This is a genomic window from Chloroflexota bacterium (genome assembly GCA_016887485.1).
Classification (GTDB): Bacteria; Chloroflexota; Anaerolineae; order Anaerolineales; family Anaerolineaceae; genus Brevifilum.
In genome coordinates this window covers 1,845,488-2,306,860 of sequence record CP069394.1, presented here as the reverse complement: position 1 = coordinate 2,306,860, position 461,373 = coordinate 1,845,488, and the positions used below count along the sequence as shown (strand labels likewise).

The following is a 461,373-nucleotide window of genomic DNA, read 5'->3' as shown; positions in this document are numbered from 1 at the left end:
TATTCAGCCAATCAGCCAGGCTGACCAAGCCCATACCTGCCAAGAGTGCCAGGGGGATTACTGCTTTTTGGTTCGCCGCCCGGCCCTGAAGGATAAAGACAGCAGGGAGCCACACAACCATCAACAAAGCTTTTTCCTTGATGGCCAGGCCCAGGCCAATCAACGCCAAGACGGTCAAAACCGGGAAAAGAAGCTCACCAGACCAGCTGAGCATAAGGAATTTCAAGATTTCTCCAGCTCTTGAAAAGCCGCTATCCTGCAAGGGATGCAAAACCTTAGGGGAATAAATTTTCAAAACCCAGGGGAGAATCACAAGTGCCGTCCCGAACAAAATAAGAGCTGAACGGAGCAGCACCTTTTTCTGCTTGCTGAGAAGAGAGACGAGCAGGTAGATTCCGATGGAATAAAACAAGAACCAGGCCCATTCAGGATGGGATAAAACCGTCAGCCCGCATGATAAGGCACAAAGCACACCTGCTTGCCAACGACCCTCTCGAAAAAACCTGATCAAGAAAATCAACGCCAGAACCGCGAACAAAGCCCCAAAGGACCGCGTGATCCCGCCGCCCATTATCAGCCATTTATAGCTGTATGGCAGCAAAGAGAAAATCAGCGCAGAAGCAAATGCCTTCTCCCGCCTCTTTAAAATCTCAAACGCCAGAAAATAGAAAGCCGGGACGGTCAGCGAAGTGACCAAAAGAGGCACAACCTGCATCAACTGCAGGCGATCCACACCAAACAGGAACTCAATCCCGCCCACAAAGTAGAACCCAAAAGGCGGGTAGAGGAAGGGGATATTGGCGTTGTTATAGGAAGAAAAAGCGGGCAGGCTGAAATTGTTCGATATCAGCTCCTGGATCAGGACATAGAAGAAACCGCCATCATGCAAAGGGAAATGGTTGCCCACAAAGAAGTACAGCCGCACAAACAGCCCAAAAATGAATAACAGGCCCACAAGGATGAAATTGTGATTCTTATCTTTCATCATACTCCTATCCTAGCCCCCATTCTTTCCAGGCTGATGACGACAATCATAAGGGGTCACAAACAGTATAACAAAAACGGGTCAACTCCTGGCCTAACCCATCCCCACCCAACCTACCTCCACCTCGCCATGCGCGCCGAAACGCTCGCAAAGCTCACCGGTGTGCTGCTGCACATGTCGGATATTATAGAACTGCAGCTCCAACTTGTTGAAAGGCAGCCAGTGAAAGCCCGATTCAGCAGCGTGGTCCAACGCGCCCACCTGAACCTCCACCTGAGCCAGAAGGATAGCCAATGCCCACATTATGGCGAGGGGGTATCGCCGAAGAAGAGATTCTCCCAACTAGCCTGAGACTCCTGGGTTGAGAAACTAACATCAGAAGTGGAAGAATTGCTGGTGGAAAAAGAGATGGAATTGAAAATCCGCCCAGTGATGACGTAGGGGGCAAGATCCACTGCGAGCTGCGCCAGAAGGAAAAGAAGAATGAAGAATAACAAGATATTGGTGATGCGCCGTTGCTTTTCAGGCATTTAAGTATCCTCCCTTGATTTAAGATCCTGCCGCGGAAACCACGGCAGGATCAACCTAGACATATCAAACGTAGTGAACGGCCTTATTCTCCAGACACCTTACTTTGAGCCACTTCCTGTAAAATTTCAGGTATCGCATTCTTCACAATACCCATCTGCCATCCATCCGCAATTTCAGATTTGGTTTTCCAGGGTATTTCAATATCCAACAAGGTTTTACCTGTGTTATAAAGTTGAGCGCCTAATTCACCCAGGTTGTCTACCGATGGGTGTTGAGTAAGGGCAATCTCCACGAGTTTATCGCGACGAGAAGGAGATAAATTCTGGGTGGCGATGGCGCCTCGCAGACACATGGTTGCCAAGGCAGTCTCCGGGTAGTGAACCGTGTACTGAGTCTTCCCCGCTTGCCAGATAAGGCTGCTATCAACTAACTTTTCCTTCAGCCACTTGACGAAACCTGTATTGAAAGAATTGGGATCTGCGGCAAAAACTGTTGTGCAACGCTCAAAGATTGCATTCCGGAGGAAATTCACTTTAAGGATGTTATTATCTGGCTCAATCGAACGCCACATCAAAGCTAATTGTTGCTCAACTTCCTGAGGATGATCCTCCGCCCATAAGATCAAGCTTTCCAATGTAATTGGATCAAGTTCCCTGTAGTTATATTCACCATGTCCATTGAACCGTAAGAATTCTTTAAACTGCTGGTCTACGGGTGTAATGGGACGATAACTGACATATAGCGGGTTACGTTTGAGATATTCTTCAATGATCTCATCTAACGTTGCTCCTGAGCTGAATAAAGAATCCCAGAATCCTTTTTTCTCTTCTACCTGGGCCTCAGAAACCCACATACCACCTGGTAAGGACTGGGAACCTTCCTGCGTAATTTCACGTAAAAATGCGACCCGTTCCTTCTTGTCCGTCTTCATAAGCGTTTGAGCAACAAAATCATCTTTAACATCTTCAGGATCAATACCCTTTGCAGCTGCTTCGGGGTAGTTTGATAACCATGCCCGGCAAATCCGAGGAACCAGCTGTTGTTTCCTGGGAGAATCCTTGGCCAAAACGTAGGCTTGACCACCATAACCACGTTGGGTTGCGATGACCAAAAACCATGCCTCAGCTTGTTCTGCTTTCGACACAACCTTCATAGCCTCAGCCATATTGGATTGCAAATCTTCACCGTCCGAGATCAGCGCATAGCATGTGACATAACCAAAATCAACCATATACTTGGGGAGATTTTGGACAAAACTGCTGACATTATCATTGGTAATAACGCCCAGTTTAACGCCCAGAATGACCAGATTGAGGACAGCTCGGAATTTCTCAGGCCATTGATTGTTCAAAGCCGTCGAATTAGCGAACGTGCTTGCGGCTCCTCCAAGAGCATCAAATATCTGCGATACTGTATCCTCGGTAAAGGCCATAACTAAGAATTTATTTATTTGATCGAGGGTGCTGCCAAGTTTTGATGTATCTAAGATATTTAATGACAAACTTGAAACAACGGGAACGATATATTCATCAGGAACTGTTAATTTGACTTTTGGGTCATCAAGGATGGCGGCAATGATCCGAATTGCCTCTTTTTGAGAATTCTCTTCAGCCAACCGTTGCCACTCCTCCACGCTCAGAGGAGACTCTTGATTCATCTGCCGCACTTGCAGCTGCCGCTTTGGCCGAGACAGCTTTGAGGTCAATCCCAGCGCTTGTGAACGATCAATGGTTTTCCAAACCTGGACAAGATATACCCAGACAGCCTGCTTCCCCCCTGGCCAGAACCTCTTCTCAACAGTTTTCGCCATTGCATCGAGGAATTCTCTTAATGCCGCTTCCGTTAACCCAGGCTCAGCCAGCTTTGCCTTGATTTCAGCGATCTTTTCTCCGGCAAATCCTTTGGTAGGGTCCTCTTCCTCCTCTACGGACGATCTAAGCTCCTGCAGCAAAGCCTGGTCTTCATTTCCCAGGTGCTTCTGCAAAGGCTGCAACTGCTGCCAGTAAACATCAGCATGTTCTGAAGCCAGCAAAGTGTGCACCTGACACAGCTTTAGCAATAGAAAAGCCTTGGCCTTCGGCCTAAGTTGGTCGGACTGGAGCAGGGCGTTTGCTCGGTTTACCAAAGTTTGATCAGACATATAAATCTCCTATATTAGCTGAGTTGAAAACGGTGTTGTCAACCATTGACGGTCGTTAACAGACTTAAGAGTAATTGGCCGGATTGGTCATATAGAAGATAACAATAAATGCGATTCAGTAAGATAAACAGAACCTAAGAAATCTATATCCCTCCGCTAACAATAAAATAATGCCCGATGAAAAAATTATATCATCAATAATAAATATCCCGGTATTCTCCGATGGGAAAGATACACAGGATACTATTTGTAAGAATCAAAAAAATTTTATAAAGACAGATGGAAAAATCTTCCGGGTGCAATCTAGAGTTAGATTTTTTGATATTGATTAAATAACAAATCCTACAGGGTGCGCATACCGGACTTACCAATTAAGCTATTCAGCAACAAGATAAACATGGGCCCGGTAGGATTCGAACCTTTGATCGAGTGAATAAGAATTTATATCCATTACTGTATGGAAATGATACTATACGGAACCCTATTAGTTTATGGCCTCTCTAAAAGTAAAACATCAATTGTTCCCCCAATAATCTTCTTCTTGGTCATTTTATTATATATATAAGACAATATTTCGAATTTCAATTTTGCAAAATCTTTATAATCTTGGGGGGTCTTAATTTTGTTAAAATCCGTAAAATTAGAAAGATTATTATAAATTTTACCAACCTCCGAAAATATTATTCCATGAGCCCGAATATCTCCGTTTCGATATATAACATGTGCATTCACTGAAGATTGACTATTCCCTTCCCAATCAATATTATGCAGATCTCCGGTTCTAAGGTCGTTGACAGGTGTTTTATATGTGGCCTCAATATCTTGATGTATAAAATTTTCGTATTTATGATAATTTTTTATAGACCAAAAATCCGGATATCTTAAATTATCATATCCACATATATGAAAACCAGATGCATAGCGTTGAATTAGAGAAGAGGGTACTAATCGGTTTATTTCATCAAACAGGTTGAAACTAAAAGACCTTATGCTTTCTACGCCTGCATTATCTCTAATGAAATTTGGAAGCCATGAAGAAAAGGGAATATTATTTCTATTTCCTTTTTTGGGAATTTCAGCTATTCCATAATAGGAAACTGCTCCATGTAGATATGGAATATTAAATAGTTTCCTCCAATTTCTATGACTTCCATCAGGTAAAGTTATTCTTCTGTCTGCAGCAGCAATCATAAAAGAATTCGCTAATCCATTTTGAATGATGATCTCATTGAATATTAGTGTCATGACCCCGCCCCTTTCATCTAAAATCTATGAATAGAATAATTCTTTTTCATCCCATTTATGTTTTCCATTACCCAAGTTAACCAGGAAAGTATAGTAGGGATAAAGTAGGAAATAAACTTCCAAAAAAACATAGCTAGTAAATCAAGTAGTGAAGTACTAAATTACTCGTAACTAATCACTCCTTTTCGTTCTCTTTTTCGGCAACGCAGCAACTATCACAAATATTAAAGCCATCGGCCCAAGAATGAGCCAATATGCTTCAAGCATTTGCTTGACCACTTCTGGATACATAAAATAAACAACTAAAAATAGCACGAAAATGAGAAGTAAATTCTTTAAGAATCCCTTTAAGAAATCCATCTTACCCTCCATCAAGAGAAATAACACGCTTTTTCTATTATAGACATGCGCAAAGACTTTGGACCATCTTTTTCTTTACTTAAATACTATTTCCCTCTCTTCCACTTACTCGGAAGTGAATAGACGACAATAAAGATTATTGCAAAGGGTCCAAAAATCATAAAGTAGCCTTGAATAACCGCCTTCATTATTTCCGGATAAATAATTAATGGAATAAGAAACATCAGGGCAACACACCCAAGATTGATTAAAAACTTTTTTAGAAAATCTTTCAACATTACCCTCCTAATGATAAAAGACCACCTTAGACAATAAATTAATTAAAATATTTTCTTTTAGGATATTACTTAGAAAAATTCCCGCACTGAATTTGTTAGAAATTGACTTTCACATGGGCCCGGTAGGATTCGAACCTACGACCGAGCGGTTATGAGCCGCCTGCTCTGCCGCTGAGCTACGGGCCCGGCTGAGTTTGGAAATTATACCATGAGGGAAATTTCTTTGGACTCACTTGTTCCGCCTGATTGGCAGACTCTCAACCCGGAAAGTTTTCCCTACTCCCAATCCTTATCTCCAGGAATGGCCATAACGACAAGCATCAGGATGAGAGCCGCCGGTCCATAGATGGAGCCCAACCACCCATACACCCAATCAAAAGCATCCCGAACAAAGAGATAAAGTGCCCCCACACATGCGGTCATTATTGCCAGGTTTCTAAGAAAGTCCAGAAACAACTTCTTCATTTATCCCGCCTATTAGTCAATTCCTTTGGGTAAAAAACAGGGGCGGGCACAGTGGCCCGCCCCTATAAACGTTTACTTTGTCTTTTCCTTTTCCATCTTCGCCCAGGTATCCACCAGGGAGATCGTGCGGTTGAAGACCAGCTTCTCCGGCGTGGAGTCCTCATCAGCGCAGAAGTAACCCTGGCGCATGAACTGGAAGGGCTCGTGCTCTTTGGTATCCTGCAGCGCGGGTTCCAGCTTGGCGGTCACCACCTGCAGCGAGTCGGGGTTGATATTATCGGTGAACTGGCCGCCCTCTTCCACCTCATAAGGGTCCGCCTTGGTGAAAAGGTAATCATATAGCCGCAGCTCCGCGTCCAGCGCGTGCCGGGCGGAGACCCAATGCAGCGTGCCTTTCACCTTACGGCCGTCGGGTGACATGCCGCCCCGTGACTCGGGGTCATAGGTGCAGTGCAGCTCAACGATCTCGCCATCGTCATTTTTCACCACGCCCACACAGGTGATGTAATAGGCGTTCATCAGCCGCACTTCGGCGTTCAGTGCCAGGCGGTAGAACTTCTTGGGCGGGTCTTCCATGAAGTCCGAGCGCTCAACATAGATCTCACGGCCAAAAGGTACCATCCGGGTGGGGCTGTTCTCGCGGTCCCAGGGGAAATAGGCCACTTCAAATTCTTCTTCCTGGTCCTCGGGATAGTTATCAATGACCACCTTCACCGGGTCCACCACGGCCATCACCCGTCGGGCGCGGTTATTGAGGTCATCGCGCAGCACATGCTCCAGCAGTTCCACATCCACCAGGCTGTTGGCTTTGGAGACGCCGATCGTGTCGGCAAAGGCCCGGATCGCTTCGGGTGTGTAGCCCCGGCGGCGCATCCCCGAAAGGGTGGGCATACGGGGGTCGTCCCAACCGCTGACAAAGCCTTCCTTTACCAATTGCAGCAATTTACGCTTGCTCATCACGGTGTAGGTCAGGTTCAGGCGGGCAAACTCGATCTGCTGCGAATGGAAGATGCCCAACTCATCCAGGAACCAGTCATAGAGCGGGCGGTGATCTTCAAACTCGAGGGTGCAAATCGAGTGGGTGATCTTCTCAAGCGAGTCGGAAACGCAGTGAGCGTAGTCATACATCGGGTAAATGCACCAGGCCTCACCCGTGCGGGGGTGTTCGGCGTGCAGAATGCGGTACATCACAGGGTCACGCATGTTCAGGTTCGGGGAACTCATGTCGATCTTGGCACGCAGCGTGCGGGAGCCATCCGGGAACTCACCGTTCTTCATCCGTTCAAAGAGGTCCAGGTTCTCCTCAATCGAGCGATCCCGGTAGGGGCTGTTTTTGCCCGATTCGGTCAGGGTGCCGCGATATTCGCGCAGTTCTTCCGCATTGAGGTCACAAACAAAGGCCTTGCCCTTCTTTATCAATTCCACCGCATATTCATAGAGCGCGCCGAAGTAATCAGAGGCATAGAACAGCCGGTCATCCCAGCTGAACCCCAGCCAGCGCACGTCCGCCTCAATCGACTCCATATATTCCACCTCTTCCTTGGTGGGGTTGGTGTCGTCAAAGCGCAAATTGGTCAGCCCGGCATAATCCTGGGCAACGCCAAAATTCAGGCAGATCGACTTGGCGTGGCCGATGTGCAGATAGCCGTTCGGCTCCGGCGGAAAGCGGGTGTGCACGGTGTCAAACCGGCCGCTTTCGAGGTGCTCATCAATAATATTGGTAATGAAATTGGATCGGGGGGCGTTTGTTTCTTCACTCATAAGTTTCTCCGTTCAAATAATGCCAAAAACTAAAATTACTTCTTTACTCATCCCTTCCGCTTCGCTTCAGGGACTGCGTCGCTTCGCTCCTTGGGGGAAGGGTGCCTGCAACGCAGGCGGGATGGGGTATTTTCTGCAAATAGATATCAAACATTTAACCTAATCCCCTCTTCAGGGGATGTGCACCCAATTATAGCCCATTCTCAAGGGGCAGTGCCATCAATAACCCCGGGCAGTGGGCTAACTCCCGTCGGGCTGATAGAGTTTTACGATCTGATGTGCGTAATCCTGCACGCTCAACCGCAGCGCCAGAGGGGCAATCACCCTGACCCCGCTGCCAAGCCCCAGGACCTTCTCCCTGGCCGACTCAAAGGACTCAAAAGCCACGTCAATCCGCTGCCAGCCATCGGCTTCTGCTTGGTTGGCCACCAAAAGTTGCTCCTCAACCTGGCTGCCGAAAGTTTTATGCAACAAAGGGAAAACGGCCGGGGCCACATCGAGAGTCGCTGTAAATACCGTCAGGAAGCCCTCATACCGCTGGCACCATTTTGACCAGAACGCGGCCAGATCAAAATCGTCCACCCGCGTAAAAGTCTCATCCGACAGCTGCACATCCAGCAATTCAGACAGCCGGTAAACAAAGACCGATCCATTACGCTCACAAACCAGATACCAGCGGCCTGCCTTCACCACCAGCCCATACGGTGAAACCAGATGCCGGACTTCGAGGGGCTGCGGCAGCCGGTAGAGGATCTCAAGTTTTCGATCCTGCCAGAGCGCTTCCTGCACCTTTTGCAAATGGGGCATCCAGGCACTGCTTTGCTGCCACCAGGTCTGGTCGAAGTGGAAAAAGCGCTGAATGCGCTCATCGTCATAGCGGCTGGATTCCGGTAAGGAGGCCGAGATCTTTAGTAAAGCTGCCCGCAGTTCATCCCGCAATCCAAGATCGGAAAGGGGCGCAAAGCTCCCCAATGTCATCAAAGCGCGAAGTTCATCCTTGCTCAGCCCGGTGAGGTGCAATCGATAATCCTCCGTCAGGCCATAACCCCCGCCGTGCCCGGATTCACTGTATACCGGGACACCCGCCGTGCATAAGGCATCAATATCCCGATAGACGGTACGCTCCGAGACTTCCAGCTCTTCTGCCAAGTCCTGCGCCGTCATTTTACCGCGCCCCTGCAGCAAGAGCATGATGGATAACAATCGGTCAGCTCGCAATCAACCCTCCTTCATAAGGTTACTTTTACTATAACACACTTGACTGACACTAGATGTCAGCGATTCTATGCTATTCTATATTTGCCGGCGAATGAAGATGTTTCGTGAAGAAAAATTAAATGAAAGGAGTACACAAATGAACGAGTTAGATGTCCGTATTGTGACCTTGGAATCAATCCATGTGGCGAGCTTCCTGGGCTTTGGTGAAAACCCTGAAGAACTCGCCTGGGGAAAGCTTACACCCTGGGCGAAAGAAAAAGGCCTTCTGGAAGATAGTGAAAAACACCGGCTGTTTGGTTTTAATAATCCGAACCCCTCACCAGGCAGCCCGAATTATGGCTATGAAGTGTGGATCGTGGTTGATCCGGATGAGGTCGAGCCTGAAGAAGGTGTTGAACTCAAAGACTTTCCCGGAGGGCTCTATGCAGTCACGGAATGCGTGGTACCTAAGGGTAAATATGAAGTGATCGGTCAAACCTGGGAGAAACTGGTCGCCTGGTGTGAAGAGAGCAAATATCACTTCGGTGACCATCAGTGGCTTGAGGGAAGCCTGCCCATCAACCTAACAGATACCGAGTTCGTCCTGGACCTGTACCTGCCGATCGCGGAATAGCCAGCCCAGGAAAAATCTACGCATGTTCCCCCGGTGAGGCGCAGATGCGTTCCCATTAACCAACAACAGCCCCAGGTTTTCTGGGGCTGTTGCATATTTACAATAAGTTGGATTAATCTTTCACGGCACGGGCCAGCTGCACGCCCAACTCACGAGCACGGTCGAGGCCGAGAGTCTGGGGACCACCGATGAAATCAAGAGCGTTCACGGTTTCCCATTCCATCTTGGCCGCCATCTCGTCAAAGCTTTTCTTTGCGCCGCCGCTCCAGGCATAACTGCCAAGATAGGCCGCCTGTTTATGCTTCACGCGCTTGCGGTCGGCCATCATCAGCACATCCATCATGGCAGGGAACATGTGCCCTTCATAAGTCGGGGCAGCCACCAGCACACCACGTTTGGTCCAGAGATCAGGCAGAATATAGCTGACATCAACCTTGCGCACATCATGCACCGTCACCGGGACGCCTTCCGAAGCGATCCCTTCCAGGGCCGCACTCAGGGCATGTTCGGTGTTGCGATACATCGTGCCAAACAGGGCTGTGATCCCAACTTCAGCGGGGGAGCCGTAATACTCCGACCAGCGTTGATAAAGCTCAACGATCCGGCCGGGGTTCTTGCGCCAGATCAGACCATGTGAAGGCGCCACCACCTCAATCGGGGTGTCGGCAAACTTGCCAATTGCGGACAGCACGGACTTACTGAATGCCGCCACAATATTGGTGAAATAGCGCAGGGATTCCGCCTCATACCAACCGAGATCGGCGCAGGTATCATCAAAAATCGCGCCGTCCAGCGTGCCATAACCGCCAAACCCATCACAGGGAAAGAGCACTTTCTGCTCCACCAGATAGGTCATCATGGTCTCGGGCCAGTGGACGAACGGGGTATAGACGAATCGCAGCGTATTTGCGCCCAGGTTTAATTCCTGGCCGTTCTTCAGGCGTTCGGTGTTTTCCGTCAGGCCATAGAAATCAGCCAGCATGTCAATCGCCTTGGGCATTCCCAGGAGCTTGGCATTCGGTGCCAATTCCAGCAGCCGCGTCAGCGCACCGCTGTGGTCCGGCTCCATATGGTTGATGATCACATAATCCAGGGTGCTGATATCGAAGACTTCTGCCAACTGGGCCAGATAGTCGTCGCTCAACATTTCTTTGGAAAGATCAATCAGCGCGGTCTTTTCATCCTTGATCAGATAGGAATTATAGGAAATTCCTTCTTCTCGGATCGGCCAAAGGCCCTCAAAGAGATCGGTCACTCGGTCGTTAATCCCGACCCACCAGATCCCTGGTCGGATCTCAATCGGCTTCATAAATCCTCCTACTTGGAGAGGTATTCGCGAACACTTTCCAGTTCGCCGGCGCTGCCAAGGTAGTCGTTCTTCTGAGCAATGAAATCGGCATAGGCTTGCATGAAGATCTTGCCGGGGTTGCGCAGGTCAAATACCTCAGGATGGTCACGGAAAACCTCACGGTGCACGCGGGTCCAAACCAGGCGGCCGTCGGTGTCGATGTTGATCTTGGTCACGCCCAATGTGGCAGCTTCGCGGAATTGGCTGGCATCCACGCCCTTCGCGCCTTTGATGTCCCCACCAGCAGCGTTAATCCGAGCCACTTCTTCCTGTGGGACGGAGCTGGAACCGTGCATGACCAGCGGGAAGCCGGGGAGCTGTTTCTGGATTTCGGCAAGGACGTCGAAATGCAGGGACTGGCTGCCGGAGAATTTGAAAGCGCCGTGGCTGGTGCCGATTGCAACGGCCAGCGAGTCACAACCGGAGCGTTCCATAAATTCCTTCGCCTGAGCGGGGTTAGTGAGCTTGGCATCGGCTTCGTCCACCTTGACATGCTCTTCCACGCCACCTAACTGACCGAGTTCCGCTTCCACCACAATACCCTTGGCATGCGCAGCATCCACCACACGCTTGGTAATTGCAATATTTTCATCAAAAGATTCATGGCTTGCGTCAATCATCACAGAGCTGTAGAAGCCAGAGTCGATGCAGTCATAGCAGGTTTCTTCGTCGCCGTGGTCCAAATGCACAGCGAAGATCGCCTCGGGGAAAACTTCGTCAGCGCTGCGGATCAGGCCTTCGAGGAATAGTTTATCGGTATAGGAACGAGCGCCTTTGCTGATCTGGATAATGAAGGGGGCTTTTGATTGCAGGTTGCCGCGGAATAAACCGACGGTCTGTTCCAGGTTGTTGATGTTATAAGCGCCGATGGCATATTTACCATACGCATGCTCAAACAGTTTTTTAGTCGTAACGATCATCTTAAACTCCTTGAAATATTAATAATATATGACTAAATAACGTGGCGATGCAATTTCCGCCACGGAAAGCACCTAACATTTTATTATACCCACAAATATAACAACAATCTGCCAACACAACAGTTTGTTACCTCCTTAATTGCCCCATGGATAATACTGATTTTCCTGGTCCGATTAATAGCAAATCCCTTATAATAATAATGTTTTTTCATAATACTATTAGCGAGTTGGGGCCATGGAAATAATCAGGATTAATAGTAGCTCCCCTTACCTAAAATCAGTTATTGATTTAGGGGATAAGAACAGTGACACCTTGGGGTTTTTGCCTAAGGTGGCCTTCCAAAATGCTGCCATCGAGAACAAAATTCTTGTTGCAATTGATGAAAAAAAGAATTTCGTTGGATATCTCTTATTTAACCACAACTTGAAACTAAGACTTACTTCAATAACTCATTTATGCATAAAAGAGGAGTATAGAGGTAAGAACTATGCCAAGGAGTTAGTTAAACATTTAAAAGTTATTTCAAAGCAAAACAGTTATGCGATTCGAGTACATTGCAGGCGAGACTGGAAAGCTCATAGCTTTTGGCCGAAAATGGGCTTCATCGCAAAGGGAGAAAAAAAGGGTAGAAGTAAATCTGGAAGCACATTAACGATTTTCCTGTATGATCATGGTTATTCAGATTTGTTTTCAGCTGATTTTTTTTCATCAATTGATGACAAGATCCATGTGGTTATTGATGCAAATATCTTCTACGACTTAATTTATAAAGACTCTAGAAATAAAGAGGATAGCAATGCTCTTCTAAGCGAATGGCTATCAAGTGAAATTGAGTTATGCGTAACAGAGGAAATTTTTAACGAAATAGCTCGTAGTGATAATCCCATAACTCGAGAAAGAACTCGTGCATCAGTCAATTTATTTACAATAATCCCATTCCGTGAAGACATATCTGACGAAAATCAATCTGCGATCGATAAGGTTTTTGGCGATATTCTTACAGAACAAGATCATTCAGACAAAAGACAAATTGAGAGAACTGTCGCAAGCAATGTTAAATATTTTATAACCCATGACCAGAATTTAATAAATAAATCTTCGCCACTCGAATCCAACGTTGGCCTCTTTGTGTGGACTCCAGCTGAGCTAATCATCCATATTGATAGAATTCGAAGAAGCAAAGAGTATCACCCCACTAGACTAGCTGGATTAAATATCCTAATTAATAAAGTCGGTCCGCATGAGATAGACTTATTAGCAAACACATTTCTTTGGACCAATGAAGAAACTAAGAGCCATTTTTTAAAATCTCTTAGGAAGTATTCTTCTAATCCGGTTAAATTTGAAACTCTAGTGGTAAAGGCCAAAGAAAAATATCTTAGTGTTATTGTGTTAAATAAAGAAGATAAATACATTCTCGAAGTTCCAATTTTCCGAATAAAGAAATGCGAGTTAATAAATCCATTAAGTGAATATCTAATCCTATACATTATTCAAAAAGCGATTGAAGAAGAAATTTCTCTTATAAAACTCAATGAAAAGTACTTACTAGAAAATATTAAACAGATTCTTCGTAGCTATGGCTTTGTTCCTAACGGTAATAGTTATTGGCGACTATCAATGTATGGTCAATATTCATCAGATGAATTAATTCAAAAAATAGAAGTTCTGAAACATGTGGATCTCCCAGATATAACCTATTTAAATCAATTAATCGATTCTATTAACCAAGTAGCTCAAATAAATGACGATTACTTTGATATTGAATTAGAAAAAACAATATGGCCTATAAAATTCTCTAATATACGGTTTAACAACTTCTTAGTCCCAATTCAACCAAGTTTTGCATTAAATTTATTTGATAGCAATTTAGGAAACCAGGAACTGTTTGGAGGAAAGCCAACACAAGTTCTAATTACAGAAAATGTTTATTTTCGATCCAGCAAGCCAAACGTCCTCAAATCACCTGGACGGATATTATGGTATATAAGTAACAGCAAATCCCCCTACACAGATATACAATCAATTCGAGCCTGTTCATATTTAAACGAAGTAATAATCGATAAACCCAAAACGCTTTATCAAGAATTTAAAAAAACGGGGACTTATAGCTGGAAACAAGTATACGATACTGCAAAAAATGATATAAATAAAGATATTATGGCATTTAAATTTAGCCATACTGAGCTTTTTACCTTTCCGATCAATCTAAATAAAATCAGAAAAATCTGGGAAGAAACTGAAAATAAAAATTTTCACCCCCAAGGACCAATGAAAATTTCAAATGAGTTATTTCATCTGATTTATTCAATAGGGATGAAGGGCGAATGAGAAAATCCATGATTAATCATCAAATAATAATCTTCTCAATAAAACCACCTTATGCAGAAAAAATATTCCGAAATGAAAAGACTGTTGAGTTACGGAAATTTCGGCCAAAGCACTTAACGAATGGCAGTCTAGTGTTACTCTACGTTTCTTCACCAGTTCAATCAATTCAAGGTGGATTTATCGTCGAAAAGGTTATCGAAACATCCAAAGATGATCTATGGAATCATGTGCGATTCATTGCTGGTATATCTAAAACAGAGTTTGATAATTACTACAAAGATAAGGAATTTGGAATAGGGATTTATATTCAATCTCTGTTCAAGTTCTCTATTCCAATATCCCTACAAACTCTTAAACAAACCTGGAATAGTTTTACTCCTCCACAAGGGTTTTGTTATATTTCGAATGATGACATCAAAGATCTTGAGATTTCATTACCATTTAATTACAGCTCAGTATTATCATTAGGTAATCCGCAGTTTATTGATAATCTTCAATTTTCAATTATGGATGATATATAAACAACAGTGCGAAGACTTCAATTATGTTTTGCCTACATCAACACACGTAATGAAATAAGATTAAAAACCCATAGGAGAATCTATGCTCCCCATTTCCCTCATCCAGCGCGAAAATCCGGTCCGTCTGATCCATCACGCCGCCAACTGTAAACAATCTTACCCACCCGGCTCACCTGCCGCCCTCGAAGGCTGCCTTAGGGCGGGTTCCGCCATTATTGAAATTGATGTCATTCCCCTGGCCGATGGCAGCTTCGCCCTGATCCACGACCGTGACCTGAGCGTTGAGACCAGCGGCTCGGGTGACGCCATTCAGGCCACTCGCAAGCAGGTGAGAAAATTGAACTATAAAGTCAATGGTGAAGTCACTAAACACAAGGTCGGCTTTCTGGAAGACGCCATTGAGATCTTCGCTGCCTATCCGGACGCCCTCCGTTTACAGCTGGATCTCAAACCCTACACGCCGCTCACCCAGGCTATTCTGCGGGAATTTGTGCGCATCCTGTCTCCCGTATTGGACCGCATCCAGGTAACTTCCGTTTCCGATTGGGCTGTGCGCTCATTGCGCCGGTTCTCACCAGAGCTCTCTCTGGGATTTGACCCCTTGCTCTATTTGGACCTGGTAGATGACGAACCCCGTCCGGATGGCATCCCGCCTTTCCGGGTGGGTGCTTATGGGCTGCGGGACGATCATCCCCTTTCTGCCTTCGAATGGGGCCCGATGGGTGAATATTTCGCCGCTCGAGCCGCCGCCCTGCTTGTTCAGGCACCGGAAGGGGCCCAATGGTTCATCCGTGCAGAGCTATTGGATAAAGCGCTCAAGGCTGGCTTCGACTGGATCCAGTTCCTGCACCAGCATGGTTGCCAGGTGGATGGCTGGACCATTGACGCAAATAATCCCAAGGATATTAAACTGGCAGAAACCCTGGTGGATCTCGGCATTGACGATCTGACCACCGACACGCCCGCCCTGCTGGCTGAAAAGCTGGGCATTGAAGCAATTTACTAATCCTTCCCAAATTTAATCATCCTGTGCTATGATGACTGGCAGAACGTATTGAGGGCGTAAATTATGAATTTTTTGATCACAGGCGGAGCGGGGTTTCTTGGCTCCGCTTTAAGCAACCGGTTACTCAGGCAGGGGCATCATGTCCGCGTGTTGGATGATCTATCCACAGGCAACCCCGATGCCCTCGACCCCGAAATCCACTTCACCCGCGGCGACATCAACGACCGCCCCAAGCTCTGGACCCTCCTCCAGGATATCCATTGCGTCTACCACCTAGCCGCCCGGGTCTCCGTTCCGGAATCAGTGCTTTTCCCGCGTGATTATAATGAAGTGAATACCGGCGGTACTGCCACGCTAATGGAAGCCATTCGCGATGCCGGGACTCCTCGGGTGGTGCTGACCTCTTCCGGCGCCGTTTATGGCAACCAGGAATCTACCATGATGGTTGAAACCATGTCACCCCATCCGCAATCACCCTATGCAGCATCCAAACTGGCAGCAGAATGGTACGTCCGCACAATCGGTGATCTCTCCGGCGTTGAAACCCTGATCCTGCGGATTTTCAACGCCTATGGTCCCGGCCAGCGGATTCCCCCCGCCCACCCGCCAGTCATCCCCAACTTCATCCGCCAGGCTAAACAAAACGGCACATTGATCTTCCACGGCGATGGCAACCAGACCCGTGACTATGTCTATGTGGACGACGTGGTCAATGCCCTGGTTGCTGCCGCCACTGCGCAGGGTTTGAACGGCGAAGTGATCAATGTCGGCAGCGGGCAGGAAACCAGCGTGCGCGAATTGGCACGCCAGGTGATTGATATCACCGGCGGCAAACCCGAAGAGGTCTACAACCCTCGAGTGGGGAGCGGCGTTTCCCGGATGTGCGCGGATATCAGTAAAGCCAAGAACGCTCTGAATTACGTTCCGCTGATCTCACTCGAAAACGGCCTGCGGCTGACCCTCGAAAAAGACCCCCAATTCCAAAACGGGAAATAACAGCGGTTTGATTTTGGTTCCAACCGGCATCCTGGATCAGCGGGATAACACCCGTCCTTTCCGCATTCCCACCTGTTAATCAAGTAAAATAACAGCATGTCCATTCTGGAACGTGACTTTTACAATCGCTCTGCGCTGGATGTGGCGCGGGACCTGCTGGGCTGCCGTTTGGTTCGGATGATGAACGGGCAGCGCCTGGCAGGGCTGATCCTCGAAAGCGAAGCCTATCAGGGTGAAGAGGACCTTGGCTGCCATGCCTCCGCGGGTAAAACACCCCGCACAGCAGTGATGTATGGCGAGCCGGGCCATGCCTATGTCTACTTCACCTATGGCATGCACTGGATGCTCAATGCGGTCACGGACCAACCCGAAACGCCTTCAGCCGTGCTGATCCGTGCGATCCAGCCGATAGAGGGACAGGACCTGATGACGCAAAATCGACCCTATAACGCCGGTAAGCGCGGTTGGACCGATGGCCCCGCCAAGCTGACGCAGGCTTTGGCGATTGACAAGACTTTTAATACAATAGATCTCTGCACACCAGGGGACGGCTTGTGGATCGAATCCGGCGAATCTGTTCCCGATGACCGGGTGCAGCGTTCCGCCCGGATTGGGCTTAACAGCGTGCCGGAACCCTGGCGCTCAAAACCCTGGCGATTCAACGTGAACGGAGGAGAGCTGCTTGACTGACTACGCCCAGCTCTACGAAAAACTATACACCATCCGCAGCTTCGAAACCCTGCTGCTGGATAAATTTTCCAGCGGCATCTTCCCCGGCACAACCCATACCAGCCTGGGGCATGAAGCCAATGCGGTGGGTGTGCTTTCCCATGTGCAGGAAAATGACGTGGTGGTCAGCAACCACCGCTGTCATGGACACTTCCTCGCCTATGGCGGCGACCCAACCGCCCTCTATGCTGAATTGATGGGCAAACCCGGCGGGATTTGCGGCGGGGTGGGCGGCTCACAGCACCTGCAGTGGCGCAACTTCTACTCCAACGGCATCCAGGGCGGCACCTTGGCGATGGCGGCAGGGATGGCTTTCGCCGAGAAGCGCGCCGGCCGCAATGCCATCGTGTTTGACTTCATGGGCGACGGCACCCTCGGTGAGGGGATCGTTTATGAATGCCTGAACATGATCTCACTCTGGTCGCTGCCAATCCTGATCGTGCTCGAAAACAACCATATCGCCCAAACCACCCCCACTGAAAAAGCCGTGGCAGGCAGCATGACAAAACGCTTTGAAGCCTTTGGCATCCCCACCACCCACCTTGACACCCACGACGTGACCGAAATCCTCCCGGTGGCCGGCGAACTGACTCGGCTGATCCGCCGTGAAAGTCGCCCTCAGGCCCTGGCGATCGAAACCTCCCGGCTGGGCACGCATTCCAAAGGGGATGACACCCGTGACCCAACAGAGGTTGAACTGCTCTGGACCTTCCGGGACCCGGTGGAATTTGTCGGCTTATTTTTGACGGATCAGGAACGGGCAGCTATCCAATTCAGAATCTTGGACCAAATCCAGTCGGCCTTTGACACGGCCTTGGCGATGGAAGGGAGGTCCGCATGACCGACGCCCTCCCCCGCACCGTACTGCAATCCCTTAACCAGGCCCTGCATCAGGTCCTGGCGGATAATCCCCAGGTCGTCCTGTTGGGTGAAGATATCCTCGACCCCTATGGCGGCTCCTTCAAAGTAACCCGTGGACTTTCCACGGCGTTCCCCGACCGGGTATTGACCACCCCGATCTCCGAGGCTGGAATCACCGGCATGGCTGGCGGGATGGCCCTGCGCGGCATGCGCCCGGTGGTCGAGATCATGTTTGGAGACTTTGCCACCCTGATCGCCGATCAGATTATCAATCACATCGCCAAATTCCACGGCATGTACAACAGCCAGGTGAATGCACCGGTTGTGATCCGCACGCCAATGGGCGCCCGCCGCGGTTACGGGCCCACTCACAGCCAAACACTCGAGAAGCTCTTCCTCGGCACGCCGGGGCTGACCGTCCTTGCACCTTCCCACCTGCAGGGCAGCTCAGAAATCGGCGCAGCGGGGCAACTGCTCCATGACGCCATCCTCCACCAGGATGGGCCGACCTTCTTCGTGGAAAACAAACTGCAATATCTCTTGAAACTCCTCACTTCGGAGGACCTTCAGGATTATGAGGTATCGGAAAGCCTCCCTAAAGACGGCTTCCCGGCGACCTGCACGACACTCTCCCTGCGCGGCGCACCGAAGCCGCAGATCACCCTGACCGCTTATAGTTATATGGCCCACCTAGCGCTGCAAGCACTGCACAGCCTGGCCTATGAGCATGAAATTTTCGCGGAACTGGTGATCCCAACCCGCCTCTCCCCCGCCCATCTTGATCCGCTTATCGAATCCCTTCAGCGATCCGGCAGATTGTTGGCCGTGGAAGAAGGGACCGGATCCTGGGGCTGGGGTGCGGAAGTGCTGGCCCGCGCGGCCGAAACCTTGGGGCCAAAACTAAAACGGGCAGGGCGGATCGCCGCTCAGGAAACCGTTATCCCGGTGGCTGCAGACCTGGAAGAGGCCTGCCTGCCGCAAGTTAGTGATATCATCTCGCAAGCCAGAGAAATGGTGCAAGCATGAGTGAGAAACTGATCCCGATCCAAGTGCCCCTGCTCAACCCAAACGAGAAGGAAGCCCTGCTCGTCGCTCTGGAAGCGGCGGAAGGGGAAGCTGTCCAGCAGGATGATGTGATCGCTGTGGTAGAAACCACCAAATCCACCGGTGAAGTGAACGCCCCTGCCGCGGGTTATCTGGTTGGTGTACGTTATCAGCCCGGCCAGTCGATGATTGCCGGCGAAGTGCTGGCTTATATTGGAGAATCACCCGATTCCAGCGACCCAAACTTATCTCCCTGGGCAAAAGCTGTTGAAGCTGCTGAAGAAGCTGCCCCGCAAGGCTTACGGATCACCACCCCTGCACGGGAACTGGCTGAAGGTAACGGCCTGGACCTGGCAGCGCTGCCCCTTGGCCCGTTGGTCACCCGCCAGATGGTCGCAGAACTGCTCGCTCAAAAAGCCGCTGCCAATTTACCCCCCGTCTCGGAAGGCGAGAAAAGGTTGGTGATCTTTGGCGCAGGTGGGCACGGCCGTTCACTGGCCGCGTTGATCCAAAAGATGGGCGGATTTGACCTGCTGGGCTTCGTCGATGACGGCGTCCCTGCCGGTGAGACCGTGCTGGGGCTGCCTGTCCTTGGGGGGCGGGATACTCTGGCAAAGTTGGCCGCCGACGGCATTCGGCTGGCGATCAATGGCGTGGGCGGAATCGGCAATCTGAATGCCCGCTTATCCGTCTTTGACCTGCTGCGGCAGGCTGGTTTCCAATTCCCGAAAGTGATCCACCCCACCGCTTTTATTGAAGACAGCGCCGATCTGATCGATGGGGTGCAGGTTTTTCCCCTGGCCTATGTCGGCACGGAAGTGACTGCCGGCTTCGGCACAATCATCAACACCGGCGCGATCGTCTCGCATGACTGCCAGCTGGGTAAAACCGTGAACCTCTCCCCTGGCGCAACCCTGGCCGGCGGCGTGACGGTAGGTGAAGGCACGCTGATCGGCATGCGCGCCACGGTCAACCTCAATGTCAAAATTGGGGCCTATGCCCTGGTTGGTAACGGGGCAACGGTCAAAGCGAATGTACCGGATCGCGGTGTGGTCCCGGCTGGAACGATCTGGCCGCCTCATAACTGACGGCTGCCTAAAGCGCTTGATCGGATGAGTAATTAAATAGAAAGGCATTATCCATGTTATTCGGCAATAAGAACAAACCCACAAACACACAAACTTCGGTCGGCCCGGTCGCACGGGTCACCACCGTTCTCGGCCCCGGCATTAACTGGAAAGGCGACCTGCGCGGTAAGGGTGGCGTTCGGATCGAAGGCACCCTCGAAGGCGAAATCGCCGTACGCGGTCTGGTGATCGTGGGCGAGACCGGCCGGGTGACCTGCAACGCGCTCAAAGCCGGGACGGTCATCGTAGCGGGTACGGTCAATGCGCCGATCATCGCCGAAAAGCTTGAGATCCGCGCCACCGGTCGGGTCTATGGCGACGTGACCACCCAGTCCTTCGCCACCGAAGAAGGCGCCTTCCTGCGCGGCAAGGTCACGATGGAAGAAAAAGTGGACCTCTCCGACCTGCCAGAGCCGCCTGCTGAGACGGCGATTGAAAACGAACCCACCCCCAACGACGAAACCTCACCGGAAAGCGATAATTAAGTCATGCGCCTCTCAAAAGCCTTTAGCACCACCCTGCGGGAGGTGCCATCTGATGCTGAAACCATCAGCCACCAACTCCTGCTGCGGGCGGGTTTCATCCGCCAACTGGGTGCCGGCATCTTTACCTATTTACCTCTTGCACGGCGATCCCTGAACCGGATCGAGACCATCATGCGCGAAGAGATCAATGCCATCGGTGGTCAGGAATTGACCATGCCGGTGGTGCATCCCGCCGATGTTTGGCAGGAGACCGGCCGCTGGTCGCAAATCGGTGATGAGATGGCCCGCTTCAAGGACCGCACCGGGCACGACATGGTGCTGGCGATGACCCATGAGGAGGTCGTCACTGACCTGGCCCGGCGTGAGATCCAGTCCTACCGTCAGCTCCCTCAGTTGATCTACCATATCCAGACCAAATTCCGTGATGACCCCCGCCCGCGCGCAGGGCTGATCCGTGTACGCGAATTCACCATGCTCGACAGCTACAGCCTGGACCGCGATTGGGATGGGTTGGACGGACAGTATCAGGCGCACTATGACGCCTATTTCCGGATTTTCAACCGCTGCGGGCTGCCTGTTCGGGCAGTCGGCTCGGATACCGGGATGATGGGCGGCAAGGAAGCCCATGAATATATGTACCTGACCCCTGTGGGCGAGGACACATTGATGTTCTGTGATTCCTGCGACTATTCAGCCAACCGTCAGGTGGCCGCCTTTGCCAAACCCCACCCAGCGGCGGAAGAATTGCTGCCGGTGGAAAAAGTCGCCACCCCGGATGTCACCTCCATTGCAGATCTGACCGCTTTCCTGGATATTTCCCCCACCAGGACTGCCAAAGCCGTCTTTATGACCGCGGAAGTATCCGACCGGGAACAACCCTTGCTGGTCTTCGCCGTCCTGCGCGGCGACATGGCGCTCAATGAGACCAAGCTTGCCAATGCCGTGAGTGCGGCTGACAAAGGCGCTGTCCGCAGCCTGCGACCTGCGCTCAATGAGGAGATCGAGCGGGTTGGAGCCGTGCCGGGCTATGCCTCCCCGATTGGCATCGAGCGGAAGAACGTGCTGGTGATAGCAGATGACCTGCTGGAACACTCCCCCAACATGGTGGCAGGAGCCAATGAAGTTGGATACCACCTGCGCAACACCAATCTGGGCCGGGATTATCAGGCGGATGTCATCGCCGACATCGCGCAGGCGGAAGATGAGGCGCCCTGTCCACAGTGCGGCGGCAAACTGGAAGCCAAACGCGGCGTGGAAGTGGGTAATATCTTCAAGCTGGGCACCCGCTATACCGAATCCCTGGGCGCGACTTTCCTGGACGATGAAGGGGAAGCGCACCCGATCATCATGGGCTCCTACGGCATCGGTGTGGGCCGGTTGTTGGCCTGTGTGGCCGAAGAATACAATGACGAGATGGGCCTGATTTGGCCCGTCAGCATCGCACCTTATCCCATCCATCTGGTCGTGCTCAACAGCAAGGATGGCTCCGCTGAGATCGCCGCTGAAAAGCTCTATGCTGAGCTGGTGGAAGCCGGGCTGGAGCCGCTCTATGATGACCGCGACGAGCGCGCCGGGGTTAAATTCAACGATGCCGACCTGATCGGTCTGCCCCTGCGGGTCACCGTATCGCACCGGGCCATGTCTCAGGGCGGCTACGAGTTCAAACGCCGCGATCAGGAAGATCGCTGGGTGGTCCCCGCGGATGAAGCCCTCCCCACGATCCAGAAGATCCTGGCCGAGATGGCGCAAAGCCAAAAAGACCATTTCAAGCTCTAATTTTTGATTATCCTCTGAGGTAACCGCCATGCCTGAACTTACGGCCAAATTAGTCGAAATTTTCAGCCTTGGCGGTTCCCGCGCGGGGATTCTGGACCTGCCGCACAAAACCTGGCCCATACCCGGTCAGTACCTGCCCGCGCAGGCGCTTGCGGACACTTCCGAAATCCTCCCCACACCCCTTTTCCGTGTTGGCACCGAAACAGAACGCCTGCCGCTGGCCCCGCTTCCTCCGGGCTGGCAGCCCGGTGACCAGCTGGCCATGCTCCCTCCACAGGGACAGGGATTTCAACTGCCAGCCTCTGTGCGGCGGGTGGCCTTGTGCGCCATCGGCGTGGACCCCAGCCGGTTGATGCCATTGATCCCGCTGGCAGTGGACCAAAACGCCACCGTGACACTGTTTTGCGATCCCCAACCCTCCCCGGATATCCTGCACCTGATCCCATCTGTGGTGGAAATTGCGCCACTCTCAACTTTGACGGATAATCTGGATTGGCCGGAGTATCTGGCTCTTGACCTGCCGCGGGAATCCCTGCCGCAATTGGATGAGATAATCGCACTCGACAGCCTGCCTTTTGATGGACAGATTCTGGTGCGAACAAATATGCCTTGCCACGGACTGGGGGAATGTGGCGTTTGCGCGGTGGAAACCCGCCACGGGATGAAGCTGGCCTGCAGTGAGGGACCTGTTTTTGACTTGAATGAGGTGCTGCATGTGGCTGAGTGAGGATGCCCCAATTCGCAAACAGGACCTCTACCTGGAAAAGCCCTTCGTCAACGCGGCGGGCATGCTGGGCTTTGCTCCCGATCCTCGGTCAATGCCTTTCTTGGGTCAACTGGGCGCTTTCATCACCAACCCGATCAGCCGCCGCCCGCGCCAGCCCGCCGGAAGCCGCTGCTGCCTGCCCTATCCAGGCGGATTCCTGCTGCATACCGGCTTACCCAACCCCGGGATCAGTGCAGTCATCCGCCAATACCGCCGCCGATGGGCCTCAGCCGACCTGCCGATCATCGTGCACCTGCTGGCCGAAGATCCCGGCTCGCTGGCGGAGATGGTTCGCAAGCTGGAAGGGTTGGAAAACCTGCTGGCGGTTGAATTAGGCCTGGCGCCGAACTGCCCACCCGAACAGCTGGCGGATTACCTGACTGTGGCCGAGGGAGAGCTGCCCGCAGTGGTCTGCCTGAGCCCGGAGCAGCTGCCTGTGTTGCTGCCCACCCTGCAGGAGCTGAACCCGATTGCCCTCCACCTGACCCAGCCGCGCGGTACCCTGCCCGGACCGGATGAACCCTTGGTATCGGGAAGGCTCTACGGCCCAGCGGTGTTTCCTTTAATGTTGAATGCCGCCCGGGAGGCGGTGAAGAGTAGAATTCCGGTGATCGTGGATGGGGGAATAGGTGATGAAACCCAGGCAGAGGCGTTGCTTGGGTTAGGTGTGCTGGCAGTAGGTCTTGGTGCGGCTCTATGGGGAATAAATCCATTGTAGCTATTGTAGATCACGTGCCGCGCAGCGCACGTGACAACATATATCCCAATTATCCCAGATTGCTTCGCTACGCTCGCAATGACAATTTTCTATAGGCTGTCCACGCTGCATGTTACCTTCAGGATCCTTATATACGGTGGGTTGGCAACCCACCCCACGCTTACGTTTATTTTCCTATTACCTAATACCTGATACCAAATTTATCCATTCACCATCCCCCCAATTTCCCCCTTTTCTATTGTCAGACAATTGACAGAATCATACTATTTCGTTAAACTAAAGTTGCAAGTGTCAGACAATTATTGTCTAGCCAACTCACCAAAACCTAGGTGGAGGGATATGTCTACCTTACTCCTCAAAAACATTGAGATGCTGGTTACCATGGACGACCAGCGTCGTGAACTTCAACGCACCAATATCTACATCAACAACGGCTTCATCCAGGCCATTGGCGACGCGCAAGACATGCCCGCCACAGTTGATGAGGTCATTGACCTTTCGGGCCATATCGTTTTCCCCGGCCTGATCAACACCCATCACCATTTCTATCAAACACTGACCCGAGCGGTCCCCAAGGCCCAGGACGCCAACCTTTTTAACTGGCTGACCACACTCTACCCGATTTGGGCTCGAATGACCGCTGAGGACATCTACATTTCCACGCAGACCGCGCTTTCGGAACTGGCGCTCTCGGGCTGCACCACAGCTTCAGACCACCTCTACCTCTTCCCCAACGACTCCAAACTCGATGATGAGATTGCAGCCGCAGGGGAAGTTGGTTTACGGCTGCATGCCTCCCGCGGCTCAATGAGCCTGGGCGAATCCCAGGGCGGTCTGCCCCCGGACAGCGTGGTTGACACCGAAGCACACATCCTGGCCGACAGCCAACGCCTGATCGAAACCTATCACGACCCGAACCCCGGCTCAATGGTACAGATCGTTCTGGCGCCCTGTTCTCCCTTCAGCGTGACCACTGAACTGATGCGCCAATCGGCTGTTCTGGCCCGGGAATACGGCGTGCATCTGCACACGCATCTGGCTGAAACCGCTGACGAAGAGGACTTCTGCCTCGACATGTTCGGTCACCGGCCGGTTGCCTATATGCAGGAAGTCGGCTGGATCGGCAACGATGTCTGGTTTGCCCACAGCGTGCATGTCAACCATGACGAAATCGAGCTCTATGCCCACACCGGCTGCGGCGTGGCCCACTGCCCCAGCTCCAATATGCGGCTGGCCTCCGGCATCGCTCCGATCCTGGAAATGCTCACCAGTGGCGTGAAGGTTGGGCTGGGTGTGGATGGCTCTGCCAGCAATGACAGTTCTCACCTGCTGGCCGAAGCCCGTCAGGCAATGCTGCTCTCCCGGGTTGGCGCCGGTATGATGGGTGCCTCCCGCTCCAGCGACGACGCTCCCCCACTGATGACCGCCCGCCAGGCGCTCGAAATTGCCACCCGCGGCGGCGCTGCCGTTTTGGGGCGAGACGACATCGGTTCACTCGAAGTCGGCAAATGCGCCGACCTCTTTGCCATCAATCTCCATCGGATTGATTATGCCGGTGCCCTCCACGACCCGGTGGCTGCAGCGCTGTTCTGCACCCCGCAAAAAGTGGACCTGAATATCGTTGGCGGCAAGGTAATCGTCAAAGATGCCCGAATGGTAACGGTTGATGAACCCACTCTTATAAAAAAGCACAATCAGGCGACTACCCGTTTATTGACTCACGATCTGTAGCCAGAATTATCCACTGGTACACAATCAGAGATTCCATCTTTATCACATCACCAATAATCTACATTAGAGAAACAAAGGAAAAATAGGAAAAATGATCACCGCTTCACTACTGAATGAAATTCACAAAAGAGTTGAACAAAACCGCTCAGACATCATACAATTCTTGCGAGAGATCGTCGCTATTCCAAGTATGGACTCACAGATTGGTCCGGTCTGCGAGAGAATTCGCTCTGAAATGATTAAACTAAACTATGACGAAGTCCGCCTAGATAAAATGGGGAACATATTAGGCAGAATCGGAAACGGTAAACAGACCATTGTCTTTGACTCCCATATTGATACTGTCGGAATTGGTGATCCTACCACCTGGGAATGGGATCCCTTTATTGGCAAAATTGAAGGCGACATGTTTTATGCCCGGGGGACTTGTGATGATAAAGGCTCCACGCCAGGAATGGTGTATGGCCTGGCAATTGCACGCGACTTGGGTTTATTGGACGATTGGACTGTTTATTATTTTGGGAATATGGAAGAATGGTGCGACGGCATCGCTCCCAACAGCTTTGTTGAAGAAGATCCGGGGATTAAACCGGATTTCGTCATCATTGGCGAACCAACCAAGATGAATATCTACCGGGGGCACAAAGGCCGGATTGAGTTCAAAGTCACGGCAAAAGGAAAATCCGCCCATGCCGCGTCCAACCAATTGGGCAAAAATGCCATCTACCTTTTGTTACCTGTGATTGAGGGAATCCGCAACCTGGAACCCCAATTGGGAAATGATGATTTCCTGGGACCTGGAAAGATAACAGTGTCGGATATGAAAGTGCAAACCCCCTCAATCAATGCCGTTCCTGATGAGGCAGTGATTTACATTGACCGCCGGATGACCTACGGTGAGACCAAAGAGGAAGCTTTACAACAAATCCGGGCGTTAATCCCAACAGAATTTGAAGATTCAATAACGATTGAACCCCTTTTCTACAATGAACCTTCCTATACAGGTTTCGTTTTCCCTGTGGAAAAATATTTTCCAGTCTGTGAAACCAACGAAAATCACCCGCTGGTAGAGGCGGGCGTTCACGCGCGGGAATTAATCGGGTTGCCAGAATCAAAAGTCGGTAAATGGGATTTCTCTACCAATGGTATTTATTGGAATGGTAAGGCTGGAATTCCATCGATTGGCTTTGGCCCTGGCGACGAGGAAACAGCTCACACAGATCTAGACAGTGTAAATCTAAATGATGTCGTCAAAGCCACAGAATTCTATGCAGTAATCAGTCATCTGATCGGCAAACAATTGGAACTTGAAACCTTCAGCTATCCAATGAATTGATTCCACATCATTTTTCAAGTGATCGTTTATAACTTACAATCAGGAAAAGGCATGACCACAGAACCTTCAACTTATCAGCGTTTACAGAATGAGCTTAGGGACCTTATAGAAAGATCGCCGAAGGGAACCAAGCTGCCATCTGAACCCAAATTGGCGGATCAATTGGGCGTATCCCGAGCGACTTTACGGGAAGCCATGCGCACCTTTGAGAGCCAGGGCATGCTTCGGCGGCGTCAAGGTTTAGGTACCTTTGTGGTCGGCCCCACCCGCGTGATTGATTCGGGGCTTGAAGTATTAGAAAGCCTTGAAAAACTGGCTGAAAAAATCGACCTCCATTTGGAGATGGGTGAATTGAAAATCACCCACATCGATACTGACGCCCACCTTGCAAACCAACTCGAGATCCAAATTGGTGATTCTCTACTTGAAGTACGCAGAGTTATCCTCTCAGATAGCTCTCCTGTGGCTTATTTGGTAGATATCCTCCCAGAGGATATGATCTCTCCCGAAGCCCTGTCAACCCGATTCACAGGCTCAGTACTTGATCTATTGATTCACCTCGGTGAACCCCCGCTGTCCATTTCAAAGACCGAGATAAGCGCGATCAGCGCCCCCGCAGAAGTCGCCAAAGCAATGAATATCCAACGCGGTGATACCCTGCTCCTGCTTAATGGTCTTCTTTTTGACGACGACGGTAACCCTATCGACTATTCCTACAGCTACTTCTTGCCTGGGTATTTCCGTCTACACATTATTCGGAAAATTGGTGGTGTGACTCCCTAATAGCGCACCACCTTTAAACAACTTACCTTATCATGTAAAGGAGTAGTAGAATCATGCGTAGTTTTTCTGGTCGTGACATACTATCATTAAAGGATTTCGAACGCAATGAATTTTTCCGCGTCTTCGAAATCGCCGAAGAAGTTGAACCCATCGCTCGTAACCGGCTAAATTCCGATCTTCTTAAGGAAAAAACCTTGGTCACCGCTTTCTACCAGCCCAGCACCCGAACCCGGCTGGCCCATGAAGCAGCGATGATCCGCCTGGGCGGCCAGGTGACCGGCTTCTCCGATGCCAAGATGACCCGTGCCGGAGATTTCTATCAGGAATCGATCAAAGACACCGTCAAAATGCTAGAGTTCTATGGTGATGTAATCGTGATGCGCCATTTCCAGCAGGGTGCGCCTGCTGAAGCCGCAAAATGGGCATCCGTCCCTGTGATCAATGGTGGCGACGGATGGGGTGAACACCCCACCCAGATCCTTACCGACTTCTACACTGTTCTGCGTGAGAAAGGCCATCTGGATGGTTTGAAATGGCTGGCTGTCGGCGATATGCGGATGCGCACCATGCACTCCCTGGCCTTCGGTCTGACCCAGTTCGACTGCCCGATCACCTTCGTTTCCCCACCAGAAATGTCCCTGACGGACGAAATGAAAGCCGAACTCAACAAGTACAGCCTGGATTACAAAGAAGTTGAACATGTTGAGCAAGCAATTGCTGATGCCGATGTAATCCTGGTGGAACCTGTAGTCCAGCCTGACTACACAAAATCCCGCGACGAGCGCGATGGCGATGTGGGCATGACGCCCTCCAACTACAAAATCACTCGCGACTTGCTGGCTAATAAAGCAAAATCCGATGCGATTCTGCTGCACTCCCTGCCTCGAATGGATGAAATTCCACCCGATGTGGATATCACTAAATGGTCCCGCTATTGGCAGGAAGCCTTCAATGGCGTTGTGATGCGAATGGCCCTCCTGGCCCTTGTTCTCGGCGCAACCGAGTAATTTTACCCAAATTTCAGGGTGCCATCAATTTCATGGCACCCCGATGAGACTAAAGGAGAAACCCTATGATCACCGATTTACGCGGACGTGACTTGATCAGCGACCTCGATTTCAGCAAGGAAGAGGTCGAAACCGTATTGGATGTGGCTTTTGATCTCAAGCGCAAACGCGCTCTGCATGAGCCGCATGCCTACCTGCGCGACAAAGTCCTGGGGATGCTGTTCTTCTTCTCCAGCACCCGCACCCGATGCTCCTTCGAAGCCGGCATGGCCCAATTGGGCGGCCATGCAGCCTTCATCGAATCCAAATCCACTCAGATCTCCCATGGCGACACCGAAACCGAGATCGGCGAGATCCTCGGCCGGTATTTCGATGGCATCGCCATCCGCCATTGTGACTGGGGCATCGGCAACCGCTATTTGAACCTGGTTGCCAAAGCCTCCAGAGTGCCTGTATTGAACATGCAGGATGACTTCTATCATCCGCATCAATGCCTGGCCGACCTGATGACTATCTGGGAAAAGAAAGGCCGTGACCTGCGCGGCAAGAAGATCGTCGTTTCCTGGGCCTATGCAGCCTCCTATTCCAAACCGATCTCCGTGCCTCAATCTCTAATCCTCCAGATGCCCCGCTTCGGTCTGGATGTCACCCTGGCGCACCCACCAGAGTTCAAACTGATGCCCGAGATCATGGACCAGGCCAAAGAACAAGCCCGTAAGTACAACACCGGCTTTGAGGTCGTGGACAGCATGGAAGAAGGCTTTAAAGATGCCGATATCGTCTATGCCAAATCCTGGGGCCCCCTGATCACCACCGAAGATCCTGCCGAAATCACCAAGATCACTCAGAAGTACGAAAGCTGGATCACCGACGAGAAGAAGATCGCCCTGGCGAAGGATGATTCGATCTATATGCACCCCCTGCCAGCCGACCGCAACATCGAAGTGACCGATGGCGTGATCGATGGCCCGCATTCTGTGGTGTTCGATGAAGCTGAGAACCGCTTGCATGCCCAGAAAGCCGTCATGGCTTTGACCATGGCCTAAATTCAACCACTATTAGGAGAGAATAACCCAATGGAAAAAAAGGGAATTGCAGTTGTCGCCGTTGGCGGTAACGCATTAATTAAAGATAAAGCTCATAAAACTGTTGAAGACCAATTTGATGCAGCCAAGGAGACCATGGGCCACATTGTGGACATGATCGAAAAAGGCTGGGATGTGGTCGTCACGCATGGGAACGGTCCCCAGGTTGGATTCATCCTGCGTCGTTCCGAACTTTCCAAACACGAGCTGCATGAAGTGCCGCTGGATTACTGCGGTGCGGATACTCAGGGTGCTATTGGCTACATGTTCCAGAAAGCCCTGCACAATGAATTCGAACGCCGCGGCATCAAGAAAGACGCAGCAACTGTTGTGACCCAGACCATTGTCAGCAAAGAAGATCCTGCCTTCCAAAACCCGACCAAACCGATCGGCTCCTTCATGGACGAAGCGGACGCGAAAGAACGCGAATCCAAAGAAGGCTGGACTGTGGTGGAAGATGCCGGACGTGGTTGGCGCCGGGTTGTTCCCTCCCCACTCCCCAAGGAAATCGTTGAAGCGCCCGTGATTGATGCCCTGATCAAAGCCGGCATCATTGTGGTTGGCGTTGGCGGCGGCGGGATCCCTGTCGTCAAATCCGAAGATGGCATCATCAAGGGTGTGGATGCCGTGATCGACAAAGATTTCGGCTCCTCTCTGCTGGCAGTCAACATCAATGCGGACCTTTTTGTCATCAGCACCGCTGTTGAGAAAGTGGCTCTGAACTTCAACACCCCCGATGTCAAATGGCTCGACCAGATGACTGTGGCGGAAGCCAAGCAATACATCGAAGAAGGGCACTTCAAACCGGGCAGCATGCTCCCCAAGGTCCAGGCGATCATCAAATACCTGGAAGCTGGCGGCAAGAAAGCGCTGATCACCGACCCCGAACACATCGGTGAAGCCCTGGATGGAAAAACAGGCACCTGGATTCTTCCCTAATTTCCAAAAAACGAGGGCTGTTATAATCAACATAGCAGCCCTTTTCTGCATAATATTCAAGTCCTGGTTCAAGGGAAATTCACTATGACACCCAAATTTTCACATTACCAATGTTCACTTTGCGGCGCGGAATATGGCCCCGATGAAGTGACCTATACCTGTCCCAAAGACGGCGGCAACTTGAACGTCATCCTCGATTACGAAGCCCTTAAAGCCAAATACTCCCCAGATAAATTCATGAACCTGCCCGAAGCCTCGCTCTGGCGTTACCTGAACCTGCTGCCTGTGGGAGATCCCGGCGGCCTGGGAACACCTCTCCGGCGTGCCGGCTGGACGCCCGTCTACCAACCCACCCGCCTGGCCGAGAAACTTGGCCTTCAAAAGCTTTGGATCAAGGATGAAAGCCCCAATCCCACCGCCTCATTCAAGGACCGGGCCAGTGCGATCGTCGTCGCCCGTGCCAATCAGATCGGTGCGGAAGTGACCGTGGCCGCCTCCACCGGCAATGCCGGTGCAGCGCTGGCCGGAATGGCAGCAGCTGTTGGCTCGCGGGCTGTGATCTTTGCCCCCCGCACAGCCCCACCCGCCAAAATTGCTCAGTTGATCGTCTTCGGCGCCCAGGTGCTGCTGGTGGATGGCACCTATGACCAGGCTTTTGACCTCAGTATTGAAGCGACCGAGAATTTCGGCTGGTATAACCGCAACACCGGCTTCAACCCCTTCACTGCTGAAGGCAAGAAAACCGCTGGGTTCGAAATCTGGGAACAGGTCATCCGCCAACTCCCCAATGGCAGCAAACCTCTGACCGTCTTCGTCCCGGTGGGCGATGGCAACATCATCTCCGGTGTGCATAAAGGCTTCAAAGACCTCCATGCCCTTGGCTGGCTGCCGCAGATCCCGCGCATCATAGGCGTCCAATCCGAAGGATCCGCCGCCATTGCCAACACCTTTAACCAGGGCGATGAAGACATCAAACCCGTCAGCGCCAGCACCCTGGCCGACAGCATCTCCGTGGACCTGCCGCGGGATGGCGTGCGCGCTGTCCGGGCAGCCCGAGAGACCGGCGGCACCTATCTGATCGTCCCCGATCAGGCGATCCTGAATGCGATTGCCGAACTCGGTAAGGTCGGGATCTTTGCTGAGCCCGCCGCCGCCACCGCCTATGCCGGCCTGGTGAAAGCCGTGGATGAGCATGTCGTGGCCCCGGATGATCCGGTGTTGGTGCTCAGCACAGGCAGCGGCCTCAAGGACGTCAAAGCTGCGATGCAGGCCGTCCAGGAAGCGCCAATCATTGAACCGACGCTTTCAGCAGTGAAAAAGGTGCTTCAATGAAAAAACCTACCTTTTCTATTATTGCGCCGATCTATAATGAACTGGAAAACATCCCTGAGCTTTATCCGCGGGTGCGCGATGTGATGGATCAGACCGGCGAACCCTGGGAACTGATCCTCATAGATGACGGCTCCAAGGATGGCTCAACAGAGATCATCCGCAAGCTGGCTGAAAACGATGAACGGGTGCGTCCGATCATCTTTGCCCGCAATTTTGGTCACCAGATCGCCGTGACCGCAGGACTGGATTTCAGCCGCGGTGACGCCGTGATCATCATTGACGCCGACCTGCAAGACCCGCCCGAAGTGATCCTTCAACTCATTGAAAAATGGCGCGAGGGTTACGAGGTGGTCTATGCCGTGCGATCTGAGCGCGAGGGCGAAACCTGGTTCAAGAAAACCACTGCCGCACTTTTCTACCGGCTGATCTATAAGATCACCGATGTTGACATTCCGCTGGATACCGGCGACTTCCGCCTGATGGACCGCAAGGTTGTAGCTGTGATGGATAAGATGCGCGAGAAGCATCGCTTCCTGCGCGGGATGTCTACCTGGGTAGGCTTCAAACAGATCGGTGTGGAATATAAGCGCCATGCCCGATTTGCCGGTGAGACCAAGTATCCCCTCAAGAAAATGATCCAATTGGCTTTGAACGCCATCACCAGTTTTTCCTATTTCCCCCTTCAGCTGGCCACCTACCTTGGCTTCATTTGCGCCGGTTTGGCTGTGATTGCGATCCCCGTGGTTGCGATCCTGCGCCTCACAACAGGGACAGTCCTGCTGGGGCAAGCCACCACTTTGACCATTGTGCTCTTCCTCGGTGGCGTGCAACTGATCAGCCTGGGGATCATCGGTGAATACATCGGCCGGATCTATGATGAGGCCAAGGGACGCCCGCTCTATATCGTCGCCGAAGCCCCCGAAGACATGGAAAACCCGGAAGCCTAAACGAGCCTTCTATAAAACGGATTAGTCCAAAATCTCAAAATACAATCCTCTAAAAAGAGGATATAATAGACATGTAATTGTCTGACAAATACCAAGGAGTCCCTTAATGGCAAAAATCGACCTCACCGTTTTTCCTGATCGACTTGAACGAACGATTCAACGCGTTCGCGAGCGCAACATCATCATCCCCACCTTCGCCCAAATGCGCAATCCAAGTCTGGTGCCCGACAAGATCAAAGAACAACTGAAAACCGTTGGTCTTTGGGACCTGGATCCCCGCAACTTATTCCGGATCACCTGGCACAACGAACCTAAAGCCTCCGGTGGCCTTTTTGGCGGCCTGAACTATATCGAATTCCCCGAAAGCCTGACCGGCACCCCCGCCCGGATCGTGGCCCTGGTTGGCAAGTGGTTCCCCACCGGCGCGCACAAAGTCGGCGCAGCCTTCGGCTGTCTGGTACCCCGCCTGGTCACCGGTCAGTTTGACCCCACCCAGCAAAAAGCTGTATGGCCCTCCACCGGCAACTACTGCCGTGGCGGCGCATATGACTCCGCATTGCTGGCCTGCGAATCCATCGCGATCCTCCCGGAAGAGATGAGCAAGGAACGTTTCGAGTGGCTCGCCAGCATCGCCGGCGAAACCATCAAGACCCCCGGTTCCGAATCCAACGTCAAAGAAATCTTTGACAAGTGCTGGGAACTGCGCAATTCCGGTGAAGACCTGATGATCTTCAACCAGTTTGATGAATTCGGCAACTACCTTTGGCACTATGACATCACCGGCCATGCTATTGAAGAACTGGTCCAGCAACTCGCTGGTCCCAAAGACACTTACCGCGGTATGGTCTCCGCCACCGGTTCCGCCGGGACAATCGCCAGCGGCGATTACATGAAGCAGAAATTCCCCAGCAGTTTCGTGGCTGCTTCCGAAGCCGTCCAATGCCCGACCCTCTATGAGAACGGTTTCGGCGCTCACCGGATCGAAGGCATCGGCGACAAGCACGTGCCCTGGATTCATCATGCCAGCAACACCGATTTTGTGGTCGCCATTGACGACAACGCTGTTGTCAATCTGGCCCGCCTGTTCAACGAACCCGAAGGCCAGACGCACCTGGTGAATTCCGGTGTACCCACTGAACTCGTTGAAAACCTGGACCTGCTGGGCTTCTCCGGCATCTCCAACGTGCTCTCCGCCATCAAAGTCGCGAAATATCGTGAACTGACCGAGAACGACATCGTTGTGACCGTTCTGACCGACTCAATGGAACTTTACAACAGCCGTCTGCACGAAATGCGCGAGGAAATGGGCGAATATTCCGAGAAAGCCGCAGCCGTTGATGACAGCCGCTGGCTGAAGGGCCTCGCTACCGATTACCTCGAAGACCTGACTTACATTGGCCAGAAACGCATCCATAACCTGAAGTACTTCACATGGGTTGAACAACAGGGCAAGACCTATCAGGAGATCAAGGACCAATGGTACCAGCGTGATTACTGGACCGAACTCCAGGCCGAGATCCCCGCTATTGATGAAAAGATCGAGGAGTTCAACGCCAAGGTTGGACTGCTCTAATCTCCCTTTCACAGTTGAATCAAAAGCTCCCGGATGCAAGATGCCGGGAGTTTTTGATTAAATTACCCTGTCATTGCGAGCGTAGCGAAGCAATCTCGCCAGGAAAGCAGCCTCTGGGATTGCCACGCCCCTGACGGGGCTCGCAATGACAAGAAGTAAGGAAAATAAGTAGGTCACATGCCGCGTAGCGCATGTGACAGCCTTTCTCCCACGATGAATTCCATGATAGAATCCCAAAGACCTCACAAACAAAGGGGAAATCATGAGCAGCATCCTTCCTGAAACAGCCCTGATCCTGGTCGCCATCCTGCCCTCCCAGCGCGATTTCGACATCGCTCGCCTGTTTGGCTGGTATCGCATTCCACTGAAAAACGCACCCAAGGTGATCTCTGTCGATTACCTGGCTTTCTACCAAACCAAGGTTTTTGGCAAGGCGGAGCGCTGGCAGATCGCTTATGTCGCCAGCATCCTCGGTCATGAGCTCACCCGGCGGCGCGACTTGATTAGGGATGAGCCTAATCACCCCCGGGCGCAGGAGGAATACTTCAAATTACAGATCGGTCCCCTGCAACGCCTGGAACACCCGATCCCGGCCAGTGACTGGAAACGGATCACTTTCTTCTATACCACAGGGGAACAATTCCAAACCGCCCAGACGATCAACGACTTGGTAGTCAAAGCTCAGGAGGAACGGGAAGTGCTGTGGCATTCCCTGCGCGAGCGAGCCTTACAGTCCAATGAATATCAGGCTGATACGCTCCCCGATACAGCCCTGGACCCAGCCATCCTGGCCCTATTGGGAGGCCTCAACTCCTTTGGTTCAAAATAAGCAAGTAGGAAAAATTGGTTGAGTATTCACCATTCACAATCCCCCAATATTAAAATAATAACCGGCCAGTTTGCGGAAACCTGGCCGGTATTGTTTTCTAAATTATTTAAGTCTCTCGACTTACAGGGGTAGGACATCCTTGGCCTGAAGACCCTTGGGGCCTTGTTCCACGGAAAATTCGACTTTCTGGTCCTCTTTCAGGGATTTGAAGCCTGAACCAGTGATCGCGGAGAAATGTACGAATACGTCATCTCCCTGCTCACGAGCGATAAAACCAAAGCCTTTTGCATCATTGAACCATTTCACGGTTCCAATTTCTTTTTCTGCCATTCTAACTGTTTCCTTTTGTAAAAGTGTTGACTATTGTGAAGTCCTCATTAGTGGAAAAAAAAGCACCACCCAGTCTCCGCAAGTCTGGATGGTCGCTACCTTTCCAAAAACTGACTTCACTTCAACAACCACTATACCATATAAAATAAATTTGTCAATCATACAATTTTAGAGAATGACTCATGGTCACGCCACAAATTCCGGCGGCTTATCCTTTTACCCAATATCTGCTAAAATCATTAACGAGGAAAATTTATCCACATCAGCATATTTTGGAGCATCAAAATGGCTACTTTGATAAAAAACGGCACCTTAATCACGGCCAGTGAAACTTATAAAGCCGACATTCTCATTGAAAATGAAAAGATCGCCCTGATTGGCAAAAACCTTTCCCATCCCAACGCGGATGTCGTTGATGCCACAGGACTCTATGTTCTCCCGGGCGGGGTTGATGCCCATGTCCACCTGGACTTGCCAATGTTCGGCACGGTATCCTCCGATGACCATTACACCGGGATGAAAGCCGCGGCTTTTGGCGGCACCACCACGGTAATCGACTTTGTTCCTCAGGATGAAGGCACCCTGGCGGAAAATATTGATCGCTGGCGTGCCAAAGCGGACCCGAAAGCTGCACTAGATTACGGCTTCCATATGAACATCACCCGCTTCGATAAAGACGTGGCCAAGGAGATCTTCAGTCTGCCCGATCTTGGGATCACCAGCCTCAAGGTCTTTACTGCCTACAACGGCCGCCTGCGCTTGCAGGATGGCGAGATCTTTCGGGTGATGCGGGTGGCCAAATCGGCCGGAATCCTGACCCTGGTGCACGCAGAGAACGGGGATGTGATTGACATCCTGGTCGAAGAAGCCCTGCAGGCCGGCAACACCGATCCAATCTATCATGCCAAGACCCGCCCCGCCTGGGGTGAGGTGGAAGCGTCCTTGCGGGCAGCCGCCCTGGCCGCTCAGGCTGGCGATGCCCCGCTCTATCTCGTGCATATGAACACCGCCGGTGAAGTGGACCAGCTGCAATATGCCCGCGAACACGGCCTCAATATGATGGGCGAAACCTGTCCACAGTACCTGTTCTTTGACGAAAACGATCTGCGCCGTCCCGATGGCGCTAAATGGATCTGTTCACCACCCATGCGCACCCGCGCGGATAACGAGCGCGTTTGGGAAGGTCTGGAGAAAGGTATCATCCAGGTCGTCTCCACCGATCACTGCCCCTTCTTCTATGACGGCACCCAGCCGATCGACTACGAAGGCAAGCCCGTCGCCATCCCCGGTAAAGAACTCGGTGGAGGCGATTTCACCAAGATTCCCAACGGCCTGCCCGGCGTGGGTGACCGGATGCCGGTACTCTGGACTGAAGCTGTTGACAGCGACCGGCTGACACCCAACCAGTTCGTCGCCCTGCATGCCACCAACCCGGCCCGTATCTTCGGGCTTTACCCCCAGAAAGGCTCCCTGATCCCCGGTGCGGATGCCGACATTGCCATTTGGGACCCCAACAAGGAACTGACCTATGGCGTTGAGGTCGCCAAGCACCGCACAGACTACAACCTTTATGAAGGCTGGCAGCTCAAGGGCTTCCCTGTAATGGTCTTCTTGCGCGGGCAGAAGATCGTGGATCATGGCAACTGGTATGGTAAACCCGGTATGGGAAAATTCCTGCACCGGCGTGAAGGCGAAATCCTGGCCTGAGCCCTAACTGATTCCCGATGTTAATCCTGCTTCCCATTGGATTTCTGCTGGTGGCCGCCCTGGTCATCACCATTTTGGACCGCGTCCGCCCCAAATTCGGTACGGCCTGGTTGATCGCGACCGGCGCCAGTGTTTTCGCCTGGCTGACGGTCTTTATCTTCCGCCTAAGGCTGCCCACCACGCTGCCCATCCTTTCCTGGGAAGGCACCGACCTGGATCTGTTGGGTCGTTTTTCGCTGATTCTGGATTACCAATCCTGGCCCTATGTCCTGGCGCTGATCACCATCACCCTGGCCATTGTGCTGACCGGCGCAGCCCGCGCCCGTTATGACAGCACACCCCGCGCCTGGGCGGCCAGCATGACCATAACCGCCCTGGGATTGGTGGCCCTGCAAGCCGGGACCAGCCTGACGATGATGGCGGTCTGGGCGATTGCCGATCTTTTTGAATTGTTCTATCTTCTGCGTCTGGCAGAGACTCCTGAATTCAACTTCCGGATCATCGTCGCCTATGGCGTTCGGATGGCCTCCATTTTGATGCTCTTCCTGGCCACAATGATCGGCTGGCAATCCGTAGGATCATTCGATCTGACGGCAATCCCACAAAATGCAGCCATATTCTTCCTGATCGCGGCCGGCCTGAGGCTGGGCGTGCTTCCATTGAATATGCCCTTCCTGCACGAGCCGGTCCTGCGGCGCGGTGGTGGGAATATCCTGCGGCTGGCTCCAGTAGCATCCAGTCTGGTGCTCTTAGCCCGGCTGCCCGCGAATATCCTGCCTGAAAGTTTGAGCGGCTATTCCTGGATTTTCTTTGCGCTGCTGGCAATCTCCGCCCTTTACGCGGCTTTTCGGTGGCTTTCGGCCAAGGATGAAATCGAAGGACGACCATTCTGGATTGTGGCCCTGGCGTCACTGGCCACGGTATCGGTCCTGAACGGACAGCCCCAGGCCAGCCTGCCTTGGGGACTGGCACTGCTTCTGCCGGGCAGCCTGCTCTTCCTGTATTATCCCCGCGTCCAGCGGATGAACTTCTTGCTCTACTTTGGTCTGATCGGATTGATCGGCCTGCCCTACACGCCGCTTGCCAGCGGCTGGCTGGGGCTGGTGGGCAATGGCTTCAACCTCTGGACGGTCTTCTTCATCCTGGTGCACACGTTGATGGTTTTGGGGTATATCAACCGCATCCTGCAGCCAGGCGGTGAGGCTGGCGCGTTGGAATCCTGGTCACGGGTTGTCTACCCCTTAGGGCTGATTATCATCATCCAGGCAATCCTGACCCTGGACCTGATCGGATGGCCCGGCTCCCTCACAGTGGGCAGGTTGTGGCTCCCGCTCATCAGCTCCGTTCTGGCGCTCATCGCATTTATCCTGATCCGCCGGCTGGGCATTTCAGCGCCCTATCTGCAGCTTCCGGCCAGTAGCAAGCTGGCAGGTATCCTCGATTGGGTCTCCCCCCGAATTGAACCACTCTTCCGCCTGGAATGGCTCTATCGGCTCCTCTGGTCCATCTACAGCTTCATCGGGCGAATTCTCCAGATATTCTCCAAAATTCTGGAAGGCGAAGGCGGCATCCTCTGGACGCTCTTACTGCTCTTGCTGTTGATCTCAGCGTTTGCTGGCGGAGGCTACTTCTAAAATGCAAATCCTCTCCGTACTCGCTTTCGTGCTGATCGTCATCACCGCAATGAGCATCCTGGTCTTTCGGGATTGGCGAATTGTCTCCGTTGCGTTGGTTCTGCAATATCTGGGTGCTTTTACCCTGGTCACCCAATCCTGGCCGGTTGGGATGGCAGTGGTCAAACTGATCGTCGGCTGGATGGCAACCGCGGCCATTTCGCTGACCTATTTCCGGCGGGAGAATATACCTCTTTTCTCGGAAACGCCTTCCAGCTTCATCTTCCGCGGCCTGATTGGGCTGCTGGTCATCCTGACGATATTCATCGCCGCCCCCAAACTGCAAGCCAATATGTTCCCCGGATTGGATTTATTGGTTCTGCAAGGTGGGCTGATGCTGGTTGGCCTTGCACTGATGCAACTAGGAACAACCCAGGGCACTTTTCTGACGATCGTCAGCCTGTTGAGCCTGCTCTCCGGTTTTGAGATCATCTACGCCGGTCTTGAGCTTTCCACCCTGCTGACAGGGCTGTTGGCTATTGTCAATCTCGGCCTGTCGCTGGTGGGGGTCTACTTCATCGTCAAAATCAACGAGGAAGTTGCCATCGTTCAAAGCGAGGAGGATCAACAATGACGCTCAGCACCCCGATCCTCTGGGTCCTCCTGCCTTTCGGCATCGCGTTAGTGGCTCTTGCCGCTTATAACCGCAAGAAATTCAGCATCCTGCTGACCAGCATCACCGCCTTTGCGCTTTCTGTCATGGCCTATACATTCCCAGCATCAATGGAATTCGCCATTGGGCCGCTCAACCTGACCTTCACGGAAAGCCTGGGCATTCTGGGCCGTGAGATAACGCTCAGATATGAAATCCTGCCCTTCATCAGCATGATCTATTTCTTCACCGGCCTCTGGGCGCTGGGCAGCGGCATCAAGGGCGTCTCGAAGATCTTCCGTCCGACCAGCCTGGCCGTCACAGCCCTGCTAACAGCCGCTCTGGGCGTGCAGCCCTTCCTCTATGCCGCTCTGTTGATCGAAACGGCGGTCTTGTTCTCAATCCCAATGCTCTCCCCACTGGGAAAAGCCCCCCATCCAGGCATCCTGCGTTATCTGACGCTTCAGACTCTGGCTATGCCCTTTATACTGCTCGCGGGCTGGCTGCTTTCCGGCGTGGAAGCCCTCCCGCCTGAAAGCCCCCTGATCCTCCAATCCGCTCTGATCCTCTGGCTGGGCATCTCATTGTGGCTGGCGGTCTTCCCCTTCCACTCCTGGGTGCCAATGGTGTTTGAATCCAGCAACCCGCTGGTCACCAGCTTCCTGCAGTTCATGATCCCCTCCGTGGTGATGATTTTCAGCCTGAATTTCCTAAACCGCTATACTTTCTTACGGGAGGCCGAAGGGCTTTATCAAATACTGCAGGCCATCGGCATCATCATGATCGCCCTGGGTGGCGCTTGGACAGCCGTGCAAAAGAACCTGAAGCGCGCCTTTGGCTTTTCAACTCTGGTGGAGACAGGCTTCTCCCTCCTGGCAATCGGCCTGGCTAACGACGGTGGACTGACCTGGCTGATGGCATTAATGCCTGCCCGGGCCTTGAGCTATTGGCTTTGGGGATATATCCTGACCCTGATTGAAGATCACCTTGGTACCACCGACCTGGCAAAAATTGATGGGTTCGCCCGTCAATTCCCCATCCTCTCGATTGGCTTGTTATTGGCCCAATTAAGTGTGGCAGGGATGCCCCTCTTGGCGGAATTTCCGACCAAGCTCTCTTTGCTGTCGGCGGCCTTCAATAGCAGCCCGGTTTTAGGTATTTGGGGGTTCATCGGCGCCTTAGGGCTGTTCCTCTTCACCCTCCGCCTGTTAATTCACCTGGTGAAGCCTCTTCCCGAGGACGAACCCAGGCAGTGGCGGATATCAGAGCATCGGGATGAAATAATCCCGGTTGTAGGAATGGTCATTATCCTCATTATCATCGGGCTTTTCCCTCAGGCGCTTCTATCCAACATCCTCCAAACTTTGACAGCTTTTAGCCAATTGAAATAGAAAGTTAGGCTTTATTTCCAGGCGTCGTTGAAATAGGCGGACAATCCTGGAATAATATTTGCCCCTAATAATGCATAAATTACCATTTTTAGCACTTTCCCAACACTGACAACAGGAAGAAAAACGGAGAGTTTCATTTTTGAAGCACCAGCCAATACACCAGCAAGATCAAAAATTGGAATGGGCAGGAAGGCTAACACAAAGACTGTCAGTACAGCGTGTTTGGAAAACCATTTCTGCACTTTAAGCCCGATAGCTGTCGATTCAACCAACCTATGCCCCGAAAGACCCCCAAAATAGCCGACTAACTCACCACAAGCCGCCCCTAAACCGCCCACTAAGGCAACCCAAAGCGGAGAGTAAATACTGGCAAAGGCAAAAACGATAGCTGAGCTGGGAGCTGGTAGAAAAACCGTGGCATTTGCTGCTAAACAAGCAATAAAAATTCCTGAATAACCAAAAGTGGCAAGGCCTTTTATCTCATCACGATAAAGGGTTACCAACAGGGTAGCCCCCACCATAATTCCAATAGGCAATATAAGGTCTCGAAAAATTAATAACCGCTTTCGCTCCGCCATTTTACCGATAACCCCTATCCACCGCCCAGAATGGCCCCAATTGCTGCAAAGACAAGAATTAGTAAAAATAAACCGATGATTATTTGCACAACGAGATAGATCAGTCCTGCAAGCAAAGCCACAGCGAGTACAACACCAAGTGGGGCCAAAATACTAAATACATAATCCCATGTTCGGCCTTTTTTTCCACCCACCGACGTATTGAAAACAAGTCCAACAACCGGCCCAAGCAAAGCACCAACCACTCCTATGCCCAATGTATAATCTGGGTACCAGAAGATATTCGTGGCAAATCCACCGATTGCAGCATAAAGAAAAAAATTGATCAAAGAAACCTTTATCAGGAATTTCTTCTTTTCTTCTGTAATTGAAGCTTTAAGTTTCTCAGCAATTGGGTTGACTTCACTGGTGTTACTAATTTCTTCTAATTTTTCAAAGGCTAACTGCCATTTCCCTTCACTCCGGAGCGTTTCAACTTCAGTGAGCCCAGGATAACGGGGCGTTGAAATGGTAAATGTATAATCGCCCTTCTTCAGATTCTCACTGTTAGAAGTTATCGTCGCTTTTGCGGAGTGCCGGCTTTCCCAGATCAAGGCAGAAGACTTAACATCAAGCAAAATTTCAATTGTGTTTCCAGCAGGCACAGAAAAATCATGGTTTCTGGGCGTCAACCATTTTTCTTTGCTATTTACATCAACAGTGCCAAAACAACACCCCCGACCGCCATTCTTAATGATTATTTTCGGTTGAGCTTGCTTTGATGAAGAGAAATCATACTTTGGAATGTCTCGCAGCTTTGTCTCTATTGAAATTCTTGGACCGACCAGCTTGGGGTTCAAACCCTTTAGGAAGTTCTCTAATCCAATGTCCTGATTACTTGCTTCTCGTGATTCTTCCACCAGGGCGACAAGATCATTTCGCCGGATATCAATGAACCATTGAATAAACTGTTTATTGTCATATAAATATGATTTAGCTTCATCCCAATGGCGGTCACAGAGAGGTACTAGCTCAATCGGATTTTGAGCTATGTCCCCGGAACGAAAACGAAAGGTTCTCGGTACCGTAGGTTCTTTAGGATTGTCCTGCACTTTTAATACTACAGATACCTTCGCAACCTGGTTACCGATTCCAAATAACAATATTTCTGCGTAATTACGCCCAGCAGTTAATCCGTCAGCATTAGCTACAAGTTCAATTTGGATCGGCAATTTCTCGGGGGGATTAAGTTTTGTAATTTTTCCAAATTTTAGCCACGAACATGAAGGAGGATCAAATTTCAGTTTCTCAGACTCGCCTACATAATCCAAAATAATTATGCTGCTCTTACCCTCCCCAGAAACCATAGTACCAAAATCAACAATTCTGGGCGAGACTTCAAAAACTTCAGATCGTTTACGCGATTGAGCCATAAATTGGGAATCATAAATCTTACGTTCAGCTGGATTTGATAGAATGCCATAAGCTTTATTGATGTTTTTTAACTTTTCCTCAAAATATTCCTTTTGGCGTGTATTGCTTGCATAGTCAGGATGAAAAACCATCGTCAGCTTACGATATTTTGCCTGAATTTCTTCTTGAGTCGCTTCAGGAGATACTTCTAAAATCTGATAAAAGTCCTTCTCAGTTTTACTCAATTTATTATTCCTCTGGAGAATTTAGTTGTAAATATTGGGACACATTCCCGTCGCTCAATTTATAGACATTTGAGACTGTATCAGAAACTTTAGCGGCCAAATCATTGAACATATCCAAAAGATCTGTAAAATCGGTATTCGCTGAGATTTGATACCACTTGCCACCATTTTTCTTGGCCATCGTTTTGTAATAATTAAGCGATGGCGAAACAACAAAAACCAAGAATTCATCCTCTGTGAGTAAGGAAGTCATTTCAGCCGCTGTGAATTTATCCTGGTGGGCCGGCTCATCTGTGATTAAAATCAATACTTTTACAGCATCCAACCGATAAGACATTTCTCTGGCTGCCTGAATGGCTTCCAAGGGAGATTCACCTTGATTTCCCCCACCATTAAATCGTGGAATACTGCGTAGGCTTTTCCGAGTAATATCAATATCTGACGTAAAGCCAGTCCGCTCAATTCTGTCATGTGGAACCCGTAAATCGCCAAAAGCGACCACAGCAATCCGATGATCCAAGTCCATTGACGCAAACTCATCTACGAAACGTTCACAGGTTGCCAGCAGACTTTCAATCTTTCTGGACATTGAACCCGTTGTATCAATCACAAAAACAAGGTCAATGGCAGGTTTAACCATCCGTTCAAGATCATCAAAATCAACAGCATTACTAAATTGATGAACAATACCTTTTTGTTCCCCGCCGCTAATTGAGATTTCAAACTCGTTGTTATTTTCCATCACTCAATTGCTCCTTTTGTCGTCGTAGTACAATTTTAGTCGATATTAAACTTTTTTTTATGACGCTACATTTATAAAACCTTAAAGTTTAAATCTATATTCATTAATTATCAAATATCCTATTGAACTTCAGAAAAGCATTTATCTACCGAACCATCAAATGCTTAAATTATGCGCTAAAACCAAAACAATGATTTATTGAGTATAATTTGGGTCACTAATTGACGAACAAACCCCATATTTTTCGGGTTTTTTATCACCCCAACGAGATAGGTGAACAGTATGGATGATACATTGGATTATGGAAAACTAAAAAAACAGATTGAATATCTGGACAGCGAACGCAACAATGACAAAACCATTATTGCCGCTCTCCAGAATAAACTTGAGAATCTGGATACTGAAAACACCGCTCTCCGCACCCGCCTGGCGGATATGGAAAGTGAAATTACCCGCCTGAACACCCTTATGGCCAAGCTGGAACAGTTTGAAATGGAAGTCTCCGGCCTGCGAACGGAGGCCACGAAACAGGCTGAGTCGCTCAAAGATTCACTTCACGACCAGTCCATGATCTCAGAGAGACACGGTCAGGAAATTGAAGGGATCAACCAGACCTTCATCAGTGTGCAGCGCCGTTTCCAGGAATTGGAACCCATTCAAAGCTCCCTGCAAAAGTCCCAGGAAGAAAACCAGCGGATCAATCGCACCCTTGAGGAACATAATACCCGCCTCAGTGAGGTTGAAGGGGTGGACGAGAATTACCGTCGCTCCATGCGGTTGATCGAAGAATCCCGCCGTCAGGATTCAAAGCGCCTGATGGACCTTCAGGGCGAAATGGCAGCCATCCGTCAGCGTCAGGATGAGACTCGCGGAAAGCAGGACCTTTCAGCGGATAACATGCGCAAGCTCGAAACCAGGATCAAGGACCTCTTGGAAGCTGAATCCGAGCGCCGGGAAGCTCAAAATGCCTTCATGGAAAAACTCAACTTGGGTCAGATTGAACGCGAACGGACTTTCAAGGAATGGGGCAGTCGTTTTGAGGCCATGGAAACAATCACCACGGCAATTGAAACGGAACTGACCAGTCTGGAAGACACCCACCGCTCTATCAAGCAATCCAAGAACGCCATGGACGAAATTACCCAGCGCTTTGAACGCCGGATCAACGAGATCACAGAAATCCAACGCCTCAATGAGGATCGCTTCCGCCAAGAATGGACCACTTTCAAATCTGATGACCAAAAACGATGGTCCAACTATATCCTCTCGCAGGAAGAGCAACACCGTGAAATGAACCGCAACCTGGAGAACCTTGGCACAAGGATCGACAATTTCGAAGACCGTCTGGAAACCCTGCAGGACAACCTGCAGCAGGTCGGTAAGGTGGATATCAAACGGATGATGGCTTCATTAAACTCCCTCCGGGATTCAATCGAAACGTATAACGCGATTTTCAAGGACTGAACCAGCAGACAGGATAAACCCCGTGCAAGTCATTGGCACCGCCGGACATGTTGACCACGGAAAATCTACTCTCATCAACCGGCTGACCGGGATCAACCCGGACCGTCTCAAGGTAGAACAGGACCGGGAGATGAGCATTGAGCTGGGCTTTGCCTGGTTCGAACTTCCCAACGGTGAAGACATCGGTATTGTTGATGTGCCCGGCCACCGGGATTTCATCGAGAACATGCTGGCCGGCATCGGCGGGATTGATGCTGCCCTGTTTGTGGTCGCGGCTGATGAGGGCGTGATGCCCCAAACCCGCGAACACCTTGCCATCCTTGACCTCCTCCAAATTCCCGCAGCCGTCGTCGCCCTCACCAAAATTGACCTGGTGCCGGATGCTGAATGGCTGGACCTGGTTGAAGCGGACCTGCAGGACACATTGAAGGGTACCGCCCTGGAAAATGCACCAATTGTGCGGGTCAGCGCTCGCAGTGGTGAAGGCCTGGATGCTCTGGTTCAAACATTGCAAGATGTGCTGGCAGCGCACCCCCACCGCCCTGACCTTGGACGACCCCGCCTGCCGATTGATCGGGTCTTCACCCTCCCCGGATTTGGCACAGTTGTTACCGGCACCCTGACCGACGGGCATCTCTCCGTTGGGGATTCCTTGGAGATCCTCCCGGAAGGAATAGAAGGGCGCATTCGGGGGCTCCAAACCCATAAACAAGCTGAAGAAAAGGCCCAACCCGGTAGCCGCACCGCTGTCAACATCTCCGGTGTGAGCGTGGATCAAATTCGCCGCGGAGATGTCATCATTCACCCCGGCACGTACCAGCCCACAACCATGATTGACGTTTGGGTTCGCCTTTTGAAGGATGCCAGCGCACCCCTCAAACACAACAGCGAAATGAAATTATTCCTCGGCGCGGCTGAGGTGATCGCCCGTGTCAGGTTATTGGGCACGCAGGAACTCAAGCCAGGCGAGGAAGGCTTCCTGCAATTGATGCTGGAACATCCGGTGGTGGCCTTGCGACAGGACCGGTTCATCCTGCGGCGGCCTTCACCAGCCGAAACCATCGGCGGCGGTCAGGTGGTGAACCCTCACCCCAAACGCCGTTATAGGCGCTTCAACGAGACCAAACTCGAAGAGTTGGCGCAGATGATGATGGGCACACCTGAAGAGATCCTGATGCAGTCCGCTCGCCAATCCGGTGCGATCAGTCAGGCAAAGTTGATTGAAATTGCCGGTCTTGAACCCGGACAGGCTCAGGCTGCCATTGATGGCCTATTGGAGAGCGGCGAGTTGATTGTCCTCACCGGGAAAAAACTGCTGGTCCCCACCGCTCAATTAGTCCAACTGCAAACCGATCTGCTGCGAACCCTGGCTAATTTTCACGAACAAAACCCACTGCAATTCGGGATGCCCCGAGAGCAGCTGCGCACCGAGAATAAGCTCTCTGCAGACCTATTTGACGCGATGGTGACCCGACTGGCTGCCAGCGGTGAAATCGTTGCCGAAAACGCCTTCGTCCGACTGGCAGAGCATACCGTAAAACTGACCGATGCCCAGCAAGCCAAAGTGAATTCCCTGATGAAGGCATTCGACGCCCAGCCTTACACCCCACCCTCGGTCAAAGAAAGCCAAGATATCACCGGGCAAGAACTGGTGACCGTGCTAGTCCAAACCGGACAGCTTGCCCAACTGGGAGAAGATGTCCTGCTTCAGCCGGCTGTACTGCAGGAAATGCAGGATGCCGTAATTGAGATCATCCAACAGAACGGCAGCGTCACCCTGGCCGAATTGCGCGACCGTTTCCAGACCAGCCGGAAGTATGCAGTTGCGGTGCTGGAAGATTTGGACGCCAGGGGAATCACAGTGCGCAAAGGTGATGGACGGGAATTGAAAAAGAAATCCTAATCCAGGACAACCATTAACCCTCGTATTTCAATAATCTTCTCCAAACTTTAATTTTCCAAATTTCCCCTTTAATATTTTCAAGATTAATCCGTATGATTCAAACCGCTCCAGATAACTAAAGTTCAATCTGCGGTAAAATTGAAAAACACTCACCAAATATCTCACTTGTGGAGGAGTCTTAAACTCATGCAATGGAAGATTTTACTCACGGATGGACTAGCTAAGATTTCAGATGATGCCCTGCTCGCCAAAGCTGAAATGGTGGATAAGAAAGGCATCTCAGCTGAAGAACTGCTGGAAGTTATCGGCGATTATGACGCTCTGATCGTCCGCGGCAGGACCAAGGTCACCGAAGAAGTACTCGCCGCTGGCAAGAAACTGAAAGTTGTCGGCCGGATGGGCGTTGGCGTGGATAATATTGACCTGCAGGCCGCCAAGAACCACGGCGTGGTCGTTGTCAATGCCCCAATAGCCACCACCGTCTCAGTCGCAGAACTGACCATGGGATTGATGCTGAGCCTGATCCGGGGCATTCCCAAAGCGGATGCCGGTATGAAAGCCGGACAATGGCTGAAGAAAGAACTGGTCGGTACCGAACTTTTCCAAAAGACCCTGGGCGTGATCGGCTATGGTCATATCGGCGAATCTGTCGGCAAACGTGCGATGGCTTTCGATATGAAAGTGCTCGCTTATGATCCCATCCGCCCTGCGGAGGACATCAAGGCTGCCGGGGCCACCCCCGTTGACCTGGATACCCTGTTTGCCGAAGCGGACTTGATCACTCTGCACATTCCCCATATTCCACCCACCCATTACATCCTCAACGCGGAAGCCTTCGCAAAGATGAAACCCGGTGTACGGATCATCTGTGCCGCCCGCGGCGGTGTGATCGAAGAAGCCGCCCTGTTGGATGCCCTCGAAAGTGGCAAGGTCGCCGGTGCCGCGCTCGATGTTTACGAGACTGAACCCCCTGGAGATTCCCCGCTTGCAAAGCACCCCCTGGTGGTCGGTACGCCCCATGTTGGCGCTCAGACCAAAGAAGCCCAACTTCGGGCAGGTCACGATATCCTCTCAGAGGTGATCGCCGGGCTGGATGAAGAACCCCTGCGCTGGCGGGTAGCCTGATTAACACGACAACCGCGCTCAATTAAACTAATTTACAAGGATAGCCAATGACTGAAAAATCAAAATACTCTGAAAAAATGCAGCAACTGGTTGACCTGGCCGCTGAAATGGAAGACCTCGGCCATATCACGGCCCTGATGGGATGGGACCAACAGGTCTACATGCCCCGCGGCGGCTCTGAAGAACGCGGCCAGCAATCCTCGCTGATCGGCCGGCTCATGCACGAGAAATTCACCTCCGATGAGGTGGGTAAGCTGCTCGCCGATCTGGAAGCCGAAGTAGGTGACCTGACTGCTGATACCGACGAAGCCCGTTCGGTCAAAGTGTTCAAGAAAGCCTACGAAAAGCAAACCAAGGTTCCGCTGCCCCTGCTGATGGAATTTATCAAAGTGACCACCGGCGCGCACGAAGCCTGGGTGGAAGCCCGAACCAAATCCGACTTCACCCTCTTCCAGCCCTATCTACAAAAGATCGTTGATCTGCGCATCGAATATGCCAAGCTCTTCCAGCCCTATGACAACATCTACGATGCCCTGCTGGACGATTTTGAGCCAGGCATGAAGACCGCAGATGTCAAGGAAATCTTCAACAAATTGCGCCCCCAACAGGTGGAACTTCTCAAGGCAATCGCCGAAAAGGAACCCCCCGATAATTCCTTCATCAAGCAGGATTATAAGGCAGAATATCAGGCACTCCTCGGCCGCCATGTGATCACCCGCTTTGGTTATGACTGGAATCGGGGCCGTCTGGACACCACAGCCCACCCCTTCACCACCGGATTCGGTCAGGGCGATGTGCGCATCACCACCCGCTATCTGGATGACGACGGTGGATCGGCCCTCTTCAGCACAATGCACGAAGCCGGGCATGCCATGTATGAGCAAGGCGTCTCCGGCAAATACAACCGGCACCCCCTCAGCGGGCCAGCCTCACTTGCTATCCATGAATCCCAATCCCGTCTGTGGGAAAACCTGGTCGGCCGCAGCAAAGAATTCTGGACCTACTTCTACCCGAGTGCCCAGATGCTCTTCCCTGAGATTCTCGGTAATGTCTCAATGAACGACTTCTATCGCGGCATCAACAAGGTGGAACCTTCAATGGTCCGGGTCGAAGCTGACGAAGCAACCTACAACATGCATGTTATGCTGCGTCTCGAAATTGAAATGGGCCTGATGGAAGGCACCATCCAGGTCGCCGACCTGCCTGATATTTGGAACGCCAAGATGCAGGACTATCTCGGTATCACTCCGAAGAATGATGGTGAAGGCGTCCTGCAGGACGTGCACTGGTCCGGTGGGATGATCGGCTACTTCCCAACCTATGCCCTTGGTAACCTGGCTTCCGTTCAGCTTTGGGATAAGATGCTGGAAGAAAACCCCAACATCCCGGATGAGATCGCTCAGGGTAAATTCGATACCATCCTAGGTTGGATGCGGGAACACATCCATCAATACGGCTCGAAGTATGAACCGCAGGAATTGATGGTCATGGCGACCGGCAGCAAGATCACCCCGGAACCCTATATTAACTACCTCAAGACCAAGTACGGCGAGATCTACGATCTCTAACCGGCCTCGATTGTTTAACCACAGAGGCGACCTCATGGGTCGCCTCTGTTCTTGATTTTAGCCCCTATCCTTTACTGTGATTAAACCATCGCTCTGTATAATAACCTCATGCTCTTGAAACATCGTAGCACATTTGCCCTCCTAATCATCCTCAGTTTGTCCCTGCTTCTACCGCGGGCGTCATTCGCCGCGCCCTCTCCCTCCATGACCATCCTCTCCCCGGGTGAAGGTTCCACCGTTGCATCACCGATCCTGGTCTCTGCTGTCGTTCGGCCTGGGGCAGATAACCTGCTCAGGATCACACTGACCGATAATTTTGATCGCGTCCTCTCGAGGCAACTGATCCGGGTGGATGCCGTCAATGGTGAAGAAATCAATCTGGACTCCCAAATCCTGTTCGAAATCCCCTATCCAGGGCTGGAAGGGTTGCTGACCCTCGCCACCCAGGATGAATATCACCGCCCATTAGCCGAACGCTCCGTGCTGGTTGTTCTGGATGACAGCGGCGAGGTTCAGGTGCAGCCCAACCCAGTATCGGGTCAGTGGCTGGAAATCAGCTCGCCGGAACCCAACGCCTCCATCAGCGGCGGCCAGTTCGTCGTTCAGGGCACCCTCACACCAGTCACCGATCGACCGGTCACCTTTGAATTGATCTCTGACAGTGGCGGCCAGATCGGCTCCGCCCAACTCGCCGTTGATCAACCCGGCGAAACCATCGCCTTTGAGATCACCATCAACTATGGCTTCATCAGCACGGTCCGTGATGTGCGCCTTATCATCCGGCAGACGATGGATAGCCATACAGCCAATATCGTTCTGGACAGCCTCCCGCTCACCCTGGCGCCCTGATCTTTCACCCAAAAACCCATCTTCCAATCAAAAATAGATCATTTGCTCTCCCGGACTACCCTTATAATAGGGGATAAATCAACACACATCTAGCCTCGAACCTTATAAGGGAACCAGCATGAATAAATACGTAGCCTCCATTGACCAGGGGACAACCAGTACGCGGTGTATCTTATTCAACCACAGCGGCGAAATTGTCAGCACCCACCAATTGGAACATGAACAGATCTTTCCCAAACCGGGCTGGGTGGAACATAACCCGATTGAGATCTGGGATCGCTGTCATGACGTCATCCAGGGTGCGATGACCAAAGCCAACGCCAAAGCCTGCGATATTGCAGCGGTGGGCGTCACCAACCAAAGAGAAACCACCATTGTCTGGGATCGGGAAACCGGCCAACCCTACTACAACGCGATTGTCTGGCAGGATACCCGAACCAGTAAAATCTGTGCGGAATTTGCCGGAGCGATCGGTAATAACCGCTTTCAGGAGCGGGTGGGGCTGCCGCTGGCAACCTATTTCTCCGGGCCAAAAATCCGCTGGATCCTGGATAATGTTGAGGGCGTTCGTGAAGCAGCGGAGCAGGGCAGAGCAATCTTCGGCAATATCGACACCTGGGTCATCTGGAACCTGACCGGTGGTGTGGATGGCGGCCTGCACATCACCGATGTGACCAACGCCAGCCGAACGATGCTCATGGATCTCAAAACTTTGCGCTGGGATGAGGAAATTTGTCAGATCATGGGCATCCCGATGCAAATGCTCCCGGAAATTCGGCCATCATCTCAAATTTATGGCATGACCAAAGAGAACGGCCCCTTTGGCGGTGCGATCCCGGTGTCCGGCGATTTGGGCGATCAGCAGGCCGCAACAGTTGGACAGACCTGCTTTAATCCTGGTGAGGCTAAAAACACTTACGGTACCGGCTGTTTCACGATCCTCAACACCGGTGATGAGTTGGTTTTCTCCAAGAACGGCTTATTAACAACCCTTTGCTACCATTTTGAGGGCGAGAAACCCGTCTATGCCCTGGAAGGTTCCATTGCGATCACCGGGGCGCTTGTTCAGTGGCTGCGTGACAACCTTGGCCTGATCCAAAAATCCTCCGATGTGGAAACACTGGCGAAAACCGTTGAGGACAACGGTGGAATCTACTTTGTGCCCGCCTTTTCCGGCCTTTTCGCCCCCTATTGGCGCTCCGATGCCCGCGGCGCCATCGTTGGCATGACCCGCTTCGTCAATCGGGGGCATATTGCCCGGGCCACGCTGGAAGCAACTGCTTTCCAGACCCGGGAAGTGCTCGATGTGATGAAAATTGACTCTGGAGTGGATCTGACCATCCTCAAAGTGGATGGCGGAATGGTGGCCAACGACCTGCTGATGCAGATCCAGGCGGATGTGCTTAAGGTACCGGTCATCCGGCCCAAAGTCGCCGAAACCACGGCCCTTGGCGCGGCCTACGCCGCAGGGTTGGCCGTGAAATTCTGGAAGAACAAAGACGAGATGCGCGCCAACTGGATCAAGGACAAAACCTGGGAACCTGACCCCAAAAGCCCCCTGTTTGATGCCAAATATCGGGAATGGAAGAAGGCCGTCAGCCGGACTTTCAATTGGGTGGAAGGTGAATAACTTCAACCTGCACCGGGACATTAAGACTTATGACATTCAGGATGAGGACAAAAGCCCATTTATTTCTACTGCCCTGACCGGATAATCAATAGAGAAAAACTGTGAGCCATTCGACCCAGGCAATCACAGGTATAATATTTTGTTGCCTATATGGTAATAATTTTCACGACGGAGGCTTGGATGGCTCAATCTTACGACGTCATCATCATTGGTGCGGGAATTGTCGGCAGCATGGTGGCACGTTTTCTATCCAAATATAAACTTGATATCTTGTTGATCGACAAAGACAGCGATGTGGGCATGGGCACCAGCTCTGCCAACTCCGCGGCCGTTCATGCCGGTTATGACGCCTTGCCTGGTTCTAATAAAGCGCTCACAAACGTCATGGGAGTTGAGATGTGGCCCCAGGTCTCCGAGGAGCTCGGAATCCCCTACGAACGCTGTGGCGATTATGTGGTCGCCGTCAGTGATGAAGACATGACGATGCTGAATATCCTGCTGGAACGCGGTAAGGAAAACGGCGTCCCAGGTTTGGAAATCATCTCCGGTGAAGAAATGCGCCGTCGTGAACCCCTCATCCGGCCGGATGCCATTGGCGCCCTCTGGGCACCCACCGGCGGGATCAGCGACCCCCTCACAGCCACCGTAGCTGTGGCCGAGAACGCGGTGATGAACGGCGTTACAGTGATGCTCAACACAGCCTTTGAAGATTTCCTGATGGACGGGAACACCATCACCGGCATCCGCACCAACCAGGGCGACTTTGAAAGCCGCTGGGTGGTCAATGCCGCCGGGCTGTATGCCGATGAGGTGATGCACAAAGCCGGCGTCAGGCCCGATTTCGTGATCCATCCTCGCCGGGGTGAATATCTGATCCTCGATAAAGTTGAATTCCAGTTAACACAAAACACGATCCTCTTCCCCGCCCCTTCCAACAAAGGCAAGGGCATTTTGGTGGCCTCCACCCTGCACGGCAATGTGATCATTGGCCCCAATGCCAACTTCGTTGAAGATAAGACCGATAAGGACATGACCCGCGAAGGTGTCGAGGAGATCTGGTCCGGTGGGAAGAAACTGGTTCCCAGCGTGAACCGCAAGCACATCATCGCTGAATTCGCCGGGCTGCGGGCCACGGGCAATGCCCCCTCGCCCAACCCGGAAATTGATTACAACCAGGACTTCATCATCGAGATCCCGGAGGAAGTCAAAGGCCTGGTGAACCTGGGTGGGATCGAATCCCCCGGTTTCACCGCCTCCCCCGCGATCGCCATCAAGGTGATCGAGCTGCTCAAGGCGGCTGGCGAAGACCTAATCGAGAAACCGGATTGGAACCCCATTCGTGAGGCCCCGCCGGTCTTCCGGCACATGGATAAACACCAGCAGGCGGATTTGATTGCCAAAGAACCCGCCTATGGGCGGATCGTCTGCCGCTGTGAGATGGTCACCGAAGGCGAAATCCTGGCCGCCATCCATTCCCCGATTCCCGCCACAACCTATGACGCCATCAAACGGCGCACCTGGCTGGGAACCGGACGCTGTCAGGGTGGTTTCGACATGCCCCGTGTTGTCCATATCCTCTCTGAAGAGCTGGGGATCGCCCCGGAAGAGGTCACCAAGAAAGGCGATGGCTCACCGCTGCTCTACCGGCGCACCAAAGACGTCCAACAGGATCACATCGTCGTGGAGGACCTGATATGAAAACCAACTATGATGTCATCGTCATCGGTAGTGGTCCCGGCGGTCTGGCGGCCGCCATCGCAGCCAAAGAAAACGGCGCGGATGATGTCCTGATCATCGAACGGGACGTCGAATTGGGCGGCATTCTACTGCAATGCATCCACAACGGCTTCGGGCTGCAGCTCTTCAATGAAGATATGCCCGGCCCAACCTACGCCCAATATTACATTGATAAAGTTAAAGCCCACGGGGTGGAAACCCTGATGGATACAATGGTGCTGGATATCTCCCCCCAACGGGAAATCTTCGCCATCAACAAAGACCTGGGCTATCTGGACCTTCAGGCCAAAGCGATCGTCCTGGCAATGGGCTGCCGGGAACGCACCCGGGCCCAGATCATGCTGCCGGGGGCCCGCCCCGCCGGGGTCTACACCGCCGGTACCGCCCAGCGCTTCGTTAACGTGGAAGGGCACATGCCGGGCAATAAGTTCGTGATCCTCGGCTCCGGCGATATCGGCATGATTATGGCCCGCCGCCTGACGATTGAAGGCGCACAGGTGGAACGCGTGTTGGAAATCATGCCCTACCTTACCGGCCTGACCCGCAACTACGTCCAGTGTCTGCTGGATTACGGCATCACTCTCCAAAAACACCGCACAGTCAACCGAATCATCGGCCGTGACCGAGTGGAAGCGATTGAGGCCGTCACGGTGGATGAAAAGTGGCAGCCCGTCCCAGGCACCAAGGAGATCATCCCCTGCGACACCCTTCTGCTCTCGGTCGGCCTGATCCCCGAGAACGAGCTATCCAAGAAGGCCGGTGTGCTGCTGGACCCGATCACCAATGGTCCCTATGTGGATGACCGATTTATGACCAATGTGCCCGGCATCTTTGCAGCGGGGAATGTTGTGCAGGTCTATGATCTGGTGGACTGGGTGACCGAAGCCGGTTCAACTGCCGGCAAAGGCGCGGCGCAGTTTGCCCTGGCCGAAAAGCTGGAAACCGGTGAGGAAATTCCACTCAAAGCGGGTGAAAACATCCGCTATGTGGTACCCCACAAGCTTGATAAGAACCACCTGGCAGAAGAACAGGTCCGCCTGCAGATGCGTGCCATCACCCCGATGGAAGAACGCGTCCTGGTGACCGTGGAAGACCAGAACGGTGAAGTGGTCACCAAGAAAGGCGAGCCCTATGCCCGCCCCGGTGAGATCATCACCCTGGCGATCCAACCAAAGGCTTATGAAGCCGTTCAAAGAGCAACCTCGCTAACCGTCAACGTTCGCAAACGTTGAGCCGGGTTTTATTTGTAGATCAAAGGAACTGAAACATGGCTGAGATCAGTGAAATCATTTGCGTGACCTGCCCCAAAGGCTGCACCTTGCGGGTTAAGCACGAAGGCAAGCAGGTGCTGGAAGTTCTGGATGGCTGCAAACGCGGCGAGGAATATGCGATCTGTGAACTGCAGGACCCCCGCCGGATGGTAGCCTCCACCGTACGGGTGGATGGTGGATTGCACCCCCTGGTGCCCGTCTACACCAAAAAGGCCTTCCCCAAGCACCTGATCCCCGATCTGGCCCGGGCGCTGCGCAATGTGGAAATTCCCGCGCCGGTGAAGATCAACCAGGTCGTACTGCCCAATGCTCTCGGTACCGGAATTGACGTCGTCGCCAGCCGGGATATGCCGAAGGTGGCGGCGTAGGGGATAGAGCAAGACCATTTACGCCAAAGACATAGAGCCGTGGTGTGCCACGGCTCATTATATTTAATCCCCTTCCCTTCGCCCAATCCAAAATATTGTAGGGGCGGCCCTCTGTGGCCGCCCAAAGAATAAGGGAGCCCACAGAGAGGCTCCCCTACTTCTAACCCCATCCCGCCTTCGGCACCCTTCCCCTCTCGAGGGGAAGGATTGGGAAAGGGGTTTTTTACCAACTACTTTTTTCCAAACAAAAAGCCCCTGAACTATCAGGGGTTTGATTTTATCCAATCATTCTACGGCGCACCGGGGCCGTAATAATTAGGGTCTTCGGGGGTGTTCCCGCTTGGGTCATGCACCCAAACGTAGTCACCGACCTCCGCCCATTGGAACAGCCAGTTGGCATCTCCAGGCGCCAGGTTCACGCAGCCGTGAGACTGCGTATAACCCAGGTTGGTGTGCCAATAGGTGGCGTGTAAAGCACGGGATTCGTCATAATACATCGTCCAGGGAACATCTTCTAGATAGTAATAATCCGATCGATTGGCTTCAAACGCGCCGCTCATCGTTTCCAAAGGCTTCTTTTCATAAATCTGGAAAACACCCGGACGCGTAAAGAAAGGGTCCAAACCACTGGCGACCAGCGTGGCGAATACAAGGTCACCATCTTCATACACGCTCATGGTCTGCTGGAACAAATTGATCTCAATCCAGCGATCCCCCTGAACGCCTTCCGGGCGGGTGGGGTCAAAATGCACCACCCGGGCTTTCAGGCTGTTCACCCACTCATCCGGCGCGATCTCATACCAGGTCAGCCCTTGGGCTTCTGTGCTGTTAAAAACCTGGATCAGGTCCATCTGCACGTATTCATTCCCGCTGACCGGCGCATTGATCGAGGGTTCCGTGTAGGACGGAGTCCGATCCACCACCCAACCAAAGTCATTGCTGGGATTATCATAAAACAACAGTCCCTGAAAGTTCGTATAAGCCGCTGGTGCAGCCCGCAGCCAGGTGCCGGTGGTCGTCTGCAGATAGGGATTCCCGTTAATATCCACCCGGTTGATATAGCTGATGTAACGAAGCGAGCCGGTCTCGATTTGTCCGATTGGGTTCCTTCCCGCCGCGGCGTCTTCCGCTGAGGCGTAGGTATAAGCCGGTTCATCGGCAGCCAGGTTGATCTTGGCGACATAGACCGGCAAAATGCCCAGATCAGATGAAGGCGAGGCGGCCGGCAATTCAGTCATCGGGTAAGGAAAGCCCTCCGCTTCCATCTCCGCCACCGTCTGAGCAGGGCCATAGAACAAACAAGTGCCGTCATTAGGCATGCCCGGCAGACAAAGTGGCATCCAGGAGTCATCCTCCACTTCGCTTTGGGCCTGAACCGCCGCCTGAGGCAAGCCAAAGATCAGCAGTAAAAGTATTGACCAAACCAATAATTTAAATTTTTTCATTGTTCCTCTAATTCAATGCTTATGCGCTGATTATACCTAATCTCACCGGAGTCAAAACACCCTAGAAAATCTAGGGTGACGATAAGCCATTCCAGATAAGATAAGAATAGAAAGTGAAAGAAACAAATAATAAAAATAAAAAATACAGCCAGCACCACCCATCAACGGTTCAGAGGGAACCGTTGATACGCGTTAGGGGGAAACCACTAAATCCACAGGCTGGTTGTACTTCAATATTGAAATTGTCTGCCCGTAACGTTCTGCTAAGGGTCTCAAGTGCTCCATCGTCCAGCCCACTCTGCCAAGAGAATGCAGACCAGCCCTTATAGGCCGAAAGAAGTTATCCCAATGGGAAATCAGCACCTGCCGCGCGCCACTGGCAACCACCGTCTCCTGGTAGAGTTTTTCGAGGTAACTTCGCGGCCGAAACCCCAAGCCACCAATACCCAAAACGACCGTCTCCACCTCCAAACCCTGATAGGCCCCGCTCAGAAAGGCCGCACTACCAAAGACCAACGTTCGGTCCACCAGGATGGCGCTGACCTCACCGCAGCGGTACTGCCAAAACCAGGCCGGCGGCCTCAGGGGTTGGGGAATGGGGGCTGCAATGCTGGCTAAGCGGCTTAGAGGTCTGGGGAATTGAATATGCTGGCTGGGCAGGAAGCGAACGGTAAAATCCCCTGCCTGCAAGGATTCGCCCTGCTGAATTTGATGGAACAAATCCGGCGCCAATCCAGCCCCTGCAGCCAACTGAGCTGAGGAGGGTGAGCCAAACAGAGGAGCGCCGGTCTGGCAGGCCGTTTCCACCGCATCAAGGGCATGGTCGTAATGGGTATGCGTCAGCAGGACCCCGGCCAGGCTTTGGATGCCCAAACGCGCCAGGCCTGCCTTGATTTTCTCCGGTGAGGGTTTGATCTTATCTAATAAGCTCAGGAAGGGAGGGCGGGTGAAATGGGGATCAATCAGCAGATTAGATTCTCCCTTGCGAAAGAGCATGCAGTTGGTTCCGCCATAAGTTAGCTGAGCTGATATTTCCATCACAGCCATTCTTTTCCGTATTTCAAATGAAGTCTAAATCCTCTATAATAGAAGTAATAGAGACTAATGAAAACAAAGCTCAACTTCTGTTGAGCAAATCTTTCAGCGAGGTACTCTAAATACCTGAAATGCCGTCCGGGTGAAAAATCCGGACGGCATCCTTTAATACCTTAACCACCTCAGACCAAAAGCTCCGCCTTGAAGATAATTGTCGCTTCTCCAGCAATCCGAACCCGGCCGCCATCAAGCCGCACCTTCAACACGCCACCCCTGGCCGAAGCCTGATAAGCCTTTAATTCAGTCTTCTCGAGTTTTTCCGCCCAATATGGGGTAAGCAGGCAATGAGCAGATCCTGTGACCGGGTCCTCATTGACCCCTAATTGCGGAGCAAAGAAACGCGAAATGAAGTCAAAGTCCTCTAGGTCGCTCTGGGCGGTAATAATCACCTCGGGCATTTGGCTTTCCATCAGCGCGAAGAAATCCGGTTTGGCATTGCGGACAGTTGCGGCATCAGGCGCCTCAAAAAGGAAATAATTCCCATCATAAGCCGCGGCCACCGGTTGGAATCCCAAGATATCACTCACGTCCGATTCAATCTCCAACGGTTCGGGAGTCATCGCCGGGAAATCCAACTCAACAGCCCCATCCACCCAATGCGCCCGTAACTCACCAGAGCGCGTCTGAAAAGTCAGAGCACCATTGCGCAATTCCGGCTGCCGTTCAAAAAGCACTCGAGCGCTGGCCAGGGTGGCATGACCGCAGAGGTCCACCTCAGTGGCCGGGGTGAACCAGCACAACTGCCAGTTCGCCTGACCGCCCTCCGGCCTTAGAAATGCCGTCTCCGAGAGGTTCATCTCCGAAGCAACCGCCTGCATCCACTCCGCAGACTTGGGCTCAGTCAATAAGCACACACCTGCCGGATTTCCATGGAAAGGTTCCTTTGTAAAAGCATCTACCTGAAAAAGAGTCGTCATCATCTAACACCACCTTTTTGATTAACTAGATTCACCTGTATCCTATTTTAATGGATTTTATGCGCTTTCCAGTCCTCTCTTTGCCATTCTTATTAATCCGAGCTGGAATCAATCTAAATTTATTGAATAATCAATTCAAGTTGGATATAATGATGTTACTCAATTAATACAAAATTAAAACTTTTATTGGTTGAAGTACCATTTGGAGGAAATTAACATCATGGTGAATGTGATTTACCCCCATGAAGAGATCAGCCGGATCATGACCGCTGCAGTGGTCAGTTTGAAGTTCCGCAAGGATCTGCTTCAGAATCCTATGAATGCGATTGCTCAGGGATATGGGGATGAAACCTTCATATTGGCAAAAGACCAGGCCGAACAGCTATCCAAAATCCACGCCAAGACTTTGGAAGAGTTCGCCACGAAGATCATCTATACTTAAATCATCGGTTAACCCATAAATTCCGACGCTGCACTACTGTGCAGCGTTTTTTATTTTTTAGCCTCTTATTTCCCTAAAAACCATGGTAGTATTGACAATCTACTATTCTAGCGCTAGAATAGAGTCATGAACAATAAAGAACTGGCCCTGCTGGGGCTCCTGACCGAGGGACCTAAATACGGCTACCAACTGGAAAATGACATTGAAACCCGCGGTATGCGAGAATGGACCGAGATCGGATTCTCCTCCATCTATTACCTGCTGAACAAATCGGAAGACCGGGGCTGGATCCTTTCCACCCTGGGCGAAACCTCAAAAGGACCTGTCCGCAAGCTCTATGCGCTGACCCAAACCGGCTGGTCACTCTTACGCACCGAACTGCTCCAGAGACTGGCCCATCCTACGCCCAACAGCGGCGAACTCGACCTCGCCCTGGCGTTTATGTCCATCCTGCCCCCAGAGCAAGTGACGGAAGCGCTGAACGAATATCAACAGAGCCTGGAAGACGGCCTTAAGCGGGTAAACCAGCAGTGGGAGCGAAGCGGCAGAGGACATCTGCCGGAAAATGTTGAAATTCTGTTCGCTCATAGTCTGCATCGGATCCAAAGTGAACTGGACTGGGTTAAAACCCTTTTGCAGACCAGAAAGGAAAATAAAAATGGCCAAAATTGATTTTAAAAAGGAATTCAAATCCCTCTATAAGGCTCCGGACAATCCCACCCTGGTGGATGTGCCGTCCCTGAGTTACCTGATGATCGACGGGCTGGGCGACCCCAACACCGCACCCATCTATTCCGAATCCGTGGGCACCCTCTATAAGCTGGCTTATGCCATCCGGTTCCTGATGCGGGACGAATACGACCTGGATTTCGGCGTAATGCCGCTGGAGGGACTCTGGTGGGTGGAGGATTTAAATGAATTCTCTTATGGCGACAAGAGCAATTGGTATTGGACGATGCTGATCATGCAGCCCACCGCCGTGACTGCCGAGGTTGTGGCAACCGCCCGCGAAAAAGTCGTTAAGAAGCACAATCCCCTTCTGCTGCCGCAGGTCCGACTCGGTGAACTGGTGGAAGGCCAGAGCGCTCAGGTGATGCACCACGGACCTTATGCAGACGAAAAGCCCACCGTTGACCGCCTCCACGCCTTCATTGAAAGCCAGGGCCTGACACCTCACCTGAAGCACCACGAAATCTACCTCAAAGACCCCACCCGCTGCGCACCGGAAAAGCTGCTGACCATCCTGCGCCATCCGGTGACCTCTGGATAAGTTATCGGTCCCAAGAGGCAAAACATCTGACATAAAAAAGATTGTTAATACAAAAAGAGACGCTGAAATACCAGCGTCTCTTCTCCTAGACAACATATGTGCTAACCGCCTAAATAGGCAGCCTGCACTTCCGGATTTTCCATCAGGTCATCCGCATCACCGGAGAGGGCCACAGTGCCGGTTTCCAGCACATAGCCCCGGTCGGCAATGGAGAGCGCCATCTGGGCATTTTGTTCCACGAGCAAGATGGTTACACCCTCTTCATTAATCTTTTGGATGATCTCAAAAATCTGCTCCACCAAAATCGGGGCGAGGCCCATTGATGGTTCATCCAGCAGTAATAACCTGGGGTTTGCCATCAGCGCCCGCCCGATTGCCAGCATCTGCTGTTCACCACCGGAAAGAGTCCCGCCCATCTGGCGTTGGCGTTCCTCCAGACGGGGGAAGATATTAAAAACCTCATCCATATGAGCACTGATGACGTCCTTATCCTTGATGGTATAAGCTCCCAACTCCAGATTTTCCAAAACACTCATCCGGGCAAAGATCTTGCGCCCTTCAGGCACCTGTACAATCCCTTTTTCCACAATATGCGCCGGTGAAATCTGGGAAATTTCTTCCTCTTCAAAGATCACCGTGCCGGAATCGGGTTTCATGATCCCGGAAATGGTATTCAGCGTGGTGCTCTTTCCGGCGCCATTCGCGCCAATCAGGGCGACGATCTCACCTTCATTCAGGTCAAACGAGATGCCTTTCAAAGCATGGATCGCGCCATACGACACATTGAGTTCATTGACTTTAAGCATGCTGGGCCTTCTTCTGTTTGAATTTTTCTGAAAGTGCTGCCGCGCCGGGCCCCAGGTAGGCTTCAATCACCCGTTGGTTGGATTGGATCTCTTCGGGCTGGCCCTCAGCGATCTTGAGACCGTAATCAAGAACGGTGATCTGGTCGGAGATATCCATAATCACCCGCATATCGTGCTCAATCAACAGGATCGTGATCTTGCGGCTATCGCGGAGGTCTCGAATGAAGGCCACCATCTCGTCGGTTTCCTGCGGGTTCATACCTGCGGTTGGCTCATCCAATAAGAGCAACGCCGGCTGGCTGGCCAGGGCCCGGGCAATCTCCAGGCGACGCTGCGCGCCATATGGCAGGTTGCGGGCAGGCGTATTTTCCAGGCCGGAAAGGCCCACATACTCCAAAAGCTCATATGCCCGGGCCACTGATTCTTTTTCTTCGTGCTTATATCGGGGATCATGGACAATCGCCTCCAACCAATTCGTTTTCAGACGGACGTGTTCACCCACCAAAATATTCTCAAGTGCGGTCATCTCACCGAACAGGCGGATATTCTGGTATGTCCTGGAAATCCCAAGTTGGCAGACCTTGTGCGTGGGCAGGCCCTTAATCGGTTCACCAAAAAACAACATCTCGCCTTCCTCAGGTACATAAAAACCGGAGACGCAATTGAACAGCGTGGTCTTCCCGGCACCGTTCGGACCAATGATGCTGGATATAGAATGTTCCTGGACGACTAAATCGACATTATCTACAGCAGTCAGACCGCCAAACCGTTTGGTAACATGTTTTGCTTCAATCACGGCGCGGGTCATGGTTCCACCTCCGTTGCAGCTTCTTGAATTTTCGCTGCGGATGGCTTCTTAAATTTCACCCGGCCTGCAGGCCAAAGCCCTTCTGGGCGGACGATCATCATTACGACTAATAAAGCGCCAAAGACCAACAGACGATAGTCTTCAAGTTCGCGCAACAGTTCCGGCAAGCCCTTGAGCACAAATGCACCCAGGACAATCCCGGGAAGGCTGCCCATGCCGCCAACGATCACAATACACAATACATTGATCGACACCATCATCGTGAAATCTTCAGGACCGGTGAATTGGTTACGGGAGGCAAACATGGCACCTGCCAGGCCAGCGAAAGCCGCACCCAGCAACAACGCCAGGATTTTGGAGCGATAGGTATTGACCCCAGTGGCCTGAGCCACTGTCTCATCCTCACGGATCGCCACCCAGGCACGCCCGGTGCGGGAATCCTTCAAGCGCTTGGCAATGAACAGCGCGACCAGAACCAACAGCATCAATAGGTGCATATAGTTCACATCGGAAAAAACCTCACCACGCCAGACCGGCTGCCCAACATTGGTTACACCCTTGGGGCCGTTAGTTATTCTTGTGAGTAAATCGCTCCTGATCAAAATACGAATGATCTCACCAAAGCCAAGGGTCACTATGGCTAGGTAATCTCCCCGCAGATTCAAGATCGGCAAACCCAACAAGAGACCCGTCAACGTGGAGGTAACTATCGAAGCACCTGCAGCCAGCCACAAGCTTAGTCCAATGCCATGCGGCTCAGGAGCGGTCAGCAGGGCAAAGGTGTAGGCACCAACGGCAAAGAAGGCCACGTAACCCAGCACCAGCTGGCCGGAATACCCAACAATGATATTCAGCCCCAGGCCCAGAAGGACATAGATCGCCACGGTGCCCATGATGTAATTCCAATAGGAACCCCAGGCCAACGGCAAATAATAAAGCACGACAGCCGTGACAAGGAATAGAACCAGCATCACCCAAGGGTTATCGAAGAGACCTTTGATATCACTGGATTTCTTCCAGGAGGAAACTCCTCGTTTACAGCCCGCCACACACTTGGCGAACCAGGCCTTGATTGATAACAACCAATTTACAGCCGAACCAGCCAGGCTGAAAACTGTGAAGTAAATCATATAAGTGTTCGCAGCAGCAAATGGTGTACTATAGAACCGCAGGTAATTTAAATCGTCCGGGTCCATATTCGGAAGGTAGGTCTGAAGATCCACCCCTTGAACAGACAGGGTTCCCGTCAGCCAGATCCCCAACCAGGCTAAACTGCCGCTGACCAGACCGGCTGTCAGGCCACCCAGGAAGGACACCCACCATTTGGATTCATCCTGCCCGCGACGAGCGATGAATCCGGTGAAAAAGCCTAAAATGGCCAAAACTGCCAGTAAATTGTTCACCGATAAAGTGTCTTGATTGCTAAGGCCCTTTGTATTTCCAAGGAGGTCGCCAATCATTCCTGAACCAACATTGATGAAGCCAATCAACAATAAGAAAACAAACACAATCCCAAAAATAACACCGGAGCTCAGTCCTTTTTTCAAAGCAGTTTTCATTAGACTTTCTCCTCCGATAATGCCTCACCCAGTAACCCGGATGGTTTGAAGATCAATACCAGAATGAGGATGGTGAATGCAATCACATCCTTCAACTGGAAATCCAGGCCCAGCAAGGCGGGTCCCAGGGACTCAAACAGCCCAAGCAGCATTCCACCCATCATTGCGCCGGGGATGTTTCCAATCCCGCCCAGAACAGCGGCGGTAAAGGCCTTGATGCCAGGAAGGAACCCTACGTAGTGGTTGAAGAGGCCATTATGGATCCCCCACATCACGCCGGCTGACCCAGCTAAAATACCACTAATAATGAAGGTTTTGCTGATGACTGAATCGACATCTATTCCCATTAAGGCGGCAGCCTGTTTGTTTTCTGCCACGGCGCGCATGGATTTGCCCAACTTGGTTTTCTTTACCATAATGAACAAACCCACCATCAAAAGGATTGAAAGCACAAAAGAGAACACGCCAGTATAGGTGAGCATGACCTCTTTTCCTCCAACAGGGATCATCCAACCCGTCCCGCGCCAGAGAATATCGGGGTTAGCATATTGGCGGCGCTGAGGTCCAAATAATAGCTGGGCAGCGTTTTGAAGAAAGATGGAGGCACCGATGGCGCTGATCAACGGAACCAGGCGAGGAGCACCGCGCAATGGCCGATAGGCAATCTTTTCAAGCAGGAAACCTACCAGTGCGGAAGTCCCCGCACCGGCGATAAATGTCAACACAAGCGCAATGACAGGATAGGCGTTCAGAAAACTCAGACTTGGGTCTGCAGCCGAAGGGGCTGGAATGGCCGAGAAGGCCTCCAGTACAAAATACCCAGCGAAGGTCCCCAACATCATCACCTCGCCGTGGGCAAAGTTGATCATAAAAAGGATCCCATAGACCAAAGTGTAGCCAATCGCGATCAATGCATACATGCCCCCCACAACCAGTCCGGTAATCAAAAACCGCATCCACGTGTCTGGTCCGTAGACCCCTTCGCCGAATGCGGTTTGGTAAATTCGCCATCCCAGGTAAATCAACACCACTAATCCTACCAAAAGGCGTAGGATCAGTGCTGGTGTAAGTTTTAAGTTTCTTAATTTCTTGATCATAATGCGACAATTCCATTAGCAGTGAGAAAAAGGATGGGGAAGTCATTAACTTCCCCATCCATCATAGGAGAAAGCGATTATTCGCTGGCAAGATCCAAGGGAACCCAGTCACCATCTACAACCTGGTAGAAAGCTGGGCCAGAAGCGTTACATTCACCTACTTCGTCACATTTGACTAAACCTGTCAGGCCAACATACTCAAGACCGCGGACGGCTTGAATTAATGCCCCTCGTGGGACGTAAAGCGTACCATTATCCACAAATGCAACCGATTCGATTGCTTGCACCAAGACTCCACCCGTATCCCATGCTGCCCATGTAAAGGCGCTTAATTCACCAGCCATGGTCGGGTAAGTCTCGCTATACAATACATCAAAGGCAATTTTTTCATCGGAATCGGGTGGCACCAGCGAGACTGCAATCGCGCCTTCACCATTGGGGCCAGTCTTCTCGGTGAATTCAACACCATAAGTGCCATCACAACCAAAGAACTGAACACCATCCAGACCAGCCTGCGCCCACTGATTCATCATGACAATGGCCTCAGCAGCATAACCACCAAAGTATACAGCCTGCGGCTCAGCTGCGGCTACTGCCGATAGCGGGGCAACATAGTCAGCCTCACCTGGTGTGACCGCTTCATAAGCCACAACCTCACCGCCAAAACTTTCAAAACCAGCCTTGACTTCATCGGCCAAGCCCTGTCCATAACCACTGCCGTCATGTATGACTGCGATCTTTGTAAAACCAAGAGAATTGAATAAAAGATCTGCTGCAAAAGCACCTTGAGCCGCATCTGTAAAGGCCAAGCGGTTGAAGACTTGAGAACCTTTTTGGGTCAGTAAAGGATTGGTCGCCGAAGGTGACATCATCGGAAGACCGGCTTTTTCATAAATCGGCATTGCAGCGGCGCTTGAGTCAGTAAAGATATGTCCTGCAATAGCTACAACGGTGGGATCCGTAACCATCTTATTGGCAACCGCCGCCCCACCTTCACCTGAGCCAGAATTGGTGTCCTCAGCGATAAGTTCGTAGGACCAGCCTTCAAAACCATCATCCTCAGCGAGGTTAAGCGCGACGCCCTGGCTGATATCAATTCCAAACATGGAATAGTCTCCCAACAAAGGAGCGCCCATACCTATCTTGATTGTTTCACCAGCAGGGATCACTGCACAACCAAAGGCATCTTCTTGACAAGCAGCTGGCAATGCAGCGTCGTCAACTGGCGCTTCGGTTGCTTCGACTTCGGGAGCAGCAGTCTCCTCAACTGGTGCAGGTGCACATGCGCCCAAAGCCAAAACAAAGATAACCATCAATAAAAATAAACTCTTAAACTTCATTATTCTTCTCCTCTGTTTGAATAACTAGATTTCTAAGATATCAACTTCTAAGACACAATAATGTTCACAAACAAGTTCCAGATCAGGGCACCTCCTGTTCAACACTCAGCTTTTCCTTATCATCGGTTTAAGGAAAAAAGCCACCCCATTTGGCTGGGGTGGCTTTGTCTTTACTAAGTCCTCGTCTACCTTGAAATTAGGTTGACCTTACCTTCCCAACCACGAATTGGCGCTTATACATAAACATGTAAAGCACCCAAAGGATGACGATAATAATCAAGTAGCTGAACTCTGCGATCAACTCATACCTCTCCGTGGTTAAGATTTTCACGATTATATATGAGCAATGTTAAGAACAGTTACATTAATTCTGGTCTTAAAGTTAATAATTGATTAACAGATTAAATCTTTTACCAATAAAAAATCATATATTGGCATAATTTGTGATATATCGGATTCGACCTAACCGACATTAACCCAAAAGGAGGCCCATAAGTGGGGCCTCCCTGGTTCAAATTCTCATCAAATTGTGGAGATTCAGTACCTCAAAATCGCTGCAATTTGCCCAACTTCTGTCAGCGCCTTGTTTTCTATAAGCACTTTAACTTCCGCATTTTTGATGAGCGACTCCTGAACGGCCATTTCAACAGCTCTACGAATCATCTCAAACGTGCCACCGCAGAAAGGACATTGATCCAAGTCCTGTACCGTCAAATAACCACAACCCAAACAACGGTAACCCGCCTGCTCATAACCCTCTATCACCAAAAGGGTCTTGATCCGCCCCTCATGGTTGGCATTCAGAGTGTCAATCAGGCCAACAGCACCTGGGCCACCCATGGCCGCCAGGGCGATGGCCTGGTCAACCAAACGAGCCGCAAGCCCTTCCTGAACAGCTTCTGCTTCCTTCAACACCGTTTCTACAATGTCAAACTCACTGGATGACATCTGCATCGGGAGATCCACCACAACCAGAGACTGCCAGGCTTTTGGCAGGGCCTGTTTGAATCGGGCGATATTCTCTTCTGTGCCGCAAATCATGACTCGGCGGATGTGCCTGCGGGAGAAGAAACCAGCGGCAACTTCAGCCGCTTCCTTGACATTCCGGTCAATCACATTATCCACGCTTGACCCGGCCCCTGTGCCGCCCATCCGTCCGGCCACAGCCGTCCCCCCACCGTGTTTGACCTGTTTGATATCTTCCCCAAGAACGACCCTTTCCTCCTCCACTTCACCCATATCGAATGAGAACAACCGAACTTTTTGGCTATCCACCAAAGCGATTCCCCAACCTGAGAAAGTGTCCATCAACCTGACCAAGGGACGTAATAAAGGCCTTGTCCCCATCGCAACCTGATCATGGATGGGTAAATTTAACTTAAAGACCTCAAACAAGGTTTGTTCACCCTGCTGCGAGAAAATCACCAGTCCCTTTGAAGCCCAATCATAGGTAAGGTTCACATATTGTTCGATCGCCTGGACATCGTCCGGCAGGCCACTCGATTCAAGCAAGTGCCGCAGGGCCAACTGAGTAGCCTCAGCACTCCTTTCCCCGGGGTCGGTGTTTAAATACAAACTTAGAACCTGTCCGCCTTCGGTGGAATAATCCAGTAGCGATTGCAGGTCTTTCTCGGAAAACATGACCGCCTCCATTTTTAATTGTGAGTTTTACCAGTGAAAACTATCCCCATCGATTGGAGATACCTTAATTTTATACGATTACAGGTTCTAATTCAAAGGCCAAACGTATTTAATTCACTTTAAAACAACACTGCCACAGATTTATCGTCTGCGGCAGTGAATACTCCTAATCCGGATATTTCTTATTGGCGCTCGCCGAGGGTAACGGTCAGATCAAGGGTTTGATCGCCGCGTAAAACCGTCAGCACCATCTGATCACCAGGATGCTTATTGAGCATCATATAGTTAAGCAGCTCACTGAACTGGACAATCTCTTGACCATCCACGGCGACGATCAAATCGCCCCCGCCATAAAGGCCCTGAACCTGGGTAAGCTGGTTACCGGCCTGCAATCCAGCCTGATCGGCAGGTCCGCCAGGTACCACTTCCAGAATATACGCCCCCGTCGCTTCGGACAAGCCCAGATAATCAGCTTCTGATAAAGTCAATGAAGGATAAGCTGAAACGCCCAAATACGGGTAAATGTAGGTTTCGCCATTAATCAATGATGGCAGAACCAGGCTGAGGATATTGGAAGAAATCGCAAATCCGATCCCTGTGTTGGCGTTATCACCACTAAATGTTGTTCCCGCCACCTGAATGGCTCGATTGATCCCAATCACCTCACCATTGAGATTCAGCAAGGGGCCACCGGAGTTGCCGGGGTTAATCGTGGCATCGGTTTGGATCAGGTCGGCCGCGGAGAAATAGCTGCCTTCAGTCGTCTGACGGATCGAATCCAGGGTACGTCCTAGCGCCGAGACAATCCCAACTGTCATGGTGCCACTGAGTCCATAAGGATTCCCAATCGCAACGACAGTTTGCCCAACTTTGACCTGGCTGGAATCACCAATCGTTAAAGGGAAAAGTTCATCCTCAGCGACATCCACCTGGAGAACTGCCAGGTCAGAATCCAGATCTACTCCAATCACGTTAGCATAGACCTTGAGGCCACTCACAAAATCCACTTCCACGCTGGTGGCGTCTTCAACCACGTGATAATTCGTCACAATATGACCGGCCCTGTCTACCACGAAGCCTGAACCTAAGGCAGCTCCATCAGCAGTCACCACCTGGATCGAAACAATCCCAGGGTTGACGTTATCATAAAGGCTGATCAGGGCATCCTGCTGCAGGATTTCATCCGGGATCAAATATGTGGCTGTGGAGACATCGGCAGCGGTATCGGCGGTTTCGGTGACCGACGGCGTGATATCCGTCACCTCAATGGCAGGCTCAGCAGTCGCTGTCGGAGATGAATTGATTAACTGTGAAATGGTGGTAGGCAAAACGCATGACATCAATGTCAGGCTGACCACCATCATGATAATCCAAAGTTTGGAGGTCTTGACGTTCCTCATAATTTGATAGTCCTTTCCTGCCTTATCATATCCCGGATTGATAAAATAGTTATTAACGTCCGAAGAATATTATTAGTCCATTTTATGTCAAATCCTATCCCCGATCTATTCATTTTTGATAAAGATCACCCAAACTTCGCCTTCATATTTTTTCGTTATTTATGAATTTACCCTAACTTGACGCTTAAAGGGGATTATGCTACTATCTTAATAACATCCTATTCAGATAATTATTATCAAATCAAAGTAGAAAAATGAAGGAGATGACTCAATGACAAAAAGATTTAATCTGGTCATTGTTTGTGTTGTCTTACTCACCTTAGTGCTATCAGGCTGCCAATTACCTGCCTCCCAAGCACCAGAGACCGAAGCTAGCCAGGCTATGACGACGCCGATCAGTCTGCAAACCGATTCTCCTGAGAGTATGACCCAGACAAGTGTGGCAAAATTACCCGCAACGAGCACATTGATCTCACCAAGCGCCACAGCCACCAGCACGCCTGAACCGACCTCAAATATTGTAATCCCGACCGTTACCCGACCGGCAACCTATGTTCTGCAAGAGGGTGAATTCCCCTACTGCATCGCCCGGCGCTTCAATCTGGACCCCGCTGATCTGATCAGCCTCAACGGACTCACAGCGGATGAACTGGTCAGCCCCGGCACCACACTCCAGATCCCGCAATCCGGTACCTGGATTGGTGAGGGCCGCGTGCGCAATGCCCATCCGGACACCTACACCGTCAGCTCCGGCGAAACGATCTATTCCATCGCCTGCTACTACGGTGACGTCTCACCGGAAGCGATCATTGCCGCCAATGAACTCGAGGCACCCTACACCCTGCATGCCGGTCAGGTGTTGGATATCCCCTAAATCTCGGGTAAATATAATTTGCTAAGTATTGATACTGCGCCAGCATAGAATCAACGGCGCAGTATCTTCTTTTAATTCAACTTTATCAAGTAAGGCGCTCTTTATGACATTCACCATTCTCAATAAAGAAAAACAATATCAAGGGCACGCATTCGACGTGGCCAAAGTCCACGCCAAGCTCCCAAACGGCAAAGAACGCGATTATGACCTGGTCCAACATTCGGACTCCATCGCCATTGTCCCCGTGGACGCGCAAGGCAGGATTTATTTTGTCTCACAATACCGAATTGGTTCAGAAAGCGATCTATTGGAGCTGCCCGCCGGGGTGATGGAGACAGGGGAAACGGCACTTGAATGCGCCGAACGGGAAGTTCGGGAAGAGATCGGCCTGGCGGCAGAGAAGATGCAAGCCCTGGGCGGCTTTTATTTGGCTGCCGGCTATGCCAATGAATACATGACCATTTTCCTGGCTCAGGGGCTTTATGAAGCTCCCCTGGCGCCTGATGCGGATGAGTTCCTAAATGTGGTCTCCTTTTCCATCCAGGAGGCCTATCAGATGGCCCGGGAAGGTAAATTTTCCGACAGTAAGTCACTCGCCGCGCTGTTGCTCGCCGAGAAATATCTTTTACCGGTAAAGTGAGTGTTATTTCCTTAATTAAAACCCCAAAAATGAATCGTGACAGGTTACATGGGCAAATATGAAAGAAATAACGTCATGGTGCCTGGGAATCAGGTTATACTTAACATTTGGATAAAACCAGAAAGATGCTAAGTCCTATCCCCTGGCAAAATCCCGTTCCAAGAACGTTTAATAGATTATCCTAACAGAAGGAGTATTATTCATGACGCGTCAAATGGTAATGACTGATGCAAACGAGGCAACAGCCTGGGTCGCTTACCGGTTGAATGAGATCATCGCAATTTACCCGATCACCCCATCCTCTCCGATGGGCGAATATGCCGATGCCTGGTCTGCGCAAGGCATCCCCAACATCTGGGGAACCGTGCCTGACGTCACAGAAATGCAAGCAGAGGGTGGCGCAGCTGGTGCAGTGCATGGCGCATTGCAGGCTGGCGGCCTCACAACCACCTTTACGGCTTCTCAGGGGTTGCTCCTGATGATCCCCAACATGTACAAAATTGCCGGCGAACTGACCTCCACAGTCTTCAATGTGAGCGCTCGTTCACTTGCCGCTCAGGCCCTTTCAATTTTTGGTGATCACTCTGATGTGACCGCCGCCCGAGCCACAGGCTTCGCCTTCCTCGCCAGCAACTCTGTGCAGGAGGCCCAGGATATGGCCCTGATCGCCCAGGCTTCGACACTTCGCAGCCGGGTGCCTTTCCTGCACTTCTTTGATGGCTTCCGCAGCTCCCATGAGATCAGCAAGATCGAACGTCTGGACGAAGCTGACCTGCGTGCTCTGATTGACGACGACACCGTCGCTGCCCATCGTTCCCGCGCCCTCTCCCCTGATCATCCAGTGATCCGCGGCACCGCTCAGAACCCCGATGTCTTCTTCCAGGGTCGTGAGACGGTCAACCCATTCTATGAGAAAACCCCCGAGATCGTCCAGGATGCGATGGACCGATTTGCTAAGCAGGTTGGCCGCAGCTACCACCTCTTTGACTATGTCGGTGCCCCCGATGCCGATCGTGTGATCATCCTGATGGGCTCCGGCGCTGAAACCACGGAAGAAACTGCCAAAGCCCTCGTGAAGAAGGGTGAGAAAGTCGGCGTTATTTCTGTTCGACTCTACCGCCCCTTCTCCGTCAAACACCTGATGGAAGCCCTGCCCGCCACTGTCAAGGTCATCGCTGCCCTCGACCGCACCAAAGAACCCGGTGCCGGCGGCGAACCGCTCTATCTCGATATCGTCAATGCGGTCAAAGAAGCTATGGAAACCGACATTGCCCCCTTCGAAAATACCCCCAAGATCATCGGCGGCCGCTATGGTCTTTCCTCCAAGGAATTCACCCCCGCTATGGTCAAGGGTGTCTACGATGAAATGGCCAAAGCCAAACCCAAGACCCATTTCACCATCGGTATCCATGACGATGTGAGCAATACCAGCATCGAGTGGGACCCCTCCTTTGAAATCCTCGGCGACGACGTTGTTCAGGCTATGTTCTTCGGCCTCGGCGCAGACGGCACCGTGGGCGCAAACAAAAACTCCATCAAGATCATCGGTGGCGACACTGACAACTTCGCTCAGGGCTACTTCCAGTATGACTCGAAGAAATCCGGCGCAGTGACCGTTTCCCACCTTCGCTTCGGCCCCAACCCGGTCCGTGCCCCTTATCAGATCGCTGAAAACGAAGCCAACTTCCTGGCCTGCCATCAATTCAGCTTCCTCGAAAAATACAACATGCTGAAATTCTCCCGACCCGGTGGCATCTTCCTGCTGAACAGCATTTACGGTCCGGATGAGATCTGGGATCACCTGCCCAAGAAGGTTCAGGAAACCCTGATCAAGAAGAACCTCAAATTCTATGCGATTGATGCTTACGAAGTTGCCCGCAAGACCAACATGGGTCAGCGCATCAACACCATCATGCAGACCTGTTTCTTCGCCATCAGCGGCATCCTGCCCAAAGATGAGGCGATTTCCGAAATCAAGAAATCCATCAAGAAGACCTACAGCAAGCGTGGTGAAGCCGTTGTGAAGCAAAACTACGATGCTGTTGACAACGCCCTTTCGCACCTGAATCTGATCACCGTGCCCGACAAAGTCACCAGCGACATCCCAATGCGCCCAGCAGTTCCTGCCGAGGCCCCTGAGTATGTCCGTGATGTCCTTGGCAAGATCATCGACCGCGATGGCGACAATGTCCTCGTGAGCGAAATGCCTGTGGACGGCACCTTCCCCAGCGGCACAACCCAATGGGAAAAGCGCAACGTTGCTCTCGAGATCCCCGTTTGGGACCCCGACCTCTGTATCCAGTGCGGTAAATGTGCCTTCGTCTGCCCCCATGCCACTATTCGCACCAAGGCTTACGAAGACTCCTATCTGGAAAATGCACCGGAAACCTTCAAACACACCAATGCCAAATTCCGTGAGTTCCGTGATGGCTGGTCATTCACTGTCCAGATCGCTCCTGAAGACTGCACCGGCTGTGGAGTGTGCGTTGAGAACTGCCCCGCCAAGGACCGTGAGAACCCAGAACATAAGGCCATCAATATGATGCCCCAGCCCCCAATTCGGGAGCAGGAAGCTGAAAACTGGGCCTTCTTCAACGATATTCCTTACCCGGATCGCAAGTCCTTCGAGCCCCACACCGTCAAGAACTCTCAGCAGCTTGAACCGCTCTTCGAGTTCTCCGGCGCTTGCGCTGGCTGTGGTGAAACCCCCTACATCCGCCTGGCCACTCAGCTCTTCGGTGACCGCATGGTGATCGCCAATGCAACCGGTTGTTCCTCCATCTATGGCGGCAACCTGCCCACCACGCCTTACACCTTCAACGCTGACGGACGCGGCCCCGCCTGGTCCAACTCCCTCTTCGAGGATAACGCTGAATTCGGCCTCGGTATGCGCCTGACCATCGACAAATTCGTCGAAATGGCCCAGGAACTGGTCGTCAAACTCTCCGACAAGATCGGCAAAGAACTTGCCGATAACCTGGTGAACGCCAGCCAAAAGACCGAAGCCGACCTGGCAGAACAACGTGCCCGGGTGGTGGAACTCAAGAAGAAACTTGAGAAGATCGACACCCCCGAAGCCCGCAACCTGCTTTCCGTTGCTGACTATCTGGTGCGCAAGAGTGTCTGGATCCTCGGTGGTGACGGCTGGGCGTATGACATCGGTTACGGCGGTCTGGATCACGTTCTGGCTTCCGGCCGGGACATCAATATCCTCGTCCTCGACACCGAAGTTTACTCCAACACCGGTGGTCAGTCCTCCAAGGCGACCCCCCGGGCAGCCGTGGCGAAATTCGCCGCCAATGGTAAGGACCTCCCCAAGAAGGACCTCGGTATGATCGCCATGTCCTACGGTTATGTCTACGTGGCTCGGGTGGCGATGGGCGCCAGCGACCGGCAGACCCTCCAGGCCTTCCGCGAAGCCGAAGCCTATCATGGACCTTCCCTGATCATCGCTTACTCCCACTGTATCGCTCATGGTATCACCATGAAATACGGTCTGAAACAGCAGGACCTCGCCGTCAAATCCGGCGTGTGGCCGCTCTATCGCTACAATCCTGAAATGGCCGCTCAGGGCGCCAACCCGCTCTCGATCGACTCCAAAGACCCGACAATCCCGGTGGAAGAATATGCCTACAACGAGACCCGTTACCGGATGTTGCTGCAAAGCAACGAGGAACGCGCTGAGATGCTGATGAAGAAAGCCAAGCACGACGCTTCCAGCCGGTGGGACCTCTACTCACAGATGGCAAAGATGCATTACGGCGACGACGAGGAAACCGAAGCCTAATTTGGTTTCTGCAGTCCCGACAAGTATAATAAGTGGTGATGGGCAATTGTCCATCACCACTTTTTTATTCGTAGCTTTCCTACAATATACATTTTCATTGGAGGACCAATGATCAATCTCAAAACCAAGTATCTTGGCCTGGAATTGAAGAACCCCCTGTTGGCATCCGCTTCCTCACTATCCAAAAGAATCTCACGTGTCAAACAGATGGAAGAAGCCGGGATCAGTGCCGTTGTGATGTATTCCCTGTTTGAAGAACAACTCGTGCACGACAGCCTGGCCTTTGACTACTTCATGGAACGCGGCACAGAACAATTCGCTGAAGCCCTGGATTATTTCCCTGAACTGGACCGCTATAATGTCAGTCCCGATAACTACCTCGAACAGATCCGCAAAAATAAAGAAGCTGTCTCGATTCCGGTGATCGGCAGTCTGAACGGCGTCTCCAACAGCGGCTGGGTGGAATACGCCGCCGATATTGAGCAGGCCGGTGCGGATGCGCTTGAGCTGAATACCTATTACATCCCAACCAATCCCAAGATGACAGCGGCCGATCTGGAACAGAACTATGTCGATTTGGTGAAAGAGGTCAAAGCCAAGGTCAAGATCCCGGTTGCCGTCAAACTGAGCCCCTTCTTCACGGCGCTGCCGAACCTCGTCGCCCGCCTGGTTGAAGCCGGCGCGGACGGGATTGTGCTCTTCAACCGCTTCATCCAACCCGACCTGGATATTGAGAAACTGGAAGTGGACCCCAGCCTGCACCTTTCCACCTCAGCGGAATTATTGCTCCCCTTGCGCTGGATGGCCCTGCTTTCCGGGCAAACCAAAGTAGACCTGGCCCTGACCACGGGCGTGCACACCGGTTTGGATATGGTCAAAGCGGTCATGGCCGGGGCAACGGTCGTCGAAGTGGCTTCTGAATTTGTGGCCAACGGCGTAGGCCGCGGCGCTGAGATGTTGAATGAATTCCAGAATTGGATGACCGCCTACGAATATGATTCCACGGAGAAGTTGCGCGGCGTGCTGAACGCCAAGAACCTCAAGAGCCCCGGTGCATTTGAACGAGCCAATTACATGAAGGCCCTGCAGAGCTATGATAATAAACTGCCGTAGTTAGACCGTGTATGACGATCAAGGCCGGTATCTACCGGCCTTTTTGTTTTTAACCTTTAGATTGAGTAATCGATCCACTAAGAAAGGTAGCCTATTATGGCTCCATTGGTTGGGTGATGGTACATGAGCCATCCTCGGTAAAGGCCTCAAGGATTTCATCCGGCCAATAATAAGTCGTCATATAAAATCCATATTCATTCATGAAACTCGCGCCATAATTGACCAACACCAGCCAATTCTCTCTATAAGGCAAGATCTCTGAGACTATTCTGCTGCTGCCAAAAGCATTTGATGAACTAAATAACAAATCGCCCGTTCTCAGGTCATAAACCTCAGGCCACACCCTGGCTCTGTAACCTTCATAATATTGCCAGGGCGATATCATATGGTCGTGATAAAACCAGTTTATGGAACGACCGACAAAGTGTGGCAATTTAACCGCAGCCGGTATTTCAACCTGTGGGGTGGCTATCTCTCCCCATAATTTGCCAGCGACTGTGTTGCCCAAATCATCCTTGCTCACAATGGTATATTCGAGAAAAATCAGCTCACCATCATCCGTCATGCCCAAAACATTCAGATAATCATCGCCCAGTTCATAGACATTTGGCGTCTCAAAAGCACCGTATTCATTCATGTGCATCTTCCGTCTGAAATCAAACGGCATGATTAGCTGTTGATCCGAGACCGTCAGCGTGGTCAGGTCCAAATCCCTGTAATGGACCGCGAACCGCGAGCCAACGGAGTTGGTTGTCGTCTGGAGAATGCGCATCGTGTTCTCACCAACCCGGTAAGGAGCATAGAACTCGATGGTGTCATTCGCGATCGTATAGTCCGGAAGCGACATCTCCGTCACATTCAGTTCCTGATCCACCAGGAGTCCCTCAGTCAACAAATCATTGACGCAAACCAGCTGCCCCTGCCAGCTCCAATTACAGAAAATAGGGTCCTCTTCGTTAAAGGGGACTACAATGGAAGCCACGCCGCCTCCGGGTGAAAGCTTGTAGAGCATATTCCCAATCTGCATAAATAGCTGCTTTTCTGCTGTCATGATCGGCCTGGACCAGGTGTTGATCGGGCCCGGCATGAGCGCAGAGACATCATAAAAATCATCTGTCGTCAGGTTGAACATCTGGAGGGGAGCAGTATCTTCCGGGTCCTGGCTGCCAAAGATGGCTACGACCGTATCGTCGCCGAAATAGGACACTTTCTCCACTTCAACATGATAAGGCTCATCCGTCATCTGGGGCTGGGGGGTCCAGGTTGCCCTGGCTGCCATATCCGGGGTATTCTCCCCCAGGAAAGAACAGGCCTGCAGGGTAATTGCCAACAGCAACAAAGCACCTATGACATTGCGTTTTATGCACTGATTTTTCATCATCTCACTACCAATCGCCTGTTAGGTATATCTATTCTTCAACCAGACTGCCGGATTTCATGTGATAGACCACATCCATTTTTGGCAGGATCGCCAGGTCATGGGTGGCAATCACCACACAATAGCCATCCCGATGCGCAATGCTGACCAGGATATCCACGATATTCTGACTGTTTTCTTCATCCAGGTTACCGGTCGGCTCGTCCGCTAAAAGCAGGTTGGTATCCATCGACAGAGATCGCGCAATAGCCACCCGCTGCTGTTCACCGCCCGAGAGCATGCCTGGAAAGCGGTCCAACACGGAATCAGGCAATGCAACCCGGGAGACCAGCTCTTTGGCTTTATCCCGCGCCGGTTTCCCCCTGAATCCTCGCAGCTCCATCGGCAGGGTGATATTCTCAGAGACCGTCAACAGCGGTAATAACCTAAAGCTTTGATAGATCATCGCTGCGCTTTCCAGGCGGTAACGGGAAAGGTCCATCTTCGAAGTGGGTTTCTGCTTGAACAGCACCTCACCCTCATCAGGCAGATCCAACCCACCCAGCAGCGACAGCATGGTGCTTTTCCCGCTGCCGGATTTACCGACAACAGCATAGACTTTACCAGCCTCAAATTCACAGCTGACATTATTTAACACCCTGTTGGTCTGATATCGGCTCTGATAGCTGAAAGAGACATCCTTAACTTCCAAAAGTGACATCGGTTCCTCCTCAATCCTTATCCGTCAGGATTGCCAGCAGATTCCTGCTGTTCATAATTCCAATGGAAAGTGCACTCCCCACAAAATAACAAATGATGAATCCCAAAATGAGCCAGAGATGCAGCGCGATAAACGGACCGCGAAGAACTCGCCAGGCCGCCATACCCAAGCCCACACCGGCCACACAAAGCAAACTCTGTTCCAGGAAGAAGCTCATGAAGGTAATGATCGGTGAAGCGCCCATTCCCCGCAATGTTGCCAGCTCCATTCGGCGGCTGATGACCAATAGATAGGAGACCACAAATGCGATCACGCCCACCAACAAATATAGGAAGGGATAGAGTGTATTGACATAGCGAATTTGCTGCTTGAGGCTGGCTACGGCATTATTAAAGATCGCGTCATCCAGGACAATAAATGTGCGCAATTTACTGATGTTATTGACCTGAGAATAGCCATACTCACTCAAATAATCTTTGAGATGTTCCAATGTTTTCGTTTCCGTCAATTTGAAGGTCGCACTGTCAAAATCAACCGAGTAGAGTTGGTCCATTTGCTCTTCAGTGGGAGTATAACCCTCTTCAAATGTGAGCGATGCCGGTTCATCCGTCCGCTGGCCTTCATCCCAGATCAAGCTGTTGTCGAACATCATGTACAGCGGCATGTAGATGGTCTCCATAATCCCTTGCTGCTCATAGCTGCCCACAATCCGTAAATCAAAATAATCAAGCTCGTCTCCTCCCCGAGGCGTGTGTCCGCCCCGTACAGAGTTAAGGGCAATCCGAATGACATCTCCCAGGTCAACTTCAAGCCTGTCCTGCAATTGCGTGGATATGAGTGCATTCACGATATCCGATTCACCTGGCGCTTCCGCCAGGAAAGAGGCATCGTACCCTTCCAGGAAAGTGATGGGGACTTCATCCAGGTAATAAAACGCTGGCGCATTTTGGAAATCATTGGTGGCGATTAACCTGATACCCACGCCTTCCCGACCAAATTTCGCCATAAAATTGTCAATGGTAAAAGAATTTGTGGGCACTCTCATGGGCGGGACATCTTCCACTGTGCCATCAACATGGATGATCGTGCCTGTATATAACGAAGTCTGGTCAAGAGAAACAGAGAGTGAATCAATCGCACCGGAACGGTACAGGTCCATCACCAATTGAGAATCGATCACCTGTCCCCCAACCTGTTTACCCTTGATATCGGTAAATCGGCCGGTGAGCGTAGTATTTTCATAAACATCTTGCAACTGCTGCTGATAGCGGTTGGTGGTCGTGGAAAGCTGTCCCAGGAAGAAAATCACCGTGAAGGCCAGCAGCGGCACGACAGTCGTCCTGGTGCCACCCCGCAAGATGGACAGGAGCGCATATTTCCCACTGCCGCCCCGCAGGTGGGAAGTCTTCCGTTCCCGGCGAGGTCCGGTGGTTCGCTGTTTTTTTGAGCGGGTGACCTGGAATGCAACGGTTAGAAAAATCAAACAGGAGAGCAACGCAACCCCAAAAACGATCAATCCAAATTTTAGGAAGAACGCCAAATCCAGTTGAGGCGCAAATTCCAGCACCCGGGAAATGCTCAGGTTACCATTGCTATACCGGCCATCAATTAAGGTCTGGCTGAGGGCTGCATCGGCCACCATTTGAAGCACACGGTCATGGAATTGATAGCCTATCCAGGATCCAATCAGCGTCGCTATCAGAGAAATCACCCCCGCGCTCAACAGAAAATAGCCACTGACCCAGGGTTTACCGGCCCCCAACAGGAGCAAAGTCTCGCCCGTTTCACGCTGGCGATAGACAAAGATATAGCCAAAGAAGATCAGCACGGCTAGTTCCACAACTGCAACGATTCCCGTTAGAATTTTGGCGATGTTCAGGATTGTGATAAAAGGAATCGCCACATCCGCATAGCCCTGATCATAAATCGTCAAATTAAATCGGCCTTGCATCAATTGATCAATACGGGCCGCAAATTCACCGGCTTCGCTGTTTCGAACAACCGCCTGACCAACAGTATAACCAATTGGTATTGTTGACGCTGGTACCCCCACGGATTTTGGTACATAGACGTACCATTCTCTGCCTTTTACGGTGTTAGTAATGCCAATAATTTTGAAATCCGCTTCATTTCTGAAGCCATTTCCCGCCCAATACTTTGGGTTTTCCCCTGTCGAGTCAGGCTCAACAAAGCCTATTGTGATCGTATCTCCTACGGTCTTTTCCAACCTGGCGGCCATGAATTCAGGAATGATGACCACCCGGTCGCCATTCTGATATTCTTCCTCCGAAAACTCACGACCTTCCAACAGATATTCCTCTTCCTGATGGAAAGAGTAAAGGCTCATCAAATCATCCGTACTATTGACCAATACATAGTTCTGACTAACCCGAAGAGATTCCCCTGCTTTTTCATAAACCTCAGGCAGGTCATAAGTGATGCCCGAATCAGTCTCAACCGTGATGTCCAGAATGTAGGGAATATCAATTCCATTGGCTTCAGCCGCCTCATTGGAAAAATCGGAAGGACTGAGAATGCCATAAGGAGACCAATCGATATACCCCATCCCCGAGACCGCATAGAAGCGATCACTCTCAAGATAGCCATAACTAGTTAGCAAAAGGACCATATCATCATTTTCAATGAAGCTTGAATACAAGCTATTGGCAACAACAGCTGTATAGGTGTTATAACTCGAGTTATATGTCGCCCGGCTAACAACTAGCAATGCGGGCTGAAACGCCTGAGCAACTCGGTCATCCCGCTTGAAACCCTCTACATATCCGAAATAACGAGAGGATTGATCCCAAAGCAAAGTGGCAGGATCATCCGCAATCCCCGATAGATCCAATTCCGCCAGATCCGCTACCATTTCAGCGTCAACAATATCATCCTGAGGATAAGCCTGACCTATGTACTCAATCAATCCGATGGTCTTATAAAATTCATCGGCATCATTCAAAAATTGAGTGATGGACGCCCAAACACTGACCCCAAGCGAAAGCGTCAACGTGAGCGCAAAAATCAGCAGCGCGAATAGAAGTGTTTTCCCTTTGGTTCGAACCAGACTGAGTAAACTGTTACGAATGAGCACTGTACCTCCCTTTGGACTACCAAGAGGATTGGATTTATGATGTGTAATGCAGCCCGGTCCCGCAATCCCTAAATATTTTCAATGGCAAGCCCATTGCGTGCCATATCAACATCTAGGTAAACGGGTAAACACCGCTTCAAGTTAAGTATGGTCAGCGATCTAGAACAAATTATTTAGATTTATCAGGTGTAAATGCTTAAAACAAGGTTTGCTTTTTGATTCAACCCAACAGAATCAGAAAACACGATTTATTGCTAGTGGCTTTTTTAGTTTCTTCTCCGTTTGGGGCTGAAGTGCGATAGTCCCCATCCTGATTGGAACTAAGAATATCATCTTCTAAATTCCAAACTGCCGCGATTATACCAAACCCCAGGTTCCTGTCAATTTTGATACTAACAAATCGCCCATTATTCATCCCTGCCCCTTCCGTGATTAAATTGGAAGCAAGGTAAGTTTCCCCTACTGCAGAACCATTTTCACCCAAACCGGCCAATTCCATCCTCTCTGGCGACTAATATCCCGTATAATTCATGATACCGAGAAATTTATGACTGCAGTTGATGAGATCAAATCCAGGCTGGATATCGTGGATATCGTCTCGGAAACGGTGAAATTACGCCATTCCGGGAAGAACTATACAGGATTCTGCCCCTTCCACACCAACACGAAAACCCCGGCTTTCGTGGTCTTTCCCGATTCCCAGACCTGGCGCTGCTTTGGACAGTGCAATGAGGGCGGTGACTTGTTCAGCTTCGTGATGAAGCGCGAAGGTTGGGATTTTCAGGAAACCCTCCGCAACCTGGCCGACCGCGCCGGTGTCACCCTCCACGAATATACCCCTGAGCAGCAGGAAAAGGTCGAAGAGAATGAACACCTGCGGGAAGTACTGAGCATGGCTGTCACTTTCTTCCAGCACCAGCTGCGTAACACCCCAGCCGGTAAAGAAGCCCTCGAATACCTCTATGGCCGCAAGCTGAACGATGAGACGATTGACGCCTTTGCCCTTGGTTATGCTCCCGATTCCTGGGACACCCTCACGCAGTATATGGCCTCCCGCAACATCAGCGAGCAGGACTTGTTGGATGCGGGGCTGGTCTCCCAGCGGGATTCGGGTGGCGTCTATGATAAATTCCGCCACCGCCTGGTCATCCCAATCAAGGATGCGCGCGGCAAGATGGCCGGTTTCGGCGGACGCGTGCTGCGGAAGGATGACGTACCAAAATACCTAAACTCACCCAAGACTGCTCTCTTTGATAAGGGACGCTTGCTCTATGGACTGGACATGGCGCGGCGAGAGATCCGAGCCAAGGACCAGGTCGTGATCGTGGAAGGCTACCTTGACGTGATCGGCCCCTATCAGGCCGGTTTTAAAAACTGTGTATCACCGATGGGCACAGCACTCACCGAGGACCAATTCCGGTTGATCAAACGCTATTCCCGCCGGATAGTCCTGGCATTGGACCCGGATGCTGCCGGTGAAAAAGCTACGCTGCGCGGTCTGCAAACGGCCCGTGAAGTGATGGAACGCGAAGGCGATATGGTCTTTGATGCCCGCGGCCTGATGCAAGTGGAAGGACGGTTGAAAGCGGATATCCGAGTCACCACTCTGCCGGATGGACTGGACCCGGATGAAATCGCCCTGGATGATCCGGACCTCTGGGATCAGCTTGTGCGTGAGGCCAAACCCGTGGTTGTCCATGTGATGGAAACCCTCGCCGCCCATGCAGACATCGATGACCCCAAGACCAAGGAGCAGATTGCCAACCAGGTGTTGCCGTTGATCGAAGACGTCAAGGGCAGTGTTGAGCGGGAAGCCTACCGGCAGCAGTTGGCGCGGCTCCTGAGAGTGGATGAGCGTGCCCTGGTGCGTCAGGCATCCGGCGGCCCATCCCGTCCCCGGCGCCGATCCTACCGCCAGATGCCACAGGTGTCAGCCATCACATCCCCTCTGACCAACACCCACCGGAAACTGGAAGAGAACTGCATCAAGGCCCTCGTCAGCGATCCCACCCTGGTACACTTCATAGACCGCACCCTGCGGGAGCTGGAACTGGTCTGCCTGAATGTTGAAGATTTCACCCAGACAGATTTCAGGGAACTCTTCAAAATCGTCAGTGAAGCCCTGGATCAGGACGATGAGGACCCAGCTGAATATGTCCGCACTCGGATCCCGGATGAGATGCAGGAGAGTTTCCTGATCGAAGCTGACCAAAACCCCTATCCGGATTGGCGCTTGCAACCCAACGCCTCTATCCTGGAAAGCACCTCGAACGACTTCATCCGCTTACGCCGCATTCGGGTGGATGAGAGCTTGGACCAAATAACTTACCTGCAATCCCAACAAGCCTCTGAAGATGAGGAAAATCCCCCTCAGGACTTCGGGAAGCTTGCCCTGGAGTTTATCCAGGCCCGCGCCAAACTGGACCGCGCCTTGCAACTAAATCGTTCACAAGGGAAGCTCTGAACGCGTGTCCCGTGTTAAAATAAACGCACGAATGTTTCAATCGATAACATTAAAGCTCTATCAAAAACGATTAAATCGAAAGAAAAGATGACCACCAAGCCAGAAGACCCAGAAGAGGATAACAAAGAACAGCAGTTTTCCGAAGATGCTGCTCAAGCAGAGGAAGCTGCCGCCCTTGCATCCATCCTGACCTCAACAGATGACCCGGTCCGGCTCTATCTCCGCGAGATTGGCCGGATTGACCTGCTTGAGGCGGATCATGAATTCTGGCTTTCCAGTCGGATGAAGGCCCAGGAGCACCTGCAAGAGGTTCACCAAGCCCTCAATAAAGACGAGCTCGAAGATCAATCCTCCTCAAATACCGCGTTAACGCTGGCAATCTGCGAAGATATTATCAAACTCTGCAGGACCGTTAAACGGGAGACAAAAAAGCATGATGTGACCCATCCGGATTTAATCCTGACCCTGACCGAAGCGCAAATGCTGCGTAGTACCTGGAAAATCAAAAACCCTTCCTATATGCGGGCTTTTTTGGATCAAGAATTTTGGCTGCGGAACAAAAAACCCGGCGATCTCATCCGGGCGATTTTTGAATTTTACGTTGACTTCTACCTGCTACCCCCCAAGCTGGGAAAACAGCTGCTAGCAACGCTGCAAGAAAAATCAAAAATGCCCAGCCTCGATTTCTTCCAGGAAAACATGCCGGAAGAGGATGAACTGGCAAACAATTTTGCTGCCATCTCGTTCCTAGATGAGGAATCCAACCAGGCCATCATCCGAGCCAACTTGCGCCTGGTCGTAAGCATCGCAAAACGCTATATGAACCGGGGTATCTCCTTGCTGGATTTAATCCAGGAAGGCAACATGGGGCTGCTGCGAGCAGTGAAGAAGTTTGATCCGACCCTCGGCTTCAAGTTCAGCACCTATGCCACCTGGTGGATTCGCCAATCCATCAGCCGTCATATCGCTGAAAATGCCCGCACAATCCGCATCCCAGTCCATATGTATGAATCCATCTCACGCATCATCCGTATTCAACGCAACCTGATGCAGCAGCTGGGACGAGAACCTACCCTGGAAGAGATCTCACTCAACTCTGACTTCATTGATGAAAATGTGGCCGAATCCATCCGCCAGACACAAGCTGCGGACGACCCTCTGAATGCAGACCAAATGCTGGCCTGGGAAGACGCCACTAACAAAGTGAAGAACATCCTGAAGACCGCTGAAGAACCGGTTTCACTTGAAAGACCGGTGGGCGATGAAGATAACAGCACCCTGGCCGATTTCATTGAGGACCAGGACGCCGCTGCTCCATTGGATGCGGCAGCTAAAGAAATACTGCGCGAACAAATCCAGGATTCGCTCTCCTCACTTTCCGATCGGGAACGTCAGGTCTTGCAGCTGCGCTTCGGGCTGAACGATGGCAAAGATCACACCCTGGAGGAAGTCAGCCAATTCTTCGGTGTCACCCGGGAGCGCATTCGCCAAATTGAGGCTAAGGCCCTCCGCAAATTACGCCACCCCAGCCGGAGCAGTGACCTGCGCGAATTCCTCTCCTAAATCTTTAGGAATCCCCATGCACGAACAAGAACCTTTCTCATATCAACAAGCCCGGGACGGCAACCGCTTGCTCTGGGATGAACTCACACCCGTCCATCTCCGCTCTTATGGTGTGGAACGGTTCCTGGCAGGCGAGCCTTGGCTGCCCAAAAGAATCCTCGAAGAGGTCGGCAATGTTCAGGGCAAAACCCTGCTCCATTTGCAATGCCATTTCGGACTGGATACTCTGGCCTGGGCCAGAGAGGGTGCAATTATCACAGGGGTGGACTTTTCCCCTGCAGCTATTCAGGCCGCCGAGAAACTTTCCACACATGCGAATCTGCCAGCTCGTTTCATCTGTTCGGATGTCTACGATCTGCCGGATGCTTTGGATGAGCAGTTCGATATCGTCTTCACTTCCATCGGGGTGCTCTGCTGGCTGAAGGATCTGGATGCCTGGGCAAAGATCATCGCTGACTATCTTAAACCGGGCGGATTCTTCTATATCATGGAAGGCCATCCGCTGATCACCACCTTTGATGAGCGCGGAAAATACCAATTTACGCTGTCCTACTTCCACAACCATGCCCCCTATATCTGGGACGATGAAGGCCCCGATTATAGTGACGGCAAATACATCATCAGCAACCCCAGCTTTGAATGGCAATGGGCTGTCAGTGATATCATCAATGCCATTCTGAATGCCGGGCTAAAGCTGGATTTCTTCCACGAGTTCGATGCGCTGGAAGATCCAGTCTTCCCGGAAATGATTAAGCAGGAAAGCGGCCTCTACACCTACCCCGACATGCCAGTGCCCCTGCCTATCGTCTTCTCCCTGAAGGCACATAAAGACCAATGAGGTCAATTTGAACGCTCAGGAACCTCTCTACCAACAAATTTATGCCATGGTCCGCCGGATACCGCCCGGCCGGGTAACTACCTATGGCCGGATCGCCGCCCTGGTCGGGGGCTGCACAGCTCGAATGGTGGGCTATGCGATGGCCGCGCTCAAACGCGGTACCGCACCGGACGTCCCCTGGCAGCGAGTGATCAATGCCAAGGGTAAGATCAGCGTCCACGGTGACGGGATTGGCAATGCCATGCAACGCGATATTCTGGAGCAGGAGGGGGTCATCTTTGAAGCTGATGGCCGAGTGGACTTTGAGCGGTTTGGTTGGCTGGGCCCGGAAGAAATGGATTAATCTTATTTTCTGGTGCGCTCAAAATCGGAGCACACCCTACAGGTGTAGGTCACGTGCTGCGCAGCGCACGTGACAAAATAACATACGCCGCCATCACTCTCCTTGTACGTAGTAGGTCATGCATGGTGAGGCCACAGGTCGAACCTACGTGACCCGCAAACCACCAACTAATACTTCAATTAAACGCCTAAATGATAAAATAATTTCACTTCGACAGAAGAAATCACCGGGGTTACCTCAAAATACCCGGCGCTGATCAATATTAGTATTGGATTTATGAACAAAAAGGCCTAAGGAGAAAGATCTTGCCTGACCTGAAACTGATCTATCAAAGTGAAGCTGAACGTTACCAGGCCTTAGTCGGCCGGGAGGACTACCAGCGCAATCTGCTGCCTGCCATCCTCTCCGCGGACAGCCTGGAAGGCAAGGACGTGATCGAACTGGGCGCAGGCACCGGTCGGGTCAGCTGTCTGATCCTTCCCCATGTCAAAAACCTGGTCATCTCCGATATCTCCTATCACATGCTGGTCTATGGCCGTGACCGGCTGGCCAAACTCGAACAAAAGAACTGGTCCGCCACTCTGGAATCTCACTTGGCTCTCCCCTTTGCCAATAACAGCGCCGATGTCATCATCGCCGGCTGGAGTTTCTGCTATGCTGCCCTCGATTCAGGTGAAGATTGGCAGCCTGCCCTGGAAGACGCCCTGGCCGAGGTTGAACGGGTATTGCGCCCCGGAGGCAAATTGATCCTGATCGAATCCCTGGGAACCGGACATAAATACCCGCAGGCCCCCGATGTCCTGGTGGACTATCTGAAGTATCTGGACCTCCACGGGTTCATCCCCGACTGGATTCGTACCGATTACCGCTTCAAAGATCAGGAAGAAGCCACCGCTCTGACCACCTTCTTCTTTGGCGAAGATCCCATGCCGATGTGGGAGACCGATGAGGGCGTGATCGTGCCGGAATGTACCGGGATCTGGTGGAAAATCTTTTAGCCCAAGAGATTCCAAGAGTAGATATCAAAGCGGTACCAGCAAACTGGTACCGCTTTTTGTTATCGGTTCAGGTTGAAAAAGTTGTCACATGCGCTGCGCGGCATGTGACCTTCAGTTGGTCGTGTAACAAGCTGATGCGGTGGAACCACACTCCCCTCATCCGGCACTGCGTGCCACCTTCCCCCAAAGGGGGAAGGCTCAACTACGCCCGGATTTCATTGGCTCTTCTATTCAATCATCCTATAGCGCCTGAGGGCTGTCTCAAGGATCATATTGACCAATTCCGTGTGACCCACGCCCTCCGCCGCCGCTTCCATAACAATATCCGAAATGCCGGGGGAAAGCCCAGGCAGCGGGTTGATCTCCAGAATATACGGCTTCCAATCCTCTTTGGCATTCAACCTGAAATCCACCCGGGCCACATCCAACGCACCGGTCACCCGGAAGACAGCCGCTGCCAGCCAATTGAGTTCATCCACCATGTCGTCATCCAGCGGCGCCGGACAGAGGTAATTCAACTGATCGGCCAGAGCCACTTTTAACCGGTTGGCATAGACCGCGTCCGTCTCCAAATAGTCGGTTAGATCCACTTCCATCGGCGGGAAGAACCGCAAACCCGCCTGAATTCGGGGTGCTTCCTCGTTATGGGGCAGCCGCCGCGCCACAGGGCCAACCAGGTTGCCAACCATACCCACAGTCACCTCGCGGCCTTCAATGAATGTCTCGACCAAGGCGGCCTGATGATAGCGGTCGATCATTTGCCCCACCTGCTCGCGCAACTCCTCTTCCGTATTCACAATCGACTTGGCCGATACGCCCATGCCGGTGCCTTCTCGGCTGGGTTTGACGAACAGCGGAAAGGACATCTTCGGGTCCAGCGGCTCATCCACCCGCTCAAAGGTTTGAAAATCCGGTGTGGGCAGGTCATGGTAGGCCAAAACGCGCTTCGTCATCGGTTTATCCAGTCCTAATGCCAGACAAAGCACCTTTGAGCCGGTATATGGAATTTGCAGTTTCTCCAGGATCGCAGGCACCTGCGCTTCCCGGGCATCCCCAAAATGGCTTTCACAAATATTGAAACAGATATCAGGATCATATTTCCGCACGGTATCCACGATAGTGATATCTCCCTCAAGGAATTCACATTCGTGGCCGCCGGCGCGGATCGCTTCAACCAGGGCCTGAACAGTTTTTTCACTATCCAGATCATCCCATTGGTCAGCAGGCATGCCCTCCCAATGAGGGCCGTTAACCTTTAAGTTCGCCAGAAGCGCAACTTTAAACTTATTCATCTGTCTTAGGGGTCTCCTATAAAAAAGGGGGGTGATTAACCAAATTATAACTGTTTTCTCCCCCGCTAAAACATCCCAAATCACGTTAACGATTTTACAAAGTCTTTATCAAAACTAAATCTTGACCATCTATTATAAAAACACTTCAGGAAAGGACCACACTATGATCCTCAATAACCAAAATTACGAATTAGAAACCAAAACCCGGCTCTCCACCGAGCAAATGGCTTTCGAACAGAAGTGGCAGAAGATTCTCAGCCAAATGGACCCTATTACCCTTGAAGAATCCACCGGTGCCAAGCTGATGAAGCGGACCGACATGAAATTTGTCTTCCCCAGCATCCTGCTCCCGGTGATTTTGGATAATCTCAGCCCTACCTACCGGATTCTTGAAGTGGATAACAATGTCCGTTTGCAGCATTATCAAACGCTCTATTTTGATACCCAGGACTTTCAACTCTACCAGCAGCACCACAATGAGCAGCGTGATCGTTATAAATTACGGGTGAGGTCCTACCTCAATTCCGAGATCAACTATCTGGAAGTTAAGAAGAAAGATAACCAAAATATCACCCGAAAATCACGGGTGGAGACACCCTATCCACTCAATGGACAGTCATCGGATATCCAATCCTTCCTCAAGACAACCTTTCCCATGTCCGACCTACCCATGGTGCCAAAGATCACCAACCAGTTCTTCCGCATCTCCCTGGTGAACCGCTTGGGGATCGAACGTCTCACGCTGGATTTGAACCTGCGGTTCTTCAGTCCCTCAGGCACCTTCTCCATTCCTGGGATCGTGATTGCTGAGATCAAACAGCCCCACTTCTCACTCCAATCACCCTTTGTTGCGGAAATGCGCCAAGCTGGTTACCACCCCACCCAATTTAGCAAATACTGCATCGGGGTTGCGCTGGCCTATCCTCACCTCAAGAGGAATGCCTTCAAACCCCTGCTTTTGAACTTAGAAAGACTTGTATTAGGAGGAAGTTATTAATGGATAATATCGGAAGCTTATCTTTGGCGCTTTTTATCGACCTGATCGTCTCCTGCATCATCGTGCTGGGGATCTATTTCCCCACGGAGAAAGATAAAGGCTATGTCCTAACCTTTTTCGCATTCAATATCAGTATATTCCTGATCGCGACCCTCTTCAGTCAGGTTGAGATCAGTCTCGGTTTGGGGTTTGGCCTGTTCGCCATCTTCTCCATCCTTCGTTACCGGTCCGATCCGCTCCCCGTACGGGAGATGACCTATCTCTTTATCCTGATGACCCTGCCGGTGATTGATGTCATCATGCTGGATGAGGATATGATCATCGAAACCATCGTCGCGAACCTGGCTATTCTGGCCATGTTCTTCGTCATCGAAAAGACAATGGGCCTGCGCTATGAAGTGCGAAAATCCATCACCTATGAAAAGATTGAGCTGATCAAACCCGAGCATTATGAAAGCCTGCTTGCTGACCTGCGTGAACGCACTGGGCTGCCGATCAAACGGGCCGAAATCGGCAAGATAGATTTCCTACATGATGTCGCAGACATCAAGATCTACTATCTGTCCGAAAGCTCAAAACCAATCCTCGCATCACGGAAGGAATAAAGTTATGTTAAGAAAAATGGTTTATTTAATTGTGATCTTCACAACCATTATTGCTTTATCTGGTTGTGGAACTGTCACCAAATCTGATGAACAAGCGAATAACGTTTTATCAAACGAAACTTCGATGAGCACAGCAAATATTGACGAAGATTCCGATAATTCGGCTTCAATGACCGATGCCGCCCACAGTAATGACGCTGATCCGGATTACGACACAGTCTTTCCCCAGGACGAAGTCAACCGAATTGACATCACCATTTCAGAGGAAAACTGGGATGCTATGCTGGCGGATATGACCGAACTCTATGGTGAATTCGGTCAGAGCGATGGGATGATGGCCTTTGCTGACACCCCCCAAGACCGTACCCAAGCCAACCCACCAGGTAATCGCCAGGCCCCCGGAGATGGTCAGAATGTACCTCAAGATCTTCCCGAAGCTGGGCAGATGCCGGATAGGGACGCTAATGCGGGCGGTGGGTTATCCGCGAATAACCTCTCGGCCGACTCCACCAACCCCATCTGGGTCACAGCCACCATCTCCTTCGAGGGCGAAACTTGGGATTATGTCGGAATCCGCTTTAAAGGTAATTCCTCCCTTAAGCAAACCTGGTCTTCCGGCAGCTATAAACTCCCTATTAAATTAGATTTTGATCAATTTGAAGACGATTACCCGGAAACAGAAGATCAGCGGTTCTATGGCTTCAAACAGCTCTCTCTGTCCAGTAATTACAGTGACGATTCCTATCTCCATGAGAAGGTAGCGGCAGATATCTTCCGGGATTTCGGTGTCCCCTCAGCCCACACCGCCTTCTACGAAGTCTATGTCGATTATGGCGAAGGACCGGTCTATTTTGGGCTTTACACCATGGTGGAAATGGTTGAGGATACGGTCATCTCACAGCAATTCGAAAGTGACGAAGGTAACCTCTATAAGCCTGAAGGCAGCGGCGCCACCTTTGCCGAAGGGACACTCAACGAGACCTCCTTCGATAAAGAAACTAACCAGGACGAAGATGATTATTCCGATATTGAAGCCCTGTTTGCCGTGCTCCATGACGAATCCCGCTTGACCGATCCAGCTTCCTGGCGCAGTGAGTTGGAATCCGTTCTAAACGTTGAAACCTTCCTGCGCTGGCTGGCCGTGAACACTGTCGTCCAGAACTGGGATACCTATGGCAATATGAGCCATAACTATTTTCTCTACACCGACCCCGAGGATGGTCTGATCACCTGGATCCCCTGGGATAACAACGAAGCCCTCAATGGAAATAGAAGAAGCAGAGCCCTATCCATAAGCTTGGACGAGGTCACGGATAATTGGCCGCTGATCAGCTATCTGATGGAGGACCCCCTTTACCAAGCTCAATACGATTCCTATGTTGAAGCCGTGGTCAACACCGTCTTCGTGCCGGAGGAAATGGCAGAAACCTATCAGTATTATCATGACCTAATTACCTCCTCGGTCCTTGCTGAGATAGATAATGGTATTCGTCAATCCTCAGAAGGTACTTTCGCTAATAGCGTATCGGAGCTGGTCACGCATGTCTACAGCCGTTACGAAGCTGTCCAAACTTATTTGAGCAATTAGATTACTTTCCCCAACCAAGGTAATTTATAAAACAAAGAGGCTGCTCTGGTAACGGAACAACCCTTTTGCTATTTTTATCCTCATCCATAATAGTGTAGAAAAAAGCATATCCTATCTTAATTCTCTGATACAATCAATATTATTATTTTCAAGGGCATCAACTCAAAATGCGTCGGTCACATTTGGGGACGAATAATCGCTTTTCACTATTCTATTAAAAGATTATCAAGTACGTTATTATTGATTAACTAACTTGGAAGTAAATACTCCTTTATACGAGGATAAGATTAAACAAATGAAAGCTGAATACTCCTATATTGACATATTTTCGGGTTGTGGGGGCCTTAGTCTAGGATTATTCAATTCGGGTTGGAAAGGTGTTTTTGCGGTTGAGAAATCACCAGACGCCTTTGCTACATTAAGACATAATCTAATTGATGAAAACCCTCATTTTAATTGGCCAAATTGGTTAACCATTCAAAGTTGGGATATCAAGGATTTATTACAACAAAAACGAGAGGAAATTGAATCATTAGAAGGTAAAGTTGATCTACTTGTGGGTGGACCACCATGTCAAGGATTTTCGACTGCTGGCAAGCGAAATATTCTAGACCCAAGGAATAAACTTATCCACTCGTATTTGAATTTCGTTAAAGCCATAAAACCGCGAGTTTTAGTATTTGAGAATGTTTCTGGCTTCACGTATTCTATGAAAGATAGAATATCAAAAGAGGAAATAAACTTTTCTGAGTTAGTAATAGATGAATTAATAAAAATAGGTTATTCTGATGCAACAGGAAAGACTATCGACTTTTCAGATTATGGAATACCTCAAAAAAGGAAAAGGTTTATTGTCATTGCTAGTCGCGAAGACTTTTCAAAAGCCATTTTTGAGAATTTAGATCAAGGTCGGGAACAATTTCTACAAAGTAAACATTTACCAATAACCAATAGCGTTTCTGACGCTATCTCAGACTTAGAAAAAAGACACGGAACCACAAACTGCGCCGACTCAAGAAAATTTAAGGCGGGAATCACATCATCAGCCGAAAGTGATCTACAAAAATTTCTCCAAATACCGAGTAAAGGCAATTACACGCCTGATAGCCATCGTTATGTAAACCATCGAGAAGACACGGTAGAGTTGTTCAATAAACTCTTAGCGGAGGCTCCTCGTGGAACAACAATTTTAGGAAAAGTACGCGAAAAGTTTGGGATCAAGAAAAGAAGTGTTACGATTCTTGACCGCGGTCAGCCATCGCCAACCATCACAACTATTCCAGATGATTTTGTTCATTATTCCGAGCCTAGAGTGATGACACCAAGAGAGTGTGCTCGTTTACAGACATTCCCAGATTGGTTTGAATTTAAAGGACCGTATACATCTGGCGGAGAGAAAAGAACTCAAATCGTTCCAAGATATTCTCAGATTGGCAATGCTGTTCCTCCCTTATTCGCTGAACAGTTGGGAATGGCCATAATGAAAGTGCTTGATAATGAAAAATGATACCTATCATTTCAGAACAAATACACTTCTTAAGAATCTTGTGGGAAAAGATTTAATCAACGACGACAAGATTGCGGTAATTGAACTGGTTAAAAATAGTATTGATGCTGATTCAAGTGAGATAATAATAAAATTTACAAATTTTCCCGACGAAGGATCCACTACCAAAAGCCAATTAATCATTTCTGATAATGGAATTGGGATGGACTTAAATGATATTCGTGATAAGTGGTTGAATATTGCCTATTCCGATAAAAAAAATACAAGACCGGAGAATCAACGTTTCTATGCTGGAAATAAAGGTATAGGACGCTTCTCTTGTGATAGGCTTGGGAAGGATCTTGATCTTATAACCCGAAAGGAAAATGGGGAATTACTGCATCTTCATATAAATTGGGAAGATTTTGAAATAGATGATAATAAAGACCTCACCATTCAGGAAATCCCAATTGATGTTGAAGTGATTAAGGATGAACTTGATTTTGATTTTTTGAAAATTAATACCTTCCCTAAAAGCGGAACAATATTAATCATATCAAGATTACGAAATAGCTGGGATAGCGAGACCTTAAGTAAATTAAAAACCGCTCTCGAGAAATTCATTAATCCAAATCAATTATTTCAAAAAGAAAAAATAAATATTTATTTATCAATTCCTGAAATAGAAAATACCGAGAAGGGGAAGGAATATAACGAGAGAATCACCGGGAAAATTAGAAATCAAATTTTTGAGAAATTAAAATTTAACACAACCTATATTGAATCTATGATATCTACAACCGGAGATAGAGTCACAACAAAATTGTGGCACGAAGGTGAGAAAGTTTTTGAATTAACTGAGAAAAACGACTCATATCCATTAATTCCTGATACTTATGTAATTATTTATTTCCTAAACCCATATAAAAAGGCATATTTCAAAAGACAAACCGGTGTCCGAACAATAAATTTTGGATCAGTTTTTCTATTTTTAAATGGATTCCGAATTTCTCCATATGGTGATCGTGGTGATGATTGGTTAGAAATTGATGTTAGAAAATCCCAAGGTACTCGCCGTTTTTTGGGTAGCCGAGATATTATCGGTCGAATTGAAATTTTCGGAAATGAGGACCAATATAAACCAGTCTCCAGTAGGGAAGGGTTAAAACAAACTCCTGAGTTTCGACAATTGCGTGAGAAATTTTTCATTGATATTTTACGAAAACTCGAAAAATTCGTTGTTGAAGATTTACAATGGGATAGCGTTCCATCTCACATTAGGCAAGAACTTATAAGCGAAGATGGCATTGATTGGAAGGGAAATAAAGAAGAATATAAAGAATCTTGGGATATTAAAAAGCAAAGAACAATATCTTCTTTGATGACGTTAATTGGATCATCTCCAGATAAAATAATTGAATTCTGGTTTAATCCTGCGTTATTAGAAGGAGTATATGAAACCAAACAAGAAGAAGTAAAGAAACTGCTAGCAGAAATCAATAATATAAACCCCGTAAATATTGATCAAAGGCTTTTACGAAATCTATCCAGAATAAATAAAATTATTGAACAAAAAGAGAGCGACGCTCAAAAAGCCCGCTCAGAAGCAGCAGATTTACGAGTTGAGGTGTCTGAACAACAAAATAAAATCATTGAACTTGAAGAAAAACAGGAAATTTACAAAGCCCAGACAATATTCCTCCGACATGTTACTTCTATTGATGTAGAGCAATTATTAGAATTTCATCACCAAATAGATCTTGATACAAATATTGTCAATAATTACTTATCTAGATCAATCAAAGCGCTTCGTGAAAAATCTGATAAGAAAAATGTAATTGATTTACTCCAAAAAGCAATATTCATAACTAATAGAATATCTACAATTTCTCAGTTTGCAACAAAAGCAAATTTTAGTTCCGGTCTCGCAAAAGAACCAACAGACATACCTGCATACATTGAACAATATATCTACAATGTTTCGAAAAACCATATAGCCCATGATATTAACATAACTATAAATAACGAAATTAATGAACTCTTTGAAATGGAGATAAGCAGGGTTGAACTATCAATGCTAATTGATAATTTCATTAGTAACTCTAAGAAGTCATCTGCAAAGAATTTAATTATTCAAATGTTTATGGTCTCATCAAACACTATTAGAATTTCTTTTATTGATGATGGCAAAGGACTTTCCCAAAAACTACCGAACATTGAATCGATCTTTGAGCCAGGGATAACAACGACCACCGGTTCGGGATTAGGTTTATATCATGCTAAGAATATAGTAAATAAATTAGATGGAAGTATAACCGCTATACCAAACCAACCAAAAGGGCTGGAAATTAGAGTGGAATTAACTAGATGAGACTAACTTACTCAATTATTTGGTTTGATGACAATGAAGATTATATTGATTCTCTCGATAAAGATGAGATTGATAAAATAATTAAAGAATGGGGATTTCAGCCAAATATTTTATATTTATCCGATCCGAAAAAATTCGGATCACTTTCCCCCTTTCGCGAATTTGACCTGCTTGTAATTGATAAGCATATAGAACACTCTCAGGAGGGAGAAAAATTCATTTCAGAGCTTAGAAATAGCAATGTGTATACCGAAGTAATTTTCTATTCAGCATCTGAAATTGATTCTTTGTGGAAATCAATATATGAAGAGCGACTACAAGGTGTTTATGTCTCCGACAGACAAAGTATATTGTCTAAATTAAAAGAAGTTGGTTACCAATCATTAAATAAAATTCTTGATATTGAAAATATGCGTGGAATTGTTATGGCCGAAGTAGGTGAAATTGATCAGACCTTCGATGAAATTACTGAATTAGCAATCAATATATCATCTTCAGATGAATTGGAAGAATTTTATAATGATTTTTTTGACGATAAAAGGGATCATTTAATCGACCAAATAAAATCATTAGCAAATTTCAAAGAAAATAAATCCCTCGGAAATTTAGTTCCACTATGCGATAGCAATAAACGATGGAAGAATTTCCGACGTCTAATTAAAAAGCACAACGAAATAATGAGTTACAATCTTAATGGTGATTACCCTAAAGATGTTCTTAAACCTAGAAATTTCCTTGCTCATGGAATACCTAAAAAATCAGCTACAAGCAATGATGTAATTTTTGAATTTCAAAAAAAACAATTTGTTTACAATGATTCTATCGGAAAAAAAATCCGACGAGATTTACTCCAATATAAACTTGAATTTCAAAAGGTAAGAAACAATATAAAGGAATCTCTGGACAAATAGCACGTAGTTTTTCAAGAAAAGAAATCCCTTTATTCATCCAGCGCCGATGCACTAACCAAGCGGGCCTCTTCAGCCTTCGCCACTTCCATACCTTTCTGCTCGTTCACCCGGGAAAGCAAGAAGCCGCCGGTGATGAAGAAGATGATCAGAGAAACGATGGAAAGTCGGCTGCCACCCATCAGGGTGCTGACCACACCGAACAACAGGGGGCCAACTGTCCCGGCAACCTTTTCACTTACGCTGAAGAAGGAATAGAATTCGGCCGATTTGCTCTTGGGCACCATCCGGCTGAAGAGGGAGCGGGAAAGCGCCTGGCTGCCACCCTGAACGGTCGCCACACCAAAGCCCAGAATCCAGAAGTGGATTTCTTTGGTCATGAAGTAGCCACCAATGGCAATGATGGTATAGATCAGCAGGCTCAGGAGGATTGAGCGTTTCGTTCCAAATTTCTTCCCCAGCCAGCCAAACAGCAACGAGAAGGGGATGGCCACAAACTGCACCATCAGGAGGGTGCCGATGGTGGTCGTAGCGCCGAAATTCAATTCCGTCCCGTAAATCGTCGCCATCACGATGATCGTGCCAATGCCGTTGTTATACAGCCAGAAGGCAATAATGAACTTGAACAATTCCTTAAACTTGCGAATCTCACCGAAGGTGTGAGCAAGGCGGCTAAAGCTGGCCTGCACCGGGTTAAAATGTTCTTCGCCTTTTAAGATTCGCCGGGCTGGTTCCTTCACCCAGCGCCAGAGCGGAATGGTGAAGATGAGCCACCAGCCGGCTACCATCAGGAAACTGATCCGGCTCATCAGCGCTGATGCAGCACCGTCTTTGGCCGTCATAATCATGGCCAGGTTGATCGCCAGCAGGATTCCGCCGCCAAAGTAACCAAAAGCATAACCCCGGGAAGAAACCTCGTCACGTTCTTCCTCATCGGCCACATGGGGCAACAAAGAGTCATAAAAGACATTCGCCCCCGCAAAACCAACATTACCGATGATATAGAACACCGAAGCCAGCAGCCAGTCGCCTTCTTTGATGAAGAAAAGAAGCGCCGCACCGGCAATCCCAAGTAGCGCAAAGATCGTCAAGAATTTCTTCTTTGAACCGCTGAAATCCGCCATAGCACCCATCACAGGCCCCATCAGCGCCACAATCAGCAATGCAATGGTGGTCGTGTAGCTCCAATAAGCTGTGCGGATGTTCGGCGCTAAATCCGCTGCCGCAACGCTTGCATAGTACACCGGCAACACTGCGGCCGTAATTGTGGTGACAAAGGCGGAATTCGCCCAGTCATACATCACCCAGCCAAATATTGCGCGTTTCTTCTCTTTTTGCTCCATAGGGAAATCCTCCTGATTCAGAGTGTCAGCTAATAATATAACCGATTAAAGTCGGATTTGGTACAGAATTTGATTTATCAGGGGAATCTAGGGGCAAGGCCGGATTGAACTGTATCCATCCACAACCCGATCCGGTCATTGGGGAGTGGCCGGCTGAGGAGAAAGCCCTGAACATAGTCACAACCATGCTCTGTCAACCAATCCAACTGCTCCTGTGTTTCCACCCCTTCGGCAACGGATTGGATCTCAAGTGCTTCGGCTAATTGAATGATAGCTTTGATAATGGCTTGGCTTTTTGAGGCTTCAATGTCCTCTTTAACAAATGAGCGGTCAATTTTTAGGTATTGAACCGGCAGCATATAGACATATTCAAATGAGGAATACCCCGTGCCGAAGTCATCAATTGCGATCTTCGTTCCCAGGTCACGCAAGGCCATGACAGTCTTAATAGATTCCACCTGATCTTCAATCAATGATGATTCCGTCACTTCAAAGACCAGGCGCGAGGCATCAACCTTATAAGCTTCCAGTAGTTTCACCAATGTATCAATCCACTGCCCGTCGATCAGCAGCCGTGTGGAAAGATTGATGGATACAAAGCCTTCATAATCCGGCCAATTGCTGATCTTCTTGATCGCCGTTTTCATCACCCAGTCGTGAATCAAGAAAATCAATGAAGTATTTTCACAATAGGGCAGGAAATCCATCGGCTGCAGATAGCCCAAATCAGGGTGATTCCAGCGGATAAGCGCCTCCACCCCAACCACTTCCGAAGACTGGAGTTTGATGATCGGTTGGTAAAAGAGTTCAAAATGATCCTTGTTTGCAGCAGCTTTGATCTCACCTAGCAACCGCTGAGTTTTCCGGGAAGATTGATCCGTTTCCGGTTCATACAACGCACAATTCAGTTTTTGATCCGCTGCCAAATTGGCGGCCCAATTTGCCTTGCGGAAAAGTGAAGAGGGCGCCAGGTTTTCAACCGAGTCAACCGCGATGCCAACACTGATCTTAAAGAACAGGGGAATCCGGTTGATCTGGATAGGTTTCTCAATCTTGTAGAAATTCTGCTCGATATAATCTCTTATCTCATCCAGAGAAAATTCGTTCAAATTGAGATAAAAGAAAAAGGTGTGGGAAAAATAATGATAAATATTAGTTTCAACAGGCATCAAACAACGAATCATCTGGGAAAACTTCACGGAAAGGGCACGCGTCTCTTCCACATTAAAAATCGCCGTGACCTCTGAATAATTATTGATCCGGATCGCCACCAGAGCAATCTGCGTCCCAGGTTCAGCGTCCTGTTTTTCGCAATTTAGAGCATCGATGAAGTGATTGTAATTTGGCAGTCCCGTTTCGGGTGAATGGGTCGCCATCCACGAAACCTCATCCGTCCTTTTATTGACCACTGTAAAAAGAAAGCCGGAGATTCCGCCCACACCGGTAAACATCACCAACCGGTACAGCCAGTTCATCAAGTCCTGCATTTCACCTGTGCTGACCGAGATGGGCATTATCGGTCCTAAGACCAGGCCTCCAATCATCCCCGCCAATATTCCACCAAAGGGCCCAAAGAAATATGCCGCCAATAAGATTGGGAGATACATCGTATGGGAAAAGACATACTTGATTCCCCCAGTAATCCGGACCAAAAAATAAACAGCCGCGATTAAACCAGCAAGCAGAAAAAGCTTGCCGAGAGTGACTAACTTTGAGTTACTTCGGAGACAGGTCATAGTTCTCAAGGGACTACCAATAACGGTAGCTTACTAAGTAGAAATACAATAATGGTTATTAAGCTCACAATTGAGTATAACAAACAGCAAGCCTCAGGCTAGTATCTAAATTTAGGGGTAAAAAATCATCTTCTTCTCATAAATGGGACTCGCCGGACTCAATCTCCGGCAGGTATAATTAAAGTTTGCGTAATGGCCTCCGAAGCGCATCTGAACTTCAATTCTTAGACCATTTGTACTATACTTAGCAGAATGAGCGAAAATATTAACATGATGGCAAGAGACAACCTGCGCGTAATTGGCGCGCGTGAGCACAACCTAAAAAACATCACCGTTGAAATCCCTCGGGATAAATTCGTGGTGATCACCGGTCTCTCAGGTTCCGGTAAAAGTTCCCTGGCATTCGATACGATCTTCGCTGAAGGGCAGCGCCGCTATGTGGAATCACTTTCGGCCTATGCCCGTCAGTTCCTCGGTCAGATGAACAAACCGGATGTGGACAGCATTGAAGGGCTTTCCCCCGCGGTTTCTATTGATCAAAAGGCCACTTCCCATAATCCGCGTTCCACTGTTGGCACGGTCACAGAAGTGTATGACTATCTGCGGCTGCTCTATGCCCGCGTCGGCATCCCCCACTGCCCAATTTGCGGGCGAGTGGTCCAGAAACAATCCGCCCAGGAGATCGTGGAAGATATCGAAGCACTGCCCAAAGACAGTCGCCTGCAGATCCTTTCCCCTCTGGTTCGGGAGCGTAAAGGCACTTACCAGGCTGTCTTCGAAGAAATCCGTAAGGCAGGGTTCGTCCGCGCCCGGGTAGATGGCGAAACCTACCCCCTGGATGAGGAATTTGACCTCGATCGCTACAAAAAGCACACCATCGAAGCAGTGGTTGACCGGTTGATCCTGCGCGAGACCGAAAATGACGAGGACGCCCAGGCTGCCCGGTCCCGACTGACCGATTCGGTAGAGACTGCGCTCAAATTTGGCGATGGTTATATCACTGTCCAGATCCTCTCACAGGACGATCCCCGCGATATTCAGTTCTCGGAACATCTGGCCTGCCCGGAACACGGCAGCGTGATCACTGAGATTGAACCCCGCACTTTTTCCTTCAACACACCCCACGGCGCTTGCCCCACCTGTCAGGGTCTCGGCAGCTATCGTGAGATTGACCCGGACCTGCTGATCCCGAACCGCTCCCTTTCGCTGAAAGATGGCGCAATCATCGATTCAGCCTGGAGCGGGCCCAAGGAAGATGGCGGATACTACTGGCAGATGCTCGAAGCCGCCGCCAATAAGTATGATGTTGACCTGGAAGCGCCCGTTTCCTCCCTTCCGGAAGAAAAACTTCATGTCATCCTATATGGCACCGGAGATGAGGAGATGACCGTTGAATATACCGGCCGAAATGGACGGAAAAGCTCCTTCAAAGCTAAATTTGAGGGTGTGATCCCCAACCTTGAACGCCGCTACCGAGAGACCAATTCAGAACATCAGCGCGGCAGGATCGCAGAATTCATGAGCGACCGGCCCTGCCCGACTTGCGGCGGCGATCGGCTGCGAAAAGAAGCCCTGGCCGTCACCGTGGATGGCAAGAACATCGTCGAGGTCACCAAATGGCCAGTGCATAAAAGCCTGGACTGGGTGGAGAAATTAACCAGCGACGATACCCCCTTCAACCATCGAGACACCCTGATCGCTGAGCGAATCCTCAAGGAGATCAAGGCCCGATTGGGTTTCCTGGTCAATGTGGGGCTCGATTACCTCACCCTGCAGCGTTCTGCCGGGTCACTTTCCGGTGGCGAAGCCCAACGCATCCGCCTGGCAACCCAGATCGGCTCCCGGCTGATGGGCGTGCTTTATGTGCTGGATGAGCCCTCAATTGGCCTGCACCCCCGCGATAACGAACGCCTGCTGGTCACGCTGGAAGGCATGCGCGACCTCGGTAACACCGTGCTGGTCGTTGAACACGACGAAGAAACCATCCGCCGCGCTGACTGGATCGTGGATCTTGGGCCGGGCGCCGGTGATCTGGGCGGCGAAGTGATCGCAGAAGGCCCGCCGGAAGATATCATCAACAATCCCAACTCCCTGACCGGCGCCTACCTCTCCGGACGGAAATATGTGCCCGTCCCGGAAAAACGACGGGATGGCAACGGCAAGCACCTTGTGCTGACAGGTGCGACCCAAAACAACCTCAAGGATGTCACCCTGGATATCCCTCTAGGCAAGTTCGTCTGCATCACTGGTGTCTCGGGGTCAGGCAAGTCCTCCCTGCTGATCGATACACTCTATAAAACCCTGGCCAAACAGCTTCACGGCGCACATACCAGCCCAGGCGATTTTCAATCGCTGGAAGGTGTGGAGCATCTAGACAAGATCATCAATATTGACCAATCCCCCATCGGCCGGACGCCGCGCTCCAACCCCGGCACCTACACCGGTGTGTTTGATTCGATCCGGGACCTCTTCGCAGAGCTGCCGGAAAGCAAGATGCGCGGCTATCAAAAAGGACGCTTCTCCTTCAATGTTAAAGGGGGACGGTGCGAGGCATGCGCCGGGCAGGGACAACTCGTGATCGAGATGCAATTCCTGCCGGATGTCTATGTCCCCTGTGATGTCTGCCACGGCAGCCGCTATAACCGCGAGACCCTGCAAATCCGCTTCAAGGATAAAAACATCGCAGAGATCCTGGATATGACCATTGACACTGCCGCTGAATTCTTCAAAGCGCATCCCAAGATCACCCGCCGGCTGGAGACCCTGCAGGATGTCGGCCTGGGCTATATTCGATTGGGACAGGCCGCCACAACCCTATCCGGCGGCGAAGCACAACGGGTCAAACTCTCAAAGGAACTATCCCGTCGCTCCACCGGCAGCACACTGTATGTCCTGGATGAGCCCTCGGTGGGTTTGCATGCCGCAGACGTGCACCGCCTGATTGAAGTGCTCCAGCGATTGGTGGATGAAGGCAACACAGTCGTGATCATTGAGCATAACCTGGATATCATCAAAGTGTCAGACTGGATCATAGACCTCGGTCCCGAGGGCGGGGACGCCGGCGGGGAGATCATCGCCACTGGTACCCCCGAACACCTCTGCGAGGTCAAACAATCTTATACCGGTCAATTCATGAAGAAGATTCTGGACTGCACAAAAACTGCGCGATCTTAACCTTTTTTATGCAATTAAGGGTATTTTTAACAGACTCGACCTCATTTTGATTATCGGTTAAAATATAGCCACCAAAACTCAATGTTGGGACAGCCCTGCGCGGGATTATGGGCCGATCCTCATTTGAAAAAGGAAACCTTATGCGCAATAAAAACGCGAAGAACGTCATTTCATCGTACCGAAGAAAACAACAAATGGGTCCTTATATCCTTGGCGGCCTGGCAATCCTCTTGGCTGTTGCCGGGATCGTCTTGCTGGTCGTCTATCTGACCGGCGGTGGTGGCGGCATCACCCTCTTCAAGACCAAGACACCGATCCCTACCGAAACCCCAACACCGACGCCGGTGACACCGACATCCACACCTACGATGACAGCAACCATCACCATGACGCCCACCATCACAGCTACAGTAACACCATCCGGTCCATTTGAATATGTTGTTCAGGAAGGCGATAACTGTACATCGATCGCTGGACAATTTGATGTTGATGTGGACGTATTGCTTGCACTCAACAGTTTGAACAGTTCCTGCTATATCACACCGGGCCAGACGATCATGATCCCCGCTCCCGGCCAGATATTGCCTACTGTAACCCCATTGCCAACCGATATCGCTCCCGGCACTTTGATTGAATATACCGTTCGAGCCGGCGACAATCTTTATGACCTGGCTGAACGCTTCAATAGCACCGTGGATCGCATCTTTTCGGAGACCAACAAATACCGTCAGGCAAATGATTTGGATGTGATGGAAGATGAAGGCGACCTCTATGTCGGCGATGTCGTTGTCATTCCAGTGAACATCGTCACTCCTGTACCCACAACCACCAGCACACCCACTGCCACAGCCACACCGACGCCTTAATCAAAGCACATACACGCAATTCAAATCAGCGGCCTTCATAAATCAAAGGCCGCTGATTTTTTATTTCCCAGCAAAAAGCTTCGTTCTGGGTATAATACCAATACAACATCTTCTACCTTACCGGATCGTATCATTGAGAGGGGCAAGTCGATCCGTCTTCCGAAATTATGAAACCATATCTCCGAATCTTACTCATTCTGGTTGTTGTCCTCCTCGCTGCAACGTTGATCTATTTGCAATTCAACAATAGGCAAGGCGACATTCAAGTTGATGCGGTCACCCTGACCGAAAACGGACAGGTTGGTGTTTATGGCCCGGTTGGACTGCAATTCGACCGCCCCATGGACCAATCTTCAGTTGAAGATCGGATTTCGTTCACACCAAAAACCCCGGGGCGTTTTGTGTGGGAGCAAAACACCCTCTGGTTCTACCCGGATGAGCCCATCGATCCGATGCAGGGGCTATCCCTTTCCCTCCGATCCGGTGCGAAATCCTCGGATGGCGAAACTCTAAATTTGAAAATGGAGTGGAACCTCTCCATCCGTTCCACGGAACTTCTATATCTCGTCCTGGCCCAGAATGGCGGTGACCTTTGGCGCTGGAGCTTTACTGATCAAGCAGGTGTAGTCCTGACGGATACCGGCGGAAAGATCATTGACTATGCCCCTAACCGGGTCGGTGAGGTCATTGTTTACGCAGCCGAGAACGATGAGGGCGGCAGCGACCTTTGGACCATAGACCGCGACGGCGCAGTCCAGACCTTAATCGTCGATTGCGGGTCGGATTACTGCAGCCAGCCAGCCTGGTCAACGGAAAGTGCCTTGATCGCTTATGCCCGGCAAGATCGCAACGAGGTGACCGGCCTGTTACAATCCCCCCAAATCTGGCTTTACGACACACAGACCCTTGAGACGACTCCCCTTTACCCTGAGGCAGCCGTCACAGGAGAGCTGCCCTCCTTCTCGCCGGACGGTCAACATCTAGCGTTCTACAATTTCGATCAGCGCGCCATTCAAATCCTGAATCTGGAAACAGCCCAGGAAACGCTGATTCCCACCGAAGTGGAAGAAATGGGGGACTGGTCATCTGACGGAAACAAGCTGCTGTTCACCGATCTAATCCCTTCCGCTCTGGAACCTGAAGCTGCGTTATTCATCGCAGACCTGACCGATCAAAGCGTTGAACGAGTCCTGCAAGAGGATTCGGAAGGCACCATTTTCAGCCAACCCCGATATACCCCCGATGGCGAATGGATCGCCGTCAGTCTGCGGGCGGTCAATTCCACCAACAGCAAAGCCTTATGGGTGCTCAAACTGGATGGCCGCGAGATCCAACTAATTGCCAACATACCCGCCGTGACCTTCAGCTCCTATCATTGGAGTCCTTCCGGTCAGCGCCTGATCTATCAAAGCCTGGATACCGGCAGTACAGGCTTCCCTACCGCTGTCTGGCTTTGGCAATGGGGAAGGGCTGAAAGCGAGCGGATTATCGAGGATGCCGCCCGTCCGGTTTGGCTGCCCTGAATCACATCCAACCCGCGAGGTTTTGAGAGGATTCTCCCCCTAAAATAAATTCATCTTGCAAACCATACTGACAGGAAGTGGCGAGATGAAAAACTTACAATGCCCAAAATGCCGCTCAAATGAGATCATCCGCATTCCCGGCGAATTCCAGCCTCCGGCTATGTTCAGCGGCGCGAAACCACCCTCCAGCTTTAAATCCATCCACACCACAAAGTATTGCTGCACAATTTGCGGCTATATGGAAGAATGGGCGGATGACCCCAAGGATCTGCAGGATCTGCTCAAAAAGTATGGATTCTGACCGAAGGATTCTAGGCGGGTTTAATTTGCACCCAGTGTTCACCAGCGGGGCCTTCAGGCCAATAAAATAACCGCTCGATCTCCGGCTGGTAATCATAGGTCCCATCGGACACCGTAATCTTGATCCCGGCGTCATAGTGATATTCCGGCACGAAAATTTCTGTCGGTGCAGTCAGTTGCTCGTCCCCCAGAAAGCTGAATTTGAAGTGCTTACTGCGCATATCGAAGGAAAAGGCCAGCGGCTCACCGGCGGTTGCCAGTGGATAGGGCCGGATAAAGGCAGCTGGCGCCCGGGCACCGGAATTGATATCCATTGGGTTGGTTTGCTGGTCCCGGCTGAAGATAGAAAGGTCTTCCTCATTCCAAAGATCGCCATGTGCATTGGAGTTATCCGGCGTGTAATTCCAAAGCGTGGCATGCAGGAGGTTTGCTTCCAGAGCCTGGAAAGATCTATCCAGAGCCTGCTCTTGTTTGCTAAAATCACCGGTTTCATAGGCCTTCTTGGCATACATGTCAAAAGGAATGCCAAACTCACCAATCAAGGTGGGGATATCACCTAATTTTTCCACTGTTCGGTTTTTAATGCCGCCAAGCACCTGGCGGAACATCTTCTTGACCCGCCCGGGGCCCAGAACAACGTTCTCTGTGATCAGGTCAAAGCCTGCGAAAGAGCGGTATTGTTTAGTGATCAGGGTCAGGTCATCATACCAATGCGAGGAATCAACAATCCCGCTGATATCCTCCTCGGTCCAGGTGGGCATCGTCTTGTGCGGCACGCTTTCAATGAAGATCAGCTTACCGGGATCTGCCTGGCGAATCTCTTCGCCAAAACGGTTGATAAAGGGCTTCAGGAAGTCATTATTGAATTCCACAGGCCGCCCCATAAATTGAGCAAAATAATCCGGGCGCAGCAATTTAGGCTGCCCCTGCTTATCATAGTCCCAAACGCCATTGGCGCGCCACACACCGACCTGGTTGCCCTGCCAGGCCCGTAAACCATTCGGATTGAGCAGGCGAGTGCCGGTCTTTTTGATACCCAGGCCTTTCAGCTCAAGGAAATCCACTTCAGTAGGAATCCCATCCGCCAACATCATGCTCTGGAAGGGTGTCGGAGTATCGCCCAGCATATTTTCGGTCTCGTGGGCGGCCAGGTTCGCCATCCCAATCCAACCTTCCGAAGGCTCATTGAGCGAATCATAGCCGATCACCCAGGGCAAGCCCTTCAATCGGCTGGCGATTTGTTTGATGGCAGCAATATAGTGTGTTTGTAAAAATTCCTGGGCTGGCTTGCCATCAATCATCGTCTTGGAAGCAAACTCATTCCCTGCGAAGAACAACATGAACATCGTGGCGGAGGCCAATTTATAACCATTGGTGAACCAGATCATCCGGGGATAGTCATCGCCCACCATCGCGTGCACAAAGGCTGCTCCGGTATCGTGCAAATTTTCAAGGTTGAAGCCAACCGATTCCAAGGTCCAGCCCGGCGCGCCATCACCACCGGAGAAGCGCGACCAGACATCCTGGTGCGGATCAATGAACACCCGCAGGCCATGTTCCCCGGCCTTATTTACCACTGCTGTCAGATAATCGAGATATGCCTTGTCATAAATCCCCGGGCCAGCATGTTCGATCGCTTCCCAGGTCGTCAGGAGCCGCAAAGTTGTCAGCCCCCAGTGACGCAGCCGCCGAAAGTGTTCATCCGCCTCCGCCAGTGGGAATGGTCGCCCAACGAAACTCACCTCACGGTGACTAAAAAAGCCCTCACGCAAATGTGTTGCACCGTTTGGTTCCACCGGCACCTTTGAAGCACCGCTGAGATTCACCCCCCGTAAAAGCAATCGTCGGCCAACTGCATCAAGGAACCAATGACTTGAGGTCTGCATTTTATTCTCCTATGGTTATAAAAAACCGCTGATTCATTCATCCCGCCAAATGATCAACGATTATCCTCCTCCTACCCTATGGCAAACCGGATTAGTCCGTGCCGTTATTCAGCTCCCTCAGATATAGGATCAAGGTCGAGAGCGCCTGGTCCACCTCGGAAAGGGTTTCCAGGTTAAATCCACGCTGCAGCTCCGGTAAAGATTCCTGCCAGGTCTCCAATAGATTCAGCAGAGGCTGGCTGTCTGTGACGATTTGTTCCGGCACGGGCACCTTGATGGAGGGTTTGGGGGACGGCATTGGCTGAATTCCCATCAGGTCATGCGCTGAAAGGGCTTCCTGCGCAAATTCAGCCGTATCCAGGTCACTGGCCAAATGGAGCAAAACCTGGCGAGATTCCGGTGTAAGGAAATCCATCTTGGCCATGCACTGAGCCACAGCCCGACGGACATGCAAATTTAGGTCATCCGCCAGATCTACCAGATCAGGCATCGCATCTTGCCCAAGGAGCCGGGTCAGGGTGATAACTGCCTGGGGACGGACAAAGGGGTTGGGGTCGTTATAAGCAATATTGCGAACTTCGTCAATTGAGACCATATCGCCCCATTTGGAAACGGCAGCCAGGGCTGTTTCCCGGACGGTGATGGCACTATCTCGCAGCAAGGGGCGGACCAATGGCAATGCGGCCTCATAATTAGCCTGCATCATCATCTCAATCAGATTCCGCCGCAGCCGGTTGCTTGGGTCACTGAGCAGCGGAGAGAGGATGGAGGCGGCTTCTTCCGCGTTCATCTCCACCAGGGCTTCCACAGCCACCCCGCGCAACCCTACTTCCTTCTCGGCAATATCCACCAGAAGAGGAATGGCGTCTTTCTTATCCAAACGCGCCAGCACCTCAATATAGAGCTTTGGCAGCTTGAGGTCCTGCTCTTCGTTGGTCTCCATGAAGTTCTTCAACGCTTGCAACACATCCGCGCTGCACTCCCCATAACACAACCACCCACAAGCGCGGGTGGAGGCCAAATGGATCAGGTATTCATCTGAATGCAGGAATTCAATCAAGCGGGGTTGGATTCGCTCAGGCTCAATCCGAGCCATCGCCAGGATTGCCGCCTGCACCACAATTGGCTGCTGGTCATCCAGGCAGGCTTCGATCTGTTCCAGCGCCTGGCTGGCCTGGAGCAAGCCCAGTGAGTTCACCGCCGCAGCGCAGACATAATTATTAGGGTCATCAATGGCAGCGAGCAGACAAGAGACAACCTCAGGAGCGGGCAGCTCCACAGAACGCCCCAAAGCCTCGGCTGAGGCAGAGCGCACAAATCCATTCGGATCGTCCATCAGGGACATCAGAATATCAGGCCTTGCTTTTAACTCCCCCAAGCGTTTTGCTGCATAAGATCGGTCTCGTGGATTTCTGGACTGAATCAGTTTAAGGCAGCGATCGACTTCTTCTTGTTTATTTTTATTTCTTTTAAATTGATCTACCATTGTCATATAAGTTTACTACATTTAAGAGAGAAATTTTAAGGTTCATTGGATGGGGTTTTTCGCTGGAACGCCTGTCCTTCTGGGGTATTCCTCCGGCGTCCGGGCAATTTTATCCACCACAACAATGAACCGCTCCTCAACAACGGCAGGCAGTTCAACTCGAATCAATTTGTGTAACTTGCCACCCAAAAGGTGGATGGCTTTCTCAGCGGATTGGGTTTCCGCAGGTGCGCTCTCCCCTTTCATCGCCATGGCAATCCCATTGCGATGGATCAGGGGTAATAGATATTCCATCAAAATCGGCATCCTCGCCACCGCCCGCGCCACAGCCAGGTCATAAGCCTGGCGATGCTCCGGGTCTTGTCCAACGGTTTCCGCCCGTTCCGAAAGGACCGTCACCTGCTGCAGATTTAATTTTTCCACCATATGCCGGCAGAAGTCTGCTTTTTTATGAACCGATTCCACCAGGGTGACCTGCGAGGATGGCCAGATCAATTTCAGGACCAACCCAGGGAAACCTGCGCCTGTCCCAATATCAATAATTCGGCCAGGTGGGCTCTGGCGTTCCCAGGCCAGCAGGACGGTGAGCGAATCAAGGAAGTGTTTAGTGCGAATGCCTTCCACATCTCTGATTGCCGTCAGGTTTATCCTTTCATTCCACTCTACAAGCTCATTTTCATAAACCTGAAACCTGGCAAGTTGATCCTGGGAGAGTTTTAGTCCGACCAGGGACATTGCGGCATTTTCCAAAAAGTTCATACCGATCTTTCTATCCATTCAATAGAGGTTGGGTTAATTATAGCCAACTTTATTGTGAATAGATTCAGCAGACTTGCAACGAATAACCGAAATAAGTAAAATAAACCTCATGCCCTGGCCAGCCACACATGTCCTGGTTGCTGAAACAGCCTATCCGCTCTATTTCAAACACCTTGACCACCAAGCCTTTATCATCGGAACCTGTTACCCGGATATCCGTTACCCCGCTCAAATTGAACGGGATTTGACTCATATCCACAATGTGACGATTGAAGAAATGCAAACCCAGACAGGGTTCCGGGCCGGACTACTCTTCCACACCTATGTTGACGATTACTGGAATGACTACATTGGGCAATATAAAGCGCGCCTCTACAATTTGGTTCCCAAACGCCGGCCAACTTTCCATACTTTGAAGATCCTGCAGGACCTCTATCTTTATAACCAGCTGGACCATTGGGACTCCATTACATCTGAAATGAAAGTTATCCTTCCCGAAGAGTTGACTTTTGGCGCCAGCGAACAAGCCGTGAAGGACTGGCATGCCATGCTCCAGCACTACCTGTCCAAACCGCCCCAAAAATCTGACCTCGAGATGCTCTCACTAACCCTTCCGCCAGACATGGTTGAGGATATCCATGTGTTCTACACCAGCTTTCAGGGCGTGACTTTTTTGGATAACATCCTGATCCAGTTCTACCCGGAAATCAAAGCCTATCTGGAAAGCATTTCAGTCTCTACAGTTAACTTATCCTAAGCCTTTAAACTTAGTCCTTTTCCCCCGCTGCGCGAATATACCAGCGCGGTTTTTTCTTTCAGCCAGCCTCTTCTGACACAATTTGATCTGTACGCGGCTTGACGGCAAACTGTGAGATCAACGTTCCGGCCAGCATCAACCCGCAGCCCAGTAACCCCCGCAAGCTCAACACCTCCTGCAAAACCAGCCATCCACCCAGAGCGGCAAAAGCCCCCTCCAAGCTGAGGATGATGGCGGCGTGGGTAGGGTCTGCCGTGCGCTGAGCAACAATCTGCAGGGTGTAGGCAAGGCCAACCGACAAGAATGCGCCAAACAGGATCGGCCCAATCCCGGAGACAATATCCGCCCAGGTCACCGTCTCAAAAAACAGCGCCACAATACCACTGAGCAGCCCCGTGATGGCAAACTGAACAATCGCCAGCCGGACCGGCCCTACCTGGCCGGCATAACGGCCAATCAAGTGGACATGTCCGGCCCAGATGAACGCTCCAACCAGCACAATCAGGTCATAGGGTGAGATGGAAAAACCACTGGTGACCGACAGCAGATAGAGGCCGACCACCGCCAGCAATGCACCAACCCAATGCGCCAGGTGCGTGCGGCGACCCCAGGTGAGCGCTAACAGCGGCACCAGCACCACATACAGCCCGGTGATGAACCCGGCCTTGCCCGCCGTCGTCCCCAGCAGACCCACCTGCTGAAGCGACGCCCCGGCAAACAGCACCAGCCCGGTCGCCAGCATCGGCAAGGCCAGCTTGCGCAGGGGCACTGCCGGCCGGTCAACACCTTTGCGACGCTGCCAAAGGAGCAGCGGCACCAAAGCCAAGGCCCCCAGACTGAACCGGATGGCATTGAAGGTGAACGGCCCCATATAGAGGTTGCCCAGCCGCTGAGCGACAAAGGCAAAACCCCAGATGGCAGCCGTCAAGAGCAAGAGGAGGTCTGCTGTCAAAGTCGGAAACTTCCCTTCATAATTTCAATCAATAAATCTGAACTGGAATACACACCTATGGCGTGACACCGAGGCTTTCCAATTCACTCCGGGCCACCCACCAACCGGGATGCCATTCGAGCGCGGTCTCAAAATCCTCGATCGCGCCATCAATATCACCCAGCATGGCCTTTGCCCGGCCCCGCCAGACCCAGCTTTCTTCAATCGCGGGTTCAGAAGAGTCATCAAAGGTCTTGTTGGCCAGGCTGATCACATCCTGGTAGCGCCCCGTCCAATAATAGGAGAAATAGGGCCCGGTCTGATACCAGAGCATCCGCCAGGGACGCGGGCTGAGGTTGGCATAGATGGCAAAGGCCTGGTCATAGGCCTGGGCTGAACCGTAGTAATCGCCCAAATACATCAGGCTGGTGCCATAGTTGTACCAGGCAAAGAAAAGTTCGCGGCCATCCAGGGCATAAATTTCATTCAAGGCTTTCTGAGCGGCGTATTGCAGGTTCGCGGTCTCATCCGCATTCGAACCTAGGATTGCCATCACATCGCTTTCCTGTTCCGCTGGATAAACCACAAAGTAGAGGTAATTGAAGGACCGCCAGTGACGCGCCACCCGATCATAAAGCACGGCGTAATCTGCCGCCACATAGGAATCCTGGATCAAGAACCAGCCCTTCTCATCGTTATAACCTGTGAGCAGGCCATAATGACCCATCCAGCCCCTATCGGGTACTTCTTCCTCAAAGCCCTTCTCAATCACCACGGGGTACCCCGCGGCAATCAACTGCTTGAGCAGGTCAACATCGCCCCCATAGCGCAGAACAGCTTTAAAGTCAGTGAAATCCTCCACATAGTCAACCAGCTCATAGGGCATCACATTGCGGTCCCGCCAGTTGGGTTTGAGCACCGACCCGATCACAGACTGGTCGCCCTCCCAACCCCAATAGGATAGGGCCATGGAAAGGGTCGCAGGGCCGCAGTTATTAAAGGTCTCAAATTCATGGATCGTCCCCTCCAGCCGCACCTCGTCCGGAATGGGCGTGGGTGTTGCCGTGGGGGTGGCAGTGATCGTCGGCGTCGGTGGGACATAGTTCGTTGGCGTCAGACTGGGCTGCAGGGTCGCTGTTGGCACAGGGGGCAACGCCGTCATGGTCTGCAGGACGATGTCATCCATCTCAGCCTGCTGAGCGGGGGTGAACGCCTCCTGATCTGGCGGGTTAAAGAAATAGTAAATTTTCGCCCGTAGATTGGAGACACGCCAGGCCAAACGGGAGTGAACAGGTGGGAGGTGATAGACCCCCACCAGCAACGCCACACCGACGATAAGGATCAAAAGGATCCAAAGTATTTTATATTTCGAATTCTTGAACTTTTTCCATAGCTTGGACATAACCGGATTATATCGCTTCCCTTTTTTATTGCAAATCGGTTGTTAACATTTAATCCATCCAAAATTATCGTTGACATGAATTCGCTTTATGCTTTAGACGGTTTATCACGCCCATTCGTTCACCCAACTGTGATCAACTTCACGATATACTCATTAAGTAAGTTAACCTTTTCAGAAGGAGAACAGATATGTCAACTCCCCTTCAGATCAATCCCAGAAAAGAGCCGCCCTGGGAAATCATCGGCGGTGCGCTGTCCGAGTTCAACACCCAACAGGCCGGGGACGATCGCGGTCAGAACCTCTGTTTCGTGCTGGAGACACCCGAGGGTGAGATCGTGGGAGGGGTGATCGGCGCCACCTATTGGGACTGGCTCTATGTCAACTTGATGTGGGTGCGGGAAGACCTGCGCGGCCAGGGTTACGGCTGCCAGCTGCTGGAAGCGGCCGAAGCGGAAGCCCGTCAGCGCGGCGCCAGCCATGCCTATCTGGACACCTTCAGTTTTCAAGCGCCCGCCTTCTATCAAAAATTGGGCTATCAGGAATTTGGCCGCCTGGAGAATTTTCCCACCAGCCATACCCGCCATTTCCTGACGAAAGCGCTCTAGACAGCACCTGCCCTCAGGTCACCAATCCAGCGCACCATCCAAAACACTACCAACGCCAGGATGACCACCCAAATGGCGACAATAATCGCACCGGCAACCCAGTTCTTCGGCTTGCCATCCGGGAATGCGGTATCCACCCCTGCGCGGGCATCCACCAGCACTTCCTCCGGGATCATCTTCATAGCCAGAGCAACCCCCAGCGGTACCAGCAGCAGATCATCCAGATAGCCGAGAACGGGGATGAAGTCCGGGACCAAGTCAATGGGGCTGAAGGCATAAGCCACAACCACAGCGGCAAAAACCTTCGCCGTCCAGGGCGTTCGAGGGTCCTTATAGGCCAGGAAAAGGACATACGCCTGCTGTTTCATCCAGCGGGCTTTTTCTTTCAGTTTTTCAAGTAGTTTTTTCATCGTATCACTTATGGCATAGGGTTAGAATAGGCCCAATCATCCCCAAGGATCAAAATTAAATCCGGCTGCGTTCGGTCATTGGTGAAATCATAATCCCGCTGTCCGGCTGCAATCCCAAAGGTCTCCGCTATCCAGCTCAGCCCGTAAGGTGCGTAGCCTTGAAGAGTCACTTCGGTGATCGCAGTCGTCGGGCCCACCCCGGTTTCAAGCACGACAAAACCCTGCTGCCGGAGCCACTCTGCGGTGGTCTCTTCCAGGCCGGTCTGGTAACTGCCGTTGAGTACGGTGATGGTCGGTGCTTCCGCAGCCACCCGGCTTGCCAGGTCGCCTTCCGTCACAGGGGCAATCAATCCGCCAATGCCAAAGACCTCATCGCGCAACAAACGGATCTTGTCGGGAATCGGTCTGAGGATATTGAGGCCGTCTGGTGAGGTTTCGATGGTGATATAGGAAGGCCCAATCACAACCATCTGGATATTCTCATAAGGGATATCCATAGCTTTCCAGGCCAGCTGAATGATCTGGTTCAGGGACATATTGGTGCGGATGCCGGTGGAAAGGTCTTCATAGATCGCCGGAGCGTTCATCACCAAACTGGGAAGCTGATTAAATTCCAGGATACGGTCACGGATCTTCATGATGACATCCAGCTGACGGGCCGACCGATCAAAGTCATCACCCTCTGAGTGTCGGTCACGGGCATAGGCGAGGGTATATTCGCCATCGAGGACATAGGTCCCCGGCTCCAGTACTTCCGTGTTCCACTTGCCGCGCCGGTCAATAGTGTAGGGCTCATCAAAGGTGATCTTGATGCCGTTGATGTGATCTATAAAATCCACAAAAGCCTGGAAATCCACCTGGGCATAGAAGTCAATCGGTACCCCCAGGAACTCCTCCACCGTCTGAACCGCGAGGGCAGGGCCGCCACCGGGCAGGTCATTCAGCTCACCTAAACGGTAGGCCGTGTTAATCTTGTAATAGCCATAGCCGGGAATTCCCACCCACATATCACGAGGGATCGCAATTGCTGCGGCTGTGTTATTGAGTGGGTCCATCGTCAGCAGGATCATCGTGTCCGATCGGGGGGCGGCGTCTTCCCCCTCCGCATCCCGCAGGTCCAATCCCATGATCAGGATATTGATCCGGCTGGTGCCATCCCAGGGGTCTGGGTCAGGTAGGTTGATTACGGGTTCGCTGGTAGGCACAGCCTCCTCTCCAGGTTCCTCGGTGGTGGAAACCACCGGATCTCCCGGCAGGGTAAAAGCTGTGGTTCCGGCCAGCAGGCGGCTGACCAGGTTATGGGCAAAGTATGCGCCCACCAAAGATGCAACCAAAACCAGCGCCAATATGATCCGGGTGGCCCAATCCTTGGGGAAATTCTGCTTTATCGATTCAAAAAATCGCATTTTTCACTCCAAATTCAGGAAAACTTGCTTTTTTCGATTCTAACATCCAACTCCATGAAAATAAATAGAGGCATATTTCGCGCTATTAGCGTTGCTACAATGAATTTTGTGTCTTTTCGATAAAACCGGTTAAATCCAGTTGATAGATAAATGGTATCCACTCACGAAACACTTCTCTCCTGACCCCTGTGTGCTTATTTCTATTGTACAACGCAATCCGGATAACTATTTGATTTGATTGACAGACATTGGGTGGTGTGGTGCGCTCAAAAACCGGAGCGCACCCTACATCTTCATTGTAGGGTGTGCAGTGTTCTTCTGCGCGCCAATAAGTATTGTGGAATAATCTATATCTAGACAAACACGAGACCCATCAAACGATATAAAAGGCTAGCTTGACTCTGTACCTCAATTAGATTATTATCTAATATCAATCCTCTTGTTTACTCAAAATCCGAGGATAAGCTAAAACAAAGACGAAAGCCTGTCAAAGCTATGAGCCAAAAACCACACATCATCTGGGATCAGGGCAGCGCCTATGATCTCTTCATCAGCCTCCGGATCCTGCACAAGCCGAACGAGTTTGGCCTGCGTCCCTCCTGGGCCGCCGGGGTTCGCTCTCGACTTCCCCTCTCCCTTCGCGAAACGCTGGAGCAGGCCGCCCAGATCATCCGGGTGCCGATGCGCTGGATCCACACCCTGCCCGAACCCAAAGACGCCCAAGTCGTGCTAAATGCCCTTGCTGACATCCCGGCAGCAGAACGGCTTGCAGCGCTGATGTTCACCGGCGCGGACGATGAAGAAAGCCGCGAAGCCTTGGCCTACCTGCATTCATTGGTGGGAGCAGAAAGCCTGACCGAGGCAAACGAAGAACATATTAAAACTCTTTACCCTAAGCCAGGAAACCCCGGCAAACCCTTCGTTCGGGCCATCTTCACAGCCTGGTCTGACCCCGCCGCCTTCGGCGAAGCCCTTTATCAGGCCCTGACGGCCTATGTGGAGAATTTCTTTCACGAGGAAGAAACCCGAATCCTGCCTGCCCAGAAAATAGCGCTTGCCGACGTAACAGTGCGTGTTGAACAGGAAGACCTGGTTTCAGTGTTGGAAGACATCTCAAATGGGGTGCGGATGGACTGGGTCCGTGAAGTTGAAGAATTGGTGCTGGTCCCCGCCTTCTGGGGATCACCCTTCGTGTTTTTCGATTCCCGCAGCGCTGCAACCAGCTATGTCGCCTTTGGCGCTCGCCCAAAAGGGACGCCCCTCGTCCCCGGCGAACTGGTGCCGGAGGAACTGCTGAATGCTCTCAAGGCCCTGGCAGACCCCACCCGCTTGCGCATCCTGCGCACTCTGCTGGAAGGGCCCTCGACCCCCAGCGACCTGGCCAAGAGCCTGCGGTTGCGCCCCCCCACCGTTGTCCACCACCTGCACATCCTGCGTCTGGCAGGGCTGGTGCTGGTGACTGTTGCCCCCAAAACGGAACGCCGTTACACCATCCGCCAGGAAGGCCTCGATGCCACCCTGATTAATTTTCAGGATTTCCTGTCAGGAGATTAAACCGCCTTGTCCTTACACGAGAAACACACGGAAGCCGCCAATGGCGTGCTGAAAACCTATATCGCCCGGGTGCGGGCCTTCAAGCCCAATGCCTGGAAATACCTGATCAGCATCCTGATCTTTGGGATGGGCTACGGCGTCTACAACATCCTCCTGAATTTCTATCTCCGCAGCCTGGGCTATGATGAGACCTTCATGGGCCTCGTGGCGACCACGAGCAGCATGACGGTGCTGATTGCCGCCCTGCCGATGGGCTATTTGGCGGATATCCTCGGGCGCAAACGCTCGCTGGTCATCTCCAGCTTCCTGATCGGCCCCTCAATTGTGTTGATGGTCGCGTTCCCCAGCTCAGCAATGATGATCGCAATGAATATCACCCTGGGCATCGGTTCCAGCCTGGGCGGCGTCACCACCGGACCGTTCCTGATGGAAAACAGCGAAGAACTGGAACGCACCTATCTCTTCAGCATTGCCTCCGGGCTAAGGATGGCTGCGCTTTCTGTCGGCAACTGGATCGGTGGATATCTTCCCACCTGGTTTGGCAATCTCCTCGACACGCCCGCAACCAGCCCCAACGCCTATACCTGGGCCATCGGCGCCTCTGGTGTTCTGGTCGCTTTTGCGGTCATCCCCCGGCTGATGCTCAAGCGGAATAAATTTCCCTCGGAAGAAAAGACCGCTTTCGCCCCAATCACCTTTGTCCGAAAGAACCCGGGCAAGTTGAGTAAACTCCTCCTGCCCATGTTCATGACCTCAATTGGCGCCGGCCTGATTATGCCCTTCATGAACATCTTCTTCAGCACCGTTCACCACCAGCCGGATCATGTGATCGGCACGATCTTCGCCTGGGGATCATTGGCAATGGGCATAGGCTTCATCATGGCCCCGGCCTTTGCCGACAAGTATGGCAAGATCAAGGTCGTGGTGGTCACCCAGGCGCTCTCGATCCCCTTCCTGATCCTGCTGGGCTTCTCCCCATGGTTCAGCCTGAGCCTGGTCGCCTATTTCTTCCGGGTGATCCTGATGAACATGAGTTCCCCGGTCTATCAGACCTTTGTGATGGAACAGGTAAACAGCGAATCCCGAGCCATGGTCGCCAGCCTGAACAGCATGGTTCAATCCTTTGGGCGCGCCTTCAGCCCAACCATCAGCGGCTGGATGCAGGTATCCTATGGCTTCGGCCCCCCTTTCATCGGGACGATCACCATGTATACCATTGCCATCGCGATGTATTATTCCTACTTTCTTAAGAAGAAAAAGGGTGTAAAGCCAACACTCACTAAGGAATAGCCCTTTAGGATTCCGGCACCTTGATGGTTTTCTGCCTGCGGATATTCGCCAGGAAGATCCCAACGGCCGCAATCAACAGAGCCACAATCTCCATCCAATTGAGGCGTTCGTGCAGGAAGATCCAGGACAGGACGGCGATCTGGATCATCATTGTGTTATTGATGATGCTGGATTCCATCGCTGTGAGGTGCTGCAGGCTGATATTCCAAAGGTAAAAGGCAAAGGCCGTGTTGACCGCCCCCAGCCAGAGGATCACCAGAATATTCGCCAGGCTGAGCTTCGGCCAAGGTTCAACAGCCACGCCCACTCCCAACATCAGGACCGCCCCAATCCCCATGCTGACCCCCGTGACGATCATCGGTGGGATTCGCTTCTCACGGTTCACACTTCGGCCCATCAAAGACCCCACTGCATTGGAAACAATACTCATCCCTGCCAGGAGAAAACCCAAAGTTGAACCTGCAAGACTGCCCTGGGGCAGAAAATAGAGCAATACGCCACCAATAAAAAGGGCGATCCCGCCCCATTGCAAAAGCGAAGGAGACTCCCGCAGCCCAACGATCCCCAGCAAAGCCACTACAACTGTCGAGAAATTGAGCAGCAGGCTGAATGTGATCGTGTCCAGATATTTCATCGTTACGAACTGGCCGCCCTGCGTCAGCGCATAGAACACAATCCCAAGCAGCACGAGATTCCGCCAATCCTTGCGAGTGAGCGAGGCAAAAGCCCCCCGCTGCTTAAGCATGGCAGGCAGAAGTAACAAAGCCGCCAGGCTGTAGCGCAAGCCTGCGAATATTAAAGGGGGAATGTCATTGAGGGAAATTTTAATCAGCACCCAGGAAGTGGACCAGAGGAAGGTCACAAATAAGGCCTGGAAAATCGCTCGGGTTTGTGGGGATTTTTTCATCGCAGCTCCTTGAAATGAGAATAGGCACAGTTAAACATCAGCCATCCTCATCCCTCCCGGCTTTTATCCGACCAGGTGCTACGCCATCCGGCTTTTGTGACGCTCGGTCCAGACTCGCAAAGCGACGGAACCCTAGTCACTCAGGGTGGTGCCCCCATTATAGACGATTATTGCGTTCTTACCAGCGTAATAAGGCCAGAGCCATCACAGTTTGCCAGGGCAGCACTTTGAATGCGCCTCGGGCAACAGCCGCTTCCACTTCCGCCCGGGATAAGCGTAGTAATTCCTGCTCTTCCAGGTCATCGGCGTCAATTTGAGCCACCGGGTGAGCCTCTCGTGCCAGAAAGAAATGCGCGATCCCATTACCCCGGTTGCCATCCACCGCAAATTCGCCCAGGTTTTCCCAATGTTCCGCCACAAAACCGGTTTCTTCCAATAGTTCACGCTTGGCTGCGGCCAGGGGCTCTTCGCCCGGTTCAATATAGCCGCCAACGGGTGCCAGCGTAGTTCCCGTGATGCTGTATTTGGTTTGGCGGAATACGAGATACTCCCCCTCGATTGTGATCACGGCGATATTGACAAAATCCGGCGTGATAATCCAGGGCCACTTTTCAATCACCTGCCCATTCGGCAGGACAACAGTATGCTGTTCAACTTTGAGAAAGGGTGAGAGATCTAAAACCTGTTCGCGTTTGATCGTTTTCCAGGATTCCATGGGTATCCTCCAGTGAATATTAGGTGATAGCTTTTTTGACAGCCAATCCAATTATAGCGGTTAATAACAGTAGGGACGCAGCGCACACCGCGTCCCTACTGAATGTCCGAATCCACCCATTCAAACCACGAGGGAATATTTATCCCCTGAAATACTCCGACGGTGAATTATCAAAGATCATATCTTTCCCACCGGGGATATACCTCGGATTTACTATTAAATTATAGATATACCAGGCTTCAAAGCCGGATGTACGGTCTATCCATCACTTCAGACGGTTTATATCAAAAGCCAGATAACGATTCTAATATTCCTAAACCGGTTGATATGCTAGAATTAATCATGATGAAAAACATAGATTCTGTCCGTCCTTCACCCATTGCGGGTTCATGGTACAGCAGCGATCCTCAGGAACTGGCTATGACAATTGATGCCTACCTGAGGGCTGCGGAGCCGCAAACTCTGCCTGGTGAGGTGGTGGGGCTGGTCGCGCCCCATGCCGGCCATATCTATTCCGGGCCGGTTGCGGCCTATGCCTTCAAGACAGTCATGGGCCGCCATTATGACCATGTGGCCGTCCTCTCCCCGCTGCACCCCTTTGATTCCCATCCCGTGCTGACCAGCGCCCACAGTGCCTACGAAACACCCCTCGGCATCCTGCCGATCAATAAGGACCTCGTGGCAGCCGTAGATTCAGCCTTCATTGCCAAAACGGGCCTCAACATCTCAACGGTCGTCAAAGACCGGGAACATTCCCTTGAAATTGAGCTGCCCTTCCTTCAAAGGACCCTTGCCGGGGAATATGACCTCATTCCGATCATGATCCGCGACCAATCCCGCCAGGTCGCCCATGACCTGGGCTTGGCCCTGGCTGAGGCGCTGGACCCCGACACAACTCTGCTGGTTGCCAGCAGCGACCTCTCCCACTTCTACCCGGAAGCCCAGGCCAACCAACTGGATGGCCGCTTCATGAAAACCCTGGCGAAATTCTCACCTGACGCCCTGTTTGACCTAAACAATCGGGGGTTAGGTCAGGCCTGCGGGCTTTCACCCATCGCTGCCGTACTTTGGGCCACTGAACAATGGGGTGCAAACCAGGTGACCCTGCTGGATTACAACACCTCCGGCGCCATCACCGGTGACCGCTCCTCCGTAGTCGGATACGGTGCGGCCGCCATCACCCGTCCCATCTGAGGCCAATTATCCGCCCATGACCTTCAAAACACCCACTCAACGGTTGCTCCTGCTGCTCTTTGCCCTCATTCTGGCAGGTCTGACCGGTTGCAATGGGTCTGCCAGGGCGTCCCTTGAGGCTTCCAGCACGCCCACCGCCACCATCACCAACACGCCAACCCCCACCCAGACCTCCACGCCGGCCTTCACGATCACCCCGCAGCCTTCACTTACACCAACCATCACCGCCACCCCCTTTAACACCCTCACCCCCACGCCGGAACCCAGTCCGGTGCCTGATCGGCCTGCGGTGCTTTTCCCCTATCGGGATATCAACGGGAAAACCGTGGATTGGTCTTATATCCACGTCACTCAGATCGACTATAACCAGTTTGACGAGGTCAACGATCTCTGGGCTTTCATGAGCTTCCAGTTGCTGGACAGGGCGATCTATCACAGGAACCTGGAATTCCTTGGCGAGGACATCACGGTCTATTATCTCAATGTTGCCCATGAATTCAACGGTGATATGATCCAAATGCAGCTTGTTTTGGGCGGCACCCCTGGCAAGGATGTCGCTATCGAAGATATCCCCGCCGGTGGGTCAGCTTATATTCAGGTACAGGTGCGCGAATCGTGGCAAAGTTTCGCCCCTTATGTCACCCATCGGGATGCGAACCGGGCTTATGAATATAGCGACGAAAGCTACCCCTTGTACTTCCTCAAGGAGCTGCAGGCCCTTTTGCCCTCCCTGCCGGATGAAATTATCCTGCTGGCCGACCATCCAATCCTCTTCCCGCAGGATGACTGGCCGCAGGTCAAACTCGATATGAGCCGGGTCAGCTATTTGGCTGCCCGTTACCAACCCTTCTTTGAAATTGACGATTACGACCGCCTGATTGATCAAAGCGCGTTTGCCGAAGCCCTGACCGATCACATCCTCGATGGCGTGGATATTCCGGCCGGGTTATATGCCTACAGCAGCCAGACCCTGATCATCATCGAAGGCAACTAAACTCAATTCTGTGCGCCTCACGGGAGCCTGTGCCGGATGGCTTTCAAGGTAAAATCATGCTATGGCTTCCTTTGTTGAAGTAGCAATCAACCTCCCGCAAATTTCCGATACCTACCATTACAACCTGCCTGAAGACCTGCAAGGATCTGTCCGGCCCGGTTCGCTGGTGATTGTGCCTTTTGGTAAACAGCGTGCTCAGGGTGTAGTATTACGGCGTGTGGAACAGCCCGATGTTGCAAAGCTCAAGGATATTGAGGATCTGGTGGATGAAAAGCCGGCCCTCACCCCTGCCCAGATCGCCCTGGCGGAATGGATGGCGGAGGAAACGCTCTCCCCGCTGGGCGCCTGCATCAACCTGATGCTGCCCACCGGGCTGAGCCAGCGCACCGACACTTTGGTGCGGCTGAACCCAGATCTGGCGATAGATGAAGCAGACCTTTCAACTTTGGAAAAACGAATCGTCAACCTGCTGCAGGAACGCGGTGAACTGCGCGGCCGCCAATTAAACGCCTCTCTGCGGCATGTCGAATGGCGTGGTGTGGTGCGCAAACTGGCCAGGAAAGGCATCGTCCACACCCACGCGGTGCTGCCACCTACCCGGGTGCGGCCTAAGACAGTCCGCAAGGTAGCGCTAAACATTCCCCCTGAGAACATCGAAACCCTACCGGCCCCGCTCAGCAAGGTTGCTAAAGTTCATGAACGCCGACTGCATGTCCTGCGCTTCCTCTCCGGGGAAGCTGGACTGGTGGAACCCAGCTGGATATTCGCCCAGACCGGTGCAAACAATGGCGACCTAAAAATGCTCTCGGAAGCGGGGCTCATCACCCTGCGCCAGGCCGAGGTCATGCGGGACCCCCTGGAGGACACCGTTTACGTCCCCGAAAAAGCCCCCGAACTGACCCATGACCAGACTCTGGCCTGGGATCAGATCCTTAAGGGACTGCAGAAATCCCAACAAGAACAAACCCCAGCCCCCTTCCTGCTGCACGGCGTGACCGGTTCCGGCAAGACGGAACTTTACCTGCGTGCCGTACGAGAAACGCTCGAAGCCGGGAAAACTGCCCTGATCCTCGTACCGGAGATTTCCCTCACCCCTCAGACCATCAAGCGCTTCCTCTCGCGCTTCCCCGACCAGGTCGGTGTGATCCATTCACAGCTTTCCGAAGGGGAACGCTACGACACCTGGCGGCGTGTGCGTGATGGCGATCTTTCAGTGATCGTCGGCCCGCGCAGCGCACTGTTCATGCCGCTGGAAAACCTGGGTTTGATCGTGGTGGATGAATGCCATCACGAATCCTATGACCAGTCGGATTTTCTGCCCTATTACCACGCCGTGCCGACCGCCGTGGCCGCTGCCAGGCTAACCCAGACTGCGATCCTGTTGGGTTCCGCCACCCCCCGTGTGACCCAATATTTCCAGGCAGCCAGCGGTAACTGGTCGCTGATCGAACTGCCCCACCGGATCCTCGCCCACCGGGAAGCCATTGCTCATCACGCCCAACGGCTGGGGATTGAGCTGCCTAAACTCACGGGCGAGGGCGAGACGGCCGACCTGGGACTGCCAAAGGTCTCCATTGTGGATATGCGCCAGGAGCTGGTTGCAGGAAATCGCAGCATCTTCAGCCGTGAGCTGAAAAGCGGGATCGAACACGTCCTGGCAACCCACCAGCAGGCGATCCTGTTCCTCAACCGCCGGGGAACCGCCACTTATGTCTTCTGCCGCAACTGCGGTTATGTGGTCAAATGCCCACGGGATGACAAACCACTCACCTATCACAGCCATGGCGACCAGTTGATCTGCCATACCTGTGGGTATCAACGCAAGATGCCCAAGACCTGTCCGGAGTGCGGCAGCAACCAAATCCGCCAGTTGGGCACGGGGACTGAAAAAGTGGAACAGATGGTGCGGGAACAATTTCCCCAAGCCCGTACACTGCGCTGGGATGCAGAGACCACCCGTAAAAAAGGCGCTCATGAAGTGATCCTCAACCTCTTCACCAACCACAAGGCCGACATTCTGATCGGCACACAGATGCTGGCGAAGGGATTGGACCTGCCATTGGTGACGCTGGTCGGCGTGATCCTGGCCGAGGTAGGCCTGAACCTGCCGGACTACCGGTCGGGTGAGCGCACCTTCCAGTTGCTGACCCAGGTGGCGGGACGAGCCGGTCGCAGCCCCCTGGGCGGGCAGGTTGTGCTGCAAACCTATGAGCCGAATAACTACGCCATCCAGGCAGCAGCCCAGCATGACTTTGCCGGCTTCTATCAAAAAGAGCTGGCCTTCCGAAGGGAAACCCAATACCCACCCTTCAGCCGTTTGGTCAAGCTGGAATATCAAAACACGGACCCTCGCAGGGCGGAAAGCACCGCGGAAGCCCTGGCCGCCAAGCTGCGAGAGTGGATCCGTCAGGAGAACAGCCGGATCGAGATGATCGGACCTGTACCTTGCTTCTTCACCCGGCTCTACGGACGCTACCGCTGGCAGATCATTCTGAAGGGGCAGGACCCCACCAGCCTGCTCCGTAACCGCCCCCTGACGGACTGGATGATCGAAGTGGACCCATCCAGCCTGCTCTGACATCCATCCAAATTTCAACCCTGGCGGGACACATAACAAGCCGCCTCACGTTATAATAGAACCAACCTATTAAACAGAACTCAACAGGAAAAATCCCGTGCAAGCAATCAAGAACGGTTTCCGGTTCATCGGCGCCAGTTTATCGCTGGCCCTCAAGAAGGTCAAATTACAGGAGCCCTGGTTTATACTCGGTTTGGGCGGCTTGGTGATCCTGTTCTTCTGGTTCCTGCCGATCGGTGCTGTGGTTGGCCTGATCGGGCTGAGACCGCTTGGGCTGATCCTGATCGGGACATTAGCAGCTTTAGCCCTGGTGGACCTGATGCTTTGGGGCGAAATCACCTCCCTGCTCACCTCCCGCACCTTTGCCACCCTCGATTCAGACGAACCCGCAGAAGAACCTTCCACTCTCAAATACCTCAGTTCACAAACCGGTACAGTTATCCTGTTGGCACTCACCCTGCCATTGCTTTCGCTGGGGAATAGCCTCAAGAACCTGTTCTGCAAGCCGGATGCAGTTCCGGATGAGAAAAACCGCTGGCTGGCAGCCCGAACCCTGGCCCTGCCCATCACCGCTGTGGAAGGGACCTCCTTCCAGGGCACGCTGGAGCGGCTCCGCCAGATCGTCAGCGAGAATTTAATGCGTTTCCGCGAGGATCTGGTTGCGGTACGGTTTGCTGCCGGCCTGGTCGAGGTGTTACTGATTGCCGGGGGGATTGTCCTCGGCTTTGTGGTCGGATTAAAGATCTCTGATCCGGCTTCCGCCGATCCCTGGCAGCGAATACTTGCCGCCGGAATCGCCATGCTGATCGCCTGGGCCTTGACCATCATCGGCATCATGTTCAGCAGCTTCTCCCGAGCCTGCTATGCCACCGCCCTTTATCAATGGGCCAGCAATGTCGCCGAAGCCCGTGCAGGAGATGATAAAAACAAATCCCAACCGCCTGCGATCCTGGCTCAGGTACTCGGAACGGTACGTAAATAAGGAATAAACGAAATGGTTCAACGACAAGAAGTGCTCACCTGGAATGATGTTGATCAAATCATCGATCATCTCCTTCCCCAATTTGAATTAACCTTCGATGGCATGATTATGATCTCCCGCGGCGGGATCGTCCCCGGCGGGCTTTTGGCCGAAGCGATGAACATTCAAAAGATCCTGATCGCAGCCGTGGATTTCCCCTCGGAATTGACCGAGATGGAACGCCCCCGCCTGCTGGCCTGGCCCAATTTCCTGATGTTCCCGGAAGATGATCTGGTGGATGGTGAAAGAATCCTGATTGTGGATGATGTCTGGGGCTCGGGTCGGACAATCACCTCGGTGAAAAACCGGGTGGCAGCGGCGGGCGGCTTCCCCTATACCTGTGTGCTGCACTTCAACCCCTATCGCAACCTCTTTGGGACCAACCGGCCGGATTACTTTGCCGCCATCACCGATGCCTACATTGTTTATCCCTGGGAGATGGACCGCGACCCCAAAGGTTCCCTGCTGCATGACCTGTAGGCCCATTCTGATGGACACAACTTATTGATGAAAACAATGCGAATTCCCCTGCCACGGTTTCTGACCGGGCAGGGATTTTGCTGCCAGAGCGCATGAGGATGAAATCTTTGAGTTGGAAGGTGAGAACCTAACACTCAATCTGGATATCTACAGTATCCTGTTGCTGGACTGAATTGTGTCCTTTCAACCCCTTTTGGGTTAACTTTTATAGCTATAATGATATTCAACTGATCGCAAATGATCGCCTGGAGGAAAGCCCATGGAACGTAAGATCCGCTGGTACGACTATATAACCGTCAACATCTTCTACTTCGCACTGACCGCCCGGTCACAAACCCTCACGCCCCTGATTCTGCCATTGCTGGTGCAGGCTTTTATGGGTGATGAGGTTAAGGGCGCGGCTTATGGTAATTTGCGCTTATGGGCCTTGATGATTGCTGTACTTATGCAGGGCCTGATCGGCATCCTTTCGGACCGCAGCACCTCCCGGATGGGCCGAAGGCGGCCTTTCATTCTGATTGGCGGCGTGACCGAAGTGCTGGTCTTCCTTGGAATCGGCGTGATCGCCGCCACCCTGGAAGGGCCAACAGGCTATTGGGTCCTGTTTGGGACCTATATCCTCTCGATGCTCTCCTCCAACACGGGTCACGCGGCGGCCCAAGGCCTGATCCCCGACCTGATCCCCGAAAGCAAACACGGGATCTTCTCCGGAATTAAAGCCTTCTTTGAACTCCCTGCACCTTTGATCTTTGTCTCCTTTGTCATCACCAAGATGGTTGAAGCCGGCAATATTTGGGGAGCCTTGCTGGTATTGAGCGGTGTCGTACTCGCCTGCACCCTGATCACGATGCTGGTGCCCGAAAAGCCAATTAAACAGCCGCCTGAGAAGATGGATTGGAAACCCATCCTGCGTCTGGTGGCAATGACCGCGGTGTTCACCATCATCATCCTCGGATCGGGTGAACTGGTGCAGTTCGTCAACGGCCTGGCGGTTGATCTGCCGGACACAACGGCTCTGATCGTCACCGCTGCGATGGGCGTGGTGGGTATGGCGATTGCCGTCATCCTGGGCGTCTGGACCAGCGTTCGCATCAGCCTGGGTGGTGGTGAAAAGAGCACTACGGATAAGAAATCCTTCACCTGGTGGGTGATCAACCGCCTGGCCTTCCTGGTCGGCTCCACCAACCTGGCTTCATTTGTGCTTTACTTCCTACAGGAACGCTTCCCCGAACTGCAAGGAGCTTCCGCTGCCGGCCCAACAGCCAAATTGGTCATGTTTGTGGGAATCGCGATTCTGATCTCCAGCATCCCCGCCGGCTGGTTGACGGATAAATTTGGACGAAAACTGCTTTGCGCACTCAGCGGCGTCATCGCCACTGTTGGGACAGTCGTGGTAATTGCCTCGGTCAGCATGACCATGCTCTACATCGGTGGCTTGATGGTCGGTGTCGCCATCGGCATCTTTTATTCCGCCAGCTGGGCACTGGGCACTTCGATGGTACCCAAGAATGAAGCCGGACGTTACCTCGGTATTCAAAACCTGGCCGGAGCGGGTGCGGGCGCTATAGGCGCTTATATCGGCGGCCCGATTGGCGACGGCGTGGGATTTACCGTACTGATGGGGATCTTCGGCCTGCTCTTCCTGATTTCCACCCTGGCGCTGTTCGGTGTCAAGGACCAGCCCAAGGGAACTGGGGAGCCTCCTGTTGGCGCTGCCAGCGTGGAACCGGAATAAATGCCGATAATCATCCAATAGCAAAGAGACGCCCAATTGGGCGTCTCTTTTTTGATTAAGTAGGTTACGAGCCGCGAAGCGCACGTGACAATATGAACCACATTTCACACAATGCGCCATTAAGTAGGGTGCGCTCCACCATTGAGCGCACCATTTCCACCCCATCCCCGGCCCTTCCCCTCAATGAAGGGGAAGGGCATTTGTACAGATAGTACCAATTAAAGAACAGTGGATTCAGGGGGACTTTAGCGCAATTTTATAGTAAATTTAATATAGTAGATGGGGATAAATTTAATGTAATAATAAAATGAGGAGAATGAAATGAATGATGATGACAGAATTCTGTTTCATGGAAAAATAAATTCATCATATTTCCAAGTGGCACTATTGGACAATGAAAATAAAGAGGCTTACCCACAATGGAAAACCGGTGATGAGACCATTGTGTTCGGATCGCATGGTGTTGTTGTTGTGACAGCAAACGATCAATTAATTGACGTGACTGTTAAAACAAATTAAAATGATCTTGAATATGCTTTATGTGTGTCTGGGGAAATTATGGTTGGCAACAAAGGTATTCTTGTTGGAAATATCACCTCAGCAGATACCGCCATTATTAAGGTTCAGTCTGGTAAGTATTCAGTCACGGTTTACACAAATAAATATGGTCCAGAGACAAAACAAGTCGTTTTTTGTGTTAATCGCCTTGGAAATTGACAAGATAATGGAGATATCAGGTCATTTTACCGGTTAAAATAACCTTTTCACCCTCCCTAAAATGAATAAGTGTAATGATGGGTCAAATGGAGCGTATTTCTTCCCAAGTTACTGAATATGCCACTTATGTGGTTGTGGCCACCATACGTGACCTTCATAAGAACGTAGGGTGCGCTCCGCCATTGAGCGCACCATTTCCACCCCATCCCCGGCCCTTCCCATCAATGAAGGAGAAGGGAGCCAAGAACAGTTTTGGTCCAACTCCTGTAGGTCATGTGCGCTGGACGGCAAGTGACAAAAATGAAGGGCGGCCAGAGAGAGCCGCCCCGATGTATATAATTCTTGAAATTTGTAGGTCACGCTTCCAGCGTGACGCCTTTTTATCCCTTCTTCTCCAACACCACCACCATCAACGAGGCGGGCGGTAAATCTATGTCCAGCCAGGCAAACCGCAGCTTGGGTGCTCGGGTCGGTCGGGCAGACACCTGCTCCGGTGCATCAACTGTATTAGCCGCCAGGACATCCAGCCCTCGCATCAACCGGGCCTCCGCCACCCGGAATTTTCGATTCCCTTCCCCTTTGAGGTTAACCATCACCTTCGCCTTCCGCAATGGGCTCCGGTTCGTGATTCCTAAAACCACCCGCTGGCCCTCCGGTGAACGCGTGGCGGTAATGTCAATAAAGGGCACCTGATTACGCTCGCTGATATTCCCCCCCAGGGCTTGCGCCTGGAACACAGGCGACCAATAGGCCAATGTGAGCAGTTGAGATTCCATCTTACGGTAGAGCTGATAGGGGAAATACAGCGGGGTTGCAAAAGCAGCTTTTCCTTCGGGCTTCACGATCAACGGCAGTTGACCCGCTCCCTGCGCAAGGCAGGCCACCTTCAGCACTTCACACTGCCGCTGAAACACGTTCAACATCCCGGCGATATAGAGGCCATCCTGCAAGGTGGCGGCTGGATGAAGGTCACCAGTGGGCGGCATGACGTTGAACCCGTCCAACACCAATCCAATTTCCCGTTCCGGGGCCAATTCCTGAACAAGCGCCCCCAACCGCTGGATCACCTCTTCCGCACTATGCGGCGCGGAAAGCATACTGTGATGCCGCTGCTCAGCGTTGAGAACCTCTTCTCTCCCGACTTCATCCGGCTGATAAAGGCTGAAAGCGAGATAATCCACCTGGTCGCCAAGAGCTGTCAGCACAGTCCGGTTCCAAGCTTCCGCGTCCTCAGGGTCACCAGGCAAGATTGCCAGCCCGGCCACTGCAAGCTGGATCTCAGGATCAGCAGCCCGCATTGCCGCAATAAAAGGTTTAATCGCCTCAACATACGCTGCAGCACTGGAAGTGTCTTGCTGTCCCGCAGCCAACCCCCAAAGCAGGTCCTTACGAGGCTCAAGGGCATTCACCCATTTGGCAGCCTCGTCCTCGGTCATGGCGGCAGGGTCCAGGCTCAGGTATGGCGCGGCGCCAACCCGCTCACAATAAAACAAAAAGGCTTTTAGTTCCGCCTGAGCTGAATCGCTGTCAAACGCACCAACCTTGAATCGAATGATAGCTGGCTGAAGCGCCTGAAATAATTCAGCAACATCCCCACCTTGTTCACGCCCAGCCCGGCCACAAGTATCCATATCCTCAATAAATTGGCTGAAGATCCGGGGATCAATCTCACCGACCACATCATCCAGGTTGACCACGGCTTCAGCCCGCAGTTCAATCTGGAATAAGCGTTTGAACAAATTGCCTTTGGGATAGCGATTCACCCTTTGGACTTTCTCGCTGCCCTCTGGGTTTATTGCACGTTCTGGCGTCATTCCGCTTGCTCCGCTTGTTTACCATTTTGAACTGGTTTACGTTTGGTGAGTAAGAGCGGGATCAGTGCCAGCAGGGTGATTCCCGCTGCCACCTGGAAGATCAGGGATGTGGGGACAAAGCCCGATTGCCCATTCAGCATGATCGGCAAACCAAAACTTGATCCCAGCCACCCACCGATTAATGGTCCAGGGATCATTGCCAGCGCCACCATGAATAGCACATAATACCCGGCATAAAGTCCCCGACTTTCGGCGGGGAAAAGGTCCTTGCTCCAGGTCAGCGCGGCAATCGTCCAGGCGGCCATCGGCGCCAGCCACATAATGCCCGTGACCATCAGCAGGATGAAGTTATTGGTCAGCGAAAAGGCTACCAAACCAACCGCCTCCAAAATCACAGCCAGCACGGCAACCGGGTAGCGCCCCCATTTATCCACCAAAATGCCCAGGGGATAGGCCGCACCAATCCCACCTATCAGAATCGCACCACCCACCAGGATTGAATATTGGAGAGCTTCCAAATGGACATAATGCTCTAAATAAACCAGCAAGTAGGGGAAGAAGACATTCTGTCCCAGCCCAAACAAGGCCACCGCAGCCATCACCAGGAAGAAGTCCCGGTTCTCGCGCAGGTTCTTGACCTTGAAAGTGCTGACGATGTGTTGCCAATAGGAACCTTGCGGTTTTTCCTCGGGCAGTTCCTCTTTGATCAACGGCGCGCAGACCAGCCCAACCAACAGCACCATCCCACCGATGAAATAGAAGAACACCGGGTATCCCACCAGGTCAATCACGATCCCTGCACCGCCGTAAACAATCAGGATGGCGACCCATTTCATTATTTCCAACGCACCGGTCACCTTGCCGCGGTTTTCCACCGTGGTCACATCGGCAACATAGGCATTGAAGGCCGCATCATTGGCGCTGGACCCGAAGAAGGTCATCAGGGAATCGAGCAAAATAGCCATGAACACCCCAGCGGAAACCGTGCTGAAATTAGCCGAGGAGGGGAACAGAGCCGTAATGATCCCCCAGGCGATATAACCAATCACGAGGAAGGGTTTGCGCCGTCCCCAGCGGGTCCGCATCCGGTCACTGAGCGCGCCCATCAGGATCGCCGTCACCGTGGCAACCAATGCTGTGATTGCCACCATCCAGCTGATTGGGCGTGGGTCGGGTGTAATCTCGTTATAGAGAAAGGTGTTGAAAAACTGATTTTCCACGGCCCAGGCCAATTGGCCGGCAAAGCCCAGCATGAGCAGGGCGATCCAAAGAGGACGTGAGAGGCGTTTCTTTGGCGCAGCAGGGGTGGCGCGATTTTCCATGATGGTCATTCCTTTCAAGGGAGGTGAGTGATAAACCCAAACTGGTTAAAGTCTAAAGGAATCCGGGGGCACTGTCAACGGGGTTAACCCGCCTAACTATACAAACATGTAGGGGCGACCCTCTGTGGTCGCCCATTTTTAATTGGCGGGCTCGGAGACCCGCCCTATGAAAAGGTGCCCATATATAACTGACCGGCTATACAAACCAGTGAATCGTGATACAGTTATCGAGACCAACCACTATCAACCCTTGATACCTATGACCTCTCATCGAATTGTGATCCTTTCTGATATCCACGGGATCCTGGCCTCCCTTAATACTGCCCTGGGCGAAATTTTACGTGACCCACCGGACGAGATCATCGTCTCCGGCGATTTCGTCGGTGGCCCTCAAAGCCACGAAACCCTTACCCGCCTGAGAGAACTCAACTGCCATTTCATTCTGGGTAATGGCGAGATCCGTATGCTGCAAATGCACAATCGGACAGCCCCGGAAGCCTGGTGGACCTATCGCCAGTTTGACCTGGGCCGTTTTATTTTCAACCAGCTGACCGAAGATGACCTGACCTTCATCTCCACCCTTCCCGAGCAGCTTCATCTCAAATTCAATGGCGCAGACCCGATCCGAGTGGTGCATGCCACCCCCTGGAGCACCAGCCAGCTGATGTACCCGGACCGCGACCCCGATCTGCTTCAGCGAGCGTTGGATGCCATCGAAGAACAGGTGCTGATCCTCGGGCATATCCACCAGCCGGGAATCTACCGGGTGAACGGGAAACTGGCGGTGAATGCCGGCGCGCTCAGCAATAACCTGATGGGGAGATCCCAGATCAGTTATGCCAGTCTGGAATGGGAAGGCGATGCCTGGCAGCCCACCATTCACACCCTCCAGCCGGACTATGAGGCAATTAAATCGTCCTTTGTGGAGACCGGCTTTTATGAAGCCGCCTATCCCTTCAGCCGGGCCTTTTGGGAAAGTATCCAAACTGGTGAAGATACGCCATACTTCCTGATCGAATCCGCGTTCAATCGTGCCAAAGCGGCAAGCTTGGCGGAAATTGATTTCGTCCCGGATGAGCATTGGCTGGCCGCGGGAGAAGAATTTCCCTGGAAGTTGGATTTTTAAATCAATTCACAAACAATTTCGTAGGTCATGTGCCGCGGCTTTGCCGCGCACGTGACTTTTAATCTGCGTTTTGGTGGGTCGGCGACCCACCCTACTGGAAGCTGGAATTATTGAGCCATTTGGTGCGCTCAACCGCGGAGCGCACCCTACATATCCTTGAGGGGAAGCTGTCTGCGGAGCAGACTGATGAGGTGGAGATACCTCTCCAAAAAAGGGCGGGCACAACTCCCACAGGAGGCAGGCAGACCCGCCCCAACGGGAAGCTGGAATATTGAGCCATTTGGTGCGCTCAACCGCGGAGCGCACCCTACAAAATAAAAAGTCACGTGCGCTGTGCGGCACGTTATATACAATCCCCAATTCACCTACTCACCGATTTTATTAACATTCTATTATAAAGCCCTCCAGGTAGTACCCTTTCGGATAAAATTTGGTAGAATCAGTTCAGACCCTGGAAAAGAAAATGAAAAGGCCTGTAAAGGCCTCCGTATCGTTTGAAGTTGTCTGGGTCTCCAACTTCCCCCTGGATTCACTTCAAGAAAACACGCTTGACTCAATCCAGATTACTATTTAAGGCAATACCAAATAAATTAAGGAGGTAAGCCGTGGCTGGAATTGATAATTTCACCCCCAAAGCTCGTCAAGTCCTCAGCCTGGCTCAAAAGGAGGCTGAGCGCTTACGCAAGCCCCAGATCAGCACCGAACATTTACTGATTGCGTTGATTGATATGGATGGCAGCGTTGCCAGTCGTGTCTTACGAGAATTAGGACTGGAATCAGAAAACGTCAAAGAGGTTATCGAAAAAGAGATCGGCTTTGGCGATTATACAGGTCAGATCACCCTCTCCCCCGGGATGAAACAGGTGATCCCATATGCCTATGATGAAGCTCGCCAAAAAGGCAAACAGGAAGTCGGCACAGAGCATTTGCTGCTGGGTCTGATCCGCCTGAGCAACTGCGAAGCCATGAACATCCTTGGCAAGCTTGGCGTCACCCCGGAACAGATCCGCAAACAGATCGATCGGGTCCTGCGGGAGACACAGCAGCCCGAATCCAAGGCATCCCTTGCCGGTCGGACCGGTTCACGCCGTCGGAAATCGGAAAAGAAAGACGAAGAAAAAACCCCGCTGGTGGATCAACTCGCCACAGACCTGACCGCCCTGGCAGAAGAGGGCAAACTGGACCCAGTGATCGGCCGCCAGAAGGAAATCGAGCGCGTGATCCAGATCCTGGCCCGCCGCACGAAGAATAACCCCGCCCTGATCGGTGAACCCGGCGTGGGTAAGACCGCTATTGTGGAAGGTCTGGCCCAACGGATCGTCGAAGGCGATGTCCCCGCTCCATTATTAAATAAACGCCTGCTCCAATTGGATGTGGGCTCACTGGTCGCCGGCACGATGTACCGCGGCCAATTTGAGGAACGCCTCAAACGGGTGATTGACGAGCTCAAATCCTCCGATGCGATCCTGTTCATAGACGAATTGCACATGCTGGTGGGTGCCGGTTCCGCCGGTTCCTCCGTGGACGCCGCCAACATCCTCAAGCCCGCCCTCTCACGGGGTGAGCTGCAGGTGGTCGGTGCAACCACCCTGGACGAGTATCGCAAGAACATCGAAAGTGATGCCGCCCTCGAGCGCCGGTTCCAGCCTATCGTGGTGGAAGAACCCTCCGTGGAAGAGACCATTCAAATCCTGCATGGGATCCGCTCCGCCTATGAAGACCACCACCGGCTGACCATTGAAGATGAAGCCCTCGAATCCGCGGCCAAGCTCTCTGCTCGCTATGTGAGCGACCGGTTCCTGCCCGACAAGGCCATCGACCTGGTCGATGAATCAGCCTCCCGCGTGCGGATGTATAAGAGCCCAACCTCATTTGATGCCAAAGAAATCATCACCACCCTGCGGGATAGCCGCAAAGCGCTTGAAGAAGCCAAAGATGAAGAACAATTTGACCGGGTTGAAGAACTGCAAAATCAGATTGACGACCTTGAAAGTCAGATTGAAAAAATGCGGACCGTTTGGGATCGCAGCAACAGCCCTCACGTTACCTCCGAAGATATTGCCGAGCTGATCTCAATGTGGACTGGTGTGCCTCTGATGCAGCTCAAGACGGAAGAATCTGCTCGCCTGCTAAATATGGAAGGCAGCCTGAGAGACCACATCATCGGTCAGGATGAAGCCATCGAGACCATTTCAAAGGCCATTCGTCGGGCGCGAGCTGGGTTGAAAGACCCCAACCGCCCAGTTGGTTCCTTCATATTCCTTGGTCCCACCGGGGTCGGCAAGACCGAACTGACCAAAGCCCTGGCAAAGTTCATGTTTGGCAGCGAAGAAGCGCTGATCCAACTGGATATGTCCGAGTTCATGGAACGTCACAGCGTCAGCCGCCTGGTTGGCGCTCCTCCCGGCTATGTTGGCTATGAAGAAGCAGGCCAGCTCACCGAAGCGATCCGCCGCCGCCCCTACTCGATCGTCGTCTTTGATGAGATCGAAAAAGCCCATCCTGAAGCACATAACATGTTGCTGCAGATCATGGAAGAAGGCCATCTCACCGATGCCCGGGGCCACAAGGTGGATTTCCGTAACGCGATCATCATCATGACCACCAACGTGGGCGCCGATATGATCCAGCGTCAATCCAACTTCGGCTTCTCGCTGACCGTGGATGAAGCCCAGGAAGAAGCGCAATCCTACAAGGAAATGCGCAAGAAGCTGACCGATGCGCTCAAACGCACCTTCCGGCCCGAGTTTATCAACCGGCTGGATTCGGTGATCATCTTCCGCTCATTGAATAAGGAAGACATCCATAAGATCGTCAAGCTCGAACTTGATAAAGTCAATTCCCGTCTGGAAGAGAATAATATCCAACTGCGGGCCAGTGAAGCCGCTTTGGACCTACTGGCGGATGAGGGCTATAACCCAGAGATGGGTGCCCGCCCGCTTCGCCGGGTGATCCAGCAAAATGTGGAAGATACACTCTCCGATGCCTTGCTTGCCAACACCTTCAAAGAGGGTGAGAACATCCTGGTGGATGTGGAAACCGTTATGGAGGACGGCACAGAAGTGAAGAAGATCGTCCTGAAGAACGATAAAAATGGCGATCACCAGGAGCAACCCGATCTAGCTACCGTGGAGCTCTAATCCATGGCAAAGGCCAAGACCCGTTACGTCTGTCAGGAATGCGGCCGAACCGCACCTAAAGCGCTGGGTCGCTGTCCGCAATGCGGTGCATGGGACAGCATGGTCGAAGAGATCGTTGTAGATGAATCCAAATCCGCCCTGAGTCAGGTTCTGCCTGGCCTGGGCGGATTTTCAACGCCCAAACGCCTTAACGAAATTGATGGGGACAGTGAAGAACGCATCTCGGTGCCGATCGAGGAATTTTCCCGTGTGCTGGGCGGCGGTGTCGTACCTGGCTCCATTGTGCTGATTGGCGGTGACCCCGGGATCGGAAAGTCCACCCTGATGCTGCAAATGACCATGCAGATGGCGGGTGGCAACACGGTACTCTATGTTTCCGGTGAGGAATCCGAGCGCCAGATCAAAATGCGCGCCCTGCGGTTATTACGGGGTGAGCAAGGCCAATCCGGAGAACTCCCCGATGCCCTATACCTGGTCACCGAAACCAACCTCGATATGATCCTCCAGCATGTGCAGGCTATCCGGCCCCGCCTGCTGGTGGTCGATTCCATCCAAACCATCTACCGACCGGACCTGGAATCCAGCGCCGGGTCGGTTTCGCAGGTGCGGGAAAGCGCCTCCAAGCTGCGTGAGCTGGCCAAGACCTCCGGCATTGCCGTTTTCGTGATCGGCCATGTCACCAAACAGGGCGTGATCGCCGGACCGCGGGTACTGGAACATATTGTGGATACTGTGCTCTATTTGGAAGGTGACCACTTCCAGGCCTACCGCCTGCTGCGATCGGTCAAGAACCGCTTTGGTGCAACTTCCGAAGTGGGCGTATTTGAGATGCACGAGCGCGGCATGATCGAAGTCTCCAACCCTTCGGAGGCTTTCCTGGCAGAGCGGATGACCAACGCTCCCGGCTCAGCCATCGCGGTCACCATGGAAGGCACCCGTCCCCTGCTGGTGGAAATCCAGGGACTGACCAGCCACACCAATTTCGGCAATCCCCGCCGGACAGCCAACGGAATCGACTTCAACCGCTTGCTGCTTATCTCGGCTGTGCTCTCCCGGCGGCTCAATCTGCGTCTTTCGGAGCAGGATATCTTTGCCAATGTGGTCGGCGGCCTGCGGATTGACGAACCCGCCGCAGACCTGGCTGTAGCCGCATCCATCGCCTCTTCCCTGTGGGATAAGCCCGTCCAAGCGGACCTGGTGCTGATTGGCGAGTTGGGTCTTTCCGGTGAACTGCGCATGGTCGGCCAGATCAATGCCCGATTGCGAGAAGCTGCCAGCCTGGGGTTCAAAACCGCCATCGTCCCCCACCGCTTACATAATAAAGAGCGTTGGCCGGATGGCATTGAAGTGCAGGAAGCCCGCTCACTGAAAGAAGCACTGAAACTGGCCCTAGTGCAATAACCTGTCAAACGCCCCGATTCACAATCAATCCCGTTTATAATAAAACTCAGCCCAAGCGCATCATTTTGACCGCTGGGCCATGACCTTATTGAAAGAAAAGGACAAATTATGAGTGATTCCATTCTGGACCTGAAACCCATTTCCCGTGTCCGGCGCAACCACGGCCTCGAACATGCTACGATGCATATCCTGGGCGAAAAATTCCCCAGTGTCGCCCTGGCCGGATATTCCGACCCAGCCGGATTCACGATTGTCGGCAATGTGACCACAGAAGACGTCGCGGAAGCCGCCATTGAAGCCCTCAAGAAATTGCGCAACGGAGAGGCCCAGCTGGCCACCCATAAGAATTGCGGCACCAATTTCGTCGTTGCCGGGACCTTCGCCGGGCTGGCCGCCTGGTTAGGCTCCCTGGGCGCGGGGAAAGAATTCAAAAAGAAGCTCTCCCGCCTGCCCCTGATGATGCTTCTGGCGAGCATTGCCCTGGTGGTGACCCAACCGCTGGGCCCCATCGTCCAAAAACAGATCACAACCTCCGGTGATCCCGAGGGCCTGGAATTGGTCCGGGTGGAAACCGCTTTCCGGGCCGGTCAGCGGCTGCACCGGGTGATCACGGAAGGTTAAGGCATTTCAAATGGCCAGCGATAAGCCCACTGTTTACATCCTGCGCGGTGATGACCGGGAACAGATCGAGTCCCGGTTGAATGATTTCAGCGCGCGCCTGGGCGAACCGGACATGGCCGAGATGAACACCTCCCACTTGGAGGGCAAATCAACCTCACTGAACGACCTGCGGTCAGCTTCCCTGGCAATACCCTTCCTGACAGAGCGCCGCCTGGTCATTGTGGAAGAGGCGATTCAGCCCTTTGCGGGTCGCGGTAAGGAAAAGGACCGAGAAGCTTTCCTTGCCTTACTCGAATCCCTGCCGACCACCACCGCCCTGGTGCTGGTTATCCCCGATTCGAAAAAATATAGTAAAGGCTCATTTAAGTGGGAAACGCTCAAAGAGAACCACTGGCTGATCAAGTGGACCGGCCAACACACCGACCAGGCGATGATCCTGGATTGCGCCCTGCCCACTGATGCGGAAATGAACCTGTGGGTGCGGGCCAAAGCCGCAGAACTTGGCGGCAGCCTGACCCCCGCAGCCGTGAGCATGCTGGTGGAATATGTCGGCAATAACACCCAACGCGCCGTCCAGGAGATCACCAAGCTCCTGACCTATGTTAATTACGCCCGTCCAGTTGATGACGATGATGTCATTAGATTGACCGCCCAGGAGCATCAGGCCAGCATCTTCGATATGGTAGATGCCATCGGCGACCGGGATGGTCAGGAAGCTGTGAAGACCCTGCATATCCTGCTGGAGGACAGCGACCCTCTGCCCCTTTTCGGGATGATCGTCCGTCAGTTTCGTTTATTGCTCCAGGCCAGGGAAATCCTCGATTCCGGTGGCAGCCAGACGGAGATTGCCCAGCAGCTCAAACAGCACCCCTACGTTGCCAAAAAGATTGCCGGCCAGGCCCGTCACTTCAGCCTGCCTGACCTCGAATCGATCTATCACCAGCTGTTGAAAATTGACTTGGATGGCAAATCCGGCGGAATGGATGTCGGGCTGGCACTGGATATTCTGATTGCCCGGCTGGCCGGATAAGGAGAAAAAATGCACGGTCTGGTCACCCTATTGCCTGAACCCTTTTATGCCCAGGTGGAAACCCTCTGGGAAGGTCTGGAGGAAAACTTCGGGCTGAAGGGTATCCGCGTCACCCCTTATCCCCATTTCTCCTGGAACATTGCTGAAGAATACGAACGCCCCGCGATGGATTGGGCTCTGGCTGAGACCGCTCTGGAAACGCCGATTTTCAAAGTGCAGACCGATGGCATTGGCCTCTTCCCGGCACCGGTGCCTGTCCTTTTCATCAAGGTATTGCGAAACCCCATTCTGGATGCCCTGCATAAACAGCTTTGGGAACGCCTACTGCCTATCAGCACGGACTTGAGCCCCTATTACAATGCGGAAAACTGGCAGCCCCACATCAGCCTGGCCTACGGCGACTTGACATCGGAACAACTCCCCGACGTGCGTGCCTGGCTGGAGGCGCAGGAGTCCTATCAGTGGGAAATGGACGTCAATAACATCTGCTACATCCATGAACCGGGGGGTCAGGTGGGCGAGTTGCAGTTGAATGTGCTGCTGCAAGGACTGGAAGAGTTGTAGTTTTCTGTTTATCCCCTTTTTTATAAAACGTTTTTCACGGATATAGCTTTATCACGTACATTGTACGATAAGTGACCTATTTGAATCCGTAGGGTGGGTTCTGTTCTTGAACCCACCACTCATTTCCTAATCACTCAAATCCTCTCGGCCGGCTGGTAAATTGGTGCGCTCAACTTCGGAGCGCACCCTACAAATCTTTGTCACGTGCGCTTCGCGGCACATGACCTACATTCAATTAAGGCTTCCCCTCGCCCTCAAAGAGGACTTCGTCGCTGCACTCCTTGATGGGAAGCTGTCTGCGGAGCAGACTGATGAGGTGAAATTTTCTCTCATCCAGCGATCACGTGAGGGGGCGGGCACAGAGACCCGCCCCTACGGCAAATCTATCTAATTACATTCTGATATGGTGGCACTTTCCCCCTCATCCACCGTTCCACGACACCACCCCCCTTCATTGGTATAATATGGGGGCTATGAAACCACAAATGGATATAAATGACCAAATTGGGACCGGCTGGGGGGCATTATTATGAGTCTGGATTTCCGAATCGCCACGCTTAATATCAGCGGCGGTGAAAAGACCTATGAGCCTATCCCCAATGACACCATTCAAGCCCGTCAGGATGCCCTGATGCTGCTGATCAAACAAATGAATGCCGATGTGCTCTGCCTGCAGGAAGTTGCCCAATATGTGGACGCTGACGGTGCAACCCACAGCCCATTGGAAGCCATTAATGAAGCCGGTGACTACACCGCCTCCCATTATGGCAAGACTGTCTCGATGGAAGCTCATCTGCAGGTGAAGAAAGACATCATGGTCAGGGGAATCTTCAATGACTGGTGGAACTGGTCCAAGGGCAACACCATCCATGCACGCACCCCCTTCTCCCGCCTGGGAGATCTCGAAAAGGGTGGCGTGCCCCGGAACATTCCGCTCTATATGCCACCCTCCTATGAAGGCACCCGCGACACCGAACCACGCTTCGCCCTCCTCGGAAGGTTGAAAGTGCCGCCCTTCCCCTTCATCACCTCGCTGCACCTGACCACACTGGTCGGTGAGCGCAATCCGAAATCCTCCCGCAAGAAGATCGAACAATCCCACCTGATGCGCTACGAGCAAGTTCAGCGGATTCTTGACCTGGTGCGGGTACATATTCTCGAAAGGGAACAACCTCTGATCCTGGCAGGTGATTTCAACGCCTTCAAGGATGAATTCGGAATCAAGCAACTACTGAAATCTGAGCAAGGGTTCATCCGCCTGGTACCTGATATTGAAGGACCGACCCACCCTGGGCTGAAAGAGGCCATTGACCATATCTTTTTCTACCCCCGTGAGCGGCTGATCGACTATTCCTGCCGGATCGAAACGAGTGAGCTGGCGAAACGGGCCTCCGATCACCTGCCAGTGGTGGCGGATTTGCAGATAAAATAAGACAATTCAAGAAGCTGACCTGAAAGTGACCTTTCAGGACAGTTTTCTTTTTGAAAGACCATTGAACGAGAAAGATAGGAGTGTGCCAGAATATGGCAAACAATCAAAAACGGAAATACTTTGGAACCGACGGGGTGCGCGGCCACGTGGGGCAATCCCCGATGGTGCCCGAGTTTGCGACCCGGCTGGGCTATGCAGCCGGGGTCGTCCTTTCACAGACCACCTCCCACCCCACCTTCGTGATCGGTCGTGACACCCGCGGTTCAGGCCAGATGCTGCAAAGTGCACTCACTGCCGGGCTGCTGGCCGGCGGCGCTACGGTGATTGACCTGGGTGTGATCACCACACCTGGCGTGGCCTTCATGATCGGCAAGATCAACGCCACCGCCGGGGTCGTGATCTCTGCATCCCATAACCCCGTGAATGAAAACGGGATCAAGTTCTTCAACGCCGAAGGACACAAACTCAACCCTGAGATCGAATTGGCAATTGAAGCCCTGCTGGATGCCCCCCTGGACCTTAGCGAGGCGGAAGCCCGGCATTTCGGACGCCAAATTGATGGCAATGACCTGCGGGAGCTTTATGTTGAGGACCTGGTAGGCGAACACCCTGACCTGGACCTTTCCGGCATCAAACTGGCTTTGGATTGCGCTAATGGTGCAGCCTCCTGGTATGCCCCGGAGGTGTTTTCCCGCCTGGGTGCGGACGTCGTTGTGATCAACGCCTCGCCCACCGGCGCAAACATCAACGAACTGGCTGGTTCCGAACACGTCCGCCGCGAGCCGCAGAACCTGACCGACCTGATCCATGCCCACCAGGCTAATTTTGGGATCGTCTTCGATGGCGATGCCGACCGGGTGATCTTCGTAGATGAAGCGGGTAACTTAGTGGATGGCGATCATATGCTGGCGATCCTGGCCGATGACCTGAAATCTCAGGGACGCCTGTTGGGCGATACCGTTGTCAGCACGACCATGCGCAACGGCGCCCTGGTCAATTACTTCGCCGATCGGGAGATTAAGTTCATAGAGACCCCCGTGGGCGATAAATATGTGATGGCTGAACTGCAGCAGTTGATGGACGAAGAACCCGAACCCGGCAAAGTTGGGCTGGGCGGCGAGCAATCGGGGCATGTCATTCTGATGGATGAAACCCATGCCACTGGTGACGGCATCCGGTCTGCTATCTATTTGATCCGGGCCTTCCTTGCCAGCAGCGCGGAGACCCTCGCCAGCCTGGCCGAGAGCATCCATAAATATCCCCAGGTGATCGCTTCCGCCCGCGTGGCCGAGAAGCTCGATCTGGAAACCCTGTCTGAAGTTCAGGCGATAAAACAACAAATCCAGACCGAACTTGTCGGGCTGACTCGCCTGAACCTGCGCTTTTCCGGCACAGAGCCTAAAGTCCGCCTGATGCTGGAAGCCGACACCCGCCACACCGAGACGGAGCTGGCCCAGCAAGCCTTTGCGCTTTGCGAAGCCGTCCAATCCGCCACCGGCACCCCCGAAGGCAGCTTCCTGGAAGTGCTCAATGTGACCCGCGGCGGCCTGGTCAAACGGGACAACTAAACCCGCACCTGTCAGGTAAAATGACACTCACACGAACCTTTGGAAACCCAAGGAGAACTTTATGACCTCTCTCTCACCGAAATTAGACACACTGGAGATCCCGGAATTCGGCGCAAAATTTAACGCACTTAACCGGGCTTTGATTATCGCTGAAGACAAAACAAGCTGGGAACCCGCCATCGCGAACATGCAGGCCTTCTTAGATGTGCTGGATGAGAAACTGCTCTCATATCCTGAGCTGCTGGCCCAGGATCATGCCAATTCCTCACGGGCCTTCAGCATGCTGCTGACCCTGATCGCAATCGGCACCCAATATAGGCTGGAACAGTTCAAGCCCAAAGATGAGGTCGGCACCCATAAACGCGCCATCATCGACCAGGAATATATCCCCGCCACCGGAAAGCTCCGGCAATGTGCCATCGCCCTGGCGAAGAAATATCTGGCCGCCCCGGTTTTTGACAGTCTGCGGGAAGCCATCAACTACGAAATTCTCCCCCTGCTGGACAGCATGGACTTCGAACTGGACCCTGACCGCTGGATGCCTTTCCGCGTGGTCCAGATCGCCAATATCTATGAGCGGCTTTACAGTTTCCGCCTCCGGACCCTCGATCCCCGCCTGGTGGGTGACCATCACACGCTGGGCCTGTTGCGGATGATCTATGACCGCAAGTACCTGCGCTTTGGCACCTCCGGTGTGCGCGGCCGCTGGGACGCCGACTTCACCGAACGCCGGGCGCGCCAGGTGGTGCAAGCCGTTTGTGACTTCCTGAATGACACCGATGTGCCCGATTTTGTGGGCCACGAAAACCTGGCCGGTAAACGGATCGTGATCGGTTACGACACCCGCCGGAATGCCGACCGGGTGGCGGAATGGACTGCGGAGGTCTGCCTGGCAAATGGCTTCCCAGTGGACTTCGCCAGCCGTGACACCCCCACACCCGCCGTGGTCTACTACCTGACGGATTACCTCCCCGCGGAAGAAGTCGCCGGGCTGCTGATCTGCACGGCCAGCCACAACCCGCCCGAGTGGCAGGGGATCAAGTTTAACCCCCGCCTGGGCTACCCCGCCCCCTCCAATGTGACCGACTACTTAGCTTTCCACATCAACGAACTTCAGCTTGTGGATGCCTGTGCCCGAACCGCCGACCTGGTGGATGCCCGGGAACGCGGTCTGCTGCGCGGCTTTGACCCGCTGGATAATTACGTCAGCTGGCTCAAAAAGAACGGCAAGGGTAATGCCCGCATTCCGATTGATTTCGACCGCATCCGCAAGTTCTTTGCCGATAAGCAGATCGTGATCGATGAATTTCACGGCTCTGGACGGGGATATATGACCCGTTTGGCCGGGGAAGCCGGGGTGCGCTATACCGTGATTCATGCCGAACGCGACCCCAACCTGACTGGCCTGGACTATGCCAACCCGGAAGAACCCTTCATCAACCCCCTCAAGGCCAAAGTCAAGGAACTGGACGCTGACCTGGGGATGGGGATGGATACCGACGCTGACCGATTCGGCATTGTGGATAAGGGCGGCGTTTATTTCCGTCCTAACCAGATCCTCCCAATGCTGATCCGGTATCTCGGTATCGAGCGCGGGCTGACCGGCCGGGTGATCGCCACCCAGACCGGCTCCCCATTGATCGAGATCCTGGCCGGAAAGATCAAGAATAACGAAGAGAACAAACCGGCGGAAGGCGCGCTGCCAGGCTATGTCAGCCATCCCTTCTACCATATCAAAATCGGCACAAGGGAAGACCGAGTGCTCAAGAATGCCTTCCTGGTGCCGGTGGGGATCAAATACATCGAAGAAATCCGCCGCACCGACCGGGCCTACCAGTCCGAGAAGGTGCTCCCACCTAACTGGCGGGACCGCGTCCTGATCGGCGGGGAGGAATCCTCCGGGCTGACCACCCGCGGCCACCTGACCGACAAGGACGGCCCCTGGGCCAATCTGCTCATCATGGATATGCTGGCCTATTTTGGCACCCGCGAGGAAAACCCGCTGACCACCATCTCCGCCATCTGGGAAGACACAGTCAAGATGGACGGCCTGTGGAAATCCTACGGCAGTTCACCCGATGACCCCACCTCCAATACCGGCCGCACCGACGTGGACGCCCCTCTGGAGGCCAAAGAAGCCTTCATCAGCTATTACCTTGACCTGCCCAAAGAGGAAACGCACCCTGAAGTCGCCGGCATGGACCTGGCTTACCTGGGCGGCATCCGCTATGACGTCGCCGAGATGCAGCTGCAGGATAAGAACGGCGATGACCGCTACCAGCTGCGGGTGCGCGCTTCCGGCACGGAGCCGATCAACCGCATCTATGTGGAAAGCGTTGATCCCCGCCAGGGACGCGTCATCATGGACGCTGCGCTGGCCCGGCTGGAAAACCTGACCATCGTTGAGATCCGCCAAGCTCACTCATCCTGGCGGCTGGTCGATATCCTGACCCAGACCCGCCTGACCGAGAAGACCCGCCAGGCCGTGATTGAGACCATTCAATCCAAAGACTGGGCCCTGGCTGATGTTTGTGATAAACTGGTGCAGTACATGCAGATTTTGGAAAACCGCAACCGCAAGATCGCCCAAAAGTGGCTGGATGCGCTGAAATAATTACTACGGGACCTTCGTCCCCACTAAAAAACCCCGGACTGTCTCTCCGGGGTTTTATGTTTTAATTGTAGAAGAGGGGATTAGCTTGCCTGCAAAGAGATGGATCAGTGAGGAACCGTTGATCTCACAGACTCGGAAAATAATCCTAAGTACTATACAACAATATAATTAATAAGCGGGTATAATCCTGTTTAGTTCATCGATCTCATATCGGTTGATGAATTAGCAGACGATCAGAGTTGCAACTCTGGTCGTTTGCGCTTATACACCACCCCAATGAAAACTCATTAACCCCTTATAGTAAATATCAACACCCTATTTGTTCCAAAGTGTTAAACAAATAGGATGTTCTTCAAGGGTATTTCGATTTTAAAATAAGTTATCATTCAGCCTTTCAAAACATCGTTATTACTTTACATAATACGACTTAAGTCATATTATTTATCTAATTAGTGGGTTATAGTAGGATTGAAAATTAATGTTCTGAAAAAGGAGTGTTCATGTCATCAGAGATGTTCTGCTATCAATGTCAAGAAACCTTTAATAACAAAGGCTGCGTCACCCGGGGAATGTGTGGAAAGACCGCTGAAGTTGCCAATCTTCAGGATTTGTTGGTCTATCTCTTGAAAGGTATTTCTTTTTGGGGAACACGCGGTCGGTCTATGGACGTGATCCATGAAGAGACCAACCTATTTGTTGCAGAAGGTTTATTCGCCACGATAACCAATGCCAATTTTGATGAGCAGCGGATGGCGTCTTTGATCCGCGAAGCCGTAGAGCGGCGCGAGTCCCTTCGAAAAAATGCCCAACAACGGTGCCATGAACTGCATAACAAGCCATGCACTGGCACTGGCCCCGATTGGGCTTCCTGGACACCTACCGATTTTACTGTAGAGGTTTTATCGGAAAAAGCATCGCAGGTGGGTGTTATGGGTGATGCGGGCGTCAATGAGGATGTTCGGTCATTGCGCGAATTGATCACCTATGGACTGAAAGGGATTGCGGCGTACGTAGATCATGCTTATGTATTGGGAGCCAAAGATCCTGAGGTACTCCATTTCATCCAGGAAATGCTTGAAGCGACAACAAATAATGGTCTGACTGTTGCTGAACTAACCGGACTGGTCCTTAAAACAGGCGAAATGGGCCTGCGGACAATGGAGCTGTTGGATAGAGCCAATACCGGCGCTTATGGTCATCCGGAGCCCACCCAAGTCTACCTAGGTGTGAAACCCGGCCCCGGTATTCTGGTGAGCGGCCATGATCTGTTGGATCTGGAAGAATTACTTCAACAGAGCGAGGGAACGGGCGTAAATGTTTATACGCATGGCGAAATGCTTCCGGCACATGCATACCCCCATTTTAAAAAATATGAGCATTTTGTTGGCAATTATGGCGGTTCCTGGTGGCAGCAACGTGAGGAATTTGATAAATTTGGCGGTCCAATATTGATGACCACAAATTGCATTGTGCGTCCTAAAACTGAATATACTGAGCGCTTCTTTACCACAGGCATGGCAGGCTATCCCGGTTGTACCCATATTCCAGATCGAAAGCCTGGTGATCAAAAGGATTTTTCTGAAATTATTGCCCTGGCAAAAACCTGCCCTGAACCAGAGCCTTTGGAAGATCAAACCATCACCACTGGCTTTGCTCATCAGACGGTATTGGCAAATGCAGAAACCATTATTGACGCTATCCAAAAAGGCGCTATCAAACGTTTTGTGGTGATGGGTGGTTGTGATGGACGCCAAAAATCACGCCAATATTTCACCGACGTTGCAGAAGCGCTGCCAGAAAATACAGTGATCCTCACAGCTGGTTGTGCCAAATATCGCTACAACAAACTGAACTTGGGGAATATTGGTGGCATTCCAAGAGTACTGGATGCTGGTCAATGCAATGATTCCTATTCGTTAATCAAGACCGCCCAAGCCCTGGCTGGCGCTCTTAACGTGGATGATGTGAATGACCTCCCGATTTCCTATGATATTGCCTGGTATGAGCAGAAAGCTGTGATTGTGCTCCTTGCTCTGCTGCACTTAGGGATTCGCAAGATCAGGCTTGGCCCTACACTGCCGGCATTCCTCTCACCCAATGTTGGATCAGTTCTTGTCAAGCAGTTTGATCTTAAACCAATCGACAGCGTAGAAAACGATGTTCCCGCAATGATGGCTGGGAATTAATTGATTAATAAAAAATAAGGTGGTCACATGGCGAAAATTGAAGAAGTATTCGATCTAAATCTAAACAGCGATAAAAAGGTCGACAAGGTTATTCAAGACGATAATCTGGATTATATTCATATGCGTTTTGCTAAGGACGAAGGTTTGCCAATCCATATTTCAAACTCGAATGTCTATATGACCGTTCTCAAAGGGACCCTTTCAATCGGATTGGATGACCAGGAGGTCCTTACCTATGCCTCCGGAAGTCTGCTAAAAATCCCCTTCAAAACCCGGATGGACGTCAGGAATCTCAATGAAGAGCTGTTGGAGTTAATCGTAGTGAAAGCCCCTGCTCCCAGCACCTTCAAACAAAAATGAATTTGTTTCTAAAATTGCAAACCTGGCCAATGTTTGTGATAAACGGGTGCAGACTATGCAGATTTTGGAAAACCGCAACCGCAAGATCGCCCAAAAGTGGCTGGATGCGCTGAAGTAACATTTTAGGGAAGTCGTTCCCATCAAAAAACCCCGGACTGTCTCTCCGGGGTTTTTATATTTAATTGCACAAGTGTTAACATGTTTACCTGTATAGTGACGAATTGGTGAAAAATCGGTGACTTCACGGAAATAATACCAAGTCAATACGAGATACAACATAGCGAGTCACGGATGATTAATTTAAATAATTAGGATAAATTTTCATTTATGTGGTTTAGAAAATCCATTATTTTTGAAGATTTTATATACTCGATTGGGGTTTTAAGAACATTAGGAATTAAATTAATGAAAGGAGATACATAATTTCGACCTTTTCTTGGATTATAATCATACCTATTGGAAAGAAGATATAATAATTTTCTCGTCCTTGTCATTGCAACAATAAATTTTGAATATTCAATATCAGAGACACCCTCTACTTCATTAACTTTTGGAACAATACCCTTATTTAGACCGACAATAAAAACATGGGAAGCCGACAGGCCCTTACATCCCTCAAAGGAAGTAAACATTATCAATGGTTCCGAATTATCAGGGGCCGATTCATCCTCTAATTCGTCTTCTGCTTCTGGTGGATAAAAGTAGTTAATAATGGGATTAAAATCTTCATTAATACCTTCAATCTTATCGTTTAATATGTCCAGATCTAGTGATTCACTTTTTAGTAATTCAAGAATTGATACATTTAAATTTACGATGTCAGCTGGAAGAAGGTTAATCATCGGTGTAAAATCTCTACTTCTCTCTATAACACTTTCCAACTCATCTTGATCAAGCATTATTGATGCAATAATTCTCCAACCAATATTTGATTCGGGTTTCCTGATTATTACCTTGTAAGCATCTAAGAGCGTGTAATTAATTTCTTCCGAAGGAGAATAAATTAAATTTGAAAAGTTTTTCGATAGTTTTTTGTAAATTGGATTTAGATATTGTCGCTTGCCGACGATTAATACACAAGGATTGCCTTCTTCATTAGCTTCTTGTATCTCATCATCTGGGATTTTTTCAATTGCAGCTTTAATAAAATTTCCCATAACAGAAATAGTAGATATTTCAGCAGTAACAATTTTTGGATATCGCGAATTTACAGACTCATTACCTTCAAGATAAGGATAAAATTTCCGATTAATTCGTGATTGAAGACCGCCGCAATCAATGACTGATTTAATGAAACTTGATGTAGCATCAACTACAACTTTTGGGCATCGACTACAGAAAGGTAACTCAAATTTGTCATAATCACCCGAATAATATTTATCTCTTATATGTTCAGAAGAAGAATTCCTTAGCGCATATACGGCTTGATCATCATCGCCAGTTATCAACACCTTATTGTTCTTTTCCAGTAAATTAATAAAAGAAACCTCTAAGGGATTAAAATCCTGAAACTCATCAATAACTATCTGATCATATTTTGGAATAAAATCCGGATCTGTTTCTGAGATCTTTAACACTCGATAGACGGAATCATTGAAACTAACCGCATTATAATAGTTTCCACGAGTAATATAAAAGGATATTTGTTGAGAATCTTCGTTGAGCAATTGAAAATGATTTGAAAAATTAGAGTAGGAAAATCCCAATAAATCCGAGTCTTCTTCAATTAGTTGCTCAAGAAATGGAAAAAGCTCAAATCCACCTTCCTTTTCATGAAGCAATTTTTTACAAAAAGCGTGGAATGTTTTTACTTCTGCGAGATCTCCAAAATCATCATCCATATCATTTACTAATTTTCGGATGAAAGTCAATGCAAGATTATTCGTCGAGCCTGTATTCAAAAAGACTTGTTTAAAAGTATAAGTCTTCCCTGTTCCCGGACCAGCGACAATAATCTTCTTTCGCGAATCAGAGTCAAGGATTAACTGTAGATATTCAGCTCTTTTTTCTGCTTGATCTATAAAGAAATTATCCATCATATCCCACTTTAAAGAATTGATTCTTAATATAGAAGTATAGCACTTAAGTTTTGTGCCAGGATTTGGGAGCGAATAGAATCTAACCATTACCTTCACGGAGGTAGCTCATTACCAAAAAAATCGAGTATCAGACACAGGTCAGATGCTGCGCAGCGCATGTGACGGTCTACATAATGCTAGAAGTGAAAACAATAAAAAAGAGGTTGCCCCAAAAGTAAGGGACAGCCTCCTGTTATTTATTCCAACTTCTCAAACGATCAATACTCGTAAATGCTCCCGCCGATGAACTCGCGGATCACAGAGTTTTCCGGCACGACCGTATCATCCTCGATGGCGTCCAGGGACTGCATCAGCTGATAGACCCGGCTGGCTCGTTCAAAGGCATCCTTGCGCAGCGGGTCATCCGCGTATTCTTCGGTCCAGCGCTTGAACTCCGGGAACAGCTTCGCCTTATACATCGGCATTTCATAGGGCATGCCGCTGTTGACGATGTAATCCGTGGTGTTCACGTAGGGGATGATGTTGCGCAGCTCACTGGAGCGAACATAGTGCCAGTGCAGCAGGGTCTTGGTTGGGTCATAAGCCCGGTGGGCCTGATCCCTCAGCATCCGACGGATCAGACGGATATCCGTCCAGCGGACATAATGCCCATCCGGGTCCTTGAGCTGTAATAAGGGTTCAATATAGAGCCGGAAGATCCGCTCCGGGGCAATATCCTTGGTCATATCGGGATAGAGCCCGTGGAGGCTGTCGATCAGGATCACGTCATTCGGCTCCAGCTTCATGGGGGTCTGGTCCAGATGACGGGTGCCGGTCTTGAAGTCATAGAAGGGGATCAACACCTCTTCGCCGTCGAACATGCGGTTCAGGTGCTGATTGATCAGTTCCAAATCCAACGCCTGGGGCGTCTCAAAGTCATAATCCCCAAACTCATCCTTGGGGTGCATCTCCAGGTCGAAAAAGTAATTATCCACATTCAGCGTGACCAGCCGCATGTTATAGCGTGCCAGCCGCTCACCCATCTTGATGGTCGTGGTGGTCTTGCCCGAAGAAGACGGCCCAGCGATGATCACCATCCGCAGGTCTTCCTTCCGCTGGGCGGCCAGGTTGGCGGCGTTTTCCACATCTTCGTTATAGAAGGCTTCCGACTCCGCCACGATCTGGGAGACTTCACCCTTTCTGATGCGCTCATTGAGGTGCTCCACCGATTGGACGTTATGATCCACTGCCCAATCCAACACCCGCCAGAGCTTGGACCAGGGGATGTTGCTGGACGGCTTGGAACGCCGGTCCGCCCGCTGTTCACGCAGCTGGGCCCGCTCCGCCCGGTAGAGGATATAGGCCTTGGCCACCCGGGCATGGCCTTGTTCGATCAGGACCTTTTCAACCGTATCCTGAATTTGTTCTACTGTGGGAATCTCACCGGGAGGGGTATTCTCTTCCAAGACCCGCACAACCTCATCGGAGAGCTGTTGTGCTGTGGCTTTATCTCGCCCGCCAACAGCTACCGCGGCACGGTAAATGGCATTGGTGATCCTTTGGGGGGTGAAATCTACAACCGACCCATCCCGCTTGACGACCGATTTAATTTCGGACATTTTCGCTCCTTTCGAAAAATACCAGGAAAAAGTCAGGTTTCCGTTCAATTAATTATAACGAATGTTAAAGAAAGTACCAACTCGGTTCAAAACCAGCCACTGTAAGCGTTTCATTAAGATAGTAAATTTGGATTGACTTTGCATTCTTCCGTGTGCTATGCTGAATACAGGTAAGAGTATTTAATCAACTCATTTTTCCCCTTACGTTTAGGAACCTTTCACCCTCGTACGCCGTCTGGATGTAGATTTCCGGGCGTAATGGCCTATCGAATGGAGGACAATATGAAAAATAAAATTGCAATTGGATTGAGTATTCTGGCTCTGGCCCTGGCCGCACTGGCTTGCCAGGCCCCCTGGAGCACCCCAACCCCGACCGAAACAACCGTACCCACCGAAGTGACGACCGCCCCGCCAAGCGAGACGGAAACCGAGGCTCCCACTGAGACAGCCACTGAAGGACCAACCTCCAGCCTGCCCGTTTTTCCCAGCCCGGTGATCTACGACTTCTCGTTCTTCACTCCCCTGCAAGGCTGGGCTTTGACCCAGGATGGCAACAATATCCTGGTCACACTCGATAGTGGCCAGACCTGGCTGGATGCGACCCCGGTTTCTCTGGGTACACTCCCCCCCGGCACCACTTCCTGGGGCCTCTCGCCTTTCTTCCTGGATGCCAACACCGCCTGGGTGACCCCCGGACATTTTGGCACCGGCACCTCAACGCTCTATCATACAATAGATGGCGGACAGACCTGGGTTACCAACTCAGTGCCCTTCGATAACGCCCGCTATTTCTTCCTGGATCAGAATGGCGGTTATGCCCTGGTGGATCTAGGCGCAGGCGCCGGCTCGCAATATGTCGCCATCTATCAAACCACGGATGGCGGCGTCAACTGGACGCAGAAGTTCAGCCACGAACCCGGCACGGTGGCCTCCCTGCCCGGCAGCGGGCATAAGGGCGGGCTGACCTTCCTGGATATGAGCCACGGCTGGATCGGCGGCGATATCCCGATGAATGACTACTTCTATTTCTATGCCACGACGGATGGCGGAGCGAACTGGTCACTGGAAACGGATATTGTCCTGCCGGCCGGCTTCACCAACAGCTTCGAAGAAGTCGGCCAGCCCATTTTCGTGGGCGGCACGGTGGGCTACCTGCCTGTGCGAGTGCTGACCGACACCAGCGATTTTTACCTGCTGATCTATCGCACAGATGACGGCGGCCAGACCTGGATTTATCAGGGATCGGTGCAAGATGGAAGAGCAGTAGACTTTGATGCCCCAACCTCCGGCTGGATTGCGGGTGGTATGAGCCTCTATCGCAGCACCGACAGCGGCGTGACCTGGTCGGCTATGGCACTAAGCGGCATCCCGGCCACGGAATACTTCCTGAAGGTGGATTTTGTGGATGGGCAATATGGCTGGGTTCTGACCACCCCGGATGAAAGCACATGGACGCCGTTGAATCTATATCGCACGGAGGACGGCGGCGTGACCTGGACACAGTTGCTGCCGTAATCAAATCACTTGATGTCATAAGGGCGGGTCTCAGTACCCGCCTTTTTGAATCCTGTAGCAAGACAAAAGATAAGCGTATACAAATAGATGAACAATTTCTCTCTCCCCTTCCCACCTTCGGTACCCTTCCCCTCAGAGAGGGGAAGGGACAGGGATGGGGTTTTATTTCATCTTCCGCCTTATCCAACCATCCGATAGAATATAAGCACGGATCCAAACCTATGAAACGACTGCTTATTGGTACCGCCTCCCTTCTGCTGATCCTCCTGGCAAGCTGCGCGCCTGCTGCCCCAACGAGCTCACCCACGCCTTCACCCACCACAACAGCCACTGCCAATCCAACGCTCACCCCCACCGAAACTTCCACGCAAACACTGACGCCCACCCCCATCCCCTCGTTCAGCTTCTCAGTCACCACCGATATGTCGGAGGTCTCGGGGCGGGAATACATCGACTATCCTAATTTTTTCGCCGGCTTGCTGGGGCACCTTAAGGATGTCGGGCCGGGAGATTTCATGGTCAGCACCGGGGATGTGATCCCCGCAGCTGATACCCGCTGGACGATTGATCAGGTCCTCGGCGAGGATTTCCTCTGGTACCCGATCCCAGGCAATCACGATTTCGGTGCCAGCGACTACGCCTTCCTGCGGGATTATAATTACGACCCGAACGGCCCTGCTGAACCGAATATTGTGAACCATGGACCGGACTCCTGCCCCCACACGACTTATTCCTTCGACTATCAAAATGCCCACTTTGTGATGCTGAACGTCTATTGCACCGCCGATTCCCCCTGGGGTATTGATGGCAGCATCACCGACACCCTCTATGACTGGCTGAAGGCTGATCTGGAAGCCACCAATCAGGAACTGATCTTTGTCTTTGGGCATGAACCCGCCTTCCCCCAACCCGATGAGCAGACCGGGCTGACCAGCCATGTCTATGAAAGCCTGGACGAATACCGCCAGGCCAGAGACCGGTTTTGGCAGTTACTACAGGATGAGGGTGTGGCGGCCTATTTTTGCGGGCACACCCATAATTACAGCGCGATTCAGATGAACGGAGTCTGGCAAATTGAGGCCGGTCAGGCTATGGGCACGCGCGCTGCACCCTCCCCTGGCACTTTTCTGATCGTCAACGTGCAGGGAGAAACGGTCACCATCAATACCTATCGTGGTGAAGAAGCGCCCGGGTTTGGTTATTTATTGACGGATTCCTTCCAAATCGCCCCCTGAATTATCCCCTTACAGATCACTCTTTGTGTCTTAGCTCCGTGCCGCAATTACGGCAATAGGCATCGCCCGGCTGGGAGCGACTACCGCATTCATGGCAAAAGATCGCTTTTTGCTCCGAACGCCGCATTAACTGACGGTCGCTGCCGATCCAATCCTCATTAATATAATGGCGCTGATACCACCAGTAGTAAAAACCAACCAAGAGAAGCAATAAGAGAGCCACTGCCAACAACCAAACCACAACGGTTGAGGGCATAAATGTACGGCCCTCGGTATTCTCATCCACTGGCGTCACCGGGGAAACACCCAAGGCCTCAAACTCCGTATTTTGCAGGTCCTTGACATAATGGAACGTGACATTATAGTCAATCCCAGCCCTTACCACACCGGCATTAAGGGTGTATGTGCAACAACCTTCCGCCACATCCGCCTCAGGGTGCGTGACAAGATCACCGGCGCCATAGGGTCGGCGGACGGAGAAGACCAGGTTATTAACCTGGTAGCTGGAAAGCCACATATAGTTGTAGGTCCTGAGCTGATCGAAAATCACCAGCGTGGGATCAGTGTATTCAATCAGAATGTTGGATAAAGGCGCTGTAAACTTAACATCCTTCCAAATTTCGCCCAAAGTTTCTTCCCAATAAATTTGCTGCACTGAGCCGCGGTCATCCACACTCCGTAGTGTGTCAATCACAGCTGTCGCCGGGATCTGGATTGTGAGATCCTGTGGCAATGAGACATTTGAGGAAAGCTTCAAATCCAAACTGACAAAAACAGACTGTCCCGTTCGTTCAGGCCACAGGCCCACCTGAGCGGAATCAAAAACAATCTGCTGGGATGCAACAGCCTGCCCCGATAGGCCAGTCTCGGCAATCAGGGCAAGTATTACAATCAGGAATAGGAGGCGTTTATATATTTTCACAATGGGTTTGATAACTTTAATAAACTAAATCTATCATACCATGTTCACCAAAGTGCGGTTATATGCAGGACGTGCTTCGATTTTGAGCACACCAATATAGAATGTGATGGCGCGCAGGAGAACGCTGCGCACCTTAAAATAAAAGGCCACCAAACAACTTGCTATGCTCATGTAGGGTGCGCTCCGATCTTGAGCGCACCAATACGGAAGGCTGTGATGCGCAGGAGAACGCTGCATACCCTACAATTAAATTACCGTCAAACAATTTATCACGCATATGTAGGGTGCGCGCCGATTTTGAGCGCACCGATAAAAAAACAACCCAATTTTCTCTTATGGACTTCTTAGAATTTACAGGTACCATTGACTAATCAAAATACTAACAATTTTTGACCAAGACTGAAATGGTATAATGCAATCTTTGGTAATCATTGATCAGAAAGTGAAACAACCTTATGACAAAAACAACCATCCAATGCCCCCAATGCCGGCAGCCTGTCCCATCGGAGATCACCCGGCTTTTTGATCTTGGCGAAAACCCCCAAGCCAAGCAAATCCTCCTTTCCGGCGCCTATAACCACATTCAATGCCCCAACTGCGGTTATCACGGCGAAGTCCCACAACCGATCGTTTACCACGATCCCTCAAAAGAGCTCCTGTTGACCTTTTTCCCGCCATCCCTGAACATGCCTGTCAATGAGCAGGAAAAGATGATCGGCCCCCTCATCAAAAAGGTGATGGACTCCCTGCCGATGGAACTACGCAAAGCCTACCTATTGAAACCCGAAACCATGCTGACCAAACAACGCCTGGTTGAACGCATTCTGGAAGGTGATGGCATCACCCCCGAGATGCTGGAAGAACAGCAAGAACGCCTCAACCTCCTTCAGCGGCTGGCCGGTACCTCCCCCGAATCACGACCCGAAGTCATCAAACAGGAAGAAGCCTTGGTCGATGAACAAATGCTGATGATGCTCCAACGGTTGATCCAAAGCGCTGCTGCCTCCGGCGATCAAGAAAGCGCCAATGTGCTGGCCGGGCTGCAACAACAGCTGCTGGAAAACACCGATTACGGTCAACAGATCCTCAAACAGGCGCAAGATCAGCAAGCCGCCATCCAGGCGCTTGAAGAAGCCAGCAAAGCCGGATTGACCCGTGAGAAACTGCTGGACATGATCGTGGAAGCCGCCGATAACGAGGTCAAACTGGCCACCCTGGTGGGTATGGCCCGTGGCGGGCTGGATTATGCCTTCTTTGAGCTGCTCACCGACCGCATCCAAAATGCGAAAAAGGAAGAGCAAGCTCATTTGAACGAATTACGGGCCAATCTGTTGGACATGACCCATGAAATCGATGAGGCCATCAAAGAGCAGGAAAAAATCTCTTCTGACCTGATGGATGAAATCCTCAAGCAGGAGAATATCGAAGAAGCCACGTTGCAAGCCCTGCCCGGCATCAATGAGATCTTCCTGGAAGTCCTGCGCAAACGCATTCAAGCCGCTCGCAGTGCGAATGACGAAGCCCAGCTCAAGAAACTCCAGGCCATCACCAGCGCCATCCAAAAGGTCAGCGCTCCTGGTGCCAATGTTGAATTCATCGAAGCTCTGATCCAGGCCGAAGATGAAGCCGCGATCAATAAGCTGCTGGAAGAAAACGCCGACGAGATCACAGATGACTTCATGTCCTTCATGCTGAACCTGATGAATCAGACCAGCCAGCAACAGGGACGCGAAGCTGCCGCCGAAAAACTTCAGCAGATTTATCGTCAGGCATTACGCTTTACTATGAAACGAAATTTGGAAAGTGAGCCAGCCGCCGAATAAGGCGATAGCCCTTAGAGCGATGGATTATCCAACCGGAGGCCGTGACCGCGGACGGTGACCACGTATTCCCAATCGGGATCAATCTCCGCCAGCCGGTCCCGCAGCCTGCGGACCAGGGCATCCAGTGCCTGCTCGGAAACACCCTCCGCAGCCTGGCTCCAGACGGCATCAATCACCTTTGGCCGGGAGACCACTTCCCCTGGCTGCTCATAAAGGACCTGCAGCAGGTTGAACTGCGAAGCGGATAAGGGCGGGTCCACCTCTTCATCCAGAACCCAAACACGGCGTGCTCCAATATCGACTCGGAGCCGCCGTTTTATCATCTCAAGGGGCAGTCCCTCCAACGGCATGGTGGCGTCCGAACTCAGGTAGATAAAATGCTGGGCCAGCGAGATCTGCAGCTCATCCCCATCAACCAGCAGCTCCCGCTCTTTGATCAAAGCACCATTGAGATACGTGCCGTTCTTGCTGCCCAAATCTTTCACCCACACTCCTTCGTTGGTCGGACTGATCCGGGCATGATGGCGGGAGACCTGGCGCAAAGGGATCACAATATTACATTCTGAATCGCGCCCCAACAACAGATCCGATTTGACCTGCCAGCGCTGGCCTTCCAAGGGACCGGTTTGCGCAAAGAGCAGCGGGTATTCTTTTTCGTTATTGTCCATATCTGGTCTCACCCAAACCATCCGCCCCGGTGTCGAGTGAATGGTAATTTGATTGAATTCACACCTTCAATAATTATAGTATATCCGGGTAAAGCAGTGATTGATCAGCGAAATAAAGGCTATTCCCCCGCAGGGTTCCCTTCAAGCTATTTTTCCGTTATAATCAAATCAACGTCCACAATCAAGGAGAGTGAATGATTCGCTTCAACCGCTAAATTCTTAAGTTTTAGGAAAGTCACCATCCGGTGAAGTTGTTTTTAACCGAGGGCTTTCCCTGGGTTTTTTCTTTTAAGAAAGCAGGTTGTTGTGTTTACCATTCATCATCTCTCAAAGAGCTTCGGACTTAATCCCGTCCTCCGAAATATCAATTTCAGTCTAAATAAAGGCGAACGTGCCGCATTGGTTGGGCCCAATGGCTGCGGTAAGTCCACCCTGTTGAACATCATCGCCGGAAAAGAGCAGGCCGATTCCGGTCAGGTCACCTATCATCCCACCGACCTGCGAATTGGCTACCTGCACCAGGGCATCGAATTTGCGCCGGGTGAGACAGTGGGCGGCTACCTGAACCGGTTTGCCTCCAATCTGCAAATGACCCTGGCCGCGTTGGAAGAGGTCAGCCAGGCACTCACTAAACAGCCCAATAACCCCGCCCTGGCGACCCGCTATGACCAGGTACTCAAAGATCTGGCCCAGGCTCAGGAAATGGAAGGCGCCCGAAAATCCATTCTGGAAGGCTTTGATCTGCTGGAAGTGCCGCAGGAGACTCCGGTTGAAACCCTCAGCGGGGGGCAAAAAGTGCGGCTGGCCCTGGCAGGTGTTCTGCTGGAAGGGCCGCAGCTGCTCCTGCTGGACGAGCCGACCAACCACCTGGACCTCGAAATGCGCACCTGGCTGCAGGATTGGGTACTCTCCTATCAAGGCGCCATTCTGCTGGTCTCCCATGACCGGGCGTTTTTAGATGCGGTGATCCATAAGGTGATCGCGTTCCCGCCTACCGGCGACGGCATTCGGGAATATCCCGGCAATTACACCGATTACCAGGAAGCCCACTCAAAGGAATTCGAAGAAGCCATGACGGCCTACACCGACCAGCAAGACGAGATCAGGCGGCTGAAAAAAGCTGCTCGCAGCGTGCGGGACCAGGCTAAATTTAGGAAAGGCGGCAAAGCTGACCCGACTAAAACCGATGGGTTCAGCGCAGGGTTCTTCGCCGACCGATCCCAAGGCACAGTCCAGCGCGCTAAAAATCTGGAAAAACGCGTGACCTACCTGGAAGGGGAAGGCAAGCTTGAGAAGCCCTCCCAGGCCTGGGAGATGCGGATGCACTTTACTGAAATCCCGCAGAGCGGTCAAATAGCCCTGACCCTGAGCCGTCTCAGTATTGGGTATGATGACACTCCCCTCCTGCCGCCCATCACCCAAACGGTCACCCTCGGCCAAAGGATCGCCCTGGTGGGTCCCAACGGCATAGGCAAAACCACCCTCTTTAAAACCCTGCTGGGTAAGACGCAACCGCTGGATGGCAGCTTCCATTTCGGCGCGGGCGTCCATCCGGGTTACCTCTCACAGGAACAGGAAATGCTGGACCCGACCAAAACCGTGCTGGAGACCATCCAGGCCTTACCGGATATGGGGAACCATAGTGAGGCACGCACCTTTTTGCATCGCTTTCTGTTTGCCGGGGATGAGGTCTTTCAGCCAGTGGCGACTTTATCCTATGGGCAACGATCCCGCCTGATGCTGGCCATACTGGTGGCTCAGCACTGCAACTTCCTCCTGCTGGATGAACCCCTTAACCACCTAGACCTGCCTTCGCGGGAGTCTTTTGAAGCCTCACTGAGCGAATTCGACGGCACCATCCTGGCCATCGCCCACGACCAATATTTCATTGACCGCTTTGCTCAGGTCATCTGGCACTTTGCCCCGGAGGGATTAGACATCGAGCTGACCAGCGACCTGGTCTCTCAGATCATGGATTCTTGATAAACTGTGGATAACTGCCTAAAAACTGTGGAAAAGTGTTGAAAAACAGGGCATTTACCCCCGAAAAACCTGTGAATAAGCTGTGGATGACTTTTAACGATGAAAACCGGGTACGCCGTCCCGGTTTTCGTCGTGTTGGTTTGATTCCTTATTTTACGAAGCATTCTATGCTCTTAGTATAGCGAAGTCCATTCCCCGATACTTGACGGTTGACCTGTTATTACCCGACGATCACCCCACAGAATCATTAGAAACCATCAAAATGACCGCTGTAATTCATTAATTTTCAATAGAACGTCAGGTTTTGCACTCAAAACGGCTTTGTGTTATGATGTTTGAAACCGACTTCACCCAGGAGCGCTCCCATGACGGAACAAGACAACACCGTTGAAGAAAAAATCATCGGCCTGATCGCCCAACTGAACGCTTACATCGAACAATATCATGGTGGTTCGGTTGAGCTGGACCGAATTAATGGCAATTCGGTGTATGTGCGGCTGGGCGGGGCCTGTGAAGATTGCCCCCTTTCTCCCGCCACTCTCCAAGGCTGGGTCGCAGGCACTTTACGGCAGTTCTTCCCGGATATTGAAGTGTTTGAAGCGGAATAAACAAAAAACAGTGAAAATTAAACTCCCCTGGTAAATTCAGGGGAGTTTTTATTTACTGTAGGTCACGTGCCGTCAGCGTACGTGACGATAGACATCAATCCCAGAAGTAAATTCTCTTCCCGTTTTCTAGATTGCTTTGTCGCATCATTTAGATGCTCCTCGCAATGACAAAATTGTAGGTCACGCTTCCAGCGTGACAAATAAGTCACGTAGGTTCGACCTTCGGCCTCACCATACGTGACCCATAAATTCAGAGTTATTTCTCCGCTTCCCCATTCTTCGTTGCGCCGCTGCCAGGGCCGTAATAGATCTCATTTTGCACTGCCCGATATAGGGTTTCGCTCCGCAGTTCTTCCAGGGTGTAGCAAGGCGCATCCAGGTGATTCGCCAGCGTTTCCGCCAGGCCCTGGTCAAAAGCGGCATGCTCCATGTTGATCACCACCGAACGGATCGATTCTTCGGCAACCTGTTCTGCGATTTTTTGGCTTTCTTCGAGGGGGGACCCGCTGCCAAGGGCCACATTCCCGGCACCATCGGTCAGGACGATCAACAGAGGCACCACATCCGGATGGAGCATTTTTTCGCGTTTGATCACTTCCAGCGCCATTGACAGCCCAGCGCTCAGGGGTGTCTTCCCGCCCACCGGGATATCCGCCAGGGCGCGCTGCGCCAGGAGGACAGAGTTGGTTGGGGGTAAAACGAGGGTTGCCCGATCCTTCTGGAAAACGATCAGGCCGACCCGATCTCGTCGCTGATAGGCATCGGTGAGCAGAGAAAGAATGGCACCCTTGGTTGCTGCCATCCGTTCCGCCACGGCCATTGACCAGGAGGCATCCACCAGGAACAGGATCAGGTTGGAAGCCCGGCGAACCCGGACCTTCTTCTGATAATCTTCCCGACGCACGGCAAAAGCCACGTTCTCCCGCATCTCTTCTCTTGCCCTTTGGAAAGGTGCGGCTGCGCGTAGGGTGGCATCAAACGCCAAATCATCCGCCTTGCCATTGGCCGGACGTGACTGAATATAGCGGCCGCGTTTACGGTCGGTCTGCGTCTGCGACCGGCGGCCGCCATGACGGCGCATCATGTTATCGAGGGGGGTATCCAGACGGCGAGGCTCAAAGGTCTCACCCGATTTGACTTTTTGTCCACCGTCCCACCAATGGGCGGTGGCGTCATGGAAAAGGTCCTGCTTGGCAGGCTCTACGGACTCGGGTCCAACGGGTTCGGAGCTAAGCTCGATGCTGGGGGAGACTGACTTTTTTTTTGATCGGATTTCGCGTCAGACTTTTCTTCCTGCTGCTCATCTTCAACCGATGAGCCTTCAGAAGCGGCGCCTTTCAGCTGTTCGATCTGCTCCTCCAACTGAGTGATGCCCATATCCGAATGGCGGAAGGGGCCAGCATTGACCCGGTGCGGCAGGGCCAGTTCAGCGGCCAGGGCAATATCCCGCGGGGTGATCGCATTTCGGCCTTCAAAAGCGGCATGCGCCCGGGCGGCTTTAAGGATCACCAGGTCCGCCCGGTGTCCATCCACCTGCATTCGGGAGGTCAGGTCGGCAATCACCAGCAGGTCACGGGTGGTATAAGTCACCTTATCAACCAGTTTCCGTGCGGCAGCAATCTGAGCGGAGAGTTCCTGCTCCTTTGGCAGCCATTCCTCACGGAAGGCCTCAGGATCGGATTCAAATGCGATATTACGTTCCATGATCTGAACCCGCTGGCGGGGATCTAGGATGCCCAGGATATCCACGGAGAGGGCGAAGCGGTCTAAAAGCTGCGGCCGCAGGTCGCCTTCCTCAGGGTTCATCGTACCCACCAGGATGAAACGGGCGGGGTGCGCAAAGGAAATCCCTTCACGTTCCACAATGTTCATCCCCATCGCAGCGGAATCCAGCAGGACATCCACCACGTGGTCATCCAGCAGGTTAACTTCATCAATATAGAGTAAGCCCCGGTTGGCTGAAGCTAAAACGCCCGGCTCAAAATGCCGTTCACCTTTCTGGATCGCTTTTTCAATATCCAGTGTGCCGACTACACGGTCTTCGGTGGCGGAAACGGGCAGGTTCACAAAAGGTGTCCGCAGTGTTTCCACCGGGATCTCTTCACCATTCGCAAAACGTTCCCGGCATTCAGTACACCAGGTGATCGGGCTATGGGGATCACAACCAAAGCGGCAATTTTTCACAACTTCAACGGGGGGCAATAAGGCGGCCAAAGCCCGCGCGGCAGTTGACTTCGCTGTACCGCGTTCACCGCGAATCAACACACCGCCAATCCGGGTGTCAATCGCGTTCAGAATCAATGCACGCCGCATGCGCTGCTGGCCGACAATAGCTGTAAAGGGGTAAATGACTCGCATTAATTTATTCATTCGGTAATCTCTCCAATGCCCATAAAGTTTACCACGTCCGTCAACGATATTCCATTCCACAAATAAACTTATCAGATCCAATCTCTTATGCCCCAGCCCTTTTCCCACCCCGCTCCCATCTATGCTTATTTAAATCACATTTAAGACCCCCTGAATCAGGCGGATTCAGGGATGATTGACACCCCCCAGGCGGCTTCCTTAATATCCCTTCTCTGGTAAAATCATTAATGTATTCTGGCAACGGGAACTGCCTCTTTCAAAGCTGCTAGCTACATCGTCCGAGGCATTCCCGGTGCTAGAATCGTGGTCTTTACGCCGAAATATAGACCGCAAACTTGCAGTGACCCCGTTCGCATGGGTCGGAAAGTTGTTTTTTGAGGTTAGACACTATGCCAGTCCCGATGAAGGCTGGTACGCTACTTCATGAACGGTACCAGGTAAAAAAGAGCATTGGTCAGGGTGGAATGGGCTGTATCTACCTTGCGGAAGACATGCGCCTGGAAGGCCGCCTCTGTGCCATTAAAGAGGTGGAATATGACCGCGCCCTCCCCGAAGAAATGCTGCAGGAAGCCCGTAACCAGTTCCAACGTGAAGCAACCGTTCTGGCCCGGCTGGATCACCCCAATCTCCCCAAAGTTTCAGATTTCTTCTCCATTGGCGATCATGACTACCTGGTGATGGATTACGTCCCCGGCAAGGACCTGCGTCAAATGATGATGGAGGCCCGTCAAAATGACACCTTCCTGCCGGAAGAGGAGGTCCTCGATTGGGCCAGCCAGCTGGCAGATGCCCTGAAATATCTCCACACGCAAGATCCCCCCATTGTCCATCGGGACATCAAACCCAGCAACCTCAAAGTAACACCTACCGGCTTGGTAAAGCTGGTGGATTTTGGCCTGGTCAAAACACTCGCCCCCGGCGAAGTGACGATCACCATCCTGCAGGGACAGGGCACGGCGCTCTACACACCCCTCGAACAATACGGCGGCGACTCCGGTCACACGGATGCCCGCAGCGATATCTATGCTTTTGGCGGAACACTCTATCATCTGCTGACCAACGAAGCGCCGGTCAATGTCCGGGACCGCTTCCTCACACCCGGCACGTTGACCCCCATCCGGCAGATCAACCCGGACGTGAGCGTGCGAACTGAGCGCGCCGTCCATTGGGCGATGCAGCTACATCCTGAAGATCGGCCCGAAGATATTGACACTTTCCTAAAAGCTCTTTTCATCGAAGACGCCCCCATCACACAGCCCTTCCGCAACAGTATGCGCTTCCCGCCCCGCCTGATCCAGTCACCTGAACGGGCCCTGATCTACATTGCCAGCGGATTAATGGTTGTCAGCTTGCTGCTGACCATCCTGCGCAATTTCTAACCCCAACTCAATTTTATTTTTCTAAGGGAATATCGCCACACCGCGAAACGGTGTTATTTTTGGTACCGGCCGGGATAGCGTCCATCCGTCCGCATCCACCAGATCAATGCGCCAATCCAGCCCAGCATCATCCCAACAACCACCACTTCCACCACAAAAGCCGTCCCGGAGTGCAGGATCCAATGCTGCGTGCCGGTAACCCCCAGGTTTAGATAGGAGTAAGATAATAAACCGCCGATCAAGGTCGCCAACATGGACCGCAGTGCCCAGCGCGGCGTTTTCCACCAAACCCTTCCCCCAAAGAAGGCCAAAGCGCTGCCCAAACCGATCACGATGATGCCCAAAGCCCATTCACCCAGCGTCGGGTAGCCGGAATAACGGATATTTTCGGCAGATTCCTCGGCGGCAGTCTCGGTTGGGGTGGCAAGAGGGGCTTCAGTTGATGTAGGTGTGCTCTGCGGGGTGGGAGAAATTGAAAAAACGGACGAGCTGCCATCCGAGGCAATATTGATCGTCAGGGTATCGGATTGGGTGGCGGGCTCACTAGTGGCGCTGACCTGCAAACTGCCAGCCGCCTCAATTCGGTAAGTGAAATATCCAATACCGTTAATGGTCGTTGTCTCATATTGCTGAGTGATCTCCGACTCATTGGAGATGATGAAGTTAAAGCGCACCACCGTCCCGTCCGGAACGGTATGCCCGTTATGATCCCGAATTACACTTGTCTGAATGGTGATCGTGTCCCCAACCGTGAAATTCGGCGTAGGGGTCTGCTCCACTGTAATTTCCGGGGCGGGGGCTGCTTCGGGGGTTGCCGCCATGGGGGGCCCTTCCGGGGTCACCAGGGTCAGCCGGATGAGTTGATCTGGGTCCGGTGCGGTCATGGAGATCAAATCATAGCCAACGGCGTTCAAGGAGATCGGTAAAGCGCCCTGAGGGGTGATCTCCTGCATCAATACCCGGGCTGCCACATCCACAAAGGAAGGCAGTTTGCTATAGAGCGCATAATAGGCGGTCACTTTGGAAATATTGGTCGCATCCAGATAGATTGGCGAATCCAGGGCAAAGACGATGACTTTCTTATTACTAAGCAGGTCAGGCCTGTTTTCTAATATTTGCAGCAACACGCCGGATGCGGGATAGTCCTCATTATTATCCAGGACATTGAAGACCACCCATTCCGCATTCCTGATTGCGGACAAGACATACTGATTGACGCTTGAATCCACGTTTTCGATCATATCGTTCAGCTGCGAAAACGTGTAAGAGGTTATGTTATTTTGTAGCAGCTGTCCACCAGCCTGAGACCCATATAAGCTCACCAGTGAATTGGCCAGCGAGCCGGTATCCAACAAGTTCACAGGCGCACAACCATCACATTGATAATCCGTGCGCACATCGGTGAAGATGACAATGTCCTCATAACGTGAAGGCGGTGAGGGCAGCACAGCATCCATCTCAGAAAGGTTGGGGCTGATCAGGGTCACCGCTTCCTGCGCCACGTCAAAATTTACGCTCTGAATATCTGCCAGCTCAGGGCCATCTAAAGCCTGGAAGACATTATCCTGCGTAAACTGACCATAAAGTCCCAGCTTCATTTCAAGGATCCGCAAGACAGAGGCGTCCACCCGCTGGGCAAAGGCTGAATCTTCCTGATATTTCGTGGTAAATGAGTCCAAAATGGAAACCAAGGTGGTATAAGCATCCAGTTCACCGGAGCCCACCAGGTCATTGATATAGAGCATGTCATTGCCGGCCAGGAAAGCGTTGCGAGCAACCTGAACGGCATCAAAACTCTCGCCGGTGGGGTCATAAAACCGCCGGACCGCACCACTGCCGAGGTTATCACTGATGATCACCCCACCTTCCGAGCGCCAGTTCTCAAGCGCCGGTTGGGCCATGATCGCCTGCAAGGCATTTGAGTCAAAACTGATTGGCTTAGTGGTTGCCCGGATATTCCCCTGGAAACCCTGGTAACGGATATGAGAAACCATCACACCATCAATCCGCCCGGGATCACCCGCAGCGAGACTGGTCACTGAAAAGAAAGGCGCCAGTTCAATCTGCGTCAGTTGTTCCAATGACTTGCGCACCGTTGCCACTTCATCTTCCGGCGATCGGTCTGAATTACCGGTGCCGGGGAAGTTCTGCGCGATAACCAGCAAACGTCCATCACTGCCGGTGTGCAATCCACTGATATAGGCCTGTCCCAATTCACCAACCCAATAGGGATCGCCGCCAAAGGTGTTGACGCCGATATAGCCGGCAGCCTCACCGCTGGTCGTCTCGAGCACATCCAGACTCGGGCCGATGAAAAGGTTGAACCCCAGGGCGCTCAACTCACTCCCTAGATTTTCACCAACCTCAGTCGCCAAATCCACATTCCAGGTCGCGCCAATCGCCATCTGGGAGGGAGAATAGACCAATTGATTCAAAAGCTGATCGTCCGGAGCGCCATTCCCGGATTGGGCAATGCCGACCAGTAAAGGGACATAAGCCGCACTTGTATCATCCGCTGGGATTTCAGGTTCCGTTTCAGGGTTAGCGCCGGCCCATTCAAGGGCCTGCAGATCATTGATCAGTGCCTCTGCCTGAACCAGGGTGTCCTCAGAGGTGAAGTTGTTGTTCTCGGCCAAAAGGACGACCCCACCGATATGATAGTTGGCAATCAAATCATAGATTGGTGAATCGGCCTCCAGCGTAGCGCCTTCAAACCCAACCAACATTAACTGACCAACTTTTTCCTCTGGGGTCATTTCCCCCAGGATCGATTCGGGCGTATTGGCTGTGTTGGCTCGAACTGGCGCGCTACCCAAGCTGGCAAGTAAGAACGCCAGCAAGAAGAAAATGCGCCAGATCGACTTTCGGATCTTCACATCAACGACTCCAGGACGGTGATCGCTCGTTTGGGGTTATTGGTGATAATTGAATCAACGCCCAGCTTGGTCATGTGCCGGATATCTGCGGCTTCATCCACCGTCCAGACATTGACCTGTTTCCCCTTGGCGTGATAGCTCTTAATCAAAGACTCGTCCACATCCTGAAAATACGGATGAAGAGCATCGTAGCGGAAGAAGCGATAGGCAAAGAACCGCGCCTTGCCAGGGAAGGTCAGCATACCGAACGGTATATTCGGCAGCAGCCGGCGGAACCGGGAGAAGTTAAATGGATTAAAGGATGAAATCAATATCGAGTCCGCCACCTGGTGCTTGATGACCAGATTGGCGACATTAACAGGGAGCGAATCAAATATGGTGCTGTAGTTTTTCAGTTCAATATTGATCTGAAATTTACCCCCAAATTGGGTAAGGACTTCATCCAGGGTCGGGACCTGTTCACCATCGCCGGCATCCAGGGTTTTCAGCTCAGCCAGGGTGAGGTCCTGTACCTGGCCGGTCCCGTTTGTGGTGCGGTCAACGGTATCATCGTGAATCACGACAATCTCATGATCTTTGGACAGCATTACATCCAACTCTATGCCATCTGCCCCTTGTTCCAGGGCGAGTTGGAAGGCAGCCATCGTATTTTCAGGCGCATCGGCATTTGCGCCGCGGTGGGCAAAAATTTTCGGTATCATAACTCTTCTTCTCTAATTATTGATGTAATTATAGCACGCAGAGGTTAAGCGCGGCACCCCCCTCTCCAAATGCCAATACACCTAAGATAAATATATAAATCAGAGAAGGAACTAAAAAATTCTGCTGTAATATCCTTCTCCTTCTATTCTTATGACCCTATCCTCATTCCTTCCCTCACCCCTCTTCTCTACGCTGCGGGGGTTCCGCTTCGCTCCAGGGGAAGGAAGCCTGCAAACGGAGTGAAGCAGGCAGGAAGGGGTTCTCGTTCACCCTTTGAGATCTTGCAATCCCTCTATTGCCTTTTGCTGGACTATAATTATCACCAACCTACCCAAGCCGCCGAGGAGCCCTATGTTTACTACCCTTTCCTATCCTGTTGAAGCGCTAAAAGATTATGTCATCCGGTTTTTCAGGGCGATGGACGTCCCTGAGATTGATGCCAGGATTGCGGCGGATGTTCTGGTCTCGGCGGATCTGCGGGGGGTCAATTCACACGGCGTGATCCGGCTGCATTCCTATTACGGTGATCGGCTGATGCAAAAACAAATCGACCCGCTCTCCCCGATCAAAGTTATCAAGGAAGCCCCCGCCACCCTCGCACTGGATGGCGCCAACGGGCTGGGCCAGGTGGTAGCCTATCGGGCGATGTCCCGCTGTATTGAGAAAGCTGATGAGGCCGGCCTGGCAATCACCACCGTTCGCAACAGCAACCACTTCGGCATTGCGGGTTATTTCGCCATGATGGCGCTACCGGAGGATATGATCGGCATCAGCCTGACCAACAGCCAGCCCCTGGTCGCCCCGACCTACGGGGTCCAATCCGCTTTAGGCACCAACCCAATCGCGGTGGCGGTACCTGCCGGCAAGGAACGCCCCTATGTTCTGGATATGGCAACCAGCATCGTACCCCTGGGCAGGGTCAGCGTTTATGAGAAAGCCGGGGAATCCATCCCGCTAGGTTGGGGAATCAATGCCGATGGCGAGCTAACAAAAGATCCCGCTGCTGTGACCCACGGCGGTTCCCTTCTGCCATTAGGTGGGCCAGCCGAACTGCGCGGCTATAAGGGGTATGGTCTTTCTCTGCTGGTGGATTTGCTATCGGGAGTGCTCTCTGGCGCAGCCTATGGGCGTGGCGTGGGCCGCCCCTCCAATGAACGGCATGCCGATGTGGGCCATTTCTTCGCAGCGATCAAGATTGACAATTTCCGTTCGGTGGACGAATTCAAACAGGATATGGATGACTATATCCAGGCGCTCAAAGCCACACCCAAGATGGCCGGACAGGATCGGATATTCATTCACGGGGAAAAGGAATTTGAGCTGGTTGAAAAATATCAACGGGAAGGCGTCCCCCTGATGGTTGAGGTAGTCGAATCCCTCCGCCAAGCAGGCAAATCCGCCGGGGTGCCTTTTGATCTGACACCCGTCAGCTAGCCTTTATTTCTTATTTTTCTTAAAGCGGGGGATCATCCAGGGGACGTCCTGACGATATTGGCGATAAGCCTCACCGAAAGTCTCCAATAGTTTGCGCTCTTCGGGAATCGTACCGATAAGGAAATAGAGCGTCCCAGCCAGAAAAAACGCCAATGTCAGATCGGACATATAGGGGAATAGCCAGAAGATGATGATGCTGAAGAAATAAAGGGGATGCCGCACATAGCGATAGAATCCCTTGACTACCAATGTGTCCTCATAGGTCTGTTCCGGATGCAGCACCTGCCTGATCCCAGCGAAAACCATCACATCCGTTTCCAGGGCCGTTGCCACCAGAAGGACAATTGCCAGAAATTGAGCAATCAGTGTCAGGAATAGCCAGGGCGTGGGGATCACCCAAAGCACTTTGGAAGGCAGAAAGACCACTAATGCAAAGATCGGCGCTAAAGTTAGGCCCGCGGCCAGCACAAAGAACAGCCGGTAATAGCGGTCCGCTTTTGGACCAAATTTCTCTCGTGCAAGGTTTTTGACCTCGAAAGAGGCCAGCCAGGAATGGAGCGCACCCCAGGCTGCCGTGGCGAGGAAGACCAGAATGGGATAGATCAAAGAATCCATTGCTTTATTTTATTCAGTGGGGGAACAAACATCAAGAGACTGCCGCAGACGGATCAGCATTTCCTTTAAGGCTGCCTGATCCTCCCGAAAATATTCCAATGTCACAATCTCCGGTTTGGTGCGCCGCAGGACCCATTCCAAAATCTCATAATCTGCCGCCTGCAGGGGCTCGTGGGCATCCCGCAGGATGCCACCCACTTCCCTAACGCCCGAGATATGGATTTCCCGAACCCGCTCCAGGGGCAATTCCAGCAAATAGGCCTCAATGGGCACCCCCTGAAATTCAGCAGCCACGCGGGCATGCGCCAGATCCAGAAGCATCCCTGTATCCAAGGCGGAGATAATGCGTCGGATCGCGGTTGGGGCCGATTCAAAACTGTTATTGAGTAGGGCCGTGGCGGGCATGTTTTCAAGGATCAGTGGCAGATCAACTTTACCCTCCAACCGCCTGACCTGCTGGATGAAACGGCTCTCCAAGCGATCAGGAGCTGCCAGCGGCAGCTTGATGCCCAGCCGAAAGGCAGCGAAGAGCACCAGGGAGGGTATCAGCGAGAGATGAATGGATATCCAGGCCGATTCCCGGCAAGCACGGTTATAACGCTCCAATTTCATAAGGGAAAACGGCACCCGTCCGACATTGCTGGCGTGAAAAACGAAAGGAAGACACGGGTAAGCTGTCCTAAGCGCCTCAATTTTCACCGGCGAGGTGAAAGGGTTGAATTCCACACCGTCCAGAGAAACCTGCTGAGTCCCAAAAAGGTGCACCAGGCCGGGAGAGTGATCGCAGAATAATTTTGTGCTCATTTGATTTCTATCTTAACCGAAAAGATGCATTGAATTCAATTTCATTTCATTAAATCGTTGAATCTGGGCAGCGGAATCACTTGTATTTTAGAACGATTGTGCTATACTAACCTTACGGTATAGAACATATTTTCTAATTTGGCAGGCAGGTGGTTGATGAAACGCATTATTGTGATCCCGGCAGTATTCATAGGTTGCATGATCGTCATTTGGCTTGGCACGGTAGCGGCATCTCGAATGCCATCGGAGGTGCTGCTGGCCCCCACCCAGACAGCCCTGGCAGAAGCCTCTTCCCAACAAAGCATCCAAAAGGCAGCAGAAGAGCAGACTGGATGCACCCTATCCTCCGGTTTCCCGGCAGATGTCCGCCAATGGTGTCCGCAGATCGAAGCGGCAGCCCAGGAAGTCGGTCTGCCAGCCGCCCTGATCGCGTCCGTGATCGTGCAGGAGAGTGGCGGCGACCCCGCGGCCTATTCCAGCAGCGGTGCAGTTGGCTTGATGCAGGTGATGCCCCGGGATGGCCTGGCAGCGGAGTTCATGTGTGTGAATGGCCCCTGCTTTGCCTACCGTCCCACCACTACAGAGTTGAAAGACCCCGCCTATAACATCCAATTCGGCAGTCAATACTTAGCCAGCCTGGTTGAAAAATATGGCTCCTACCGGGAAGCGCTCTATAAATATGGACCAATGGACATCGGCTATTACTATGCGGATCTGGTACTCGATATTTGGGGTACCTATTGATCGATTTCTCCGCCCCTAGATAAAAACCACCCTCGTTTTAAGGCGAGGGTGGTTTTATTTATTATTAGATCGGTTTAGTGCCCTGATTATTTATCCTGGATTCGGAAATCGTAGATCCCATCCTTGAAAGGCCAGGTGCGACCGCATTGTTCACAAGTCAAATCAGCTCCCAACGAGGGCAAAGGGGCCCCGCAGGCCGGGCAGGCGAACAAACCGTCGCCGGTATTGGCCTCACCGGACTTGAGGGTCCGGTTACGGGTGAACACACTGGGACTCACCTGGATAAAGGACCCGGTCCACTGGAGCAGCGAATCCAAACCAGCGAGCAACTTGGTCGGAACGTTTCGTTTAAGTGCACCCATCCGGAAATGCGACACGGTCAATTGCTTCTGAATCTCAAAGCCGACCTCCGCCAGATAGCCCCGAACAGCTTTGGGGTGAAAGTCAAAATTCAATTCGGCAAATTCCACCGGGTCAAGAGTATAGGGACTCCAGCTCTGCTTGCCTAAAAGGTAACGCAGCATGGACTTGAGGTTCCGTTTATTGGCAAATTCGAGGATGAAAACACCCTCAGGCGCCATCACCTTGTGCACCTGGGCCAGCGCTTGTTCCGGTTCAGCCATGTGATGCAGCGTCCGGATCATTGTGGCTCCATCAAAGACATTTTCAATAAAGGGCAGACGGTAAACATCAGCGGCAATATAAATATACCGATCGGTATAACCCAATCGATCCCTGGCTTGCTCCATTTGGGTGCGGGAATAATCCAGCAGTACCACCCGATCATAGTTCCGATAGCGAGGGGTGTTGCGCCCAGCACCTGCGCCCAGCTCCAACATCAACCGGCCTGAAGCCGGCAGCATCTTTTTAAGTGCAATGGCCTCGGCTGCGTCCTCATAGGCGCGGCCGCCTTCGTCCCAAAAACTCTGCTGGTAATCGGAACCTTCATAACTGCATACGGGAGGTGTATTTTCGTTCATGGTCTGGTTTATATCACGAAATGAGGTGGAGGGCAAACGTGTTTTAGGCAAAAAAAATGTCCGAGCAGGATTCCCGGCGGCACCCGGAGATACCTCCTTACCGCTGCTTCCTTTCGGACCTGACGGGGTTCGCAGGGCTCCGCCGCGCCGGTCCCACCCGGACGTGGTTAAGCATACTGCACTCAGGGTGGACTGTCAACGGAAGGCCCCATCACCCCTTTAATTTGGTGCGTAGAAGAACACTGCACACCCTACAAATACTATATTGTTTTGCAACCTATCATCGTAGGGTGCGCTCCGATTTTGAGCGCACCAAAGAGTAACAATACTCCTCTTCTACCCCGCCAAGAGGCCCTAAACTGGTAAAAATTTGACCTTCGTTGTATACTTTAGATTGATTAAGAAGATCACTAACGGACGACAGGAGAGGTGCCCACCCGATGAAAGTTTTCGTCAATCAACAACAACTTGCCCACTGTGTCAGTATCGTTTCACGGGCTGTCTCCCCCCGCAGCACCCTGCCCGTGCTATCAAATATCCTGATCAAAACCGATGATGGCCGCCTGCGTCTTTCCGCGACCAACCTCGAACTGGGGATCACCTGTTGGATGGGCGCAAAAGTCGAAGGTGAAGGGGCAATCACCGTTCCATCGCGGACGTTCACGGATCTTGTTAGCAATTTACCGAACGAACAGGTCTCTCTCATCCTGGATAACAGCACCCATACCCTCAATGTGAAATGCGGCACATCCGAGACCAACATCAAAGGGATTGATGCCGAAGAATTCCCGCCAATTCCCGAGCCCAATATCGATGAAGGCGTCCCGCTGAACGTTGCAAACTTCAAGGAAATGGTCCAGCAGGTTGCTTTTGCAGCCTCCATGGATGAAGCCCGCCCCGTTCTGACCGGCGTACTGCTCAAATTGGACGGTGATCATATCACCATGGCCGCAACCGACGGGTTCCGGATCTCCATCCGCGAAGACGACATCCCCAATGCCGTTTCCCGGCCGATTGAAGCTATCATCCCCGCCCGGGCACTGATCGAACTGGCCCGAATCATCGGCGGCGGCACAGATGGCACCCTGGTAATGACCTTCCCGCCAGACCGCGGTCAGGTGATCTTCCATATGGACAATCTAGAGCTGGCTTCCCAGTTGATCGAAGGTAATTTCCCGGATTATCGGGCGATCATCCCTCAAAACTTCAAAACCCACACCCTGCTCTCCACTGCTGGCCTGCTCAAAGCCTGCAAGCAGTCTGAGATCATCGCCCGTGAGGGCACTAACGTGGCCCGGCTGAACATCATCCCTGAAACCGACGACGCCAGTGTCGGCACCCTGGAAATCTCAGCTCAATCCGAGCAGACCGGCTCCTCAGAAGTACTGGTGGATGCCTCTGTGGAAGGTGTCCCACTGCTGGTTGCTTTCAATGTCCGCTTCCTGCGGGAGGTGCTGGAAGTGGTGAAAGCAGATAATGTCTGGCTGGAGACGAATGCCGCCAACACCCCCGGCCTGATCAGGCCCCAGGGCGACGATCACTTCAAGCACATCATCATGCCCATGCACATCGGCTGAGCTATTTTATCAAGAGATTATAAGCACCTGGCACTGGTCAGGTGCTTTTTGTTTTGAAAAATTCGCTGCGCAGAAACCTACCCCTTTTTTTCTTCAGATAATGGAACACAGGGCATAGTATCTGAGATAATAACTATCGGCTTAGTCTAATATAATTAAATTGATTCGCCCTTTAAGATTCGCCACTTTTGAAAGAATCCATTAGAATTATCCTGTTAAGAAGTCCTTAGAAGAGGCAGACCTGCAATGACATTACCTCCCAGCGCAACCGACCGGTTGCTAAGCGTTTATCTGGCGCTCGCCCAATATCCAATCCTCTCCTCCCGCGTCCGAGATCTGATGCGGCGGGAGCTTTTCAACCGCAAATTCCTGGATTCCAATGATTTTGAACAGGAAGTCATTCGCAAGGCCATCCAATCACAGGAACGTGAGGGCCTGCAGCGTCCTCAAATCGAAGAGCCCGCTGAGGTCTGGGAACGCCGCAAGGCCAGAGTGCGTGACCAACTGACGGACTTTTATTTCAGCCACCATCTCAGCTTTGAGTTGATCGAGGAATTGATTGAAGAAGTGTTGAACGAGCGGGGCGTCACCACCCACGAAGCATTGTATGAATTCAATCCGGAAGTCGCTCCCCAGGAAATGCTCTTCAACCAGGGGATGACGATTGAGAACCTGCCCCCCGCCAAGCGCAGGCACATGGAACCGCGCCTGCGGGAGATCAAAGTGGTGCTGATCCGCAACATGATCAGCGACCAGCTGCGCTACATCAACATTGCCCGTAATTGGTTCACCATGTCCGACCTGGCTGAAATCCGCCGCCACAAGATTGGCCATGGGCGAATCGGCGGCAAAGCAGCCGGCATGCTGTTGGCCTATAAGATCCTGGAACAAAGCCCCAATGAGGAGCTTCGCCAAAACCTTCGAACGCCCGAATCCTATTTCCTCGGGTCAGATTTGCTGTATACCTTTATTTCAATCAACAACTTCCATCATTGGAATGACCAAAAATACAAGCCCGAAGACGAGATGCGAAGGGACTACCCCAAGATCGTCGAAGACTTCACCAACGGCGACTTCCCGCCAAGTATCATCCAGCGCCTTGAAACCTTGGTCACCTCAGTGGGCAAACGGCCGCTGATCGTACGCTCCTCCAGTTTGCTGGAAGACAATTTTGGAACGGCCTTTGCGGGGAAATATGATAGCATCTTCCTGCCCAATCAGGGTGATATTCAGGAAAACATGAAGGCGCTCACCAAAGCCATTGCCCGGATCTATGCCTCCACGCTCAACCCTACCGCCCAACTCTACCGGCGAAGTCGCGGGCTTCAGGATTATGATGAGCGGATGGCCGTGCTAATCCAGACCGTGGAAGGCAACCAATTTGGAGATTACTATCTGCCGGACCTCTCCGGTGTGGCCTTCAGCCACAACCAGTATCGCTGGTCCCCGCAGATCCGTCCCGAAGATGGTTTCATCCGGTTGGTCTGGGGCCTGGGCACCCGAGCTGTGGACCGTGTGGGCAATGACTACCCCCGGTTGGTTGCTCTCAGCCACCCCACCCTGCGCCCATCGAACACCGCTCAATCCATTCGACGCTATTCTCAGCAGTATGTTGACCTGATCGATCTCAAAGAGAACAAGCTCAAAACCCTGCCGATTCACGAAGTACTCAAAGGCGACTACCCACCCCTGCGTTACCTGGCTCAGGTGGATCAGGAAGGTTATTTCCGTTCTATCCGCTCCCGGTTGGTCGACGCTGAACCCTCACAATTGATCATGACCTTTGAAGAGTTGCTCCGACGGACACCCTTTGCTGAAAGGATGCGGTATTTGCTGAATGCGATCGAAAAGGAATATGATTCACCGGTGGATGTGGAATTTATCGCTGATGTCGTTGAGGACAACGGGAAACCGGATATCAAAATCTCGATCATTCAGTGCCGCCCGCTCAGTTACATGAAAGAAGGCAACCGGGTCAGCATTCCCCAGAATATCACCCCCGAAAACACCATCTTTTCATCGAGCATCATGGTGGCCGGTGGCTGGTTGGAAGAGATCACCTATGTCCTCTTCGTGCCCCCGGAGAGCTACTTCTCTCTGTCATCACAATCCGCCCGCAACAAACTCGAGCGCGCCATCGGACGACTTAATGCCGCCCTGAGCAACGAGAGCTTCATCTGTGTAGGTCCCGGTCGTTGGGGCACTTCCAACCCGGATCTCGGTGTCCACGTGGATTACGCGGACATCTTCAACAGTAAAGCCCTGGTGGAGCTTTCCGGCGAAGGCATTGGTCCCGCCCCGGAACCCTCTCTGGGTACGCATTTCTTCCAGGACCTGCTGGAAGGACAAATCTTCCCCCTGGCGACATACATTGGCGAAGACAACTTCAATCGGAATTTCTTCTATGACACGCCCAACCGCCTGGCCGAATGGATCGAAGTGGAACCTGCCCTATTTGACCGCCTGCGCCTGATTAAGGTCAGCGACTATAAACCCAATCATCATTTGGAACTAATAATGAACGGCGAGGAAGAAAGAGCTCTAGCTTTTTTAGAAGAATCCCTCAGGGGGCGCAACGGTCGCCTGCAATAAGCCATTCGAGATAAGCTAACTCGGATCACCCACAGGCAGAAATGCCTTATGGGCGTTTAACCGATACCAACGCCCATCCAGTCCCAGCAGAATGCCTTTACCCTGAAAGGCTGCCCACCGCGCCACCTCATAAGCCAGCAGCAACCCCAGATCCTGCAGTTGATCCTCCTCCAGCTCAATACTGACCAACTGCACGGCATCAAAAAACACACTCCGCAGACCTGCCGGTGGTACAAAGGCCACGGCCTCAAAATTTCTCGCGTCCCACTCGTCAATGTTAACCACAATCGGCGGCTCACCGTTTTCCCGGTAAACCACAGTGAAGAAAGGTGCGGCCAAATCCGGCGCTGTCAGGACACTCAATTGCGAAAGGCCAGGCTCGATCAGCACCGGATCCAACCCATACTGTCGACAGAGTGTCTGGTAATTGGATGCGGTAATCGCAGCCAGAACTTCCTGAGGATCAACGGGGCCGATAGGAATTGAATTAAAAACACGGATCAAAAAAGGCATAAGTCACTCCACCCCAACGTTAATCCAACCCCCTGCTGGTGTCAAGCCGGTTAAAATGTTTCACGTGAAACATCGGAGCGTCTTAGGCCAAAATTCCAGCTTCCTAATCCCAATGTTTCACGTGAAACAATACGTTTTCTCAGGAATTTCTTGAGTTTGATGCCTGAAATTACTGGTTTTTGAATGTTTTTCGTAAGAACGTCCCTGATTTCGAAACGGCTGAAATCTTCATCAAAATTGAAAGTTAAATTTAACAGGGACGATTACAGCGCAAGGGTTAAACCGTCCCTGAATAGTACTTGCAGATGACAATTATTTTATTCCGCGGATCCTAGTCGAACGCTTCAATAACTCGATCCACGACCCAAATCACACCTTGTCCAAAGCGACTTAACCCGGTCCAGGCAGCCCTTCCAACCCAAATCGTTGCAGCCCGAACCTTGTCACCGCTCTGATTGGTCATCGCACTTAGATTGCCCGTGAAGCACCCAGCAATGTGATCCGCTTCGAAGCATTTTTCAAGAGTTGCCCCCATTGGGTAATATGCTGATCCGTGCCTATTGGCTGCATTGTAAAAATCTTCAGCCACTTTCTTACAGATCCCATAATCAACCAAACCCTCCTTCTGGGCACAAATCGCCAGTAAGTTTGAATGGTATAAATTGTCACAACCAACTTTCGGCTGTCCAATAGCGCCATCAGCATAACAAAGGTCCAGCCCTTCACATGCCGCCTTGAAGAATAGGTCCGGCATGAAGCCTCCCGGCAGAGCGCTCATTACAACAGCATCTGCCTGACCCGCACAGCCATCACCAATCCGTTTCTCCGGGGCACAGTTCTCGGCTGCAACTGATCCGGCATAGGACCAATCGGAAACCGATTCCGGTCCAACGGCCCGCACATACCAACTGCGTTGAACGCCACAGTTGATTTCCTGACTGGTCCGGATCGCGCCGCGTATTTTGCTGAACGGAATGGCAGTCACCCGCTCACCCAGTGCCGTCCCATCTGCATCCATCAGAACCAATTTCAACTCAAAACCCAAAACATCGGACCTGGTATATAGAACACCGTCCTGCCACCTAATTGGCCAATCCCAGACAAGAAAAGTGTGCTGCCCATCGTTGACTGCGGATAGACAAGCGGCATAATACTCATCCCGTGCCGCACCCAGCTGACTGGCAGCCTGTTGACAATCCGAGGCCCGCACCACCAGACCAACACGGATTGGGGCTGGCAAATCCTTGAGCGACTCTTCTGGAGCGGCCACATCCACGCCTACAACCAGATCTGCAAAACCAAGTTCGCCTTCATAACCCTCGCTGTTGAGATACGAGAGGTAAACTTCCCACCGCCCTTCACGTTCCACTGGAAAGTCATATTGGGTTGCTTCACCATCAATATCTGCCAGATACACCAGCCCTGAGGAGCCTGGTGGACGGGCATAGATCCTGACACTATCGATATCCGACTCTTTTGTTTCCCAGCTAACGCCAATCCGTTTTCCATCAAGCAGGTTGTTCAACCGAATGTCAGTCGGAACTCCGCTTCCCTTAGGATCTGCGGGCAGTGAAAAGGCTCCACCGCCGCCAGCTGTCACATGAACTGTTATCACCTGTGAATAAGCCGTCTTGCCTTCGGCGTTCACAGATCGGATGAATAATGTGTGGTCGCCTGCCGATAAAGATCCCAGCCCAGGGGTGTAATCGGCCTGATTATTCGCGCCATAATTCTGAGCGCCAACCAACTGCCCATCGACATACAGCGACAACCGGTTGACACCTGCCGGATCAATTGCTCGGGCGGAAAATTCATTCAAGCTTGAACCTTCCGCTAGGCCCAAATCTGAGGTCCCCCGCAATACCAATAAGGTCTCCGGTTCTGCGACCTCAGCTGGTTCAAATGTTGCTTCTCCCTGGATTAATCCTAACAAGAAAAAAGCGATAAAGATAAGGATCAATAAAAATAAGCCCGATGAACAGCCGCCACCCGATCTCGGGGTTCGGACTTTCCTGGCGCGTCTTTGTTTCTTGGCAAACTTCTTTCGGGCAGATTTACGTAAACCGCTGGGGCTCATTGCCTCCCCACAGGACTCACAAAAATCAGCACCGGTTTCATTGATGTAGCCACAGCTGGGACAGGTGTTAAACAGTTTGTTTTCTCCGCGCAGCGATTCTCCGCAGCGCTCACAAATCTCAACCTGTTCGTGATTTTCGTAAAGACAATTAGGGCATCTCATCTGACCTCCAACTCTAATCTGTCTATATTAAAAAGGGAAACTAATTCTAGATTAATGAAATAAAGTCCATCTGTCAAGTCCCCCGTCTAAATGGTCATAGAATCAATAAAGCGCATCGCCAATAACTTTAGCAAATGCGCTTTGGACTTCGAAACCGGTTGGCATTTTAATTATTCTCGCCACTTTCATTCTTAGTATAAGAACTTTAGATAAAGGGCAGCTTCAGAAGATGTCAAAACTAAATTAAATGTGGGCTATCAATCCGTTGACCGCTTAGTCGGGATATCGGGCAATCAATTCCTTGGTAGCAGTCAGTGATTTTCCATCCAGTATCTCAAATTTATAGCCCAATTCTTTTAATAGCTCAATCGTAGGAAGGTGAGCTTCCCGCTGGTGAGTATCCAGGAAAAGGAGCGGATGGTATTTCTCCAACAGAGTCCTGGCCCCTTTCAGGGCCTCGTATTCGGCCCCTTCGACATCCACTTTCATATAGTCCGGTGGTTGCAATTCACCAGATGCCAGCATTTCATCCAGCGCAACCATCTTAACTTGGATGCCGCCCGACTCAGCAATATGCCCCATCGCCGTGCTTGCGCCCAGGTTAAAATGCACTTCACCGCTGTGATCAGAGACTGCAGCCTCCACTATTTCGATATTATCGCATTTATTGATTTTTATATGTTTTTCGAGGAATTTCACATTTCTGGGCAGTGGCTCAAAGGCATAGACCTGACCTTCCGGGCCAGCCAGTTCCGCAGCCAGCAGACTGAAATAACCTACGTTCGCCCCGATGTCATACATTACCGTTCCGGGAGTAATTTCCCGTTCAAAGGCGAGACGCTTGTTCATCTCATAGCTGCCCAGCCAGTATCCATGTTCTCCCGCCCCAACAATCCATTTCGTACCGCGCAGGCGGCCCTGCATAATCGGCATCGCCATCCGCTTTGGGATCAGGCGCAGTGGCAAGCGGAGTAATCGTCCCCAAAAACTACGATAATTGATCTTTGAAAAATTCATCAAGCCTCATAAACGTTTCTACTATCCAACGGACAGGCTAATTATACTTGCCAACCGTTAATCTGCTTGAAATTCACACTTGCACACTGCATTATAATTATCTGGGCTGTTGATCTTTGTCATCAGCCCCTTTAAATCACAACTAGAGAAAATTGCCGCTGAGAATGAGTCCAACCGCTACGACGAGGATTAAATACCCCCGCAATGTTCTGGTCAGAAAGACCATGAGCGCCCTGTCCCGTGCTTTATTATCCCTCCTCTCCCGGGTGGAGATCACCGGTCAGGAGCGTCTACCAAAAATAGGCCCCATTATCCTGGCCGGTAACCATGTAGCCGAACTGGAAGCAGCGTTAATGATCGCTTTCACGCCAGGTCAGGTGGAATTCATCGGGAATGGCGATATCCCCTTTGATCCCAACTACGCTTTTTTCGCCAAAACCTACGGCCTCGTCCCAATCAACCGGGGAAACCTGGACCGTGAAGGGTTAAACGCATCTCTCGCCATCCTAAAACAGGGTGGCATCTTGGGCATCTTCCCGGAAGGAGGCACCTGGGACCCGGCCCAAATGCAAGCCCAGCCCGGTGTGGCCTGGTTGAGTTATAAGGCCCAGGCCCCAATTCTCCCCATCGGGTTTGGCGGGCTTAAAGGCAGCCTGAGAAAAGCCCTGCATCTCAAACACCCCAAGCTGGTGATGAATGTCGGTGAACTGCTCCCCCCGGTAACCATTCCCAACAACGACCTATCCCTAAAAGCCAATTTAGAACAATCCGCCAATCTCGTTTTGCAAAAGATCAACGAACTTGTCCCTGAAGAGGACCTGCATCAATTTTCCCGCCGGCTGGATGAAGCTTATCACCTCCAGATCAAAGTACTTGGTAAAAATGGGTCCATTGCAATACCAGAAGATCTGAAAGTCAAACATGGACCGGCTTATGCCCGGCTGTTGTTTTACCCGACCCTGATGGACGTGCTCTATCGCAACTTGCATCTTCCTATCAGGACTATTAAATCGGTCAATAAATATCTGCCGCCCGAAGACCTGCTGACTGCCTGGCGATCCATTCTGGATTATTTAGAAATCAACCCCGGCTATTTCACCTACCGTTTCGGCATCCAGCGCGGTTTGGCCGTGAAGAAATCGCTTGAAGAACTTTGCCGGCTTGGCAAATGGGCCCATAAGAAGGGCTATACCCTCAAACTCAATCCCATGCGGCGCTTTAAGAATGCCAAGACGGGAGCGCTTGTGACTGAACGCGGTGGGTGTTTCCCTCCTCAGATGTAATTTTGTAGTTACCAATAAAAAAAGCTCTCCCTCTCGGGAGAGCCTGTTATTTAAGCACCTATCCTTGGTGCAATATCCGGCCCCAGGTGGGTGGGACGGATAAATTGAGCTGATCCTGCTCGATCTGGAAAGTCTCGCCCGGATTGAGCAGGTCATGCACTTTTCCGCCCTGCCAGGGCAACCGCTCCAGGTGAACTTCTGCCGCCTGAGAAGCGCTATTTAGTACGATAACGACGTTATCCCCATCATACTGACGTGAAAAAGCCAGTTGGTTTGCATTGACCAGCATTTCCTGATACTTCCCCAGCAAAATTGCCGGGGACTGCCTGCGCAAGGCGGATAATCGCTGGATAACACCTGAGAGGTCCTTTTGAAGCACATTGTTTTCCAGCGCCATGAGGTCAAGGGCCGGACGCAGGTTGACATCACTATTCGGTTCCTTTTTCGCATCCAAGCCAAATTCGCTGCCATAATAGATCGATGGAATGCCAGGCATGGTGAAAAGCAGGATATAGAGAGGATATAAGAGCGCCTTGTTACTGAATTTACTGGCAACCCGGTCCACATCATGGTTATCCACGAAATTATAGAAGAGTAAATCTTTATAAATCCCCTGCAGGCCGGATTGCCGGTTCAGGCCATAAGCAATTTCAAAGTAATTCTTATCCACCAGGCTGGACCAAAGCCCCTTATAACATTCATAGTTTGTGATCGAATCCAGGCTATCAGGATTGACCCACTGGCGATAATCCCCGTGGATCACCTCGCCCATCAGCCAGAAATCGGACCGGCGTGACTTGGAGAATTGATGCAGGGCACGTAAAAAGTCAAAATCGATACAGTCCGCCGCGTCCAGGCGCAGCCCATCAATACCAAATCTGTCCATCCACATCCCAACAGCGTCAAAAATGTGCGCACGAACATGCGGATGAGACAGATTGAGCTTAACCAGGCCATAATGTCCCTGCCAACCTTCATATTCAAAGGGATCACCAAAGGGACTCTGCCCGCCAAACCGGTGAATATGGAACCAGTCTTTATAGGCGGACGCCTCACCGTGAGCCTGAAGGTCCTTAAAGGCCCAAAAATCACGGCCAACGTGGTTGAAAACAGCATCCAGCACCAACCGCAGCCCCCGCCGGTGCATTTCTTCGGCAAACCGAGCAAATGAATCGTTATCACCCAATCGGCTGTCAATCAGGTAATAGTCGATCGTGTCATAACCATGACTGGAGGACTGGAAAACTGGCCCCAGGTAAAGAGAATCCATACCTAACTTCTGCATATGATCCAGCCAGGGATAGAGCGCCTCAATCCGATTCGTCGTTTGAAAGTCATTCCGCAGGGGTGCGCCGCAAAGACCGAGGGGGTAAATATGATAGAAGGTAGCGTTTTGCCACCAGAATGTGTTTTGGGTCAAATTAATCTCCTTTTGTTCGCATGAACTACCGGTAGGTATAGTAATCGATACAGATGATTTTTATGTATTACCATTTTAAGTTTCAATAATTTAGCTGAATATTCCGTACATGAATTGGTGGATGGTGAGATAGGTCACTTCATTGGTCAGCTCAAGGCTGTCATTGAGGAAAAGCTCAATCATTACATTGATCTGCCCTAACAAAGCTGCCGCGTAGCGTTTATGACGACCGCGTAAATTGCCATGGTCCTCAGCCGCCTTGATAAAGACTCCTTCGAGGATCTCATATTGTCTTTTTGAGAAAGCTCGGATGGCCTGATTAGCTTCACTTTCCGGCGGCGCATAAACCATTGCCATCTGCAGCCGATAAAAGACTCTATTGTCCTGCGCAAATTGGAAATACGCCCTGGCAATGGTTTCCAGGGTCAGGACCAGATCTCGCTGATAATCAGCGGCACGTTGGATCTGCTCCAGCATCGGGGTGCCTTCCCGCTGCAACAAGGAATCCAGCAGCCCGCGCTTGCATTCGAAATAATGATAGAGGGTGGGCTTTGTCACGCCAGCAGCTTCGACTACCTCACGCACACCAACTGCGTCATAGCCGCGCTGGCTAAAAAGTTCCAATGCCCGATCCAGCAATACCTGTTTATTGTCCATACCAGGAGTCTATACCGATCGGTATATTTTGTCAAGATTGAACTTAATTCTTCTAAAGCACATCCTGATTAAATTAAAAGAATGCAGGTATACCTGCACTCCACTCTCCAAACTAATCAGGCCTATTCCACATAAACCGTCACTTCGTCCACCGGCTTACGCAGCCTCATCCGAGGTGTATGATCGGCATACCCCAGGGAAACCGCAGCAATCAACTCACCTTTCTCACCTACCCACTCAGAAAGTTCTTCATAACCGAAGTATACGTCGCAAATCCAGAGCGATCCAATGCCCAAATCAGTGGCTTCCAGCAGCATATTCTGGATTGAAGCGCCAATGGACTGCATATCCACCATGTCGCCATAAATTTCCTGAGTATTTCTGGGCAAAAGCGGGTGGCGGCTGAAGGGATTGAAAACCAGGATAGTCACGGGGGCCTGCGCCATCACCCGGATGGTGTAACGAGCGCTGCCGGTGTTGATTCCTTGCGTCCCGAGTCGATCCATTCCCTTTTGCATCTCCTGCACCATCTCTGCCCGTTTCTCTCCCCGCACCACATAGAATTTCCAGGGCTGTTTGTTCTTCCCGGAAGGCGACAGGATGGCAGCCGTCAGGATCTTATCTAAAATTTCCTGCGGGATATCCTTATCCTGATATTTTCGGATGCTCTTACGCGTATTGATGGCATCAAATGTTTCCATTCTCGATCACCCTTTCGGTAAATTAAACACAGAAGTGCATTTTAAGTGACTTCATCAAATTCCTGCCGGTAATAAATCACCCCTGATAATCCTTCCAATACCTGCGGATGAAAGATCTTGATCATAAACGCTTCAGCCGGCACATCCTCATAAGCGCAGCGCAGTGCATACTTGCTCGCCCGCTCAAACCCGAACCGAGGATAATAAGCTGGATGGCCCAGAACAACCACAAAGGGAGCGCCTCTGTCTTTCATTTCCTCCACCCCAGCCTCACACAAGATACTGCCAATCCCCTGGTTTTGATATTCCGGATGGACGGCCAGAGGAGCTAATCCCATCCCATTGATAGTCTCGCCTGTATCCGCAACCAGCCTGACCGGCGTGAAGAGGATGTGACCCACCACCTGGCCGTCGATCTCCGCCACGATGGAGACAAAAGTCTCCCCGCTTTCTCGAAGCAGGTCCACAACCTGAGCTTCTCCCGGCCCTTTAAAAGCGCTGAGATTGACCTCCCTGATAGCAGGAATATCAGCCGTCTTTTCTCTGCGGACAATAATTGGCGAACAGTGTTTTTGCTTCATCCCTCTGATTATAGCGTGTTATAAAATTAACCGGTGACCCCGCTTATGAGAGCTAAGCGGGGTCGGTAACAACTTATTTTAGGGAGAGAAGAATTAATCAGTCACAGCTGTTGTAATTTCAAATTGTGGTGGATTCTCGAGGTGTTTCTTGACAGCACAGAGCTGAGCGGAGCGGATCAGTGACTCGCGATATTTCTCCGGGAAGCTGGCTGGAACCTGAATTTCCATATCAACTTTGCTGATCAGACCTGTGGCCGGAGAACGGTACATTGACTGAACGATTCGGATGCCTTCAGTTGGCAGCCCACGCTGTTGGCAAAAACCTAAAACATAAATCCCGGCACAGGTTCCCATGGAAGCCAGGAATAAGGCAAAAGGTGTGGGAGCTTCACCCTTGCCGCCACCCGCTGGGGGTTGGTCAGTCATAATGTTATAAGGGCCATAATGGGCATCCACCCGAGCGCCACCAGGAAAATCAATTACCATGTCCATACTATCAAATCCTCATTTCTGTTATTTTCTTTTTGGATGCAGTTCAGGGGGAAAAGTTACACTTTGAGTTTTGAGAATTTAAAACAATATATATTCACATATGTTTAATTAAGAATCATTAATTAGTTGTAGTAATAGGGGCTGTGGAAAAGTGGATAAGTCCTGTGGTGCGATGATTCTCAGTCATTAACACGATTTATCTGTGGGGCACGGCAGGAGTCACCCTAAGATATGGGGCTTTGATCGGTGAGATTCTATCCCCGTGTCATTGTGGAGAATTTGGGGATCAAATCAGCCGCAGGAAGAATAAGTGGGTTCGCTTCGAAAAGTGGCTTTTTTATCCCGATTCTATCCAGAGTCTTATTCGCGGATTCTTGGAATATTTGAGCGAGTTATCCACATTTCGTATAAGTTATCCACAGTTTTCCGGCATTTATCCACAGGTAAACATGGACGCGATACATCTAAATGAATATTAATGGGGTTGGTTTGGGAAACAGGGATCGGTGAAAACGATGCCTACGCTCAGACGTAGGCGTTGGCCCAGGTCTCCAGAACCAATTCCACATTATCCAGGAATGCATCAAGCGCTTCAGCCTTTGGGTCGAGGTGCTCCATATTTAATTGCAGGGCGTTCAGCAACTCAGTCCAGGAGGCTGAGGGTTTAGCAGTAACCAAACAGTTCAGATCCGTCCAGACCTTCAGGAGCGGCCAAACAGCTTCCTCCGGGGCGTCGCCCTGAGTCAGCGCACGGATGGCATTCAGATAATAGGAATGGCGGCAAGGCGCCAGGTCCAGAGGGATGGGTTGATCTGCGGCCTCGGAGAGTTCCGCCTCGAAGGCTTTTGTCCAATCAAATAACTGGTCCTGAGTTGCATCCAGGTTACCCAACAGGCCGATAAAATCTGCCAAAATGGCGGGAGCGCCCAGGGTGAGGGCTTGCTCACGGAACTTGACCAGGAAGCGGCGGGTGGTGAGTGGCGATCCGATCAAGCCTGCCACGGCGTTGGCTGCCAGGTACAGGATGTCCAGATATTGTTGGAGCCAGAGGGCATGGGAGGCTGGGGTGGATTTCAACAGGTTGAGCCAGTTTTCGCGAGCGGCTTCCAATAACAAATTGGATCGGGCCAGGACGTTCTCCGCGGACTGGAAATCCGCGCTGACACCGGCCTGGATAAATTCAAACCAATGATTGGTGTCATGCAGCAGGATATTCGGCTGCGTCACCGGGTAACCCAGCCAGGGGTCCTGGCGTAGCTTTCGGTGTGGCTCATAGGCGTCCTTGAGAACATGGTGGATATCCAGAGAGACCTCTGGCGTGATATCTTCCACTTCGCGCTTAACATCAATTTTGTAGCGGTGGACCAGGACAATGTCAATATCGGCAGCGCCACCTAAAAGAGCGTCATCCAGCGGGACAGAGCCTATCAGATAGGCCGCGTGAAGGTCGGGCTCAGTCCGGCTGCGAGTTTTAATAGCATCAAGGGCAAATTTATGAAGCAGATCATCTGTGATACGCATAGATCCTCCCCCGGAACTAGAGATTGATCGGCAAATTTTCCTGGAATGGAGCCATCTTGAGTGCCTGGCGGATACGTTGTTCAACCCAATCCAGATCTTCCTTGTTTCGGACAAAATCCAGTTGGTTGGTGTTGATTGTGAGCACGTTGCCGTTTGAATAATTGGCGAAATGGGTATCGTAGGTTTGATTCAGGGTCGCAATATAATTAACGTCCATTTGGCGTTCATAGGGACGGTCTCTTTGCGCAATTCGCTGCATAAGGATGTCGTTATCCGCTCTGAGATAGACGACAAGGTCAGGTCGTTTGATCTTTTCTGCGAGCGCTTCATGGACCCGGTAGTACATTTCCAGTTCATCCCCGTCCAGGTTGACTGTCGCAAAAAGCGAGTCCTTGTCAAAGGTGTAATCGGAGAGCAGCCAGGGATTAGATGTCAGGGCTTCCCGGACGCCTTTGCGCTGTTGGTGATAGCGGCTCAGCAGGAAGAAAATCTGGGTTTGGAAGGCATAGCGAGCCCGGTCGCCATAGAAATCGCTGAGAAAGGGATTTTCCTCAAAAATCTCCAGCAGGAGTTCCGCTTCAAAATTGGCTTGTAACATCCGGGCCAGGGTGGTTTTCCCCACGCCAATGACGCCTTCAATGGCAATATACATATGCGCTCCCAAACAATGATCTAGTGGATATACTTATACCATAGGACGGCGTGCCCAAAGATTAAATTTAATTTTTCTATCGCTTTTGAACATTCGAGAAGGTAAAATAAAATCAATTCAGACTCATCAAGGATTTGAATGACACAACCCGTGCCACAACCCACAAATAAGAACAACCATATTAAATTCATCGTTGGCGGCGTTCTGCTGGTCGCCGTGGTGGTCATCATGGTGATCAGTGCCACCCGGGCGACGGCGCAGTTTTTCCTGACGGTTAGCGAGCTGAAGAGTGCTGAGCAGGATTATTCAGGGGAAAACTTAAGGGTTTCCGGTGCGGTGATCGGTGACAGCATTCACTACGATACTGACGCTCACTTGTTGTATTTCACCATAGCGGATATTCCCACGGATGATGATGAGATCGCTGCCCTGGGTGGGTTGGAAGCTGTTTTGCACGAAGCTGCAACTGATCCGGATGCACCCCGGTTAATGGTGGTCTACAGTGGGGCAAAACCAGATATGCTTAAGGATGAAGCCCAGGCGATCCTCACAGGCTCGCTCCAGGCGGATGGTTCGTTCCAAGCGGAAGAGATCTTGCTCAAATGCCCCTCTAAGTATGAAGAAGCTCTGCCGGAGCAGGTCGTAACGGCTGAGCCATAATTCCCAATTGACCATTATTCAATATGTAAACTAAAAAATCCCTGATATCACCTGGGATTTTTATTTTGCATATCTTTCTATTGGAGGCTAATTCATTCAGTGGTAGGTGCAAGCAGGTCCGGTACTGCTTCCATTGGACCTGCGATCTGGGCCAGGGCAGCCAGGCTGGCTTGAAAGATTGAAAAGCCGGTGTCCTGATTGATATAGGTCAGTATATCCGTCGTGCGGTGATATTGGTAGTTGCGGTCGGTCAGGCCGCAGACGCCATCCGGCTGGTAGGAGTAATTTTCGATTACCATCACAGCCGGGATACCATTCATCCAAAAGGCGTTGTGGTCAGAATATTTGTAGGCGCCGGAGTCATCAATCAGATCGAACCTTAGGTCAAGGTCATAAGCCTGAATCGAATCCGCCAGGCATTCCCCAATATCCTGTGAGCCAGGTAACACGCCGGCATGGACTTCAAAACAGCGGTCGTTGTCCCAATCGAAGCCGAACATGTCGAGGTTGATCACGGCCTGGATATCCGGCAGCCAGTCCGCATAGTCGTCCACAAAATATTCGCTCCCTCGTCGGGATTGCTCTTCCCCGCTGAACCAGACCAGGTCGATCGTGCGGGCAAAGTGGGCGTTGCGCAGCAAATAAGCTGCTTCCAACAGCCCGGCCACGCCGGTGGCGTTATCGTCCGCACCGGGGGCCAGCTTTGTCTCCTGCTCGGACATGCTGTCCAGGTGGGCGACCATTAACACCCGCTCGTTCATTAGTTCGGGGTCTTCACCGGGGAAGGTCAGGATCAGGTTTTTCCAATTCCGTTCCTGATGTTTCTCGCTGTAAGGAAAATCATAAGTGTGGATCACAAAATCCGTGTTTTCAATAAAGCCCATTTTTTCAAGTTCGTTGATGAGGTAGTCGAAAGCACTGGGCTTATAACCTGGCTCGAAAAGGATGTGGCTGCTGCGAGAGGTGATCACAGCCTCGCCAGATTCAGTCTGGATGGATTCCGCACCGGAAAGTTCTGCAATCCATTGGCCCCAGCGGGTTTGACTGGCCTGATCCAGCAGGTCAGCAACCAGCAGGTCATACCCGCAGTCGCAGTCCAGATTTGGCGGAACCACCACGGTGGCGAGGATGATGGCGATGATTGAGAAGGATTGGATGATTTTGAACATGCCCTATCGTACCGGTTCGGCGATGGTGGCGATGGTCAGGAGCGCTGCCTGGGCGATATCGAAGGCGGTATCCACATTGATCTCAGAGACCAGATCCCCGGAGGTGTGATAGTTGGGATTCTTGTCGAGTTCGCCGCAGCCCAGCTTTTCATCTTGGGTGAGAAAATTCTCGAGTACAAGGATCGCCCCAACATCCGCACGCCAAAACGAGGAATGATCCGAAGCGCTCAGAGCACTCTGAACCAGGTAGTCATAGCTCAGGTTAAGGTCATAGGCGTCAATGAGATCCGTCACGCAGTTCCCCAACAGCTTGGATTCTTTCAGTCCACCGACATGCAGCTCGAAGCAGCGGTCATTGTCGGCATCATAGCCGAACATATCCAGGTTGAGGACGCCGACAATATCCGCCATTTCATCCGCGTGCATGGCGGTATAGGCCAGGCTGCCGTGCAGGCCGCGCTCTTCACCGCTGAAGAAGATGATCTTGATCGTGCGCTTGAAGGGTTGGTCTTTGAAGATCCGAGCGGCCTCCATTAACGTGGCGATGCCGGTTGCGTTGTCATCGGCGCCGGGGGCTGTTCCATCTGGCACAACGCTGTTGATACTGTCCAGATGGGCGGTCAGCAGGATTTCCTGCCCCGCCAGGTCCGGATCAGTACCCGGGATGACAGCGACCAGGTTCTGCCAGGGTGTTTCCGTTTCATAATCAATCGGCATGTACGTTTCCGCAAACAAGGTCACCTGATCTTCATATCCCCAGAGCACTAATTGGTCATGTACAAATTCAAAGGCCCGGGCATCCGGGTCACCGTTGAAGAGGCTTTCCGTATAGCGGGTCTTGATGGTGTAAGTTTCACCGTTCATTTCCACCGGTTTGGCTCCGGAAAGGAGTTTAATCCAGTTGAGCCAGCTCTCGGAATCAAATTCAGCCTGAAGGGCCTCCACATCTGGATTGAAGGCGCAGGCATAATCGATCTGAGGTGGATCGATTACTATGGCCGTGGTGGGTGTGCATTCCGTGACCGGTGGTGTTGTAGTATCAACCAGAACTGTGCCGGAAGAATCCTCCTGGCTGGTTCCGGCAGTCGTTTGACCCAGGAGATTGGAGAGGAAGTCAGTCTGGCTCAGGACAAGCACCAGAAGCAAGACCAAAAGGGCCAGCCCTGCGATAATGAATAGGATTTTCTTTCGACTCTTCATTGTTTGAGCCTTTTTGAATTGGGAGGTGATACTGAGAGGTGCTTTAGGAGGGCTTGAGAGCCCCTTTACCGCATAAAATTATGCTGTCATTATACTTGTCTGTCTCTACAAGGAGATAATACCCTGGAAGGGTTTAGATATTGAGGTAAATTCCGATGAGGTTGGGGCAGAAGTGGGGAGCGACTTATGGAATCAGCGGCCAAAGCCAGGGGACCATCACGATGGCGATGGCAAAGACCAGCAGGGTCAACAAGGACCCTACTTTGAAGAAGTCAAAGAAGCGATAATTCCCAGGGCCATAGACCATTAGACAGGCAGGCTCCAGCGGGGTGATGAAGGAGCAGCTGGCGCCAACGGCGATCATCACGGCAAAAGACCGCGGATTCAATCCCAACTGGGAGGCGGTTTGAATAGCGATTGGGATCACCACTACCGCAGCCGCCTGGTTAGACATGGGTTGGGTCAGCAGCAGGGAGAGGAAGAAGAAAGCGGCCAGCAGCAGGACCGGATGCGTTGCCCCCACGAGGGAGACAATCTGCTCAGCAATCAGGTGGGCCAATCCTGAGATTTCCATTGCCTGTCCCAAGGCCAGCATGGAGGCGATCAGCAGCCAGATATTCCAGTTGACCCGCCGGTAGGCTTCTGTGGGGGTGATACAACGGGTGATGAAGGCGACCAAAGCCCCCAGCATGACTGCAACGGGCAGTGAAAGTACATTGAAGGAAACCAGCAGCACCACGCCTGCAAAAATGAACAGGGCTGCAGGGGCCTTTTCCGTCTCCGGCATCAAATCCAGCTTGGCGGAGACCACCCGGAAGTTGTTGTTTTTGCTCAAGCCGTTCAGCGTCTCCTGATCCCCTTGCAGCAGGAGTTGGTCGCCCACCTGCAGGCGGGTACGGCTGATGCGGCGGTGGATGGTAGCCCCTTTGCGGTTGATCCCCACGACCTGCATGCCATAGCGGTCTCTAAAATTGACGCCCCAGAGAGTTCGACCCACAAGAGGGGAGCCAGGCAGGAGGATCACTTCCGCCATAGGAAGGACATTGCTCAAATCCTGATCCGGGAATTCGCCGGTAAAAGTCACCACGTTCTGATCTTTTAGCGCAAGGAGATTGTCCCGTTGGCCTTCAACCAACAATTTATCCCCAGAAGACAGAACACTGGAGGCACGAGGCTCAACAGTCTGTCCGCTGGAAGTAACGATCCGCAGGACGGTCAGGTCGTATTCCTTGCCCAAAGCGACTTCGTCCAGGGTTTTACCCAACCAGGGCGAGTCTTCGGTCACTTCAAATTCTGAACAGTATGGGAGAATTTCTTTTTTGATGTCTGTTTCTTCTGCGTCGCGCACTGGGATCAGGTGACGTCCAATGAAGAACATATAGGCCAGGCCAACGACCAGGATTGGCAAGCCGACGGGGGTCAATTCGAACATGCCCAGGGGTTCCATGCCATATTGGGTCAGTAGACCGCTGACCACCACGTTGGTGGAGGTGCCGACCAGGGTGACGGAGCTGGCCAGAATGGTTGCGAAGGCCAGGGGCATCAACAGTTTTGAGGGATGGATTCTGAGGCGGCGGGAAAGGCCAATGGTCATCGGCACGAAAAATGCAGCCGTAGCCGTGTTGGAAATAAAGGCGCTCATCACGCCGGCAGTGGACATCATCAGCCAATAGAGCCGGTTCTTGCTTTCACCCACTGAGCGCAGGATCCTGCGGGCCATCAGCTGCACCACCCCTGTGCGCACCAGTGCAGCCGTCAGGATCAGGAGGCCCAGGATCATGATGGCGGTATCACTGCCGAAGCCCTGGAAGGCCTGCTCAGGTGTGAGAATTCCGAGGAGGACCAGGGCTAACATAGCGGCCAGGGCGACAACATCGGCCGGGATCGTCTCAATTGAGAAAAGTATTAGCGTTGCGATGATGATGAAGATTAGCAGGGCGATCTGAAGGGTCATGCCTATGCCATTCTGTGTGATGAGTACGTATTTTCAATTATATATGGAAATTGTATGTGTCAATGCGCTTCGTTGGAACATTTACATTTAGTGGTTCGTCTAATGGTGGAGGCGATTCAGACGGAATCCGTCCACTTTCGCCTTTATTGGGCCCTGGAGTATAATCTGGTTCAAGGATGAACAATAAAATGACTGAAAAAGCCGATTTACCGGTAATCGTAAAACTGGCCCTGGCCATTCTCGCCAGCCTGGTCCTCTTTGGGGGATTGGCTTTGATCGCGTTGGTGGGCTATCAGGTGGTTTATGCGGACCGAATCTTCCCAGGTGTGACAGTAGCGGGGATTGATCTTTCCGGCCTCAAGGAAGCTGAGGCTTATCAAGCCCTGGTTGACGATTTACCCTATACCTATGAAGGACAAATTCAATTAACTTATCAGGATCAGGTCTGGACCCTGCGGCCCATTGACCTGGGTTTCCTGGTAGATCCATCAGCCACCGCCCAGGCTGCTTTGGGTGTGGGCCGAGACCATTGGCTGGTCCGTGACCTGATTGATCAGGGCAAGGCCTGGTTCAAGGGCGTGCAGCTGGCCCCTGTGGTCTATTATGATGAACGGATTGCCCAGCTTTATCTAAAAGAGCTGGCAGCAGATATTGATGCCCCGATGATCGAAGCAGGTCTGGCATTGGAAAATACCGATGTCAAAATCCAGGACGGTCAGATTGGGCGGCAGGTCGAGATCGACCAATCCCTCCAACTGCTTGAAACGGTGCTGTCCACTTTGCAGGATTCGGTTGTGCCTTTGGTTGTGACTGAGGAGGAGCCGTTGATCCTTGACGCCAGCGCGCAGGGTGAAATAGCCCGTGAGATGCTGAGTGCCCCCCTGGTGTTAACCGCATCGGGTGGCGAAGAATCCTGGACCCTGCCCCCGGAAGACCTGGCCGGTATGCTGATGATCAAGCAGGTGGAAGATGGCGATGCCGGTACACGCGAATTTGAGATCAGCATCAATCCGGATGTTTTTGACATTTACCTTTCCAGCTTCGCCCCTGATCTGCATCGGGACCCGGAGAATACCCGCTTTATGTTCAACGATGATACTTTTGAACTGGAAGTGGTTGAATCGGCGGTGATTGGCCGAGACTTGAACGTGGACGCTTCCATTGAAGCGATCAATGCCGGCCTAAAGGCAGGCGACCATACCATTGCGCTGCAATTTAATACCCTCGAGCCGGCTGTTACGGATGAGATGACCGGTGAAGAGCTGGGGATCACTGAACTGGTCCAAAAAGAGACATCATTCTTCTATGGCTCCGATGCGGCCCGGGTTCAAAACATTGAAACCGCCGCCGCCCAGTTCTATGGCCTGCTGATTGCGCCCGGTGAGACCTTCTCTATGGTGGACGCTCTGGGAGATATCAGCCTGGAGAATGGCTATGCTGAGGCCCTGATTATCTATGGCGATGAGACCATTCAGGGCGTGGGCGGCGGTGTCTGCCAGGTGAGTTCGACGCTTTTCCGGGCCGCATTCTTCGCCGGCTTACCGATCAATGAGCGCCATGCCCATGCTTACCGGGTGGGTTACTATGAGTATGATGAGAACGGGATCAAGAACCCCAATTACATTGGCCTGGACGCCACGGTCTATGTCCCGATTGTAGATATGAAATTCACCAATGACACGCCCTATTGGCTGTTGATGGAGACTTATGTCTATCGGGGGAGTCAATCGTTGGTCTGGAAATTCTATTCCACCAAGGATGGGCGCACCGTGGACTGGGATACCACCGGCCTGGTCAATGTCGTTCCGGCACCGGACCCGATCTTCCGCGAAAACGATGAGCTGGCAAAAGACGAGGTCAGGAAAGTGGACTATGGCGTGGATGGCGGCGATGTGACGATTGCCCGCACGGTGTTCATGGATGGCGAAGTCTATTTCACTGATACTTTCCGTACCCATTTCCAGGCCTGGCAGGAGATTTGGGAGTATGGCCCCGGCACCAAGAATCCCGAGGACCTTATCCATTAGATCTGCTATGGTACAATAAACGCGCTTGACCCCCTGTGGATTCAGGGGTATGAAATATCAGTTGATGAATGAAATTTACCCCCGATCAGATGACGGGTAAGCTCTGGAGGTTTGATGGTCAGCAAAGATTTACTTGATATGCTTCGATGCCCGAACTGTGTTCAGGAAAAGGAAGGCTTGCTCGAGTATTATCGGGAGAGCTGGTTGATCTGCCAGGATTGCGGCCGGAAATATCCCATTGTGGATGATATTCCGGTGATGCTGATCGACGAAGGCGACAAATGGATGAAAACCGCCAAGGAAGACTTGCCGGTTCCGCCCCCGCCGATGGATTAATATTCCCACGAAAAGGATAATATGAATCCGGATTGTGCTTTTTGCGCGCATCGCGCTGGGGCCTTTCCGGTTCATTGTTGAATAGCGATGAAGAAATTTTTTAGCAAGTTAGCGAATAATTTCCCCAAAGATTGGCCCACACGGATCATCCTGATCCTGATACTGGGACTGTCGGTGGCTGGTGCAATCTTTGGCTACAAACTGACTCGGGATTTGGTTTCTTCTAATAAGACATTTTCCCTTCCGGGCGACCCTGTCATTGGGAACGACCCGGCTGAAGGGGACGAGCTCACCGATGCCACCCCGGCGCCCACTGAGGTGCTGGGCGCTACACTGCCCACCCCGGAACCCTGGGATGGCGTTAGCCGGGTGACCATTTTGGTGATGGGCCTGGACTATCGTGAATGGTCAGCGGGAGAGATTCCCCATTCTGACACGATGATCCTCTTCACTATGGACCCCCTGAACCAGACTGCTGCGATTGTCTCAATCCCCCGCGATATCTGGGTAAGTGTCCCTGGCTATGATTACGAGAAGATCAACACGGCCTACTACCTTGGTGAGTTGAATAACCTGCCTGGCGGCGGTGCTGCTTTGGCTGCTCGAACGGTTGAAGAATTTCTTGGCATCCCCATTGATTATTATGCCCAGGTGGATTTCCAGGCATTCATTGATTTCATTGATGACATCCAGGGCGTTCGGCTCGATATCAAGGAACCCATTACGATTGACAGGCTGGGCCAATGGAATACGGTGACTCTGGAACCCGGCCTCATCACCCTGCCCGGTGATTATGCACTCGCTTATGTTCGCACCCGCTATACTGAAGGCGGTGACTTCGACCGGGCGGCCCGTCAACAGGAAGTGATCATGGCGATCCGTGACCGCATCCTGGAATTTGATATGCTGCCCAATTTGGTGGCCAATGCACCGCAGATTTACGAAAACCTTGCCGGTGGGATCAACACCAACATGAGCCTGAGCCAGGTGATTAAGTTGGCCTGGTCTGCGATGGATATTGACCGGGATAACATCCAGCAGGTGATTATCAGCAATGAATATATCACGCTGGGAAAGTCCCCGACGGGTTTGGATATTCTGATCCCCATTCCGGATAAGATCCGCTTGCTGCGGGATGAGATCTTTGATTCCGGTGGCGCGATTGGTCCTGTTGCCGAAGGCGACCTGCTCACGCTGGTGGCTGAGGAAAACGCCCGGGTGTCCATCCGGAACGGCTCCTATTTGGGTGGTTTGGCTGCCACAACGGCAGAATGGATGCGTGGCCAGGGGATCAATGTGGTGGAAGAGACTAATGCCGATTACACGGTCTATTCCAGCATCACGATCTATAACGCTACGCCGTATGCCCTTAAGTGGCTTTCGCAGACCATGGGTGTGAATTCCAATATGATCACTTATGCCTATAACCCGAATGCCACGGTGGACCTGGTTGTGGTTTTGGGGGATGACTGGGCGGGTAATAACCCGATGGAATAACGTTTGAATGCGAACAAAGGCCGCTCCTAAATGGGGCGGCCTTTTTATAATTTCCCTAGGTTTGGCTATAAACAGTAACTACCTGCTGGGAGGGTAGAATGTAGAAGCCTCTTAGGGAAAATCACTCCAGTAAAATGGCAGTAGTTCAATTTGCCATTGCACAAAGAGTGATTTCTATGCCTAACCTGAAAAAATTAGGGTAATGCTGGATAGGTTTCTAGCAGGGCAAACGCTACACCGACCAGCCCCCGACCGGTATGAGCACCGAGAACGGGAGAAATGGAACATTCCGGCAGCCATTCGCATTTGAACATCTTTTCGAGTGCATCCCGCAGCATCTTGGCACCTTCCGGGTTTCCAGCGTGTCCGATTTGTAACCGCAGGGTAGCTCCCTCACCAAATTTATTGGCGATATAGGTTGGGATGGCTTCAACTGCGCGTTTGAAGGTCCTGCTCTTGCCACGGTCATAGTATTTGCCATCGTTTTTGTCCACGCCGATGAGAGGTTTGATTCCCAACAAAGAGGCCAGTAGCCCTTTGAGATGGCTGATCCGGCCACCGTGGATGAGATAGGCAAGATCCGGCAAGGTGAAGATCACTTCGGATTTATCGCGGATGCTATCCAATAAATCTGTGATCTTCTTGATTGGCCAATTGGCTTTAACAGCGCGGATAGCTGCTTCCACCTGCCAGCCCATTTCAATGGACAGTGAGCGCGTATCCACATGGGTGATATGCGCGTCACCAACCTCCTTAGCTGCCGTTACAGCTGAATTGAATGTGCCGCTTAGCCCGGATGATATGTGAATTGACAGGATCTCAGGGTCGTCTTTGGCAACCTCTTCATAGATCTCCTGAAATTCTCCTGGTGAAGGCGTGGAGGTTATAGGCATGCCGTCAGTATCTTCAAGCAACCGGTAGAAATCTTCCGATTGAATATCAACACCGCTTCTATAGCTCACACCATCCAAGGTGAGTTTCAGTGGCAAGGTATGTAGGTTTACCCCTTGTTTTTGCTTTAGTGAAAGGTCAAAACCACTATCAGTAACAATTTGCATCTGGCTTACTCCTGATCGTAAAAAAATAATGGCTTTCCCAGAGGCAAATTAAATAAATAAATTACTAATTCAGTATACCGTATATTTGTCATATTTCGATTAGAAATTGTTGATTAATTATGTTAATAAAATAACCCTGCTGGCCTTTAAGAGACCAGCAGGGTTTGGGAGATAGGTATGATTAATCAGGCTATAAAAGTCAAATTAATCCTTCTACTTGAATGTGTAGGTGATGCTTGCCGTGACTTGAATTGTCAGGGTGCCGCTGGAAACTGGAACGCTTCCGCCACCTCCATATGCGGCCATCACTGAATCGGTGGGGGCGGTGTAGCCATCACTGACATTGATATATGTAATTTCGCCTAATTCCACGCCAGCGGCATCGGCAATTTCCTGTGCCTGGCTGGCAGCGTCATCAATTGCTTTCTGCTGGGCTTCAGCATATGCTGCGGTGGAGTCTTCAATATCAAAGCTGACACCGTTGATTGTGTTAGCACCCTGGTCAACAACGGCAGCGAGGATCTCGCCCAGTGAATTGATATCGCGTACCACAACGAATACGGTATTCTGAACCACAAAGATAGTCTGGGGTTCGCTTTCAGGGTCCATTTCCATGTTTGCATAGTTATAGTTCGTCTGCTGATAGACATAGAAATTGCTGGTTTGAATATCATTTTCAGCAACCCCGAGGTTTGTCAGGGTCTGCATAACTGCATTGACATCTCGTGTATTTTCGCTGAGTGCAGTCGCCGCATCTTCGTTCTGAGTATTCACGCCGATGGTCACACGGGCAATGTCAGGTACGATGTAGACCGTCCCGGTGCCGCTGGCATTGAGCGTGCGGATCTCTTCATTGGTGATAGTGGTGTTTTGCAGACCAGAGCAGCCGGTCATCAAAATAGCAAGGGCCAAAACGGTAAAGATCGCGATAAATGTTTTCTTCATTTTGTACTTCTCCTAACAGTTTCCGGTTAGTGGTTATCCGGGAAGGCGGAAACCTTCCCGGAATTATGTTTATTACTCTTACTTTAATTCGTAAGCCAGGCTGCATTCCATCGTGATGGTCAGCGTGCCGGCCGAGACGGGGACGGAGCTTTCTGCATAGGCACCGCCCTTGGCATCATAATAGGTCACGTAGTTGTTGCCGCCATAGACATTGATGCTCAGCAGTTCACCGAGTTCAACGCCGGCTGCATCAGCGATTTCCTGAGCTTTTTCCTTGGCGTTTTGGATGGCCAGCTCACGGGCCTGGGCCACAGCAGCGTCACGATCCTCGACATCAAAAGTGATGCCGTTGATGTTGTTGGCACCGGCATTGACAACTGCCGAGAGTACATCGCCGAGGGTGGACAGATCCCGCACGATCACCGTCACGGTGTTATCCACAACGAAGTAGGTGCCGGTGACCTGACCGGTCATGGGATCATAGCGGTTTGAGGGATAGACGTTGAAGTTTGAAGTCCGGACGTCTTTTTCTTCCACCCCGAGGGTTTGCAATACATCTGCAATCGCATTGGCCTGATCTGTATTCTGACTCAGGGCATCGGATACCTCATCCGCTTCCGTATGGACGCCGATATTGATGCTGGCGATATCCGGGACAAGGGAGACTTCACCTGTGCCGTTGACGTTCATTGAGCGGCTGGGCTTGGTACTTGAAGCGGGGGCTTGTGCAGGAGTGCAGGCAGCTAACAGGCTAACTATTACCAATCCAACTAGAATAAGGGTTTGTTTCTTTTGCATTTTGTCGTTCCTCCATAGATACGATAAATGTTATTTTAGAGCATATGTTATTAACGCAAGCCGGGATGAAAAAGTTCCATAAACCAGATTGGTTTGATGGGCTATCTTGATAAGAGAACAGACAGTAAAGTTTAATTATTGTGTTTTCTGAAAAAGCGATGAGGCTCTTTGGGGTAAAATGAAAACCTGCAGGATCTAGTGAACATCCTGGAAAAATCTACACCTGGTTGAGAGGCTGAAGAATATGAAGTTAACCGATGCTGACCCCCCTTATGAGACCTTGGAGATTGGCACGCCCAAAGATTATTCAAGCGATATGTACTTCATTTATTTTGAGGTTGGGGAAATTAATGAACAAGCATTAAAGATCATCCAAGAATACCTTGGACCTGAAAAAAAGAATCACTTGCGGCAGCTGCCGCATGGTTACGAGATTGAGATGCCAATTCAATGTGTCCCAGATGTTGTTAGGGAGTTAGTTGGTCAGGACATTGGTATTTATCAGATTGTTCGGTACGCTAAATCAGACAAATCCTGGGAATAGTTTCTTGATATTGAAGTACCCTATTGAAGAAGACCCAAGAGTTGATAGGTAATGATAGTGTTTGACAGCAATTTTGTCATATAACTCCTTTGGTATTTGCTAAACAGAAGATATTTATAAAAAATCCAGAAACTCAATTTTGAAAAGGATAATATGATTAAATTAGAGAAGTCAATAAAAACCTCAACCTGGCTGGGTGTTATTTTCCTGATTTGTGCGATATTTTGTTTGGGCGCATATACTATCATAGGGCAGGAAATTGATGCCCAAGGATTTTTACAAGAACCGTTTTTTCTGGTTCCGCTGTTTTGGCTGTTTTTATTGCTCGGTGTCATCACGGTTGTAGTGAATGTCATTACCCGGATTGTGCGGTCAAACAGAAGAAAAACTACTGCTGGATAAAATTGGGGTAATAACCTTTTGACAATATAGGTGTGACATCTTGGGCGGATTTAGAGATGTGCCGAAGTGAAGATGATTTTTGGTACCATAAAGAAGTGTTTACCTTCGTATCGCGCGACCATTGACGGGTTCTTGATTCTCGTTTATGGTTAAGCATATTATACGATTGTGGAGCAGGCATGTTCTTAGTTCAGCAACAACTGAGCGAAAAACCATGCGGGCACTGGACCGAGGTGCCCGCTTATTTATTTAAGGAACTGCAGCCCAGTAACGAGATAATCGTAGTACAATCTCACCCTCACCAAAATTAATCAATAGGAGAGACTATGGCAGAAACAACCAACGCATTTGCAATGGCCCAGCAGCAATTTGATCATGTTGCTGATCTATTGGGCCTGGATCATCAGGTACGAGAGATGCTGCGCTGGCCGATGCGCGAATATCACCTGCGTATCCCGGTCAGAATGGATGACGGCAGCATTCAGGTACTCCAGGGCTACCGTGTGCAACACAATGATGCCCGCGGCCCAAACAAAGGCGGCCTGCGCTTCCACCCCGCTGAGACAGTGGACACAGTCCGCGCCCTGGCAATGTGGATGACGTGGAAATGCGCCGTTGCTGATATCCCCCTCGGCGGCGGCAAGGGCGGAGTCGTGATTGACCCGGCTACCCTGTCCGTTGATGAGAAGGAACGTCTTTGCCGAACCTTCATCCGCTCACTATGGCGGGTGATTGGCCCTCGCCAGGACGTCCCTGCACCAGATGTTGGCACCACACCCCAGATGATGGGCTGGATGATGGACGAATATTCCCGGATCACAGGGAAATATACTCCCGGTGTGATCACAGGCAAACCGGTCGGTGGCGGTGGATCGCTTGGACGTACGGAAGCTACTGGCTCTGGTGTGATTTTTACTGTACGTGAAGCGATGAACCGGCTGAAAATTGATTCAACCAAGGCTGTCGCAGCGATTCAGGGCTTTGGTAATGTGGCGCAATATGCCGCGAAGGGCTTCATCAGCCAATTGGGCGGCAAGGTCGTCTGCGTGAGCTATTGGGATCGTGCCGATCGCACTTCCTATACCGTCAGTAAGGCGGATGGGATTGATCCTGACTTCCTGATGAGCATCACTGACCAATACGGCGGTATTAATAAAGACAAAGCCACCAAAGCCGGTTACGTGATCGAAGATGGCAACGCCTGGATCAGCAAAGAAGCCGATGTACTCATCCCCGCAGCCCTTGAGGGGCAGGTGAACGCTGAGACCGTGCAGCAGGTGCATGACCGGGTGAAGATCATGGCTGAAGGCGCTAATGGCCCCACGACACCTGAGGCGGATGAGGTCATCAAGGAGCGCGGATTTTTTGTGATTCCCGATTTCCTCTGCAACGCCGGTGGCGTGACCACCTCCTACTTCGAGGGCGTTCAGAATGATATGAACTTCTATTGGACCAAGAAGGAAGTCCTGGAAAAACTGGATGACAAGATGACCCAGGCTTTCAAGGATGTCTATGACATGTCCATTGGCCAGGGTGTCTACATGCGGGACGCTGCCTACATGGTGGCGATTGACCGTGTGGTCAAGGCAATGGAGCTGCGTGGCTGGCTCTAAGCTCTTGAGAAAATGATGATAAATAAACCCCTCAACATTCGTTGAGGGGTTTTTAGTTTGGTTGGGGGGCGAAGTTGGGATGGGATTAGCGTTTTTTTTCCTATATTTGTCAACGCGAGGAAGTCCCGAAGGGACGAACGAAGCGATCTCGGAAATAATCATGCAATACGAAATCTGTGTGATTGAGATTGCTTCCCACGCTATTTCACTTTAGGGACGATGTCGTCGCATCTTGTGGATGCTATCTCGCAATGACAAAATAAATGATTCGGTGTTTTATTAACATGTACGCCGCGCGGCGCATGACCTACAACAAGAACGAAGTGGCGGGAGGGGGAGAGGATGGCGAAGCTGGGGTGGGGTCAGCGCTATTTCCCCCTCTGATTCGAGACGATTAAAGCAGTCAAGCAGGTTCGACCTGTGGTCTCACCATGCATGACCTACATCTGTCTTTGTCATTGCGAGCTTGCGAAGCAATCTGTTTTGATTATGTCATCTCAACTTACATGCTTGAGACGATTTGCCTTATCGCAACGCTCTGGGTACTTTATCTTCCCCCTTCGGTTTCCTTGCTATGACAAAATATGTGATTAAGTGCTTTGTTGTCATGCGCATTGTGCGGCACATGACCTACAGCCGGCTCTGCCTTAGTTGGGGAATTCCAAGCTGCTTCAGGTCAGTTTTCATCAACCTCGTCAATTCCTTTTCATCCAGCCCGAAGGCTTCCAGCACAATCCCCGCAGAGCGGATCAGTAGGGCTTCGTAGCGGGCCAGGTCCACACTCTCCGGATCGGGGCGCTCAGGCAGGTCCCAAGCATGGACGCCCGGCTTCCCCAGGGTGAAGAGAAAGGCCACCCGCTGACCGGGGCGCTGTTCTTTGCCCACGGCTTTGAGCTGGAAAGCGGCTCGGGCTGCCGGGGAGAGTGTGCGATAGGCCTCCAGCTTGCGCCCCAGCCGCTGTTTGACCAGCAGGTCGGCCAGGGGAACCTTGCCACTGCGAAGTTTGCGGACTTGCCCCCGCAGGTACTTGACGGCCGAGGGCAGCCCATCGAAGGGGTCCACGTGTTTGGCCAACAGTTCGAGCAGGTGCAGTTGGGTCTCCTTGACGAAGGGCGTCGCGTCCCGGCGGCGGGCGTCAATTCCCCTGACCTTGATTGAGCCATCCTGAAAGACGCCAAAATAGCGGTTCGCCACCGGCCGGGCCTTGTTTCCTCTTGAGCCCACAAAGACGATCCAGCGGTAAACGCCGTCCAGGGCGATGGGCAAACCGGTGCGGTCCTCGATCTCCAACAGCAGCGCCTCAAAATCCGCGGGTTGTGACCAATCCGGGTGCTGCACCCAAAGCCCATCTACATACATCTGGATCACCTCGCAGCCCATATCTTCGGCGGCTTCTTTGGCCTGCATCATCGCCTCGCGCCCATAGGCGGTCACGGCCTGATGGGCCTCAATCCGCCCAAAGCGGGCATTTTTATAGCCCAAATAGCCAAAGCAGACCACCAACAGCCATTTGAGCGCGGAGGCCCGGTGTTCGATCCGCTCCCGATCCGGCGGGTACCAGACCTTTTGCATGGCCAGCCGCTTTTTGAGGGCGATCCGCTTTTCGAGCAGGGGGCGCAGTGCTTTGGGTACCAGTCCTTCCTGGCTGTTGTCGATGGTGATACCCAGCGCGGGCACAGGCGTGCCGCCCATGCCATTGGGCAGGATGGTCTCCGGCGAGAGGTTGAAATAGACCATCACAGCGGGGTACATCGAGGTGAAGTCAACCATCCCCACGTTGCGGTGCAGCCCGATCAGCGGCTGGTAGACGATGCCGCCCTGGTCCGCGGAATAGAGATCAGCGACCGGTTTGAAGAATTCCGCCTGCTGTTTTTGATAGGGCACCAGCACCTGTTGGCGCAGGGCGGTCAGCATCTCGATTGATGAGATACCCGTCCCCGGGGAGACCCGGGCGGCGACCTGCAGCGGCAGCGAGGTCACCCGGCAGGATTCGATGGTGCCATCCATATCATAATCGGACCAAAGCATGGCATTCCTGCGGTCCAGGTGGCAGCGGCCAAAAAGGTGCACCTGCTGGCCGCGGTAGATGATCTGGCCGTAGGAGAAATAGGTGAGCTCTTTTTTGAGCAAAACGTCCCGCCCGGTTTCACGGTTGAATTTTAGGGGGATTTGGTACTCTTGCGATTTTTCAAGCAGCAGGGGGAGCAGCCAGGTGTCGCCCCATTCCGTGATGATCAGGTCCGGGTCCACGCGTTTGAGGGTGGCTCGCAGGCAGACCAGCACGTTCTGCATATCACTCAGCAGGTAGCGGTTTTCTCGTTTGCCATATATCACGCGCAAATAGCGCGGGCGCCCGTGATTGGGGTCGCCGGAGGGGGAAAGGAAGAGGCTGCGGAAGGGGATTGGCTGGGGTGTCATCACCCAGGCATCCTCCAGCACCTCGATGCCGGTTAATTCGTGGGTTTCCTCATCCGCAGTGACATGGCAGTAGGAAAGCGGAGTGGCCCCGGTCTGCGCTGCGAAACGGACCGTGATGGAGATGTCGGCATCGCTGTATTCCAGCTCGGGGAAGCGGGCGACGACATTTTGGATCAGCCGGCTAAGTGCAACGGGGTTTTGGACTGTGGCTGCCAGAACAGGCACCCATTGCCTTCTGAAGACGTCCATCCGTTCAGTGCGGTCAATTTTGCTGACCTGGGGGAGCCCCCGCAGGTAACGCCAGAGGGCGCGTAGCTGCTCCGGATCGCCCTGGGCATAAAACGTGACCGGGAAGGGAGTGGTCAACCGCCAGCGCGGCCCCTTGCGATCCATGAAATATAGAACGATCCCCTCATTTTCGTCCTCGAACAGATCCAGCAGCCAGCCATCAAACGCAATCATGCCGCTTCTGGAGGTTTTCCACCGATTCTCTCAGCCGCAAAACCTCCTTATGCTCCTCCAGCAGCATAGAGAGCAAAAAAGACTCAAAGGGGAGGATGTTGGCGGCATAGGCCGCTGCGGAGAGATGTTTTTGGGCGGCATTGAACAGATCGTCAAGGATCAACTGGTCGCTGCGGCGCAAGGCCCGCCGGAAACGGGCCAGGGCGGCCTCGTCCTGTTGCATGATTTGGGTTGCGGAAGGGAGTGTGCGTCCCATTTGGCCTCCTGTTTAAAATAACGGTAATTGATAGTCAGGAACTTCGGCATCCTGCAGTTCCCAGAGATCGGAAGCGACCTCCAGGACCAGGGGAAGTAATTTTTGGTCTTCATCGGTCGGGGTGGTGCGGGTGCGTACCCAAAGGGCGACCGGGGCACTGGCAGAGATCTGGCGGAGACGGCCCAGGCTGTTGTTTAGCAGATAGCGGCGTTTGCCAAAGGCGACGCTTTCATCCAGAAAGGTACCCAGCAGGTCCAGGATAACCACCGGGGTGCCATCCAGCGGCAGTTGCGAGAGGGTGGCGGTCATTTGGTAGCAGGTGAACACCCGCGAGAGGATCACCCGGTTGAGCGCCGCATAGACTTCCACAGTTCGCTGGCGCAGTTCCCGGGAGAGGGCGTAGGCGTCAAAGCGGTTCCCGCCATCAATAACCAGGACCTTGCTGTGTAAGGCCAGGGTGGCGAGCATCGTCATCATCTTGCCGGTCACGGCACGGGGTGCGACCACCAGTGATATTTTTCCCCGTTGGGGAGCGGGGAGAGAGAGATTATCCGGTTTCAGTGCTAACATACCCTTATTATAACAGAACAAATGTTCTATGTCGATTCGATATTTGGTTGTTTTGTCGGGAATTATCTTGTCATTGCGAGCTTGCGACATCGTCCCCGAAGCGAAGCCGAGTGGGAAGCAATCTTCTTTTCTGTGCCTCCTCGTAATGAAAAAGGTGGAGTAAATAGCCCAGCTCATCCGGCGCTGTGCGCCACCTTCCCCTCTAGGGGAAGGCTTAATAAATTGGTTATTTATTCTTATATTGTCTTTCTGGGATCACAATGCTTTGGAAAAAAGATATCGGATTTGCCTAGGCTTCCCCCTGGCAGGGAAGCTGTCTGCGCAGCAGACTGATGAGGGGAAATTTGCTAGAGGCGAAATAGTCACGTGCGCTGCGCGGCACATGACCTACATAGATCAGGGACTGCGCAATATAAATAGTAGGTCACGCTTCCAGCATGATAAAAAAGTCACTATTCTTGTCATTGCGATGGAGCCGAAGGCGGAAGAAGCAATCTTAGATTTGGAAGTGAAGATTATTTTATAAAAAAAAAGGATTGCTTCGCAAGCTCGCAATGACAAAAGAGGAATGTTTCCCACTCTGCATTGTTATTGCGTGCATCTTATATATCCAAAAACCCCTCTCACGCCATTGTGAAAGGGGTTGTGTTATTGACTTTAGTTGAAGATTTTACTCAATTGCGTTCAGCAGGTCACGGCTCAGGTCTGCGGCGTCTTCAATTCCTACTGAGAGGCGCACCAGGCCATCGGTGATCCCGGCGGCCAAGCGCTTTTCCCGTGGGGTGTTGCAGTGGGTCATGCTGGCGGGGTGCTGGATCAGGGTGTCCACATTGCCCAGGCTGACGGCCAGGGTGGCGACCTTGAGGTTGTTCATCATGTGTTTGCCCGCTTCCAGGCCGCCCTTGAGGTCAAAGGCGATCATCCCACCGAAGTAGATCATTTGCCTGCGGGCCAGTTCATAGTCGGGGTGACTGGTTAAGCCGGGGTAATAGACTTGGTTAACTGCGGGGTGCTTCTCCAGCGTCTTTGCCAAACGGATGGCGTTCTGGCAGATGCGGTCCATCCGCAGCATGAAGGTTTTGAGCCCGATATTGGTCATCCAGGTGTCAATTGGGCTTGGGGTGCCGCCGATCAATTTGTAGACCTGGTAGAGCTGCCCGTGCAGGAGGTCCAAATCGGTGGTCAGCACCGCACCGCCCAGCACCTGACCGTGACCGGAGAGGTACTTGGTGGTGGAGTGGATTACGATGTCTGCTCCATAGAGCATCGGCCGCTGGCAGAAGGGCGTGCCGAAGGTGTTATCCACCGCGACCCGCGCCCCGTGGGCATGGGCTAACTCGGTGACCGCTTCGATGTCCGTCAGCCGCAGGGTCGGGTTGACGGGAGTTTCAATATAGGCCAGCCTGGTTTCAGGATGTTCTTCAAAGGCTTTTGCCCAGCCCTCCGGGGTGTTATCGCTCACCCAGATGACCTGGATGCCGTAACGAGGGGCCAGGTTGTTCAGAAACAGATAAGTACCGTCATAGAGCGCGGCCTGGGCCAGCACGGTCTCCCCAGTGGAGACGCAGGCCAGGATAGCCGCTGTGACCGCTGCCATCCCAGAGGCAAAGACTAAACCGCCTGACAGGTCTTCGGGGTTGGCGTCAGGATGCTGTTTGATGAGATCCCAGGCTTCGAGGGCGGCCAGTTTTTGGGCCAGCTGCTGGTGGTTGGGGTTGTTTAGCCGGGTGTAATAATAGCCAGGAGCTTCACCGACGGCAATCGCCGCCCCGGATTCGGTGTCATTGAAAGTGAACACTGAATTCTGATAAATCGGGGGCAGGTGCGAGTTTTCCGGGTTGTCAGATTCCGTGTAGTGGGTCAGGAAGGTGTTCAGGCCTTCATAACTGCTGGGTGGTTGTTTCAAGATGAACTCCTTGGCATAGATAAACACAATTATAAATATCGCCAGTTGAGGACGGCACAATAAATTCTGTTGGTGACAAAGTAGTGAAAAAGTGGACGGCGCCGTTTGGTGAGGCACTGCAGCTCAAACCAAATTTCCAAGGAAAGGATTAAACCTTTGCCCGATTTTAACACACAGTTGAAAAGCTGGCTTGGGTTCTTTTTAAATTCCACATAGTTTACTTAGAAGGATTTGAATTGTGACATAACTGGTCTGCGCTGTATAATGGATTTACCGACGCGAAAGGAGCCTTGAATGGCCTTTAAATTGACCTGGCTGGGGCATGCGGCCCTGGCTGTGGAAACCAGTGGATATCACCTGCTGGTGGACCCTTATCTCTCTCATAACCCGGCGGCAACGGTCAGCGCGGATACCGTGGCAGCGGATTATATTCTCGTCACCCACGGGCACGGTGACCACATTGGTGATTCTGTGTCCATTTCCCAGCGCACAGGCGCACCAGTGATTGCTAACGCTGAGATCTGTGGTTGGTTGGGTAAAAAAGGCATCAGCACACACGCCCAGCATCTGGGTGGCGGGCATACCTATCCTTTTGGTTACCTTAAGCTGACCCTGGCCCTGCATGGTTCAGGTTTACCGGATGGCAGCTATGGCGGTAACCCGGCCGGATTGCTGCTGACAACCAATGCCGGTGAGAAGATTTATATGGCGGGTGATACGGGGCTCTTTGGCGATATGGCATTGATTGGCGAGGAAGGGATCACCCTCGCTGTACTCCCGATTGGTGATAACTACACCATGGGGCCGGCGGATGCACTGCGGGCGGTCAAACTGCTGCATCCCCAGCACGTAGTCCCGATCCACTACAACACCTTTGACCTGATCCAGCAGGATGCTGCGGCCTGGGCGGAGGAAGTTGAGGCACAAACGGATACCAAAGTTCACCTGCTTCGCCCTGGTGAGAGCTTTGTTTGTGAGTGAAGTGGAGAAATAAAATGAACCCTCGTGTACCCCCTGGCCAACATCTGACCGAACGTTTCCCGGTCCTGCATTATGGCAGTCCTCCGGTTTTCAATCCCAGCACCTGGGACTTCAGCGTCTGGGGCGAGGTTGAGCAGCCCGTGACCTGGACCTGGGATGAGGTGATGGCGCTCCCACGGGTCAGGCTGACTATGGACCTGCACTGTGTGACGACCTGGAGCAAGCTTGATATGCTCTGGGAAGGCATTTCCCTCCGGCATCTGGTGGAGGAAGGTTTTATACAGCCCAAACCGAGTGCCCGATATGTGATGCAGTATGCCGATGGCGGCTACACCACCAATCTACCCCTGGAGGTGATGCTGCAGGATAATTTTCTATTGGCAACCCACGTTGATGGCCAGCCCCTCACACCGGAGCATGGTTACCCTCTGCGGGGTGTGGTAGGCGCGATTCCAGAAAGAGACGATCTGAAAGATGTCTATCTCTGGAAGGGCGCCAAGTGGCTGCGCGGGCTTGAATTTCTAAGCGCGGATCAATTGGGCTTTTGGGAAGCCAATGGGTATAGCAATGAAGCTGATATTTGGAAGGAGCAGCGTTTTTCGCGTTGATCAGCCGTTCTGACGGGAGCGGATGAAGAAGAACGCCAAAGCAGCGCCGCCAGCCAGCATCAGGAAACCGATCGCCAGCAGAAGCGGTGAACGGTTTGTGCTGGCCCCCGGGTCCTCATTGGTGGCCGCAGCTGACCCCGGCTGAGCGCCGAAATCAACGATGACGGTGTCGCCAGCGGTGACGGTCAAGGGGTAGTTGAGGCTGGTTGTGGCGTTGTAGCCATTTGGGATCCCCATGCTCAGGTTATACTCCCCTTCAGGCACGTCAGAGAAACATGGCAGATCTTCTACTGCATAGTTATCAGGAAAGCCATAGAAGGTTTCAACCGTCTGTGAGAAAGTACCCTCACGGTTATTGAGGTTGGCAACACCGCCGGCCATATAATACTCATCCTCGGAGCGTTTTTGGTTGCCATCGAGGTCTTCATAGAGTACCACGCAGACCATTGCGCTGCCGTTGAAGGGCGTTGGCGTTGGCGGGCTCAGCGTAGGCGTGGGTGTGGGCCCTTCGGGTGTGGCTGTGGCCGGGGCAACGGTGGCCAGCAGCAGCTGTTGGTCGGGGACGATGCTGCAATCTTCGTCCAGACCATTGAGTGTGATGATCGTATCAATCGACACATTGGTGAGCAGGAAAATGCGCGTACAACTATCACCTTCCTGAACAGTGTAGATGATCTGACCTTCCGCATTGGGTGTGGGCGTGGAGTAAACCGACTGAGCGAGCGCGCCGGCATCCACCAGCTGTGGCCGTGCAAGGAACAGTGCACCGATCAGGACCAACAGAGCCATTGTCAAAAGAAGTATATGTTTTTTCATAAGCGCCTTTTCTTTCTAAGCTTGCATTATAACATCTATCAAAATGTTCGCTAGTTTAGGAAGAGTTGGAGGAAACCTGCTTTAATTATATAATTATGCCCGCATGATGCAAATTAAACGATCATTCTCCCGTTTTTTCCGGCTGGGAATTCTCCTGGCGCTGGTACTTACCCTGTTGCTGCTGACCGGGTGTGATATTCTGCTGCCCCCGGGACCCATTCTGGCCACGGAGACACCGACCCAGACCTTGACGCCAACCGCGACGATCGACTGGTTCCCGGCCACCCCCACCCCGACCCTCCTGGCAACCATAGCGCCGACCGCCATGCCCACCCTGGCGGATGCGCGAGAGGGCGTCACGGAGGTGCTGATCTCGGATGATTTCACGGATCAGTCGCTTTGGACCACACCGCACACCGCGGCCGGCAACGTGGCTTATGGCAATAACAATTTGACCCTGGCGGCAGCTCAGAACGGGGCATTCCTGCTCAGCCGCAGCCGCTATACCCTTTCCGCAAATTTCTACCTTGAATTTTCGATTGATACCAATCTCTGTCAGGGTGACGACCAATATGGCATTATCTTCTGGCAGCAGTCCGAAGGGGATTACTACCGGCTGATGGTGACTTGTGAGGGCAGTTATCGTCTGGAAGTGGTTCAGGGCGGCACGACCGTTGTGGTTCATAATTGGGAAGTGGCCAGCCGGCTGCGACCGGGGGCCCCCGCCTCCAATCGCTTTGGTGTCTGGGTGAGAGATGGCCAGTTCCAGCTATATATCAACGACGCCTTCCAGTTTGAAGAAAACATTGCCCGTAATCGCACAGGTGACCTGGGAGTCTTTGTCCGCACCATCAGCGGCACCGCGATGACCGTGCGCTTATCGGATCTGCAGATTTACCGGGTGAGCGGGGAGTAGGAAATTAGTTATTAGATATCAGGTAATTGGGTGATTTGTAGGGTGCGCTCCGATCTTGAGCGCACCTTTTGCTTTATATCTTGTCATTGCGAGCTTCGCAAAGCAATCTATGTTTTCGAATTTTCTGCTTACTAGATTGCTTCCTCCGCTTTCAGCTCCGTCGCAATGACAAAAGAGGATTGCTTCCCACTCTGCTTCGCTTCGGGGACGATGTCATACGCTCGCAATGACAAAAGATGTAGGTCACGCTTCCAGCGTGACAAAAAAGTCACGTAGACGGCTTTGCCAGCATGCGTGACCTACCAAAATTTTATTTTGACGGGCGTAGGGTGCACCGACAATTTATAACCTCGGCCAGTGCAGCATCAGGTCTTCCAGCACCAAACGTACATTGCCATAAGCATCCAACTGGGCCAGGGCCTCTTCATGCCTTAGCACGAGGGCTCGCGCACTTGCCAGATCAAGAGCGGCCGCGACCTGATCTACCTGATCCTTGAAATCCACATTGACCAGCGGCAGGTCTGCCCCGGAGGCATCCACGAAGACATCCCGCCAGAACGAAAGCCAGATGGGGATCGCCGCCCCCGCTTTCTCACGGGCCTTATCATAGGGCTTGGAGAGATCCTCGGCCAACCGGAAGCGGTCCACACGGGTGGCTGAGAGCATCTCGAGCAGGGTTTCGAGGGTCTCCTGGCGTTTAGTGAGACTCTCGGGTTCCTCTGCCAGTTGGATAGCGGCACCGATCCGCCCACCGGAGAGGTGCGCCAGCAAATGAGCCATCTCAGCATCGAGCGATCTTTCGGATTGGAGATAGGCTTCCGCATCGGCGATGGAATCCGGACGCAATCGGATCACCTCGCAGCGCGAGACGATCGTCGGCAGCAGGTTTTCCAGTGTATCGGCAGTCAGCAGCAGGACGACCTTGTCGGGCGGTTCTTCCAGCGTCTTGAGCAGGGCGTTGGAGGCTTCTTCGGTGGCACGCTGGAAATTAGGTAACAGCGCAATCCGGTATTTGGCAGTGTAGGGGGAGAGCGCCAGGGTGTGCTGCAAGGCGCGCACCTGGTCGATGCGGATATCCTTATGACCCTCTTCGGGCTCCAGCAGGCTCATATCGGGGTGGGCCATCGCCCAGATCTGGCGACATTCCCGGCATTCGCCGCAGGGTTCGCCGGGGGTATCAGTGGCGGTGCAGTTGAGTGCCTGGGCAAAGCGCAGTGCTAGGCTGCGCCGGCCCACGCCTTGCGGGCCGACCAGCATGTAGGCGTGGCGCAGCTTGTCGCCCCCCGCGTGGGCGCGCAGGAGCTTCACTGCCCAGTCGTGTCCGTGGATGTGCCAAGTCATAGAGGTATTTTATCATCTTGTGGTTGGGAAAATCTTGTCATTGTGGGCAAAGCACCTTAATGGTGCGGCGAGGCAATCATTTTATTATGTGTAAGGTGAGCTCTGGTTTTGAGCGCGCTAAAAGTTTGTCAATTTTGTCCCTCGTAGATGGAACGGGAAAAACGACCTTTGTTGTTAATCGATTAATGGAAGTTGGTTAGATTCACGGATAAAATTTGTTACTGTTTTTATTTTCTTTTCTAAATCTAGAACACTAAAATCTGGCTGTTCTTCAATCTCTATGTATTTCAAAGCCACCCGAAGCTTGTCGTATGTCTCTAGTTCATTATTGTTTTTCACGAATTTTGTAACACACTCAAATTGGCCTGAACCGTCTAACTTAGTGACGCCTTTTCTCGGATGGCATACTTTGACAGCTTCAAACAATAAGTCGGGATTTAAATAATTCTCAATTTCTCGCCCTTTTGTAATCCATGCCAGATCAGAAAATTCAACAAATTCGTCTTTTATCCGTTTTTTTGTAGCATTAATAACTTTTCTTGATGGGGATATATCACTATCCATAATTATCATTAATTGTTGGTTTAGTTTACTTAACGAAATAAAGTTATCAATACTTTCATCATTTGAGGGTGTCAGGTGACTTAATAATTTCCCACCATAGAACATAATTGAATAATGCAAACCTTCAATTAAATCTGGATCAAAGGAGCTAATCCAATAATTTAAATAGATCCTGTCTGATGGCCCTTCAACCCAAATAATAGAATTTGTCTGAAATAAATCAGAAGGTTGATACCCAAGATCTTTGCATATGGAAAATTTCTCAGAAATTTTATATGCATTTGATACTTTTGTTTCTCCATTTTTTAATGTGATATGAAAGATTGAGATTCCTGGTGCGTTTAGAAGATGTGCTGAATGGGTGGATATAAAATATTGATTATTTGTGAAGTCAGTAATGTAGTTTATGAAGTCTTTTTGTAGGAGGGGATGTAGATGAAGCTCTGGTTCTTCAATGCAGACAATCTGTTTCTGTAAAATTGTACATGCAGCGGCAAGTATTATGACTTCATGGATACCGGTTCCTAAACTTTCAATTGGGCGAATATGATGATCTCCCTCTAAATCAACCAGAATCTTATCGTGTGTGTAAGGAATTGTTATTTTTGCATTTGGAGAATGGGTCACTGTTCTAACAAATCTTTCAATTGAATTAAACAGTTCCATATTTTGTTCGTATTCATTTTCTTGGGATTGTTCTAAAGCGGCAAGTTGTAGAATTAAATTTGATCCATCAAACTCAGAAAAGTCAGGAGAACCAGGTAAGTTTTCTTCTGAGACTTTTTCTCCTCTTTTGATCCTGCGAAAATCAGAAATTAAAGTAGATTTTGGAAATTTAGTATTAGATATAACTATTGTTTTTAAAATATCGCCAATTCTCTCGTCAATTGTTCTGTTCTCATTGAGGTTTAACGCTCTAACGATAGATGTTATATTGATATTATTTCTCGTAACCAGATTTTTTAGGTTTTCTTGATGGATTAGTGGTGAAGTAAAGTTTAAACCTTCTCTATATGTCCAGAGAAGACCATAATAATTTTTTCTAAAAAGTTCAACAAATTTAATTATGTCGTTGATATACGCTTTATGTATACCTCTTGATTTCAACGCTTTTTCATATTGAATTAGATTCTCGTTTTTACTAAAATCTGAAGCAACTCCCCAGATAAAGTCATTAGGATATAGGTCGTTATGAATTTCAGTTGGATTTCGAGTAAAACGCGGTTTTTTTTTGAAGAAATTATTGAGTTTTGGAATATATTGATTTATGAACCGAAGTATGTTCGATTTTCCTGAGTTATTTTTCCCAATAAAAATGTTTATTTTCGAGAAAGGGCCAATATTTTTCGGCTCAGCACCAAAGCTTCGATAATTTGAAATAGCAATTCCATCAATGAAATTCATAATTCCCTCCTCTGCTATTTTACTATGAGTATTTCTTCAAATAAAACGAGAAATTTTGTCATTGCGATGAAGCCGAAGGCGGAAGAAGCAATCTGAAAAATTGTAACTTTGACTACTGAGATTGCTTCGCTTCGCTCGCAATGACAAAGAGAAATTAACCCCTACCCCCTGCTTCACAGGTTCCCTTCCCCTTTCAAGGGGAAGGGTCAGGAAAGGGGTTTCCTGTGTCGTCATTTCGTTCCTCGCAATGACAAAAATTAAAAAAAGTAGGGTGCGCTACGGTTTTGAGCGCACCTAAGAAGGCGGTGCGCACAAAGAGGTGCACACCCTACAGATATCAAAAAGGCTGGGTCATTTGACCCAGCCTTCCTATTCACTATTACCCTATTCACTACTCTCCAGCTTTTATGCCTCGTGGAACTCGCCTTCGACGACGTCTTCGTCGCTGCCGGAGGGTTCACCGGCCGGGGCTTGTGCGCCACCGGCCTGCGGGCCTGCAGCGTCTTGCTGGGCATAGGCTGCCTGACCGATAGCCTGGAGGTCTGCTTGCAGTGCGTCCATCAGGCTCTTGATCCGGGCCTTATCGTCACCCTGGATCGCCTCACGCAGGTCTTTCACCTTGCTTTCCACCTGGCTGCGCTGATCGGCAGGGATCTTATCACCAATGTCCTTGACCAGTTTCTCAGCCTGGTAAGCTGCGGTGTCGGCCTGGTTACGCAGGTCCACCAATTCCTTGCGGGCTTCGTCTGCGGTGCGGTTCTTGCTGGCTTCTTCAACCATCCGCTCTACATCGGATTTGTCCAGGTTGGTAGAGGCTGTGATGGTCACGCTCTGTTCCTTGCCGCTGGCCTTGTCTTTGGCGGTCACATGGATGATGCCGTTCGCGTCGATATCGAAGGTCACATCAATCTGTGGGATGCCGCGGGGCGCAGGCGGGATACCTTCCAGCCGGAAGCGGCCCAGGCTCATGTTGTCCGCTGCCATCGGGCGTTCGCCCTGCAGCACATGGACGTCCACGGAGGTCTGGCTGTCTTCAGCCGTCGAGAAGGTCTCGGTCTTTTTGACCGGGATTGTCGTATTGCGTTCGATCAAGGGGGTCATCACACCGCCCAGGGTCTCAACACCCAGCGAAAGCGGGGTCACATCCAGCAGGAGGACGTCTTTGACGTCACCGGCCAGGACGCCGCCCTGAATGGCTGCACCAACGGAAACCACCTCATCAGGGTTCACACCCTTATTGGGTTCCTTGCCGCCGGTCAGGTCACGGACCAGGTTTTGGATCATGGGCATCCGAGTTGCGCCGCCCACCATAACCACTTCGTCAATCTGGTCAATGGACATATCCGCGTCTTTGATGGCTGCATTGAAGGGCTTGCGGGCCCGTTCCACCAGATGACTGGTCATTTGTTCAAATTTCGCCCGGTTCAGCTTCAGCAGCATGTGTTTCGGACCGCTGGCATCGGCTGTGACATAGGGCAGGTTGATCTCGCTCTCCATCACGGAGCTGAGTTCGATCTTGGCCTTTTCTGCAGCCTCACGCAGACGCTGGAGCGCTTGGCGATCCTTGCGCAGATCAATGCCCTGTTCTTTCTTGAATTCATCGGCTGCCCAGTTGACGATCACTTCGTCCCAATCGTCGCCGCCCAGGTGGGTGTCGCCGTTGGTGGCCCGGACTTCGATCACACCGTCGCCAACCTCCAAGAGGCTGACATCGAATGTGCCGCCGCCCAGGTCAAAGACCAGGATGACTTCCGATTCTTTCTTATCGAGCCCGTAAGCCAAGGCTGAGGCCGTCGGCTCGTTGATGATCCGCATCACTTCCAGGCCGGCGATCTTGCCGGCATCCTTGGTTGCCTGACGTTGGCTGTCATTAAAGTAGGCAGGGACGGTGATGACGGCTTTGGTCACCGGTTCACCGAGATAAGCCTCCGCATCTTTCTTGAGTTTCTCAAGGATCATTGCGGAGATCTCCTGGGGCGTATAGGTCTTGTCGACGATCGGGATATGCACCCGGGCATCGCCAGCAGGACCAGCCACGACATCATAGGGGACCATTTCACGTTCGGACTTAACTTCGTCGTATCGGCGGCCCATAAACCGCTTGATGGACGAAACAGTGTTTTCAGAGTTCACAACAGCCTGTCGTTTGGCGGGGATACCCACCAGCCGTTCGCCGTTCTTGTTAAATGCAACAACGGAGGGGAGTAGGCGGGAACCTTCAGCGGTCGAGATAACGTTAGCTGTGCCACCTTCCACAACGGAAACAACGCTGTTGGTTGTTCCAAGGTCAATTCCAATTATCTTTGCCATAATACATCTCCTTTGTCTTGCTCATAAATCTAATTATGAGAATACTAAGCGAGTCATAGAAGATCGTTAACAAAGTGTAGGATTAACGTTAGTGGAGGGGGAGTATGCGGTTTTTTTGGGGTAAAGGGATCAGCGACGGGCTTTGCGCAAGCGGATGACCAATGAAATGACGTAGATCAGCAGGATGCCCAGCAGGACGGCAAAACCGAGGATCATATCGGGGGTGGTGTTGGGTGTCATGGCTTAGTTACCCTCCTGTGCATTTTGGGCCTGCAATGCAGCCAGCCGGGTTCGGTTCCAGAGCAGTGCGGCCAGCAGGACGGTGAAGGCGACCAGGCTGGCGATGAAAGCTGTCCACATCCGGGGGCTCATAGTAAAAGCTGTGTTGGTCTCCGAGGTAAAAACGACGGGGTGAATCGTACGATAGAGCCGGATTGAGAAAAAGGTCAGCGGCACGGTGATCACGCTGACGATGGCAAAGACCGCGCCGAGACGGGCTTTGGCTTCGGGGGTGGTGAGCGCACTGCGCAGGATGAAATAGGCCAGGTAGATCAGTTCCATGATGGCGGTGGTGGTCAGCCGCGGCTCCCAAACCCACCAGGTGTTCCAGATGGGGTGTGCCCAGATCATGCCGCTCAGAATGGCGACCAGGCCAAAGACAATGCCGACTTCAACCGAAGCCAACGACAGCCAGTCCCAACGCATCTCGCGCTTGATCAGATAGAGTACACCTCCCACGGCGGCAACCACGAAACTGAGCATCCCGGCCCAGGCAGCGGCCACATGGAAGTAGAAGACCTTTTGTACCGCGCCCATCTGGGCTTCTTCAGGGGTGAAGAACAGGATCAGCATCAGCGCACCGGTGACAAGCAGGACGGACAGGATATTCAGAATGGTCAGGAGTGGTTGTTTCTTGAGCAACTTATTCCTCCAGAATGGTATCGAAAAGCAATAGCCCCGCGGCCAGGAAGAGGATATTGCAGGCGATCAGCAGCAGGATCCAGGACTGTAACTCTGCGAATGACTGCCCAGCCAGGATCCCCCGGGTGGCTTCCACGGCAGCGATCAAGACCGGCAGCGCCAGTGGGTAGAGCAGCACGGGCAGCAGGACATCACGGGTGCGGGTCTGGATGCTGAGGGCGGCCAATAGGGTGCCAAGGGAAGTGTAGGCTCCCAGCCCCAGTAGGACGACCAACAGCAGGCGGGGATTGAGCATATTTTGCTGATAAAAAAGGCTGAACACCGGCAGCAGCACCAGGGCCACCACGGTGGTAAAGGTCAGGTTGCTGAGGGTCTTGCCGAAGAAGATCGCTGACCGATCCGTGGGCGTCATCAGCAGGCCGTCCAGAGCCTGGTTCTCCCGCTCCAGGCTCACGCTGCGGTTCAGCCCCAGGGTGGAGGCGAAAGCCAGGGACACCCAGAGTAGCCCGGATGCCAGGCCGGATTGCAGGCTGGGGGTGAGCTGCAGGGCAAAGTTGAACAGGAACACCACCAGCAGGGCAAAGACCAGCATCACCGGCAGCCCTTGCCGACCGCGCCATTCCACCTGCAGGTCCTTGCGGAAGACCTGCCAGAGGGTATGCAGGTAGTTGGAAAAGCCTGTCATTCGGCCTCCTGCAGGTATTGGTGGAGGTCAGGGGTTTCGTTTAACCGGTGCACAGGTTGGTGGTGGGTGATCCGGCCGTCCCTCAGCCAGGCGACATGGCTGGCAAAGGGCAGCAGGCGCTGGGGGTGGTGGGCGGCGACCAACAGTGCCCGCCCAGGTTGGCGCAGGGAGCGCAGCCGTTCATCCAAAGCCTGAGCGGCGTCCTTATCCAATCCGGTATAGGGTTCGTCCAACAGGAGGATGGATGGTTCATGCAGCAGGGCCCGCGCGATCGCAAGCCGCTGGAGCATCCCGCGGGAATAGGTGCGAATAGGTTTATGCTGGTGTTTGGCGAGGTCTACTGATTCGATGGCCTCGGTTACTCGCTGCCGCATGTCATCTAATTGGTAGAGCCGGGCATAATGGCTGAGGTTCTCAATGGCATTCAGGTCGCTGTAAAAAAGGGACTGGTGCCCCAGATAGCCGATTTGGCGGCGCAGGGCAGGGTTGCCTTTCAGCGCCGCACCCCACAGGGTGACATCTCCCGCATCCGGCCGGACCAGTGAGGTGATGATCCGCAGCAAGGTGGTCTTTCCAGCGCCGTTTGCGCCGACCAATACACACAAGCTCTCATCCGCGATCTCCAATGAGAGATCTTTCAGGACGGGCTGCAGGTTATAGCGTTTGGAAAGGCCCTGCACGGCAATGGCAGCCGGTTTTTGGGCATCTTGGGCAATTGTCATACCCTCATTATATTGCATGACGGATTGCAAAGGATAGTCGGGGGTCAGATCTGGCGTTTGGTCTGGAGTTTGAAGCCGCAATTGGCGCAAAATTTATCGCCAGACAGGATTTGTTTGCGGCACTTTGGGCAAAGATAGATCGCATTCTGGTTGACGGGTTGGGTCTTCTTGGGGGACCGGGTGGGTATCTCCTCGTCCTCGGCCTGGTAGTGATCGGAGACGTCTGCAATCATTGATTCGGAGATCAGGGGTTTGAGTTTTTGCGATTGTTCACGTTTGGTTTCCAGTTTATTACGCAGCTTCCTCGAGGCATGACCCTGATCGCAGGCTTCTTCCAACACCTGGATCTCCTGCATCAGCATTTGATACTGCAGTTCGTGTTCAGTTTGGGTGATAGGCTCCGTTGCGTGGGCTTTTCTCAGCCGTATGACGCGCACAATCAGCAGAAGAAGCAGTACGATCAGCAGAGCGAGTAATTCGATCAGAAAATAATCCATCGTGAAAGACGACCCTAAAAACAAATTGATGATTTGGATTTCACCTGATTTTATCCCAGGAGAGGCCCCAAAATACGATAAAAAGGGATATTTGTTAAATTAATACCCCTGGTAAAAAAAGTTTATTTACCAGGGGTGAGTGTACAACGGTTTGATTTGCGATTATTGGGCGAGTTTCTTGGCTTCGCGCTCCAGGAGCTTGTCGAATGTTGCTCCCTGAAGCCGCCGGATTAGTTCTGCCTGGGTCTCACACCAGACTTCGTGGAGCGGGCAGTTGTCGCCAAAGGTGCAGATATCCGGGTCTTCTGTGCAGTCATTGAGCGTGATGGGTCCATCAATGGCCTCGACCACATCCAGAAGTGAGATGTCATTTGGTTTGCGTGCCAATGAGACACCGCCGCGAGCGCCGCGGGAGGTGTGGATCAGGCCGGCTATGGATAGTTGGGAGATGATCTTGGCGAGGAATGAGGGTGGAATCTCCATCTCTTCGGCGATCTGACTGGTAGCTGCCCGTTGGTTGGAATCCAGCCGGGACAGATATAACATTGCACGTAAAGCGTAATCTGCCTGTCGGGTGATTTGCATGTTCTTCTCTCTTCGTTTGGTGCTGTAAATGGACTTTGAAACAGAGAAAGAACTTCTCTGGGAGTCAAAGTGAGGAATCAATAAAAAAGTATTTTCTACCATTATGGTAGAAAATAGCCTTATTGTCTATTTTATCCATATTTGGAGGGTTTGTAAAGGAAAATAACCGGGTTAGCATTGTGGTTCTTTCCCCTTCCATTCAGTCATATGCTTTCCTGATGGCTTATAATTAAAGGGTTATTCACGATAAGGTTTGAAAAGGCCTATGGAAGAAAAAACGTTACCTTATTATCATCCGATCACAGTCCGCTATGCTGATCTGGACCCTCAGGGGCATGTCAACAATGCGGCCTATATGACCTATCTGGAAGCTGCACGGCTGGGTTACTACGAACGCGCCGGCATCTGGTCACCCGAGAGTGGGGATCACACCGGGATGGTCGTGGCGCATGCCGAAATTGATTTCCTGGCACCAATTGCATACGGCCAGCCCCTGCGAGTGGGCGTCCGGCTGGAAAAAATGGGCACCAAGAGCATGGTCTTTGATTTCCTGGTGGAAGCCGCAGACGGCAGCCGGGCTTTTGCCCGCGGGCAATCCGTGATGGTGGCTTATGACAATGCGACCGAGTCGAGCCGGCCGATCCCACCTGAGTGGCGGGAGAAATTATCCGAATTTGAAGGGAATACTAAAAATGACTAAACTGCCTGAAATTAACACCGCTGATATGCTGGATTTCCTGAGCCGGCTGCTCAACACCCACAGCCCCACGGGGTTCACTGAAAAGGCGATTGCGCTCTGCGAAGAGACCCTCTCCGGGTTGCCGGGCGTAGCGCTGCACCGGACGAATAAAGGTGCACTGGTCGCTGTGGTGAAAGGTGAAACGGATGGCCCCTGGCGCGCGCTGACCGCCCATGTGGATACACTGGGTGCGATGGTTAAGCAGGTGAAGGGCAACGGCCGCCTCAAGGTGACCAAGCTGGGCGGTTATGCCATGAACGCGGTGGAAGGTGAAGGCGTGTGGGTCTATCCCCGCAAAGGCGACCCCATTCGAGGATCGCTATTGCTCAATAAAGCCTCCAGTCACGTTCACGGCGCTGATGTGAACAAAACCGAACGCAATGAGGACACGATGGAAGTGCGGCTGGATGCCCGCACCACCAACGCCGCTGAGACTGAGGCTCTGGGGATTGGCGTGGGCGATTTTGTTGCTTTCGATCCGCGGGTGGAGATCACCAACGGGTTTGTACGCTCCCGCCATCTGGATGATAAGGCCTGCGTGGCGAATATCATTTACGCGCTCAAAGCCCTGCTGGATGCCGGGCTGAAACCCAAGGTCACAACTGTCCTGTTGATCAGCAACTACGAAGAAGTGGGGCATGGCGCGGCGGCTGGCATTCCGGCGGAAGTAGCGGAACTGATCTCCGTCGATATGGCGGCTGTGGGCGACGGGCAGGCTTCGGATGAGTTCCATGCCACCCTGTGCGTCAAAGATTCCGGCGGCCCCTATCATCACGGTCTCGGTCAGCGGATGCGTGAGCTGGCGGAGGAATTTAAGGTTCCCTACAAGGTAGATATCTATCCCTATTATGGCTCGGATGGTGAGGCCTTCTGGCGGGCGGGCGGAAATGTAGCCGTGGCGCTGATTGGCCCTGGCGTGGATGCCTCGCATAACTATGAGCGTAGCCACACCGAAGCCCTCGAAGCCACCACGCGCTGGTGCCTTGCCTATATGCTTAGCTAGATACATTCTATTAACTGCAAACAGCGGTGGTTGCATATAACCACCGCTGTTTTAATTTTTTTAGTCTCTATTGCCTTTACGACTCAGGCGGGAGAAGTACGCTGTCAATAACGTGAATGACGCCATTGTCGGCAACAATATCTGTGATGAGGACTTGTGCATCGTTGATATATACCATATCACCCTCAACGCGAATACTCACGGGCTCACCCAGCAGGGTTAGGGCTTCTTCCAAGGCGACCACGTCGGCTGCCATCACTTTGCCATCCACGACGTGATAGAGAAGGATGTCGGTCAAAGCGGGAATATCTTGAAGAAGAGCCTCGACTGTACCTTCGGGAAGTTTCGCAAAGGCATCATCGGTGGGGGCAAATACGGTGAAGGAACCTTCGCCAGCCAGGGTCTCATCAAGACCAGCGGCCTGTAAGGCGGCGACCAGGGTCGTGAAACGTCCATCAGCGACAGCGATTTCCACAATATTGCTCATGGGTTCTTCTGCAGGCGGCAGGAGCACAGTGTCAATGACATGGATTACGCCGTTGGAAGCCATGATGTCCGTAATGATGACTTGGGCATCATTGATGTACACCATACCGTTTTCCACACTAATGGAGACGGCTTCACCTTGAAGCGTTTGGGCTGATTCGAGGGTGACCACATCTTCGGCCATCACTTTGCCGTCAACGACATGATAGAGCAGGATGTCGGTCAGTGCAGGAAGGTCCTCAAGGAGGGCTTCCACAGTACCTTCGGGAAGTTTGGCAAAAGCATCATCTGTGGGGGCGAAAACCATGAAGGAACCTTTACCAGCCAGGGCCTCAGCTAGGCCGGCTGCTTGAAGGGCAGCAACAAGGGTTTCAAACCGCCCATCGGCCACAGCGATGTCAACAATGGACTGCATTTCTTCAGTTGGTTCCATGGTTGGCTCCTGAGTGGGAGCAGGGGTTGGTTCTGGCGTTGCCGCTGGGGCGCAAGCGGTAATGGCTATTGCCAGAATTGTCATAATTGAAATGGCTAGTAGACTACTTTTCTTAAACATTTTTACTCCTTTTATTTATATATTGTTTGTCCAACTTATAAAAATCATACTTGTCACAGGGAGGTCGTTCAATATTTTGTATAACCTTTGTACACAAGAAGAGGCAAATATCAATTGCAATAAATTGATGTATACTCTCACTGTATGCCTGATATTAGTCATTGCCTTCAAATTCAAGATTTGGGTTTTCTGCAAATCGTTGCCGAACTTTGGGGTGTAGACCTGACCGCTGCAGATGCGCGCCAGGCCCTGCCGCGGCTGGTGGAAGCCCTGCTGGTCCCCACTTTGGCTTTGGAAGTCGCTGAAGCGCTGCCCGAAACTGCCCGGCAGGCTTTGGATGCGCTGTTGGCAAATGGGGGCTGGATGCCGTGGAGCCGCTTCGTCCGGGACTATGGCGGCTTGCGGGAAGTCGGCCCAGGCAAACGCGACCGGGAGAAACCCTACCTAAATCCTATTTCTGCGACCGAGGTGCTCTGGTACCGGGGCATGATTGGCCGGGACTTCCTGCGCCGCGAAGGCGAGCTGCAGGAATGTGCTTATATCCCTAATGACCTCATGAAACTGCTGCCGCCGGTCCGCCCGCTTGGGCCGCAGTCTCTTGGACGTGAAGCGACCCCCGGCGATATCAAAGTTGAAATCCCAGCCAACGACCGTGTGCTGGATCATTGCTGTACGCTGCTGGCTGCGTTACGCCTGGGTGACCCGGAACGGTCCCCTGCAATCGCAAGTTGGCAGCCGCCAGCGTTAATCGTGGAAGCCTTGCTGAGTGCAATGCATTTGATCACTCCCGGCGAACAAGCCGTGCTGGAAGATGCCCGTGACTTTCTTGAGATGTCCCGTGGAGAGGCTTTGAGTTGGCTGGTGAGTGGCTGGCTGGAATCGGATGAATTCAATGAACTCTGGCAGGTGCCCGGACTGATTTGCGAGGGCGCCTGGCGAAATGACCCCCGCACTGCCCGCGCCCAGGTGCTGGATTGGATGAGAGAACTCCCGGAAGGGGTTTGGTGGGGTCTGGATTCTTTTGAGACGGCTATTTTTGAACGGACTCCGGATTATCAGCGGCCAGCCGGTGATTTCGACACCTGGCTGATCCGCGACGCCGAGTCCGGAGATTCCTTGAGCGGGATTGAGCATTGGTTTGAGGTGGATGGCGGACTGATCCGCTACCTGATCACCGGCCCGATGCATTGGCTGGGTTTGGCGGATCTGGCAGCCCCTGCTGAAGGGCAGCCTGCCACAGCCTTCCGGTTTTCCGCCAGGGCGACCGATTTGCTGGCGAAGCGGCCGGCAGCCGGACTTGCTGAGGAAGACGAGTCCCTCAGAGCGCTTTCGGACGGTCGGATCATCGCCGGGTGTCATACCTCCCGTTTGGCCCGCTATCAGGTTTCCCGCTTTGGCCTCTGGCAGAAAGAGACCTCGGAGTCTTATACCTATCAACTTAGCCCTCAGTCTTTGGAGGAAGCCGCCGGACAGGGCTTGAAAATTACCCATTTGGAAACCTTACTCTCGAAATATGGTGAGCCGATGCCGCCCAGCCTGGTGGAAGCACTGCACCACTGGCAGAAGGACGGTGGTCAGGCGCGCATCCATCCTTGCGTGGTGCTGCGGGTGGAAGACCCGAAGATCCTGCAAGCGCTGCGCAATACCCCGGCGGAGCGTTTCCTGAGCGATCCGCTTAGCACCACGGCGGTGATCATCCACCCCGACGCGGCGGAAAAGGTCCGCGTGGCCCTGGCGCGGCTGGGATATCTCTCGGATGTGACCTTCATCGGGGCGAAGATGGATGAGCCCTTGGAAGAAGAGGAGTGATCGTACCCGATGACAAAATCGTCTGATCCCCGCGACCCCACCCAACTCGTGCACCAGCGGCGGCCATTCCCCATGCGGCTGGTTTTTTGGACGCTGATCCTGTGGACGATTTTAGGATGGCTGCGTTTCAGCCAGGCGCTGCAGAATCGGGCATTGGTGCAGGCCTATGCCTCACCGGGTGTGTGGGCTTACATGGTTGGCGCAGGGCTGGCCTGGGGGCTGATTGGGCTGCCCGCACTTTGGGGCTTGATGCAACGGGCCAACTGGGCACGGCTGCTCATTGCCATAGACGCGGTGCTTTACCCGGCGTTATACTGGATGGAGAGGCTGCTCCTTTGGCAGGACGAGAACAGCCAGGGCAACTGGGCATTTATGCTGGCCCTGACCCTGCTGTGGCTGGGTGTGGTTTGTTGGGGCTTGCTGAGTAAAACAGGCCGGGCTTATTTTCCGGAGAAGAAGGCTTAATGGACTATCAGGAACAGGAAGCAAAATTTTATATCGAGGATCTCGATGAGTTGATCGCCCGGGCACAAGCCACCGGCGCAGACCTGATCCATCCGCGTGTTTTTGAGCGTAACCTGCGGCTGGACACGTCTGAGGGAGATTTCATCCGTGAAAACCGGGTTCTGCGGATTCGTCAGGATGACGGCGTGCGGGTGACTTATAAGGACAATGCCCGTAATGAGAATGGCATGGTGGTCCGGACGGAGATTGAGTTTTCCACGGATAATCTTGAGGTGACCCGCAAGCTTTTTGAAGCGCTGGGTTTTCAGGTGACCGTAATCTATGAGAAATATCGCCAGGTGTACCAAATCGGCGCTGTTCAGGTGATGTTTGATGAAATGCCCTTTGGAAACTTCATCGAGATCGAAGCGCCGGATGCCGTTTTGATTGAAGGTGTGGCCCAGATGCTGGGGCTGGACTGGTCCAAGAGTATCAACACCAGTTATTTAGGGCTTTTCGCGATCGCTCGTTCTCATCTGGCATTTGAATTTCGGGACTTGACGTTCCACAATTTTGAGGGGGTGAATATCACCGCAGCAGACTTGGAGGTCCAGCCCGCCGACCGTTAGTAGTCAGGAAGTGGCATGGAAAAGGAATTCTATCTCAAGCGCTGGCCGGTTGTCCGTCAGGATACTCTGGCGATATTGGAAACTTTTTCGGATGAAGACCTGGAATTCATTCCGGTCAGAGGGGGTTGGCCGGTAGCTACCATCATGTGCCATATCGCTGAGACGGCGAATTTCTGGCTGCATGGCGGGGCGTTCAAAGTGTTGGGGGTGAAGACCAACAAGTCTCGGGTTTCTGATAAATGCCGGACCCTGGAAGAAGTAATGGCATACCTTGCGGATGAACATCAGCGGACAATGCAGTTATTGACCGATTTAAACCCCGCTGACTGGCAGAAGGAAATCCGCTATGCTGATGATTTTGCACCAACGGCATCCTGGGTCTTTTGGCATGTCCTCGAGCACGAAATTCACCACCGCGGCGAACTTTCCCTGATCACCGGGATCCTCGGGCGGGAGGGGCTGGATCTTTAGCGGAAAACCGCTGGAACAAAGGATTTGATCGGCCAGCTCACCGGCTCAAAGGAAACCCAATCGTATTGTGCCTGGAGGGGGCTGGTATAAACGAAATCTCCCAACCAGGCATTGACCGAATCGGTCCCGGGCCAGAGGTTCATCATGATCCGACCCGGCGTACTGGGCAGCGTCCCATTGGAGCCATTCTCCGTGTGCTTCAGAACGCCATCCACATACCAATTGATTTCATCCGGCATCCAATCAATGCGGTAGGTGTGAAAATCGGCTGAAGCGTCAAAGTCAAGGGCGATATAGGCTTCGTGCCCTCCAACGCCATTCGTAAAATAGTTGGTTTGGAGCTGGGTGGGGTGGTTCCCCGTGATCTCAATATCAATTTCATCCCAGGGGTTGCCCTCGGAGGGGCCGGTGTAGATAAAGAAACTGCTCACCACGCCATCCTGAGCGACGGCTTTCATTCTGACGGTATACGTGCCGTATTGGTAATGCCCGTTTGTGCGATATTCCCCGGAAGCATAATCCAGGCCGTCGCAGCTGCCGGGACAGCCGTCATTATCCAATTGGTGGGAGAGGATGCCGCCGGAGAAGCTGATATTATCCGCCTGCCACCAGCAATCGAAGGGGTCGCCATTGGTCCAGCCATCGGCCTTGTGCCAGAGGGTGGTGTTGTAGGTGTCAAAATTGTCTGTGAAAGCGAGGAAGGATGTGCTGGCACGGGTCTGGGCTTCTGCGAAATGCAACGGGCAGCTTAAAACAACAATGCCGCCAATCAGCAGGGCCAGCATAAGGAGGACGAGAGAATTTTTCTTTTCCACAGTGTATTCTCCAGCGATTATTCTCAGGATTAAATTTAAAAGTCAGGTATTTTTCGCCTGACTTTATTTTATCAATTTATAGACCCTAAAATTACGTTCCAGATCACGGAATCAAGAAATCCCATGGGTTGACGCGGCCGTAGTCATCATTACGCATTTCAAAGTGCAGGTGCGGTCCGGTGGATTGGCCGGTGCTGCCCATCAGACCGATGATGTCGCCCTGGTAGACTTCCTGTCCACAGGTCACGTTGATCTGGCTCAGGTGGGCATAAAGCGTCTGCCAGCCGGAGCCGTGGTCAATCACGATCATCTCACCGTAGCCGTAATCGTTCCAGCCGGCATAGGTGACCACGCCGCTGTCGGCGGCGTAGATTGGATTGCCCAAACGGCCGGCGATATCAATCCCGAAGTGGTTGGTTTCAGGCGTGTAATCGTAGCCTGAGAGATAATGTTCGGTGGATGGCCAGATGAAGGTCCCCGAGCCAACGATACCGTCGTAAGAAGCGGTGCAGGCGCCAGGCCCAAGATATTTGGCGGTAGCGGGTTCGGAGCGGGTGATGCGCGGGGTGGACCAGTCGGTGTAGGTGCCCGTGCCACCGGGGATCACCAGCATGGTGTCCGGCGCAATATTGGGGTCGGCATAATCACCGATGGTGTCGGGGTCCAGGTTGTTACCGGGCCAGTTGATGATATCTTCAGGGGTCACGTTGTAGACGGAAGCCACACCGTTCAGGCCCTCACCGGCGCTCCACATGTGGAGGACGCCGTCAACCGGCAGGATGTTGAGCACCTGACCGGGCACGATGAAGTGCGGGTTGTCTCCCAGTGAATAGCGGTTGCCCCAGAGGATTGTTTCCGGCTTGAGGTCGAATTTCTCGGCAATCGAGAAGATCGAATCGCCGGCCTCAACGGTGTATTTGATCACACCCTGGCGTTCGTTCAGCACGGGCAGGACGGTATGCAGGTCTGCCTGGCGGTCGATGCCATCGGATATGGCGCCACCCATCGCGAATTCCGGGGCGGCGATCAGCTCTGTGGGTTCGGCGTCAGCAGCTGCCAGAGCGGCACTATCGGGGTTACGGGTCAGTTCAGTCTCGGGCAGGTTGAAGGCATTCACCACGCCCACCACGACCAGGATCAGGATCAGGGTGATGGCGGCGGTCAGGAAGCGCAGGGTGGAATCACCCAGGCCAAGCTGGCGCAAACGGTCCCAGATCCGGTTCAGCCCGGTTTGCTGGGATTCGATTATCTTCTGAGAAGTGGGATCGGCGTCAACAGGAACGATCTCCTGTTTTTGCCAGGGATTAGTAGGTTCAGCCATCATAAGACTCCGTACAAGAGTCTAACACGTTTTGTAATGAAAGGGAACAAGCTGAGTTTGGCGGGGTATGAGGGGTTGTAGTTTGTAGGTCACGCTTCCAGCGTGACAAAATAATGTCACGTAGGTTCGCCCCTTGGTCTCACCATACGTGACCTCCGTGTTCTATTGTAAATTTTGGGAAAAGTTTTGTTGGTCATGCTTCCAGCGTGACGAAGGATTGTGCGCCACGAGATTGCTTCCCACGCTGCTTCACTTTGGGGACGATGTCGTCGCATCCGAAGGATGTTCCCTCGAAATGACAAAATTAAGCCTTCCCCCTAGGGGGAAGGTGGCACGCAGTGCCAGATGAAGGGAAATGTAGGTCTAACACGTTTTTTGGTGAAAGGGAACAAGGTGAGTATCTGGTAGGTCACGCTTCCAGCGTTACAAAAGAATGTCACGTATGGTGAGGCCCTTGGTCTCACCATACGTGACCTACGTGTTCTATTGTAAATTTTGGGAAAAGTTTTGTTGGTCATGCTTCCAGCGTGACGAAGGATTGTGCGCCACGAGATTGCTTCCCACGCTGTTTCACTTTGGGGACGATGTCGTCGCATTCTTTGGATATTCTCTCGCAATGACAAAATTAAGCCTTCCCCTTTGGGGGAAGTTGGCACGCAGTGCCAGATGAAGGGAAATGTAGGTCTAACACGTTTTTTGGTGAAAGGGAACAAGGTGAGTATCTGGTAGGTCACGCTTCCAGCGTGACAAAATAATGTCACGTAGGTTCGACCCTTGGTCTCACCATACATGACCTACGTGTTCTATTGTAAATTTTGGGAAAAGTTTTGTTGGTTATGTTTCCAGCGTGACGAATAGGATTAGTTACTTTGCTACGAGACTACTTCCCACGCTGCTTCACTTTGGGGACGATGTCGTCGCATCCGAAGGATGTTCCCTCGAAATGACAAAATTAAGCCTTCCCCCTGGGGGGAAGGTGGCACGCAGTGCCGGATGAGGAGTTATCCCTGTTACATTTTCAACCGCTGATCACAGGTCTCCCGGTAGCCACATCCTGAACAACGACGGGCGTTGTCATGCGAACGTTCCGGTGGGGTCCGGCGGCGTGATTCGGAGCGAATGGCTTCCACCAATGCTAAAAGTTCCTCCCTCAGTTCCGGCGTATAGTCAATTTCAAAGGTTTCCTTGGGGTAACGCAGCAGGCCATAGGGCGGCATCTTGCCGGTGGTCACTTCCACCAGATAGCAATAGGCGGCCAGTTGGATGATGTGTGAATCATAGGGCGCGGCTGGTGTTCGGCCGGATTTGACCTCCACTGGTACCGGCGTGCTGTTGACATAAACCAGGTAATCCGGCTTTCCGGCCAATCCCAGCTTGGGATCATAAAGCGCCTGGTGGTTAGGCTGCCATTCGCCCACGTCCGCGTAGCTGATCCGCCCTGCGGGGAGGCCAGACTGACGGCGCTGGCGATTAGCCAGCCAGAGGAAAAGGACCGCAGCCGCTATCAGGGCTAATGCGTACCAGATCATGAGCCGAAGAGGGACAGCGAGAGATAGAGGGTGAGCACCACCAGACCAGCCAGCAGGAGGATCCAGCCTAGTAAGCGAAACCCGCCAGCGATGAACACCTTGCGACCGTGCAAAGTGTGGTGGCGGGTTCCGGCTGCCATCGCTTCCTGGTTGCCGGATTCAACCCCCTCTTTCCGGTACCACCAGGCACGCTGGCAATAGAGATAAGCACCCAGGTCGGATGCGTTAATCGTCTTCATCGGATTCTTCCATTTCAGAAAGCTGCGCTGAAAGGGCCAGAATCGTTTTTTCAAGTTCCTGTTGGCGGAAACTAACGGCGATATCCGCCTGGGTTCGTTCGATGATGCTGCGGGCGATATCCGTCCGGCGACGGAGGCCAAAGGTCAGCGCATCGGGGAAATCCATGGTAACCAGCTGGGCATAGATGTCTTCCATGACGTTCATCAGGCGCTGCACTTCAGGCGAATGCCCGTGGCGGATGATGTCCATGATGCGGCGGCGGAGTTCACCGACAACCTCGGAGAGGCCGTTCAGATAGGTGGCATAAACCACCTGGAGGTCTTCCGGGCTGGGCCATTCTTCATCCAGAATGCTGGCGACGGTCAGATGCGCCTCGCAATATTCCTTGAGGGCATCCTGGGCATAGCCGGAGAAATAAAGATCCGGGTCACCGGCCAGGCTCTCTCGGATGGAGGTCGCAAGTTTATCGGCTTCCACAAGATGTTCCCGGGCTAAATCGGCGTCCTCTCGGTGGATGGCGCGAATGGCATGGGCCGCGTGGCGGGTCAGCACCCGGCTTTGCGCCAGGGCCTGATCCCGGATGGTGTTCTTACGTTCAAATGATTCACGGATTCGATCGGCAAGTTCTTCAATATCAACCATTGGGCTTCTCGGGGTTCTCATTGTTGGGGTGAAATAGTTCATCTGCCAGCGTGTGGCTGCCAGGCAGACTGATTTGGCCGAATTTGTTCTCGTAGCGTTTGATGTTCTCGTTCATAGCGCCTAAAAAGAGCTTGGCCGCTGTGGGGGACATCACAATTCGGGAATTGACGGTGGGTTCCTTGGTGCCGGGCAGCAGCAGGGAAAAATCCATCACAAATTCAGCCGCGGTATGAGAGATCCGGACGAAGTTGACATATTGGGCTTCCAAATCATCCGGCAGGATGAAATTCGGTATGGGATTGGGCATTATTGCTCCATTCTAGAAGGGGATTTCGTCGTCCTCTGCGCCCCCTGGCATATCGCCCATGTCTTCTTGGTAGTTGCCACCACCGCCTGTGCGGTTGGAGGGCAGGAAGCGGACGGTTTGAGCCGTGACTTCGTAGGAAGAGCCGGGGGTGCCATCATTACGGGTGAAGGTGCGCGGTCCGCCGGTTTCGGGGTCGGGACGCAGACGGCCAATCACCAGGACGGCGCTGCCCTTCTTCAGATATTGATTGCAGGATTCGGCCTGCGCGCCCCATACAGACACCCGGAACCAGGTGGTCTCATCGACCTTTTGGCCGGCGTTGGTGGTGTAATTGCGTGAAGATGCGACGGATAAACTGGTGACAGCCTGTCCGCCGGGGGTGAACCGCATTTCCGGGTCTCTGCCGAGGTACCCGACGATGGTCAGTTGTTGGAACATTAGTTTCTCCCTTTCATACTAATTTGAGGACTGATTTTATTTTACTTCATTTCCTTGGGCTTCATCCCAATCGGCTGAATACCAGAGGAGGTAAGTTTCAAGATGACTGGCCCAATATTCTTCATTGTGGTCGCCGTTGAACAGATACCACTCGTGGGGAATGCCATTCTTGTCCAGCAAAGCGGCGAAGGCCTCAGCCGTAACCCATTCCTGATCATTGCGGCCAATATCAATAAAGAACAGCGGCAGGTCTTCATTCGCAAGGCCCAGCCAACTGGGAATACGTCCGGCATCAGCTTCAAAGAGCGGCAAACTGTGGGCCCCAACTCTTGAGAAAAGGTTGTAATACTCAAAGCCCAAATGGACAGCCCAGGCCGCGCCGCGGGAAACACCGGCTATAGTCCGGTACTCCCTTTCCGGCAAGGTCAGGTAATGCTCATCCACCCAGGGGATCAGGTCTGTGACCAGGGCTTTGCCGAATTGGGAAACCTGTGGTGCGGTGAAAGGGGATTCCAGCGGCATCACTGCGATGAAGGGTGGAATCTCACCTGCTGCGATCAGATCGTTCATTGTTGATACCAAACCCAACCGCTGCCATTGATCCTGGCGGTAGGAGAGGCCGTGCAGTAGATAAACCACGGGATACCGGGTTTCGGGATCGGTGCCGTAACAGGGCGGCAGGTAGATATCGAAGTCCAGGTCAGTTGCCAGCGCTTCGCTGGTGATCTGCTCGCTGGTCACAGTTCCACCCTGCAGCAAACAATCCGGCGTGGGGGTCGGCTCGATTGGCTCCGCAGTGACCTGTTCGGAGGTGTCTGGAGTGGCCGGACTGTTGAAGAGAGAAGTACTCTCAGGCGCTTCCGTCGGTGTGCTCTCAACAAATTCGGGTTGGCCCTGGCAGGCGCTGAGAGCGAATATCAACACCAGGAGAAGCAACAGTATTAGAAAGGTGGGGGTGGCTTGACGTCTGGTCATGGTTCGGATTATACTCTTATCTGCCGGGGTGTAGCGCAGTCGGCCAGCGCGCCGCGTTTGGGACGCGGAGGTCGGCGGTTCAAGTCCGCCCACCCCGACCTACCAAAAGAATGGGAAGGTGAGCGAAAAGTAAGATCGTTCTCCTTGCCATTTTTTATAATAAACAAGGTAAAAAATCAAGGGTGATATTTTGACCAAACCTTTCCTCTCCATCGTTATCCCAGCCTATAACGAAGCTAAAAGACTCCCACCTTCTTTGGAGAAGATTCATTCCTTTTTATCACAGCAGGCGTTTACTTTTGAGGTCCTGGTTGTTGAAAATGGCAGCACAGATAACACCCTGGCGGTGGCCGAGTCCTTCATCGAAAAAATGCCCTATCTGCGAGTGATTCACGAGGAAGAACGCGGTAAGGGGTTGGCGGTAAAACGGGGAATGTTGGAGGCCAAAGGAGAATACCGTTTCTTTTGTGATGCCGACCTTTCCATGCCAATTGAACAGGTCCTGCGATTTATCCCGCCAGCGTTAGAAGGCGTGGAAGTGGCGATTGGTTCTCGGGAGGTCAGTGGATCACACCGGATTGATGAGCCGGAATATCGGCACCTGATCGGCAGGGTATTCAATACTATCGTCCGTTGGATTGTGCTGCCCGGGCTGCAGGACACCCAATGTGGATTCAAATGTTTTCGAGGGGATATTGCGGATAATGTTTTTGCCCTGCAGACGCTCACCGGGATGTCCTTTGACGCGGAGGTCCTTTTCATTGCACGTAAAATGGGCTACCGGATCCAGGAAGTCCCGATTGATTGGACCTTTGACGCAGACAGCCGGGTGCGCCTGGTGCAGGATTCGATGCGGATGGCCTTTGATCTGTTGGATATCCGGCTGAAATCCGCCAAAGGGATCTATGATGCCCCGAGTGAAGTTTGACCTTTCCCTGATACCGGCCCGGCCGGATCTTCAATTTGAACAAGCTTTATGGAAAAAAGGGCTGCGCCTGGTTGCCGGCGTGGACGAGGCCGGTCGCGGTGCGCTAATTGGGCCGGTGGCTGTAGCCGCGGTGGTGCTGCCATGTGACCAACCTAATCTATTCGACCGCCTGGAGGGTGTGCAGGATTCCAAAGAGATGAAACCTGAAGAGCGGGACTATTGGGCTGTTGAAATTCAGTCAACAGCGGTTGCCTGGGCGGTAGGCTATGCCTCCGCACCCGAGATTGACCAAATTGGGATTGCCCCGGCTACTCGTCTGGCAGCGGGACGCGCCCTGGGGGAACTGGCAGTGAAAGTGGAACATATCCTGATTGATTACATTTCCCTGCCGGAGGTCGCCACGCCTCAGACTTCCCTTGTTAAAGGAGATGCCCGTTCGCTGACGATTGCGGCGGCTTCCGTGCTGGCCAAGACAGGCCGGGATGCGATCCTGGTGGCGATGGATGCAGAGTTTCCGGGCTATGGCCTGGCGCAGAATAAAGGCTATGCTACCGCAGCGCATCGAGCTGCCATTACCAGTCTTGGCCCCTGTGCCCAGCATCGACATTCATTCGCCCCGATCCGGCTGGATGAAGACTAAAGACTTGGTGTGAAAAAAAGAAAATGAAAAGCAGTTCATTGTTGAACTGCTTTTATGATTAAACAATTATGTTGAGATTGCTTCCTCCGCCTTCGGCTTCCTCGCAATGACAAAACTCTTGTCATTGCGAGGAGTGATAGCGACGAAGCAATCTCAGTATTCCTTTGTGATAAGGTTTATATTTCCAATGAATATAAACAAAAAACAGCCCTAAACAGGGCTGTTATATAAAGTATGTTGGGGCTCGCAATGACGAAATTTACGTTCCCCAATCCCGGAGATAGAGGAAGTCATACCCAATCGTGCGTTGGGAGAGCTTGGCGACCGGCGGCATCACCCGCTTGAAGTGGTTGCGGCGGATCCGCTCCACAACCTGATCCACAAAGGACGGGTCATAGCCTTCTGCCACGCAATCTTCCGGCCGGTAGCGCTGATCTACCAACAGGTAAAGCAGCTGATCCACGTCGGCATAGGTGAAGCCCAGATCGGCTTCATCGGTTTGCCCCTGCCAGAGGTCGGCGGATGGGGCTTTATCAATCACAGAATCCGGCACGCCCAGGGCTTTGGAAAGCTGGCGCACCTGGGTTTTATACAGATCGCCAATCGGCTGGATGGCGGCGGCGGAGTCGCCAAAGATGGTGGAATAGCCAAGAAGGATTTCTGTCTTGTTGCTGGTGCCCATCACCAACCCAGGAAAAACCGCTGATTGGTCATAGAGCACGATCATCCGCATCCGGGCCATGATGTTGCCGGCCCGTATTCGGTCCATATCTTCATAACGCTGAATGAGTGGGTCCACCATGTCGGTGATCTCCACGGTCAGCGACTGCACACCCAGGTCGTCAATCATGGTCTGGGCGTCCGAAAGGGTATCGGCCGCCGAGGTCTTATAGGGCATGCGCACCGCAAGGACATTCTCCGGTCCCAGGGCGCGGGCGGAAAGGTAGAGGCTGAGGGCGGAGTCGATTCCGCCTGAAAGCCCAAGTACCGCTTTAGTGATGCCCACCCGGTGCAGTTCCGTGCGGATGAAGCCGGTGAGGATCTTTTCAGCCAGTTTGGTATTGATAGTCAGATCAGTTTTCATGGTTGCCCAATATCCTATTCAGTTCACTTTGGACCAGGTTAGTGCGTTCATCCCGCAGGAGCGGTAGCCGGGCGCGGGAGCGATGGAATTGATTGAGGTCAATTTCGGCCACGGTCAGTGACGTTTCAAAATCCGCTGCCCTGACGATCAGGTTGCCATCGGGATCAAAGATTGTGGAGCCGCCCCAAAAGTTCAGCCCATCTTCATAGCCCACCCGGTTGGCATGGGCGACAAAGACCGTGAACAAGCTGGCGTAGGCTTGGTTGGTGTGTTCCACCCAGGCGGAGCTGCTCAGGCGGGGTTCGGCTGTCAGCCCGCGGCCAGGTGAAGCGGATTGGAAGAGCAACACATCCGCCCCATCGAGCCAGAGCAGGTAGGGCAGGGATGCGTGCCAGAAATCCTCGCAGATCAACATACCCATCCGGCCAAAGCGGGTGTCGAATGCCCGGGCTGAATCTCCCCAGGCAAAGAAGCGCCCCTCGTCAAACATGCCATAAGTGGGCAGATAGACTTTATTATGGATATGGACGATCTTGCCTTCTGCCAGGTAGGCGGAGGCGATGTAGAATCTGTGCCGCCGGTCTTCGTGGACGAAGCCGACCATCAGGTCAATATCTTTGCTGGCATCCAGCAGGGTATTGAACACGGGATCGTTCTGGTCGGGCTGGATGGCTGTGGTCACGGCCAGGTCCTGCAAGACATAACCCGTAAGGGAGAGCTCGGGGAAGATGATCAAATCTGCACCTTTTTGTTTGGCTTCTTCGATCAGCGCCAGGTGGGTGGCCAGGTTGGCCTGGACCTCTCCGAGTTTGGTATTGAATTGTGCCAGGGCGATATTGATTTTCATTAGGGACCTTTTCTTTACAGCAGAAAGTCAGTGTGTCTCTATTTTACTTTCTTTTAAACGAGCAAGACCTCTGGATAGCATCTTGTAGATAACAGGTATAATAGGAAAACATATTTCTCTTAGATATAGACCAAGATTTTTTATGATGATGACTATTTCCAGCGAGATTCAAGGACGGTCTGCGGATCGTGAGAGCCGCTGGGTGATTCTGGAAGCGGATTGGAAGGATTACGCCCAGCTCAGTCAGCTTGAAAAGGCCTGCTTCCGGGCGGAAGATCATTGGCCTTTTTGGGATCTGATCGGAGTGTTGACCCTGCCAGGAATTGTCCGATTCAAGGCATTATTGGATGGCAAACTGGTCGGATTTATCGGTGGAGAACGGGAAGTCAGTAAACATCTGGGATGGATCACTACCCTGGCGGTGGACCCTGCTTATCGCAGACGGGGGATTGCGCAGGCTTTATTGGAGCGGGCAGAGGATGTGCTCGATATGCGCAGGATTCGGCTAAGCGTGCGCGCATCCAACACCGGCGCGATTAAGTTATATGAAGTCAATGGATATCAGCAGGTGGACCGCTGGCTGAAGTATTATGTCGGTGGCGAAGATGCCTTGGTCCTGGAGAAAGTTTGCCGTCCGTAGTTTGATAGACCCGGATTTGATCATAATAAAAATAACCCCTGTTGAATATGCATTTTCAGCAGGGGTTTTTACTTCAATGAGCTTGTTAATTATTATTCGGTTGGCTCTTCCTTGGCGGGCTGGATGATGAAGAAGGCAATGGCCCCCAGAATGGGAATACAGCAGATTACCATTACCCAAAGGACTTTGTTCGTGGCGGAGAGGGGCCGATCCTTTAGTTGTAAGAGGGTCACAATGGTGAGGACGATCCAGGCCAGGACGACTAGAATGTTGAAGCTACTAAAAATGACGCTAACTAGACTCATTTTTATCCTTTCATTTATTTTCATTGTTGACTCTTGTATTATAGCGCTGGCTGTGCTTAGGGACAGGTAGATAAAAACCCGGAACATGGGAGTCGGTGCTAATTTCATAAATCTCCCATATAAGAAACATTTAGCCTTAATAACCAATCTCTTGCGTTGACTTTGAGCCTGGTTCGGGATATACTGAATCAACTTTATGCAAGGACAACGAGTGTAAATGCAAAGACCTGTAGCACGTAAAAGTGACTTTTAGCACGCCGGGTGAACCCCGCGCGTGCTCTTTTTTATATCCCTACCTATCGAAAGGACAAGTGCATCATGGACTCCGGATTGATCGGCAAAATTGAAAAAGCCAAACGTTATGCGAACCAACGCGATCGGATCACTTTTACGAAATTTACTGTGACCTTTGAGGGCGAGAACAATGACCATACGGTGACCTATAATAACGGTCAATGGGATTGTGATTGCGATTTCTTCCAATCGCGCGGTCGCTGCAGTCATACCATGGCGCTTGAGATGATCCTTGAAGGCATGGTTGATATTGCCGAAGCGGTCTAGGCTTTTATTTTCCCGATCACTAACTGCTTATTAAAACCTTAGGCCGTGGATTTTCCACGGCCTTTTTACTTCATTTTTATCAATCCAGGTTGGCGCTCCTCAAGGGGATTAATCGGGCGTTCATTCCGGTAGACGTTGTCCAGTTGATATATGCTTAATATTATTTACCTGGCTTATCCTCATAAAAATATTTCAGATAAATACAGACGTCCACAATTGGAAAAAGGTATACTTAATTACCATATGAAGAAAACCCTGACCCGAATTTTGTGCTTTCTCATACTCGTGATGCTGACCAGCGGCTGTCTGCGGCTGGCATCTTCGGCCACTGTGGACCTTTCCCAGTTCACTGCCCAGCCCAGCCTTCCGGCAGAGGTTGAGATGGGAACTGAGATTCCGCCCACTCCGGCGCTGGATGTTGCCACGTTGAACACCTTGCGGATTTTCCCGCTGTGGGTCGGCAGCACCTGGGTCTATGATTACCTGGGTTACTCTCCGGATGAAGAAGCCCACTGGCGGGTGACGGAGACGGTTGTGTATAGTGGCATTTTGCAGGGTCATTACGTTGCAGAAGTCGAACGGACGATAGAGCTGACGCTGGGTGACCCACCCTTGGATTTCCCTTCCTATCCTCCTGTCGGTTCATATTATTATTTTGTGGATGGTGAAAATGTCTACCGGTATGAAGGGCTGGTGGAGGCAGATCTGGATGATGCCTGGTTGGAATGGGTTTTACCCTTCCCGGAGGATGAGGGCGGTTGGGTTCCCAATCCCTGGCTTCGTACCAGTGAGGAGGATTTTGAGATCGGTACCCGGTTTGCGCAAGGCCCATTCAATCAGGTAGTTTCCGAAAGCGGCACAAAGGTCTGCTATAACGTGGTTACATCGGAGGATGTTGGTACGGAAGAGGCCACATTCTGTGAAGGAATTGGGGTTCTGTTTTGGGAAGCGGATAATGGTCAGGGTGAGGGCTACCGGATGGAAATGATAGGCTTTGTCGTGCAATGAGGCTCATTCACAGGCTTCCCCGATGGCTTCAATTCAACTTGCGTTATCTCGGTAATCCACCCTGGGATACGGGCATTTCCCCTCCGGAATTGATGGAAATAATTGAAGAGGAAAAACCTGGCAGAGCGCTTGATCTGGGCTGTGGGACGGGAACTAACCTGCTGACCCTGGCCGAAAAGGGCTGGGAGGTCACAGGTGTGGATATGGCGTTGCTTTCCGTGCTAAAAGCGCGTCGAAAGTTCCGTAAGGCTGGGGTGTCGGCGGAGGTTTTTCAGGGAGATGTTGCAACGGATGTGTTGCCAAACCGGCAATTTGAATTGATATTTGATATTGGCTGTTTTCATAATTTATCGTCTGAAGGACGAGAGCGATATCGACAAAACCTGCAGCGTTGGTTGACACCGGGTGGCGTATATCTGATCTATGCTCATCAGAAGCGAATGGTTCAGGGCTTTCATGGTGTGGATGAACGGGATATCCAATATTTTAAGAGCTTTCTGCAGTTGACCTGGCAGCGTCAGGGGAATGAGGAGCGGCCGGGTGGCGGTGGCGGGTGGCCGTCGGTATGGGCCAGGTTCGATAGAAGATTCGAGGTGGAAAATGCTAAATAATTTACGTGAAATCATGGCTCACAAGGGCCATATTACAAGCGTCGTTTTCACACCGAATTCACAACTTCTATTGTCGGCCGGGATGGATAACCAGGTCCATATTTGGACCGTTGGTGATTGGCGGCTGACAAAAAGTCTTGTAGGGCATGAAAACAGCGTAAATTCACTCAGCCTTACTTCGGATGGACAGCAGGTTCTCACGGCCTCAACTGATCGAACGGTTCGTTTTTGGGATATCAGAACTGGAAAACAAGTTCAACAGTACGGTTTCAAGGGACATACGGCTTTGTTGTCCCTTGATAACAAAGTGATCGCAGCTTTGGACAATCCCTGGTTGACCCTGGCAGAATTCCCTTCTGGAGAGGTTATAAACCGTGTAAAACCTTTTCCAAAGAGAACAACAGCTTATGCCTTCTCGCCAATTGATTCAAAAATCGCATTGGGTGGCCAGGGCGATGATATTTCCATTCGTTCATTCCCTGAATTGGATTTGATTGATAATATTGAGGAAGCCCATTCAGGGTATGTCTTATCTACACGGTTCTCGCCCTCAGGGCAGCTTCTGGTTTCAGCGGGATATGAACAAAAGCTCAAGTTTTGGGATACGGCAACTTGGTCGTTGCTGGCTGAATTGCCTTTGGAGCATCAAGGGGTTCAGAATTTAGCTTTTTCCGAAGATGGAAAAATACTGGCGATTGCGAGTGATCACTTAGTCACCTTGGTTGAAGTCAACACCAGAAAGATTGTTCATAAAGAAAAAATAATGCCGAAAGGGGTCTATTGCATTGCTTTTTCACCCGATGGACGGTGGCTCGTTGCGGGTGCAGCGGATAAACGTCTGCGCATATGGGATATTTTGGCCGATAAATCGAATTAACCCATTGATAGCAGAGATCTATATCATTTCTTTATTTGATAGGGGGATAATGGGGAAGTATTAGGTTCTTGGTTAATCTAAAAACGCTTAAGCGTGACCTGGCCAATCGGCCAGGTATGAAACAACACTTCTGACCGATTGCAGAGCGCCGAAAAAGGTGGATAATAGCATTCAGGATGAGAGGACTCCTATGGTCCACTTACCGAAACGAAATGGAAAACCGTACTGGCGCATGAATTTGGGAAAACAGAACGACAATAAATGGAAGAAAGCCCTGTTCGGCGCAGCCATTGGGATAGCACTCAGTGGCATCCTTGCTCTTTCACTATATCAGTTGAGCGGGCAAGGCTTGTACCTGGCAATCATCGGGCTGGGTGCAGGCATAGGATTTTCGATCGGTGGTGGGCTGGATCAGCAGATCTAGGCCTCAACAACTCCTCAGGAAAGTTGACCAAGCTTACCTAAAAAGAACATCATTTTCTCCTCTGACTAAACCGGAAGTACTCGACTTCCGGTTTAGTCTTTAATCCACCAGGATATGGGGAATTTATCGAATAAAATAGGGTATGGCGTATATTTATCCTGAAAGCTAAAAATGTCCGTTAAGCGTCTCACCCATAACCTAATTATTGGATTTCTGATGGTCGGCTTGCTGGTAAGTTCGATCACTTCGGGTGATGCAGCCACGGCTGGTGCCATCCCAGCTCAAACCGGGTGGTCAGCGGTTGGCTATGGCGCGGGTTATATGCGCTTTGACCACCTCACAGTAATTGATGGCCTTTCTGAAAATTCCGTTCGCACAATCATGGAAGATCATCTGGGTTTTCTCTGGTTTGGCACCCAGGAGGGCTTAAACCGGTATAACGGTTATGACTTCACTGTTTATAAAACAGATCCGGATAACCCGGCAGCCCTTTCGGATGCTTTTATTACTTCCATTGTGGAAGATCCAACAGGCATACTTTGGGTTGGGACTTATTATGGTGGCTTGAATCGCTTTGATCGGGAGACCAGCAGATTTCGACACTTCCAACCCGATTCGGGTGACCCGCGCGCTCTGCCTTCGGAGCGGGTCAATACGCTGTTGATGACCACGGATGGTCAGCTTTGGGTTGGCACTCGGTCGGGCTTGAGCGTTTTGGATGGAGATCTACAGGGCTTTACAACCTATACCCATGATCCTGAACATCGCTCATCACTCAGTGACGATGAAGTCTTGGCCTTATATGAGGACGAGGATGGGATCATCTGGGTTGGCACCGCAGATGGGCTAAACTTGTTTGACCCCGAGACGGGAATGTTCACTCGATACTTGGACCGGGCAACTACGGGGGTTTCACATGTGAATGCCATCACTGGCGATGGCGGCCAGGGTGTATGGGTGGGCACTGAAAATGGACTGTTGCATTTTGGCCGGCCCAGCCGTACCTATCAAATCTATACGCACAGTCCAGAAGACCCCAATTCTCTGAGCAGTGATATCATCACATCCCTATATCTGGATCGCTCCGGTGGGCTTTGGGTTGGGTTGGAAGAAAGCGGCTTGAACTTGATTACGGACTATCAGGGGGATGCGCTGCAAGTGGAAGTCTATTCGCATGACGATTCCGATACGAACAGCCTTAACCAGAATGAGATTTGGGCGATTCTTGAAGACAGCGGCGGAATTATGTGGTTTGGCACTCTGGGGGGGGGGAATCAATAAGGCTAATCCCAGCACCCGAGCGTTCGGTTTTTATCAGCATAATTCGAGAAACACCAACTCCCCGGCAGCGGATAATATCACTGCTTTGGCTTATGACGCCATAAGAAATAGTCTTTGGATTGGGACAGCGGATTCAGGCCTGGACCGGATGAACCTGGTGACCGGTGCATTCACCCATTTTGAAGCCGATCCGGCAAGCCTTACCGGCCTGAAAAACAATGAGATCGTACTGCTGGATGTGGGACCGGATGGGACTCTGTACGTCAGCACAGCTGATGGCGTGCTTCAATATTATGATCCGGATATCCCCGGATTTAATCCCGTTTCGATCAAGTATATGGTCATCGCAAGCGATTCGGAAACAACTGCTATTGCGCATGATTCGAAAGGGTCGTTGTGGTTCAGCCAAGATACTGGTGAATTGTTGCGGCTGGATTCGTCCAAGGGTCAGATCGAACGTTATCAATTGACATCCACCGCACTGCCGGGGCTTGAAGCAGATATGGTGGTGACAATCTTTGTGGATGAGAATGGGATTGTCTGGTTGGGCACGGAGTCCCAGGGATTGGTTCGGCTTGATTCTGCCAGTGGCGAGATTGAGGCCTATCAATATAACGGCACATCGAGCGGCCCAAGCCACAACAGTATCACAAATATTGTCAGCGATAATACGGGCACGTTGTGGTTGGGGACAGCCGGCGGTGGCCTAAACCGGTTTGACCCCCTCACGGAACAATTTAGCTATTACACTACCCAGGATGGGCTGCCCTCCAACCGGGTGTTTGGTATTGCCCAAGACGAATTTGGCTACCTTTGGCTCAGCACCGGCAATGGGTTAGCACGCCTAAGTCCCGATTCCGGGTTGGTGCGCATTTATGACAGCCAGGATGGGATCCAGGGCAGTGATTTTAATCCGAAAGCCTATGCGATGGGGGATGATGGCTCACTGTATTTTGGCGGTGTGAACGGCTTCAATGCTTTTTATCCGACCCAGATTTCGGAAAATAACCACATTCCACCGGTCGTGATTACCTCCATTTCCCTTTTCAATAAGGTATTGGAGACAAATATCAATGACTGCACAACGACACTCACCTTGACGGAGAGCCAGAATTTCCTTTCCTTTGAGTTTGCTGCACTGGACTATACAGCACCGGACCGGAACCAATATGCCTATATGATGGAGGGCCTGAACGAAGATTTTGTCTATTCAGGAACTCGCAGGTATGCGGATTATCCCAACATGCCCTGGGGTAGCTACACCTTCAGGCTGATCGCCGCAAATAATGATGCCCTCTGGAACTCGGATGGGGCTTGCGTAATGATCAATATCAAACCGCCTTTCTGGGCCACCTGGTGGTTCATTGGATTGGTTGGTTTAGTTCTGGCGGCGAGTGTGGTTTTGGGTTATCGTTGGCGTCTGGCGCAAAGTGAAAGGATACGCAAGATGCTGGCTTTGCAGGTCTTTGAGCGTACCAATGAAATTGAACGCCGGCGCCAAATAGCCTCAGGGTTGAGTGAGGTCATTCGTTTATTGAATACCAATGAACCGTTGGAAAAGAGCCTCGACTTTATTGTCCAACAAGCTGTTGGGCTGACCTCAGCGAGTAAAGCGGTGGTATTTGACCGCCAGGGAGACCTGATAGGGGTGCGGTCTGCCTATCCGCAAGGCATCACCCGGCCGATTGACCTGACAGACTTGCAATCCACCAGCGCCGGGATATTGCGAGAGAGCATTTTCCTAGATCGTTTATTGATCTATTCCCGGATTGATCCGCTGACAATGAAGGCCAGCCGGAAATGGGAATTGGTCGAAGGGGATTATCGCACAGCGATCTGTGTTCCCCTTTTGGTGGAGGAAGCGGTATTTGGCGGGTTGGTGTTATTCTATGACGAGGAGCGGACTTTCTCCCCGGAAGACATCAACCTAGCTAGGATCTTGGCTAATCAAGCCTCGTTGGCGATTACCAGTAATGTGCTGAAAGGCAAGGCGCAGGAATCGGCAGTGATCGCAGAACGGAATCGGCTCGCCCGTGATCTGCATGATGCCGTAACACAGACTTTGTTCTCAACCAGCCTGATTGCAGAGGTACTCCCCAAGATTTGGGCGAAAGACCCTGAGATGGCGCAGAAACAGTTGGAAGAACTTGGTCAGCTTACGAAAGGCGCGCTGGGTGAGATGCGGACTCTTTTGATGGAGTTGCGCCCTTCGGCGCTGGAAGATGCTGACCCGGCTGAATTGTTTAAACATTTAGTCAATGCCTTTTCCGGGCGGACAGGCGTGCCGGTGGATTTCTTGGTGGAAGCTCCAGTCGATTGTGGGATGCCCGTTGAAGTGAAGAATGTATTTTATCGGATCGCGCAGGAAGGCCTGAACAATATCTTCAAACATGCGGATGCCTCCAAGGTTTGGTTCCGCTTTAATTGCCAGGGGCAGGAAGCCACGCTGTCCATCAGTGATGATGGGCAGGGCTTTACCAGGGAGGATATCCCCGCTGGCCACCTGGGTTTGGAAATCATGACAGAAAGAGCGGAGACAGTTGGCGCTGAATTGACTTTGGTGAGCCATCTCGGTGAGGGAACGACTTTACGTTTGAATTGGAACGTAAGCCGGGAATAGATTAAAATAGGAGAGGAGCTGATTTGAGCCATAAGAAGAGAGGAAAGACCGATGGAAACTGATCGACCGATTAGGGTGATGATCGTTGATGACCACAAGGTGGTCCGCAGCGGTCTCAGTACTTTTCTGATGGCTTATGATGATCTTGAGCTGGTGGCACAGGCGGATAGCGGCGAAAAAGCGATTGCGGTTTGCCATATGAATAAACCGGATGTGGTTCTAATGGATCTTGTCATGCCGAAGATGAACGGGGCCGAAGCTACGGAAGCGATCCTGAAAAACTGTCCCGAAGTTAAGGTTATTGCGCTGACAAGCTTTAAGGAGCAGGATTTGGTGGAAGGAGCTCTGAAAGCCGGCGCCATTGGGTATCTGTTGAAAGACGTGGATGCCGACGATCTGGCAAATGCCATTCGGCAAGCTTATGCCGGAAAGCCGACCCTGGCACCTGAAGCAGCCCAGATCCTGATCCAGGCCTCCCGCCAGGTTTATCATCCCGGCATTGACCTGACCGGGCGTGAACGAGAAGTGCTTGGCCTGCTGGTGGAAGGGCGGACCAACCCGGAAATTGCGGAGATACTGGTTGTTAGTAAATCAACGGTAAAATTCCATGTGAGCAGCATCCTGAATAAACTGCAAGTCTCGAGTCGGACTGAAGCCGTCGCGAAGGCCTTGCAGGAAAACCTTCTTTCCCACTAATTGCATCACCTGGTTAAAGCAAGATAACCCAGCAAGGGTTAAATTTATTAATCCTATTGAACATAGGCCTATCAAACCCACTGTCAAATTAATGGGCGGAGGGAAAAGGGGAGGATAAGTCTTAAAATGGTTGGTTTGGATAAGAAGTCGGAATTGCTTGACCTATATCGAAAATATCCCTGTCGGACGCTGCCTAATGCTTTTTGGAAGACGGAGAAAAATCTGGCCGGTTTGAGGATAAGCCTTCAGCAGGATCCTTTTGGCGATGCCAGCGGGTTGGCTTTGTGGGGAGAGGGCAAGATGATGGCACTTTGGTGCCGGAAACGGGCGGATTGTCCTTTTTCGAGGCGGGAATTGGCCGCCTATTCATTCATTTTGGTCCATGATGACGCCCTATCATTATTCAACGGTTTCACTTTTGACCGACGGGAACCGTACTTCCGCATTATTCACAAAGGAGAGCCGCCGGTATATAATTGTTCTCCTCAATACCAATATGTCACCGCTGATCCGGACAATGATATTGAAGCCATTGTTGAAATGATCCGGGTGTGTTATCCCGGAAGCACCATGACAGCCGCAGAGGTTCGAAGCTGGCTGGACCATCCGGTCTACGATCCCACTTTGTGGGTTTGGGTAGTTGAGGTCGAAACCGGAAAACAGGCAGGGCTTGGGATTGCAGAAATGGATTTGGAACTTGGCGAGGCATCTATTGAATGGGTCCAGGTGCACCCTGATGAACAGGGAAAAGGTCTTGGTAAGGCTGTTGTGGCGGAAATTCTCCGCCGAGTGGCAGATCGGGCGGTGTTTACCACCGTTTCGGGCCGCGAGGACAACCTGACCCATCCGGAACGTCTTTATCGTCGCTGCGGCTTCACCGGATCAGATGTTTGGTGGCTATTGACAAAATAGTTTATTCATTGATTAGCTTATCTCTCTCACCAAAATTAAAACGAGCAAAGCTATGGCTATGAAAAATCAAGAACAAGAAAATTTGGATTCCATCGAGATACCAAAGAAAAAGAAAAAGAAGAAAATATTCGCTCGCCGTAAGACTCGGCGCTGGAGTGCCAGGGTGGTTGTAGCGGTATTGGCCCTCAGTTTCATCCTGATCTCCTTATATTGGATTCCGGCCAATTTAACATACAAGGTCCGAGAGACATTTAACATTTCAGCAGTGGAATCAATGGAGGTGAACCTGGTGGTGTTTTTGCCCACATCCGGCGCCACCCAAACCCTCACGAACCCTGAAGTGACATGGCCCGGCACCTGGCAGGTCGAGACGATTGGGCGCATTGCGTTGCTTAGGCTGGTTGGAGAAATCCAGGCCGGCGAGACGCTCACGGCGGAGGTCATCTATCGGGTGGACACAACCTCTGGTGAAGCTAACTGGATCGGAGAACCAGTGTTACCTGAGGAACTGCTCCCCAGCGAGGGTATTCCGGCGGATTCACCGGAAATCATTTCTCAGGCGGAAAGTATGGTGGTGGATAATGACTCCCTGGCAACGGCCAAGGTGATCTATGATGCTGTGGCCGCCCAGGAAGAAATCACAGATAGAAACGAAAGAGCTAATTTCGTCGCAACACTCAACCGGGCGGCCCAAATCCCCACCCGGGTGGTGACAGGCTGGGTCCTTCCGGATTTGGTTCCCTTGTTCAGCCAACGGCTCACATCTGAAACAGGGCTGCAGCATTGGAATGAGACCCATTTGCAAGGCGCCTGGCAGTTGGAAGATGCCACTTGCTTCCGCCAGTTCCTCAGACAGCGATTACTGGGCTGGACTGAAGGCCGTCATCTCGTATTGGACGAGGTGGGCAATCTGGAAGCGGTCGCGCATTCTTTGAGGGATGAGGCCGGACAGGATAGTTGGCAATCCGTTTCACTGTCTTCCCCTGTCTATGCGGCCTGGTCACAGGATGGCAAGGAACTTGGGATTACGGCTGAGATGAAAGTACAAAAGACCTGGGACGGGCGTTGGGCGATGGCTATCGCCGTAGTGACCATCCTGGTGGTGCTGGAAAAGATGATGGAAACCGATCATTTCACCAAGAAATCAAAACGGAAGCCCCCAGGCTATGAAATCTAAAGTCACATCTCTGCTAATTGCGATAATGGCAGGGATGTTGTTCGGTTGTTCACCTGCCCCGACCCAGACACTTGAACCGGAAACGACCGCGGAGTATCAAATTCAGGTTCAGGATGTCTTGGTGGAACCTGGCATCCGGGTAGTATTAATGGGTACCACAACCTTACCAGAAGGGAATTGTGTATATACCCAACTGGTGCAGGAGGATACAGCGCTGAAATGGTGGCCAGTGGGCAAGTGCTTCCCGGTTACCCCGCCTGAGTGGGCATTTGCCATTCCTTTGGGCGTGGAAGGCGCACCGGATGACTTGGACCGGGATGCGGACTATTGCATTAGGGTTTGGTGGCCAGGCGCACCTACAGTCACCCTGGCGGAATATCATTTCACCTTGGCCGAGTCGTCCATGCCATAACGGTTGGACCCGAGGAAGGAATCGGATATGCTGGCTTATTTTGAAGTTTATGACAAAATGCTTTCGGAATTGCTGGAGCGCATGGATGGCGCTTTTTCAGACCTTTCCGAGGACGCGCTGGACTGGACGCCTGATCCCGCGGTGAATTCCATCACCGTGTTGGTGGTGCACACCACAGCGGCTCTGCACTATTGGATCGGCGCCATGCTGGGCGGTCAGGATGTGAAACGAGACCGCGGTGAGGAATTTACAGTCAGAGGCTTTTCCAAGTTCCAATTACATGAGCTGATCCGTGCGGCGGAAACCACAGTTCATCAGGTGTTGGAAAACTGCACCATGGAAGATTTGGAAAAGAAACGTTATTCGGCCATCCACAAGGATTATTTCGATGGCAATTTCTCGTTGGCCCATGCGCTTGAGCATACTGCCCTTCATCTTGGTCATTTGGAGATCATGCGGGAGTTGTGGGAACAAATCGATTGGGATCAGAAGGTTTGGCTGTAATTGATTCTGTCCCAATCACCTTTAATGATAAGATTAATCTAATCCAGATTGTCCAAAGAATATGATTAACTATGGCACATGAACGTTTTTTAGAGCGGGAGACACAACCCGAACCCGAACTCGTCCGAAAAACCATTGGCAAGGAGGTCCTGCCGGTTTGGGATGATGTGGCAGCCTATCTGGCGGAGGCTTTCCCCGAGTATTCGCCGGAATGGATTTATTACAGCGCGCAGCATGGCTGGGCTGTCCGGTTCCGTCAGGATGCCCGGCAGCTGGTCGCCCTTTTCCCGGAACGAGGAGCTTTTTCAGCTTTGGTGATCCTCTCACCGGAGGAAGATGAGCGTGCTTTGGATAAGATCAACTACTTCAACACCAAGTTCCGTGAGCAGCTCAACACGATCTCATCTCTGCCCCAGGGCCGCTGGTTATGGGTGCGGATCGAAGACCACACCGACTTTGTGGGGTTGCGGCTGCTGCTGGATTTTAAGCGATTATCTGACATTTGAACCGATTTGGCTCGAGTTGACAAAATGGGCAGGGTATTTTAACCTTAAGAACGACAAATCAGCGAAAATTAGACAAATGATCCCTGATCTCACCCTCTGGCAGGGCTCTTTTTGCAAATCCGGAAATTGCTTCTTCCGGTTGGGCTGATTGGATAGGAGAGAACTGGATTTATGATTTCAGAAACCCAAATCATCCTTAGAATTTTGTTGGGCGCTGCATTGGGCGCCGTGATTGGCTTTGAGCGCGAGCGGGACAACCAACCCGCCGGTCTGCGGACCCATATGATCCTGGTGATCGGTGCCACGTTGGCAATGGTGCTGTCCGTGAACCTGGGATATCTGTTTGCCCGGCCAGGCACGCCGGCCGACCCGGCCCGCCTTGCAGCCCAGGTGATTTCTGGTATCGGTTTCCTGGGTGCCGGTGCAATCCTGCGCTATGGGTTCAACGTCAAGGGGCTGACCACCGCGACCTCGCTTTGGACGATGGCGATTGTCGGCCTGGCTGTGGGCGCAGGCTATTATCTGATTGGCGTGATAACCACGGCATTAATGCTGTTGGTCCTTGGTTTACTCAACGTGATTGAAAATCGCTTTGTGAGGACTTCAGTCTCCCGCTATATCTCCCTCCAAGCGGATTATCGAAAGGGTGTTGTCAAAGAGATTCGCCAGCTGGTGAATGAATTTGCCGATACTTTACTGAGCTTCACGATCCAGAAGCATGTGAAGAATAAACGCATCAGGATCCAAATTGTGGCGCGAATCCACCGTGATCAGACGCTGGAAGAGTTGGTTGATGGCCTCTCGGATATTGAAGGTGTGCGCAGTTTGAAAGTGGAATAGAAGAAGCGTTTGCCCTAATCCGACAAAAGGAAAATCTTATGTAGGTCACACTTTCAGCGTGACACAAAAAAGTCACGTAGACGGCAATTGCCATTAATGTAACCTACGAATGAAGAGTAGCCCCGCTTATTGGCGGGGTTTTAATTCCTACCAACCACCGGTGTATTCAACGCTGTAGGGTAGAGAGATCATCCGTAGGTTACGCTTCTAGCGTGACACAAAAAAGTCACGTAGATGGCAAAGCCATCATACGTGACCTACGAAGAAAAATGTTACTACCAACCGCCAGCATACTCGACGCTGTAGGGTAAACAGCTCTCTTCCATTAGGGTATAACGCAGCTCAATTAACTGGCGCAGGTGCAGCAGGTCATGAGCCAGCCAGGAGGCCAGCATATCCCCGGCGGAAAGACCTCCCCAGGGCATGACGGCAGCCGAATCCCAATTGGGATTTTGGAGGGTATCCAGCCATTTGAGCGACGCTTCACGTTCAGCGGTAAAGGCTGCCAGGGTAGCGTCCAGTTGGCGTTCGTTATAGCGTTTGGCCGTCACCCAGCCCTGGGGATCGATCTTGGGCCAGGGGGCATCTGGTGTATGGAGCAGGTGATCCAGGTGGCGGCGGAAATCGAGAACTTCTTCGTCCACCAGGTGATTCATCACTTCCAACACAGACCAGGATTTTTCATCCGGCTTCCAGCGAGCCTGTTCCAGGGTGAGTCCTTCCGCCAGTTGGAGAATGGCTTCGCCTTGTGCTTTCAATTGGTTATTGGCTATTGAAATATCCATTATTCACTCCTTAGATCTTGCGTAAATGCTCCCAAATCGCCACCATTCCGTAAGTGTCCCGCTGGCAATAAGCGAGCATAGCCTGACGGATTGCAGCTTCCTCCTCGGGGCTGAACTCGCCCTGCTGCAACTGGTACCAGGTCAGCATGGCCTGCTGGCCGTCCTGAATGGTCAGATCGCCATAGTCCAACTCGGGGCAGAGTACAGGCAGAACGGCTTTCAATGAAGCGCTGCCGTGGAAGGCCGGGTGGACGTACCAGCCGCTGCTGAAGGGCTGCATCAGGTCCTGAATCCGTTGGTTGATTGCCAGCAGATCAGCAGCCAGCTCGGGGGAGTGCTGGGCCAGACTCTGATTGCGTGCTTTTTCAAACGATTGATACCAGACCAGAATGGAGCCTTCTGAACCGATATGCTGCGGGAGGTCAGCAGCCAACAGTGGTTCAGGGTCTTCGCGGGAGGTGCTCAGGAAAGCGTGATGTTCCGGTTCTGCTTCCGGGTCGGCTAGTCTATACAGTGAATATTGAAAGATGATCTGTTCATAAGGGTGGTAACCGGGGAAAAGCGGGATCGCAGGGCCAAAGGTTTCGTAATCCAGAAAGTAGAGGGGGAAGCTCAATTTTGAGAGCCAGCCACGGATGGCGGCCTCATCCACCAGAGGTTGTCCAGACTGGACGGCTTGGATATGTTGTCTTTGTTTGGCGTTGAGCGGAAAGTCCGCTGGGATGCTGCGGATATCGAGAATGCCCTGGTTTCGCAGATCAAGGGCTTTCTTTCCAATCCGCGGCAGGTCGTATATGGGATGTTCTGGCAGGTTGGGGTGGCAGAGCGAAGGGCAAGGGCAGGTCTTGGGGGTGCGGCAGGCATATTCCGGCAGAGGTGTGACCATCTGGTTCACTTGCCGGGCCGCTTCACGCAGCGAGAGAACGTCTTCCCTCAACTGGCGTACTTTGTCGGTGACATCTTCAATGGTGAAGAGCTGCGTCAGGTCGAGTTCATCTTCCAGAATGCAATTGCTGTTGATGTGCAGCACATAGACGTTGCGAATGTCGAATTTGGCCTCAAGCAGAAGAGTTTGGAAGGTGAGGTCATATTCGTGTTCGGCTTTGACCCGCGTGGAGGATTTGATCTCATAAAGGTCATAGGCATCCGCTGCGCGGTCATGGACAATACCATCCGCCCGGACCTCATAACGGCCGTCGTTATAGGCGAATTGCCAGAGCAGCTGGGCCTGGTCGTAATGGGCAGCGATATGTTCTTGAAGGTGTTCTCGGGCCAGTGCTTCCACTTGTTGACCTTGCTCACGCAGATGCTGATCCAGCAGAGTCGGTGTTCTTTCCTCCAGGGCGTCACGCGTTTTAGCCCAGAGGTGCATCGGGGCATCCAGGAAAAGCAGGAAATCCGACTTGGTGAGCATAATTACCCTTCAGGTTTATGGGACAGGTGGTTGTAGATCAGGTCGGGCAGTTGGGCGAGGCCTTCCAGTTCGTAGAAGCCTGGTTGGCTGCTATCAAAGTCGTCGACCATCTCATGCGCCCAGGTGGTATCCGCGGGGATGTGGACAGCCGTGCCGCCGAGGGCCAGCACAGGGATGATATCTGAGGGCAGGGAGTTGCCGATCATCAGGAAGTGCTGCGGGGCAACCTGGTAACGGTCGAGGATGGCCTGATAGATCTCCGGCGTTTTCTTATTAACGACCTCAACCGCTGAGAAATAGCGCGCCAGGCCGGAACGTTCGACCTTCTCGGTTTGGTCCAGCAGGTCCCCTTTGGTGATCACGATCAGGCGGTGAGTTTGCGAAAGCGTTTGCAGGGTCTGGCCGACATTGGGACACAACCGTACTTCGGCCTCCAGCATCTGGCGGCCCAGGGCAAGGATCTGACCGATTTCATTGCCCTTGATCTCACCATTGGTGAGGGCGACGGCCGCTTCCATCATGGAAAGGGTGAAGGCCTTAACCCCATAACCATAGAGGGGCAGGTTCTGCATCTCGATCTTGTCCATCAGCCGATCGATCTCAGCGGGGGTACTCCAGGGCGCTAAAATGCTCCGCAACTCCGTCTGGGCCTCAGTGTAATGCACCTCGCCATGCCAGAGGGTGTCGTCAGCGTCAAAGGCAATCATATTCAATGTCATTAAAATTTCCTTGTCCAAATTTATGATAAATCTGATTATAACGGATGGCGGTTCCCAAAATCCAACACAGGCGCGTCCGAATTATTTATTTTTTGGGTCGCTCACCCTCAAATTTGACCCAAAATGACTATGTTAAAGTTCGTTAATACTTACCTGTTGGGCAAATCTCTCCAAAAGGCCTTTGTGGTATGATTAATTGTTGGACGATGAACCTCAGTGATGGACTTTGACTCTAAAATGAGTACTGGCTTCCTGCGGAAATGACCTCGCGTTATTTTCGGCAGGCATTCCATTTTAAAATAGAGGAATTGATTTATGGTAGATATTATTAAAGAACGCCCCGTGAAATTTAACCTGCCCCGCCGCCTCAAACGGTTAGGCGATTTGGCATTCAACCTATGGTGGGTTTGGCATCCGGAGGCCCAGCGGCTCTTCAAGGATATTGATGGACTTCTTTGGGAAGATACCTATCACAACCCCGTGGCTTTCCTGCGGGATGTGGAGCGGTCCCGGCTGAATGCTATGACCGATGATCGGTATTTCCTGGATAAATATGACCGGGTAGTGCGTGAATTTGACCGCTATATGAACGAGAAAGACACCTGGTTCACCCAGACCTATCCGGAAATGAAGGATGACCTGGTGGCCTATTTCTCATTTGAGTTTGGCCTGCATGAATCCCTGATGGTTTATGCCGGTGGCCTGGGCATTCTTTCCGGTGACCACTTGAAAGAATCCAGCGACCTGGGGATCCCCCTGGTGGGCGTTGGTTTTGTTTATACCTACGGCTATTTCTCCCAGCGCATCAGTGAAGATGGCTGGCAGCATGCGGATAATGTTCCGATTGATTTTGATTCCCTCCCGCTGATCCGTCTGATGGATGAGAACGGCGAGCCGCTCAAAATCTCGATTGATCTACCCGGGCGCAAAGTTTTTGCCCGGATCTATCAGTTGAATGTTGGCCGGGTTAAGCTTTATTTGTTGCATACCAATATTCCCGAGAACGATCCCAATGACCGCCAACTGACCGATCGGCTGTATATCAGCGATTTGGAACTGCGCATTTCTCAGGAGATCCTGCTGGGGATGGGCGGCGTACGTGCCCTGCGGGCATTGGGCTATGAACCCACTGCCTGGCACATGAATGAAGGCCATTCCGCTTTCCTGACTCTGGAACGCGCGATGGAATATGTGGAGAAAGGCTCCTCCTTTGAGGAGGCCATTTCTTTGATCCGCAAAACCAATATCTTCACCACGCATACCCCTGTGCCGGCGGGCAATGATGAATTCCCACTTTGGCTGATTGATAAATACTTTGCGAATATTTGGCCTGAATTGGACATCACCCGTGAAGATTTTATCGGTCTTGCCAAAGTCCAGCAATCCTGGGGCGGCGACGCTTTCAGTATGCCAGAGCTGGCTTTGAAACTCTCCGAATTCCGAAACGGCGTTTCGGAATTACATGGTGAGGTGGCCCGCAAGATGTGGAATTACCTCTGGCCCGATAAGAAGCCGGATCAGGTGCCGATTGGTTCGATCACTAACGGTATCCACACGGAAACCTGGCTGGCTCGTCAGATGGGGCTGTTGTTCTCCCGCTATATGGGCTCCGATTGGGCGGATCATATTGATGACCCCAACATGTGGGCCAAGGTTGAGAATATCCCCGACGATGAGTTTTGGATCGTTCGGCGGCACCTGAAACGAAAACTGGTCGCTTTCGCGATCAACCGGGCGCGCGGCCAATGGCAGACCGCTCAGCGGCATCCTGTTCAGACAGTGGCTAGCGGTGTCTTACTGGACCCCTATGCGCTGACGATCGGTTTTGCCCGGCGCTTTGCGACCTATAAACGGGCTGACCTGATCCTGCATGATTACGATCGCCTGCTCAAGATCGTGACCAATGAACGCCGACCCGTGCAGTTTGTCTTTGCCGGTAAGGCCCATCCTGCCGATGAACCCGGCAAGCAGATGATTCAGCGTGTCTACCAGGCAGTCAAGGATGCCCGTTTTGGCGGGCGGCTGGCTTTTCTGGAAGATTATGACATGAACATCGCCCGCTATATGGTGCAGGGCGTGGATGTCTGGCTGAACAACCCCCGCAAACCCCGGGAAGCCTCCGGTACCTCGGGCATGAAAGCTGCCTTGAATGGTGTGCTGAATTTCTCGATCCTGGATGGCTGGTGGTGCGAGGGCTATAATGGCCACAATGGCTGGGCGATCAGTGAGAAGACGCCCGATGCAGCGACCCCCGAAGAACAAGATAAACTGGACGCGGCCAGCCTCTATGACATTTTGGAAAATGAGATTGTCCCGCTCTATTATGATCAGCGATCAGCTGATGACCTACCGGCGGACTGGATTGCCCACATGAAGGAAAATATTCGCACATTGGCCGGTCAATTCAGCACTCGGCGGATGCTTAAGGAATACATGACCGATATGTATGAGCCAGCCCTCCTGAACGGGATTGATGAACGCAGTCAGGGCGAGTAAGGTATTCTGATGGAAATTTTATCTTCACCTGCCGCCTGGATGACGGCCTTTGGCATTTTTGCTGCCCGGCTGGTCAACATGGCAATTGACACGCTGCGCTTCATGTTCACCCTGCGCGGGAAGAGCTTTATCTCCTGGATTTTGGGCTTCATTGAGAGCGTGCTGTTTGTAGTGGTCATTGGGTCAGTTCTGACCAATATGGAGAACCCCCTGAACGTGATCGGCTATGCCGCCGGTTTTGCTACCGGTAATGTGGTGGGCATGTGGATCGAGAAACGCCTGGCAATTGGTTTCAGCCATTTTACGATCATCAGCCAGGACCACAGCACCCAGATCGCCGATGTGCTGCGTTCTCAGGGGTATGGCGTGACAGAAATTCCCGCTCGCGGCCGCGAATCCAGCTTTATGATGATTGATTGCTCCGTGCGCCGCAAGGAAGCCGATGAGGTGGAGGCGCTGGTGCTGGAAAGTGACCCGGAGGCCTACATCACGGTTGAGGAAGTGACTCCTCGCCGGAGTGGTGTTTTCCGGCAATAACAGGTTTTAGTCATTTAAAGGCTGCGAATTTCGCAGCCTTTTTGGTTAAAGGTGAAGAATTTCTCCATGTTATAATCCATGAAATTTGATGTGTAATCAGATCATGTCGATAGGTATAAAGTTATGGATGAATTGTTGCCGGGCAGTGAGGTGAAAAATAATACTTATCCATTGCTATTGACAAAAATCAAAGAACCTCAAATCTCTTCAAACAATCTTCCCCGCCAAGAATTAATTAATGAATTATCCAGAGGTATAGCTGCAAATCGGAAACTAATTCTTCTGTCAGCCCCTGTTGGATACGGAAAAACTACCTTATTAAGTCACTGGATAGCTAAAGAACGCGATCTTAGGAAGGGTACAAAGTTTGTTTGGATAACTCTTGATAGTCTTGACAATGACATCAATCGGTTTTTAAGCTATTTGATTGGGGGAATCAATCGGGCTGACTCAGAAGTATTTGCGCAAACTCAATCTTTTGTTCATTTCCATCAGGATTATTCATTTGATGATGTTTTATCGACCTTCATCAATGCAATCACTAACTATGGATCAAGAATTGTTTTGGTTCTCGATGACTTTCAAGTGATCAATGGTTCGGAAGTAATCCGGTTTTTTAAAAATCTGCTGGATTTTCTCCCCTCAAATTTAACACTTGTTATATCAAGTAGAGTAGATTTGCCCTTCTCGATCGCTCGTTTGCGTGGCTCGGGTGATTTGTTGGAGATAAGAATAGACAAATTAAAATTCTCAACTGATGAATCGTTAGAATTCATCAATGCTCACACTGAAGAAGAAATATCTGAGGGACAGATACAGACCATAATTAAGAAAACGGAGGGATGGGCAGCCAGTCTTCAACTATTCGTCTTGGCCTTGGGGCGGTCTCAGGATCATCGTGCATTCATCAATACATTTTCAGGAAATCAGAATTATTTAACGGATTATATTACCGATGAGGTCTTGACGTCCTTGCCAGAAGAGGTGCGGATTTTTCTATTACGAACTTCAATATTGAAGTTTATGAATGTTGACCTTTGTCAAAAAGTCTCTCTGATGGAGAATGGCTTAAAAAGCCTTTTATTCTTGCAGACAAATAATCTTTTTATTATCCCATTGGATGATAAGCGCATCTGGTTCCGTTATCATCAGCTTTTCGCAGATTTACTTCAGCACAAGTTGAAAGTTCATTTGGCAGAAGAGGTTTGCGATCTGCATAACAGAGCCAGCCGTTGGTATTTTGAAAATGGATTTTTAGAATCAGCTATCGACCATGCTTTGCAGGGGGGCGATTATCACCAAGCAGCCGAATATTTACTTCAAAACCTACATGCGTTTTGGCAACAAGGGCGCTGGGAAACAATTCGATCATATATTGCGCGATTACCAAAAAACCTAGTATATTCTTCGAATCTTCTTGTTTTGCATTATTTAAGAGCGCTCTGTCAACTGGGTGATATCAATGGAGCGAATCAAGTTCTCATCGACTCTGAGATAAATAATCAGGTTTTACCGGAAGTCGATGAGGCCAAATTACACGTAATACTTGGAACCATTGCTCTGCATGAAGGCGATATCCCTGACGCAATAATTTATTTTGAAAAAGCCCAAATAAAATTTCCAGAAAAGACAGATAATTGGCGAATTTCAAGTTTGCTCCTCCTTGGAGCTTCGTATGGGTGGATTGGGCAGTTAATGAAAAGCACCGAAACCTATGAAAATGCTGTAGAGACTGGGAAAAATAACCATCAACCATATCTCGCCCTTGAAGCAGGTTTTCGGTTGGCAACAAATTATTATCTTTTGGGTAAATTGACTCAAGCCAGAAATGGTGCTCTTGATTTCATTAAGTATGCAAACCAATATCAAATGGACGAGCTCCCAATTGTGGGCACATATTGGTCATTAATAGGAACAATAGAACTTCAGCAGAATAGAATAAACGAAGCAAGGGCATCGAATTTGGTAGGCCTTCGAATTGCGGAGTCGGGGAGACAAGTAATTTCCAGAGGATATTGTTACCTGAGCTATCTAAATTATTCCCTTTCAATCAAGGACATGTCAGGTATAGAAGAATTCATTGGAAAGACAGAAGATTTAGCGAAGGAAACCAAGCTGCCTGGTTTCATCCAATATTGGTTAATGGCTGCCAAGATCCGCGTTTTACTTTTGAGTGGCCAGAAAAATGAGGCAATCAAAATAATTGAGGGGCTTAGAGAAGTCTTGTTTGGCCCAATTGATCTGTCGAAATTTGAACTCTATGTTGCTTATTTAAGATTTGTGAACGGAATCGGTTTTGAGAATAACAATCTCGTTGATCCTGCTGAGATTATTCTGATGATTGATCAGATCAAGAAATTACTCTCAAAAGACGGATTGGTGAGTAAGTTGATTCCGATTTTGATACTTGAGGCGGCTCTCTACGATCAAATTGAAGAGCCTGAACAAACCAAAGGACTATTGAATGATGCACTTTCACTTGCGAAGGATGAAAAAATTTTTCGTCCATTTATTGAAGAAGAGATGTTTGTTCAAAAATACCTGCCAGATTTGTTCCAATCAGATGGGAGATTTCTTGAATTATTTTCTCCAGACGAATTAGATGAGGATCGAAGTAAAATTTCCCCGGTACAAATTCCTCTGACCAAACGAGAAGTTCAAATCTTAACTTACTTACCCACCCATTATTCTGAAGTTGAGATTGCATCCAAACTATTTCTTTCACAGAGTACAGTCCATACTCATATCAAGAATATTTATCAGAAATTGGGGGTCCACTCACGGTCAGAAGCCGTTCAAGTAGCTCGAGAACTTGTAATTCTTAAGTAAGTCAAAACTCCCCTTTTTTAGGGGAGTTTTTATTGTGTTATTTATTCAATTTCCCCTTTTTTATGTGATTTCAAACGACACACTTTCGGATTTAATTGAGAAATCAATAGTCCATTGTTTTGAGTTGGAGGAGGTCGGTTGGAATACGAAATATTGATTGAAGGCGAAATAGCCGTGAACTGGCAGATGGAATTTGAAGGTTTTATTTTCTCAACCATTAATCAAGCCTCAGACAGAAAATTCACGAGAATGGTAGGGACTTTGAAAGACCAATCCGCTCTTTTTGGTATTTTAGCAAGGATAGGAAACTTGAACCTAACTTTGTGTGCTCTTAGAAAACTTAAATAATCAAACAAGGAGAATAAAATGAAGAAAGAAAAAATAATTCAAGCTGCAAGAAGTAAAGCCTTTGGCATCTTTGAAGATGCAGAATGTGACTTCATTTTTAGGCGAACATTGGAATATATGGGTGTTGGCGCTGCTGAAATTGGAGAGTGTCTCTACGTTGCAAGACGCATCAACACGAAAGATGGTGAAAGTTGGATTAGCGAGTGGACCAACCTTGCTCAACGGGTTGAAGAGCAAGGGGATTTGTCACTAGAAAAAGGAAACGTTGTCAGCGCTCGAGAATCATACTTGCGAGCATCGAATTATTATCGCAATGCTGAATATAGTACGCCTCCGAATGATCCAAGATTTGACAGTCTCTGGAAATCAAGTCAGATGGCATTTCATAAGGCCTGTCCTTTATTCGAAACCGAAATCAAAATTATCGAAGTGCCGTTTGAAGGCACGATGCTGCCCGGGTATTTTTGGCAACCCGATTCGACAGGAACCAAACGTCCAACTTTATTTTCTATTGGCGGAAACGATTCGTCTGGTGAGGAAGTATTCTTTGCAAATGGCTTTTCAGCTGTTCAACATGGATATAACTTTTTCACATTTGAGTTTCCAGGCCACCGTGGGGCCATTCATGTTAATCGAGATCTGATCAAACGGGCTAACTATGAAGAACCCTTCAAGAATGCTTTTGACCTTCTTGTACAGCTCCCCGGTGTTGATGAACGGATTGGGCTAACGGGTTTCAGTTTTGGAGGATATGTTTCAAGTCAAGTGGCTACCAGGGAAAAACGGGTTGCAGCGCTGATTCCGAATAGCCCTATTATTGACTCCTACAGCGTCACAATGGCCTTTTGGGGAGGAATCATGAAAAAGATTCCCTTGAAATGGATTGCAAAATTAACTGAAATGAAAATGAAAGATAAGCCAGTCATAAAGGCTTTCAAGGATTATACGGATCTTACCGGCGGTGTTTATCAAACAAAAATGTCAATTCAGGAAAAGTTTGATCACAATATTGATTTTCTAAAATCGATGAACATCGTTGGTGATCTGGATAAAATCACTTGCCCGGTTCTGGCCTTAGTTTCCGATGGCGATGGAAAAATTCTAATTGATCAAGCGAATCAATTCATTAAAGGCGTTTCTTCCAAGGATAAAACATTGTATCAATTTTCATTGGCTAAAGATGGCTCTGATGAGCATTGTCAATTGGATAATCGCTCTCGAGGTAATCAGGTTATGTTTGATTGGTTAAATAGGATCTTTTCCTATACAAACTGACGCTCAGGTAAATTTTGGAATATTCACCCCCTTTTGGATTGTTCGAAAGGGGGGCTGTTCTTTTTCCATTGACTGGTGATGTTGTATACTAATACCATCCACACCCAACAGGAGGCGCGATGTCCGGTAAATCCGATAAATTTTTCCTTGGTAAAAACTACAACCTGCAAAAAAGTGAAATGGGAGAGAACCAGGTTTTTTATGACCCGGATGACCTGACCACCCATGCCGTGATCACCGGTATGACCGGCTCCGGCAAAACCGGTCTTGCAGTGCTCATGCTGGAAGAAGCCGTCCTGCAGGGTATCCCGGCCATCGTTGTGGACCCCAAAGGCGACCTGACCAACCTCCTGCTGCACTTCCCGGATTTGCTGCCTTCCGATTTTCAGCCCTGGGTGGATCAGGACGCGGCCCGTCGGGATGGCGTGACAGTGGAAGCAGCCGCGGAAAAAGCCGCCTCGCTCTGGAAGAACGGTCTGGAATCTTATGGATTGGGCAAGCCTGATATTGAAGCTCTGCGGGATACAGTTGATTTTGCAATTTATACCCCCGGCTCGGATGCTGGGCTGCCGGTCAGCATTATGGCTTCGCTTTCCGCCCCGCCAATTCCCTGGGAAGGAAATAAGGAAATCCTGCGCGAGAAGATTTCCAGTACTGTGACCGCGATTTTAGGACTGGTGGGTTTGAAGGATATTGACCCCGTGCGCGCTCGGGAACATATTCTGCTGGCGAATATCTTTGAGGCAGCCTGGAAAGTCGGCAAAGACCTCGATATGGCCACGCTGATCACCCATGTGCAATCCCCAACTTTTGATAAATTGGGCGTCTTCCCGCTGGAGCAGTTCTATCCTGAGAAGGACCGCTTCGAGCTGGCTATGCTGTTAAATAACTTCCTGGCCGCCCCCGCATTTCAAACCTGGCTGGAAGGGCAGCCCCTGGATATTGAAGCCTTTCTCTTCAACGCGGATGGCAAACCGCGGCACAGCGTTTTCTATCTTGCGCACCTCAGTGATGAGGAGCGGATGTTCTTCATCACGCTGCTCTATACCAGCATCGAATCCTGGATGCGCACCCAGAAGGGCTCCAGCGGACTGCGCGCTCTGGTCTACTTTGATGAGATTGCGGGCTATTTGCCGCCAGTGGCGAACCCGCCCAGCAAGGGTATCATCCTGCGTATGCTCAAGCAGGCCCGCGCCTTTGGCGTGGGGTTGATGGTTGCCACCCAAAACCCGGTGGACCTGGATTACAAGGCGCTTTCCAATGCCGGCACCTGGATCATTGGCAAGCTTCAAACCGATCAGGACAAGAACCGCCTGTTGGACGGTTTGGAAGGGGCCGCGCCGGGCATGGACCGCAAGGCCTTTGACAAGATGATCTCGCTGATTGATAAGCGGGTCTTCCTGCTGCATAACGTGCACGAGGATGCGCCCGAGGTGTTCCATACCCGCTGGGCGATGAACTATCTGCCCGGCCCGCTGACCCGCTCGCAGCTTCCGGCACTGAATGCTCTGGTTGGTGCGGGGAAAGCCAGCGCGAAAACACAGCCGTCGGAAAAGAAGACAAAGACGAAGAGCCAGAAGCGGACCAGCCTGGGACAGGATGTCCCCCCGGCAGTCCCTGGCTCGATCCCGGAATATTACTTCCCGATTGGCCGCGGTCCCGTGGAGGCACTGAAAGCCGCCGGGCGTTCAACTGAGGGTGAGGTTCCTAACCCGAAGACACTCTACCGAGCTGCTCTGATGGGACAGGCGCGGGTGGCTTATGTGGATCGGAAATATAACCTCAGTGAGGAGATCGTCTACACCGCCCGGATTGATGAACTGAAACGCAAGGGGCTGGTGCGTTGGGAGAACTTTATCGCTGCCCCCGTTGACCCGGATGACTTCTCGGGCACGGCTACCCCCGGTGCGCTCTATGACACACTTGATAACCTAACGCTGGATGACAGCAGCTTTGTGAAGGGGCTTGAAGCGGACTTCACCGATTGGATCTATCGCACCCAAACACTGACCATCCGCCAAAACGAAGCCCTTGATGTGTTTGCCGGGCCAGGCGTCTCTGAAGCGGAATTTAATAAGATGTGCGCCGATGCGGTGGAAGATAAGAAGCAGGAAGCGATTGACGCTATCAAGGATAAATATGAGGCGAAGCTGGATAAGCTGGAATTGAAATTGAAGAAGGAAACCCTTGAGTTGGAAGAGGATAAGCAGGAACTCGGTCACCGCCGACTGGAAGAGGTGGGCAAGGGTGTTGAAAATGCCCTCAAGTTGTTCAGCGGTCGCAGCAGCAGCATTTCCACCTCGCTGACCAAGCGCCGGATGACCAGCAAGGCCAAAGCTGATCTGGAAGCCAGTGAAATGGACGTCAAAAATGTGGAAGCCGAAATAGCCGCCATGCAAGAGGACATGACTGAAGAACTGCAGGACCTTGAAGCCAACTGGGCAGATGTTGCGGATAAGGTGATTGAAGTGCCGGTCTCGCCCTATAAGAAGAACATTTTTGTGGAAGTCTTCGGTGTGGTCTGGCTGCCCTTCTATGCTTTTGAAGAAGGCGACAGCTGGGAGACCGTCCCGGCTTTTGAATGGGAAGAAGCGGAATAATCTGAGCTCTGATTTATAAAAACTGACCGAGGAACCCTTGCGTGGCCTGACTGAACTCTTCCGGCGCGCTCCACATCAGGGGATGTCCGCCCTTTGGGCTAAAGAAGATCCGGCCATCCGCTAACTGGCTCAGGATCTCAAAGCCACATTTCACCGGTTCAATCAGCATTTGATCTTCCAGGCTGAAGGTGAGCAGGACCGGGCAGCTGACTCTTGCGAGCGATTTCCCCAACCATTGACCGCCATTATTTACCAAGTTGATCAACATCTGCGTGTCCGCTTCAACCACTGACTGCCAATCCTCGCCCTGCGCATATTGCCAAAAACCCGATTGTTCTTTTGTGGGCTGAGACCGTTCCTCAATGACGTTTTGCTGCAGCATTTGGGGGGTGAAAACCGGGGTAAACGAGTCAGCCACCACCGCGCGGACTTTTTCAGGGTGCATGGCTGCACAGTTCAGGGCAACCACTGCGCCGCCGCTCGTTCCCAGCAGGATGGCTGAGCCGAGGGCCAGATGTTCGATCAATGCAGCGGCCTGGTCAGCGCAATCTGCGAACCAATCATCCGGCATTTGCGATATTCGATCTGAGCGGCCCGTTCCCAAATAGTCCAGTGCCACAGACGTGAACGAACCGGCGAAAAAGTCCAGTTCGGCCTGGTGGCAGATGGAAGACGCCGTGTTGCCCGGCAGGATGACCAACAGGGGGCCATTTCCCTGGCGGCGATAGAAGAGTTGTCTTCCCTGATAAATAAATTTCGGCATAATATCCTCACGTTGAGGATATCATGATTGCGACTGCCTTGGGAGGGGAAATTGGGGGTTGAAAATCGGATAAATAATGTCTAATATTATTCTAACAAGAGAAAGCTAAAATTAATAAAGATAAACAAATTAGAAAATGGATAGAAGAGGAGCAATTATGATTAAAAGAACATCCAAAGCCGTTTGGCAAGGCGATTTGAAAGCTGGTAAGGGCAAGGTTGCCCTGGGCAGCGGTGCCTTTGAAGGCCAATATTCATTCACCTCCCGTTTTGAGGAAGGTACAGGAACCAATCCTGAGGAGTTGATCGCAGCAGCGCATGCTGGCTGTTTCTCAATGGCACTGAGCGCGGATTTGAGCAAGGCAGGCTTCACGGTGGATGAGGTCAAGACAGAAGCGGTCATCTCGATGGATAAGGTGGATGGCGGTTTCAAGATCATCAGCAGCAAGTTGATCACCAAGGCCAAGGTCCCGGGGATTTCCGAGGCTGAATTCATCAAATTTGCCGAAGGCGCCAAAGCAAACTGCCCGGTTTCAAAAGCCCTGGGTGCCATTGACCTTGAACTGGATGCCACTCTGGTGAAGTAAATTCCCCCACTATCGGATTAAAAATTTAGACCACCCACATTGTGGGTGGTCTTGGTTTAAGAGTTGGTTTGTAGGTCTAGATAGCGATCATGAAGAGGTAGCTGTGGGAGTCATCTTCTTTGTCGCTATCGTCCTCTTCGTCATCATATCCATCATCGTACTCATCTGAGTCATCGTAGCTATCATCGGATGAATCGTCGTAGCTGTCATCAGAGGAGTCGTCATAGCTGTCGTCTGAGTTGTCGTCGTAATAGTCATCGTTACTGCCATCATAGCTATCATCCATTTCATCATCGTAGGAGTCTTCGCTCTCACTATCGGAGACGGTGATCGTGCCGCTGAGGGAGATCAGGCCGCCCGTGATGGTGAATTGATAGGTGCCGCTGTCCGGCAGAGTGAATGAAATGGTCTGGCCGGGTTCGACAGTGAATTCATTGGAATAGTTGGAGTCATCAGAGCTATCGTCGTTGTAGGAATCGTCGCTGCTGTCATCCATACTATCATCCATGTTGTCATCCATATAGTCATCGGAAGAGTCGTCCATCTTCATAATGCTGATGGTATAGCTGACGCTGTCGTTATTGGTCCAGGTGATCACGGAACCTTCATGCAGGGTCAGTGCCTCGGGAATGATGGCGCCGTCTTCGAGCCAGATATTTACGGAATATGAACTATCCGAGATTTCGGATGAGGATTCCATTCCCATCGCGTCAGAGGAGTCTGAGCTTTCCCTATCTGAAGAATCGGACTCACCGTCACTGGGTTCGTCGCTGTTGCTATCTTCGGTTTCCATGAGGGGTCCATTGAGAGAATCAACTGCAACGTCAACGACTTCGCCAGAGGCGGAGAGGTTCAGGGGTTGGCATGCCGCGAGAGCAAACATGCTGATCACGACAAGGGCAGTTATTTTTTTCATTTTATTTCTCCATTTTCATTACTTTTATTGTATTGCTTACAATTTAGATGTGTTATATCCTATTTTAGTAACATTTAATGATTAAGTAGGTCTTGTTAATCTCATGCCGGCGAAGGGGGCAAAATCATACCGCAGTATGTGCAGATTCGACATTTTGCAGGATATGATGGGAACACACCTCGTTTAGTGGGAAGTGATGATCTATGCCTGATAAACGGTTGATGACTCATATCCTCCTTCTGCTGATTTTGATTGTAGGGTTACTCTCCGGCTGCCAACAGCCCCCTGATTTGTCCCCGGCGGAATCAGTCACTTTGGAAGATCTGCTGGATGGGCTGGAAACCTTGTCCCCGAAAGATTTCATGGAAGAAGCGTACAAGCGATTGGTGCTGCGCTCCCCGCAGACCGTGACCGAAGTTGGGCTGGCGGGGTTTTTTGATGCCCGCAATGCTGCCTTGGATAGCTATGACCTGCAGGACCTCTTGCTCACTCAAGCTTTTGAAGTTGAACTGCTTGCCCTGGCCCGGGATATTGACCAGACGAAATTGGATGAGGCAGTGCAACTTGATTTGCAAACCTTCACTTGGTACCTGGAAGACCGGGTCGCGCTGCACCCCTACCAATGGCGACCCTTTCCCCTTTGGAATGAGCTGGGTTCACTGACCGACCAGCTGGTGTATATGTTGATGGTGCAGCAGCCCTTTACGGATGAATCAGATATTGAAGATTATCTGGCCCGTCTGGAAGCCATTGGGCCGCAGGTGGATCAGATTGTGACTTATCTCTATGAGCAGCAGGCTGCTGGGGTGCAGATTCCCTATGTGCTTTATTCGGAAGTGATGGAAGAGATGGGCGCACACCGCTGGCAGGTGGGCCGGAAAACACCTTTTGTCAGCGTTCTGGCGGTACGCTTATATAACCTGGAAGGGCTCAGCCAGGAGGACTATCAGACCTATTATGGCCGCGGAGGTGAGATTGCAGATCGGGTGATCCTGCCGGCATTTGACCGTTTAATGGATGCGCTCTATGACCTGGCCGGGTCAACAACGGAACAGGTAGGCCTGCCATACCAGCCGGACGGCGCTCTTTATTATTCCCTTTTGCTTCATCAAATCACAACCCTTGAAAGGAGCCCCGAGGAATGGCTTGAACTTGGGGAGGGCGGACTGGCGGAATTGGAGGTTGGGGTGCGCCGGTTGGCTGCCGAAGCAGGCTATGACCCTGATGAGACCCTGCAGGAGATCTTCCGCCAAGCCAAGGTCGATCAGGATTATGCTTTGGGGTTGGATATCTTTGTAGCATTGCATAACCTATTGATTGACGCGGAAATGGCGATGTCGGGGGCTTTTGAAAGTGAGATCGAGAAAGACCTGGTGATGGTACCGGTATATCAGGGGGCGTTCTTTGAGCCTGCCGCACTGGATGGTTCCCGCCGGGCGGCCTTTTATGCGGGGTTCACCGGGCAGGATGCACTATTTGATATGCCAACCCGGATTTATCGGGAGACTTTTCCCGGCCGCTATTTCCAAACCGCGGTGGTGAACGAGTTGGATTTGCCGCTTTTTCGCAAGGCGCTTCACTTTCCGGCTTATGACCAGGGCTGGACCCTCTATGCCGAACACCTGGCCTGGGAAATGGGGATGTATGAGGATGAGCCCAATACCAACCTGGCCCGCCTTCAACAAGAGATGATTGGCACTGCTCAGGTGGTGGTGGATGTCGGTTTGCATTCTCTTGGGTGGGATATGCCCACGGCCGCGCGTTACTTGGTGGAACATGCTGGAATGGATCGTTCAGAGGCGAATGATCTGGTCCTGGTGCAGATCGCCCAGCCCGGCCAGGCTTTGGCGGTCTATGCCGGGTATGCTCTCATTCGAGATTTGCGAACCCAGGCTGAAGCAGCGTTGGGAGCGAATTTTGACCTGAAAGCTTTCCATGCAGCCGTGCTTAATGGCGGCAGTTTACCGCTGCCGCTGTTGGAAGAACAGGTGCGGAAAGAACTTGGTTATTGATTTGGAAGCTTGAAATGTACTAGGATACTGCTCAGCCCAGATGTTCCGCTGCGATCCGCTGGATGGTGGCGGCGTGCTCATTCATGTGTTCCGTGAGCATTTTCAGCATACTTTCCACATTGCCTTTGCCCAGTTCTTTGCCCTCATCATTAAAATAGAGCACTTCGTTCTTCAATTGATCGGGCAATAAGGAGACCATCTCAGCAATAAATCTGCGATGAACATGCATCAGTTCCAGCGCCGTTGCCACGGGTTTGGTGTCCCAGCCCAGTGCGTCAGCCCAAGGTTCGTTGCCTGGGAATCCGCCAAAAACAATCTTGCTGCCGGGGGTGGCCAGGGCGCGCTCAATAATAAAGGTGTAGACATTGCAGTCTTCAGCCACATGATGGATGATCTGGCGGATGAACCAGCCCTCGCCGCCTTCACGCCAGTCCAGCCCGGATTCCGGGACGGGTTTCAGCGCAGCATCAAAATTATCCAAAGCGCCGGTGAAATCTGCAATCAGGTCAGTTATTTTCTCAGACATTTTTTCTCCAGGTTTGGGCTTTTTTATATCTCCATTATAAATAGGAATTAAATTCTGAGCGGGTGATAAAATGGGATCAAATATGAGAGGAACAAAAGTTTATGACTGTTGAATTGATGACCCATATAACCCCTGAAATTATCGAAGCCTTTGAACGTTTGATCCCCCAACTTTCTTCACACGCCCTGCCGCCAACTGAGAGCGCGCTGACGGAGATGGCGGAATCACCGGATGTAATGGTGTTCCTGGCTCGCTCAGAAGGGGCTGTCATTGTGGGTTCAGCCACCCTGGCGATCACCCAATCCCCGACCGGGCGACATGCCTGGATTGAGGATGTAATTGTTGATGGAGCGGCTCGGGGGCAGGGCTGGGGCCGAGCGCTGACCGAGGCCTGCCTGAACAGCGCGCGGGAATTGGGGCTGACTGAGGTGAACCTGACTTCACGGCCTGCGCGGGTGGCCGGCAATGCCATGTACCGTGCCATTGGCTTCAAGCAGCGGGAGACCAATGTCTACCGGTATGACCTGCGGGAAGGTTAGGCGGTTTTGAGATACGAAAAGGGCGGCCTAAGCAGGCCGCCCTTATAAGTTAAGTGAACCTATTTCAACGCTCAGGGCGCTTCCGTAGGTGTGAGGATTCCTGTACCATCCTGCAGTGCAGAGGCTAATAAGGCCAGTGCCCGTGCATCCTCAGAGAATCCCGCCGCCAGCGTTTGTTGGGCTTGTGAACCGAGGATGAAGATCGCATCTTCATCCCGCAGCAGTGCCAGTCGGCTTTCAGCACGGTCCAGGTCACCCGAAGCGGCATAGGCCTGGGCGATGGTGAGTCGGTAATTATCCTTGAAATCTGCCCGCAGTGTGGCAGGTTCGGTGTTGCTGTAGACCACAGGATTGACCCACCACGCATAGAGCAGTCCAAGCAGGAAGCCCAGCACCAGTCCGGTGATCATGTACCAGGGGAAGGACTTTGGGTCCGGTTTGGGCTCTGGTTTGTTGATCACCACCTGAGGAGGCCGCGGTTCGTTCACCCTGACCTGGCGGGTCTCTTCGAAATCATCCAGCTTATGCCAGCCGTTGCTCATTGGCTCTCCCCCAGAGTACTGGCGATAGCCTGCCGGAGGTCGCTCATCAGCTGCAGGTCGCTTGGGTTGTATTGCTGTTCCTGTGCGAAGGCCAGAGTCTCATCCATGATTTGTAGGATAGAATCTTCTCCTAATGTGGTCAGGCGCGCCATCGCCATCACCGGGTCACCCTCGGCGTGGTAGATCTCCGCCGTCATCAGGGCATAATCGGTTTTGAAGTCCATCCCCAAAGTGCTTGGGCCCGTGTCAGCATATCTGACCGGGTTGACCAACCAGCCATAAGCCACACCGGCAGCTATGCCCAGCACGATCATCAGGGTGAAGAAAAACAGACGGCGCTTTCGCCCTTCCAAGAGATTACTCCTCCTTCAGCATAGGCATATTCAGACCGAAGCGTTTGGCGGCTTCGATAGCTTGCTCATAACCGGCATCGGCATGGCGGACAACCCCTAAGCCGGGGTCACCGGTCAGTACCCGCTCCAGCCGGGCGGCTGCTTCGGGAGTGCCATCGGCCACAATCACCTGGCCGGCATGCTGGCTGAACCCGATGCCAACGCCGCCGCCGTGATGGAACGAGACCCAGGTGGCGCCGTTGACGGCGTTGAGCATGACATTGAGCAGCGGCCAGTCGCTGACCGCGTCCGTGCCGTCTTTCATCGCTTCGGTCTCACGGTTTGGTGAGGCGACGGAACCGGAATCGAGGTGGTCCCGGCCGATGACGATTGGGGCGGAGACTTTACCTTCTGCCACGAGTTTGTTGAAAGCCAGCCCGGCTTTGGCCCGTTCACCATAGCCCAGCCAGCAGATACGGGAGGGCAGCCCCTGGAAGGGGACTTTTTCGCGGGCCATATCCAGCCAGCGGTGGAGATGTTCATCTTCGGGGAAGAGTTCTTTGATCACCCGGTCAGTCTCGTAAATATCTTCCGGATCACCGGAGAGCGCCACCCAGCGGAAGGGGCCTTTGCCTTCGCAGAACAGGGGGCGGATATAGGCGGGAACGAAACCGGGGAAATCGAAGGCATCCTTGACGCCATAATCAAAAGCTCTTTGGCGGAGGTTATTGCCATAATCGAAGACCTCCGAGCCCTTCTTTTGCATATCCAGCATGGCCTGAACATGAGCGGCCATCGAAGCCTGGGACTCACGGGCATATTCTGCGGGGTCTTCGTCCCGCAGCTTGTCCGCTTCTGCCAGGGTTAGCCCGGCGGGGACGTAACTCATCAGGTCATGGGCGGGCGTCTGGTCAGTGACCACATCTGGCACCACGCCGCGAGCAATCAACTCGGGGTAAATTTTAGCTGCGTTCCCAATCAGGCCGATGGATTTCGGTTCTTCATTTTCAACCGCCTCTTCCACCAGGGTCATAGCTTCTTCGAGGTCATCGACCACAGCATCCACATAGCCGATTTCGAGCCGTCGACGGGCACGTTCGGGGTCCACTTCTACGATCAGCCCAACGCCTTCGTTCATTGTGATGGCCAGTGGTTGGGCGCCGCCCATCCCGCCCAGGCCGGCAGTCAGCACGAATTTGCCTTTGAGAGAAGGCCAGCCGCGCTGTTGGGCCAGTGAACCGAGGGTTTCGTAAGTGCCCTGCAGGATGCCCTGAGTGCCAATATAGATCCAGGACCCGGCGGTCATCTGACCATACATGATCAGTCCTTTGGCAGCCAGTTCATCGAAGTGTTCCTGGGTGGCCCAGTGGGGGACGAGGTTGGAGTTGGCGATCAGCACCCGAGGTGCGTCACGATGGGTTTTAAAGACGGCCACCGGTTTGCCGGATTGAACCAGCATGGTTTCGTCATCTTCCATTTTTTTAAGGGTAGCGAGGATGGCGTCAAAGGCTTCCCAGGAACGGGCCGCCTGTCCCCGCCCGCCATAGACAACCAGATCATCCGGGCGCTCTGCCACTTCCGGATCCAGGTTGTTTTGGATCATACGGAAGGGGGCTTCGGTTAGCCAGGATTTGCAGGTCAGCTTGGTGCCGCGTGGGGCGCGTACGGGTCGGGGTTTGGACATAGATTCCTCCTTGGTGAGTAGGTGGCGAGTGTTGTACTTAGATTATAAAACGATTTTGCGTTGGATGATTGGAAATTCTGCTGGAGGTTATGGATAGTTTTGTCTATTCTCGACTTCGTCACGTGCCGCGCAGCGCACGTGACGAACTATTCACCCCTTCCCGCTTTCGGCACCCTTCCACTCCAGAGGGGAAGGGACGGGGATAAAGTTAAAATTTGGTTGTAATTTTTTAAATTGGTTTTACGTCACTGGATAATCCAAGCTATTGAAAAAGTTCGATTTTAGCGCAACTGGAAGCTTAAAATTGACCGATTGAAAAATGGACAAAAAACATCCACAGCATGTTTGATCAGTCTTTATAGGTTTTGCACCGCCGCGATCATCATTCCTTCGATATTATCTTTGTGCAGACCTTTCAAATGAAACCGTCTCAAGCAGTGAAATTCTTTTGTTTCACCAAATAATGGTTCAACCCACACACTTCGTTTCCGAGAGGCTTTTTTGTTCTTTGATCCAGAATCTGCGTTTGATTCCTCCTTCACCATCTACAAACTGGCTGAGTTGTAATTGCAGTAAATACGAGATCCGCAAAGCTGTATTGATCCTAATGACAAAAAGCAGCAAATCACGATAGCGATGCTGGCCTCGCAACAGGTTCTTTATTTGTGCAATTTTCTTGCGATCACGAATGGGTTCAACGAATTTTATTGGTTTCAAAATCGGTGAACATATCTTCATCCTCAAGAGATGTATTCATCATGATCGGATTTGAACTCTAAGAGAGCAAAAACAAGGGCTGATTTCACAGCCCTTGTTCAGTACGAGCAAACACAATAGTTATTTTGTTTACTCATTGTGATTCAATACCCAAAATACCTCGGGAAACAAAATACTCTACCAATCCGACCGATTATCAATAATTTTCGGGTAATAAAAAATTGATGGAACTTTTTGACGACCTTGTACGTTAGAGTATGTGAAAGAAACAAATTATCAAAGGAGTTAAATTATGTTTTTCAAAAATCTACAATCAAGACAAATCAAAATAATCGGCTTTGTCTTACTCATTCCACTTTTCATCGCCGCATGTGGCAGCCAGCAAACCGATCAACTGATCAATGATATAGATTGGCAATGGATCGAAATGGTTGAAGCCGAACCTGCTTCCCAATCACTGGTCCCCAATCCGGAAAATTACACCCTACGCTTGTCAACTGATAGCACCCTGAGCATCACAGCTGACTGCAATATGGTGGGCGGATCTTATACGCTTGCTGGTAGTGCTCTGAACATTGAAACTGGCCCATCGACAATGGCCTATTGTGGGGAAGAATCACTCGATCAACAATTTCTGGGTTTTCTCAACAATGTCGAGAGTTATGCAATAGAGGACGGTCAATTGATGTTGAGGCTAAAGGATGGTGCGGGTCATATGACTTTCAATGAAGAATAGGTCTTTGCTCTGCCTGCCAACTAATTAACACAACCTTCAACAACGCAATTCGCAAACCAGAGTTGCGTTGTTGTTTTTAAATAATAGGAAACTGCTATAACCAATCCCCACAATTTTTCAACAACCTGGGTTGATACTTTGACTTCTTTTGTGAAGGGGCACAATAGTGGTTGTGCAAACTTAGTTGTTCTGAACCAACTGTTTTTTCAGAAAGTCCTGGCAGCTGCCTTGACAATTGTATACTAATTAGTATAATACCCATATACTAATTAGTATACAGCGTGATAACTAAGGAGCATATTATGATGGAAGCAAAGATAAACTTGGATAACAGAAATGCTGAGCGCATCTTACAAGAAGGATGGCGCTTGTTCGAGAAAAAAGGGTTTCGTGGTGTTTCTCTTGATGAGCTCTGTCAACGTTCAGGCTTTAGCAAGCCCACAGTGTATTACTATTTTCACAACAAGGAAAATTTGTTCGTGCAGGTATTGCGATACAAGCTAAGCGGTTTTCACGCTGTGGTCAAGCGACCCGGAACATTGCCGGAACGTCTGGAGTGGTTTGCAACCAATATTCTGGAAAGTTTTAAGGTGGAAACCAGTTTTCTGATGCGAGACCGCGAACATATCAAGCGACTTGAAGCTCGTCAGGAGATCAAGGAGGCTTTTCATACCGAGTTGTTTGACCCATTGAGTGCGTTGATGCGCATGGGGATCGACCGGGGTGAATTGAAAGGGGATAACTCCGAAGTGCTGACGTTGATCTTCCTCGGCTGCATTAATAATTTTATTGGTAAAGCTGGTGAGATGCATATGTCAAATGCTGCCCTGTCCAAGATATTAACCAGTTACTTTCTAGAAGGAGCAAAAAATGAGTGAAGTTCCGATTCGTTGGTTTGAAATTGGTTTTAACGTAATTTATCTAATAGCAGTCTGGTACATTGTGGTGTTGATGAGCCGCTCGATGGACACAGTGGCTCCGAAGGACCGCAAGGTAGCAGGACTTGTGCGCATGGCATTCATCCTACTAGCAGCAGGCGATACTGGTCATGTAGGTTTCCGGGTATTGGCCTACGCATTAGGCGGTCTCGAAGCCCAAGCGGTCGTTCTGGGAAGCCCTATGAGTCTGATCGGCCTCGGGATGTTGACCACTTCTATCACCGTGACACTGTTTTATATGATTCTGGTATACATTTGGCAGGCACGCAACAATCAAGCAGCGAATTGGGCAACAAACCTTTTACAGATCGCTGGTGTGGTGCGCTTGATAATCATGGCACTACCAAGCAATGACTGGGGGGCGGCGGTGCCCCCGCAACCGATGAGCCTATACCGCAACCTACCGCTGATGGTGCAGGGAGTGGGGATGATTATATTGTTCCTACTCAGCGCTTATCGCAACCATGATACTACCTTCAAATGGATCGGGTGGATGATCGCTGTATCATTCGCCTTTTACACACCGGTCATTCTGTTTGCGCAGCAAGTTCCTATGTTAGGGTTGCTCATGATTCCCAAAACCTGCGCCTACCTGGCAATCGCGATATTCGCTTATCGTGGATTATGGAGCCAGGATTTGGGAATATCCAAAAGCCCGGAAAAACAACCTTCAACCTTGGAAAGCTAGGACTGCCCTAAAATGATTTTAGGGTTCGTAATCGGGCAAATTGCTTTGTAGATTGATAATGAAGGATAAATTATAAGTTTTTTAACCCTGGTAATAGCAGCAACGCAATTCGAAAGTTAGAATTGCGTTGCTAATTATATTAAAAGCAATAGAAATTCTGAGATTCACATTAGCTTCCCTTGCCTCAGCGATATTCTCACAGGATATTTAATTTTTCAACAGCCTGAATCATTATCAACCATCCGGTATAATACTTTTACCGATAATTATTCACATCAAGTGAAATTGAGTTATAGCAAGAATGCTCACGCCCGGGGGGTAAACCTTGTAGGTTCCCGCGGGTTACTTTTTTATCGCCCATATTTTAATTAAATAGTGAAAGGACCACCATGACTCCACCAGAATCTATTGGCTTCCCGCGTATGCTGCAGGAAGCTGGTGAAAAGCGCGTCTTTATGCCGGATTTCATTCAAATGCTCACGGGGTTGGGCTTTAGGGTAGTGATTGAGGAGGGCTATGGATCACGATCCGGGTTTGATAAGGCGGAATATCGGCAGGGGAATATTAAAATCTCCTTTGGCTCCCGGCAGGATGCATATGATCAGGATGTTGTTCTGGTCCTTCGTTCGCCTGATGATGATTTTGAGCGGATGAAGCCAGGAACAACGCTGATCTCTATGCTCCACTATCCCACGCACCCGAACCGTATTCCTAGATATAAGAAATTGGGTCTAAAGACCATTTCACTGGACAGCATCGTAAACGACAACGATGTCCGCTTGGTTGAAAACATGCGGGCTGTGGCCTGGAATGGACTTGAAGTGGCTTATGGCCTATTGGAGGAGGAATGGCCGGGACTGGTGAGACCGGACGGCAAGCCAATCCGCAATCTCCTTTTGGGAACCGGAATGGTGGGTCGGCATGCTGTGGACGCGGCAGTTCACCTCGGAAATATTGAGCGGAATAATGAACATATTGAATGGGGTGGCCCCGGCGCCACCTGTCGCGCGGTAGGTCGAAACCTGACCGGTCATAAGGATGAATTGATCAGCTTGCTTAGGAAGACGGATATCATAATTGACGCTACTCAGCGGCGTAACCCGGCGGAACCCGTCATCCCGAACAATTGGATCCAATATCTGCCGGATCATGCCATTGTGGTTGATCTGTCTGTTGACCCCTATATCCCCACCATAGAGCCACCGGTCGTTCGCGGCATTGAAGGAATTCCAAAGGGCAACCTGGACAAATTTGTGTTTTACCCTGAGGATGATGATTGGGAAGACACTGTGGCAGAAGGTGTCCCAACTGAATACCGGCGGAGGACAGTTACCTGTTATTCCTGGCCGGGTTTCCATCCGGAGGCCTGCATGACCCATTATGGGCAGCAATTGATGCCGATGATGCCGGTTCTTTTTGAAAAGGGTTATGATGGGCTTTCTTTGGAGGGGGGATTCTTCGAAAGAGCCATCTATCGGGCAACACTTAAAGCCTGGGAAAGTCAATCCGAGGATGCGTTTATCTGGAATGGTGACCATTCCCTGAGTTGAATAATTTTGAATAATAAAACCGGTCAGTTTCTACGAGCTGACCGGTTTTTGATTTAGTAGATCTGATTGCTTTATTCCTTATTGAAAAGCAGAACAGCGGGGACAAGGAACAGAGCTGTGAAACCCAGCAGAGCGAGGATTGACGGCCAGATATTGATAAGCCCCGCTCCTCGCAGAAGGATATCGCGGAAGCCAGTCATGATCCAATAAACCGGGGTGAATCGGGCGATCTTCTGAACGGATTCACCGAGGATTTCCAATGGGACCCATGCTCCGCCCAGGCCGGAAAAGATGAACATCGGGATCAGGGCGAAAATAGCACTCTGTTCGGGCATCTTTGCCAGGATACCGATCAGCAGACCCAGACTGGCCACGAAAGCGCAGCTTGCCACTGAAAGGGCCAGGGTCACCAGCGGCGAGGCCAGGAAGTCCAGCCGGAGGAAGAGCTGTCCAAAGGTCACCAGCACGATGAATTGCAGGAAGATCATTCCGAACATCGCCAGCCAGTGCCCGGCCAGGACGGCGCCGCGACGGACGGACATCCCCATCATCCGATCCAAAGCGCCCGATTTTCGTTCCTGAATGATGATTTCCGCTGCGCCCATCAGACCCGCAATGGCGAATTGGGCCATCATCCCCGGCAGCGACTGGGCAAAGGCGTTTTCGTCGCCACTCTGCTGGCTGCCATTGGGCGCGGTCTGGGTCTCCAAAGTTGTGACAGGTGGCGATTCCCAGGCCTGCATGGCGATGGCGAAGGTGTCATCGTAAATAGCGTCCATCTCAGCATTATCAGTTGTTTCAGCCTGCTGAGTGTATAATGCAGCGGCTTCAGTGGCGGCATTGGCGGCTGTCTGCATTCGGTTGGCGATGGTGATGATCTCCTGTTGGATAGAGATCCCCGCTGTTGAGTTTTCGTCCAGAATGGCAGTGAGGGTCACCTCGCCATTGTCCCGGATCTGTTGGCTGAACCCGGCTGGGAGGATCAGCACAGCGGCATAGTCCTCATCCGCAACGGCTTCCCGCAGGCTCTCCAGGCTGGCATCAGTTCCAGCCATTTCCAGGCGGATCACCTGAGATTGGCTAAATGCGGCCAGGATCGTCTCAGTAAGTTGGGTATCTTCCTCGCTCAGGGCGATCACTGGCAAGCGTTGATCGGTGCTACCTGGGCCACTGAATCCGCCGAACATGAAGCCAAACATCAGTGTAAAAAGGATGGGTGCGATGACCAGAAAGATTAGCGGCTTCCAGTCCTTGAAAAGTTGATAGAAATCCTTAAGTGCGATATCAATGAATTTCATGGTGACCTCTTTATGCAAACCGCTTTTTAAACCGGGCGTTCCCGATCAGGAAACAGATTAGTGCCCAGACCAGCATGCCGCCGGTCAATAACAAGGCATTGACCAGATCACCTTCCCAGGAGGCTTGCAGGGCATGCATGGCCCAACCCTGTGGCACCACAAGCGATACAAATTCAAAGGCTCGCTCAGCCGGGGTGCCCACGGTGAAGATGCTTGATATGCCCAGCATGCCGGTGAAGGTCAGCAGAGCGCCATAGATGATCCCGGCCTGTTTGGTGTCTTTTACGAAGGACATGACGAAGATCCCAAAGCTGGAGGCCAGAGCCACCAGGCCAACCGAGAAGAGGGATAAACTCAGTAAAGGTCCCCAGTTGACCTGAAAGACCAAATGGCCGAAGGTCAGCAGGGTGATGACCTGAACAATGATCATCAGGAAACCCGCCAGAAACTTGCCGTTCAGGATGGTTCGGGTGGATGTTGGGGAGATGAATAATCTTGCCAGTGTTCCCCTCTCCTGTTCCTGCAGGATGGTCTGCGCCGCGGACACCCCGGTATAGAAGGCATAAAAGATCATCATGCCGCCCATGATGCTGCGAAGGATGGTCTGCAAAAAGCTGGTGGATTCATTCGGTGCGGCGTCGGTGGGTGGCAGGATTGTAAGCGCACTGTACTGGGTTTGGCCGTTGGACTCACCTTCCTGTGTTAGCGTTTGGATCAGTTGGGCTTGTTGCGCTGAGGAGAGTTCGATGCCTTGTTTACTGAGCCCCTGCAGGATGGCATTCATTGAGATGACGCCCGAAGAAAAACCATCCACAATGCTCATCACGATGGATTCGGAGATTTGCGGGCCTAAGGAAAGTTCCGGGTCCTTGTAGAATTCGATCGCAGCGGGTTCATCCGTCAACCCAATCAGCGCATCAGTAAAATTGGCCGGGATGATGATGGCCAGGCCCGCCTCGCGACCGTCAACCGCTGAACGGGCTGCGGCCTCATCAGCAGGAGAGAGGGCCATCAGGTCAGAAAAATTCTCATTTTGCAGAATACTGACCAGCATCTCGCCCAGTGAACCGGCGGATTGATTTTCGAACTCAAATGTGGGGACAAGTTCACTCCCCTTGTCCAAATTAACGATTTGGACGGTAGTTTTCGGGACAGTGAATTCGGAATCGCTGCCGCCAACACCGCCAAAGAGAAATGCAAACAGCAGGGTCATCAAAATCGGCACGCCGAACATAAACGCCAGGGCAAACATGCTTCGGAATGCCCGGCTGAGGTCTTTCAGGGCAATCGGGATGCTTTTCATGAGGCGTCCTTTCAGTCTCGCAGGGCGCGGCCGGTCAGGTGGAGGAAGACGGCTTCTAGGTTGGGTTCCTGGATTTGGACGGAATTGATCCGCACGCCTACAGATGACGCTGCGGCAAAGATTTCCGGCAGAATCTTGTTGCTGTCATTGACCAGCAAGTGCAGCGTGCCGTTTTCCGATGAAATTTTCTTCACGCCATCAATGGCCTGCCAAACTGGCTTGACTTTGGTAGATTCACCAATGATGGTCAGGGTGATCCGGTCTAGTTCGCCGACAATATCAATCAATTCCTGGTGGGTGCCCGTGGCAATGATTTTGCCGTGGTCCATAATGGCGATCCGGTCGGAAAGTTCCTGGGCCTCTTCCATATAATGTGTGGTGTAGAGGATGGTGACGCCGTCGTCCCGCAGCTGTTTGACAGAATCGAGGATCTTGCGGCGGCTTTGGGGGTCAATGCCAACCGTGGGTTCATCCATGATGATGATAGAGGGATGATGCAGGAGAGCCACACCAACATTCAGGCGGCGCTTCATCCCGCCCGAAAACTTCGAGACGGCACCGGTGGCTCGGTCTTCCAAACCAATGAGGTGAAGCACTTCTTCCACTCGTTCGCTCAGCTCACTGCCGCGCAGGCCGTACATCTTGCCCCAAAAGTTCAGATTGGCGCGGGCTGATATATCTTCGTAAAGGGCGATCTCCTGGGGAACAACCCCGAGTTGGGCTTTGGCCGCTTCGGCTTCTTGTTGGACGGAATGGCCCATCAGCCAGACATTGCCGGCATCAGGTTTCAGCAGGCCGGAAATCATCCCGATTGTAGTGGTCTTACCGGCCCCATTCGGCCCAAGCAGACTGAAGATCTCACCCTTCTGAATATTAAAACTAATATTCCAGACAGCATGAACGTCTCCAAATTTCTTATCAATGTTTAGGATTTTGATTGCCGGATTGCTCATTGTTCACTCCTTTCGGTTTTATAAAATGAAAGTGATAAGTTTTTTTTGAGCAGAGCCAAAATTACTATGAATGGTTTCCTTTTGTCTAGCAGAGAGATCTGTACTTTGCGGAATACCTTAATTTAATTTTAGAGGAAAAGGGTTAACGCAACCCCATACAACTGGATTGTTTTCCAATAGCCGCATGGGTAGGGTGGATAATCACATAAAGCATGTAAAAATGCTGTTTTATAGGTAGCTTCCTTTATCGAATCTTAATTTCTGATCTGTATACTACTTGAAGATTTGACCAAAACCAGAAGGGAACAAGAAAAATGTCAGAACAAAGAAGGATGCGAAGGAAAAGAACGCGGATTATTGGTTTAATTATAGCTGCCGTTGTTATTATCGGCGGTGGGTTAACATTCTTTTTGCTAACCCGTGAGCCATCAGATTCTGTAGATAATTCGGAACCCGAGATACAGACAGCCACAGTGCGTCAGGGGGATATCTCCCTGAAGGCTACTGGAGCGGGCATTTTAACAGCTGGGGACAAGGTCATAATTGGTTTTGATACCGAAGGTGCTTTGGCAGAAATTTATGTGAAAGAAGGCGATTCAGTAGAAGCGGGAGATCCGATTGCACGGCTGGATGACACGAATGCCCAGAAAGCTTTAACCATAGCGGAACAAGATTTGGCAGAGTTGACCTCCCCGTTAGCCATCGCTGAAACCCGGGTGAAAATTACAAATATAGAGAAAGAGCTTCTGGATGCCCGTAATACCTTGGCCTACCTCATCAGTCCCGAAGTGTTGTATTATGAGGAAAAGTTAGCGGAAGCTGAGGAAGACCTCGAAGCGGCTACCGGGGCGAATGACGAAAAAGCGATAGCCTCAGCCGAGACAGCGATCATGCAGGCTCAAAACAACCTTAGCCATTTCCAATATGTTTATCAAAGTACATATATCCCGGATACCTTCACCGTTGAAGAGCAGGATGAAGATAATCCCGGCAAGACCATTGAGGTTGTATATGCGCCCACAGACTATGCAATTAACAATGCTCGTAATATGTATAACTACAAACTGGAAGAGATGAAAGCGCTAAAAAATTACCTTACAGCGCTGGAAACGGGCCAAATCCCTGAAGGTGCTGTAGGGACAGATATTTCCCGGTTGCGATCGGCTCTGCGAGCTGTGGAAGCTGCTCAGGAAGATCTCGAAAAGTGCGTACTTGTTGCTCCAATCACCGGCGTGGTCACTGAATTGACTGCCAAGGTTGGTGAGAAGTCAAACAGCAGCTTTGTGACTATTTTAGACCTTTATCATCCATACCTTGATATCTATCTGGACGCTTCGGATTGGGATATGGTGGATTTGGACTATGATGTGGAAGTTGAGTTTGACGCATATCCAGGTCTCATTTTGACAGGAAAAGTTACTCAAATTGATTCTTTTCTCACCAATACCGGTATGGCAAGTCTGATTTATGGTCAGGTTACGTTGGATGAAGAAAGTTTGGAGAAGATTGCAGATCTACTGATTGGGTCTGAAGGAACGGTGGATATTATTAAGGGCAGCGCTGAAAATGCGATCCTTGTCCCAGTTGAAGCCCTTCATAAAGTAGGTGATCAATACTCTGTTTTTGTTGTTGTAGATGGTGAAATGGAAGTTAGGTTTGTCGAAGTAGGCTTGATCGACACCTATTATGCAGAAATACTTTCCGGCCTTGAAGTTGGTGAGGTTGTTTCCACCGGGATAGTGGAGACGAATTGATGTCCACCCAAACCAATATTATTGAGACTCGTGATGTCTGCAAGACCTTTGGAAGAGGTGATGCAGAAGTAAAGGCATTGATTGATATCAATATCGAGATTAAACGCGGTGAATTTGTCGCCATCATGGGGCCATCCGGGTCAGGAAAGAGCACATTGATGAATATCATTGGGTGTTTACTACGGCCGGTTTCTGGGCAATTGATTCTGGATGGGGAGGATATTAGTGACCTTGATGCCTATGATCGAGCACTATTGAGGAACGAAAAACTTGGATTTGTTTTTCAATCCTACAACTTATTACCACGGACGAATGCTCTGCGAAACGTTGTTTTGCCATTAATTTACAACCGGGAAAACAGACTTTCACGTGATGATATGGAAGAATTGGCAGAAAAGATGCTGGAAAAGGTTGGATTGGGCAATCGGATGGAACATAACCCAAACGAACTTTCGGGTGGTCAGCAGCAGCGGGTGGCAATTGCTAGAGCCCTTATTAACAACCCGCTACTTTTGATCGCCGATGAGCCGACAGGAAACTTGGATAGCCATTCTGGTGAAGAGATCATGAGTTTGATTCATGATATGAACGAAAGTGGAATGTCCATTGTGATGGTTACTCATGACGAGGAAATCGCCAAGCACAGTTCAAGAGTGGTTCACCTTTTGGATGGTCGAATAGAGCATGTCGTGAATAATGGCAAACATTTAAAAAATACGGGAGCGGCCCAATGAGAATAACAGAAATTTTCAGAGCAGCCTTTGAGGCGATTGCCAAGAACAAGGCTCGATCTCTGTTGACAATGCTTGGCCTTGTCATCGGTGTGGCTGCTGTGATTGTGATGATCAGCATTAGTGCAGGAACGGAGGCTACGATTGAGGAAGAAATTACTCGTCTTGGTACGAATTTGATCTACATCACCCGATCTTTCAACATGGGTGGGATCAGTGGAATGCGGGATTTGTTTTCGGGTGGTCTGGTATACGATGATGCTTTGGCTATTAAGGAGAAGATCAGTGGTGTATCCGGGGTTGTGGTGGAACAAAGCACAAACCAAACGGTGAAATCAGAAGAAGTAGTTGTGGAGAACGTAAACGTGATGGGAACAACGCCTTCCTTCCCTTCGGTACGAGATATGGATGTTGAGAAAGGGCGTTATTTCACTGATCAAGATGTTGACCTTGAAGAAAAAGTAGCTGTTCTCGGTTCTTCTCTTGCAAAAAGTCTATTTGGTGATGAGGATCCGATTGGGCGAACCATAATTGTCGATAAAACCAGGTTGTCAATTATTGGTGTGATGGCTGAAAAGGGCATGGTAGGGGGCGTAGATTATGATTCTAGACTTTTTACGCCTATCACAGTAGTTTGGCATCAATTTTCCAACTATCAATTTGCCCGTCTCATGGGTGATCAGGTGGACATGATCTTCGTGGAGATTGCTGATCCTGATAACATGGATAAGATTATCACTCAGATTTCCTTGTTGCTTGCAAAAAGGCATGAGGTTACGCTGGATGATCCCGATTTCAAAATTACAACTCAACAGGACATCATTGGGACCCAGGAAGCCACAACTGAAGCCTTTCGCACTTTGTTAGGCTGGGTAGCGGGCGTTTCTTTGGTCGTTGGCGGGATCGGCATCATGAATATTATGTTGGTGAGTGTGACAGAACGCACCCGTGAGATTGGCATTCGCCAATCGGTTGGAGCTACCCCGAGTGATATACGGTGGCAATTCTTAGCAGAATCCATCCTGCTTAGTGTAACTGGTGGTTTACTCGGTATTTTGGTGGGGATTGGCAGCTCAGCCTTATTCCAGCGTTTTGCAGATATGCGTACGGTTATTGTGCCTGGATCTATTCTACTGTCTTTCGTTGCGGCAACAGCCGTAGGAATTTTCTTCGGCTTTTACCCTGCGAATAAGGCCGCCAGACTGGACCCAATTGACGCTCTAAGGCATGAATAAATACGAACTACACTTTAAGGAGTGAAGAAAAGTGAAACGAAAAAGTTTAATTTCAGTTGTCGGAATATTGTTGATTATGTTCCTGGTTGCTTGTTCCGGGAATAGTCAGGAAGAGGCGTCTACCGAAGCGGATGGCGATGGCGAACCCCAAAGCGTTGTTAGCAACAAGCCGAATGACGAGCTTATGGATGTCAGTCAATTAATCGTTGGTACATTGATGTTGGCTGAGACAGACTATCCGATAACCCCTGAACAAGCCGAAACGCTGCTCCCCCTTTGGCAGATCTATCAAACAATGGTGGACGAAGATACAACTGCCTCGCAAGAATTGGACGCGGTCATTAAACAAATTCAGAGAGCCCTTTCAGATGAGCAATTGACTGAAATCTCCTCTATTGAATTTGATGACCCGGTTGAAATGATGGAGTTATTGGGTATTGAACCGAATCTAATGACAGGGCCCCAATCAGTTGATGATCTCCCTGAAGATATCATGGATCAACTCGGTAGTGGTGGTGTCATTGTGATCGATGGCGGCCTTATTGGTTCTGGAGAAATGCCCAGTGGCGGTTTTTCCGGTAGCCTCGATTCTGGTGAACTGGGTGATATTGGTGAACTAGACCCTGAGCAGTTTGAGAAACTCCAGGGCCAGGCAGGGGATTTAGACTCAATCCAAATCAGAATGTTTCTACCTGCTCTAATTGAATATCTGGAGGAAGTTGCAGCTTCATAATCTCATCTCTTCTCCTTTTATAAACTGGACCATAGGGAAACCTATGGCCCGGTTTGTTTAAAGAGTTATCCACAAAGGGATAAAAAACCTCCTGCCGGGATATCCAACAGGAGGTAAATCGTCCTCGCCCCTACAACGATGCCCCGTAAAAGGCTTCAGAGAACGGGTGTTTTTTAGCGGACAATTAAGGGAATGAAGTTCATAATGGGGTCGTCCAACTGGATATCAATATCCGTATGATCGGGGGTTGCACCGGAGATGACAACCGCCAGGGGCGCGCTGCCTGGGGTCAGGCTATACCAGGCGAAAGGCTCGTCTGGGTCAGGTTGATGGTTACCATTCAGGTCCATCAGGGCACCGATATAGTAGCTGCCATCGGGAATCCCGACGATTGAATAGGGATAGACACTTGTGGCACTGCCCACATCAATAGTATGCACCGGGGCACCATTGGGATTCGTAAACAGCCCAACGCTAATCGGGTTTGTCCCGTGGCTGCCGGTGTAGGTCACCTCGCCGCTGATCGATCCGCCATCAGCTTCCACAATTAACCGCATAGTCGTTGAGCCCAGACTGACACCCCACTTCAGGCCGGGGTCAAGCGTTGGCAGCGATGTGGAGGCAAAACTGCCGCTCACGGAGCCATAGGTCATGATCGTGAAGATGTCACCCAGTTCTGGAGAGTAGTCATTGATCAGGGTGACTTCCAGCGTGCCGCCCAGGGTGGCTCCGCCGGTGACGACCAATTGGTCGTGTTCCGTATCCGGTGTGGTGCCGCCCAGCTCAATGGCGAGGGTACCGCTTGCCTCTTGGGTGTAATCGCCGCTAACAGTGATCGTGCCGGGAGAGCTGCCGGGGCTGACTGTGCCGGCGTTGGTTAGGTTGCTCTGGATGGATCCTGTGCCCGTGAAACTCTCACCGGTAGCAATGGTGTATGAGCCTACGATATATTCCCCGCCCTTCAAAATGATGTCACTGATATCCACATTTGAACCGCTGGCTTCTGTGACCGATGAGTTTGTTTCAATGGTGATGCTGTCCGCTGTGACCGTACCACTGAATGTAATGGTGTGGATTTGGGTAACGTAAATGTCATCCACGGTGATGATTGAACTGGGTTGGAAGGTGTGGGTTTGTTCAGTACCCATGACATTGAAACGTAAGGTGTCTCCGGTGAATGATCCGGCATGTGAGCTGCTATTGTTCAGATAGAGATACGTGTAGGCGAAATTGACCTGGCCGTTGTTATAGAAAGGACCTCTTATCGCAAGCCGGTTTGGACTATTGACGGTAATAACGCCGTTGTTGATAACCGAGTCGGCATAGATATTGGCTGTGCCAAGGTCTGAGGTGGTCAATTGGGCACCCGCATCAATTGTCAATGAATTCACACTAACGGAAGTTGTGCCGGATAGGTTTGGATAAGGATGTCCGGTCACTTCCTGGATGACGGCATCATTTTCGCCTATGGGATAGGATGGGAGGGTATTGAAGAAGCAACCGCTCCAGTTGTCAGCAGTAAACCAATCGGAACTAACGGTCCCTTCCCATAAACAAACCGTCTGGGCAGAGGCCTTCTCTGCCAGGTTTGTACCTGCCAGGCCCAGGAAAATCCCCAGAATGATAATGAGCCGAATGATAATACCTGATCTCTTCCGTAACATGATGACCTCCTGATTAATCATTTTGATTGGTTTTGGGGTGGGTTTCTTCAAGCGATTTTTGCTGGATGATCCGGGTCAGTTCGTCCAGGCTGGTGAAGGGTTTGATATCCCCCGGTTCAGAGCCTTCAATCACCCCGCGCCAGGCAGGGGGCTGATCTTCGAGATATTCAGCCCAAACTCGCACGATGAGCGCGACGGTTTGTCGGTGTAATGGTGTGACCATAGTTCTCCAGGGTATCTGGATGCTTGTGATTAACTATGGCTAGGGTAACAAATCCCCCTTACGAAATTCTTAATGGGCTTTGGAAAGGTCTTGCCGGATTTGGATAATCTCGTTATGGTCCCTGACCCCTGTCATAAAGGACTGACGAGATTCTGCATCGGAAATGGTTTCGGCGCGGCGTGAAAGAATCTGGTGAGCAGTTTGAATGATCTCCGGTGCCAGAGGGTCATTATTGGCCGCCATCACCTGATGGTAAACCAGATAGATCCAAAGCAGCCGGTCCGGACCCTGCAGCTCCCCTTGTTTGAGCGCCGGCAGGAAATCCTGCACGATGGCAAGAGCCAGCTCGGGTTTTCCTTCCAGCAGGGCGATTTCAGCAAGGCCGGCTAAGGGCTCAGGTGAGAGATGGGTTTGCTGATAGGCTTCAAAGGAGGTAATGGCCTGTTGATAGTATTGACGGGCTTGTTCAAGCTCTCCCTGGGTCAAATAAGTATGCCCGATAGCGTTGGATGCAGGCCCCTTGAACCAGGGCAGGTCCGCGCTGAGTGCAAGTGCTTCTTCACCCATAACTGCCGCGGCTTCTGGCTCACCGGTGAGCGTTTTCAGCAGGCTGGAATTGATCATGAAATTGATATAGCGATGAGAATTTATGTCGGGCTGAAGCCTAGCCGCCTGTGCCCAATAATGCTGAGCCAGCTCATAGTCGCCCAGATCACGGGCGAGAGCGGAAAGCCCGGCGAGGGAATCGAAGGTCTGCTCATCGTGTTTGATGCGGCAATTGATGGCATATGCTTCGTTGTAATCAGCCAACGCCAGATCATATTGCCCGATTTGCCGGTGCAGGTTGCCCAGGTAATTTTTGGCCATGGCCACGCCCTCATCATTGCCAATTTCAGCTCTGATCTGGATGGCTTCTTGGAAAAGGGATTGGGCTTCCATGAAGCGGCCGAGGTTGGTTGTGACCTCCGCCAGATTCGTCAGGATGACGCCTTCCGCCAGACGGTCCTTGATGCGCTGGCAGATTTCAGCCGCCTGGTTATAGTAATTCACAGCTTCCGAAAGGTCACCAATCAACTCGGTCACTTTTCCAAGATTGTTGAGGGCCGATAGTTCGCCGCGCAGGTCCCCAACCTTGCGATGGATGATCAGCGCTTGCTGGAAGAAGTCGAAACTCTGGTGATATTTGCTTTGCCAATAGTGAGCGTTGCCCAGACAGCGGATGATGTCCCCTTCAAGAGCGGGGAAGGCCATCTCACGCGCCACCTGAAGGGCTCGCTGCAGGTTATCAACGGATTGATGGAGGTCCAACGCTGCCCGCCCGGCAAGCAGCAGGGCACGGGCCTCAATCTCCTTTGCACCAGCGGATTGGGCCATCTTGATCGCTACCTCGACATTGCTGTAGGTGGCGTCGTTGTTGCCCAGGATCCATTCATAGGCTGCTCGCCTCAGCCGAATTTCCGCCTGGATTGCGGTTGGTAGGTCCGGATAAAGCGCGTCCAGGGCCAGCAGGTCCTCGTGCTGCTCCTTACGCATGCCATGCAGGTCGTAAATCCCTTCACGCCTCAGCCGGAGCTGGGCGATCTGTTCGATATCACTGGCGTTGATGAGAGGCAGGGCGATCTCTATGTAATGGAGGGCCTCGATGCTGGCAAACCGCGCCAAGGCCTGTTCACTGGCTAAAGTCGCGTAATGAAGGGTCTTTTCTGCTTTGCCAGCCCGATGATAATGATCCGCTAGGGTGGCAGCGTGGCTTTCCAACTGGCCGGCATAAAGGCTTTCCATCACTTTGGCTACCTGGTGATGCATCGACCTGCGCCGGACGGCGGGGATGGTCTCGTAGGCCACCTCGGCATAATAATCATGGCTGATCATAAAGTCGGGCTTGTCCAGGCTGCGCGGTTCGATTAACAAACCCGCGTCCAGGAAGATATCCACCGTGGTCAGGAGGTTTTCTTCGGATTGCTCAGTGACAGATTTTAGCAGATCGAAGTTGAACTCGCCGTCAATCAAAGCCGCAAAGTCGAACACACGTCTCTGGGCAGGGTTGAGGTGATTCAGACGGGCTGCAATCGTCGCGCGCAAGGTCACCGGCAGGGCTGGGGCTTCAGCGGAGGTGACCTCCCATTCGTCACTGGAATTGATAAAGAGATACCCGGTTTCAAACATATGCTGCAGCAGCGCCACCACAAAGAGGGGCACCCCTTCACTCTGTGTATGGATCTGTTTGGAGAGGACAGGGTGTTGGCGGCCTGAGAGGTGGGTGATCAGGGATTGGATGTCCTTCAGGGCCAAAGAACGCAGGGTCAGCCCGGCGGGGCCAAATGCAGTCCGCAGGGGGTGATCCGGTGGCGTGTCTTCACTGCGATAGCTCAAAAGGACCCGGAAGGTCTTGCTGAGTTGAGTGAGCAGGTCAACCGCGGTGGAGCTGAGCCGTTGGGCGTCGTCCACAATGATCAGGGTGGGCAGGCCTGCGCAGGCTGCCGAGAGGTCATTGATGGCTTGCTTGAGCCTTTGCTGCTCGCCATTAGGCAGCAAGGGCGTGAGTTCGGCGATTCCATCCACCCGGTCATGAATTTCAGGGATCAGGATGGCGAGGGCGGCGAGAGTGTCCGGGTGGAGTTTATTTACGACACTTTCCGTTAGCATTTCCTGTAGGGCGGAAACGATAGCGGCGGTAGGACGGTGTTCAGAGGAAGGCAGCTGGACTTTGAGTGTCCGGATGGATTGTTTGTCGACATACTCCGTGAAGCGGTTGACCAGGCGGCTCTTGCCAATTCCGGCTTCGCCTTCCAATAGAATGATATGTTTGTCTGGGTCCTGCCATTGGGAGACCAGCCAGGCATATTCCCGGTCGCGGCCTACCAGGGGGATTTCGGTCAGCGCATATGGCACTTCAAACAATCGGCCTTCATAGATCGGGGGTGGGTAGCGCAGACCGTCATCAGCTTTCCAGAGGTTGCCTTTCTGGATCTTATTGTAGAGGTCCACTGTTGACTTTAGTGGATCCACGCCCAGTTCACCGATCAGCATCTGCTTGCACTGATCGTAAACGCGCAGAGATTGGTTCCGCTCACCGGCGTAGTAATGGTAGAGCATCAGGCGGACGTAGATGGTCTCCCTGAGGGGGTCTTTGGCCAGGGCCTGGCGTGTTCGGGCGATGGCCAGACGGTAGCGGCCTTGCTGGGCATAGCATTCGGAGAGTTCAATCAGCAAGGTGATGAAGGTTTCCCGCAGCGCTTCGCGTTGGTGATAGGTCCAATCCGCATAAAGGTCTTCCGCGAGCAAGTCGCCGCGGTAAAGCTCCCGGGCTTGCTCAAGGACGCCGATGGCTTCAATTTGCTGGCCTTGTTCCTGCAGACGCGCGCCTTCTGCCAGGTGTGCCTGGAACTGTTCCACGTCCAGACAGCAGGTTTCGTCGGGCTGGAAGAGGTATCCCCCGTGGACGGTTTGGATCAGTGATTTATTATCCTGCAGGAGGCTGCGCAGCTGGCTGATCCGAACATGGAGCCTCCGCCGGGCAGATTCAACAGGCTCATTGGGCCAGAGGATTTCAATCAGCTGCTCACCGGTCACGACCTTTCCCCGATTGGTGAACAGAATTTTGCCAATGGTTTGGGTCTGCTGAGACTGCCAATCCTGCGCGCTCAACCCGCGGCCAGAGACGCTTATTTCAAAGTGGCCAAGCAGGTGGATGCGGAGCAAATTGGTCATTATGTTGAAAATTTTGACTGTCCAATGATGAGTTTATCGTTCCTAATTATTCTAAGTCAGTCGAATTAATTATAAGGCCAAATATTGCTGAGGTTGTAGTATGGCTTTCCGCTGGTTAGGCTCAGATCAGGAATAAGGTTAATATGAAGTTTATCACTACGGCAGCAGTTAGGTTGGGCCAGATGTTTCCAGATTGATTTGCCACCATGCCGTTTACCAATCCAATAGCGACAAATGAATAAATTAAGCCATAAACAACACTCATCAGGGGGTTGGGCATCAGGAAGGTGATCACCAACTGGGGTAGGGTGAAGATTGCGGCTTGGATTATGTTAGCCCAACCGGCACCAAGTTTTGTCGTTAGCCCGCGCAGTAGCCAACCCCGGAAACAAAGTTCCTCAGCGAAGAGGCTGACCAGGCCTGAATAAAAGACCAAACCTATCCAGTTGGTTGGACTATTGAAAGTTGGTATCCAAAAGAAAGTTGGGTCTTGCGTCGTGGGCTGAGTTGCTTCCTCCACCAGGAAACGATATGCACCAGACAAAGGCTCAAAAATTAAGTAGATAGCAGCAAGTATCCCCAGGTTTATAGCAGTCCATTTGAGATAGGTCTGCCACGCCATAGAACCCATTCCAATCCGCTTGGCATCCTTGGTAACAAGTAGTTTGATAAGTGGCGGCAGCAGGAATATCAGGGTAAAGATCGGGAAGGGGAAACCCCGCCATAAGGAAACGGCAATGGCGATAACCATAGCTGCCACGATCCAGATCAGTGCGATAGTTTCCTGTCGGCTCCACTGGGTTTTCTTGTGCATTGGTAATACTCCTTTGGATAATGAACGCGTCTATTATTCTATTTCTTATCTTAACCGGTTTAGAGGTTTATTCCCTGACTAAATGGGTAGTTTGAGCCTGGAAATCCGGGTGATGATTTTCACCATTCCTTTTATATAATAGATATGTTCGATTCTTTTTGAAAGAAGGTATAAACCATGGCCGTGCATAATAAAATCGTGATTATTGGGGCTGGCGTCGCTGGGCTTTCTGCTGGAATCTATGCTCAGATGAATGGGTTTGATACAACCATCTATGAAATGCACAGCTTGCCTGGTGGGCTGTGTACCTCCTGGCGGCGACGGGGCTATACCTTTGATGGCGCAGTGCGTTATCTTGCCGGTGTTAACCCCAAAACCAAAGGCTATCAGCTTTGGGAGGAGCTTGGGATTCTCAAGGATACCCCCATCCATTTTTATGAAGAGTTCGTTGCAATTGAGGGGCGTGATGGACGGACCCTGCACCTTTATACTGATGTGGACCGCCTGGAAAAACACCTTTTAGTGTTGGCGCCTCAGGACAAGCGGACGATCGCTGAGTTTGTTGAGGGCATTCGAGATTTCACCCGCATGGAACTGCCCGTGGATCTGACCGCGGAAGATATGGTGGAACTGGCGGAGATGGGCAAGGACATGCTGCCGGTATTGATGCCGACCTTGCGCTGGCGGGCAAAAACCCTCATGGAGTATGCGGATAAGTTTTCCGATCCCTTACTGCGCGAGGGGCTGCAACATTTCTTCCAGTTTGCGCCTACGGATTTCCCAATGATGCTCTGTCTCTCAACCCTGGCGATGATGAACGACCAAGAAGCGGGATATCCCATGGGCGGATCTCTACCGTTGGCCAAGGGACTGGCGAGCCGTTTTGAAGATTTGGGCGGCAGGATCGTTTACCGCACCCGGGTAAAAGATGTCCTAGTGGAAAACGATCGGGCTGTCGGTGTCGTGCTGGCAGATGGCCGGGTAGATCGGGCGGATATCGTGATTTCTGCCTCCGATGGGCGGGCGACGATCTTTGAGCTCCTGGGCGGGAAATATCTTGATGAGAAAATTCGTCACACCTATAACGATGGTATGATCCCCTGCAAATCCATCCTGCAGGTTTCGCTGGGGGTTGCGATGGATTTCTCCGATCTGCCGCCGATGATCAATATTCCTCTGGATCAGCCCGTATGGCTGGGCAATATCCGGCACGACCGAATGGTGCTGAAGCATTATTGCTTTGACCCGCAAATGGCCCCTAAAGGCAAGAGTTCCCTGAGTCTTTGGTTTGAAGCGGACCCTGACTATTGGCAGTGGCTTTATACGGACGATGACCGCTATGAGGACCATAAAGAGGAAGTGGCCGAGATTGTGATTGATGCCTTGGAGAAGCGTTTTCCTGGCTTGCGGGATGCGGTGGAAGTCGTGGATGTGGCCACGCCGGTGACCTATCAGCGCTACACCGGTAACTGGCGGGGTGCGTTTGCGGGGTGGGCATTCACCACCCGCAAGATGACCATGATGATGGGGAAGGGGATGGATAAGACCCTGCCTAGACTGGATAATTTCTATATGATCGGTCAATGGGTGGAACCGGGCGGCAATGTGGAACTATCCTGCGCCTCCGGCCGGGATGTGATCAAAGATATTTGTCATGACATGGATGAGATGTTCATTCCAGAAGAAAAAGAGTTTAATAAGTAAAGTCCGCCTTGACAGAATTGGAAAAATCCATAGAATAGTCCCAGAACTATGCGCCTAAAATTGTTGGTACCCAACGTTGAACTCCAAGTTGCCACGGCCCCGTGGCATTCATTTTGTCTTTTCAAGAGAGCCTTTATTGGCTCTCTTTTTTTGTGTCAAGGAGGCGAGTCATGCGCATCCCCGGCCTGATTGATCCCCACGTGCACCTGCGTGAACCTGGTGCGACCCATAAGGAGGATTGGGACACTGGGACTTCAGCTGCGCTGGCAGGCGGTTTTACGGCTGTGCTGGCGATGCCGAATACCCAACCCCCTGTTGCGGACCTGGAAACGCTCGACGCGGTTTATGCGATTGCCGAGAAGAAAGCTTACTGTGACTACGCTCAGTACTTGGGCGCAGGTCCTGATAACGTGCTTGAAGCCGCAAAGGCTGCTCCGGGAGCCGCAGGTCTGAAACTTTATCTGGATCAGACCTATGGTCCGCTGCGGCTGGATGAGATGTCGCTCTGGAAAGCCCATTATGATGCCTGGCCGCTGGACCGGCCCCTGGTGGCACACGCCGAAGGGCGTACGCTGGCCTCGGCGATCCTGATGAGCGCACTGACCGACCGACCGCTGCATTTGGCGCATGTCGCCACCCGCGAAGAAATCCTGCTGGTTCGCGCGGCCAAGGAACGCGGTCTGAAGATCACCTGCGAGGTGACGCCTCACCACCTTTTCCTGACGGAAAAGGACCTTTCGGGCGGTTGGGGTGAAGTACGACCTCGGCTGACCATCCAGGAAGATGTGGACGCGCTCTGGGAGAACCTGGATGTGATTGACTGCTTTGCCACCGACCATGCGCCGCACACCGTGGTGGAAAAAGCAGGCGAGACTCCACCTCCCGGTTTCCCCGGGCTGGAAACAGCCTTGCCCTTGTTCCTGACGGCGGTTAATGAAGGCCGGCTGACGCTGGATGACCTGATTGCCCGAATGCACACCAATGTACGGCGGATTTTCAATCTCCCCGAGCAGCCTGAAACCTGGGTGGAGGTGGATCTGGATGCCACAGCGGAGCTGGCGGCCAAAAACATGCATACCCGTGCCGGCTGGACGCCCTACGAGGGGCGCAAAGTGCTGGGCGTGGTTCGCAAGGTGGTGTTGCGCGGCGAGACGGCCTATCAGGATGGCCAGGTGCTGGCCCCGATGGGATATGGCCAGCGACTGCGCTGACCTCTGGATGAAAAAACGGACAGGCACTTTATGATGCCTGATAAGACGAACAAATTAATTATTCTAGATAGGAGATAATCATGACAAGTTTTACACCCCCCATCCACGGGGAAAATCCCCATCTGCCTTTTGGTGACCAGCGGAATTCGCCATTCTATGGCCAGGATATCCTCTCGGTCAATCAGTTTGACCGACCAAAATTAGATAATATTTTCGGCGTTGCCCACGAAATGTATGAGATGGTGGAACGGATTGGCTCCTTTGACCTGCTCAAGGGTAAGATCCTGGCTAACCTCTTTTATGAACCTTCCACCCGTACTTCTTCCTCATTCACCTCCGCCATGGAACGGCTGGGTGGTTCGGTAATTCCGATCAACAATGTGAGCTATTCCTCCGTCACCAAGGGTGAATCTCTGCCGGATACAGTCCGTACGCTGGAGGCCTATGCCGACGTGGTTGTTCTGCGGCACCCCGAGATCGGCTCCTCAGCTCTGGCTGCCAAGTATGCCAAGAAGCCGGTTATCAATGCCGGTGACGGCGCGGGCGAACATCCCACCCAGGCACTGCTGGATCTCTTCACCATCCATGAGGAATTGGGCAAGGTGGACGGCCTGACGATCACCATGATGGGCGATCTGAAATACGGCCGCACCGTGCATTCCCTTTCCCGCCTGCTGACGCTTTACAACGTCAAGCTCAACTACGTGGCCCCCGATATGCTCAAGATGCCCGATGAGATCGTGGCAGAGATCAGTGAAAAGGGTATCCCCCAGGCTTCCTATGACAGTCTTGAACCCGTGATCGGTGAGACCGATGTGCTCTATGTCACCCGGGTGCAGAAGGAACGCTTTGAGGATCCCGCCAAGCATGAGGAACTGAAGGGCAGCTATGTCGTGACGACCGAGACCATGGACAAGGCTAAAGACGAAATGATCGTAATGCATCCCTTGCCACGCGTTTGGGAAATTGACATGGCCGTGGATGATGACCCGCGGGCTGCTTATTTCCGCCAGATGGAATATGGTCTCTATATCCGGATGGCCCTGTTGGCGATGGTTTTGGGTAAAGCCTGATCCACAACTGACAAAAGACCGATTAGAATTAATACCATCCCCAATATCAGGAGGAAAGAATGCCCACCTTCTTTGAAAAACTTGACCAACGTGCCAAAGCGATTGATTCACTGCTTTGTGTTGGGCTGGACCCACACCCGGAAGACCTGCCGGAACCGACTGGCGCCGCCGCGCTTGAGTTTTGCGTCCGGCTAATCGAAGCCACCAAGGATGTGGCCCTGGCCTATAAGCCCAACGCAGCCTTCTTTGAAGCACTGGGGCCTGAGGGCTGGGAAGCCCTGCAGGCTGTGATCCGCGCCGTGCCGGATGAGATCCCGGTGGTGCTGGATGCCAAACGGGGCGACATTTCCTCCACTGCACGGGCTTATGCCCGTTCAGCTTTTGAGATCTTGGGGGCGGATGCGATCACCCTCAGCCCCTACCTGGGCTATGACTCGCTGACGCCCTTCATGCAAGACCCTGAGAAAGGTGTCTTCCTGCTTTGCAAGACGAGCAATGCCGGTTCGGTGGATTTGCAAGACCTGCCCCTGGGTGGGAACTACCGCCTGATGATGGTCTATGAAAAAGTCGCCGGCATGGCGGCTGAATGGGGCGCACAGGGCAACCTGGGCCTGGTGGTTGGCGCCACCTTCCCCGATGCGCTTCGGCGGGTGCGTGAACTGGCGCCCAAGCAGTGGTTCCTGGCCCCCGGATTGGGTGCGCAGGGAGCAGACCTGGGCGCGGCGATGCAGGCTGGGCTGCGAGAGGATGGTCTGGGGCTGCTGATCAATGTCAGCCGGGGGATCTCCCGGGCAGAAGACCCTGGAAAAGCGGCGCGGGAACTGGTCGAGCGCTTCCGTGAATCCCAGAAGCTGACCCGTCCCAAGCTTACGGCGCAGAAAGGCGCAATGCCCCGTCTGGTGGAGCCGCTAGTGGAAGGGCTGCTCTCGATGGGTTGCGTACGCTTTGGTGAATTTACCCTCAAATCCGGAATGATCTCCCCGATCTATATTGACCTGCGCCGGCTGGTTTCCTATCCCGGTTGGATGACCCAGGTGGCCGCTGCCTATATCCGCCAGTTGAAGTCACTAGATTTTGACCGGATCGCCGGACTGCCCTATGCGGCACTGCCGATAGCGACCGCCATCAGCCTGCAGGGGAACTGGCCGATGATCTATCCCCGTAAGAGCGCCAAAGCCTATGGCACCGCCGCAGAGATCGAGGGCATTTATCACGCCGGTGAAACCGTGGCTGTGATTGATGACCTGGCGACCACGGGTGGTTCCAAGTTTGAAGCGATTGAAAAATTGACCAGCGTAGGATTGAAGGTGAAGGATGTGGTGGTGCTGATTGACCGGGAATCTGGTGCAAAAGAAGCTCTTGCTGAGCAGGGTTTCCAATTGCACGCCCTTTTCACCCTGACCGACCTGCTGAATTATTGGGAAGAGACCGGCCGGCTGCCCGCAGAGCAGATCGCTGAAACGCGGGCCTTCCTGAAAAACGCCGGATCAAAATAGGAGAAATTGATGTTCCGCTCCCGCCGTTACCGGGTGGATAATGAACAGTTAGTGCTGTTCCTGACGGTCCTGCTGGTTTTGGCTGTGATCGTGCTGACCTCCACGGTGACATTTTGCGTGAGCGGGATTTTTATCCTGGGGATGTTCGCGATCAGTGCGTTCACCATCAACGCCCATCACAGAGCCTTGATGCACAGCGCATTGCCGGTAAATGAGATCCAGAGCCTGCAGTTGGACGCCCTTGTGCGGAACTGTTCGCAAAAGCTGCAGCCCGGTGAGATAGATGTCTATCTGGTTATGAAAAACCAGCTGAACGCCTATACCTTCGGGATCAGCGAACCTAAAGCCTTGGTACTCTATACGCCGATGGTTCAGGTGATGGGGCCGGGGGAGCTTTCTTTCGTGATCGGGCATGAGATGGGGCATGTGGCCCTGGGGCATACCTGGCTGAACACGATTTTGGGTGGCATGGCGGGTATTCCTGCGCCCTTTGGCGCGGCAGCGCTGCTCTATGCGGCGTTCCGCTGGTGGAACCGGATGTGCGAATATTCCGCTGACCGGGCAGGCTTGCTGGCCTGCGGTGACCTTAACCTGGCGATCTCAGCACTGGTCAAGCTAGTGGCGCCCAACGTTCGGAGCCAGCAGGAATTTGACCTCGCGCTGGCAATGATTGATGCTCAGGATGATAATGTGAGCAATGTGCTGGCGGAAGCCTTCCAGAGTCACCCAATGCTGATCCGGCGGATCAACAAGCTGCGCGAATATGCCCAAACTGCGGAATATCACCAGATGCAAGCAGGGGTGAATGGCAATGTGGGACAGAGGCCGGAAACTCACAGACCGGTGTTCGAGGCACGGCAGGAAATTCATGATGTGAGGAATATTCCGACCCCGCCCCCGGCAGAGCCACCAAAAAGCCCTGAAGAACGCTGGCCTTGGCTGAAGCGTAAAGATGAATGAAAATAGAAACCCGGGACATAATGCCCGGGTTTTTCGTATTTGTCATTGCGAGGAAGCGTAGCGACGAAGCAATCTCAGATTATGCCTGTGGTGTATATTCTATTCGATTGTCATTTGACTATCTGCGAGATTGTTTCCCACTCCGCTTCGCTTCGGGGACGATGTCGCGAAGCTCGCAATGACAAGAAAGTAATTCACGAAATCGGCCAGACCTCAGAGACCTTTTTCGGAAACAGCGCATCAATCAGGTTCGCGGTCACTTCATTCCTGACCATGCAATCCACATAAATCTCTCGCAGTTCTCTCACTGTGCGGTGGCCGAAGACCAGGTGCAGGAAAGTGTACGATGGGAATTCGGCCTGGGGTTTCTCCAACTCCTCAAATGCCAGGTTCGTAATCTCGGTAATCTTGCCCTTCTCAAATTTGATTAGCAGACCGTTTTTATAGAAGCTCAATTTCAACTCGCCGCTGTATTTCACAAAAGCTGAGTGAGCCAGGTGCTCTTCCAGCACGGGACGCACATTGTCGAGAAATGCCGCCAGATCCGGCACCCGCATGTAATACGCATAGGGCTTGCTTTCCCGTGCAAGCTCATCGGCTGTGACGATATAGGCTGGATGTCCCTCACCCAGCCAGAAACCAACGACCTTTTGCGTTTTTCCCTGTTCTTCTGCTTTTTCCAATCCCTTTTGCCAGAGGAACCGGAGCACACTGGGGGTGACCTCCGGCCAGGCGACTGTGTCAATGATCTCAAACAGGGTGAGCGAGCTTGTAGGGCCCCATTTGATGGGCGGTATGCCGATGAAGCCGACAGGTTCACCCGCGGTATCTTCGATGATATAAATTTCCCTGCGGTTGATGTTATATTGGCGCTTGCCTTTGAGCTCATATTCCCAAAGGGCTTTATCCCAGACAGCCGAGATCAGTGATCTTTCGCAGCCCTGGTTATAGAGCGCCATCAGGAAGGGGATATCCTTTTTCTTGGCCGGTCGCAGGGTATAGGACTCTTCTTCGTCTTCCTTGAGCTCCGGAACCTGCATTTCGTAACCGAAACGGCCGCCGCTCAGATTGAGTGCCATAGCGTAGCCAAATTGGCGGTAGTAGTAGGGGATGCCAGTGATCACCTGGGTCAGTTCTCCCCGTTCTTCACTCCATTGATGCAAGACCTCGAATTGTGCCCTTACCAACCCCTTTCGGCGATAATCCTTCTTCGTCCCGACCAGCTCAGGCCGTCCGACTTTGAAGGGGATGCTCTCATAGGCCCAGGTCTGTGAGATTAGGCAGCAGGAGGAGACAATCTCACCGGTTTGGGTGTCTTCCACGATGGTGAAATCACCCGGTGTCATATTGGGGCTTTCTCCGCTGAGCAGGTCGCGGGTCCAGTCATCGAGGCCGCGGGTGTCCCATTCGTCCTCGCCGTGGATCTCACGGTTGAATTGCACGACAGCCTGGGTATCTTCCTCGGTTGCATATCGCAGGATCAGGCCATTACCCAGATCACGGATCAGTTTCTTGGTCATACAATTCTCCTTGGTTGAGAGAGGGGTGCTTTAATTGTAATTTAAATTGGCCCAATAAATACAATTGCTGAGATTGCTTCCTCCGTCGCAATGACAAGTCTCCTGCCCTTGCGAGGAAGAACGTAGGTCACATGCTGCACAGCGCATGTGACAATGAGTGACTCTATCGCTCATGAAGCGTGATTGATAATATCTTGTCACGTAGGCTTCGCGCTACATGACCTACAAAGACAGAGATTGCTTCCCACTCCGCATCACTCCGGGGACGATGTCGCAAAGCTCGCAATGACAAATCTCTTGTCATTGCGACGGAGCCAAAGGCGGAGGAAGCAATCTCGTAAATCATCCCTTCAATGGATATTGCCCAAATTTCTCCACGGCATCCACCATCGCCAGGACGTTCTCGGGCGGCACGTCGTTCATGATCGTATGCACGGAGGCCACCATATAGCCTCCGCCGGGGCCAAGGATGTTGATCACCCGCCGTACTTCCTGCTGGACCTCTTCGGGGGTGCCGCTGGGCAGGACGCGATGGGTGTCAATCGCGCCGCAGAAGGTCACCTTGTCACCATAGCGCTCTTTTAAACCTGCCAGGTCCGACATCCGGCCCGCGGAGGTCTGGATCGGGTTGAGGATATCCACCCCAATCTCGATGAAGTCCTCAATCAGGTTAAAAACGTCGCCATCGGTGTGGAAGAAGATCTTGGCATTGGTACGTTCCTTGATGAAAGCGATCAGGTCGGCATGGAAGGGCTTGACCATCTGGCGGTACATCTTGGGGGAGATCATCAGGCTTTCCTGCGTGCCGAGGTCATCGCCGATCTTGATGATATCCAGATATTCCCCGGTTTCCGCCAGGAACGCGCCCATCATCTCCTTGCATTTTTCCGTGATTTTCGCCAGCAGGGCGGTGGCGAAATCTGGGATCATCGCCATGTTCAGCAGGAAGGTGTCCATTCCCTGCATAGCAAAGGCTCGCTCAAAGGGGAAAAGCAGCCAGGGTATGCCCATGATGGCGTATTTATTTTCATTGGCTAATTTCCTAGCCCAGGCTTTGCAGTGTGCCACGCGGGTGGGGTCGGTCATATCCGGCCAATCAAAAGCCTCGATCTCTTCGATGGTTGTGGCTTCCTTCAGCGGCGGGGGGCCAAATGTCCAATCGCCATCGTCAAGCTGAAACTGGCTGGTTCCCCAGGAATTGATGTAGGCGTCTTTGGGCCCTCGGGCTTCATTTCTTTGGCGGATGGAGAGCGGTTCCAAATCCAACACACCGCACGCATCGCCATGCAGCCTTTCGAGGGTCAAATCGTCAACAGCAGCCGTGCCCAGCTCCGGCCAATCATAGAGGTACTTATCCGGTGCGTCAACACCGATCAGCTTCTTAATCCCTCGATAGGTCTTCAATTTGATGCCGGTGGCATTGCTGATCCCAATGATGATTGGGACCCGGTCGGGTTCCTGGTGGTTGATGGCGGCAAGGACACGTTCTTTGGATGTCATGGACATGGCTCACTCCCGGCTGACTATGGAAATCGAGAGAAAAAAAGCCCGGCGGATCAAATTCCCACCGGGCTTGGACTGCAAATTGATTTAGGACAGGTTTTCCAGTTTGGTGACCATTTCGTCGATCACATCATAACCGCCCTGCCAGAACTCCGCCGTGGTGACGTCGATGCCGGCGTTGGCCAAAAGCTGCACGGGGGCGATGGAGCCACCCGCTGCCAGGATCTGCATATAGCGGGGCTTGAAGGATTCGCCCTCAGCCTTATATTGTTTGTAGAGCGAGAGCACCAACAATTGCCCGAAGGCATAGGCATAAACATAGAAGGGCACGTTGAAGAAGTGGGGGACCATCACCCATTCCCAGCGGAACTCATCGGAGATATCCACGGAATCGCCGAATTCGCTCTGGAGGTTGGCAAGGTAGGCATCCGCCAGTTCACCGACCTGAGCGCCCTTGGCGATCATGTCATGTGCGGTCTGCTCGAACATCGAGAAGTAGTTCTGCCGCAGGATGGTGGCAAAAGCGTCGTCCATCTGGCGATAGAGCAAATCGCGCCGAACTGCCTCGTCGGTTTCCTCTTTGAGGAGCTTATCCACCAGCATCATCTCAGCAAAGGTGGAAGCCGTCTCTGCCAAGGGCAGGCAGGCATGTTGGGTGAGTGCGGTGTGTTCCTGCGCCATCAGGGAGTGGATGCCATGACCCAGTTCGTGCGCCATTGTGGCGACGTCGTCCGGGAGGCCCTGGTAGTTAAGCAGCACCCAGGGGGTCAGGTCAGGGGTGATGGTGGCACAGAAAGCGCCGCTCATCTTACCCTTGCGAATTTCACTGTCCACATGGTCGGCATCCAGAATCTGTTGGGCCATCCCGGCGAATTTCGGATCGAATTCATTGAAGGATTCGAGCACGATCTCGGCTGCTTCATTGAAGCCATAGGTCTTGTCGGATTTCGCAACCGGGGCATAGATATCGTACCGGCGGAGCTTGTCCATTCCGAGCCGTTTGGCTTTGAGCTGGAAGAAGCGCTGGAAGTGTTTGGCGTTCTTGCGGGTGACATCGAGCAGGGTTTCGATTACATCATCGGGGATGTCATTGACCAGGTTCCGAACGGAGACGGGGGATTTGAAACCACGCAGGGTGATGTTTTCGTTGCGCCAGTCCCGGGCCAGGCCCTGATAGATCTGACCGAGGATGGGGGCGTCCGCTTCATAGATCCGGAAGAGTTCCTGATAGGCCCGGGCACGCAGGTCTGGGTCGGCATCCCGAACCAAGGCGCTGATCTCGCCGCGGGTCATTTCCTTTTCCTCGCCGTCAACGGTGAGTTTGAATGTGTAGCGGTTGGTGATCGAATCGTAGAGCATATTGAGCGCTGTGGAACCGGTCACATCTTTGATGTTGATGATTTTTTCTTCCGGTTCGCTCAGGGTGTAATCCTTGAAGTTGCGGATGGCTTCCAGCCAGTAACGATAGTCACCGGAGGCATCCAGCAGCCGCTGGGCATTTTTATCGTCCAGGGCTTTCCACCAGAGGCTGAAGAAGAGTATCTTGTTAGCGGCTTCGGCCTGGAACTGGTTCACTTTGGCAACCAGGCCCTGGGCATTCTGATCCTGTGTATCCGAGGCGAATTTCAACTCTGCGAATCCACCTAGGCGGAGCATCAGGCGGAAGAAACTTTCGTATTCCTTGATGATCTTGCGGAACAGGTCTTCGCTGATGTCGGGGGTGAGTTGGTCCCGATAGGCCTCAAAGGTTTCCAGGCCTTGGTTGATTTCCTCAAAGGTGGCGTCGATTTTGGGATCATCCACCCCGGTAAAGAGGTCGCTGAGATCCCAGGGAGATTGGGTGTAGGTCTTATCTGACATTGTTTCTTTCCTTTTGATTATTTCCGGTTCAGGCGAATAGTTCAGACTGCCCCTGCCGGTTTAATTTCTTGAGATGCTTCCTGGCGGACGATTTCCCGCAGGGCATCGATTGATTTCCGTTGTTGGGCTGCTTCGTCCCAGTAGTACCAGAGCTTCCACCCGTTACCCGGGCCGCTGCGGATTTCCTTGGCGATCTTATGGATTGAACCGCGGTGTCCATTGTATTTCAGCTGGCCATCGGCCAGCACCTGGGCGGTCACATCGCCTTCCGTGCCGTAATAAAGCAACTGACCGGGGCTGAGCAGGCCATCTTCCACCAGACGGCCGAAGGGAATCCGGGCACGGTGACGCGGGTTGGGCGTGACATAGATCGGCGGGTCAAATTCCAGTTGTACCACTTCGTGAACGCGCTGCCTGGCAAGGCGGGCGTACTTTTCATCTACCTCAATCCCGATGAAATGCCGGTGGAGCTTGCGCGCCACAGCGCCGGTAGTGCCTGTGCCGAAGAAGGGGTCCAGGACCACATCGCCAAGGTTGGAGCTGGACATGATGACCCGGTAGAGCAGGGCTTCCGGCTTCTGAGTGGGGTGTGCTTTTTCACCGTTCTCATCCCGCAGCCTTTCGCCACCCGTGCAGATCGGAAAATACCAATCCGAGCGCATCTGAAGGTCATCGTTCAGGCCCTTCATGGCGTGGTAGTTGAATGTATACTTGGCGCCTTTTTCCTTTTGCACCCAAAGCATGGTCTCGTGGGCGTTGGTATAACGCACGCCGCGGAAATTAGGCATGGGGTTGGCTTTGACCCAGACCACATCATTCAGGACCCAGAACTGGAGGTCCTGCAGGATTTTCCCGACCCGGTAGATGTTATGGTAGGAACCGATCACCCACAGGGTTCCGGTGGGTTTAAGCACGCGCCGGCAGGCCGTGAGCCATTCGCGGGTGAACTGGTCATATTGATTGAAACTCTCGAACTGGTCCCAATCATCATCCACGGCATCCACTTTGGTCAGGTTGGGGCGCCAAAGTTCCCCCTCCAACTGGAGGTTGTAGGGCGGGTCGGCAAAAATCAGGTCAACGGAGTCTTCAGGCAGATCTGCCAGGATCTGCCGGCAGTCGCCTACCAGAACCTGATCCAGTGGGAGGGAGGGGTTGATTTGTGTCATAAGTGTTCTTATTTTAACGGCTTTTAAGCGCTTTTGGGGGTGAATTGTGGAGGAACGAGGGAGAAAATGGAAACTGCCGGGGAAATACCCTCGCGTCCATCGGTTATAATCCCTCTACAATACGTTCCAACCTGACCATTAGAAAGCCGTTTTATGTCAAACGAAGCTGAATATCGCCCCCTGCCAAAACGCTGGCGGGTTCATTACCCAATACCCAATGACATTTCCCAGGAACTCAGTGAATTTTCGCCACTGCTGCGACAGCTGCTCTATAACCGCGGCTATCAGGACGCCGAAGCGGCGGCAGCGTTCATTGAGGGCCGGGTTCCCTTTGACCGGGACCCCTTCCTGCTGAAGGGGATGGAAGCGGCAGTGGAGCGGCTGCATCAGGCCGCGGTTGGCGGCGAGAAGGTTGTTGTTTATGGAGATTATGATGTGGATGGCGTCACCTCAACCGCACTGATGGTGGAATTCCTGACCGGGTTGGGCGTGGAAGTACGCCCGTATATTCCCGACCGGTTTGATGAGGGTTATGGTCTGAATGATGAGGCCATGCGCACGCTGGCGGGAGAAGGCGTTGCCCTGGTGATCACCGTGGACTGTGGTGTGCGGGCTGTGGGTGAGGTTGACCTGGCGAATGAGCTGGGGATGGATGTGATCATCAGTGACCATCACCATCCAGGCTCGGAACTTCCCCCGGCTATGGCAGTGATTGACCCCAAACAGGCTGATGATGTCTATCCAGAAAAATATCTGGCCGGGGTGGGTCTGGCTTATAAGCTGGCGCAGGCTTATCTGGCAAAGTATCCGGTGACGGGCCTGGACGCGGAGGATTGGGTGGATCTGGTGGCCCTGGGTACGGTGGTGGATTTGGCGCCGCTCAAGGGCGAGAACCGGATGCTCGTCCGGCAGGGCCTGGCCAAGATTCGCAAGACACCGCGCCAGGGACTTTATTCGCTGGCGCAGGTTGCCCGGGTGGATCTATCCAAATGTAATGCAGGTAACCTCGGTTTCCAGTTAGGACCGCGCCTGAACGCCGCGGGACGGCTGGAATCGGCACAGATTGCATTTGAGCTTTTGGTGACCAAAAGTCCGTTTGAGGCGGGTCAGCTAGCCCAGCAGTTGGACACGGTCAACAGCGAACGCCAGGATATGACCGCTGAAATCCGTGAGCTGGCCGCGGAGCGGGTTCTCACCGAGAACCCGGACGCGATGCTGTTCTTTGCGGCTGATCCCCGCTTTAATGAAGGCGTGGTTGGGTTGGCAGCTTCCCGGCTGGTGGAATCCTATTACCGCCCGTCAATTGTGGCGCATATGGGAGAGGAATTCACCGTGGCGTCCTGCCGCTCGATCCCCGAGTTCCACATCACCCAGGCGCTGGATCAATGTGCGGATTTGCTGGTCCGCCACGGTGGGCATGCGGCCGCTGCCGGTTTCACCGTACGGAATGAGAATGTGGATGCACTGCTGGAAAAGATGCGCAAAATCGTGGCAGAGCAGCTGAGCGAGATGGAGCTGCTGCCGGAGCTGATCATTGACCGCGAGATCAAGCTGGAAGGGCTCGCTCCGCAATTTGTCCCCGGAATATTGGAAGACCTGCATAAATTGGAACCCACCGGGCGAGAAAACCCCGAACCGATCTTTGTCTCCCGTAACCTGACCGTGCGCAGTGCGCGGACGGTGGGTCGTGAGAAAAGCCACCTTAAGCTGTACCTTGCGGCTGGAAATTATAGCTATGACGCGATCGCGTTCCGCCAGGGTTACTGGATGGCGGAGATGCCTGAGAAGATAGATATCGCCTTTCGCTTTGAAATTAATGAGTTCAACGGCCGCAGTACGCTGCAGCTGAATGTGAAGGAGATCAAGGCGGCGGAGTGATTTTGTCATTGCGAGCCCCGATTGGGGCGTGGCAATCTCTCAATTTCTTGTATTTTTGAAATGACCAAAACACGATAAATCCGCTAGGATGAAGAGAGATTGCTTCGTCGTCCCGTGGGACTTCCTCGCAATGACAAATTTTATAATTGTCGGTCATGTTTCGTGCGTGACATTAAAAAGTCACGTGAGCGGTAGAGATGCATTACGTGACTTTTTCAATTTGTTAACGAAGGTGCGCTCACTGCAGAGCGCACCTAAAAAGACCCTCAGGTTTCTTAAATCCAGTGCAAAATCCCGGCGAACACTACCATCATCAGGGCATCCACTGCGAAGAGTGAGCCGATCACCCAGCGCTGGGTTTTGGGCTTCCAGTCATAGGCCAGGAAGGAGACTACAAAGAAGGGGATGTAGGTGGTGATGAAGACCGGGAAAGCGCCCCACCAGGAGTAGACCCAGTGGAAAGCGGGCGTCCTGGCCAGGAAGATCTCGATGATCGAGAACAGGGCGGCATTAGCCACGGCCATCACGATCCGGTTGTTGATGCCCAGGATCTTGGCCTTGGGGTCTTCGGGCAGCAGTTTGCTGAGCACGATACCGGCTATCGCAAACATGAAGCTCAGCTCAATTCCTACGCCGATCAGGATCAGGAAGCTGGCGCCGGTTGGGACGGTCCAGAGGGCATGACCGCTGAAGTGCTGGATCAGGGCGTTGCCGATCTCATAAAACCAGTGCACGCCATAGAGCGCCAGGCCGGCTGCAATGCCCTTGAAGTTGCCCTTTTGATACTCATTGGTATAGACGTAGATCACCAGCGCCAGCAGCGTGATGATGACCCATTGGAAGTTCTCCCCCGAGCGCAGGATCGCCAGGGCTTGGTCGGTCAGTTCAGGTTGGTTCATGTCTCCTCCGTGAAGATTTGGCTTGTAGGGTGGGTTGCCAACCCACCGGGATGAAATATGGAATGCATCCATAGAAATTTTAACCGATTCTTATCGGTGAACCGAAGACAATTCATCTTGTCATTGCGAGGAAGTCCCAGAGGGACGACGAAGCAATCTTAGCGATGGGAGCATTTAGGATTGCTTCGCAAGCTCGCAATGACAAGATTGTTGGTTGTTCGTCTATAATTCCTTCCATGTTATTTCCCATTCTCCTTTCCGCGGCCACCATCGGCTTTTCTGCGGGGGTCACCCCCGGGCCGTTTCAAGCGCTGCTTCTCTCCTATGCCGTCAAAGGCGGCTGGAAGAAAGCGCTGCCCGCGGTCTTCGCTCCTGTGGTCAGCGACGGGCCGGTGATCCTGCTGGTTCTGTTGATCCTCAACAGCGTCTCGGCTGGTTTTGTGCGGGTGCTGCAGATCGGTGGGGCGCTGTTCCTGCTCTATCTGGCCTGGGATTCCTACCGCGCCTATCGTGATTACACCGGTGTCGAGGAGCTGGCGGATGCAGGCGGATTTCAGACCCTGGTCAAGGCGACCGCCATGAACCTGATTTCGCCCGGTCCCTGGCTCTTTTGGAGCCTGATCAACGGACCAAACCTGATCGAAGCCTGGCAGGTCTCGCCCTGGTGGGGCGTAGGTTATCTGGGGGCGTTTTATGGTGTTTTCATCCTGACCAATATCGTGTTGATTGTCCTTTTTTCGTTTGTGCGCCAGATGGGGGACAAGGTGCGCCGGGTGTTACTGCTTATTGCGGCGGTTGCCCTGGCAGGGTTTGCGGTGTATCAGTTTCTGCAGGGTGTGGGCGTGACGTAGGGGGTTCTAACCCCATCCCTGGCCCTTCCCCTGCGCCCTCCGTCAGGACTTCGGGTGTTTCGCTTTGCTCCAGAGAAGGGAACCTGCGAAGCAGGGGGTAGGGGTTGAGATTGACAGATAACCTTCTTAATATCAAACAATGTCTAGTGAAATCTATGGTGTCGTTGGGGGGTGTAAAATGGAATTAGGTAAAATTCTGTGCGGGGGTAGAAGTGGATAGAAACGAGCAAATTTCTAGAGAAACCAGAGAAAGATTAATTGAAGCAGCCAGAAAGATGCGGAGGAATCCCACAGAGACTGAGGCCTTGTTATGGGAGGTCCTGCGAAAAAAGCAGATGGATGGTTTTCGATTCCGCAGGCAGCATATTATTCATACGTTTATCGTTGATTTTTACTGTCCAGAAGCGAAGTTGATTATTGAGATTGATGGGGGTATTCATGCAGCTCAAACCGAGTATGATGGATTCCGGGAAGAGGTATTGGTCCAGATGGGTTATGGTGTAATTCGATTCACGAATGAGCAGGTGATGAAAAAGGTCTCAACTGTTTTGGAGGAGATCAGGATAAAACTTTCGGAATAATAACCCCATCCCTGGCCCTTCCCCTTGAAAGGGGAAGGGAACCTGCGAAGCAGGGGGTAGGGGTCTGTTCCTGCGCCCTCCGGCAGCACTTCGGGTGTTCCGCTTCGCTTCAGGGGAAGGCTTAGATAAATGTTCGATAAAACACTTTAGGCTTCCCCTTGAGGGGAAGCTGTCTGCGTAGCAGACTGATGAGGTGAGATTTTTTCCTCTTCTCTGGCACTATTTGCCACCTTCCCCATAGGAGGAAGGCTTAATGAAGGGGTCCTTTTTATATAATTCCGTTTGCCATCATGTCATGATTGTCACGCTGGAAGCGTGACCTACGATTTGATCTATTTAAACGCCCCTTTGCTGTTTTTTCCTCTTGCTCCCTCCCTTTATTCTGAGGTTTTGTTGCCGCTTTCCACAAAACAATACTTGATCCCATCCCCTGGCATTGGATTTCCCTTATCCAAATATGGTAAACTTCCAGAACTTAGCTCTGATTTTTTAAGGATTCCCTATGTTCCCAAAAGCCAGTCCCAAAGTCGTCGAACGAGCCAAACAGATTCTGGCTTATGATCCTGTGTTCATTGACACCGAGACCACCGGTTTCACGCACAAAGACGTGGTGATCGAGATCGGCGTGGTGGACCTGCACGGCAAGACGCTCTATAAATCACTCTTCAAACCGGCCATCCCGATTCCCCCTGATTCAGTAGCCGTGCATCACATCACCGAGGAAATGGTGGCGGATGCGCCTTCCTGGAAAGATGCCTGGGAAGAGATGGAGCCTGTTTTGAAAGGCCGGTTGGTGGGGATGTATAACGCCGAATTTGACCTGCGGATGATGAAGCAGACCCATGAACGCTACTGGCTGGATTGGCCGCTGGATGACAGGCATTTCTTTTGTGTGATGAAGCTCTATGCTGCCTTTTATGGCGAACTGAGCACGCGCAGCCGGGGCTACCGGCTGCATAAATTGGAGGCTGCCGGCGCAGCTAGCGGCATCCCACTGCCCAACTCTCACCGCGCGGTGGACGATGCCCTGCTCACGGCGGAACTCTTCCGCTATATGGCGAATTACAGTTAACCTGATCTTATTTCCCCTGGAGAGAAAAATGCCTATCAAATATCCCCCCACCCGAGCAGAGGATTATGTTGAGGAACTGCACGGTGTGCAGGTGCCTGACCCATACCGCTGGATGGAAGACCTCGACAGCGACGAGCTTCGTCAGTGGATTGAGGCTCAGAACGAGTTGACATTTGATCTGTTGGATTCCTCGCCTCTGCGGGAGGAGATCCGTCAGAGGATGACGACGCTCTGGAATTATGAGAAGGTCTCTGCGCCGGTCAAACGTGCGGGTCGCTATTTCTACTTTTATAACAACGGGCTGCAAAACCAGGATGTGCTCTATTGGATGGACAGCCTGGAGGACGAGCCGAAGGTCCTGATTGACCCCAATACGCTCTCCGAGGACGGCACAGTGGCGCTTTCCGGTGCGGCTGTCAGTCCAGATGGTCAGTACCTGGCATACGGTATTGCCGACGCCGGTTCGGACTGGCAAACCTGGCATGTGCGCCGGGTGGATGATGTTATTGATACGGATGACCTGGTGGAATGGGTCAAATTCTCTGGCGCCAGCTGGGATGGCAAGAGCGAGGGCTTCTTCTACAGCCGTTACGACGCGCCAGAAGGTGAAGCGCTCAAGCAGGCCAATTATTTCCACAAACTCTATTATCACAAACTCGGAACGGACCAGTCTGAGGATAAATTGATCTATGATCGCCCTGATCAGAAGGGCTGGCTGTTTTGGAGCCATGTCAGTGAAGATGGGCATTATCTGATCATCAATGTCTCGCATGGGACCGCAGCTGAGAACGCCAATTTCATCCTTGACCTGACCGACTCTTCGAGTGAGGTGGTGGAATTGCTGCCTGATTTCGACGCGGAATATCTCTTTGTGGGCAATGACGGCCCCCGGCTCTATTTCCGCACTGATCGGGACGCCCCCCAGCAGCGTCTGGTAGCAATTGACCTGGCACATCCCGAACCTGCTGACTGGGTGGAGATCATCCCGGAAGCTGCGGATAAGCTGGAATTTGTGGACTATGTCGGCGGCCGTTTCATCTGCACCTACCTGCATGACGCGGCCAACGAGGTCAAGTTCTTCAAGCCGGACGGCACGCCCGATGGTGAATTGGCGCTGCCCGGGCCGGGTACTGTGCTGGGCTTTGGCGGGCGCAGTGATGACACCGAGACGTTCTATAAATTCTCATCCTTCACGACCCCTGGCACGGTTTTTCACTTTGATCTGGCCACTCGGGAAGTGACCGTTTTCCGTCAACCGGATCTGGCCTTTGACCCCGATGATTATGTTACGGAGCAGGTCTTTTACACAAGCAAGGATGGCACCCAGATCCCGTTGTTTATCAGTCACCGCAAGGATTTGGTGGTCAATGGCGACACGCCATCCTACCTCTATGGTTACGGTGGGTTCAATATCCCCATTCCCGTGTCTTTCAGCGTTCCGAACCTGGTCTGGATGGAGCGGGGCGGGATTTTTGCTCAGGTACAGTTGCGCGGGGGTGGCGAATATGGCCGGGCCTGGCATGAAGGCGGGATGCTGCATAACAAGCAGAATGTGTTTGATGATTTCATCGCCGCTGCGGAATATCTGATTGACCGGGGCTACACCCGCAAGGAGAAGCTCGTAGTGGGTGGGCGCAGCAATGGCGGCTTGTTGATTGGCGCCGTGCTGACCCAGCGGCCGGACCTCTTTGGTGTGGCGCTGCCTAATGTTGGTGTGCTGGATATGCTGCGTTTCCATAAATTCACCATCGGCTGGGCCTGGGTGTCGGATTATGGCTCACCGGATGAGGAAGCTGAATTCAAGACCCTGCTGGCCTATTCACCCCTGCATAATATCCGCCAAGGCGTGGCTTATCCACCGACAATGGTGATGACGGGGGACCATGACGACCGGGTCTTCCCGGCGCACAGCTTCAAATTCACGGCAGCGTTGCAGCAGGCTCAGGCCGGTGAAGCGCCTGTGGTGATCCGGATCGAGACCCGCGCGGGACATGGCGCAGGCAAACCGACAGCCAAACTGATTGAAGAGTTTGCCGATATGTGGACCTTTGCCCTGATGCACATGGGGTAGAGGTAGTACTATCAAGATCTTTTATGAGGGATGCGCCAATTGCATCCCTCTTTTCATTTTTTTTGATACCGTAGAAAATCTAGCGCAAATTTTCGGGATTTTGTGTATACTTAACCTGCAATGAACGATGACGATTTAGGTAGTGATAGATACTGGAAGGACGTTCCCAGCCAGGGGGCTGTGTTGGTGACATTTGCAGGAGGATTATTGAGTTAATCTCTGGCATTTGCCGCCTGCCTGTGTTTGCTGTGGAAAGACCTTCGCGACTATCTCAAACGTGATGGTCTTTTTTTCATGCGCTCTAATTAAAGGTCGTGTCTGGAGGCAAACATGGTAATCAAAGATCTCAACAGTATTGATGAAGTGCTCGAACTGATCCGTCAAGCGGCTTCGGAGGGTAACTGGGATGAAGTATCCACACTTCTCGAAAAGTTGAGACGTTCCGACCAGGCCGACGTTTTTTCTGATCTGCCTCCCGAGCAGCAGCAGGAAATTATCCCCTTACTGACACCTGAAAATACTGCAGACATCCTCGAAGAATTGGAGGATGAAGACGTAGCCGAGATCGCCAACCGGATGGAAACAGACCGGTTGGTGGAGATCGTTGATAACATGGAACCGGATGAGGCGGCTGACCTGCTGGGTGATATTCCCCCGGAGCAAGCCGAGGAAGTCCTTTCCCAGATCAATGACCCGGAAGAGGTCCGCTTGCTTTTGGAGCACCCGGATGAGACCGCCGGTGGTGTGATGACCTCTCTGGATGTCATGATTGAGCAGGATATGACCGTTGATGAGGCGATCTGGCATCTGCGGCATCTTTCTCCCGATTCAGAAGATATCTATTATCTTTTTGTGCAGGATAAAGACGGTCATCTGGTCGGCGTGGTTTCACTGCGCCAGCTGGTGATCGCCAAACCTGGCACGGTGATCCGAGAGATCATGGATAAGGACCCCATCTCGGTCAATGTAGGGGCCGACCAGGAAGAAGCAGCCCGTTTGATGCAGCGGTATGACTTGTTGGCTCTGCCTGTGGTCGATGAAGAGCATCATTTGGTCGGCATGATCACCTACGATGACTTGCTGGACGTCTTGGAAGACGAGGCCACCGAGGATATCTACCGTTTGGGTGGTGTTCCCAAGGAACAGCCTGCCGATGTCGCTCTGAGTTCAGCGATGAAGACCCGGCTGCCTTGGCTGGTGTTGAATTTACTGACTGCGCTGATCTCTTCGACCGTGTTGAGCGTCTTTGAAAACACGATCGCTCAGGTCGCGGTGATCGCGGCTTTCTTCCCGATCGTGGCAGGAGTCAGTGGCAGCGCGGCCACACAAACTCTGACCGTCACGGTACGCGGGCTGGCGTTGGGGGATATTGCCCCCAAGGAGGGTTTGAAGGCCCTCGGGCGTGAGCTGCTATTGGGACTGGTGAACGGTATCAGCATTGGCCTGATCGTGGCTGTGATTGCCTTAATCTGGAAGGGAACGCCGCTGCTGGGTTTCGTGGTGGGGAGCGCCACATTATTGAATATGATCTGCGCCGGGATAGCAGGCGTGCTGGTGCCGATGTTGATGCACCGGCTTAAATTTGACCCTGCCCTGGCCTCGCCGATTTTGGTGACGACCATGACCGACACTCTGGGCTATTTCTTCTACCTCGGTCTGGCAACTTTATTGATCGCGAGTTTGGTGTAGCCATGTGGTGCGCTCAAAAGCGGAGCGCACTCTACACATATTAAATATGATTCACGTAGGTCACGTATGGCGGCGAAGCTGCCTACGTGACTTTTTTTGTCACGCTGGAAGCGTGACCTACAGTTGACTACTGTGTTGATTACGAGCCTGGTGTAGCCATGTGGTGCGCTCAAAAGCGGAGCGCACCCTACACATATTAAATACGATTCACGTAGGTCACGTATGGCGGCGAAGCTGCTTACGTGACTTTTTTGTCACGCTGGAAGCGTGACCTACAGTTGACTACTTTGTTGATTGCGAGTTTGGTGTAGCCATGTGGTACGCTCAAAAGCGGAGCGCCCCCTACACTTATTAAATACGATTCACGCAGGTCACGTATGGCGGCGAAGCCGTCTACGTGACTTTTTTGTCACGCTGGAAGCGTGACCTACAGTCCTTGACATGAAAAGGTTATGTCATATAATATATGAACGTATGCTCATATAATCAGGAATAGATGATGGACACGACGAAAGAGACAACACTGGTGCTGAATGGCGAAGCGCTGACCGACGAGGTCATTTTAACCATGGCGGAGAGCTTTAAAGCCCTGGCAGACCCCACCCGGCTGCGGATCCTCGCGCTGCTCTCCGAAGGGGAATGCGGCGTGGGTGATATTGCGGACCATTTGGAGGTTTCGCCGAGCGCAGTGTCGCACCAACTGCGGTTATTACGCAGTCTCGACATCGTGCGCTACCGCAAGGACGGCCGCGAGGTCTATTATGACCTGGCGGATGATCATGTCCGTGACATTCTGGGCCGTACGCTGGAACATATCCTTTACGAATGAGGTTTTTTACTAGTAATGAATGAGTTGAACTTAAAAATTACAGGTTTGGATTGTGTTGATTGCGCCAAGGGGCTGGAGGGGTCGGTAGCATCCCTGCCCGGTGTGGAAAAAGTAGAATTGTCCTTTTTTGATGGCACTTTGACCGTCAGCGGGACGGTTTCCGAGGATGATGTCCGTAAAATGGTCACCCGGCTGGGATACGGCGTGGCAGCGGAAGAACCGCGGGCGAATGCCCCGGCTGCGGAACCCAACGCGGTATTGGGGTTCTGGCGCTATCTGCTGCAAAGTATTGAGACCCAGCTTGCCCTGATCGCTGGCGGGGTGGTGTTGCTATCTCTGCTGCTGAGTTGGTTGGGCTTGCCATCCTGGGTGGCCGTGGCGCTTCAGATCGGTGCGTTGATTTTGGCTGGCTGGCCAATTGCCCGCAACGGGGTGATGAACCTGTGGATCAACCACACCTTCAATATTAATTTCCTGATGACACTGGCCGGGATCGGCGCGGTGGTGATCGGTGAATATGCTGAAGCCGCCTCCCTGATCCTGCTCTTTGATCTGGCGGAGGCTTTGGAAGGCTTCACCAATGAGCGCGCCCGCGGCACGCTCTCCAACTTAAAGGACCTTTCCCCGACTCATGCCATCAAGCTGCATGGCGACCATGAATACCTTGTGCCGGTGGAAGAATTGGCGATCGGTGACCGGATTCTGGTGCGCGCAGGAGACCGTATTCCGGCTGATGGCCTAATTGCAGATGGGCAGAGTGACATCAACCAGGCACCGATCACGGGCGAGAGCCTGCCAGTCTGGAAGGACAAAGGGGATGAGGTCTTTAGCGGCACGGTGAACGGCAGCGGTCAGCTCGTGGTGGAAGTGACCCGGCTGACCGAGGACAGCACCCTCAACCGGATCATCCAGATGGTGACAGAAGCCCAAAACCGGCAATCCCGCAGCCAGAAGTTCATTGATAAATTTGCGCAATATTACACCCCGGCGATGGTGGTCCTGGCGGTGTTGATGGCCGTGATCCCACCGCTCTTCTTTGGCGAACCTTTCCTCAATCCGGCGGATGGCACCCGCGGCTGGCTGCAGCGGGCCTTGGTCCTGCTGGTGATCAGCTGCCCCTGTGCCCTGGTGATTTCCACCCCCGTGACGATGGTGGCCAGCCTCACCCGCGCGGCCAAGGAAGGCGTGCTCTTTAAGGGCGGGATCTTCATGGAACAACTCTCGAAAGTTGGGGCCTTTGCTTTTGATAAAACCGGCACCCTGACCACCGGTGAGCCGCAGGTGGTGGAGAGTCGTGATCTGGGCTGCATCGGCGATACCGCCTGTGCGGCATGTGATGATCTGGTGGCGTTAGCCTATGCCCTCGAGCGTCACAGCACTCACCCCCTGGCCCAGGCGATCACGGCAGAGGCAGAGAAACGCCATTTACTGGATCGCTATCCAGCTGCGGAGGGGTTGACGACCCGCGGCGGCCTGGGACTGGAAGGACGGGTCAATGGCCAGTTGATGACCATTGGCAGTCTGCGACTTTTTGAAGCTGAACATAATATCCCCACTGATGTCCACCAGTGGGTGAAACAGGCCGAATCCGGCGGGCGCACGGCCATGCTGCTTTGTGATGGTGACCATGTGCGCGGTTTCCTGTCCGTGGCTGATACCCTGCGAGATGACGCTCAGGTGGTGGTACGCCAACTGAATGACATGCATAAACATACCGTGATGCTCACCGGAGATAACGCCACGGTGGCCGCGGTGATGGCGCAGAAGGTCGGTTTGATGGATGTCCGTGCGAATCTGCTGCCGGGCGATAAGCAGGAAGCGATCTCGGCGCTGCGGGCGGAATATGGTTCGGTGGCGATGGTGGGGGATGGGATCAATGATGCCCCTGCGCTGGCCTCAGCGGACCTGGGGATTGCGATGGGCGGTAGCGGTAGTATGCAGGCAATGGAAACCGCCGATGTGGTGCTGATGGCCGATGACCTCGGCAAACTGCCTTTTGCCATTTGGTTGTCGCGGTTTGCAAACCGGCTGGTACGCCAGAACATTGTTTTCAGTATTGCGATTAAACTGCTGGTGATGGCGATCGCTTTTCTGGGCTATGCACCGCTTTGGATGGCGGTGATGGCGGATATGGGCGTCTCGCTGCTGGTGACTCTCAACGGTCTGCGGGCTTTGCACTTCAGCGTTCAGCCCTGAGCGGAGTCTTCTAAAATTTCATTACCAAAATCGACAACCAGATCCAGCACATCCCCCAACGCGGGATTGTGCGGCATGGTCATGCTGTGCGGTCCATTCACACTTTCCAGCCGGATGGGTGCAGTCATGATTTCGCGCAGGTGTTTGATGGAGGGCGGACGGATAAAGTCATCTTTTGAACCGTGAATGATCAAGGTGGGCGTCTGCACCTTGGGCGCAGCGGTCAGCGCTTCCCGGCCGACTTCCCGGAGCTGATTCAGGATATACAGCGGGACCTTGATCAAGCGAAGTTCCGCCTGCTGGTCCGGATTATGCGGGTCAATTTCCGGGAGATACTGGAATAATTCTTCCATCATCATTGGATGAGTGATGGGTACGAATTTGAAGGGGTCAATGGCAACCGGCAGAAGGGCGCGGGCGGTATTGAGGATGGGGGTCATGGTGCGAGGTTCCTGCCAGGTAAATGGCGCCAACAGGGCCAGTCCATCAACCGGTGTTTCCGCAGCAACCTGCAATGCCAGCCCGCCGCCAAAGGAATAACCGACCAGCAGGATGGGGCTGTGACCGGAGGCTCTCAACTCGCTCACCTGCGTTTTAACGAATGCCACCCAGTCGCGATTATTGTGGTTAATGAGTTCCACCAGCTCCGGCCCAAAGCCGGGCAGTCGCACTCCGCGCACCGTCCAACCCGCCTGATATAGCATCTCACCAATTTGGCGAATCTCCAACGCTGTGCCGGGGAAGCCGTGCACCAGGATAGCCGCTGCCTGGCCGCCTTCCAATGTGAAGGGGGCATGGCGCGGGTCGGTGAACCAGGGCAGGGCGGGCATTTGCAGGGGGTCGGGGACGTGGAGGGCGTGGTAAAGGTCGAAGGCGAACAGAAACACCCCTTGCAGGATCACCCCCCAGCCAAAACCGTGCCAGAAGGGGAGGCCGGGGTCGAGAATAAATAAAAGTGCCGTACCGGCGGCGGCATAGAGCACGTCCAGGGCGTTGCTGCGCCACAGGATCTTGCGCAGGCGGACGGCTTCCGCATCTTCGAGTTGAAACGTGGAATGCTGCCCCAGGTGGTTTTGGACCTTTTCCAGGATGGTACTCGCCACGAGTGCGTCGATCACCCCCCAGCTAAGAGCCGACAGGCCAATGCCTTGCCAGAGCGGCTCACCAAAAATCAAAAGCCCTGCACCCATTAAACCACACAAGATGGCCCAGAGGATCAACCTTCTGGCCAGCAGGTTTTCATAATCCCAGATCACGCCGTTTCCCTCCCACAAATAAAAGCATCGGATCTATTGTAACCAATGAATGGGTACGCGAGTGGCTATGCTTACGATTCTCCGGCAATTTCGTCAATCACTGCCAGGATTTCCTCGTTATGGGGAATATCTGACATGGAATTGGAATAATGGGCATAGCGCACGATGCCGCCCTTGTCGATGATGATCTGGGCGGGCATACGGCCCAACTTGAAGAGGTTGATCTCCTGCTCATAGCGGCGGGCAGCGGTCTGCTCCGGGTCGGCTAGGCCGATGAAGGGCAGGTCGTTCTCGTCCCAATAGGTTTTGAACTTATAGACGGATTCGGGCCCCACGGCGATCACCGCGACATTCCGCTGGGTGAAAAGGGCATAGTCCTGGCGCAACTGCGCCATGTGCCGGCGGCAGAACGGTCAGGTAAAACCGCGGTTGAAGATCAGGTAGACGATTTGCTGGCCTTCGTAATCTGAGAGGCGGGTGAAGCGCCCTTGGGTATCTTCGAGGGTAAAATCTCGAGCGTGATCACCAATATTTATTCTGCCACTGCTCATGGGTGCGCTCCAATCAATACTTTTCAGCATAAAGAGTACCGACTTTGATATTTTGTATTATGTGGTCATTATACGGAATTGGGAGGGAAATTCGCAAGCAAAAGGTTCTACAGCAGGACCGGCAAAGCGATAGTCGCACTGTCCGGGTTGTCCAAAAGCTCGATCCGTTCCGGTTCGCAGCCTGCCAGCCAGGCCACCAAGGCTGCGGCCAGGGCATTCAGTTCCCCGCTGGTGTAGATATTTTTCAATGGCAATTCCCCCTGCACCAGTTTGAAGCGGGTGATCTCCATAAAAAAGTCCATCGCATCCGGTACGGGAAGTTCCTGGTCGGCCAGGATCAGCTGGCGCTGGAGGCGTCCTTCCAGGGAAGGCTCCAAAGGTAGCTTGCCGTTCAGCAGCCGCCAGAAGACAGCATCCGCGCGGGTCTCCAGGCTTTGCCAGACGGCTTCATCGTCAGGATAGGGTGCGTAGCCGAAATCATCCAGCCGCTGGAAAAGATCGAAACTTTCCCGCATCCAGCGAGGGCAGCCCTTTAGCACGCCGGGGGTTCGTTCCAGCGGGAAACCTTGTTCCACTAGCTGGTCTTCTGCCTGCTTTTCCGGGCCGGTCTTGAGCCTGCGGGGGGCGCTGACCGCCACGATGGCGGCTGCCTGACCGCCCAGATAGGCCAGCAGTTCGTCCCGGTCTCCCTGCCCGATCGCCAGCAGTTCACGCGTCTCATCCAGCGCAGCATAGACATAGCTGTTGCGCACACGGCCTGCTGTGGGCAGGATCTCGACACCGATGAAGACAGGGCTTGGGTTGGGCATGGTACTAGTTTAATGGTGATGAGTCGGGAATGCAAATGAAATTGGGAATATATTGGTGCGTATAAGTGAGATGCGCACCCTACAAAAATCCGGGATAACACGTAGGGTGCGCTCCAATCTTGAGCGCACCTTTTTTGTTTTGGCGGCGCATGTCCACAAAATTTATTCATTGCATAACTTGAATGTAGGTCACGCATGGCGGCTGAGTCGTCTGCGTGACTTATTTATTGTGTCACGCTGGAAGCGTGACCTACGAGATACCACTATTAGGTGCGCATAAATGAGATGCGCACCCTACAAAAAATCTGGGATAACACGTAGGGTGCGCTCCGATTTTGAGCGCACCAAATTGGGATAGTGTGGGGCATAGGGGTGGGGCTTATTTACCGCCTTTCACCAGGGCTCAAGGCTTTTCCTAATATTGAATCATGATACAATCTGAACGTAACCAACCCTTTTCCAATTATCTCAGGAGGAATCAATTCCTATGGCACAAGAATCGTCGTTTAAGCTCACTTACGCGACCATGTTCAACCCGCCCGAAGAATTACACACCCACTTTGCCGAGGCGATGGATGCGCTGAAGGGAAAACTGGGGCAGGAATATCCGATGTTCATCAACGGTGAGGAACGCTTCACCGAAGAGAAATATCAGGAGGTCTCACCGATCAATACCGACCTGCACCTGGCAACCTTCCAAAAAGGCGGCGTCAAAGACGCTGAAGATGCCATCGCGGCGGCCCGCGCGGCTTTCCCCAAGTGGAGCCGCATGAACTGGGACGAGCGTGTTTACCTGCTGCGCAAAGCAGCGGATATCATTGACCAGCGCCTGTTCGAAATCGGCGCCGTGGTCACGCTGGAAGTCGGTAAAAACCGGATGGAAGCCCTCGGCGATGTGGCCGAGACCGCTGAACTGATCCGCTATGCCTGCACCCAGATGGAAGCCAGCCAGGGTTATCATGCCCAGATGGGCATTGACCCGCTGCAAGGCTATATTTCCACCAACAAATCCGTGCTCAAACCCTACGGCGTTTGGGTCGTAATCAGCCCCTTCAATTTCCCCGCTGCCCTGACGGGCGGCCCCTCGGGCGCAGCCCTGACCGCCGGCAACACGCTGGTGATCAAGCCTGCCTCCGTCACCACCTGGACCACAGCGCTGCTGGTGGATTGCTTCCGCCAGGCTGGGATCCCCGATGGCGTGGTGAACTTTGTTTCCGGTCCCGGTTCCACCGTTGGTAAAGCCCTGGTGGAAAGCAAGGACGTGGACGGCATCACCTTCACCGGCTCCTTCGATGTTGGCATGGGCATTTACCGCTCCTTCGGCAATGGCGATTACATCCGCCCCACGATCCTCGAACTGGGCGGTAAGAACCCCGCCATTGTCTCCAAGAACGCTAACCTCGAAGATGCGGCTGTCGGCATCGTCCGCTCCGCTTTCGGCTTGCAGGGGCAGAAATGCTCCGCTTGTTCCCGGGTCTTCGTTGAAGAAGCAGTCTATGACAAGCTGGTGGAACGGGTGGTCGAGCTGACCAAGAAACTCAAGATCGGTGATCCGGTCGAACGTGATACCTATATGGGTCCCGTGGTGACCAAGGGCTCCTATCAGGACTTCCAGGAATTCTGCAAGGACCTCAAGGTCTCCGGCAAAGTGCTGACCGGCGGCGATGTGCTCACCGAAGGTGACTTCGGCAAGGGTTACTTCTGTGAACCGACCGTGGCGGTGGATGTGCCGATCACGCACAGGCTCTGGCAACAGGAAATGTTCGTCCCGATCACGATGATCCATCCCGTCAAGGACCTCCAGGAAGCCATGGACCTGGCCAATAGCGTTAAATATGGGCTGACGGCCGGCTTCTATGGCACGGAAGAGGAAGTGGGCTGGTTCTTCGATAATATCGAGGCAGGTGTGGTCTACGCCAACAGGCCGCAGGGCGCCACAACCGGTGCCTGGCCTGGATTCCAGCCTTTTGGTGGGTGGAAGGGCTCCGGAGCCAGCGGCAAGAACGCTGGTGGCCTGTATTACCTGCCGCTCTACATGCATGAACAAAGCCGGACCTTTATCAAAAGGGCCTAGGCATCACAAATTCTGACTTATAAACCGGATGGCATGTCCGAACGCCATCCGGTTTGACCTTATCTTATGATCCGATACTTGTTCTCCCGTTTGGGTTGTCTGATCTGGCTGGTAGGTGCCGTTGTCTTGGGCGTGGGGATTGTCTCGGAGAGTTCCGGACACCCTGCCTTCTCAATGGTCGCCGGTGGGATTGGGCTGCTTGTGGTAGGCTTTTTGCTCTGGCAGTGGCTGCGCCCCAAAGGAAAAAAGAACACCCGTTTTTCAATGCTGCGCAGACGCACCTGGGAAGATGAGCAGGATGAGGATAATGAAGAATGGGACTAATATGACCACGAAATTAACTTCTCTGAACGATGCTATCAAACAATATGTTCATGATGGGGACCTGGTCTATGCTTCCGGGTTCACCCATCTGATCCCTTTTGCCGCCGGACATGAGATCATCCGGCAGGGCCTCAAGGATCTGGTGTTGGCCCGGGCCACACCAGACCTGCTCTATGACCAGATGGTCGCCGCAGGCTGCGCCCGAAAGTTGATCTTTTCTTATATGGGCAATCCCGGCGTTGGCTCACTGCGACGGGTACGTGAGGCGCTGGAGGCCGGTGAACTGGAATGGGAGGAATATTCCCATTTCAGCATGATCAGCCGTCTGCAGGCGGGTGCCAGCGGGCTGCCTTTCATGCCGATGAAACAGACTGGCGCGACAGACCTGGAATCGCAGAATCCCAATTTTAAACGCGTGGCTGACCCCTATACCGGCGAGGAAGTGGTGGTAGTGCCGCCATTGATCCCGGATGTGGCCATTGTGCATGTGCAGCGGGCCGACGAGAATGGGAATGCCCATGTGTGGGGCATCCTCGGTGAGCAGCGCCTGGCAGCTTTTGCCGCTAAGAAGGTGATCCTGACGGTTGAGGAGATGGTGGATGAGTCCGTGATCCGTTCAGACCCCAATCGCACGCTGATCCCTGGCCTGGTGGTCGATGTGGTCTGCCATGTGCCTTTCTGTGCCCATCCCTCTTATACCCAGGGTTACCATGACCGGGATAACGATTTCTATCTGGCCTGGGATGAGATCAGCAAGACCGATGAGGGCGTGAAAGCCTATATGGATGAGTGGGTCTATGGCGTTCCGGATCGAGCGGCCTATTGGGAAAAGCTGGGCCCTGAGGTTCACCAACGTTTACACGCTGGTCAGCGGCTTTCCGAACCGGTCAACTATGGCGATTATTGAGATTGAGGCGGAATCATGGTGGAAATTTCTTATAACCCGAAAGAATTGATGGTGGTGAATGCAGCCCGGCTCCTGCGGGACTATGATGTGGTCTTTGTGGGCGTGGGCATCCCGAACCTGGCCTGCAACCTGGCCCGGCGGACGCACGCCCCCAATTTGCAGATGATCTATGAGGCCGGGGTGATCGGCGCACAGCCTTCACGGCTGCCGCTTTCGATCGGTGACCCCTCACTGGTGACCGGTTCGACCTCGGTTTGCAGTATGTATGATGTCTTCACGCTCTACCTCCAGCGGGGGAATGTGGATGTGGGGTTCCTGGGCGGTGCACAGATTGACCAGTATTGCAATATCAACGCGACCGTGATTGGTGATTATCAAAATCCTAAGGTGCGCTTGCCCGGTTCCGGCGGCTCGATGGAGATTGCAGGCTGGGCCAACCGATGCTACATTATCACACCGCACCAGAAGCGACGCTTCCCCGCGCAGGTGGATTTTCATACCTCCATTGGATTCCTCGACGGCGGCGATGCTCGCAAGAAGACGGGCGTGCGCGGCGGAGGACCGGAAGCAGTGGTGACCAACCTGGGCGTGATGCGGCCTGACGAGAACGGTGAACTGGTGCTGACGGCTATGCACCCAGGTGTGACTTATGAGCAGGTGGCGGAGAATACCGGCTGGCCGCTGAAGATGGCTGAGGATTGCGCCGTGACGGAACCGCCCAACGCAGAAGAGTTGCGAATCCTGCGCGAGGACCTTGATCCCCAGCGAATCTACATCTAGATTGCACCATCAGGTAGAATCCAAAGAAAAACAGGACGATACCATGAAAAAAGAAATCCAAGTTTTAACCACTTTTGATCTGACCAAAGAACAGCAGGAGCGGCTCACTAAGGCATCCGATCGGGTGAAGCTGACCGTGATCCCTGCCAGCGAACCGAATGCCGTCCCTGATGAACGCTGGGCCGAGACGGAAGTGCTTTATACCTGGGATGTGTTGCCTGAGCCCGACAAGGCCCCGAACCTCAAATGGGTGCAGCTGGGTATGGCCGGAGTGGACCCATTTCTGGATTCGCCCCTGGTGCAGCGGGAGGATACGGTTTTGACCTCCATGAGCGGGGCCATCGTCAGCCAGATTGCTGAATATGTGTTGATGGCGCTGTTGGCCTTTGGGCATCACCTGCCCAAGATGGTGCGCAACCAGCGAGAGCATATCTGGCCGGATCAAAAGGAACGGTCGGAAGGCTTTTTGCCTTTGGAACTGCGGCACAGCACGGTTGGGATTTTGGGCTATGGCAGCATTGGCCGCCAGGTGGCGCGTTTGCTCCAGCCCTTTGGCGCGGAAATTTTGGCTGCCAAACGTGATGTGATGCACCCGGAGGACCTGAGCTATATGCCCGAGGGGATGGGTGACCCGCAAGGTGAGTTCTTTACCCGGCTCTACCCGATGGAAGCCATGAACAGTATGCTCTCGAGCTGTGATTATGTGGTGGTGGCGCTGCCCCTGACCGGCAAAACCCATCATATCCTTGGCTCGTTAGCCTTTGAGGCGATGAAAGAGACGGCGTATCTGGTGAACGTGGGCCGGGGTGCGCTGATTGATGAGGCAGCACTGACCGAAGCGTTGAAAGATGGCAAAATTACCGGCGCTATGTTAGATGTCTTTGAGGAAGAACCCCTGCCCGAAGATAGCCCATTGTGGGATATGGAAAATGTGCTCATCAGTCCGCATGTTTCCGGGTTTAGTAGTCATTTGCAGGATGAGACCTTTGAGCTCTTCGTGGAGAACCTTAACCGCTATTTGACGGGATTATCGCTGTATAACCAGGTGGATTTGAAGAAGGGCTATTGACGTCAAACCCACAACTAAATTAACTAAAGGTGCGCTCATGAGTTGAGCGCACTTTTTTGTTAATCCTTGACATTAGGGGTGGAATCTGCTAATATATCGTTAATCGCTATAACGATTACCGTTATAGCGATTAACGATACTATTTCGACGGGAGATATTATGCAAAAATCGCAAGACAAGGATTTCCTGCCCCTCTCTGAGGCGACCTTTTTCATAATGCTGGCGCTGTTAACCCCACAGCATGGTTATGGCGTCATGCAAATGGTGGAAGAAGTCAGCCAGAGTTCGGTTGTCATCGGGCCAGGAACTCTGTATGGGGCTTTCTCGAACCTGGAAAAGGAAAAATTGATTGAAATGGTGCGGGAAGAGGGGCGTCGCAAGGTTTATCAGCTGACGCCAAAGGGCCGGGAGGTCTTGTTGGCGCAACGGGATCGACTTGAAATGATGATTGCGCTTTATGATAAAAACATTGATCCGGAAAAGGAATAATAAAATGGCGGAGAGAGTTGTTGAACATAAGTGGTTTTGGGCCTGGCAGGATGATAAGGAAGAGCGTTGGCTTGAAGAGATGTCAAAAAGCGGTCTTCATCTGGTTTCGCCGGGTTACTTTGGCCGGTATGAGTTTAAAAAGGGTCGACCCCAGAAATGTTTTTACCGATTGGATTTCATTTCTCAAAACCAGAATCATGAAGATTATTACCAGCTATTTGCGGATGCCGGCTGGGAACATATTGGAGAATTTGGTGGTTGGCAATATTTCAGGAAACTTGATGACGGTCAGGGGGACGCTGAAATTTTCACGGATGTTACCAGCAAGATAGAAAAATACCGGAGAGTTTTACTAATCTTGGTGATATTAACCCCGATCTACCTCTTACCTTTAAACTTAAGAAATATGATTGAAGGGGATACTGGTTGGTTGATGAATGCTATTTTTGTGGTTTGGTGGTGCATTCTTTCTTTGATGATGTTTAGTATCATCAAGATGATCCATCGGATAAATGCGCTGAAAAATACGCTAAAACAATAAAGGGGGTGGGCAGTCACCGTGAGCCGCCCATATGGCAGGTTGGGCTTTCGCCTTCCCCCTGGCGGGGAAGGTGGCGTGAAACGCTGGATGAGGGGTAATTATCACCTCATCAGTCTGCTCCGCAGCCAGCTTCCCCTCAAGGGGAAGCCTTATTTGTGGGTTTTGAAGATGGCTGTAAAAAATCTCACCAGATGGAATTTGTCCCGCTTTTAGCGTGACCTACATAACCGAAATTTTGTTGAGACTATGAAGTTCTTTATCTTCCCCCTGGCGGGGTAAGTGGGGGAAACCGCCATATGATGAGAAAGAACAGAAGATCCCAAAAAAGTCCCTTGTAGGCAAACTGTTCCATAACAAAACATATGTTCCAATTTTGTCATGGAAGCGATGAACAGCATGCTCTCGAGCTGTGATTTTGTGGTGGTGGCGCTGCCGCTGACCGAAGAAACCCATCATATCCTTGGCGCGCCAGCCTTTGAGGCGATGAAGGAAACGGCTTATCTGGTGAACGTGGGTCGGGGTGCGCTGGTTGATGAGGCGGCACTGATCGAAGCGCTGAAAACTGGCAAAATCGCCGGTGCGATGTTGGATGTCTTTGAGCAAGAACCACTGCCCGCAGATAGCCCATTGTGGGATATGGAAAATGTGATCATCAGCCCGCATGTTTCAGGGTTTAGCAGCCATTTGCAGGATTAGACCTTTGAGCTTTTCGTGGAGAACCTGAACCGGTATCTGACGGGATTATCATTGGATAACCAGGTGGATTTGAAGAAGGGGTACTAGATCTTCACCTCAAAAGACCTTACCTATACTTATTGTTGACAAAAGAGATCTGGTCGTGGCCCTTTATCGGTTAAATAGTCATAAATTGCTTTCCTTGAAAATTTTTAGGTTCAGAAGGCTGATTTTAGGTGAAATGTTATTTCTGCTTGGAGAATTTTTAGAATAATAGCAGGCACGAAACCTGGGGTTCATCGAATTAAGAAAAATAAGAGTTGTCTATACCTATTGATAAATAAATGGCAGATGTGCTAAGATGATATTAATACCATAAGTGAACTATCATGGGCCTGGATGGTATTAGCAAATGTTTGTTATGAAAAAAGGAGTTAAAAATGAAGCTTTCAGCACCTAAGAAAGTTACTTGGTGGATTGCTGTCGTTGTTGGTGTGCTCGGTATCCTTGGTCAATTTATGAGCATCCCATTTGTTAGCGAAAACGCGTTTTGGTTTGTTGCAGTTGCTTTTGTTTTACTTGCTCTCGCTACTTACTTGAAGGATCTTTAGACTCAATGTAACCAAGTGAATTTGGCCCAGATTCACTGCTAGAAGATACACAGAGTTCTTGATAGTTGAGAACTCTGTATTCTTTTTAATAATATCAAGATAGCATATTAGTCATCTCGAAATAAAAACAAATGTTCCAAGTTTAACCCCCACATGGTAAAATCAGCGCATGGATCTATTTGACCATGCCCTCGAAGAACGAATGCAGCAAGAAGCCCCCCTGGCAGACCGAATGCGGCCGCAGATCCTGGATGAGATTGTTGGCCAGGATCACATCATAGGGGAAGGTCGTCTGCTGCGCCGGGCTATCCAGGCTGACAGGCTCTTTTCCTCGATCATCCTCTATGGCCCCCCTGGCACCGGAAAGACCACGCTGGCGAGGGTCATCTCCAACCTGACCAAAGCACATTTTGAAAGCCTTTCTGCCGTGCTGGCAGGTGTGGCTGACCTGCGCAAGGTGATCACCGAGGCAACCGAACGCCGGCGGCTCTATCAGCGGCGGACCATCCTTTTTATTGACGAGGTCCATCGCTGGAACAAAGCCCAACAGGATGCCCTGCTCCCGCATGTCGAGAGTGGTTTAGTTACCCTGATTGGCGCCACAACCCAGAACCCCTATTTTGACGTTATCAAAGCGCTTGTTTCCCGTTCACGGGTATTCGAGATGCACTCCCTGACCGAAGAGGACATCCGAGCGATCATGCTGCGTGCTCTGCAAGACCCTGAGCGCGGTTACGGCAAACTGAAAGTTGAACTGGCGCCGGAGGCCCTGGCACACCTGGCCCGCATGGCTGGGGGAGATGCCCGCAATGTGCTCAACGCCCTGGAATTGGCCGTGGAAACCACACCGCCGGATAAGGACAGTGTGGTCCGGATTGGACTGGATGTGGCTCAGGAGTCGATCCAGAAGCGGGCGGTGCTCTATGATAAGACCGATGACGCCCATTATGACACCATCTCAGCCTTCATCAAATCCGTGCGCGGCTCTGACCCGGATGCGGCGGTTTACTGGCTGGCGAAGATGCTCCACGCCGGTGAGGACCCACGCTTTATCCTTCGGCGGCTGATCATCCTGGCCGGTGAAGACATTGGCCTGGCAGACCCGCAGGGACTGGTGGTGGCTAATGCTGCCGCACAGGCCTTTGAATATATCGGCTTTCCTGAGGGGATTTTCCCGATAGTGGAAGCGACCCTCTATCTGGCAACAGCACCGAAATCCAATTCCGCCTTTGCCTATCATGCGGCTCTGGCAGAGATTGAGGATAATGGCGTTGGCCCCGTACCGATTCATTTGATGGATTCCAGCCGCGATGCCAAGGGGCTGGGGCATGGCGTAGGCTATGATTACCCCCACAGCCATGAAGGGCACTGGACGCCCCAGCAATACCTCCCGAGCACTGTCCTGGGCAAGCATTTTTACGAGCCCACTGATCAGGGCTATGAAGCTCAGGTGCAGGAGCGTGTGAGGCTGTGGCGTGAGGCGCAGGATAAGGTCTTATTGGAAGAAAACCAGGATAAGAAGGCCTCCTGATGGCAACGTTCTTATTGATTAGGCATGGCGACAACGATCTTCTGGGCAGCAAGCTGGCCGGCAGGCTCCCGGACGTGCATTTGAACGCCAAAGGGCAGGCCCAGGCCTGTGCCGTAGCGGAAGGCCTGGCGGAATTGCAGATTGCTGCGATCTATGCCAGCCCTCTGGAACGCGCCCAGGAGACGGCTGAACCCCTCGCCCAGAGGCAGGGACTGACCATTCAGGTAATGGCTGAACTGGTGGAGATTGATTTTGGGGAGTGGCAAGGGCAGGAATTTACCAAACTCAAGAAAAACCCTCTATGGGAGACCGTCCAGACCAGCCCAGCGACTTTCCGCTTCCCGGGCGGAGAGAGCTTTGCCGAGGCCCAGGCCAGGGTTGTTGCAGGGCTGACTGCGCTCAGTGAGCAATATGGCGAAAAAGACTTGATCGCTTGCAACTCCCATAGTGACATTATCCGCCTGACCGTGGCCCATTTTCTAATGCTGCCGCTGGACCGATTCCAACGGATCAGGATTCGACCGGCATCGGTGACAGTGCTGAACCTGAACGATGACGTGGGTTACTTTGGCCCCATCAATTTCTCCTTTGATTTCAAGTCGTCTCTTCCATTCTGACCCTTTTATCCTTTCCACACGAAATAAAAATGAAGATTTTCCCGGTTGATCTTTGGTCTGGGCTATAATTACGTCAGTGCCTCAGATGAAAAGGAGCTCCATGGACCAGCATTTTGTAAAACCTGGATCAAAAGTCAAACTGAATGATTTGCCGACCCGTTCGGATGGGAACATTTTGAAAGCGGACGGCAAAGCCCAACTGGTGGTGTTGGCCACACAGCTCGCCGATCTGCAGGAACTCCTATATGCCGAACATAAACAGAAGGTCCTGATCGTCTTGCAGGGCATGGACACCAGCGGCAAGGATAGCACCATCCGCCACGTCTTTGGTGATGTCAATCCTCAGGGCACTAATGTTTATGGCTTTAAAGTGCCCACCCAGCAGGAATTGGACCATGACTATCTTTGGCGGGTGCATAAGAACACGCCCGGCAAAGGTGAAATTGCGATCTTCAACCGCTCGCATTATGAGGATGTGTTGGTTGTCCGAGTGCATAGCCTGGTTTCCAAAGCCGTTTGGGGGAAGCGCTATGACCAGATCAACGCTTTTGAGAAGCTTCTGGCTGATGAAGGTACCACCATCCTGAAATTCTGTTTGCATATCAGCAAGGAAGAACAGGCGGAACGTTTCCTGGCCCGGCTTGATCGTCCCACCAAACACTGGAAGTTCAATCCAGGTGATTTGGAGGAGCGAGAATATTGGAACGATTATATGGACGCCTATGAGGATATGATCAACCGAACCAGCACGGATTGGGCTCCCTGGATCGTTGTACCGTCTGACCAAAAATGGTATCGGAACCTGATCGTGGCTGAGACGATTGTCAAAACGCTGCAAGGTCTGGATATGCACTTCCCCAAAGAGGTGCCCGATATCGAAAAGTACCGGGATATCCTTGAGGAGATGGTTGCTAAGGAATCCTGATGAGCTCATCCCTCCCAAACCAATATCTTCGGTTTGTCCTCGCCGGTTGTATTAATGAGGACTTTATTCTCCCTATCTCAGGATCCCCACAGAATTCAGTTCTGGGGGGAAACCTCCCTTATGCCGCGGCGGGGCTTGCCCTGTGGGGCAGTACGGCAGGGATGATTGCCAGAGTGGGGGATGATTTTCCGATGCCATGGCTGGATCGGTTCCACCAACTCGGTTTTGACTTTAGCGGGATCAAGAAGGTGGAAGGCGAGATGAATGTCCGGCGGTTTATTGCCCATCAGGATGAAGCCGTATCTTTCGAGGATAACCCGATGCAACATTATGTGGACCGGGGCTATCCCTTCCCTCAGCGGCTGCTGGGCTATAAAGTTCGGCCACTGGTTCCCATGGACCCTAATGCCCCAGGAAAACAATCAATCCAGATTTCCGATATTCCCGAATATTACCTGGAGGCCAGCGGGGTGCACATTTGTCCGATAGATCACCTTTCGCATATTATCCTGCCCTCCGTTTTCCGCCAAGGTCGGGCCACCACAGTCACCCTGACGCCCTCGCCCAGGTATATGACGCCGACTTTTTTGAGTGAGCTTCCCGGGCTGTTTTCTGAGATCACAGCTCTGATCGTGCATGAAAAAGAAGTCCGTGCACTATTTCAGGGACGAGGCTCAGACCTGTGGGAGATGGCAGCAGCTTTGGGTAAGATGGGGCCTGAATTCATCGTGATCCAGACGGACCGCTCCGGTTATTATCTGTATGATCAGATCACCCATAAACGCTGGGTGATTCCCCAATATCCCTCCAGAATTGCTGACCCGACTGGGGGCCTGGATGCCTTTGCGGGTGGATTTCTCGTCGGCTATCGTGAGGATTATGACCCCCTGGCAGCGTCTCTGAAGGGCGCTATTGCAGCCTCTCTGACCGTGGAAGGCAGCGGTGTTTATTATGCGCTGGACGCCATGCCCGGTTTGCGGGACGCGCGGCTTGAGTCCCTGAGGGGATTGGTCAGAGAAATTTAGTTTTTCCCAGTTGGATATTTAGAGATATTCCATGAGCAGTTCCTGCACCACGCCAGGATTGGCTTTGCCGCGCATCTGGCGCATCACCTGACCAAAGAACCACTGCCGTAACGCAACTTTACCTTCCCTGTAAGCCTGAACCTCATCCGGGTGGTCAGCAAGGACCTGGCGCACCACTTCGGCGATGGCTTCCCGATCGGAAACCTGCGCCAAGCCCTCTGCTTCAATGATTGCTCCGGCTTCCTGCCCGGTTGCAACCATCTTCTCCAGCACGGTTTTGCCTGTGGCGTTATTGACTTTGTCTTCCTGCAATAAGTCCAATAACCCAGCCAATGCAGCAGGCGATATCGGCAGCGCATCAATGCCTGTGCCGGTGGTGTTCATGATCCCAAAAAGTTCGCCGGAAACCCAATTGGCCGCCAGCCCGGCATCCGGCTGCTGCATGGCATTGACCACGCGCTCAAAAAATGCCGCAGTTACCCGGTCGGTTGTCAGGATCTCAGCCTGATAGGCGTCCAATCCTAAATCCGCCATGAACCGGCTGAACTTGCGGTCCGGGCGCTCCGGCAGGTTTTCACGTGAAGATTCAATCTGTTCAGAGTTGATGACCAGCGGAGGGAGGTCCGGCTCGGGAAAGTAGCGGTAATCGTGGGCTTCTTCCTTGCTGCGCTGAGAAACAGTGACTTCGTTCAACTCGTCCCAGCCCAGGGTTTCCTGGTCCACTTTGCCGCCCTTTTCCAGCAGGGCGGTCTGGCGGTCCAGCTCATAAGTAATAGCAGCGGTCATTGTGCGGAAGCTGTTGAGGTTCTTGATTTCAACCCGGGTGCCCAGAATATCGCTGCCTTCAGGTCGAACGGAGACATTTGCTTCAAAGCGGATCACGCCTTTTTCCAGGTCACCAGAATTCACCCCCAGATATTGCAGCACCATCCGCAGGGTGCGGGTATAAGCCAGCACTTGCTCAATGGAGTGCATGTCCGGTTCAGTGACGATTTCGAGCAGGGGAATCCCGGCGCGGTTGAGGTCCACCAGGGAATAGGCTTCATCTTCGGTGTGGATATGGGTCAGTTTGCCGGTGTCCTCTTCCAGATGGACCCGGCGGATGCGGATATCCAGCCAGCCGGAATCCGTGCGCACCGGCAGGAGGCCATGTTCAGCCAGGGGGAACTCGTATTGGGATATTTGATAGCCTTTGGGCAGGTCGGGGTAGAAATAATTTTTTCGCGCGAACTGGCTGACTTTGTTGATCTCACAATCCAGGGCAAGGGCGACCCGCAGCCCAAAAGCGACCGCCTGGTCATTGACCACGGGGAGCGAGCCGGGCATGCCCGCACAGACGGGGCAGACCGCGGTATTAGGTTCTGCCCGGGTGGAATCCAACACCGGGCAGCCACAGAACATTTTTGATTGCGTTTGCAGTTCGGCGTGGACTTCCAGGCCGATGTCTGCGATATATCCAGATTTCATCTCAACCCTTTATTCAATTTTCCGGCGACCCTGGCAAACTGAAAGGTGAGGATGCTTGCTTTGGTCTTGCTGTTGATGAGCGCTTGTTAGGATCAGAGTTTTTTGAGGAAGTGGCCGATCTTTTCCAGGGCGATCTCAAGTTTTTCATAACTGGTGGCATAGGAGCAGCGGACAAAGCCAATTCCGGAATCGCCAAAGGCGGAACCAGGCACCACAGCCACTTTTTCTTCCAGGAGGAGCCTCTCGGCGAAGGTCACGTCGTCCAGTCCGGTATTGTGGATGCTGGGGAAGACGTAAAAAGCGCCATGCGGCTCAAAGGTCGGCAGGCCAAGGCTGTTCAGACCTTCATAGACCAGTTTGCGACGGCGGTCATACTCCGCCAGCATCTCCTTGACATAGGGCTCGCCCACTTTGAGGGCTTCCAGTGCGCCATATTGGGAGACCGTTGGGGCGGACATGACGGAATATTGGTGGATGCGAACCAGGCCATTGATCATGCTGGCTGGGCCGGCAGCGTAACCGATCCGCCAACCGGTCATGGCATAGTCTTTTGAGAACCCGCCCAACAGCAATGTGCGTTCCTGCATGCCGGGGAAGGCGGGGAAGCAGATATGTTCCTGACCATAGACAAGCCGGTCATAGATTTCATCGGAGATCACGACCAGATCGTGTTCTTCCGCAATTTTGGCGATGGCTTCCAAGTTCTCGCGTTTGGCAACCGTGCCGGTGGGATTGTTGGGGTAGCCCAGCAGGATGGCTTTGGTTCTGGGGGTGATCGCTTTTTCGATCACGGCTGGGTTTGGTTGGAAATCATCCTCCATGGTTGTGTAGATCTCGACCGGTTTCCCGCCTGCCAGGGCGACCTCTGCCTGGTAGGAGACAAAACACGGTGTGGGGATGATGACTTCATCCCCGGGGTCAAGCAAAGCCGTGAAGGTGAGATAGAGGGCTTCAGAGACGCCCACGGTTACGATAATCTCATTGACGGGGTCATAATGCACGCCATAGCGTTCTTCCAGGTTCTCCGCAATAGCCGTCCGCAGTTCCATAATGCCAAGATTGGAAGTGTAATGGGTCTCTCCCTTTCGGAGGGCCTGCACCCCAGCTTCAATGACCGGCTGGGGCGTGGTGAAGTCAGGCTCACCTATCCCGAGGGAGATAACATCTTCCATGGTAGCTGCAATGTCGAAGAATTTCCGGATTCCGGATGCTTTCAGGTTGACCACAGTCTTTGAGAGATAACTTTTTGGCATTCACGCTCCTTGGTAATCTAAGTGGATATGATCCTTATTTTACAATGACAAATCCTCTTTGAAGTGGATTTGCCAGGTTTCCGATTCAAGTATATAGATCAGTTCGAATAAAGTCTCGCCAGGTGAGCAGCGCACCAGGAAGAGCAGGGAGTCCGGATGGCGCTGTCTGTCAATGATCTCGGTGACCTCGTATATCATTTCGTGCCAGATCACCCGGCGGGGGGCCTCCGGGTAGTTAGCGCCTGCATAACATACGACCCGGCCCATATTTAATCGTCTCAGCTCATTGATTCGCGCAGCTGTTATCGCCGAGATTAGCCCGCCCCGTCTGGCCTTTGAGCGACACACTGTGCCCGATCAGCGAATCCTCCAGTCGGCAGGATTTGAGATGCGAACCGGGGCCAATGATACTTTCACGCACCAGGCAATCTTTGATGGTGGCATTTTCACCGATTGAGACATAGGGTCCAACCACCGATTGCAGGACCTGCGCAGTGGGGTGGATGAAAACTGGCGGAATGATCACTGTATTTTCCGTGGGGGTCAATTTGTCACTATTGTCAAAGCCGTGGTCCAGTAGGTAGCAGTTGGTTTCTAGCAGCGATTCGGGTGTGCCGGAATCCAGCCAGACATCCACCTTTTCTATGCGCATTTTGAGACCACGTTTGAGCAGGATGTTGATGGCGTCTGCCAGATAGAATTCCCCTTTGAGGTAGAGCTCTTTGTCAATTTGTTCCTCAACGGCGGAGAGGATCGTTGAGGCGTCTTTGAAGTAGTAACAGCCGACTACTGCCAGGTTATTGGACATGTTGTCCGGCTTTTCGATCAGCTCTGAGATCCAGCCATCTTCATCGACCAGGGTCACGCCAAAGCGCCGTGGGTCCGGGACGGGTTTGACCCAGATCACGCCATCGGCTTCTTCATCCGTCAGGAACGAGAAGTCGTTTTCGATGATCGTATCGGAGAAGACGATCAACAGCGGCCCGGTGAGGGCCTCTTTGGCCTGCCAAAGTGCGTCCGATTGGCCCCGCATGACGGTGTCAATGGGGAATTGGACCTTCCAATCTGGATAGAAACGGGCCATATGCTCCCGGATTTGAGGCTCCACCTGAGCGTTGACGGAGAAGATAAATTCCGAGGATTCGACATAGGGCACCGTCTTGAACATTTCAAGGACGAAATCAATTACAGTTTTTCCGGCCAGGCTGACCAGGGGTTTGGGGCGGCTCCAGGTGAGCGGCCGCAATCGGCTGCCAAATCCCCCCATCGGGATCAGAATTTTGATCGCTTTCTCCAAAGCTGCACCTCCGCTAATGAGTATGGATGACGATCCGTTTTAGGGTCTCGTCATCCTATTGTACTTTGCCTTCTTGTTTGTTTGGGCTGGGTTTATTTAACTGCCCAGGAATTGTCGCCAATATTGAACCGGCCGGATTGCCCGGTGATATTTGCATGATGGCCGATAAGTGAGCCTTCCAGCAGCGAAGCGGTGACATGCGTGCCGGAGCCGATGATCGAATCCCGGATGGTGCTGTCGTTCACCACCACGCCTTCTCCGAGGGAGACATATGGCCCGATGACAGCCGTATTGATCCGAGCTGTGGGATGGATGTTCACCGGCGGGATGATGACTGTATCCTCCAGGTTGGAAACGGAGGCGGAATTATCCTGGCCATGTTCCAGCAGATAGCGATTGGTCTCCAGAAGGGCTTCCGTCGTCCCGGCGTCCAGCCAGGTATTGACCATTTCCGTGCGCATGGTCATGCCGCGTTCCAGCATGATGTTGATCGCGTCCACCAGGAAGAATTCGTTTTTCAATGAGATGTTGCGTTTGATCTGTTCCGCAATCGCGGAGATCAGATCTTCGGCCTCTTGGAAATAGTAGCATCCAACGACAGCCAGGTTATTCTTCAGTTCCTGGGGCTTTTCGATCAGTCGGACCACCTGGTGGTTCTGATCGACCTCGGCCACGCCAAAACGGCGGGGGTCCGGCACGGGTTTAACGAAAGCCACGCCCTGGGTTTCCTTACCGATGAAGGAAAAATCGTTATCAATCAGGGTATCCGAGAAAGCCATCAGCATCGGTCCATGCAGGAATTCGCGGGCCTGCCAAAAAGCATCGGACTGACCTTTCATCTCAGGCTGCACAGCGAAATCCACATGATAATCCGGATAATAATGGGCGACGTGCTCTCGAATTTGTTCACCCATGGAGGAACCAAGGATGAAGACAAATTCCGATTGCTCAAAATTGGGTACGGAGCGGAACATATTCATAATCTGATCCAGCACCGTCGCACCCGCTAAAGAAACCAGCGGTTTGGGTTTGCTCCAGGTGAGCGGCCGCAGGCGGCTGCCGAAGCCGGCCATCGGGATCACGATTTTCAGGGGTTTGGTCATATGAGGGTCTCCTCGATAGGGTATTCTGTTTAGTTCAGGATCTTAACATCCGGCCAGCTCTCGTGCCACTGGGTTGCCAATTGGTAGGCATGACCCACCTGGAAAAGCAGGTCTTCCCGGAAGTGGGGCCCCATCAACTGCATGCCCACCGGCATCCCGTCGGAGTCCGTTCCCACAGGGAAAGCCAGCCCCGGCACTCCGGCCAGGTTCGCGGGTAGAGTGAAGACGTCTTCCAGGTACATCGCCAGCGGGTCATCCGTATGCTGGCCGAACTTAAAAGCGGTGGTGGGGGCGATGGGCGCGGCGATCACGTCCACATCTTCAAATGCTAGATCGAAATCGCGTTTGATCAGGGTGCGGACCTTTTGGGCTTTACCATAATATGCATCATAATAACCGGCTGAGAGGGCATAGGTGCCCAGCATGATCCGGCGTTTAACCTCCGGGCCAAACAGACGGCCGCGGGTCTCGGTGAACATATGCCAGAGGTCTTCCCCTTCGCCCAGGCGCGGGCCAAATCGGATCCCATCATAACGAGCCAGGTTGGCTGAAGCTTCCGCCGGGGCGATCAGGTAGTAGACCGGCAGGGCATATTCGGTATGGGGTAAATGAATCGGGACGGCTGTGGCACCCTGAACTTCCATTTGAGTAATGGCCGCCCGGACACGCATCTCCACTTCAGGCTGAATGCCTTCGATGAAGTATTCTTCGGGGACGCCGATTCGCAGTCCCTTGAGGGAGTCGGTTTCTGGCAGAGTATATTCCGGCACAGGTAGTTGAACGCTGGTGGCATCCAGAGGGTCGAAGCCGGCCATATATTGGAACAGGGTGGCGACATCGGCCACATTGCGGGCGATCATCCCGACGGTGTCCAGCGAGGAGCCGTAGGCGATCAAGCCATAGCGCGAGGTGCGTCCATAGGTGGGCTTGATGCCGGTGGTGCCGCAGAACGAGCAGGGCTGCCGGACGCTGCCGCCGGTATCGGTGCCAAATGCGGCAGGGGTTATCCGAGCGGCCACTGCAGCGGCTGAACCGCCACTGGAGCCACCGGGCACCCTGGTAGTATCCCAGGGGTTGTGGGTCGATTCGTAGGCGGAGTTTTCAGTGGAGGATCCCATGGCAAATTCATCGGTGTTGGTCTTACCGAGGGGGATCACGCCGGCATCCAGCAGGCGCTGGACCGCGGTCGCGGTGAAGGGCGGGATGAAGTTCTTTAGGATTTTTGAGCCGCAGGTCGTCCGTACCCCTTCCAGACAGAGCACATCCTTGACGGCCAAAGGTAGCCCCGTCAGGGGTGGCAGATCCTCAGGTTGGGAGGTTCGCAGGTCATCTGCCGCTTTGGCGGCTGCCAGCGCTTTATCCGGTGTGAGGGTCAGGAAGGCATGGACTTCGGATTCGAGCGAATCAATCCGCTGCAGCAGGGCGCGGGTCAATTCCACGCTGGAAAAGTCTCCGGCGCGCAGCCCATCAATGCAGGCCTGGACGGTCAGGCTGGTCAGTTCTGTCATTCCTGACCTCCGAAAATCGGTGGGACCTTGAACTGGTCATCCTGAGTCTTGGCGGCGTTCCCCAGGACATCGTCCTGGGATAAGCCGGGCCGGTTGTGGTCCTCTCGCAGCCGAAGCTGCATATCCAGGACGCTGGCCGTGGGCGGGATCTGGTCGGTGGCGAGTTCATCCAGCCGGGCAGCATAATCGAGGATATCGGATAGCTGCTCAGCGTAACGCTGCTTTTCGTTCTCGGTCAGTTCCAGACGGGCCAGGGCGGCAATGTGTTCAACTTCCTCAATGGTCAGCTTCATGATGCCTTATTATAATATGGATGCGCCTAACGGCAGTGGGGCTGGAGGAGGGAGAATGGGGGATTGCCTTTACCATTGGGTAAAGCTTATTGGAACCGATTGATATTGAAGACATTTATTAAATTATTTTTGGAAATTATTGGAACCTTCCCTGAGAAAACTAAATCAGGGAAGGTTGTTTTGTCACCCCGAACTAGACTTAAGCAGCGAGTACCTGGGTACCATAGAGCCGTGATTCAACCAGTGCAATGTCAGCGTTGGTTAAAATCTGAATTTCATGTATTTGGCTCTGCTCCAGCAGGTTTTCAGGGCATTGGCTCAGGCTTTCCAAAATTCTAATGGAGTCATCATCGGCCGCTATCCGGTTAATTGAGAGGCCGCCACAGGTCTGGCAGCGATGCACGAGCATCAGTTCGCCCTGCAGCCCTCGGGCATATTTATCTCGGCTGCGTTTGACCGTCAGCCCGACGGGAGCCATCACGCCCTTGCAGGCACAGAGCCGGTCGCCCGCCTCAAAGAGGTCCACATGCCGGGAATGCAGGCAATAGGGACAATGGTTACGATTGACCACGCCTGATACCGCCGTCCTGGCACTGACATAACGGCCGCAGTTCTTGCAAGTGAAATCCGCGTTGAAATCATCAAAATAGGTCCGCATCATTCACCTCACAGGTCCACTTTCAGCCTTAAATAGCTTTTATAGCGATAGGGACTGATCGCGCCATCCATCACAGCCTGGCGAATCGCACAGCCCGGTTCTTCCTCGTGATTGCAACTGTGCCCAAAGTGGCACTGGCCCAAAAATGGCCGCATTTCAGGGAAACATTCAGCCACGTCTTCCGGTGTTAGCCCAATCAGGCCAAATTCCCGCACGCCGGGGGTGTCGATTATTGCGCCACCCGCCGCCAGGGGGAACATTTCCAAATGGGTGGTGGTGTGGCGTCCCTTGCCGGTGGTCTGGTTCACGGTTTGCACTCGCAGACCCAGGCCGGGTTCGATGGCATTTAGCAGGGAGGTCTTCCCCACGCCGGACTTGCCCACCAGGACGGACGTCTTTTCCAAAAGGATATCCCGCAGTTCTTCCAGCCCCATCATTTGTTGTGAGCTGGTCAGGGTCACGGGGTAGCCGATCCGCCGGTAGCGTTCAACGGCTTCCAGCAGGTCCGACTCAGCCGGAGTGTTCTGGATGAGGTCCATTTTAGTGATCGCAATCCGCACCGGCAGCCGGTGGTGTTCCGCAGCCACCAGGTAGCGGTCCAGCATGTGCCAGCGCGGCTCAGGGTTGGCGGCGGCGAAAACCGGAACCACCTGGTCCAGGTTGGCCGCGATCACCTGCTCGAAGGCATGCGCACCGGGCATGGGCTTGGCGGATTGGCGGGTCAGTTTGTTTTGGCGCGGTAGAACCTCCAGGATCATCCCGGTGTCATCGCCGGCCGGTTGGTAACGGACCCGGTCGCCAATGGCCACGGGATCCATATGTTTATCACGGGTGTTCGTGACCCGCTTTTTCCGTCCACCCTTGCCGCCGCTGTATTCAAAGTCTTTCCAGAGCTTCGCCGAAAGCGAGCAGAGGATGACCTGGTCGTTGGTATGGACGTGATATTGACTTAGGTTTTTCTTATAAACGACACCATATGCAATCGTGTCGGTAGTTTGAGTTTGCATTGTAAGCGTTCCTTATGCTTATCAGCAGTAGTGCTGTCTATCTTTTGAGTGGTACTGAACCCTGAGATCAGGGTTTCATAATTTGAGATACGAACTTGGGCTTGCATCAAGCCTTCCTTTCATTAGAAAAAAATTGGTTAAATAGAACACCGGCCACGGAACAATCCCGTGACCGGTGGTGGTGTCATGCTGCATCCAAGCTTGTACTTGCTGGGGCAGGCGCGGGGTGATCCCCGGCCATGCCCGGTGCAGCCTGCATTTGTCTGATTAAAGTTAAATCAAAAGGCCACGGGGTATGAACACACCCGTGACCGGAAAAGGAGCTAGCGGTTCAGAAGCCGTCTAGCGAGTCCCAGAGGCGCGTTCATACAGTTTAGGGTTTGCAAGTACAAGGACTTTAGCCATAAAACGTGCCTCTACCTTTCTGTTACTAGTGAATTAACAATTTAGATTGTAATAAAAAGTGCCCATTTGTCAAGAGACTGGTTGGCAGGGATTTGCCTGGCCAGTTGGGCAGTGACCTTAAATGGGTTCCTCATCACGCAGGCTTTCCCGTAAGGTCTGGGCCAGCGCGCTGAATTCTGGGGCCACCCGCATATTAGGGGTGCGCGGGCGGGGGAGGTCGATCGTCAGGTTGAGCTTGATCATCCCGGGGCGGGGAGAGAGCAATAACACCCGGTCAGACAGATAAATGGCCTCTGAGATGGAATGCGTGACCATCAGCACGGTCTTGCGCCGGGCCTGCCAGATATGCAGCAGTTCATCGCCCATTCGCTCCCGTGTCAGGTCATCCAGGGAGCCAAACGGCTCATCCAGCAGGAGTAAATCCGGGTCCTGCATCAGCGAACGGGCAATGGCCACCCTCTGGGCCATCCCGCCGGAAAGATCACGGGGATAAGCCTGCTCAAAGCCTTCCAGTCCGACCAATTCGATCAATTCTTGGGCGCGGCTTTCAATTTGGTCATTGGGGATGCCTTGCAGTTCCAGAGGTAGGCCCACATTCTCGATGACCCTGCGCCAGGGCATCAGATTCGCCTGTTGGAAAACCAGGCCGACCTTTGGCTTGCGTTGATAAACCTCAAAATCACCGTGGGTAGGCGGAATCAACCCGGCCAGCACGCGCAACAGGGTGCTCTTCCCGCTGCCGGAAGGCCCGATCAGCGAGACGAATTCGTTTGGCGCCAGTGAGAAGCTGAGGTCGTGCAGCGCATGCACGACCCCGCTGGCATCGCTAAAGGTGACGCCCAGGTTCTTGACGCTGAGCACTGCCTCAGGGGAGGAGGTCATTGGTGAAAGCATTATCCAAATCCTGGGTCTCTGTCAATAGTCCCATATCTAATAAAACAGCCTGCATATTGACCCAGCCGGCTGGTTCACTATAGCCAAGGTTTTCTGTTTCCCAAAGCATGATGGATTGATTCAGGATCTGAAACTGGAGTTCTCTATTCGCATCGGCCAGGTTTTCGACATAGGCTTTACTGATCTCATAAGCCTGATTGGGGTCCGCCAGGGTGTCGGCGATGCCCTTAAGCAGCGCTTCAATGAAAGCCTGCACCTGATCTGGATGTTCATTGAGCATGGTCTCATTGGTGACGAGTCCATTGGCAACCAGACGCAGGTAATCGGCAGCGCGGATCACATCCACGTCATAACCTTGAGATTGCAGCACCATCGGCTCATTTGCCAGGTAGATCACGGCTGAATCAACCTGCTCGGTCACCAGATATTCCACCTGATTAAAGCCGATTGAAAGCAGGTTGATATCTTCCTCACCCAGGTCCGCTGCACTCAGCAGGGCGCGCAGGCCAATATAGCTGGCGCCATAGAGGCCTGGGACGCCGATGGATTTTCCGGCCAGATTCTCCGGAACGAGGATATCGGAACCCGCCAGTGAGACGATCCCCACCGGATATTTTTGGTACCAGGCGGCCACGTAGGTCACGGGCAGCCCCTGGGCACGGGCCAGCAGGACCTGCTCGCCGCTGGCAATGGCAAAGAGCTGCTCGCCGGCCCCAATCAGGGCGACGGCATCCGATTCGTTGCCATATTCAATGGAAACGTCGAATCCGGCATCCAGAAAATAACCCTTTTCCACTGCGACATAGATGGGTGCAAATTGGATGTTGGGAATGTAACCCAGGGTAAGCGGTGTTGTGATGATCTCGGGCTCCTCGGTGGCGGTTTCCCTTTGGCAGGCCGTCAGGATGAAGGCGCTCGAAATGGCGATGATGATGAGGATGATGGCTTTTCTCTTCAATTGGTTTGTTTGCATTTTCTCTCCATATTTTGGCAAAACAATATTAATCCTGGCGCCATGATTGCCAGGCCAGAACCCGTTTTTCAATCCAAAGGACACTACCGTAGAGGGCCATTGCCATCACGATCAGTGTGATCACGGCAACGAAGACCAGGGCAGTGTCGTATTGCCCGCGGCCGACATTGATCAGGAATCCCAGTCCCCGATCCGCACCGACCAGCTCTCCCACCACCGCGCCGATCACGGACAGGGTGGCGCCTACCCGCAGCCCACCTAAAAAGATCGGCAGGGCAGCCGGGACTTCCAGTTTCCAAAGCGTCTGACTGCGAGAAGCGTTCAGGGAGCGCATCAGGTCACGCAGATCCTGCGATACTTCACGTAAACCCACCACTGTGTTGATCAGGACCGGAAAGAAAACGATCAACGCACAGATCAGGATCTTCGAAAAGATCCCCGGGCCGAACCAGATGACCAACAAGGGAGCAATGGCAACCATGGGAATACTCTGGCTGGCGACCAGGTAGGGGGAGATCAGTTTTTCCAGGGTGGGAGATTTTGCCAGCAGGTATCCCAGAAGGGTGGCAAACAGGCTGCCCGCAAGAAGACCGGAAAGGACTTCAAGAAGGGTGATAAGGGTGTGGCGGCCAAGTTGACCATTTGTCAGGGTGATGAGGAACCGTTCCCATACCAGGCCTGGGCCGGGCAGGATGAAAGCCGGCAGGTCCAGCACACGGGTGAGGGCCGCCCAGATAAGGAGGCCGCCGCCCAGAGAGAACACCAGGAAAAGCACTCTCTTCCACGGTTTCGGTTTTGGTTGATGGGGTTGGGTTTCAGACGTTGACGTCATATAAAAAAAGCCCTGAGTGATTGGGTCGGGGCATGAGATGAATACCAATAGATACCGGCACCTTCTTTCATTCGGACTGTTACCGCCGGCACCGGGATTTCACCGGTTCATGCATGCCTGACATGCTCGTGGGCTACCTCTGTCTGAGGATTACCACCGATAGGGAATTGGGCGATCTGGCCCGCACCCTGCCCCGAAGGTGTTAATTTTTTGATAAAAGTAGTATATCTTTTGAGTGAGGGCCTGTCAACGCGGTAAAGAATCATAATCTGCGCTGAGGTGTTTTAGAAAACTGTCCAACAGTCGTTATAATTAGGCATACTGACCTCATCCAATATGCTGACACCGGAGTGTTATGCCTGTCAATCTGTTTGAAATCCAGAAAAGCCTGCCAGATTTTGCGCAACAGGCCAAGGCCCATTCCGAGGCGGAGCAGAAGTATTTAGCTGTTCTGGAAAAAGTCCTCGCCGCGAATGCCGGGCGTTTGGATGAGATTGAGGCAGCATTGGAGCGGGAAAAAGGTCAAAATGAGCGACTGCGCTGCGCTGAACCGACCGGGGAGGCCCTGAATGAGGCTTTTCCTGCGGGTAAGATGCCCGCACTGGTCAGTTTGTTGGCGGCGGATGGCTCTCAGATCAATCCCTCCCGCCATGCCCGGGTGCCGTTTTGCGTGATCAATATCGGCGCCGTGGAAATGGTCAGGGGCTCCGGGCTGAAGCCAAAAGTTTATCAGGAGAGCCTGCTGCTGGATTATGACCGAACAACGCTGCCGGAGACCGGTATCATCAATGAGGGTGCCGTGGCTTTGCGGCGGGATTTCACTGAGAGGCAGCGGTTGGCGACCTGGTCGGCAAATTTGGTCAAACCGGCGATTGCCATGATTGATGGCCCGTTGGAACTTTACCGGGATGCCCAACAAACCGCAGAATTTAAACAAATTGCAGAAAAGTTCCAGGCCACGCTGGATCAATTTTTTACGGATAGAGTTTTTCTCCTTGGTTATGTGGATAAACCGGGAAGTGACTTATTTGTTAACCTGGTGGAGTTTCTTGGCAGGGGGCAGGTGGAGTTTGCTGATGAATTTTCAGCCTCTCGTCCTGTGCGGGTGGCCGATACGGATTTATTTAGGACTATTTTGAAGAATCCAGGTGACCGCTCAGCGGTGTTCAAGGTCCTTTCACCGACCAGTGAGAGCTTCGGCCTTGCCCAGCAGGTTCACTTTTTCTATATGAACGTGGGCACGTCCAAATTCCAACACCTGGCCCGGGTGGAGGTTCCCGCCTGGGTGGCCGGTGACAGGGACAATATCACCCTGATCCAGGCCGCCATTATGGATCAGACCCGGATCATGGGCTCGAAGCCCTATCCTTACCTTCTGCATCGAGCGCATGAGGTCGCCGTGGTCTCAATGGCAGAGCACCAACAGGTGGAGGATATGATCATCGCCACGTTTTACAATTCAAACGTCCCCATTGGCGCTCCCTCACAAAAGCAGGCCGCCAAGGGATTGATGAAAAATGGAGGAAAATAACGGATGACAACCAGCATTGAGATTGGCCGTTTGTTGCGGTCGGACACCACGGGATTCGTCTTTGGATGCAAACTGGATCAGATTGGTAGTCTGAGTTTTGGGTCAATGGTCCGCGTGCAGATGAATGACCATTGCCAAAATTTCGGGCTCATTTATGACATCCACATCGAGGATGATGGATTGGTGAAGCAGTTGATCACCTCGGAGAACCTGGCTGAGGAAGTTTTGCAGGATATCCGCGGCAACCGGTCCGTCCCGGTGGAAGTCGGCGTGCTGGCATTGGGCTATTCACGGGATGGAGCGATCTCGCACCTGCTGCCACCCCGGCCGCCGCTCAGCTTGGATGAGATTTTCCTCTGTACACCGGATGAGATTTCGGCCTTTACCGGTGCGGGCCGGATGGGCTATTTACGGCATATCCTGCGAGACCAGGACAAACCGGTGGCGGAACTGCTGACCGCCCACCTGCGGAATGCCCGCGAGGTGCAGGAGCAAATGGGCCACCCTGAGTGGTTTGATGGGGCGGTGGAGGAACTGATCACGTTGATGAAGGATGATTATCCCACGCTGATGACCGTGCTGGGTGTGGTGGATGAATTGGAAGTGTCTCAGAGCCGCCAGGCTGGCTTGAGCAGGAGGATCGGATGACCGACGAACTTCGCAGCATGAATGACAATTCGGGTTCTCTTGGCATCATCATAGATGGCGGGCTGGTCGATAACCTGCGCGCCAAATTGTCCGTTCCCGCCGGTGAGGTGCAGGAAGGCGCTTTTGTGGTGGTGGATGATCCCAAGGATGACTGGACCTTTTACGGGCTGATCACCGATCTGCAGCTTTGGGCCACCGATCCCCGTTATGCCCAGGAGGATTTTAGCGGGCGGCTTTCACCGCGGCTTGCGAAACTGCTGCGGGATAAGGTCCTCTTTACGAATGCCAAGATCATGAATACCTTGATGATGGAGCGCGGCCCGGACCCCGCCACCGAAACGGATGCCTACTTGGAGTGGTTCCAGGGCGTCATGGATGAACGGGTGCGCCCCCAACCGGCCAAGACCATCCCGCGCCATCATGCCCCGGTGCGGCTGGCCCGCGCGGAGGATATTGCCCTGATCTTTGGCGAAGAAGGGCAGAAGTCCTTTTTCCGCATTGGTGATACCCTCGAGCAGGGGCATCCGGTTTGCGTGAATTTGGATAAACTTGTCCAGCGCTCCGCTGGTATCTTCGGTGCGACCGGCACTGGTAAATCCTTCCTCACCCGGGTGATCCTGGCTGGGCTGATCAATCATGGCAAGACTGCCGTGTTGATCTTCGATATGCATAACGAATACGGCCCGGACGACACCGCCTCGGATACCGGCATGCGCGTGCCTGGTCTCAAAGGCAAATTCCCCACAAAGGTCCGCATGGTTGGCCTGGGCCGGGACGCCACCATCCGCGGTGAGCGGCCCGACTATACCCTGGAGGTGGCAGAATCGGACATCACCCCAGAGGATGTGCTGCTGCTTTCGCAGGAACTGAACCTGCGCGAGACCACAGCCACCACGCTGGATGCACTGCGAAAATCATTCGGCGCCAATTGGTTCCATGCCTTCAAGCAGATGAAAACCAATGCTTATATTGAGGACGATAACGGGCAGAAGGTCCCCGCGCCGGACAGCGTCAAGGCCTGGGCTCGGGAAGCGAATATCAACGACTTCGCTGCGGAAGGGCTGCATTCCAAACTGCGGCGGCTGTTCAATGCGCCTTATATTGTGGAGCAACCCGCCGCCAATGCGCTGCAGCAGATGATCGATAACCTCGATAACGGCCAGCATGTGGTGCTGTCCTTTGGTGAGTATGAAAAAGACCTGGATTATCTCTTCGTTTCCAACCTGCTCACCCGGCGAATCAGGGAGGTCTGGGAACAACGTACGAACGCATTCCGCAGCGGCAAGTCTGGCGCTGTTGAGCCCCGGCCGCTGGTGATTGCCGTGGAAGAAGCACACAAGCTGCTGAACCGGGAGATGGCATCGCAGACATCGTTTAGCACGATTGCCCGTGAGATGCGCAAGTATTACGTCACCCTGCTGATCATTGACCAGCGGCCCTCACAGATCTATGACGAGGTGATGTCGCAGCTGGGCACCCGGATCACCGGCTGGCTGGGTGATTCGGATGATATTTCTGCTGTGCTCACCGGGCTGGCCAGTCGGGATGCTCTGCGCGGGATGCTGGCGAGGCTGCAGCCCAAAGAAGAGGTGTTGATGCTGGGCTGGGGTGTGCCAATGCCGATTGTGGTCCGCTCCCGCCGCTATGACGACGCCTTTTGGGAGGAGTTGCTCAAGCCCAAAGCCAATGGCCGCCGGAATACCAACGCCCTCGATGGATTAGATTTCTAAGATGATTCCCGTCAGACTCAAACTTCAAGGTTTTCTTTCCTATCGTGAACCGGTCGAAGTGGACTTCACCGGCTTTAACCTGGCCTGCATCTCTGGTGAGAATGGCGCGGGCAAGTCGTCCCTGCTGGATGCGATCACCTGGGCGCTTTTTGGCCGGGCACGCAAAGCCGATGAATCGGTGATCAATACCCACCCCGAGGTCAAGAAAGCCGAGGTGACCCTCGACTTTGACTATGAGGGCAACCGCTACCGGGTGGTCCGCACCAACCCGCGGGGCAAGACTTCCTCGGTGGAGTTCTTCATCCGCTCTCAGGGGGAGGGGGATGAGGAACAGTGGAACACGCTCAGTGAACGGACGCTGCGCGATACGGACGCCAAGATTGTGGAAACCCTGCGCATGGATTTTGACACCTTCACCAATGCGTCTTTCTTCCTGCAGGGCAAGGCGGATCAATTCGCCACGGCCCGTCCCGGTGACCGCAAGCAGATTTTGAGTAATATCCTGGGCTTGGAGATCTGGGAGACCTATCGCGAATCTGCCTCCCAAAAGCGGCGTGACACCGATAAGCGGGTCAAGGGGCTGGATGGCCGTCTGAGTGAGATTCAGGCTGAGTTGGATGACGAGCCGCGTCGAAAGGCGTTATTGGCGGAATTGCAGGAGAAACTGGAAGACCTGACAGTGCACACGCAGGAACGGGCAAAGGCTTATGAGAACGTCCAGAAGTTGCAGGCCGTCTTGAAGGAACAGCAGAAGCTGGTGGAGACCCTGCAAGGCCAGTTGGATAGCGCAGAAAAAACTCTTGACCGCACCCGCACCACTCTGGCGGAGCGCCAGCAGGAACAGGCGGAAAATGCGGAGATGCTCGCCAGAGCAGAGGAAATTGAAAAAGCTTATTCTGACTGGCAGGCCGCCCGTCAGCGCCTGGAAGAGATGGAAGAGCTGGCCGATCAGTTCCGCCAGCATGAAGCGCTGCGGCATGAACCGCTGGCTGCCATCCGAGCTGAAGAAGCCCGTCTGACTCAGGAATTGGAAAGCCTGACGGAACAGCAGACCGCGCTTGAGAAGGCACAGGAAGAGGGTACATCCCTTGAGGAAAAACTGACACAGGCGAAAGCCCAGGTGGAAACGCTGCAGGCCCGGCTGGCAGAACGGCAGCAATTGGACGAAGCGATCCGGCAACTGCAGGCCGACCAGGCGGAAGCCAAGGCCGAAAATCCTCGGTTGCGGGACGAGATGCATGAGTTGAAGGATCGGATTGACCAGCTTTCGGTGGCAGACGGGGCGGAATGTCCGCTCTGCGGTCAGCCGCTGGCGGAGCATGATAAGGAAGCCCTGGTGGCCGCCCTCTCCGCAAAGGGCACGGGTTTGGGCGACCGTTTCCGCGAAAATAAGACTCTATTGGAGAACTTTGAATCACAATTGCGGCAGATGGGTGCCCAATTGGCTGACCTGAAAGGGGTGGAGGCCGAACTGCGTGAAGCCACCCGCCGTGCAGACCAGCTGACCCATCAGCTGGACTCGCTGCAAAAGCAGCGGTTCCAATGGGAGCAGTCCGGGGCGGCTCGTTTGGGTGAGATCACCGGCATTCTGAAGGATAAGACTTTCGCCGAAGATGCCCGGCAGAAACTCGCCGCGACTGATGCAGAATTGACCGCGTTGGGATATGACCTGGAAGCGCATGAACAACTCCGCCAAACGGAACAAGCCGGGCGGGAGGCGGATGCAGAGCTGCGTGCGCTTGAAAAAGCCCGCGCCGCGCTGGAGCCGGTGGAACGGGAGATTGCCGGGTTGCAGGAGCGGCAGGTGGAACAAGAAGAAGCCCTCCAAAAGTTACAGGCAGATCACACCCAGGCCGCAGCGGCTTATGCTGCTGCGCAGGCGGACCTGCCCAACAGTAAAGAGGCGGAAAAGGCTCTGCTGGATAGTCAGGAGCAGGAGAACCTGCTCAGGCGGGAAGTGGGCGCTGCGGAACAGCTCGTGAATGTGTTGGATACCCAGCGGGAGCGCAAGGTGGCCTTGTCGGCTGAGCGCGAGACCCTCACCCAACAGATCGCCAACCTGCGGCAATTGGAACGGGCCTTCGGCAAGGATGGCATCCCGGCCTTGCTGATCGAACAATCACTGCCCGAGATCGAAGAGACCACCAATGACCTGCTCTCACGACTTTCCAATGGGCAGATGTCCTTCCGTTTTGAGACTCAGCGCGAATATAAGGATAATAAGCGCAAGGATATGAAGGAAACGCTGGACCTGATCATCAGCGATGGACTGGGCAAGCGGGATTATGAGATGTTCTCCGGCGGGGAGGCCTTCCGGGTGAATTTCAGCATCCGGCTGGCGCTCTCCAAGATGCTGGCCCGGCGGGCGGGAGCCCGGCTGCAGACTCTGGTGATTGATGAGGGCTTCGGCAGCCAGGATGCCCAGGGCCGTCAGCGGCTGGTGGAGGCGATCAGCACTGTTCGGGATGACTTTGAGAAGATCCTGGTCATTACGCATTTGGAAGAGTTGAAGGATGCCTTCCCCACGCGAATCGAGGTGACCAAGACGGAAAAAGGGTCGCAGGTGGTAGTGGTGTAGGTCTTGCCTTCCCCCTAGCAGGGAAGGTGACACATAGTGCCGGATGAGGAGGCTTCATCTTTCACCTCATCAGTCTGCTGCGCAGACCGCTTCCCCTCGAGGGGAAGCCTAAGGAATTCGGTTGGTTGTAGAGATAAAAAGAGGCCGTTTTCTTTGAATGTCGGCTAAAACCTTTATTAATAAACCGATAGAAAAGACTTCTGAGAAGTCATTATTTTAAAGCCTTCCCCCTGGTGGGGAAGGTGGTACGTAGTGCCGGATGAGGAGGATTGCTTCCTTCGCCTGCGGCTTCGTCGCAATGACAAAAATGTAGGGTGGGTCGCTGACCCACCACATAATCAAAAAAGCTCTCCCGTCACTCAAGACGGGAGAGCTTTTCATATGGAGGAACCTAGGTCCGCCTGTTAATTCTATTTTACAACTACCGGTTAGATATGGATAGCTTCGCCTTCAGCTCCAGCGGCAGCTTCCATTACGGCCTCACTCAAGGTTGGGTGGGCGTGCACGTTGCGAGCGATCTCATGGACGGTCAGCTCAAAGCGCTGGGCCAGAGTCAGCTCGGGGAGCAGCTCGGAGGCGTCGGGGCCAACCAGTTGTGCGCCGAGGATCTCGCCGTATTTCTTGTCGGTCACGACTTTGACGAAACCTTGATAGTCATTCAAACCGAGGGCCTTACCGTTGGCCTGGAAGGGGAACTCGCCGACTTCAACGTCATAGCCTAATTCCTTGGCCTTGGCTTCGGTGTAACCGAAGGAGGCGGTCTGCGGGAAGCAGTAGGTCGCTCGGGGCATCATATCGTAATTGAGGGTGACGGTTTCAACGCCAGCGATATTCTCGGCTGCCACCACGCCCATGGCCTGCGCCACATGCGCCAGCAAGAGTTTTCCGGTCACGTCGCCGATGGCCCAAATGCCCTTGACATTGGTTTCCATTTTTTCGTCGATATCAATATAGCCGCGTTCGGTCAGCTTCACGCCGACTTCTTCGAGGCCCAAATTGGCAGTGTTTGGTCGGAAGCCGATTGCCACGAGGGTCCGTTCGGGTTCCAGGACCTCTTCACCGTCTTTACCTTCCACGATGACCTTGGTGCCGGTCTTGGTGGTGGTCACGCTCTTGACCTTGGTACCGGTCATGATCTTGATGCCGCGCTTCTGATAGGCTTTTTCGATCTCTTTGGCAACAGCTTCGTCTTCGGTGGGCAGCAGGTGGGGGAGCATCTCAACGATGGTCACATCCACGCCATAGGCATTCCAGACGGAGGCGAATTCAACGCCGATCGCACCGCCGCCGATGATGGCAACGGAAGCGGGCAGCTTGTCGCTGAGGATCGCGCCCTCAAAGTCCACAACCTTATCACCATCCAGATCAACGCCGGGAACGGTGAAGGGGTGCGAACCGGTGGCGATCACAATGTCCTTGGTCTTGATGGCCTCGACAACGCCCTCTTCGGGTGTTACTTCGAGGGTGTCCTTGGCGGTCAGTTTGGCCGCGCCCATGATCACATCAATGTTATTTTTCTTCATCAGGAAGCCGATCCCGCGGACCAACCGCTGGGAGACCTTCCGACTGCGGTCAAAGGCCACGCTGTAATCGAGTTCCAGGTTATCAAACTTGAAGCCGAATTCCTTACCCCGTTCTCGCAGGGTGTGGGCAATATCCGCATTCCGCAACAAGGCTTTGGAGGGAATGCAGCCGATATTCAGACAGACGCCGCCCAGGAATCGTTTTTCAACGATGGCGGTCTTCTTGCCAAGTTGCGCGCTGCGGATGGCAGCAACGTATCCACCCGGACCTGCACCGATCACGACAACATCATATTCTTTCATCAATAAAACTCTCTTTCTAAATTCAAGACAGCCGCATAGGGGTTGTCAAAAGTGTATAAGCCATATCCGGCACTTATTATACCGAATGTGTCCTATTTGATGTTTAATAAATGCTCAGTTGACTGGCCAATTCTCTAATGTATCCCGAACTTCGGCCAGGAACGTGTCGGCTGAGGCGCCATCCAGGATACGATGGTCAAAGGTGTAGCTCAGGTAAACCATTGGGCGGATCGCTATGGCATCGTCAATCACGACAGCGCGCTTTTGGATCATGCCCGTGCCGAGGATGCCGGATTGGGGTTGGTTGATCACCGGGGTGGCGAAGAGCGACCCTTTGGTGCCGTGATTGGTCAGGGTGAAGGTGCCGCCCTGCACGTCATCCGGCGAAAGCTTGCCGGTTCGAGCCCGTTCAGCCAGTTCATTCACCTGGCGGGCCAGGCCAATCAGTGAGAGCTCCTCTGCGCCCCGGATCACAGGGACGATCAGCCCGCCATCGGGCATCGCCACAGCCATTCCCAGGTTAATCTGCCGGTGAATGCGGATTCCCGCATCCGCCCAGGAGGAATTGGCCAGGGGGATGGCTTTCAGTCCAGCTGTGATGGCTGCCAGGAAGTAAGCCGTAAAGGTCAGATGAATGCGGCGGGCTTCAGCCTCAGCTTTGTTCGCTGCGCGGTGGGCAATCACCCGGCTCAGGTCCGCTTCCATCACGGTGGTCACATGGGGGGCGGTGTGCTTGGACAGAACCATATGTTCTGCGATTCGTTTGCGCATCGGTGAAAGTGGGAGGGTCTCGCCGGGGACTGCGCTGGGGGCGGGACTCGGTTTGGCTTCGGGTTCCTGCTTGCCAAAGACGAGTTCGGTGGGGCGGAAAAGGTCACCATCGGCGGGGGTTTCCCAGATTGGGATGTCCACCTCACCTTTATGATCTTTGATGTATTCGAGCACATCTTTCTTGGTGATGCGCCCATTCATCCCGGTGCCGTGAACCTTATCTGGGTCCACGTTCTTTTCCCGTGCCAACCGGGCCACAACCGGGGAGATATAGCCTAATTCCTGGTCGCGTCCTGCCGGGCGGACCATCACCGGTTCGTCACTGATCGATTCGGCATCGGGCGTCTCATGGGGTTCATGATCCTGGGCGGGGGGCTGCTCACCCTCCGGTATCTCCTCGCCGGGTTCGCCGATCCAGGCCAGGGTTGTACCGGCCTCCACCGTTTCGCCTTCGGGTACGATGATTTTCAGGATGGTGCCCGAAGCAGGGCTGGGGATTTCGGTCTCAACTTTATCGGTATTCACTTCAAGCAGCGAGTCAAATTCCTTGATTTCCTCGCCCTCATTCTTCAGCCAGGCGGTCACGGTTCCTTCGACCACGGATTCGCCCAATTTGGGCATAATAACTTTCGTTGGCATTTTGCCTCCTCAGTCGTTTCTTCTAAAATGCAGCCAGTTCCCGGATCGCATCGGCGATCTTGTCGGGATTGACCATAAACCAGTCCTGCATGGGATGGCTGAACGGCACGCCCGGCACATCTGGCCCGGCCAGCCGTTTTACCGGCGCGTCCAGGTCCATAAAGCCCCACTCCGCAATGGTGGCGGCGATTTCCGCGCCATAGCCACCGGTCAGGTTGTCTTCATGGACGATCAGTGCTTTGCTGGTCTTGCGGACGGATTGCAGGATAGCGTCCCTGTCCACGGGGTAAAGCGTGCGCAGATCCACCACTTCCACATCAATCCCTTCCTTGGCGACCATCTCGGCTGCCTGCAGGGCATAGTGGTGCATCATGCCATAGGCAAAGACGCTCAAGTCCGTGCCCTCGCGGGAGACCTTCGCCGGACCGATCGGGACAATGATTTCCTCGTCCTCGGGCACTTCCCCTTTGATCAGGCGGTAACCCTTTTTGGGCTCGAGGAAGATCACGGGGTTCGGGTCCCGGACGGCAGCCTTGAGCAGGCCTTTGGCGTCATAGGGGTTGGAGGGGATCACGACCTTCAGGCCGGGGACATGGGCGAAGAAGGCTTCCACGCTTTGTGAGTGGTAGAGCCCGCCGCCGATTCCACCCCCATAGGGTGCACGAATCACCATTGGTACGGTCCAGTCACCGTTGGAGCGATAGTTCATCTTGGCTGCTTCGGAGACGATCTGGTTGAAGGCTGGGAAGATGAAGTCAGCGAATTGGATCTCGCAGATTGGGCGCTTGCCATAAAGCGCTGCGCCGATCCCCACGCCAACAATGGTCAATTCGGCCAGGGGGGAGTCAATTACTCGCTCGCCGCCGTATTTATCAAACAGGCCAACCGTGGAGCGGAAAACGCCGCCGCGAATGCCGACATCTTCACCAATGATGAAAGTATTGGGGTCATGGGCCAGTTCTTCATCCATTGCCTGGCGGATGGCTTCAACTAAGGTGATCTCAGCCATGCTGCACCTCCTGTTCGGCATAGACCGGGAAGACTGCATCCTCCCCCTTGGGATAAGGTGCTTGCGTGGCGATCCGGACAGCTTCGTCCACTTCGGCTTTGGCTTTTTCTTCCAGATGTTCGTATTCCTCTTCCGTCATCAGGCCTTCAGCGATCAGTTGCTCTTTGGCCAGCAGGATCGGGTCCTGTTTTTTATGAGCTTCCACTTCCTCGCGGCTGCGGTAGGAGCGGTCATCGTCATCGGATGAGTGGGGTGTCAGGCGGTACATCTTGACTTCAATCACTGTAGCGCCTTCACCTTTACGGGCGTGTTCCACGGCTTCCAGAACGGCTTCATAAACCTCAAAAACTTTGGTGCCATCCACCTGGACGCCGGGCAGACCGAGACCACAGGCCTTATCAGCGGCACTGCTGACGGCCATCTGTTTATTTTGAGGCACTGAGATTGCATATTCGTTGTTTTCGACCAGGAAGATCACCGGCAGGGTGTGTACGGCGGAAAAATTGACTGCCTCATACCATTCGCCCTGTGAGGTGGAGCCTTCACCAATACTGGTCAGCACAACCTCATCTTTGCCATCCAGTTTGATTCCCAGGCCGATACCGGAGGCATGTGGAGATTGGGTGGCAACAGGTGCGGAGTGGCTGACGACCCTGGCCCGCTTCAAGCCGAAGTGGCTGGGCATCTGCCGAGCGCCGGAGGTTGGTTCAGATTCCTTACCCAGAAGGCTCATCACGAATTCAGTGGGGGTCATGCCCATGACCAGCATCATCGCCAGGTCACGGTAATAGGGGACTAGCCAGTCTTTGCCCTGTGTAAGCGCATAAACAGCGCCAACTTGCGCCGCTTCCTGACCAATCCCGGATATGTGAAATGCAATTTTGCCCTGGCGATGCAACACCCAGGCGCGTTCATCCAAACGCCTGGAGAGCAACATCATCCAGAACATTTCTTTCTTTTGTTCCTTAGAAAGAGTCATAGGTCAATCCTTCCGAGAATAATATGACAAATACGCTATTATTAGTAATATATGATGATCTTACCATGCGGTAGGTTACAATACAATTCCCCCTTCTGCCCACTCATATTAGATTAATATCCTTGGGTTATTATTTAATAATTAAGCGGCGGAATATTATTGGTGGATAAAAGGTTTGACAACCGCATCCCTTTAGAAAACTGTATAATTAAGTTGAGTAACCGATCAAATTCCATTATTTCCGTTCCTACATGGAACAGAACTTGCAAAAATCTTTAGAAATGCAGCCCTTCAACGGCCACTGAGGCTTTAACTCCAGTGCAAGCCGTTGAGATCAAAGAAACCCTTCAGGAAGAGGTCAGACTTTTGGCAGCAGAACGAAACGGGCAATCATCAAAAAATAGCTCTTCTAAGCCATCGCAAAACGATTGGGAACATATCTCGTCTGAATCGATTGAGGGCGGAATCATTCAGGGTTCCACCTGGCAGCCTTTGGCTGAAATTGTCCTTCAGGAAGAAGACCTGGTCAGTATTTTGCAAGAGGATTTTGATGCGGCTGGCAATAATACCGCTGACCGGGATTGGCGCGCTGCTGCAGAATCGCCTAATTTTCCGATCTCTGCCACGGTTAAATCGCAGGTCGATACACAACCAGTGCGGATCAACCCCGCATTGGAAAACTGGACGGTTGGGGTGGAAATTCCCGTTGCCAGCGCCATCACTTTCTACCTGGCGCCGCGCCAGACCAAACATTTCTTGATTGGCGGACTTTCCCGCCAGCTGCGGACCTGGATGCCTGAACTTTGCGAAACCTATGGCTGGGAGCTGGATTTTCTTTCCGTCCGTCCGGATTATCTCAAATGGAGTCTGCGGGATTTCCCCGAACCGCTGACCCGCGATATGCTGCAAACCGTTCGGGAGAAAACCTCATTGTGGATTTTTAGGGTTTTCCCCAATTTAAAAGAAGGGGCGGACTCAACGGACTTTTGGGCGCCGGGCTACCTGGTGGATAACAAAAACCGTGATTTCACTACCCGGGCTTTGATGGCCCAAGTGGCTCAAGACCGTTTGGGTGGAAAAACTCGATAGGGTACGTTTATATTAATCCATATGAAACAGGAATATTAACCCCTTGCCAAGGTTGACATAGTGTGCTATATTTATAGAGTCGAACGTCTGGGTGCCCCCCTCACCCAGGCGTTTGGCGCTTAAATAGGCAAATTTTCCCGTCTTAAGTGTGGGTTTTTGATGAATAGCTCAGCTTAAATGGCAAATTTCCGATAAAATGGAGGGGTTGATTTTTTGCATATTCGCGTTTGGGAGCGAAGCTTGACCACGTTTGAAATTCGCCAATGTACCGATGCCGCCTGCAGGCTGCGCATTCCCCTGGACCCTTCCAAGTTTAGCGGGGCTTATTGCCCGCGCTGCGGTGCGCCGATGACGGTGGTGGTCGATGGCTATCAAAATCCAACGTGTAGCGCAGTGGATCTTTTACCGCGGATACAGCTCTCTGTGCTGTTGGATAATATCCGCAGCGCGCATAATGTCGGCGCGATCTTCCGTACCGGTGACGGCGTTGGGCTGCAGCATCTTTATCTCTGCGGCTTTACACCCACCCCTGCGGATAACCCGGCAGTGGCCAAAACGGCTCTCGGCGCGGAGGAGCGTCTCAAGTGGTCGCATCACCGCAATGCCCTGGACCTGGTGGATCAATTACAGGATGAGGCTTTCAAGCTGGTAGCGCTGGAATGTACTGCAAAGGCCACACCTATCTATCGGTTCAAAGAGGAACCGCCGGATAAAAAGGCTTGGTTGCTGGTGGTTGGTAACGAGCGGGCTGGGGTGGACCCAGGCCTGCTGGAGCGCTGTGACTTGGTGCTCAACCTACCAATGACCGGAGAGAAAAATTCATTGAATGTGGCGGCTGCTTTCGCAGCAGCGGCTTACTGGTTATCTTATGCCTGACCCCAATATCTAAAGGAGGTGGGATTTGATCTTGAAAAATGAGCCAATGATTGAAATAAATGGATTAACGAAAACTTTTAAAATTAAAAAGAGCGCGGATATTACCGCCGTTCAGGACCTGACCCTCTCGATTCCTAAGGGCGAAGTCTTTGGTTTCCTGGGCCCCAATGGGGCAGGGAAGACCACAACCATCCGGATGCTCACCAGCCTGATCGCCCCGACAGCGGGAACGGCGAGAATCAACGCATTTCAGGTGGGTGTGGATGATACGGAAGTCCGCCGGTCTGTGGGTATCCTGACGGAAAGCCCTGGGCTTTATGAGCGGCTGAGCGCTTATCGCAACCTGGCGATTTATGCCAACCTCTATGATGTCGAGGATGTGGATAAGCAGATCTCAAAATACCTGCATATGCTGGGGCTCTGGTCTCGGCGGGATGAACCTGCCGGGAGTTTCTCCAAGGGCATGCGCCAAAAACTGGCTATCGCCAGGGCCTTATTGCATGAACCAAAGGTGCTGTTCCTCGATGAGCCGACCAGCGGTTTGGACCCTGAGGCCTCCCGATTGGTGCGGGGCTTTATTGAAGGTCTGCGCGGTGAAGGTCGAACGATCTTCCTTTGCACCCATAACCTGACCGAAGCTGATCGGCTCTGTGACCGGATCGGGATTTTCAAATCCCATCTGATTGAAGTGGACACGCCCGAAAACCTGCGTGAAAAGTTCTATGGCCGTCGGGTGGTCTTCCATCTGCGGCAGTTGAACCCAGCCTGGGTGGACCAGGTCAGTGGGATGGCCGGGGTGAAGGATGCCCAAGCAGTGGATCAGAAACTGGTGGTGGGGATGGAAGCCCCCGAAGAACTGAACCCCCAAATCATCCGCTTGCTGGTGGAAGCCGGCGCGGATATTGAGTTTGTTGGCGAGCTGCGTCATTCGCTCGAAGATATTTATATTCAAACCATGCAGGAATCTGAAGAACAGGAGGTGGCTGCATGAAACACATTAAAACGATCATCCGAAAAGAATGGTCTGAAGTCTTCAAGAACCGTCTCGTGCTGTTCACTTTGATCTTCATGCCCCTGATCTTCACTTTGTTGCCCCTGGTGATGCTCTACTTCACTGGTGGGGATGTGATGGGTGATATGGGCTCGCTGGAAACGGCGGATGTCCCGGCTGAGTTCCTCTCGGTCTGTTCACCGGACATGACCGGCGGGGAATGTATGCAAATCTACGTGATGAATGAATTCCTGCTGATGTTCATGATGATGCCGGTGATCATTCCCGTTACGATTGCGGCTTATTCCATCGTGGGTGAAAAAGCCACCCACAGTCTGGAACCGCTTCTGGCGACACCGATCACCACGATCGAACTGCTGGCTGGCAAGAGCCTGGCAGCGGGCTTACCGGCGATCCTGATCGGTTGGGCCTCCTTTGGCCTGTTCCTGATTGGGTTGCCGATCCTGGGCGTGAGTAAAGCGGTGATTAGCTATATCACCGGACCCACCTGGCTGCTGGCGGTGTTAGTGGCCGGGCCGCTGATGGCGATAGCCTCGGTTAATTTTGCCATTTTCGTCTCCTCACGGGTAAATGACCCGCGGGTGGCGGAACAGATCTCCGGGGTGATGATTGTCCCAATTCTGGCTCTGATCTTTGCCCAATTGGCCGGGTTGATCGTGATTAATGTGATGACCATGCTCAGTTTTATCGGTGGTATGGCCTTGTTGGATGTCGGTTTGATCTATCTGGGTGCTTCGATCTTCCAGCGTGAGAAGATCCTGACCCGCTGGAAATAATTAGGAAAGTACAATGAAAACTACTTACAAGATCTTATTCGCAATGATGCTGGTGTTTACCTTGTTGGGAGCGGCAGTTAGTCCCGCCCTGGCGCAGACTGCAGATTACAGCGTTCATTTGGCCCGTAACTTTGGTTATGGCGGTGGAGCTAATATCCGGGGGACTTTTACGATCAGTCTCTCTGGTGATGAGACTCAGGTGGAGAAAGTCAGTTTCCTGATCGATGGCAGCTCAATTGCTGTGATTGACACACCACCTTTCAAGTTCCAGTTCCAAACGGATGATTATGGCACTGGCACGCACCTGCTGACGGCAGAATATACGCTAACTGATGGCACTACAGCGCTGACCTCGTCTCTGCAATACAATTTCGTCAGCAAAGATGAAGAAAGAAAGCAGGTGACAACAATTTTTGTTGGTATTGGCGGAGTGGCCGTTGTAGCTCTCCTGGCTGTGGCTTTGGTGCAGGGTGCAATGCTCAAGGACAAACGTAAGCGCTATGAACCCGGTGAGCCGCGTAACTACGGCATGCTGGGCGGAACGGTCTGCCCCAAGTGTGGAAGACCTTTCCCGCGTCATCTTTGGGGGCTTAAGCTGGTGGTGGGTAGGCTGGACCGCTGCGATAATTGCGGTAAATGGTCTATGACCCACCGGGCTTCTGCCGCAGAATTGGCCGCCGCTGAAGCAGCAGAACGTGGTGAGGTTTTGGCCGATCAGCAGGCCTCGACCGTGACAGAAAAACCCGACCAAAAGAACATACTGGACGATTCCCGTTACACAAACGATCTCTAAACAATCGCAACATATCAATTGAAAATTAATGCCACTTTTCAGTACTGGAAGGTGGCTTTTTTTATTGTCCGACAACCTTCTGCGTGGTAGAATCCGAGTGTAACCAACACGTGGAGGTGTTAATGGAACAACAGGTCGCAACATTTAACGTCAAAAAAGGGCTTGCCCAAATGTTAAAAGGTGGCGTGATCATGGATGTGGTCACCCCCGATCATGCAAAAATCGCTGAAGATGCCGGTGCGGTGGCCGTGATGGCTCTCGAGCGCGTCCCAGCCGATATTCGTGCAGATGGTGGCGTGGCCCGGATGAGCGACCCTGAATTGATCATGAAGATCATGGAATCGGTTTCGATCCCAGTAATGGCAAAGTGCCGGATTGGGCATTTCGTTGAAGCTCAGATCCTCGAATCAATCGGTGTGGATTACATCGATGAATCAGAGGTTCTCACCCCGGCTGACGAATCCAACCATATCTTCAAACACGATTTCAAGGTACCTTTTGTTTGCGGCTGCCGTAACCTGGGCGAAGCGCTTCGCCGGGTTGGTGAAGGCGCTGCGATGATCCGCACCAAGGGCGAAGCCGGTACAGGTGATGTGGTCGAGGCCGTTCGCCATGCCCGCACCGTTCTCGGTGAGATCCGCCGATTGCAGAATTTACCCGAAGAAGAATTGATGACTTTCGCCAAGGAAATTGGTGCGCCCTATGCGCTGGTGAAGGAAACCCGTGAACTGGGCCGGATGCCCGTGGTCAACTTCGCCGCGGGTGGCATTGCCACACCTGCTGACGCCGCATTGATGATGCAGCTTGGTGTGGATGGTGTTTTTGTCGGTTCCGGCATTTTTAAGTCCGGTGATCCCGCCAAACGAGCCAATGCTATTGTCAAAGCCACCACCCATTTCGACGATCCCGCCATCCTGGCCGAGGTCAGCCGTGACCTGGGTGAACCGATGGTCGGGCGACAGATTTCGAGCATTCCGGAAGGTGAACTGATCGCTCAGCGCGGTTGGTAAGCAAGTCCGGTATGGAAATTGGCATCCTCGCCTTACAGGGCGATTTCATTGAACATTTCAAAGTCCTTCAGGAATTGGGCGTGGCCGCTCGGCTGGTGAAGCTGCCCGCCCACCTGGATGGCCTGAATGGGTTAATTATCCCCGGAGGCGAATCAACTACCATTGGGAAATTGGCTGTGGCCTATGACCTGATGGAACCCCTCCGGGAATTCGGCCGTGAAAAAGCGATTTGGGGCACATGCGCTGGCGCGATCTTCCTTTCCAAGGATGCTAAGCGAGATCAGCCGCTTTTGAACCTGATGGATATTGAGGTTGAACGGAACGCCTTTGGCCGTCAGGTGGACAGCTTCGAAGTTGATCTGCCTGCCCCTTTCCTCAAGGAGGGCGAAGAGGTCCCCTATCACGCCGTTTTTATCCGGGCGCCGATCATCAGCAAGGTGTTTGGCCGGGCGAAGGTCCTGTTGGACCTTCCTGACGGGCGGATTGTGGCTGCCCAGCAAGGAACATTGCTGGCAACCTCTTTCCATCCCGAGTTGACCCCCGATACTCGTTTTCACCAATACTTTTTGGAGTTAGCAGCATAGCCATCCGTCCGATCTACTGGCATGATTGGCCCTACATCCTCCGTCACCGTAACCAGGCCCAGAGTCTGGATAATATCCAGACCCTGACCCGCGGCTTTCCCCTTTCATGGTACAGCGTTATCTCTTCATTCAGCCCGGCCGAAAGCGTGTTTACCGGCGCGTTTGTTGATATTGATGGCAATCGGGGGCCGGTGGGGCAGGTTCGTCAATCCTCTCAACTCCCGAACGCCCAGATCCAGTTTGTTCTTGCCAATGATGCCCCAGTGGGTGATCTGACTGTCCTGCTGGAAGGCCTGTGCAAGGCGGCTGGGGCCTGGGGGGCTAAACAGGTGATCGCTGAACTGGCGCCGGAATCGGAAATTTACCCTGCCATCCGTCAGGCTGGTTTCAGGGTCTTTGGCAAGCAGCGACTTTACCGGTTTCAGGATGGCGTTAAGGGAGAGAGCACCGCAGGAGGCCATTGGCGGATCTGGAACAGCAGCGATATCCCGGCCATGCGGGTGCTTTATCAGGCCCTGGTCCCGCCCTTGATCCAGCCTGTTGAACCCCTGACCCGGCTTGAAAAGTTGGGGCTGGTATTCTATGATGAGCAGGGTGAACTGCAGGCTTTTGCGGATTTGGTCTATGGCCCCATGGGGATTTGGGTGCTTCCATTCATTCACCCGCAATCTACAGTGGAATTTTCCGCTTTGCTGGCCCAAATGGTCCTGGATTTATCGGACAGGAGCAAGCGTCCGGTTTATGTTGCCGCCCGATCTTACCAACCCTGGGTGGAAACCGCTCTTGACGCCCTGATGGCGGAACGGGGGTCCGAAGAAGCCTTATTGGTCAAATATCTGGCCTACCGGCAGCCGGTCAGTGCGGAATTGGCCTTTGGTGCTCTCGAAAAGGGTGGTGCGAACCCTCATTTACCCGTTGCACCGATCAGGAATGACCAATAGCGACTCAGTGGTAGAATCCCCGACTAATAATAAGTGAAAATATTAATAAAAATCGGATAAAATAATTAATTGCGTTTACTTAGTTCAAATTGGTAGATAGCTCTAAGGTAAGAAATTGAACAAATATATGCTAGAACATCAAAAAATTACAGATGACCTGGATTTACTGCTGGATGTACTGCCGCAGCACATCTCTGGTCGAGTGCGGGAATTGGATGACAGCGAAAATCTCCTAGAAATTGTGATGGACCTGGGGCGGCTGCCGAAAGCTCGTTTTGTGGAGCGTGAAGCGGCCCTCAGCGATAAAGAAATCACCTATGAGGATATCAAAGCTATCACAGCAGCCATCAGCGAATTCGACGCCGATAACCGGGCGGGGATTGAACGTACCCTGCACCGGATTTCGGCTATCCGCAACCGCCATAACGATGTGGTTGGGCTCACCTGCCGGATCGGGCGCGCGGTTTATGGTACTTCGGATATCATCCAGGACCTGATCGAATCGGGTGCCAGTATTTTGATTCTCGGACGGCCTGGCGTGGGCAAGACCACCATCCTAAGAGAAGCGGCTCGGATCCTGGGGGATTCAGCGCGTGTGATCATCGTTGACACCAGCAATGAAATCGGCGGTGATGGCGATGTGCCCCATCCGGCGATTGGCGCTGCCCGGCGAATGCAGGTGGCCAAACCCTCCCTGCAACATGAGGTGATGATCGAAGCGGTGGAGAATCACAACCCCGAAGTGATCGTGATTGACGAGATCGGGCGTGAATTAGAAGCCCAGGCAGCCCGGACGATTGCCGAACGCGGCGTCCAGCTGATTGGCACCGCCCACGGGAATACGCTGGAGAACCTGCTGCTCAACCCGACCTTATCCGACCTGGTCGGTGGGATTGAATCGGTCACCCTTTCGGATGACGAGGCCCGCCGCCGCGGCACCCAGAAGACTGTTCTGGAACGCCGTGCCCCAGCCACCTTTGACGTGCTGGTCGAAATCCAGGACCGCAATCGGATTGCCGTGCAAAAAGATGTCTCGGCCGCGGTGGATGCCCTTCTGCGGGGATACCCCCTGCCGCCGGAAATCCGTTTCCGCGACGAGGATAATAAAATTCACATTCAACACCCTTCAGCGACGCCTCCCGGAACCGCCTCACAGGCTATAAATCGCAATGGCAAAGGTGATACAGCGCCTTTCTCCCGTTCAGGCAACGGCAAACGTCAGGCTCGGAATGAGGTTGAATATGAAGGGGTCATTCAGACAGCCTCTGCAACTGAGATGACGAAACCGGCCTTGAAGCAGGTGGCGATCTTCCCCTATGGCGTGGCCCGCAACCGTCTGCTGGATGCGGCCAAGCAGTTCAACGTTCCGGCCCGCATTGTACGCAGCCTGAAGGAAGCGGATGCATTGCTGACCTTGCGCCGGTATTACCGGGAGCGCGAGCAGCCCGTGGTGGAAGCTGAACAGCAGGGATTGCCGATCTTTGTGTTACGATCCAACACCAGCGCACAGATGGAACAGTTCCTGGTGGATTTGTTCAACCTGTCCACCACACCCGGCGCTTCCCCGCGGGAGACCGCCATTGTAGACCAGACCCAGGCCGCGATCGAAGCTGTGCTCAATGGAGAGCGCTGGGTGGACCTACAACCGGCTTCAGCGACCATTCGTCGTTTGCAGCATGACATGGCCCGGGAAGCTGAATTGGTTTCCCACTCCTATGGGAAAGAGCCCAATCGACACGTTAGGATATTTAGGGATTAATTATGTTTATCACCCTGGAAGGACCTGAAGGCAGCGGGAAGACATCTCAAATTCCAGCCTTGCGTGAGTTTATTTGCGCCAGGGGGTATGATGTATTGGTGACCCGAGAGCCTGGCGGCACGGATGTGGGCGACCAAATCCGTGAGGTCCTCATGAACCTTAAGAATGTTTCCATCGTGCCCCGAACGGAAATTCTGCTCTTCCAGGCAGCCCGCGCCCAGCATGTTGAAGAAGTGATCCGCCCCGCGCTTGATGCCGGAAAGGTAGTGATTTGTGACCGATTCGGCGATTCCACCCTGGCTTATCAGGGCTATGGGCATGAGACCAATTTGGAAGAACTGAGCTATTTGGTCAATTATGCGACCGGTGGCTTGAAGCCGGATTTGACCCTGCTTCTGGATATTCCCGTGAAAGATGGCATGCAGCGAAAGGTTGATAACGATTCGGAATGGAACCGGCTGGACGCATATGCCGAGGCTTTCCACTGTCGGGTCCGCCAGGGTTATCTGTCAATGGTAGCGGCGGAACCGGATCGCTGGGTGATCATTGATGCCGCTCAGAGTAAAGAACTGGTGCAAGAATCCATACAGCAAGCTGTATTGGATCGCTTGCCATAAACCATTAACGCTTCCACCGGAAAAAAGAAATCCCGTTGGAAAAGAAAAATAAATAAACGATCAGGAAGGTGTTTATGCCTAAGAAAATATTGTTTGCATTGATGCTGGGTGTTTTACTGGTATCTGCCTGTACACCACAGGCCACACCCACCGCCGACCTCACAACTGAGGTCGCCACAGAAGCTACCTCCGCTCCTACGATGGATATTACGGACTATACCGGGCAGATGTCCTGCACGACGGTCTATGATTATTCTCTTTCGGAAGAGTCGGCTGTTTATCAGTCTGTCGTTGACCAGCTTCCTGCGGTGACTGAAGAGGATTGGATTCGCGGTAATCCGGATGCCCCTATCACAATCGTGGAATATGCGGATTTCCAATGCTCTGCCTGCGCCAATTACTCCTACTACCTCCGGGCTCTGCTGGATGCCTTCCCGAACTCCATTCGGGTCGTCTATCGCGATATGCCATTGCCATCCATTCACGATAAGGCCTATTTGACCTCAATGGTCGGCAAGGCTGCCGGTAACCAGGGTAAGTTCTGGGAAATGTATGACCTGCTCTTTGAAAGCCAGGCCGTTTGGTTCTATTTCACCGATGAAGAGTTTGTAGATTGGGCCAATCAACAGGCCGAGGCTTTGGGCCTGGATCTGGATCAATTTAACACCGATATTAACGATGAAGCAGCTTTGGCAGCTTTGGAAGAACGTACCAATGAACTGCTGACCCTTGGTCTGCATTACACACCCTTTGTGATTATCAACGACCACATTTCTCGGGATGGCTATCCTGACCTGTTTGCACTGGTTGGGATTTATGAATATGGTGGATTTGCGGAATGCCCTGACTGGGTGATTGACCCAAGCAAGTCCTATACCGCGATTATTGACACCTCCGTTGGCGAGATCAAAATTGACCTCTTTGCTGATGTTGCCCCGCTGGCCGTCAACAGTTTTGTCTATTTGGCCGAAAACGGCTGGTACTTTGGTGATAATGAGGTTTATTTCCATCGAGTTCTTGAGGGCTTTGTAGCTCAGGCCGGTGATCCTTCGGGTTTTGGTGTGATCAGCCCCGGTTATAAGTTCGCCAATGAAATCGACAGCAGCCTCTCCTTTGATAAGGCCGGTATGGTCGGTATGGCGAATGCCGGTGCGGATCAGAATGGCAGCCAGTTCTTCATCACCCTTGGCCCGACAACCGACCTGGATGGCAGCTATACGATCTTTGGTCAGGTGCAGGAAGAAAGCCTGCCTATTTTGGACCTGATCGCTCTGCGTGACCCAGACACTGCCGTTGATTTTGAAGGCGCAACAGTGATCAATTCGATTGAGATTATCGAAAACTAAGAATTTTGGAAACTGACCAGATAATCATGAACCATTCGCCTGAAAAACGCTGGCAAACCATCCTCGTGCTGGTTCTCAGCGCACTGGGTATACTTTTCTTCCTGCTTCAGGCTCTTGGTATCGGTATTTTCTGGTTAATATCTCTTTTTGACACCCAGACCGGTACGCTTGGGAATGTTTCCAACAGCTTGCTGGTCTGGGCGTCGATCCTTTCCGCCCTGTTATTAGTCCCCTCACTCTGGCTCAGCATCAATCAACTCCGCGGCAAGCCCGCGCCAGCCTGGCTGGATGGGCATAAGCCCTGGATCAAATGGCTGATTTTGGCCTCGATTTTGATTTGGCCGGTTGTCATAGTATCGGGATGGTTCATCTCGGGTAAACCGGGACTGGCGGTCTTTATTCTCGGTCCGGTGAATATCCTGGTGGCCGTGATTCCTGTGGTTTGGGCCTATTTCCTGGCGCAGCGTAAACTGGCGGCCGGATCTCTGGCTCGAAAATGGCGAATCTTTGGATTCAGCTTGACGATTACACCGATTCTGATCATCATCACCGAAGCAATAGTCTTGATTTTGGCAGGATTGTTATTGCTCCTTTTGATAACAGTTTTAGGATCGATTTTCCCCGAATTTGGACAGACCATCAGCGATCTTGCGGATCAGTTAGCTGATATGCAATCTACAGGCGTTTTGCAGGATGAACTAAACGCCATCCTTTCACAACCTTTGGTGGTTTTTGGCGTTTTAGCTGTCATCAGCGGTATTGTTCCTCTGATTGAGGAGATTCTCAAGCCGATTGCGCTTTGGAGCCTGGTTGGCAGGGACCTGACCGATCAGGAAGGTTTTGTCGCTGGCCTGCTCAGCGGGGCAGGTTTTGCTCTGATGGAAAACCTGCTCTATTTCACGAACGTCATCACGTCAGAAGATTGGTTGACCATGGCGATCGGACGGGCAGGCACCGGGGTGCTGCATATGTTTGGTGCCGGACTGGTGGGTTGGGGCCTGGCACGGGCCTGGCGTAAGGGGAAGTGGCCTTTCCTGGCACTGATGCTGGTGTTGGCTGTGTTCACTCACGGCCTGTGGAACGCCCTGGCTTTGTTTGCCGGTCTGGGTTCGGAATTAATCGTTATTGCTGATATAAGCTTTAAGCAGCAACTTCTTTATTATTTGCCTTTATTATTCTTGTTACTCGTCCAGATATTGGTCCTTTTCCTGATCAACCGGCGCTTTCAGGAGGTGCAAGTTGTGACCAAAAATGTCCTTATGGATCAAGTTGAATCGGAAGCGCCTAACTCCACAAATTAACAGAAATTACTGGAAGATCCCTGAATGGAAACCTCATCTATGCGTAAGCCTCCTTTGCTGCCGGTGCTCCGGTCTTTGGTCAAGATAGTGACCAAACTCAATATAATTAACCAGGATAATTTGCCTACAGAAGGCAGTATTATTCTGACGACAAATCACCTCAGCATGACGGACACGCCTTTGCTGCTCACGACCACTGAGCGGACGGATGTGGTGGCAATTGTTGCCAAGAAATACTTTAAAAAGCCTGTGATCAAATGGGTTTTAGATAAGATTGGTAATATTGTCTGGATGGATCGGGAAAACACGGATTTTTCCGCCGTTCGGCAGGCCTTAGTTTATCTCAATCAGGGCGCAATCCTGGGGATTGCACCGGAAGGAACCCGCAGCAAGGAAACATTCGGTTTGTTAGAAGGTAAGCCTGGTGCTGCCCTGCTGGCTGCCCGCGCCAATGTGCCGATTGTACCGGTGGGGATTGTGGGGTCCGAATTTGTCAAATCCAGTATATTAAAACTCAAACGAGCGCCGGTTTCCATCAATATTGGGCAACCCTATAATCTGCCGGAATTTGACCGGGAAAACCGTCAGAAGTGGCTCACCCAATGCACGGATGAGATCATGTGCCGGATTGCAGCGCTTCTGCCGCCAGCCTATCGCGGCTTCTATTCCGATCATCCCCGCCTAAAAGAGCTACTGGCGGAGCAGTCAGCCGCCTGAGATAAGCGTTCCAGGGCAGGCTTTTTTCCTCCCAATGGTATAATCCAAAACGTGTTACAGGACCTTGAACTCGGTGATGTTGTGCGCCTGCGCAAAGCTCACCCCTGCGGTGGTTATGAATGGCAGGTGGTGCGACTGGGCGCGGATATTGGTCTGGAATGCCTGACCTGTGGCCATAGGATTATGCTGGACCGTCGCGCACTTAATAACCGAATGAAAACAATAGTCCGCAAAGGCAGTGCAAATGACTCGGAAAACGGCTGATAAACCGCATATCCTTTTCCTTTTTTCTGATACGGGTGGGGGCCATCGTAGTGCCTCCAGAGCGATCATAGAGGCATTGGAGATCTATCACCCTGGTAAGGTGACCACAGAGATGTTGGATTTCTTTGTGGAATATGCGCCGCCGCCCTTTGACCTGGCCGTGACCACCTATGCGCCTATGGCGCAGGTGCCGGACCTCTGGGAATTGGGCTATAAGCTCAGCAATGGCAAGTGGCGAAGCAAGCTGGTGCAGGATATCCTCTGGCCTTATATCAGAAAATCAACGGAGCGTTTGGTGCAGGAACATCCTTGTGACCTATTCCTCTCCGTACACCCCATCATCAATACCCCCATTTTACGAGCGCTGGGCGATGACCATCCCCCATATATGACGGTTATCACCGACATGGTCAGCACGCATGTCTTTTGGTATAACAACAAAGCCACGCTGATCATGACGCCGACAGAAGTGGCAAAGCTGCGCGGGATTAGTATTGGGATTGACCCCGATCGGATGGAAATTGTCGGTCAGCCTATTGCGGATAAATTCCGGCGGCCCACCGGCTCCAAGACGGAGCTGCGCGAGAAGCTGGGTTGGCCCCAGGATAAGACCGTCGTATTGATTGTGGGCGGCGGTGATGGCATGGGCCCGGTGGAAGAGACGGTCCGAGCTGTGGATGAGGCAGGGATGGACCTTGTGCTGGCTGTGATCGCTGGGCGCAATGAAGCCTTGAAGAACAGCCTTGAAAATGCCGACCTCGAGACCCAAACCTTTATCTACGGTTTTGTGGATAATATGCCAGACCTGATGAACGCAGCGGACATACTGTTGTCCAAGGCAGGCCCCGGCACGATCTCAGAAGCTTTTATTGCCGGGCTGCCGATCATCCTCTATTCCAAGATGCCTGGGCAGGAAAACGGCAATGTGGATTATGTGCTCAATGAGAATGCAGGGGTTTGGGCGCCCACCGCAGAGAAAGTCCTCGAGACTTTGCGCCATTGGACCGAGAATCCGGATATTTTGAAGGAAATGGCAGCCACCTCAAAGCGGCTGGCGATGCCTGATGCCTCCTATGATATCGCTCAGAGAATTATTGATGCTGTCTATCCAGACTGAATCTGATATTATTGTAGAAGACTGTTATGCCGATATTAGACGACCGTAACTTTGAATTTTTCAGCCACAGCCCGGATCAGACACGCCGGCTGGGCATTCACCTGGGCGGTTACCTGCGCCCCGGCGATGTGGTCGCGCTGGAAGGTAATTTGGGCTCTGGTAAGACCACCCTGGTGCAAGGTGTTGCTCAGGGTTGGGGTGTTTTGGACCCGGTTTCCAGCCCCACCTATGTCATAGTGAACGAATATCGGCGGGCGGATGAGCAGCGACTCTATCATATGGATGCCTATCGGCTGAGCGGCACCTTTGATGCCGAGATTTTGGATTTTGACCGCATGCTGGCCCGTGGGCCGGTGGTGGTTGAATGGGCTGAGCGTATTCGCGAGGTTCTTCCCAAGGATCTGCTCTGGATTCGGCTGGATTACACCGGCATGGGGCACCGCGCAATGATGCTGAACCCCCAAGGTAAACATTTTGAGACCGTGGTCGAAAATGTGCGCCGCAAGTTATATGGAGCTTTCTAGTGTTACTGGCAATTGATACGTCAACATCCTGGATCAGTCTGGCGTTGTATGACGGGATTTCTGTGCTTTATGAAACCACCTGGCAAAGCCAGCACCACCATACGGTGGAATTAGCCCCGGCCATTGATCAGCTTTTTGAGCGGACGGGCACGCAACCGAGTGACCTGACCGGCATCGCCGTGGCGATTGGTCCCGGCTCGTTTACCAGTCTTCGGATTGGGGTGGCGGCCGCAAAAGGCCTCGCGCTGGCTCTGAAAATCCCGTTGGTGGGCGTTCCCTCTTTGGATATCCTGGCTGCGGCCCAGCCTTTGGATGAGATCCCTTTGATCGCCGTCCTGCATGCCGGCCGCACCCGGTTGGCCTATATCACCTACCTGGTGGAAGGCGGCGCCTGGCAGCCGCAGCATGAACCAGCCGCCATTGATGCCTCTGATCTGGTCAAGACGATCGCCTCGCCGACCTTGATCGCAGGAGAACTCTCCGAAGAAGCTCGAACTGTGCTGGGGCGGCGCTGGAAGAATGCCATGATTGCTCCCCCGGCTCGCTGTTTGCGCCGGGCTGGTTACTTGGCCGAGATTGGCTGGGAGCGGCTGATGAGTGACCGGGCGGATGATCCCTTCACCCTGGCGCCGATCTACCTGAGTACAGTCAACACCATCCCGGCATAGGGTGTGTGATGGTCGGCGCTGCTGGCGGAACGCAGGTTATCCTGCGACCTATGACCCTCTCGGACCTGCCGGAGGTTGAAGCGCTGGATCGAGATTCTTTTCAGACTCCCTGGCCTCTTGATGCATTTCGTTATGAACTAACCAACAACCCTCATTCTATATGTTGGGTTGCTGAACTGACCACCACGGGTCTAGCACCTATTTTGGTGGGCTCGATTGTGGTGTGGCTGGTGGTGGATGAGGCCCATGTAGCCACGTTGGCTGTCAGCGAAGCATTCCGGCGGCATGGCGTTGCCCGGCAGCTGCTGGCGCAGGCTCTGGGCTTGGCTTATGAGAGCGGCGCGCGCCAGGCTTTATTGGAAGTTCGTGAGAGTAACAAAGCTGCGCAGAATCTCTATGCTCAGTTTGGATTTGAATCGGTTGGGCTGCGGAAAGCGTATTATCATGACACCCATGAGGATGCGATCCTGATGACCCTGGCGAAGTTGAACCCCGACCGCATGGCTGAACTCTTGACCAATGAAGAACACTGAAGAATGAGATCTTGAGACTTAAGGAGGTAGACATTGACCACTGAAGAGATCCTCAAGCAAATCGCTCAGCAAACCGCTGAATGTACCCGCTGTGATCTGCAATTTTCCCGTAAGAAGGTTGTCCCTGGGGCCGGAAATCCGAAAGCTGAGATCCTTTTCATCGGCGAGGGACCTGGTTTCCATGAAAATGTTCAGGGCCTGCCATTCGTTGGCGCGGCCGGTCAGTTCTTGGATGAACTGCTGGCGGATGCTGGTTTGAAGCGTGAGGAAGTCTTTATTACCAATGTGGTCAAGTGCCGCCCGCCTGGCAACCGGGATCCTCAAGGGGAGGAACTGGACGCCTGCAAAGCCTATCTGGAACGTCAGATCGCTGTAATTAACCCTGACGTGATCGTGACCCTTGGGCGCTTCTCGATGGGCCATTTCATCAATAACGGTAAAATCTCTGGCCTCCACGGCAAACCTCTCTGGTCGGGTGGCCGGATGATTATCCCGATGTTCCACCCAGCCGCAGCGCTGCATCAACCCTCACTGCGGGAAGTGGTCAAGCAGGACTTTGCCAAGCTGCCTGAGATGATTTCCCGTGCCAAGGAGACCCGCCACAATAATCCGGACCTGGCAGCGCTGAACAATCCCGTTGAGGAGGATAGTGAGGTAGAGGATAGCAGCGCCGAACAACTTAGCCTTTTTTAGCGCTTTTGGAGTAAGATAAGCACCTTAGGTGATTATGATAAAATTGCTTTTCTGGTTGTGAATGGCAATCAAGGAAAATGAAAATGAGTGATACAAAATCAATTTTGATAAATAAACTTGAAAATCGGACTGCGCGAATTGGCGTGATCGGGATTGGTTATGTTGGCCTGCCTCTGGCTGTGACTTTTGCCGAGGCTGGTTTTACTGTGGTGGGTGTTGACCCGCTGGCGGATAAAGTCGCTGCAATCAATCGGGGAGAGAGCTATATCCTCGATGTGGAAACAGCTAAAGTCAAGACTTTGGTGGATGCCGGGAAGCTCTCCGCAACCACAGATTATGCCAAGTTGGCCGAGGTAGATGCCGTTTCCATCTGTGTGCCTACCCCGTTGCGCAAGACCGGTGACCCGGATTTGTCCTTTATCGCCTCTGCCAGCAAATCACTGGCGCCCTATCTTCATCCCGGCATGGTGATTGTGCTTGAATCCAGCACTTATCCCGGCACCACCCGGGAAATGATCCTCCCTGAGATGGAAAAGATCAGTGGACTGACAGTGGGCAAGGACTTTTTCCTGGCATTCTCCCCCGAGCGTGTGGACCCAGGTCGTGAGGATTGGACCACGATCAACACCCCCAAGGTGATCGGTGGGATCACGGAAGCCTGCGGCGAAGCTGCCGCCACCTGGTATGGCCAGGCGCTGCAGACTATTGTTCCCGTTTCCACTTGTGAAGTGGCCGAGATGGCCAAGCTGTTGGAAAATACCTTCCGGATGATCAACATCGGGTTGGTGAACGAACTGGCGATCATGTGTGACCGGCTGAATGTCGATGTTTGGGAAGTGATTGATGCCGCTGCCACCAAGCCCTTTGGCTTTATGAAATTCACCCCCGGCCCTGGCCTGGGTGGTCACTGCATTCCGATTGACCCGCTCTATCTGTCATGGAAGCTTAAATCCTTGAATTACAACGCCCGCTTTATTGAGTTGGCATCCGAGATCAACACCAATATGCCGCGCTACACCCTGGGCAAAATCCAGGACGCGCTAAACCTGGTGAAGAAACCAGTCAACGGCAGCAAGGTCCTGGTTTTAGGCGCAGCCTATAAACCCGATATTGATGACTTGCGCGAATCCCCTTCACTGGATGTGATCCATCTGCTGCAGGAAAAAGGCGCAGAGGTGAGCTATCACGATCCTTATATTCCGCATTTGCGGCATGACAACATTGTGCTGGACAGCGTTCCGGACCTGATGACCGCAGTTGCCGAAGCAGATTGTGTTGCCATTATCACCAATCACAGCAGCTATGACTATGATGCGATTCTTGAAGCTGCGACGATGGTAGTGGATACCCGTAACGCCCTCGGGGCGAAGGGTAAAGCCAGCCCGAAGGTGGTTCGGCTCTGATGAGTGCCTATCTTCTCACAGGCGTCGCCGGTTTCATCGGCTCTCGTGTTGCTGAATTCCTGTTGGATGACGGCCATGAGGTCTATGGCGTGGACAATATGAACCATGCCTATGACGTTCGCCTGAAAGAATATCGCCTGGGCAAGTTGCAGCAGAACGAGCATTTCCACTTTCAGCAACTGGATATTTCCGAAAAATCGATTATTGATAAGCTGGATGCATGGCTGCCCGCGGAAGTGGCCGGGGTGATTAACCTGGCTGCCTGGGCTGGGACCCGTCTGAGCCTATCCAATCCCTGGATCTATGTTGAGACCAACATGACCGGGGTTTTGAACATGATGGAACTCTGCCGCAAGCATGACATACCCAAATTCGTGGAGGCCTCCTCCTCCAGCGTTTATGGCAATTTGGGCGAGCCGCCCTACACAGAGACGGACGAAACCGACCACCCTCTCCAGCCTTATGCCGCCACCAAGAAGGGCGCTGAGGCCCTGGCCTATGCCTATCATCACCTTTATGGCCTGGATGTGACCATCCTGCGCTTTTTCACGGTCTATGGCCCCGCCGGACGCCCCCAGATGGTGATGTTCCGATTCTGCAAGTGGATTGCTGAAGAGCAGTCGGTGGTTGTGAACGGCGATGGCGAGCAATCCCGCGGCTTCACCTATCTGGATGACATTGCCCGCGGTACAATTCTGGCGCTCAAGCCGGTTGGTTATGAAATTATCAACTTGGGTGGTCATGAAGTGATCACGGTCAACGAGATGATCAAAATGCTGGAAGATCGGATCGGAAAACCCGCCCGGATCGAACACACAGATTTTCACCCCGCAGATGTGACCTCCAACCACGCTGATGTCTCTCGGGCCAGGGAAATCCTCGGCTGGGAGCCGCAGGTTGGCCTGGAAGAAGGGATCACCAACCTGGTGGATTGGTACATGCAAGAGCGGGATTGGGCCAGCCAGATCGAAACCCCATGAAAAAATTCTTCTCCAGTCTCAAATCCTGGGGGAAAGACGTGATTCTCAAGAAGGTTGTGGGTAATTCCGCCTACCTTTTTGGCAGTCAGGCTGTCAGCGCGGTCCTGAGCATCCTCACAGCGAATTTGCTGGGCGTCGCCAGCTTTGGTGCGCTGGGCGTGGTGATCAGCTTTGTGACCAATATCAATCGCCTGCTGTCCTTCCGGATGGCGGATTTTGTTGTGCGCTATATGGGCGGCTTCCTGGCAGAAGATAAACGCAAGGAAGCGGCTGCTGTGCTGAAAGCGGCAGCCCTGACTGAACTGGTCACGTCGCTCATCGCCTATGGCGTGCTAGCGCTGCTCTCCAATTGGGGTGCGGTCACCTTTGCCAAGGACCCCACAACACGTTCACTGTTCCTTATCTATGGGATCACCATCCTGGGCAACATGATGACCGAAACGGCCACCGGCGCGCTGCAGGTGACCGGTCACTTCCGTTCGCAGGCCTTGTTGAACCTGCTGCAGAGTCTGCTGACCGCCGGGCTGTTTGTGCTGGTTGTCATCGGCGATGGCGGGATCTTCCAGGTGATGCTGGTTTATCTGGCCGGGAAGATGGTTTTGGGCATTGGCCCGGTGTTGCTGGCTTTCTATTGGCTGCCACGCAGCCTTGGTAAACACTGGTGGCGCACGCCGATGCGCGGTAACCTGCCGCCAATTGGCCCGATGGTGCGTTTTGCCGTCAGCAGCAATTTCAGCGGTACGATCACCCTGGTGGCCCGTGACAGCGAAGTGCTCTGGGTGAGCTATTTCTTCGACACCACGGTGGGTGGCTATTTCAAGGTCGCCCTGGCCGTGATCAACCTGATGGTGATGCCGATCACCCCCTTCATCAGCACTTCTTTCCCCGAGATGACCCGCCATGTTGTCAGGAAGCAATGGGCGCAGCTAAAGCAGCTCCTTGCCCGGGTGACGGTGATCTCCGGCGTCTGGACCGGTGCGGTGGCGGCGGGCTTGCTCCTGTTGGGGCGGCAGCTGCTCTTCTCACCCTGGTCACTTTTTGGCCGCACGATCTATATCTACAAGGAAGCCTATGGGCCCGCCTATGGTGTGCTGTTAGTACTCCTGATTGGGTTTGGGGTGGCAAATATCTGCTTCTGGGATCGGTCGCTCTTGCTGGCTTTTGGCAAGGCCGAACTGCCCCTCAAAGTGAGCTTTTTTGCCATGCTGGGGAAGGTCGCGCTGGCGTTCCTGATCGTCCCGCGGCTGGGCTACCTGGCCGAGGCGGGGCTCTTCAGCGCTTATTTTGTGGTCACTGTGGGGGTATTGGTGGCGCGGGGTCTAGGTGAGATCAAACGTCAGGCTTTGGCGCAACCTGTGGCAGAATAAAATTTCCTGTTTGAATAGTTGATAAATCAGGGGTTAAACGGCGTTGGCGTGGGCATCGCGTTTATTGTGGCCTGCACCTCTGCCTCGGTGAAGCGGCCTAACTCAAGCGCGGTTTGTAACTCCTCCATCTGTAGACGATGATAATAGGCTGTCAGCTTGGTCTTGGCGATTGGGTCAAAGGTCAGCAGGATGTGGGTCTCTTCCATGCGGAGCTTGGCGGGGTAGAGCCAGGAGCCGGGCAGGGCATAGATCGCAGAGACGATGATGCTGCTCACCAGGATGAAGATCACCGAGAGGATTAGGATCCCCACGACCAACCTCTGTCCAGGCTTTTGGCGGATGCCCAGGCCGAGATGCCCCATAACATCCACCTTGTGCTGGGCGCTGAGGGCTTTTTTCTGGTTCAGACTATCCATCATCTGGGATTTGCTGGCTGCCTGCGCTCCTGTGGGCGGCTCGGGCCGGGGCAGGGCAAGGATCTCTCGGGCAGCTTTCAGCAAGGGGGCCAAAACTTCAGCATTCTCCGGATAATGCACAAGAATGCTGTTGATGGACTGCCCGTTGCGGCTTACCTGAATGGCCTCTTCCAATTGGCGGGCAAAATCCTTCTCGGTTCGTTCCAGAACTGCATCGGCTGATTTTAAATGGGCAAGTTTGGCTAGAGCGCTGACCTGCAGGGCCAGAACAGTATGGACAGCATGCCCAACCTCGCGGCTGACGGTCTTGGCGGGTCGTTTTTCGATCAGTTTCCCAATAATAACGTCGCGTTCAGCAGGAGGCAGCTGCGCCAGGGCAGGCTTTAGGCCCTTACTTGACAGCTCCCAGTTGCTTACGCCAATGGCTGGAGATTGATAATCTTGATAACGAAAGCCTCGCTTGAGCAATTCCTCCAGCATCAGGCTGCGCGCCAGGATACATAACCAGGCCTGGAAGGAACCGCTTTCCGGCTTGAAGAGGCTGATCCTTTTCCGCATCCGAATAAAAAGCCCTGCGGCAAGGTCCTCCACGAGCCGCTCATCATCCACGCGGTAATAGAAATAGCGATAGGCGTCAGGGTAGTACTGGTCATGCAGGCGCGCAATAGCGAGGGCATCGCCCGTTTGTGCGCGCTGGATGAGTTTGGCTTCTTCAGATATCATCGGCCCTGGTTCCTTGTGTACTTAAATTATAGCCGGTTCAGTCTATTGGGAAGGGTGCAATGGACTTGAAATGTGCGTTAAATACAACCAACCTGACCACCCTGCCGTGGGACGGCTGGATGAATCAGGTTGGGGAAATGACCTGAATTAGCGCCGGATCAATGCACCCAGCAGGGCAGCGAAACCCATCGCAATCAGGACAAATGGCCAGACAGCATTCCATCCAAAGATGGAGCCCAGGCCAATGCCGAGAAAGACAGCTGCCAGAACGAAATTGCCGCCGGTGGATGAGCGATAGGTTTTGGAGAAGCTGCGGATCATGGCCTCAATGAAAACCAGCACGCCCGAACCGAGGAAGATCACCGACCAGGTGCTCATCTCGGCGATGTAAATGCCTTCAGGGAGTGAGATGGATGTCCGTAGTGCATCCAGCCACCCTAATTGAGCTGCCAGGAAGACCATGCCTGCCCAGATCAGGATCAAGGCCCAGGTTATGGAACCAAGGTGGTCATTGTGCTGCTTTTCGACCTTCCGCTCCTTGAAGAGAGGATCGTTCTCGCGGGGTTCTTCTTCGGGAATAAAATCTTGTTCACTCATTAGCTTTAGTCCTTTTTTCTCTTGAATTAGTCACTATTATGATTCATCATATCACGTCTGGCAGGGGCTGACCCAAGATAATCTCAGGAATATCAGAGTTCAGGCTTGCCACTCACCGATATCGGACCAGCAGTAATCCAGGTGTTCGGCCAGGATGGCTTTGAGTTTATCTTTGACATAGGCCCGGGAGGCCAGCATCAGCTCCAGACCGCCGATCTCGTTCAGACGCTCACCGATCTGGCGGGCCTGGGTGTGATGGCAGCGGACATTGAAGGGGCCGCCGGGTTGCAGCGAGAGGAAATCATCCATCTGCCCGATCTTGACCAGTTGATCCAAAAGTTTCTTTACTTCCTGTTTCTGAACCCCAGGCAGTTGATTGATGGCGGGGTAGCCGAATATCTTTTCCCAAATGCTCATGTGTGAACTTCTTTCTCCAATGGACTTCTATATATTATAGATGATTATAAGGTGGGACGTAATTTAATTTTGTCATTGCGACGAACGGCGAAGCCGGGAGGAAGCAATCTTGGGGCTTCCATTTCTGAGATTGCTTCGCAAAGCTCGCAATGACAAGTTTTTACCTACTGAAAAGGTGGGTGAGCATAATGAGCATTTGTTGAGTAGTCAAAATCAACCGATTAACTCATAACGGCTGAGGCGAAATGCCTCAGCCGTTATTTTGTAAGTCCTGGTTTACCCGAGCCACTCAACGATTGTACTCTCGCCCTGGCCCACTCCCACACAGAGGGTCGCCAGCCCATAGAATGGCCTGGATACAGTGGCCGCCCGTCGGCGCATTTCATAGAGCAGGGTGGTCAGGATCCTCGCTCCGGAACAGCCCAATGGGTGACCGAGAGCCACCGCACCGCCGTTCACGTTGGTGATCTCATGCGCCAGGCCGAGGTCCTGCATCACGGCCAGCGACTGGACGGCAAAGGCCTCATTGAGTTCAGCCAGTTGGATATCTTCGATGCTCAGTCCGGCCCGTTTGAGCGCTTTTTGGGTCGCCGGGATTGGTCCCAGCCCCATCACACGGGGTGGAACCCCAGCTGCACCCATACTCACGATTCGCGCCATCGGGCGATAGCCCAGTTCGCGGGCGGTTTCCTCTTCCATAACCAACACAGCAGTAGCGCCGTCATTCAGCCCGGAGCTGTTCCCGGCGGTCACGCTGCCATCCGGTTTGAAGGCCGGACGCAGCCGGGCCAGCGCTTCCAGGGTGGTGTCACGGCGGGGGCGTTCATCAGTGTCGAAGGTCAGGGGCTCGCCTTTGCGTTGGGGGATTTGGACGGGCAGGATCTCTTCGGCGAACTTGCCGGAATCGATCGCGGCGATGGCGCGGCGGTTACTGGCGAGGGCGAATTCGTCCTGCGCTTCACGGGAGATGTTGTATTCCTCGGCGATATTCTCGGCGGTAATCCCGAGGGCATCAGCGCCATAAGACGATTCCATCTTGGGGTTCACAAAGCGCCAGCCGAGGGTGGTATCATAGGCGGTCAGGTTGCCAACCGGGCGGGTGGGCTTGGGCATGGCATACGGTGCGCGGCTCATGCTTTCCACGCCGCCGGCGATGAAGGCCTTGCCATCCCCCGCGCGGATGGAGCGGGCCGCGGTGTTCACTGAGGTGAGCCCCGAGGCACAAAGCCGATTGAAGGTGACCGCGGGTATGGAAACCGGCAGACCGGCGAGTAAGCTGGCCATTCGGGCTACATTCCGGTTATCTTCACCGGCCTGGTTGGCGCAGCCCAGATAGACTTCTTCGATCAGAGTGGGTTCAAGGTGGTTCCGCTCTACGAGGGCCTGGATCACCAGGGCTGCCAGATCGTCAGGACGGATGGAAGATAGCGCGCCACCGAGGTTCCCAATGGGGGTTCGGATGGCATCAACAATCACAGCTTCGGGCATGGGTTCTCTCCTGTTGGTGAGGTTTTTAACGATTTTACCATTGAGGTGCGAAAGTGAAGGCAGTTGAGAGAGTTTTTTTTCTCATCCCACAAGTTTGAGATTGCTTCCTCCTTGCTGCGCCGTCCGTCGCAATGACAATTAATCTCTCAAAATTAGGACAGATCAGCCGTAATTCCGCCTATAATTGATCCATAAATTTTTGTTTTATCGGTGAGGCACTAAAGATGAGCGCAAACAGATTAACCCAAAGGATCGTTATCAAAATTGGCACCTCCACCCTGACGGACGGCGGGCAGCAACTTTGCCTGGCGCGGATGGTGGACCTGGCTCGGCAGATCACAGAGATCAAAGCAGCCGGGATGCAGGTGGTGCTGGTCAGCTCTGGTGGGATCGCCGCGGGACGGGAGATGATGTCCTACCCGGACCTGCCGCGCTTCCTTCCAGCCAAACAGATGCTGGCTGCGGTCGGCCAGCCGCGGCTGATGGCGGTCTATACCCAGCTTTTTTCCCTCTACCAGCAGCCGATTGCCCAAATCTTGCTGACCCGGGATGACCTGGCGGACCGGCGCCGCTATCTGAATGCCCGCAACACACTGGAAGCTCTGCTGGATTATGGCATCATTCCGATTATCAACGAAAATGACACCATCGCCACGGAGGAAATCCGCTTTGGCGACAATGACAACCTCTCGGCCCTGATCGCCACCGTTTTGGAGGCGGACCTGCTCTTGCTGTTGACGGATCAGGATGGCGTGTTCGAGGCTGATCCGGCCCTGAACCCCGATGCCGAGCTGATCCGCCAGGTGGGCGAGGAAGCGATTACCGATGAGGTAATGGCCGCCGCAACCGCGAGCCATAACGGACTTGGAACGGGCGGGATGACCAGCAAGCTTAGCGCGGCGGACCTGGCCCGGCATGGTGGTGCGAGGGTCGTGATTGCCAACGGGGCCACAGATGGGATCATCCCCAGGATCGTCCTTGAACAGGAACCGCTGGGAACGACCTTCCTGCCGCTGACGACCCATCTTGAAAGCCGTAAGCGTTTCCTGCTGGCTGGCATGGCGGAAAGCTCCGGCACACTTTGGATCGATTCCGGTGCAGTCAAAGCGCTGCATAATGGCGGCAGCATCCTACCGGTGGGTGTGACGGCTGTGGAGGGTGAGTTCGCCCGGGGGCAAAGCCTGGCCGTTGTCGATCCCAAGGGGACGAAAGTGGCGGTAGGCTTATGCAGCTATAGTGCCGCAGACCTGCGCAGGATCGCGGGGCAGCGTTCCGACCAGATCGAAGCGACTCTGGGATATGCCTACGGTGCCGAGGCGATCCACCACGATAACCTGATGCTGCTCTGAGGAGGATGCCGATGACCGTTGATCTGAAATCCATGGTTCGTGAAGCCCGTCAAGCCGCCCTGACCCTGCGGACCCTGCCGCGGGAGGCGAAAGACCGGGCGTTGAACCTTCTGGCTGCGAAATTAATGGAAGAACAGGACGCGATCATTGCCGCTAATGCGGGGGATTTAACCCAGGCGGAAGCCGCTGGGCTGGCACCGGCGATGATTGACCGTTTGCGATTGGATCCCGGTCGTCTGGCTGGGATTGCAGCGGATTTGCGCAAGGTGACTGAGTTGGCGGACCCGGTGGGTGAAGTTTTTGATGCCCAGGTGATGCCGAATGGCCTGCAGGTGCATAAGGTGCGCGTCCCGATTGGCGTCTTGGCTGTGATCTATGAATCCCGCCCGAACGTGACCATTGACGTGACCGGACTGGCCCTCAAATCCGGCAACGCGGTGATTCTGCGAGGTGGGAGTGAGACCCTGCATTCCAACCGGGCTTTGGTGAAGGTTATCCGGGCCGCACTGGAAGAAAGCGGCCTGCCGGAGGGCGCTGTTCAGTTCATCGACTCGTCTGACCGCGGGCTGGTGATGGAGATGCTGCAAATGGGGGATGAGATTGATATGCTGATCCCGCGGGGCGGCGCTGGGCTGCACCGCTTCTGTCGGGAGAACAGCCGCATCCCGGTTATCACCGGGGGGATTGGCGTTTGTCATCTCTTTGTGGACTACAGTGCAGATTTACCCGCAGCGGTGAACGTGGTTCGCAATGCCAAGGTGCAGCGCCCCAGCGTCTGCAACGCGCTGGATACCGTGCTGGTGCATCAGGCCGTTGCGGACAAGGTAATCCCGGAAATTGTAAAAGCGCTCAGCGAGGATGGCGTGTCCTTCCGCCTTGACCCGCAAGCCATGGCAGCGATGGCGGATTACTCCGAATTGCAGTCGTTTGTGGCGTCGGCCGGGCCGGAAGACTTTGATACTGAGTGGCTGTCACTGGTACTGGGGATCAAAGTGGTGGTGGGGCTGGAAGAAGCCCTGGACCATATCCAAACTCACAGCACTGGCCATTCCGATGGCATTTTGACGCAGGATGAGACCAATGCGGATCGCTTTGTGCAGAACGTGGATTCGGCTGCGGTTTATGTGAACGCCAGCACCCGTTTTACCGATGGCTCGCAGCTGGGCCTGGGCGCGGAGGTGGCGATCTCCACCCAGCGACTGCATGCCCGCGGGCCGATGGCGCTGGAAGCGCTGACCACCTATAAATGGGTGATCCGTGGGGAAAATCACGTCCGCCCGGATTGAACCGGGAGGACATTTTAAGGGCAGTGCAGGAGGAAACACCAGGTGGACTTTACATCGCTGCTAAACCAGATCATTGACTTGCAAAAAAGGGTTGAACACCTCAACCCGCTGTTTGAGCGGCATTATCCCGTCGCGATTGCGGTGGATGGCCAGTTTTTGATCCACGAATTTGATCCGCAGACTGGTGGGTATGTCCTGACGCAATCAACGCCGGTGCCGTTTCCGATCCCGGAAGGAATCCGAGCGGCTTTTCCGATGGAGGCCCTGAATGGGCGCTCCGCCGCGGTGGTCACACCCGACGCCTTCGACTCACTCATAGAGCAGGTGCTGGTTTTGCATGAATTTGTCCATTGTTACCAACATCTGACTTGCGAGCAGTCGCTGCGGGACCGGTTGGAACTTGCCCGGCAAGAAGAAGCAAAAGGGCATCATACCTGGGAGCTGGATACGCCCTTTCCCTATGAATCTGAGGCGTTCACTAAGCATTATGGCGCCAATTTGTTGGTATTGAAGGCGGATAATGAAGCGGAAGCCCTTCAGGCACGCGCAGAATTACATTCCACGCTTTCACCCCTCGATTGGGAATATATGGTCTGGCAGGAATGGAAAGAGGGCTATGCCCGTCATGTCGAGAACAAAATCCAGCGAGAGCTGGGCTTGAAAGTGAACACTTATGGGGAAGAACCACCTTATAACCGGATCACGTTCTACGTGGGCGGGGCGGCTTACTTTGATTACCTGGCCAAACGAGAGCCTGAGGCGCTTACGGACCTGCCGGGTTTATTTGATCGGTTGCTGAATTGGAGAGTTGAGGCGGCATGAACGTTCGGATGGATTATGGACTGCAGGGCTTGAATTTAGAGGCACCTGAGACGGCGGATGTCTTCCTGGTGCGGGAAATGAAGCCCCAAAACGATGAGGCAGCGGCCATTCTGGATGCCCTGCGCCATCCGATAGGCACTCAGCCGCTGAGCACCCGGTTGCGCCCGGGAATGACCGTCGTTGTGGTCCACACCGACATCACCCGCGCCACACCCAATGACCGCCTGCTGCCGGTGGTTTTGGCAGAATTGGAGGCGGGCGGCATCCGTCGGGGGGATATCACGCTGATTAACGGTCTGGGCACCCATCGCCCACAGACCGAGAATGAGCTGCGCGCCATGCTGGGGGATCAGGTCTATGAGAGCTATCGCTGTATCCAGCATGACGTCATTGATGAAACCGGGCTTATTTCACTGGGCGAATCTCAAAAGGGGCATCCTCTGTTCCTTTGGCATTCATGATGGCGCTGCAGTATGGGCCGCTCTATCTGGCCGGAATTGTGCCGTTTGTGGGGCCGGGCGGGGCATTGGTGGGATTTGTGATCAACATTGAGCACATGATCGTCCTGCTGACCCTGATGGTGCCAATTGGCACGGTTTTGTATGAGGCTACCGGCTCTGTTTATCCTGGTGCGGTGATCAATGCCCTGATCGTAACCTGGATGTTCACTTCCTCTTCAGTGATTGCTCCGTTGCCGATTTAATTTGTGATTTTCTGTGCAAGGGAGGCCCATTGTGACCTCCCCATTTTTGGAAAACCCTTACGCGATTGGTCATTGCGAGGGATCACGAAGTGATGCACGACATTGTCCCCGAAGCGTAGTGGAGTGGGAGGCAATCTTTGTCACGCTGGAAGCGTGACCTACGGATTAAAAAGTGTTATTGTCAAAATGGTGGGTTCAAATTCGGAACCCACCCTACGACCTTCCTCTTCAGTGATCGCCCCGCTGCCGATATAATTTATCAAATTACTGCGTAGGGGAGGCTCAATGTGGCCTCCTCTTATAATGACTTCCCAAAAGGGGGGGGAAAGGTGTCATGCTGGAAGCGTGACCTACAAGCTATTCCGTATGGGCCTAGCTAATTTGCTAGCCGTTCACTTCTATTTACTCGCTTTCCACCATTCACTTTTCACCACTCACCTTAATTACCTTCTCATTCACCCTTTCCTCAACCTTATCTCAAAACCAACTAGTGTTATACTATTATCGCATGTCCTGTGAACCTCACCAATTCAAAATCCAGGACATTCCTAACCGTTAATCACCATAAGGAGGACCGTTAATGCCCGCGAAGGGATATATCGAAGTCAACGAGTTGTATTGCAAAGCCTGCCAACTCTGTGTGACGGATTGCCCCCATGATGTATTGGCGTTGGATATGGATCACCTGACACCCAAGGGATACCACCCAGCCCACATGGTCAATCCGGAAGCCTGCACAGGGTGCGGAATCTGCGCCAATGTTTGCCCGGATGCTGCGATTACTGTTTACCGGTATGAACAACAGAAGGCGGAGGCTTGAGATGACAAAACAACTCATCAAAGGGAACACCGCAGTTGCTGAGGCCGCTCTTCGGGCGGGCCTTGAAGCTTATTTTGGATATCCCATCACCCCCCAAACCGAACTGTTGGAGCACCTTTCTGCTCGGATGCCCGAATTGGGTCGTCCATTCGTCCAGGCTGAATCAGAGCTGGGCGCAATCAACATGGTTTACGGTGCAGCCTGCACCGGTAAACGGGTGATGACCTCTTCTTCCAGCCCGGGCGTCAGCCTGATGATGGAAGGTCTGTCCTATATTGCCGGCACTGAATTACCTGTGGTGCTGGTGGATGTGGTCCGCGGCGGCCCCGGCCTGGGCAATATTGCCCCGGCGCAGGGTGACTATAACCAGATCGTCCACGGCGGCGGCCATGGCGACTATCGCATGATCGTCCTTGCCCCTGCCAGCGTGCAGGAAGCAGTGGACCTGACCGCCCTGGCGTTTGACCTGACAGAGAAATATCGCACAATCACCACGATTATGATGGATGGCAGCATTGGCCAGATGATGGAACCGGCCGAACTGCCCCCATTCCAACCCCTCAAAGAAGAAGTGCCCGATTGGGCCGTGCGGGGCGCCAAGAATGGCGAGAAACACCAGCTGACTTCAATCAACCTGGACGCTCCTGCTCAGGAGGTCATGAACCTGCGGCTGATGAATCGCTGGCAGGAAATCGAAGCCAACGAAGTCCGCTGGAAGGGTTATTACCTGGACGATGCGGAATTTGTCGTGATCGGCTTCGGCACCGCCGGGCGGATCTCGCTCTCAGCTGTCCGGGCTGCTCGTGAACAGGGCATCAAGGTTGGGCTGCTCCGCCCGATCACGGTGGCGCCATTCCCGACCGAGATCCTGAATGAGTTGACCGAAAAGGTTGAGGGATTCCTGGTCGTTGAAATGAACGCCGGCCAAATGTTGGAAGATATCCGACTCGTGGTCCGCGGGCGCAAACCGGTGGAATTCTTCGGCCGGATGGGCGGTGTGGTGCCGTTCCCGGATGAAGTATTGACCGAGATCAAGCGCCTGGCCACCGAACCTCAGACCACCGAGGGTCACCCCCGTGATCGCTGGCTAGCCCGCCTGCGGGAGACCATAGGATAAGGAGTGGATGATGACAATCGCAGAAGTACCTACCAAAGTTGTTTACAGCCGTCCGAAATCCCTGAATGACCGGGTAACGCATTATTGCCCCGGCTGCACCCACGGCATCGCCCACCGTCTGGTGGCCGAAGTGCTGGATGAGATGGGAATCGTCGAAGACACGATTGGCGTGGCTTCCGTTGGCTGTTCCGTATTTTCTTATAACTATTTCGATGTGGACTTTGTGGAAGCGGCTCATGGGCGTGCTCCGGCCATGGCAACCGGCATCAAGCGGGTTTATCCCGATCACATCATCTTCACCTATCAGGGCGATGGCGATCTGGCCTCGATTGGCATGGGCGAGATCGTCGGCGCGGCTTCCCGTGGTGAGAAGATCACCGTGATCTTCATGAATAACGCCAACTACGGCATGACAGGCGGCCAGATGGCCCCCACCACACTCCCCGGTCAGAAGACCACCTCTTCACCCACCGGTCGTGATGTCAAGCGCCAGGGTTACCCGATCCAGACCGCGGAATTACTTTCCACGCTGGAAGGCGCGTCCTATGTCGTGCGGCGCAGTCTGCACAACAACCGTGAGGTCCGCCGGGCCAAACAGGCGATCCGGACGGCCTTTGAAGTGCAGAAAGCCGGACTCGGCTTCTCACTGGTGGAATTGCTTTCCACCTGCCCGACCAACTGGGCGATGACCCCTGTAGAAGCTCGGGAATGGGTTGAGGAGCGGATGCTGCCGGTATATCCACTTGGTGACTACAAGATCTCTGCTGCTGTGGCAGAGTTGAATAAATTGGAGGGATGAGCATGCAACAAGAAGTGATCGTTGCCGGATTTGGCGGCCAGGGTGTGCTTTTTGCCGGAAAACTGCTGGCTTACACGGCTATGGAAGTTGGCAAAGAAGTGACCTGGATCCCATCCTATGGCCCCGAGATGCGCGGCGGTACGGCGAATTGTACCGTGGTGATTTCCGATGAGGAGATCGGTTCAGCTTTTGTGAAGAACCCCACCGCTGTGATCGCGATGAACAAGCCCTCACTCGATAAATTCGAGAAATTAGTGGCACCTGGCGGCGTGCTGGTAGTCAATAGCTCGATGGTGGACCGGCCCGTGGAACGGACCGACATCACCGTCGTGAGCCTGCCCGCCAATGAGATCGCTGAAGAAATCGGCAGCAGCAAGTCGGTGAACATGGTGGTGCTTGGCGCACTGCTAGGGAACCTGGATTTGGTCCCGATGGAAGCGGTTGAGAAGGCGCTGGATGGCCACACCCCCGAGCGGCATAAGAAATTCCTCAAGGGGAATATCGAAGCGCTGCATAAAGGTGCGGGGTATAAAGTCACTGAAGTGGCTTAGTTTTTAGCAGAAACGAAGTAAAAGCGACCCCCGGTGAAAGCCGGGGGTTTTTCTTGTCATTGCGAGGGAGCATCGGCACGATGCGACGAAGCAATCTACTGATCAATAAAGGTAACGAAAAAGGTCGCCCACAGAGGGGCGACCCTACGATATTTGATTCTATGCTGTCGGATGGTGTTTTCTCTTACAATCGTCCATCCTGCATTTGCAGCACGTCATCGGCGATATCAGCGATGCTGATGTCATGGGTCACGATGATCACGGTGTAGTTCTCCACGTGTGCCAGGTCTGAGAGCAGCTTGACGATCCGTTTGCCGGTGGCGACGTCGAGGTTGCCGGTCGGCTCATCTGCCAAAATCACCTGAGCGCCGCTGGCCAAAGCGCGGGCAATGGCGATCCGCTGTTGTTCACCGCCCGAGAGCATATTGGGGAAACGGTGATAGACCGTATCCGGCAGGTCTACCTTCTTGATGTAGTCTTTGGCGACCACAGCAGCTTCCTTGGGGCTATAGCCCTTCAGTTCGAGGGGATAGCACACATTTTCCAGGCAGGTCATCAAGGGGAAAAGGTTGAAGGACTGGTAGATCACCGCCACTTTTTCGCGCCGGTATTGATCCAGGTCAAAGGAATCCGTCGGCACGCCCTGGAACAGTATCTGGCCTTTTTCCGGCAGGGCCAGCCCGGCCATCAATGAGAGCAGTGTGGTCTTGCCGGAGCCGGATTTGCCGATGATGGCATAGAGCCGCCCTTTTTCAAAGGAAGTGCAGACGTCCTGGATGGCGGGGACGGATTGGTATTTATTGGTGTAGCTGTAAGTGGCATTTTCAATTTCAATGATTGGGTTCACAGTCATGACCTTCTTTCGCAATGGAATGATAACTTATTTATTCTTTAATGAAGAGGATATCCAATATCTTGGCCCTGCTCATCAAGTAAATGGCGATCGTAATACCCAATGCATAGAGCAGGATGAAGCCGATCAGGCTCAGGCCAAAGTAGGCGATCCAGGCGGGATTCACTAACAGAATGATTAAAACTGGTACGATCCCCAGCAGGAACAATAGCAATTGTTCGAGGAAGAACGCGCTGTACACATGGAAGCGCTTGGTGCCCAGGCTGCGCATGACGGCAAATTCGTGCAGACGGTTGCGGGTCAGCAGGTAGGAAAGGATGAAACCGATCACCGTGGAGAGTGCCAGCATGACGGGCCGGATGATGTTCATAAAGGCCAGGTGCTGATCAATGGATTCGATGGCATCCATCAGTGCTTTATCTTCGATCACGACAGCCAGCCTGTTCCGGTTGATGCTGCCGATTTGGCTGTAATAGTTATCTTCCAGATAGTCCCGGAAATCGGAGAGTTCCTGAGTATTCTTCATTAGGAATGTGGCGGAGTTGATAGTATCCGCCAGATATTCGTTAGAATATCTGGCATCCTCAGGAATTTCGCCGTCATAGATCATCAGCTCTTCATACATATAATCATATATGATCGGGATATCGGTAATCACTGCCCAGGGGGTATAGATGACCGGCGGACGGCTGCCCTGATAATAGGTGCCTGCCACCACAAAGTCATAAGCTTCCATCAATACGCCGCGATCCGGGATCGTCAGGTAAAGGGCGAGCCGTACTGTATCTCCTAGTTCAATACCATTTTCGTCAGCATAGCGATCGGGGAGAACGGCAAAGTATTCTAAATTTTTGAGAGAGTCGTTGCTATAGCCTTCCAGCCAGACCGTATCGGTCAGCAGGGCATCGCTGAATTCCGGCACGCCGGCGAAGCTATCAATGAAATAGATGAAAGGCATCTGGCGGACTTTATCTTCAAACCAGTCGTAGCCAAAGCGATTGGAGTGGTAGGGGACTTCTGGCCGGCGCGATAGGTTATAGGTGTGCCCTTCGGCGTCGGAGGATAGCCCCATCAGTGTGTAGTGCATTTTTGAGGTCAACATGACATCTTCAAAGAAATCGCTGTCTTCCGTGAGATCTTCACGAATGGACAATAGCGCGCCTTTTGGCAGTGGGTTGCGGATCATGGTCCAGGAATTTCTGGCTGTATAGTCCGGGTCTAAAAGTCTGAAGATATTGGCCTGTAATTGCAAGGGTACTTCTCTGGAATAACCCAGAAAGGTGGTCATATACGCTGTGGTTGGGACATCGTCGTAGACTGTCACAGCATTCAATTCCTGTTGGTGGGTGATGAGCCCAAGAGCCATAATGAAAGCGGCCAATAGAAAGGCCGTGACCGGTACGATCAGGCTGCGTAGGAAATTGCGGCGGATGGACCGGAGCGCAAAGCGCAGACTAACAGTTGGCATGTTGACAAAGGCCATGCCTTTGCCGACATGCAGCTTGGGGGCCTTGAATTCTTTGACCTTTTTACGTTTGGGTTTACGCAGGGTGGTCAGGGCAAAGATAATGGTGATGATCAGGATGATCAGGATCAGTGCGCCGGCAGAACTCCACCTTACCCAGGAAGCGGTGGCAATTTCCGGCACAAAGGTCGTTGGGATGCCCAATGCCCGTTCACTGTAACGTTCATCCTGCCCAGGAGCGTCCTGCAAGGCCTGCCAGACCGTTTCCGTCACCTGGACATCAAAGGCACCTGCGATCAGTGAGCCGACGATTGTCGCGATTAAAGCTACCAGCAGGATCCCATAAAGTAGATAGGAAACCGTCTTGGGACGACCGGTGCCCATCATCATCATAATCTGTGCGGTTTCCCGCTGACGGCTGATGAACAGATAGGAGAACAGGATGGAAACAGCCACACCGGCAACGGCGCTGATGGTCGTGAGGGTGATTGCCTGGCTTTTCAGGGTTTCGACCGGTTTGATCGCATTGGCATAGCCCTGGTCTTCCACAGTGACTTCAATGATTTCGGTGAGGTAGCCCTTGATGTGATTCAGATAAGATTCGACTTCTTTGTTGTCAATCTGGACTCGAAGGAACTCGTAATTATCCGGTGCTTTCTCCACCCAACTGGGGAAGGGCATATAGACGGTGAAGGATAGGCCTGGCACCTCATTGAAGATACCGGCGATGCGGATATTACCGTCATAGATGAAACCGTCTTCCTCCCAATAGCTGAATGCAGGGTCGCCCTGATCCGTGTAATGGAGTTTCAGAGGCCAGGTGTCGCCAACTTCCAGTCCCAATAAGGCGGCGACCCGGTCGCTGATATAGCAGACGTCCTGGTCCACGGTTTCAAGTGTGCCATCAGTGAGCTCAAATTCGCCATCCGTCAGCCAGGTCTGATTCTGGTGGAAAGCGGCCATGATGGGCAGATAGGAGGAAACCGTGACGGAGAAGGATTCGTCAATGATCTTGATCGATTGGATCAGTTGGTTCCACATTGCCCCTTCTTCTGAATCGAAATAATCGGGGCGGTCGGTGATGTCAATGATTTCCGGTGCGGAATCCAGTGCGCCAAGCGTGTGATTGGTCAAGTCGGAGGCTTTGATAAAGGTGGCAACACGGGTGTTGTTGACATAGGTGATCAGTGCTGCGCCAAAATATACATGACCGGATTCGAAATCGGGGATATTTTCACCATTCATCGTCAAGGGATTTACTTTAACGAGAATCAAATCGCCGACCTCATCCCCAAATATGGACTCGTGGGACATCACGACCCAGGTGTCATCGTCGTCAAAATAGCGCGGCGCAAAGGTGAAAATATTGACATAGGAAAAGGGGGACGCCTTTTGAACGATATCGGTGTCATCACCGGCATAGGCGAAGATATCACGTTCCGTATCGACAGCCATGACCGCTGGATGGTTAACCATGCCCTCAAAGTCCAGTTGGGCGAGGGTTTCCTGGAAAGCCTGGTCCGCCCAAGCGCCGTTTTCATCATGCAGGCCGCCATATTTCAGGGAGATGGTTGTGGTGAACTGCTCGTCGGCTTGTTGCAGCATCCGGTCAGCAGAATAGAGCATACTGCTGCCGAGGCTTACAAATAGGATCGCTGCGGAAAGCAGCAAGACGAATAAAATGCTCTTGAGAGGGGAGCGAAGGACACTCTTGGTACTGTGTTTTAACATCATAGGCATAATGTACTCTGTAGACTTGTTTGTTTCTATGTAGGTTGAATGCTGGGCGGGAAAAAGCGGATTCCCCCATGTGGGTGCAGGGATTGCCTCTTTCTATCTCATCCTAAATTGAATGATAAATAGTGTATCATTCTTTAGTTGGCTTAAAGGAACTGTAAACCTCTCCTGGGATGAAATTTGGATTAATCAGGATTAAAAACAGGTGGAATAGGGGTGATATTTAATGGATTGGCGTTTATGAACGCCATGAATTATAAAGCCTGCAATTATCAAAAGAGAAATAATTGTTTAAGGTTATTTCGGCAAAGATGTGTTGGTTTATCGGGGAATCAGCCTCGCATGGTTAATCGCAGGACTAAGGGAATGAACGATTCCGAGCCCTGATATATGCTGCCATCACGCCGTCAATAATTTTTTGCCCAAGATGGACATGGTTGGCTGTTAAGCATTACCCGTTATAATTAGGGCACCCCTGCAAATTGGTTGCAGGACGAACATTGAAAAAGAAAAATATTCTTATTTCAGATGATAACCTATGGAAGGTACTATGAAATTACGAATGTCATCTCCGGAACTTAATCAGGACGACCGTCAGGCTGTTCTGGATGTTGTGAACACACCCAATCTCAGTATGGGGCCAAAGATTGCCGCCTTTGAACAGGCTTTTTGTGATCTGACCGGTCGGAAGCACGCCATTGGCGTGAACTCCGGGACGGCGGGCCTGCATCTCTGCGTGCGAGCCAGCGGGATTGGCCCTGGCGACCTGGTAATCACCACGCCATTCTCCTTTGTGGCCTCAACCAATATCATCCTCTTCGAGAAAGCGATCCCGATCTTTGTCGACATTGATCCCGTCACGGGCAATATTGACACGGACCTGCTTAGGAAAGCTGTGGAAGATCTTTCTCTGGGCGGTGAGGCGGCGCAAAAATGGATGCCGAGAAAGCTGCCCGAGTTCAACGAGGGAAAGGTGGGCAAACTGAAGGCGCTGCTGCCGGTGGATGTGTTTGGCCAGCCGGCGGATTTTGATCAAATCAACGCGATCGCAAATCAGCATGGTCTGACCGTGATCGAAGATTCCTGTGAAGCGCTGGGCGGTGAATATAAAGGAAAACCGGCCGGTACACTAGCTGATTATGGTGTGTTTGCCTTTTATCCCAATAAGCAGATCACCACGGGCGAGGGTGGGATGATCGTCACGGATGATGATGAGGCCGCCGACTTTATGCGTGCCCTGCGTAACCAGGGACGGGCTGTGGGTGATACCTGGCTCCAACACACCTTCCTGGGCTATAACTACCGGATGGATGAGATGAGCGCGGCTCTGGGGCTTTCCCAGATCGGCCGTTTGGAAGACCTCCTTAAACATCGGTCCCGGGTAGCGGACTGGTATGCCAAACACCTGGCTGGCATTGAAGGGGTCACCCCTCCGCAATTGGTCCCAAACACCACGCGTGTCTCCTGGTTTGTGTATGTCATCCGGGTGGCACCTCAGATCGACCGGGATCGCTTTGCGAAAATCCTGGTGGAGAAGGGCGTGCCCGTGCGACCCTATTTTGCCCCAATCCATCTTCAGCCGTATATGATGGAGATGTTCGGCACTCAGGCGGGCGATTATCCCGTGACGGAAGATCTGGGTAACCGCAGCCTGGCGCTGCCTTTCTCCGGCGCAATGACGGAAGAGGAAGTGGTGGAAGTCTGCCAGCGCATTGCGGAAGTCCTACCAGCCGCCGAAAAGATGGCGTAGGCTGTTATTTTCTGATGGAAACCGAGTTTCTCCCTCCCCGCAGAACAGGTGTTTTGATCCAGGGCGCAATGGCGCTCTGGTTCCTGGCCGCGGGGGGATATTTCTTCTTTATTGCCGTACAGGATCAGGCCGGTCTGGATTTCATGCTGCACATGGTGATTGCCCTGGTACTGCTAGCCCCTCTCCCGGTGATCCTCTATCGCCTCTATGCCCTGGTTTCGTCGTCGTACACGCTCCGTCGGGATGGGCTGCGGATTCGCTGGGGGCTGCGCAGAGAAGACGTACCTCTCAATGACATTGAATGGATCAGACCGGCGAATGAAATGGGGTTCCGGCTGCCGCTGCCATGGCTGCGCTGGCCTGGGTCACTGATAGGCAACCGAAAGGTGTCCGAGTTGGGCCTTGTGGAGTTTATGTCCGCGGATATGGCGCATATGCTGTTGGTCGCCACGCCCGAAAGGGTCTTTGCCATTTCACCCGAGAATACCAGTGCCTTTATGATGCTGTTTCAACAGATGACCGAGTTGGGCAGTCTGGCGCCACTGGAGGCCCAATCCGTCTATCCAACCTTGCTGATCGGCCGGGTTTGGGAAGACAGAAGGGCCAGAATGTTGGTGATGATCAGCTTCATCATTGGTTTGGTGCTGTTGGCGGTGGATGCGATCGCCGTGACCAGGCTGGACGTGATTCCCTGGATCGGCGCAGGAACGACTGCACCTGCGGAACGATTGTTGCTGCTGCCGGTTTTGGATGGCCTGATCTGGCTGGTTGACCTTGTGATGGGGATGTTGCTCTTCCCCCGGGGTGGGGACATGCCACTGGCGGCCTATCTCCTTTGGGGCGCTTCCGGCCTTACCGGGCTGCTTTTATTGATTAGCAGTTTGATATTTATTTTTTGATCACTTTATCTGAGACCCATGATTGTTAAATTACTGATTGGACTAATCGCTGGGGTGGGCATTGCTGCCCTGGCCTATCGAGCGCGGTCATTGGACCTGAGCGGCGCGATCGCCGCAGGCGTGCTGGGGACGATTGTCTTTGGCCTGGGCGGCGTGGCCTGGGCGTTGGTTCTGCTAACCTTTTTCGTCACAGCCAGCGGACTATCTGTGATTTTCAAGGGGCGCAAATCCCGAATCGCCGATGATTTTGCCAAGGGATCCCGCCGGGATGCCGGGCAGGTCGCGGCAAATGGCGGTATCTCAGGTGCACTGGCGTTTGGATATTTTTTACTTTATATGGTCACCCCCCAGCATCCGCTCCTGCCGGCGCTTTGGCTGGGCTTTGCGGCCAGCCTGGCAGCAGCGAATGCTGACACCTGGGCTACTGAACTGGGCGTTTTGAACTCCCACCAGCCGATTTCATTGCGCACTTTTCAACGGGTTCCAGGGGGCACTTCGGGCGCGATCAGTTGGGTTGGCACGCTTGCGGCTTTGGCTGGCTCAGGAGTAGTCGCTGGGGTGGCTGTGCTGACCGGCCTGGCCGGGTGGGCGCCTGCAGGTGGATTAAGCCTGGGAGGTCAATTTGTGCTCATTTCTTTGGCGGGTTTACTGGGAGCGATGGTCGATTCGGCTTTAGGCGCCTGGGTTCAGGCGATGTATCATTGTCCGGCGTGCCAAAAGGATACCGAACGGCACCCGCTGCATAGCTGCGGTAGGGAGACGACCCTCGTGCGGGGAATAAAGTGGCTGCAGAACGACTGGGTCAATGCGGCCTGTACGCTCAGTGCAGCCATGGCAGCTGTTGTTATAACTTTACTTATCCAATAATTTAAATCTGTTGTGAAAATAAAAATCAGTCACTCATATCGAGTGGCTGATTTTTATTTGGGGAGTACGGAGAAAAGATGGAATACTAAATGGATGATTTAGCCAGTGCTTCTTCAGGGGTCATGCCTTCATGAACAACTTTCTTAATTGCCTGCAGCATCCTAGCTGGGTCGTCAGCCTGCCAGACATTGCGGCCCACAGCAACCCCTCTGCCACCGGCATCCATACAGTTTTTAAGTACGCCGAGGAAGTCCCGCGGGTTATCGGTTTTGTCACCACCTGAAAGCAGGACGGGGAGGGGGCTGCCCTCAATCACTTCCTGGAAGCTTTCTTTTGAGCCCGTGTAGTAGGTTTTGACGATGTCTGCGCCGTATTCAGCAGCCATCCGGGCGACGTGCTTGACTAATTTGACGTCGTAATCGTTTTCGAATCCATTGGGGTACATGATCGCCAGGAGGGGCATTCCCAACCGGTCACATTCCCGGGCGATGGCGGAGAGCCCCTTCATCATTTCGCTGGTTTTTTTCGGACCAACGAAGATGTGGGCGGAGACAGCTGTTGCGCCATAGATCATGGCATGTTCAACGGTGTCGCTCACGATGAAGTAATCTGGTTCCGGCCCGATGAAAGTGACCGAATCGATGGCGGCAATGTAGGGGATGTCATTTTCGATGAAATGTTTATAGACCTTCTTGATGATGCCAACCGGCATAAAGAACGTCTCGGGTTTTTCTTTTGCCAGAATGGAAACGGTTTTTTCGGGGTCAACGATTCCTTTGATCGGGCCGACCGCAGCGCCGTGATCCATGGCAACCATGACTGAGTTTCCGCTTTGCTTGTTGAATAGCCGCGATAAACGGACTTCTTTTCCAATTTCACTCATTTTTATAGCTCCAATTTGTTAACAATTATAGGCTCAAATTATCATTATGATAATTTAGGCGAGGTTTCATACCCCAATAATATCATAAAACGACAATAAACGCAAAAAATAATTGACAAACGACAATTAAATCTATATAATAACGTTAATAATTAGTAAACAGACATTAATTACACATCGAGGTCATGATCAGTATGAATTCCAATGCGTTGCAGCAGTATCAGAATGTTGAAAACCCCATTCCTGAAAGTCAATATGCCTGGCCCTTATATGGCGCCGGGATTGAAAAACTCGGTTTGAATGGCAAACCGGTTAAACGTGAAATCCCTGAGATCACCGCTGATGAATTGCTGATGCGAATTGATGCCGTCAGTTTATGTTACACGGATGTCAAGGAAATCTCCCTGGGCGATAACCACCCCCGATTGAAAGATCGTAACCTGCAGGAAAATCCAATTGTGCCCGGTCATGAGCTAAGTATGACGGTTATCAAGGTTGGGGATAACCTGAAGGATGAATATCAAGTCGGACAGCGTTACACCATCCAGCCGGATGTCTGGGTGGATGGCAAGAGCATTCCCTTCTCCTTTGGGATGGACGGCGCTTATCGCCAATTCGCCGTGATTGATCACCGCATCCTCAACGGTGACGCCGGTAATTACCTCATTTCGGTGCCTAGTGAGATGACCCATGCGGCTGCTGCCATCACCGAGCCCTGGGCGTGCGTGGAAGCTGCTTATCGGATGGGCTATCGCAGCCACCTGAAAGCTAGCGGCTCAATGCTGATCGTGGGCGGTGAGGGGACACGGTCCGGTTTTGTTCTGGATGACGATTGGGTCGCTGCCAACAAACCGGCGGAAATTTTCGTTTGTGACCTGCCCGCGGATTTAGTGGAGCGTGTTGAAGCCCTTTGCAAAAAAGAAGGCATTTCCTTCAAGGCCTGCTCCCACGCTGAACTTCAGGATGCGGAAGAGAGCTTTGATGACCTGCTGCTCCTGGATCTGGGTGCAAATGAACTGACTAATCTGGCTGAGAAACTGGCAAAGAATGCCGTAATTAGTTTTTATTTGAATGCCGGCATGGTTGAGCAGGTGTCCATTGACCTGGGTCGCCTCCACTATGATAACTACCAATACGTTGGTACGGATGGCTTGAACCTCCGTGAGGCTTATGACCGGAATCCCGCCCGGGTGGAATTCCTGGAAGGCGGCATCGCCTGGATTTTGGGCGGCGGCGGTCCGATGGGCCGGATGCACGTGCAACGGGCGATTGAATCGCAGGTTGGTCCTCGCAAGATCATTGTGACCGAGGTGACAGATGTCCGCCTGGAATCTATCCGAACCTTCTTTGGTCCCTTGGCTGAAAAATATGGCAAAGAGCTGGTCCTGCTCAACCCGGTGGAAGATGATGCTGGTTATCGCAAGGAAATGGAAAAAATCTTGGACGAGGGCGGCGTTGATGATGTTGAGGTCATGGTCACCATTCCTGCTATCATTGGGGATGCTTGCCAATATGTCGCCAAGGACGGCATGATCAACATTTTTGCCGGGATGAAACGAGGCGTGAGCCTGGCGGTGGATCCCATGCTGATCGCCGGTGAACGTCAGATCCGCTTCATTGGTCATAGCGGCTCCGGTCTTGACGACCAAAAAGCAGTTGTTGATCGGTGCCTGGCTAGCCAATTGGATACTAATCTTTCCGTTGCCGCCATTGGTGGGCTGATGGAAATCCCGGATGGCATCCGGGCGATGAAGGATTCGGTTTACCCTGGCAAGATCGTGATCTTTCCGCAATTTTCGGACCTCCCGCTCACAGGCCTGACCGAACTTGGAGAAGTACTGCCAGACGTCGCCAAGCTGTTGGGCGAGAACGATACCTGGAACGCCGCCGCTGAAGCAGCATTTTTTGAGAGCCAACTGTCATGAGCAATAATAGCGAAAAACAAATCCTCATCTGGGGTGCCGGTAGAATTGGCCGTGGTTTCATCGGTGACATCTTTGCCGACTCGGGATATGAGCTGAATTTTGTTGATGCCGCTCAGCCCCTGGTGGACTTGCTCAATGAGCAGGGTGTCTATACGGTGGTTCGCGCGTTTGGCGCGGATAATATCCAGCGCATCCCTGTAAGTCAATTTAAGGCCTATCACGTTTCGCAAAAGGATGTCCTGCAGAAGCTGGTCAATGAAGTGGATGTGATCGCCATTGCGACTTTCCCCAAGGTCTTTGAGGCAGTTGCTGTAGAATTACAAAAATTGATCCTCGCGCGTCGCAGCGTTCGGCCGAATGATCCCTTGGATATTATTATTTGCACCAATCTGGTGCATGCCGGGCCGGTTTTCTCCACGGCGTTGTATCAGGGACTTGATGCAGAACAACAAGCCTATTTTGACGAGAAAATTGGTGTGGTTGAATCACTGATTATTCGGATGGCGCCGCCAGCCCCCGCAGCTGAGGTTGAAAAAGATCCCTTGGTCGTGTGGACCAATGGTTATGCGGAGTTCCCGGTGGACGCGAGTGCCTTCAAGGCCGAACCACCTCAGATTGCTGCCTTCCGCTTGGTGACCGATATGCGGGCCGAAGAACAACGGAAGATGTACACCTATAATATGTGCCATGCCGTTCTGGGTTACCAGGGCTATCAGGATGGCTACAAATTGCTGGTGGATTGCCTGGCGGATCCAAAATTACGGACTGAAGCTGAAGGCGCGTTGAATGAGGTCAGCACCGCGCTCCAAAATCAATATGGTTTCACAGCGGAAGCGATGGCTAAATGGGTTGAGGGCGTCATTGACCAGACGAATAACCCGAGCATTGGTGACACTGTGGCTCGCATGGCTGCTGACCCGCTGCGGAAGCTCAAAAAAACTGACCGGTTGATTGGGCCTTCATTGCTTTGCCTGAAAAACGGCGTTGACCCCAAGTATTTGGTTCGAGCGATTGCTTATGCACTGCATTTTCGCACTGAGGATGACCCAAATTCCATAAAATTAACCGATGATATCGAAGATCACGGCTTGGAGGCAGCCCTCAAGACTGCTACCAGTCTTGGAGAGGACCCTTTGGAAAAGAAACTCATGGAAGCTATCAAAGCTGCTTATCAGCAGGCTGGAAAAGAAATTGACTGGCGGAAGAAAGCCAAAGAAGCCTATGATCTCGGTTTTAAATATGAATCAGTCTATCATGGCTGTGGTCAGTCTTCCTATGCGGCCATCTCTGAACTTCTGGGCACATTTGACCCCGAGGTGTTTAAAGCGGCCACTGGGCTTTGCGGCGGGATCGGTCTAAAAAATAATAACACCTGCTCCGCCTTCACCGGCGCGGTTCTGGCGATTGGTAATATCTATAACCGCCGTCGAGAACATTTTGATGGCAATCGTGAAACCAAGTATCAGAATTTCGATCTCGTTCAACAACTCTATGAAAAATTCACGACTGAATTCGGTGGGATTACCTGCGTCCATATCCACACAGTGAAATATGGCAGGCCATATGACCTGAGTGTGAAAGCGGAATCGGTTGCTTTTGAAGAAGCTGGCGGGCATGGACCAAACGGCTGCACGGATACAGTTGGCAAAGCCTGCCAATTCGCAATCGAAGCATTGGCCCCCATGCTCATCGAAAAAGAAGAGGAGTAGTCGCATGGATCTCCAGGAAATGCGGATCAGCGAAGTTATTCAACCATCAGCCATTGACCTTGAGTTACAGGGTATTCACAGCAAGGATGATGTGATTGCCTGTCTGGCCAAAAAGCTGGATGAGGCTGGTTTGTTGGTGGATAAGGACCTTTATATCCAATCCGTTTATGAACGGGAGGATATGGGTTCCACCTACATGGGTTTTGATATCGCAATTCCCCATGGGAAAAGTCCTGGGGTTCGTGAGGCAGGGATCGCTTTCGGCCGGTGCATGGATGGCTTTGAATATATTTCTCAGAATGATAAAGCCAATGTCAAACTGGTTTTTCTCCTGGCCATTCCAGACCGCACTTCTCCTGACGCCTATATGGCTGTTTTGGCCAAATTAGCTCGTTTGTTGGTTCATGAAGAATTTCGGGAAGCCCTTATGCTGGCGTCCAATTATGATGACGTCATTTCTGCAATTATCGAATGTGAGCAGTATCTAATGGATTAGACCAAAAAAAGGAGAGTTTTATTATGAAGATCGTAGCAGTGAGCGCTTGTAGTGCAGGTATTGCACATACCTATATGGCAGCAGAAGGCCTCAAAAAGAGTGCAAAAAAAGCTGGCGATGAGATCAAGGTCGAGATCCAGGGGTCAATGGGTCTTGAGCACCGTCTCAATCAAAAAGATATTGATGAAGCGGATCTGGTTCTGTTTGTGACCAATATCAATATTCGTGAGAAGGATCGCTTCAAAGATAAGAATGTGATCATGATGGATCCCGGTCAATTTATTGGTAAACCGGATGAGTCTCTTTTGCATGCAAAAGAGAAAGGAGGATTTGCATAAGCGAAATCAGCAGTCATCTTAGGTCTCTAAATCCAATTTTTATTTTTGTTATAAAAGGAGAGTTGTAATGAAAAAGTTCCTATCCGATTTGCAGCGGCACCTCTTAACCGGTGTGTCGTACATGATCCCATTCGTTGTTCCCGGTGGTATTTTGATTGCCCTGGGTTTCCTGTTCGGTGGCATCTATGTGTTTGAAGGCTCTGGCTTTGCTGCCCAACTGTTTTTCCTTGGTAAAGACGCCTTTGGTTTGATGGTCGCTGTCCTGGCTGGCTACATTGCCTACTCCATTTCTGATCGCCCTGGCATCGCCCCCGGTTTTGTGGGTGGTATTGTTGCTGATCGAATCGGCGCTGGTTTCATCGGTGGCATCATCGCCGGTTTGCTGGCTGGCTATATCGTCGAAGCCATCAAGAAAATCAGCGTTCCTGGCTGGCTGCGCTCTCTGATGCCTGTGCTCATCATTCCTTTGTTCGCAACCACAATTGTTGGCCTGTTGATGATCTACGTCATCGGCGGCCCTGTAGCCTGGTTGAACACCACTATGAGCAACTTCCTGAACAACATTGGGACTGGAAGTGCCTTACTCCTCGGTGCTCTACTCGGTGGTATGATGGCCCTGGATATGGGTGGCCCTGTGAACAAAGCTGCTTACTTCTTCGCCCTTGGCGTTGTTGAAGCCGCTGGCAACTATGCCCCCCTTGCTGCTGTCATGGTTGGCGGTATGGTTCCTCCTTTAGTTATTGCTTTGGCCATGTTGATTGCCAAGAACAAATTCACAGAGACCGAACGCGGTGGTCTGGCTGGCTGCTTCATTGGCGCTGCCACATTTATCACCGAATTCACTATTCCTTATGCTGCTGGTGATCCTGCCCGGGTGCTGCCCTCCATCATCGCTGGCTCTGCTGTTGGCTCCGCCGTCAGCATGGCCCTCGGTGTGACAATGACGGCTCCCCATGGTGGCCTCTTCGTGCTGCCTCTTGCTAATAAACCAATTTTGTTCATCCTCTCCATCCTGATCGGTGGTGTGGTTGGTGCGTTGGTGCTGGTTGCCCTCAAACCCAAAGTTGCTGCAGAAGAATCTGCTGCGGAAGCTCTCTAAGAGCTGCTCACATGAAAAGGCACCATGGACCTCGTGTTCATGGTGCCTTGATTAATCTTTTAGCTATAGGAAAAGTGTGCCCGTCGCCAAATTGCCTTATCGTTAAATCGCGAAATGACAATTTACATTATCAATTATTGCGGGTTAGATTGAAATGATAATATAATTGGAGTCTAATTGTTGATCCTAAGGTGAGTCTATGAAGAAGAAAGTATTTCGTGAAGAACGCTTACGCATGATCATGGAAATGCTTTTTGAACAAAAAAGCGTTTCTGTGGATCAGCTGACAAGAAAATTTGATAAAAGTGCTGGAATGATCCGGCTGGACCTGGCAGAGCTTGAGACCCGAGGACTTATTTCTCGGACGCATGGCGGCGCAATTTTGGTGCAGGATTCCACGGAAGATTTTGTCTTAGAAAAGAATTTACTGCAATTGCGAGTTGAAACCAAAAAAGAAGAAAAAATCCGGATTGGTAAGGCTGTTGCAGACTTGATCAGTGATGGCGATTCGGTCATGATGGATGGCGGCTCGACGAACTATTTTGTGGCTTTGGAACTTCGCAAGAAACGCAATTTGAAGATCGTCACGACATCGCTGTTTTTATTTCCGGTTTTATCGGAAATTCCTGATGCGACCATTTATCTGACCGGTGGCACGTTGCGCCGTGAATATCAAGACACCTTTGGTGAAATTGCATTGGATACGATCAAACGTTTCCAGCCAGAGCACACGATATTGGGTGTGGATGGTGTATCACGGACCAGCGGCTTCACGACGGTTGACCCGGGCCTGGCGATGATCAAGCGTCAGATGGTCGCCGTGACCAAGGACCTGATCGTGGCAGCGGACTCTTCCAAATTTGGGAAAGTTTGTTTGCTATCTATTACGGATATTCAACGCACATCAGTGATTGTCACGGATACCGGTCTGCCCATTGAAGAGGCAGATGCCATTCGACAATTAGGACCAGAGGTTATTCGGGCTTAATTAATATTCACGATTGACAACCAGCAAGATACGTTATTTTGTAACGGACTGCCACTGGCGGTGCCGGTTATTTGAGACGCGTTTGATGGTTCTGAAAATTATGCTCATTTGAAAAAACAAATTTGAGAAATGACAAATTGATCAGAGTGGCTGAGCCAATTTGTTTGAAAGAGGTTGAGATGGAACAAAACAAAGATCATTATCGTACCCAACATCCCTACCATGTGTGGGATTCGCTCCAGATGATCCCGGCATTATTAAATGAGTGCCTCGAAGGTGAGGTACAGTCGGATATCCAGAAAATAGCGACGGATTTCCAAAAGCGTGGGATCAAAAAATTGATTATGTTGGGACGTGGGTCTTCCTACTTTGCTGCCCTTGCGGTGGAGTCTTTGTTTGAAAAACTAACGAAGATCCCAGCCAGCTGTTATGTGACCAATGTCTTTCAGGAATATCCCTACGAAGGCTGTGATTCCAAGACCGCCGTCTTTTTCATTTCCCACTCAGGGAAATCCGAAGGCGACCTCCGCGTGGTTGAACAAGTCAAGGCCTTGGGCGCCTATACGGTTGGCGTGACTGATATCAAAGGATCCGCCCTGGCCGAAGCGGTGGATCAATTGCTGATCGGGCCGGGCGGCTCCAAGATTGAACTGCCCGCCTCCCGGACCTATGCAACGGCCATTTACCGGCTGCAGCTCCTTGTGCAGGCCCTGGCTGAAGTTTTGAAGGTTGTGGACGACCCGGATGAATATAAGGAGGCCCTTCTGGCACTGCCTGAGCAGGTGAAGGGTTTTATGGCGGCATTTGAGATCGAAGCGCCAAAGGTTGTGAACCTTCTCAGTGACCGCCGCTATCAGTTGATTGTGGGTTTTGGTCCGAACTGGGCGAATGCAGGTGAAGCAGCAATGGCATTTAATCAGTCCAGTGGGATCCCCACCCTGCGTTATGAGATGGAAAACTATATCCACGGTCCCATGCAGGGACTCACGCCCGACGCCGGTGTGATTGGAATTGCGCCGACCGCCGCATTAGAAAACCGGATGTTTGGCATGATGGCAGCCGCCCGTACTATTGGCGCCAGGACCGTGTTATTGGCCCCCAAAGGCACGCAGGCTCCAGCAGTCGATTATTTGGTTGAATTACCTGCGGGCATCCCCGACCTAATTTCCGCCATCCCCTATATGGTGCCGCTATGGCAGATTGGCTATCACTTTGGCCTGCTGGGTAACGGGACTCATCCTGACCGCCTTTCCATGGATAAACCCGAATTCAAAGAAGCCTTTTCATACATCATGAAAGAGGATAAGTGGGTGACGAAGAAGTAAGTTCGGCTTCGATATACTTCCAACGCAAAAGCCATCCCAAGGATGGCTTTTGTCTATATAAAGGGGTCGTCTTTATTTCAATGAATAATCCCTATATTCCGCCACAGCTTCATAAAGCGCTAATAGGTTCTCCACCGGCACTTGAGCCTGAACGTTATGGATTGGGTTGAAAACAAACCCACCGCCACGGCCAAAGATCTGCATGCGTTCCTGCACCTGTGCCCTAATCTCTTCCGGCGTTCCAAAAGGCAAAACTTGTTGGGTATCCACCCCGCCGCCCCAGAAGGTCACCTGGTCACCAAAGCGCTCAGCCAGCCCCTCCGGTGCCATGCCGGCTGCTGAGGTTTGCACCGGATTGAGGACATCAAAGCCGGACTCGATAAAATCCGGGATCAGCTTGACCACAGAACCGCAGGAGTGGATGAAGGTCTTCCAGCCGGTGTTGGCGTGCACCCAATCGTTGATGATCTTGTGGAAGGGTTGGTAGAGATCACGGTAGGCCTTGGGTGAGATGAAAGGGCCGTTTTGGGCGCCAAAATCCGCACCGGAAATGTAGACCACGGCCACTTTGTCACCGACCCGTTCATAGATCTTTTTCAGGTTTTCCAGACCGATCTCACATTGTTTCTCAAAGACCGCCCAGATGTAGTCCCGCCGTATTACGGTGGACATATACCATTCTTCCATGTCGCGGATGCCGCGGGGATTTTTTAGCTGCACGGCGGGGACCAGTGCGATGTCGCCAAAGCCGGTGCCGCCGAAATTGGCAAGGATCGCCCGGTCAGTTTGATTGAAGAGACCTTCCGCTTCCTTATCATAGAAATCCAGGTCAGCCTCGGAGACTGGCTGGAATTCTTCGCAGTTGTCCGTCGGGTCCAAATGCTCTTCATCAAACGAAGGTTGGCGGACGATGGCGTCAAAATAGAAGCCGCCAGAGGGCATCCTCCCACTGGGTGGTGCGGTGGTGTCGCCTTCGGGGTACATCAGGATGTCGCCGTTGGCTTCGGGTTGGGTATTGAAACAGCCCGACACCAGGACTGGCGTCCCATCGAAGAAGGTCCAGGGCTTCCAATCCGCCAGGGGGTAGCCAAACATCGTATTGGGATTGCTCAGGCCGACCACATCCACCCCTAACACGTCCATCAGGTCTGGCTTGATCTCTCCCAGCATCTGGTAAGGCTCAGTGACCTTCACCGGTGTGCCGGGTGGGTCGAGCTGCAGCGCCTGGCGCAATAAATAAACCGAGGAGACATGCATGCCGGTTGTTGGGCTGGAACCCAAATCAAGCGGGACACGGTCAGGTTCCTGGTGGGCAAGGGCAGTTCGGATGCGTTCTCTGGCGTTCATCGCTGGCCTTTCAATTATTGAGAGCTAAGCTAATTATAGTCAATAATGGTGTTGTTCCCGCTAATAGAAAAAATCCCGCACCACTTAGGATGCGGGATTTAATTTTACTTTTCGAGCGAGGAACTAATCGTCTCCGTCAGTTTCCATTTTCTTCAGCTGTCCGGGCGGGGGTGTCTCATTTTTCTCCCAGCCGATCAGCCCCATATCCTGCCAGATTTGGCCCCATGCGTCGGGGCCATCCAGGCCGGCCAGGATGTCTTCAAAGGAGGCTTCGACACCTTCCATTTGGCTGGTTTTGAGGGCAAGCATGATTTCGCCGATGCTGTAACCCTGGCAGTAATAGGTCATCACGGTTTCTTCATCAACGCCATAGCGTTCGGCAATCTTGGCGGCCAGGGGATGGTTTGATTCCTTCTTGCCATCGACGCAATAGGCATTAGTGAAGCGGTACTCGTATGTTTCCTGATTCTCTTCAGTGTTTTGGTGACCCACAAGTTTGACCGACTCGGCGATCCATTCGCCACCTTCGCCGGCCTCCGCTTTGACCAGCACGGAATCACCTGCTACAAGTTCCGGCACCTCAAAGCCTTCAGGAATGACGATTTCGACTGTCTCACCCTTATTGGATTCGACGATCAGGATGCTGCCATCAAAAGAGATGACCTCGCCTTTGAGGTTGATTTTATTTCTTTGAGCAGAGACAGACCCTACGGTCATCAGTGCAATCAATAAAACGAGCAATAGGGAAGTCAGAGTCTTTTTCATGGGGTACTCCTTTCAAGTCCCTTCTAATCAGTCGTCCAGCTCGACCAGCAGCCAGATATCATCCCAGGTCAGGCCATCCGCGAGCATCTGCAGCATATCGCCCGCCGGTTCTCCGGTCAGACTCTGGGTTTCCAGGGCTACCAGGATGTCTTCAAATTCGGCGCCATCACAGAACCAGGCCATCACCTGGTCATAACTGGCAAAACCGTAATCTGCGGCGATGGATTCCCCGAGGGGGTTGATCTCATCTCCGGGGCATTCGGTGGCTGCTGCTACCTCTTCCTGGGCTGTGACTTCCAGTTCGGGGGCAGTGGTTTCCAGTGCAACGGGGCTTTGTGTTTCAACCACCTCTGCGGTTTGAGTGGGCTGCCCCGCGCAACCAGCCAGCATGAATGCCAATGTGATAAAAAGAACGACTTTTAGTTTCGTCATAATTTTATTATAGACACTTTCCGTAAGTTTTCCAATCGGAAACCTATTACAATCCTGTTATTTTTCCGCAACCAATTGGGCGATTGCCACCAGCGTTTCAACCGCTTTTTCCATGGCAAAAGTCGGAATAAACTCGAATTTTCCGTGGAAATAATGCCCGCCGGTGAATAAATTGGGTGTAGGCAGGCCCATATAGGAGAGGCGGCTGCCATCTGTCCCGCCGCGCACGGGTTCGACCAGCGGTTCAATTCCCAGAGCTTTCACGGCTTGCAAAGCGATGCCCATGATCTCAGGTCGGGGTTCTACCATCTCGCGCATGTTGAAATATTGGTCTTCCAGGGTCAGCTCGATTACCGTTTCGCCGTATTTCTGGTTGATGAAATCTACTGCGGACTGGATCAGTTGTTTCTTAGCTTCAAATTTCTCGCGGTCATGGTCGCGGATGATATAGGCCATGGTCGCTTCTTCCACGGTCCCATTGAACTCGTATATATGGAAGAAACCTTCATATTTATCAGTGAATTCCGGCCGTTCGAAGACCGGTAGCATGTCATTGAGCTCCATGCCGATCAGCAGGGCATTGTGCATTTTGAGTTTGGCCTTGCCGGGGTGCACGTTCCGGCCGTGGATCACCAGCTCTGCGCCGACAGCGTTGAAGTTCTCGTATTGCACCTCGCCGATCTCGCCGCCATCCACCGTATAAGCGAAGTCCGCCCCAAATTTCTCCACATCGAAATGATCCACCCCTGCGCCAACTTCTTCATCCGGCGTAAAACCGATCCGGATCGTGCCGTGCTGGATCTCCGGGTGGTCCAGCAGGGTTTGGATGGCTGTCATGATCTCAGCCACGCCGGCTTTATCATCCGCGCCCAGCAGGGTTGTGCCGTCGGTGGTGATCAGGGTTTTGCCGATGTATTTCTTCAGGTCCGGGAATTCTTCCGGGTCCATCAGGATCTGTTTTTCGGCATTCAGAACCACCATGCCGCCATCGTAATTTTCGATGAACTGCGGATTGACGTTCTCACCGGACAGGTCAGGGCTGGTGTCCATGTGCGCCAGGAAGCCAACCACGGGGACCTCCCGGTCAATATTGGCAGGCAGTGTGGCGGTCACATAGCCATATTCGTCCATACCTGCGTCATTCAGCCCCATTTCCAAAAGTTCCCTGACCAGGATTTTCGCCAGGTCGAGCTGTTTTTCAGTGCTGGGAAAGGTATCAGATTTTCGGGCGGATTGCGTGTCGATTTTGATATAGCGTAAGAAACGATCAATAACGGGTTGCATGGGTTCCTCTCAAGGTGTCATTGAATAGGTTTGATAGTGTCTGATGGTGCAGGCAGTTAATCTATCGCCTGAACGATTTTTGCGCCGAGTTCCCGGCAGGCAGCCAGGGTTGCCTCATCCGGTTCCCCGTCACATTCTACGATGCTGCCGACCTGGGTGCCAAGCCGGCTGAAGAGCATCTCCAGCGCCTGTCTGGCCTGGCCGACATGGTCATAGCTGAGGAACAGGACGTAGGGCTTGTGGGTGAGGCCCTGTGGCTCTCTGGATTTAGCCAGAAACCAATCATCGAGAAATGTCTTCAGGGTGCCGGCGATATAGCTGAAATAGTCCGGTGAACCGATTGCCACACCGTCAAATTGGCGGTACTCCTCAATGTTATACCGGCTGTGATTGGTGTTATGGAGCGTTGCCTCTCCGCCTGCTTTTTGGATGCCCTCTGCGAAGGCCTCCGCCATCATGTGTAAATGTCCAAATTGCTGCGAATGATAAAGTACCAGTATTTTATTCATTATTTTGCCTTTCTCGCTAAGCTATTGTAACATTTTGAGTAAGCAAGTTCCAGCCAGGCCCTTGCCAGAGTGCCGTGTGGGTCTGCACTGTTGGGCACTTAATAAAGGCTTAGTTAGCGTATAATGTTCATCAGGGGTGGATGATTGTTCAAAGAGATTAACTCGCGGTAAACCTGGAGGCTGACTTTGCCTATTGCGAATGAACCTGGCCGGTCAACATATACGTCCTTATGGCCGCTGATCCTTGCGGTTATTGTTATCGCTGGGCTCTCCATTTTTAGCCTTTGGAAATGGGTGGAATCCCGGGCGGACGAAGGTGCAATCCCCAGGGAGATGACCTTCCAGATGACCTATGAAGTCATCCAATCCTACCCGCATGATCCGGCGGCCTTTACCCAGGGGTTGATCTATGAGGATGGGGTTTTTTATGAGAGTACCGGTTTGTATGGGGAGTCATCTCTGCGAAAGGTGGATGTGGCGACGGGTGAGGTGTTGATGCAAGAGGATTTACCCGGGCAGTATTTTGCAGAGGGGCTCACCAATTGGGAAAACAGCCTGGTTCAGCTCACCTGGCAGGAACATCAGGGCTTTGTCTATGACAAGGATGAATTCACCCCGACGGGCACCTTTGACTATCTGACCGAGGGCTGGGGGCTGACCCAGGATGATGAGCGCCTGATTATGAGTGACGGCACATCCACGCTGAGTTTTCTGGATCCTGATACATTTGAGGTCATCGGAACGGTGACGGTTACTGATAAGGGCCAGGAACTTGTGAACATTAACGAGTTGGAATATATCCGCAGCGAAGTTTTTGCCAATATCTGGCTGACGGATGACATTATCCGGATTGATCCGGATACCGGAGAGGTGTTGGGCTGGATTGACATGAGCGGCCTGCTGCCCGAGGAAGAGCGGACACCAGAGACCAATGTCCTGAATGGGATTGCCTTTGATTCACAAACCAACCGCCTGTTCGTTACGGGGAAATTCTGGCCAAAAGTTTATGAGATTCGGTTGGTGTCCGTTGAAGGTGAGTGAGGTTTAAGTGATAACACAGATTACTTCGTGCATCACAATGTGATACATAGAATTGACAAAATGGGGAGCCCACAGAGGGGCTCCCCTACGAGATCTTATTAAGGCTTCCCCTTGCCCCCTTCGGGGATGGCGTCGTTTTACTCCTTGAGGGGAAGCTGGCTGCGGAGCAGACTGATGAGGTGGGATCATCCCTATTATCTTTGAGGACTATGCGCCACCACCCTTATTAGAATTAGTCTTTACCCTTCCCAAAGTAATTGTTTGTAGAGATGTTGGTTAGTTTTAATCTCTCTCATAGGGTTTTTATCCACAAGCCGAAACATCTTCTATTCTTTCGCGTTTAACTTTTCCAGTAATAAAACAAATTTCCCTCAAATTTATTATCTAGATTTTCTTTGCTATCAAAGTGCACATCAAAGTTATCGTAAGTAAATACATTAAATTCGTCCAACATATGGAGCGTTTCATAAAACTCATCTTTAATTTGTTTGGATATTCCAATAAACTCATTTGTTTTTCCATTTATTTCGTTCTGATAGAATACGGTTAGCTGAGAAAACCTATTGAATAACGTCCAAACAGAATAAATCTGATATTTCTCAATCAAAGGTTTTCTGATGAGTCTATAGGCTTGTTTAAAATAATCAAACCGCATTTCATCTAAGAAATCGACATATGCCACAAATACATCTTTGTAATTGCTAATGCTTTCCAAATTATATTTTTTCGCTAAGTCGAATAATTTATCAGCAATGGCTTTCTGTTTTTTGCTATCATAGGTATATCCCTTAAACATTGAAAAAAATTCATCCCGAGATTGAAGCATAATATACAATCTAAACTTGTGAGCTGGTGAGTTGGGAAAAATTTCTTTAAATTCAAAGTTGTAGGCATGAATATCGTATTCTTCATAAAGCCATTGTTTTAATTCAATGAAAATTTCCGGTAGTTTTTTATCCCCTCTTAAGATTTCAAGCGTTTCGTAATAAGTATTGTCATCTACTAAAATCATGGTCATGTCTCCCTAAATGCCATCCGCTATGAATCTCCAGGAGTAAGTTGTTAATCTAAAAATATTATATTTTGTTTTATCACTAAGACACCTGTGATTATATATATAACCGAAAATTTACCGATGTAAAAAAGGGTTGGCAATTCTGCCAACCCTTTTCGCTTGTGGTTCTCTATTTATTTGTCTTTAGCCCTTCCTTCAACCACTTTATCACCGGAGTTTACTTTCACGGCAATGCGCTTTGGTTTGATTTCTTCTTTCTTGGGCAGGTGCAGTTCGAGTACGCCATTCCTGGTCTCGGCTTCTATATTTTCCACATCAACCGTGCCAGGCATTGAGATTGTGCGGGAGAAGCTGCCGTAATGGCGCTCACGAATGTGGTAGCGGCCTTCTTCTTCGGTCTTTTCGCTTTCGTCACTCAGCTCACCCTTGATGGTCAGGTTGTTATTGGTGTAGGTGATGTCGATCTTGTCCGGGTCCAGCCCAGCCACATCCGCTTTGACGACGAATTCATTATCATTCTCAATCACGTCAAGCGGGACGCGTAGGTTGAACTGATCGGGGAAGGCCGCATCATTTTCATCATAGAACCGATCAAGCATCCGGTTCATCGCGCGGTTCCAGGAAAGCATTTCACTAACAGGGTCACGTCGAATTAAGTTTGTCATCTTTATCCTCCATGAATAATAGTTTTCTTACTTAACTTAAAGGATAAGATGCGCGTGTCTGAGCAACATCAAAGGAATGTTAGCGAAATATAAAAATGGATTACGTTAGAGGGGGGGCGGTTAGACCTTTTCAACCACCCAGAAATGCGACAGCCCCAGGCGCTGGAAGGGGGTCTTTTCCAGCCATTGCAGGAAAGACCGCAGGAACTTGCCCAGCTTGGGACGTTTGGCGATGATGTTGTCATAGGCGCCAAATACGGTGGCGCGGGTGATGAATTTCACGGGTAAACCCTTGAAGAGCTTGTCCAGGTCATGCCGGGTGTAGATTTCAACATGGGGGGCGAGCTTGTCCCGCCAGCGGCGCGGCAGATAGTTGACGAAGAGTTTGTTGCCAAAGTGATATTTCCCCCGCCGGTAGATCCCGTGGGTTTCGAAGGGGTAACCGCGGTTCGGGCAGAACAGGACCAGCCGACCACCGGGTTTGAGCACACGTACAGCCTCGTTGATTGCAAGCTGGTCATCCTGCACATGTTCCAGCACTTCGTGGCTGAGGATAAGGTCGAAAGTGCCGGATGGGAACGGCAGGTATTCACCCACGCCATTGACCACATTGGGTTCAAGCGCATGAGCTTCCTGCAGGCGCTCAAATTCGATATCCAGCCCCACCGCAGGCGAGAATTGTGGGCTGAGGTGATGCAGATACATGCCGACGCCGCAGCCATCCACCAGTAATTGACCGCCGATTCGGTCCCCGGCAGCTTCCTGAATCATTTCGAGACGGCGACGCTGGCCATCCCGCCAGACCCATGAAGGTTCGCCCCGCAAGGCGGCCTTATCCAGATTGCTTGGTTCGGGCATGCTTATTCCTCTTCCTGCTTCTTTGGTTCCTGGACATGGGGCATCCAGACCAGGACGGTCGTCCCCTCGTTGGGTTCGCTGGTGAGTTCGAGGTCACCGCCAACGTTCCGGGCGCGGGTCTGCATATTGGAGATGCCGTGGCCCAGCGTGAGTTGTACTTTTTGAGTGTCGAAGCCCTTACCATCGTCGTGAATTTCCATCAGGACACGGTCCGATGTGGTCCAGACGGTCACTTCAACCTTCTTGGCCTGGGCGTGTTTGGCAATATTGGCCAGCCCTTCCTGGCAGATATGGAAAAGGGCAATGGCATGGGGATCGGGCAGGTCATCCAACCCATCCTTGGGGCCGGAGAGCTTGGCTTCTACCAGTGAATTGGCGCGAAATTCGTTAATTAGCCTTTGGAGGCCGTCCATCAGATCTTCTTCATAAAGCTGACGGGGGCGCAGGTCCATGATGAACGCGCGCAGGTCCCGGATGGTGCTGTTGAGGTCTTCAATAGATTGATCGATCCGTTTGCGGGTCTGCTCGGGCTCCTCTACCAGAAGGAGGTTGGCATGTTCGAGTGTTAACCCAACGGCATAGATGGATTGGATCACGCCGTCATGCAGGTCCATCCCGATCCGCTCTCGCTCTTCCAGAACGGCTAGACGGCGCCCCTGGATATTGAGCCGGACGTTTTCAAATGTTGTGCCGACCCAGGAGGCGATGGAGCTTAGGAGCTGCTGGTCCATCGGTTCCAACGGTTCATCCTGATTGGAGGCGATGCATAGCACGCCCAGCACTTCGCTGCGGCTGGTGAGCGGGAAGCAGGCGATCTGGCGGATGCCGACTTCGTAGGCTTCAGCGCCGAGGAGGTAGGGATCTTCCGTGAAAGGTAGCGTGACCAGGGCGGTTCTTCCGTCCCAGGCTGTTTTGCCAACCAGACTTTCGTTAAGGTTGAAACGATCTTTTTCCCAAAGGGCTTTGATCGCACCGCCCTGATGGAGAACTTTATGGAGGGTGCTCATATTCTCATCGGAGAGATAAATCTCGCCCACTTCAAGCTTGAAGTAATTCATCACTCGTTCCAGAGCAATTTCAAGCAATTCATCCAGTTCAGTGATTGACGCCAGCGCAGAGGCCAGATTGTTCAATAGGGCCAGGTCCTGGTTGCGGCGGGTTAGCGTGCGGTCTCGTTCGCGCAGTTCGGAATAGGAACGGGCATTGTAAATCGCAACAGCGGAATAGGCTGCCAGGGTTTCGATCACGCGTTCGTCATCTTCGGTGAAACCGCCATCACCGACCTTATCGGTCAGGTAGATTTGGCCCAGGCGCTGCTTGCCCAATCGGATCGGCACACCCAGGAGCGAGGTCATTTCGGGGTGGTCCTCCGGGAAACCAGCACGGCGTGGATCCTTACTGATATCATCCACGCGGATAGGTCCTTCCGCCGCGGCGATCACGCCGATCAGCCCCTTGCCGATGGGTGGGTGCGCCATCTTGGCGACATCCTCATCCGGCATGCCCACGGTGATGAAATTGGAGATGCTGCCATCCTTGGCGCGGACGCCGATCGCCGCGTAGGTGGCGCTGGACTGGTCACAGGCGATCCGAGCGATCCGCTCTAGAAGTGAATCGAGGGAGATATCCTGAACCAGCTCCAGGCTGGCCAAATGCAGGGCCGCCAGGCGCTCTTCAAGTTGTTCGCAGGGTTTCTTAGGTTCACTGTTCATTGCGGGCTAATTTTACCCTGAAATGATAAGAGGCGTGTGAGGTGAAAAGTGAGCGGGGTATTTTGAGGCTGCGAAGAAGCCGTAGGCGGAGGACAAGGTGCCCGAAGCAGAGCGGTAAGCAAATCGGAATGTGATGGATATCTAATTATCCAGATTCACACACTGGAAAAAGGGATTGCTTCGCAAGCTCGCAATGACAAAAAGAAAATAATCAATATCTTGTCATTGCGACGGAGCCGAAGGCGGAGGAAGCAATCTATCATTTCATTTTTCTCAATTTGATAGCTTTTGGGAGAGTCCTCCCGGTATATTAAATCTTCGCAGCACTCTTTTTCGCATTTTCCTGCTGTTTATGATTAAAATAAATAAAAAAGGAGCCTCACGATGGGATCCGGCAAGACAAACAAAAATAAATTCTACAACCTCACCCGTCAGGAACGTTTGGCGCAACTCAAAACCGAATCCGATTTATCTGATGCCGATATCGCTGCACTCAGCGGCGCGGCGGGCCTGACCGCTGACCAGGCAGAGCACATGATCGAAAACGTGGTCGGTACCTATGCCCTCCCGGTGGGGATTGCCCGTCATTTTGTGATTAACGGTCAGCCTGTCTCGATTCCCATGGTGGTGGAAGAGCCGTCCATCGTGGCCGGGGCGTCCTTCATGGCGAAACTGGCGCAACCCAGCGGCGGCTTCACAGCCACCACCACCGCGCCGGAAATGATCGGTCAAATTCAGATTCTGGACCTGGATGACCCGGCAGTAGCGCGTGAAAAGCTCCTGGCAGAGAAAGCCGCCTTGCTAGCTCAGGTCGCAGAGGTTGATCCGGTGCTCAAGCGTCTGGGCGGAGGCCCGCGAGATCTGGAATTTCGATTGATCGAAGGTTCCCCGATTGGTGCATTTCTTGTGGCGCACCTGATCTATGACGTGCGGGATGCGATGGGCGCCAATGCGGTGAATACCGCGGTGGAGCGGCTTGCCCCCCGGATAGAAGCGATCACCGGCGGAAGGGTGCTGCTGCGAATCCTATCCAATTTGGCAGATCGGCGGCTGGCGCGTGTGGAAGTGACCATCCGCACCGCTGACCTGGCATTTGGCGATTTCTCGGGTGAGACTGTCCGGGATGGTATCATCCAGGCCTGGGCTTTTGCCGCGGCGGACCCTTACCGCGCGGCCACCCATAATAAGGGTATTATGAACGGTGTGGATGCCGTGATTCTGGCGACCGGCAATGACTGGCGTGCCATAGAAGCCGGCGCCCATGCCTATGCTGCCCGATCCGGGCGCTATACCAGCCTTTCTACCTGGTATCAGGATGAGGATGGTAACCTGGCCGGGACGCTTGAAATGCCGATGGCGGCCGGAATCGTGGGCGGCGCCACCCGCGTTCACCCCGGCGCACAGGCCGCGCTCAAATTGATGGGCGTGACCACCTCGGCGGATCTGGCTCAAGTGATCGTTTCCGTTGGGCTGGCGCAGAACCTTGCAGCCCTGCGGGCACTGGCAACTGAAGGGATCCAGCGCGGCCATATGGCGCTGCATGCCCGGCAGGTGGCTATTGCGGCTGGGGCAGAAGGCGACCAGGTGGAGACGCTGGCGGAACGACTTGTTGAAGAAAAAACTGTACGGATCGACCGGGCACGGGAGATCATGGCAGAATGGAGTTGAAGAGCAAATGACCGAACATGAACATCAGGAAGGCATCGTGAATCGACCGGCGCGTCCGGTTGGTATTGTGGGTTATGGGGCCTATGTCCCCCGCTACCGGCTGCCCAATAAGGAAATCTCGCGGATCTGGAAGGGTGAGGAATCCCCCGGTCCGGTGATCGAGAAGGCTGTGGCCGGGCTGGATGAGGACGTGATCACTATGTCGATTGAGGCTGCCCGAAACGCCTTGAAACGCTCCGGGATTGATGCCTCACAGCTGCGGGCTGTTTGGGTGGGTTCCGAGTCGCACCCCTATGCCGTCAAGCCCAGCGGCACCATCGTGGCGGAGGCTATTGGTGCCCCGGTACACATTCAGGCCGGTGACTGGGAATTTGCCTGTAAAGCCGGAACGGAAGCTCTGGTGGCGGCGATGGCCCTGGTTGGGTCACAGATGGGTGAATATGCCCTGGCGATTGGGATGGATACCGCGCAGGGGAAACCCGGTGATGCTCTGGAATATACCGCGGCTTCCGGTGGGGCGGCCTTTATCGTTGGTCCGGCGGAAGATGCCCTGTTGACGATAGATGCTCAATATTCCTATGTGACCGATACACCGGATTTCTGGCGGCGGGCGCACCAGATCTATCCCGAGCATGGGCAGCGTTTTACCGGTGAACCGGCATATTTCCAGCATGTGGCCTCGGCCTCGAGTGACCTGATGGATGCACTCGGAATGAAGCCGGCGGATTTTAGGTTCGCTGTTTTCCACCAACCAAATAAGAAATTCCCCCAGCGGGTAGCCAAACAGTTGGGCTTCACCCCGGAACAGATCAACGCCGGTCTGCTTTCCCCGGTGATCGGGAACACCTATGCCGGAGCATCGCTGATCGGTCTTACGGCTGTTTTAGACCTGGCGGAACCGGGTGATAAGATCCTGATCACTTCCTATGGGTCCGGGGCTGGCTCGGATTCCTTTGTGCTCACGGCTCAGGAGGCATTGCCTGAACGCCGGAAGGCTGCCCTAAGCACTCAGGATTATATTGCCCGGCGAACGGAAATTGACTATGCCACTTATGTCCGCTTCCGCGGCAAGATCGCAATGAAGTGAGGACGGGCATGGATACGAAACAGGCGGATGTGGTTATTGCGGGAGTCGGGCAGATTCCTGTTGGCGAACATTGGGATGCCTCCTTGCGACAAATGGCGGCTGGGGCGATCCTGGCTGCGCTGAAGGACGCCGAGGGACTGCGCCCCCAGGTGATGTATATCGGTAATATGCTGGCGGCCACGGCTTCCCGTCAGGCCAATTTGGGGGCTTTGCTGACGGATGATGTCGGTCTGGCAGGGATTGAGGGCGTGACTGTGGAAGCTGCCGATGCTTCCGGTGGGGCCGCGCTGCGCTCAGGTTACCTCGCTGTGCTTTCCGGCGCAGTGGATGTGGCTTTGGTGGTCGGTGTTGAGAAGTGGACCGACGTGATCGGGCCGGAATCCGAGACTTATCTTTCTCAAATGCTGGATGCTGATTTTGAAGCTGCGCAAGGGTTGACACCGCTCAGCCTGGCCGGGCTGTTGTTCCACCGTTATTTACAGGAATATGATGCGGATCACAAGGCTTTTGCTGGCTTCCCTGAAGTGGCGCATGCCAATGGCGCAACCAACCCCAATGCCATGTTTCAAAAGGCGATGAGCGAAGGCGCTTATTTGCGCGCAGCGGAAGCTGCTGAGGTTTTGAACCTGTTTGATGTTGCGCCATATGCTGATGGCGCGGCAGCCGTCATTTTGGCTCGCAAATCCGCCTTGCCAAAGGGCTGGAAGAAACCCCTGGTACGGCTGATCGGCTCCAGCCTGGTGATTGATACCCTATCCATCCATGACCGGCATGCACCTCTGGTCTGGGATGCCGCGCGCATATCGGTGGAACGGGCTTGCCGAAACGCTGGCATCCTGCCCAAGGATTTGGATTTCTTTGAATACCATGATGCAACCTCACTGCACGCTGCGATTGCTTTGGAGACAGCAGGTTTCGCTTCCCAGGGACAGGGCTGGATGCTGGCCAAGCCGGAAGTGATCGGCTTGAAGGGACAGATCCCTGTGGCGACCTTTGGCGGCCTTAAGGCTCGGGGAAACACCTTGGGTGCGACCGGTGTCTATCAGGCGGTTGAAGCTACCCTGCAGCTGAGAGGTGAGGCAGGGGCCAACCAGGTGAAGGATGCCCGAGTTGGGATGATTCAAAGCGTTGGTGGAATGGCCGCCACGGTGGCAACGCATATCCTGGCAAAATAAAAAATTCGATCGAATTTTGGGTCTATTTAGGGGTATTTACGAAGATTTTTGTGTATACTGTAGTTACATTACACATACCCGAAAGGACCATCAATGAAGAAAATTTCTCTTATTATCTTACTTACTGCGGCCTTGCTCAGCACCCTTGGCTGCGGCCTTTTTTCAGCTGTGACGAACTACTTCACCGAGGAAACGGAAGAAGTTGTCCTACAGCCAGCTTTTACAGAAGAGGCAGTAGCTGAAGAAGTGGTGACTGAAGAAGTGCCGATTGGTGATTCCGTCGTAGTCCTTTTCCAGGATGATTTCTCAGATGTTAACAGTGGTTGGGATCGGAATGACTGGGATAATGGCTTCACAGATTATGTAGATGGCGCTTATCAGATTGTGGTCAAGACCGATAACCATGATGTCTGGGCGAACCCATATAGATACTTTGGTGGGGATGTCAGCGTTGAAGTGGAAGTGACTAAGGTGGCCGGCGAATTGGATGACAACTATGGTATCCTTTGCCGCTATTCCGGTGAGCCCGCCTCTCCGAGTTTTTACTTTTTCTATATCAGCAGCGATGGCTATGCAAGCATAGGTAAAACGATTGATGGATCATCAACCTTGCTTTCCAGCGACCAGATGGAATATACGGACGCGATCAACCAGGGTTATGCCACCAACTATCTGCAGGCGACATGTATTGGCAGTGAGTTGTCGTTCTATATCAACGGTGTATTGGTTGCCACAGCCACCGATTCATCCCTTGTAGATGGTGACGTTGGCCTGGATGGCGGGACATTCAGCGCTCCCACAGCGACCTTCTCATTTGATAACTTTGTAGTGACTGAGCCCTAAACGTCATTTATTGGGAGCTTAGCAGAAATGACCGGCGAATCAGCCCTGATTCGCCGGTTTTTTTTATTTGGATTTTTAGCTGGGTGAACAACAACAGCGAGGGAATAAAAATGTTTGACCTGGTTGAGTATAATTATCCCAGTGATGGATTAATGAACCTGCCGGCATATGGGGTGAAGCCACCCATTTGCGGCAGGACAAATTATAGGTGACGAGATGACAGAACATAACCCCTCAGGCCGTGAGATTCGCCTGACCACCCTTTCCAGCTGTGCTGGCTGAGCGTCCAAGTTAAGCGCTGAAGCGCTGGCGCAGGTCCTGCGGCCAATTATGGAAACCTATCGAAATATGACTGTCCCCGATTTATTGATCGGCCTGGACGATCCTGATGACGCGGCTGTTTGGCGGCTGGAAGATGGGCGTGCTCTCATCGTGACGACGGATTTCTTCACCCCCGTCGTGGATAATGCCTATGATTATGGCGCGATTGCCGCGGCCAACAGCCTCTCGGATGTCTATGCTATGGGTGCGACGCCATTTGCCGCGCTGACGGTGGCAGCTTTGCCGCCCGACCTGCCGCTGGAGATTTCGCGGGAGATCATCCGCGGCCTGGCCGAAAAGACGGCTGAGTCCGGCACGGTGATTGTTGGCGGCCATACGATCCAGGATAAGGAGCCCAAGATCGGTCTTGTTGCGCTTGGTTTTGGCGAAGAAAAGACCCTCCTGCGCAAGGATGGTCTGTTGGTGGGCGACCGGCTGGTGCTTACCAAGCCGCTCGGGTTTGGTGTGACCACCACGGCTCTCAAGCAGCAGAAAGCTCCGCCTGAAGACGTGGCTGAGGTGGTGGGATGGATGAAGCGGCTCAATCGGGACGCAGCGAAACTAGCGCTGGCCTTTGGCCTGCGGGCAGCCACCGATATTACTGGGTTTGGCTTCCTCGGTCATGCCTGGGAGATGGCACAAGGCGCTGGACTGGGATTGCGGATCCAATTTGACCGGATGCCTTTCATCTCCTGCGCAAAGAAACATGCCAGCCAATGGCGCTTCCCCGGAGGCGCTTCGGACAACCAGATATTCTTCGGCGATCATGTGAATTTTGTCGACACAATCCCGGAAGAGTTCCAGATGCTGCTGTTTGACCCGCAGACCAACGGCGGCCTGTTATTGGGCGTCCCCGCTGAGAAGATTAGTGACTTCTTGAAGCAGGCGGCCGAGATGAACCAACCGGCCTGGGAAATCGGTGAGGTGGTTGCCGGGGACCGGATCACGGTGTTGGGCTGATCCTTCGCGTAGCCTTGTTAACCTCGAACGTTTGATAAAATCCACAAATTTGAGTAAAATTCAGCCGTTTAGAGCTGTTGCAGGTCATTCACTAATCCGATTGGATGTCCATGTGAAACCTCAAGAAAATGATATGAAACCAAATCGAAAATCCCCCTTCCTGACAGTGATCTCTCTCCTGAGCTTCCTGCTGTTGGGTTTCATTAAGCCCCAACCGGTGCAGGCTCAGGCCGGTACCGCCTGGGAAATGTTGGCAGAGATCAACAGCCTTAGGGCCGCCAATGGCCTTGCGCCAATGGAAGAGAACTATTACCTCAACCTCTCCGCGCAAAACCATGCCGATTGGATTGCTGAGACGGGGATTGGCAGTCACTATGAAGACGATGGCAGCACGGCGACCGACCGGGCCCATGCCGTGGGCTATACGGGCGCGATTGTGACCGAGAACTGGGCGCGCGGCCCAGGCCTGACGGTTTATAACTGCATCTATGTCATGTGGGACGACCCGGACCATTGGGATAACATGCTGGACCCCAACCGGAAAGAGTTTGGCGCAGGGGTCGCTCTGGATGATAGCGGTTTCACCGTTTATGTGGTGAATTTCAGCAATTACGATACCAACAATTCACAACCCAGTGACGCTACGGATACAACCGGTGATGTTGACACAGGCCCAACCGCAACAACCGGGCCGGTCATTTATGCGCTCATCACATCGACCCCTGCCCCGGATGGCACCATTATCCATGTCGTGCAGTATGGGCAGACCTTGTGGGGTATCGCTGAGGCATATGGCATTTCCCTGGCTGATCTGCTGGCACTGAATGGACTGACCGAAGATTCGGCTATTTATCCGGATGAGCAGTTGCTCATTGTACAGGGCACCGGTGAGACACCGACCCCCACACCGACCGAAGTCCTTACGGAACCTACCTTGACTCCCACGCCAACAGAGAAATCCGTGGAAACAGAAGTGATGGCAACCCCCACACCCACACCGGAACCACGCAATAACTTCCTGACCAATATCTTCAGTGGGGATACCCTCTGGGTGGGCATTGGACTGGTGGTAGTCAGCTTGTTTGGAATCGGCTTGCTGCTGTTCACTTCCTCCCGGTTGAGATAAACCGGCCTCAATAAAAAATCGAGCCGCCTCATAAAGGCGGCTTTTTCTATTGGTATGAGGACAGGGCGGAGTGGTCAGGTCAGATGAGCGCCTTGCGTGGCATGACAGTGGTAGAGCTTGGTGGTTTTACACGTGCGCTCATGATATTGAGATTCCACATTCTTGATGAAGACTTCAGCCTGGTCATCCCGGACGAGGTTCACGGTACAACCGCCAAAGCCCGCCCCGGTCAGCCGCGCGCCATAGCAGCCGGGCTGCGAAAGGGCAATCTCCACCAGGGCGTTGAGTTCCGGTGTGCTGACCTCATAGAGGTCACGCAGGCTCTCATGTCCCTGGATCATCAGCTTGCCAAAGCCGGTGACGTCTCCCGCTCGTAATAACTTGACCGATTCTTCCACCCGGGCGATCTCCTCCACAACGTGTTGGGCTCTCATCCGGATTATCGCTGGCAGCTCCCGGCCATATTGATGGAAGGCCTCAGGTGAAACCTCGCGCAGGGATCTGATCTCTGGCAGGTGGTTTTGAAGAGCGTTCACCGCTTGCTGGCAGGCATTGCGCCTGTCGTTGTAGGCTGAACCGGCCAATTCCCGCGGCTCCTGGGAATCGGCGACGATGATGGCGACATCCGGGGGCAAGGGGACAGCTTCCCAGGCCAGCGTGGCGGTATCCAGATAAAGAGCATGATCCTTTTGTCCAAACAGGACGGCAAATTGGTCCATGATGCCGGATTGCACGCCGACATAGTCGTTTTCCGCCTGCTTGGTCAGTTTCACCAGGCTCATCCGGTCAATATCCCATTTGCCCAGGGTCTTGAAGGCCTGCGCAAAGGCTACTTCCACAGCGGCTGAGGAACTGAGCCCTGAGCCGATGGGGATGTTTGAAGAGTAGGAGGCTTCCAGACCGTGCACGGGGAGCCCGGCCTGCTGGCAGGCCCAGGCGACGCCAGCCGGGTAGAGCGCAAAGTGGGGTAGGGGTTGTCCCTCAAGATCCACTTTGTTATCCAAATCCGCTAAGGAGAAACGGGCTGTCTTACCCAGGTCGATGGCGTGCAGGATGATTTGGTCTGAGTTCAGGGGGGAAATTTTGAGGGTCAGGGTCAGGTCAATAGCCACCGGCAGTACGGGGCCTTCGTTATAATCGACATGCTCGCCCAGCAAGTTGACCCGGCCAGGAGAAAGGATGGTCTGTGTACTGGTTTTGGGGTCTGATGACGGCATGTTAATCCCTCTTCAATCAATAAAATCAGGCAGCATCTCAAATGATTCGGCCAGAGCAGCTTTGCGGGCATGGCTGTAGCGCTTGATCTGAATCTCTCGTTTCAAGGCTGTGCTGTGGTCCTCAACTTCTTCCACATAGACCAATTCCACCGGGCCGTTCATGCGGGTATAGCGGGCACCTCTTCCGGCGTTATGTTCCTTGACCCGCCGTTTGGGGTCGGTCGTCCATCCGGTATAGTAAGTATTATTTGCGCAGTGGACGATGTAACAGAAGTAGGCCATCCGATTGTTCTTCCCTAAAGGCCAATCAGGAAGCGGGTGAGGGAGATCAATGGTTGATTGAGGATGATATCCATCACGTCAAAGCCGATTCTTGGCAGGATGAAGACTACAAACAGCAGGATATAGGAACTGTAGGGGCGGATCTTCTCTAACTTTTCCACCCAATGTTCCGGCAGGAAGAAGGCAACGATCTTCTCACCATCCAGAGGCGGCAGTGGGATCAGGTTGAACAAGAACAGAGCAAGGTTGATAAAGACGAACTCCAGAACGAACTCTCCCCAGGATGGGAAGATGTCGCTGGCGCCTTTGATGAGTGGGATCCAATTAAATCGGAGTGGGATGGCAGCGAAACAGGCCAAGAGGAAATTGGAAGCGGGCCCTGCCAGTGAGACCAGCATCACACCGGCCTTATTCTTCTGGTTGATGGCATAGGGGTTGATTGGAACGGGCTTGGCCCAGCCGAAACCGGCCACCAACAGCATGAGCGTGCCGAAGATATCCAGGTGCTTCAGGGGGTTAAGGGTCAGCCGCCCGGCGTCTCTTGGCGTTGGGTCGCCGAATAGGGTTGCGATTGCGGCGTGCGAAAATTCATGCACGGTGAACGCGATGAACAAGGTGATAATTCTGGATATGATGATAGGGGGTTCGAGGTTAAATAGCATTTGAGGGCGACTTTTTTAGTGGAGGCTCAACTCGTGTCGATTATAACATGGGGAAGAACCCCAAAAATATTCAAACGGGGGTTTGGGAGTATTATGACAGAAAAGGTATAATTAACCCCAGTTGTTGCAGCCCCGTTCCTGTAATTTTTCAATAGACGAACAGAATAATGGTTGAAGGACTGAGAGGTACTGAAATGACCCGTAAAGAGCAAGGTTCCGTTCGGCTAAGCAAGAATGAAATCACCCCCAAACACATTTATGATTCAAGGCGCGATTTCCTCAAGAAAATGGGGATTGTAGGCTTAGGTGCTGCCCTCGCGGGTTGCGCACCGCGGACTTCTCCCACTCAGACAGCCACCCAGACCGCACCCAGCAGCGTGGCAACGCTCAGCGGCCTGACCGATGAGTTGGGTGCGCCATTGACGGATTACAGCGCCGTGACGGGGTATTGTAATTTCTACGAATTTACGACCAATAAGGAAGAAGTGGATGACCTGGCGGCGGATTTCGTACCGGGCCCCTGGTCTGTGGAAGTGACCGGTTTGGTGAATAAGCCGCAGACTTTTTCGCTGGCAGAGATTCTGGAGAAGTTTGATCAGCAGGAACGGATCTACCGGATGCGTTGTGTGGAAGGCTGGTCAATGGTGATCCCCTGGAACGGATTCCCGCTGCGCCAGCTATTGGAAGAAGTTGAGCCGACCGCAGAGGCGAAGTATGTGGCATTCCAGACGGCTGTGTTGCCGGAGGTGATGGATGGTGTGAATTCAGCGCGTTTTCCTTTCCCCTATCAGGAAGGCTTGCGGTTGGATGAAGCCCTGAATGATCTCACCCTGCTGGCGACCGGGTTGTATAATGAATCGCTGCCGCCCCAAAACGGTGCACCGATCCGTCTGGTGGTGCCCTGGAAATATGGCTTTAAGAGCATTAAGTCAATTGTCAAAATTGCACTCGTGGCCGACCAGCCTGACACGATGTGGAACACCATCGCACCGTCGGAATATGGCTTTTATGCCAATGTAAACCCGGACGTGGATCACCCCCGGTGGTCTCAGGGAACCGAGATCCGGATTGGTGAGAACCAAAGACGGGATACGCTATATATGAATGGTTATGCTGATGAGGTGGATTATCTCTATGAAGAGATGGACCTTACGGTATATTTCTAGTAGAGAAAAATTTCACATCAAGGATAGGGATGTATGAACCAACAGACTGAAGACCGCAGGCAGGAATCCCAACGCTTTCAAATGAAAGTGTTGGCTAACATCACCGGTGTCTTGCCGTTGGTTTTATTGATTGGTTCTTATGTCCGGGGTGAGCTGGGCTTCAATCCCATCGAGGCTGCCCTGCAAACAACTGGTAAGATTGCGGTGGTCTTCCTTGTGCTGACCCTGGCTATCACGCCGATTCGCAGACTATTTCACTTCCCTCTCATCCGCCACGTGCGAAAACCTCTCGGCCTCTATGCCGCATTTTATGCTGTTTTGCACTTTTTGATTTTTGTCTGGTGGGACTACGGGCTGGATTTTGGGCTGATCTGGGCGGAAATCGAGACTAAGCCCTTCATCATCATTGGCCTGATCGCATTATTAATTTTGTTGGCGTTGTCCGTAACGTCTTTCCGCATTCTTCAGCGCAAGATTGGTAAGGGTTGGGTCCGGCTGCATCGGCTGACCTATTTGGCGGGTATATTGGTCATCGCACATTTCCTGCTGGCGGTCAAAGGAAATCTTTTGACCCTTCAAGGAGAATATGCCCTGCCGCTGATTTTAGGTGCGATCCTGTTGGCCTTAATGGCTTTGCGGCTGCCGTTTATAGACAAGTTAATGAAATAGGATTGGATTTTTCAGAGAGAAAGTACCTTTCCTATGACGAAAGAACTTGAAGTTCAAGTGCTTTGGTGAGTAATGTTATAATGTCCGATATGGTTCCTAATCGACAAAAAAGCAAAACCAAAATACGGCAATTGCAGGATTTATTCAAAGGATTCTGGCAGTGGACATCCATCTATAATGTGTTTTTTGCTGCTTCACTAACCCTGTTTGTTTTTGTGCGATTCCTGGATTTTTTTATTACACCAACAATTAATAAAATCTTCGTTTTCATCAGCATTTTCACTTTTTTCTTCATAGTGTCTCTCTTTGTTATTACGCCAATTCTCAATGGTTTGAAGGCAAAGCGAAAACTTTGTTTAATCATTGTTTTTATTAGCCTGGTTATTACTGGGGTCCTTTATATTTTGCTCCCGGTGCAAAAATTCAGCGTTAGAACACTCCATACATTAGAAGTGTCCATCACGCCTGATTCTGGGCCAGTAGTGTTTGAGAATTTTATAGGCCCAATTAAGACAAGTATTCCCTGGACGGATGTCACTTTCGATGGAACAATTTATATGGATTCGGTGACGATTCCCCCTGGAGGTGAATTGTTTTATTCCAGGGAAATGACGGGTGGTCTTTCCTTCATGCTCTCAACATCGGAAAAGGATTCTGAAGCCATTGTCGTTTGGGATGGGGTTAAGACTGTCGTACCAATACCCGTTGGTGTCAAAATTGATTTGGTGATGGATTCCACTTCTCTAGGGATTCTTCCAAAACCAAGCCAATTTTTATTGTTGGCCGTAAAAATAAATGAATGGGTCTGCCTCTTCCTGACGCTTATTCTAATACTGGGTTCTGGATATTTAATTTTAAAGAAAAGCGATTTTCATTACAGGATTGTTCACTGGGAAACTCTGCGCTACTTAGGTGACTACTTGATTTTGAGTGGGGTTTTAATTCTGTTTGCTATTGTGTTTAGAGCTTATCGACCTGATACGTTAACAAAAAACCTGTACATTGTTTTGCCCAGTTTTTTTTATCTACTTCTGAAGATAATTTATTGGGTTGTGCCGTCATTATCAATTGTCCTGTTTAGCCTAATTCTCCTCGTTAATATTTTTGCGCATTATATTTGGTTTGATAAGATCACTTTACGGGTCAGAAATGTTGATGACAGGACGTTTAATAGATTGGTGAGGATAGTTTACCCAAGCGATACAACTGTTATGTCATTGGGCTTTTTCCAGCAATTGCGGGATAGTGAGCTCATTTTGGCCCAAGGTTCTTTCCTTGCAGAGGATGAAAATGTTGCCCGATTGAACCGCATTAATTACCATGAAAATATATACATATTGGATTACCCGGGTGAGCTTTCAATTGAAGACTATGAACGCTTACTGCAATTGAATGATTGGTCCACCTGGAATAGGGGTCGGGATGGTACATTCTATTTCTATAAGGCTGAACTTGCCGTCACAACACCCATAGTCGTATTTACATATCTGGATGATATATTACTGATTCCTGAAGAACAACTTGATGATCTGGGATTGTTCAATGATTTTATTTTTGATTGAAATTTTCTTGCTGGGCTGTGCTATTGCAGTCCATTTCAGGGAAAAGATTACGGATTTCTTTCTTTCGTTTCTGGCTATCCTTTTAGGATTATTTGGCTATTTTATTACCGCCGTATTATTAACGATGTTTCAGGTTGCCCTATCCATTCAAATTCTCTCCATTTTGATGGGTTTTGAAATTGTCTTGCTTCTAATATCCAAATGGATTATTTCTAGAAAAACATTTTTTAAACTGCAATGGAGAAATCTTTGGTACCTGTTTAGTGGCGCTTTTTTTGTTTTGGGAAGCAAATTCTTTTTTCAAAAGGGCTACGTTTTTGCTTCGCCAGATTCCCTATATTTAATTGTCATGAGTAAGAACATCCTGCAAACGGGACTTGCCGAGTGGTATTTCGCATCCCCTCTGCAGTGGGGTGCGTTTGTCCCAATTATCCAGACAATTGGCATGCTGTTTGGTTATGAATACACCTGGTTCATCCAACCCATTATTAGTTTTACATTTTTGGTTGTTTTTGGATATATGGTTTTTAAGGCAAGTCGCGGCTTAACGGAATCCAAGCTTGTTCCCTATTTACTTGCCGGTTTAAGCGTTGGATTATTGGTTTCATCCAATCTGTATTGGATAGCTCAGTTTTACATCCATACCAATCTTGATACCGGCCTCAGTTTTTTCTTGGTTGTTGCCTCGCTATATTTTGCAATTCGAGAAAACAACGATTCCTGGCTGGGCATCACTGCGATCTTCTTAATTCTATTGGGAATGACGCGTTCTGAGAATGTGATCCTTGCATCATTGGTGATTGTCCTCACCTTAGCTACACGTCATATTTCTTATCGAAAGTCATTATGGGTATTTCTGCCCTATCTGGTTTTTCAGATCATTTGGAATATGGTGATGATCCGGATCAATCCGATAGCTTTCTCAAATTTGATGAATGTTTCTCAGTTACGTTTAGTTATAATTGGTCTGGTTGCCCTGGTCATTTTTGTCATAATAACAGGAAACCGTTGGGTACGAGATAAAATTTTATCTGTGATAAACCCTTTACTCGTGATCGGAATCAGCATACTCCTTGTTGGAGTGTTCCTACTCAAATCGGAAAAGATATTCTTTGATGTATGGGACAACCTCCAGACCATGTTTGCTACAGGCAAATGGTATGCTACTTTTTGGGGTGTTGTTTTTCTGCTTTTACTCGTGAAGGCTAGGAAGAGTTGTTTAAGTGAAATTTTGGTCAAATATTTCAATATCCTTATCTTTGCCTTTTTCAGCATGATCGTGATTCTTGGATACATTAAGGGAAATTATCACAGCCTCTGGTATGACAGTGCGAATAGAATGTATATCCATATTCTGCCGCTTATGATCTTCTTCTTGGCATTAAAAATTAGTTCCAATTATTCTTGTAACGGAACATTACCTAAGACAGAATTGTAAATAAAAATTATCTAGAGTAAATATATAAGACTATGCCAAGCGGCAAAGAACAATCAGAAATTTCATGTATAAATAGGAAAGCAATGAAAAAAGGGAACCCACGGATTGAGCGTATTGATCAGTCGCTGGTTGAGAAGATTATTAACACATCAAATTTAACTGGTGAAATCTCAGAGTCCGACCAGGCGGAAATGGCTATCCCAAGTTACCTAAATAAAAATCCACTGATCCGGGAGATCTTCTGGCGGCGTTATGACGGGGTCTTTCAGCTCTTTGCGCTTAAACCGGAGATGGTCGTATGTGAATTCGGCTGCGGGTTTGGTGCTTTCCTGCCGACCCTGGTGGAGCATACTGCCAAAGTGTATGCTGTGGATTTGTTCCCTCAATATGCGCAGGCTGTGGCTGAAGAGCTGAACCTGCCTGTTGAATTTTCCACCAGTCTGGATTCAGTCCCGGATGGTTCATTGGATGTGCTCTATGCGGTGGAAGTGCTGGAACATTTGGATGACCTGCCGGCGGGAATCCAGTTGATTGCCCGCAAGTTGAAACCGGGCGGCAGGTTGATTATGTCAGGCCCGACGGAAAGCACGTTATATAAGATCGGCCGCTTCATGGTCGGTTACAATAAATACCATGAGTACCATCGGAACAATGTCTATCTGTTGAAGCAAGGGATATTGGATAATGGTTTCAGGCTGGAGCGGACAGCCTTCTTTCCAAACAGGTTGGTCCTGCTCAATTTAATTGGTCAATTTCAGGTGAAAGCGAAATAGTCAGTAAGGGAAGTCCTATGAAATATTCAATTGTCCTGCCGGTGTATAACGAAGAAGAGGTTATCTCCTCCTCAATTCTTAAAATCATTGAGCTCTTTGTCAGGATGGATATGGATTGGGAGATTGTGGCCGTTGATGATGGCTCAGTGGATAACAGTTATGAAACCCTGAAGACCTTACAAGCTGATTACCCTAGTGCACTCAAAGTTGTTCGTCATCCTTACAATAAGGGCAATGGCGCAACTATCAAGACCGGGATCAAGACGGCTACCGGCGACGCCATCATTTGCATGGATAGTGATGGTCAGCATGACCCTGAGGATATCCTCAAGATGCTGCCCTACCTGGGCGAATATGATCTGGTGGTGGGTGCTCGTCCTTTCAAATCCGATGGCACCTGGTACCGCAACCTGGCCAATAAGTTCTATAACGGCCTGGCATCGCAATTGACAGGTTTCAAGATTGAAGACCTGACCTCCGGTTTCCGAATTTTCAAAGCGGATGTGGTCAAGAAATTTTATTACCTTTTTCCTCAGCGTTTTTCCTATCCGACAACCAGTACCCTGGCTCTGTTGAAGGGTGGCTATAACATCAAGTATGTGCCAATCAACATCCAGGCACGCAAAGCCGGTGCCAGCAAGATCCGACTCTTCCGGGATGGTTTCCGCTTTACGACGATCATTTTCAAGATCATCCTGCTCTTTGAGCCGATGCGGGTGTTCCTGCCGGTAACGATTGTTTCATTCTTGCTGGGGCTGGTAAGCATGATCATCAGCATCATCCAAAACGCCAGGCTCTATGTGCCAAATTCCAGCGTGATCCTGTTTGTGCTGAGCATTCTCGCTTTCCTACTGGGTATTTTGGCCGAGCACACCACAGCCATTCAGATGGCGATTATTGAACGGGATTAGCTTTTCTGACTGGTGTAAAAAGGGGGGAGTGAATTTCGTAAATTAATTTTTGCGAGGAGGCAGTATGGCCCCTAAGAAGATCCGTGCGGGGGTTGTTGGCTGCGGGAAAATCAGTCATTTTCATATCCATAATATATACAAGAACAAACAAGCAGATGTTGTCGGTCTTTGTGACCCCTATCAGCCATCCATAGACAAGCTCGCTGAGGGGTTTGTCGCTGCCGGCACCTGGCGGCAAACACCGTCCACCCGGCATCACCAGTATGGGATACATTCCTGAATGTCCGCGCCGGGAAGATTGGGAACCCCAGCCCGCCGGAGGTGGGTCTGCGAATGATCCGGCTCTATGATGCGATTCGCCTGTCCGCGCAAAATGGCGGCCAGATTGCGACAATTGAGAAATAGACAGGAGAGCGAATGGATAATAAACCTAAAGTCACGGTTTGGAATGAATTTCGCCATGAGAGAGCCGACCCCGTAGTCCTGGCGATTTATCCGGAAGGCATTCATGGGGCGATTGCGGGTTTCCTGCGCACTGGCGGCTTCCAGGTGCGGACAGCCACGCTGGATGAACCCGAACACGGCCTGACCCAGGAAGTGCTGGATGATACCGATGTGTTGATTTGGTGGGGACACATGGCGCACGGTGAAGTCCAGGATGCGATTGTGGATCGGGTGCAGGAGCGGGTCCTGAACGGTATGGGGTTGATCGTGCTGCATTCCGGACATTTCTCAAAGATCTTCAAACGGATGATGGGGACTTCCTGTAACCTGCGCTGGCGGGAGGCCGCCGAAAAGGAACGCATTTGGACCATCGCCAACGGGCATCCGATCACCAAGGGCGTGGGCCTGCATTTTGAGCTGCCTCACACAGAAATGTACGGTGAGTATTTTGACATCCCCGAGCCGGATGTGTTGGTCTTTGTGAGCTGGTTCGCAGGTGGCGATGTCTTCCGCAGCGGCTGCTGCTGGCAGCGGGGCTTTGGGCGGGTGTTCTACTTCGCCCCGGGCCATGAGACTTTCCCGATCTATTATGACAAAAATATCCAGCAGGTGATTACGAATGCCTGTCTTTGGGCGGCGGATCACAAACAGCATACTGTAGAATTCGGGCATGTACCTGAGCCGCTTGAGCCATTAGATTGATTTGATAAATAAATAGGAGAATAGAAAGAGCCGGTGGTGACCACCGGCTCTGATTTTGTCATTACGAGCTTGCGCCATCGTCCCGGGAGTGGAACGGAGAGAGAAGCAATCTTTTTGGATAATTGGAGAGTTAGTCGTTGCTGAAATCCAGGATTTGTTCTCTGATCTCGCCCCATTTGAGCGCATCTTCGATGCCCTTTTCGATAGGTAATTCAGCTTCCCAACCCAGGAATTTCTTGGCTTTGTCTGCGTTGGCATAAGCGCCGGCGACATCACCCGGGCGAGGCGGCTTCTCTTCAATATTGATCTGATGACCGAAGACCTTCTGGAAGGCATCCACCAATTCGCGCACCGTGACGCCTTTACCTGTGCCGAGGTTGATGACGGCATAGGGGGTCTCGGGGTCGGCGGCTTTGGCAATCACCTCATCAAAGTTTTCAACGGCTTTGACATGCGCCTGAGCCAGATCCCAAACATGGATGTAGTCCCGAATGCCCGTGCCATCCCGAGTGGGCCAGCCGGTGCCTGTGATGTTGAAGACAGGTTCTTCTTCCATTGCAACGGAGACCAGTTTGCCCAGGATATGGCTGGGTTCTTTGATGTGCATCCCGGAGCGCATCTGCGGGTCAGCGCCGATCGGGTTGAAATAACGCAGGGCAATGGCCTTGAGCCCATAAGCGTGGGCGAAGTCCTGTAGGATCATTTCCATCATGTATTTGGTGCGGGAATAGGGGCTGCTGGGTTTCAGCGGGGATTCTTCCGTCACCATGAAATCGGGCACGACATCATAGATGGCGGCAGAGGAGCTGAACACCACCCGGGGGAAACCCAGTTCGGAAAGCTGGTGAAAGAACCCCATTGATTTAACCACATTCTCGCGATAATAATCGAAAGGCCGGGAGACGGATTCGGGGACGACGATCAGGGCCGCACAGTGGATGGTGGCGGCGATGTCCGGATGGTCAGTGAAGATCTGTTGGACAGCCTCTTTATCTGCGATATCCGCATGATAGAAGATGTGGTCTTTGGTGAATTCTTTGCGGCCGGTGACCAGCGAATCGAGAATGATGGGGGTATGGCCGTTGTCTTCGAGGGCGGAGCAAATGGTGCTGCCGATATAGCCGGCGCCTCCGGTAATCAATACCTTCATTGAGCACACTCCTTTTGGAATGAATTTTGACCCTCCCATTCTAACATTGATGCCCGGATTGGGAAGGTTGGTTGCGATCTGTTTTATTCGATGGGATTTTGGCAGGCGGTGATGAAGGCCTTAAAGAGTGCTTGCATTGGCGAATCATCCGGCAGGCATTCCGGATGCCACTGGACGCCGACTGCGAAGTTTTGGTCTTTGACAAACAGTCCCTCAACCAGTCCATCCGGCGCGAAGGCGACGGCTTCCAGACCATCACCGACTTTTCCCACGCCCTGGTGGTGGAGGCTGTTCACGGGGACGTCATCCGCCTGGAAGATCTCGTGCAGGATGCTGTCTTGCTTCAAGCTGACGGTATGGGCATGTTTATCTCGGGGGTAATTGGGGTACCAGTCATGTTTGAGGGCGTTTTCCAGCTGGTCTGCGATATCGGTGTAGAGACCGCCGCCAAAAGTCACATTGAGCACCTGGATCCCGCGACAGATCGCCAGCAGGGGCTTGTGATCCTTGAGGGCTATGTCCATCAGAGTGAATTCCAGTTTATCCCGCAGTGGGGAGATACCATAGACCCGGGGATGGCCCTGCCCGTTGAAGCGTTTGGTCTCAATATCCCCACCGCCGGTGAAAAGAACGCCATCAACCAACTGGGAGATCCTGTGCAGGTCGGCTTTCCCGGTTCCCAATGGGATCAGGAGGGGGATACCGCCCGCGTGCCGAATGGCGGTCACATAAGCCTGGCCGACATTGAAGGCGTAGCTCCCCGTCTTATTTTTGACGTTACCGCCTGTGATACCGATGATGGGATGGGATGATATGGGCATGGACCCTCCTGATAATTAAAACCTCATCAGGAATCATCAACCAATAAGGCAAAGTTGATAAGAATCCTGATGAGGTATTCGGCGGGTGAAGGGTTAATTCACCTGCCAATCCAACATCCAATTAAGGGTATTTCTAGAAGCGCTGTTTTAGCCGGGCGCTCTTGCCGGTGCGTTCGCGCAAGAAATAGAGTCGAGCACGGCGAACTTTGGTGTGCCGTTCGACAACCACTTTTTGGACACGGGGTGAGCGAGTCATGAAAGTACGCTCAACACCGATCCCGTTGCTGGCGATCCGCCGCACGGTGAAGGATGCATCGTTCTTGCTGCCACGAACGAACAAAACTGTGCCTTTGAAAACCTGAACACGTTCACGAGTACCTTCTTTAATCAAGACATGTACACTGACGGTGTCGCCAGGGAACAGTTCAGGAATGTTCTCGTTTACTGGCGCTTCAACTGATTTTAAGAGTTCAGCATGATTCATCTTACGATCCTTTATTTCAATGATAAATACCACGTCTTCCCAGACGCGAAGAGGGATTATACCATGCCCGAAGAAACTCAGCAAGAGCAAAACCCACGATATTTATGTTTCATAGACTTTATGAAATGCTAGGCAATAATAATACTCGATATTAATATCTAAGAGTGTATTAAATTATATTGTTAAATTGATATAAATATGACTTGTCAGAAATTAAGAATACCATTAGAATAGATGTTGCAAATATTGGTGGGAATGCCAGGTCTTAATCTGTTCGACTCCTGGGGCTATAAAACTAGTCAACATAAAGATATCGACCGTAATAAAAAATGTTTTGTTCTGACGTCCATTCTATTAATTTGATTTATACCACCACCTTGATGTGGTTCTGATTCGGCTGGCCTGCAATCTGGGCCAGTTTTTGTTTATTATGCGATAACGCTGCTGTTTTGAGAAATTCAGAAAGTTCGCAGGAAAGAATCGGATAATAAAGAGTTCGGAAGGGAGCTTAATAGGGAGAAAAACAAATAACGCTTAACCACTCTATTGGCATCAGCAATGTTGCCCTGAAAGAAGACTCCCCAGCGCACAGCCTCGGTACCCAAATTGGGTCTGAGGTGGGAAGTACAAAACGGGGGACATGGAGATATCTGCTTACACCTGTGTTTTTGATTGCCCAACTCAGAATTGAGGCAGATTCCCCGATGGCAAGTTACAAGATAATCCAATAAATTTTTCACCCTTGTTGAATTTAACCTGGGTGATCTATCTGTCTTTTAAGTTTAGGAGGGCTTATTGCATTATCGAACGCGTTTTTTGAAGGAGAAATTTCTAAGTTTTCTATTTGGAGGGAATGAAAAATGAGTATAGAACGCAGGTTAATTAAAATATTTGGTTTTGTGCTGGCGGTTGCATTGTTGTTGGCCATGCTGCCAGTGGGAGGGGTCAAAGCGAATGATATTGCAAGCGCAGAGATCGTATTTGAATCTCAGCCAGGATACACTCTTACGGAGAACCCGGATGGGACATATTCCGGTGTTATCCCAGCAAAGGTTGGTTGGGGCTTCGACATCTTCGCAAAAGAAGGGGCTGATGCTTATTTTGATGATGCCGCACAGTTGATTGGCGCAGATCATGATGCTTGGCCAACTTGGACTCCAGATACGCCGGACTGGTATCAATATAGTTTGGTGTTATATGAAGACTCCGGTGTGCAAAAGTGGGCACTTCGCAATCATGCAGGAGCAACAGAAGTTGATCCATGGTATACAACCGCTACTGCACCAATGGGCGTTCCAATGTCCGGAAGTATGCACTGGGGTACCATGTATGCTGAAGAAACGGATGTCGGTGCCTATCTCCCTGGAACAGGCACCGCAAAATATCCTGGCATGGCAGCCTCTCATGGTGGTGGTGCTGGATATTGGGATATGGATTGGAGTTGGGGAAGCGAGGCAGTGCCGCTCGAATATCCTGGCTTTGATGTAAGTGTTGAAGATTTAGGATCAGGTAACTATAGGGTAACTCTAACACCGGCAGAGGGGCCAGTTAAGAACCTTACCACTAACGCTACTTATGCTACTATCCAAGCAGCTATTGAAGCTGCCGGTGATGGGGACACAATCCTGGTTGAACCAGGCACCTATGCTGAGGAAATAATTCTAAGCACACCAAACATCACTGTTCAGTCAACAGGGGGCCCTGAAGTCACAATAATTGATTCTCCTTATGGGGATTTGACATCAGGTGTTTGGGCTTTATCTGGCATGGGAACCCTTATCTTTGATGGCTTCACAGTTCAGAATTTTACTGAAAATGGCATCGTTCAAAGTATGGGCAACCATGCTGGAACAGAGTTCCATGTTCTGAATAACATCGTCATTCCATATAATGGATACCTGAGAAATGGGATCCAGGTTTCCGGCGATGGATCGAGAGTCGTCGGCAATACAATTCATGGCGCACCGCTAACCGATAGCTGGGCAAGCTCAGCCATAATGGTTGTTAACGCCTCGAATGTGGAAGTATCATCAAATACGATTGTTGGCGGAACTTTGGGTGTTGACATTGGCATCAGCATCATGAACTACAGTGGCGTTGTTGACAATGTCTTGGTCGCAAATAACACCACTACTGATGCAGGAAATGGCATCCGTTTGTCAGGTAATGCGCCTGCGACAACGATGACCAATGTCAATGTTACTGCAAATGATTTTGGTTATGGTGGTATGGGCTTTAATGTCCAGAACCTCACTGTGGATACAGTGTCTGTTACAGGAAATAATTTCCATGATAATGAGACGGCTGGTTTCCGTTTCTCATCCACATCAGCCACAGTTACGAACGCAGCCATAATTGGTAATACATTCACAAATAACTATTATCAGTTCCTGGGTGGAACGATGAGCGAAGTTGAATTCTCGCCGGTTCTTGGGGCAAACACCTTTGATAAGGCTGTGACCACAACCAGTTGGCCGGTGGAAATTTACTCGATGATTCAGACAGGTATTGATGAATCTGTTGCAGGGGACACAGTGTATGTGGCTGGTGGCAGCTATGCTGAAAACATCACTATTGACAAACAGGTGAACATCATCGGCGCGGGTATGGGGTCAACTATTCTTTCGGCACCGGCTTTCCCTGTCATCACAGTTTCTGCGAATGATGTCTATATTGAAGGTGTGGGCATTACAGATCCTGTCGCGTTGGATGAGGCTATCCGGGTTGACGGGGCTACAGCTAACCTAACTCTTCAGGATATCGCCATCACAAACCTGACACCGACGGTTGGAAATGCAGAAGGCGTGAATTTCCTTGGTAGTTTTGACGGGTTTACAGCCGATAATCTTAATGTGTATGGCGCTGATCCTGGTGCTTATACCCGCGGGATTGGTGTCTTCCTTTCAAAACCAAACACCGCCTCCAATTTCTCGATCACAAATAGTACATTCGAGAATGTATTTGTTGGGGTCTATATCAATGGTTATCTGGATGGTGTATCCATTCAGGACAATGTGTTTGGCCCGATGGATATCAACGATTGTCAGGCAGCCGCAGCAGGGATCTATTTTGGTGATGGCCCCACACTCTATACGATTAATGATCTGACGGTTTCTGGCAATGCGTTCACATCCTATTGCCGTGGCCTTTATGTTTGGGATTATGCTGATGATGGCTTGATCACAAATGTGACGATTGATGATAACACGTTCACCAATTCTATTTATTCAAGCGCCATCCGGTTTATGGCTGATTGGTGGACAGATGTCAGCCATGCGACAATTCTTGAAGGTCCTTTGAATATCACCAATAACACCTTTGTTCAAAGCGAAAAAATTATCAATGGTGACGGCGTTTCGCTGATCGACCTCCGCCTGACCGGTGAATCACCGACCAGCCAAATCAATATTACTGGCAACAGCCTTTCGTTCTCCGGAACCTTTGATGTCTCGAATTACGGGTTGTTAGTTAGAGGGCCATTGACTAACCTAACCTTCGCTGATAACACATTCAGTGGCGGGGATGTTGGCGGCGCTTCAGTTGATTTGCCTCCGACAACTGGTGTTCTTTTAGGCACTGACCATAGCTATTGGGGTCCAATTTCTTCTTCTGCCAACCTGGATATCTTAGGCAATACAATCACCGGATTCCTCAACGGGGTCGGCATTTATGACTTCAATACGATGACCTATGGCAATTTGCCGGTGGGAGCTGTTGTTTCCTTAGAAGAGAACCAAATTCTTGGCAATGGCGTTGATATTAATTACGGCGCGGGCGAAGAAGTTGACGCCTCCCCGAACTGGTGGGGCAGCGCTGCTGGTCCAGATTCTGGACAAGTTGTTGGCAGCGTTGAATTTACGCCTTGGTGCGGAGATGAAGATTGCACGACATTCATGCCTAATGCTGAAGGAGAAATTGTCTTACCTCCTGGTGTCACCGAGGAAGAAATCCAAACCGCGATTGATAACGCACCGAGTGGCTCAACAGTCGTGATCCCTGCAGGTTCGTATACTGGTACTGGCGGGTTTGTCGTCAATTCAAGCGGTGTGACCATCTTGCTTTCCGATGGAGCACATATTGAAAATAATTCGCCCTGTTTTGTGATTAATGCTGATTACACTACGATTAATGCAGAAACGCCCCTAGGTGCTGTTTGTGTCCCGACCAGCGGCTCGAATGGTATCGATGTGGCTGCCGGTCTGACCAATATTGTCATCGAAGGGCTCGAGATCGATGGCGCAGATGGGACCAACGGGATCAACTTCGCCGGTGTGGTGACGGACCTGAACATCGCTGATATGTATATTCACGGCCTCTCTGGTCACGGTTTATACTTCGAAAATCAACCTGTCGGAACCGTCCAGATCCAGGGAAACCTGATCATGGATAATGTTGGTTTTGGGATTTTAAACAATAACCCTAGTGGCTTGGGTGATCTTCCCGCTGAATATAACGCCTGGGGTTCATATGATGCGCCTCTTGTGGGGCTTGATGTTAGCTCCGATGTGGATTTCAATCCCTGGACCCATGTGGAGCTTTACATGGAATCCGACCTGACCGATTATCCCAACAGCGTTTATCTGGGCGAGGATATCACCTTTGACGTCTTCGGTAACCTGGTAAATGTGATGGGTGTTGATGTAACAGTTGAATTCCCCGCAGAGCTGACCTATGTAGATAATACGCTGCCCGGGCTCTTTGATTATGAAGAGATAGAGGTGCTTGGCAATACAGTCCATTTCGTTGGCTATCAGATTTCCAGCAGCGCCCTAACCGTTTCAGATCAGATCCTTTTCTCTATGGTATTCGAGGGCAACGCAATTGGGACAGACTTGATCCTGAACCTGGATGAAGACTCCGATGTCTTCTCAATGTTTGCTGGTGCAGGTAGCATTTCCACGAACATTTATGCCGCTTGCCTTTCGGATATCACCGACATAGAAGTGAATGCGTACCCGACTGTGGAAATCGTTCCCTCCAGTGGTTCAACCTACGTTGGAATTCCTGATGAATTCACAGTGGAAATCGACAACACCGATGGCGATGATCTGGCTAGTGTAGGGCTGAGTTTCGACCTGCCGGCTGGCGCAACTCTTGAATACTATGATTATGGTAGTATGGCTTGGGTTCCGTTCGTGGATCTTACGGATTTGGGTGCGTTGGCATCTGATGGTTCACTGGTTGTTGAATTCCGGATCATCTTCGACACCACAGGCCCCAATGATATCACGGTTTACTTGTTTGACCTGACACCCGACCCTGACACCTTGCTGGCCTCCGACTATGAGACCTTCACCGCTCTGGGTGACTTTACGGTTTCCGGTACAGTTGCGATGCAGGGCCGCACGGTTCGCTCTGGTGTGCCGATGACGCTCACGGATGTTTCGGGTGGGTATGTTGACAACGATATTACCTCGACGTTCGAAATCAGCGATAACTATGCCTTTATGAATGTCAATGCAGGTATCTATCAATTCACGACGAACCAGCCCCGCTACCTGAACGTGTCGGTAGAGTTGGATCGTTTGCTGGATATCAATGATGATTATGTTTTGCCCAATCTGGAACTGAAAGGCGGTAACGCCGTTTGGACCGACAATGTAATTGATCTCTCTGACGCATCTTATGTCGGTAGTCAATACGGTGAACCAATCTTTGATGATGGCGACGTCAACTTCGATGATCGGGTCAATATTCAGGACCTGGCATTGGTTGGCGGTAACTATTTGCTGACCTCTGAAGCGGCCTATGCAGATTGGCCAACGGCTGAACACCCTGAAGTCTTTGGTACATTTGAATTTGATAATCATACCGGAGCTTTCACGGCTGAAATGTATGGCGCTTACGACTTCTCAATGACGGGTTTTGGTGTTCCTGCAGGGCCCAACCTGACAGATTTTTCAGGACCTATTGTAAGTGGCGATTTTGCTGGTTGCGCTATCGATGGCACGATCAACGCTATGGGGATGGATTTCCTTTATGCTGAGATCACATGCACATCTGTTTACACTGCTCGTCTCTATGGGACCCTGATGGGTAACTTTGAGGGCTGGCTTGCAATGGATGCACCGCTCGCACCTGTGGGCACAGTTACTGTTGTGGGAGATGCGTCGGTCAGTGTTGGCAATACGATTGACCTGGATGTTTTGCTGGACGGCGTTGCGCCTGACCGCCCCGTTCGCTGGGCTATTTATGTCAATGACAGAGATTTTGCAGAAATTGACATGCTGACTGGCGAGTTAACTGGCCTTATGGCTGGTGACGCTATCGTGATTGTAACGGTGCTGGATGACAGCAACCTCTCTTACAATAGCACTTTCCATGTCACGGTGATCCCCTAATTTAGTTCTTTAGACTTGATCGCAGGCTGGGACCTATGTCCCAGCCTGCATCCTGGCATTATTTGGATTTATAACTTATGAAGAAAGCGCGGCTCCTTCTCCTTATTAGCCTGGTTTTCCTGGCGATTTTGCCTTTAAACGGCAGCGCCGCCGCGCAAACCGGGACAATGGTTTATGTGTATCCCGCGCTCACGGAAGTTGAACCGGGCAATCCATTTTCAGTGGATGTCATGGTAGCAAATATTGAAGAGTTGTGGGCTTTTGATATCACAGTTAGTTATGATATTGATTATTTAACTTTCATATCCGCTGAACTTGGAGATTTTTTAAGTCAAGGAATATCTTTTGGCTGTGGTGAGGTGGAAGATTCTCCAGACGAAATCCAATGTATTAATACACAAAATGATGGTGAACCGCCAAAATACGGTAGTGGTACTTTGTTCAAAATTAATTTTGTTTCTAAACAAGAAGAAGCCTACACTTATCTTTCAATATCTGAGCCTACGGTAGATGATCCTGGATTGGTGGATAGAAATGGGCGTGCCATCCCTTTTACATCTCAGGATGGTGATGTGAAAATTGGTGACGCGGAGCCTGGCTTTGAGGCTTTCATCCCTGTTTTCCTCCATTAATAAGGGGGGGCAGCATGGTGGCGAAATGGCCAATGGCTTTTAATCTAAAAAAAATTTATAAAGTGGATTTTATTGAATGAAATTTAGAAAAAAATTTTTCAAGGGTAGTTGGGTGGGGCTGTTACTGGTAGTTGCGGTTGTGGCCTTATTATTTTCTTTTAGTGTTGCCCAAGCCCAGGGAGGAACGGTGTTCTCCGTCTCTCCCGCCTCTGCTGAGGTTGGCCTTGGGAACGAGGTGCAGTTATCGCTGTGGGTCTCGGGTGGGGTCAACGTCAACGCGTTTGATGTCACAGTGACGTATGATCCCGCAATTCTCTCCCTATCAAAATGGGAGAAAGGGTCTTATTTGACCAGCCTGGCCGTGGTTTACCAGTCAAACCAACCCGGCACGCTGCGAGTGGCGGCCACCCAGATCGCGCAGCCTGAAGTATCGGGTGATGGTGTGCTGCTAAAGCTGACCTTTTTAGGGGTTGGCGAGGGAAGTTCGAACATTAACATCACGGAAGCTATCTTCGCCGATTCGACGGGACAAAAATCTTATCCGGCGACTGAGAATGGGTCGCTGACTGTGGTGTTGGATCAGGTCCCCAGCTCTACGCCTACTGTAACGAAAACTGCCACTCCAACAGTGACAAAGACGCCGACGGCCACCCAAACCCAAACGCCGACTGCGACGGCCACGATGACGCCGACACCGACTACTACAGATACAGCGACTCCGACTGTTACTAAAACTAGTGCGCTGGATAGCGTACCAACCCAAACATCCACGGCTACCCGTGTACCGAATAACAATGAGCCGACAGCAGTGGATATCCAACCGAGTCTGACTGAGGGGCCGGAAACCACTGAGGAGAAGGCTGAGGTCATTGGTGATGGTAACGATAAAACAGAACCAACGATCGAGGTAAATGGATCTAATTTTTATGCCAATACTGTTGAAAAAACCACAGAAAGGGCACAAACCCGTGAGGAACGAATAACTCGATTGGTTTGGGCTTTTCTTGGCGGGGCACTGCTTTTGGAAGGAATCTTTTTCATTGCCCTCATCCATCGAAACAAAAAACGAAAGGACGACGATTACCTGCTATGAGGAAATTTGGTTTTACCTTCTTATTGTCTTTAGTTGTGGTGTCTGTCTTAGCTGGAATATGCTTCTTGACAGTCCAGGCTCAATCAAGTGATGGAGCCGAGGGTGGTGTATTTGATTCAAACGCTGTGGCCCCAGGGGAAGTCATCGAAGTTCCTGTGGAAATCAGGAATGTAGAAGAGCTTTATGCAATGGATATTGAAATTCAATTTGACCCCACCATTCTTCAGGTTGAAGATGCTGACCCTGATACGGGTGGGATTCAGATTGCGATTGGTACTTTTCTGGATGCAGGGCTTGTACTGTATAACACAGTTGATAATAACAATGGCACCATTCACTTTGTGATGACGCAAGTAAATCCCAGCGAGGGGAAAACTGGCAGCGGTGTGGTATTGGTGATTTACCTCCGGGGGATCAATGTTGGGACAAGCCAGCTTGAGGTGACGTTCTTGGAGCTGGCCCGTCGCACCGGCGATGCCATCCCGGTTGAGTTGCAAAATGCTTCTATTGATGTGGTGGAGAGTTACGTGCCGGTGGAATCGACACCCATTCCTGTACAAGATCCAGAGGAATCCATTTTGATTCCGACCCCCCAGCCAACCCTAACGCCAACCATTACACCGACTGTTGCGGCTGAAGAAAAAGTTGAAACAGAGAATGATTCGAATCCATCTTTGAATTCTGCTGACACTGCCGATGCGGATCAGGGTCAAGCTGAATCCGGTACTTCCGGCGCAGCATCTGGATTCAATCTATTGAGCTATTGGTGGGTATTGTTGCCGATCATTGTCGGTGCTGTTTTCCTGGTTATATACCAGAGAAAAACACATAAATAAAGAGGTTTAGATAGAAGGGAACTTTAGGATGGGACGTAGATTCAAAGTTGGGATTGTTGTTTTATTCTTTTTATTAATCAATTTGCCGAAAAACGGTTACTCCCAGGCTTTGATAGAAACGGTGATATCCGTTGAACCCACCAGTTCATCGGTTGAAACCTGTTTGAACCAAACAATCGCGATCCAAGTCCAGGATGTGGTGGATCTGACAGGCTATCACCTGGAAATTGGGTTTGACCCGGCAGCCATACAGGTTACCGATGTGGTCAACGGCGGATTTCTGGACGATGCCTTGGAAAACGTTTTCTATGAGCCTACGAACACTATTGATAACATTAATGGGAAAATTGTGTTTGGTATGGTGCAGCAAAATGATGCCAGTTTCTCAATGACGCCAAAATCCGGTACCGGCAATCTGATTCTGATCACCTTCGAAGCGGTGACCTGGAATATGAGCACAGATATCACGATCGACCCTGTGAACAGCATGTTAGTTGATTGGCCGGATGCTTTTGAGATTCCCTTTACGGTTGTCGATGGGACTGTCTCCACTGAATCCTGTTCGCCCACAAACATTATGCTTTCAAATAATTCGGTTCCCGAGAACGAACCTGCAGGGACGATGGTTGGAACTTTGAGCGCATCGGACCTGGATACCGGCGACACCTTTACTTATAGTCTGGTTGATGTTGTCACTTATCCCGACAATCTCGGTTTTTCGATCGTTGGTGATGTTCTGCAGACTCATGTACCTTTCAATTATGAGGTGAAATCCACTTATACGATCAATATACGGGTGACTGATGCGGGTGGAAAATTTTACGATAAGGTTTTTACAATTCAAATTTCTGATGTGAACGATGCACCGGTGGCTTTGCCGAATGAGATTGAAGTTGAGCAAGGTGATTTTGTTGAGTTTTCAGTCTCATGCTACGATGAGGATGGGGATAGTTTTAGCTATGTCCTGGTCACGACCCCTAACCATGGAATATTGCCGTGGACACCACCGGATCTGACATTTACGGCAGACCTTAATTACAGTGGTCCGGATTATTTTGATTTCCAGTGTATTGATACTTATGATTTGGCAGGAAATATTGCAAAGGTCAATATCTCGATCTTGCCGAAGGCCAAGTTTTATCTCCCAGTCTTCTATTTTAGAAGCTATTAGCCGCTCCCCCGTTTGGCTAGAGGCTACCTGTACTGGGTAGCCTCTCATTTTTCATCATAAAGCATAATTCAGAACCGCTGCTGAGAGGTTAACCTATTCCCTTTTCATCCTCGATATGATATACTAATTCGGCTGCCAAAACGCTTGGCAGCCTATTTCACACGCCTCTGGATTTGTTCTGCGTGCCCATATGATGGGTTAGGGACGAGCTAAAAGAGGCGGAGGCTAAAACGCAAAGGAGTATATTCGCATGTCATCTGTAGTTACTATGAAAGCGCTTCTCGAAAGCGGCGTCCATTTTGGTCACCGGACCAATAAATGGAATCCTAAAATGCGTCAGTATATCTTCACTGAACGCAATGGAATCCATATCATTGACCTTCAGCAAACTGTTAAATTGCTGGATGATGCTTATGATTTCATCCGGGACACCGTTGCTAATGGCGGTTCAGTCCTCTTTGTTGGCACAAAACGCCAGGCTCAGGACACAATTGCAGAGCAGGCCACCCGCTGTGGTATGCCCTACGTCACTGAACGCTGGTTGGGCGGCACCTTGACCAACTGGTTCACGATCCAGAAACGTATATTCGAACTCGAACGGCTGGAACGCCTACGCGATAGCGGCGAGATCCACCTTCTGACCAAAAAAGAAGGCCTTATGATCGAACGCGAGATCGCCCGCCTGGAGAAACGTCTCTCCGGTGTTCGCAATATGAAAGGCCTGCCGGAAATCCTCTTTGTGGTTGATGTCAACCGTGAAGACACCGCCGTGCATGAAGCCAACGTCAAGGGTATCCCCGTCATCGCCCTGGTGGACACCAACTGTAACCCCAAAGATGTCGATTATGTGATCCCTTCAAATGACGATGCCATCCGCGCCATCAAGCTGCTGGTCGGCAAGATCGCTGATGCAGTGATGGAAGGTATGACCATCCGCACTAAGGATGCTGACGAAGATGAGCTGGGTGATGTTGCCATGCCCGCTGAAGTCACCCGTTTTATGGATGACGATGAGCTGGAAGATGAAGCCTTGCTGGGTGAATCAACCCTCAAGCACATGGGCACCGGCAAGAAACCCAAGTTCGATGATGAAGACGAAGATGAGGAAATCGGCGAGGATGAGGTCGAAACTCAATCTGGTGATTCTGAAGCCTCTGAAAAGGCCGAAGAAGACGAGAACGCCGAAGAGGCTTAATCAACAAATCTTTTGAGAGCATAAGAGATAGGAAAGAAAAGTAAAGATGGAAATTACCACTGAGATGATTAAGGAACTGCGAGAGGCCACCGGTTGTGGTATTCTCGATTGCCGGGCTGCCCTGCGAGATGCTGACGGTGATTTTGCCAAAGCCGGCGATATTCTGCGTGAAAAAGGCTTGGCCAAAGCTGCCAAACGCGCTGGCCGTGAGGCTTCCGAAGGTGTGATCGAAGTTTACACCCACGGTGACGGTCAGATGGCTGTTATGCTTGAGATCAACTGCGAGACCGACTTTGTTGGTCGTTCCGAAGGCTTCCGTGAGTTGGCGCATGAGCTGGCACTGCAGATTGCTGCTGCCAACCCGCTCTATCTGACCGAAGATGAAATCCCCGAAGAAAGCCTGAAGCACGAGGCTGATATCGCCGCTGCCCGGGCTGCTGAAGAAGGTAAACCCGAGAAGATCATTCCAAAGATTGTTGAAGGTTTCATCAAGAAATATAAAGAGGAAAATGTTTTGCTCAACCAGGCTTATATCCGGGACGGCAGTAAGACCGTTCAGGACCTGATCAATGAGCAGGTTGCCAAGTTGGGCGAGAAAGTCGTCGTCCGGCGGTTCGTTCGCTGGGCGCTGGGTGAAGAATCCGGCGAAGCGGAAGCTGAAGAAGAAGAATAATAACACCGAGGCCAACCAAAAGGTTGGCCTTATTTCTATCCACCTACTATTGGACCCTGGAGGTGTTATGGCAGATAAATTGGAAAATGGCTTGATCTATAAGCGAATCCTGCTGAAGTTGAGCGGTGAGGCCCTGGCTGGTGAGGGCGGCACTGGGATTGACCCCGCCAAAGCGAATGATATCGCTGAACGGGTCAAATCCGTGCACGAGATGGGCGTTGATGTTGCCATTGTGATCGGTGCAGGCAACCTCTGGCGCGGCAGCAGCGGCAAACATGCCGGGATGGACCGAGCCACAGCAGATTATATGGGCATGCTGGCAACAGTGATGAACGCCCTGGCGCTGATGGATGCACTGGAAAGGGTCGATGTGGAAACCCGGGTGCAGTCCGCCATTGAAATGCGCTCAGTGGCAGAGCCCTATATCCGGCGTCGGGCGATCCGGCACCTGGAAAAAGATCGGGTCGTGCTCTTCGGTGGCGGCACCGGTAACCCCTACTTCTCCACGGACACAGCCGCTGCGCTGCGGGCTATGGAGATCGGCGCAGATGTGGTCATCAAGGCCACCAAGGTGGACGGGGTCTTTGATAAGGACCCGGTCAAGTTTGATGATGCTCAGAAGTTTGATCATCTTAGCTATATCGAAACCCTAAACCGCCGTTTGCAGGTGATGGACAGCACAGCCGTCTCGCTCTGTATGGAAAACAAGCTCCCGATCTTGGTGCTCAATTTGTGGGATGTGGAAGCCCTGCCAAATGCGCTGCGCGGCGAGGCCGTCGGTACATTGGTAAATGACGTTGATGAACCTTGACCTGTTGCGTGATATGGACTAGAATTTAACGCCTGTAAGAAAGCCCTCGTAGCTTAATGGATAGAGCAACTGCTTGCGGAGCAGTAGGTTGTGCGTTCGAGTCGCACCGAGGGTACACGAACCGCTCAGGATTGATCCTGAGCGGTTTTTGTTTATGATCCAGTTCCCCACTAGGCACAAGTTGGATGATTTACCTGATTTTCAGTTAGATTCCTAAAGAATTTTTCGCAAAAAACGTTCGAGTCGCAGTTTTTATTTTTTCTCAGCCCAATCTCACTACCATCCTTGCTTGGATTGTATTGGATTATAGCCAAAGCTTGTATTTGGAGCGTGGTCCTAGCAGGTCTGTGTCGATGTTGGATTGGATAAGTCAATTTTTAAATCATCTTTGTAATGAATACCACTCCTATGAAGAAATCTATCGAATTTATTAAGCAATGTGCAATTATTCCAAGGTAGATATTCCGTTTCCTCATCACTACATAAGCCAATGGTAATACCCCAAATATTCTAGAAACGATCATCCACGGTGACCACAAATGGTAAACAGCAAATAAAGTCGTGTGAATAATTAATTGATGCTTCTTTAATTTTTTTGGCATTCTAGGTAATAAATAACCCCGAAAGTAGAGTTCTTCAACGGTTGGCACTATTAAAACGACAAATAGAAGAACAAAAACATATGTGATAATCAAATTAGTTTTTAAATAATTAGTACTCAGCCCCATATCTATACTTGGTATCCCACTAAATATTTCTTGGTGGAAAAATTCTGAGACCGGCCCTAACCCTCCCATGATCAGCCCAGATGCAATGACTATTACGAATACCCAAAGGAAATATTCCCAAATTTCCAATGGCTCAAAATACCTGACGATTTCACCAAATAGTTTTTGTTTATTTTTTCTACTCTGATAGATCAATACACCTAATTGAATTGGAACGAGAGTAAAAATTCCAGCTAGGATCAGTGCTACTATTGAAGGGAATCCCAAGTCATTTACAAGGTCTACTGTTAAGAAGTATACAATTCCGCCGAGGATACCTGGAAGCAAATGCCAGAAGATTGACTGCCAAAGTGAATGTTCTTTGATTTCTTCAGTAATCATGGTTTTCTTCTCTCATGTTCTATTGTTCATTATTTTGGTCGCCCAACAGGGAATTCGTCTCGGGCTAAGTATGTCCTTGCACCATTTTACTCTCATCTAAGCATGAAGAGAAGATTCCGCCCAGTCAAGTAACGCCAGTGTTCCTTGACGATTTCATTTATTCAAACTAAGATTCTGAACAAGTAACACGATTGAGCTTTATTTTCCCCTAGAAATAGGGAAGGGTTTCGTTCGGAACACGTCGCCTTAGGGGTACACGAACCGCCCGAGTTTATCTCGAGCGGTTTTTTAATTCTAATAATTGAGGATAAGTTGATTCAGGAGGCACTTCCCAGCAGAAGTTTTTTACAGAACTCCGCCATCTCATCCAGTGATTGCTTTGCCTGGGGCAGTGAGAGGAATAGCTGCCAGACATGCCACATGCGGGGATAGATTTCCAGCCGCACGTCAACACCTGCAGCCTCTGCTGCCCTGGTGAAATGAATAGCGTCCTCGCGCAAGATTTCTTCATCACCGGTAAACAGCAGAATGGGCGGCAGACCTTTGAGGTCACCAAAAATGGGGGAGATGAGTGGATTATGTGGATCCTGACCAGCCAAATAAGCCTGAATGTAAAAGTCCATTGCTTTGGGTGGCAGCATGGGATCCTTAAACCCTTCACGCCTTTTGGCCTCCGGGGTCATGTCAGTGATTGGGGAGAGGCAGACTGCAGCAGCGGGGAGGGGATGGCCTTCTTCGCGCAATTTAAACTGAATGGCGAGGGTCAGGCTTCCACCGGCTGAATCTCCTGCAATTATCATATTATGAGGCTTGGTCCCTTGTCTCAGCAGCCATCCATAGACTGTCACACAGTCATCCAGGGCGGCCGGGAAGGGGTGTTGCGGTGCGGTTCGGTAATCCACCATCAATAGCCGGAAGCCCAGTTTCTTTGCCAGATAGGCCCCCATTTGCAGGTGAATTGGGGTTTGTCCGTAAACGAAGCCGCCGCCGTGAAGATAGAGCAAGACCTGGTCCGGGTTGAAGTTTTGGGGGATGAGCCAATCACAGGGCACCCCGTCAGCGCTGATGACCTCTTGGGTTATATCGGGTTCGAGTTCGACTTTGGTTGTGCCAATTTTGTTAAGCCTGTTTGCCAATGCGGGCGAGAGAACGTTTTGCATCATGCGAATGAAACGTAAACTTGCTCGAATCTTGCGCTCAGAAGAAGAGATCATCACGGATTCAATATCCTTTGATAAGTTGATTTAGAAGAACGAGACGTAAATGGTTGTTTTTGAGTTTGGTTGTCTACGATTTTTGCCAACTTTTATTATATGTTTTAATTTAATGCCGATATCGACTAATTATTATTGCGGTGAGTAATTCCTGGTTGCAGAGAATAATGATGTCCAATAAAATCTGATTAACATTAGCACTCCCCCATTTTTGTGAAGAACCTCGACATGGATAAACTGCCCAACTATAATTTTTCATGAAAAACTTTTATTCGGAGGCGAAAAATGGATTCCATCCAGATAGTACGGGAACAAATTGTTCAAACCACCCAAGGATTGGTCCGAAAAGGATTTTTGATGGCGACTGGGGGTAATGTCTCAATGCGCATTCCGGGACAGGATAGGTTTGCCATTACGCCCTCAAATTTTGACTACATGCAGATGAAATCAGGGGATGTCTGTGTCCTTGATTATGATCTCAACCCAATTGCAGGAAAGCATAAGCCTTCCATTGAGAGTGGGATGCATGGTGCCATCTACCAGGTGCGGCCGGATGTGAATGCCGTTATCCATACCCACCAGGTCTATGCCAGTGCCTTGGCGTTAATTGATGCGCCAATCCCCACCCTGTTTGATGAGCAGGCCCTTTTCCTAGGCCCCAGTGTGGACATCATCCCTTATGCCTTTTCTGGAACTGACGAATTGAAGAATACCATAGCCAATCATGTGCAAAATGTCAGTAACGCTTTCATCATGAAGAATCATGGGGCTTTGATCTTTGGGTCTACTATGGAGCGAGCGGTTCATAACGTGGCGATTTTGGAGAAATGCTCGCTGGCTTATCTGCTGGCCCTTTGTACTGACCATGAAGTGAGTGAGGTTCCGCTCGCTATCCGGGAGATGGTCATTGCCAAGATCCGTCGAGATCAGAAAAAAGTGGTAACTGGCCAAGGTAAAGTTGACAGCAAAGCACCTAGCCATTAGGAATTTGCTATTTACTCACACCCGCAGCGAGGCCCTGAACCCACGAGCGCTGTAATAGGAATCGGCGCCGTTGTGATAGACGAAGACGGTGTCGAAGCGCCGGTCACAGAACAGCGCGCCGCCCAGGTTACGGACTTTTGCGGGGGTCAACACCCAGCTTGAGGTCTTGAGGTCAAATGCCCCCAGTTGTTCGAGTGCGCGATATTCAGCTTCCGACAGAAGTGTCACCCCCATCTCATCCGCCATGCCCATAGCGCTGCCCGCAGGCTTGTTCTTCTTGCGGGCTTCCAGCGCAGCCTGGTCATAACAGAGCGCTCTGCGGCCCTCGGGGCTTTCCGGCACGCAGTCGGTGAAGATCACCTCACCGGTGTCAGCATCCAGGTCTACCACGTCCGGTTCACCTCCGGTGCGTTCCATCTCATTCAGTGACCATAGTTTCTCCGGGTGAGCTTCCAGCCGGGTTTGCACGTCGGCCCAGGTGATGCCCGCGTGGCGGGTGGGGTTGGCCTCAAAGCGGGCCTGTAATGTATTAAACAGTTCAGCCTGTTGGGGAGTGGTTAACTTCATTTCTGGGGACATATCATTCACCTCTAGTAATAATTTCGTCTGATTAATAAGGACTAAATTCATATTCCCGACAAGCCTTCCCCATGAGGAGAAGGTGGCACGAGGTGCCGGATGAGGTGAATATTCAATTTTTACCACATCATCAGTCTGCGAAGCAGACAGCTTCTCCTCGAGGAGAAGCCTTAATTACCAATATGGCTCTCAAATCTGGATGAAAGCTCTCCAGAATTGGCCGAACATTTCTACTTGATTCGCAATATTCAATCTGACAAAAAAATCAAATTGCCTCAAAATTTTTTTTGCTTATTTTAGAGGTTCGGGGTTTCAAGTGGGAGACAGGTGCATTATTTAACCCCAGCATACCCTTTTAGGTGTTGATTTACAACGCGTAAAAGCGATTAAACCATCCCACAGGGCTATTTGAAGGGATTGAGGACTGACAGTATAATAATTTTCAGTCGAAACCTCACCAGCGCACAAGGACTCACAGGTGAACAAAGCAAAGTGGTATGAATATCTCACGCCAGTCTTATTAGCCGTATTCCCAATTCTTTCTCTCGCGCAAAACAACGTTGATTTTGTCAATATCCCAGCGCTCTACCGGCCATTGCTCATCACACTGGGCGTCACGGCGGTTTTTTATCTGCTCTATTTCCTATTCCTCCGGGATCCGATCAAGGCGGGGTTGCTTTCGGGGATTTTAGCCTTCCTGCTGCTTTTTTATGGCAACCTTTATCTGATATTAACGGCGCGTTTGGGCGATGTGGTGAATCATCGCTGGTTGCTGCCTGTTATTCTGGCCCTCTACCTGCTGATTGTCGGGCTGATCATCTTCAAGGTCAAAGATGCCCGCGGCCTGAATTCGGCCGTTGAGCTGGGCGTTGTAGCGATCATTGGCTATCTGGCCGTATCGATTGGGATCTATGAATACAAGGTCTATCACACCCAGGCAAGCCTGGATGAGGATAGCGCACCACTGGCCTCCGCCCTTTCCGCAGAGAGCATTGCCAACCTGCCGGATATCTATCTGATCCTGGTGGATGGGTATACCCGATCGGATGTGCTCGAGGAGGTTTACGGGCTGGATAATTCCGAGTTTGTCAGCGAGCTGGAAGACCTCGGATTTTGGGTGGCGGATTGTTCCACTTCAAATTACCCGATCACCTATCTCTCCACCGCATCCATGTTTGGGCTGGATTACCTCCATCACCTCTATGAGGACAGCGATCATCTTGTGCTGCCGCCTTTGAATGAGAGCACGGTCTTCAAGACGCTTAACGATCATGATTACCAGACGATCACCTTTCAGAATTTCGTCTTTGCCCACTTCAACATCAACGATGACATCCGCTATGCCCGAGAGGGCACCTTCACCGGCAGCATCACAGAGTTTGAGCGGCTGATTGTGGATACCTCCATCCTGCGGATTCTGATCGATATGGATGGCGCTTTCCCGGATGCGTGGGCCTATCCTTTTGACGACAACCTCTATCTGCGCCACTACCGCGATACTCTCTACGCGCTGGATACCCTGCCAACCCTGCCGGAAGTGGAGATGCCCGGTAATAAATTCGTCTATGCCCATTTATTGGTCACGCATGACCCCTTTGTGTTCCATACGGATGGTACGTTCAATGACACCAAGTCGATCACCCCGGAAGAATACGTCGAATCGGTCGAATATATTGATTCGGTCCTCCCAGCGATTTTGGAGGAGATCATCGCAAAATCCGATAAGCCGCCGATCATCATCGTCATGGGCGATCACGGCGCAATTGTCAAGGGGCGGCCGATCGAGGAACGCTTTGAGAACCTCTTTGCCATCTATACGCAGGGGACTGACCCGGTGGATGCTGGATTTTATGACGGTATCTCGCTGGTGAATGTCTTCCGCCTGCTCTTCAACGACCTCTTTGGCTCGGACTATGGGCTGCTGAACGACCGCAGTTATGACGTTTGGCAGACCTATGACCTCGCCGATATCGACGCACTGGTGAAAACCCTCTGCAGTCCCCAGGATTGATATGAAAAAAACCTTCTACCTGCTTTTACTGGTCCTGATGCTCTCAGGATGTGTTGCTCCTACGCCGCAAATCAACGCCACCGCCACGGAAACGTCCGTTGTGACCGAAGCCCCCACGCTTCCCGTCACGCCCCGTGAGCGGCCCCGGATCATGCTCTTTATTGGCGATGGGATGGGTGCGGAGCACCGCCGGGCCGGGCAGTATTACTCGCTGGGCGAGGTGCGCAAGCTGGCGATGAATTCGCTGGATGTCTCCGGCTGGCTGAGCACCGAATCTTATGGCGACACGCTGCCCGATTCGGGCGCATCGGCCACCGCGATGGCCACCGGTGTGCTGACCGATATCGAACGGATCGGGGTGGACCCGGACGGCAACACCCTGACGTCCATTTTGGAGATCGCGCAGGCCCAGGGGATGTCGGTGGGACTGGTCTCCACCAAGTACATTACCGATGCCACTACCGCCGCCTTTGCCACGCACGTCTATGAAAGTTCGATGCGAGATGAGATCGCTGAGCAGATGCTGGAACATGGCGTGGATGTGATCCTGGGCGGGGGCGAGGATGACTTCCTGCCCACCAAAGAGACGGGCTGTTACCCCGAGCTGGGCAACCGCACCGATGGGCGCAATTTGGTCACGGAAGCGCAAGACGCGGGCTATGTCACCATTTGTGACGCGGCGGGCCTGGCTCAAATTGACCCGGCTACGGATACCAAGGTGCTGGGGCTGTTTGCCGATGAGAACATGGAGCGCCCCTATTCGCCCACGCTGGCGGAGATGACCGAGACCGCGATTGCCATTTTGGACCAGAACCCCAACGGATACTTCCTGATGGTGGAAGGCGCGATGATCGACATCGCCAGCCACTTCCATGAATCACAGAACGTGATGGATGATGTGATTGGCTTTGACGAGGCCGTGGCAGTGGGGGTGGCGGCGGCAGAGGGGGACGAGAACACGCTGGTGATCGTCACCGCCGACCACGAGACCGGCGGCCTGGTGGTGAACTATGACCCGACCGGCACCGTGGATGAGGGCGGCCCCTTCCAGATGCCCAATGGGACCGAATTCTGGATCACCTGGCATTCCGGTGACCACACCTACGCGCACGTGCCCGTCACGGCCCTGGGTGACGGCGCCGAGGCCTTTATTGGCTTGCATGAGAACACCTTTGTGTTCGAGGTGATGCTGCGGTTTATGGGGGTGGAGTAGGGGGGGAATTGGATTGAAAACAAAATAAATAAGAATATATTATAATAATATATGATATTCGTTTAGTTATATTGATTAATTTCTTATGGTTATGATAAAATTATTTCTGTATTCTTTCTAAATAAAAGGCAGGGTGGAATCAAATGGGTGAAATTCAAGATCAAATAGATTTAGATTACGATTTTGTTCAATTATTATTTTTATTAAATGGTTACCCAGCGCCATTATCGCTTGAATTATCAGATGATTCTATTTTTCATAACTTTCCTGAAGAGGGTATGGGGTTTAGTCAATTTAATGAATTGCAGTTGCTTTTAGGTTATAAACTAGTATCAAGAACCTTTTTTCAATACCTTTTGGATGGCACTGTTGAAATTAAAGATGAATTTTTCCTATCTTTTAGTGAATTTGCATTAGCCGTAACTAGATTTAGAAAGCTTGCGCTGTTAAGTTATGGGAATATCCAAAATGCATTTAAGATTTTTTCTACCGATTCAGATGTTCTATACGATTGGCTGGTTATTACAGAGCCAATTGATGAGGAAGAATTTGAAAATCGGCATGAACCGATCAATCCTGTAAACCCGATTGATGGAAGGGAGACATATTATTTAGGACATTTGACTCAAAACCAACTAAAACAGTCATTATTAGATAATCCCGACGATGTAGAAATTCAGCGGGAGTATGATTATTCCCAGGAAATTGTTCAGAAAGGTAAAAGAAATTATCAAGCTTATTTAACATCTGACCATCTTGATGTATATATTGCAACCTCTATGCGGCTTAGAGAAGAATATTTCTTTATAAATAAATGGGTGAAGGAAATTTTTAATTTCGGTGATATAAAAAGATTAAAATTGAGATGGTTTGATCCTACACAGGCATTCTGCGAAAGCCGTATAGATAAAGGCCTTTTTGAAGCATTGATGTTAAAGAGGGCAAAATGTACTCTTTATTTTGTTCAAGAATCTGACACTTTGGGCAAAGACTCTGAGTTGGCATCGACCTTGGCACAAGGAAAAACAGTAATCGCATATGTGCCTAGAATTGATGATGATTATATGATTGAGTTTCTGAAGAATTTAGGGGAGTTGTACCCAAGGAAAACTCAAGAAGAATTAGTGATGGATAAAATCAAAGAATATAAACCTCAATTAGCATGGGAAGATGAACAAGTTCAAGCTTGGGTAGATAATTCAAACTCGGTTTCGCTCGAGTTGGCTAAAAGAAAACTGAAAGAAATTATTGGCGAGAAATATGATGCTCGTGCTTCACTATTGAGTGAAAAACATCCTTTGGGTATCCAAGTATTTTTAGAGAGGGGAGTAGCAAATGGAGTATTGGTTGTTCGAGATTTAAAATCTTGTGCTAAAATAATAAAGGCAGTAATAACGAAAAACTTAGAATTTAAGCTAGTGACCCATAATGAGTCTGTCGATCAACAAGATTTATATTTAATCGAGACAACATCAAATTGTATTTATCGATTAGCAACTGGTGATCAATTATTAACAAATACTTTTTGGAATTACTATATAACTCCAAGAGAATAACAGAATTGAGAAATTATGTGCAATAGAGATTATGCTCTTAAACATTCGAGTCCCTATGACTTAGGTTCAGTATCTGCTGTAAACAGAGATTTCCGTTACCCCTATAGTCCTGACTTACGCAACTCAAGAATTAATGTCCAAATAAAAATTAAAAGAGAGTGTAATACTGAGGTTCTTTCTAAGAAGAAATGATGATTTTATGAATTTGACATATTGATATTCCTGAACAAATTCAGGATTGTTTCAAGATGTCAATCTGAGTAAATATGGAAGCCTTGAAATTAGGCTTCCTTTTTTGTTCAGCTTCAATTGAGTCCCAACAACTCCCTACTTCCCCTCCTAATCACCCCCTGCACATCCTCCCAATTCCGATCATCCGCTGTGGCGGCTTCCAGCGCGCGCATCCCATCCGCTGCGCCCTGGCTCTCCAGCCACGCGCTTATATCCGCCACGATCTTCCCCGCCGCGTAGGCATGGCTGTTGCCTTTGTTCGCCAGGTCGGCGGAGGCCAGCAGCGATTTCAGGAAGGATGAATCGGGGTAGTAGATCAGCTCCACCAGCTTGGCGCGGTATTCCAGTTCCCAGGATTCCAGCTCGCCCCTTCTAAAGTCGGCGTGGTGCTGCGCTTCGTGCTTTAGGAAGGAGATCTGGAAGCTGGGCTGGTCGAGCTTGCCGGCATAGACCTTGCGGACGCAGTAGAGCCCCTCGTCCTTGGCCCAGCCGCCTGCGCCCACCTCGCCATCCGAGAGCCAATCCAGCCAGCTGCGCATCAGGAAGCCGTCCATCCAGAAGACGGTCACGGTCTCGGTGCCCGAGGGGATCTCCACGGCGTAATCGGTGCGGGTGGTTTCCTGCCAGATGTAGGGCCCATAGTGGCTGCCGGTGGTGCCGCCCAGGAAGTGCCAGCCCGCAGCCTCAAATGCGGCTTTGGCAGTTTCCTCGAGTGCGTCCAGGTCTGCGCCGGGCTGGTCGAGGATCTCTCGCATTTGCACGGTCAGCGTTTCGCGGGCAGTTTGTTCCAACTCGTCCAGAGATGAGTCCGCGGGGGTGAAGCAGGTCTGGAAATAACGCTGATAGGCGTTGAGGATCGCGTCCAACGTGGCGTCCCCGGTGGCGAAGGGTTCGGGGTCGCTCAGCTTGCGGCGCAGCGCATCGGCCATGCCCGTCTCACCGCACGCGTCCAGATAGGCCAGGGTGCCGGGGATATCGAGCCGCACGAGCAGCCCGACGTAATCAGATCGGTTATAGGTGGGGGTGTGTTCGGTTGGTTTGGCTTGGGTCATGACAGCTCCGGTTCGTTGCGCGGGGGTTGCTGCCATTATAAGCCGAATGGCGCTTTATTTCCCCTTACGCAAGGCCTTGACCGCCGCATCTGCCGCCAGCTTGCCGGTCAGGATCGAGATCGGCAGCCCGGAGGGGCTGTAGGTCCACTGGCCGGCTTGCCAGACATCCGGGATGGGCGTCTTGCTGGCGCTGTAGATCTTGGGCAGGCGGTGTTCGGCGGGCATCGGGTGGTTGGTGAAGGACCAGCCGGTGATCGCACCGTCCGCGTTGCCGGAATAGCGTTCGACCGTCAGCGGGGTGGCGGAGAAGCGCTGCACGATGGCCTTGGCCAGCCCGGGGTAAATGCTGCCATCCAGCGCCTGGGTGATCCGCTCTTCAACGAATTTGGCGAATTCATCATACCAACCCGCGTCGAAGATGGCTTTGGTCAGGCCGTAATCAAAGAGCACGCTGACGATCAGCCCGGTTTTGCCTTCCGGCGCCAGGCTGGCATCTCGCAGCACGGGGATCGCGATCTCATAGGTGGTCAGCTGGAGGAAGTCCGCCAGCCACTGCTTGACGGTTTCCTTGTCACCGGTGACAGGCCAGGGCCCGGCCGCGGATTGTCCCTTGCGGCTGGGGGTGTAGAAGAAGTGCTCCGAGGCGATCTCGCTGAAGAACGATTTATCCAGGTCCACACCGAGGTAGATGGTGAGGATTGAATCATTGCCGGTTTTGTCTTTGATGGCGTTCCAGCGGTCATTAATTGCCGTGCGAACTTTGCTGTCCTGTAGTCTGCTGGTGTCCATCTCCCGGTAGAGCGTCTTTTGGTCTGCGGCCCAGATCAATTGCTCATAGTGATAGACCGTCCCGCTCTCGTCGGTCAGGGTTTTCTCGGAGGGGTCAATGGATTGGATCGCGGTGTTCAGCCGGATCTCGCCGCCGTGCTCGCCGATATAGTCCACCATCTGCTGGATCAGTGTGCCGGTCCCACCCCGGGGGTAGTGATAATCCAGATAGAGCTTGATGTAGGAGAGGGCGAAGAAAGCCGGTGTCTCAGTGAAGAAGTGCTGGGCGATGATATCCACCAGGGCGTCATTGTCGGTGTATTGACGCAGGAAAGCTTCCACGGGGGTGTTGAGCGCTTCGATCTTCTTGAACTTGGCGGCGTACTGGAACATCCAGGGCACGACCTTGGTGGCAAAATACTGCCAATCCTCTTTGGGATCGAGGAAGGCGGGGTTCTTGATGCGGTACTGGATATCCATATAGCCCATGATGCGCTTCATCTGGGCTGTGATCTGACGGATATCGTCGGCACTTTCGGGGTAGAGCTCAATCAGCAGCGCTTCATAGGCGGCGAGGTCTTCCTCCGCCGTCACCTGGATTATCTTATCCTCAATCCCCAGGGTGATCCTGTTGGGGGCGAAATCAACATTCAGGCCGAGTGCATCCAGCATGGGGAAGAGCACGCCGGAGTCCTCGGTGGCGCGGATGCCGCCATCATAGGTGAAGCCGTCCCGCGTAAAGGTGGTGACCAACCCGCCGCAGCGATCCTGTTTTTCGATCAACAGGGGCTGGTAGCCGTCCTTTGCCAGGAATGCCGCAGCGGTCAGCCCGGCCATCCCGCCGCCAACGATGATGTAATCGCGCTTATCCGTCATACCGTTTATTCCTCCTTCAATGGCAGGTGGGGCAGCCCGGTCAGCTCCTCGCTGACGGCCCACACCCGCTTACCGAGTGCCCGGTCCATTGCGTGGGGCATCGGCGTCTCTTCATTGGTTTTATTATAAAATTTCCCGCTCACGTTCTGCATTTCTGGCGCGGCGAGCAGATAATAGATCGCTTCACCGGAGACCTCCGGCTTCTGCAGGAACGGTCCCAGGATAAATCGTTGATAAGTTCGGTAGAGCCAGCCGTTGTCCATGCCGATCTGGGTTCGCACTGCGCCGGGGTGCATCGCGTTGACAGTCACACCTGTGCCGGCCAGCAGGTCGTTCAGCTCCCAGATGGTGAGCAGCTGGGCGGTTTTGGCCGCGCCATAACCTTGCAGGCCTTTGTAGCGGCGCTTAGCCCAGTCCAGGTCGTCCAGGTCCAGCCCGCCGAAGCGGTGGCCCTCAGAGTTCACATAGAGGATCTGGGCGGGTGCGCTGGCAAGGATCCGGTCCAGCAGCAGGCGGGTCAGCAGGAAGGCGGCCAGGTGGTTCACGCAGAATACGGTCTCGAAGCCAGCCTCCGTGAGCGTGCGGTGGGTGCGGTGCACTCCGGCGTTATTGATCAGGACATCGATGCGGGGGTAGTGTTCAAGTATCTCATTGGCGGCCCGGCGGACCTCGTCCAGGCGGGTGAAATCAGCGAGGACGACACTAACATTAACCCCGAAGGCGTCAGTCAGTTCCTGGCGGACGGTTTCGCCCTTTTGCGGGTTGCGGCAGACAAGCACAATATCTGCCCCAGCCTGGGCCAGCCGTTTGGCGGCCTGATAGCCCACGCCGGAGGTCGCGCCGGTGATGATGCAGATTTTGCCATCCATCCGCGCGTTGGTGTTTTTTTGCGGCTTGAGGGCATTGGCCATAAATTGAAGTTCATCGGGCAGCGGCATGGGGCCTCCTAGCCAAAGCGTTTGCGCAAGAAGCGGCGGTAGAGGGGCTTGAAGCGGGGGATGCCGTTGAAGATATCACCCCACAGGTCGAAATAATCCCGCTGGGCGATGATCCGGTTGTCCTCCGCGAAGGTCAGCTTGCTGGCACCGTAAACGGGCGTGCTGGGATAGCGTTTGAACATCATGGTCATCGTCCACTGCAAAAAAGCGGTGTTGCCCTCCACAAGTACGGATTCGATATCCATATTGAGCTGTTCGCAGCGATCGGTGAGCCTTGCGCACATGGCTTTGAAGTCTTCGATCCCCTCTATGCGCTGGATGCTGTCCTGAAAGACAATCTCCTCGTGATAATAGGGGAAGAGATGCGACCAATCCGGTTTTCCCTCAGTGTTGTAGGTCTTACTCCATAATTCACGGATTTGTTCGGCGGTCAATTTTTCCAACATGATCAAACCTCACATTTCGATTCGATGGGACTATGGTGTCATCTAATCTATTGTATATATTTTACAAAAATTTTATCGGTTTTGTCTAAGGTTTATTGTACTCACTCTCCTGGCCGATACGATATAATCCAAACATCAAGCGAGATGAATCGAAGAGGAGGCAGCATGTTGATATGTCAGGTGAAGCGGGGAATGGCGATTTTTGCATTCCTGCTGCTGGCTGTCATGGTGCTGACCCTTTTTGGCTTCACAGTCTACGAAGCCTGGACCGCACACTGGCTGGGGGGTGTGGTCTCATCCATCATTTTGGTTGGTGTGGGGCTGGGCGTCTTTTGGGAGGGGAAGGCTGTTTTCTCAGCCCAGCCAAGTATAAACTCATTACGGAAATCGGTACTGGAGGTCGTGGCTGTGTTGATAGGCGGTGTCGCAGCCTATACCCTGGCGCATGATGTCGGCCTGGGTCCCGTTGTGGCCGCCAGCCTGGTGGGGATTGCGGCTCACCTGATTGTGCCAAAATTGAGTGCAGCGGTGTACGCCGGAGCGTTTGTGGGGATGACCTCTGACCTGCTTCTTTTAACCCATGTCGAGGTGCTGTTAGCCTCGCTGACTTCCGGGGTGGTCTTTTATCTGACCAAACCGGTCTTCCCGGGGGTGGGCGGCAAGCTGGGTACCATCGCCCTGATCGGCACCACGCTGATGAGCCTCAGCCTGCAGCGGATATTCCTGATCGCACCACTGCCGGATTTTCAGACCTCATTGGAAATCATCGTTATCGCGTTGATTGCCACGCCGCTGACATTTTATCTCAGCGAGGCTCATGGGAATGGCCCTGTGCTGGCATCCAGCGTGGTCGGGATGATCAGCGGGTTATTACTGCACGTGATCTACCCCGAGATGGGGACGAACCTTGCAGTGGTGGCGATCTGTGCCAGCTTCACGGGGATGTCCAGCAAAGAGCGGCTGCCAACTTTCGGGATGGTCCTGTTGGTGGCGCTTTCCACGGGGGTGGCCTTTATCTTTAGCACGCCGCACCTGGGCGGGGCGGGTGGCAAGCTGGGGACGATTGCGTTCGGGTCGGTGCTGGCAGTGACAGGGTTCCAGCAGTTTTTCCGGGGGAAGATCAAAATAAAAGCGAATGAATAGGGGAGCGTGTCTTTTATGGTAAAGGGTTTATCCCCTTATGGAGTAAGATGATAGCGGGTACTTCAAACAAACCCTCAAGGTGATCTCTATGCGTTGGAAAACCGGAACCACATTCCTCATATTATTGCTGTTATTCCTGACCGCCTGCACGACGGTGGGCACAGGCGTTCCTAATCCCTATCTGGAAACGCCCAATGGCACCGCGACCCGTCAAATTGAATCGCTGCTGGAAGGGGATTTTATGACCGAAACGCCCCAGGCTTCAGCGACCTTTGCCCCCGGCTTCACCCCCTCACCAACGATCACCCAGGTGCCTGCCACCTATTACTACTTTGACCAGGGGGTTGATCCACTCACGGGACTGGCTGCGGATGAAGCCAATCTGGACCGGCGGCCGGTGATGGCGAAGGTTTCCAACTGGCCGCGGGAAGGACGCCCACATGCCGGGCTTTCCAGTGCGGATATCGTCTTTGAATACTATATCGGCTACCAGATGAACCGGTTCCTGGCGATTTATTATGGGGAAAACAGTGCTGAGATCGGCCCGATCCGCTCGGGACGGCTGGTAGATGCCCAGTTAACCAACCTCTACCAGGGGATCCTGGCCTATGGCAATGCGGATGCAAGCGTTGATGAAGTCCTGATCGAGAGACTGCATGACCGTGCACTGGCCTATAAGAACCTGCCCTGTCCGCCGATGTGCGGCTACCTGACCCACTCCGCCACCGGGGTGTTTCTCGATTCCGCCGATTTGACGACCTATGCCGAGGGACTTGGTGTGGATAATTCAGTGCAGGACCTGCGCGGGATGTATTTTGAGGACGCAGCACCCGCTGGGGATGATGTGGGATTGATCCTGCGGGTGGAATATGCTAATTTCAGTATCATGGAATGGCGCTATGATCCCGAGAGCGGCACCTATCGGCTCTGGCAGGAAGCGGAAATTGAGAACGGCCTGGTCTTGGCCCCCACCACTGACCGCAACACTGGACGGCGGTTGGCATTTGAGAATCTGGTGGTGATGTTTGCAGATTATATCGAGTATGCGCCCTCACTGCATGATATTGCCATCGAGACCTTGCGAGCGCCGCAGCAAGCCTGGTTCTTCCGAGATGGAGAGTGGGTCGAGGGGACCTGGCGTGTGCCGGAACCAAACCGCCCGATCATTTTTGAGATGGAACCGGGCCAGTCGATGCCCTTCAAACCGGGTCAGACCTGGATTGTGATTGTGGGAAACAGCTCAACTATCGAGAAGCCCGCCCAGGGCGAATGGACGATCTTCTTTGGGTTGTGAGGATCCCCTTCCCCCGACCCTTCCCCTTGCCAAGGGGAAGGGAGACCTGCGGAGCAGGTGGGTAGGGGTAAAATTTTTGATTAGTTATTTGTTGAGTTATTTGGAAACGAGTGAAATTACTCAATGAATGATAATTTAATCTTTTGGATTATTTTAGGGGGTGTTTATGCAAGCCCGAAGATCAAAACCAGATAATATCCTAGCAGCGCACCCCAAATCCAGGTATCGATTCTATCCAATATGCCGCCATGACCGGGGATCAGATTGCCGGTGTCTTTCTCGCCGGCGGTCCGCTTGAAGAGGCTGATCAACAGGTCGCCCACGGGAGTGATCAACCCGGCAGCTAACCCGATGAGGGCCCCAAACCAGAGGGGCGTTTCTGCCGGCAGCCAACCAACCGTCTGCCAGAGCAGGATCAACAGGGGGCCGCTCACTGTACCAAATATGGCTGCACCCAATAAACCCATCCAGGATTTCTTGGGGCTGAGTCGTGGGCACATCTTGACCTTTCCCCACCAGCCCCCGAAGTAATACCCGCCGGAATCGGCCAGCCAGACAGCGGGCAGCGCGGTGAGCATCCAACCGCGGCCATCCGCCAAGGTGCGCAGGTCAAAGAGGTAGCTGCCGATCCAGCCGACGTAGAGGATGCCACTGAGGGTGATGCCAAAGTTCAAGGCAGCGTGTTCGTCTCCTCTTTCATATTGGATGAGGGAAACTACGGCTGATGCGAAAATCAGGATGGAGAGTATATGTCCGTGAAGGGGTTGAGGCAGGAACCAGCGAACCAGGATCGTTCCACCAACCCCGATTAGCATCAGGACTAATGAAGGGCTGCTGCCGATTTTTGTGAACAATCGCCAATATTCAAAGGTGGCCGCCAACAGCACCGCGGCAAAGAACAGGTTGAATACCCATCCCCCAAAATAGATAGTGATTAAAACAAGCGGCGTAAAAACCAACGCCGCTTTTACTCGTTGCGATAACATAATTTCCTTATCAAAGCTTAGGTCTCGTTGAGCCCGCCAAACCGGCGGTCCCGATTGCCAAATTCAACAATTGCATTAGCCAATTCCACCTTATCGAAATCCGGCCAATAGACTTTGGGGAAATACCATTCTGAATAAACCGTCTGCCAGGTCAGGAAGTTGCTGGTGCGCTGTTCACCGGAGGTTCGGATCACGAAGTCCGGGTCCGGAATGCCTTCCGTGAACATATAGGCGCTCATGAGGTCCTGATTGACCTTCTCGGGTTTGACCTGATCTTTGAGCATATGCTTTACCGCGTGGACGATCTCATCCCGGCCGCCATAATTGAAAGCCAGCACGATGGTGATCCGGTTGTTGCCGCTGGTCATTTCAACCGCATTGCGGACCTTTTCCTGAAGTTTCGGTGGCAAGCCATCCAGATGACCGATGTGGATCAATCTGGCCCCCTGTCTGTGCAATTCAGCAGCTTCCTTGTCGAACACTTCCGCCAGGATCTTCATCAGCCCATCCACCTCGGATTTTGGCCGGGACCAGTTCTCGGTGGAGAAGGCATAAAAGGTCATATATTGGATGCCAAAATCGACGCCGGCTTTGATGATCGCGCGCAGGTTTTCTGTCCCGGCGCGGTGACCGGCCAGGCGTGGCAGCCCGCGGGCTTTGGCCCAGCGGCCATTGCCATCCATAATTATGGCGATGTGTTGGGGAACTCGTGCAAAAGTCTGGGGGTTTTCTTCAGGGGTCATCAGGCGCTAGACTTCCATGATCTCTTTTTCTTTGGCCTCACCGATGGTCTCAACTTTTTCGCTGAGCTTATCGGTCAGGTCCTGGAGGTCCTTCTCGCCCCGTTCCTGATCGTCTTCGGAAATCAGGCCTTCTTTTTCGAAGTCGCGCAGGTCACGGATCTGGTCGCGGCGAATGTTGCGGATCTTGACGCGGGTTTCTTCCATGCGGTTATGCAGGATACGCACCAGTTCCTTGCGCCGTTCCTCGGTGAGCTGGGGCAGCGAAAGACGGATTGCTTTACCGTCGTTATTGGGCGTCAGCCCCAAATCAGAGACCATGATGGCCTTTTCGATGTCTTTCAGCGAGGCCGGGTCAAAGGGACGGATCAACAGCATGCGCGGCTCAGGCACACTGATCGAAGCAAGTTGGATCAAGGGGGTGCTGGAGCCGTAATAGTCCACAGGAAGACGCTCAACCAAGGCTGGTGAGGCCCGCCCGGTACGAATACCGGACAGATCGTCCTCGAGGGTGTCCAATGCAGATTGCATTCTTTCGGCGGCTTCGCGCAAGATATCTTTTATCATCATGTGCCTCCTTTTAGTTTATTCCCTTATCTAGGGTATTAAGCATACAACAAAAAATTAAACTCGTCCACCTCCAGGGTCATTCTGCTGACAAACTGAACGCCCTGTGGTGGCAGGGCGTTCGGTTCCATCTCGTGGATGTGGGTCGTTTTATGGTTGGGCAATCAGCCATTCGATGATTTGGGCTTTTTCGTCCTCAGAGAGGACCGCACCTTTTTCAATCATGTGGTCAATGACATCGGACCAGCCACTCTCATCGTAGTTGGCGTTATAGATAATGCTGGTGTTATGGCAGCCGCTGCATCGTTCTTCGATTAGCGCTTGGGTGGGATCTTCGGTAGGTGTGGCCGGACTGTCGGTGCTGACGGGGGTTGCGGTGTTGGAGCAGGCTGAGATCGCTACGACTAAGAGGGCCATCAATAAGATGCTAAAAATCAAGGTCTTCTTCATGGATTACCTCCAGACTCCTGTTTACGGATAAAAACGTCTCTCAACAATTTAATTATAGTTGAAATTTTATAAAAACCATAATTCGCAGGTGAAGGGTTCCTATTCGTCCGGGCAGCGTTTACAGAGACGCCGCACCAGGAGGGCGATCAAATAAGCAGCGCCTGCCACCAAAATGATGGTTGCCCCGGAGGTCAGGTTGAAGGCATAGGATAATAACAGGCCGCCGGTGGTGAAAACCACACTTAGGCCGATTGCCAGCCACATGATCTTGCCCATGTTCTTGAGGAAGAGAGACCCAATGGCAGCCGGCACGGTCAGCAGGGCGATGATCATAATCAGCCCTACAACACGCATCAACATGACCACTGCCAGACCGATCATGGTCACCAGGATCACATAGAGCAGATCCACTGGAATATTTCGGGTTCGGGCGAAGGATTCGTCAAAGGCGGTAGCCTGGAACTCTTTGAAGAACAGGAAAGTAACACCGATCACGATGACATCCACGATCAACATCAGCCAGAGATCCGTCTGGGTGACGGCCAGGATGCTGCCAAAGAGATAACTCATCAGGTCGGATTTATAGCCGGGGGTCAGGTCGGTGAAGATGATGCCAATGGCCATGCCGATGGCCCACATCACACCGATCAGGGTGTCAGGCCGCTGGCGGGTTTTGCGTTGGATATAGCCCATTAAAAGGGAGGCGCCCAGGCTGAAGGTCAGTGCGCCGAGGATGGGGTTGATCCCGAAATAGAAGGCCATCCCGATCCCACCATAGGCGGTGTGGGCGACGCCGCCGGAGATAAAGACCATCCGTTTCAGCACTACCAGGGTGCCGATCACGCCGCAGGCCAGGCTCACCAGGATGCCAGTTGCGAAGGCATTTTGCATAAAGGTATAGCTCAGAATGCCGCTCATGAATGGCTCTCCTCGTGGGGTGCCAGCACCCGATGGGGTAGGCCGTGGGCGATCAGATCGACCGGGCAGTTATAGCCGGCCTGGAGCATATCCGTCGTGATCTCTTTCTCACCGTGATAATGCAGGGTCCGGTTGAGGCAGCCGATGGTCTTGACATAGCTGGAGATCACGTTCAGGTCATGGGAGATCAGCAGGATGGTCACACCCTGCTCATTGATCTTATGAAGCAGCTCATAGATCTGGGCCCGGGCTTCAACATCCACGCTGATGGTGGGCTCATCTAATAGTAACAGTTCCGGTTCACTGGCCAGGGCCCGGGCGATATAGACCCGCTGGCGCTGACCGCCGGAAAGTTCCCGCAGGGGAGAATTCTTCAGGGCGGATAACTGCACCATATCCAGGCAGTTATCCACGATTCGATCGTCCTCAGCGGAATAACGCTTGAAGAGGTGTTTGGGACTCAGCCTGCCCATCAGCACCACGTCATGGACACGGATGGGAAAGTCGGCATCAAAATAGGTGAATTGGGGGACGTAGCCGATATGGCGGCGGCCCTTATCCGGTGATTGACCCATCACTTCAATCGTGCCATATTTGGGCTCGAGCAGGCCGAGGATCACCTTGAAGAGGGTGGTTTTCCCGCCCCCATTTGGTCCAATCAGACCAATGAAATCATCCGATTCAACGGTCAGGCTGATGTCCTTCAGGACCATTTCGTCATTATAGCCAGCCGAAAGGTCCCGGATATCGACCAGGGGGATGGCTTGTGGGGGACGGGTTGTCATAGCATCACTCGTTTCTAACCAATATTCTGAATACTCTAATTCTACTGCTGACCAAAGGATTCGGCTAAAGCGTTGGCAATTGTGCTCAAGTTTCCCAGCCAGTCTTCGGCCAGAGGATCCGCAGCGGCAACCGTGCCGTCGATTTCCTGCGCGAGCGCTTCAGCGCTGGCGCTGTTGAAGGAAGGCTGCAAGAAGATCACTTTTATTTCTCTGGCACGGGCGATATCCACCAGATCGGCCAGTTCACTGGCGCTGGGGTCCTGCCCACCGACCTGAACAGCAATTTGTTGCAGGCCATATTGTTTGGCGAAATAACCCCAGGCGGGGTGGAAGACGATGAAGGATTGGTTCTGATCATCTGCGAGCGTTTCCTGAATTTGGGCATCCAGAGCGTCAATATCGGCGATGAGCGCGTCATAGTTATTCTGAAAATTCGCTTCGTGTTCGGGGACAATGGCAATCAGGCCGTTCAGCATGTTTTCGGCGATGATCTTACCGTTTTCGGGTGAGAGCCAGACATGCGGGTCCAGCCCGCCTTCTTCGTCATGATGGTCGTCTTCGGAGACCGTCTGAGCGCCGACTTCGGCAATTGAGGTGGCCACGGGAATGCGGTCGATGCCTTCCGAGGTGTCCACAACGAGCATTTCA

General features: G+C 52.0%; 416 protein-coding genes, 3 tRNA genes, 1 other RNA gene, 1 pseudogene and 1 riboswitch (2 of these 422 only partly in view). Of the genes and pseudogenes, 245 read left to right on the top strand and 176 right to left on the bottom strand.

Annotated features, from left to right (window positions below; translation table 11 throughout):
• The 10 genes from JR338_10525 to JR338_10480 form a co-directional block, all read right to left on the bottom strand.
• Window positions 1–988, bottom strand: partial view of a glycosyltransferase family 39 protein gene (locus JR338_10525; GenBank protein QRN82843.1) — the 5' portion only. It extends 539 nt beyond the left edge of the window; 988 of the gene's 1,527 nt are visible here — the first part of the coding sequence; the start codon lies at window positions 986–988; its stop codon lies off the left edge, out of view.
• A 90-nt stretch (window positions 989–1,078) separates the two neighbouring features.
• Window positions 1,079–1,279 carry a hypothetical protein gene (locus JR338_10520; GenBank protein ID QRN82842.1) on the bottom strand — a complete coding sequence of 67 codons (201 nt, stop codon included), beginning with the start codon at window positions 1,277–1,279 and terminating at the stop codon, window positions 1,079–1,081.
• 8 nt (window positions 1,280–1,287) lie between these two features.
• On the bottom strand, window positions 1,288–1,515 hold the full coding sequence (locus JR338_10515) for a hypothetical protein (protein ID QRN82841.1): 228 nt from the start codon (window positions 1,513–1,515) through the stop codon (window positions 1,288–1,290).
• Window positions 1,516–1,598: 83 nt separating this feature from the next.
• Window positions 1,599–3,656, bottom strand: coding sequence for a hypothetical protein (locus JR338_10510; GenBank protein QRN82840.1), 2,058 nt, complete (start codon window positions 3,654–3,656; stop codon window positions 1,599–1,601).
• Window positions 3,657–4,145: 489 nt separating this feature from the next.
• The gene (locus JR338_10505; GenBank protein QRN82839.1) at window positions 4,146–4,901 is read right to left on the bottom strand and encodes a hypothetical protein; all 756 of its coding nucleotides are present in this window, start codon (window positions 4,899–4,901) and stop codon (window positions 4,146–4,148) included.
• A 171-nt stretch (window positions 4,902–5,072) separates the two neighbouring features.
• Window positions 5,073–5,261, bottom strand: coding sequence for a hypothetical protein (locus tag JR338_10500; protein ID QRN82838.1), 189 nt, complete (start codon window positions 5,259–5,261; stop codon window positions 5,073–5,075).
• Between the two features lie 392 nt (window positions 5,262–5,653).
• Window positions 5,654–5,725 (bottom strand) — tRNA-Ile (locus JR338_10495).
• Between the two features lie 90 nt (window positions 5,726–5,815).
• Window positions 5,816–6,004, bottom strand: coding sequence for a hypothetical protein (locus JR338_10490; protein QRN82837.1), 189 nt, complete (start codon window positions 6,002–6,004; stop codon window positions 5,816–5,818).
• 72 nt (window positions 6,005–6,076) lie between these two features.
• On the bottom strand, window positions 6,077–7,765 hold the full coding sequence (locus JR338_10485) for a glutamine--tRNA ligase/YqeY domain fusion protein (GenBank protein QRN82836.1): 1,689 nt from the start codon (window positions 7,763–7,765) through the stop codon (window positions 6,077–6,079).
• A 240-nt stretch (window positions 7,766–8,005) separates the two neighbouring features.
• Entirely contained in the window at window positions 8,006–8,983 is a 978-nt protein-coding gene (locus JR338_10480) for a YafY family transcriptional regulator (protein ID QRN82835.1), read from the bottom strand.
• A 136-nt stretch (window positions 8,984–9,119) separates the two neighbouring features.
• On the opposite strand from JR338_10480, the gene JR338_10475 reads away from it, so the two are divergent.
• Window positions 9,120–9,596 (top strand): GyrI-like domain-containing protein, encoded by a 477-nt coding sequence (locus JR338_10475; protein QRN82834.1) that lies wholly within the window; start codon window positions 9,120–9,122, stop codon window positions 9,594–9,596.
• A gap of 112 nt (window positions 9,597–9,708) precedes the next feature.
• On the opposite strand, the gene JR338_10470 is transcribed toward JR338_10475, so the two are convergent.
• Both JR338_10470 and JR338_10465 read right to left on the bottom strand, forming a co-directional pair.
• On the bottom strand, window positions 9,709–10,905 hold the full coding sequence (locus JR338_10470) for an FprA family A-type flavoprotein (GenBank protein QRN82833.1): 1,197 nt from the start codon (window positions 10,903–10,905) through the stop codon (window positions 9,709–9,711).
• Window positions 10,906–10,913: 8 nt separating this feature from the next.
• On the bottom strand, window positions 10,914–11,864 hold the full coding sequence (locus tag JR338_10465; protein ID QRN82832.1) for a ketose-bisphosphate aldolase: 951 nt from the start codon (window positions 11,862–11,864) through the stop codon (window positions 10,914–10,916).
• Window positions 11,865–12,099: 235 nt separating this feature from the next.
• Here JR338_10465 and JR338_10460 point away from each other — a divergent pair, with 235 nt between their 5' ends.
• The 22 genes from JR338_10460 to JR338_10355 all read left to right on the top strand — a co-directional run bounded on the left by JR338_10460 (window position 12,100) and on the right by JR338_10355 (window position 35,787).
• Window positions 12,100–14,196 (top strand): GNAT family N-acetyltransferase, encoded by a 2,097-nt coding sequence (locus JR338_10460; protein QRN82831.1) that lies wholly within the window; start codon window positions 12,100–12,102, stop codon window positions 14,194–14,196.
• Window positions 14,197–14,204: 8 nt separating this feature from the next.
• The gene (locus tag JR338_10455) at window positions 14,205–14,717 is read left to right on the top strand and encodes a hypothetical protein (protein ID QRN82830.1); all 513 of its coding nucleotides are present in this window, start codon (window positions 14,205–14,207) and stop codon (window positions 14,715–14,717) included.
• An 82-nt stretch (window positions 14,718–14,799) separates the two neighbouring features.
• Window positions 14,800–15,723 carry a hypothetical protein gene (locus tag JR338_10450; GenBank protein ID QRN82829.1) on the top strand — a complete coding sequence of 308 codons (924 nt, stop codon included), beginning with the start codon at window positions 14,800–14,802 and terminating at the stop codon, window positions 15,721–15,723.
• Between the two features lie 63 nt (window positions 15,724–15,786).
• Window positions 15,787–16,719 carry an NAD-dependent epimerase/dehydratase family protein gene (locus JR338_10445; protein ID QRN82828.1) on the top strand — a complete coding sequence of 311 codons (933 nt, stop codon included), beginning with the start codon at window positions 15,787–15,789 and terminating at the stop codon, window positions 16,717–16,719.
• Window positions 16,720–16,815: 96 nt separating this feature from the next.
• Window positions 16,816–17,409 carry a DNA-3-methyladenine glycosylase gene (locus JR338_10440; protein ID QRN82827.1) on the top strand — a complete coding sequence of 198 codons (594 nt, stop codon included), beginning with the start codon at window positions 16,816–16,818 and terminating at the stop codon, window positions 17,407–17,409.
• Window positions 17,402–18,289: a thiamine pyrophosphate-dependent dehydrogenase E1 component subunit alpha gene (locus JR338_10435; GenBank protein QRN82826.1), complete on the top strand. Its 888-nt coding sequence runs from the start codon at window positions 17,402–17,404 to the stop codon at window positions 18,287–18,289. The genes JR338_10440 and JR338_10435 overlap by 8 nt, the downstream gene beginning before the upstream one ends.
• On the top strand, window positions 18,286–19,335 hold the full coding sequence (locus tag JR338_10430) for an alpha-ketoacid dehydrogenase subunit beta (protein ID QRN82825.1): 1,050 nt from the start codon (window positions 18,286–18,288) through the stop codon (window positions 19,333–19,335). Before JR338_10435 ends, JR338_10430 begins: the two co-directional genes overlap by 4 nt.
• A complete protein-coding gene (locus JR338_10425) occupies window positions 19,332–20,441 on the top strand; it encodes a NeuD/PglB/VioB family sugar acetyltransferase (GenBank protein QRN82824.1) in 1,110 nt (369 codons plus the stop codon). The genes JR338_10430 and JR338_10425 overlap by 4 nt, the downstream gene beginning before the upstream one ends.
• A gap of 53 nt (window positions 20,442–20,494) precedes the next feature.
• Window positions 20,495–20,965 carry a polymer-forming cytoskeletal protein gene (locus JR338_10420; GenBank protein QRN82823.1) on the top strand — a complete coding sequence of 157 codons (471 nt, stop codon included), beginning with the start codon at window positions 20,495–20,497 and terminating at the stop codon, window positions 20,963–20,965.
• Between the two features lie 3 nt (window positions 20,966–20,968).
• A complete protein-coding gene (locus tag JR338_10415; protein QRN82822.1) occupies window positions 20,969–22,741 on the top strand; it encodes a proline--tRNA ligase in 1,773 nt (590 codons plus the stop codon).
• A gap of 28 nt (window positions 22,742–22,769) precedes the next feature.
• A complete protein-coding gene (locus tag JR338_10410) occupies window positions 22,770–23,468 on the top strand; it encodes a hypothetical protein (GenBank protein ID QRN82821.1) in 699 nt (232 codons plus the stop codon).
• Window positions 23,455–24,225, top strand: a complete 771-nt coding sequence (locus JR338_10405; protein ID QRN82820.1) for a hypothetical protein — start codon at window positions 23,455–23,457, stop codon at window positions 24,223–24,225. The genes JR338_10410 and JR338_10405 overlap by 14 nt, the downstream gene beginning before the upstream one ends.
• Before the next feature lie 339 nt (window positions 24,226–24,564).
• The gene (locus JR338_10400; GenBank protein ID QRN82819.1) at window positions 24,565–25,956 is read left to right on the top strand and encodes an 8-oxoguanine deaminase; all 1,392 of its coding nucleotides are present in this window, start codon (window positions 24,565–24,567) and stop codon (window positions 25,954–25,956) included.
• Between the two features lie 91 nt (window positions 25,957–26,047).
• Complete coding sequence (locus tag JR338_10395) at window positions 26,048–27,292, top strand: YgeY family selenium metabolism-linked hydrolase (protein ID QRN82818.1); 1,245 nt, start codon at window positions 26,048–26,050, stop codon at window positions 27,290–27,292.
• Window positions 27,293–27,343: 51 nt separating this feature from the next.
• Window positions 27,344–28,075, top strand: coding sequence for a GntR family transcriptional regulator (locus tag JR338_10390; protein QRN82817.1), 732 nt, complete (start codon window positions 27,344–27,346; stop codon window positions 28,073–28,075).
• A 53-nt stretch (window positions 28,076–28,128) separates the two neighbouring features.
• A complete protein-coding gene (gene pyrB, locus JR338_10385) occupies window positions 28,129–29,082 on the top strand; it encodes an aspartate carbamoyltransferase (protein QRN82816.1) in 954 nt (317 codons plus the stop codon).
• 65 nt (window positions 29,083–29,147) lie between these two features.
• Complete coding sequence (locus JR338_10380; GenBank protein QRN82815.1) at window positions 29,148–30,128, top strand: ornithine carbamoyltransferase; 981 nt, start codon at window positions 29,148–29,150, stop codon at window positions 30,126–30,128.
• Between the two features lie 30 nt (window positions 30,129–30,158).
• On the top strand, window positions 30,159–31,106 hold the full coding sequence (arcC, locus tag JR338_10375) for a carbamate kinase (GenBank protein ID QRN82814.1): 948 nt from the start codon (window positions 30,159–30,161) through the stop codon (window positions 31,104–31,106).
• A gap of 84 nt (window positions 31,107–31,190) precedes the next feature.
• A complete protein-coding gene (gene thrC, locus JR338_10370; GenBank protein QRN82813.1) occupies window positions 31,191–32,438 on the top strand; it encodes a threonine synthase in 1,248 nt (415 codons plus the stop codon).
• A complete protein-coding gene (locus JR338_10365) occupies window positions 32,435–33,385 on the top strand; it encodes a glycosyltransferase family 2 protein (GenBank protein ID QRN82812.1) in 951 nt (316 codons plus the stop codon). The genes thrC and JR338_10365 overlap by 4 nt, the downstream gene beginning before the upstream one ends.
• A 106-nt stretch (window positions 33,386–33,491) precedes the next feature.
• Window positions 33,492–34,958, top strand: coding sequence for a pyridoxal-phosphate dependent enzyme (locus JR338_10360; GenBank protein QRN82811.1), 1,467 nt, complete (start codon window positions 33,492–33,494; stop codon window positions 34,956–34,958).
• Window positions 34,959–35,220: 262 nt separating this feature from the next.
• The gene (locus tag JR338_10355; protein ID QRN82810.1) at window positions 35,221–35,787 is read left to right on the top strand and encodes a hypothetical protein; all 567 of its coding nucleotides are present in this window, start codon (window positions 35,221–35,223) and stop codon (window positions 35,785–35,787) included.
• A 120-nt stretch (window positions 35,788–35,907) separates the two neighbouring features.
• Here the strand turns inward: JR338_10355 and JR338_10350 are convergent, their stop codons facing one another.
• A complete protein-coding gene (locus JR338_10350; GenBank protein QRN82809.1) occupies window positions 35,908–36,117 on the bottom strand; it encodes a cold-shock protein in 210 nt (69 codons plus the stop codon).
• 285 nt (window positions 36,118–36,402) lie between these two features.
• On the opposite strand from JR338_10350, the gene hydA reads away from it, so the two are divergent.
• From hydA to JR338_10330, 4 genes are read left to right on the top strand one after another with little or no spacing between them, the layout of a single operon-like run.
• Entirely contained in the window at window positions 36,403–37,824 is a 1,422-nt protein-coding gene (gene hydA, locus JR338_10345) for a dihydropyrimidinase (protein ID QRN82808.1), read from the top strand.
• 17 nt (window positions 37,825–37,841) lie between these two features.
• Window positions 37,842–39,458 carry a hypothetical protein gene (locus tag JR338_10340; GenBank protein ID QRN82807.1) on the top strand — a complete coding sequence of 539 codons (1,617 nt, stop codon included), beginning with the start codon at window positions 37,842–37,844 and terminating at the stop codon, window positions 39,456–39,458.
• 1 nt (window position 39,459) lies between these two features.
• On the top strand, window positions 39,460–40,071 hold the full coding sequence (locus JR338_10335; GenBank protein QRN82806.1) for a hypothetical protein: 612 nt from the start codon (window positions 39,460–39,462) through the stop codon (window positions 40,069–40,071).
• Entirely contained in the window at window positions 40,068–41,480 is a 1,413-nt protein-coding gene (locus tag JR338_10330; GenBank protein QRN82805.1) for a hypothetical protein, read from the top strand. Before JR338_10335 ends, JR338_10330 begins: the two co-directional genes overlap by 4 nt.
• 11 nt (window positions 41,481–41,491) lie before the next feature.
• Here JR338_10330 and JR338_10325 read toward each other — a convergent pair whose 3' ends face one another.
• Genes JR338_10325 through JR338_10315 form a run of 3 tightly spaced genes read right to left on the bottom strand, consistent with a single transcriptional unit; the run spans window position 41,492 to window position 44,437 of the window.
• A complete protein-coding gene (locus JR338_10325) occupies window positions 41,492–42,058 on the bottom strand; it encodes a VTT domain-containing protein (GenBank protein ID QRN82804.1) in 567 nt (188 codons plus the stop codon).
• A 14-nt stretch (window positions 42,059–42,072) separates the two neighbouring features.
• A complete protein-coding gene (locus JR338_10320) occupies window positions 42,073–43,695 on the bottom strand; it encodes a DnaJ domain-containing protein (protein QRN82803.1) in 1,623 nt (540 codons plus the stop codon).
• Between the two features lie 4 nt (window positions 43,696–43,699).
• Complete coding sequence (locus tag JR338_10315; GenBank protein ID QRN82802.1) at window positions 43,700–44,437, bottom strand: VWA domain-containing protein; 738 nt, start codon at window positions 44,435–44,437, stop codon at window positions 43,700–43,702.
• Window positions 44,438–44,719: 282 nt separating this feature from the next.
• Here JR338_10315 and JR338_10310 point away from each other — a divergent pair, with 282 nt between their 5' ends.
• From JR338_10310 to JR338_10270, 9 genes are all read left to right on the top strand, one after another.
• Window positions 44,720–45,901 carry a hypothetical protein gene (locus JR338_10310; GenBank protein ID QRN82801.1) on the top strand — a complete coding sequence of 394 codons (1,182 nt, stop codon included), beginning with the start codon at window positions 44,720–44,722 and terminating at the stop codon, window positions 45,899–45,901.
• A gap of 22 nt (window positions 45,902–45,923) precedes the next feature.
• Entirely contained in the window at window positions 45,924–47,804 is a 1,881-nt protein-coding gene (gene selB / locus JR338_10305; GenBank protein QRN82800.1) for a selenocysteine-specific translation elongation factor, read from the top strand.
• A gap of 186 nt (window positions 47,805–47,990) precedes the next feature.
• Window positions 47,991–48,929, top strand: coding sequence for a hypothetical protein (locus tag JR338_10300; GenBank protein QRN82799.1), 939 nt, complete (start codon window positions 47,991–47,993; stop codon window positions 48,927–48,929).
• A 47-nt stretch (window positions 48,930–48,976) separates the two neighbouring features.
• Entirely contained in the window at window positions 48,977–50,497 is a 1,521-nt protein-coding gene (locus JR338_10295; protein QRN82798.1) for a carboxypeptidase M32, read from the top strand.
• A 108-nt stretch (window positions 50,498–50,605) separates the two neighbouring features.
• Entirely contained in the window at window positions 50,606–51,346 is a 741-nt protein-coding gene (locus JR338_10290) for a hypothetical protein (protein QRN82797.1), read from the top strand.
• 118 nt (window positions 51,347–51,464) lie between these two features.
• Complete coding sequence (glpK, locus tag JR338_10285; protein ID QRN82796.1) at window positions 51,465–52,976, top strand: glycerol kinase GlpK; 1,512 nt, start codon at window positions 51,465–51,467, stop codon at window positions 52,974–52,976.
• A gap of 180 nt (window positions 52,977–53,156) precedes the next feature.
• Complete coding sequence (locus tag JR338_10280) at window positions 53,157–54,674, top strand: NAD(P)/FAD-dependent oxidoreductase (protein ID QRN82795.1); 1,518 nt, start codon at window positions 53,157–53,159, stop codon at window positions 54,672–54,674.
• Window positions 54,671–55,945, top strand: a complete 1,275-nt coding sequence (locus JR338_10275) for an FAD-dependent oxidoreductase (GenBank protein ID QRN82794.1) — start codon at window positions 54,671–54,673, stop codon at window positions 55,943–55,945. Before JR338_10280 ends, JR338_10275 begins: the two co-directional genes overlap by 4 nt.
• A gap of 35 nt (window positions 55,946–55,980) precedes the next feature.
• Complete coding sequence (locus JR338_10270) at window positions 55,981–56,352, top strand: DUF1667 domain-containing protein (GenBank protein ID QRN82793.1); 372 nt, start codon at window positions 55,981–55,983, stop codon at window positions 56,350–56,352.
• 290 nt (window positions 56,353–56,642) lie between these two features.
• On the opposite strand, the gene JR338_10265 is transcribed toward JR338_10270, so the two are convergent.
• From JR338_10265 to JR338_10255, 3 genes are all read right to left on the bottom strand, one after another.
• Window positions 56,643–57,797: a L,D-transpeptidase gene (locus JR338_10265; GenBank protein QRN82792.1), complete on the bottom strand. Its 1,155-nt coding sequence runs from the start codon at window positions 57,795–57,797 to the stop codon at window positions 56,643–56,645.
• Window positions 57,798–57,989: 192 nt separating this feature from the next.
• Complete coding sequence (locus JR338_10260) at window positions 57,990–58,835, bottom strand: MBL fold metallo-hydrolase (protein ID QRN82791.1); 846 nt, start codon at window positions 58,833–58,835, stop codon at window positions 57,990–57,992.
• Window positions 58,836–59,014: 179 nt separating this feature from the next.
• Window positions 59,015–59,812: a PhzF family phenazine biosynthesis protein gene (locus JR338_10255; protein QRN82790.1), complete on the bottom strand. Its 798-nt coding sequence runs from the start codon at window positions 59,810–59,812 to the stop codon at window positions 59,015–59,017.
• Window positions 59,813–60,029: 217 nt separating this feature from the next.
• Between JR338_10255 and JR338_10250 the strand changes: the two genes are divergently transcribed.
• The 3 genes from JR338_10250 to JR338_10240 all read left to right on the top strand — a co-directional run bounded on the left by JR338_10250 (window position 60,030) and on the right by JR338_10240 (window position 61,521).
• Window positions 60,030–60,251, top strand: coding sequence for a hypothetical protein (locus tag JR338_10250; protein QRN82789.1), 222 nt, complete (start codon window positions 60,030–60,032; stop codon window positions 60,249–60,251).
• Window positions 60,252–60,377: 126 nt separating this feature from the next.
• Window positions 60,378–60,923 carry a PadR family transcriptional regulator gene (locus tag JR338_10245; protein ID QRN82788.1) on the top strand — a complete coding sequence of 182 codons (546 nt, stop codon included), beginning with the start codon at window positions 60,378–60,380 and terminating at the stop codon, window positions 60,921–60,923.
• Entirely contained in the window at window positions 60,910–61,521 is a 612-nt protein-coding gene (locus JR338_10240) for a GyrI-like domain-containing protein (GenBank protein QRN82787.1), read from the top strand. Before JR338_10245 ends, JR338_10240 begins: the two co-directional genes overlap by 14 nt.
• Before the next feature lie 101 nt (window positions 61,522–61,622).
• On the opposite strand, the gene JR338_10235 is transcribed toward JR338_10240, so the two are convergent.
• From JR338_10235 to JR338_10205, 7 genes are all read right to left on the bottom strand, one after another.
• On the bottom strand, window positions 61,623–62,327 hold the full coding sequence (locus JR338_10235) for an ABC transporter ATP-binding protein (protein QRN82786.1): 705 nt from the start codon (window positions 62,325–62,327) through the stop codon (window positions 61,623–61,625).
• Window positions 62,320–63,135 carry an ABC transporter ATP-binding protein gene (locus JR338_10230; protein QRN82785.1) on the bottom strand — a complete coding sequence of 272 codons (816 nt, stop codon included), beginning with the start codon at window positions 63,133–63,135 and terminating at the stop codon, window positions 62,320–62,322. The genes JR338_10235 and JR338_10230 overlap by 8 nt, the downstream gene beginning before the upstream one ends.
• Window positions 63,132–64,694, bottom strand: a complete 1,563-nt coding sequence (locus JR338_10225) for a hypothetical protein (protein QRN82784.1) — start codon at window positions 64,692–64,694, stop codon at window positions 63,132–63,134. The genes JR338_10230 and JR338_10225 overlap by 4 nt, the downstream gene beginning before the upstream one ends.
• Window positions 64,694–65,791 (bottom strand): branched-chain amino acid ABC transporter permease, encoded by a 1,098-nt coding sequence (locus tag JR338_10220; GenBank protein QRN82783.1) that lies wholly within the window; start codon window positions 65,789–65,791, stop codon window positions 64,694–64,696. Before JR338_10220 ends, JR338_10225 begins: the two co-directional genes overlap by 1 nt.
• A gap of 77 nt (window positions 65,792–65,868) precedes the next feature.
• Window positions 65,869–67,131 (bottom strand): branched-chain amino acid ABC transporter substrate-binding protein, encoded by a 1,263-nt coding sequence (locus tag JR338_10215; protein ID QRN82782.1) that lies wholly within the window; start codon window positions 67,129–67,131, stop codon window positions 65,869–65,871.
• Window positions 67,132–67,668: 537 nt separating this feature from the next.
• Entirely contained in the window at window positions 67,669–68,772 is a 1,104-nt protein-coding gene (locus JR338_10210) for a hypothetical protein (protein ID QRN82781.1), read from the bottom strand.
• 182 nt (window positions 68,773–68,954) lie between these two features.
• Entirely contained in the window at window positions 68,955–70,172 is a 1,218-nt protein-coding gene (locus tag JR338_10205; protein ID QRN82780.1) for a trypsin-like peptidase domain-containing protein, read from the bottom strand.
• Between the two features lie 271 nt (window positions 70,173–70,443).
• Between JR338_10205 and JR338_10200 the strand changes: the two genes are divergently transcribed.
• The 4 genes from JR338_10200 (at window position 70,444) to JR338_10185 (ending at window position 76,586) form a co-directional block, all read left to right on the top strand.
• Window positions 70,444–71,046 carry a LysM peptidoglycan-binding domain-containing protein gene (locus JR338_10200; protein QRN82779.1) on the top strand — a complete coding sequence of 201 codons (603 nt, stop codon included), beginning with the start codon at window positions 70,444–70,446 and terminating at the stop codon, window positions 71,044–71,046.
• Window positions 71,047–71,149: 103 nt separating this feature from the next.
• The gene (locus JR338_10195) at window positions 71,150–71,686 is read left to right on the top strand and encodes an NUDIX hydrolase (GenBank protein ID QRN82778.1); all 537 of its coding nucleotides are present in this window, start codon (window positions 71,150–71,152) and stop codon (window positions 71,684–71,686) included.
• A gap of 202 nt (window positions 71,687–71,888) precedes the next feature.
• Window positions 71,889–75,473: a pyruvate:ferredoxin (flavodoxin) oxidoreductase gene (nifJ, locus tag JR338_10190; GenBank protein ID QRN82777.1), complete on the top strand. Its 3,585-nt coding sequence runs from the start codon at window positions 71,889–71,891 to the stop codon at window positions 75,471–75,473.
• A 108-nt stretch (window positions 75,474–75,581) separates the two neighbouring features.
• The gene (locus JR338_10185; GenBank protein ID QRN82776.1) at window positions 75,582–76,586 is read left to right on the top strand and encodes a dihydroorotate dehydrogenase-like protein; all 1,005 of its coding nucleotides are present in this window, start codon (window positions 75,582–75,584) and stop codon (window positions 76,584–76,586) included.
• Between the two features lie 94 nt (window positions 76,587–76,680).
• Here JR338_10185 and JR338_10180 read toward each other — a convergent pair whose 3' ends face one another.
• The 4 genes from JR338_10180 to JR338_10165 all read right to left on the bottom strand — a co-directional run bounded on the left by JR338_10180 (window position 76,681) and on the right by JR338_10165 (window position 82,257).
• The gene (locus JR338_10180) at window positions 76,681–77,967 is read right to left on the bottom strand and encodes a hypothetical protein (GenBank protein QRN82775.1); all 1,287 of its coding nucleotides are present in this window, start codon (window positions 77,965–77,967) and stop codon (window positions 76,681–76,683) included.
• Window positions 77,968–77,995: 28 nt separating this feature from the next.
• Complete coding sequence (locus JR338_10175) at window positions 77,996–78,664, bottom strand: ABC transporter ATP-binding protein (GenBank protein ID QRN82774.1); 669 nt, start codon at window positions 78,662–78,664, stop codon at window positions 77,996–77,998.
• 10 nt (window positions 78,665–78,674) lie between these two features.
• Complete coding sequence (locus JR338_10170; protein ID QRN82773.1) at window positions 78,675–81,758, bottom strand: ABC transporter permease; 3,084 nt, start codon at window positions 81,756–81,758, stop codon at window positions 78,675–78,677.
• Window positions 81,759–81,978: 220 nt separating this feature from the next.
• Window positions 81,979–82,257, bottom strand: a complete 279-nt coding sequence (locus JR338_10165) for a hypothetical protein (protein ID QRN82772.1) — start codon at window positions 82,255–82,257, stop codon at window positions 81,979–81,981.
• Window positions 82,258–82,305: 48 nt separating this feature from the next.
• Between JR338_10165 and JR338_10160 the strand changes: the two genes are divergently transcribed.
• The 6 genes and pseudogenes from JR338_10160 (at window position 82,306) to JR338_10135 (ending at window position 87,964) form a co-directional block, all read left to right on the top strand.
• Window positions 82,306–84,222, top strand: a complete 1,917-nt coding sequence (locus JR338_10160; GenBank protein ID QRN82771.1) for a DNA primase — start codon at window positions 82,306–82,308, stop codon at window positions 84,220–84,222.
• 87 nt (window positions 84,223–84,309) lie between these two features.
• A pseudogene (locus tag JR338_10155) lies at window positions 84,310–84,519 on the top strand (hypothetical protein).
• Window positions 84,520–84,702: 183 nt separating this feature from the next.
• Complete coding sequence (locus JR338_10150; GenBank protein QRN84417.1) at window positions 84,703–85,785, top strand: sigma-70 family RNA polymerase sigma factor; 1,083 nt, start codon at window positions 84,703–84,705, stop codon at window positions 85,783–85,785.
• A gap of 16 nt (window positions 85,786–85,801) precedes the next feature.
• A complete protein-coding gene (locus JR338_10145; GenBank protein QRN82770.1) occupies window positions 85,802–86,623 on the top strand; it encodes a class I SAM-dependent methyltransferase in 822 nt (273 codons plus the stop codon).
• Between the two features lie 7 nt (window positions 86,624–86,630).
• Entirely contained in the window at window positions 86,631–86,966 is a 336-nt protein-coding gene (locus JR338_10140) for an MGMT family protein (protein QRN82769.1), read from the top strand.
• A 305-nt stretch (window positions 86,967–87,271) separates the two neighbouring features.
• A complete protein-coding gene (locus JR338_10135) occupies window positions 87,272–87,964 on the top strand; it encodes a class I SAM-dependent methyltransferase (GenBank protein QRN82768.1) in 693 nt (230 codons plus the stop codon).
• Between the two features lie 227 nt (window positions 87,965–88,191).
• Here JR338_10135 and JR338_10130 read toward each other — a convergent pair whose 3' ends face one another.
• Entirely contained in the window at window positions 88,192–89,256 is a 1,065-nt protein-coding gene (locus JR338_10130) for a hypothetical protein (protein QRN82767.1), read from the bottom strand.
• Between the two features lie 163 nt (window positions 89,257–89,419).
• Between JR338_10130 and JR338_10125 the strand changes: the two genes are divergently transcribed.
• The 6 genes from JR338_10125 (at window position 89,420) to JR338_10100 (ending at window position 97,214) form a co-directional block, all read left to right on the top strand.
• Window positions 89,420–90,253 carry a polyphosphate polymerase domain-containing protein gene (locus JR338_10125; GenBank protein QRN82766.1) on the top strand — a complete coding sequence of 278 codons (834 nt, stop codon included), beginning with the start codon at window positions 89,420–89,422 and terminating at the stop codon, window positions 90,251–90,253.
• Window positions 90,253–90,858 carry a DUF4956 domain-containing protein gene (locus JR338_10120; GenBank protein QRN82765.1) on the top strand — a complete coding sequence of 202 codons (606 nt, stop codon included), beginning with the start codon at window positions 90,253–90,255 and terminating at the stop codon, window positions 90,856–90,858. Before JR338_10125 ends, JR338_10120 begins: the two co-directional genes overlap by 1 nt.
• Before the next feature lie 4 nt (window positions 90,859–90,862).
• Complete coding sequence (locus JR338_10115; GenBank protein ID QRN82764.1) at window positions 90,863–92,446, top strand: CotH kinase family protein; 1,584 nt, start codon at window positions 90,863–90,865, stop codon at window positions 92,444–92,446.
• Between the two features lie 295 nt (window positions 92,447–92,741).
• On the top strand, window positions 92,742–93,953 hold the full coding sequence (locus JR338_10110) for a DNA cytosine methyltransferase (GenBank protein ID QRN82763.1): 1,212 nt from the start codon (window positions 92,742–92,744) through the stop codon (window positions 93,951–93,953).
• A complete protein-coding gene (locus tag JR338_10105; protein ID QRN82762.1) occupies window positions 93,943–96,303 on the top strand; it encodes a sensor histidine kinase in 2,361 nt (786 codons plus the stop codon). The genes JR338_10110 and JR338_10105 overlap by 11 nt, the downstream gene beginning before the upstream one ends.
• Window positions 96,300–97,214: a hypothetical protein gene (locus tag JR338_10100; GenBank protein ID QRN82761.1), complete on the top strand. Its 915-nt coding sequence runs from the start codon at window positions 96,300–96,302 to the stop codon at window positions 97,212–97,214. Before JR338_10105 ends, JR338_10100 begins: the two co-directional genes overlap by 4 nt.
• Window positions 97,215–97,243: 29 nt before the next feature.
• Here the strand turns inward: JR338_10100 and JR338_10095 are convergent, their stop codons facing one another.
• Both JR338_10095 and JR338_10090 read right to left on the bottom strand, forming a co-directional pair.
• On the bottom strand, window positions 97,244–98,554 hold the full coding sequence (locus tag JR338_10095; GenBank protein ID QRN82760.1) for an MFS transporter: 1,311 nt from the start codon (window positions 98,552–98,554) through the stop codon (window positions 97,244–97,246).
• Between the two features lie 77 nt (window positions 98,555–98,631).
• Window positions 98,632–100,068: a GGDEF domain-containing protein gene (locus JR338_10090; GenBank protein QRN82759.1), complete on the bottom strand. Its 1,437-nt coding sequence runs from the start codon at window positions 100,066–100,068 to the stop codon at window positions 98,632–98,634.
• Between the two features lie 495 nt (window positions 100,069–100,563).
• Between JR338_10090 and uvrA the strand changes: the two genes are divergently transcribed.
• The 4 genes from uvrA to JR338_10070 all read left to right on the top strand — a co-directional run bounded on the left by uvrA (window position 100,564) and on the right by JR338_10070 (window position 106,154).
• Window positions 100,564–103,464, top strand: coding sequence for an excinuclease ABC subunit UvrA (gene uvrA / locus JR338_10085; protein QRN84416.1), 2,901 nt, complete (start codon window positions 100,564–100,566; stop codon window positions 103,462–103,464).
• 140 nt (window positions 103,465–103,604) lie between these two features.
• Window positions 103,605–104,330 carry a LysM peptidoglycan-binding domain-containing protein gene (locus JR338_10080; GenBank protein ID QRN82758.1) on the top strand — a complete coding sequence of 242 codons (726 nt, stop codon included), beginning with the start codon at window positions 103,605–103,607 and terminating at the stop codon, window positions 104,328–104,330.
• A 167-nt stretch (window positions 104,331–104,497) separates the two neighbouring features.
• Entirely contained in the window at window positions 104,498–105,853 is a 1,356-nt protein-coding gene (locus JR338_10075; protein QRN82757.1) for a PD40 domain-containing protein, read from the top strand.
• An 85-nt stretch (window positions 105,854–105,938) separates the two neighbouring features.
• Window positions 105,939–106,154: a hypothetical protein gene (locus JR338_10070; GenBank protein QRN82756.1), complete on the top strand. Its 216-nt coding sequence runs from the start codon at window positions 105,939–105,941 to the stop codon at window positions 106,152–106,154.
• Between the two features lie 10 nt (window positions 106,155–106,164).
• On the opposite strand, the gene JR338_10065 is transcribed toward JR338_10070, so the two are convergent.
• From JR338_10065 to rsmG, 3 genes are all read right to left on the bottom strand, one after another.
• Window positions 106,165–108,039, bottom strand: a complete 1,875-nt coding sequence (locus JR338_10065; GenBank protein ID QRN82755.1) for a cellulase family glycosylhydrolase — start codon at window positions 108,037–108,039, stop codon at window positions 106,165–106,167.
• 91 nt (window positions 108,040–108,130) lie between these two features.
• Window positions 108,131–109,384 carry a HEAT repeat domain-containing protein gene (locus tag JR338_10060; GenBank protein ID QRN82754.1) on the bottom strand — a complete coding sequence of 418 codons (1,254 nt, stop codon included), beginning with the start codon at window positions 109,382–109,384 and terminating at the stop codon, window positions 108,131–108,133.
• 183 nt (window positions 109,385–109,567) lie between these two features.
• Window positions 109,568–110,284: a 16S rRNA (guanine(527)-N(7))-methyltransferase RsmG gene (rsmG, locus tag JR338_10055; protein ID QRN82753.1), complete on the bottom strand. Its 717-nt coding sequence runs from the start codon at window positions 110,282–110,284 to the stop codon at window positions 109,568–109,570.
• A 109-nt stretch (window positions 110,285–110,393) separates the two neighbouring features.
• Here rsmG and JR338_10050 point away from each other — a divergent pair, with 109 nt between their 5' ends.
• Window positions 110,394–111,041, top strand: coding sequence for a hypothetical protein (locus JR338_10050; GenBank protein QRN82752.1), 648 nt, complete (start codon window positions 110,394–110,396; stop codon window positions 111,039–111,041).
• 58 nt (window positions 111,042–111,099) lie between these two features.
• On the opposite strand, the gene JR338_10045 is transcribed toward JR338_10050, so the two are convergent.
• Window positions 111,100–111,993 carry a DMT family transporter gene (locus tag JR338_10045; GenBank protein ID QRN82751.1) on the bottom strand — a complete coding sequence of 298 codons (894 nt, stop codon included), beginning with the start codon at window positions 111,991–111,993 and terminating at the stop codon, window positions 111,100–111,102.
• Window positions 111,994–112,048: 55 nt separating this feature from the next.
• Window positions 112,049–113,374: a C39 family peptidase gene (locus tag JR338_10040; GenBank protein QRN82750.1), complete on the bottom strand. Its 1,326-nt coding sequence runs from the start codon at window positions 113,372–113,374 to the stop codon at window positions 112,049–112,051.
• A gap of 188 nt (window positions 113,375–113,562) precedes the next feature.
• Between JR338_10040 and JR338_10035 the strand changes: the two genes are divergently transcribed.
• Window positions 113,563–113,979: a GNAT family N-acetyltransferase gene (locus JR338_10035; protein ID QRN82749.1), complete on the top strand. Its 417-nt coding sequence runs from the start codon at window positions 113,563–113,565 to the stop codon at window positions 113,977–113,979.
• Here the strand turns inward: JR338_10035 and JR338_10030 are convergent.
• Window positions 113,976–114,389: a DUF1232 domain-containing protein gene (locus tag JR338_10030; GenBank protein QRN82748.1), complete on the bottom strand. Its 414-nt coding sequence runs from the start codon at window positions 114,387–114,389 to the stop codon at window positions 113,976–113,978. The genes JR338_10035 and JR338_10030 overlap by 4 nt on opposite strands.
• Before the next feature lie 8 nt (window positions 114,390–114,397).
• A complete protein-coding gene (locus JR338_10025; GenBank protein ID QRN82747.1) occupies window positions 114,398–115,795 on the bottom strand; it encodes an LCP family protein in 1,398 nt (465 codons plus the stop codon).
• A 495-nt stretch (window positions 115,796–116,290) separates the two neighbouring features.
• Between JR338_10025 and JR338_10020 the strand changes: the two genes are divergently transcribed.
• Both JR338_10020 and JR338_10015 read left to right on the top strand, forming a co-directional pair.
• Complete coding sequence (locus tag JR338_10020) at window positions 116,291–117,349, top strand: winged helix-turn-helix transcriptional regulator (protein ID QRN82746.1); 1,059 nt, start codon at window positions 116,291–116,293, stop codon at window positions 117,347–117,349.
• A 6-nt stretch (window positions 117,350–117,355) separates the two neighbouring features.
• The gene (locus JR338_10015) at window positions 117,356–118,639 is read left to right on the top strand and encodes an MFS transporter (GenBank protein QRN82745.1); all 1,284 of its coding nucleotides are present in this window, start codon (window positions 117,356–117,358) and stop codon (window positions 118,637–118,639) included.
• Between the two features lie 4 nt (window positions 118,640–118,643).
• Here the strand turns inward: JR338_10015 and JR338_10010 are convergent, their stop codons facing one another.
• Both JR338_10010 and JR338_10005 read right to left on the bottom strand, forming a co-directional pair.
• Window positions 118,644–119,546 carry a DMT family transporter gene (locus tag JR338_10010; protein QRN82744.1) on the bottom strand — a complete coding sequence of 301 codons (903 nt, stop codon included), beginning with the start codon at window positions 119,544–119,546 and terminating at the stop codon, window positions 118,644–118,646.
• A 178-nt stretch (window positions 119,547–119,724) separates the two neighbouring features.
• A complete protein-coding gene (locus tag JR338_10005; GenBank protein ID QRN82743.1) occupies window positions 119,725–120,261 on the bottom strand; it encodes an NUDIX hydrolase in 537 nt (178 codons plus the stop codon).
• A gap of 345 nt (window positions 120,262–120,606) precedes the next feature.
• Between JR338_10005 and amrB the strand changes: the two genes are divergently transcribed.
• From amrB to JR338_09970, 7 genes are all read left to right on the top strand, one after another.
• A complete protein-coding gene (amrB, locus tag JR338_10000; protein ID QRN84415.1) occupies window positions 120,607–121,455 on the top strand; it encodes an AmmeMemoRadiSam system protein B in 849 nt (282 codons plus the stop codon).
• Window positions 121,456–121,471: 16 nt separating this feature from the next.
• Window positions 121,472–122,449: a hypothetical protein gene (locus JR338_09995; GenBank protein QRN82742.1), complete on the top strand. Its 978-nt coding sequence runs from the start codon at window positions 121,472–121,474 to the stop codon at window positions 122,447–122,449.
• Between the two features lie 61 nt (window positions 122,450–122,510).
• Complete coding sequence (gene priA / locus JR338_09990) at window positions 122,511–125,027, top strand: primosomal protein N' (GenBank protein QRN82741.1); 2,517 nt, start codon at window positions 122,511–122,513, stop codon at window positions 125,025–125,027.
• Window positions 125,028–125,124: 97 nt separating this feature from the next.
• Complete coding sequence (locus tag JR338_09985; GenBank protein ID QRN82740.1) at window positions 125,125–126,009, top strand: hypothetical protein; 885 nt, start codon at window positions 125,125–125,127, stop codon at window positions 126,007–126,009.
• Between the two features lie 12 nt (window positions 126,010–126,021).
• Complete coding sequence (locus JR338_09980) at window positions 126,022–126,528, top strand: phosphoribosyltransferase (GenBank protein QRN82739.1); 507 nt, start codon at window positions 126,022–126,024, stop codon at window positions 126,526–126,528.
• 259 nt (window positions 126,529–126,787) lie between these two features.
• Window positions 126,788–128,263, top strand: a complete 1,476-nt coding sequence (locus JR338_09975) for an MFS transporter (protein QRN82738.1) — start codon at window positions 126,788–126,790, stop codon at window positions 128,261–128,263.
• Window positions 128,264–128,584: 321 nt separating this feature from the next.
• Window positions 128,585–128,782 (top strand): hypothetical protein, encoded by a 198-nt coding sequence (locus tag JR338_09970; protein ID QRN82737.1) that lies wholly within the window; start codon window positions 128,585–128,587, stop codon window positions 128,780–128,782.
• Window positions 128,783–129,360: 578 nt separating this feature from the next.
• Here JR338_09970 and JR338_09965 read toward each other — a convergent pair.
• Both JR338_09965 and JR338_09960 read right to left on the bottom strand, forming a co-directional pair.
• Window positions 129,361–130,794, bottom strand: a complete 1,434-nt coding sequence (locus JR338_09965; GenBank protein ID QRN82736.1) for a hypothetical protein — start codon at window positions 130,792–130,794, stop codon at window positions 129,361–129,363.
• Window positions 130,791–132,116, bottom strand: coding sequence for an MFS transporter (locus JR338_09960; protein QRN82735.1), 1,326 nt, complete (start codon window positions 132,114–132,116; stop codon window positions 130,791–130,793). Before JR338_09960 ends, JR338_09965 begins: the two co-directional genes overlap by 4 nt.
• A 259-nt stretch (window positions 132,117–132,375) precedes the next feature.
• On the opposite strand from JR338_09960, the gene JR338_09955 reads away from it, so the two are divergent.
• The 12 genes from JR338_09955 to JR338_09900 all read left to right on the top strand — a co-directional run bounded on the left by JR338_09955 (window position 132,376) and on the right by JR338_09900 (window position 148,158).
• On the top strand, window positions 132,376–133,242 hold the full coding sequence (locus JR338_09955; protein ID QRN82734.1) for a metallophosphoesterase family protein: 867 nt from the start codon (window positions 132,376–132,378) through the stop codon (window positions 133,240–133,242).
• A 605-nt stretch (window positions 133,243–133,847) separates the two neighbouring features.
• Entirely contained in the window at window positions 133,848–136,382 is a 2,535-nt protein-coding gene (locus JR338_09950) for an ATP-dependent Clp protease ATP-binding subunit (GenBank protein QRN82733.1), read from the top strand.
• Window positions 136,383–136,385: 3 nt separating this feature from the next.
• Window positions 136,386–137,783, top strand: a complete 1,398-nt coding sequence (gene radA / locus JR338_09945) for a DNA repair protein RadA (GenBank protein ID QRN82732.1) — start codon at window positions 136,386–136,388, stop codon at window positions 137,781–137,783.
• Between the two features lie 108 nt (window positions 137,784–137,891).
• Window positions 137,892–138,404, top strand: coding sequence for a hypothetical protein (locus tag JR338_09940; protein QRN82731.1), 513 nt, complete (start codon window positions 137,892–137,894; stop codon window positions 138,402–138,404).
• 10 nt (window positions 138,405–138,414) lie between these two features.
• Window positions 138,415–139,434: a DNA polymerase III subunit delta gene (holA, locus tag JR338_09935; protein QRN82730.1), complete on the top strand. Its 1,020-nt coding sequence runs from the start codon at window positions 138,415–138,417 to the stop codon at window positions 139,432–139,434.
• 9 nt (window positions 139,435–139,443) lie between these two features.
• Window positions 139,444–139,998 (top strand): 2'-5' RNA ligase family protein, encoded by a 555-nt coding sequence (locus JR338_09930; GenBank protein ID QRN82729.1) that lies wholly within the window; start codon window positions 139,444–139,446, stop codon window positions 139,996–139,998.
• A 220-nt stretch (window positions 139,999–140,218) separates the two neighbouring features.
• Window positions 140,219–140,389 carry a hypothetical protein gene (locus JR338_09925; protein ID QRN82728.1) on the top strand — a complete coding sequence of 57 codons (171 nt, stop codon included), beginning with the start codon at window positions 140,219–140,221 and terminating at the stop codon, window positions 140,387–140,389.
• A 138-nt stretch (window positions 140,390–140,527) separates the two neighbouring features.
• On the top strand, window positions 140,528–141,430 hold the full coding sequence (locus JR338_09920; GenBank protein ID QRN82727.1) for an endonuclease/exonuclease/phosphatase family protein: 903 nt from the start codon (window positions 140,528–140,530) through the stop codon (window positions 141,428–141,430).
• Window positions 141,431–141,522: 92 nt separating this feature from the next.
• Complete coding sequence (glmM, locus tag JR338_09915) at window positions 141,523–142,998, top strand: phosphoglucosamine mutase (GenBank protein QRN82726.1); 1,476 nt, start codon at window positions 141,523–141,525, stop codon at window positions 142,996–142,998.
• A 61-nt stretch (window positions 142,999–143,059) separates the two neighbouring features.
• On the top strand, window positions 143,060–145,612 hold the full coding sequence (locus tag JR338_09910) for a hypothetical protein (protein ID QRN82725.1): 2,553 nt from the start codon (window positions 143,060–143,062) through the stop codon (window positions 145,610–145,612).
• Between the two features lie 512 nt (window positions 145,613–146,124).
• Complete coding sequence (hcp, locus tag JR338_09905) at window positions 146,125–147,798, top strand: hydroxylamine reductase (GenBank protein QRN84414.1); 1,674 nt, start codon at window positions 146,125–146,127, stop codon at window positions 147,796–147,798.
• A 27-nt stretch (window positions 147,799–147,825) separates the two neighbouring features.
• Window positions 147,826–148,158, top strand: coding sequence for a cupin domain-containing protein (locus JR338_09900; GenBank protein ID QRN82724.1), 333 nt, complete (start codon window positions 147,826–147,828; stop codon window positions 148,156–148,158).
• A gap of 308 nt (window positions 148,159–148,466) precedes the next feature.
• Here JR338_09900 and JR338_09895 read toward each other — a convergent pair whose 3' ends face one another.
• Together JR338_09895 and JR338_09890 are read right to left on the bottom strand one after the other, a co-directional pair.
• Window positions 148,467–150,197 (bottom strand): ATP-dependent helicase, encoded by a 1,731-nt coding sequence (locus tag JR338_09895; protein ID QRN82723.1) that lies wholly within the window; start codon window positions 150,195–150,197, stop codon window positions 148,467–148,469.
• A gap of 257 nt (window positions 150,198–150,454) precedes the next feature.
• A complete protein-coding gene (locus tag JR338_09890) occupies window positions 150,455–151,795 on the bottom strand; it encodes a response regulator SirA (GenBank protein ID QRN82722.1) in 1,341 nt (446 codons plus the stop codon).
• 282 nt (window positions 151,796–152,077) lie between these two features.
• Here JR338_09890 and JR338_09885 point away from each other — a divergent pair, with 282 nt between their 5' ends.
• Both JR338_09885 and JR338_09880 read left to right on the top strand, forming a co-directional pair.
• On the top strand, window positions 152,078–153,310 hold the full coding sequence (locus JR338_09885; protein ID QRN82721.1) for a hypothetical protein: 1,233 nt from the start codon (window positions 152,078–152,080) through the stop codon (window positions 153,308–153,310).
• Window positions 153,311–153,531: 221 nt separating this feature from the next.
• On the top strand, window positions 153,532–154,545 hold the full coding sequence (locus tag JR338_09880; GenBank protein ID QRN82720.1) for a metallophosphoesterase: 1,014 nt from the start codon (window positions 153,532–153,534) through the stop codon (window positions 154,543–154,545).
• Window positions 154,546–154,561: 16 nt separating this feature from the next.
• Here JR338_09880 and JR338_09875 read toward each other — a convergent pair whose 3' ends face one another.
• Window positions 154,562–155,467 (bottom strand): zinc ribbon domain-containing protein, encoded by a 906-nt coding sequence (locus JR338_09875; protein QRN82719.1) that lies wholly within the window; start codon window positions 155,465–155,467, stop codon window positions 154,562–154,564.
• A gap of 33 nt (window positions 155,468–155,500) precedes the next feature.
• Window positions 155,501–155,638 carry a hypothetical protein gene (locus JR338_09870; GenBank protein ID QRN82718.1) on the bottom strand — a complete coding sequence of 46 codons (138 nt, stop codon included), beginning with the start codon at window positions 155,636–155,638 and terminating at the stop codon, window positions 155,501–155,503.
• A gap of 284 nt (window positions 155,639–155,922) precedes the next feature.
• Between JR338_09870 and JR338_09865 the strand changes: the two genes are divergently transcribed.
• Window positions 155,923–157,290 carry a hypothetical protein gene (locus JR338_09865; protein QRN82717.1) on the top strand — a complete coding sequence of 456 codons (1,368 nt, stop codon included), beginning with the start codon at window positions 155,923–155,925 and terminating at the stop codon, window positions 157,288–157,290.
• A gap of 11 nt (window positions 157,291–157,301) precedes the next feature.
• On the opposite strand, the gene JR338_09860 is transcribed toward JR338_09865, so the two are convergent.
• Window positions 157,302–157,958 (bottom strand): FHA domain-containing protein, encoded by a 657-nt coding sequence (locus JR338_09860; protein QRN82716.1) that lies wholly within the window; start codon window positions 157,956–157,958, stop codon window positions 157,302–157,304.
• Window positions 157,959–158,264: 306 nt separating this feature from the next.
• On the opposite strand from JR338_09860, the gene JR338_09855 reads away from it, so the two are divergent.
• The gene (locus tag JR338_09855; GenBank protein QRN82715.1) at window positions 158,265–159,941 is read left to right on the top strand and encodes an ABC-F family ATP-binding cassette domain-containing protein; all 1,677 of its coding nucleotides are present in this window, start codon (window positions 158,265–158,267) and stop codon (window positions 159,939–159,941) included.
• Between the two features lie 365 nt (window positions 159,942–160,306).
• Complete coding sequence (locus tag JR338_09850) at window positions 160,307–160,549, top strand: NifU family protein (GenBank protein ID QRN82714.1); 243 nt, start codon at window positions 160,307–160,309, stop codon at window positions 160,547–160,549.
• A gap of 256 nt (window positions 160,550–160,805) precedes the next feature.
• On the opposite strand, the gene JR338_09845 is transcribed toward JR338_09850, so the two are convergent.
• Both JR338_09845 and JR338_09840 read right to left on the bottom strand, forming a co-directional pair.
• Window positions 160,806–161,633 carry a VWA domain-containing protein gene (locus tag JR338_09845; GenBank protein QRN82713.1) on the bottom strand — a complete coding sequence of 276 codons (828 nt, stop codon included), beginning with the start codon at window positions 161,631–161,633 and terminating at the stop codon, window positions 160,806–160,808.
• A 116-nt stretch (window positions 161,634–161,749) separates the two neighbouring features.
• Window positions 161,750–162,907 carry an ATP-binding protein gene (locus JR338_09840; GenBank protein ID QRN84413.1) on the bottom strand — a complete coding sequence of 386 codons (1,158 nt, stop codon included), beginning with the start codon at window positions 162,905–162,907 and terminating at the stop codon, window positions 161,750–161,752.
• 401 nt (window positions 162,908–163,308) lie between these two features.
• Between JR338_09840 and JR338_09835 the strand changes: the two genes are divergently transcribed.
• Window positions 163,309–164,298 carry a serine/threonine protein kinase gene (locus JR338_09835; protein ID QRN82712.1) on the top strand — a complete coding sequence of 330 codons (990 nt, stop codon included), beginning with the start codon at window positions 163,309–163,311 and terminating at the stop codon, window positions 164,296–164,298.
• 53 nt (window positions 164,299–164,351) lie between these two features.
• Here the strand turns inward: JR338_09835 and JR338_09830 are convergent, their stop codons facing one another.
• Together JR338_09830 and JR338_09825 are read right to left on the bottom strand one after the other, a co-directional pair.
• On the bottom strand, window positions 164,352–167,174 hold the full coding sequence (locus JR338_09830; protein QRN82711.1) for a glycoside hydrolase family 3 protein: 2,823 nt from the start codon (window positions 167,172–167,174) through the stop codon (window positions 164,352–164,354).
• The gene (locus JR338_09825) at window positions 167,171–167,875 is read right to left on the bottom strand and encodes a glycerophosphodiester phosphodiesterase (GenBank protein ID QRN82710.1); all 705 of its coding nucleotides are present in this window, start codon (window positions 167,873–167,875) and stop codon (window positions 167,171–167,173) included. The genes JR338_09830 and JR338_09825 overlap by 4 nt, the downstream gene beginning before the upstream one ends.
• 352 nt (window positions 167,876–168,227) lie before the next feature.
• On the opposite strand from JR338_09825, the gene JR338_09820 reads away from it, so the two are divergent.
• Complete coding sequence (locus JR338_09820; GenBank protein ID QRN82709.1) at window positions 168,228–169,310, top strand: Ldh family oxidoreductase; 1,083 nt, start codon at window positions 168,228–168,230, stop codon at window positions 169,308–169,310.
• 3 nt (window positions 169,311–169,313) lie between these two features.
• Here JR338_09820 and JR338_09815 read toward each other — a convergent pair whose 3' ends face one another.
• A complete protein-coding gene (locus JR338_09815; protein ID QRN82708.1) occupies window positions 169,314–169,925 on the bottom strand; it encodes an isoprenylcysteine carboxylmethyltransferase family protein in 612 nt (203 codons plus the stop codon).
• Between the two features lie 9 nt (window positions 169,926–169,934).
• On the bottom strand, window positions 169,935–170,729 hold the full coding sequence (locus JR338_09810; protein ID QRN82707.1) for a DUF692 family protein: 795 nt from the start codon (window positions 170,727–170,729) through the stop codon (window positions 169,935–169,937).
• 237 nt (window positions 170,730–170,966) lie between these two features.
• On the opposite strand from JR338_09810, the gene JR338_09805 reads away from it, so the two are divergent.
• Complete coding sequence (locus JR338_09805) at window positions 170,967–171,473, top strand: transglycosylase SLT domain-containing protein (GenBank protein ID QRN84412.1); 507 nt, start codon at window positions 170,967–170,969, stop codon at window positions 171,471–171,473.
• A gap of 86 nt (window positions 171,474–171,559) precedes the next feature.
• Here the strand turns inward: JR338_09805 and JR338_09800 are convergent, their stop codons facing one another.
• Window positions 171,560–172,453: a methyltransferase domain-containing protein gene (locus JR338_09800; GenBank protein ID QRN82706.1), complete on the bottom strand. Its 894-nt coding sequence runs from the start codon at window positions 172,451–172,453 to the stop codon at window positions 171,560–171,562.
• A gap of 59 nt (window positions 172,454–172,512) precedes the next feature.
• An RNA gene (gene ffs, locus JR338_09795) (signal recognition particle sRNA small type) lies at window positions 172,513–172,612 on the bottom strand.
• Window positions 172,613–172,893: 281 nt separating this feature from the next.
• On the opposite strand from ffs, the gene dnaN reads away from it, so the two are divergent.
• Both dnaN and JR338_09785 read left to right on the top strand, forming a co-directional pair.
• Window positions 172,894–174,030 carry a DNA polymerase III subunit beta gene (dnaN, locus tag JR338_09790; GenBank protein QRN82705.1) on the top strand — a complete coding sequence of 379 codons (1,137 nt, stop codon included), beginning with the start codon at window positions 172,894–172,896 and terminating at the stop codon, window positions 174,028–174,030.
• Between the two features lie 246 nt (window positions 174,031–174,276).
• Entirely contained in the window at window positions 174,277–176,622 is a 2,346-nt protein-coding gene (locus JR338_09785; protein QRN82704.1) for a PEP/pyruvate-binding domain-containing protein, read from the top strand.
• A 15-nt stretch (window positions 176,623–176,637) separates the two neighbouring features.
• On the opposite strand, the gene JR338_09780 is transcribed toward JR338_09785, so the two are convergent.
• The 3 genes from JR338_09780 to JR338_09770 form a co-directional block, all read right to left on the bottom strand.
• Window positions 176,638–177,135, bottom strand: coding sequence for a hypothetical protein (locus tag JR338_09780; GenBank protein QRN82703.1), 498 nt, complete (start codon window positions 177,133–177,135; stop codon window positions 176,638–176,640).
• 331 nt (window positions 177,136–177,466) lie between these two features.
• Window positions 177,467–179,374 carry a zinc ribbon domain-containing protein gene (locus JR338_09775; GenBank protein ID QRN82702.1) on the bottom strand — a complete coding sequence of 636 codons (1,908 nt, stop codon included), beginning with the start codon at window positions 179,372–179,374 and terminating at the stop codon, window positions 177,467–177,469.
• A gap of 273 nt (window positions 179,375–179,647) precedes the next feature.
• The gene (locus tag JR338_09770) at window positions 179,648–180,391 is read right to left on the bottom strand and encodes an FkbM family methyltransferase (GenBank protein QRN82701.1); all 744 of its coding nucleotides are present in this window, start codon (window positions 180,389–180,391) and stop codon (window positions 179,648–179,650) included.
• Between the two features lie 164 nt (window positions 180,392–180,555).
• On the opposite strand from JR338_09770, the gene JR338_09765 reads away from it, so the two are divergent.
• Complete coding sequence (locus JR338_09765) at window positions 180,556–181,674, top strand: 1-acyl-sn-glycerol-3-phosphate acyltransferase (GenBank protein ID QRN82700.1); 1,119 nt, start codon at window positions 180,556–180,558, stop codon at window positions 181,672–181,674.
• A gap of 58 nt (window positions 181,675–181,732) precedes the next feature.
• Here the strand turns inward: JR338_09765 and JR338_09760 are convergent, their stop codons facing one another.
• From JR338_09760 to JR338_09730, 7 genes are all read right to left on the bottom strand, one after another.
• The gene (locus JR338_09760) at window positions 181,733–183,094 is read right to left on the bottom strand and encodes an alpha-glucosidase C-terminal domain-containing protein (protein ID QRN82699.1); all 1,362 of its coding nucleotides are present in this window, start codon (window positions 183,092–183,094) and stop codon (window positions 181,733–181,735) included.
• Window positions 183,095–183,184: 90 nt separating this feature from the next.
• On the bottom strand, window positions 183,185–183,751 hold the full coding sequence (locus JR338_09755; protein QRN82698.1) for a TetR/AcrR family transcriptional regulator: 567 nt from the start codon (window positions 183,749–183,751) through the stop codon (window positions 183,185–183,187).
• A gap of 122 nt (window positions 183,752–183,873) precedes the next feature.
• Window positions 183,874–184,452 carry a nitroreductase family protein gene (locus tag JR338_09750; protein ID QRN82697.1) on the bottom strand — a complete coding sequence of 193 codons (579 nt, stop codon included), beginning with the start codon at window positions 184,450–184,452 and terminating at the stop codon, window positions 183,874–183,876.
• A gap of 41 nt (window positions 184,453–184,493) precedes the next feature.
• On the bottom strand, window positions 184,494–185,033 hold the full coding sequence (locus tag JR338_09745) for an N-acetyltransferase (GenBank protein QRN82696.1): 540 nt from the start codon (window positions 185,031–185,033) through the stop codon (window positions 184,494–184,496).
• Between the two features lie 93 nt (window positions 185,034–185,126).
• A complete protein-coding gene (locus tag JR338_09740; protein ID QRN82695.1) occupies window positions 185,127–185,525 on the bottom strand; it encodes an OsmC family protein in 399 nt (132 codons plus the stop codon).
• A gap of 525 nt (window positions 185,526–186,050) precedes the next feature.
• Entirely contained in the window at window positions 186,051–187,046 is a 996-nt protein-coding gene (locus JR338_09735) for a hypothetical protein (protein QRN82694.1), read from the bottom strand.
• 16 nt (window positions 187,047–187,062) lie between these two features.
• The gene (locus JR338_09730; GenBank protein ID QRN82693.1) at window positions 187,063–187,698 is read right to left on the bottom strand and encodes a deoxynucleoside kinase; all 636 of its coding nucleotides are present in this window, start codon (window positions 187,696–187,698) and stop codon (window positions 187,063–187,065) included.
• Window positions 187,699–187,836: 138 nt separating this feature from the next.
• On the opposite strand from JR338_09730, the gene JR338_09725 reads away from it, so the two are divergent.
• Complete coding sequence (locus JR338_09725) at window positions 187,837–188,358, top strand: cytochrome c maturation protein CcmE (GenBank protein ID QRN82692.1); 522 nt, start codon at window positions 187,837–187,839, stop codon at window positions 188,356–188,358.
• A gap of 92 nt (window positions 188,359–188,450) precedes the next feature.
• Here the strand turns inward: JR338_09725 and JR338_09720 are convergent, their stop codons facing one another.
• From JR338_09720 to JR338_09710, 3 genes are all read right to left on the bottom strand, one after another.
• Complete coding sequence (locus JR338_09720; GenBank protein QRN82691.1) at window positions 188,451–189,527, bottom strand: Zn-dependent exopeptidase M28; 1,077 nt, start codon at window positions 189,525–189,527, stop codon at window positions 188,451–188,453.
• A 3-nt stretch (window positions 189,528–189,530) separates the two neighbouring features.
• Window positions 189,531–190,727, bottom strand: a complete 1,197-nt coding sequence (locus JR338_09715; GenBank protein QRN82690.1) for a Zn-dependent exopeptidase M28 — start codon at window positions 190,725–190,727, stop codon at window positions 189,531–189,533.
• 184 nt (window positions 190,728–190,911) lie between these two features.
• On the bottom strand, window positions 190,912–192,681 hold the full coding sequence (locus JR338_09710) for an SLC13 family permease (GenBank protein ID QRN82689.1): 1,770 nt from the start codon (window positions 192,679–192,681) through the stop codon (window positions 190,912–190,914).
• 188 nt (window positions 192,682–192,869) lie between these two features.
• Here JR338_09710 and JR338_09705 point away from each other — a divergent pair, with 188 nt between their 5' ends.
• The 3 genes from JR338_09705 (at window position 192,870) to JR338_09695 (ending at window position 196,541) form a co-directional block, all read left to right on the top strand.
• A complete protein-coding gene (locus JR338_09705) occupies window positions 192,870–194,708 on the top strand; it encodes a VanW family protein (protein QRN82688.1) in 1,839 nt (612 codons plus the stop codon).
• Window positions 194,709–194,822: 114 nt separating this feature from the next.
• Entirely contained in the window at window positions 194,823–195,044 is a 222-nt protein-coding gene (locus JR338_09700; GenBank protein QRN82687.1) for a Trm112 family protein, read from the top strand.
• A gap of 87 nt (window positions 195,045–195,131) precedes the next feature.
• Window positions 195,132–196,541: an LCP family protein gene (locus tag JR338_09695; protein ID QRN82686.1), complete on the top strand. Its 1,410-nt coding sequence runs from the start codon at window positions 195,132–195,134 to the stop codon at window positions 196,539–196,541.
• 194 nt (window positions 196,542–196,735) lie between these two features.
• Here JR338_09695 and JR338_09690 read toward each other — a convergent pair whose 3' ends face one another.
• The 3 genes from JR338_09690 to JR338_09680 all read right to left on the bottom strand — a co-directional run bounded on the left by JR338_09690 (window position 196,736) and on the right by JR338_09680 (window position 199,342).
• Window positions 196,736–197,599: a DegV family protein gene (locus JR338_09690; GenBank protein ID QRN82685.1), complete on the bottom strand. Its 864-nt coding sequence runs from the start codon at window positions 197,597–197,599 to the stop codon at window positions 196,736–196,738.
• A 213-nt stretch (window positions 197,600–197,812) separates the two neighbouring features.
• The gene (locus JR338_09685; GenBank protein ID QRN82684.1) at window positions 197,813–198,544 is read right to left on the bottom strand and encodes an SIMPL domain-containing protein; all 732 of its coding nucleotides are present in this window, start codon (window positions 198,542–198,544) and stop codon (window positions 197,813–197,815) included.
• Window positions 198,545–198,622: 78 nt separating this feature from the next.
• Window positions 198,623–199,342 (bottom strand): SIMPL domain-containing protein, encoded by a 720-nt coding sequence (locus tag JR338_09680; GenBank protein QRN82683.1) that lies wholly within the window; start codon window positions 199,340–199,342, stop codon window positions 198,623–198,625.
• A 280-nt stretch (window positions 199,343–199,622) separates the two neighbouring features.
• On the opposite strand from JR338_09680, the gene JR338_09675 reads away from it, so the two are divergent.
• The 3 genes from JR338_09675 (at window position 199,623) to JR338_09665 (ending at window position 201,901) form a co-directional block, all read left to right on the top strand.
• Window positions 199,623–199,886 carry a hypothetical protein gene (locus JR338_09675; protein ID QRN84411.1) on the top strand — a complete coding sequence of 88 codons (264 nt, stop codon included), beginning with the start codon at window positions 199,623–199,625 and terminating at the stop codon, window positions 199,884–199,886.
• 153 nt (window positions 199,887–200,039) lie between these two features.
• Window positions 200,040–200,288: a DUF3955 domain-containing protein gene (locus JR338_09670; protein ID QRN82682.1), complete on the top strand. Its 249-nt coding sequence runs from the start codon at window positions 200,040–200,042 to the stop codon at window positions 200,286–200,288.
• Window positions 200,289–200,614: 326 nt separating this feature from the next.
• Window positions 200,615–201,901, top strand: a complete 1,287-nt coding sequence (locus JR338_09665) for a Glu/Leu/Phe/Val dehydrogenase (GenBank protein QRN82681.1) — start codon at window positions 200,615–200,617, stop codon at window positions 201,899–201,901.
• A 630-nt stretch (window positions 201,902–202,531) separates the two neighbouring features.
• Here the strand turns inward: JR338_09665 and JR338_09660 are convergent.
• From JR338_09660 to JR338_09645, 4 genes are all read right to left on the bottom strand, one after another.
• Window positions 202,532–204,781, bottom strand: coding sequence for a hypothetical protein (locus tag JR338_09660; protein QRN82680.1), 2,250 nt, complete (start codon window positions 204,779–204,781; stop codon window positions 202,532–202,534).
• Window positions 204,768–205,037 carry a hypothetical protein gene (locus tag JR338_09655; GenBank protein QRN82679.1) on the bottom strand — a complete coding sequence of 90 codons (270 nt, stop codon included), beginning with the start codon at window positions 205,035–205,037 and terminating at the stop codon, window positions 204,768–204,770. Before JR338_09655 ends, JR338_09660 begins: the two co-directional genes overlap by 14 nt.
• A 12-nt stretch (window positions 205,038–205,049) precedes the next feature.
• Window positions 205,050–205,607 (bottom strand): hypothetical protein, encoded by a 558-nt coding sequence (locus tag JR338_09650; protein QRN82678.1) that lies wholly within the window; start codon window positions 205,605–205,607, stop codon window positions 205,050–205,052.
• Between the two features lie 670 nt (window positions 205,608–206,277).
• Window positions 206,278–207,513, bottom strand: coding sequence for an aminotransferase class I/II-fold pyridoxal phosphate-dependent enzyme (locus JR338_09645; protein ID QRN82677.1), 1,236 nt, complete (start codon window positions 207,511–207,513; stop codon window positions 206,278–206,280).
• Window positions 207,514–207,807: 294 nt separating this feature from the next.
• Here JR338_09645 and JR338_09640 point away from each other — a divergent pair, with 294 nt between their 5' ends.
• Together JR338_09640 and JR338_09635 are read left to right on the top strand one after the other, a co-directional pair.
• On the top strand, window positions 207,808–208,494 hold the full coding sequence (locus JR338_09640; protein QRN82676.1) for a metal-dependent hydrolase: 687 nt from the start codon (window positions 207,808–207,810) through the stop codon (window positions 208,492–208,494).
• Window positions 208,495–208,508: 14 nt separating this feature from the next.
• The gene (locus tag JR338_09635; protein ID QRN82675.1) at window positions 208,509–209,102 is read left to right on the top strand and encodes a sulfite oxidase-like oxidoreductase; all 594 of its coding nucleotides are present in this window, start codon (window positions 208,509–208,511) and stop codon (window positions 209,100–209,102) included.
• Here the strand turns inward: JR338_09635 and JR338_09630 are convergent, their stop codons facing one another.
• Window positions 209,103–209,918, bottom strand: coding sequence for a LysM peptidoglycan-binding domain-containing protein (locus tag JR338_09630; protein QRN82674.1), 816 nt, complete (start codon window positions 209,916–209,918; stop codon window positions 209,103–209,105).
• Window positions 209,919–210,021: 103 nt separating this feature from the next.
• Here JR338_09630 and JR338_09625 point away from each other — a divergent pair, with 103 nt between their 5' ends.
• A complete protein-coding gene (locus JR338_09625; GenBank protein QRN82673.1) occupies window positions 210,022–210,834 on the top strand; it encodes a hypothetical protein in 813 nt (270 codons plus the stop codon).
• Window positions 210,835–211,176: 342 nt separating this feature from the next.
• Here the strand turns inward: JR338_09625 and holB are convergent, their stop codons facing one another.
• From holB to JR338_09585, 8 genes are all read right to left on the bottom strand, one after another.
• On the bottom strand, window positions 211,177–212,175 hold the full coding sequence (gene holB / locus JR338_09620; protein ID QRN82672.1) for a DNA polymerase III subunit delta': 999 nt from the start codon (window positions 212,173–212,175) through the stop codon (window positions 211,177–211,179).
• Between the two features lie 174 nt (window positions 212,176–212,349).
• Window positions 212,350–214,143 (bottom strand): AAA family ATPase, encoded by a 1,794-nt coding sequence (locus JR338_09615; protein ID QRN82671.1) that lies wholly within the window; start codon window positions 214,141–214,143, stop codon window positions 212,350–212,352.
• A 405-nt stretch (window positions 214,144–214,548) separates the two neighbouring features.
• Window positions 214,549–216,453, bottom strand: a complete 1,905-nt coding sequence (gene dnaK, locus JR338_09610) for a molecular chaperone DnaK (protein QRN82670.1) — start codon at window positions 216,451–216,453, stop codon at window positions 214,549–214,551.
• 243 nt (window positions 216,454–216,696) lie between these two features.
• A complete protein-coding gene (gene ccsA, locus JR338_09605; protein ID QRN84410.1) occupies window positions 216,697–217,305 on the bottom strand; it encodes a cytochrome c biogenesis protein CcsA in 609 nt (202 codons plus the stop codon).
• 70 nt (window positions 217,306–217,375) lie between these two features.
• Window positions 217,376–218,059 (bottom strand): heme exporter protein CcmB, encoded by a 684-nt coding sequence (locus JR338_09600; GenBank protein ID QRN82669.1) that lies wholly within the window; start codon window positions 218,057–218,059, stop codon window positions 217,376–217,378.
• Complete coding sequence (gene ccmA / locus JR338_09595) at window positions 218,056–218,781, bottom strand: heme ABC exporter ATP-binding protein CcmA (protein ID QRN82668.1); 726 nt, start codon at window positions 218,779–218,781, stop codon at window positions 218,056–218,058. Before ccmA ends, JR338_09600 begins: the two co-directional genes overlap by 4 nt.
• Window positions 218,782–218,825: 44 nt before the next feature.
• Window positions 218,826–219,278 (bottom strand): zinc ribbon domain-containing protein, encoded by a 453-nt coding sequence (locus tag JR338_09590; GenBank protein ID QRN82667.1) that lies wholly within the window; start codon window positions 219,276–219,278, stop codon window positions 218,826–218,828.
• 162 nt (window positions 219,279–219,440) lie between these two features.
• Entirely contained in the window at window positions 219,441–219,863 is a 423-nt protein-coding gene (locus tag JR338_09585) for an Rrf2 family transcriptional regulator (protein ID QRN82666.1), read from the bottom strand.
• Between the two features lie 265 nt (window positions 219,864–220,128).
• Between JR338_09585 and JR338_09580 the strand changes: the two genes are divergently transcribed.
• Together JR338_09580 and JR338_09575 are read left to right on the top strand one after the other, a co-directional pair.
• Window positions 220,129–220,563: an acyl-CoA thioesterase gene (locus JR338_09580; GenBank protein QRN82665.1), complete on the top strand. Its 435-nt coding sequence runs from the start codon at window positions 220,129–220,131 to the stop codon at window positions 220,561–220,563.
• Window positions 220,556–221,605, top strand: coding sequence for a M42 family metallopeptidase (locus JR338_09575; protein QRN82664.1), 1,050 nt, complete (start codon window positions 220,556–220,558; stop codon window positions 221,603–221,605). Before JR338_09580 ends, JR338_09575 begins: the two co-directional genes overlap by 8 nt.
• Before the next feature lie 76 nt (window positions 221,606–221,681).
• Here the strand turns inward: JR338_09575 and JR338_09570 are convergent, their stop codons facing one another.
• A complete protein-coding gene (locus tag JR338_09570) occupies window positions 221,682–222,644 on the bottom strand; it encodes a fasciclin domain-containing protein (GenBank protein QRN82663.1) in 963 nt (320 codons plus the stop codon).
• Between the two features lie 144 nt (window positions 222,645–222,788).
• Here JR338_09570 and JR338_09565 point away from each other — a divergent pair, with 144 nt between their 5' ends.
• The 4 genes from JR338_09565 to JR338_09550 are packed head-to-tail and all read left to right on the top strand — an operon-like array spanning window position 222,789 to window position 225,997.
• Window positions 222,789–224,453, top strand: coding sequence for a helicase-associated domain-containing protein (locus tag JR338_09565; protein QRN82662.1), 1,665 nt, complete (start codon window positions 222,789–222,791; stop codon window positions 224,451–224,453).
• A gap of 9 nt (window positions 224,454–224,462) precedes the next feature.
• Window positions 224,463–224,918, top strand: a complete 456-nt coding sequence (locus JR338_09560) for a hypothetical protein (GenBank protein ID QRN82661.1) — start codon at window positions 224,463–224,465, stop codon at window positions 224,916–224,918.
• Window positions 224,918–225,526 (top strand): class IV adenylate cyclase, encoded by a 609-nt coding sequence (gene cyaB / locus JR338_09555; GenBank protein QRN82660.1) that lies wholly within the window; start codon window positions 224,918–224,920, stop codon window positions 225,524–225,526. The genes JR338_09560 and cyaB overlap by 1 nt, the downstream gene beginning before the upstream one ends.
• A 15-nt stretch (window positions 225,527–225,541) precedes the next feature.
• Entirely contained in the window at window positions 225,542–225,997 is a 456-nt protein-coding gene (locus tag JR338_09550) for a DinB family protein (GenBank protein QRN82659.1), read from the top strand.
• Here JR338_09550 and JR338_09545 read toward each other — a convergent pair.
• From JR338_09545 to JR338_09510, 8 genes are all read right to left on the bottom strand, one after another.
• On the bottom strand, window positions 225,994–226,782 hold the full coding sequence (locus JR338_09545) for a glycoside hydrolase family 16 protein (GenBank protein QRN84409.1): 789 nt from the start codon (window positions 226,780–226,782) through the stop codon (window positions 225,994–225,996). The two genes, JR338_09550 and JR338_09545, sit on opposite strands and share 4 nt — an antisense overlap.
• Window positions 226,783–226,915: 133 nt before the next feature.
• Window positions 226,916–228,136, bottom strand: a complete 1,221-nt coding sequence (locus tag JR338_09540; protein ID QRN82658.1) for a peptidoglycan DD-metalloendopeptidase family protein — start codon at window positions 228,134–228,136, stop codon at window positions 226,916–226,918.
• Window positions 228,137–229,143: 1,007 nt separating this feature from the next.
• Window positions 229,144–229,662, bottom strand: a complete 519-nt coding sequence (gene cas4, locus JR338_09535) for a CRISPR-associated protein Cas4 (protein ID QRN82657.1) — start codon at window positions 229,660–229,662, stop codon at window positions 229,144–229,146.
• A complete protein-coding gene (locus JR338_09530) occupies window positions 229,659–229,901 on the bottom strand; it encodes a hypothetical protein (protein QRN82656.1) in 243 nt (80 codons plus the stop codon). Before JR338_09530 ends, cas4 begins: the two co-directional genes overlap by 4 nt.
• On the bottom strand, window positions 229,888–230,544 hold the full coding sequence (locus JR338_09525) for a haloacid dehalogenase (GenBank protein QRN82655.1): 657 nt from the start codon (window positions 230,542–230,544) through the stop codon (window positions 229,888–229,890). Before JR338_09525 ends, JR338_09530 begins: the two co-directional genes overlap by 14 nt.
• Window positions 230,537–230,851, bottom strand: coding sequence for a DUF3467 domain-containing protein (locus JR338_09520; protein QRN82654.1), 315 nt, complete (start codon window positions 230,849–230,851; stop codon window positions 230,537–230,539). Before JR338_09520 ends, JR338_09525 begins: the two co-directional genes overlap by 8 nt.
• 12 nt (window positions 230,852–230,863) lie before the next feature.
• Window positions 230,864–231,289 (bottom strand): single-stranded DNA-binding protein, encoded by a 426-nt coding sequence (locus JR338_09515; protein ID QRN82653.1) that lies wholly within the window; start codon window positions 231,287–231,289, stop codon window positions 230,864–230,866.
• 36 nt (window positions 231,290–231,325) lie between these two features.
• Window positions 231,326–232,264 (bottom strand): hypothetical protein, encoded by a 939-nt coding sequence (locus JR338_09510; GenBank protein ID QRN82652.1) that lies wholly within the window; start codon window positions 232,262–232,264, stop codon window positions 231,326–231,328.
• 24 nt (window positions 232,265–232,288) lie between these two features.
• On the opposite strand from JR338_09510, the gene JR338_09505 reads away from it, so the two are divergent.
• The 3 genes from JR338_09505 (at window position 232,289) to JR338_09495 (ending at window position 233,832) form a co-directional block, all read left to right on the top strand.
• Window positions 232,289–232,362, top strand: a tRNA-Pro gene (locus JR338_09505).
• Between the two features lie 77 nt (window positions 232,363–232,439).
• Window positions 232,440–233,192 (top strand): glycosyltransferase family 2 protein, encoded by a 753-nt coding sequence (locus tag JR338_09500; GenBank protein QRN84408.1) that lies wholly within the window; start codon window positions 232,440–232,442, stop codon window positions 233,190–233,192.
• On the top strand, window positions 233,173–233,832 hold the full coding sequence (locus JR338_09495) for a ribonuclease HII (protein ID QRN84407.1): 660 nt from the start codon (window positions 233,173–233,175) through the stop codon (window positions 233,830–233,832). Before JR338_09500 ends, JR338_09495 begins: the two co-directional genes overlap by 20 nt.
• Window positions 233,833–234,091: 259 nt before the next feature.
• Here the strand turns inward: JR338_09495 and JR338_09490 are convergent, their stop codons facing one another.
• Both JR338_09490 and JR338_09485 read right to left on the bottom strand, forming a co-directional pair.
• On the bottom strand, window positions 234,092–234,916 hold the full coding sequence (locus JR338_09490; protein ID QRN82651.1) for an NAD+ synthase: 825 nt from the start codon (window positions 234,914–234,916) through the stop codon (window positions 234,092–234,094).
• Window positions 234,906–235,763, bottom strand: a complete 858-nt coding sequence (locus JR338_09485; protein QRN82650.1) for a hypothetical protein — start codon at window positions 235,761–235,763, stop codon at window positions 234,906–234,908. The genes JR338_09490 and JR338_09485 overlap by 11 nt, the downstream gene beginning before the upstream one ends.
• Before the next feature lie 142 nt (window positions 235,764–235,905).
• On the opposite strand from JR338_09485, the gene JR338_09480 reads away from it, so the two are divergent.
• A complete protein-coding gene (locus JR338_09480; GenBank protein QRN82649.1) occupies window positions 235,906–236,403 on the top strand; it encodes a GNAT family N-acetyltransferase in 498 nt (165 codons plus the stop codon).
• 92 nt (window positions 236,404–236,495) lie between these two features.
• Here the strand turns inward: JR338_09480 and JR338_09475 are convergent, their stop codons facing one another.
• Window positions 236,496–236,708 carry a PLDc N-terminal domain-containing protein gene (locus tag JR338_09475; protein ID QRN82648.1) on the bottom strand — a complete coding sequence of 71 codons (213 nt, stop codon included), beginning with the start codon at window positions 236,706–236,708 and terminating at the stop codon, window positions 236,496–236,498.
• A 318-nt stretch (window positions 236,709–237,026) separates the two neighbouring features.
• Between JR338_09475 and JR338_09470 the strand changes: the two genes are divergently transcribed.
• The 14 genes from JR338_09470 (at window position 237,027) to JR338_09405 (ending at window position 249,137) form a co-directional block, all read left to right on the top strand.
• On the top strand, window positions 237,027–237,269 hold the full coding sequence (locus JR338_09470) for an SWIM zinc finger family protein (GenBank protein ID QRN82647.1): 243 nt from the start codon (window positions 237,027–237,029) through the stop codon (window positions 237,267–237,269).
• A gap of 243 nt (window positions 237,270–237,512) precedes the next feature.
• On the top strand, window positions 237,513–238,277 hold the full coding sequence (locus JR338_09465; GenBank protein ID QRN82646.1) for a hypothetical protein: 765 nt from the start codon (window positions 237,513–237,515) through the stop codon (window positions 238,275–238,277).
• A gap of 92 nt (window positions 238,278–238,369) precedes the next feature.
• Entirely contained in the window at window positions 238,370–238,888 is a 519-nt protein-coding gene (locus tag JR338_09460; GenBank protein QRN82645.1) for a class I SAM-dependent methyltransferase, read from the top strand.
• Window positions 238,878–239,765: a WD40 repeat domain-containing protein gene (locus JR338_09455; GenBank protein ID QRN82644.1), complete on the top strand. Its 888-nt coding sequence runs from the start codon at window positions 238,878–238,880 to the stop codon at window positions 239,763–239,765. The genes JR338_09460 and JR338_09455 overlap by 11 nt, the downstream gene beginning before the upstream one ends.
• 232 nt (window positions 239,766–239,997) lie before the next feature.
• On the top strand, window positions 239,998–240,189 hold the full coding sequence (locus JR338_09450; protein QRN82643.1) for a hypothetical protein: 192 nt from the start codon (window positions 239,998–240,000) through the stop codon (window positions 240,187–240,189).
• Window positions 240,190–240,360: 171 nt separating this feature from the next.
• A complete protein-coding gene (locus JR338_09445; protein QRN82642.1) occupies window positions 240,361–241,470 on the top strand; it encodes a hypothetical protein in 1,110 nt (369 codons plus the stop codon).
• Window positions 241,442–244,090, top strand: a complete 2,649-nt coding sequence (locus tag JR338_09440; protein QRN82641.1) for a GAF domain-containing protein — start codon at window positions 241,442–241,444, stop codon at window positions 244,088–244,090. The genes JR338_09445 and JR338_09440 overlap by 29 nt, the downstream gene beginning before the upstream one ends.
• A gap of 78 nt (window positions 244,091–244,168) precedes the next feature.
• Window positions 244,169–244,786: a response regulator transcription factor gene (locus JR338_09435; GenBank protein QRN84406.1), complete on the top strand. Its 618-nt coding sequence runs from the start codon at window positions 244,169–244,171 to the stop codon at window positions 244,784–244,786.
• A gap of 126 nt (window positions 244,787–244,912) precedes the next feature.
• A complete protein-coding gene (locus tag JR338_09430) occupies window positions 244,913–245,698 on the top strand; it encodes a GNAT family N-acetyltransferase (protein ID QRN82640.1) in 786 nt (261 codons plus the stop codon).
• Window positions 245,699–245,750: 52 nt separating this feature from the next.
• Entirely contained in the window at window positions 245,751–246,875 is a 1,125-nt protein-coding gene (locus JR338_09425; protein ID QRN82639.1) for a hypothetical protein, read from the top strand.
• Window positions 246,865–247,287 carry a hypothetical protein gene (locus JR338_09420; GenBank protein QRN82638.1) on the top strand — a complete coding sequence of 141 codons (423 nt, stop codon included), beginning with the start codon at window positions 246,865–246,867 and terminating at the stop codon, window positions 247,285–247,287. The genes JR338_09425 and JR338_09420 overlap by 11 nt, the downstream gene beginning before the upstream one ends.
• A gap of 27 nt (window positions 247,288–247,314) precedes the next feature.
• Window positions 247,315–247,791 carry a DinB family protein gene (locus tag JR338_09415; protein ID QRN82637.1) on the top strand — a complete coding sequence of 159 codons (477 nt, stop codon included), beginning with the start codon at window positions 247,315–247,317 and terminating at the stop codon, window positions 247,789–247,791.
• 71 nt (window positions 247,792–247,862) lie between these two features.
• Entirely contained in the window at window positions 247,863–248,297 is a 435-nt protein-coding gene (locus JR338_09410; GenBank protein QRN82636.1) for a DUF3788 family protein, read from the top strand.
• A gap of 171 nt (window positions 248,298–248,468) precedes the next feature.
• Window positions 248,469–249,137, top strand: a complete 669-nt coding sequence (locus JR338_09405) for an MgtC/SapB family protein (protein QRN82635.1) — start codon at window positions 248,469–248,471, stop codon at window positions 249,135–249,137.
• A gap of 275 nt (window positions 249,138–249,412) precedes the next feature.
• Here JR338_09405 and JR338_09400 read toward each other — a convergent pair whose 3' ends face one another.
• Genes JR338_09400 through JR338_09390 form a run of 3 tightly spaced genes read right to left on the bottom strand, consistent with a single transcriptional unit; the run spans window position 249,413 to window position 252,055 of the window.
• Window positions 249,413–249,922 (bottom strand): DinB family protein, encoded by a 510-nt coding sequence (locus tag JR338_09400; GenBank protein QRN82634.1) that lies wholly within the window; start codon window positions 249,920–249,922, stop codon window positions 249,413–249,415.
• Window positions 249,923–249,932: 10 nt separating this feature from the next.
• A complete protein-coding gene (locus tag JR338_09395; protein ID QRN82633.1) occupies window positions 249,933–251,336 on the bottom strand; it encodes a DUF2779 domain-containing protein in 1,404 nt (467 codons plus the stop codon).
• Window positions 251,337–251,338: 2 nt separating this feature from the next.
• Window positions 251,339–252,055, bottom strand: a complete 717-nt coding sequence (locus JR338_09390) for an HAD family hydrolase (protein ID QRN82632.1) — start codon at window positions 252,053–252,055, stop codon at window positions 251,339–251,341.
• A gap of 315 nt (window positions 252,056–252,370) precedes the next feature.
• Here JR338_09390 and glgP point away from each other — a divergent pair, with 315 nt between their 5' ends.
• From glgP to JR338_09360, 6 genes are all read left to right on the top strand, one after another.
• Window positions 252,371–254,551 carry an alpha-glucan family phosphorylase gene (glgP, locus tag JR338_09385; protein QRN82631.1) on the top strand — a complete coding sequence of 727 codons (2,181 nt, stop codon included), beginning with the start codon at window positions 252,371–252,373 and terminating at the stop codon, window positions 254,549–254,551.
• A gap of 9 nt (window positions 254,552–254,560) precedes the next feature.
• Entirely contained in the window at window positions 254,561–255,088 is a 528-nt protein-coding gene (locus JR338_09380; GenBank protein QRN82630.1) for a DUF2179 domain-containing protein, read from the top strand.
• A 123-nt stretch (window positions 255,089–255,211) separates the two neighbouring features.
• On the top strand, window positions 255,212–257,917 hold the full coding sequence (locus JR338_09375) for a hypothetical protein (protein ID QRN82629.1): 2,706 nt from the start codon (window positions 255,212–255,214) through the stop codon (window positions 257,915–257,917).
• 138 nt (window positions 257,918–258,055) lie between these two features.
• A complete protein-coding gene (locus tag JR338_09370; protein ID QRN82628.1) occupies window positions 258,056–258,265 on the top strand; it encodes a hypothetical protein in 210 nt (69 codons plus the stop codon).
• An 18-nt stretch (window positions 258,266–258,283) separates the two neighbouring features.
• Window positions 258,284–259,540 carry an alpha/beta hydrolase gene (locus JR338_09365; protein ID QRN82627.1) on the top strand — a complete coding sequence of 419 codons (1,257 nt, stop codon included), beginning with the start codon at window positions 258,284–258,286 and terminating at the stop codon, window positions 259,538–259,540.
• Window positions 259,541–259,659: 119 nt separating this feature from the next.
• Window positions 259,660–262,140: an ATP-binding protein gene (locus JR338_09360; GenBank protein ID QRN82626.1), complete on the top strand. Its 2,481-nt coding sequence runs from the start codon at window positions 259,660–259,662 to the stop codon at window positions 262,138–262,140.
• 13 nt (window positions 262,141–262,153) lie between these two features.
• Here the strand turns inward: JR338_09360 and JR338_09355 are convergent, their stop codons facing one another.
• Window positions 262,154–262,903, bottom strand: a complete 750-nt coding sequence (locus JR338_09355; protein QRN82625.1) for an alpha/beta hydrolase — start codon at window positions 262,901–262,903, stop codon at window positions 262,154–262,156.
• Between the two features lie 157 nt (window positions 262,904–263,060).
• Here JR338_09355 and JR338_09350 point away from each other — a divergent pair, with 157 nt between their 5' ends.
• Window positions 263,061–263,489, top strand: a complete 429-nt coding sequence (locus JR338_09350) for an OsmC family protein (GenBank protein ID QRN82624.1) — start codon at window positions 263,061–263,063, stop codon at window positions 263,487–263,489.
• Between the two features lie 76 nt (window positions 263,490–263,565).
• On the opposite strand, the gene JR338_09345 is transcribed toward JR338_09350, so the two are convergent.
• Entirely contained in the window at window positions 263,566–264,405 is an 840-nt protein-coding gene (locus JR338_09345; protein QRN82623.1) for a hypothetical protein, read from the bottom strand.
• 203 nt (window positions 264,406–264,608) lie between these two features.
• Between JR338_09345 and JR338_09340 the strand changes: the two genes are divergently transcribed.
• Window positions 264,609–266,417: a DUF885 domain-containing protein gene (locus JR338_09340; protein QRN82622.1), complete on the top strand. Its 1,809-nt coding sequence runs from the start codon at window positions 264,609–264,611 to the stop codon at window positions 266,415–266,417.
• Window positions 266,418–266,448: 31 nt separating this feature from the next.
• Here JR338_09340 and JR338_09335 read toward each other — a convergent pair whose 3' ends face one another.
• Complete coding sequence (locus JR338_09335) at window positions 266,449–266,943, bottom strand: DinB family protein (protein QRN82621.1); 495 nt, start codon at window positions 266,941–266,943, stop codon at window positions 266,449–266,451.
• Window positions 266,944–267,044: 101 nt separating this feature from the next.
• On the opposite strand from JR338_09335, the gene JR338_09330 reads away from it, so the two are divergent.
• Window positions 267,045–267,482 (top strand): GNAT family N-acetyltransferase, encoded by a 438-nt coding sequence (locus tag JR338_09330; protein QRN82620.1) that lies wholly within the window; start codon window positions 267,045–267,047, stop codon window positions 267,480–267,482.
• Window positions 267,483–267,553: 71 nt separating this feature from the next.
• On the opposite strand, the gene JR338_09325 is transcribed toward JR338_09330, so the two are convergent.
• The 4 genes from JR338_09325 to JR338_09310 all read right to left on the bottom strand — a co-directional run bounded on the left by JR338_09325 (window position 267,554) and on the right by JR338_09310 (window position 270,585).
• Window positions 267,554–268,024, bottom strand: coding sequence for a hypothetical protein (locus tag JR338_09325; protein QRN82619.1), 471 nt, complete (start codon window positions 268,022–268,024; stop codon window positions 267,554–267,556).
• The gene (locus JR338_09320) at window positions 268,021–268,377 is read right to left on the bottom strand and encodes a hypothetical protein (GenBank protein ID QRN82618.1); all 357 of its coding nucleotides are present in this window, start codon (window positions 268,375–268,377) and stop codon (window positions 268,021–268,023) included. The genes JR338_09325 and JR338_09320 overlap by 4 nt, the downstream gene beginning before the upstream one ends.
• Before the next feature lie 4 nt (window positions 268,378–268,381).
• A complete protein-coding gene (gene hutU, locus JR338_09315) occupies window positions 268,382–270,040 on the bottom strand; it encodes a urocanate hydratase (GenBank protein ID QRN82617.1) in 1,659 nt (552 codons plus the stop codon).
• 356 nt (window positions 270,041–270,396) lie between these two features.
• Window positions 270,397–270,585, bottom strand: a complete 189-nt coding sequence (locus JR338_09310; GenBank protein QRN82616.1) for a transposase — start codon at window positions 270,583–270,585, stop codon at window positions 270,397–270,399.
• Between the two features lie 464 nt (window positions 270,586–271,049).
• On the opposite strand from JR338_09310, the gene JR338_09305 reads away from it, so the two are divergent.
• From JR338_09305 to JR338_09290, 4 genes are all read left to right on the top strand, one after another.
• On the top strand, window positions 271,050–271,493 hold the full coding sequence (locus tag JR338_09305; protein QRN82615.1) for an META domain-containing protein: 444 nt from the start codon (window positions 271,050–271,052) through the stop codon (window positions 271,491–271,493).
• Between the two features lie 302 nt (window positions 271,494–271,795).
• Window positions 271,796–272,371: a TetR/AcrR family transcriptional regulator gene (locus JR338_09300; protein ID QRN82614.1), complete on the top strand. Its 576-nt coding sequence runs from the start codon at window positions 271,796–271,798 to the stop codon at window positions 272,369–272,371.
• Window positions 272,364–273,119: a hypothetical protein gene (locus tag JR338_09295; GenBank protein QRN82613.1), complete on the top strand. Its 756-nt coding sequence runs from the start codon at window positions 272,364–272,366 to the stop codon at window positions 273,117–273,119. The genes JR338_09300 and JR338_09295 overlap by 8 nt, the downstream gene beginning before the upstream one ends.
• Window positions 273,120–273,508: 389 nt before the next feature.
• Window positions 273,509–274,669 (top strand): alanine dehydrogenase, encoded by a 1,161-nt coding sequence (locus JR338_09290; protein ID QRN82612.1) that lies wholly within the window; start codon window positions 273,509–273,511, stop codon window positions 274,667–274,669.
• A gap of 71 nt (window positions 274,670–274,740) precedes the next feature.
• Here JR338_09290 and JR338_09285 read toward each other — a convergent pair whose 3' ends face one another.
• The 3 genes from JR338_09285 to JR338_09275 are packed head-to-tail and all read right to left on the bottom strand — an operon-like array spanning window position 274,741 to window position 278,223.
• The gene (locus JR338_09285) at window positions 274,741–275,967 is read right to left on the bottom strand and encodes an ABC transporter permease (GenBank protein ID QRN82611.1); all 1,227 of its coding nucleotides are present in this window, start codon (window positions 275,965–275,967) and stop codon (window positions 274,741–274,743) included.
• A gap of 10 nt (window positions 275,968–275,977) precedes the next feature.
• Entirely contained in the window at window positions 275,978–277,270 is a 1,293-nt protein-coding gene (locus JR338_09280; GenBank protein QRN82610.1) for an ABC transporter permease, read from the bottom strand.
• Window positions 277,271–277,281: 11 nt separating this feature from the next.
• A complete protein-coding gene (locus tag JR338_09275) occupies window positions 277,282–278,223 on the bottom strand; it encodes an ABC transporter ATP-binding protein (protein ID QRN82609.1) in 942 nt (313 codons plus the stop codon).
• A 314-nt stretch (window positions 278,224–278,537) separates the two neighbouring features.
• Here JR338_09275 and JR338_09270 point away from each other — a divergent pair, with 314 nt between their 5' ends.
• The 4 genes from JR338_09270 to JR338_09255 are packed head-to-tail and all read left to right on the top strand — an operon-like array spanning window position 278,538 to window position 282,676.
• Window positions 278,538–279,977 carry an HlyD family efflux transporter periplasmic adaptor subunit gene (locus JR338_09270; protein ID QRN82608.1) on the top strand — a complete coding sequence of 480 codons (1,440 nt, stop codon included), beginning with the start codon at window positions 278,538–278,540 and terminating at the stop codon, window positions 279,975–279,977.
• Window positions 279,977–280,711 carry an ABC transporter ATP-binding protein gene (locus JR338_09265; GenBank protein QRN82607.1) on the top strand — a complete coding sequence of 245 codons (735 nt, stop codon included), beginning with the start codon at window positions 279,977–279,979 and terminating at the stop codon, window positions 280,709–280,711. The genes JR338_09270 and JR338_09265 overlap by 1 nt, the downstream gene beginning before the upstream one ends.
• Window positions 280,708–281,943: an ABC transporter permease gene (locus tag JR338_09260; protein ID QRN82606.1), complete on the top strand. Its 1,236-nt coding sequence runs from the start codon at window positions 280,708–280,710 to the stop codon at window positions 281,941–281,943. The genes JR338_09265 and JR338_09260 overlap by 4 nt, the downstream gene beginning before the upstream one ends.
• Before the next feature lie 31 nt (window positions 281,944–281,974).
• Window positions 281,975–282,676, top strand: coding sequence for a hypothetical protein (locus tag JR338_09255; GenBank protein ID QRN82605.1), 702 nt, complete (start codon window positions 281,975–281,977; stop codon window positions 282,674–282,676).
• A gap of 173 nt (window positions 282,677–282,849) precedes the next feature.
• On the opposite strand, the gene JR338_09250 is transcribed toward JR338_09255, so the two are convergent.
• The 4 genes from JR338_09250 to JR338_09235 form a co-directional block, all read right to left on the bottom strand.
• On the bottom strand, window positions 282,850–284,340 hold the full coding sequence (locus tag JR338_09250; protein QRN82604.1) for a hypothetical protein: 1,491 nt from the start codon (window positions 284,338–284,340) through the stop codon (window positions 282,850–282,852).
• Window positions 284,341–284,353: 13 nt separating this feature from the next.
• Window positions 284,354–284,563, bottom strand: coding sequence for a hypothetical protein (locus JR338_09245; protein ID QRN82603.1), 210 nt, complete (start codon window positions 284,561–284,563; stop codon window positions 284,354–284,356).
• Window positions 284,564–284,632: 69 nt separating this feature from the next.
• Complete coding sequence (locus JR338_09240) at window positions 284,633–288,274, bottom strand: tetratricopeptide repeat protein (GenBank protein ID QRN82602.1); 3,642 nt, start codon at window positions 288,272–288,274, stop codon at window positions 284,633–284,635.
• A gap of 121 nt (window positions 288,275–288,395) precedes the next feature.
• A complete protein-coding gene (locus JR338_09235; protein ID QRN82601.1) occupies window positions 288,396–289,088 on the bottom strand; it encodes a CPBP family intramembrane metalloprotease in 693 nt (230 codons plus the stop codon).
• 177 nt (window positions 289,089–289,265) lie between these two features.
• On the opposite strand from JR338_09235, the gene JR338_09230 reads away from it, so the two are divergent.
• The 5 genes from JR338_09230 to JR338_09210 all read left to right on the top strand — a co-directional run bounded on the left by JR338_09230 (window position 289,266) and on the right by JR338_09210 (window position 295,532).
• Window positions 289,266–290,792 (top strand): NAD(P)/FAD-dependent oxidoreductase, encoded by a 1,527-nt coding sequence (locus JR338_09230; GenBank protein ID QRN82600.1) that lies wholly within the window; start codon window positions 289,266–289,268, stop codon window positions 290,790–290,792.
• A 170-nt stretch (window positions 290,793–290,962) separates the two neighbouring features.
• Window positions 290,963–292,003, top strand: a complete 1,041-nt coding sequence (locus JR338_09225; protein QRN82599.1) for an amidohydrolase family protein — start codon at window positions 290,963–290,965, stop codon at window positions 292,001–292,003.
• 80 nt (window positions 292,004–292,083) lie between these two features.
• Window positions 292,084–293,076 carry an aspartate carbamoyltransferase gene (gene pyrB, locus JR338_09220; protein QRN82598.1) on the top strand — a complete coding sequence of 331 codons (993 nt, stop codon included), beginning with the start codon at window positions 292,084–292,086 and terminating at the stop codon, window positions 293,074–293,076.
• A gap of 59 nt (window positions 293,077–293,135) precedes the next feature.
• On the top strand, window positions 293,136–294,572 hold the full coding sequence (gene pyrF / locus JR338_09215; GenBank protein QRN82597.1) for an orotidine-5'-phosphate decarboxylase: 1,437 nt from the start codon (window positions 293,136–293,138) through the stop codon (window positions 294,570–294,572).
• Between the two features lie 9 nt (window positions 294,573–294,581).
• A complete protein-coding gene (locus JR338_09210; protein ID QRN82596.1) occupies window positions 294,582–295,532 on the top strand; it encodes a M48 family metallopeptidase in 951 nt (316 codons plus the stop codon).
• A 194-nt stretch (window positions 295,533–295,726) separates the two neighbouring features.
• On the opposite strand, the gene JR338_09205 is transcribed toward JR338_09210, so the two are convergent.
• The 4 genes from JR338_09205 to JR338_09190 form a co-directional block, all read right to left on the bottom strand.
• Window positions 295,727–297,052: a GNAT family N-acetyltransferase gene (locus JR338_09205; GenBank protein QRN82595.1), complete on the bottom strand. Its 1,326-nt coding sequence runs from the start codon at window positions 297,050–297,052 to the stop codon at window positions 295,727–295,729.
• Window positions 297,053–297,394: 342 nt separating this feature from the next.
• Window positions 297,395–298,558 carry a hypothetical protein gene (locus JR338_09200; GenBank protein QRN82594.1) on the bottom strand — a complete coding sequence of 388 codons (1,164 nt, stop codon included), beginning with the start codon at window positions 298,556–298,558 and terminating at the stop codon, window positions 297,395–297,397.
• Between the two features lie 84 nt (window positions 298,559–298,642).
• Window positions 298,643–300,415 carry a M3 family oligoendopeptidase gene (locus JR338_09195; protein QRN82593.1) on the bottom strand — a complete coding sequence of 591 codons (1,773 nt, stop codon included), beginning with the start codon at window positions 300,413–300,415 and terminating at the stop codon, window positions 298,643–298,645.
• A gap of 41 nt (window positions 300,416–300,456) precedes the next feature.
• Window positions 300,457–301,581 carry a site-specific DNA-methyltransferase gene (locus JR338_09190; GenBank protein ID QRN82592.1) on the bottom strand — a complete coding sequence of 375 codons (1,125 nt, stop codon included), beginning with the start codon at window positions 301,579–301,581 and terminating at the stop codon, window positions 300,457–300,459.
• 153 nt (window positions 301,582–301,734) lie between these two features.
• Here JR338_09190 and recJ point away from each other — a divergent pair, with 153 nt between their 5' ends.
• Window positions 301,735–303,459 (top strand): single-stranded-DNA-specific exonuclease RecJ, encoded by a 1,725-nt coding sequence (gene recJ, locus JR338_09185; protein ID QRN82591.1) that lies wholly within the window; start codon window positions 301,735–301,737, stop codon window positions 303,457–303,459.
• Between the two features lie 275 nt (window positions 303,460–303,734).
• Here the strand turns inward: recJ and JR338_09180 are convergent, their stop codons facing one another.
• A complete protein-coding gene (locus JR338_09180; GenBank protein ID QRN82590.1) occupies window positions 303,735–304,358 on the bottom strand; it encodes a hypothetical protein in 624 nt (207 codons plus the stop codon).
• Window positions 304,359–304,594: 236 nt separating this feature from the next.
• On the opposite strand from JR338_09180, the gene JR338_09175 reads away from it, so the two are divergent.
• The 7 genes from JR338_09175 (at window position 304,595) to JR338_09145 (ending at window position 313,647) form a co-directional block, all read left to right on the top strand.
• Complete coding sequence (locus JR338_09175) at window positions 304,595–305,209, top strand: LysE family transporter (protein QRN82589.1); 615 nt, start codon at window positions 304,595–304,597, stop codon at window positions 305,207–305,209.
• Window positions 305,210–305,484: 275 nt separating this feature from the next.
• Complete coding sequence (locus tag JR338_09170; GenBank protein ID QRN84405.1) at window positions 305,485–305,790, top strand: endonuclease domain-containing protein; 306 nt, start codon at window positions 305,485–305,487, stop codon at window positions 305,788–305,790.
• A 502-nt stretch (window positions 305,791–306,292) separates the two neighbouring features.
• Window positions 306,293–306,862 (top strand): 3'-5' exonuclease, encoded by a 570-nt coding sequence (locus tag JR338_09165; protein QRN82588.1) that lies wholly within the window; start codon window positions 306,293–306,295, stop codon window positions 306,860–306,862.
• Between the two features lie 28 nt (window positions 306,863–306,890).
• On the top strand, window positions 306,891–308,933 hold the full coding sequence (locus JR338_09160; protein ID QRN82587.1) for a S9 family peptidase: 2,043 nt from the start codon (window positions 306,891–306,893) through the stop codon (window positions 308,931–308,933).
• Window positions 308,934–309,263: 330 nt separating this feature from the next.
• Window positions 309,264–310,622 (top strand): magnesium transporter, encoded by a 1,359-nt coding sequence (gene mgtE, locus JR338_09155; GenBank protein ID QRN82586.1) that lies wholly within the window; start codon window positions 309,264–309,266, stop codon window positions 310,620–310,622.
• A 496-nt stretch (window positions 310,623–311,118) separates the two neighbouring features.
• Window positions 311,119–311,451 (top strand): winged helix-turn-helix transcriptional regulator, encoded by a 333-nt coding sequence (locus JR338_09150; GenBank protein QRN82585.1) that lies wholly within the window; start codon window positions 311,119–311,121, stop codon window positions 311,449–311,451.
• 15 nt (window positions 311,452–311,466) lie between these two features.
• Window positions 311,467–313,647 (top strand): cation-translocating P-type ATPase, encoded by a 2,181-nt coding sequence (locus JR338_09145; GenBank protein ID QRN82584.1) that lies wholly within the window; start codon window positions 311,467–311,469, stop codon window positions 313,645–313,647.
• Here the strand turns inward: JR338_09145 and JR338_09140 are convergent.
• From JR338_09140 to JR338_09125, 4 genes are all read right to left on the bottom strand, one after another.
• Window positions 313,638–314,903: an alpha/beta fold hydrolase gene (locus JR338_09140; GenBank protein QRN82583.1), complete on the bottom strand. Its 1,266-nt coding sequence runs from the start codon at window positions 314,901–314,903 to the stop codon at window positions 313,638–313,640. The genes JR338_09145 and JR338_09140 overlap by 10 nt on opposite strands.
• A 71-nt stretch (window positions 314,904–314,974) precedes the next feature.
• Window positions 314,975–315,298, bottom strand: coding sequence for a redoxin domain-containing protein (locus JR338_09135; GenBank protein ID QRN82582.1), 324 nt, complete (start codon window positions 315,296–315,298; stop codon window positions 314,975–314,977).
• Window positions 315,299–315,316: 18 nt separating this feature from the next.
• A complete protein-coding gene (locus JR338_09130; GenBank protein QRN82581.1) occupies window positions 315,317–315,454 on the bottom strand; it encodes a redoxin domain-containing protein in 138 nt (45 codons plus the stop codon).
• Between the two features lie 107 nt (window positions 315,455–315,561).
• On the bottom strand, window positions 315,562–316,263 hold the full coding sequence (locus JR338_09125) for a hypothetical protein (GenBank protein ID QRN82580.1): 702 nt from the start codon (window positions 316,261–316,263) through the stop codon (window positions 315,562–315,564).
• 487 nt (window positions 316,264–316,750) lie between these two features.
• Here JR338_09125 and JR338_09120 point away from each other — a divergent pair, with 487 nt between their 5' ends.
• From JR338_09120 to JR338_09060, 13 genes are all read left to right on the top strand, one after another.
• Window positions 316,751–318,337: an aldehyde dehydrogenase family protein gene (locus tag JR338_09120; GenBank protein ID QRN82579.1), complete on the top strand. Its 1,587-nt coding sequence runs from the start codon at window positions 316,751–316,753 to the stop codon at window positions 318,335–318,337.
• Window positions 318,338–318,403: 66 nt separating this feature from the next.
• Window positions 318,404–318,661: a hypothetical protein gene (locus JR338_09115; protein ID QRN82578.1), complete on the top strand. Its 258-nt coding sequence runs from the start codon at window positions 318,404–318,406 to the stop codon at window positions 318,659–318,661.
• Window position 318,662: 1 nt separating this feature from the next.
• The gene (locus JR338_09110; protein ID QRN82577.1) at window positions 318,663–319,568 is read left to right on the top strand and encodes a CoA transferase subunit A; all 906 of its coding nucleotides are present in this window, start codon (window positions 318,663–318,665) and stop codon (window positions 319,566–319,568) included.
• Between the two features lie 48 nt (window positions 319,569–319,616).
• Window positions 319,617–320,348: a CoA-transferase subunit beta gene (locus JR338_09105; GenBank protein ID QRN84404.1), complete on the top strand. Its 732-nt coding sequence runs from the start codon at window positions 319,617–319,619 to the stop codon at window positions 320,346–320,348.
• A 43-nt stretch (window positions 320,349–320,391) separates the two neighbouring features.
• The gene (locus JR338_09100) at window positions 320,392–321,417 is read left to right on the top strand and encodes a D-2-hydroxyacid dehydrogenase (GenBank protein QRN82576.1); all 1,026 of its coding nucleotides are present in this window, start codon (window positions 320,392–320,394) and stop codon (window positions 321,415–321,417) included.
• Between the two features lie 159 nt (window positions 321,418–321,576).
• Entirely contained in the window at window positions 321,577–321,906 is a 330-nt protein-coding gene (locus JR338_09095; GenBank protein ID QRN82575.1) for a helix-turn-helix transcriptional regulator, read from the top strand.
• Between the two features lie 4 nt (window positions 321,907–321,910).
• Window positions 321,911–322,447 carry a DUF2812 domain-containing protein gene (locus JR338_09090; protein QRN82574.1) on the top strand — a complete coding sequence of 179 codons (537 nt, stop codon included), beginning with the start codon at window positions 321,911–321,913 and terminating at the stop codon, window positions 322,445–322,447.
• Window positions 322,448–322,825: 378 nt separating this feature from the next.
• Window positions 322,826–323,143, top strand: a complete 318-nt coding sequence (locus JR338_09085) for a hypothetical protein (protein ID QRN82573.1) — start codon at window positions 322,826–322,828, stop codon at window positions 323,141–323,143.
• Between the two features lie 419 nt (window positions 323,144–323,562).
• Window positions 323,563–323,733, top strand: a complete 171-nt coding sequence (locus tag JR338_09080) for a hypothetical protein (protein ID QRN82572.1) — start codon at window positions 323,563–323,565, stop codon at window positions 323,731–323,733.
• A gap of 169 nt (window positions 323,734–323,902) precedes the next feature.
• Window positions 323,903–325,264, top strand: coding sequence for an AAA family ATPase (locus JR338_09075; protein QRN82571.1), 1,362 nt, complete (start codon window positions 323,903–323,905; stop codon window positions 325,262–325,264).
• Complete coding sequence (locus tag JR338_09070; GenBank protein ID QRN82570.1) at window positions 325,264–325,881, top strand: histidine phosphatase family protein; 618 nt, start codon at window positions 325,264–325,266, stop codon at window positions 325,879–325,881. The genes JR338_09075 and JR338_09070 overlap by 1 nt, the downstream gene beginning before the upstream one ends.
• Window positions 325,882–325,981: 100 nt before the next feature.
• Window positions 325,982–326,806, top strand: coding sequence for a polyphosphate kinase 2 family protein (locus JR338_09065; protein ID QRN82569.1), 825 nt, complete (start codon window positions 325,982–325,984; stop codon window positions 326,804–326,806).
• Complete coding sequence (locus JR338_09060) at window positions 326,806–327,831, top strand: carbohydrate kinase family protein (protein QRN82568.1); 1,026 nt, start codon at window positions 326,806–326,808, stop codon at window positions 327,829–327,831. The genes JR338_09065 and JR338_09060 overlap by 1 nt, the downstream gene beginning before the upstream one ends.
• A gap of 18 nt (window positions 327,832–327,849) precedes the next feature.
• On the opposite strand, the gene gatB is transcribed toward JR338_09060, so the two are convergent.
• From gatB to JR338_09000, 12 genes are all read right to left on the bottom strand, one after another.
• The gene (gatB, locus tag JR338_09055) at window positions 327,850–329,298 is read right to left on the bottom strand and encodes an Asp-tRNA(Asn)/Glu-tRNA(Gln) amidotransferase subunit GatB (protein QRN82567.1); all 1,449 of its coding nucleotides are present in this window, start codon (window positions 329,296–329,298) and stop codon (window positions 327,850–327,852) included.
• Between the two features lie 92 nt (window positions 329,299–329,390).
• Window positions 329,391–330,551 carry an aminotransferase class I/II-fold pyridoxal phosphate-dependent enzyme gene (locus JR338_09050; protein QRN82566.1) on the bottom strand — a complete coding sequence of 387 codons (1,161 nt, stop codon included), beginning with the start codon at window positions 330,549–330,551 and terminating at the stop codon, window positions 329,391–329,393.
• Between the two features lie 39 nt (window positions 330,552–330,590).
• Window positions 330,591–330,818 (bottom strand): hypothetical protein, encoded by a 228-nt coding sequence (locus tag JR338_09045; GenBank protein ID QRN82565.1) that lies wholly within the window; start codon window positions 330,816–330,818, stop codon window positions 330,591–330,593.
• A gap of 16 nt (window positions 330,819–330,834) precedes the next feature.
• Window positions 330,835–331,848, bottom strand: coding sequence for a nucleotidyltransferase (locus JR338_09040; protein QRN82564.1), 1,014 nt, complete (start codon window positions 331,846–331,848; stop codon window positions 330,835–330,837).
• 92 nt (window positions 331,849–331,940) lie between these two features.
• On the bottom strand, window positions 331,941–332,951 hold the full coding sequence (locus tag JR338_09035) for a nucleotidyltransferase (protein ID QRN82563.1): 1,011 nt from the start codon (window positions 332,949–332,951) through the stop codon (window positions 331,941–331,943).
• A 29-nt stretch (window positions 332,952–332,980) separates the two neighbouring features.
• Window positions 332,981–334,459 carry an Asp-tRNA(Asn)/Glu-tRNA(Gln) amidotransferase subunit GatA gene (gene gatA, locus JR338_09030; GenBank protein ID QRN82562.1) on the bottom strand — a complete coding sequence of 493 codons (1,479 nt, stop codon included), beginning with the start codon at window positions 334,457–334,459 and terminating at the stop codon, window positions 332,981–332,983.
• Window positions 334,456–334,752 (bottom strand): Asp-tRNA(Asn)/Glu-tRNA(Gln) amidotransferase subunit GatC, encoded by a 297-nt coding sequence (gatC, locus tag JR338_09025; GenBank protein ID QRN82561.1) that lies wholly within the window; start codon window positions 334,750–334,752, stop codon window positions 334,456–334,458. The genes gatA and gatC overlap by 4 nt, the downstream gene beginning before the upstream one ends.
• A gap of 199 nt (window positions 334,753–334,951) precedes the next feature.
• Complete coding sequence (locus JR338_09020; protein QRN82560.1) at window positions 334,952–335,413, bottom strand: RNHCP domain-containing protein; 462 nt, start codon at window positions 335,411–335,413, stop codon at window positions 334,952–334,954.
• Between the two features lie 5 nt (window positions 335,414–335,418).
• Window positions 335,419–336,417: a ribosome small subunit-dependent GTPase A gene (gene rsgA, locus JR338_09015; GenBank protein ID QRN82559.1), complete on the bottom strand. Its 999-nt coding sequence runs from the start codon at window positions 336,415–336,417 to the stop codon at window positions 335,419–335,421.
• Window positions 336,418–336,939: 522 nt separating this feature from the next.
• The gene (locus tag JR338_09010) at window positions 336,940–337,716 is read right to left on the bottom strand and encodes an ABC transporter ATP-binding protein (protein ID QRN82558.1); all 777 of its coding nucleotides are present in this window, start codon (window positions 337,714–337,716) and stop codon (window positions 336,940–336,942) included.
• A complete protein-coding gene (locus tag JR338_09005; protein QRN82557.1) occupies window positions 337,688–338,689 on the bottom strand; it encodes an ABC transporter substrate-binding protein in 1,002 nt (333 codons plus the stop codon). Before JR338_09005 ends, JR338_09010 begins: the two co-directional genes overlap by 29 nt.
• A gap of 28 nt (window positions 338,690–338,717) precedes the next feature.
• Window positions 338,718–339,521 (bottom strand): ABC transporter permease, encoded by an 804-nt coding sequence (locus JR338_09000; GenBank protein ID QRN82556.1) that lies wholly within the window; start codon window positions 339,519–339,521, stop codon window positions 338,718–338,720.
• 55 nt (window positions 339,522–339,576) lie between these two features.
• A riboswitch (FMN riboswitch) is annotated at window positions 339,577–339,726 on the bottom strand.
• 150 nt (window positions 339,727–339,876) lie between these two features.
• Here JR338_09000 and JR338_08995 point away from each other — a divergent pair.
• From JR338_08995 to JR338_08980, 4 genes are read left to right on the top strand one after another with little or no spacing between them, the layout of a single operon-like run.
• Window positions 339,877–341,052, top strand: a complete 1,176-nt coding sequence (locus JR338_08995; GenBank protein QRN82555.1) for a DNA double-strand break repair nuclease NurA — start codon at window positions 339,877–339,879, stop codon at window positions 341,050–341,052.
• Window positions 341,053–341,055: 3 nt separating this feature from the next.
• Entirely contained in the window at window positions 341,056–341,700 is a 645-nt protein-coding gene (locus JR338_08990; GenBank protein QRN82554.1) for a hypothetical protein, read from the top strand.
• A complete protein-coding gene (locus JR338_08985) occupies window positions 341,697–343,430 on the top strand; it encodes an ATP-binding protein (GenBank protein QRN82553.1) in 1,734 nt (577 codons plus the stop codon). The genes JR338_08990 and JR338_08985 overlap by 4 nt, the downstream gene beginning before the upstream one ends.
• Window position 343,431: 1 nt before the next feature.
• Complete coding sequence (locus JR338_08980) at window positions 343,432–346,008, top strand: SMC family ATPase (protein ID QRN82552.1); 2,577 nt, start codon at window positions 343,432–343,434, stop codon at window positions 346,006–346,008.
• Between the two features lie 428 nt (window positions 346,009–346,436).
• Here the strand turns inward: JR338_08980 and lpdA are convergent, their stop codons facing one another.
• From lpdA to JR338_08960, 4 genes are all read right to left on the bottom strand, one after another.
• Window positions 346,437–347,834 carry a dihydrolipoyl dehydrogenase gene (gene lpdA / locus JR338_08975; GenBank protein ID QRN82551.1) on the bottom strand — a complete coding sequence of 466 codons (1,398 nt, stop codon included), beginning with the start codon at window positions 347,832–347,834 and terminating at the stop codon, window positions 346,437–346,439.
• Between the two features lie 114 nt (window positions 347,835–347,948).
• Complete coding sequence (locus JR338_08970) at window positions 347,949–349,244, bottom strand: 2-oxo acid dehydrogenase subunit E2 (GenBank protein QRN82550.1); 1,296 nt, start codon at window positions 349,242–349,244, stop codon at window positions 347,949–347,951.
• A gap of 22 nt (window positions 349,245–349,266) precedes the next feature.
• Window positions 349,267–350,253, bottom strand: coding sequence for an alpha-ketoacid dehydrogenase subunit beta (locus JR338_08965; protein QRN82549.1), 987 nt, complete (start codon window positions 350,251–350,253; stop codon window positions 349,267–349,269).
• A complete protein-coding gene (locus tag JR338_08960) occupies window positions 350,246–351,232 on the bottom strand; it encodes a thiamine pyrophosphate-dependent dehydrogenase E1 component subunit alpha (GenBank protein ID QRN82548.1) in 987 nt (328 codons plus the stop codon). The genes JR338_08965 and JR338_08960 overlap by 8 nt, the downstream gene beginning before the upstream one ends.
• 366 nt (window positions 351,233–351,598) lie before the next feature.
• Between JR338_08960 and JR338_08955 the strand changes: the two genes are divergently transcribed.
• From JR338_08955 to JR338_08850, 22 genes are all read left to right on the top strand, one after another.
• The gene (locus JR338_08955; GenBank protein ID QRN82547.1) at window positions 351,599–352,321 is read left to right on the top strand and encodes a transposase; all 723 of its coding nucleotides are present in this window, start codon (window positions 351,599–351,601) and stop codon (window positions 352,319–352,321) included.
• Between the two features lie 240 nt (window positions 352,322–352,561).
• Window positions 352,562–353,197: a TrmH family RNA methyltransferase gene (locus JR338_08950; protein QRN82546.1), complete on the top strand. Its 636-nt coding sequence runs from the start codon at window positions 352,562–352,564 to the stop codon at window positions 353,195–353,197.
• 46 nt (window positions 353,198–353,243) lie between these two features.
• Window positions 353,244–354,188 (top strand): ABC transporter ATP-binding protein, encoded by a 945-nt coding sequence (locus JR338_08945; GenBank protein ID QRN84403.1) that lies wholly within the window; start codon window positions 353,244–353,246, stop codon window positions 354,186–354,188.
• Complete coding sequence (locus JR338_08940) at window positions 354,185–354,985, top strand: ABC transporter permease subunit (GenBank protein QRN82545.1); 801 nt, start codon at window positions 354,185–354,187, stop codon at window positions 354,983–354,985. Before JR338_08945 ends, JR338_08940 begins: the two co-directional genes overlap by 4 nt.
• A 13-nt stretch (window positions 354,986–354,998) precedes the next feature.
• On the top strand, window positions 354,999–355,778 hold the full coding sequence (locus JR338_08935; protein ID QRN82544.1) for a hypothetical protein: 780 nt from the start codon (window positions 354,999–355,001) through the stop codon (window positions 355,776–355,778).
• A gap of 122 nt (window positions 355,779–355,900) precedes the next feature.
• Window positions 355,901–356,788 carry a pyridoxal 5'-phosphate synthase lyase subunit PdxS gene (gene pdxS, locus JR338_08930; protein QRN82543.1) on the top strand — a complete coding sequence of 296 codons (888 nt, stop codon included), beginning with the start codon at window positions 355,901–355,903 and terminating at the stop codon, window positions 356,786–356,788.
• A gap of 11 nt (window positions 356,789–356,799) precedes the next feature.
• A complete protein-coding gene (pdxT, locus tag JR338_08925) occupies window positions 356,800–357,372 on the top strand; it encodes a pyridoxal 5'-phosphate synthase glutaminase subunit PdxT (protein ID QRN82542.1) in 573 nt (190 codons plus the stop codon).
• Window positions 357,373–357,518: 146 nt separating this feature from the next.
• Complete coding sequence (locus JR338_08920; protein ID QRN82541.1) at window positions 357,519–358,313, top strand: hypothetical protein; 795 nt, start codon at window positions 357,519–357,521, stop codon at window positions 358,311–358,313.
• A 127-nt stretch (window positions 358,314–358,440) separates the two neighbouring features.
• Window positions 358,441–360,072 carry an AAA family ATPase gene (locus JR338_08915; GenBank protein ID QRN82540.1) on the top strand — a complete coding sequence of 544 codons (1,632 nt, stop codon included), beginning with the start codon at window positions 358,441–358,443 and terminating at the stop codon, window positions 360,070–360,072.
• A gap of 2 nt (window positions 360,073–360,074) precedes the next feature.
• Window positions 360,075–360,689, top strand: coding sequence for a dTMP kinase (locus tag JR338_08910; protein ID QRN82539.1), 615 nt, complete (start codon window positions 360,075–360,077; stop codon window positions 360,687–360,689).
• Window positions 360,690–361,378: 689 nt separating this feature from the next.
• Complete coding sequence (locus JR338_08905) at window positions 361,379–362,035, top strand: peptidylprolyl isomerase (GenBank protein QRN84402.1); 657 nt, start codon at window positions 361,379–361,381, stop codon at window positions 362,033–362,035.
• Window positions 362,036–362,061: 26 nt separating this feature from the next.
• Entirely contained in the window at window positions 362,062–363,336 is a 1,275-nt protein-coding gene (locus tag JR338_08900; protein QRN82538.1) for a PrsW family intramembrane metalloprotease, read from the top strand.
• Between the two features lie 24 nt (window positions 363,337–363,360).
• Complete coding sequence (locus tag JR338_08895; GenBank protein QRN82537.1) at window positions 363,361–364,053, top strand: 1-acyl-sn-glycerol-3-phosphate acyltransferase; 693 nt, start codon at window positions 363,361–363,363, stop codon at window positions 364,051–364,053.
• A 51-nt stretch (window positions 364,054–364,104) separates the two neighbouring features.
• Window positions 364,105–364,317, top strand: a complete 213-nt coding sequence (locus JR338_08890) for a DUF951 domain-containing protein (protein ID QRN82536.1) — start codon at window positions 364,105–364,107, stop codon at window positions 364,315–364,317.
• Window positions 364,298–365,434: a glycosyltransferase gene (locus JR338_08885; protein QRN82535.1), complete on the top strand. Its 1,137-nt coding sequence runs from the start codon at window positions 364,298–364,300 to the stop codon at window positions 365,432–365,434. Before JR338_08890 ends, JR338_08885 begins: the two co-directional genes overlap by 20 nt.
• Before the next feature lie 26 nt (window positions 365,435–365,460).
• Window positions 365,461–365,958 carry a tRNA (adenosine(37)-N6)-threonylcarbamoyltransferase complex ATPase subunit type 1 TsaE gene (gene tsaE, locus JR338_08880; protein ID QRN82534.1) on the top strand — a complete coding sequence of 166 codons (498 nt, stop codon included), beginning with the start codon at window positions 365,461–365,463 and terminating at the stop codon, window positions 365,956–365,958.
• Window positions 365,958–366,626, top strand: a complete 669-nt coding sequence (tsaB, locus tag JR338_08875; GenBank protein QRN82533.1) for a tRNA (adenosine(37)-N6)-threonylcarbamoyltransferase complex dimerization subunit type 1 TsaB — start codon at window positions 365,958–365,960, stop codon at window positions 366,624–366,626. Before tsaE ends, tsaB begins: the two co-directional genes overlap by 1 nt.
• 8 nt (window positions 366,627–366,634) lie before the next feature.
• Complete coding sequence (gene rimI, locus JR338_08870) at window positions 366,635–367,159, top strand: ribosomal protein S18-alanine N-acetyltransferase (protein QRN82532.1); 525 nt, start codon at window positions 366,635–366,637, stop codon at window positions 367,157–367,159.
• 33 nt (window positions 367,160–367,192) lie between these two features.
• Window positions 367,193–367,852 (top strand): uracil-DNA glycosylase, encoded by a 660-nt coding sequence (locus tag JR338_08865; protein ID QRN82531.1) that lies wholly within the window; start codon window positions 367,193–367,195, stop codon window positions 367,850–367,852.
• Window positions 367,853–367,929: 77 nt separating this feature from the next.
• Window positions 367,930–369,255, top strand: a complete 1,326-nt coding sequence (locus JR338_08860) for a nucleotide sugar dehydrogenase (GenBank protein QRN82530.1) — start codon at window positions 367,930–367,932, stop codon at window positions 369,253–369,255.
• Complete coding sequence (locus JR338_08855; GenBank protein QRN82529.1) at window positions 369,255–370,235, top strand: GDP-mannose 4,6-dehydratase; 981 nt, start codon at window positions 369,255–369,257, stop codon at window positions 370,233–370,235. Before JR338_08860 ends, JR338_08855 begins: the two co-directional genes overlap by 1 nt.
• A complete protein-coding gene (locus tag JR338_08850) occupies window positions 370,232–371,602 on the top strand; it encodes an oligosaccharide flippase family protein (GenBank protein QRN82528.1) in 1,371 nt (456 codons plus the stop codon). Before JR338_08855 ends, JR338_08850 begins: the two co-directional genes overlap by 4 nt.
• Before the next feature lie 26 nt (window positions 371,603–371,628).
• Here JR338_08850 and JR338_08845 read toward each other — a convergent pair whose 3' ends face one another.
• From JR338_08845 to JR338_08830, 4 genes are all read right to left on the bottom strand, one after another.
• On the bottom strand, window positions 371,629–372,741 hold the full coding sequence (locus tag JR338_08845) for a hypothetical protein (protein QRN82527.1): 1,113 nt from the start codon (window positions 372,739–372,741) through the stop codon (window positions 371,629–371,631).
• 147 nt (window positions 372,742–372,888) lie between these two features.
• Window positions 372,889–373,338: a hypothetical protein gene (locus tag JR338_08840; GenBank protein QRN82526.1), complete on the bottom strand. Its 450-nt coding sequence runs from the start codon at window positions 373,336–373,338 to the stop codon at window positions 372,889–372,891.
• A gap of 99 nt (window positions 373,339–373,437) precedes the next feature.
• Window positions 373,438–373,755 (bottom strand): hypothetical protein, encoded by a 318-nt coding sequence (locus JR338_08835; protein ID QRN82525.1) that lies wholly within the window; start codon window positions 373,753–373,755, stop codon window positions 373,438–373,440.
• 276 nt (window positions 373,756–374,031) lie between these two features.
• Complete coding sequence (locus tag JR338_08830) at window positions 374,032–375,243, bottom strand: acetyl-CoA C-acyltransferase (GenBank protein ID QRN82524.1); 1,212 nt, start codon at window positions 375,241–375,243, stop codon at window positions 374,032–374,034.
• 224 nt (window positions 375,244–375,467) lie between these two features.
• Between JR338_08830 and proB the strand changes: the two genes are divergently transcribed.
• The 9 genes from proB to JR338_08785 all read left to right on the top strand — a co-directional run bounded on the left by proB (window position 375,468) and on the right by JR338_08785 (window position 382,690).
• Window positions 375,468–376,592 carry a glutamate 5-kinase gene (proB, locus tag JR338_08825; protein QRN82523.1) on the top strand — a complete coding sequence of 375 codons (1,125 nt, stop codon included), beginning with the start codon at window positions 375,468–375,470 and terminating at the stop codon, window positions 376,590–376,592.
• Between the two features lie 11 nt (window positions 376,593–376,603).
• Window positions 376,604–377,878: a glutamate-5-semialdehyde dehydrogenase gene (locus JR338_08820; protein QRN82522.1), complete on the top strand. Its 1,275-nt coding sequence runs from the start codon at window positions 376,604–376,606 to the stop codon at window positions 377,876–377,878.
• A gap of 42 nt (window positions 377,879–377,920) precedes the next feature.
• Window positions 377,921–378,700 carry a hypothetical protein gene (locus tag JR338_08815; GenBank protein QRN82521.1) on the top strand — a complete coding sequence of 260 codons (780 nt, stop codon included), beginning with the start codon at window positions 377,921–377,923 and terminating at the stop codon, window positions 378,698–378,700.
• On the top strand, window positions 378,697–379,161 hold the full coding sequence (locus JR338_08810; protein ID QRN82520.1) for a DUF2088 domain-containing protein: 465 nt from the start codon (window positions 378,697–378,699) through the stop codon (window positions 379,159–379,161). The genes JR338_08815 and JR338_08810 overlap by 4 nt, the downstream gene beginning before the upstream one ends.
• Window positions 379,149–379,403, top strand: a complete 255-nt coding sequence (locus tag JR338_08805; protein ID QRN82519.1) for a hypothetical protein — start codon at window positions 379,149–379,151, stop codon at window positions 379,401–379,403. Before JR338_08810 ends, JR338_08805 begins: the two co-directional genes overlap by 13 nt.
• A 580-nt stretch (window positions 379,404–379,983) precedes the next feature.
• Window positions 379,984–380,223, top strand: a complete 240-nt coding sequence (locus JR338_08800; protein ID QRN82518.1) for a 4Fe-4S binding protein — start codon at window positions 379,984–379,986, stop codon at window positions 380,221–380,223.
• 1 nt (window position 380,224) lies between these two features.
• Window positions 380,225–381,340, top strand: coding sequence for a 3-methyl-2-oxobutanoate dehydrogenase subunit VorB (locus JR338_08795; protein QRN82517.1), 1,116 nt, complete (start codon window positions 380,225–380,227; stop codon window positions 381,338–381,340).
• A gap of 10 nt (window positions 381,341–381,350) precedes the next feature.
• Entirely contained in the window at window positions 381,351–382,139 is a 789-nt protein-coding gene (locus JR338_08790) for a 2-oxoglutarate oxidoreductase (GenBank protein QRN84401.1), read from the top strand.
• A gap of 2 nt (window positions 382,140–382,141) precedes the next feature.
• A complete protein-coding gene (locus JR338_08785) occupies window positions 382,142–382,690 on the top strand; it encodes a 2-oxoacid:acceptor oxidoreductase family protein (protein ID QRN82516.1) in 549 nt (182 codons plus the stop codon).
• 184 nt (window positions 382,691–382,874) lie between these two features.
• On the opposite strand, the gene JR338_08780 is transcribed toward JR338_08785, so the two are convergent.
• A complete protein-coding gene (locus tag JR338_08780; protein ID QRN82515.1) occupies window positions 382,875–383,543 on the bottom strand; it encodes an ABC transporter ATP-binding protein in 669 nt (222 codons plus the stop codon).
• A gap of 31 nt (window positions 383,544–383,574) precedes the next feature.
• Window positions 383,575–386,742 carry a hypothetical protein gene (locus JR338_08775; protein QRN82514.1) on the bottom strand — a complete coding sequence of 1,056 codons (3,168 nt, stop codon included), beginning with the start codon at window positions 386,740–386,742 and terminating at the stop codon, window positions 383,575–383,577.
• 553 nt (window positions 386,743–387,295) lie between these two features.
• Between JR338_08775 and JR338_08770 the strand changes: the two genes are divergently transcribed.
• The 3 genes from JR338_08770 to JR338_08760 are packed head-to-tail and all read left to right on the top strand — an operon-like array spanning window position 387,296 to window position 390,261.
• A complete protein-coding gene (locus tag JR338_08770) occupies window positions 387,296–388,495 on the top strand; it encodes a DegT/DnrJ/EryC1/StrS family aminotransferase (protein QRN82513.1) in 1,200 nt (399 codons plus the stop codon).
• A gap of 14 nt (window positions 388,496–388,509) precedes the next feature.
• Window positions 388,510–389,394 carry a PH domain-containing protein gene (locus tag JR338_08765; GenBank protein QRN82512.1) on the top strand — a complete coding sequence of 295 codons (885 nt, stop codon included), beginning with the start codon at window positions 388,510–388,512 and terminating at the stop codon, window positions 389,392–389,394.
• Between the two features lie 18 nt (window positions 389,395–389,412).
• Window positions 389,413–390,261: a DUF92 domain-containing protein gene (locus JR338_08760; GenBank protein ID QRN82511.1), complete on the top strand. Its 849-nt coding sequence runs from the start codon at window positions 389,413–389,415 to the stop codon at window positions 390,259–390,261.
• An 85-nt stretch (window positions 390,262–390,346) separates the two neighbouring features.
• Here the strand turns inward: JR338_08760 and JR338_08755 are convergent, their stop codons facing one another.
• Window positions 390,347–391,144 carry a fructose-bisphosphate aldolase gene (locus JR338_08755; protein ID QRN82510.1) on the bottom strand — a complete coding sequence of 266 codons (798 nt, stop codon included), beginning with the start codon at window positions 391,142–391,144 and terminating at the stop codon, window positions 390,347–390,349.
• 185 nt (window positions 391,145–391,329) lie between these two features.
• Between JR338_08755 and JR338_08750 the strand changes: the two genes are divergently transcribed.
• From JR338_08750 to JR338_08720, 7 genes are all read left to right on the top strand, one after another.
• Complete coding sequence (locus JR338_08750) at window positions 391,330–393,069, top strand: alcohol dehydrogenase catalytic domain-containing protein (GenBank protein QRN82509.1); 1,740 nt, start codon at window positions 391,330–391,332, stop codon at window positions 393,067–393,069.
• On the top strand, window positions 393,066–394,778 hold the full coding sequence (locus JR338_08745) for a C-GCAxxG-C-C family protein (protein ID QRN82508.1): 1,713 nt from the start codon (window positions 393,066–393,068) through the stop codon (window positions 394,776–394,778). The genes JR338_08750 and JR338_08745 overlap by 4 nt, the downstream gene beginning before the upstream one ends.
• 4 nt (window positions 394,779–394,782) lie before the next feature.
• Window positions 394,783–395,274, top strand: a complete 492-nt coding sequence (locus JR338_08740; GenBank protein ID QRN82507.1) for a PTS sugar transporter subunit IIA — start codon at window positions 394,783–394,785, stop codon at window positions 395,272–395,274.
• 20 nt (window positions 395,275–395,294) lie between these two features.
• Window positions 395,295–395,612 (top strand): PTS fructose transporter subunit IIB, encoded by a 318-nt coding sequence (locus tag JR338_08735; protein ID QRN84400.1) that lies wholly within the window; start codon window positions 395,295–395,297, stop codon window positions 395,610–395,612.
• A 67-nt stretch (window positions 395,613–395,679) separates the two neighbouring features.
• On the top strand, window positions 395,680–396,711 hold the full coding sequence (locus tag JR338_08730) for a PTS fructose transporter subunit IIC (GenBank protein ID QRN82506.1): 1,032 nt from the start codon (window positions 395,680–395,682) through the stop codon (window positions 396,709–396,711).
• Between the two features lie 199 nt (window positions 396,712–396,910).
• Window positions 396,911–397,699 carry a DeoR/GlpR transcriptional regulator gene (locus JR338_08725; protein ID QRN82505.1) on the top strand — a complete coding sequence of 263 codons (789 nt, stop codon included), beginning with the start codon at window positions 396,911–396,913 and terminating at the stop codon, window positions 397,697–397,699.
• Window positions 397,700–397,878: 179 nt separating this feature from the next.
• Window positions 397,879–399,024 (top strand): SIS domain-containing protein, encoded by a 1,146-nt coding sequence (locus JR338_08720; protein QRN82504.1) that lies wholly within the window; start codon window positions 397,879–397,881, stop codon window positions 399,022–399,024.
• A 72-nt stretch (window positions 399,025–399,096) separates the two neighbouring features.
• Here JR338_08720 and JR338_08715 read toward each other — a convergent pair whose 3' ends face one another.
• From JR338_08715 to JR338_08695, 5 genes are all read right to left on the bottom strand, one after another.
• A complete protein-coding gene (locus tag JR338_08715; GenBank protein QRN82503.1) occupies window positions 399,097–400,371 on the bottom strand; it encodes a methyltransferase in 1,275 nt (424 codons plus the stop codon).
• A gap of 123 nt (window positions 400,372–400,494) precedes the next feature.
• On the bottom strand, window positions 400,495–401,136 hold the full coding sequence (locus tag JR338_08710; protein QRN82502.1) for a hypothetical protein: 642 nt from the start codon (window positions 401,134–401,136) through the stop codon (window positions 400,495–400,497).
• Between the two features lie 27 nt (window positions 401,137–401,163).
• A complete protein-coding gene (locus tag JR338_08705; protein QRN82501.1) occupies window positions 401,164–401,568 on the bottom strand; it encodes a hypothetical protein in 405 nt (134 codons plus the stop codon).
• Between the two features lie 57 nt (window positions 401,569–401,625).
• The gene (gene pepT / locus JR338_08700) at window positions 401,626–402,852 is read right to left on the bottom strand and encodes a peptidase T (protein ID QRN82500.1); all 1,227 of its coding nucleotides are present in this window, start codon (window positions 402,850–402,852) and stop codon (window positions 401,626–401,628) included.
• Window positions 402,853–402,908: 56 nt separating this feature from the next.
• Complete coding sequence (locus tag JR338_08695) at window positions 402,909–403,361, bottom strand: flavodoxin family protein (GenBank protein QRN82499.1); 453 nt, start codon at window positions 403,359–403,361, stop codon at window positions 402,909–402,911.
• Between the two features lie 192 nt (window positions 403,362–403,553).
• On the opposite strand from JR338_08695, the gene JR338_08690 reads away from it, so the two are divergent.
• Window positions 403,554–404,402: a glutaminyl-peptide cyclotransferase gene (locus tag JR338_08690; protein QRN84399.1), complete on the top strand. Its 849-nt coding sequence runs from the start codon at window positions 403,554–403,556 to the stop codon at window positions 404,400–404,402.
• A 340-nt stretch (window positions 404,403–404,742) separates the two neighbouring features.
• Here the strand turns inward: JR338_08690 and JR338_08685 are convergent, their stop codons facing one another.
• The 4 genes from JR338_08685 to JR338_08670 all read right to left on the bottom strand — a co-directional run bounded on the left by JR338_08685 (window position 404,743) and on the right by JR338_08670 (window position 408,652).
• Window positions 404,743–405,414, bottom strand: a complete 672-nt coding sequence (locus JR338_08685; protein ID QRN82498.1) for a hypothetical protein — start codon at window positions 405,412–405,414, stop codon at window positions 404,743–404,745.
• Between the two features lie 176 nt (window positions 405,415–405,590).
• Window positions 405,591–406,082, bottom strand: coding sequence for an Hsp20/alpha crystallin family protein (locus tag JR338_08680; GenBank protein QRN82497.1), 492 nt, complete (start codon window positions 406,080–406,082; stop codon window positions 405,591–405,593).
• 120 nt (window positions 406,083–406,202) lie between these two features.
• Window positions 406,203–406,940 (bottom strand): class I SAM-dependent methyltransferase, encoded by a 738-nt coding sequence (locus tag JR338_08675; GenBank protein QRN82496.1) that lies wholly within the window; start codon window positions 406,938–406,940, stop codon window positions 406,203–406,205.
• Between the two features lie 2 nt (window positions 406,941–406,942).
• The gene (locus tag JR338_08670) at window positions 406,943–408,652 is read right to left on the bottom strand and encodes a GAF domain-containing sensor histidine kinase (GenBank protein QRN82495.1); all 1,710 of its coding nucleotides are present in this window, start codon (window positions 408,650–408,652) and stop codon (window positions 406,943–406,945) included.
• Between the two features lie 384 nt (window positions 408,653–409,036).
• Here JR338_08670 and JR338_08665 point away from each other — a divergent pair, with 384 nt between their 5' ends.
• The 6 genes from JR338_08665 (at window position 409,037) to JR338_08640 (ending at window position 415,832) form a co-directional block, all read left to right on the top strand.
• Complete coding sequence (locus JR338_08665; GenBank protein QRN82494.1) at window positions 409,037–410,320, top strand: hydroxymethylglutaryl-CoA reductase, degradative; 1,284 nt, start codon at window positions 409,037–409,039, stop codon at window positions 410,318–410,320.
• Window positions 410,321–410,327: 7 nt separating this feature from the next.
• Window positions 410,328–411,407 carry a hydroxymethylglutaryl-CoA synthase gene (locus JR338_08660; protein QRN82493.1) on the top strand — a complete coding sequence of 360 codons (1,080 nt, stop codon included), beginning with the start codon at window positions 410,328–410,330 and terminating at the stop codon, window positions 411,405–411,407.
• A gap of 8 nt (window positions 411,408–411,415) precedes the next feature.
• The gene (locus JR338_08655; GenBank protein ID QRN82492.1) at window positions 411,416–412,582 is read left to right on the top strand and encodes a thiolase domain-containing protein; all 1,167 of its coding nucleotides are present in this window, start codon (window positions 411,416–411,418) and stop codon (window positions 412,580–412,582) included.
• Between the two features lie 93 nt (window positions 412,583–412,675).
• Entirely contained in the window at window positions 412,676–413,425 is a 750-nt protein-coding gene (locus JR338_08650) for a hypothetical protein (protein QRN82491.1), read from the top strand.
• 330 nt (window positions 413,426–413,755) lie between these two features.
• Window positions 413,756–414,706: a selenide, water dikinase SelD gene (gene selD, locus JR338_08645; GenBank protein QRN84398.1), complete on the top strand. Its 951-nt coding sequence runs from the start codon at window positions 413,756–413,758 to the stop codon at window positions 414,704–414,706.
• A gap of 133 nt (window positions 414,707–414,839) precedes the next feature.
• On the top strand, window positions 414,840–415,832 hold the full coding sequence (locus JR338_08640; GenBank protein ID QRN82490.1) for a LysM peptidoglycan-binding domain-containing protein: 993 nt from the start codon (window positions 414,840–414,842) through the stop codon (window positions 415,830–415,832).
• 74 nt (window positions 415,833–415,906) lie between these two features.
• On the opposite strand, the gene galK is transcribed toward JR338_08640, so the two are convergent.
• Genes galK through JR338_08625 form a run of 3 tightly spaced genes read right to left on the bottom strand, consistent with a single transcriptional unit; the run spans window position 415,907 to window position 417,945 of the window.
• Complete coding sequence (gene galK / locus JR338_08635; GenBank protein ID QRN82489.1) at window positions 415,907–417,049, bottom strand: galactokinase; 1,143 nt, start codon at window positions 417,047–417,049, stop codon at window positions 415,907–415,909.
• A 12-nt stretch (window positions 417,050–417,061) separates the two neighbouring features.
• Window positions 417,062–417,331, bottom strand: coding sequence for a GIY-YIG nuclease family protein (locus JR338_08630; GenBank protein ID QRN82488.1), 270 nt, complete (start codon window positions 417,329–417,331; stop codon window positions 417,062–417,064).
• Between the two features lie 14 nt (window positions 417,332–417,345).
• Window positions 417,346–417,945 (bottom strand): site-2 protease family protein, encoded by a 600-nt coding sequence (locus JR338_08625; protein QRN82487.1) that lies wholly within the window; start codon window positions 417,943–417,945, stop codon window positions 417,346–417,348.
• A gap of 242 nt (window positions 417,946–418,187) precedes the next feature.
• Here JR338_08625 and msrP point away from each other — a divergent pair, with 242 nt between their 5' ends.
• The 8 genes from msrP (at window position 418,188) to JR338_08585 (ending at window position 425,658) form a co-directional block, all read left to right on the top strand.
• Window positions 418,188–419,159 carry a protein-methionine-sulfoxide reductase catalytic subunit MsrP gene (msrP, locus tag JR338_08620; protein QRN82486.1) on the top strand — a complete coding sequence of 324 codons (972 nt, stop codon included), beginning with the start codon at window positions 418,188–418,190 and terminating at the stop codon, window positions 419,157–419,159.
• 33 nt (window positions 419,160–419,192) lie between these two features.
• Entirely contained in the window at window positions 419,193–419,828 is a 636-nt protein-coding gene (locus tag JR338_08615) for a ferric reductase-like transmembrane domain-containing protein (GenBank protein QRN82485.1), read from the top strand.
• An 80-nt stretch (window positions 419,829–419,908) separates the two neighbouring features.
• Window positions 419,909–421,390 carry a hypothetical protein gene (locus JR338_08610; protein ID QRN82484.1) on the top strand — a complete coding sequence of 494 codons (1,482 nt, stop codon included), beginning with the start codon at window positions 419,909–419,911 and terminating at the stop codon, window positions 421,388–421,390.
• Window positions 421,371–422,828, top strand: a complete 1,458-nt coding sequence (locus tag JR338_08605) for a hypothetical protein (protein ID QRN82483.1) — start codon at window positions 421,371–421,373, stop codon at window positions 422,826–422,828. The genes JR338_08610 and JR338_08605 overlap by 20 nt, the downstream gene beginning before the upstream one ends.
• An 83-nt stretch (window positions 422,829–422,911) precedes the next feature.
• Window positions 422,912–423,601, top strand: a complete 690-nt coding sequence (locus tag JR338_08600) for a methyltransferase domain-containing protein (GenBank protein QRN82482.1) — start codon at window positions 422,912–422,914, stop codon at window positions 423,599–423,601.
• Between the two features lie 17 nt (window positions 423,602–423,618).
• Window positions 423,619–424,512, top strand: a complete 894-nt coding sequence (locus JR338_08595) for a glycosyltransferase family 2 protein (protein QRN82481.1) — start codon at window positions 423,619–423,621, stop codon at window positions 424,510–424,512.
• 64 nt (window positions 424,513–424,576) lie between these two features.
• Window positions 424,577–424,792 carry a Gfo/Idh/MocA family oxidoreductase gene (locus tag JR338_08590; protein QRN82480.1) on the top strand — a complete coding sequence of 72 codons (216 nt, stop codon included), beginning with the start codon at window positions 424,577–424,579 and terminating at the stop codon, window positions 424,790–424,792.
• Between the two features lie 137 nt (window positions 424,793–424,929).
• On the top strand, window positions 424,930–425,658 hold the full coding sequence (locus tag JR338_08585; GenBank protein ID QRN82479.1) for a ThuA domain-containing protein: 729 nt from the start codon (window positions 424,930–424,932) through the stop codon (window positions 425,656–425,658).
• Between the two features lie 130 nt (window positions 425,659–425,788).
• Here the strand turns inward: JR338_08585 and galE are convergent, their stop codons facing one another.
• The 3 genes from galE to rplS form a co-directional block, all read right to left on the bottom strand.
• Window positions 425,789–426,808, bottom strand: a complete 1,020-nt coding sequence (gene galE, locus JR338_08580; protein ID QRN82478.1) for a UDP-glucose 4-epimerase GalE — start codon at window positions 426,806–426,808, stop codon at window positions 425,789–425,791.
• A gap of 83 nt (window positions 426,809–426,891) precedes the next feature.
• Window positions 426,892–427,629, bottom strand: a complete 738-nt coding sequence (locus tag JR338_08575) for a gamma-glutamyl-gamma-aminobutyrate hydrolase family protein (protein ID QRN82477.1) — start codon at window positions 427,627–427,629, stop codon at window positions 426,892–426,894.
• Window positions 427,630–427,762: 133 nt separating this feature from the next.
• A complete protein-coding gene (rplS, locus tag JR338_08570) occupies window positions 427,763–428,113 on the bottom strand; it encodes a 50S ribosomal protein L19 (GenBank protein ID QRN82476.1) in 351 nt (116 codons plus the stop codon).
• An 860-nt stretch (window positions 428,114–428,973) separates the two neighbouring features.
• Here rplS and JR338_08565 point away from each other — a divergent pair.
• From JR338_08565 to JR338_08525, 9 genes are all read left to right on the top strand, one after another.
• Entirely contained in the window at window positions 428,974–434,454 is a 5,481-nt protein-coding gene (locus JR338_08565) for a hypothetical protein (protein QRN82475.1), read from the top strand.
• 77 nt (window positions 434,455–434,531) lie between these two features.
• A complete protein-coding gene (locus JR338_08560) occupies window positions 434,532–435,086 on the top strand; it encodes a hypothetical protein (protein QRN82474.1) in 555 nt (184 codons plus the stop codon).
• 76 nt (window positions 435,087–435,162) lie between these two features.
• Window positions 435,163–436,179, top strand: a complete 1,017-nt coding sequence (locus JR338_08555) for a hypothetical protein (protein QRN82473.1) — start codon at window positions 435,163–435,165, stop codon at window positions 436,177–436,179.
• A complete protein-coding gene (locus tag JR338_08550; protein ID QRN82472.1) occupies window positions 436,176–437,015 on the top strand; it encodes a hypothetical protein in 840 nt (279 codons plus the stop codon). Before JR338_08555 ends, JR338_08550 begins: the two co-directional genes overlap by 4 nt.
• A gap of 28 nt (window positions 437,016–437,043) precedes the next feature.
• Window positions 437,044–438,186 (top strand): cadherin domain-containing protein, encoded by a 1,143-nt coding sequence (locus tag JR338_08545; GenBank protein QRN82471.1) that lies wholly within the window; start codon window positions 437,044–437,046, stop codon window positions 438,184–438,186.
• A gap of 250 nt (window positions 438,187–438,436) precedes the next feature.
• On the top strand, window positions 438,437–439,381 hold the full coding sequence (gene rpsB / locus JR338_08540; protein QRN82470.1) for a 30S ribosomal protein S2: 945 nt from the start codon (window positions 438,437–438,439) through the stop codon (window positions 439,379–439,381).
• 46 nt (window positions 439,382–439,427) lie between these two features.
• Complete coding sequence (gene tsf, locus JR338_08535) at window positions 439,428–440,054, top strand: translation elongation factor Ts (GenBank protein ID QRN82469.1); 627 nt, start codon at window positions 439,428–439,430, stop codon at window positions 440,052–440,054.
• A gap of 67 nt (window positions 440,055–440,121) precedes the next feature.
• Window positions 440,122–440,865: a UMP kinase gene (locus JR338_08530; GenBank protein ID QRN82468.1), complete on the top strand. Its 744-nt coding sequence runs from the start codon at window positions 440,122–440,124 to the stop codon at window positions 440,863–440,865.
• A 42-nt stretch (window positions 440,866–440,907) separates the two neighbouring features.
• Window positions 440,908–440,980 (top strand) — tRNA-Arg (locus JR338_08525).
• Between the two features lie 262 nt (window positions 440,981–441,242).
• On the opposite strand, the gene JR338_08520 is transcribed toward JR338_08525, so the two are convergent.
• On the bottom strand, window positions 441,243–441,974 hold the full coding sequence (locus JR338_08520; GenBank protein ID QRN82467.1) for a CPBP family intramembrane metalloprotease: 732 nt from the start codon (window positions 441,972–441,974) through the stop codon (window positions 441,243–441,245).
• 317 nt (window positions 441,975–442,291) lie between these two features.
• Window positions 442,292–443,188 carry an alpha/beta hydrolase gene (locus JR338_08515; protein ID QRN82466.1) on the bottom strand — a complete coding sequence of 299 codons (897 nt, stop codon included), beginning with the start codon at window positions 443,186–443,188 and terminating at the stop codon, window positions 442,292–442,294.
• 285 nt (window positions 443,189–443,473) lie between these two features.
• On the opposite strand from JR338_08515, the gene JR338_08510 reads away from it, so the two are divergent.
• Window positions 443,474–444,172 (top strand): class II aldolase/adducin family protein, encoded by a 699-nt coding sequence (locus JR338_08510; protein QRN82465.1) that lies wholly within the window; start codon window positions 443,474–443,476, stop codon window positions 444,170–444,172.
• Window positions 444,173–444,187: 15 nt separating this feature from the next.
• On the opposite strand, the gene JR338_08505 is transcribed toward JR338_08510, so the two are convergent.
• The gene (locus JR338_08505; protein ID QRN82464.1) at window positions 444,188–444,751 is read right to left on the bottom strand and encodes a DUF4256 domain-containing protein; all 564 of its coding nucleotides are present in this window, start codon (window positions 444,749–444,751) and stop codon (window positions 444,188–444,190) included.
• A gap of 478 nt (window positions 444,752–445,229) precedes the next feature.
• Here JR338_08505 and JR338_08500 point away from each other — a divergent pair, with 478 nt between their 5' ends.
• From JR338_08500 to JR338_08490, 3 genes are all read left to right on the top strand, one after another.
• Complete coding sequence (locus tag JR338_08500; protein QRN82463.1) at window positions 445,230–446,762, top strand: sulfatase-like hydrolase/transferase; 1,533 nt, start codon at window positions 445,230–445,232, stop codon at window positions 446,760–446,762.
• A 1-nt stretch (window position 446,763) separates the two neighbouring features.
• A complete protein-coding gene (locus JR338_08495) occupies window positions 446,764–447,975 on the top strand; it encodes an alkaline phosphatase (protein ID QRN84397.1) in 1,212 nt (403 codons plus the stop codon).
• 143 nt (window positions 447,976–448,118) lie between these two features.
• Window positions 448,119–449,531 (top strand): hypothetical protein, encoded by a 1,413-nt coding sequence (locus tag JR338_08490; GenBank protein QRN82462.1) that lies wholly within the window; start codon window positions 448,119–448,121, stop codon window positions 449,529–449,531.
• A gap of 305 nt (window positions 449,532–449,836) precedes the next feature.
• On the opposite strand, the gene JR338_08485 is transcribed toward JR338_08490, so the two are convergent.
• The 4 genes from JR338_08485 to JR338_08470 are packed head-to-tail and all read right to left on the bottom strand — an operon-like array spanning window position 449,837 to window position 453,842.
• On the bottom strand, window positions 449,837–450,814 hold the full coding sequence (locus tag JR338_08485) for a hypothetical protein (protein QRN82461.1): 978 nt from the start codon (window positions 450,812–450,814) through the stop codon (window positions 449,837–449,839).
• A gap of 54 nt (window positions 450,815–450,868) precedes the next feature.
• The gene (locus JR338_08480) at window positions 450,869–452,458 is read right to left on the bottom strand and encodes an NAD(P)/FAD-dependent oxidoreductase (protein ID QRN82460.1); all 1,590 of its coding nucleotides are present in this window, start codon (window positions 452,456–452,458) and stop codon (window positions 450,869–450,871) included.
• Window positions 452,459–452,463: 5 nt separating this feature from the next.
• Window positions 452,464–453,396: an SDR family oxidoreductase gene (locus tag JR338_08475; GenBank protein ID QRN82459.1), complete on the bottom strand. Its 933-nt coding sequence runs from the start codon at window positions 453,394–453,396 to the stop codon at window positions 452,464–452,466.
• 8 nt (window positions 453,397–453,404) lie between these two features.
• Window positions 453,405–453,842 carry a nuclear transport factor 2 family protein gene (locus JR338_08470; GenBank protein QRN82458.1) on the bottom strand — a complete coding sequence of 146 codons (438 nt, stop codon included), beginning with the start codon at window positions 453,840–453,842 and terminating at the stop codon, window positions 453,405–453,407.
• Window positions 453,843–454,007: 165 nt separating this feature from the next.
• Here JR338_08470 and JR338_08465 point away from each other — a divergent pair, with 165 nt between their 5' ends.
• Entirely contained in the window at window positions 454,008–454,985 is a 978-nt protein-coding gene (locus JR338_08465) for a hypothetical protein (protein QRN82457.1), read from the top strand.
• A gap of 88 nt (window positions 454,986–455,073) precedes the next feature.
• Complete coding sequence (locus tag JR338_08460; GenBank protein ID QRN82456.1) at window positions 455,074–456,279, top strand: DUF3048 domain-containing protein; 1,206 nt, start codon at window positions 455,074–455,076, stop codon at window positions 456,277–456,279.
• A gap of 164 nt (window positions 456,280–456,443) precedes the next feature.
• Here JR338_08460 and JR338_08455 read toward each other — a convergent pair whose 3' ends face one another.
• The 7 genes from JR338_08455 to JR338_08425 all read right to left on the bottom strand — a co-directional run.
• Complete coding sequence (locus JR338_08455; GenBank protein ID QRN82455.1) at window positions 456,444–457,265, bottom strand: phosphatidate cytidylyltransferase; 822 nt, start codon at window positions 457,263–457,265, stop codon at window positions 456,444–456,446.
• A 17-nt stretch (window positions 457,266–457,282) separates the two neighbouring features.
• The gene (locus JR338_08450) at window positions 457,283–458,008 is read right to left on the bottom strand and encodes an isoprenyl transferase (protein ID QRN82454.1); all 726 of its coding nucleotides are present in this window, start codon (window positions 458,006–458,008) and stop codon (window positions 457,283–457,285) included.
• Window positions 458,009–458,014: 6 nt separating this feature from the next.
• On the bottom strand, window positions 458,015–458,572 hold the full coding sequence (frr, locus tag JR338_08445) for a ribosome recycling factor (protein ID QRN84396.1): 558 nt from the start codon (window positions 458,570–458,572) through the stop codon (window positions 458,015–458,017).
• Window positions 458,573–458,722: 150 nt separating this feature from the next.
• Complete coding sequence (locus tag JR338_08440) at window positions 458,723–459,022, bottom strand: hypothetical protein (protein ID QRN82453.1); 300 nt, start codon at window positions 459,020–459,022, stop codon at window positions 458,723–458,725.
• A gap of 99 nt (window positions 459,023–459,121) precedes the next feature.
• Window positions 459,122–459,940, bottom strand: coding sequence for a metal ABC transporter permease (locus JR338_08435; GenBank protein ID QRN82452.1), 819 nt, complete (start codon window positions 459,938–459,940; stop codon window positions 459,122–459,124).
• A complete protein-coding gene (locus tag JR338_08430; GenBank protein QRN82451.1) occupies window positions 459,937–460,725 on the bottom strand; it encodes an ABC transporter ATP-binding protein in 789 nt (262 codons plus the stop codon). Before JR338_08430 ends, JR338_08435 begins: the two co-directional genes overlap by 4 nt.
• 41 nt (window positions 460,726–460,766) lie before the next feature.
• Window positions 460,767–461,373, bottom strand: partial view of a zinc ABC transporter substrate-binding protein gene (locus JR338_08425; protein QRN82450.1) — the 3' portion only. Its footprint extends 341 nt past the window's final position; 607 of the gene's 948 nt are visible here — the last part of the coding sequence; its start codon lies off the right edge, out of view — the gene reads right to left on this strand; the stop codon is at window positions 460,767–460,769.

Coding starts and splice junctions, on each gene's coding strand:
- JR338_10515 (QRN82841.1), bottom strand. CDS start 1,515: ATGCCTGAAAAGCAACGGCGCATCACCAATATCTTGTTATTCTTCATT.
- JR338_10510 (QRN82840.1), bottom strand. CDS start 3,656: ATGTCTGATCAAACTTTGGTAAACCGAGCAAACGCCCTGCTCCAGTCC.
- JR338_10505 (QRN82839.1), bottom strand. CDS start 4,901: ATGACACTAATATTCAATGAGATCATCATTCAAAATGGATTAGCGAAT.
- JR338_10500 (QRN82838.1), bottom strand. CDS start 5,261: ATGGATTTCTTAAAGGGATTCTTAAAGAATTTACTTCTCATTTTCGTG.
- JR338_10490 (QRN82837.1), bottom strand. CDS start 6,004: ATGAAGAAGTTGTTTCTGGACTTTCTTAGAAACCTGGCAATAATGACC.
- JR338_10485 (QRN82836.1), bottom strand. CDS start 7,765: ATGAGTGAAGAAACAAACGCCCCCCGATCCAATTTCATTACCAATATT.
- JR338_10475 (QRN82834.1), top strand. CDS start 9,120: ATGAACGAGTTAGATGTCCGTATTGTGACCTTGGAATCAATCCATGTG.
- JR338_10470 (QRN82833.1), bottom strand. CDS start 10,905: ATGAAGCCGATTGAGATCCGACCAGGGATCTGGTGGGTCGGGATTAAC.
- JR338_10465 (QRN82832.1), bottom strand. CDS start 11,864: ATGATCGTTACGACTAAAAAACTGTTTGAGCATGCGTATGGTAAATAT.
- JR338_10460 (QRN82831.1), top strand. CDS start 12,100: ATGGAAATAATCAGGATTAATAGTAGCTCCCCTTACCTAAAATCAGTT.
- JR338_10455 (QRN82830.1), top strand. CDS start 14,205: ATGATTAATCATCAAATAATAATCTTCTCAATAAAACCACCTTATGCA.
- JR338_10450 (QRN82829.1), top strand. CDS start 14,800: ATGCTCCCCATTTCCCTCATCCAGCGCGAAAATCCGGTCCGTCTGATC.
- JR338_10445 (QRN82828.1), top strand. CDS start 15,787: ATGAATTTTTTGATCACAGGCGGAGCGGGGTTTCTTGGCTCCGCTTTA.
- JR338_10440 (QRN82827.1), top strand. CDS start 16,816: ATGTCCATTCTGGAACGTGACTTTTACAATCGCTCTGCGCTGGATGTG.
- JR338_10430 (QRN82825.1), top strand. CDS start 18,286: ATGACCGACGCCCTCCCCCGCACCGTACTGCAATCCCTTAACCAGGCC.
- JR338_10425 (QRN82824.1), top strand. CDS start 19,332: ATGAGTGAGAAACTGATCCCGATCCAAGTGCCCCTGCTCAACCCAAAC.
- JR338_10420 (QRN82823.1), top strand. CDS start 20,495: ATGTTATTCGGCAATAAGAACAAACCCACAAACACACAAACTTCGGTC.
- JR338_10415 (QRN82822.1), top strand. CDS start 20,969: ATGCGCCTCTCAAAAGCCTTTAGCACCACCCTGCGGGAGGTGCCATCT.
- JR338_10410 (QRN82821.1), top strand. CDS start 22,770: ATGCCTGAACTTACGGCCAAATTAGTCGAAATTTTCAGCCTTGGCGGT.
- JR338_10405 (QRN82820.1), top strand. CDS start 23,455: ATGTGGCTGAGTGAGGATGCCCCAATTCGCAAACAGGACCTCTACCTG.
- JR338_10400 (QRN82819.1), top strand. CDS start 24,565: ATGTCTACCTTACTCCTCAAAAACATTGAGATGCTGGTTACCATGGAC.
- JR338_10395 (QRN82818.1), top strand. CDS start 26,048: ATGATCACCGCTTCACTACTGAATGAAATTCACAAAAGAGTTGAACAA.
- JR338_10390 (QRN82817.1), top strand. CDS start 27,344: ATGACCACAGAACCTTCAACTTATCAGCGTTTACAGAATGAGCTTAGG.
- pyrB (QRN82816.1), top strand. CDS start 28,129: ATGCGTAGTTTTTCTGGTCGTGACATACTATCATTAAAGGATTTCGAA.
- JR338_10380 (QRN82815.1), top strand. CDS start 29,148: ATGATCACCGATTTACGCGGACGTGACTTGATCAGCGACCTCGATTTC.
- arcC (QRN82814.1), top strand. CDS start 30,159: ATGGAAAAAAAGGGAATTGCAGTTGTCGCCGTTGGCGGTAACGCATTA.
- thrC (QRN82813.1), top strand. CDS start 31,191: ATGACACCCAAATTTTCACATTACCAATGTTCACTTTGCGGCGCGGAA.
- JR338_10365 (QRN82812.1), top strand. CDS start 32,435: ATGAAAAAACCTACCTTTTCTATTATTGCGCCGATCTATAATGAACTG.
- JR338_10360 (QRN82811.1), top strand. CDS start 33,492: ATGGCAAAAATCGACCTCACCGTTTTTCCTGATCGACTTGAACGAACG.
- JR338_10355 (QRN82810.1), top strand. CDS start 35,221: ATGAGCAGCATCCTTCCTGAAACAGCCCTGATCCTGGTCGCCATCCTG.
- JR338_10350 (QRN82809.1), bottom strand. CDS start 36,117: ATGGCAGAAAAAGAAATTGGAACCGTGAAATGGTTCAATGATGCAAAA.
- hydA (QRN82808.1), top strand. CDS start 36,403: ATGGCTACTTTGATAAAAAACGGCACCTTAATCACGGCCAGTGAAACT.
- JR338_10340 (QRN82807.1), top strand. CDS start 37,842: ATGTTAATCCTGCTTCCCATTGGATTTCTGCTGGTGGCCGCCCTGGTC.
- JR338_10335 (QRN82806.1), top strand. CDS start 39,460: ATGCAAATCCTCTCCGTACTCGCTTTCGTGCTGATCGTCATCACCGCA.
- JR338_10330 (QRN82805.1), top strand. CDS start 40,068: ATGACGCTCAGCACCCCGATCCTCTGGGTCCTCCTGCCTTTCGGCATC.
- JR338_10325 (QRN82804.1), bottom strand. CDS start 42,058: ATGGCGGAGCGAAAGCGGTTATTAATTTTTCGAGACCTTATATTGCCT.
- JR338_10315 (QRN82802.1), bottom strand. CDS start 44,437: ATGGAAAATAACAACGAGTTTGAAATCTCAATTAGCGGCGGGGAACAA.
- JR338_10310 (QRN82801.1), top strand. CDS start 44,720: ATGGATGATACATTGGATTATGGAAAACTAAAAAAACAGATTGAATAT.
- JR338_10300 (QRN82799.1), top strand. CDS start 47,991: ATGCAATGGAAGATTTTACTCACGGATGGACTAGCTAAGATTTCAGAT.
- JR338_10295 (QRN82798.1), top strand. CDS start 48,977: ATGACTGAAAAATCAAAATACTCTGAAAAAATGCAGCAACTGGTTGAC.
- JR338_10290 (QRN82797.1), top strand. CDS start 50,606: ATGCTCTTGAAACATCGTAGCACATTTGCCCTCCTAATCATCCTCAGT.
- glpK (QRN82796.1), top strand. CDS start 51,465: ATGAATAAATACGTAGCCTCCATTGACCAGGGGACAACCAGTACGCGG.
- JR338_10280 (QRN82795.1), top strand. CDS start 53,157: ATGGCTCAATCTTACGACGTCATCATCATTGGTGCGGGAATTGTCGGC.
- JR338_10275 (QRN82794.1), top strand. CDS start 54,671: ATGAAAACCAACTATGATGTCATCGTCATCGGTAGTGGTCCCGGCGGT.
- JR338_10270 (QRN82793.1), top strand. CDS start 55,981: ATGGCTGAGATCAGTGAAATCATTTGCGTGACCTGCCCCAAAGGCTGC.
- JR338_10265 (QRN82792.1), bottom strand. CDS start 57,797: ATGAAAAAATTTAAATTATTGGTTTGGTCAATACTTTTACTGCTGATC.
- JR338_10260 (QRN82791.1), bottom strand. CDS start 58,835: ATGGAAATATCAGCTCAGCTAACTTATGGCGGAACCAACTGCATGCTC.
- JR338_10255 (QRN82790.1), bottom strand. CDS start 59,812: ATGATGACGACTCTTTTTCAGGTAGATGCTTTTACAAAGGAACCTTTC.
- JR338_10250 (QRN82789.1), top strand. CDS start 60,030: ATGGTGAATGTGATTTACCCCCATGAAGAGATCAGCCGGATCATGACC.
- JR338_10245 (QRN82788.1), top strand. CDS start 60,378: ATGAACAATAAAGAACTGGCCCTGCTGGGGCTCCTGACCGAGGGACCT.
- JR338_10240 (QRN82787.1), top strand. CDS start 60,910: ATGGCCAAAATTGATTTTAAAAAGGAATTCAAATCCCTCTATAAGGCT.
- JR338_10235 (QRN82786.1), bottom strand. CDS start 62,327: ATGCTTAAAGTCAATGAACTCAATGTGTCGTATGGCGCGATCCATGCT.
- JR338_10230 (QRN82785.1), bottom strand. CDS start 63,135: ATGACCCGCGCCGTGATTGAAGCAAAACATGTTACCAAACGGTTTGGC.
- JR338_10225 (QRN82784.1), bottom strand. CDS start 64,694: ATGAAAACTGCTTTGAAAAAAGGACTGAGCTCCGGTGTTATTTTTGGG.
- JR338_10220 (QRN82783.1), bottom strand. CDS start 65,791: ATGATCAAGAAATTAAGAAACTTAAAACTTACACCAGCACTGATCCTA.
- JR338_10215 (QRN82782.1), bottom strand. CDS start 67,131: ATGAAGTTTAAGAGTTTATTTTTATTGATGGTTATCTTTGTTTTGGCT.
- JR338_10210 (QRN82781.1), bottom strand. CDS start 68,772: ATGTTTTCCGAGAAAGACCTGCAATCGCTACTGGATTATTCCACCGAA.
- JR338_10205 (QRN82780.1), bottom strand. CDS start 70,172: ATGAGGAACGTCAAGACCTCCAAACTTTGGATTATCATGATGGTGGTC.
- JR338_10200 (QRN82779.1), top strand. CDS start 70,444: ATGACAAAAAGATTTAATCTGGTCATTGTTTGTGTTGTCTTACTCACC.
- JR338_10195 (QRN82778.1), top strand. CDS start 71,150: ATGACATTCACCATTCTCAATAAAGAAAAACAATATCAAGGGCACGCA.
- nifJ (QRN82777.1), top strand. CDS start 71,889: ATGACGCGTCAAATGGTAATGACTGATGCAAACGAGGCAACAGCCTGG.
- JR338_10185 (QRN82776.1), top strand. CDS start 75,582: ATGATCAATCTCAAAACCAAGTATCTTGGCCTGGAATTGAAGAACCCC.
- JR338_10180 (QRN82775.1), bottom strand. CDS start 77,967: ATGATGAAAAATCAGTGCATAAAACGCAATGTCATAGGTGCTTTGTTG.
- JR338_10175 (QRN82774.1), bottom strand. CDS start 78,664: ATGTCACTTTTGGAAGTTAAGGATGTCTCTTTCAGCTATCAGAGCCGA.
- JR338_10165 (QRN82772.1), bottom strand. CDS start 82,257: ATGGAATTGGCCGGTTTGGGTGAAAATGGTTCTGCAGTAGGGGAAACT.
- JR338_10160 (QRN82771.1), top strand. CDS start 82,306: ATGACTGCAGTTGATGAGATCAAATCCAGGCTGGATATCGTGGATATC.
- JR338_10150 (QRN84417.1), top strand. CDS start 84,703: ATGCTGCGTAGTACCTGGAAAATCAAAAACCCTTCCTATATGCGGGCT.
- JR338_10145 (QRN82770.1), top strand. CDS start 85,802: ATGCACGAACAAGAACCTTTCTCATATCAACAAGCCCGGGACGGCAAC.
- JR338_10130 (QRN82767.1), bottom strand. CDS start 89,256: ATGAATAAGTTTAAAGTTGCGCTTCTGGCGAACTTAAAGGTTAACGGC.
- JR338_10125 (QRN82766.1), top strand. CDS start 89,420: ATGATCCTCAATAACCAAAATTACGAATTAGAAACCAAAACCCGGCTC.
- JR338_10120 (QRN82765.1), top strand. CDS start 90,253: ATGGATAATATCGGAAGCTTATCTTTGGCGCTTTTTATCGACCTGATC.
- JR338_10115 (QRN82764.1), top strand. CDS start 90,863: ATGTTAAGAAAAATGGTTTATTTAATTGTGATCTTCACAACCATTATT.
- JR338_10110 (QRN82763.1), top strand. CDS start 92,742: ATGAAAGCTGAATACTCCTATATTGACATATTTTCGGGTTGTGGGGGC.
- JR338_10105 (QRN82762.1), top strand. CDS start 93,943: ATGAAAAATGATACCTATCATTTCAGAACAAATACACTTCTTAAGAAT.
- JR338_10100 (QRN82761.1), top strand. CDS start 96,300: ATGAGACTAACTTACTCAATTATTTGGTTTGATGACAATGAAGATTAT.
- JR338_10095 (QRN82760.1), bottom strand. CDS start 98,554: ATGGAGCAAAAAGAGAAGAAACGCGCAATATTTGGCTGGGTGATGTAT.
- JR338_10090 (QRN82759.1), bottom strand. CDS start 100,068: ATGCCCATCTCGGTCAGCACAGGTGAAATGCAGGACTTGATGAACTGG.
- uvrA (QRN84416.1), top strand. CDS start 100,564: ATGGCAAGAGACAACCTGCGCGTAATTGGCGCGCGTGAGCACAACCTA.
- JR338_10080 (QRN82758.1), top strand. CDS start 103,605: ATGCGCAATAAAAACGCGAAGAACGTCATTTCATCGTACCGAAGAAAA.
- JR338_10075 (QRN82757.1), top strand. CDS start 104,498: ATGAAACCATATCTCCGAATCTTACTCATTCTGGTTGTTGTCCTCCTC.
- JR338_10070 (QRN82756.1), top strand. CDS start 105,939: ATGAAAAACTTACAATGCCCAAAATGCCGCTCAAATGAGATCATCCGC.
- JR338_10065 (QRN82755.1), bottom strand. CDS start 108,039: ATGCAGACCTCAAGTCATTGGTTCCTTGATGCAGTTGGCCGACGATTG.
- JR338_10060 (QRN82754.1), bottom strand. CDS start 109,384: ATGTCCCTGATGGACGATCCGAATGGATTTGTGCGCTCTGCCTCAGCC.
- rsmG (QRN82753.1), bottom strand. CDS start 110,284: ATGAACTTTTTGGAAAATGCCGCAATGTCCCTGGTCGGACTAAAACTC.
- JR338_10050 (QRN82752.1), top strand. CDS start 110,394: ATGCCCTGGCCAGCCACACATGTCCTGGTTGCTGAAACAGCCTATCCG.
- JR338_10040 (QRN82750.1), bottom strand. CDS start 113,374: ATGTCCAAGCTATGGAAAAAGTTCAAGAATTCGAAATATAAAATACTT.
- JR338_10035 (QRN82749.1), top strand. CDS start 113,563: ATGTCAACTCCCCTTCAGATCAATCCCAGAAAAGAGCCGCCCTGGGAA.
- JR338_10030 (QRN82748.1), bottom strand. CDS start 114,389: ATGAAAAAACTACTTGAAAAACTGAAAGAAAAAGCCCGCTGGATGAAA.
- JR338_10025 (QRN82747.1), bottom strand. CDS start 115,795: ATGCGATTTTTTGAATCGATAAAGCAGAATTTCCCCAAGGATTGGGCC.
- JR338_10020 (QRN82746.1), top strand. CDS start 116,291: ATGAGCCAAAAACCACACATCATCTGGGATCAGGGCAGCGCCTATGAT.
- JR338_10010 (QRN82744.1), bottom strand. CDS start 119,546: ATGAAAAAATCCCCACAAACCCGAGCGATTTTCCAGGCCTTATTTGTG.
- JR338_10005 (QRN82743.1), bottom strand. CDS start 120,261: ATGGAATCCTGGAAAACGATCAAACGCGAACAGGTTTTAGATCTCTCA.
- amrB (QRN84415.1), top strand. CDS start 120,607: ATGAAAAACATAGATTCTGTCCGTCCTTCACCCATTGCGGGTTCATGG.
- JR338_09995 (QRN82742.1), top strand. CDS start 121,472: ATGACCTTCAAAACACCCACTCAACGGTTGCTCCTGCTGCTCTTTGCC.
- priA (QRN82741.1), top strand. CDS start 122,511: ATGGCTTCCTTTGTTGAAGTAGCAATCAACCTCCCGCAAATTTCCGAT.
- JR338_09980 (QRN82739.1), top strand. CDS start 126,022: ATGGTTCAACGACAAGAAGTGCTCACCTGGAATGATGTTGATCAAATC.
- JR338_09975 (QRN82738.1), top strand. CDS start 126,788: ATGGAACGTAAGATCCGCTGGTACGACTATATAACCGTCAACATCTTC.
- JR338_09970 (QRN82737.1), top strand. CDS start 128,585: ATGAATGATGATGACAGAATTCTGTTTCATGGAAAAATAAATTCATCA.
- JR338_09965 (QRN82736.1), bottom strand. CDS start 130,794: ATGACGCCAGAACGTGCAATAAACCCAGAGGGCAGCGAGAAAGTCCAA.
- JR338_09960 (QRN82735.1), bottom strand. CDS start 132,116: ATGGAAAATCGCGCCACCCCTGCTGCGCCAAAGAAACGCCTCTCACGT.
- JR338_09955 (QRN82734.1), top strand. CDS start 132,376: ATGACCTCTCATCGAATTGTGATCCTTTCTGATATCCACGGGATCCTG.
- radA (QRN82732.1), top strand. CDS start 136,386: ATGGCAAAGGCCAAGACCCGTTACGTCTGTCAGGAATGCGGCCGAACC.
- JR338_09940 (QRN82731.1), top strand. CDS start 137,892: ATGAGTGATTCCATTCTGGACCTGAAACCCATTTCCCGTGTCCGGCGC.
- holA (QRN82730.1), top strand. CDS start 138,415: ATGGCCAGCGATAAGCCCACTGTTTACATCCTGCGCGGTGATGACCGG.
- JR338_09930 (QRN82729.1), top strand. CDS start 139,444: ATGCACGGTCTGGTCACCCTATTGCCTGAACCCTTTTATGCCCAGGTG.
- JR338_09925 (QRN82728.1), top strand. CDS start 140,219: ATGACCTACATTCAATTAAGGCTTCCCCTCGCCCTCAAAGAGGACTTC.
- JR338_09920 (QRN82727.1), top strand. CDS start 140,528: ATGAGTCTGGATTTCCGAATCGCCACGCTTAATATCAGCGGCGGTGAA.
- glmM (QRN82726.1), top strand. CDS start 141,523: ATGGCAAACAATCAAAAACGGAAATACTTTGGAACCGACGGGGTGCGC.
- JR338_09910 (QRN82725.1), top strand. CDS start 143,060: ATGACCTCTCTCTCACCGAAATTAGACACACTGGAGATCCCGGAATTC.
- hcp (QRN84414.1), top strand. CDS start 146,125: ATGTTCTGCTATCAATGTCAAGAAACCTTTAATAACAAAGGCTGCGTC.
- JR338_09900 (QRN82724.1), top strand. CDS start 147,826: ATGGCGAAAATTGAAGAAGTATTCGATCTAAATCTAAACAGCGATAAA.
- JR338_09895 (QRN82723.1), bottom strand. CDS start 150,197: ATGATGGATAATTTCTTTATAGATCAAGCAGAAAAAAGAGCTGAATAT.
- JR338_09890 (QRN82722.1), bottom strand. CDS start 151,795: ATGTCCGAAATTAAATCGGTCGTCAAGCGGGATGGGTCGGTTGTAGAT.
- JR338_09885 (QRN82721.1), top strand. CDS start 152,078: ATGAAAAATAAAATTGCAATTGGATTGAGTATTCTGGCTCTGGCCCTG.
- JR338_09880 (QRN82720.1), top strand. CDS start 153,532: ATGAAACGACTGCTTATTGGTACCGCCTCCCTTCTGCTGATCCTCCTG.
- JR338_09870 (QRN82718.1), bottom strand. CDS start 155,638: ATGAGCATAGCAAGTTGTTTGGTGGCCTTTTATTTTAAGGTGCGCAGC.
- JR338_09865 (QRN82717.1), top strand. CDS start 155,923: ATGACAAAAACAACCATCCAATGCCCCCAATGCCGGCAGCCTGTCCCA.
- JR338_09860 (QRN82716.1), bottom strand. CDS start 157,958: ATGGACAATAACGAAAAAGAATACCCGCTGCTCTTTGCGCAAACCGGT.
- JR338_09850 (QRN82714.1), top strand. CDS start 160,307: ATGACGGAACAAGACAACACCGTTGAAGAAAAAATCATCGGCCTGATC.
- JR338_09845 (QRN82713.1), bottom strand. CDS start 161,633: ATGATGCGCCGTCATGGCGGCCGCCGGTCGCAGACGCAGACCGACCGT.
- JR338_09840 (QRN84413.1), bottom strand. CDS start 162,907: ATGCGAGTCATTTACCCCTTTACAGCTATTGTCGGCCAGCAGCGCATG.
- JR338_09835 (QRN82712.1), top strand. CDS start 163,309: ATGCCAGTCCCGATGAAGGCTGGTACGCTACTTCATGAACGGTACCAG.
- JR338_09825 (QRN82710.1), bottom strand. CDS start 167,875: ATGATACCGAAAATTTTTGCCCACCGCGGCGCAAATGCCGATGCGCCT.
- JR338_09820 (QRN82709.1), top strand. CDS start 168,228: ATGTTTACTACCCTTTCCTATCCTGTTGAAGCGCTAAAAGATTATGTC.
- JR338_09815 (QRN82708.1), bottom strand. CDS start 169,925: ATGGATTCTTTGATCTATCCCATTCTGGTCTTCCTCGCCACGGCAGCC.
- JR338_09810 (QRN82707.1), bottom strand. CDS start 170,729: ATGAGCACAAAATTATTCTGCGATCACTCTCCCGGCCTGGTGCACCTT.
- JR338_09805 (QRN84412.1), top strand. CDS start 170,967: ATGCCATCGGAGGTGCTGCTGGCCCCCACCCAGACAGCCCTGGCAGAA.
- JR338_09800 (QRN82706.1), bottom strand. CDS start 172,453: ATGAACGAAAATACACCTCCCGTATGCAGTTATGAAGGTTCCGATTAC.
- dnaN (QRN82705.1), top strand. CDS start 172,894: ATGAAAGTTTTCGTCAATCAACAACAACTTGCCCACTGTGTCAGTATC.
- JR338_09785 (QRN82704.1), top strand. CDS start 174,277: ATGACATTACCTCCCAGCGCAACCGACCGGTTGCTAAGCGTTTATCTG.
- JR338_09780 (QRN82703.1), bottom strand. CDS start 177,135: ATGCCTTTTTTGATCCGTGTTTTTAATTCAATTCCTATCGGCCCCGTT.
- JR338_09775 (QRN82702.1), bottom strand. CDS start 179,374: ATGAGATGCCCTAATTGTCTTTACGAAAATCACGAACAGGTTGAGATT.
- JR338_09770 (QRN82701.1), bottom strand. CDS start 180,391: ATGAATTTTTCAAAGATCAATTATCGTAGTTTTTGGGGACGATTACTC.
- JR338_09765 (QRN82700.1), top strand. CDS start 180,556: ATGAGTCCAACCGCTACGACGAGGATTAAATACCCCCGCAATGTTCTG.
- JR338_09755 (QRN82698.1), bottom strand. CDS start 183,751: ATGGACAATAAACAGGTATTGCTGGATCGGGCATTGGAACTTTTTAGC.
- JR338_09750 (QRN82697.1), bottom strand. CDS start 184,452: ATGGAAACATTTGATGCCATCAATACGCGTAAGAGCATCCGAAAATAT.
- JR338_09745 (QRN82696.1), bottom strand. CDS start 185,033: ATGAAGCAAAAACACTGTTCGCCAATTATTGTCCGCAGAGAAAAGACG.
- JR338_09740 (QRN82695.1), bottom strand. CDS start 185,525: ATGGACATGGTAATTGATTTTCCTGGTGGCGCTCGGGTGGATGCCCAT.
- JR338_09735 (QRN82694.1), bottom strand. CDS start 187,046: ATGCGTATCACAGATGATCTGCTTCATAAATTTGCCCTTGATGCTATT.
- JR338_09730 (QRN82693.1), bottom strand. CDS start 187,698: ATGTATATTGCCATTGAAGGCGTCATTGGCGTGGGGAAAACCACCCTG.
- JR338_09725 (QRN82692.1), top strand. CDS start 187,837: ATGACACAACCCGTGCCACAACCCACAAATAAGAACAACCATATTAAA.
- JR338_09720 (QRN82691.1), bottom strand. CDS start 189,527: ATGTTCAAAATCATCCAATCCTTCTCAATCATCGCCATCATCCTCGCC.
- JR338_09715 (QRN82690.1), bottom strand. CDS start 190,727: ATGAAGAGTCGAAAGAAAATCCTATTCATTATCGCAGGGCTGGCCCTT.
- JR338_09710 (QRN82689.1), bottom strand. CDS start 192,681: ATGACCCTTCAGATCGCCCTGCTAATCTTCATCATCATCGCAACGCTA.
- JR338_09705 (QRN82688.1), top strand. CDS start 192,870: ATGACTGAAAAAGCCGATTTACCGGTAATCGTAAAACTGGCCCTGGCC.
- JR338_09700 (QRN82687.1), top strand. CDS start 194,823: ATGGTCAGCAAAGATTTACTTGATATGCTTCGATGCCCGAACTGTGTT.
- JR338_09695 (QRN82686.1), top strand. CDS start 195,132: ATGAAGAAATTTTTTAGCAAGTTAGCGAATAATTTCCCCAAAGATTGG.
- JR338_09690 (QRN82685.1), bottom strand. CDS start 197,599: ATGCAAATTGTTACTGATAGTGGTTTTGACCTTTCACTAAAGCAAAAA.
- JR338_09685 (QRN82684.1), bottom strand. CDS start 198,544: ATGAAGAAAACATTTATCGCGATCTTTACCGTTTTGGCCCTTGCTATT.
- JR338_09680 (QRN82683.1), bottom strand. CDS start 199,342: ATGCAAAAGAAACAAACCCTTATTCTAGTTGGATTGGTAATAGTTAGC.
- JR338_09670 (QRN82682.1), top strand. CDS start 200,040: ATGATTAAATTAGAGAAGTCAATAAAAACCTCAACCTGGCTGGGTGTT.
- JR338_09665 (QRN82681.1), top strand. CDS start 200,615: ATGGCAGAAACAACCAACGCATTTGCAATGGCCCAGCAGCAATTTGAT.
- JR338_09660 (QRN82680.1), bottom strand. CDS start 204,781: ATGATTGCGTTTGATGGCTGGCTGCTGGATCTGTTCGAGGACGAAAAT.
- JR338_09655 (QRN82679.1), bottom strand. CDS start 205,037: ATGGGACGCACACTCCCTTCCGCAACCCAAATCATGCAACAGGACGAG.
- JR338_09650 (QRN82678.1), bottom strand. CDS start 205,607: ATGTTAGCACTGAAACCGGATAATCTCTCTCTCCCCGCTCCCCAACGG.
- JR338_09640 (QRN82676.1), top strand. CDS start 207,808: ATGGCCTTTAAATTGACCTGGCTGGGGCATGCGGCCCTGGCTGTGGAA.
- JR338_09635 (QRN82675.1), top strand. CDS start 208,509: ATGAACCCTCGTGTACCCCCTGGCCAACATCTGACCGAACGTTTCCCG.
- JR338_09630 (QRN82674.1), bottom strand. CDS start 209,918: ATGAAAAAACATATACTTCTTTTGACAATGGCTCTGTTGGTCCTGATC.
- JR338_09625 (QRN82673.1), top strand. CDS start 210,022: ATGATGCAAATTAAACGATCATTCTCCCGTTTTTTCCGGCTGGGAATT.
- holB (QRN82672.1), bottom strand. CDS start 212,175: ATGACTTGGCACATCCACGGACACGACTGGGCAGTGAAGCTCCTGCGC.
- JR338_09615 (QRN82671.1), bottom strand. CDS start 214,143: ATGAATTTCATTGATGGAATTGCTATTTCAAATTATCGAAGCTTTGGT.
- dnaK (QRN82670.1), bottom strand. CDS start 216,453: ATGGCAAAGATAATTGGAATTGACCTTGGAACAACCAACAGCGTTGTT.
- ccsA (QRN84410.1), bottom strand. CDS start 217,305: ATGCTGATCCTGTTCTTCACCCCTGAAGAAGCCCAGATGGGCGCGGTA.
- JR338_09600 (QRN82669.1), bottom strand. CDS start 218,059: ATGACAGGCTTTTCCAACTACCTGCATACCCTCTGGCAGGTCTTCCGC.
- ccmA (QRN82668.1), bottom strand. CDS start 218,781: ATGACAATTGCCCAAGATGCCCAAAAACCGGCTGCCATTGCCGTGCAG.
- JR338_09590 (QRN82667.1), bottom strand. CDS start 219,278: ATGGATTATTTTCTGATCGAATTACTCGCTCTGCTGATCGTACTGCTT.
- JR338_09585 (QRN82666.1), bottom strand. CDS start 219,863: ATGCAAATCACCCGACAGGCAGATTACGCTTTACGTGCAATGTTATAT.
- JR338_09580 (QRN82665.1), top strand. CDS start 220,129: ATGGAAGAAAAAACGTTACCTTATTATCATCCGATCACAGTCCGCTAT.
- JR338_09575 (QRN82664.1), top strand. CDS start 220,556: ATGACTAAACTGCCTGAAATTAACACCGCTGATATGCTGGATTTCCTG.
- JR338_09570 (QRN82663.1), bottom strand. CDS start 222,644: ATGTTTAAGAAAAGTAGTCTACTAGCCATTTCAATTATGACAATTCTG.
- JR338_09565 (QRN82662.1), top strand. CDS start 222,789: ATGCCTGATATTAGTCATTGCCTTCAAATTCAAGATTTGGGTTTTCTG.
- JR338_09560 (QRN82661.1), top strand. CDS start 224,463: ATGACAAAATCGTCTGATCCCCGCGACCCCACCCAACTCGTGCACCAG.
- cyaB (QRN82660.1), top strand. CDS start 224,918: ATGGACTATCAGGAACAGGAAGCAAAATTTTATATCGAGGATCTCGAT.
- JR338_09550 (QRN82659.1), top strand. CDS start 225,542: ATGGAAAAGGAATTCTATCTCAAGCGCTGGCCGGTTGTCCGTCAGGAT.
- JR338_09545 (QRN84409.1), bottom strand. CDS start 226,782: ATGCTGGCCCTGCTGATTGGCGGCATTGTTGTTTTAAGCTGCCCGTTG.
- JR338_09540 (QRN82658.1), bottom strand. CDS start 228,136: ATGATGGCTGAACCTACTAATCCCTGGCAAAAACAGGAGATCGTTCCT.
- cas4 (QRN82657.1), bottom strand. CDS start 229,662: ATGATCTGGTACGCATTAGCCCTGATAGCGGCTGCGGTCCTTTTCCTC.
- JR338_09530 (QRN82656.1), bottom strand. CDS start 229,901: ATGAAGACGATTAACGCATCCGACCTGGGTGCTTATCTCTATTGCCAG.
- JR338_09525 (QRN82655.1), bottom strand. CDS start 230,544: ATGGTTGATATTGAAGAACTTGCCGATCGAATCCGTGAATCATTTGAA.
- JR338_09520 (QRN82654.1), bottom strand. CDS start 230,851: ATGCCCAATCCCATACCGAATTTCATCCTGCCGGATGATTTGGAAGCC.
- JR338_09515 (QRN82653.1), bottom strand. CDS start 231,289: ATGTTCCAACAACTGACCATCGTCGGGTACCTCGGCAGAGACCCGGAA.
- JR338_09510 (QRN82652.1), bottom strand. CDS start 232,264: ATGACCAGACGTCAAGCCACCCCCACCTTTCTAATACTGTTGCTTCTC.
- JR338_09495 (QRN84407.1), top strand. CDS start 233,173: ATGCCCCGAGTGAAGTTTGACCTTTCCCTGATACCGGCCCGGCCGGAT.
- JR338_09490 (QRN82651.1), bottom strand. CDS start 234,916: ATGAAAACTGATCTGACTATCAATACCAAACTGGCTGAAAAGATCCTC.
- JR338_09485 (QRN82650.1), bottom strand. CDS start 235,763: ATGAAAATCAATATCGCCCTGGCACAATTCAATACCAAACTCGGAGAG.
- JR338_09480 (QRN82649.1), top strand. CDS start 235,906: ATGATGATGACTATTTCCAGCGAGATTCAAGGACGGTCTGCGGATCGT.
- JR338_09475 (QRN82648.1), bottom strand. CDS start 236,708: ATGAGTCTAGTTAGCGTCATTTTTAGTAGCTTCAACATTCTAGTCGTC.
- JR338_09470 (QRN82647.1), top strand. CDS start 237,027: ATGGACTCCGGATTGATCGGCAAAATTGAAAAAGCCAAACGTTATGCG.
- JR338_09465 (QRN82646.1), top strand. CDS start 237,513: ATGAAGAAAACCCTGACCCGAATTTTGTGCTTTCTCATACTCGTGATG.
- JR338_09460 (QRN82645.1), top strand. CDS start 238,370: ATGGAAATAATTGAAGAGGAAAAACCTGGCAGAGCGCTTGATCTGGGC.
- JR338_09455 (QRN82644.1), top strand. CDS start 238,878: ATGCTAAATAATTTACGTGAAATCATGGCTCACAAGGGCCATATTACA.
- JR338_09450 (QRN82643.1), top strand. CDS start 239,998: ATGAATTTGGGAAAACAGAACGACAATAAATGGAAGAAAGCCCTGTTC.
- JR338_09445 (QRN82642.1), top strand. CDS start 240,361: ATGTCCGTTAAGCGTCTCACCCATAACCTAATTATTGGATTTCTGATG.
- JR338_09435 (QRN84406.1), top strand. CDS start 244,169: ATGATCGTTGATGACCACAAGGTGGTCCGCAGCGGTCTCAGTACTTTT.
- JR338_09430 (QRN82640.1), top strand. CDS start 244,913: ATGGTTGGTTTGGATAAGAAGTCGGAATTGCTTGACCTATATCGAAAA.
- JR338_09425 (QRN82639.1), top strand. CDS start 245,751: ATGGCTATGAAAAATCAAGAACAAGAAAATTTGGATTCCATCGAGATA.
- JR338_09420 (QRN82638.1), top strand. CDS start 246,865: ATGAAATCTAAAGTCACATCTCTGCTAATTGCGATAATGGCAGGGATG.
- JR338_09415 (QRN82637.1), top strand. CDS start 247,315: ATGCTGGCTTATTTTGAAGTTTATGACAAAATGCTTTCGGAATTGCTG.
- JR338_09410 (QRN82636.1), top strand. CDS start 247,863: ATGGCACATGAACGTTTTTTAGAGCGGGAGACACAACCCGAACCCGAA.
- JR338_09405 (QRN82635.1), top strand. CDS start 248,469: ATGATTTCAGAAACCCAAATCATCCTTAGAATTTTGTTGGGCGCTGCA.
- JR338_09400 (QRN82634.1), bottom strand. CDS start 249,922: ATGGATATTTCAATAGCCAATAACCAATTGAAAGCACAAGGCGAAGCC.
- JR338_09395 (QRN82633.1), bottom strand. CDS start 251,336: ATGCTCACCAAGTCGGATTTCCTGCTTTTCCTGGATGCCCCGATGCAC.
- JR338_09390 (QRN82632.1), bottom strand. CDS start 252,055: ATGACATTGAATATGATTGCCTTTGACGCTGACGACACCCTCTGGCAT.
- glgP (QRN82631.1), top strand. CDS start 252,371: ATGGTAGATATTATTAAAGAACGCCCCGTGAAATTTAACCTGCCCCGC.
- JR338_09380 (QRN82630.1), top strand. CDS start 254,561: ATGGAAATTTTATCTTCACCTGCCGCCTGGATGACGGCCTTTGGCATT.
- JR338_09375 (QRN82629.1), top strand. CDS start 255,212: ATGGATGAATTGTTGCCGGGCAGTGAGGTGAAAAATAATACTTATCCA.
- JR338_09365 (QRN82627.1), top strand. CDS start 258,284: ATGAAGAAAGAAAAAATAATTCAAGCTGCAAGAAGTAAAGCCTTTGGC.
- JR338_09360 (QRN82626.1), top strand. CDS start 259,660: ATGTCCGGTAAATCCGATAAATTTTTCCTTGGTAAAAACTACAACCTG.
- JR338_09355 (QRN82625.1), bottom strand. CDS start 262,903: ATGCCGAAATTTATTTATCAGGGAAGACAACTCTTCTATCGCCGCCAG.
- JR338_09350 (QRN82624.1), top strand. CDS start 263,061: ATGATTAAAAGAACATCCAAAGCCGTTTGGCAAGGCGATTTGAAAGCT.
- JR338_09345 (QRN82623.1), bottom strand. CDS start 264,405: ATGAAAAAAATAACTGCCCTTGTCGTGATCAGCATGTTTGCTCTCGCG.
- JR338_09340 (QRN82622.1), top strand. CDS start 264,609: ATGCCTGATAAACGGTTGATGACTCATATCCTCCTTCTGCTGATTTTG.
- JR338_09335 (QRN82621.1), bottom strand. CDS start 266,943: ATGTCTGAGAAAATAACTGACCTGATTGCAGATTTCACCGGCGCTTTG.
- JR338_09330 (QRN82620.1), top strand. CDS start 267,045: ATGACTGTTGAATTGATGACCCATATAACCCCTGAAATTATCGAAGCC.
- JR338_09325 (QRN82619.1), bottom strand. CDS start 268,024: ATGAGCAACGGCTGGCATAAGCTGGATGATTTCGAAGAGACCCGCCAG.
- hutU (QRN82617.1), bottom strand. CDS start 270,040: ATGTCCAAACCCCGACCCGTACGCGCCCCACGCGGCACCAAGCTGACC.
- JR338_09310 (QRN82616.1), bottom strand. CDS start 270,585: ATGGTGAAGGAGGAATCAAACGCAGATTCTGGATCAAAGAACAAAAAA.
- JR338_09305 (QRN82615.1), top strand. CDS start 271,050: ATGTTTTTCAAAAATCTACAATCAAGACAAATCAAAATAATCGGCTTT.
- JR338_09300 (QRN82614.1), top strand. CDS start 271,796: ATGATGGAAGCAAAGATAAACTTGGATAACAGAAATGCTGAGCGCATC.
- JR338_09295 (QRN82613.1), top strand. CDS start 272,364: ATGAGTGAAGTTCCGATTCGTTGGTTTGAAATTGGTTTTAACGTAATT.
- JR338_09290 (QRN82612.1), top strand. CDS start 273,509: ATGACTCCACCAGAATCTATTGGCTTCCCGCGTATGCTGCAGGAAGCT.
- JR338_09285 (QRN82611.1), bottom strand. CDS start 275,967: ATGAAATTCATTGATATCGCACTTAAGGATTTCTATCAACTTTTCAAG.
- JR338_09280 (QRN82610.1), bottom strand. CDS start 277,270: ATGAAAAGCATCCCGATTGCCCTGAAAGACCTCAGCCGGGCATTCCGA.
- JR338_09275 (QRN82609.1), bottom strand. CDS start 278,223: ATGAGCAATCCGGCAATCAAAATCCTAAACATTGATAAGAAATTTGGA.
- JR338_09270 (QRN82608.1), top strand. CDS start 278,538: ATGTCAGAACAAAGAAGGATGCGAAGGAAAAGAACGCGGATTATTGGT.
- JR338_09265 (QRN82607.1), top strand. CDS start 279,977: ATGTCCACCCAAACCAATATTATTGAGACTCGTGATGTCTGCAAGACC.
- JR338_09260 (QRN82606.1), top strand. CDS start 280,708: ATGAGAATAACAGAAATTTTCAGAGCAGCCTTTGAGGCGATTGCCAAG.
- JR338_09250 (QRN82604.1), bottom strand. CDS start 284,340: ATGTTACGGAAGAGATCAGGTATTATCATTCGGCTCATTATCATTCTG.
- JR338_09245 (QRN82603.1), bottom strand. CDS start 284,563: ATGGTCACACCATTACACCGACAAACCGTCGCGCTCATCGTGCGAGTT.
- JR338_09240 (QRN82602.1), bottom strand. CDS start 288,274: ATGACCAATTTGCTCCGCATCCACCTGCTTGGCCACTTTGAAATAAGC.
- JR338_09235 (QRN82601.1), bottom strand. CDS start 289,088: ATGCACAAGAAAACCCAGTGGAGCCGACAGGAAACTATCGCACTGATC.
- JR338_09230 (QRN82600.1), top strand. CDS start 289,266: ATGGCCGTGCATAATAAAATCGTGATTATTGGGGCTGGCGTCGCTGGG.
- JR338_09225 (QRN82599.1), top strand. CDS start 290,963: ATGCGCATCCCCGGCCTGATTGATCCCCACGTGCACCTGCGTGAACCT.
- pyrB (QRN82598.1), top strand. CDS start 292,084: ATGACAAGTTTTACACCCCCCATCCACGGGGAAAATCCCCATCTGCCT.
- pyrF (QRN82597.1), top strand. CDS start 293,136: ATGCCCACCTTCTTTGAAAAACTTGACCAACGTGCCAAAGCGATTGAT.
- JR338_09210 (QRN82596.1), top strand. CDS start 294,582: ATGTTCCGCTCCCGCCGTTACCGGGTGGATAATGAACAGTTAGTGCTG.
- JR338_09205 (QRN82595.1), bottom strand. CDS start 297,052: ATGACCAAGAAACTGATCCGTGATCTGGGTAATGGCCTGATCCTGCGA.
- JR338_09200 (QRN82594.1), bottom strand. CDS start 298,558: ATGTCCATGACATCCAAAGAACGTGTCCTTGCCGCCATCAACCACCAG.
- JR338_09195 (QRN82593.1), bottom strand. CDS start 300,415: ATGTCAGATAAGACCTACACCCAATCTCCCTGGGATCTCAGCGACCTC.
- JR338_09190 (QRN82592.1), bottom strand. CDS start 301,581: ATGACACAAATCAACCCCTCCCTCCCACTGGATCAGGTTCTGGTAGGC.
- recJ (QRN82591.1), top strand. CDS start 301,735: ATGTCAAACGAAGCTGAATATCGCCCCCTGCCAAAACGCTGGCGGGTT.
- JR338_09180 (QRN82590.1), bottom strand. CDS start 304,358: ATGAACCAACCTGAACTGACCGACCAAGCCCTGGCGATCCTGCGCTCG.
- JR338_09175 (QRN82589.1), top strand. CDS start 304,595: ATGTTATTTCCCATTCTCCTTTCCGCGGCCACCATCGGCTTTTCTGCG.
- JR338_09170 (QRN84405.1), top strand. CDS start 305,485: ATGCGGAGGAATCCCACAGAGACTGAGGCCTTGTTATGGGAGGTCCTG.
- JR338_09165 (QRN82588.1), top strand. CDS start 306,293: ATGTTCCCAAAAGCCAGTCCCAAAGTCGTCGAACGAGCCAAACAGATT.
- JR338_09160 (QRN82587.1), top strand. CDS start 306,891: ATGCCTATCAAATATCCCCCCACCCGAGCAGAGGATTATGTTGAGGAA.
- mgtE (QRN82586.1), top strand. CDS start 309,264: ATGGTAATCAAAGATCTCAACAGTATTGATGAAGTGCTCGAACTGATC.
- JR338_09150 (QRN82585.1), top strand. CDS start 311,119: ATGATGGACACGACGAAAGAGACAACACTGGTGCTGAATGGCGAAGCG.
- JR338_09145 (QRN82584.1), top strand. CDS start 311,467: ATGAATGAGTTGAACTTAAAAATTACAGGTTTGGATTGTGTTGATTGC.
- JR338_09135 (QRN82582.1), bottom strand. CDS start 315,298: ATGGCGCAGTTGCGCCAGGACTATGCCCTTTTCACCCAGCGGAATGTC.
- JR338_09130 (QRN82581.1), bottom strand. CDS start 315,454: ATGAGCAGTGGCAGAATAAATATTGGTGATCACGCTCGAGATTTTACC.
- JR338_09125 (QRN82580.1), bottom strand. CDS start 316,263: ATGCCCAACCCAAGCCCTGTCTTCATCGGTGTCGAGATCCTGCCCACA.
- JR338_09120 (QRN82579.1), top strand. CDS start 316,751: ATGGCACAAGAATCGTCGTTTAAGCTCACTTACGCGACCATGTTCAAC.
- JR338_09115 (QRN82578.1), top strand. CDS start 318,404: ATGATCCGATACTTGTTCTCCCGTTTGGGTTGTCTGATCTGGCTGGTA.
- JR338_09110 (QRN82577.1), top strand. CDS start 318,663: ATGACCACGAAATTAACTTCTCTGAACGATGCTATCAAACAATATGTT.
- JR338_09105 (QRN84404.1), top strand. CDS start 319,617: ATGGTGGTGAATGCAGCCCGGCTCCTGCGGGACTATGATGTGGTCTTT.
- JR338_09100 (QRN82576.1), top strand. CDS start 320,392: ATGAAAAAAGAAATCCAAGTTTTAACCACTTTTGATCTGACCAAAGAA.
- JR338_09095 (QRN82575.1), top strand. CDS start 321,577: ATGCAAAAATCGCAAGACAAGGATTTCCTGCCCCTCTCTGAGGCGACC.
- JR338_09090 (QRN82574.1), top strand. CDS start 321,911: ATGGCGGAGAGAGTTGTTGAACATAAGTGGTTTTGGGCCTGGCAGGAT.
- JR338_09085 (QRN82573.1), top strand. CDS start 322,826: ATGGAAGCGATGAACAGCATGCTCTCGAGCTGTGATTTTGTGGTGGTG.
- JR338_09080 (QRN82572.1), top strand. CDS start 323,563: ATGAAGCTTTCAGCACCTAAGAAAGTTACTTGGTGGATTGCTGTCGTT.
- JR338_09075 (QRN82571.1), top strand. CDS start 323,903: ATGGATCTATTTGACCATGCCCTCGAAGAACGAATGCAGCAAGAAGCC.
- JR338_09070 (QRN82570.1), top strand. CDS start 325,264: ATGGCAACGTTCTTATTGATTAGGCATGGCGACAACGATCTTCTGGGC.
- JR338_09065 (QRN82569.1), top strand. CDS start 325,982: ATGGACCAGCATTTTGTAAAACCTGGATCAAAAGTCAAACTGAATGAT.
- JR338_09060 (QRN82568.1), top strand. CDS start 326,806: ATGAGCTCATCCCTCCCAAACCAATATCTTCGGTTTGTCCTCGCCGGT.
- gatB (QRN82567.1), bottom strand. CDS start 329,298: ATGAAATCTGGATATATCGCAGACATCGGCCTGGAAGTCCACGCCGAA.
- JR338_09050 (QRN82566.1), bottom strand. CDS start 330,551: ATGCCAAAAAGTTATCTCTCAAAGACTGTGGTCAACCTGAAAGCATCC.
- JR338_09045 (QRN82565.1), bottom strand. CDS start 330,818: ATGGGCCGGGTCGTATGTTATGCAGGCGCTAACTACCCGGAGGCCCCC.
- JR338_09035 (QRN82563.1), bottom strand. CDS start 332,951: ATGACCAAACCCCTGAAAATCGTGATCCCGATGGCCGGCTTCGGCAGC.
- gatA (QRN82562.1), bottom strand. CDS start 334,459: ATGACAGAACTGACCAGCCTGACCGTCCAGGCCTGCATTGATGGGCTG.
- gatC (QRN82561.1), bottom strand. CDS start 334,752: ATGAAGCTGACCATTGAGGAAGTTGAACACATTGCCGCCCTGGCCCGT.
- JR338_09020 (QRN82560.1), bottom strand. CDS start 335,413: ATGATGCGGACCTATTTTGATGATTTCAACGCGGATTTCACTTGCAAG.
- rsgA (QRN82559.1), bottom strand. CDS start 336,417: ATGCAAACTCAAACTACCGACACGATTGCATATGGTGTCGTTTATAAG.
- JR338_09010 (QRN82558.1), bottom strand. CDS start 337,716: ATGCTTTCACCAATGACCTCCTCCCCTGAGGCAGTGCTCAGCGTCAAG.
- JR338_09005 (QRN82557.1), bottom strand. CDS start 338,689: ATGCAAACAAACCAATTGAAGAGAAAAGCCATCATCCTCATCATCATC.
- JR338_09000 (QRN82556.1), bottom strand. CDS start 339,521: ATGACGTCAACGTCTGAAACCCAACCCCATCAACCAAAACCGAAACCG.
- JR338_08995 (QRN82555.1), top strand. CDS start 339,877: ATGCCTGTCAATCTGTTTGAAATCCAGAAAAGCCTGCCAGATTTTGCG.
- JR338_08990 (QRN82554.1), top strand. CDS start 341,056: ATGACAACCAGCATTGAGATTGGCCGTTTGTTGCGGTCGGACACCACG.
- JR338_08985 (QRN82553.1), top strand. CDS start 341,697: ATGACCGACGAACTTCGCAGCATGAATGACAATTCGGGTTCTCTTGGC.
- JR338_08980 (QRN82552.1), top strand. CDS start 343,432: ATGATTCCCGTCAGACTCAAACTTCAAGGTTTTCTTTCCTATCGTGAA.
- lpdA (QRN82551.1), bottom strand. CDS start 347,834: ATGAAAGAATATGATGTTGTCGTGATCGGTGCAGGTCCGGGTGGATAC.
- JR338_08970 (QRN82550.1), bottom strand. CDS start 349,244: ATGCCAACGAAAGTTATTATGCCCAAATTGGGCGAATCCGTGGTCGAA.
- JR338_08965 (QRN82549.1), bottom strand. CDS start 350,253: ATGGCTGAGATCACCTTAGTTGAAGCCATCCGCCAGGCAATGGATGAA.
- JR338_08960 (QRN82548.1), bottom strand. CDS start 351,232: ATGACTCTTTCTAAGGAACAAAAGAAAGAAATGTTCTGGATGATGTTG.
- JR338_08945 (QRN84403.1), top strand. CDS start 353,244: ATGATTGAAATAAATGGATTAACGAAAACTTTTAAAATTAAAAAGAGC.
- JR338_08940 (QRN82545.1), top strand. CDS start 354,185: ATGAAACACATTAAAACGATCATCCGAAAAGAATGGTCTGAAGTCTTC.
- JR338_08935 (QRN82544.1), top strand. CDS start 354,999: ATGAAAACTACTTACAAGATCTTATTCGCAATGATGCTGGTGTTTACC.
- pdxS (QRN82543.1), top strand. CDS start 355,901: ATGGAACAACAGGTCGCAACATTTAACGTCAAAAAAGGGCTTGCCCAA.
- pdxT (QRN82542.1), top strand. CDS start 356,800: ATGGAAATTGGCATCCTCGCCTTACAGGGCGATTTCATTGAACATTTC.
- JR338_08915 (QRN82540.1), top strand. CDS start 358,441: ATGCTAGAACATCAAAAAATTACAGATGACCTGGATTTACTGCTGGAT.
- JR338_08910 (QRN82539.1), top strand. CDS start 360,075: ATGTTTATCACCCTGGAAGGACCTGAAGGCAGCGGGAAGACATCTCAA.
- JR338_08900 (QRN82538.1), top strand. CDS start 362,062: ATGAACCATTCGCCTGAAAAACGCTGGCAAACCATCCTCGTGCTGGTT.
- JR338_08895 (QRN82537.1), top strand. CDS start 363,361: ATGGAAACCTCATCTATGCGTAAGCCTCCTTTGCTGCCGGTGCTCCGG.
- JR338_08885 (QRN82535.1), top strand. CDS start 364,298: ATGACTCGGAAAACGGCTGATAAACCGCATATCCTTTTCCTTTTTTCT.
- tsaE (QRN82534.1), top strand. CDS start 365,461: ATGCCGATATTAGACGACCGTAACTTTGAATTTTTCAGCCACAGCCCG.
- rimI (QRN82532.1), top strand. CDS start 366,635: ATGGTCGGCGCTGCTGGCGGAACGCAGGTTATCCTGCGACCTATGACC.
- JR338_08860 (QRN82530.1), top strand. CDS start 367,930: ATGAAAATGAGTGATACAAAATCAATTTTGATAAATAAACTTGAAAAT.
- JR338_08855 (QRN82529.1), top strand. CDS start 369,255: ATGAGTGCCTATCTTCTCACAGGCGTCGCCGGTTTCATCGGCTCTCGT.
- JR338_08850 (QRN82528.1), top strand. CDS start 370,232: ATGAAAAAATTCTTCTCCAGTCTCAAATCCTGGGGGAAAGACGTGATT.
- JR338_08845 (QRN82527.1), bottom strand. CDS start 372,741: ATGATATCTGAAGAAGCCAAACTCATCCAGCGCGCACAAACGGGCGAT.
- JR338_08840 (QRN82526.1), bottom strand. CDS start 373,338: ATGAGTGAACAAGATTTTATTCCCGAAGAAGAACCCCGCGAGAACGAT.
- JR338_08835 (QRN82525.1), bottom strand. CDS start 373,755: ATGAGCATTTGGGAAAAGATATTCGGCTACCCCGCCATCAATCAACTG.
- JR338_08830 (QRN82524.1), bottom strand. CDS start 375,243: ATGCCCGAAGCTGTGATTGTTGATGCCATCCGAACCCCCATTGGGAAC.
- proB (QRN82523.1), top strand. CDS start 375,468: ATGAGCGCAAACAGATTAACCCAAAGGATCGTTATCAAAATTGGCACC.
- JR338_08820 (QRN82522.1), top strand. CDS start 376,604: ATGACCGTTGATCTGAAATCCATGGTTCGTGAAGCCCGTCAAGCCGCC.
- JR338_08810 (QRN82520.1), top strand. CDS start 378,697: ATGAACGTTCGGATGGATTATGGACTGCAGGGCTTGAATTTAGAGGCA.
- JR338_08800 (QRN82518.1), top strand. CDS start 379,984: ATGCCCGCGAAGGGATATATCGAAGTCAACGAGTTGTATTGCAAAGCC.
- JR338_08795 (QRN82517.1), top strand. CDS start 380,225: ATGACAAAACAACTCATCAAAGGGAACACCGCAGTTGCTGAGGCCGCT.
- JR338_08790 (QRN84401.1), top strand. CDS start 381,351: ATGACAATCGCAGAAGTACCTACCAAAGTTGTTTACAGCCGTCCGAAA.
- JR338_08785 (QRN82516.1), top strand. CDS start 382,142: ATGCAACAAGAAGTGATCGTTGCCGGATTTGGCGGCCAGGGTGTGCTT.
- JR338_08780 (QRN82515.1), bottom strand. CDS start 383,543: ATGACTGTGAACCCAATCATTGAAATTGAAAATGCCACTTACAGCTAC.
- JR338_08775 (QRN82514.1), bottom strand. CDS start 386,742: ATGATGTTAAAACACAGTACCAAGAGTGTCCTTCGCTCCCCTCTCAAG.
- JR338_08770 (QRN82513.1), top strand. CDS start 387,296: ATGAAATTACGAATGTCATCTCCGGAACTTAATCAGGACGACCGTCAG.
- JR338_08765 (QRN82512.1), top strand. CDS start 388,510: ATGGAAACCGAGTTTCTCCCTCCCCGCAGAACAGGTGTTTTGATCCAG.
- JR338_08760 (QRN82511.1), top strand. CDS start 389,413: ATGATTGTTAAATTACTGATTGGACTAATCGCTGGGGTGGGCATTGCT.
- JR338_08755 (QRN82510.1), bottom strand. CDS start 391,144: ATGAGTGAAATTGGAAAAGAAGTCCGTTTATCGCGGCTATTCAACAAG.
- JR338_08750 (QRN82509.1), top strand. CDS start 391,330: ATGATCAGTATGAATTCCAATGCGTTGCAGCAGTATCAGAATGTTGAA.
- JR338_08745 (QRN82508.1), top strand. CDS start 393,066: ATGAGCAATAATAGCGAAAAACAAATCCTCATCTGGGGTGCCGGTAGA.
- JR338_08740 (QRN82507.1), top strand. CDS start 394,783: ATGGATCTCCAGGAAATGCGGATCAGCGAAGTTATTCAACCATCAGCC.
- JR338_08730 (QRN82506.1), top strand. CDS start 395,680: ATGAAAAAGTTCCTATCCGATTTGCAGCGGCACCTCTTAACCGGTGTG.
- JR338_08725 (QRN82505.1), top strand. CDS start 396,911: ATGAAGAAGAAAGTATTTCGTGAAGAACGCTTACGCATGATCATGGAA.
- JR338_08720 (QRN82504.1), top strand. CDS start 397,879: ATGGAACAAAACAAAGATCATTATCGTACCCAACATCCCTACCATGTG.
- JR338_08715 (QRN82503.1), bottom strand. CDS start 400,371: ATGAACGCCAGAGAACGCATCCGAACTGCCCTTGCCCACCAGGAACCT.
- JR338_08710 (QRN82502.1), bottom strand. CDS start 401,136: ATGAAAAAGACTCTGACTTCCCTATTGCTCGTTTTATTGATTGCACTG.
- JR338_08705 (QRN82501.1), bottom strand. CDS start 401,568: ATGACGAAACTAAAAGTCGTTCTTTTTATCACATTGGCATTCATGCTG.
- pepT (QRN82500.1), bottom strand. CDS start 402,852: ATGCAACCCGTTATTGATCGTTTCTTACGCTATATCAAAATCGACACG.
- JR338_08695 (QRN82499.1), bottom strand. CDS start 403,361: ATGAATAAAATACTGGTACTTTATCATTCGCAGCAATTTGGACATTTA.
- JR338_08685 (QRN82498.1), bottom strand. CDS start 405,414: ATGATTTTAGTAGATGACAATACTTATTACGAAACGCTTGAAATCTTA.
- JR338_08680 (QRN82497.1), bottom strand. CDS start 406,082: ATGACAAACTTAATTCGACGTGACCCTGTTAGTGAAATGCTTTCCTGG.
- JR338_08675 (QRN82496.1), bottom strand. CDS start 406,940: ATGCCCGAACCAAGCAATCTGGATAAGGCCGCCTTGCGGGGCGAACCT.
- JR338_08670 (QRN82495.1), bottom strand. CDS start 408,652: ATGAACAGTGAACCTAAGAAACCCTGCGAACAACTTGAAGAGCGCCTG.
- JR338_08665 (QRN82494.1), top strand. CDS start 409,037: ATGGGATCCGGCAAGACAAACAAAAATAAATTCTACAACCTCACCCGT.
- JR338_08660 (QRN82493.1), top strand. CDS start 410,328: ATGACCGAACATGAACATCAGGAAGGCATCGTGAATCGACCGGCGCGT.
- JR338_08655 (QRN82492.1), top strand. CDS start 411,416: ATGGATACGAAACAGGCGGATGTGGTTATTGCGGGAGTCGGGCAGATT.
- JR338_08650 (QRN82491.1), top strand. CDS start 412,676: ATGAAGAAAATTTCTCTTATTATCTTACTTACTGCGGCCTTGCTCAGC.
- selD (QRN84398.1), top strand. CDS start 413,756: ATGGAAACCTATCGAAATATGACTGTCCCCGATTTATTGATCGGCCTG.
- JR338_08640 (QRN82490.1), top strand. CDS start 414,840: ATGAAACCAAATCGAAAATCCCCCTTCCTGACAGTGATCTCTCTCCTG.
- galK (QRN82489.1), bottom strand. CDS start 417,049: ATGCCGTCATCAGACCCCAAAACCAGTACACAGACCATCCTTTCTCCT.
- JR338_08630 (QRN82488.1), bottom strand. CDS start 417,331: ATGGCCTACTTCTGTTACATCGTCCACTGCGCAAATAATACTTACTAT.
- msrP (QRN82486.1), top strand. CDS start 418,188: ATGACCCGTAAAGAGCAAGGTTCCGTTCGGCTAAGCAAGAATGAAATC.
- JR338_08615 (QRN82485.1), top strand. CDS start 419,193: ATGAACCAACAGACTGAAGACCGCAGGCAGGAATCCCAACGCTTTCAA.
- JR338_08610 (QRN82484.1), top strand. CDS start 419,909: ATGTCCGATATGGTTCCTAATCGACAAAAAAGCAAAACCAAAATACGG.
- JR338_08605 (QRN82483.1), top strand. CDS start 421,371: ATGATTTTATTTTTGATTGAAATTTTCTTGCTGGGCTGTGCTATTGCA.
- JR338_08600 (QRN82482.1), top strand. CDS start 422,912: ATGAAAAAAGGGAACCCACGGATTGAGCGTATTGATCAGTCGCTGGTT.
- JR338_08595 (QRN82481.1), top strand. CDS start 423,619: ATGAAATATTCAATTGTCCTGCCGGTGTATAACGAAGAAGAGGTTATC.
- JR338_08590 (QRN82480.1), top strand. CDS start 424,577: ATGGCCCCTAAGAAGATCCGTGCGGGGGTTGTTGGCTGCGGGAAAATC.
- JR338_08585 (QRN82479.1), top strand. CDS start 424,930: ATGGATAATAAACCTAAAGTCACGGTTTGGAATGAATTTCGCCATGAG.
- galE (QRN82478.1), bottom strand. CDS start 426,808: ATGAAGGTATTGATTACCGGAGGCGCCGGCTATATCGGCAGCACCATT.
- JR338_08575 (QRN82477.1), bottom strand. CDS start 427,629: ATGCCCATATCATCCCATCCCATCATCGGTATCACAGGCGGTAACGTC.
- rplS (QRN82476.1), bottom strand. CDS start 428,113: ATGAATCATGCTGAACTCTTAAAATCAGTTGAAGCGCCAGTAAACGAG.
- JR338_08565 (QRN82475.1), top strand. CDS start 428,974: ATGAGTATAGAACGCAGGTTAATTAAAATATTTGGTTTTGTGCTGGCG.
- JR338_08560 (QRN82474.1), top strand. CDS start 434,532: ATGAAGAAAGCGCGGCTCCTTCTCCTTATTAGCCTGGTTTTCCTGGCG.
- JR338_08555 (QRN82473.1), top strand. CDS start 435,163: ATGAAATTTAGAAAAAAATTTTTCAAGGGTAGTTGGGTGGGGCTGTTA.
- JR338_08550 (QRN82472.1), top strand. CDS start 436,176: ATGAGGAAATTTGGTTTTACCTTCTTATTGTCTTTAGTTGTGGTGTCT.
- JR338_08545 (QRN82471.1), top strand. CDS start 437,044: ATGGGACGTAGATTCAAAGTTGGGATTGTTGTTTTATTCTTTTTATTA.
- rpsB (QRN82470.1), top strand. CDS start 438,437: ATGTCATCTGTAGTTACTATGAAAGCGCTTCTCGAAAGCGGCGTCCAT.
- tsf (QRN82469.1), top strand. CDS start 439,428: ATGGAAATTACCACTGAGATGATTAAGGAACTGCGAGAGGCCACCGGT.
- JR338_08530 (QRN82468.1), top strand. CDS start 440,122: ATGGCAGATAAATTGGAAAATGGCTTGATCTATAAGCGAATCCTGCTG.
- JR338_08520 (QRN82467.1), bottom strand. CDS start 441,974: ATGATTACTGAAGAAATCAAAGAACATTCACTTTGGCAGTCAATCTTC.
- JR338_08515 (QRN82466.1), bottom strand. CDS start 443,188: ATGATCTCTTCTTCTGAGCGCAAGATTCGAGCAAGTTTACGTTTCATT.
- JR338_08510 (QRN82465.1), top strand. CDS start 443,474: ATGGATTCCATCCAGATAGTACGGGAACAAATTGTTCAAACCACCCAA.
- JR338_08505 (QRN82464.1), bottom strand. CDS start 444,751: ATGTCCCCAGAAATGAAGTTAACCACTCCCCAACAGGCTGAACTGTTT.
- JR338_08495 (QRN84397.1), top strand. CDS start 446,764: ATGAAAAAAACCTTCTACCTGCTTTTACTGGTCCTGATGCTCTCAGGA.
- JR338_08490 (QRN82462.1), top strand. CDS start 448,119: ATGGGTGAAATTCAAGATCAAATAGATTTAGATTACGATTTTGTTCAA.
- JR338_08485 (QRN82461.1), bottom strand. CDS start 450,814: ATGACCCAAGCCAAACCAACCGAACACACCCCCACCTATAACCGATCT.
- JR338_08480 (QRN82460.1), bottom strand. CDS start 452,458: ATGACGGATAAGCGCGATTACATCATCGTTGGCGGCGGGATGGCCGGG.
- JR338_08475 (QRN82459.1), bottom strand. CDS start 453,396: ATGCCGCTGCCCGATGAACTTCAATTTATGGCCAATGCCCTCAAGCCG.
- JR338_08470 (QRN82458.1), bottom strand. CDS start 453,842: ATGTTGGAAAAATTGACCGCCGAACAAATCCGTGAATTATGGAGTAAG.
- JR338_08465 (QRN82457.1), top strand. CDS start 454,008: ATGTTGATATGTCAGGTGAAGCGGGGAATGGCGATTTTTGCATTCCTG.
- JR338_08460 (QRN82456.1), top strand. CDS start 455,074: ATGCGTTGGAAAACCGGAACCACATTCCTCATATTATTGCTGTTATTC.
- JR338_08455 (QRN82455.1), bottom strand. CDS start 457,265: ATGTTATCGCAACGAGTAAAAGCGGCGTTGGTTTTTACGCCGCTTGTT.
- JR338_08450 (QRN82454.1), bottom strand. CDS start 458,008: ATGACCCCTGAAGAAAACCCCCAGACTTTTGCACGAGTTCCCCAACAC.
- frr (QRN84396.1), bottom strand. CDS start 458,572: ATGATAAAAGATATCTTGCGCGAAGCCGCCGAAAGAATGCAATCTGCA.
- JR338_08440 (QRN82453.1), bottom strand. CDS start 459,022: ATGAAGAAGACCTTGATTTTTAGCATCTTATTGATGGCCCTCTTAGTC.
- JR338_08435 (QRN82452.1), bottom strand. CDS start 459,940: ATGAGCGGCATTCTGAGCTATACCTTTATGCAAAATGCCTTCGCAACT.
- JR338_08430 (QRN82451.1), bottom strand. CDS start 460,725: ATGACAACCCGTCCCCCACAAGCCATCCCCCTGGTCGATATCCGGGAC.